The sequence below is a fragment of the Spiribacter halobius genome, assembly GCF_020883455.1.
Lineage (GTDB): Bacteria > Pseudomonadota > Gammaproteobacteria > Nitrococcales > Nitrococcaceae > Sediminicurvatus > Sediminicurvatus halobius.
Genome location: NZ_CP086615.1, coordinates 1,130,713 through 1,585,415 on the forward strand (window position 1 = coordinate 1,130,713; position 454,703 = coordinate 1,585,415).

Below are 454,703 nucleotides of genomic sequence, written 5' to 3' on the forward strand. Positions count from 1 at the left end.
TTGTTCCCATCCCGCTGTCCCGTCTAGCCAAGCGTGACGTCCCGCTCCACGCGACCGGCGCGGGGGGATTCGACGCGGATGGTGAGCGGGCCGGTGCCCTCGACGACCCAGCTGATCTCCTGCTCGTGGCGGTTGCCCGGGCTGAAGGGCTGGAACAGGCTGCTGGTGGGGGCGAAGCGTCCACGGCCCCAGCCCGGCAGGTGGGGCAGGCGCCGGGTGGTCTCGCCCGGGGGCACGGCGCCGGCGGACTCGCCGCTCAGGCTCGCCTCAGGCGGGTGATTCCAGCGCAGCCGGCGGGCCGAGGGCAGGCCGGCGGTGGAGAGATAGCCCTCGTTGCGCAGCATCACCGTCACGCGGCTCACCCCCTGCCCGAGGGGCGTCACCACCGGCTCGTCCAGGACCAGCCGGGGCGCCAGGGCGGCGATTCTCACCCAGAGGCCGGCCACGGCATCGCATAGCGTCGGCAGGCGCTCGTAGGGCGGGTTGCTCACGCCCACCCGCGGATCCCAGCCGCCCACCTCCACGGCGCCAAGCTGCGGGTGGCGCGCCGGGCGCCAGGGCTGCAGGATGCGGCGGCGGTTGTGGCGGCGGTCCCAGCGTCCCAGCGCCTCGATGTCGGCGGTCTCCAGATGGGTGTAGTGGTCGACGAACGGCCGCCGGCGCTCGATGCCGAGCTGACGGAACAGATCCCAGAGCTCGCAGACCACTGCCAGGCAGCCGCGCTGATGGTAGGCGTAGTCGGTCAGATCGCCGCAGAGCGGCTTGCCCGGCTCGTAGGTGAACTCCTCGTGGCCGCTCACGGTGGGGTAGCCGGTGAGCTGCTCGGCCCATTGCTCGAGCTGGCGGTAGACGGCGAGGTCGCCGCGGTCCATCGCCGTGTCCGGCTGATCCCCGGGCGGGCGGATGAACACGCCGCCGAAGGTGTGCAGGTTGAGCCAGGCAAAGATCTCCGGGTGTTCCTCGGCAAAGGCCGCCACGGCGCGGGATTCCGGCTCGCTCAGCGGATACGGGCCCGCGCCGCTCTGCCGCTCCTCGGGGGCCCACTGCCAGGGGAAGTTGCGGTTGAGATCGGGGTGGTTGTCGCCGAGAAAGTCCGGGGCGGGCAGGGTGTGGCCGTCGAAGGGCTCGATCACGCCCTCGGGGTAGAGTCGGTAGAAGGGCCCCGCGTCGTCCACCTCGCGCAGGCGCATGAGCCCCGGCACCGCACTCGACTCCACGTAGTCCCCTGCCGGATCCTCGATGCGCATGGACAGCGCCATACCGTCACCGTCGATGTCGCGCGCGAGCCAGCGCGGGCGGCTGGCGTGACGGCGATGATCCCGCGGGACGGAGCGCACGTAGCGCCCGGTCTGCAGGACGGTCTCGGCGCCGTCCGGCGAGAGCCGGGGCAGGATGTGGAAGGTCACTCCCCGCGCGGCCTCGATTACCGGCGCCGGCAGGTCCGGCAGGCCGGCGCCGCCCGTGTGCAGGGCGATGGCGGCCTCGGCGACGGTGAGCGCCACGCTGGAGCCGGAGACCTCACCCGCATGCATGTTGCCGTCCACCCACACCGCCGGCCGCGGCGTCCCGTCCGCCGGGCCGACGGTAAGCAGCCACAGGGGCCGGCCCTCGGGGCTCTCGCCGAGGCTCTGCAGGCCGACGTGCTCCGGGTGGGCCTCGGCCCAGCGGCGGAGTTGCCGGGTGAGGGTGTCGAAGTCGAGGTAGTCGTGACGGAACGGACGCTGGCGGCGTCGGCTCATTCGTGTCTCCCTTCGGCAAGCTCGGTGAGCACCCGGATCTCCGAGTGCAGCGTGCGGTGCACCGGGCAGCGATCGGCGATCTGCAGCAACCGCTCGCGCTGCGGGGCGGTGAGCTCGCCCCGCAGCTCGATCTGGCGCGTAATGCGGTCCACCTGCCCCTCGCGGGTCTCGCAGTCCTCGCAGTCGCGGGCGTGAATGCGGTCATGGGCAAGGCGCACGGTCACATGCTCCAGTGGTAGCTGCTTGTGGCGGGCGTACATGCGCAGGGTCATGGCGGTGCAGGTCCCTAGCGCAGCCAGCAGCAGATCGTAGGGCCCGGGGCCGGAGCCGAGACCCCCGACCTGGCGGGGCTCGTCGGCGATCAGGCTGTGACCGGCGGCGAGCACGCGCTGCTGGAAGTCGCCTTCCCCGGTCTCGCTGACCACGACTTCACCTTCCTCCCCGGCGGTGTCCTCGGCCGCCTCCGGCTCCGGCAGGTAGCGGGCCGCCCAGGCGGCGATCACGCCGGCGGCGTAGTCCGCGTCCGCGCTGCGGGTGAGCAGATGGTCGGCATCGTCCAGGGAGACATAGCTCTTCGGGTGCTTCGCCGCCTCGAAGATACGTCGGGCATGGTCCACCCCGACGATCCGGTCGGTGGGGGCATGCAGAACCAGCAGCGGGCGGCGCAAGTCCGCTATAAGCGCCTCCAGGCGCTGGTCGCGGAAATCCTCCAGGAAGCGGCGCTGCACCCGGAACGGGCGCCCGCCCAGATTGACCGTCGCCTCGCCCTCCGCCTCGATGGTCTCGATGGCCTCGCCCAGGTGGCGCAGGGTGTGCTCGGTCTCCGCCGGTGCGCCGATGGTGGCGACGGCGCGGCATTCCGGCACGTCGCCAGCGGCAGCGAGCACCGCCGCGCCGCCCAGGCTGTGGCCCACCATGATCGCGGGTGCGGCGTGCTCTGCGCGCAGCCAGTCAGCGGCGGCGATCAGGTCCTCGACATTGGCGCTGAAGCCACTGTTGCCGAACTCGCCCTCGCTGCCGCCGAGCCCGGTGAAGTCGAAGCGCAGGGTTGCGATGCCCCGCGCCGCCAGTGCCCGGGCGATGTGGCTCGCGCCCTTGCTGTCTTTCCCGCAGGTGAAGCAGTGGGCGAACAGGGCAAAGGCGCGGGCGGGACCCGCCGGGCGGTCAAGCCGGGCGGCCAGTCGCTGGCCGTCGCGGCCGGGGAAGTCGATGCGCTCGCTGCTCATGCCGTGGTTCTCCGTGGCGGGCCGGAACCGCGACGATACCGCGCCGCGCAAAGCGCCGGCCATCCGCATTAGCCCCGACCGTCCCGGCGGGAAGGGTTCGCGCTTCCCGCCTCCTGCCCACCATCTCCACGCCCTCGCCTCGCGAATCGGTGACAAATGCGGGCTGGTAGACTCCCCATCCCCACCACGGAGGGCGTCCATGGCCAGCACCCACGCTCCAGCACCGACCGCCGAGCATGTACGCAGCGCCCACCGCGTGACGCTGCTGGGTGCGCTGGTGAACCTGGTGCTCAGCCTGGTGAAGATCGGCGCGGGGCTGCTTGCCCAGTCCCAGGCGCTGGTGGCCGACGGCCTGCACTCGCTCTCGGACCTGCTCTCCGATGTCGTGGTGCTGCTGGCCACCCGCTACGGCCGCCAGGCGCCCGACGCCTCGCACCCTTACGGGCATGAGCGCATCGAGACCTTCGGCACGTTGCTGGTGGCGGGGCTGCTGGTGCTGGTGGCGGGCGCCATCGCCTGGGAGGCCATCGGCCGGCTGCAGGTCACCGGGCCGCCGGTGCTGCTCGCCCTGGCACTGCCGGTGGCAGTGGTATCCGTCCTCGCCAAGGAGGCGCTCTACCAGTACACGCAGCGTGCTGCGCAGCGCCTCCGCTCCGACCTGCTGGTGGCCAACGCGTGGCACCACCGCAGTGACGCCATCTCCTCGGTCATCGTCCTCGCCGGCCTGGGCGGCGTGGGGCTCGGCCTGCCCTGGCTGGACGCCGTAGCGGCGCTGCTGCTCGGCGGAATGATCGCGCTCATGGCGCTGCGGCTCGGTGCCCGGGCCGTGGCGGAGCTCGTGGACACCGCGCCACCAGAGGTCGAGCGCGAGGCGATGCGCGGCGCCGCCGAGCAGGTGCCGGAGGTGCGCGGCGTGCATGACCTGCGGGCCCGGCAGATGGCGGGGCGGCGGCTGGTGGATCTGCATGTGGAGGTGGCGCCGGAGATCAGCGTTTCCGAGGGGCATCGCATCGGCCATGAGGTTTCGCGGCGTCTTCGGCGCGGCTTCGGTCCAGTGGACGAGGTCACCTTCCATATCGACCCGGTTGCGGACCGTACCGGCCGCCGCCGCGCTCGGGGCCCGCAGCCGCCCCTGCGCGATGCCCTGTTCGCCGAGCTGTTCCCGGACGGGCTGCCGCAGGACGTGCGCTGCCTGCTGCACTACCTGGATGACCGGGTGAGCGTGGACCTGCTCCTGCCCCCCGGCACGCCGCCCCCCCTGGTCACCGCCCGCCGCCCGGAATGGCTCGAGGAGATCCGTGTCTGGCAGCGCGCGGAGCGCTGAGCAGCGCTAGCCCTTTTGCCGCCCGTTGCTGGGTAAGCACAGGCGCATGCCTGTGCCGGGTGCACCCATTGCGGGGTCTCCAATCCTTGCGAGCTTCACGCGCCGGGGCAGGGCAGAGGAGGCGGCAGCGCCTCCCGGGACACGCCGTGAACCCATCCCTGGGGGCTCGGATGCGGCATCCATGCCGCATACGGTCCCGGGAGGCACTGCCGCCTCCTCTGCCTTCCGGCCGCCTTGGCTCATCGATGCGCGCGACAAGCCCGGGCGGCTGACGGGCCGGGTGTGGTGTCTTCTTCCGGAACCGTATGCGACAGGGATGTCGCATTCGAGCCCCCAGGGACGGGTTCACGGCGTGTTCCGGAAGAAGACACCATACCCGGCCCTGCCTCGGCGGCCCGAGCAGCTTGGCGTCTCCCGGCTCTAAACCTGGCGGCCGGGGTGTCAATACCGCATGATTTTGCATGCCCTGCAGCTTGTTGGAGGAGGTGGCCGATGAAACCCGTGTGCATCGTGAACGGCGTAGGGCCAGGCAACGGCGCCGCCTTCGCCCGGCGCTTCGCCACGGAAGGCTATGCCGTCGCGCTGGTGGCCCGGAGCCGCGAGTTCTCCGAGGGGCTGGCCGCCGAACTGGGGGCTGACGCCCGGGCCTACACCTGCGATCTTGCCGATCCCGAGGCCGTCGCCGGCACCTGCGCCCGCATCGCGGATGAGCTGGGTACACCGACAGTGCTGTTGCACAACGCCGGCGGCGGGATCTGGGGGGATTTCCAGGAGATCGATCTGGAGGGCTTCGAGCAGTCCTGGCGGGTCAACGCCCTCGGCCTGCTCGCCGCGGCGCGGGCGGTGGCGCCGGGGATGCGCGCCGCCGGCGGCGGCAGCATCGTTGTCACCGGGGCCACCGCTTCCCGTCGCGGCGGCGCGAAGACTGCCGCCTTCGCCAGCGCCAAGGCAGCCCAGCGCAGCCTGGCGGAATCCCTGGCAAAGCGCCTGTGGCCCGATGGCATCCACGTCTCGCTGATCATCGTGGACGGCGTGGTGGACCTGCCCCGGACCCGCGAGCGGATGCCCGACAAGCCGGACGAATTCTTCCTCAATCCCGACGACATCGCGGCCACCGCCTGGTGGCTGACCCGGCAGCCCCGCTCGGCCTGGTCCTTCGAGGTGGAGGCGCGCCCCTTCGGCGAGCGCTGGTAGCCACGGAGCTGCGGCGGTGCGAACGATGTACACCCGTCGCAGGCATATGCGCCTGCCGAAGTCGCACCGCCACACCTGTTAAGCTAGGGGTGGAGCGAACAGTGAGGGCTGGCGCGTGTCGTGCCCGGCGCAGTAGTGACCACCCGCGCCCGGACGCAGACTGAACCCTGAATGGCTGCGGCAGTCCCCAATGCATACCCATGAATGTGGTCGGGAGGGCCCGATATGACTGCGACCAACACCGATTTTCATGCCCCCGCCGGCATGCCGGCGGAACACGGCGGGCACGCGGGTGCCGGCTCCAAGCGAGCGGGCAAGCTCAGCAACGAGGAACTGCAGGCGCTCAAGGAGCGTTACGTGGCGGCGGGCGCCGCCAGCCCGAACGACCAGTTCGCCGACCACGCCTTCAACGCGGAGGTGTGGGACGCCAACGGCAAACGCATGATCGATTTTGCGGGTGGTATCGGTGTGCTGAATCTCGGGCACCGGCATCCGAAGGTCGTGGAAGCGGTCAAGGCGCAGATGGACCGGCTGATGCACACCTGTCAGACGGTGATGCCCTACGAGGGCTACGTGAAGCTGGCGGAAAAGCTCAGCGGCGTCGTGCCGGTGCGCGGCCATGCCAAGGTGATGCTGGCGAACTCGGGCGCCGAGGCGCTGGAGAACGCCATGAAGATCGCCCGCGCCGCCACCGGCAAGACCAACGTCATCTGCTTCGACGGTGGCTATCACGGGCGTACGTTCTACACCATGGCCATGAACGGCAAGGCCGCGCCCTACCAGACCGACTTCGGACCCATGCCGGGCACCGTCTACCGCGCGCCCTATCCGGTGCCCTATCACGGGGTGTCGGAGGACGAGGCGCTGCGTGGTCTGCACATGACCATGAAGGCCGACTCCCCGGCGCGTAACACGGCGGCGATCGTCATCGAGCCGGTTCTCGGCGAGGGGGGCTTTTACGCGGCGCCGGCGAGCTTCCTGAAAGAGATCCGCCGGATCTGCGACGAGAACGACATCCTCATGGTGGCTGACGAGGTGCAGAGCGGCTTTGGCCGAACCGGCCGGATGTTCGCCATCGAGCACAGTGGCGTCGAGCCGGACATGATGACCATGGCCAAGAGCATGGCCGACGGCATGCCCATCTCCGCGGTGGTCGGCACCGACCGCGTCATGGACGCCTCGGGGCCGAACTCCCTGGGTGGCACCTACGCCGGCAGCCCGAGTGCCTGCGCCGCGGCGCTGGCCGTGTTCGACGTGTTCGAGGAAGAGGACATCCTCGGCAAGAGCCAGCGTCTGGGCGAGAAGCTCCACGAGCGCTTCAGCCAGTGGCAGGCGCGCTTCGCGCACGTAGACAACGCCCGTAACCTTGGTCCCATGGCCGCCTTCGAGCTGGTGGAGAGCAAGGACAGCCACACGCCGCGGCCGGACCTTGCCGCCGCGGTCACCAAAAAGGCCAAGGAGAACGGTCTGATCCTGCTCAGCTGCGGCATGTACGGCAACAGCCTGCGCTTCCTGATGCCGGTGACCATCGAGGACGAGGTCCTGGAAGAGGGCCTGTCCATCCTCGAAAAGAGCCTGGAGGAGGTGGGAGCCTAGGAGGCTGCGCCGGTCAAACGCCGCGTATCTCTCCGCCGGGGGGATAAAACACAACGACACAACGGGCACCACGTAACACAACGTAAGAGAAGAGAATTTCTGTCCGTTGTGATTCGTTGTGCCCGTTGTGTCGTTGTGTTTAAGACGGCCGTGGAATCAGTAATTTGAGGCCTCAGCGGGGGCTCCCCCGCCTCAGGCCAGGTCCGGCTGGCCGTAGTCGGTGCTGAAGCCGCCTTCCTCGTCGGGTTCGGCCGGCTGGCAGTAGGGGGCCATGGCCTCCAGCATGCGGTGCCGCCAGCGCTGGAGGGGCTCGATCTGGTTGAAGGTGTTGAGGTGGAAGTTGACCAGGCGCACGGTCGGGTCCTCGAACAGCGGCGCCAGCCGCCAGACCAGATCGTCCGGCGTGTACTCCCCGCCCAGCAGGTGCCCGAACAGCCCGTTGCTGCGCCGGAGCACCTTCGCCGAATTGCCGATGCCGATGCGCATCGCCAGCCCCAGCAGCCTGCGCGGCTCCATGACCCCCGGCAGGCCCACGTGCACGGGTAGCCCGGGGCCGCGCCCGGCCATGTCCCGCAGCCACTCGATGATCTGGTCCGGGTCGAAGCAGATCTGGGTGACCAGGTAGCTGGCGAAGGCCGCCTTGGCCTGCATGGCCTGCTCCAGGGTCGCGGCGTCGATCAGCGCATGCCCCTCCGGATAGGCCGGGATGCCCACCCGGGCCGGCCGTGGCTCCAGCTCTGCCATGGCCTGGAGCAGCTCGTGCCCCCCGGCGAACTCGCCCACCGGGCGCGGCGCATCGCCGCCGATCACGAACACCTCGTCCATCCCGGCCGCCTGCAGGCGCTCCAGGATGGCCTGCAGGTGATGGCGGTCCTGCACCAGACGGGCGGCGAGATGGGGCACCACCAGGTGGCCCATGCCCGCCAGCAGCTCCGCGCTCTCCAGCGTCCGCTCGATGCCGTGCTTCGGCGAGCAGGTCACCGTGATGGCCGAGCCGCGGGGCAGCAGCCCCGCCTGCTCGAGCATCCCGCGGATGGGAATGAGCTCCCAGCGGGGCGCGGCGAGCGCCGCATACCCCGCGTCCAGACTCTGCGTCATGGGAGCGACTGCGCTCATCGGTGCCTCCCTGCCTCAGCCCTTGGGGATGTCCTTGGAGGGGTCCATGAAGGGCTTTGGCACCACCACGGCGTGCTGGCGACCGGACTGGGTGTCGATCAGCAGCTCGGTGCCGAGCTCGGTGTAGTCGATCGGCACCATGGCGTAGCCGATGTTCTTGTCCAGTCGCGGCGAGCGGCAGGCGGAAGTGACCTGGCCGATGCGCTCCTCGCGGGTGCTGTGCACCGGGAAGACGTCAATCATGGAGCCGTCGGTGAAGCAGCCGACACTCGGGCCGTCGATCTCCACGCCCACCAGCTTGCGCTTCGGCCCCTCCGCCTTGACCTTCTCCAGCGCGGCGCGGCCGATGAAGTCCTCGCTGTGGCGCAGGTCGACCATCCAGTCGTAGCCCATGCCCACCTCGAAGGGGTTGGTGTCGTACCAGATGTCGCAGCCGAAGGCGAGAATGGCCCCTTCGATGCGGCGCATGTGGCAGGGTCCGATCACCTGCATGCCCTGCGGCCGGCCGGCCTCGAACACCCGGTTCCAAACGTGCTCGGCGTTGACCGTGGCGTCGCGGACGTAAATCTCGTAGCCGATCTCGCCGGTGTAGCCGGTGCGCGAGATGACCACCGGGATACCGTCGAGGGTGGTCTCCATCAGGTGGTAGTAGGGGATCTGCAGGACCTCCTCGCCGAAGAGGTCGATCATCACCGGCTTCGCCTTCGGCCCCTGCACCTGCACCGGGGCGACGTCCACTTCCTGAATGGTGACGTCCATGCCGCTGTTGAGCGCAATGCCCTTGCACCAGAGCAGCACGTCGCTGTCGGCGAGGGAGAGCCAGAAGCAGTCCTCACGCAGGCGCAGCAGCACCGGGTCGTTGATGATGCCGCCGTCCTCGGCGGTCACGAACACGTACTTGCACTGCCCGACCTTGCACTTGTTCATGTTGCGCGGCACGAGCTGCTGGGTGAACGCGAGCGCGTCCGGTCCGCTGATCTCGATCTGGCGCTCCACGCCCACGTCCCAGAGGGTGACGCCCTGCACCAGGGCCCAGTACTCGTCCACCGGATCGGTGTACACACGGGGATGGTAGTGATGGTTGTACACGCTGTACTTGCGCACCCCGTGGCGGCGTGAGCAGTAGAAGAAGGGCGACTTGCGGATCCGCGGGTAGAGCAGGATCTCCGGCGCCTCATGGGTGTGCTGCAAGCTCTCGATGACCTGGGACATGGGCTTTCCCCTCCACGACGACTTGGCTACCAACCGCCCGCCCGGTGGCGGCGCGATGGCCAGACACTAGACCGGCCGCGGCACCGCCAGCCCCCCTGCAACGACAGTCACTTGCGCCTGCGCGCCAGCGCCCGCGCGCGTGTCGCTGTGGCCAAAGTCGCGGTCGCGAGGGAGCCAGTTGTGGGGGCGGGCTGCTCTACCGTTGGGTTCAACAGCAGACCGCGGCCCGCGGGGAGGAAGCCGGAATGGAGAGCGCCCAGCTGCACCGCGACGCCGTCGTCATCGATGGCCTGATCATCGCCCGCTTCGGCCGCGAGGTGTTCGAGGACATGCGTCGCGGCGGCCTCACCGCGGCCAACTGCACCTGCAGTGTCTGGGAGGGCATTCACGGCACACTGGAAAACCTGGCGTGGTGGGAGCAGGCCTTCCGCGAGCACGCGGACCTCATCCGCCCGGTGCACGGCACCGCGGACGTCCGTGCAGCGAAGGAGGAGGGCCGGACGGGCATCATCCTCGGTTGGCAGAACAGCTCCGGCATCGAGGACCGGCTCGACTTCCTGCCCCTGTTCCAGCGGCTCGGCGTGCGGGTGATCCAGATCACCTACAACACCCAGAACTACGCCGGCAGCGGCTGCTACGAGTCATCCGACTCCGGGCTTTCCGACTTCGGCCACGACCTGGTGGCGGAGATGAACCGCCTCGGCATCCTCTGCGACCTCTCCCACGTTGGCCCGCGGACCAGCCGCGACGTCATCGAGGCGTCACGGGCGCCGGTGGCCTACACCCACTGCCTGCCGGCGGGGCTCAAGGCCCATCCGCGCAACAAGTCCGACGAGGAGCTGCGCTTCATCGCCGACCGCGGCGGCTTTGTCGGCGTCACCATGTTCCCGCCCTTTCTCGCCAAGGGCTCCAACGCCGTAGTGGACGACTACGTCGAGGCCATCGAGTACGTCATGAACCATGCCGGCACCGCCCAGGTGGGCATCGGCACGGACTTCACCCAGGGGCACGACGAGGCCTTCTTCCACTGGATCACCCACGACAAGGGCATCGGCCGCAAGCTCACGGAGTTCGGCGAGATCGTGAATCCCGAGGGCATGCGACGCATCGGCGATTTTCCGAATCTCACCGAGGCCATGCTGCGGCGCGGCTGGCCCGAGGAGCGGGTGCGCGGCGTGCTGGGCGAGAACTGGCTGCGCTTCCTCGGGGAGGTGTGGCAGGCATGAGCGCGCCGGAGATCCCCATCGAGGTGGACGAGGCCACCGGGGCCTGGCTCTCCAACGGCCTGCCCATGATCCTGCTGCCGCGCCATTTCATCGTGAACATCTGGCGCGAGCTCGCCGGCGGGCCGGGGGAGGAATCCCTGCGCGAGGCCGGTCGCCGCTCTGCCGCGGAGTGGTGCCGCAAGGAGGCGGAGCGCACCGGCGAGGACGGACCGACCGTGGTGCGTGCCTACTTCGCGAGCCTTTCCCGGCGCGGCTGGGGCCGCTTCGAGGTGCAGGCCCTGGATGGCCGTCACGGCGTCGCCCGGGTGCACGTCCACCATTCCGCCTTCGTCGCTGACGGCCGGGCCACGGCGCCGGCCTGCGGCTTCTTCGTCTCCTGGCTGGAGGGCGCCATGGCCTGGCTGGCGAGCGCCGGGGGGCATGGTTGGCTGCCGGAGGCCGTGGAGCGGCACTGCGCCGCGGCCGGCGGCGGATTCTGCGAGCTCGAGGCCCGACCGAGAGGGTAACTGCCATGGCCCAGTACGAGCATCTCCTGAGCCCGTTCCGCCTCAAGGGCCTGACCCTGCGCAACCGTGCCGTGAGCACCGCGCACTCCGAGGTCTATGCCGAGGACGGCGTGCCCGGTGAGCGCTTCATCCGCTACCACGCCGAGAAGGCCCGGGGCGGGCTTGCGCTCACCATCATCGGCGGCTCCTCCTCGGTGGCCCGCACCAGCCCCACCACGTGGTGGAGCTCGCTGGATGTCGCCTCGGACCGCATCATCGAGCCGCTGGGCGAGCTCGCCGACGCCGTGCACGGCCACGGCGGCGCGGTCATGATCCAGCTCACCCACATGGGCCGGCGTAGCCGCTGGGACGGCCAGAACTGGCCGCATCTCTACTCGGCGAGCGGGGTGCGCGAGCCGCTGCACCGCTCCGCCTGCAAGACCATGGAGGTGGAGGAGATCCGCCAGGTGGTGCGCGAGTATGCCGCCGCGGCGGCTCGGGTGAAGGCGGCGGGCCTGGACGGCATCGAGATCTCCGCAGCCCACCAGCACCTCATCGACCAGTTCTGGTCGCCGCGCACCAACCAGCGCACCGACGCCTACGGCGGCAGCCCGGAGAACCGGCTGCGCTTCGGCATGGAGGTGCTGGAGGCGGTGCGTGGCGCGGTAGGGGAGGACTTCATCGTCGGCCTGCGCCTCTGCGGCGACGAGTTCCATCCCGACGGTCTCGACCAGGAGGCGCTCATCGACATCGCCCGCCGCCACGCCGACAGCGGGCTGATCGACTTTCTCAGCGTGATCGGCTCGGGCGCGGACACCCACGGCACCATCGTCAACTGCATCCCCAACATGAGCTATCCGCCGGCGCCGTTCCTCTACCTCGCCTCGGCGATCCGCTCCGAGGTGGATGTGCCGGTGATGCACGCCCAGAACATCAAGGACCCGATGTCAGCCGAACGGGCCCTGGCCGAGGGGCATGTGGACCTGGTGGGCATGACCCGCGCCCACATCGCCGACCCGCACTTCATCAACAAGCTGCGGGAAGGCGAGGAAGACCGCATCAAGCAGTGCGTCGGCGCCAACTACTGCATAGACCGCCAGTATTCCGGGCTCGACGTGCTCTGCGTGCAGAACGCCGCCACCTCCCGCGAGGCCACCATGCCGCACATCATCGTCCGCGGCGAGCGCGAGCGCCGCGTGGTGGTGGCAGGGGGCGGCCCGGCAGGGCTCGAGGCCGCACGGGTCGCCGCCGAGCGCGGTCACCGGGTGACGCTCTTCGAGCGCGAGGAGGACGTCGGCGGCCAGGTGGAGATCGGCGCCAAGGGCCCGGTGCGCGATCAGCTCGGCGGCATCATCCGCTGGTACCGCCTGGAGCTCGCCCGGCTGGGCGTGGACCTGCGGCTCGGCCGGGAAGCGGATGCCGGCACGGTGCTCGGCGAGGATCCGGAGGTGGTCATCATCGCCACCGGCGGGCGCCCGGACACCGGCCATCATCCCGGCTGGCGTGCCGCCGAGGGGCTCACCGTCTCCACCCACGACATCCTCACCGGTCGCGTCGCCGCCGGCGAGCGGGTGCTGGTGTTCGATGCCATCGGCGACTACCCCGGGGTGACCTGCGCCGACTTCCTCGCCGAGCGCGGCAGCCTGGTGGAGCTCGCCACTCCGGACATGGCCATCGGTGAGGATCTGGGCGGCACCACGCGCCCGGTCTATCACCGCCGCCTGCTGGAGCGGGACGTGGTGTTCACCCCCAATGTCTTCCTCAACGAGGTCTATGCCGAGGGCGACTCGCGCATCGCCGTGCTCGCCAACGAGTACACGGGCGCCGAGGAGGAGCGGGAGGTGGACCAGATCGTGGTGGAGCACGGCGTGAAGCCCGACGAGGCACTCTACTACGCGCTCAAGGACGGCAGCCGCAATGCCGGCCAGGTGGACATGGACGCCCTCTTCGACGCACGGCCGCAGCCGGATTTCGCCGCCGACGGCACGGGCTATCTGCTCTATCGGCTGGGCGACTGCGTCTCGCCGCGCAACATCCACGGCGCCATCTACGACGCCCTGCGCCTCGTCAAGGACCTGTGAGCGGCGGGATGAACGCCTGGCTGGGTCTGCTGCCGCTGCTGCTCGGTCTGGGCGCCCTTGCGTGGCGGCTGCGCGGCCGCCTCGCCCGCTGGCGCGCCGGACGCCCGGCGGCGGCGAACCTGCTGCGCGGGCTGCTGCAGGTGCCGCGGCGGTATCTGGTGGACGTCCACCACGCGGTAAGCCGAAATGCCTACCGGGCCCGGCACCGGACGGAGTCCGGCGGCTACACCGCCGTGCTCCACGTCTGTGCCGCGGGCGGGGTGGTGGCGAGCGCCGTGCTGGCGCTGCTGCTGCACCCCCTGGGCGGCCCCCCGTGGCTTGCCGGGCTGGCGGTGGCGGCCGGGCTGCTCGCCGCCAGTGGTGCCGCCCTCGATGCGGGCCGGCGCTGGCGCCGGGGACGCTCGCCGCGCCTCTCCGATGACCGCTTCGATCAGCTGCCGCTGGCCCTCGGCGCCTTCGGTCTCGGCCATGCCGGGCTCGCGCTGCCCGCCGTCGGCCTCGCAGCGGGGCCGGTGCTGGTGGCCGCCGCCTTCGCCCTCGCCGCGGCGGGCAGCGTTCTGCTCATCGGCGGCATGGCCGAAGGGCCGATGCGTCATGCCCTGGCGGGCGTGCTCTATCTCGCCGCCCACCCGCGCCCGCAGCGCTTCGGTGGCGGCCGCGACACGGCCGCCGAGCCACTGCACCTGGAGGGCGAGACGCTGGGGGCCGACCGCGCGCAGGACTTCCCCTGGAACCGCCTGCTCGGCTTCGACGCCTGCGTGGAGTGCGGCCGCTGCGAGGTGGTCTGCCCGGCCTTCGAGGCGGGGCTGCCGCTCAATCCGAAAAAGCTCATACAGGATCTTGCCCGCGCCGGCACCGCCGCCGGCGATGCCGGCTACACCGGCCGCGGCCACCCCGACCGGCCGCCCGCCGGCAGCCACGAGCGGCTCGTCGGCGTGGACGGGATGATCGACCCGGACACCCTCTGGGCCTGCACCACCTGCCGGGCCTGCGTGGATGAGTGCCCGATGATGATCGAGCACGTCGACGCGGTGCTCGACCTGCGCCGCTTCCAGACCCTGGAGGCCGGGGCCGAGCCGCAGGCGGCGTCGAACCTGCTGGATCAGCTCCGCGCCACCGACACCATCGGCGGCCACGACCCGGCGCGGCGGCTGGACTGGGCGGTGGACCTCGCCCTCCCGCGGCTGCCGGAGCGGGGCGAGACGGATATCCTGCTCTGGCTCGGCGAGTCCGCCTACGAGCTGCGCAACCAGCGCACCCTGCGCGCTCTGGTGCGTCTGCTGCGCGCGGCCGGCGTGGATTTCGCCGTGCTCGGCGAGGCCGAGCTCGACTGCGGTGACATCGCCCGGCGTCTCGGCGACGAGGCCACCTTCCAGGACCTCGCCCGGCGCAACATCGCCACGCTCTCGCAGCACCGCTTCCGCACCATCGTTACCGCCGACCCCCATGCCCTGCACACCCTCGGCAGCGAGTATCCGGCCTTCGGCGGTCACTATGACGTCCAGCATCACACGACCTTCCTCGCGGGGCTGCTGGACGCGGGCCGCCTGCCGGTGCCCGCCGGCGGGTCGCGGCAGGCGGTCACCTACCACGACCCCTGCTACCTCGGCCGCTATCAGGGCGAGTTCGACGCCCCGCGTCGGCTGCTCGCGCATCTGGGCCTGGAGGTGACCGAGATGGCCAAGTCCCGCGAGCGCTCCAGCTGCTGCGGCTCCGGCGGCGGGCTGGCGGTGACCGATATCCCTGGACGCCGTCGCATTGCCGACGTGCGCATGGAGCACGCCCGGGAGACCACCGCCGACACCGTGGCGGTGGCCTGCCCCCATTGCGCGGTGATGCTGGAGGGCGTGGTGCAGCCGCGGCCGGGGGTTACCGACGTGGCCGAGCTGCTTGCCGAGGCCCTCGATCAGGCCGGGGAGCGGGCGGCATGAGCGCGCAGCCCCATGGCCGCCGGCGCCGCGACCCGCGGGCGGAGCGCGAGCAGCGCCGCCGTGGCGCGACCCGGGCGGCGGCGCAGGCCGCGGCCGAGCCGGCCCGGGGAGAGGCGTCGGCCGGAGCCCGGCGGCGGGTGGATCCGCGCGCCGAGCGCGGCGGCCGGCGGCGCCTCGAGGCGCGCGGTCGGGCCGACGCCCGCGGTGCCGCGGTGCCGGAGACCGGTCCGGGCGGACCGGTGGCTATCCGGGATCCCGCCTACTGGATCCTGGTGGTGCCGGACCAGATCGACGGCAGCCCGGACGCACGCGACCGGGAGCTGCTGGAGGCGGCCCGTCGGCTCGCCGACGCCGAGGGCGGCGCCGTGGCCGTGGTCGATCTTGGGCGAGGGGCCGGCTGGCCAGCCCTCGGCGCCGACCGGGTGGTGCGCCCCGAGCGCGCACCTCAGGACCCGCTGCCCCTGCTGGAGGCCCTCGCCGAGCAGCTCGCGCCGCGGCATGTGCTGTTCACCGAGCGGCCGGCCGCCGGTGCCGAGCTCGGGCGCCGCTACGCGGCGAGCCGGGGCGGGGCGTCGGCGCCTCATGTGCGGCGGCTCGACGACAGCTCGGTGACGGCAGCGGCGGGGCAGGGGCGCGAGGCCGTGCATTCGCCCATCCCGCCGGTGCTGCTGCTCGATGCAGGCACGGCGGAACCGCCTGCCGGCCGCCTGCATGAGGCCCGCGAGCTGCCGGCGCCGGAGGCCGGGGCGGCTGCGCCGGTGGTGGAGGATCTGGGCCCGGTGCCGGTGAACCCGGATGAGATCCCCCTCGCCGAGGCGGACTTCATCGTCAGCGCCGGCCGCGGGGTGCAGGACTTCGCTGCCTTCCAGCGGCTCGCCGAGCTGCTGGGGGCTGCCGCCGGCGCCTCGCGGCCGGTCTGCGACGCCGGCCTGATGCCCCGCGCCCGGCAGGTGGGGGCATCGGGCACGCTGGTCTCGGCGCGCTGCTACATCGCCCTGGGCATCTCCGGCGCGCCGCAGCATCTGCAGGGCATCGCCGACTGCGAGCACGTGGTGGCGGTCAACCTGGACCCGCACTCGGAGATCATGAAGCGGGCCGATCTCGCCGTGGTGGGGGATGTGGAGGCGATCATGGCGGCGCTGTTGCGGCGCCTGGAGGCGCCGACATGACCGCGCCGGTGATTGTGCTCCTCGCCGCCGGGCGCCATCCGGTGAGCGGGCGCCCGCGCCGCGCCCCCACCGATGCCCGCGCCCTGGAGCTGGCGCTGTCGCTGCCCGGCGCCCCGCCGGTGCTCGCCGTGCATGCGGGCGACCCGCTCGAGCCGGCGCTGCGCGAATACCTGGGCATGGGGCTCGTGGAGCTCACGGTCCTGGACTGCGACCCCGCGGGGGATTGCCTGCCGCCCCTGCAGGCCTGGCTGCGGGAGCAGGCGCCGGGCCTGGTGCTCACCGGCACTGCCAGCGAGCAGGGCCTCGCCAGTGGTGAGCTGCCCTACCGCCTCGCCGCGGGTCTGCAGGCCGCGGTAGTGGGCGGGGTGACCGGCCTGGAGCCCGACGGCGGGCGCTGGCGGATCACCCAGGCCCGCGCCGGCGGCCGGCGGCAGCGCCTGGCGGCGGCGGAGCCGCTGGTGGCCGCCGTGGATCCGGGTGCACCGGCGCCCCGCCCGGTGGCCTTTGCCCGGGCCCGGCGCGGGCGCATCGTTACCGAGGCACCGCCGGTGCCGGCGGCCGAGCCGCCCGCGGTGACCCTGCAGCCCGCCCGCCGGGGCGCTCGCCGCCAGCGGGTGCTGCGCGGGGTGAGCGCTGCCGAGCGGCTGCGGGCGATCAGCGGTGGTGGGGGCAGCGGCGGTCGCGTGGTGCAGGCTCGGGACCCGGACGCCGCCGCCGCGGAGATTCTCGATCAGCTGCAGCGCTGGGGCGTGGCCCTGCCGCAAAGGGGAGCCGAATAATGCAGCGCTATTCCCTGCCCAATCTCGCTCTTCACGCCCTGCGCGGCCATCGCGACTGGCAGCCCGCCTGGCGGGAGGCCGAGCCCCGGCGGCGCTATCGGGTACTGGTCATCGGTGGCGGGGGCCACGGCCTGGCCACCGCCTACTACCTGGCGAAGGAGCACGGCATTACCGATGTCGCCGTGCTGGAGAAGGGCTGGATTGGCGGTGGCAACACCGGACGCAACACCACCATCGTCCGTTCGAACTACCTCTGGGACGCCTCCGCCGCGCTCTACGAGAAGTCCCTGCAGCTCTGGGAGGGGCTGTCCCGGGATCTGAACTTCAATGTCATGTTCAGCCAGCGCGGGGTGCTCAACCTCGGCCACACCCTGCAGGACATGCGCGACATCCGCCGCCGGGTGAACGCCAACCGGCTGAACGGCATCGACGGCGAGGTGCTGGACACCGACGGCGTGAAACGCCTGGTGCCCTTCATCAACACCTCCCCGGAGAGCCGCTTTCCGGTGCTGGGCGCCTCCTGGCAGCCGCGAGCCGGGATCGCCCGCCATGATGCCGTGGCCTGGGGTTTCGCCCGGGCCGCGGATGCCCTCGGGGTCGACATCGTCGAGAACTGCGAGGTCACGGGCATCCGCCGGGAGAACGGTCGGGTCACGGGCGTCGAGACGAGCCGCGGGCCCATCGATGCCGACACGGTGGGCGTGGTGGTGGCCGGGCACGCCGGGGTGCTCGCGGAGATGGCCGGCTTCCGGCTGCCCATCGAGAGCCATCCCCTGCAGGCGCTGGTCTCGGAGCCGCTGAAGCCCATCCTGGATACGGTGGTCATGTCCAACGCGGTGCACGTCTACGTCAGCCAGTCGGACAAGGGCGAGCTCGTCATCGGCGCCGGCATCGACGGCTACAACGGCTACGGCCAGCGCGGCAGCTTCCAGACCCTGGAGCATTTCCTCTCGGCGCTGATCGAGCTCTACCCGATATTCAGCCGCCTGCGCCTGCTCCGGCACTGGGGCGGCATCGTCGACACCTGCCCGGACGCAAGCCCCATCCTGAGCAGCACGCCGGTGCGGGGGCTGTTCTTCAACGTCGGCTGGGGCACCGGCGGCTTCAAGGCCACGCCCGGATCCGGCTGGGTGTTCGCCCACACCCTGGCCCACGGCGAGCCCCATCCCATCAACGCACCGTTCTCCCTGGAGCGCTTCCATACCGGCGCCCTGGTGGATGAGCACGGCGCTGCCGCGGTGGCGCACTGAAATGGCGGTGATGGCGCGAATCCACCGTAGGTCGTGCACGGAAACGCCGTGTGCGACGTTCCGGCTGTGTTCCGCGACGCAGCCGGCGCATTGCGCTGGGCGAGCGGGCGGTACGTGGGCCGGTCTCCCGGGACACGCTGTGAATACATCCCTGTACGCTCCTAGGCGAGATCCCTCTCGCCTAGGGTCCCGGGAGACAGGCCCACGCACCGCCTCTCCCGGCCTTGTGCCCGCCGCCGCGTCGATATGCCCCGGCCCGAAACCTTCAGCCGGCTCCCGTAGGTCGTGCACGGCGCAGCCGTGTGCGGCGTCCCCTGACTTTTCGAGTCTCGGGTTGGACGTTTCAGGCTGGCACCCCTGTCCGCGGCGGTGGTGCCAAGGCCCCGCGTACCGCCCGACTGCGAGCCGTGATGCCGTTGTGAAGTCGCGGGTTTATTGGGCCTTGCGGGGCCGGCGGCGTCGTACACGGCTGCGGTGTGCACGACCTGCGCAGGATTCGGTGCGGGACCCGGATCTGAGCCGGGGATTCGCCTGCCGGCGTGTCGGCGAGCGCGGTGCGCTTGCCGACCTACGGCACCCCTACGGGCGGTGCGGCAGGGAATGCCCACCCGAAACCTTACACCTTGAACCCGAAACTCGGACGTTCGGGAATGTCGCACACGGCTGCGCCGTGCACGACCTACGGGAATCGACCCATCCGAGGAGGCACTGCCGATGCTGCTGATCGAATGCCCCTGGTGCGGGCCGCGGGACGAGAGCGAGTTCAGCTATGGCGGCGAGGCGCATATCGCGCGGCCTGTCGAGCCGGATGCGCTCTCCGACGAGCAGTGGGCGGAGTATCTGTTCGCGCGGAAGAATCCCAAGGGCTGGCACCGGGAACAGTGGCTGCACGCCCACGGCTGCCGGCGCTGGTTCAATGTCGAGCGCCACACCGTCAGCTACGAGATCCGCCGGGTGTACCGCATGGGTCAGATTCCGGCGACGACGGAGGAGGGCGCATGACCGCGAGGCTGCCCCAGGGCGGGCGTATCGACCGCGAGCGGCCGCTCGCGTTCATGTTCAACGGTGAGCGCTATCAGGGCTATGCCGGGGACACGCTTGCCTCGGCGCTGCTCGCCAACGACGTGCACCTGGTTTCCCGCAGCATCAAGCTGCATCGCCCGCGGGGCATCGTCGGCCGGGGGCCGGAGGAGCCGAACGCCCTGCTGCAGGTGGGCCGCGGTGCCGCTGCGCTACCCAACACGCGCGCCACCCAGCTGCCGCTGCGTGACGGCCTCGAGGCGCGCTCGGTCAACGGCCGCCCGAGCGTGAACACCGACGCCATGGCCGTGTTCGACCTCGCCGGCAAGCTGATGCCGGCAGGCTTCTACTACAAGACCTTCATGGCCCCGAGGGGCTGGTGGGAGCGCTACGAGCGCGTGATCCGGCCCGCCGCCGGCACCGGCATGGTACCGGACAGCCCCGACCCGGACCGCTACGAGAAGGTCGAGACCCACTGCGACGTGCTCGTGGCGGGCGCCGGTGCGGCGGGGCTCGCCGCCGCGCTCGCGGCCGCCCGCGCGGGGGCCCGTGTGATCATCGCCGACGAGCAGGCCGAGGCGGGGGGCGGCCTGCTGGCGAGCCGCGCGCGCATCGACGGTCAGAGCGCGGCGGACTGGGCCGGGGCGATGCGCGGCGCGCTGGAGCAGCTGCCCGAGGTGCGGGTGCTGCCCGCCACCACGGTGTTCGGCCACTACGATCACCGCTTCATCGGCCTGGTGGAGCGGGTGCAGGAGCAGCGCCCGGAGGCTCCGGTGCGGGAGCGCTTCTGGCGGGTGCGCACCCGCGAGCTGGTGATCGCCGCCGGGGCCATTGAGCGACCCATTGCCTTCCCCGACAACGACCGCCCCGGGATCATGACCGCCTCGGCGGTGCGGGAGTATCTGGAGCGCTATGCCGTGCGCTGTGGGCGCCGCGCGGTGGTGTTCACCAATAACGACTCCGCCTACGCCACCGCCCACGCGCTGCTGGCCGCGGACGCAGCGGTGACCGTGGTGGACGCGCGCCGCACGCCCGGCGCGGCGGCAGAGCAGGCAGAGGCGGCCGGCGCCCGGGTCCTGCCCGGGAGCGTGATCAGCGCCACCGCCGGCAGGCGGCGGGTGCGGCGGGTCTCGGTGCGCGCTGCCGAAGGCGGCACGCAGGACATCGACTGCGATCTCGTCGCCGTCTCCGGCGGCTGGAATCCGTCGGTGCACCTGCACTCCCACGCCCGGGGCGAGCTCCGCTGGGTGCCCGGGCTGGCGAGCTTCGTGCCCGCGGAGGACCTGCCCCACAGCCGTGCCGTCGGCGCCTGCCGAGGCACCTTCGACCTCGCCGCCGCCATCGCCGAGGGCTTCGCCGCCGGTGCCGAGGCGGCGCGGGCCGCAGGGCGGGGTGACGGCGACGCGCCCGCCGCGCCCACGGTCACCGACGCCGAGCCCGGGCCCGAGGGCCTGGAGGTGCTCTGGCGCGTGCCGGGCAAGGGCCCGGCCTTCGTCGATCTGCAGAACGACGTCAAGGCCAGCGACCTCGAGCTCGCCCTGCGCGAGGGCTACCGCTCGATAGAGCACGTGAAGCGCTACAGCGTGCTCGGTTTCGGGACCGATCAGGGCAAGCTCGGGAATCTGGTGGGCATGGGCATCGTCGCCGAGGCCCTGGGCAAGGCGCCGGAGGCCGTCGGGACCACCACCTACCGCCCGGCCTGGACGCCGGTGACCTTCGGCGCCCTGGTGGGGCCGGAAACCGGCGAGCTGTTCCAGCCCATCCGGCGCACGCCCATGCACGAATGGCACGAGGCCGAGGGCGCCGTATTCGAGGACGTCGGCCAGTGGAAGCGCGCCCGCTACTACCCCCGCGAGGGCGAGGACATGGACGCGGCCGTCGCCCGGGAGTGCCTCGCGACCCACCAGGGGGTCGGCGTGCTCGACTACTCGACCCTCGGCAAGATCGACATCCAGGGTCCGGACGCGGTGACCCTGCTCGAGCGCGTCTACACCAACAACTGGCGGAAGCTCGCCGTGGGCCGCTGCCGCTATGGCCTCATGCTCGACGAGAACGGGATGGTGCTGGACGACGGTGTCACCGCCCGGCTTGGCGAGCAGCACTACCTGATGTACACCAGCACCGGCGGCGCCGCCCGGGTGCTGGCCTGGCTGGAGCGCTGGCTGCAGACCGAATGGCCGGAGCTGGAGGTCTATCTCACCTCTGTCACCGACGCCTGGGCCACCGTGTCCCTGGCCGGGCCGCACAGCCGGGACCTGCTGTGGGACCTCGGCACGGACATTCCCCTGGAGGCGGAAGCGTTCCCCTTCATGTCCGTGCGCACGGGCAGCGTGGCCGGCATGCCGGCGCGGGTGCAGCGGGTGAGCTTCAGCGGCGAGCTGACCTTCGAGGTCAGCGTGCCGGCGAACTTCGGACTGGATCTGTGGACCCGGGTGATGGAGGCGGGCGAGCGCTACGGCGCCACGCCCTACGGCACCGAGACCATGCACGTGCTGCGGGCCGAGAAGGGCTTCATCATCGTCGGCCAGGACACGGACGGCTCGATCAGCCCCATCGACCTCGGCATGGACGGGCTGGTGAGCCGGAAGAAGGACTGCCTCGGCAAGCGATCACTGCAGCGTCCCGAGCTGCAGCGGGCGGACCGCCCGCAGTGGGTGGGGCTCACGCCGGAGGACCCCGAACGGGTGATCCCCGAGGGCGCCCAGCTGGTGGCGGACCCGGACGCGACGCCGCCGGTGCCCATGCACGGCTGGGTTACCTCCAGCTACTATGCCGCCCGCATCGGGCGCAGCATCGCGCTCGGCTTCGTCAACGGCGGCCGCGAGCGCTACGGCGAGCGGCTCTTCGCCTGGGACCTGGACGCCGGCGTGATCCCGCTGACGGTTACCCGGCCCCTGTTCTTCGATGCGGAAGGGGAGCGCCAGAATGTCTGAGACGCCCACTCGACACGGGGCCCTTGACGGGCTGCCGGCCCTGCAGCATCCCGGAGTGACGGTGGCGCCGGTGCTACCCGGTGGCGTGCTCAACCTCCGCGGCCGCATCGGTGAGGCCGGCTTTCGCGACGGCGTGGCGGAGGCCCTCGGTGCCGCGCCTCCCGCAGCCCCCAATACCGTCGCCCGGGGCCGGGGCGTAACACTGCTCTGGCTCGGCCCGGACGAGTGGCTGGCGGTGGCCGACCCCGAGCTGACGCCCTCGGTGGAGGAACTGATGGCCCGGCTGCAGGGCATGCACGCCGCGGTCACCGACCTCGGCGATGGCCAGACCTGGATCGAGCTCGCAGGCCACCAGGCCCGCGATCTCCTCGCTCGCGGCTGCCCGCTGGACCTCCACCCGCAGTCGTTCCCCGCCGGGCGCTGCGCCCAGACCCGCCTGGCCCAGGCCAGCGTGCTCCTCTACGCCCTCGACTCCGGGCGCCTGTGGCTGCAGGTCCGCCGCAGCATGGCCCGTTACCTCTGGAGCTGGCTTGCCGCGAGCCTCGACCGCCTCGAGGTGGTCGAGGCAGACGCCGAACCCGCCGCCGCGCTCCAGGCCCGCTCCGCGCCGTAGGTCGGCAAGCGCGCAAGCGCTCGCCGACACGCCGGCAGGCGAATTCCGGAGCGCGCTCTGCGCGGCGTGTCGGCGAGCGCTTGCGCGCTTGCCGACCTACGGCCGTACGCGACCTACAATGGTGCTCACCCGTCAGCACACCGGAGTTTGCCATGACCATGATCGACAGCTTTGCCAGCCTGATTCGGGCGGCTCGGGAGCAGCGGGAGCCGCAGCGGCTACTGTTCGTCTTCGCCCGCCCGGTGTTGCCGGATGATCACGATGCGGCGCAGGCCGAGCGTTTCCGGGCGGGGCAGGGCGGCGCGCTGCAGCCGCTGATGTGCGTGGACCGCGAGCCCGAAGAGCTGTCCAGCCTGGAGGCGCTGGCCGCCGAGGCACCGGATCCGGACCAGGACTGGCAGGTGGTGCTGGTGGCGGCCATCTCCGGGCAGAACGGCCGCGCACCGAGCGACGATGACGCCACTCACGGACTCAACACGATGATCAAGACCATCCATGCCGGGGGCGATCTCTCCGGGTTCGTGGCCTTCGACCGCAAGGGCCAGCCACTGCGCTTCGAGTGAGCCCACGCGCGGGGGTCAGGGCAGATGGAAGGCCATGGCCAGCGGCAGCGGAATCTGCAGGTCGCGCTCCAGCGGCACCTCGCGGAAGCCCAGGCGCTGATAGAGCCGTTGGGCGGCAACCAGTAGACGGCTGGTCTCGAGCCGCACGCAGCGTGCGCCGCGAGCACCGGCGAGGGCGAGGCCGCGACGGACCAGGCGCTCACCAATGCCCTGGCCGGTGCAGTCAGCGCGCACGAACAGCCGTTTCAGCTCCCAGACCCCGTCACCGCGGGGGCGAAGCGCGCAGCAGCCCGCGGGCTCACCGCCCGCGGTCGCCAGCAGCAGGATGCCATCGCCGGAGTCGCCGGCACGCAGCGCGCTACGTTCCCCGGCGAGGCCGTCGAAGGCGATATCGATGCCGAGGGTCTGTTCGTAGTCTTCCAGCAGGTCGGCGACGGCGGCGAGTTGCGTCGGTGTCGCCGCCTCGGCCAGCCGGAGTGTCGGCTGCCGTCCACGCAGCTCGGTGGCGGCCCGGGCAATCGGCGCGTCGGATGGTGTTCCGGCGGTTTGCATAACCTGTCTGCTCCTCTGGGTGCGGGCCGGTGGTGGCCCGGGGAGCAGGCAAATTAGGCGCGGATGGTCGTCCGGATAAGCCTCATTGCGGCCGCGAACCGGTGTTTCGTGCCAGGCGCCGCGCTGTCGGCAGGATCAGCCGTCGCCGGCCTCGGTCTTGGCCTCGCCGTTGGTGGTGAAGCGGGCCTCGATGACGGCGTCCAGCTTGTGCCGCAGATGGCCCCGCAGCAGTTCGGCGAGGCGCTCGCCGTCCCGGGCTACAAGTGCGTCCAGGATGCGCTCGTGCTCCGCCACGGCGCCGGCCCAGCGCTGGCCGCTGAGATTGGCGACGTAGCGGGCGCGCTGCAGGCGCCCGGCGAGTCCTTCGTGCACCCGCTGCAGCGTCGCGTTGCGGGCAGCCGCGATAATCGCCTGGTGGATGCGCTGGTTGCAGCGGAAGTACTCGGGCAGATTGCCGCGCTCGTAGTGGGCGCGCATCTCGTAGTGCAGGGCGCGGACGTCGGCGAGCTCGGCCTCGGAGATGCGCTGGCAGGCGAGCTCGCCCGCCAGGGCCTCCAGGCTCGCCATGACCTCGAAGACCTCCTCGATGTCCTGCCGATCCAGTCGGGCGACGTGGGCGCCGCGATTGGGCGAGAGCTCCACCAGGCCTTCCGCCGCCAGCGCCTTCAGGGCTTCCCGTAGCGGCGTGCGGGAGACGCCGAACTGCTCGCAGAGCTCCCGCTCGGGGATGCGCTCGCCGGGCGCCAGGGCGCCCGAGGAGATCTTCTCGCGGATGCGGTCAGCGCAGGCCGCGTGCAGGGACGGCTTGACGATCCTCATCGGGGCTCCCGGCTCAGCCATGGGTGGTCTCCGGCGCCAGCGCGGCGGCGAGCGCCGAGGCGACGTGCATGGCGTCGCCACGGCCGGCGCCGTCGGCCATCTGGTGGCGGCAGCTGGTGCCGTCCGCCACGATCCAGGTATCGGCCTCGGCCTCGCGCACGGCGGGCAGGACGTCCAGCTCGCCGATGGCGAGGGAGGTCTCGTGATGCTCCGCCTGGTAGCCGAAGGCGCCCGCCATGCCGCAGCAGGTGCCCGGAATGGTCTCCACCCTGAGCTCGGGGATCAAGCCGAGCACCCGCTCGATGGGACGCACCGCGTCGAAGGCCTTCTGATGGCAGTGGCCGTGGAGCAGGGCGCGCCGCCCCGGCTGCGGCGCCAGCGGCAGCTCGAGGCGACCGGCATCGAGCTCGGACGCCAGGAACTCCTCCAGCAGGTAGGCGTGACTGGCGAGGGCATCACTGTCCTCCCCCGGCAGCAGGGAGCGGAATTCGTCGCGCAGGGTGAGCAGGCAGGAGGGCTCAAGGCCGACCACGGGGGTGCCGGCCCGAACGTGGGGCAGCAGGGCCTCGATGGTGCGCCGGGCCTCGGCGCGGGCGGCGTCGGTATCTCCCACCGAGAGGTAGGTGCGCCCGCAGCAGAGCGGTCGCCCGCCACCGCTCGGCGCGGCGATGACCTCGTAGCCGCCGGCGGCGAGCACCTGCACCGCGTCCCGCAGATGCCGCGGCTCGAACCAGCGGTTGAAGGTGTCCGCGAACAGCACCACGCGGCCGCGGCTGCCCTCGGCGAGGGTGCCTTCGTCGCGGAAGGGCCGGGCCGCCCACCGGGGCAGCGGCCGCGCAGCGGCGAAGCCGATCAGGCGCTCGGACAGGGCGGCCAGGCCCGGGATTCGGTCCCGGGCGTTGGCGAGCCACCGCAGGCGCGAGGCCCAGGGGGCATAGCGCGGCATGTGGGCGATCAGCCGGTCGCGCAGGCTGCGGCCGTGGCGGGCGTGGTAGTGATGGAGGAACTCCACCTTCATCTTGGCCATGTCCACGCCCGTCGGACACTCCCGCCGGCAGCCCTTGCAGCTCACGCACTTCGCCAGCGTCTGGTACATGTCGTCACTGGTGAGCGCGTCCTCGCCGAGCTGCCCGGAGAGGGCCAGACGCAGGCTGTTGGCGCGGCCGCGGGTGAGGTCCTGCTCGTTGCGGGTGGCCCGGTAGGAGGGGCACATCACCGCGGCGTCGAACTTGCGGCAGTGGCCGTTGTTGTTGCACATCTCCACGGCCGCCGCGAAGCCGCCCTGGGCGGTCCAGTCCAGGGCCGTGCGCAGGGGGATCGTACGGTAGCCGGGCTTGTAGCGCATGAGGGTGCGGTCGTCCATGCGCGGCGGGTCGACGATGCGCCCGGGGTTCATCAGCCCGGCAGGATCGAACAGGCGCTTGACCTCGCCGAAGGCGGCGACGAGGCGGTCGCCGAACATGTCGCGATGGAACTCCGAGCGCACGATGCCATCGCCGTGCTCGCCGGAGTGGGAGCCCTTGTACTCCCGCACCATGGCGAAGGCTTCCTCGGCGATGGCGCGCATCTTCCGCGCCCCCGCATCCTCCTTGAGGTTGATGATGGGGCGCACGTGCAGGCAGCCCTCGGAGGCGTGGGCGTACCAGGTCCCCTCCGTGCCGTGCTTGTGGAACACGGCGGTGAGGCGCTCGGTGTAGTCCGGCAGGTGCTCCAGGGGTACCGCACAGTCCTCGATGAAAGAGACCGGCTTCCCGTCCCCCTTCATGGACATCATGATATTGAGCCCGGCCTTGCGCACGCCCCAGACGGCGCCCTGCTCGGCGGGCTCGATCACCTTCACCACGCTGTCCGGATGGCCAAGGTCGGCCATCAGCTCGGCGAGGCGGTCGAGATGGGCGATCTCGGTGTCGCGGTCGTCGCCGGAGAACTCGACGAACAGCGCCGCCGCGGGGCGCCCCTTGATGTAGCGCTCCATCACCGGGCGGAAGATGTCGATCTCCAGCCCTAGCTCGATGAGGGTATTGTCCACCAGCTCCACCGCGGCGGGAGAGAGCTCCTCGACGATGGGCTTGGCCGCCTCCATGGCGGAGCGGAACGTGGGGAAGTGGCAGATGCCGAGGGTCTTGTGGGCCGGCAGCCGCGACAGGTCGATCTCGATGCGCTGGAAGAAGGCGAGCGTTCCCTCGGATCCCACCAGCAGCTTGGCGAGGTTGCCGCCCTCGGGGGCGAGCCGATCCAGGTTGTAGCCGCCCACCCGCCGCCGCAGGTCCGGGAAGCGCGCGGCGAGCTCGTCGCGCTCCCGGCCGTACAGGGCATGCAGCGCCCGCACCAGCTCGCGATAGCGGGCGGACCCCTCGGGGATGCTGTCAGGCGGCGGCAACGCACCGAAGTGCAGCGCCTCGCCGTCGGGCAGCACGGCATCGATGGCGCGGGTGTTGTGCACCATGTTGCCGTAGCGCAGGCTCCGGGTGCCGCAGCTGTTGTTGCCGGCCATCCCGCCGAGGGTCGCCTGGGCCGAGGTGGAGACATCCACCGGATACCAGAGGCCATGTCGCTTCAGGGACTTGTTCAGCTCGTCCAGCACCACGCCGGGCTGGACCACGGCGACCTGACGCTCCGGGTCCACGGACAGCGCACGGTTCATGTACTTGCTGCAGTCGAGGACCAGCGCCTCGTTGACGGTCTGCCCGCACTGCGAGGTCCCGCCGCCCCGCGGCAGCACCGGCACCCCGGTCTCACGGGCGATCGCGATGGCGCTGGCGACGTCCTGCTCGTCCCGGGGCACGACGACGCCAATGGGCTCGATCTGATAGACGGAGGCGTCGGTGGAATACCGCCCCCGGGAGAAGGCGTCGAAGAGTACCTCGCCGCGCAGCTCCCGGCGCAGCCGTGTGGCCAGGGCACTGTCCCCCGGCCTTGCCGTGCCGCCGCCGGAGCGGGCCGTTTCTGCCGGCTGCGCAACCATGACGCACCTCTATCCTCGACATGAAATTGCATTATGTCCGCAAATTCCGGCCCCGGCCACCCGGGTCGGATGACCGGGGTCGGGCCGAGTGATGCTCATGAGTTTCCGGGAAATCAAACGGCTCGCGGCTGGCGGCCAGGGGACTTGAGAATCGGGTGCGCTCCGGCTGCATTTTGCATGCAATAGGTCCGGGTGTTGTCGCGGGGGTCGCGCTGAAGTGCAGGGATTCCGCGGCGCCGGGGTTCCCGCACGGGGCACAGCACTTTCGCTGGTCCCGGCTTCGCGGAAAAAGGATCTACTTCCGAGGAAGCGGCAGCGTCTCCAGCCGATACTCGCCATCGGTCACGCGCAGCAGACTGCCCTGCTCGAACCAGTCGCCGAGGACGATGCGGGTGACGGGGGTGCCGTCCACCTCGGACTCGTGCACTGCCGGGCGATGGGTATGGCCGTGGATCAGGCGGCGGACGCCAAACTCGCGGAAGCGCTCGGCCACCGCCCCCGGGTTCACGTCCATGATCGCATCCGCCGTGGCCTGACCATGCTGCGAGCTCTGCGCCCGCGCCTGCCTGGCCTGGGCCAGGCGCTCGCTCACCGACAGGGCGAGAAAGCGCGACTGCCATGCCGGGTCGCGGACTATGGCGCGGAAGCGCTGGTATTCGCCATCGTCTGTGCACAGGGCGTCGCCGTGCTCGATGAGCACCGGCTCGTCGTCGATGCGGATCAGGCTGGGTTCCGGCAGCAACGTGCCGCCCGTGGCCGCCTCGAACCCCTCGCCCAGAAGGAAATCCCGATTGCCGTGCATGAGCCACAGCGAGACGCCACTGTCCGTAAGCCGCCGGAGGGCGGCGAGCACGGGGTGCTCGGGGGGCACGGCGTCGTCGCCGATCCAGGCCTCGAACAGATCGCCCAGCAGATAAAGAGCCTGGGCGCGGGCAGCGTCGCTGGCGAGAAAGCGCAGGAAGGCCTCGGTGACGGCCGGGCGGTCCGGGTCGAGGTGCATGTCGGCGGCGAACAGCACCGGCGCGGCGTGGCTATCATGGCGGGCAATGGCTGCCCTTTCGGCAGGCATGATGCTCCTCCTGCGGCAGACCCGCTCGCAGGTTACCGCCGGCGTCGCATCGGGTGGAAGCCCGGCCCGCGCCCGCATGCGCGGATCGGTGAGAAATGCCGGCTGGGGTAGTACCATTCGCCGACCATGACGCCGCCTGCCGTGAAAACCCGGTTTGCGCCGAGCCCGACGGGCCTGCTGCATCTCGGCAACCTGCGCACCGCGCTGTTCAACGTCCTGCTGGCGCGTGCCGCGGGCGGGCGTTTCTGCCTGCGCATCGAGGACAGCGATGCCGCGCGCAGCGAGACCCGGTATCTGGACGCGCTGCTGGAGGACCTGCGCTGGCTCGGACTGGACTGGGATGAGGGGCCCGGAGACGGTCAGCCGGAGTCGGCGTGGCGGCAGGCCGAGCGCGGTGGGGTGTACGCGCCGCTGTTCGAGCGCCTGGAGGAGGCCGGCGCCGCCTATCCCTGCTTCTGCAGCGCCGAGGCGCTCGCCGAAGCGCGGGCGCGGCAGCGGGCGGCCGGGCAGCCGCCACGTTACCCGGGCACCTGTGCCGCCATCCCGCGGGCCGAGGCCCGCCGGCGGCTCGCCGCCGGCGAGGCGGCCACGCTGCGCTTCCGGGTGCCCGCTGCCCGGCGCATCACCTTCGACGACGGCGTGCGCGGCCCCCAGGCGTTCGCAAGCGCTGATCTCGGCGACTTCGTGATTCGCCGGACCGACGGCACGGCGGCGTTCCTGTTTGGCAATGCCGTGGACGACGCCCTTGGCGGTATTACTCACGTCCTGCGCGGCGAGGACCATCTCGCCAATACCCCGCGTCAGCTTCTGCTGCTCCAGGCACTCGGATTCGCTGCGCCGGTCTATGCCCATCTGCCGATGATCGTCGGCGACGACGGGGCGCCGCTGTCCAAGCGCCATGGCGCGGGGGCGGTGGCGGAACTGCGCGCGGCAGGCTACCGCCCGGAGGCACTGCTCAACTATCTGGCCCGGCTCGGCTATCAGCCGGCGTCGGACGAGCTGCTGGACCTGGACGGCCTTGCCCGCGGGTTCCGCCTCGCCGCGCTGGGGCGCGCTCCTGCGCGCTTCGACGGCGCCCAGCTCGATCACTGGCAGGAGCGCGCGATGGCCGTGCTGCCGGTGGCGGCGCTGACGGCGTGGCTGCCGGCGGACCTCGTGCCGTCCGAGGCCCGGGAGGCCCTGGTGGCAACCGTGCGCCCGAACCTGCGCTTTCCACAGGAGCTGGCGGACTGGGCGCGCAGGCTCTACGATCCGGCGCCGCTGACGCTGGCGGCCGACGCCGCGGCGACGCTGGTCGCGGCGGGGCCGGGTTTCTTCGATGCCGTGTCGGAGGTTATCGCGGCCAGTCCCGGTGCCGGCTGGGACAGCCTGCGCCGGGCCCTCGCGGAGGCCACCGGCTGCCGCGGCCGGGCGCTGTTCCTGCCGCTGCGCCTGGCGCTCACCGGCGTGCCCCACGGGCCGGGCCTGGGCGAGCTGCTCGACCTCATGCCCGACGACATCCGCCGCGCCCGTCTGGAGCGGGCGCGTGAACTCGCTGCCAACGGGACGAGCCTCGATGCTTCGGATCCACAACAGCCTCACTGACCGCAAGGAGCCGTTCCGGCCCATCGATCCGCCGCGGGTGCGCCTCTACGTCTGCGGGATGACGGTCTACGACTACTGCCACCTGGGCCATGCCCGCGCCATGGTGGTGTTCGACACGGTGGTGCGTTATCTGCGGCACAGCGGCTATGCCGTGGAGTACGTGCGCAACATCACGGACGTCGACGACAAGATCATCCGCCGGGCCGCCGAGCTGGGCGAGCCGATGGAGGCCGTGACCGCCCGCTTCACCGAGGCCATGCACGAGGACGCCGACGCCCTCGGCTGCCTCCGGCCGGACGCGGAGCCCCGGGCCACAGCGCACATGGACGAGATCGTCGCCATGATCGAGCGTCTCATCGAGCGCGGTTACGCCTATCCCGCCAACGGCGATGTCTATTATGCCGTGAGCCGGTTTCCGGACTACGGCCGGCTCTCCGGCGAGCGCCTGGAGGACCTGCGGGCCGGTGCCCGCATCGAGCCGGGCGAGCACAAGCGAGACCCGGCGGACTTCGTGCTCTGGAAGGCCGCCCGCGAGGGCGAGCCCAGCTGGCCCTCACCCTGGGGCGCCGGGCGGCCGGGCTGGCACATCGAGTGCTCGGCCATGTCCACCGCCTGCCTCGGCGAGCACTTCGATATCCACGGCGGCGGGCTGGACCTGAAATTCCCGCATCACGAGAACGAGATCGCCCAGTCCGAGGCCGCCACCGGGCACCCTTTCGTCAATTACTGGATGCACAACGGCCATGTGCGCATCGACGACGAGAAGATGTCGAAATCCCTCGGCAACTTCTTCACCGTCCGCGACATCCTGGCCGTGCATGCGCCGGAGGTGGTGCGCTACTTCCTGTTGTCGAGCCACTACCGCGGCCCGCTGAACTACACCCCGGATGCCCTGGACAACGCCCGCGGCGGGCTGGAGCGGCTCTACCTCGCCCTGCGCGGGCTGCCGGCGGCTGCGGCCGCGGGCGGCGAGACCTTCGCCGAGCGCTTCGCAGAGGCCATGGACGACGACTTCAACACGCCGCTGGCCCTGTCGGTCCTGTTCGAGCTCGCGCGCGAGGTGAACCGCCTGCGCGAGGGGCAGGATCCGGCGGCCCCCGGGCTGGGGGCGCGGCTACGGGCGCTGGCCGGCGTGCTGGGTCTGCTGCAGGATGATCCGGAGGCGTTCCTCAAGGGCACGCCCCGCAGCGGCCCGGACGAGGCCGAGATCGAGGCGCTCATCGCCGAGCGCAGCGAGGCCCGCCGCCAGCGCGACTTCGCCCGCGCCGACCGCATCCGCGACCAGCTGGCCGAGCAGGGCGTCATCCTCGAAGACAAGCCCGAAGGCACCATCTGGCGCCGCGGGTAACGGCCATCGTTCTTCGCCTTCTTCGCCGGATTCAGGTCGCGTTTTCAACACAACGACACAACGGGCACAACGATTCACAACGTAAGAGATTCCTGGGAAGAGGAATTCCCCGGAATTCCGATTCTCCTCGTTGTGCTCCGTTGTGTCGTTGTGTTGAGTCCCCCGCGCCATTGGCGATGGACGCGCGACAATCCGCGTATCAGTCGACGGCAGGGCGGCGGCCGCGGCGTTGGACGCGTTGCTGGACGCGGGCGACCTTGACGCGGTTGCCCTCGGTCTGGACCACGGTCACCGGGTGGTCGTCGATGAGCAGGCTGGTGCCGGGCTCGGGGATGGTTTCCAGCTGCTCCAGAATCAGCCCGTTGAGCGTCTTCGGGCCGTCCGTGGGCACGCTCCAGCGCAGCACGCGGTTGAGCTCGCGGACGCTGGCACTGCCGTCCACCAGGAAGCTGCCGTCCTCCTGAGGGTGGATGTCCTGCACCGCCTCCGCCGGGTCGGTGGTGAACTCGCCGACGATCTCCTCGAGGATGTCCTCCAGGGTCACCAGCCCCATGATGTCCCCGTACTCGTCCACCACCAGGCCGATGCGGCGGCGCCGGGCCTGGAAGTTCAGCATCTGCACGTGCAGCGGCGTGCCTTCGGGCACGAAGTAGGGCTCCCGCAGGTGCTGCTGCAGCTCCTCGGGGGTGAACCGGCCGGAGAGCATGCTGGTGAGCACCCGGCGGACATGCAGCACGCCCTCGATGCTGTCGATGGCGCCGCGGTAGACGGGCAGGCGGGTGTACTGGGTCTCCGTGATCTGGCGGCAGATGTCGTCCCAGTCGCTGTCCAGGTCGATGCCCACGATCTCGTTGCGCGGCACCATGATGTCCTCGACCGTGGCCTGGTCCAGGTCGAGGATGCTCAGCAGCATCTTCTGATGCCGGCGCGGGATCATAGCCCCGGCCTCGTTCACGACGGTGCGCAGCTCCTCGCGGCTGAGCGCCGAGCCGCCGCCCTCGGCAGGGTCCACGCCGAGCAGGCGCAGCAGCGCGTTGGCGGCAAAGTTGGTCAGCCAAACCAGCGGATAGAGCAACCGCAGCAGCGGCCCGAGCGCCAGCGAGGCCGGAAACGCCACCCGCTCCGGCTGCAGGGCGGCCAGCGTCTTCGGGGCCACCTCGGCGAAGATCAGGATCACCAGCGTGAGCAGCCCGGTGGCGGCGGCGATGGCCCCCTCGCCGCCGAGGCGCAGGGCGATCAGCGTCGCCACCGACGATGCCGCGATGTTCACGAAGTTGTTGCCGAGCAGGATGATGCCGATCAGCCGGTCGGGGCGCTCCAGTAGCGCCTCTGCCCGGCGCGCGCCACGATGGCCGGCGCGGGAGAGATGCCGCAGCCGGTAGCGGTTGAGCGTCATCAGCGCCGTCTCGGAGCTCGAGAAGCAGGCCGAGAGCACGATCAGGGTGGCGAGCAGCCCGAACAGCAGGGACAGTGGTACTTCACTCACGGCGTCTGGGGGCTCAGCGGGCGAGGATGAGCTCGAGGACGAGCTTGCTGCCGAAGTAGGCGAGGGCCAGCGTCACGAACCCGCCCAGGGTCCAGCGGATGGCGGTCTGCCCGCGCCACCCGGCGCTCCAGCGCCCGACCAGCAGCACCCCGAAGATGATCCAGGCGAGCACGGAGAGGCTGGTCTTGTGCACCAGGCTCTGGGCGAAGAGATCCTCGACGAACATCCAGCCGCTGGCCAGGGCCAGCGAGAGCAGCAGGAATCCGGTGCCGACCAGCTGGAACAGGAGCGATTCCATGCTCTGCAGCGCCGGCAGCATGCGGATGAAGCCCCCGGGCTGCCGGGTGCGCAGCTGGCGCTCCTGAACGGCGAGCAGCATCGCCTGCGCCGTGGCGAGGCCGAGCACGCTGTAGGCCGCCACCGACAGCAGTACGTGCACGTCCAGCGCGGCGCCAATGGGAACCCGGGTGGCCCCGGTGACGCCGAACAGCGAGGCCAGCAGCGCCACGAAGGCCGCCAGGGGAAACACGAGCAGGCCAAGACTGACCAGCGGTCGGCGCAGCGTGCCGAGCAGCAGCATCAGCACCATGATCCAGCCGATCAGGGAGGCGGCGTTGAAGAACGCCAGGTTGAGACCGTCCACCGTCCAGGTCTCACGCCAGACGAGGAAGCCGTGGACCAGCATGCCCCCCCACCCGGCGGCCAGGGCGAGCCGCTCGCTATCGTTGGGGTCTGCCCGGCGGGTCAGACGGGCCACGACGGCCGCGGCGGCGCCGAGGTAGAGGGCGATGGCGATGAGCGTCAGCAGTGTGTGGACCATGCGAAGGGGTGCGCCACGGCAGGGCAACGGCCGCGATCATCGCATACATGCCGGGGGTGTACGAGCCCCGGAGGGCGGCCCGCGGGCATGGTCGGGAGGGCTTCGGCGTCCGTATACTGCCGGGGTTATGCCACGCCGACCGCGGAGCGGCCATGTTCAGCAGTCTCAGTGATCGCCTGGAAGCCATCGGCAAGCGCCTGCGCGGCCAGGGCCGCCTGACCGAGGACAACGTCCGCGACACCCTGCGCGAGGTGCGTATGGCGCTGCTCGAGGCGGATGTCGCCCTGCCTGTGGTGAAGGACTTCATCGCCGACGTCCGCGAGCGCGCCCTCGGCACCGAGGTGATGAAGAGCCTGAGCCCGGGCCAGGCCTTCGTGAAGATCGTGCGCGACGAGCTCGTGCGCGTGATGGGCGAGAAGAACGATGCCCTCGATCTCAGCACCCGGCCGCCGGCGGTGGTGATGGTCGCGGGGCTGCAGGGCTCCGGCAAGACCACCAGCATCGCCAAGCTCGGACGCTGGCTGCGCGAGCGCGAAAAGAAGAAGGTGCTGACGGTCTCCCTGGACGTCTACCGCCCCGCCGCCATCGATCAGCTCGAGCGCCTGGCCGGTGAGGTGGGCGTGGACTTCCAGCCCACGGCGGCGGACGCCGATCCGGTGACGGCGGCAAGGGCGGCGCTGGAGCGGGCCCGCACCGGATACTACGACGTCCTGCTGGTGGACACTGCCGGGCGCCTGCACGTCGACGAGGACATGATGGGCGAGGCCCGTCGCATCCACGAGGCGGTCTCGCCGGTGGAGACGCTGTTCGTGGTGGACAGCATGACCGGTCAGGACGCCGTCAACACCGCCCGCGCCTTCGACGAGGCACTGCCGCTTACCGGGCTCATCCTCACCAAGACCGACGGCGATGCCCGCGGCGGCGCCGCGCTGTCCATCCGCCACGTCACCGGCAAGCCGATCAAGTTCCTCGGCGTGGGCGAGAAGACTGACGCGCTGGAGCCGTTCCATCCGGACCGGGTCGCCTCGCGGATCCTCGGCATGGGCGACGTGCTGAGCCTGGTGGAGGAGGTCGAGCGCAGCGTCGATCAGGGCCAGGCCGAGCGCATGGCCGCCAAGCTCAAGAAGGGCAAGGGATTCGATCTGGAGGATCTGCGCGAGCAGATGGCTCAGGTGACGAAGATGGGCGGCTTCGGCGGGCTGATGGACAAGCTCCCGGGCATGGGCAAGATGACCGAGCAGATGAAGGGGCAGATGGACGACCGCCAGGTGCGCCGTCAGATCGCCATCATCGACTCCATGACCCCGGCCGAGCGCCGCCGCCCGGAGATCATCAACGGCTCGCGCAAGCGCCGGATCGCCACCGGCTCCGGCCTGCAGGTGCAGGACGTCAACCGGCTGCTGAAACAGCACAAGCAGATGCAGAAGATGATGAAGCAGCTGAAAAAGGGCGGGATGAAAAAGATGATGCGCCAGCTCGGCGGCGGGGGCGGCATGCCCCCCGGCGGCATGCCCCCGGGAGGCGGCCTGCCGCCGGGGCTCGGGCGCTAGCCCGCCGCGCTGCGGTGGCACAGAGGCCGCCTAGCCCGCAGCCGTGAATCGGTGAGATATGCGGGCTAGGCTTCACTTCGCGCTCTATTCGCGTACAATTGGCGGCTTTATCAAGGCTGGCCTCCCGCTAGGCGAAGCAGATTCCAAGGGGTTGAACGCACGCAATGGTTACGATTCGTCTCGCCCGCACGGGTGCCAAGAAGCGGCCCTTTTACCATCTCGTGGTTACGGACAGCCGGAATGCGCGGGACGGGCGCTTCATCGAGCGGCTCGGCTTCTATAATCCGGTGGCCGCCGGCCAGGAAGTGCCGATGCGCATCGACCTGGAGCGCGTGGACCACTGGCTCGGCCACGGCGCGCAGGCCTCGGAGAGCGCGAGCCGGCTGATCAGCAAGGCGCGCAAGGGCGCCGCCGCGGAGGCGGAGAGCGCCTGAGCCCGGTCCGCACCGCTGACCCCGGCGGCCGCAGCCGCGAATCGGTGAGCTATCCGGGCTAAAGCCATGGTGGACGTGCAGGCCGACGACGAGCGCATCGTTCTCGGTGAGATCGTGGGCGTCCACGGGGTCGGTGGCCGGGTCAAGGTCCACTCGTGGACGCGGCCGCCAGAGAATCTGTTCGACTACCGGGACTGGGAGCTGCAGCTGGCGGGCACGGTCACACCGGTGCGTCTGGTGGAGGGCCGCCGGCAGGGGCGGCATCTCCTGGCCCGCATCGAGGGGCTGAGCGATCGCGATGCCGCCCTGGCCTGGCGCGGTGCGCGGATTGCCGTCCCCAGCTCGGCGCTGCCGCCTGCCGGCGCCGGCGAATACTACTGGGCCGAGCTGGAGGGCCTGGAGGTGGTGACCCGCGAGGGTCAGGTACTCGGGCAGGTGGACCACCTGCTCGAGACCGGAGCCAACGACGTCCTCGTGGTGCGGGGTGAGCGCGAGCGGCTGGTTCCCTACGTGCCCGGCACCTACGTGCTGGAGGTGGATCTCGCGGCGGCACGCATCACCGTCGACTGGGATCCGGAGTTCTAGGCGGTTTGCGTTTCGACGTCGTAACCGTTTTCCCGGAGCTGGTCCGGGCGCTGACCGACTACGGCGTGCTCGGGCGGGCGGCAGAGGCCGGCCTGCTGGAGCTGGTGACCTGGAACCCGCGGGACTATGCCCGCGACCGGCACCGCACGGTGGACGACCGCCCCTACGGCGGCGGCCCGGGCATGGTCATGAAGGTGGAGCCGCTGCGCAGCACGCTGCAGGCAGCGCGCGCCGCGGGTGCCCCGGCCTCGGTGGTGTACATGAGTCCGCAGGGCCCGCCGCTGGACCAGGCGCGGGTGACCGAGCTGGCAAGCCGGGAGCGGGTGATCCTGCTCTGCGGGCGCTACGAGGGCATCGACGAGCGGCTGCTGGCGCTGGAAGTGGACGAGGAGCTGTCCATCGGCGACTACGTCGTCAGCGGCGGCGAGCTGCCGGCCATGGTCGTGATCGACGCCGTGGCCCGCTGCCTGCCGGGCGTGCTCGGCCACGAGGACTCGGCGGCCCAGGACTCGTTTCGGGCGGGGCTGCTGGACTGCCCGCACTACACGCGCCCGGAGCGTGTGGCGGGGCTCGAGGTGCCGCCGGTGCTGCTGAGCGGGGATCATCAGGCGGTGGCGCGCTGGCGCTACCGCGAGGCGCTGGGGCGGACCTGGCGCCGGCGCCCTGACCTGCTGGCGGGGCGCGTGCTGGACGCCGAGGCGCAGGCACTGCTGCGCGAGTATCGCGAGGCCCACGGCGACGACGAGCCGGGGCCCGAAGAGTGAAGGCAAACGCGGGCCCACACTGCTCCGGCGGACGGGCCCGCAGAACACGACCAGGGGATCGAAGGCCATGAGCAACATCATCGAGGAGCTCGAGCGCGAGCAGGTGGAGCAGTCGGGGCGCAGCCTCGCCGACATCCATCCCGGCGACACCGTGCTCGTCAACGTCTGGGTCAAGGAGGGCAACCGCGAGCGCACCCAGCCCTTCGAGGGCGTGGTCATCGCCAAGCGCAACCGCGGCGTGAACTCGTCCTTCACGGTGCGCAAGGTCTCCCACGGCGAGGGCGTGGAGCGGGTGTTTCAGCTGCACAGCCCGCTGATCGAGAGCATCCAGGTCAAGCGTCGGGGTGACGTGCGCCGCGCCAAGCTCTATTTCCTGCGGGAGCGTCAGGGCAAGGCCGCGCGCATCAAGGAGAAGGTGCGGACCAAGGCGAGCAAGGCCGCCAGCAAGGCGAGCTGATCGCGCTCGGCGGCACGCCGACGGAAAACCCGCCTTAGTGCGGGTTTTCCGCGTCCTTCATGCCCATGAGGTAGAGCACGCCGTCCAGGCCGATGGTGGAGATGGCCTGACGCGCGCTCTTCTGGACCAGCGGCTTGGCATGGAAGGCGATGCCGAGTCCGGCGACCCGCAGCATGGGCAGGTCGTTGGCGCCATCGCCGACGGCGATGACCTGGGCGAGCTCGATCCCCTCCTCGGCCGCGATCTCGCGCAGCAGCGCCGCCTTGCGCTCGCCATCCACGATCTCGCCGAGCACCCGCCCCGTGAGCCGGCCGTCGACGATCTCCAGGCGGTTGGCGTGGACGTAGTCGAGCCGGAGCCGGCGCTGCAGCCGTCGGCCGAAGTAGTCGAACCCCCCCGAGATCACCGCAGTCCGGTAGCCCAGGGTGCGCAGCGTCTTCAGCAGCCGCTCGGCGCCCTCGGTCAGGGTCAGGCGCTCGGCGACGCGCTCGAGCACCGACTCCTCCAGCCCCTCCAGCAGCGCCACGCGCTGGCGCAGGCTCTCGCTGAAGTCGATCTCGCCCCGCATCGCCGCCGCGGTGACCCGGCTCACCGCCTCGCCGGCGCCGGCCTCCCAGGCCAGCTCGTCGATCACCTCCTCGCGGATCAGCGTGGAATCCATGTCGAAGACCACGAGCCGGCGGTTGCGGCGGTAGAAGTTGTCCTCCTGAAAGGAGATGTCCACGTCCATCTCCTCGGAGATGGAGAGGAACTCCGCCTTCATGGCATCCGCGTCGGCGGGCTCGCCGCGCAGGGTGAGCTCCAGGCAGGCACGGCTGCCCCGGTCGTCGTCGTGGAGGGCGCTGCGGCCGGACAGGCGCACGATGTCCTCGATGTTGAGCCCGTGCGCCGTGACTACGCCGGCGATGCGGGCGATCTGCAAGGCGGTGACCCGGCGGCCGAGCAGGGTGAGCACATAGCGCTGCCGCGGCTCGCCCACTACCCAGCGCTCGTATTCCTCCCCGCTTACCGGGGTGAAGCGCACCCGCAGATCCAGCTTGTGGGCCTCGAACAGCAGATCCTTGAGCACCGGGGCTGACCGGGCCGCGTCGGGGAGCTTGATCAGGATGCCCAGGGCCAGGGTGTCCTGGATCATGGCCTGGCCGATGTCAAGCACGCGGACGTCGTAGCCGGCGAGGATGCCCATGAGCGAGGCGGTGATGCCCGGCCGGTCGGTCCCGGAGAAATTGACGAGGACGATTTCGCTCTCGGCGTGCTCGCTCATGACAGAACCGTGTTGCGGAAAGGCCCGCCATTGTAGGGCATTCGATCGCGCCCGGCAGGAGCACTGCCAGTGTCCGGTGTTACGGGTTGCTGCGGCCTCCGGGGCGCCTTGCGCTGGCGCCGCTGCGGGCCTCAGAGCGAGAAGGAACTTGCGAAACGGGACACTGGTGCAGCCGCGCCGGCGCGGGGGCTACCATGGCGGAAACGTTCCTGCGACGGGAGGTCTGGTGCAGGCACTGTCTCCAGCGCTGGCTGCGCAGATCGCCGAGGCCCGGCGCGTGACTGCCCTGACCGGAGCGGGCATGTCCGCGGAGAGCGGGGTGCCCACCTTCCGCGATGCGCAGACCGGCCTCTGGGCCCGCTATGACCCGGCTGAGCTGGCGACGCCCGAGGCCTTCGAGCGGGATCCGTCCCGGGTCTGGCAGTGGTACGCCTGGCGCCGCGAGCTGGTGACGCGCGCCGAGCCCAATGCCGGACACCGGGCCCTGGCGCGGTGGGCCCGCCACGCGCGCGTGACCGTGGTCACCCAGAACGTGGATGGCCTGCACCAGCAGGCCGGATCGCCGGAAGTGCTGGAGCTGCACGGCAACCTCCGGCGGTCGATCTGTAGCGCCGGTTGCGGCGAGCAGCCGGTGGGGGAGGGCGAGCCCCCGCCGTGCCCGCGCTGCGGGGCGCCGCTGCGCCCGGATGTGGTCTGGTTCGGCGAGATGCTGCCGGAGGCAGCGCTGAACGGCGCGCTGGCGGCCGTGGAGGCGGCCGATATCGTGCTGAGCATCGGCACGGCGAATCAGGTGCAGCCGGCCGCCTCGCTGCCGCACCTGGCGCGGCGGAACGGCTGCCTGGTGGTGGAGGTCAACCCGGAGGAGACACCGCTCACCCCGGAGGCAGACTGGAGCCTGCGGGGTACCGCCGCCGGTCTGCTGCCGCTGCTGCTGGAAGCCGCTACTGAACAAAGGGTGCAACGTGATGAGTGATGCCAGCCGACATGACGACGCCTACTGGCGTGAGCACCTGACCCCGGAACAGTACCGGGTGACGCGCCAGAAGGGCACCGAGCCGCCATTCACGGGGCGGTTCAACGCCTTCAAGGAGGACGGCGTGTTCAAGTGCGTCTGCTGTGGCGGGACGCTGTTCGACTCCGGCCAGAAGTACGACTCCGGCAGTGGCTGGCCGAGCTTCTGGGCGCCGGCCGACGACGCGGCCGTCGCCACCGAGACCGATACCAGCTTCGGCATGCGCCGCACGGAGGTGTTGTGCCGGGATTGCGGCGCGCACCTCGGGCATGTGTTCGAGGATGGCCCGGAGCCGACGGGGCTGCGCTACTGCATCAACTCCGTCGCCCTCACCTTCGAGGCCCGTAGAGGTGGTTAGCCGCCCGGGCAAGCGCTGCCAGCTGGTGGGACCGGCGGCGCTTGTCGGCGCCAGCGACACCCCGGTATGCTTAATGGTCCACTCCACAACTCTCTGATTTCGGGGCACCATGACTCAGGAAGCCGTCCTCGCTACCGCCACCCCTCCCACGGAGACCCGGACCCGGCACCCGCTGGCCGGGGAGCGCATGAGCGGGGCGGAGATGGTAATTCAGGTGCTGGCGGACGAGGGCGTGGACACCGTCTTCGGCTACAGCGGCGGCGCCATCCTGCCGACGTACGACGCCATCTTTCGCTACAACGAAAAGCACCGCAGCGCCGAGGGCGAGGATCCGATGCGCCTGGTGGTGCCCGCGAACGAGCAGGGTGCCGGCTTCATGGCGGCCGGCTACGCCCGCAGCACCGGCAAGGTGGGGGTTTTCCTGGTCACCTCCGGGCCCGGGGCGACCAACACCGTCACGCCCATCCGCGACTGCATGGCCGACTCCGTCCCCGTGGTGCTGATCACCGGCCAGGTCGCGCGTGGCGCGATGGGCACGGACGCCTTCCAGGAGGCGCCCATCGTCAACATCATGGGCAACTGCGCCAAGCACGTTTTCCTGGTGACCCGCGCCGAGCAGCTCGAGGACACCCTGCGCACCGCCTTCGAGGTGGCCCGCTCCGGGCGCCCCGGTCCGGTGGTGGTGGACCTGCCGAAGGACGTGCAGAACTGGGTGGGCGAGTACAAGGGCAGCGGCCTGCTCGGGATCCGCGGCTATCGCCAGCGCATGGAGTCGCTGCGCCAGGCCAAGCTCTCCGAGCGCAAGTGCCGCCAGTTCTTCGAGCTGCTGGAGCACTCCAGCCGGCCGCTGCTCTATGTCGGCGGCGGCGTGGTCAGCGGTGATGCGGCGGACGCCCTTACCGAGTTCGCCAGGACCTTCAACATCCCCGTGGTGACCACGGTGATGGGTCTCGGCGCCATCGACAGCAAGGATGACCTCTGCCTGCACATGCTGGGCATGCACGGGACGGCCTACGCCAACTACGCGGTGGAGGACTGCGACTTCATCATCGCCGTCGGGGCGCGGTTCGATGACCGCGTCGCCGCCAAGGCCGAGCTTTTCGCCCCGCTGGCCGAGCACGTCGCCCACATCGACATCGACGCCGCCGAGATCGGCAAGGTGAAGCTGGTGGACTGGGCGCATGTGGGCGAGGCGCGCCGCTCGCTGCGCCAGCTGACCGAATACGGCCGCAACAGTGGCTTCCGCCGCGACTTCGGGCCCTGGCTGGAGCACGTGCGTGCCCTGCGTGAGCGCCATCCGATGAATTTCGAGCGCAACAGCCCGCTGATCCAGCCCCAGGAGGTGATGGAGCGGCTGAACGCGCTCACCGGCGGCGAGGCCATCGTGAGCACGGGCGTCGGCCAGCACCAGATGTGGGCGGCGCAGTACCTCGATTTCCGCCGCTCCCGTCTGTGGCTCACCTCGGGCTCGATGGGCACCATGGGCTTCGGCCTGCCGGCGGCCATCGGGGCGCAGTTCGCCAACCCCGATGCACTGGTGATCGACGTCGACGGCGACGGCAGCATCCGCATGAATCTCGGCGAGATGGAGACCGTGACCACCTACGATCTGCCGGTGAAGGTGCTGCTGCTCAACAACAACGGCGACGGCATGGTCCGTCAGTGGCAGCGGCTCTACTTCGGGGACCGCTTCTCCGGCAGTGACAAGTCCTTGCATCGCAAGGACTTCATCAAGGCGGCGGAATCCGATGGCTTCGGCTTCGCCCGGCGCGTGGCCGACAAGGGTGAGCTGCCGGAGGCGCTGGAGGCCTTCATCCGCTTCCCGGGCCCGGCGTTCCTCGAGGTGATGGTGGATCCGGATGCCGGCGTCTATCCGATGGTGGGCCCCGGCATGGGCTACAAGCAGATGGTCACCGGAGAGCACATCCCCGGCCGCGAGCTCCCCGAGGCCGGCTCCGGCAAGGTCGACCCGTCCGAGGCGTTCTGACCTTCCTGGGCAGTGGGTGCTATCCGTTTTTGAACACAACGACACAACGGCCACAACGAATCACAACGGAAGAAATATCTGGTTGAGCAGGAAGAGAAGTTCCTGCGTTGTGCCCCGTTGTGCTCGTGGTGTCGTTGTGTTTAATCCCGGCGGCCGTGCTCGGTAGGCGCTTCCTCCCCGCTTAGTGACTCCATCGAGGCGTAGAGGCGCTGCTTGAGCTCCTCGATCTCGCGGTCCTTCATGGCGAGGGCCTGCTCGAGCTCGTCGGGGTCCGGGCGGGGTCCGGCGGGGCGCTCTTCGGCGTCAGCGGGCGCGCCGTCGCCGTCGCGGGCCTCGCAAAGCTGCTGGTAGAGGTAGTTGTTCTCGTCCTCCAGCACCTGCAGGCAGGTGCTGAGCTCGCGGCCGCGGCGCTCGATGCTCTCGATCTCCGCGCGCAGGGCCTCCGGATCGTTCCCGTCTCCGGCGGCGAGGCGTTCGCGTAGCGCCTCCAGGGCCTCGCTCTGGCCGTCGGCGAGGCTGCGGGCGTCGGTGCGGGTGGCCGCGCCTTCCTCCGGGGTCCCGTCATCGGCCGGCTCGAGATCCTCGGTGGCGGTCTCGAGGCGGGCCAGCAGCTGGTCGAGCTGCTCTGCCCAGGCCGTCTCCTGGCCGCGGAAGGTCTCGGCGATGCGCTGCCGCTCCTCCGCCGCCAGTTCCGGGTCCACCAGCCGGGTGAAGATCCGCTGCAGGCGCTCGTAGCCCACCTTCAGCTCGCGCAGGCCATCGCGGATCTCCAGCAGCTCGCCGACGCGCTTCGCCTCCCGCTGCAGCAACCGGCGCAGCCGCGCGCTCTCGTCGTCGCTCTCGGCGTACAGGGCCGCGAAGTGGTTCTGCCTGGCCTTGCTGTCGTCCAGGTCGAGTGCCTTGAGCTCGCCCTGCAGCACGCGCTGGCGCCGCTGCAGCGCACCGTTTTCGTCGGCCGTGCCTTCGCCGAGGGCATCGATCTCGGCCTCGAAGTGGCCGCGCAGGTCACCGGCGCCGTCGTTGGCGGCGCTGCGCCGCCGACGCAGCCGCCAGCCGAGCACGCCCGCAACGATGCTGACGATCAGCAGCGCCTCCAGCAGCAGTGCGATGGCGATGACGGCCCCCTGGCTCATGCCCGGGATATCGGCCTGCGACGCAGGCCCTTGAACCCGCCCGCCCGGCGGCGCGGCTTGAATTCCACCCTGGCCGGCCGCATACCGCGGTCGTCACCCGCAGAACACGAACGACCGTATCGCCATGACCGAGACGCAGAGCGAAGAGACCCGGGAATTCCAGGCCGAGGTCCGGCAGCTGCTGGACCTGATGATCCACTCCCTCTACAGCAGTCGCGAGATCTTCCTGCGCGAGCTCATCTCCAATGCCGCCGATGCGGCCGACCGGCTGCGCTTCGAAGCGCTGCAGGATCCGGCGCTCAACGAGGATGACCCGGAGCCCGCGGTGTGGCTGCGGGTGGATCGGGACGCCCGCACGCTCACGGTGAGCGACAACGGCATCGGCATGAGTCGCGACGACGTCCTGGAGAATCTCGGCACCATCGCCCGCTCCGGCACCCGCCGCTTCCTGGATTCCCTCACCGGAGACCAGCGCCAGGACGCCCAGCTTATCGGTCAGTTCGGTGTCGGCTTCTACTCGGCGTTCATCGTCGCTGACCGTGTCGAGGTGCACACGCGGCGGGCCGGCACGCCGGCGGAGGCGGGCGTGCGCTGGGTCTCCGACGGCAGGGGCGAGTTCACCGTCAGCGATGAGCCGCGCCAGCGCCGGGGCACCGACGTGGTGCTGCACCTCGCCGAAGGCCAGGACGAATTCCTCGACCCCGAGCGGCTGCGCGCCATCGTCCGCCGCTACTCGGATCACATCGCCGTGCCCATCCGCATGGCGGGCGGCGACGACGGCGAGGCGGAGACGATCAACCGTGCCTCGGCGCTCTGGATGCGCCCGAAGAGCGAGATCTCCGAGGAGGAATACCAGGCCTTCTACCAGCAGCTCACCCACGATCCCGAGCCGCCGCTGACCTGGCTGCACAACAAGGTGGAGGGCAATCAGGCCTATACCTCGCTGCTGTACATCCCGGCGCGGCGCCCGTTTGATCTGTTCGACCCGGAGCCGCACCACGGTCTGCGCCTTTACGTGCGCCGGGTGTTCATCATGGAGGACCGCGAGGGGCGGCTGATGCCGCGCTACCTGCGCTTCGTGCGCGGCGTGGTGGACTCCGACGACCTGCCGCTCAACGTCTCCCGGGAGCTGCTGCAGCACAACAAGCTCATCGACCGTATCCGCGCCGCCTCGGTGAAGCGCGTGCTGGATGCGCTGGAGCGTCTCGCCAAGGACGAGCCCGAGCGCTATGCCCGCTTCTGGGAGGCCTTCGGCAGCGTGCTGAAGGAGGGTCCGGTGGAGGATGCGGGCAACCGTGAGCGCGTCGCCGGGCTGCTGCGCTTTCACTCCACCCATGGCGGCGATGGTCCGGAGGTCTCGCTGGCGGACTATGTCGCCCGCATGAAAGCCGGCCAGAAGGCGATCTACTACCTCACTGCCGAGAGCCTCACGGCCGCCCGCAACAGCCCGCATCTGGAGGTGTTCCGCAAGCACGGGGTCGAGGTGCTGCTGCTCGCGGAGCCGGTCGACGAGTGGCTGGTCACGCACCTCGCCGAATTCCAGGGCACCCCGCTGCGCTCCGTGGCCAAGGGCGAGCTGGAGCTGGACGCCCTCGGCGAGGCGGACGAATCCAGGCCGGAGCCGGCGGCGAGTGACGAGGCGGTGGAGGGGCTCCTCGGGCGGCTGCGCGAGGCCCTGTCCGAGCGGGTGTCCGACGTGCGGGTGAGCCGGCGGCTCACCGACTCGCCGGCCTGTATCGTGGTCGGCGAGTACGAGTTCGGCATGAACATGCAGCGCATGCTGCGCGCGGCGGGCCATGAGCTGCCGCAGAGCCGCCCGGCCCTGGAGATCAACCCGGGCCACCCGCTGATCCGTCGCCTGTCGCAGGGCGACGACGGCGGCCGCTTCGACGACTGGGCGAGCCTGCTCTACGAGCAGTCGGTGCTGATGGACGGCGGCCGGCTGGAGGATCCGGCCGGGTTCGTGCGCCGCATGAATACGCTGCTGAGCGGCGGGGACGCCCAGACCGCCGACAGCGCTTGAACGTCACCAGTGTGCAGGCTATAAAGGCCGCCATTCGCACCGGGCCTGCCGCGGGCCCGGTGGCACCTCGTGGCAAGCCCGCCGCGCCGCGGCCGGCTCGGGAACCCTGATGGCCTCGCAACTGGACGCCGCGCAACCCGCCTTCGAGCTGAAGGGTCGCATGGCCACCCTCACCGTGCTGCGGGTGCTCACCCGCGATCCGGAGTCCCTGCTCGCGCAACTGGACGAACGCCTCGCCGGTGCCCCCGGATTCTTCGCCGGCATGCCGCTGGTGCTGGAGCCGGCCGGCGAGGGGGAGTCGATCGCCGGCGAGGGTCTGCGCCGCGTGGTGGAGGGGCTGCGGGAGCGCGGGCTGGTGCCGGTGGCGAGCGTCGGACTGGAAGCGAGCGAGGCGGCAGCCGTTGGCCTCGGTACGCTGCGCAATCTCGAGGCGGGCCGCCGCCCGGCGACGTCCGAGCCCTCGACTGAACCCCCGGCGGACGCCGCCGCTGAGCCCGAGGTGGCTGCGGAGGCCGCCGCCGGGCCGGCGACGGCCGCCGGTGCGGCGCGGATCGTCACCCAGCCGGTGCGCTCGGGGCAGCAGATCTACGCCCGCGGCGGCGATCTGGTGGTCCTGGCCTCGGTGAGCCCCGGTGCAGAGGTGCTGGCGGACGGGCACGTGCACATCTATGGCGCCCTGCGCGGGCGGGCTCTGGCCGGTGTGCAGGGCGACGCCCGGGCGCGCATATTCTGCCAGACGCTGGAGGCCGAGCTCGTCGCCATCGCCGGGCATTACCAGCTGAGCGAGCAGTTCGAGGAAGATCTGCGCGGGCGCGCGGTGGGCATCCGCCTGGATGCCGATGCGCTTCGCGTCGAGGCGCTGTAGCCGCGCGCTGCCCCGCGCGGGAGACAGAACATTTGGGGGCGGCGCCGCGGGGCGCCGGAGAACCGCATTCCGGAGGTGCAAGCAGTGGCGAAAATCGTCGTCGTGACATCCGGCAAGGGTGGGGTCGGCAAGACCACCACCAGCGCCGCGCTGGGAGCAGGTCTCGCAAAGGCGGGGCATCGCACGGTGGTGGTCGACTTCGATGTCGGCCTGCGCAACCTGGATCTGATCATGGGTTGCGAGCGCCGCGTGGTGTACGACTTCGTCAACGTCATCAACGGCGAGGCGAACCTGAACCAGGCCGTGATCCGCGACAAGCGGGTGGAAGGGCTGGCGATCCTGCCTGCCTCCCAGACCCGGGACAAGGACGCGCTTACCCTGGAGGGCGTGCAGAGCGTGCTCGAATCGCTCGCCGAGGACTATGACTACGTCGTCTGCGACTCGCCCGCCGGCATCGAGCGCGGCGCGCACCTCGCCATGTACTTTGCCGACGAGGCCCTGGTAGTGACCAACCCGGAGGTCTCCTCGGTGCGCGACTCCGACCGGGTGCTCGGCCTGCTGGCGAGCAAGACCCGGCGCGCCGAGCAGGGGCTCGATCCGGTGCGCGAGCATCTGCTCATTACCCGTTACGCGCCCTCGCGTGTCGGCAAGGGCGAGATGCTGAGCGTCGAGGACATCCGCGAGATCCTTGCCATCGACCTGCTCGGGGTGATCCCGGAGTCGACGGCGGTGCTCAACGCCTCCAACGCCGGCGTGCCGGTGGTGCTGGAGGACAAGACCGACGCCGGGCAGGCCTATGCCGATGCGGTGGCGCGGTTCCTCGGCGAGACCCGGGAGCATCGCTTCCTTACCGAGAAGAAGGGCTTCCTCGGCCGGCTGTTCGGGAGCTAGCGCCCATGAGCTTTCTCAGCTACTTCCGCTCGCAGAAGAAGCGCTCCGCCGCGGTCGCGAAGGAGCGGCTGCAGATCATCGTCGCCAGGGAGCGCAGCTATCGCGGTGGTCCGGACTACCTGCCGCGACTGCAGGAGGAGCTGCTGCAGGTGATCCGGCGCTACATCGCGGTGGACGACGACGCCGTGCGCATGCAGATCGACCGTGAGGGCGATTGCGAGGTGCTCGAGCTCAACGTCACCCTGCCGGAGGGCGCCGAGCAGAGCCGGGCCGGGGCGGACTCCTAGCCCGCCGGATCCGCGCCCGCAACCGTGGACCGGTGAGATATCCGGGCTGGTCCCGAGTGCGTGAGCCGGGCGCGTTAGCGGCTGCTCTGGGCGGTCACGTCCACGCGCAGGCGCAGGGTCTGTCCCGGCTGCAGATAGCCGCCGGTGCCAAGACCGTTCCACTGCCTCAGCTGGCTGACCGTGACGTTGAAGCGCTGGGCGATGGCGTAGAGCGAATCGCCCTTGCGCACGGTGTAGCGCACTGACTGCAACCGCGCCTCCGGCGCCGCACGGGCGGTGCGCACGGGCTGGGCATCCTCGGTCCAGATGGCGAGTTGCTGGCCGACGCGGAGGGTGTCGCCCGGCGCCATGTTGTTCCAGCCGGCGAGCTCGCGCACACCGACGCCGTGACGGCGGGCGATGCTCCAGAAGCTGTCCCCGGAGCGCACCACGTAGGACTGCCGCTCGCGCCCGGCACGCTGGCGATCCTGCTGAGCGCGCAGGCGCTGGCCGGCGCTGAGTGCGTACTCGCCGCTCGGGCGGCTCGCCACCGGCACCAGCAGGTGGCTGCCGGCACGGATCAGCGAGCCGTTGAGGTCGTTGGCCTCGCGCAGGGCGTCCACGGTGACGTGATAGCGCCGGGCAATGGCGATGAGGCTCTCACCGGGCTGCACCCGATGCCGCTCCCAGCGCAGCCACGACTCCGGCGGCCGCTCCGCCACTGCCGTGCGAAAGGCCTCCGCCAGCTCGAGTGGCAGCACCAGACGGTGCGGACCCTCCGGCGCCGTCGCCCAGCGGTTGTAACCCGGGTTGAGCTGGTAGAGCTGCTCTACCGTGATGCCGGCGAGCTCGGCGGCGAGCGCGAGGTCGATCTGGTGGTCGAGCTCAACGGTGGCGATCTGCGGCTCGTTGGGAATTTCCGGGATGCTGAGGCCGTGGACCTCGGGGGCCTGCACCAGGTCCCGCAGGGCGAGCAGCCGCGGCACGTAGTGCCGCGTCTCCCGCGGCAGGTCAAGGGACCAGAAGTCGCCCGGTCGCCCGGCGGCGCGATTACGCTCGATCGCCCGCATGACCCGGCCCTCACCGGCGTTGTACGCCGCCACGGCCAGCAGCCAGTCGCCGTCGAACAGCTCCGAGAGGCGTTCCAGGTAGTCCAGGGCGGCGTCCGTGGCTGCGAGTACGTCACGGCGGCCGTCGTACCACCAGTTCTGGGTCAGCCCGTAGTGCCGCCCGGTGGCCGGGACGAACTGCCAGATCCCGGCGGCGCGCCCGTGCGAGTAGGCAAAGGGCCGGAAGGCGCTCTCGACCACGGGCAGCAGCGCGAGCTCGGTGGGCAGGTCGCGCGCCTCGATCTGCTCGACGATATGGAAGAGGTAGGGCCTGGCGCGCTCCGCCACGCGGGCCATGTAGTCCGGCCGGGCGGCGAAGTAGCTGAGCTGCTGGCGGACCTTTGGGTCGTCCGCCTCGGGCAGCCGGAAGCCCTCGCGGATGCGCTGCCAGAGGTCGTCAGGGCGCGCCGGAGGGAGTGGGTCGGGCAGTGACGCGGGAGTCTCGAAGCTTACCAGGGCATCGGGCACCAGCGCCGCTGGCAGCTCTGGCGTGGCACCACGCTCGCTGGCGGCCGGGTGCCTCGGACCCGCCGTCTCGTCGGCCGTGTCGAGAATGGCGCAGCCGCCAGCGAGCAGCGCCAGCGCGATGGGAAGGCTCTGCAGAATCTTCTGCACGCCGGGTTCTCCTTGTTATCGGCCCCGGTGACGGGGCGCAGCGACTCCCGGCCGGCCCACCGGGCCGGTACGATCCGAGCCTCATTCCGGTGCGGCGCGCCCCCCGCTATCAGAAGCGATCCTTCCAGGCGCGAATCGCGGCGAATACCTCTTCTGCGGAGGCTAGCCTGCGCCCGGTGTGGGCTTCCGCGCTCTCGATCACGCTTTGCCGGTCCCAGCGCAGGAACGGGTTGGTGGCGAACTCCTCGCCCAGGCGCGAGGGCAGTGTGATGCCGCCGCGACCGCGCTGCTCGCGAACCCGCTCGAGGCGCTCGGCCAGTGCCTGGTTGTCGGGCTCCACCGCCCGCGCGAACTCGAGATTGGCCAGCGTGTACTCATGGCCGCAGTAGAGGCGCGTGTCCTCCGGCAGCTCCCGCAGCGCGGCCAGTGATGCCAGCATCTGTGCGGGCGTGCCTTCGAACAGCCGTCCGCAGCCGCCGGCGAAGAGACTGTCACCGGAGAACAGGACGCCATCGCCGAGAAAGGCGATATGGCCGGCGGTGTGGCCGGGGACGGCCAGCACCTCGAGCTCGGTGGTCAGCCCGGGGGCGGCGAAGCGCTCGCCGGCCTGCAGACCGCGGGTACGCGCCGGAATGGTTTCGTCCGCGGGTCCGAGCACCGGCACATCGCCGCCCGCAAGCTCGGCGACACCGCCGACGTGATCGGGGTGATGATGCGTGATCAGGATGCCGGTGAGGGTGGCGCCCATGGCCTCCAGGGCGCGGCGCACCGGGGCCGCCTCACCCGGATCGACGACGACGGCGCTGGTGCCCTCGCTTTCGCGGAGCAGCCAGGCGTAGTTGTCCCTGAGCAGCGGTATGGGAGTGATTTCCAGCATGCTCGCATGCTAACCGCTCGCCGTAGGCGGCTCAATCGGACGGCTGACGCGGCCCTTCGGGTCGGGGTACTCTGTCCGGTGTTTGTCAGGGCACCGGCAGGGCCCCACAGAGGATCGATACGCACCACCATGAAGCCGCTGCACGCCTGGTTCCGGACTCCCCTTGGCGAGGACCTCGCGCGCACGGAGTGCCGCATGCTCTCGCGGCGGCTGGCGGCGCTGCGTGCACGCCGCATCCTGCAGATCGGCGCCTACGGCACCGGCGAGTCGCCGGCGGTGTTCGGCGAGGCCCGCCAGTGGCTGCTGGACGATTGGCCCGGCGGCCCGGTGGATGTGGCCGGAGAACCGGAGCAGCTGCCCCTCCTCTCGGAGAGCGTGGACGTGGTGGTGGTCGTCCACCAGCTCGAGTTCAGTCGCTGGCCGCATCAGATCCTGCGCGAGGCGGTGCGGGTGCTCGCGCCCGAAGGGCATCTGCTGGTGGTGAGCTTCAACCCGTTCAGCCTCTGGGGGCTCCGCCGCCTGCTCTACGGTCGCTATGGGCGGCCGCCGTGGACCGGGCGCTTCCTGCCGCCGCCGCGCGTCGCGGACTGGATGATGCTGCTTGGCCTGACCGTGGAGCGCCACGAAGGGCTCGTGCTGCGGCCGCCGCTGAATCATCGCTGGCTGCTCCGCCAGGGCGGCGGCCACCGGCGCCGCGACGCCCGGCTGGGCCCCTGGCTGCGCTGGGTCGGCGGGGTGAATCTCGCCCTGGGGCAGAAGCGGGTGGCGGCGGTGCGGCCGCCGCCGATGGTGGCGAAGCCGCGACTGGAGGTGATCCCCGGCGGCCTTGCCCAGACGCGAGTGGCGCACGATGCCCGCCGGGTGCGGCATGACCCGCGTTGAGATCTTCACCGACGGCGCCTGCCGCGGCAATCCCGGGCCGGGTGGCTGGGGTGCGCTGCTGCGCGCCGGCGACAACGAGCGCGAGCTGCACGGCGGCGAGGCGCAGACCACGAACAATCGCATGGAGCTGATGGCCGCGATCTGCGCCCTGGAGAGCCTGAAGCGGCCCTGCCGGGTGGACCTCACCACCGACTCCCAGTACCTGCGCAAGGGGATCACCGAGTGGATGCCCGCCTGGAAACGCCGCGGCTGGCGTACCGCCGACCGCAAGCCGGTGAAGAACCGCGACCTCTGGGAGCGCCTGGACGAGCTGGTCAACCGCCACCAGGTGGCCTGGCACTGGGTCCGCGGTCACACCGGCCACGCGGAGAACGAGCGCGTGGACGCGCTGGCGAACCGGGGGATAGACGAGGTCATCCGGACGGGGTCCGGATGACAGTTCAAAGTTCCCAGTTCAAGGTTCAAAGGCTGACGCCGTGCCGTAAAGGGGTCGCTCGCCCAGCTTTGAACCTTGAACTTTGAACTTGAAACTGGCCGGAGGCCTCGCATGCGACAGATCGTCCTGGACACCGAAACCACCGGTCTCGAGCCCGCCGACGGGCATCGGGTGATCGAGCTCGGGTGCTTCGAGCTGAGTCATCGGCGGCCCACGGGGCGGACGTTCCACGAGTACCTCAATCCGGAGCGGCCCGTGGATGCCGAGGCGGTGGAGGTGCATGGCCTCGACGACGCCTTCCTCGCCGACAAGCCGCGCTTCGCCGAGGTGGCCCAGGCGTTCTTCGAGTTCATTGCCGGGGCCGAGCTGATCATCCATAACGCGCCGTTCGACGTCGGCTTCCTCAATCACGAGCTCTCGCTGCTGGGCGAGGCCTGGGGCCGGATCGAGGACCACTGCGGGGTGACGGACACGCTCGCCCTCGCCCGGGAGATGCACCCGGGGCAGCGCAACAGCCTGGACGCGCTCTGCAGGCGCTACGGTGTCGACAACGGCGGCCGAACCCTGCACGGCGCGCTGCTGGACGCGGAGATCCTCGCCGAGGTCTACCTGGCGATGACCGGCGGCCAGGCCGCGCTCTTCCTCGGTGACGAGGCCGGAGCGGGCGAGGGCCCTGCACGGCGTGGCATCCGCCGGCTCGCAGCGGAGCGGCCACGCTTGCGGGTGGTCCAGCCCGATGCCGAGGCACAGGCGCGCCATGCGGCCTGGCTGGAGCGCCTCGACGAGGCCGCGGGCGGGCGCTGCGTGTGGCGCGCCCTCGAGGCGGAGGGCGAGTGATGGCGAACGCCCTCCTGCGCGGGCCGGTCAAGGCGATCACCTTCGATCTCGACTTTACCCTTTGGGATCTCACCGGCGTGCTCCACCACGCGGAGGCCGTGAGCCAGCAGCTGCTGGAACGGCGCTATCCGGACGTCGCGGAGCGTTACGACGCCGAGGGTCTGCGCCGGCTGCGGGATAGCATCGCCGAGCAGCGGCCGGACCTGCGCCACGATGTGACGGCCCTGCGCCGGGAGGCGCTGCGGCAGGCGGGCGCCGAGGCGGGCTACCGGGGCGAGGGGCTGGCGCGGCTGGTGGACGAGGCCTTCGAGACCTTTCTCGACGCCCGCCACGACGTCGCCTTCTACGATGACGCCTTGCCCGTGCTGGAGGCGCTGCACGGGCGGGTACGCCTCGGCGCGATCACCAATGGCAATGCCGAGGTGCAGCGGCTCGGAGTCGGACGGTTCTTCGACTTCGCCCTCTCCGCCGTCGAGATCGGGGCCGCCAAGCCGGCACGGCTGGTGTTCGAGGCCGCCGCCCATCGCGCCGGCGCGGCGCCGGGCGAGATCGTGCACGTCGGCGACGATGTCCACAGTGACGTCACCGGCGCCGCCGCCTACGGCATGCAGGCGGTGTGGCTGAATCGCGCCGCCGAGCCCTGGCCGAAGGAAGCGCCCGCGGTCCCGCACGTCGAGCTGCCGGATCTGTGGCGGCTGCTGGAGCGGGTTGAGGACTGTCTTGAGTGAGTGGCAAGTGGCAAGTAGCAAGCTGGAAGTGACGAGTGACGAGGTGGGTGTTGCCGGCAGGTGATATCGGACCTGCGTTTGTTTCGCTCTCGCTTGCAACTTGTTACTTGCAACTTGCTACTCAATGACTGGCCATTCGGCGCTCGGCGGAACCGACCGCCATCGGCCGCCAGTTGGCTCGTCCCGCGAGCCGCTCAACGAATCCATGGAGTTCCCGCCCATGCCCCAGTTCGGCCTGATCGTCATCGGTGACGAGCTGCTCTCCGGCAAGCGCCGGGACAAACACTTTCCGCATCTGGTGGCGCTGCTGGCCGAGCGGGGGCTGGAGCTGCACTGGGTACGCTTCATCAGTGACGATGCCGGGCTGATCACACGCACCCTGAGCGAGACCTTCGCCAGTGGCGACGTCGTGTTCAGCTGCGGCGGCATCGGAGCCACACCGGACGACCGTACCCGTCAGTGCGCGGCTGAGGCCCTGGGCGTGCCGCTGGCCATTCACCCCGAGGGGCAGCGGGAGCTGGAGGCTCGCTTCGGGCGGCCGGTGGAGCCGGCGCGGCGGCTACGGCTGGTGGAATTTCCCGAGGGGGCGGAGCTGGTGCCGAACCCCGTGAACCGGGTGCCGGGCTTCGCCATCCGGGAGCATTATTTTCTGCCCGGGTTCCCGAACATGGCCTGGCCGATGATGGCCTGGGTGCTGGACACCCATTATCGTGACATCCAGGCGCCGGGCAGCCAGCTCGAGCAGGTGATCGCGGTGGACGGGGCAAGGGAGAGCGACGTCATTCCACTCATGGAGCGCTTCGTGGCGGCCCACCCGGAGCTGAGGCTGTCATGTCTGCCCAACACGCTGGAGTCCGGATTCCGGCTGGAGCTCGGGCTGCGCGGGGCGCCCGAGGCCGTGCGCAGCGGCATGGACGAGCTGCGCCGGGAGGTGGAAGCGCTGGGCTTCCCGTGGCGGGACGTGGATCTGCGGAGCACGCCGGATTAGGCGCTGGGGAGGGACGGGGCGCAATGCGCCCCGTCCCAGGGTCGGCCTTACTCCCGCGGGATGTTTTCGGCCTCGATGATGCGGACGGTTTCGATGCCGCCATCGGTGAACTGCCACACCGACATCGGCGTGATCACGTCCCCGTTCTCGTCGAAGTCCACCGGCCCGGCGGCGCCGCTGTAGTCGACGTCCTCGCCGTTCATGATGGCCTCGATGCCGGCCCGCAGGCTGTCCATGTCCGAGGCCAGGATCTGCTGCCCCGGCGGGTTGGAGACCTCACGCAGGCGATCCCGCAGGACCGTGCCGGTGATCTCCTCGGCATCGTGGCCGTCGGCGATGGCCTTCACCACGGCGAGGCTGATGGCCATGGCCGCGTCGTAGGCCGAATCCGTGAACGGCGGGATATTCTCCCGGCCGGTGGCCTCCCGATAGGCCGCCGCGAAGGAGCTGTAGCCCGCGCTGTCCGGATTCGCCGCTGGCGCCGTGCCGTAGAAGCCCTCCAGGTAGTCCGCGCCCATCGACTCGATCACCTGCTGGGAACGATTGCCGTCCACGAACTGGATGGTGTCGATGTCGAAGATGTCGCGGGCCTCGCGCAGGAAGGTCGCGGTATGCGCCGGGTAGCTCGAGGCGAACAGCATGTCCGGGTCATCGCCCAGTGCCTCGTCCAGCTGCGAGGTGTAGGTGGGCTGGGTTTCCTCCGGATGCGGCACCTCGCCATGGATCGTTCCGCCCCGGCGTTCGAAGGCCGCGGCGAAGGCGTTGGAGAGGCCCTGACCGTAGGGGTTGTTGACGTAGATGGTCGCGGCCGAGTCGACGCTGTAGTCCTCGAAGATCTCGCCCCGGGCGAGCTGTGCGGCCACCACGCCCTGCAGCAGGTCGGAGGCGGTGGTGCGGAACAGCATGTCCGCCTCCTGATCCTCCGGGAGTGCCGAGAGCAGGGGGGAGGTGGCGCCGTTGGCGACCTGCAGCACCTCGGAGGGGATGGTCACCGAGGTGGCCACCGCCACGGCGACGCCACTGGACCAGCCACCGACGATGGCGGGTACGCCGTCCGCCTCCACCAGCTTGCGCGCGGCCTCGACGCCGGGGTTGGGCAGGGTGTTGGTGTCCTCGGCGATCAGCTCGGAGATCACCGGGCCGCCCATGACCTCCGAAGTCGCGGCGTTCACCTGGTCCACCGCGAGCTGGGCGGCGTCCTCGTAGTATTCGCCGAACTCGGCGCCGGAGCCGCTGAACGGGGCGATCTGCCCGAGCGGTACCGAGGGCGGCGTCTGTGCCTGGGCCGTGGCGGCCACCAGCCCGCCTGCGGCGAGGGTGCCGAGGGCCACGGGTAGCAGCGCGGCCGTGCCTAGACGATGCCTGACGTCTGTCATGAGCCAGTCTCCTTGTTGGTTCGCTTGGCTGCGAAGGTGTCCGCCCCGCCGGCTGGCGGGACGCGGGTCACACCTGCGGTAGAGTCTAGCCGCCCTGCAGCACTCTACAACGCCCCCAGGAGTCTGCGCCGTGGAACATCTCCCGGCTGCGGCGCCCCACTGCGGGCGCTTTGACCGCTCGCGCTCGGTACATAGTCACCGCTATGCGCCTCGCACGAGCGGCCAAATCGCCTCGCACGCTCGGAAGATTTCCACGGCGCAGACTCCTGGCCGGCGGACTCGACAGTTACCGGGTGCGTTGCTAGCTTACTCGGCTGTTGCGTCGTCCCCGTGGCGGCGGCTTCCCGAGGGCACGTGAGGGGGTCATGGCGGTAACAGGCGACCAGCCAGACGGTATGGCATTGCTCGACGTCACCGGACTGGCGAAGAACTTCGGCGGTCTGCGCGCCCTCGACGGCGCTGACCTGCAGGTGCGAGCGGGCACGATCACCGGGCTCATCGGCCCGAACGGGGCGGGCAAGACGACCCTGTTCAACGTGATCACCGGCTACATCCCGGCGGACGCCGGACGGGTGATCTTCGACGGCCACGACATCACCAATCTGCTGCCCCACCGCATTTTCCGCTACGGCCTCTGCCGCACCTTCCAGATCCCTCGCGAGCACCAGAGCCTCTCGGTTCTGGAGAACCTCATGCTCGTGCCGGCGGGGCAGGTGGGTGAGGGCCTGTTCGGCTCCCTGTTCCGGGGCCGGGCGGTGCGCCATCAGGAGGCGCGGCTGCGCGACCACGCCCGCCAGGTGCTGGAGTTCGTGGAGCTGGCGCATGTCGAGCAGGAGTACGCCCGCAACCTCTCGGGCGGCCAGAAGAAGCTGCTCGAGCTCGCCCGCACCCTCATGACCAACCCCAAGCTGGTGCTCCTCGACGAGCCCGGCGCGGGCGTGAATCCCACGCTGATGCAGCGGCTGTCCGCCAACATCCGTCAGCTCAACGAGGAGCGCGGCATCACCTTTCTCGTCATCGAGCACGACATGGACATGATCATGACGCTGTGCAACCCGGTGGTGGTCATGAGCGAGGGCCGCCGCCTGATGGAAGGGCCGCCGGCGGAGGTCCAGCGCGACCCGCGCGTCCTCGAGGCCTATCTGGGGGGGCAGTATGCCGCTGCTGAAGGTTGAGGGCGTCACCGCCGGCTACGGCGACACGGAGATCCTGAAGGACGTCCACCTGCACATCGAGGAGGGCGAGGTCGTCTCCATCATCGGCCCCAACGGCGCCGGCAAGTCGACGGTGATGAAGACCATCTTCGGCCTGCTGCGTCCACGCGAGGGCAGCATCCGCTTCCGCGAGACCGATCTGGCGGGCCGCTCCCCTTACCACATCGTCCGCCAGGGGCTGTGCTACGTGCCCCAGGTGGCCAACGTCTTCACCACCCTGACGGTGGAAGAGAACCTCGAGATGGGGGGCTACCTGCTGCCCGAGTCCGCCCTGCCGGAGCGCAAGGAGCGGATCTACAGCTTCTTCCCGAAGCTGCGGGAGCGCCGCCGCCAGCGCGCGGGGCTCATGTCCGGCGGCGAGCGGCAGATGGTGGCCATCGGGAGCGCCCTTATGCTGGACCCGGAGCTGCTGATGCTCGACGAACCCTCGGCCGGGCTCTCGCCGAAGCTGGTGGATGAGATTTTCGAGAACATTCAGCGCATTAACCAGGCCGGGCTCGCCATCCTCATGGTCGAGCAGAACGCGAAGAAATCACTGGAGATGGCGCACCGGGGCTATGTCCTCGCCGGCGGCCAGAACCGGGTGGATGGCACCGGTGCGGAGCTGCTGGCGGATCCGGAAGTGGCTCGGCTGTACCTGGGAGGTGGCGGATGAGCGTGGTGGGTCAGGCAGCCTCGCGGCAGCAGCGCACGGGCGAGTGGCTGCGCGCCCGGATGCAGACCCGGGGCTTTCTCTGGAGCGTGCTCGGCGTGCTTCTGCTAGGGGTGCTGGTGCTCGCCGCATTCCAGGGCGTGAGCGCTCAGCGGCTGATCTCGCTGACCGCCTGGGGACTGATGCTCGGCGGCATCATCGGGCTCGGCAGCATCGGCCTGACGCTGGTCTACGGCGTGGTCAAGTTTCCGAACTTCTCCCATGGCGCGCTGGTGACCCTCGGCGCCTACCTGACCCTGGCGGTCATGGCGGTGCTGCCGCAGGGGCCGCGGCTGTTGCCGTTCTCGTTCGGCTGGGAGCTGATCGCAGGCCTGCTGATCGCCATGCCGGTGGTCGGGCTGGTGTCCGTGGCGGTGGATAAGGTCGTCTACCGGCGTCTGCGCACCCAGGGGGCCCATCTGGTGCTGTTCGCGATGGCCTCCCTCGCCATGGAGTTCTTCCTGCGCAGCTGGATCTACCTGATCTGGGGCTCGGACTTCCACTTCTACTACAGTGGCCGTGACAATCCGGCGCTGGACCTCATCCTCGGCATCCGCGTGCGTGCGGATCAGCTATTCATTGTCGCGCTTGCCATCGTCCTGGTGGCCGCGGTCTATCTGCTGCTGGAGCGCACCAAGATCGGCAAGGCCATGCGGGCGACGGCGGACAATCCCGAGCTCGCCCAGGTGCGCGGCATCAATACCGAGCGCGTCATCGCCTGGACCTGGATGGTGGGCGGTGCGCTCGCCGCCGCCGGCGGCGTGATGTACGGCCTCTCCTCCCAGCTGCGCCCGGAGATGGGCTTCTGGCTGCTGCTGCCGATGTTCGCGGCGGTGATCATGGGCGGCATCGGCAACCCCTGGGGGGCGCTCGCCGCGGCCATGATCATCGGCATCGTGCACCAGGTATCCGGTGCCTTCATCAATCCCACCTACGGTCCGGGAGTGGCCTTCATCCTGATGGTCATCACCCTGCTGATCCGGCCGCAGGGCCTGTTCGGGAAAGGCGGAGGCTGACATGTCCGAGAACCTGATCAAGGGCCTGCTGCTGATCGTGCCGCTGGTGCTGCTGCTCGGCCTCGTGCTGCCGCGGCGGCCCTGGCGGGTACCGGTGGCGGTGGTCGGCGGTGCGCTGGTGGCGCTGACCCTGCCCTGGGTGGCGCCGGCGGGTCCGCTCTCCTACAGCGTCTCGTTCGCGGTGATGGGCAGTCTCTACGCGCTGCTCAGCCTCGGCCTGAACACGCAGTGGGGTTATACCGGGCATCTCAATTTCGGTATTGCGGCGTTCTTTGCCATCGGCGCCTTCACCAGCGCACTGGTGACCATGGAGGCGCCCACCGGGCTCGCCGCGCAGTACACGCAGATGGCCTTCGGCCTCAATCAGCCGTTCCTGGTGGGCGTTGTCGCCGCGGCGGTGGCCTCTGCCATCCTCGCCCTGATCGTTGCCGTGCCGGTGCTGCGCCTGCGCATGGACTTCCTCGCCATCGCCACCATCGGCATCGCCGAGGTGGTGCGGCTGATCTTCCAGAACGAGCGCTGGCTCGCCAACGGCCCGCAGCCGCTGCGCGGCATTCCGCGCCCGGGCTACTGCCTGTTCCAGTCCGAGGGCTGCGAGGGGGCGCCCGCCTGGCTCAATGCCCTGTTCGAGCCGCTCGGCACGCGGGACTACTCGCTGCTGTACCTGCTGATTACGGTGGTGATCCTGGCCGTGCTGTACGTGTTCATCGAACGGGCCTGCCGCTCGCCGTGGGGCCGCGTTCTGCGTGCCGTGCGCGATGAGGAGGCCTCGGCGGCGATGAACGGCAAGAACGTCACCTACATGCGCATCCAGTCCTTCGTGGTAGGCGCGGTCATCATGGGGGTGGCCGGTGCGCTGTACGCCCACCACATGGCCACCATCGATTACAGCCACTTCCATGCCCTGTTCGCGACCTTCCTGGTGTGGGTGATGCTCATGCTCGGCGGCAGCGGCAACAATCGCGGCGCGATCATCGGCGGCTTCATCGTCTGGGGCGTCTGGAGCGGCACGGCGTTCCTGGCGGGCGCCATGGAGCCGGCGCTCGCGCTGATCTCCGAGGACCTGCCCGGGCGGGCGCCGTACATTCGCTGGATGCTGGTGGCGCTGATGCTGGCGGTGATCGTGCTCTACCGCCCGCAGGGCCTGTTCCGCGAGGAGAAGCGCGTCTCGCGCTATCTGGCGGATTGATCGCCGGCCACGGCGCCGATGGCGCCAGGGCCGCATGCCGACAACAACACCGAAGGAGGAGGGGAGACATGGGTTTCCGCAGCCTTGCCGTGGCCGCCACCGCGGCCGTAATGCTGCTCGCGGCACCGTTCGCGGGCGCCCAGCTGAAGGACGAGTACACCGTCTCCACCGTGCTGCCGACGCCCTTCCCCTGGGGCGAGGCCGCCGAGCGCTGGGCCGAGCTGGTGGCCGAGCGCAGCGATGGGCGCATCAATCTCAAGATCTATCCCAACGCCGAGCTGGTGGCGGGCAACCAGACGCGGGAATTCCCGGCGCTGCGCAGTGGCGTCATCGACTTCGCCATCGGCTCGACCATCAACTGGTCGCCCCAGGTGCCGGAGCTCAACCTCTTCTCGCTGCCCTTCCTGATGCCGGACTACGCGGCCATCGATGCCCTCACCCAGGGCGAGGCCGGTGAGCGTATCTTCGAGGCGGTGCGCGGCAAGGGCGTGGTGCCGCTGGCCTGGGGCGAGAACGGCTTCCGGGAGCTCTCCAACTCCTCCCACGTGATCCGCACGCCTGCGGACCTCGAGGGGCTGAAGATCCGCGTCGTGGGCTCGCCGCTGTTCGAGGACACCTTCACCGCACTCGGTGCCAATCCCACCCAGATGAGCTGGGCGGATGCCAAGCCAGCGCTCTCCACCGGGGCGGTGGACGGCCAGGAGAATCCGCTCTCGGTGTTCCAGATCGCCAATATCCACGAGGTGGGCCAGAAGTACCTCACCCGCTGGCACTACATGGCGGACCCGCTGATCTTCGCCGCCAACCGCAACATCTGGCAGAGCTTCAGCGAGGCCGATCGGGAGCTCATCCGGCAGGCGGCCATCGACGCCGGCGAATGGGAGATCGAGCGGTCCCGGGCGCAGGTGCCTGAGCGCCTGGAGGCGATTCGCGAGCAGGGTGTGACCATCACCGAGCTGTCCGACGAGGAGCTGGCCGCCTTCCGCGAGGCCACTGCCGAGGTCTACGAGGAATGGACACCGCGCATCGGCGAGGCGCTGGTGGAGCTCGCCCGCGAGGCGATCGCCGAGCGCGCGACGGAGTGATCGGGGCGGGCCCGGCAGTGGGTGCCGGGCCCGCGCCTGCAACGCTGCCAGAGAGGACATGAGCGAACCCGCCGATTCCCAGCCGGATGCACGGCCGCGGGTGCCGCTGGTCATCGAGGAGACCCTGGCCGCGGCGGCCATGGCGGTCATCTGCGTGATCAGCCTGGCCAACGTGATCGTGCGTTATCTCACCGACGCGTCGTTCGCGTTCACCGAGGAGATCTCGGTGTTCATGCTCGTGTTCCTCGCCTTCTTCGGCTCCGCCGTCGCCTTCGCCCGTGACGAGCAGATCCGTATACGCTTCTTCGCCGAGCGCCTGGCCCGGCCCTGGCGCTGGGCGGCCACCGTGATCACCCTCGCTGCCAACCTCGTGGTGTTCGCGCTGGTGATCTGGTACGGGGCGCAGTTCACCTACGAGGAGTGGCTGTTCGAGGCCACGACCCCGGGGCTCGGGGTACCGGCCTGGCTCTACTCCATGTGGCTGCCGGTGGCGGCGGCGGTGATCATCGCCCGCATCCTCGGGCGGTTCCGGCGCCAGCTGCGCGCGCGAATGCCGGACTGATGGCGCCGGAGCTGCTGATCTTCCTCGTCCTCGGGGCGGCCATCGTCATCGGCACCCCCATCGCCACGGCGCTCGGCATCGCCGGCGTGGTGGGCATCGTCGCCGGGCTCTCGCCAGCGATGCTCGGCACCATGGGCATGAACACCTACAACGCCATCGCCAAGTATCCGCTGGTTGCCATCCCGCTGTTCATCCTCACCGGCATCATCTTCGAGCGCTCCGGCGTGGCCGGGGCGCTGGTGCGGTTCGCGCGGGCGCTGGTGGGGGCGCGCCGGGGCGGGCTCGCCACCGTGGCGGTGATCGTCTGCCTCATCATGGGCGGGATGTCGGGCTCCGGGCCGGCGGACGCCGCCGCCGTCGCCACGGTGATGATCCCGAGCATGCTCCGCGCGGGCTATCCGAAGCCGTTCTCGGCGGCGGTGATCGCGGCCTCGGCCTCCACTGCCATCCTTATTCCGCCCTCGGTGGCGCTCATCATCTACTCGGTGCTGGTCCCCCAGGTGGATATCCGGGCGCTGTTCGCCGCGGGGCTCTTCCCGGGGCTGCTGGCCGGGGCGGCGGTGATGGTGCCGGCGATCTGGCTGAGCCGCCGGCACGGCTTCGAGGGCGAGGACTCCGAGCCGCGGCCGCCCCTGCGCGAGAGCTTCATCGGCGCGCTGCCGGCGCTGTTCGCCCCCGTGCTGATCCTCGGCGGGCTGCGCAGCGGGCTGTTCACCCCCACGGAGGCGGCGGTGGTGGCAGTGGGCTACGGCCTGTTCATCGGCCTGGTGGTGTACCGCAATCTCGCCCTCGCAACGGTCTACCGGGCGCTGGTGGATGCGGCCACCATGTCGGGGGTGATACTGCTCATCATCTCCATGGCAGGCATCTTCGCCTGGGCGGGGAGCACCCTCGGTGCATTCGAGCAGGCGGCGGGCTGGGTGCTGTCGCTGTCCGACAGCCCGGCGGTGATCCTCGCCCTGGTGCTGGTCTTCCTGCTGCTGGTGGGCATGGTGCTGGACGGGGTGTCGATCTACATCATCCTGATTCCGCTGCTGATGCCCATCGTGCAGAGCTTCCAGTGGAATCCGGTCTGGTTCGGCATCGTGATGGCGATGACCATCGCCATCGGCCAGTTCACGCCGCCGGTGGCGGTGAACCTGCTGGTCACCTCCCGCGTCGCCGGCATCCGCATCGAGTCGACCCTGGGCTGGGCCATGTGGATGGTGCTGGCGATGCTGGTGGCGATGACGCTGATCGTGCTCTTCCCGGCTATCTCGCTGTGGCTGCCGGAGGTGCTGGGGTACCGGGTCTAGTGTCCCGTTTCGCAAGTTCCTTCTCGCTCTGAGGCCCGCAGCGGCGCCGGGAAGAATCAGCTTGGAGGGCCAAGGACAGTGGGGCACCATGGCCGCATGCATGTCTTCCCCGTCCGTGTCACCGCCATCCTGGCCGTCGTCCTCGTCATGGTGCTGGCGCCCCTGCTCGGGGTGGTGCTGAGCGGTGGTGACCCCGGGCTCTATCTGCGGTTTCCGCCGCGGCCGCTGGAGGCGGCCGAGGGGAGCTTCGTGCCGCTCGCCTTCGCAGCGTATGCGCTGGCGCTGCTGCTCATCGTCGGGCCCTTCGTGCGCCGCGTGTGGCGGAGTTCGGCGCCAGCGCCCCTGGCGAAACGGACCTTTCCCATCTGGGGCTGGGCGGGAGTGACGCTGCTGGTGATCTCCTGGGCGGTTGCCTGGTGGCCGGACCCGGCCTGGGAGGGGATCCGGCGGCAGAGCTTCACGCCGCTGTGGGTGGGCTACATCGTCGCCGTCAATGCGCTCACGCACGCCCGCGGCGGACGGGCGCTGCTGGTGGCCGAGCCGGGGCGGTTCCTCGCGCTGTTCCCGGCGAGCGCGCTGTTCTGGTATCTCTTCGAGTATCTCAACCAGTTCACCGGCAACTGGATCTACGGCGGGGTGGGCGAGACCGCGGCGGATCCGGTGACCTGGTTCCTGCGCTCGGCGCTGCCGTTCAGCACCGTGCTGCCCGCCGTGATCGGGACGCGTGACCTGCTCGCCACCTGGCCGCGGCTGTGCGCGGGTCTGGACAACTTCTGGCGGCCGCCGGTGCCCCCGCGGCGTGCGGGTGCCCTGGGCGCGCTGGCTGCCGCCGCCCTGGGGCTTGTAGCGGTGGCGGTGTGGCCGCGGGGGCTGTACTCGATGCTGTGGCTCGCCCCGCCGGTGCTGATCGTTGCGCTGCAGGCGCTTGCGGGCGAGCGGCATATCGCGACACCGCTCGTGGGCGGGGACTGGCGCGGCCTCTGGCTGGCGGTACTCGCGGCGCTGCTGTGCGGGTTCCTCTGGGAGCTGTGGAATGTCTTCAGCCTGGCGCGGTGGACCTATCACATTCCCTTCGTGGAGGGGTTTCACGTCTTCGAGATGCCGCTGCTGGGCTATGCCGGCTATCTGCCCTTCGGGCTGACCTGCATCGCCGCCGCGCAGCTGCTCACGGGCCTCGATCCACGCCCACGCTGCGCGAATCGGTGAGATATGCGGGCTAGTTCGCTCCCGCGCGAGAAACGCCTGCGCCTCGCTCGGCTACCGTGGGTGCCATCCGCCGCGCCGATAAGGCGTGGCGAAGCTCGTCGATAATCAGCTCTCGCATGGTCGCCTCGGGCGATGCCGTTCATCGCCGCCGTTCGTCACCCGGCCTGCCTCGGTCCACAAGCCGTAGCCGCGAATGGCTGAGATAGCCGGGCCAGAGATGATATGCTCCAATAGAGCACATGGTAGGGACCGCTACCGTCTTCCTTTCGTCCCAACCGGGAGATCGCTGACGTGCCGAGCGCAAGGTCCAATGCGGGCGGCCTCTGGCTGCTTGCCGCCCTCATCGTCGCCGCCTTCGTGGTGCCCTACACGGTGCTGCGTGGCATGCCCGTGTGGCACGGGGCCTTTCTGTTCTGGAGCCTGTTCGGCTTGGCCGCGATCGCGGTCATTCTGGGCATCCTTGCGAGGTGGCGGCCGTGACGGCGGCGGTGTCCTGGGCGCTTGCCGTCTATGCGCTGCTTGGGGCGCTGGTGGCCTGGGGGGCGCGGCGCGGGCTCGGTGCCGGCATCGAGGAGTACTACCTGGCGGGCCGCCGCGCCGGCGGTGTGCTCTCGGCGCTGAGCTACGGGGCGACCACCTACAGCGCCTTCATGATGGTGGGCCTGGCGGGGCTCACCTACGCGGGCGGCGTCGGCGCCCTCGGTTTCGAGCTCATCTACCTCTCCGGCTTGGGGCTGGTGGTCATTTTCGGGCCGCGTTTCTGGGTCGTCGGCCAGCGCTTCGGCTTCGTCACGCCGGCGGAGATGCTCGGCTATCGCTATGGCAGCGGGCTATTGGCGGCGCTGGTGGCGATCGCCGCCTGCATCTTCCTGATCCCGTACAGCGCCGTGCAGCTCATGGGGATCGGCTATCTGCTCTCCGGCATCAGCGACGGCGCCATCGGCTTCACGCCCGGGGTGCTGGTCGGTGCAGCGCTCGCGCTGGTCTGGACGCTGGCGGCGGGGCTGCGCTCGGTGCTCTGGACCGACGCGCTGCAAGTGGTGCTGATGCTCGTGACGAGCCTGCTGGCGGTGGGCTTCGTGATCGCCGCCCTCGGGGGGCCGGGCGAGTTCTTGGCCCGGACCGAGGCCGAGTACGGAGACTGGCTGGCCGTGCCCGGCCCCGGGCTGTTCGATGTCGTGACCTTTCTCGGGCTGACGGTGCCCTGGTTCTTTTTCTCGCTAAGCAACCCGCAGGTGAGTCAGCGCCTGTTCACCACGGAGTCCCTCGGCGCCCTGCGCACCATGATCGCGGGCTTCCTGGTGCTCGGGTTCGTCTACACGCTGGTGTCCGTGCTCTGGGGCTTCTCGGCGCTGCATCTGCTGCCCGACCTGGAGCAGGCCGACCTGGCGACGCCCCGGCTGCTCGCCACGGGGGCGATCCCGGACGCGGTGGCAGTGGTGCTGGTGGTGGGCATCGTGGCTGCTGCGGTATCGACGGTGGATTCGATTCTGCTGGCGCTGGCGGCGCTGGTGACACGCGATGTCTACCGCCCGCTGGCGCCAGAGGGCGGCCGCCAGATGCTCGCGGGGCAGATCGTCGTGCTGGTGGTCACCGCCGTCGCCGTGCTGTTCGCACGTCTGCAGCTGGATCTGATCACGATCCTGTCGGTGGCCTCCTCGGCCGGGCTGCTGGTGACCGTGCCGGCCATCGTCGGCGCCTTCTTCTGGCGCCGGGGGACGGCGGCCGGCGCGATCGCCAGCATCGCCGTGGCCGGCGTCATCGTCACTGCGCTGCAGCTCACCGGAATGCGGCCGCTGGGGATACCGGCCTCCCTCTGGGGTGGCGCGCTGGCCGTGGCCATTTTTGTGGGCGTGAGCCTGGTTACCGAGCCGCCGCGGGAGCGGGCTGCGCGTTTCCTCGAGCCGATCCGCGAGGCGCTGCCGCGGCACAATATCTGGTGACTCCGAACGACTGCTGCCGAGAGAGGGCTTACTCCGCAAGCCCTGCCAGCAGGTCATCGCGCAGGGTGTCGGACAGCGGATCGTCCGGATGCAGCCAGATGCCGTAGTACGCCTCCGCGAAGTCGGCGCCCTCGACGGTGCCGACGGGCTCGCCGTTGAAGCTGAGGGTGGTGCCCTCGCCGGGGACGTAGTCCATGCGGTAGCGGTCTCCGTCCTCCACCGCCTGGAACCAGCCCTGAAAACGGCGCAGACGCTCCTCGATCGCCATCATGCCGTCGCTGCCGATCTGCCGCTCGAGGACCGTATTGGCGGCGCGGATAATGTCCTCGGGCGAGATCTCGTAGAAGTACTCGATCTCCAGGCGGCGCGGGGTGTCGGCGGCCAGCACCTCGTCCGGCGGCGTGCCCTCGGGCACGTACAGGGCGGCAGCGTAGACGGTGAAGACGATGCGGTACTTGGCGACGCCGGTGCCGGCCAGGGTAAGGGTGCGGTCGGCAAGCTCGGCGGTCTCCTCGAAGCGGGCGCCACTCTGTTCCACCACGCCGAGGGCGGGTGCGGCGGCGAAGCCGAGGCCTAGCGCGCATATCGCACCGATTCGCGAGGCGAGGGCGCGGAGATGGCGGGCAGGACAAGGCGCGCGAGAGTCCGGGCGCGCAGGCGTACTCGACAGTACGTCGAGCACCCGGGCCGAGCGCAACGCCGGCCCGCCCGCCAGCTCTGCGGCCGCAGCCGTGAATCGGTGCGATATGCGCGCTAGCAGGACAGTGCGGATCATGCGTCGCCTCCGGCGTCGGCCTTGCGGAAGAAGATCGTCACCTCGCCGACCTTGAATCCGAACTTGGTGACCTCGGCGGTGTTGATCAGCGTGCGCTCGTCGGTGAGGTACATCCAGTCGTTGAAGTGCAGGTTCCAGGTGCGCTCGCCGGTGTCGAGGGCGAGGGTGTACTGCCAGTTCAGCGCATTGCCGTAGCGCCGGCCCTCGGCGACGCCGACGACGTCGTCGGCGCGGCCCTCGTAGGTGTGCTCGTCGATGCGGCGGATGCGCCAGACCCGGCGATCGGTCTCGCCGTCGGCGTACCGGAAGCGTTCATCGAGGATGATCTGGTCGCCCTCGACGCGGCCGTCGATGTCCACGGTGAAGCGTCGGCGGACTTCGCCGCTACGGGACTGGAACATGCCCCAGGCGCGGACCTCGCCGTCGAAATACTCCTCCAGCCGGAATTCCGGGCTCTCGCCGGCGTAGTCCTCCGGTGCGACGCCGGCGCAGCCGGCGAGCAGCAGGACGGGCAGAAGCAGGGCACTCAAAAGGGGACGGCTTCGCATGGACGACTCCCGATGGCTGGGCGACTGGGACCTGACAGGACTTCCGAAATCATCAGTAGTAGGCGCACGCGAGGGGTGCCAAGTTCCGTGCAGCCTGCGACGATAGCCCGGGCCGTGGCCGCTGGTATCGGAGGAGTGATGAGCGCCGATGGGGAAATCGTCGAGCTGGCCCGCAGCGCGCCGGTGGTGGTGTTCCACTCGCCGGTGACGGACCTCGCGGGCCTGGATCAGCGTCTGGATCAGGCCGGCCTGCGCTGGCGCGCAGTGGAGCTCGGCATGGGCGACTCGGACAACCGCGCCCGCTTCCAGGCACTGAAGGCCCTCACCGGCAGCGGCACGCTGCCGCAGGTGTTCATGGACGGTCGCTACGTTGGCGGGCTGCGCGAGGCCATGGCGCGGCTGGATGCCGGTACGCCGCGCCGCGGTGCCCCGGCCGCTGCCGCATGGATGGGCTATCTCGGGCTGCTGCCGTTTGCCGCCGGCGCCCTCGGCGTCTGGTTCGGGCCGGCCTGGGTGGCGGGCTGGCTGGCGGCCTATGGCGCGGTCATCCTGTCTTTCGTCGGAGCGGTGCACTGGGGCCTGGCGGTGGCCGATGCCCGGCCTGCCCCGGAGACCTTCTACGCCTCGGTGGTGCCGGCGCTGGTGGGCTGGGCGGCGCTGCTGGTGCCCGTGATCGTGGCCCTGCCGGTGCTGGCGGCGGCATTCGTGCTCTGGCGCTACTGGGAGTACCAGCACGCGCGCACCACCCTGCCACGCTGGTTCCGGCGCCTGCGCACCGCGCTTACGGTGGGCGCGGCCGCCAGCCTGGCGATCGCCTGGCCCGCGCTGCTGCCGCTCTCCGGCGGCTAGGAGTCTGCGCCGTAGAACGTCTCCCGGCTGCGGCGGCCCCACCGCGGCCGCATTGACCGCTCGCGCTCGTTACATAGCGACCACTATGCGCCTCGCACGAGCGGCCCAATCGCCTCGCAGTGGGACCGCCTCGCTCGGAAGATTTCTACGGCACAGACTCCTAGAGGTACGGAGTGAACAGCCAGCACACGGCGTCGCGGATGCGCGGCAGCAGCGGTCGGTTGTCCAGCTCCTCCAGGGTCACGGGGGCGGCGCCCTGGCGGGCGTGTTCGATGTGGCTGGCGACGCTGGCGCCGAACGTCGTGTCGTAGATTTCCACCACGGCCTCGAAGTTGAGGCGCAGGCTGCGCGGATCGAGATTGGCGGAGCCCACCTGGGCATAGTGGCGATCCACCACGAACAGCTTGCTGTGGTCGAAGGGCCCCGGCTGGTAGTAGACCCGGACACCCCACTTCACGAGCTCCCAGAGCATGTTGCGTGTTGCCCAGTGCATGAACGGCAGGTTGTTGCGCGCCGGCAGTAGCACGTCGACGGTGACCCCCCGCACCGCGGCGGCCTGCAGGGCGGAGATCAGCTCCCGCGGAGGCAGGAAGTAGGGCGTCATGATGGCGACCTGCTCCCGCGCCGCGGCTACTGCGCCGACGAGCACCATCGTCAGGCGGTGCAGATCCTCGTTGGGGCCGTCGACGATGACCCGGCACAGGGCATCCCCATCGGCCGGCGGCTCCACGGCATTCGGAGCATCCCGCGCGCCGCTCGCGAATTCCCAGTCATCCAGGAACACGGTCTCGAGCTGACTGGTGATGGGGCCGTCGATCCGGAAGTGGACGTCGCGGATGCCTGGGGTGCCGTCGGGGCGCTCGCGCAGATGGCGGTCGCCGATGTTCATGCCGCCGGTGAAGGCAACGCCCCCGTCCACGAGCAGAAGCTTGCGGTGGTTGCGCAGATTGATGAGCAGGCTTGGTGGCAGCAGGCGTGGCGGCAGGAAGCGCGCCACATGAATGCCGCTGCGCCGGAGCCGATGGCGAATGCGCGGCCACGAGTACCATTCCCCGGCACCGTCCAGCAGCACCCGCACGTCAACGCCCCGCTGGTGCGCCCGGGCAAGGGCGTCGGCAAAGCGCTCGCCACTGGTGTTGCTCTCGAAGATGTAGGTGGACAGGTAAACGCGCTCGTTCGCGGCGTCGATGGCTGCGAGCATCCGAGGATAGGCGCTATCGCCCCCGGGCAGTGCCTCGACGGTGTTGCCTGCTGTGAGCGGCAGCCCGGTCACCGCGGCCGATATGCGGGCCTGCTGGCGGAATGCCGTCGGGATCTCCACGGGTGGATGCGCGGGCGAGCCGTCGTCGCTGCTGCCGAGGCCGCCGACCAGCTTGCGGGCACGGGTACGAATGCGGTTGACGCCGAGGAAGAAATACAGGATCGGCCCAAGCACGGGGAAGAGCAGACATACCGCGATCCACGCGAACGCCGCAGGGGGCTCGCGCTTCTCGAGCAGGGCGTGGAGGGCGGTGCCGGTGGAGAGCAGAAACACCCCGACCAGCCCCAGCCACTGCAGGGTTGCCATGGGCTCTCCCGGCATTGCCTCGGTGGCGGCGCCGCCAAGGGTACACTTCCAGCCGGCATGCGCCATGGTCGGCGCTCACCGGTCATAGGCGATGTACCTCCGCCCGGCGCCCGGGGCTTCCGCTGCGGGTCGGGCGCCCGCTACTATCGGCGGGTGGGGTTGGTCTGCCGGGTTGAGGGGGCGAGATGCTTAACACAGGGCGCTGGCTACTGGCTGCCGCGTTGATGGCGATGGCCGGACTGGCCGTGGCGGGCGGCGAGCGGCTGCCGCGGCCGGAGCCGCTGGAGCCCGCGGTGGGCTTCTGGAAGCGGATCTACACCGAGGTGCCGGACGACCGGGGCCTTATTCACGATGCCGAGGTCCTCTCGCGGGTATTCGGCGAGGTTGCCGTTGCGCCACCCGGCGAGTGGGTGGAGCGACGAGCCCGGGTGCGCGCGGCGCTTGATCGCTACCGTGCCGCCCTGGAGGCCCTTGCCGCGGAGGGCGAGGGGACGGCGAATCCGCTGGCCCGGCGGCTGGCGGGGGCATTTGCGCCGGATACGCCGGCCGAGGAAATCCTCGCCGCCGCGGAGCGCCTGCGTTTTCAGGGCGGGCTCGCGGATCGCTTCCGGGAGGGCATCGTGCGCTCCGGGCGCTGGCGCGACTACATCCGCGCGCAGCTGGCCGCGCGCGGGGTTCCCCCCGAGCTCGTGGCCCTGCCGCATGTGGAATCCTCCTTCAACCCGGTTGCGGCCTCGCATGCCGGGGCATCCGGGCTATGGCAGTTCACCCGCGGCACCGGGCTGCATTACCTGCGCATCGATACCGCCGCGGACGAGCGCCTGGACCCCTGGCGGAGCACGGAGGCCGCCGCCGCTCTGCTCGCCGACAACTACGCCGAGCTCGGCCACTGGCCGCTCGCGATCACCGCCTACAACCACGGCGTCAACGGCATGCGGCGGGCAGTGGAGCGCACCGGGAGCACCGATCTCGGCCGCATCGTCCACGAATACGAGGGGCCGCGATTCGGTTTCGCCTCGCGCAACTTTTACGCGGCGCTGCTGGCTGCCGCGGACGTCGATGCCGAGCCGGAGCGCTACTTCGGGCCGGTGACGCGCGAGCCCGCGCTCGAGCATCCCGAGGTGACGCTCCGCCACTACCTGCCGGCCAGTACCCTCGCGCGGCATCTGGATGTACCGCTCGGGGATCTGCAGCGTCTCAACCCCGCCTTGCGGGCGACCGTCTGGGAAGGGAGCAAGTTCGTGCCGGCAGGCTACCGGCTGCGCCTGCCCGCCGGTGCCGGTGAGGCGCTGGTACAGGCGATCCAGGGCATCCCTGCGGTGGAACGCTACGCCGTCCAGCGGCCCGACCGCGAGCACCGTATCGCAAGCGGTGAGACGCTGTCCGGCATCGCTGCCCGCTACGGCGTCAGCACCCGCGAGCTCGCGGCTGCCAACGGTCTCGGCAACGGCCATCTGATCCGCGCCGGACAGCGCCTGCGTCTGCCCGGCGCCGGTCCCGAGCCCACGCCCATCGGCGGGCGCGTCTATCGGGTCCAGCGCGGGGACACGCTTGCCGGTATCGCCCGGCGGCACGGCATGGACGGTGCAGAAGTGGCGAGGATCAACGGTCTCGGCAACCCGGATCTCATCCGTGTCGGGCAGACCCTGCTGCTCAGTCAGCCGCACGAGGTCGCCGCCGCGGACGCCCTCCCTGGCGAGGGGTGAGGATGGCGCGCGCCGGGCTTGATCCCGGCGCGCGCACCGCAGATAGTACGGGGTAGGCCTTACGGCGCTCGGGGCAGGCGCTGACTGACTGCCAGGACGCCGCCAGGCCGACTGAAAGCCGAGCCAGGGAGACCCCGGAGCCGACATGATCGAGGCCATCAAGCGCTTCTACGAGCAACGCATCAGCCCCGCGCAGACGCCCGCCGAAGATACCCTCCAGCATCGTCTCCAGCTCGCTACGGCGGCGCTGCTCATCGAGATGGCGCAGGAGGACAATCAGCGCCACAGCATGGAGTTTCAGGCCATCCATGACGGCATCATGGAGGTCTTCGATCTTTCCCCGGAAGAGACCGCCGAGGTCATCGAGCTGGCCGACCGCGAGGCCCACGAGGCGACGGATCACTTCGAGTTCACCCGCATGATCAACGAGCAGTTCGACTACGAGCAGAAGTGCCGCGTGGTGGAGCTGCTCTGGCGCGTATGCCTGGCGGACGCGGAGATGGACCGCTACGAGGAGCAGCTGGTCCGCAAGATCGCGGAGCTGCTGCACGTGGAGCACAAGGACTTCATCTCCGCCAAGCTCAAGGTCCAGCGTGCGTACAGCACCAGCGGCCACCTGAGCGACTACGACGACTACGAGTAATGGCCGTCTTCCGGGCGCGGCAGGTGGCGCGGATCCGCGATGCCGTCGCTGCTGGCCGTGAGGCAGTGCGGCGCTCCGGCGAATTCGATCCGCTGCTGTTCGCGCGTGCCTTCGTTGCAGCCGGCGGCCCCCAGGTCCCCGACGGGCCGCCGGAAGCGGGCGAGGCCCTGGGCGAGCGGCTGTTGCGTGCGCTCGCCGCGGGCGAGCGGCACGCGACCGACGACCCCGACCTCGAGCGCGAGCTGCAGCGCGTGTACACCGAGGTGCGCTGGGCCGAAGCCCAGGGCGACGACCAGATTGTCGGTTTCCTGCTCCGCCTGCCATCGGGCGCCGAGGACAGCCCGACCGCGGAGGCACTCGCGCACCAGAGCCAGGGGCTCGGCCCCGGCGTCTTCCGCAAGGGCGATATCGTCGTGCTGCAACCGGAGTGCGATGGCGCGCGCTTCGTACCGGTGTCCGCGCACGAGGTCGAGTGCTGAGCCCTCCCGCCGCCTTCCCCAACCGCCTCCCGCAGCGCGTGCGAGTGCCGCGAAGCCGGCGGACTGATATGCTTTCGCCCTGAATGCCCGTCTGGCCGGCCAGGGTTAAGCGCTCTCGCAATCGTGGGCCGGGAGGCATGCCCGCCGAGCGCCGGCAGGGGCGATGAGGGGAGAGCGCCAGTATGGAAGGGCAAGGCCGCATGCGCATGGAAACCGAGGACGAACGCCTGGAGCTGTTCCGCAGACGGGCCGTCCAGCATGACGGCAAGCGCCCCCTGTACCGTGTCGTCGAGGACCACATCCGCGACCTCATCAACAGCGGCGAGCTCATCCCCGGCGACCTGATCCCTTCCGAGCCGCAGCTGGCCCGCACCCTTGGCGTCAGCCAGGGGACGGTGAAGAAGGCCATCGACAATCTGGTCTGGGAGGGGCTTCTCTACCGGCACCAGGGCAAGGGCACCTACATCTCCAAGGTGGATTTCGGCAAGAGTCTGTTCCGCTTCTTCACCTACGGAGACGCCCGCGGCCGCGCCGTACGCATCCACAAGGAGACCACGGCGCGTCGCCGTTGCGCCGGCCCGGCGAATGTCACCCGACGTCTGCAGGTACCGGACGGCACCGAGCTCATCTACATAGAGCGGCTCGGGCTCATCGGCGATGCGCCGATCCTGGTGGAGTACTCATGGTGGCCCGCCGAGCTGGTGCCGGGGCTGGAGGACGAGGCCCTGCACATCCCCGACTACCTCTACGCGCTGGTGCTGGACCAGTTCGGCGTCCCCGTGCTGCGGGCCGAAGAGACGTTGACCGCGGACGCTGCCGACGCCCACACGGCCCGGGCACTGAATATTCCCGAGAAGACCCCCGTCGTGGTGCTCAAGCGCACCACCTTCACCCGCGGCGACCGCATCGTCGAGGTGCGCACCACCAAGGGCCGCGCGGACCGCTTCAGCTACAAGACAGAGATCCGCTGAGCCCGCACCACCAGCCCCCTCTTGGCACCCGTGGCGCGGCGGTGTCTTTCGCCGGTTAACCCGAAGCCGGCCCGCATATCTCACGGATCCACGCCCTCGCTGCGCGAATCGGTGAGATGTGCGGGCCAGTGTCCCCGATGCCGGCCGTCGCCGGTCACTCACTCTGCCCGCAGATCTTGACACGCCGGTGCCGTCGACTAGCTTAAAAGCAGTCAACTACATGATGTAGGTGATCTGCGGGTTTGACCATCTGACTGATCGATCGCGCGGGAGAATCAGGCTTACATCTATAACCGGTAGCTAACCGGAAGACCAGAAGAACGCGCCTCGCCCAGAGCAGGGAGGGTCACGGTGTCGGCGTTCTGCGGGGATAACCGCGCAGGGCGCGAGCAGCTGGGGCGCTGCGGAGGAAAGGCTGACTCGGTCCTGGCGGGGCCATTGGGTGCCCCGCGAATCCCCGCCGAAAGGCGGCTATGTGCGAAAGCGAGGAGCAGAAAGTGATGCTTGAGCAACACGTTGATCGTCAGCGGGCCCGGTGGGGGGTCGCGACCGCATTGTCGGCGGCCCTGTTCGTTTCCCTGCCCATGGGAGCAGCGGCGCAGGAAACCCACACCATGCGGATCCAGTCCGCGGTGGCGTCGGGCGCCATGTCCTACGAAATGCTGGAGCGCTTCGCCGAGCGGCTGCATGCCATGTCCGGCGGGCAGCTAGAGGTTGAGCTCTACAGCGCCGGTGCCATCGTGCCGTCGCCACGCATCCTAGACGCAGTCGACAACGGCACCCTCGAAGCCGGCTTCGCCTGGCCGCAGTACTGGGCGGGCAAGCACCCGGCAGCCTCTCTGTTCAGCAACACGCCGGTCTGGGCCATGTCCGGCATGGATTCGCTCACCCATCTTTCCTGGATGTACGAGGGTGGCGGACTGGAGATGTATCAGGAGCTGCTGTCAGAGGAGATCGGCGTCGACGTCGTGCCAATCTTCGTCACGCCTTCCGGCTGGCAGCCGCTTGGCTGGTTCAACACGCCGGTAGAGAGCTGGGAGCAGTTCAAGGAGCTGAGCTATCGCTCGCCGCCGGGGCTGGCCGGCGAGATCTACGAGGAGGCCGGCGCCAACGTGACCTTCCTGACCGGCGAGGAAATCGTGCCCGCCGCCGAGCGGGGAGTCATCGACGGTGCTGAATGGCTGAATCCCCTCGAGGATATGTCCTTCGGGCTACAGGACGCCTTTGATCGGTACTACCTCACGACGGTGCACCAGTTCATGGACATCGGTGAGATCGTGATCAATGGCGACTTCTGGCGTGGGCTGTCCCCGCAGCTGCAGGCAATGGTGCGTACCGCCGCTATGGCCACCATTGTGGAGACCTATAACAACGACATTCTGCGCAATGCGCAGGCCCTCAACACCCTGCGCGACGAGCATGGGATCACCATTGAGCCGACACCGCAGAGCGTCCACAACGCCCTGATGGAGGCGGCCGGTCGCGTGCTAGAGCGCCGCAGCGAGGAGAACGAGTTCTTCCGCGAGGTGGTGGAGTCGCAGTCGGAGTTCGCCCGTACCACGCAGCCCTGGTGGGGTGAGGTGCTGCGCATGTACGACGGACTCTCCGAGAACGCGGTGATCAAGTAACCATCCGCCCGCCGCCTGCCCGGCCTCGCTCTCGGGGCCGGGCAGGCGGCGCCGGTTCTGGCCCCATGGCGCGTCCTCGATCCTCGAGGGCAGTCCCGTGACGGATCTCACCGCATGGCGGGTCCGCCGGAGCGATCCGGTGCGCGGCCTGGCGGTGGGCAGTTGTCCCGGCAGCTAGGTGAGTCGCGCACGATGAATGATCACGCAACGGCATCCACACCATTGGGCAGGCGGGGAGGCGGGCCACTGCTGGCCATCATTCGACGCATCGACCGATTCGCGGAAATCTCGGGCTGGGTGGTGTCCTGGCTGGTAGTGCCGCTGATCGCGATCATGGTGATCGAGGTGATTTCCCGGTATGCGCTGCGTTTTCCCACCCCCTGGACCTATGATCTCACCTACATGCTCACCGGCACGCTGTTCATGCTGGGGGCAGCCTACACACTGCGCCGCGATGGCCACATACGCACCGATTTTCTCTACAAGAGCTTCCCGGTGCGCTGGCAGGGCCTGATCGATTCCATTGCCTATCTGTTCTTTTTCTTCCCCGGGATCGGGATCTTCATGTGGTTTGGCTGGGAGACATTCTTCGACGCCCTGCGAATGGGTGAGCGCTCCATCAGCCCCTGGAATCCGCCCCTGTATCCGTACCGGGCGGTGATCCCGCTGGCAGGCCTGTTCCTGCTTATTCAGGGGGTTTCCGAAGTGCTGAAGAGCCTGCACGCACTCTTTACGGGGAGATGGCCATGAGCCCGGAGATACTGGGGCTGTTGCTGCTCGGCGCCCTTTTCGTGATGATTCTGGTCGGGTTTCCGATCGCCTTCACGCTGATTTTCGTGGCCCTGGTCACCGGCTATATCGGTATCGGGTTCAACGCCTTCAACCTGATGATGGTTCAGGTAGAGCGCACCATGGAGATGACACTGCTGGCCGCCGTGCCGCTGTTCGTCTTCATGGGGCTGGTGCTCGAGCGTGCCGGGCTCATGCAGCGGCTGTTCCTGGCGTTTCAGATGCTCTTCGCGCCGGTGCGAGGCTCGCTGTACATGGCGGTGATGGGGACAGCGACGCTGTTCTCGATGGCTACCGGCATCGTCGGCGCCTCGGTCACGGTGATCGGCCTGATGGCCGGCAAAACCATGCAGAGAAGCGGGTACGACGTGCGCATGTCCGCCGGCGCCATTACCGCCGGCGGCACCCTCGGCATCCTCATCCCGCCAAGCATCATGCTGATCGTGATGGGGCCGATCCTCGAGGTCTCCATCCTGGCGTTGTTCGCAGCGGCCGTGGTGCCAGGGCTGATGCTCGCCGCCATCTTTCTCGCCTACTGCATGATCCGCTCCCATTTCCAGCCGTCGCTGGGCCCGGCGCTTCCGCCGGAGGACCGCGCGCCGTCCGCCGGCTACATCGTCAAGGAGCTGCTGCTGGGCGTGGTGCCCCTCGCGGTGATCATCGCGGCCGTGCTGGGGAGCATTCTGTCCGGTATTGCAACGCCGACCGAGGCGGCCGGCATGGGTGCGTTTGCCTCGCTGTGCCTGGCTGCGGCCTATCGTCGGCTGAATTGGGAGAAGTTCCGGGAGACGCTTCTCGGAACCCTGCAGACCTCGAGCATGGTGCTCCTGCTGATCGCCGCGGCGAATTTCTTCGGCGCCGTGTTCTCCATCCTGGGGACGCCACGAATGGTGACCGAGTGGCTGATCGGCCTGGGACTGCCGCTGTTCGTGCTCCTGCTGCTGCTCCTGCTGCTGGTGTTCCTGATGGGGTGGGCGCTGGACTGGGCGCCGATCGTGTTGATCTTTCTGCCGGTGATCATGCCGGTGATGTCGGAGCTCGATGTCAACATGGTGTGGTTCGGCGCGCTGGTGGCAGTCTGCCTGCAGACGGCCTGGCTGACGCCGCCGGTGGCCCTGGCCGCCTATTTCCTCAAGGGAGTGATGCCGGACTGGGAGCTGAAGGACATCTATCTCGGGATGCTGCAGTTCATGGGGCTGCAGCTCATTGGCCTGCTGCTGGTGCTGACCTTTCCCGAGATCGCGCTCTGGCTGCCCGGCGTCCTGCTGGGCCGCTAGCCCGCATTTCGCACCGATTCACGGCTGCGGACGCGGATCTGGGGGGGCAGTCCGGCGTTGCGCTGCTTGACTGTACTCGCGGTACTGCGCTGCGCGGCGCGCCTTGTCTGCACGCGCGCTGTGCGGCCAGAGGCCCGCGGGAAGGGTTCCGCGCTGCCCATCTCCTGCCCGCCCCTCGGGGGCGGGCAGGGGCGCTGTGGCAGGCAGGTCACTCGTCGCGGACCCGCAGCAGCAGTTTCCCGGTGGTTTTCCCCGCTTCCAGGTAGCGGTGCGCCTCAGCCGCCTCGGCCAGGGGAAACTCACGGTCGATCCGCAGCGTGAGCTCACCGGCCGCCAGCCAGGCGAAGAGGTCGTCGGCGCGGCCCTGGATCTCCTCCCGGCTTGCCATGTAATGCGCCATGTGCGGGCGGGTGAACCAGATCGACCCCGCCTCGGCGAGCTCCAGCGGATTCACCGACTCCACCGCGCCCGAGGCCGCGCCGAAGACCACCAGCGCACCCCGCCGGCGCAGGCACTGCAGGTCGCCCTCGTAGGTCGCCTGGCCGACACCGTCGTAGATGACGTCCACCCCTTCGCCGCCGGTGGCCTCCCGCACGGCCTCGGCGAAGTCCGTCTCGCGGTAGAGGATGGCGCGCTCGGCACCAAGCGCCTCGGCCATGGCCGCCTTCTCACGGGTGCCCACGGTCGTCAGCACGCGGGCGCCGCGCCGGCGTGCGATCTGGATCAGCAGGCGGCCGACGCCGCCGGCGCCGGCGTGGACCAGGGCGACATGGCCCTGGCGCAGTGGGAACAGGGAGCTTGCCAGGTAGTGCGCGGTACCGCCCTGCAGCATGAGGGTGGTGGCGCTCGCCCAGTCGACGCCCTCGGGGATGCGCACCAGCTGCCAGGCCGGCACCACCGCGAGCTCGGCGTAGCCGCCTGGCGCGAGGCACCAGGCGACGCGGTCGCCAGGGGCGAGGCCGGTGACCCCCTCGCCGACGGCGTCCACCGTGCCGGCGCCCTCGCGGCCGAGCACGAACGGCGGCTGGCTGCCGTAGGTGCGCGACTTCCGGTAGCTGCCCATGCGGTTGTAGACGTCGATGAAGTTCACGCCGGCACGGACAACCCGGACGCGGACCTCCCCCGGGCCCGGCTCGGGATCGGGCACCTCGGTGTGACTGAGGACCTCCGGCCCTCCGAAATCGGTGGCAACGACTGCTTTCATGGCGCTTTCCTCTCGCTTGATCAGACGGGTGACAGTCGGGCCTCGCACCAGCGCGCGTGCCGCAGCAAGGCGTCGTCGTCGTAGCGGCGGGCGACCAGCTGGACGCCCAGCGGCAGGTCGCGCTCGCCGGTCCCGGCGGGCAGATTCACTGCCGGCAGCTCGAGGGCGTGCCAGAGGGCGTTGTAGGTGGGGCTGCCGGTGTCTTGCAGGCCCTCGGGCGCCTCGCCGGGGGCGCTCGGCGCGAGCACTATATCCACACCCTCGAGCAGGCCGCCGATCTCGCGGCGGGCGGCCTCGAGGGTGGCGAGACTGCGCAGGTGGTCCGCCTGCGCGATGCCCGCGCCCTCGTCGAGAAGCTCGCGCATGGTGCGGGAGATGGCACGCTCCCCCGCGACACGCTCGGCTAGCAGGGCGTCGGCGGCCTCGTAGCGCACCGCCTGCCAGAGCGCGGGCACGATCTCCGCGAAGCCGGCGGGGAGCGTGAGCTCGGTGACTGCGGCGCCGGCATCCGCCAGACGGGCCGCAGCGGACTCTAGACACTCTCGGCCGCGCGGGCTCACCTCGTCCCAGTATGGCGTCCGGCAGAGCGCGATCCGTGGTGGGGCACCGGCGCCTTCGGCCGGCCCGCAGCGGCCCCCGGTGAGTGCGGCGCGGAATGCCTGCAGATCCTCTACCGAGCGGGCCATCAGGCCGAGCGTGTCGAAGGACTCGGCGAAGTGCTTAACGCCGACAAAGCTCAGCAGGCCGAAGGTCGGCTTGTAGGCCCGCACGCCACAGTAGGCGGCCGGCCGGATGACCGAGCCAAGGGTCTGGCTGCCTATGGCGAGCGGCACCATGCCGTCGGCCACGGCCGCCGCGGAGCCGCTGGAGGATCCCCCCGGGCTGTGACGGCGGTCGTGCGGGTTCGCCGTGCGCCCCGCGTAGCGGCCGGCGAACTCGGTGGTCACGGTCTTGCCGAGCACCACGGCCCCGGCCGCCCGGGCGCGGGCGACACAGGCGGCATCGGTGACCGGCTGGCGCCCGCGGTACAGAGGCGAGCCGCAGGCGGTGGGCAGGTCAGCGGTGTCGATGATGTCCTTGAAGGCCACCGGAATGCCGTGCAGAGGGCCCCGCGGCGCCTCGCGGTCACGCTCCCGGGCCTGGCGCAGGGCGTGCTCGGGGTCGAGGCAGGCCCAGGCGGCGACGTCCGGCTCGCGTGCCTCGATCCGCTCGAGGCAGGCCTCGACCAGTGCCTCGGATGTCAGCTCGCCGCGTGCAATTCGCGCCGCGGCCATCGTCGCCGTGAGGCGGTTGTGAGTGTTCATGCGGAGTGTCCCCCTTGGTGGTGGCCCGCGACCGGTGCCCTCCTGGGCGACACCGGCAGTTGACGAGCTCATATATGTAACCTATATGAGATATCGACCCAATGGGCTGGCCGGCACGACGTCCGCTCAAGTCAGCCCCCGGCGCAGCATGTTGAGTCCAATCAGGAGGAGGAAGATCAGCACCACCCGGCGCAGGGTCGCCTGGGAGGCGAGCCGGGTCAGCCACGCCCCGCAGGCCATGCCGGCGGCGAGCGGCGGTATGCAGGCCAGCGACAGGCCGGCAAGAGGCCAGGTGAGGATGCCCACGGCCACGTAGCTCGCCACCAGGAGGAGGCTCGCGTAGCTGTAGATCGCACCGATGGTGGCGACGAAGACCTCGTGGCGCAGGTGCAGGGCGAAGAGGTACATGACCACCGGCGGGCCGAAGGCGGTGGACAGCCCCCCCATCACCCCGGCCACGAAGCCCGCGAGGGCGCCCACCGGACCCCGGTACCGCGGGGGTACCCTGAGGGCCGGCATTAAGGTGCTGGTGACCACGAACCCGAGCACGATCAGGCCCAGGGCGAGGAAGAAGAACCGCTCGTCGAGCCGCACAATGGCCGTGGCGCCCAGGGCGCAGCCGAGCGTCATCGTGACCAGCAGGCCGCGCAGCCGGGGCCGGCCGGCGCGCGCCGCGCCGCCCTGCCAGGCCTGCCAGCCGTTGCTGAAGACGATGGGGAAGGTGAGCAGCGCGAGCGCGGTGCGCACGTCGATCACGACGGCGAGCAGTGGCAGGCTGACCAGTGGCACGCCGAAGCCGATCCCGCCCTTGGCGACGCCGCCGAGGAAGAAGGCGGCGGCGATGGCTGCAGCGGTGATTACGACATCCATGCACGCGTCCGCTCCGCCGCCCGCCGGCCGCGGAGGGGCGCGACCGGGAGGAGAGATCCATGCGCATCGAGCAGGTGACCGTGCGCCATGTGGCGCTGCCGCTCAGCCAGCCCTACCGCCTCGCCATCGGCGTGGTGGAGCGTTTCGATACCCTGCTGGTGGAGATGCGCGACGATACCGGCAGGGTGGGCTATGGCGAGGCCACCGTGCTGCCCGGTTACACCGAGGAGACATTGGCGGGTGCCTGGCAGCGCATAACCGACGGGGCGGAGCGCCTGGTGGGGCTCGGGGCGGAGCCTGCACGGGCCATGCTCGCTCCGCTGCGCCGCACGGCGCCGTTCTCGGCCACCGCCCTCGCCACCGCCGTGGAGATGCTCGCCGGTCATCCGGCACTGGATGCCGCCGCCGGCGGGCGCATGCCGCTGCTGGCCCTGCTCCACGCGGACGCCGGCGAGGCGTTGGCCGCCGAGGTGGAGGGGCATCTTGCCGAGGGCTACGACACCCTCAAGGTCAAGGTGGGCTTCGACGTCGGCACCGATCTGGCCCGGGTGGCGCGGATCCGTGCCGCGGTGGCGGGGCGGGCGCGCCTGCGACTGGATGCGAACCAGGGCTACGACCGCGAGCAGGCCTGCCGCTTCGTCGGCGAGCTCGATCCGGACGGTATCGAGCTCGTGGAGCAGACCTGCGCGGCGGGGGACTGGGAGGCGGCGGTGGCCGTGGCGCGGGTGGCTCCGGTACCGCTCATGCTGGACGAGTCCATCTACGGCCACGCCGATATCGAGCGCGCCGCCGAGCTCGGCTGCGCGGGGCTGATCAAGTTCAAGCTGATGAAGGCGGGCGGCCTCGACGCCCTGGAGGGGGCGCTGCAGCGCATCCGTGAGCTCGGCATGACGCCGGTGCTCGGCAATGGCGTGGCCGGCGAGATCGGCTGCTGGCTGGAGGCCTGTGTCGGCGTGCGCTGGATCGACAACGCCGGGGAGATGAACGGCTTTCTCAAGCCCCGCTTCTCCCTGCTGCGGGAGCCGCTCCAGGTCGAGGGCGGCGCCCTGCGCCTGCCCGCCGGCCCGCCGGTGCCGGACCCCGACGCCCTCGCGGCAGCGACGGTGGCGAGCCACACCGTCTGAGCCGGGGCCGACGGCCGGCGGCGCCCGTCCTTTTCCCCACTCCCTGGGCGCGCAGGGCAGCCGTAGCCGGCGCGCGCAGGCCGGCGCGCAGGGGAACACTAGGCTGACCGCGCGTCGGGCAGCAGCCGCCGGAGCTCCTCGGAGATCTCGTAGACGCTCGCGATGGCGAGCTCGGGGCTGTCGAAATCGACACCCTCGTGGGCGGCCCGGTCGCGCAGGCGCTCCGCGTGGTACTCGCGCACCTCGGCCGGAAAGGGCATGTCGCCCGGGTCCAGGATGCGCAGATAGCCCGCATCGTCCCGGGCGGGGAGCAGGCGGCCTCGGACATGGCGGTTGGGCGACCAGGGGATGTCCAGCACCCCGGCCTCGAAGGCACGCACCGTGCCGCGGGCGACGTCGCCGTCCCCGAGCTCCAGCACCCGGTCGATGATCGGCCGCACCTCGGCATGGATCTGCGCCTTCTCCCGCTCGTACTCCGGCAGCCCGTCGAGGCGCAGCGAGCGGGCGAGGTAGATCGCCATGCGCGTCATCCGCAGGCCCTCCGCATTCGCCTCCGCGGTCGGGATGCCGTAGGCCTCGTGCACCGACTTGGTGGTCACCGAGGCGGCCCCGCCGAGGGCCGCCAGCGCCCCGCCCCAGCTCACCAGCGCCGCCGACTGGGCGTCGTCGTAGGGCCAGGCGCCCATCCAGTGCAGCGAAGTCACCGGGGTGAAGACATCCGTGTAGCCGAGCCGCCCCAGGTACTCCTGCACCAGCTCCCGGCAGGCGGCGATGGCCGCGGCGTCCTGCACCACGTGCAGGCACTGCCCGAGCTCGAGGCCGTAGTTGCGCACCCCCTGGGCGGCGGCGAGCAGCGCGTCGAGGACGCAGGTCATGATGGCGATGCAGGGCGGGATGTTGGTGCCGGTGAGAAACCCCGGCTGACGCCGATGCAGCTCGACGCCGTGCTCCTGGTACAGCGCCGCGAGCCGGTCCAGGTACTGATAGTTGCGGATGCCGTCCTCGATGGAGAGCTCCTTGATGTAGGAGACGGTGTAGGCGATGCCGGAGCCCAGGTAGCCGCTGAAGCCGCCGGCGAAGCCGATCTCGCCGGTGAGCTTCGGCATCGAGGTGCCGGTGAGCAGGATGGTGGGCTTCTCCACCTCGGCGACCAGCTCCCGGGCTGCGGCCACGCCATAGTTGACGATGGGGAAGCCGTTCAGCATCGAGCGCCCCTGGCGCTCGGATTCGGCGACCCCGGCCTCGGCCTCCGCGAAGCGCTCGTTGCGCGTGTAGCTGTCGGTGGTGAGCGGCACGATATCCGCCATGCCGTCGCGGTCCAGGGTGCGCATCAGCGCCTTCTGCCCCTCGAGGGTGCCGACGCCGCCACGCGGCTGGGTGAGGCAGCGCCCCTCGGCCACCGCCCGGCGCATCACCGGGGCGAGTCGCTTGTGCTCGGGCAGCGCCTGGTGGAAGGCCACCGCCTCCGCGAGGTCGACCGCCGCTCCGGTGGGCCAGCGCGCGAGATTGTCCCGGCGCATGGCGGCGAAGGCGTCATCGGGGATGCGCTCCTGGGTGAGCGCGGTATCGGATCGGGTCATGGCGGCTCTCCTCCGGCCAGGGGCTCGAGGCTGGCGAGCGCGAGGTCGTAGGCCGTCTCCGGGGCGACGCTCGCCAGCAGCCCGCAGGCGTAAAGCAGGTACTCGCGGTCGAGCAGGAAGCGCGGCGCCCGGGGGCGCAGCGAGGTGGGATCGTGCGGGTCGGCGGCGGTGGCCGCCAGGATGCTCCCGGCATCGCGCGCATGGGCGAGGGCGCCGCCGGTGCCGATGACGGTGCTGACGCCGCTGAGGTTCTTGCCGTGCTGGACCGTGGCCGCCCCCGCGGCGGTGTAGACGGTCTCCAGGGTGCCGGCGTGGCGTGCCACGGCGCGGCCCACCGCCAGGCGGGCGAGGGCGGCATCCACCGCGTGCTCCGCGTCGGTCTGCGGCAGCCGCTCCACCGCCCCCGCGAAGCCCGCGCAGATGGCCTCGGCGGTGTCCTCGGGCACGCCCGCCTCCCGGGCAATGGCGGCGATGCCCACCGTCTCCACGAGGGTCGCGGCGTTGTGGCGCATGCCGAGGTCGCCCTCCACCGTGCGCTTGACCCGCGGCTCCGGGAGCCCCCGGGGGATCACCCCCTCCGCCGGCAGCCCGGCGCAGACCGAGTGCACATCGGTGGTGGCGCCTCCCGGGTCCACCACCAGCACGTCGCCGAGACCCGGGCGGTCGGTGCCGGCACCGTCGGCGAGCAGCCGTGCCGCCTCGAGCACCGCCGCGGGCGTGGGCATGAGCACGGCGTCGAGGCGCTCGCGGGCACGCTCGATGCCCTTCGCCTCGACGATGCGATCGATGAACACCTGCCGGATGGCGGCGCGGGCGGGCTCGATGTTGAGCTCGTTGTGCCGCGGCATGACGTTCTCGGCCGTCCGCACCTCCAGCGCGCCGAGCCGCTCCCGGGCCTCGTCCGCCGCGCTGCGGTTGCCGGCGAGCACCACGGGGCAGCGCAGTCCGGCGCTGCCCAGGGCGGCGGCATTGTGCAGGATGACCTCGCGGTTGCCGCCGTCGGTGCCCCCGGCGAGCAGCACCACGTCGGGCTGCCAGTCGGTGATGGTGGCGATGTCGGCGCGCGTGAGGTGATGGGTGAAGGTGCCGATGACCCGGGCGCCGGCACCGAGGGCGGCACGGCGGGCGGCCTCGGCGGTGAGGTCGCGCACGAGGCCGATGGTGACCATGCGCAGCCCCCCGGCGGCACTGCTGCTGGCGAGCCGGTGGCGGAATGCGGGAAGCGCGCCGAGCCGCGCCTCGAGGGCGTTCAGGGCCTGCTGCAGGCCCTCGGTGATGTCCGTGGCGATGGTGGATGGGCCCTGCGCGCTGCCGGCGAGCCGCCGCGCCTCGAGGTCCACGGCACGCAGCTTGGTGTAGGTGCTGCCGAAGTCGATCAGCAGGGCGTGCCCGGCCTGCATCGCTCAGTCCCCGCGGCCGCCGGCGCCGCGTCGCGCGAAATCCGCCTCGAGGGCGGCCACCACGTCCTCCGGCCGCGTGCCCGGCGGGAAGGCGCGGTCGAAGCCCATGTCGAGGAAGCGCTGCTCCACCGATTCCCAGGACTGCTTGCCCACCACCAGATTGCCGCCGATGTAGAGCAGGATGTCGCCGATGCCGGCCTCCACGCAGAGGTCGCGGAAGCCGCGGCAGTCGAGCTCGCCCTGACCGTAGAGCGAGGAGACGAGGATGGCGTCCGCGGCGGTCTCGATGGCGGCGTCGACAAACTCCTCCGCCGGAGTCAGCGCGCCGAGCGCCACGATCTGATAGCCGGCCTTTTCCAGGCCGATGTTCAGGATGCGGTTGCCGACGATGTGGGTGTCCGAGCCGATGACGCCGGTCACCAGGGTCTGCCCGCCCATATGGTCCCTCCTCCCCGGAATGAAGATCGGCGGCTGTCCCTGATCGATCCGACCTTGCGTATACACATGTATATGATATACGTGACAGAGACGCAAATGATCGATATACGGAATTTACGATCTTTCCGCACTACGCTGACAGGAGGCCCGAGCGCCCCCCGGCGGACTGCGGATGCGTCTCCGCTGCCGCCGGCAGCCCACTCCAGGGACGGCACGAAAATACGATACACGACTGATTCACAAGCAGTCCTGGAGGAGAGCAACATGTCGCGCGCAATGCGATTCACCGGTTTCGTGGCAGGGGCGGCGATCGCCCTGTGTCCCCTCGCCAGCGGCGCCCAGGAGGCGCCCGAGCCCCCGGAGGGCTTTCCCGAGCGGCCGCTGGAGATCCTCGTCCCCTACGGCACCGGCGGTGGCTCGGACCAGCTGAGCCGGGCCATGGCGAATGCCATCGAGGAAGTGTCGGGTACCTCGGTACAGGTGACCAACGCCCCCGGTGGCGGTGGCCTGGCGGCCATTCCCGACTTCATGGCGGCCCCGAAGGATGGCTACACGATGCTCGAGAGCATCGACGCCGTGGCCACCAACTACGTCTCCGGGCGCATGGAGCAGCATCCCACCGAGGACATCGAGCCGCTCGCCATCGCGCAGATCACCTTCAACCAGCTCTACATCCGGCCCGATGAGGACCGATTCACCAACTTCGAGGAATTCGTTGAGTACGCCCAGGAGAACCCGGGTGTGCTGACGGTGGCCAATGTCGGCAACCAGGGCTCGATGGAGCGGATCAACATGCATCTGCTCGAGCAGGATCTGGACTTCGAGACCAAGCAGATCGCATTCGATGAGCCGAGCGAGCGCTATGCCTCGGTCATCGGCGGGCACATCGACGTGCTCTTCGAGCAGCCGGGCGATGTGCGGCAGTTCCTCGAGGCCGGTCAGCTCAAGCCCATCGTGACCTTCTTCGAGTCGCGGCCGGATGCCTTCTCGGAGGTGCCGACGCATCGCCAGGTGGGTGGCGACTTCACCGCGCTCAACCGCTTCCGCGGCTTCTGGACCCATCCGGACGTGCCCGAGGAGCGCAAGCGCTATCTCGAGGCGCTGATCGGCGCCGCCTGGGAGACGGATTCCTTCCAGGAGTTCAACCGCACCAAGTACATGCACCTGGTGAACAGCTACCGCGATACCGAGGGGGCCACCGAGCTCATCAACAACGCCATCGAGACGTACACCAACGTGTACGAGCAGATCGGCATCGAGACGCGGGGCGACTGAGTCCGCCGCAGCCGGCCGGGGGCTTCGGCCCCCGGCCCGTCTCCCGGTACCCCGGCCACTAGAGTGAGTCGCTATGAGCTCGTCCATCCGGGTGAGGCTGGAGCTGATCGTCTGGCTGCTGATCGCCGGCGTCTTCTACGGCCTGACCTTCCGCTTCTCGGATACCACCGGCGTCACCTTCGAGTGGGGACCCGCCGCCTGGCCCCGCGCCGCGCTGATCATCATGGCCGTGGTGGCGGTGGCCAACTACCTCACCCACCGGCCGGTGGGCGCGGCGGCGTCCGAGCGCCAGGGCGGTGCCCGCTCCGGGCAGGAGATCGTCAATCTGATCGGGTTGTTCGCGATCCCCCTGGTCTATATCTGGCTGCTGCCGCGCATCGGCTTCTACATCGCGACCCTGATCTTCCTGCCGGTGTACATGCGCTATCTCGGCGAGCGGCGCTGGAAGCTCATCGCCGGCGTCACGCTGCTGCTGTTCGCCCTCGTGAACCTGGTGTTCACGCACATCTTCTATGCAGGGCTGCCCACGGGTAACTGGCCGGGCTTCTACGAGGCCTCGAGCTGGTTCGTCACCCTGATCCGCTGACCGAGAGGAGCGCACTGGCGATGGAGAACTTTCTGGGTGGCAGCGCGGCGCTGTTTTCGGACCCCGTGGCGCTCACCATATTCTTCGGCGGCCTGCTCGGCGGGCTGCTGTTCGGTGCGATCCCGGGCATCAACATGCTCACCCTGGGGGCGGTGATCCTGCCGTTCACGGTAAGCATGGATCCCACCAACGCGATCATGCTCTATTCGGTGATCTACACCTCCGGCGTGTTCGGCGGGGCGATCACCGCCATCCTGTTCAATATCCCGGGGTCGCCGGAGAACGCACCGACGGCCCTGGACGGCTACCCCATGACCCAGCAGGGCCTCGCGGCGAAGGCGATCGGGGCTGCCGTGCTCTGTTCCTCGGCCGGGGGTCTGTGCTCGGTGCTGCTGATGATGGCCGCGACGCCGGCAATCGCCGGCTGGGCGATCTCGGCATTCGGCCCGCCCGAGATCTTTGGCCTGGTGTGCCTCGGACTGGCGATGTCCGCCTCGGTGGGGGCCAGGGATCTCTGGCACGGCCTGCTCTCGGTGACGCTTGGCATGCTCATCGCCTCCATCGGCACGGATCCGGCCGACGGCGTGCCGCGCTTCGCGTTCGGCTTCCAGTTCCTGCTCGCGGGGATCAGCTTCATCCCGCTCGTGCTTGGGCTGTTCGCCGTCTCGGAGATCTTCAACCAGGCCGAGGAGCGCATCAATCTGGGCGGCGAGCGCCCGAAGGTGAGCATGGAGCTGCCGAGCCTGCTCGAGTTCTGGCGCATGAAGGTCACCGTGATCCGCTCGGTGATCATCGGCTTCTTCGCCGGCATCCTTCCGGGCATCGGTGCCGTGCTGGCGGCGTTCCTCAGCTACAACGAGGCGGTGCGCTGGGGCGGCAAGAACAGCCGCTTCGGCAAGGGGGAGCTCAAGGGCGTGGTGGCGTCGGAGACCGCGAACAACGCCGCCACCGGCGCGGCCATGATTCCGCTGCTCGCCCTCGGCCTGCCCGGCGGTGCACTGACAGCCATGATGCTGGCGGTCTTCCAGCTCCACGGCATGGAGCCGGGGCCCCTGGTGTTCATCACCTCGAGCGACCTGGTGTGGACCGTGTTCGCGGCGATGTTCTTCGCCAACCTGCTGATCCTGGCGCTGGGCTATTTCCAGACCAAGGTGGTGGTGCACGTGCTGCGGATCCCGTTTCCGCTGCTGGGGCCAGGGATACTACTGGTGGCCACGGTGGGTGCCTACGCCCTGCGCCACCTCTCGCTGGACGTCTGGGTGATGTTCATCGCGGGTGCAGCCGGCTTCCTGCTGCGCCGCTCGGGCTACTCCGTGGCCGGCGTCATCCTCGGGGTGATTCTCGGCGGCATCGGTGAGTCGAGCTTCACCAAGTCCATGCAGATGCTCGACTACAACCCGCTGCTGCTGTTCACGCGGCCGATCACGGCCCTGCTGGTGGGCGTCGCGCTGCTGACCATCGGCCTGCGGCTCGTGGAGGCGGTGCGCTCCTCGCGCCGGCATCGGGTCGCCCTCGCCAACGGCTCCCAGAGCGACTGACGCACCGGGAGTCACGACCCTCACGCACTGATGGAGGTGCCAAAGTGAACTTCGAGGAACACACGGGCAAGGCGGTCCTGCGCGCCGCCGGCGTCGCCACGCCGGAAGGCCGGCTCTGCGACACGCCGGCCACGGCGCGCTCGGCGGCCGAGGCCTTCGGCACCTGCGCGGTCAAGGCGCAGGTGGCCACCGGCAAGCGCGGCAAGGCGGGGGGCATCCGCATCGCCCGCAGCCCCGAGGAGGCGGAGCAGGCCGCGGCGGACATCCTCGGCATGGAGATCGGCGGCTACACGGTGCACCGGGTGCTGGTGGAGCAGGGCGTCGACATCCGCCAGGAGCTCTATGCGGCGGTGCTCAACGACCCCGCCACCAAGGGCCCGCTGGTGCTGGTCTCCGCCGAGGGCGGCATGGAGATCGAGGAGCTCGCGGCAGAGAAGCCGGAGAGCCTGATCCGCGTGCCGGTGGACATCCGTCACGGGGTGAGCCGCACGGCGCTCGAGCAGGCCCTGGCGGGGACCTTCACTGGCGACCAGCTGCCCGCGCTGCTGGATACCCTGGAGCGGCTGTATGCCGCCTACGCGGGGAGCGACGCCGACCTGCTGGAGATCAACCCGCTGGTGGTCACCGGCGAGGGCGGCATGCTGGCGCTCGACTGCAAGCTCTCCATCGACGACGGTGCCGTGCCGCGACAGCCGGACCTGGCCGCCGAGGCGCCCGAGGTGCCGATGACAGAGCTCGAGCGCCGGGCGCGGGAGCTGTCGCTGCCCTACATCCAGCTCGACGGCTCGGTGGGGATTCTCGCCAACGGCGCCGGGCTGACCATGACCACCATGGACGTCGTGAGCCACTACGGCGGCGCGCCGGCGAACTTCCTCGAGATCGGCGGCGAGGCCTACACCAAGGGCCGGGATGCGCTGCGGCTGGTGCTCGACAACCCCAATGTGCGCAGCCTCGTGATCAACTTCTGCGGAGCCTTCGCCCGCACCGACGTGATGACCGAGGGCGTGCTCGCGGCCTGGGACGAGGTCCGGCCGCAGGTGCCGGTGCACTTCTGCATCAACGGCACCGGCGAGGACGAGGCGCTCGCCATGGTCCGGGACAAGCTCGGGGTAACGCCCACCCAGGTGATGGACGAGGCCGTGCAGGCGGCCGTGGAGGCGGCACGATGATCGTAGGCGGTAACGAGACGGTGCTCGTGCAGGGCATCACCGGCAAGCAGGGGACGTTCTGGGCCGAGCGCATGCGCGATTACGGCACGCGCATCGTCGGCGGGGTGAATCCGAAGAAGGCGGGTAGCGAGCACATCGGCCTGCCGGTCTGGGGCTCGGCAAAGGAGGCCGCTGCGAGCCAGCCCATCGACGTGAGCGTGCTCTTCATCCCGCCGATGGCGGTCAAGGCTGCAGTGCTGGATGCCGTCGAGGCCGGCGTGGGCACCGTGGTGGTGCTCACCGAGCACATCCCCTCCCACGACGTGATGCACTTCCTCGCCGCCGCGCGGGAGGCAGGCACCTGCGTGATCGGGCCCAACACCGCCGGCCTGGTGACGCCGGGGCAGAGCTTCGTCGGGTTCATGCCCGCGTTCAACGAGCGCATCTTCCGGCCGGGCCGGGTGGGCGTTATCTCGCGTTCCGGCAGCCTCGGTACGCTGATTGCCCTGAACCTGGTGCAGGGCGGCCACGGCATCTCCGCGTTCATCGGCATCGGCGGAGACCCGATCCTCGGTACCACCACCCGCGATGCCCTCGTGCGGCTGGACCAGGATCCGAACACCGATGCCGTGGTGATCGTCGGCGAGATCGGCGGTGCCATGGAGGAGGAGGCCGCGGATTACGCGCACGGCATGAGCAAGCCGATGGCCGCGTTCATCGCCGGGGCGGCCTCGCCACCGGGCAAGAAGATGGGTCATGCCGGCGCCATCGTCATGGGTGACAAGGGGACCTACGGGGCCAAGCGTGAGGCGCTGGAGGCTGCCGGGGTGCGTGTCGTGCCCTCGCCCTCGATGATCGCTGACGCCCTCGGCGAGGCGATGGGCGCGGTGTGACGAACCAGGCCGGCAGCGCCAGTTGGCGTTGTCGGGCAAGACATGTAAATGACATATTGGACTTAGCCGTGTGAGCGCACGGCCGAATGAGCAGCAGGTGATGCGATGAGTGACAAGGCAGCAACCCGTGACGGTGATGACGCCGACGCCGTGGTGGCGGAGCAGGTCGCCCGGGCGCGGCGGGCGCAGGCGGTCTACGAGGAGTACGATCAGGCCGCCGTCGATGAGGTCGTGACCGCCGTCGGCTGGGCGGTGGTGGAGCCGGAGCGCAACCGGGAGCTCTCCGAGCTCGCGGTCGCGACGACGGGCATCGGCGATATCGAGGACAAGGTCACCAAGAACCGGCGCAAGACCATGGGCCTGCTGCGGGATCTGCAGGGGGCGCGCACGGTGGGCGTGGTGGCCGAGTATCCCGAGCTCGGTCTGGTGGAGATCGCCCGTCCCGTGGGAGTGGTCGGCGCGGTTACGCCGTCGACCAACCCGGTGGCAACGCCTACCAACAAGGCGATCAACGCGCTCAAGGGCCGCAATGCGGTGATCATCGCGCCGTCGCCCAAGGGCCAGGCCGCCTGTGAGCGGCTGCTGCACTACATCCACACCGAGCTGGATCGTGTCGGTGCCCCGCGGGACCTCGTGCAGCAGCTGGCCGCGCCGGTGAGCAAGGCGCGTACCCAGGCGCTCATGAAGCAGGTGGATCTGCTGGTGGTGACCGGCTCACAGAACAACGTGCGCTCGGCCTACTCCAGCGGCACGCCGGCGATTGGTGTCGGTGCCGGCAATGTGCCGGTGATCATCGACGAGACGGCGGATCTCGACGATGCCGCCGCCAAGATCACCGCCTCCAAGACCTTCGACCACGCCACGAGCTGCTCCTCGGAGAACAGCGCGGTCATACTCGACGCCGTCTACGACGGTGCGATCGCCGCCCTAGAGCGCGCCGGCGGCGTCATGCTCGACGAGGGCGGCAAGCGTAGACTCCAGGAAGCGCTCTGGGTCGATGGCAAGCTCAATCGCGACGCCATCGCTCAGTCCGCGGTTACGATTGCAAAGCTCGCCGGCCTGGACGATATCGCGGCCCAGGCGCCCAGGTTCCTCATGGTGGAGGAGAGCGGCGTGGGCGGGGAGTACCCCTTTTCCGGGGAGAAGCTTTCGCCCGTGCTCGCCGTCTACCGGGCGCGGGATTTCGATGCGGCCTTCGAGCAGACCCGCGCGATCCTCGAACACCAGGGCAAGGGGCACTCCGTCGGCATCCACACGGCGAACGACGACCACGTCCTGCGGCTCGGGCTAGAGATGCCGGTGTGCCGGGTCATCGTCAATCAGGCCCACGCCTTCGGCAACGGCGGCAACTTCGACAACGGGCTGCCGTTCTCGCTGTCCATGGGCTGCGGCACCTGGGGCCAGAACAGCATCTCGGAGAACCTCAACTACCGCCACTACCTGAACACGACCCGGATCGCGCGCACCATCCCGCCCCGGGAGCCAAGCATGGACGACCTCTTCGGCGACTACCGCTCGCGCTACGGGCTATAGCGCCGCTTCGTCGTCGATTCGGCGCTCGGTTTTCAACACAACGACTCGACGGACACATCGGGAGGGAAGACAAACCGCAAAGGCGCAAAGGACGCGAAGAGCGGCGCGAAGTCATTAGGTTTTTTGCGCTTCGCGAACTTTGCGCCTTTGCGGTTGCTCTTCGATCTTCGTTCTGGACGTCGTGTCGTTGTGTTCAGTGTCCCGCCGCCGACCGCAGCACGGCCCGGGTCAATCCTGGCTCAGGGTGAGGGCGATGCGGGCGGTGGCGGCGATTTCGGCGGGGGCGGCGCCGCGGGAGAGGTCGACGATGGGGCGCGCGAAGCCCTGAAGGATCGGGCCGATGGCGGTAGCCCCCGCCAGGTGCTGCACCAGCTTGTAGGCGATGTTGCCGGCGTTGAGGTCGGGGAACACGAGGACGTTGGCATTGCCCGCGACGCCGCTCTGGTGCCGCTGCTTGCGGGCGGCGATGGTCCCGACCAGGGCGGCGTCCGCCTGCAGCTCGCCATCCACGGCAAGGTCCGGCGCGCGCTCGCGGATACGGGCACAGGCCTCGCGGATCGAGGTCAACGCCGGGTCCGGCGCGCTGCCATGGGTGGAAAAGGCGAGCAGGGCGACCCGGGGCGGCTCCTGCAGCAGCCGGTGGGCATTGCGGGCGGTGGCGAGCGCAATGCTGGCGAGCGCCTCGGCGTCCGGATGGGGATTGACTGCGCAGTCGGCGAACAGCAGGGGCGCGACGGCCTGCCCACGGAAGCCCGGCACCAGCATCAGGAAGCAGCTCGAGGGCATGCTCACCCCCGGCGCGAGCCCGACCGTTAGCTGCCCGGCCTCGATCACCCGCCGGGTGGGGGCAGTGACGCCGGCCGCCAGTGCGTCCGCCTCGCCGGCCTGCAGCATCATGGCCGCCAGGTACAGCGGCCGGCGCAGCAGGCGCCGCGCCATGCCCGGCGTCGCCCGGGGCCGGCTGGCGCAGTAGGCGAGGGCGTAGCGCTCGATGCGCGCGGGCTCCTGCGGGTCGAGGGTCTCGATGCCGTCGAGGGAAAGCCCCTGGGTGGCGGCGGCCTGCTGCAGCGCCTCCGCCGCGCCAAGGACCACCGGCTGTGCCCGGCCCTCGTCCGCCAGCAGGCGTGCGGCCTCGAGGACGCGCGGGTCTTCGCCCTCGGGCAGCACGACCCGGCCGGCCGGGCAGGGGAGCCCTGCCAGATAGTCCGCTGCCGCATCGCGCGCCGCCTGCATGGGTGCCTCTCCGCGCCGTCCCCGCGACAGGGTAGCGCGGCAGGCGGCCTGGTGGAGAGCCCCGCGCCTGCCTGCTCCGCGCCCGGGGCTACGCGGCGGCCGTCTGCCCGGTCTGGTTCTGCCGGGCGTCCTCGCGAATCATGTCCGCCGCCTTCTCGCCGATCATGATGGCTGCGGCATTGGTGTTGCCCGAGACCAGCCGCGGCATGATCGAGCAGTCCGCCACGCGCAGCCCGGTGATGCCATGGACGCGCAGTCGGGCATCCACCACCGCCTCGCGGTCGCTGCCCATGCGGCAGGTGCCCACCGGATGGAAGATCGTGGTGGCGTCGCGGCGGACGAAATCGAGCAGCGCGGCCTCGTCGTCGTCGCGGACCTCGGGGCCGGGCGAATACTCGCCGGCGACATAGGGCTGCATCGCGGGCGCGGCCACCAGCCGCCGGGAGAGCCTGACGCCGTCCACGGCCACGCGGCGGTCCTCCTCGGTGGCGAGGTAGTTGGGCTGGATGCTCGGGTGCTCGGCGGGATCTGTCGAGCGCAGATGAACCGTGCCGGTGCTGGTCGGGCGCAGCTGGCAGGTGGACAGGGTGAAGCCGGGGAACTCGTGCACCGCCGAGCCGGGCGTGTCGGAGCTCAGCGTGCCGAAGTGGAACTGGATATCCGGCCGCTCCACATCCGGGCGGCTGCGGGCGAAGCCCCCGGCCTGATTGATGCCGACCGCCAGGGGGCCGCGGCGGCGCAGCACGTAGCGCAGACCGATGCGCATCTTCCGCGGGAGGCTCTTCAGGTCGTCGTTGGTGGTGATGGGGCGCGTGCAGCGCAGGATCACCCGGGCCTGCAGATGGTCCTGCAGATTGCGGCCGACCCCGGGCAGCGCCTGGTTCACGCGGATGCCGTGCTCGCCAAGCAGCCCCGGATCGCCGATGCCTGAGAGCTCTAGGATCTGCGGCGTGTTGATGGCCCCGGCGGCAAGCACGACCTCCCCCCGGGCGCGTGCCTCGACGCTGCGGCCGTCCTGGCGGTAGCGCACGCCCACGGCGCGTCCGTCCTCCAGCAGCACCCGCTCGCAGAGCGCGCCGGTTTCCACCTGGACGTTGGAGCGTTTCATCGCCGGGCGCAGGAACGCCACCGCCGCGCTGCAACGGCGGCCGTTGCGGATCGTGAGCTGGAAGTAGCCCACCCCTTCCTGGTCCGCGCCGTTGAAGTCGTCGTTGCGCGGGATGCCGATTTCCTGACCGGCGGCGATGAAGGCCTCGCACAGCTCGTTGCGCTCGGGCACATCCGAGACGGCGAGCCCGCCCTCGCTGCCGTGATAGGCGTCCGCGCCCCGCTGCTGGCGCTCCGAGCGGCGGAAGTAGGGCAGCACGTCCTGCCAGGACCAGCCGGGGTTGCCGAGCCGCGCCCAGTCGTCGAAATCCTCATGCTGCCCGCGGATGTAGATCAGGCCGTTGATGGAGCTGGAGCCGCCGAGCACCTTGCCCCGCGGCCAGTACATCGAGCGGTCGGCGATGCCGGGATCGGGGTCGGTCCAGTAACCCCAGTTTACCCCCTTGTGGAACATGGTCTTGCCATAGCCGATGGGGATGTGGATCCAGGGGTAACGGTCCCGCGGTCCTGCTTCCAGCACCAGCACGCGGTAGCGGCCGTCGGCGCTCAGCCGGTCGGCCAGCACGCAGCCGGCGGATCCGGCGCCGACGATGATGTAATCGAACTCGCGCTCGCTCATGGCTCTCTCCTCCGCCCCGCCAGTGCCTGGTGCGCCACGGTGGCGGCTCGTCGTGTCGTCGTTGTTGTCCCTTGCATATCGTATGATAGCTTCCATAATGAAACGTACAGTATCAATATAAGAAAAATTTGCGAATTGCTGCCGCCGGCGCACCGAGAACGCCGCCGCAGCCACTGGGAGGAGGAGCAGGCCATGCGTTGCACCCGACGGGTGGCGCGTACCGCAGCACCGGTACGCGCGGCGATCAGCCGACTGGCCGCGGGCCGGGAGGCGTCATGGTGATGACCGAGGTCTGGGAACGGCGCCTGCGCACCGCGACCGCCTGGCTTGATCTGCCCGGGCGCTGGGTCGGCAAGGCTGCAGCCTGGCTCATCGTTCCGCTGATCGGGGCGCTGGTCTACGAGGTGGTCGCCCGGTACGGGTTCAACAACCCGACCATGTGGGCCTACGACATCACCTACATGCTCTACGGCGCGATGTTCATGCTCGGCGCCGCCTACACGCTGGGCCGAGATGCCCACGTGCGCGCCGACTTCCTGTTCAACGTCCTCTCGCCGCGGACCCAGGGTCTGATCGATGGCGCCTTCACGGTGCTGCTGTTCTTCCCGGCGATGCTGTTCTTCACCATCGCCACCTACGACTACGCCGCGACCTCGTGGATGCGCGGCGAGCGCATCGTCACCAGCCCCATGATGCCGATCATCTACCCTCTGAAGACGGTGATGCCGGTCACCGGCGTGCTGCTCATGATCCAGGGCGTCTCGGAGCTGCTCAAGAACATCTATGCGGTGCTGACCAATCGCCGGTTCCGGGAGGCCTCCTGATGACTGAACCCGTTCTCGGCCTGGTATCCCTGGCGGTGCTGTTCATCGGCATCCTCACCGGCTACCCGATGGCGTTCACCTTCATCTTCATCGCGCTGGTGTTTGGCTTCGTCGGCATGGGCGAGGTGGTGTTCAAGCTGATGCAGGCGCAGTTCTTCGCCCTCATGCGCAACACCACGCTGGCCGCAGTGCCGCTGTTTCTGTTCATGGGCTTCGTGCTCGAGCAGTCGGGGCTGATGGACCGGGTCTTCCGGGCGCTGCGACTGCTGCTTGGCGGCCTGCGCGGCTCGCTTTATCTGGTGGTGCTGCTGGTGGCGACGGTGTTCGCCGCAGCCACCGGCATTGTCGGCGCCTCGGTGACGGTGCTTGGCGTGATGGCCGCCCCCATCATGCAGTCCAGCGGCTACAGCGACCGCCTTTCCGCGGGCGCCATCGGCGCCGGTGGCACGCTCGGGATCCTCATTCCGCCAAGCATCATGCTGATCGTGATGGGGCCGGTGGTGGGCGTGCCGGTCACCGACCTGTTCACCGCCGCCATTATCCCGGGCCTTCTGCTGGCAGCGATCTACATCGTCTACACGCTGGTGCGCAGCTATATCAATCCGGAGCTGGGGCCGCCGGTGCTGTCCGCCGAGCTTGCGGAGACGAGCCTTGCCGACAAGCTCAAGGAGCTGCTGCTGGGCGTGCTGCCGGTCACGGTGGTCATCGCCTGCACCCTCGGCGTGATCATCGCCGGTATCGCCACGCCGACGGACGCCGCCGGCACGGGCGCCCTGGCGGCCTTCGTGCTCGCGCTGCTCTATCGGCGCATGACCTGGGCCAAGGTCAAGCGGTGCGTGTTCAACACGCTCGAGACCACGGCCATGATCATGTTCCTGCTGGGCTCGGCGAACTTCTTCGGCGCCGTGTTCTCGCGCCTCGGCTCGGCCGATCTGCTCACCGAGTGGCTGCTCGGCCTGAACTTCGCGCCGACGCTGATGCTGCTGATCATGCTCGGCATCGTCTTCGTGCTCGGCTCGCCCCTGGAGTGGATCCCGATCGTGCTGGTGATCGTGCCGATCTTCCTGCCGACGGTGGCCGAGCTCGGGTTCGACCCGCTCTGGTTCACCATCCTGGTGGCCGTGACCCTGCAGACCTCCTGGCTGACGCCGCCGATGGCACTGTCCGCCTACTTCCTGAAAGGCGTGGTCCCGAGCTGGCGAATGGGTGACATCTATCTCGGCATGACGCAGTTCGTGGCGCTGCAGCTCTTCGTGGTGCTGCTGCTGGTCATGTTCCCGGAAATCATCCTCTGGCTGCCCTCGGTGCTCGACTGAGCGCCCTGGGTCCGGAGCTTCAAGGGCGATAGGGAGGACAGCAGAATCCGGCGTATTTCGAGGTGTTTCCGAACTAGCAGTCTACCGAGTGACTGGAGGAGAGAATCATGAGAAGGCAATTGCATCGCCTGGCCGTCTCCGGCCTGGCCGCCGCCGTGCTGGGGCTGGTCAGTGCCGGCAGCGTGCAGGCACAGGAAGAGACCTATGAGTTCAGCATCCAGACCGCGGTGCCGAACTCCAGCATCTATTTCGGCCTCGTGCAGGATTTCGCCGACCGCCTGGAGCGTATGTCCGGCGGGCGTCTGCAGGCTCGGGTGCTGCCCGACGGCGCCGAGGTGCAGGCGTTCGAGATCCTAGACGCCGTCAGCGACGGCATCGTGGAGGCCGGCTTCGCCTGGCCGCATTACTGGTCCGGTCAGCATTCGTCCTACGTCCTGTTCTCCAACGTGCCGGCGAGCACGGGCATGGATCAGGACACACTCATGTCCTGGTACTACGAGGGCGAGGGCCATGAGCTCTACACGGAGCTCACCGAGGAGATCATGGGGTACAACACCGTGCCCTTCCTGGTGCAGCCCATGGGCCCGGACCCGCTCGGCTGGTTCTCGCAGCCGTTCGAGAGCATGGAGCAGTTCCGGCAGCTGAAGTACCGGGCGCCGCCGGGGATCGCCGGGCGCACCTATAACGAGATGGGCGTGCCGGCGGTGGCCATGCCGGGCGGCGAGATCGTGCCCTCCGCCGAGCGCGGCACCATCGACGCGGCCGAGTGGATCGGCCCGGCGGACGACCGTGCCCTGGGGCTGAGCAACATCTGGGACTACTACTATCTCCAGGGTCTGCACCAGCAGACGGACGTCGGCGAGATCCAGTTCAACAAGGACTTCTGGGAGAGCCTCCCCGACGACCTGCAGGCCATCGTCGAGACCGCAGTGCTTGCCTCCACGGCGAAGACGCAGAACGTCAATCTGCGGGAGAACTCGATTGCGGTTCAGCAGTACCAGGAGGAGGGCATCGAGGTCCGCGATACGCCACAGGAGTACTACCGCGCATTCATCGAGGCGCAGAACACCATCATCCAGGACTACCTGGAGGCAGACGAGTTCTTCGCCCGCGTGTACCAGTCCCAGGCGGACTTCGCGGAGATGGTGTACCCCTACCACTCGCGCAACATGACGCTGTGGAACAACCTCATCCAGGAGGCAGCGGAAGCCCGCGGCGAGTAAACGGGTCGCTGTGAACGACCCCCGTAGCCACGGAGGCGGGCCGGTTGGCGGCCCGCCTCCGTGCTTTTTGATGCGACAATGCCGGCGCCGCGTGCCGCGGAGTGCGCTCCGGTGACGTGGGGTCACGCGCCAAGGCTTGGAAACGGAAACTCCATGGGCCGCACGAGACAGACGGGCTCCACCGGGGAGCGCCTGCTGAAGCTGATGCATACGGTGACGGAGGCGGGCCGCCCGCTGTCCCTCCCTGAGATCACCGAGGCCGTCGGGCTGCCCAAGCCCACGGTGCACCGCCTGGTGTCGCTGCTCGAGGACAGCGGCCATCTCATCAAGGAAGCGGACGCGCGGCGCTACGCGCCCGGTCCCGCCCTGCACCGGATGGCGCTCGCCGTGCTGCAGAGCCAGCCACGCAGGGCCGCGCGCCATGCCGTCCTGCGCCGACTCGCCGAGAAGGTGGGCGAGGCCTGCAATATCGTGCTGCTCGACGGTGACCAGCTCACCTATATCGATCGCGTGGATACCCAGTGGCCGCTGCGGATTCGGCTCGAGGTGGGTTCCCATGTCCCGGTGCACTGCACGGCCACCGGCAAGCTGCTGCTCGCACTGCAGCCAAAGCGTGTCCGGGACCGGCTTATCCGCAGCGCTCCACTGGCGTCGATGACGCCGCACACCTTGACGGACCCCGAGCGCCTGCAATCGGTCCTGCGCCAGATTCGGCGTGCCCGGGTAGGGACGGATGATCAGGAATTCCTGCCGGAGATGGTGGCCATCGCCGTTCCGGTGACGCCGCCGGCGGGGCCGCCGGTGGTTGCCGTATCCATACACGCCCCCGTCTTCAGGCGAAGTCTGGCGGCGCTGCGCGGCTTCCTGCCGGATCTGCGTGCCGCGGCGCGGGAGCTGGAGGACGTCCTCTATGAAGGCACCGACGCCGGTGCCCTTGCCTGACGGCGGGTGAAGCTGTCGTGCCGCATGTCGGATTCTCAATTTACGAGATGAATTATCTCATTATTGATGTATACTTTCGGAAAGTGAGCATTCACTTGTAGGCAAGAGTCGTGTCAACCGCGCGATGTCCGCGAGGACCGAGCGCCGGGTATCTGGCCGGGCCGGGCGCCGGACTACGCAAAGCAAGAGGGGAGAAGCAATGACCCGCATGACCTCAAGCGAGGCCTTCGTTGAAACGATGGTGGCCCACGGCGTCCGCGATGTCTTCGGCATCGTCGGCTCCGCCTTCATGGACGCGCTCGATATCTTCGAGCCGGCCGGAATCCGCTTCATTCCCACCGTGCACGAGCAGGGTGCGGCCCACATGGCCGACGGCTACTCTCGCGTGAGCGGCCGCCACGGCGTGTGCATCGGCCAGAACGGCCCCGGCGTGACCAACTTCGTCACCGGCATCGCGGCGGCCTACTGGGCCCATTCCCCGGTGGTGGCGATCACCCCGGAGACCGGCTCCAACTCCATCGGCCTGGGTGGCTTCCAGGAGACCGAGCAGCTGCCGATCTTCTCCAAGATCACCAAGTACCAGGGCCACGTGGTGCGCCCCGACCGCATGGCGGAGTTCACCGGGCGCTGCTTCAACCGCGCGATCAACGAGCGCGGCCCGACGCAGCTCAACATCCCGCGTGACTACTTCTACGGCGATGCGGACTACGACATCCCGGGGCCGAAGGTCATCGAGCGTGGACCCGGTGGCGAGAAGAGCCTGGCCGAGGCGGCGGAGCTGCTCTCCCGTGCCGAATTCCCGGTGATCATCTCCGGTGGCGGCGTGATCATGGCCGGCGGCGTGGATGCCGCGGTGAAGCTCGCCGAGCGCATCGGCGCTCCGGTGGTGAACTCCTACCTGCACAACGACTCCTTCCCGGCTTCGCATGAGCTCTGGGCCGGGCCCCTTGGCTATCAGGGCTCCAAGGCCGGCATGAAGCTGCTCAGCCAGGCGGATGTCGTGCTGGCTCTGGGCACCCGCCTTGGTCCATTCGGCACGCTGCCGCAGCACGGCATCGACTACTGGCCGAAGCAGGCGAAGCTCATCCAGGTGGACGCCGACGAGCGCATGCTCGGGCTGGTGAAGCCGAGCGACGTCGACATCTTCGGCGACGCCCGCGCCGCTGCCGAGGCCCTGCTGCGCCATCTCGAGGGCCGCGAGCTCGCTGCCGACCGCAACCGCGATCAGCGCGCCGAGACCATTCGCCGGGAGAAGGAGGCCTGGGAGGCGGAGCTGAACGAGTGGACCCACGAGCGGGACGAGTGGAGCGTGAAGATCGCCCAGGAGGAGGGCGGCGGCATGCATCCCCGCGAGGCCCTGCGGGCGCTGGAGAAGGCCATGCCGAAGGACGCCATGGTCTCCACCGACATCGGCAACATCTGCTCGGTGGCCAACTCCTACCTGCGCTTCGAGCGGCCCAACAGTTTCCTCGCCGCCATGAGCTTCGGCAACTGCGGCTACGCCCTGCCCACCGTCATGGGCGCCAAGGTGGCCGAGCCCGACCGCCCGGCCGTGGCCTACGTCGGTGACGGTGCCTGGGGGCTGAGCATGATGGAGACGCTCACCTGCGTGCGCGAGGGCATCGCGGTGACGCCGGTGGTCTTCAACAACCGCCAGTGGGGCGCGGAGAAGAAGAACCAGGTGGACTTCTACGGCACCCGGTTCGTTGGCTCCAACATCGAGCACACCGACTGGACCGCGATCGCCAAGGCCATGGGCGCCGACGCGGTGCGCGTGGACAAGCCCGAGGAGCTGGGCGAGGCCTTCGAGAAGGCCTGCGACGCTCAGAAGCAGGGCAAGACCACGGTGGTGGAGGTCATGGTGACCCGCGAGCTGGGTGACCCCTTCCGCCGCGACGCCCTGAAGAAGCCGACGCGGTTCCTGGACAAGTACAAGCCGTACACGGCGTAACGCGAAGCGCCGCTTAGAGAAGCGATTTCAGCCGTGCCTACCCCGGCCGGGCGGTTCGCCGCCTTGCCGGGGTTTTTTTGCTTGTCGCCGCGTCATGGGGTGTGGGAGAAGGGATTACCGCCAAGGCGCAAAGGGCGCAAAGGGGAATTCGCGGTAGCAAAGGTAGGTCGGCAAGCGCGCAGCGCTCGCCGACAGCCGTGCGCAGCGCGACCTCTGGGTGCGATGGGGAATTCGCGCGCCGGTGTGTCGGTTAGCGCCGGAGGGCGCTAACCGACCTACGTCCGGACGCCCGGAGCGGCAACCATTGCAACAATCGGCATCGCGCGGGAAGCATCGTAGGTCGTGCACGGCGTAGCCGTGTGCGACGTCGACCTCCGGAGCGCCCGCCTCCGCGAGCCCGCACTAGGCGCAGGCCGCGGTGCGGGGCAGAGCGGCGTACCTCCCGCCGGGACACGCGGTGAATACGTCCGTGTACGCTCCACTGCGGCATCCCTGCCGCAGAGGGTCCCGGCGGGAGGCACACCACTCTGCCCCCTCGGGCCCGGGTAGCGATTCCGCGATGGGGCGCTGCGCGGGAGACGTCGCACACGGCTAAGCCGTGCACGACCTACCCCGGAATACCCGGATCCCCCTTCGCGCCACCTTTGCGCCCTTGCGGTGAATTCCCGCGCGGCGCCGGTGACAGCCTCAAAGCATCTCGTCGCGGAGGTAGTACCAGTGGTAGAGCAGGCGCTGGCCGAGGCGTCGGAATGGGGCCAGCGGATGGCCGGGCAGGGGGTTGTCGAAGATCGGCAGGTCGCGCTTCTGCGGCCTGCCGGCGATGCGCTCGGCCATGCGGCGGCCAGCCTGGCAGGAGTACATCACGCCGTTGCCGCCGTAGCCGAGGGCGTAGAACACCGGCAGTGACGAGTCCGGCTGGCAGACGCGGGGCATCATGTCGTGGCTGACGTCCACCCAGCCCCACCAGGAGTAGTCCACCTCGATTCCGGCGATCGGCGGGAACTTGCGGGCGATGGCGTCGGTGAGCAGCTTCTCGTGTTTCGGGTTCGGCGCCTCCGCGCCGGTGACCGCGCTGCGGCTGCCGATCTGCACGCGGTCGTCGGGGAGCTTGCGGTAGTAGAAGCGCAGCGTCCGGGTGTCCGTGATCACCTCGTTGGTGACGAAGTTGCACGCGGCCTTCTCGTCCGCAGTCAGCGGCCGGGTCACCAGAGAGTTGGAGAGCACGGGGAAGGTCCGGTTGCGCAGCGTCGGGTGCAGGCCCGGCATGGTATAGCCGCCGGTGGCGATGCCGACGGCCCGGGCGCGCACGGTGCCGCCGGGGGTGCGCAGATGCTGGGCGCCGTCGCGGGTCTCCCAGCCGAGCACCGGGCTCGCCGGGTGAACCTTCACGCCGAGCTGGCGCGCGTAGGCGAGGTAACCATAGGCGAGCTTGAGCGGGTGCACGCCGATGCCGTCCGGCTCGTGCAGCGCGCCCACCGCCTCGGCCTCCTCCACGTAATGCCGGTGCAGGCCCTGGCGGTCCAGCAGCTCGGTCTCGTAGCCGAACTGCTCGGCGAGCACCCGCGCCTCGGCCTCGAGCTTGCGCATGGCCTTGTCGCGGTGGGCGATGTAGAGATGGCCGCCGGGCTGCGGCTCGCAGTCGACGGGCAGCTCGCCGAGCAGGGCCTCGAACGTGCCAAAGCCCTCGCGGATCTCCTCGTGCAGTCGGCGCGCGGTGTCCAGCCCCCAGCGCCGGATCCACTGCGAGCGGCTGAGGCGGCCCGAGGCATTCTGCGCCTGGCCGCCGTTGCGGCTGCTGCAGCCCCAGGCGACACGGTTGGCCTCAAGTACCGTGGCGCGGATGCCGTGCTCGCGGGCGAGGAAGATCGCAGTGCAGAGGCCCGTGTAGCCGGAACCGACGATGACCACGTCCGCGTCCGTGTCCGCGCGGATGGGGCCGTCGTCATCCGGGGGCGTGCCGGCGGTGGCGGCCCAGTAGGTCGGCGCGTAGTCCTGACCGGTGCCGGGCTGCGGGGTGACCAGCGGGTCATGGGTGGGGTCGTAGGCCGCCGGACGCTCGTTGGGGTGCGTCGGGGGCGTTGGACGGCTGGCGGCATGGCCCATGGCGCGTCTCCTCAGGCGGTCCGCAGTGGCCGCATCGGGTGGGCGGGATCCGTGTCGGTGCCGGCCGCGGCCTACGGGGCGACAGGCGCCAGCGGCGGGCGGTCCTTGCGGAACGCCTTCTTCTCGCAGATCAGCCCGTCGCGGAAGCGGAACAGATCGCAGCCCTCGGCCTCGATCCGGTAACCGTCCGGTCGCGTTGCGACGAAGGTCCACTCGGAGACGCCGCGCTCGCCGGCGGCGAAATGCCGGGTGTCCCGCCACTGGACGTCGGGCAGGCCCTCCCAGACCTTGGCGAAGGCGGCGCGCACGGCCTCGCGGCCTGCGATACGCTGGCCATGGGCCTCGGGACCCGCCGCGGTCTCGAACACGCAGTCCTCGGTCATGTGCGCGACCACCGCGTCGGCGTCGTGGCGGTTGAAGGCGTCGAAAACCGCCTGCAGCACCTCGGTGCGTGCCTGCTCATCGCTCATCGGGATTCTCCTCCATTGGCTTCGACTGCGCGCCCCGGGGCGGCGATTCGCTTACGGTAGGGGGCCACGCGCAGGCGAAGCTAGAGCCAGTGTCCCGGCGCGGCTTGGACCAGCGCGACCCCCTGCCTCGGAAACGCCTAGCCCGCATATCTCACCGATTCACGGCTGCGGGCGCGGATCTGGCGGGCAGTCCTGCGTTGCGCTCGGCCCGGGTGCTCGACGTACTGTCGAGTACGCCTGCGCGCCCGGACTCTCCCGCGCCTTGTCCTGCCCGCCATCTCCACGCCCTCGCCTCGCGAATCGGTGAGATATGCGGGCTAGTAGCCGCCGAGCTGCTCGGCGATGAGTCCGGCGAGCCGGCGGATGCCGGGTTCGATCCGCTCCACCGGGATGGACGAGAAGCCGAGGCGGAAGCAGTGCTGGGGTGGGCGCTCGGAGAGGAAGTTGACGTCGCCCGGCTCGAAGAAGATGCCGGCCTCCGCTGCCCGCGCCGCCAGTCGCCGGGCATCCAGCGCGGACGGCCCGCGGATCCAGTAGGAGGTGCCGCCGAAGGTCGGCATGCGGAAGGTGTCCGGAAGGTGCTCGTTGAGGGCCTCGCCCATGGCCTGCCAGCGCTCCCGATAGACGTTGCCGAGGCGCTGGGTGAGGGCGTCGTGGTGGCCCAGGGCCAGGAATTGCGCGGCAGCGTGCTGATTGTTCGTGGGCGGGTGGCGCAGCATCAGCCGGCGCAGGGCGCGGGCCTCGCGGATCAGATCCGGCGGGCCGACGAGGTAGCCGATGCGCAGGCCCGGGTCCAGCGTCTTCGAGAGGCTGCCGACGTAGAGCACGCGCCCCTGACGGTCGTAGCTCTTGAGGGCGGGCGTGGGGCTGCCGAGGAAGTTGATCTCGCTCTCGTAGTCGTCCTCGATGATCACGAAGCCGGCCTGGGCGGCACGCTCCAGCAGCGCCTTGCGGCGCCCGGCGGGCAGCGTGACCGTGGTCGGCGACTGGTGGCTGGGGGTGACGAAGACATAGTCGCAGGCGTCCAGGTGCTCGCCGATCACCAGGCCCTGCTCGTCCAGGGGCAGCGGCACCACGGCGTCGGACATCATCTGCAGGATGTTGCGGGCGTCCGGGTAGCCGGGGTCCTCGATGCCCACGCGGGTGTGCCGGGACACCAGCAGGCCCGCCAGCAGATAGAGCGCGTTCTGCGTGCCCAGGGTGACCAGGATCTCCTCCGGGGCGGCCCAGACGCCGCGCTTCGGCAGCACGCGGGTGCGGATCTGCTCCACCAGCAGCGGGTCGTCGGCGTCCAGCCGGTCGCGCACCAGGTCGCGCACGCCCTGCACGCTCAGCGCCTGGCGGTAGCACTCCCGCCAGTCGTTCAGCGGGAACATCGCCGGGTCCATCTGGCCGTAGATGAACGGGTACTCGTAGCGCTCCCAGTCGATGGGCTTGACGATGTTGCGCTGGGCCGACGGGCGGGCCATCAGCCGTGCGTCCCAGCGCACGCAGCCCTCCACGGCGGCCGCGGCGGCGTCCGGCTCGCCGGGGGCGAGATTGCGCCGGTGCATCTCCGGGTTGACGTAGAAGCCGCTGCGCTCACGGGCGAGCAGATAGCCCTCGTCCACCAGATGCTGGTAGGCGAGCATGACGGTGTTGCGGGCGACGCCGAGCTGGCGCGCCAGCTCGCGGCTGGAGGGCAGGGGCACGTCCACCGGGATGTGCCCGTCAAGGATTGCACCCACGAGCGTCTCGCGGATCTGCTGCTGCAGGCTGATCCCGCACTGGGTATCCAGCTCGAACAGGCGCGACCACATCGCGCCGTCCGAACGCGTCGGCATTGGCATGGGAACCCTCTCACCGGGCGGCGACGGCCCGGACCCCGGTTGCCGAATCCAGGGATAACGCGGCGGCCGTGCGCACGCAAGCCTCGCGGAGGCGCCGGCCAGGCGCCGTCCAACGGCTCAATCCATCAGATTCGGCAGCCACAGCGCGATCTCCGGGAAGATGAAGACCAGCGAGAGCCCTAGCAGCTGCAGCGCGACGAACGGCCAGATGGAGCCGTAGACGTCCCCCATGGTGACGTCCCTGGGCAGGATGCTCTTGATCCAGAAGAGGACAAAGCCGAAGGGCGGCGTGAGGTAAGCCACCTGGATGTTGACGATGAACAGCACGCCGAACCAGATACGATCCACGCCGAGCGCATCGACGATGGGCATGAAGATGGGCGTGCACAGCATGATGATCGCCCAGTCGTCCATGACCATGCCGAGTACCAGGATGACCAGCATCATCATCAGCAGCACGCCCGTGGTGCCGCCGGGCATGGCGAGCACGAGCTCCGTGATCAGCCGCTGGCTGCCGAGGGTGTTGAAGACGTTGAGAAAGGCGTTGGCGCCAATCAGGATCCACAGCCCCATGCCGGCAAGCTTGACGGTGGTCACCAGGGAATCCTTCAGCACCGCCCACGTGAGCCGGCCGTAGGCGAGGTTGATCAGGAAGGCCCCGGTGGCGCCGAAGGCCGCTGCCTCGGCGGGCGTGGCGATACCGCCCCAGATGACCCCGAGCACGATGGTGATCAGCACCACGAAGGGCCAGATCCGCCAGACCGAGCCGATCTTCTCGCGCCGGCTGAACTTCATGTCCGGCGGCAGCGGCGGGCCGATGTGGGGCTGGAAGTAGCAGCGCACCGTGATATAGAGCGCGTAGAAGAACGCCAGCATCAGCCCCGGTACGACCCCTGCCAGGAACAGGTCGCCGATGGAGGCATTGGCGAGCAGGCCGTAGAAGATGAACGGGACGCTCGGCGGGATCAGGGCGCCGAGGGCACCGCCCGCCGCGATCGAGCCGATGGCGATGCTGCGGTCATAGTTGTAGCGCATCATCGAGGGGTAGGCGATCTGCCCCATGGTGATGGTGGCCGGCGGGGTAATGCCGGTCACCGCCGCGAAGATCGTGCACACCCCGACGGTGCCCGCGGCGAGCCCTCCCGCGATGTGGCCGATGAGCTTGTAGACGGCGTCATAGGCGGCGTCCGCGATCCCGGAGTAGCGGATCAGATTCCCCATGAACAGGAACAGGGGGATGGTGACCAGGATGGAGTTCCAGGGCGTTGAGTAGAAGGCGCTCGGCACCACCATCAGCGAGCGCGGGGAGAAGATGGCGGCGAACAGCACGGCCGTCCCGCCCAGCCCGAAGGCCACTGGCAGGCCCAGGAACAGCGAGACGAAGAGACAGCCGAAGAAAAGCAGCGTGATCAGTTCTACGCTCATGTGCTTACCCGTGCCGGAAAACCGCCCGGGCTTCGATCAGGCCTGTGCCTGCCTCGCCCGGTGGGTGGCGTCCCGCCGTAGCGACGGGGCGCCGCGAATGTGGTCGACATGAGAATGCCCGCCCGGGCGCTGCCCCGGGCGGGCATCCTCAGTCGTGGCTGCCTGGCCTCCTGCCGGGCAGGGTTTCAGTCGACCTTGCCCTTGTCCTCGAGGAAGCGCTGGTAGATCGCCACACCTTCCGCGGCGAGCTCCGACTGTTCCGCGATCTGGGGCCAGACCTCGTTGATGGCGATCTCACGCATGCGCTCGACCTCCTCCGGGGGCAGCTCCACGACCTGGCCGCCCGCGTCGCGCACGGCCTGGAGCGCGGCCTCCACGCCATCGGCGTGCATCCGGCTGGTCTCGAAGTAGGTCTCCTCGAAGATGCCCATGATCTGGTCCCGCTGCCACTGGGTCAGCGCGTTCCAGGAGTCCAGGTTGATGTAGGTGGACTGATGCTGGGCGGGATTCCAGCCAGGCATGATCGCGTAGTCGATCACCTCGTGGAACGACATGTCATCGATGCCGCCGGTATCCCAGTAGGTGCCGTCCACGGTACCGAGACGGATGGCGGTGTAGATGTCGCCCGGGCCCATGGACACCGGGGAGCCGCCGATCGCCTCGTGGAACATGGCCTGCGGGCCGCCGGCGCGCATCTTCCGGCCCTCGAAGTCATCCAGGGTTTTCACCTCGAAGGTGGTGAACATGGCGTTCGGGCCCTGGTTGGTCCAGCCGGCGAACTGCAGGCCGATCTCGTTGGCCGCCTTCTGGACCACATGGCCGGCGCCGTAGTCCTCGCCCCACATGACCTCCCAGGCCTCCTCGGGGCTCTCGGCACCCATGGGCAGGCCGAAGGCCAGCATGCCCTCGGGCATGTCGCCGCCGTAGACCGTCGCCCAGCAGGCGGTGCCGTCGGTGACGCCGGCGACGGCCGCACCGAAGGCTTCACCGGAGCTGGTGATGGCGCCGGCGGGTTCCACCGTGATCTGGACGGTGCCCTCGGTGGCCTCTTCAACGGCCCTGGCCCAGGGAATGATGCCGCTGGCCCAGCCGGCGTCGCCGGAGTCGAAGCACGGCTGGATCACCCATTCGGTGGTCTCGTCCGGTGGGCCGTCCTGCGCCGATGCGATGGAGGCGCTGAGGCCGAGGGCGGTTACGCCGAGTAGTGCGACACCGGTACTTGTTGCGAGCTTGCGCATGGTTCCACTCCTGCTCCGTCGATGGGACGCGTCGAAACGCGAGGTTGTTGCCGGTCGCACCGGCTATCGTTATGCCCGTTGTGGGTCGTCCTCGTCGGTCACCCGACCGGCGATGACGCCGATATCCACGATCAGCTGCTTGAGCACCACGAGCAGTACCACCACCCCGGTGATCGGGATGAAGATCTTGATCGGATAGATCGGGATCGGAATCGCGGTCGGCGTGTGCTGATCGAGCATCACCGACAGCATGGCCGCGTCCCAGCCCTTCCAGATCAGCGCCCAGAGAAAGAGGAACGTGAATACCGAGGTGATCAGGTCGCAGATGGCGCGCCCGCGCCGGGAGAGGGCCGCATAGAACACGTCCAGCCGTACGAAGCTGTCCTGCTTCAGGGCATAGATGCCGCCGACGCAGGCGAGCAGGACCATGGCGGCCTGGATGGTGGTGCTGATCCAGAGGGAGGCGCTGTTGAGGACATAGCGGAGGAAGACGTCGGTCACGCCGAGGATCATGCAGTAGAGGATCAGCACCCAGCCGATCACACCCATGATCTCGGCCAGGGCATCGATCCCCCTTCCGAGCTGCCTCCAGACCTTCATCAAGGAGGGTCCTCCGTCGGCTGTCTGTCGTTATTGCCGGCTCCGGGTATCGGTCCCGGTTCCTCGTGCCGCGTCGGGCGCGGCCTCTCCTGCCTCTGCCTATCGACGCTAAGCACCCCTGTCCGCGCTATATAGACCCAGATGCGGCCGGAATATAGAGCCAGCCCGGAGGCGGTCCGTGTCAACAGTGAGGTGGGTGCGGGAGGTTGGGGGAGCTGGCAGCACACGCCGCGGGCTGGACATGCGCAGTGGCGCCCTGGCCCGCGGCGCCACCAACCCGCGGCCGCAGCCGTGAATCGGTGAGATAGGCGGGCTAGCCCGCGGCGATGGGCAGCGGCGTTTCGGCGCCGTCTGTGCGCGGGGGCTCGCGACGCATCGGGCCCGCGGCGACGGGTTCGGCGGCGCAGGCCGTGCGAAAGTGTACCTGCGGCGAGGGCCGCGCCACGCGCTGGTGCTCAAGCGTCCGCAATTCAGCGCGCAGACGTGCGATCCTCTCCTCGAGTGCCCGTTCGGTCCCGGCGGATGGCATCTGCATGGTCGGACCCTTCCTCAGCCTGACGGGGCCGCACGGATTGCGCAGGCCCTGTTTGGAAGACTGTACGCATGCGCGCGCGTGAGGGAAGGAATGGTTGGCGCTACATTCATTCCAGCCGGTTATAGCGGCGCCGGTTCCGGGGTGCCCGGGTAAAGCCCGCTGGGATTTCAGGTCATTTATATGAGATGTTAGACAGTAGAATCGAACAGCCATCAGACAGCCGGGTCGGTCATGAGAACCGGTTAGTTTGCTATATTGTGAGACGTAAAGTTTCACTATAAGTGAATACGCCGCCAGGGCCGCGGCCGAAGGCATGCGCGAGGAGGTAAGGTGGAGCGAAAGGTGAGCATGGATTCGGCCTCCGAGGAAGGCACCGGCGGGACCCGCGGGCGCTCCAGCATCTCCGCGCCGGAGATCGCGGCCGCGCTGCCCCGCTTCGAGGATCATGCGCGGCAGGAGCGCAAGTTCACGACCTGCTACATGTGCGCCTGCCGCTGCGGCATCGAGGTCACGCTGGAGAACGGTCAGCCGCGGTACATCCGGGGCAACCCCAACCACCCGATCAACCGCGGCGTGCTCTGTGCCAAGGGCAACGCCGGGATCATGAAGCAGCTCTCCCCGGCGAAGCTGCGCAACCCGCTGATGCGCAAGCCCGGCAGCGAGCGCGGCAGCGGTGAGTTCGTGGAGGTCTCCTGGGAGGAGGCGCTGGATACGCTCACCGAGCGCCTGCGCGAGATCCGCGCCACCGATCCCAACCGGCTGGCCTACTTCACCGGTCGTGACCAGATGCAGGCGCTGACCGGGCTCTGGGCGCAGCAGTTCGGCACGCTGAACTGGGCCGCCCACGGCGGCTTCTGCTCGGTGAACATGGCCGCCGCCGGCCTCTACACCATCGGGCAGTCGTTCTGGGAGTTCGCCGACCCGGACTGGGACCGCACCCGCTATTTCCTGCTCTGGGGGGTGGCCGAGGATCACGCCTCCAACCCGATCAAGCTGGGCATTGAGAAGCTCAAGCGTCGCGGCGCCAAGTTCGTCGCCATCAACCCGGTGCGGACCGGCTACCAGGCGGTAGCGGACGAATGGGTGCCGATCCGCCCCGGTACCGACGCCATGCTGGCGCTTGCCATGTGCCACGTGCTGCTGGCCCGGGACCTGGTGGACTGGGAGTTCGTCGGCCGCTACACCAACGCCCCTTACCTGGTGATTCAGAATCCCGGACAGTCCGACGATGGCCTCATCGCCCGCGATGGCGATGGCAACCCGCTGGCGTGGGATCCGGAGCAGGGCGGGCCCGTGAACGGCGCCGAGGCGGGTGCGACCCGGGCGCTCTTCGGCGAGTACACCCTGCCGGACGGCCGTCGCACCAAGACGGCGATGACGCTGATCGCCGAGCGCTATCTGGATGAGCGCTACAGCCCCGAGCAGGCCGCCGAGGTCTGCGGCGTGCCGGCGGAGACCATCGAGCGCCTGGCCCTGGAGATGGGCCATGTGGCCTTCAACGAGACCGTGGAGATCCCCTGCGCCTGGACGGACTGGGCGGGCCGCGAGCATGACAGCTTCGTCGGCCGGCCGGTGTCCATGCACGCCATGCGCGGCATCTCCGCGCACTCCAACGGCTTCCAGAGCTGCCGGGCGATCCATCTGCTGCAGGTGCTGCTGGGGACCATCGACGTCCCGGGCGGCCATCGCGCCAAGCCGCCGTTCCCGCGGCCCACGCCGCCCGCGATCAAGCCGGCGAAGGAGACCGCACCCAACACGCCGCTCGCCGGTCCGCCGCTCGGCTTTCCAACCGCGCCGGAGGACCTGGTGGTGGATGCCGAGGGCCGGCCGCTGCGAATCGACAAGGCCTACTCATGGGAGGCCCCGCTCGCCAACCACGGCCTGATGCACATGGTCATCAACAATGCCGTCAACGGCGACCCGTACCCCATCGACACGCTCATCCTGTTCATGGCCAACATGGCCTGGAACTCGAGCATGAACGCGGGCAGCACCCGTGCGCTGCTGCAGGCGAAGGACGAGAACGGCGACTACAAGCTGCCGTTCCTGGTGGTGGTGGATGCCTTCCACTCGGAGACGGTGAATTTCGCCGACCTGGTGCTGCCGGACACCACCTACCTCGAGCGCTACGACTGCATCTCGCTGCTGGATCGCCCGATCTCCGAGCCGGACGGGCCCTGTGACGCGATCCGGGCACCGGTGATCGAGCCCGACCGCAACGTTCGGCCCTGGCAGGAGGTGATGGTGGAGCTCGCCGGCCGGCTGGGATTCCCGGCCTTCGTCGACGACGCCGGAGCGCCCAAGTACGACGGCTACAAGGACTTCATCGCCCGCTGGGAGAAGGCGCCCGGAGTGGGTTTCCTCGCCGGCTGGCGCGGCCGGGACGGCGACACCCATCTGCGCGGCGAGCCCAACCCGGACCAGTGGGAGCGCTACGTCGAGAACGAGGGCTTCTTCCAGTACCACCTGCCCGAGCACATGCGCTTCTACCGCTTCGCCAACCGGGACTATCTGGAGTGGGCGCGGGACGTGGGCTTCAATCCGAGTGCGGAGCCCATCGTCATGGAGCTCTACTCCGAGCCGCTGCAACGCTTCCGGCTGGCGGGGCAGGGCCTCTACGACGGCCCGCGCCCGAGTGACCCGGCGGACCGCGAGCGCCTGGTGCGCTACTTCGACCCGCTCCCCGGGCACTACCAGCCGCTGGAGCAGGCCCAGGTGGACGACGACAGCTTCCCGCTGCACGCCGTCACCCAGCGGCCCATGCACATGTACCACTCCTGGGACTCCCAGAACGCCTGGCTGCGCCAGATCACCGCCCAGAACTTCCTCTTCATGAACCGCCAGCGGGCGGTGCAGATGGGCATCGGCGACGGCGACTGGGTCTGGGTGGCCTCCCGCAACGGCCGCGTGCGCGCCCAGGTCCAGCTCATGGAGGGCTGTCAGGCGGACACGGTCTGGACCTGGAACGCCATCGGCAAGCAGGCGGGCAACTGGGGCCTGTCTCCGGACGCCCCGGAGGCGCGCCGGGGCTTTCTGCTCAACCATCTGATCTCCGAGCTGCTCCCGGAGCGCGAGCAGGCGCCGCGGCACAGCAACTCCGACCCGATTACCGGCCAGGCCGCCTGGTACGACCTGCGGGTGCGGGTCACCCCGGCGGGGCCGGAGGAGGAGGACACCTGGCCGCAGTTCGAGACCGCGCCGCCACTGCCCGGGCAGCCGCCGGCGCCGGAGCAGCTGCGCTATCACACCCACGAGCCGGTGCGCATCCATCGCACCCTCCGCGACATCCTGATGAGGAAGTAGCATGCGACTGGGCCTGGTCATCGACATGGACACCTGTGTGGGCTGTCACGCCTGCGCGGTGGCCTGCAAGCAGTGGAACAGCTCCGGAACCCTGGGGCCGCTGACCGATTACATGCCCTACGGCGAGGACCCAGCGGGTGTGGCCTTCAACCGCATCCGCAGTTACGAGGTGGGCGACTACCCCCACAACAAGACCGTCAACTTCCCGATGTCGTGCATGCACTGCGACACCGCGGAGTGCGTGACGGTCTGCCCGACGGGCGCCTCCTACAAGCGCGAGGAGGACGGCATCGTCCTGGTGGATCAGGACAAGTGCATGGGCTGCAACCTCTGCGCCTGGGCCTGCCCCTACGGCGCCCGGGAGCTGGACGAGGACTCCGGCACCATGAAGAAGTGCACCCTCTGCGTGGACCGCATCTACGACGAGGAGCTGCCGCCGGAGGAGCGCCAGCCCGCCTGCGTGCTCACCTGTCCGACCCATGCCCGGTTCTTCGGCGACTTCGACGACTCGGACTCCAAGGTCAGCCGTCTCGTGCGCGAGCGAGGCGGCCAGCAGTCCCTGCCGGAGCTCGGCTACAACCCGGTCAATCACTACCTGCCGCCGCGCAACAAGGCCCGGGCCGAGCAGGCCGAGGCGCCGGCCATGAGCCTGCAGGAACGGCTCAGGCAGTGGGTGGACAAGGCCGTCACCCGCTGACCGACGAAACCCCGTCGGCCGCGCCCTCGGGCTGCGGCCGACGCGCACTCCGGAGGAGCGAATGCATCCCGCGTTATCGGTGATTTTTTTCACGGTGGTGTCCGGCGCCGGCTTCGGGCTGGTCATGCTCGCCGCCCTCGCTGCCCTGATGCCCGCGCTGCTGCCGGTCAGCGAAGCGGAGCGGCTGGTGGCAGGCGTTCTCGGCACGGCGCTCGCGACCGCCGGGCTCATGGCCTCGACCCTCCATCTGGCGAATCCGAAGAACGCCTGGCGCGCGTTTTTCCGCTTCCGGACCTCCTGGCTGTCCCGGGAGGCCGTGTTCTCGGTGCTGTTCTACCCCTTTGCCGTGCTCTGGCTCGGTGGCGTGTGGTGGCTCGGCGGCCCGACCGCGCTCACCACGGCGGCGGCGCTGGCGGCCCTGGTGCTCGCCATCGCCACGGTCTTCGCCACCGGCATGATCTACGCCTCGCTGCGGGCGATCCCGAACTGGCACAGCCCCCTGGTGCCCATGAACTACCTGCTGCTCTCGCTGGCCTCCGGCGCGCTGCTCATGCTCGCGGTGCAGACGGTGATGCGCGGCGGTGCGGTCGGGCAGACGCTGGTGACGCTGACGCTGGCGCTGATTGCGGCGGCAGCGCTGGGCAAGGCGGTCTACTTCTACTGGATCGGCGCGCCGGCGGGCTCCTCGATCAACACCGCCACGGGCATGACCCGCGGCCAGGTGCGCCTGCTCCACACCGGGCAGAGCAGCGAGCAGACCTTCCTGGACAAGGAGTTCCGCTTCCAGGTGGCGGCGCGGCGCCTGCGCTGGCTGCGGCTCGCGGTTGCCGCCCTCGGCTTCGTGCTGCCCCTGGTGCTGGTGGCGAGCCTGCTGGGCGGCGGTAGCGGCTGGCTGGTGCTGCTGGCGGTGCCGGTCGCCCTGGCGGGGCTCGCCATCGAGCGCTGGCTGTTCTTCGCCGAGGCGCGGCACGTGGTGAACCTCTTCTACGGCGCGCAACGGGTGTGAGCGTGGCGCGGGCGACACGGCACGGGAGAGGGGGGCGATGAGCGCCGTGCAGCCGACCCCTGCCGAGCGGCTGCTGCCGTTCCTGCGCTGGCTGCCCATGGTGGGCCCGCGCACCCTGCGCGCCGACCTCATCGCCGGGGCCACGGGGGCGATCATCGTCCTGCCCCAGGGCGTGGCCTACGCCCTGATCGCCGGCCTGCCGCCGGAATACGGCCTGTATACGGCCATCGTCACGCCCATCGTGGCCGGGCTGTTCGGCTCGTCGTTGCATCTGGTCTCCGGGCCGACGGCGGCCATCTCCATCGTCGTCTTCAGCGTCGTCAGCGGGGTGGTGTCGCCGGAGAGCCCGCAGTTCATCCCCTACGTGCTCACCGTCACCTTCCTGGCGGGGCTGATCCAGTTCGCCCTCGGCGTCACCCGCATGGGGACGCTGGTCAACTTCATCTCCCACACCGTGGTGGTCGGGTTCACCACCGGCGCGGCGATCCTCATCGGCACCAGCCAGCTGCGGCATTTCACCGGCATCGAGGCGCCCACCGGTGAGTCGTTCCTGCACACCTGGCAGGCGCTGCTCGCCGGGTTGGGCGGCGCCAACGGCTACTCCATCGCCATCGGCACGGTGACGCTGCTGACCGCGCTGGGCCTGCGCGCCTGGAAGCCGCGCTGGCCCGGCATGCTCATCGCCATGGTGGTGGGCAGCCTCGCCTGCCTGGCCATCGGCGGCGGCGAGCGCGGAGTGCCGCTGGTGGGGGCGATGGCCGGCGGCCTGCCCGCGCCCAGCGTTCCGGAGCTCTCGCCGGATGTGGTCCGCGAGCTCGCCCCCGGGGCCCTCGCGGTGGCGATCATCGCGCTCATCGAGGCGGTGTCCATCGCCCGCGCCGTCGCCATCCGCTCGCACCAGCAGATCGACGGCAACCAGGAGTTCATCGGCCAGGGGCTGTCGAACATGGTCGGTAGCTTCTTCTCCTGCTACGCCGGCTCGGGCTCGTTCACGCGTACCGGCGCCAATTACGACGCCGGCGCGCAGACGCCGCTGGCGGCGGTGTTCGCCGCTATCATGCTGGCGCTGGTGCTGCTGCTTGCGCCGGGCGTCACCGCCTACCTGCCGCTGCCGGCGATGGCCGGCATCGTGCTGCTGATCGCCTGGAACCTCATCGACTTCCACCACATTCGCAAGATCATGCGGGCGAGCCGCCGGGAGACGGTGGTGCTCGCGGTGACCTTCGCGGCCACGCTGCTGCTGGAGCTCGAGTTCGCCATCTACGTGGGCGTGCTGCTGTCGCTGGTGCTCTATCTGCAGCGCACGGCCAAGCCGCGGCTGGTCGATCTCGCGCCCATGGCCGATCGTGCCGAGCGCCCGCTGCGCAACGCCGCCAAGCGCGACCTGCCCGAGTGTCCGCAGCTGCGCATCCTGCGGATCGACGGCTCGCTGTTCTTCGGCGCGGTGGACCACGTGCAGACGGCACTGAAGAACGACCCCGAGGGCGAGCGACCGCATGTGCTCATCATCGGCAATGCCATCAACTTCATCGACGTGGCGGGTGCCGAGATGCTGGTGGAGGAGGCCGAGCGCCTGCGCCATGCCGGCGGCGGGCTCTATCTCTGCGGCGTGAAGTCCCCGGCGCTGGAAACCATGCGCCGCGGCGGCTACCTGGACGCCATTGGCGAGGAGAACCTGTTCACCACGCCCGAGGACGCCATTCACGCGATTTTCCAGCGACTCGACGGCGAGGTCTGCCGCACCTGCCAGCGGCGGATCTTCCTCGAGTGCGCCAACGCCCCCGGCCCCGAGCCGGCCCCGGGCGGTACACAACCATAGCGGGGGAGAGGGACATGAAGATCTTCGAGCGACTGGAGGAGCGGGCGCGCGCCCGGCCCATGCGCATCGTCCTCTCCGAGGGCGAGGATGAGCGGGTCCTGCGCGGGGCGCGCATGGCGGTGGATGCCGGCGTGGCCCGGGTGACGGTGCTCGGGGATGCCGACGCCATCGCGCAGACCGCCGAGGAGGCCGGCGTCGACCCGCGCGGTATCGAGATCATCGATCCGGTCCGCAGCGAGCGGCGCGAGCGCTACGCGAGCGCGCTGCAGGAGCTGCGCCGGCACAAGGGGGTGAGCCTCGAGCAGGCGCGGGAGGCGGCGGGCCAGCCGCTGTACTTCGCCCCGCTCATGGTGCGCCTCGGCGATGCGGACGGCTGCGTCGGCGGCGCGGTGCAGTCCACGGCCGACACGGTGCGGGCGGCGCTGCAGATCATCGGTACGGCGGAGGGCGTGAAGCTCGTGTCGAGCTTCTTCCTGATGATGTTCTGCGAGCCCTACCACGAGCGCAAGGGCGGACTGATCTTCGCCGACTGCGGCCTGGTGGTGGATCCGGACGCCACCGAGCTCGCCCACATCGCCACCGCCTCCGCCGAGAGCGCCCGGGCGCTGCTCGACGAGGAGCCGCGGGTGGCCATGCTCTCGTTCTCCACGCACCACAGCGCCGATCATCCCCTCGCGGACAAGGTGGCCCGGGCCGCGGAGCACGTGCGCGAGCTGAACCCGGCGCTCAAGGTGGACGGCGAGCTGCAGCTCGACGCCTGCCTGGTGCCGGAGGTGGCCGAGCGCAAGGCGCCCGGTTCGGTGGTGGCCGGCAATGCCAACGTGCTGGTCTTCCCGAACCTGGATGCCGGCAACATCGGCTACAAGCTCACGGAGCGCCTCGGCCATGCCAAGGCCATCGGTCCGGTGCTGCAGGGACTGCGGCAGCCGGCCAACGATCTCTCCCGCGGCTGCGCCGCCGAGGATGTCTACCGCATGATCGTGGTGACGGTTATCCAGGCCCAGGCACAGGTCCAGGCCCAGGCCCGGCAGGCCTGATGCGAACGCGAGCCGGCGTCGCTGGTACCAGCGGCGCCGGCGCGCTGGTCCTGTGACGGCGGGCCGCATACGCGGTATCCCTGATTGACGAGTCGGCAGTGCCGACACACGGGAGGAGGGGATGCCGCAGCGTGAGGCCGGGGAGGTCGCTGCCGTGGGGGATCGGCAGGCGACGGCCACGGCAGAGTCGACACCGCGCCGGGACCTGTCGCCACGGGCGTTGCGCGTCCTGGGGGCGGGGCTCGGCGGGGGCATCGTCCTCGCGTTGTTGTCCGTCCTGGCCAGTGACGGGGCCGCGCCGGGCACGCCGCTTCGCCAGTCGCTGGCCATTGCCGGCAGCCTGCTGCTGCTGGTGCCGCTCGCGTTCTCGCTCGGCAAGCGCTCCGGGCGCTCGCGGCGCACCCCGGCCTGGTTCTCCGCCCATGTGCTGGCGAGCGCTCTGGGGGCCGTGCTCGTCACCGCCCATGCCGCCGCCGGCGACCTGCTCTCGCCGCCGGGCCTGGTCTGGCTCGCGCTGATGGGGCTGCTTGCCCAGGGGCTCGCCGCGCGGCTGCTGCTGTCGCGGCCGCTCTCGACCCTCTTCTCCTCCCGCCTCGGCAGCTTCCGCGAGGCCGAACCGGATCTTCGCGAGCGGCTGCGCGTGGTGATCCGGCGCAAGCAGACGCTGCTCGCAGCGCTGGACCCCGCCGCGGACGAGGCCCTGTTCTCGCCGAATCTCCGCCATGCCCTGCGCCATCCGTGGCTGACCTGGCGCTACGCCCGCCTCGCGGCCACGGAGGCGCGTCTGGTGGGCCGGGGTGAGGCCGGGCTGGTGCTCGCTTACTGGCGGCGCACGCACATAGCGCTGGCGCTGCTGTTCCTGCTCGGGCTGATCGGGCACGTGGTGCTCGTGCTGTTCTTCGCCGGTTACGTGGCCGGGGACGGCCCGGTGGACTGGTGGCACGTCGCCGCGTGGGGAGGGTGAGCGCATGCCGCGCCTGAACCTGATGATCGACCTGGAGCGCTGCATCGGCTGCAAGAGCTGCGAGGCGGCCTGCAAGCAGGTCAACGGCCTCGGGCCGCACGAGTACCGCACCCGCGTGCAATGGCTCGGCGACCCGGACGTGCCGGACCTCGACTTCCTGACTGTCACCTGCCAGCAGTGCGAGCGCCCGGCCTGCCTGCGGGCCTGCCCGGTCTCGCCGAAGGCGCTGGAGAAGGACCCGGACACAGGCGTCGTCAGCGTGGACGAGTCCCGCTGCACCGGCTGCGGCGAATGCGTCGCCGCCTGCCCCTATGGCGCCATGGGCTACGACCCGGTGGAACACCATGCGGTGAAGTGCGATCTCTGCGCGCCGCGGCGGGCCGAGGGCGGCGGGCCGGCCTGCGTCAGCGTCTGCCCCACCGAGGCGCTCAGCTTCGGGCGCCACGACGACCTGCTCGCCCGCGCCCGGGACGCCGGCCGCCACGTGCGCGACCACGACCACTTCCTGCAGGGGCCGGGGACGATCATCCTCGATCGCATGGGGCGCCCGGAGCATGGCCGGGACACCCTGGCCGGGCGCGTGGTGCCGAAGGCCCAGGACGACCCCGGCCGCCGCGGGGTGCTGGACGGTGCGGCCGTGGCGACGCCCTACCGCGTGCCCGCCGCGGAGCGCCGGGCGGATCGGATCGAGCGCGGCGGCTGCAACATCTGCTTCAACGGCTGCCCGGTGAAGTATCACCTGCGGGGCGACGAGGTCATCGGCATCCTCGGCAACGACGACGATCCGATCTTCGCCGGCCGGGTCTGCCCGAAGTCCCAGATGTCGCTGCAGATGTATGCGGGCAACCAGCGCCTGACCCGGCCGCTGAAGCGGGTGGGTGCCCGGGGCGAGGGCCGCTTCGAGCCCGTGAGCTGGGAGCACGCGCTGGACGACATCGCCGCGCGGCTGCGCGGCGTCCGCGAGCGCCATGGCCCGGAGGCGCTGGCCATCTTCCTCGGCACGCGCACCGGCGTCCTTACGATCATGGGCTATGCGCGGCTCTTCCAGCAGCTCTGGGGCACGCCGAACATGCTCACCACGCAGATCCTCTGCGACGAGGGCAAGGTGCAGGCGCTGGAGCGGGTCCAGGGCTCGACCAACCTCGCCAACATCTACACGCGCGAGGACATCGGCAGCGCCGATCTGCACGTGTACATCGGCGACAACCAGGCGGAGACGCGGCCGGTCAATTTCGGCCTGGTCAACGGCTGGCGGCTCGAGCGCGGCGCCCGCATGGTGGTGGTGGACCCGCGGCTCACCGCCACCGCCAGCAAGGCGGACCGCTGGCTCGCCATCCGCCCCGGAACCGACATGGCGCTGGGGCTCGCCCTCATCGGGCATCTGTTCACGAGCGGCCTGCATGACCAGGCCTTCTGCCGCGACTGGGTCCTCGGCTGGGAGCACTGGCGGGACTTCATCGCCGCCGAGGGCTACACCCCGGAGTGGGCGGCGCCGATCACCGGCCTGGCAGCGGCGGATATCCGCTGGCTCGCCGAAACCATTGCCGCGGCGGACGGCTGCATGCTCTACCTCAGCCGGGGCGTCAATCAGCACGCCAACTCGACCCAGTGCAACCGGGTGTTCATGTTCCTCGCCGCGATCACCGGCAACTGGGGCCGCCCCGGCGGCGGCTTTTCCAACGTCGCCTCGGAGCCGGACTGGGGCCCGCTGCCGGTACCGGAGACGCGGCGCAAGGTGCCGGAGCGGGGACCGGTGGGTCCGAGCGTCACCGACTGGGCGAACGCGGCGCTGCAGGCGGAGCCTTATCCGCTGCGGGCGCTCATCACCGGCAACAATCCCGTGGGCCAGTGGCCGGACAGCGAACGCACGCAGCAGGCCCTCGCGGCCATGGACCTGGTGGTGCACATCGAGCTCTTCCGCAACGCCACCTCCGAGTGGGCGGACTACGTGCTGCCGGCGGCGAGCGGCATCGAGAAGGGCGGCGTCAGCCGGCTCGCCGAAGACCGGCGCATCGTCTGGAACGACCGCATGATCCCGCCGCCGGGCGAGGCGCGCTCCGATCACTGGATCTGGGTCGAGCTCGGCCGGCGGCTTGGCTTCGGTGACGTGCTCGAGGAGCGCTACAAGGACCCTGCGGTGTTCTGGGACGAGGTCTTCCGCCAGGCGACGCCGGACCTGCGCGGGGTCACCGTCGAGCGGCTGCGTGAGCAGCCGGGCCGCTGGCTGCGCACGCCGCTGCGGGAGGAGGGTGCACCGGAGGCGGGCACGCTCTACCTGGAAGGCACGGCCTTCCCGGGGGATCCCGAGGGCCGGCGTTTTCCCACCCCGAGCGGCCGCCTCGAGTTCTGGAGCGAAGCCCAGGAACAGGCCTTCGCGGCACGCGGGCTATCGGCGCTGCCGTTCTTCTACGGTGACGCCGAGCAGGGCAGCCCGATGCCCTGGTTCGCCGCAGAGGGCGCCGGTGGGGTCGGCGGCCTGCGGCGGAGTGCGCGCCATCCGGGTGCCGCCGACGCCGCTGCAGGTTTCGACACCGAGCTCGTGACCGGCCGCCCCCCCGCGCCGCAGTTCCACTCCTGGACCCACTACTTCTGGCAGGCCCAGGAGATGTGGCCCGATCTCTACTGCCAGCTGCATCCGGACAAGGCGAGCGCCATCGGCGTTGGCGACGGCGACCGGGTCCGGCTCGAGACGCCCGATGGCGGCAGCCTCGAGGCCCGCGCCTGGGTGACGCGGGGTATCCGCCCGGAGAGCGTGTTCGTGCCCATCGGCTGGGGGGAAGGCCAGCCCTGGCACCCCTGGGGATCGGTGAACCGCCTGACCCGCGGACATGGCGACCCGTTCTCCGGCCAGCCCAACCTCAAGCTGCACCGCTGCCGGGTGCGGCGGGCGTAGGCGGCGCGGCTCAGAACAGCAGCAGCACCAACGACAGTCCGATCAGCGCCAGCAGGGCGACGCGGCGGAATCGTGCCTCGTCGATGCGATGGAAGATGAGCGAGCCGATGCCCACGCCGACGAGGAAGAAGGGCGCCAGGGTGAGCGCCAGCATTCCCATGGATAGCGAGAATACCCCGGTGTACGCAAGATAGCCGAGGGTGACCGACGAGATGAAAATGATGAACAGCGTCAGGTGGGCGCGGGTGGTGACCACCGGGTCCGGCCCCGAGAGCAGGTAGAGGATGACCGGTGGGCCGCCGACACTGGTCGCACCGGTGAGCACGCCACTCACGGCGCCGACGGCGAGCCCGGCGAGCGCGTGTGGGCGGCCGTGGTAGCGGAAACCCTGGAGCATGAGCAGGGAGAACCCGAGCACCATGGCCGCGATCAGCTTGCGGGTGAGATCGGGGTCCAGGCTTGCCAGCGCGGTGGCGCCCAGCGGTACCGTGGCAGCGGCGGCGACCAGGATGGGGGCGAGTCGGCGCGGCCGGGCGAAGCGCAGGGCCGCCGGCAGCATGCTGGCGGCGGCGACACTCTCCAGCAGCAGGCTCGTGACCACCGCCTGCGCCGGCGTCACGATCAGCGACAGCGGCGCAGTGAGCACGATGGCGCCGCCGAAACCGGTCACCCCTCGGGTGAGGCCGGCCAGCAGGGCCAGCGCCCCGGCGAGCGCGAAGATCATCGGGCTCACCGTTTACTCACCGGCATGCAGCGCCCATGCACGGCGGCAGGCGCGGGTCTGACCGGCGGTACGGGCGAGTGTTCGGCAGGGCATCCCGGCTATTCGTGATCGTTATTCGAGACGATTACTATACCATTTCGAGAATAGGCGGTCGGCTATCAGCGGTGGTCGTGGCCAGGGTCGTCGAAGGTGATCGCCAGGCGTTCAGCCGCCTCCCGCAGCGCAGCAACGTGGGGGCGCGCCTCCTCCACCGTCAGCCGCGCCTCCGGCGCGGAAATCGCCACGCCGGCGACGACACGCCCACTCGGTCCGCGCACGGGCACCGCCAGGCACACCACGCCGGACATGAACTCGCAGTTGTCGAAGGAGACGCCGTCGGCGCGGATGCGCTCGAGGTCGGCCTCAAGATCCTCGCGTCGGGTGCGGGTATTCTCCGTGTAGCGGGTGAGCGGCAGGGTAGTGAGATACTTGTCCCGCTGGCGCTCGGACATGAAGCTCAGGAACATCTTGCCGAGCGCCGTGCAGTGGATGGGCACGCGGCTGCCGACGTCGAAGCGCAGGCCCAGTGGCCACTTGGTCTCGACACGGTCGACGTAGACCACCTGCCCCGAGGCCATGACCCCCAGATTCGCTGTTTCCCCGGTCTGCTCCGCCAGCGCATGGAGGATATTGTGCCGCGGCCCGCGTTGGGCGGCGGAGGCCAGCACGTCCAGCGCCAGGGCCACGAGCCGGTCGCCCTCGACCAGCCGGCTGCTGCCGGGCTCGCGCTTCAGGTAGCCGAGCTCGCGCAGGCTGTTGACGACGCGGTGGGCCGTGGGCTTGGCGAGCCCCAGCAGCGCGGCCAGCTCTGCGGTGGTGGAGGGGATCGGCTGGCGGACGGTGGCCTCGATGATGTCCAGCGCCTTGGTCAGCGAGCCGGAGCGCTCGCCGTTGGCTTCCGCTGCCTGGATCTTTGGGCTGCGCATGCTGCGACCTCGTAACGGGCACCTGCGCCGGGTGCCGGAGCGTGACGGATTCCGTATGCCGCGAGTGTAACGCACGCGTCACGGCCATGGCCGTTAAAACATTCAGCGCTGAATTTATCGATTTTTATTCCTTCTGTGCATGTTCCCGGGCGCGGTAGCGTGACTGACCACGGATCCCAGGCGGCATAAGGGAGCAGGCCATGACGGTGATTTCCTGGCAGACAGGGCTGTCCGGCGAGGTGCTGGCCCGGGCGAACGCGCGACTAGAGGCGAGGTCGGCGGAGGAGCGGGTGGCCTGGGCGCTGGAGCGCTTCGGTGACCGCATCGTGCTGGCGTCGAGCTTCGGCATCCAGGCGGCACTGATGCTGCACCTGGTCAGCCGGCAGCGGCCGGACATCCCCGTGGTGCTGGTGGACACGGGCTATCTGTTCGCCGAGACGTACCGCTTCGCCGACGCGCTGACCGAGCGGCTCGGCCTCAATCTACAGGTCTACCGCCCCGCGCTCAGCGCCGCCTGGCAGGAGGCTCGCGATGGCCGGCTCTGGGAACGGGGCCTCGAGGGCATCGAGCGCTACAACCGGCTGCGCAAGGTCGAGCCGATGCAGCGGGCGCTGCGGGAGCTGCGGGCGCAGGCTTGGTTCAGCGGCCTGCGGCGCGCACAGTCCGCCACCCGCGAGCGCCTCGGCGTGCTTGCCGAGCAGGGCGGGCGGATCAAGGTGCATCCCGTGGTCGACTGGAGCGACCGCGACGTCCACCGCTACCTGCAGGCCCACGATCTGCCTTACCACCCGCTGCGGGAGCAGGGCTACGTCTCGGTGGGCGACTGGCACACCACCCGCCGGCTGGCCGACGGCATGCGCCCGGAGGATACGCGGTTCTTCGGCCTCAAGCGGGAGTGCGGTCTGCACGAGGCGGGCTGAGGTTGGCGCTCTCTGGTGACGGGTGACGGGTCACGCGTCACCCGTCACCCGTTGCGTATCCCGCGTATACTCGCGCCCCGATGGCAACGGGCCCGCTGCCGGGCCCTGGGCGATGGGGGATTCGATGAAGGACCTGGGGCTTTTCCTGCTCGGTGTCTGGCTCGTCCTGCAGGGGCTGCAGGAGCTGCTGGACCTGCACTTCCGCTACGACGATCTCGCCCTCGGCGTGCTCGGCATTGCCGCCGGGGCGCTCATCATCATCCGGCGCTAGGCGCTCACGGCCTGAGCACGACCTTGGGCGCTGCCAGCCGGCCCGCGTCCAGATCGGCGAAGGCGCCGTCACCGTCCGCCAGCGGGCGCTGCTCGATCCAGTCCAGCGGCCCGAGGGCGCCGGCATGCAGGGCATGCAGGGCAGCGCGCAGGTCGGTGGGCGTATACGTGTAGCAGCCGACGAAGGTGATCTCGGAGAGGGTGAGCTTGCGCGCGTCCATTGCCGAGCTGGCCTCGCCGAGCCCGATATGCACGATGACCCCGCCCGGGCGGACCGCGGCGATTGCCGCGTCGCGGGTCGCGGCATGGCCGACGGCATCCACCACGAGGTGGAAGCGGTCCTCGCCGGGCGGCCCGGCGCTCACCGGGTCGTGTACGGCAAAGCCCAGGCGCTCCATGGCCGCGGCCCGCAGCGGGTTGGTCTCTGCCACCGTCACATCGCCAGCCCCGAGCCAGCGCAGCACCAGCGCGCTCAGCGCGCCGATGGCGCCGCCGCCGATCACCAGGTTGCGGCCCTCGGCGAAGGGGCGGAAGGCGCAGCGCTGGCCGAGGTGGATGCCGTGCAGCGCGGTGGCCGTGGGCTCGGTGAGTGCCGCCGCGTTCAGGTCCATGCCCTCCGGAACGGGAATGAGATTGCGTTCCGGCAGGGTGACGTACTCGGCGAACGCCCCCGGGCGGGCCATGCCGATGAGCTGGCGCTGACGGCAGAGATTCGAGCGCCCGTCCGTGCAGTCCTCGCAGAGGCCGCAGGTGACCAGCGGATTGAGCACTACCCGCTGGCCCCGGTGCGAGCCGTCCACCACCTCGCCGGCCGCCTCGTGGCCGAGCACCAGAGGCGGGCGCCGGCGCGGGTCGGCGCCATGATAGCCATGCATGTCCGAGCCGCAGATGGCGGCGGCGTGCACCCGGATCAGGGCCTCGCCCGGGGCGGGCTCGGGCACCGGCTCGTCGCGCAGCTCGAGCCGGTAGGGTTCGGTGTAGACCAGCGCCTTCATGGTTGCCTTCTCCTCAGCAGGACGAGAACCCGCCGTCGACGAACAGGGTCTGCCCGGTGATGTAGTCCGAGGCCGGGCTCGCCAGGAACCGGGTGACTCCGGCCAGATCCTCCAGCCGGCCGTTGCGCCTTGCCGGCGTATGCGCGGCGAGCGCCGCCGCCCGCTGCTCGTCCTCGAACACCGGCGCGGTGAGCTCGGTGGGGAAGAACCCGGGGGCGATGGCGTTGCAGCCGATGCCGTGCCGGGACCAGGCCTCGGCCATCGCGCGGGTCATCTGCATCACGCCGCCCTTGGCGGTGCCGTAGGGCAGGCTGTCCGGGAAGGCACGGACCGACTGCAGCGAGGCGAGGTTGATGATCCGCCCCCAGCCGGCGGCCTGCATCGCCGGGACCAGCGCCCGGGCGAGGAAGAATGGTGCGGTCAGGTGCAGATCGAGGGTGAGCCGCCAGTCGGCGAGGGTCACCTCGTCCACCGGCTGGCGCAGGTTCACGCCCGCCGCGTTGACGAGGATGGCCGGTGCGCCGAAGGCTTGCGCCGCCGCGGCGGCCACAGCGTCGAGGCCTTCGGCGTCCGCCAGGTCCGCCGCAAGGGTGGCTGCCGCACCGGTTTTCGCGGCGTTGATCCGCTGGGCGGTAGCGCGGAGCTGGTCTTCCCGGCGGGCGACCAGCACCACGCTCGCGCCCGCCGCGGCCAGCGCCTCGGCCATGGTGCGGCCGATGCCGGAGCTCGCCCCGGTCACCACCGCGACCCGTCCTTCGAGCTCGCCCGCCGCGGTCATGCCGAGGCCTCCGTCTCCAGCGGCTCGTCCGGGAAGTAGCGGCGCAGGCGGGCATCACCGGTGCGGGCGTGGGCCTCCATGCCCTCGCCCCGGGACAGGCGGGCGGCGACCCGGGCGACGTCCCGGGTCCCCTCCCGGCTCTGGCGCTGGTAGCTCACGACCTTGAGGAATTTGAGCGCGCTCAGGCCGCCCGTGTAGCGGGCAGCGCCGCGGGTGGGCAGGATGTGGTTGGTGCCCGAGCACTTGTCGCCGAAGGCGACCGTGGTCTCCTCGCCGAGGAACAGCGAGCCGTAGTTGCGCAGTCGCTGCAGCCACCAGTCCTGATCCGCGGCATGCACCTCGAGGTGCTCCGGGGCATAGCGGTCGCTGACCGCTACCGCTTCCTCGCGGTCCCGGCAGAGCACGACCTCGCCGTAGTCGCGCCAGGAGGCCTCGGCGGCGTCGCGCTGCAGCTCGGGCAGATCGGCGATGAGGCCGGGCATGTGCTCCAGCACCTTCCGCCCCAGCGCCTCGTCGGTGGTGATCAGCCAGGCCGGAGAGTCCAGGCCGTGCTCGCACTGGCCGACCAGGTCGATCGCGACCAGCTCCGGGTCGGCGGTGTCGTCGGCGATGATGGCGATCTCCGTGGGCCCGGCGAAGAGGTCGATGCCTACCTCGCCGAACAGCAGCCGCTTGGCCTCGGCGACGAAGCGGTTGCCGGGGCCGACGAGGATGTCCGCCGGGGCGCCGGTGAACAGGCCATCCGCCATGGCGGCGACGCCCTGGACGCCGCCGAGGGCGAGGATGCGATCGGCGCCGGCGCGATCCATGGTGTACAGGATGGCGGGGTGGATGCCGTCCGCCCCCTTGGGCGGCGAGCAGGCGATGACGTTCTCCACGCCGGCGACGCGCGCGGTACCCACGCTCATGATGGCCGAGGCGATATGCGCGTAGCGCCCGCCCGGCACATAGCAGCCGGCTGTGGTCATGGGAATGATGCGCTGGCCGGCGAACAGCCCCGGGCTCAGCTCGGTCTCGAATTCCTGCAGGGAGTCGCGCTGCCGGCGGGCGAAGTCGGTGACCCGCTTGAGCGCGAACTCGATGTCGTCTTTCAGCGTCTCCGGGAGGCGGGCGGCGGCGCGGGTGATGGTCTCCCGGTCCACCACGGGCTCGCCCTCGAAGCCGTCGAGCTCCCGGGCGTAGGCGCGTGCGGCGGCCTCGCCCTCGCTGCGGATGCGCTGCAGCATTTCGCTGACGCGTTCGCTCACCTGCGGCGCCTCGTAGGCGGCGGTGCGGGATGCCTGCTTGATGTACTCAGCCATGACCGATTTCCTCTGTAAGCGTTTACATCGTCAGTTGCGGAGCCTGGTGTCGGTGCCGGGCGCCGGCTAGGACACGGACCACATGGAGAGCGCCGGCACGAAGGCCAGCAGAATGACTACCGCCAGCATCACGAGGACGAAGGGCACGGCGCGGGCGGCGATGCGGAAAATGGACTCGCCCGATATGCCGGCGAGCACGAACAGATTGAGTCCCAGGGGCGGGGTGATGAAGCCGACCCCCAGGGCCGTGATCATCACCACCGCGAAGTGGATCTCGTGCATGCCGATGGACTCGGCCAGGGGCAGCAGCAGCGGCGAGAGGATGACGATGTTGGGGGTCGCCTCCATCACGCAGCCGGCGGCGACGAGGATGCCGATGATGAGCAGCGCCACCAGATACGGGTTCTCGGTGGTCTCGACGACGGCGGAGACGAAGTACTCGGGAATATCCAGGCTGCTGAGCGTCTGTGCGAGCGGCAGCGACAGGGCGATGATGGGGACGATCACGCCGTTGATGCGGGCCGAGCTCTCCAGCGTCTTCGGCACGTCGGCGAGGCTGAGCGTGCCCTGCATGAAGCCCACCGAGGCGGTGGTCATGACCGCGACGGCCGCCGCCTCCGTGGGCGTGAAGATGCCGCTGTAGATGCCGCCGAGGATCACCACCGGCACCATCAGGGCATAGCGCGCGGCCCACACGGTGCGCAGCCAGTGGCCGAGCGCGAAGCGCTTGTCCGCGCGCTCGTAGCCGTGAATGCGGTTGAGCACGGCGTTGGTGATCATGATGGAGATCAGGATCAGCACGCCGGGCACCAGGGCGGCGAGGAACAGGGTAGAGACCGAGATCCCCAGCACAAGCCCGATGATGATGTAGGCGATGGACGGCGGGATCAGGATGCCGGTGCAGGCACCCGCGGCCACCAGCGCCGCAGCGGCCGGGCGCGGGTAGCCCACCTCCACCAGGCGATGCACCGTCATGCGGCCGACGGCGGCGGCACCGGCAGCGTCCGAGCCGGAGACGCAGGCGAAGAAGCCGCAGCCGAGGACGGTCGCCGTGCCCATGCCGGTGCGGATCGGGCCGACGGTGGCCTCTGCAAGATCGAGCAGCCGGTCGGAGAGGCCCGTGCGCACCAGCAGATCCCCGGTGAGCACGAACATCGGGATGGCGAGCAGCGCGAACGCACTGATGCCGTCGAACAGCGCCTCGCCGAAGAGCGACAGCGGCAGGCCGTCGCCGAAGTAGAGCATGCCGACGGTGCCGAGGCCGATGCTCACCCAGATCGGCACCCCCAGCACGAGTAGGCCCACGAGTGCGGCGAGGGGCAGGTAGAAGGCCCAGCCGAGGCCAAGGCCCACCGATACGCTGTTGGCGACGTCCATCGCGCGCTTCCCCCGTTACTTGACCATCTGCCCGGACTGCTGCACCGGCCGGCCGGCGCGGAAGTCGCGCCAGTCCTGCACCAGCGCCTGCAGCACGCGGAAAATCATGAGGCTGAACCCGAGCGGAACAGCGGCGAGAAACCAGGCCTCGCTCACGCGCAGGCCGGCGGTGACCGAGCCGTAGCGCAGGGACGTCTCCAGCGGGCCCCAGGAGTAGATCAGGGCGATCACCGCGAGCAGCAGCGTCATGACGTCGCCGAAGACGTAGAGCGCCCGCTGCAGCCCGGCCGGCGCCATCTGCAGCAGGATGTCGATGCGCAGGTGCGCGCGCTCCTTCACCGCGGCGGCGGCGCCGATCCATGCCAGATAGATGAAGGCGAACCGCGCCGCCTCCTCGCCCCAGACGGACGAGTAGCTGAGCAGGAAGCGGCGCAGCACCTCCGAGGTCACCGTCAGCACGATGAACAGGTAGAAGACCAGTAGCAGATAGCGCTCGGCGTTGCGGTCGATCAGGCGCAGCAGCTTGATCATGTCACGCTCCGGTAAAGCGCGATCCGGGCGCAGGGCGCCCGGATCGCGGTGCCCTTAAACCAGGTCGTCGACGTAGTAGTTGCTGTCGCGCTGAGCGGCCTCGCGCAGGCGCTCGAAGGTCTCCAGCGAGCCCGCCAGGTCCTCCTTGAGGTCGTCCCAGGCGCTGAGCTGGTGACCGCAGGTCTCCCGCCACTGGGCTAGCTCGTCCTCGCTCGGCTCGTAGAACTGCACCCCGGCATCGCGCAGCTGTGCCATCGCGTACGCGCGGGCTGCGGGCACCTTGGCGAGGTTCTGGCGGAAGGTCACCTCGCTGGCCTCGTCGATGCCCGCCTGGACCGCGTCCGGCAGGCCGCGGTACCAGTCCAGGCTGCAGGAGTAGACCTGGGAGTCCGGGATGGCGTTGATGAAGGTCACCCAGGAGAGGACGTCGCGGAAGCCGAAGACGTTGAGCGCCTCAACCGAAGGGTCGAGGGCGTCGGCCACGCCCTGCTTGATGGCGGAGGTAGTCTCGCCCCAGTTGATGGGCGTCGGGTTGGCGCCGGCGAGGCGGTAGAGCCGCTGCATGATCTGGGAGGAGGGCACCCGGAACTTCATGCCGCGCAGGTCCGCGGGCACGCGCACGGGCTCTTCGTAGCCGGTGCGCAGCGCGATGACCCGCGGGTCGATGCACACATACCAGAGCGCCTTGAAGCCCCGCTGCTCGATGCGGGGGTTGACCTCGTTCGCCCAGGGCTCGGAAGTCACCAGATTGGCGAACTCCTGGTTGCGGCCGCACCAGTAGGGGACGTTGATCAGGTCCACCACCGGCGCATAGGGCGAGAAGTTGGAGATCGAGTGCTGGGCGGCCTGGATGGTGCCGTTCTGCACCTTCTTCACCAGGTCCGGCCCGGCGCCGAGGGCCCCGGCAGGGGAGAGGGAGACGTAGACCCGACCGTTGGTGAAGTTCTGGACGTTCTCCTTGAACGCCTGCTGCATGATGGGATAGGAGCGCGAGGCGCCGAGCCGGTAGGCCGTGGCCACGTTCATCGTGTGCTCGGCCTGCGCCTCGCGTTCCTGCTCCTCCTGGGCGTTCTGGGCGACTGCCGCGTCGGAGAACAGCACGCCACCGGCGCTGGCCACCACGGCGGTGGTGAAGCCATAGCGCCCGGCGACTTCGAAGAAACGACGGCGCTCGGCCGAATGCGGCGGGTTCAGAAGATCCCGGATCATCTCTCTCCTCCTGCCCTCTGCGGGGGCTCTGTGGGCTTAGCTTGTCGTGTTCTCTGCGTTCTGCGCGCGCGCCTTCTCCCGGCACAGGGCGGCGGTGATGGCCAGCACGGAGATGGCGCCGACGAGCAGGAACTCCTGGACCGAGGTGAATTCGATCGGTGGACGCCAGCCGTAGCGGAAGCCGAAGCTCGCCATCACCACGACTGCTGCGTAGACCGCCAGGACGAGACCCGCGACCACCGCCAGCCAGAAGCCGGCCCGTGCCCAGTGCTCGCCGTTGCCGGCTGTAGCTGTATCCATCGGCGCACCTCATGAAAGCGCTTACATAAAAAGTAGAAGCTGCGCACGTCGTTGTCAAATGACTATAGTTGAAATGACGCAAAGCAAGGCGGAGCGGGCAGGTGAGCCAGTCGATGATAGGAGCGAAGGGTGAGTAGCGCTTACAGGAAACGTGCGACTCAGCGGGGTGAGGGGGCAGGGCGCTCCGTGCTGCTCGCCGACGTGGCCCGCCATGCCGGCGTCTCCACCGCCTCCGTCTCGCGGGTGCTGAATGCTCCGGAACGCGTCAGCGATGACGTGCGCCGGCGCGTGGAGCGGGCCGTGGCCGAGCTCGGCTACATTCCCTCCGGCGCGGCCCGGGCGCTTGCGAGCCGCGAGACCCGTGCCATGGGGGCGCTGGTCCCGACCCTGAACAACGCCATTTTCGCCAGTGGCATCAACAGCCTGCAGCGCCGGCTCGGGCAGCTCGGCTACGCGCTGCTGGTGGCCTCCTGCGAGTACGATCTCGATGAGGAGCTGCAGCAGGCGCGGACGCTGCTTGCCCATGGCGTCGAGGGCCTCATGGTGGTCGGGAGCGCCCATGCCCCCGAGCTTGACCGGCTGGTCGGGCAGCGGGGTGTGCCGCTGGTGCGCTGCTGGACCTATGACCCGGACGATGAGGTGGCCTGCATCGGCTTCGACAACCGCGCGGCCGCCCGGGGTGTGGCGGAATACCTGCTCGACCTCGGCCACCGCCGGATCGGGATGATCGCCGGCATCCGCCGCGGCAACGATCGCGCCCAGGCGCGCGTGGACGGCGTACGGCAGGCCCTCGCGGCGCGGGGGCTCGAGCTGCCGGCCAAGCGGCTCGTGGAGAGCCGCTACGACGTCGCCGAGGGGCGGCAGGCGCTGCGATACCTGATGGCCGCGCCGGAGCGGCCGACGGCGGTGATCTGCGGCAACGACGTGCTCGCCCAGGGGGCGCTGTTCGAGTGCCAGGCTGAAGGGCTCGCCGTACCGGGGTCGCTCTCCATCACCGGTTTCGACGACCTCAAGATCTCCGCCCAGCTGGTGCCGCCGCTCACCACGGTACGCGTCCCCTCCGCCGAGATGGGCGAGCGCGCGGCGGACTATCTCGTCGAGAGCCGCCGCGGCGCGCCCCTCGTGAACCACGTCGAGGTGGAGACCAGCCTCGTGGTACGCGGCACCACTGCGCCGCCACCCGCCTGAGCGCCGCCTCTCGCCGGCAGCTCCCAGCGAGCGCACCAGCCGAAAAAAAAGAAGGCCGGATGGGGGATCCGGCCTAATCGTCGCTTTGGTCGCGACGCCTCGTCGTTGCTGAGGGTGGGGTAGAGGGATGCTCTCTCGACGAAGTCGGTTGTTGCCTGAACGTCAATGAAGGATCGCGTCTGACCGTGCGGCTGTCAAGGTTTTGTAGGAGTTTTGGCGTCGGCTGTACACCCTGCGGCGAGGCCTGCGGCGGTGGTTGACTTGCCCTTCTCTTGGGGTAGGCTAGGCGAAATACCACAACATATGGTGTCCACAGTGGAAAACCGTGTTGAGATGTTGTGGATAACAGCGATAACTGACTGATGCTCGCGGCATCCGCCGGATCGTGAACAAGGAGATGGAGATGACCACCGCTGCGAAGATTCGCGCCGTACCCAGGACCGTTACCGAGATCCCGATCCAGCCGGCCTCCCAGGACATCTGGGACAAGAAGTATCGGCTGAAGACCAAGGATGGCCGCGTGATCGACGAGACGGTCGACCACACCTATCAGCGGGTGGCGCGCGCGCTGGCGGAGGTCGAGGCGGAGCCGAAGCGCGAGTACTGGTACGAGCAGTTCCTCTGGGCGCTGCGCCGCGGGGCCATCCCTGCCGGCCGCATCACCTCGAATGCCGGCGCCTGGGAGCACAAGCCGGCGACGTCCACCATCAACTGCACCGTCTCCGCCACCATCGGCGACTCCATGGACGACATCCTCGGCAAGGTCCACGAGGCGGGGCTGACGCTGAAGGCCGGCTGCGGCATCGGCTACGAGTTCTCCACGCTGCGGCCGAAGGGCGCCTACGTCTCCGGCGCCGGGGCCTACACCTCCGGTCCGCTGTCGTTCATGGATATCTACGACAAGATGTGCTTCACCGTGTCCTCCGCCGGTGGTCGCCGGGGCGCGCAGATGGCCACCTTCGACGTCGGCCACCCGGACGTGCTCGACTTCATCCGCGCCAAGCGCGAGGACGGGCGGCTGCGCCAGTTCAACCTCTCGCTGCTCATCACCGACGGCTTCATGCAGGCCGTGGAGAACGGCGAGGACTGGCCTCTCGCCTTCCCGATCAAGCCCGAGGAGGCCGAAACCGAGGGCGTCGACGTCAACGACCCCGAGCAGGTGATCTGGCGCGAGTGGCCGAACCGCCACGGCGGCTACCTCACCCGTGAGGACGGCCTCGTCGCCTGCCGGATCTACAAGCGCATCAAGGCCCAGCGCATCTGGGACCTGATCATGACCTCCACCTACGACTATGCCGAGCCCGGGTTCATCCTCATCGACCGCGTCAACGAGATGAACAACAACTGGTTCTGCGAGGAGATCCGGGCGACCAACCCCTGTGGCGAACAGCCGCTTCCGCCCTACGGCGCCTGCCTGCTCGGCTCGGTGAACCTCACCAAGTTCGTGCGCGAACCGTTCACCGAGCGCGCCCACTTCGACTGGGACGAGTACCGCAAGGTGGTCGCGATCTTCACCCGCATGCTCGACAACGTGGTGGAGATCAACGGCCTGCCGCTGCCGCAGCAGCGCAACGAGATCGAGCGCAAGCGCCGCCACGGCATGGGCTTCCTCGGCCTCGGCTCCACCGTGACCATGCTGTGCATGCGCTACGGCGAGCCCGAATCCCTCGCCTTCACCGAGCAGGTGTCGAAGGAGATGGCGCTGGAGGGATGGCGCGAGGCCCTGCGGCTTGCCGAGGAGAAGGGCCCGGCGCCGATCATGGACGAGGACTTCACCGTCACCGAGCACACGCTGTCCTGGCGCCCGGAGATGCGCGCCGACGGCTACAAGCCGGGCGACACGGTGAAGGGCCGGGTGCTCTGGGCGAAGTACAGCCGCTACATGCAGCGCGTCGCGGAGGCGGAGCCGGAGCTGGTGAAGGCGCTCGCCGAGCGCGGCGGGCGCTTCACCCACCACACCTCCATCGCGCCCACGGGCACCATCAGCCTGTCGCTCGCGAACAACGCCTCCAACGGCATCGAGCCGAGCTTCGCGCATCACTACTTCCGCAACGTGATCCGCGAGGGCAGGAAGTCCAAGGAGAAGGTGGACGTGTTCAGCTTCGAGCTGCTCGCCTACCGCACCCTGGTGGACGAGAACGCCCTGCCCAGCATGGAGGCGGAAACCCGCAACCTGCCGGAGTACTTCATCGCCGCGGACGACGTCACGCCGAAGCAGCACGTGGACATCCAGGCCGCGGCCCAGAAGTGGGTGGACTCGAGCATCTCGAAGACGGCCAACGTCCCCACGGACTACGCCTACGAGGACTTCAAGGACATCTACCGCTACGCCTACCAGCAGGGGCTGAAGGGCTGCACCACCTTCCGCTTCAACCCCGAGGCGTTCCAGGGCGTGCTGGTGAAGGAGTCCGACCTCGAGAACACCACCTACCGGTTCAAGCTCGAGGACGGCCGCACCATCGAGGTGAAGGGCGGCGACGAGGTCGAGTACGACGGCGAGATCCACACCGCCGCCAACCTCTACGACGCCCTCAAGGAAGGCTACTACGGCAAGTTCTGACGGGCCGGCGCCGCTTCCTGCCACCGTCAGGAGCGGCACCCCCGCCGCGAACCGGAGCCTGACAGACGATCACCGCGCTGCGCCCCGCAGTGGGACGCAAAGAAGGACGAGGACACACACCATGGCCGTCAAGATCGACAGCAAAATCATTGACTACGAAGTGGCCAGGGCCAATGCTGAGGATGACAAGGCTGCTGCCAGCGCCGGCCCGGACATTGAGCACATGCACGAGGAGTTCCAGCGCCCGGAACGCCTGGAGGGGCAGACCTACAAGATCAAGACCCCGCTCTCCGAGCACGCCCTCTACGTCACCATCAACGACGTGATCCTCAACGAGGGCACCGAGCACGAGCTGCGCCGCCCCTTCGAGGTGTTCATCAACTCGAAGAACATGGACCACTTCCAGTGGATCGTGGCGCTCACCCGCATCATCTCCGCCGTCTTCCGCAAGGGCGGTGACTGCACCTTCCTGGTGGAGGAGCTGCGCAGCGTCTTCGACCCCCGCGGCGGCTACTTCAAGAAGGGCGGCAAGTTCATGCCCTCGCTGGTGGCCGAGATCGGCGACGTCATCGAGCAGCACCTGAAGTCCATCGGCATGATGGAGCCGGAGGGTCTCGACGACCACCAGCGCCGCTTCATCGAGCAGAAGCGCGCCGAGGCCGAGGCCCGCTCCCCGCAGAAGCCCGTCGAGCCCGACTGCGACGACAGCACCGACCAGTACCCCCCGGGGGCCGAGCTCTGCGCCAAGTGCCACACCAAGGCCATGGTGGTGATGGACGGGTGCCTGACGTGCCTCAATTGCGGGGAGTCGAAGTGCGGGTGAGCTAGGTATGCACCCGGCGATCGAAGTTGTTCACGTACCGAGAAGGCGCAATTTGAACCCCATAAGTTGCACTGCAATGATTCTTATGGGGTTTTTGGCCTCTGAGTTTTGGGCGGCCCTGGCGCAACGACCGCCGGTACTACCCGGAGGCCTGGCAGGGGCCCACCTGGCCGACCACAGTGGACTTCTTAGCGCGACGGGACGCGCTCGCGGTGCCAGTCCGACTGCCCTGCATCGCCTGTGCAAGCCCCGGTCGCCATTCGTCCTTGGCAGGCGGGCTTTTTCGCTCGCCTTGTTAGCCCAAAGTCCTGCAGGCCGGCGCCGTCGCCTCCAACCAGGGGTGTCCAAGAAACCGAGAGCGGTTCAGTAGCCAACAGCGAGTTTTCAATGCGTGGACGGGAGTCGTGTACGTCAATGGCCGTGCTCTCTTCCCGAAGGCAATTCAAATATGGAGAACGGGTTCCCTTCCATCGTATTACACCCGGCCAGCAGCATAGTCAGGACCGGCATCAGAAACCACTTGCGACTATTCATGTTGCGCTCCTGAAATCCGGGGACAGGGAATTCTACCGACCTCAAATTTAGTAGTGTGAGCTCGCGTTTACGCACTTAAATCAGCCAACGCGTTGTCCGGCCGAAGTCGATAATCCGTTGGGCACTGCACTGGGGAAGTCCAAGGCGACGAGTCGGTCGGTAGGCAGAGGAGTGGCTGAGAGCATAACGCAAGGCGTGTGCGGGTACGGGAAACGACTACTGTCGGACCAGAGGCCATTCGTTCTGCCTATACTCGTGGTGGCCGGATGCCGGTTAGGGAGGTCGACGCCATGGTCGCGCCCGCTGTCCGGCGACTGCTCTGGGTCGCCTGCTGTCTTTTGCTTCCCGTCCAGCACGCCATCGCGGACACGCTCAGCGCTTCCTGGGCCGGAGGCGAGCGGGGCGTGAGCGCACGCTTCGACGGCTTCTGGTCCGCGCAGCGCAACGCGCTGCGCCTGGACCGGGGCTGGCTCTACGCACGCAACGATGCCGATTGGCTTTACCTGTTCGTCGACCTCACGGCGGACACCGGGCCGGACCGTGGCTCCGGCCGGGACTACCTGTCGCTGGTTTTCGACGTCGACGGCAACGGCCGGATCACCCAGGACCGCGACATCGCCTACGGCATGTACCGCGACAGCATTCGTCTGGGGTTGCAGCGTTTTCACGGACCCGGACGGTTCACGGGTCTGCAGCCGACACGCGCCAAGCTGGCGGCGGGCTTCGGCCCGAGCGCGGCCAGCCAACGGCCTCATCGAGTCTGGGAGCTCGCGATCCCGCTCGCCGAGATCGGCGCGAAGGCGGGCGGCGGCGTGCGGCTCGGCCTCCGGCTCCACTCGGCCGATCCACAGTTCACCGAGGAGCGCCCGCCCGGCCTGCACAGCGATTTCGCGAATCTGCTCCGAATCCAGCTCGCCGGGCCGCCGATGATCATGAGCGTGATTACCGCGCGGCCGGATCTCGCCATGCCCCAGTCCCAGCGGCCGAGGATCGGCGCCATCGTGGGGCGTGTGGATTCTTCGGTTCTGCGGCGACTGCAGCCACGGGTGGTGCTCGTGCCGGGCGACGCTGGCCCGAGCCCGGACTGTCCGCTGCCGGAGGGCGAGCCGGTGGACCGCCGGATCGCCGAGGGCGGCTTCGTGGAGCTTGTCTACGCCAACAGGTCGAGCAAGCGGCGCGGGCAGGGCGGCTGGACCGTGTACTGCCCGGACGGCAGTGAGGCCCCGATCCGGGCCCTGTTCAGCACCCAGATCCCGCCCACGCTGCCGCCCACCCTGCCGGACGGTGCCACGGCGGAGTGGCTCGACTACCACGGTAACCGCCTGCTCGGCATCATCACCGGTCTGGTCGGCGACCCGGACATGGTGCAACGCTATCTCGACAGCGAGGGTGAGGACTGGAGCATCTACCGGCGTATCCAGGGGCGCGGCGACACCATCAACTACCTGGTGGCGGAATGATGGTGCGGTTGCTGTTCGTCTCGCTGCTGCTGGCGAGCGTCGCGACCGCGGTCACCGCCGAGGAGCCGGCCCGATCCGATGCCGACGAGGTGCGCGAGCGGTTCGAGGCGCTGATCGCGGCGCGCGAGGCCGAACAGTCGTCGGGCGGTACGGGCAACATGCCGCCGCTCGGGAGCCCGCTGCTCTCGGGCGACATGGAGTTCTCGGCGGAGAACGAGGCACTGCAGCAGGAGGCGATCGGCGCCTACTTGCGGCATGTGATGACGAGCAACGAGCACCAGCTGCGGGTCTTCCGCTGGCAGCTCCTGTCGTCGAAGATAATCTTCGGGGTTGTGGTGCTCCTGGTCGGCTCCGGGATCTACTTCGCGGCCGTGCAGTTTCACCATGGGCTGCGCGAGGGCGGGGGTGAAGCGGGCAGCACAGAGTTCGAGGCCTCAGCGACGGGTGTCCGCGTCAGCTCACCGGTCCTCGGCGTCATCATCCTCACCATCTCGCTGGCGTTCTTCTACCTCTACCTCGTGCACGTCTACCCGATCGAGTTCGTCGGGACATAGACGGGTGGAACGCTGGGCTGGGCGCCTGACTTCAGGCCAGCGCCGCACGGGTTGGACACACCAGCGCGCATTTGATGATCTTGGTGGGGAGCTTGTGTGTGGAGGCATGTCAGCGACGGTACCGTGTGATGGAAACCAGCGAAGTCGCGGCCAACGATGCGCACAAGAACCTCTGTGCGGGAGACTTCCAGACCCGGCGGCGGCGCAGCCTCCGGTGCCGGCTCGGGCGACGGATGCAGGGAGTCCGCATCCTCCAGCGCGAGGATCCCAAGCGGCCGCCCGATAACCTCCTCGGCCTGACGTAAAGCAAAGCTGACCACCGTGACATCGCGAGACGACTGGCTTCGTGCCCATCTGCCGGATCGGGGTGCCGTCGCCTTTGCGACACGCAGTCTCATCGCCATGGCGCTCGCGATGGCGGTGGCGAAGATGATGGGGTCGCGTCTTGACATATGACATCAGCGCGAATGTGGAGGCGGAGGCCGAGTGAGTGCAGACGGTTCGGTCGACTCGATGACGTTCTGGCCGCTTTTGGCCGGGCGGCGTCGCCCGGGTGGTGCAGCCGGAGGGGAGATCCTACAGGTTAGGGGGAGAGGCGGGAGATGGCGAGTTTGGGGCCGTCTGTGGGCGCGCCCTCGCGCTCTTGGGCTGGCTGCGTCGGACGCCGGCATGGGTGGCTTCTCGGAGGCGCTCTGTGGTCGAGCGCACTGGAGCACTGGCTACCGCGGTCGCTCGCCCCGGCGCGGAACCGGGCGCGACTGCGGGGCTACACTGAGCGGCGGTGGAGTGCGTTCCCGCGCCGGGGCGGGAGGGAGTCAGGATGCAGCCGAGAATCAGCATGATTACCCTCGGCGTCAGGGACCTGGAAGCATCGGTCCGGTTCTACGAGCACGGGCTTGGGCTGCCGAGGATGGATTCACCGCCGGAAGTGGCCTTCTTCACGCTGAACGGCAGCTGGCTGGCGCTCTACGGCCGCGAGGCGCTGGCGGAGGATGCGGGGATCGCGCCGGACGGCAGCGGCTTTGCCGGCATTGCAATCGCTCACAACGTGAAGCCCGAGGCGGCGGTGGACGAGGTCATGGAGCAGGCCGCCGCGGCCGGCGCCAAGCTCGTGAGGGCGCCCCGAAAGGTCTTCTGGGGCGGCTACTCTGGCTACTTCGCTGATCCCGACGGCTACCTTTGGGAGGTCGCCCACAATCCCCTGTTCTGGATCGGGCCCAAGGACGAAGATGCGTGACGAGCAGGGACTCCGGGCTGGTCAGCGTCACTGGTCGATCTCCGGGGGAGCACCGTCATTGGAGCCGCAGTAATGGGGGCAGGGCAGCCGATGGTCATTGTCACCGGCGGAAGCCGGGGAATCGGTGCGGCTACCGCGCGCCTGGCGGCGCGGCGCGGTTATGCGGTCTGCATCAACTATTACCGCAATCGCGAGGCGGCCGAGGGCGTGGTCGACGAGATCACGGCCAACGGCGGGCAGGCGCGGGCGTTCGCGGCGGATGTGGCCTCCGAGGCCGATGTGCAGGCTTTGTTCGAGCAGGCGGAAGAGGCGCTCGGGCCGGTGGCCGCCCTGGTCAACAATGCCGGCGTGCTCGAGCAGCAGTGCCGCGTGGAGGACATCGATGCCGCGCGGTTGACCAGGATACTCGCGACCAACGTGACCGGCGCGTTCCTCTGCTGCCGGGAAGCGGTGCGGCGCATGTCGACGAGGCACGGCGGTCAGGGGGGTGCCATCGTGAACGTCTCCTCGGCGGCCTCGCGTCTGGGGGCGGCCGGAGAGTACGTCGACTACGCGGCATCCAAAGGGGCAATGGACACCTTGACCATCGGCCTGTCCCGTGAGGTTGCAGGCGAGGGGATCCGGGTTAACGCCGTGCGTCCGGCATTCATATACACCGACATGCACGCCGACGGCGGAGAGCCGCGCAGGGTCGATCGCCTGAAGGCATCTTTGCCCATGCAGCGCGGTGGGCAGCCGGAAGAGGTCGCCAACGCCATCCTTTGGCTGCTGTCAGATGAAGCCTCCTACGCAACCGGGAGTTTCATCGAGTTGGCGGGTGGCAGGTAGCGACCCAGAGCTGACAGTCGCGCAGATGCTGTATTGTCGGAACCAACATTGGACGACCGTCTCTGTCTTAAGCGTGACCAACTTGTGGCCTAGTACACCGATGGTGACGTCGAGAAAGCCGCGTTAGGCTGTCAATACATACCCGAAATCCACGGGGCGGCGAACCAGACGGCCAGAACTAGAGCGCAGTAAGGCCACCGGATATTAGGTTAGTTTGGATATTGCACACCAATGGGTAAGGACATCTCCGGGCCACAGAGAAAACTGCTCAAGAAATTCAATGGAGAGGTGCGGCGCGCGCGACACTTGGAAGATCTGATAATCCGTAGAGGTTACTACACAGACGGAGGCCGGTCTGGGCCGTTCCGCAGACTCCGAGTGACGGAGCAGCGAGACATTGCGGAGTACATAGCGTTCGAAGCAGCAACTGGATTTGAGCACTTCTCGCGCGAGGTTTTCATTTTGGCCGCCCGTAAACAGTACGGGGTACAACCTTCGCGGGCTGAATACATAATGGGGACAGTCGACCGGGGCCTCAGCGGCGTTACTGGCTGGGGGGCTCCAGCACAGGTTAAGAAGCGGGCGAACGCACTGTTTGGCCGTAAGCATTTCATGGCGAAGCTCGAAAGGGAGCTTCCAACCGGCTGCTATGAGGTGCTGATCCATGCGCACAAGATTCGAAACCGTATCGCGCACCAGGCAGGTCGTCAGTCACCCAATATGGAGAATACATACAGTTTCGCGGGGGTTCCGCGGGGGACTCGGAGTGGGCTCAGTATGGGTAGGCTCCTGCTTGACTATCAGGCGCCAGCTCCTGTGAGTCGGCAATTACTGAGGGCGATACTTTGTTCTTATCGAGCATTTAGCGCACTGGTGGCGCGACGACTTTGAGCTAACCAATCACCAAAACGCATGCCCCAAAGCAGCGCCGCTTAGTGCAGACGTTATGTTTGAGTCGGCTAGTAGATGATTTACTTCTCAGCAAAAAGCGATCTTGCCTTCCTTCAAGGCTTCAAATCAGACGCTGAGACCTTTCTGCGTGCTGAGGGCGGGGAAATCCGAGCAACAGACGTAAACCGAATCAATGAAGAGTTCGTCCAACATCAACAGCGCCGCCAGAGACTGGCAAGGGGTACGCCCCGCGCGAAGCGGATCGCTAGATCATTGGGGGCACCGGTAGATCTTGTCTCCTACCCCGCGCCAGCCGTTGGTGGCCCGATCGTCCGTGTCAATACAATTGACGCAATATTGGTCAATGATGGTCATGAACGGATACCAAACAAAAGAATACTGGACGCACTGGAGCAAGCCTTAGGAGAGTGTCAAGAGCAAGTTCGGAAGGAGTTTCTGCAATTAGTCAATCCTCTTTATTGGTTTTCGCGAGTTATACGGCTTATATTGAGGCTGCCGTTTCTTGCCTTGGAAACCGCTGGATTCCGGCCTGAGACATTCGAGAAGAGTCTTGCAGGAAAATTTGTTCGCCTAATCGAAATTTTGACAATGACGGCGGGCTTACTCTATCTAGGATTCACCAGAGTCGAACTAAAGGAACTCGTTAGCCGTTGGCTTCAATGACATAGAACAAGGTCGTCGATCCGGGGCAGCCAACCCGCTGGTGCCCTTGGGGCGCAGCTCATGGGTCATGGCTTACGTTAGGTTGCTTGCCTCTAGCCGCAGAGAGGGGCGACTTGGCTCTTGATTACTGTGCCGCACTGGGCGAATCTGCGGCATAGTGCATAACACTTACAACGAACGCGTGCGGAAACGCTAATTAAAAAAATAAGCAGTTGCATGAGTGGCGACTATCAGTGGCCATCGTACTATCCATCTGCCTGCCCACCCGGCAGTGCGGAACCAACGGACTGCGATGTGTAGCGGCTGGTGAGCGAAGACGGTCCAACAAATGCGGACTTCGTGTGCCACAAGCTCCTCTACCCAAATAAGGAGTGGGGCGGTAAGGAATGCCAAGCCTGTGGACTCTCCGTGCATACTACTGAAGATGGCGGGGAACGCCTTAGGCGCCGCATCCCAGCACTTCGCAAGAAACATACTACGGTCGCTCGCTTAAGCCCTCGGCATGGACTATTGCAGCACACCCCGAGTCGGATGGACGGAGCACACCATACGTGGTTGCTTCCTCTGTCGCTGCGGGAACCCTCCACGCTTTTCACTCCTCTAGCCCATCAGGCGGCGACGTCAGGAATATCACGCCGCACACGGCTCTGTTAGGGAGTATTGAAGTAGACAAGCTCTTCGAGCGCGATGATGGGGTCGCGTCTTGACATATGACATCAGACCGAATGTGGAGGCGGAGGCCGAGTGAGTGCAGACGGTTCGGTCGACTCGATCACGTTCTGGCCGCCTTTGGCCGAACACAGTCTTGTATTCGCGTGGCGAGAATAAGGTTGGTTGCAGTCAACACGGTATTTCAGTTGATGCCGGTTGGCTCGTTTATACACTCAGGGTGCGTCAGACGCCAAGGCGCGAGGGATGCGAGCGTCTGTCGTGGGCGTTTACGGGAGGGCGTTTCGGCCTATGCACGTGCAATGGACGGCTTGCGGACCGAACTGCTTCCAGGCAGGGAACCGGAGGGCGGGCACGCGCCGTAATTGACGTTGATTGACGGTGGTCACGTCGATGCTTGGGTGATTTGCGGGTTTCTAGGAGCGCCAGAAGGCGGGAGTCAGGAGCACGACGAGAGTGAAGACCTCCAGTCGGCCGAGCAACATACCTGCGATGCCAAGCCACTTGGCTGCGTCGGGCACGGTCGCGAACGTTGTCGCCACCTCGCCCAGCCCCGGGCCGAGCAGGTTTATGGTGGCAATGACGGCCCCGAAGGCGCTCACGAAGTCGAGTCCGACCGCCATCATGAGTCCCGTCAGCACGAGAGAGGCGAGGACGTAAAGCGAGTAGAAACCCCACACGGATTCCATCACGGCGTCGTCCACCGGGCGATTGCCAACCTTGACCGAGCGGGTCGAGCGGGGGTGTATCAGTAGGAAGGTCTCGCGCTGTCCTTGCTTGAATAGAAGCATGATGCGGAAGACCTTCATGCCACCTGAGGTGGAGCCGGCGCAGCCGCCAATGTAGGAGATGACGGCGATCAGCAGCGGTATGTAAAGCGGCCAGGACGGAAAGTTCGCCGTGCCGTAGCCGGTGGTGGTAATGACCGAGATCACCGTGAAGGTCGCATCACGCAGTGCGTCTACGGGATCCAGGTAGGTACCGGTGACCACCAGCGTCGCCGCGATGAGCAGGGAAAAGGCCGCCACCAGGATCAGGAAGACGCGCACCTCCGGATTACGCCAGTACGCGAGCGGGCTGCGTCCACGCCAGGCGACGAAGTGCACGGCAAAGTTGATGCCGCCGAGCAGCATGAAGACGTTGGCGACCAGCTCCACCGGTACGCTGTCGAAGTGCCCGATGCTGGCGTCATGCGTGGAGTACCCGCCGGTGGCGACGGTAGTAAACGCATGGGCGATGGCATCGAAAGCCGTCATGCCCGCGAACCAGTACGCCACGGCACACAGCCCAGTCAGCGACACGTAGATTAGCCACAACATGCGCGCCGTCTGCATGATGCGCGGCGCGAGCTTCTCCTCCTTCATCGGGCCAGGCATTTCGGCGCGGTAGAGCTGCATGCCGCCAACGCCGAGCATCGGAATGATCGCGACGGCGAGTACCACAACCCCCATGCCACCGAGCCACTGCAGCTGCTGGCGGTGATAGAGCAGGGACGGCGGTAGATCGTCGATGCCGGTGAGTACCGTGGCGCCGGTCGTGGTGAACCCCGAGACGGACTCGAACACAGCGTCCGTAAAATCCAGATGCGGTCCGAGCATGAATGGCAGCCCACCGAAGACCCCAAGCACGAACCAGAACAGGGCGACGATGAGGAAGCCGTCGCGGGTGCGCAGATCCGACGACAGGCGCCGCGTGGGCAACCAGAGCGCGAGACCCGCGAACAGCGTGACTGCCAGGGTGACAAGGTGGATTGCTGTCTGGCCGTCGCCGCTGAGGAGCGAGACGAGTAGCGGCGGCAGGCTGGAGAGGCTGAACAGCGTCACCAGCCGCCCCACGATTCCCGCAATCGTCCCCCACTGCATCGGTTGGCACCCGCCATCTGAGGGCCCGCGGTACGGGCCCGTGCTGCACTGCGGCGCAGCGTATCGCCGGCGGGCGTAAAATCTCCGTAAAGATTGCGGCGGCGCGGTCGGGCCCGCGCTAGCCTGTGCGCGGCGACTGGAGGTCGATACGCAGATGGCGGCTCCCAGCCACGAAGTCGGGCATGACCACAGGCGCCATGCGCTGCCTCGTCCCGGCGCGGGTGCCGGGATGGGCTATCGCTATGGCCTGGCGCTCGCCACGGTGCTGCTGTGCGTGCTGCTCGGGGCTCTGCTCGAGGCGGCGCTGCCGCTCCATCCCGCGAATCTCTCGCTGGTGTTCCTCACGGGCGTGCTCATCGTTGCCGCGCGTACGGGGCTTGCCCCGGCACTGCTGACGGCGGTGCTTTGCTTTCTCGCCTACAACTTCTTCTTCACCGAGCCGCGGGCCACGTTCAAGATCTATCACGCTGATGACGTGGTCATGGTGTTCCTTTTTCTGCTGGTGGCCCTGATTGGCGGGGATCTGGCCCACCGGCTGCGTATCCAGATGCTGGCGTTGCAGGCGGGCAGCGCGCGCAGCGCGGCTTTGCTGTCGCTCAGCCAGCGGCTTGCCGAGGCTCCGCATGAACAGGCGGTATGCGAGGTCGCCGCCGAGGAGATGGCGGGCCTGGCTGGCGCCTCGGCGGTGGTCTTCACCGGGGATGCGCGAGAAGAGCTGCACCTGGTAGCGTTCGCCCCGGAAGACCGATATCCCCCGGAGGTGCTTCGTGAAGCTGCGTATGCGGCAGCGCGCACAGGAGCACCGCAGGCCGTGCCGACGCAGCATGGAAGTGAGGCGGGCTGGCGTGTGATCCCGCTCGCCGTCGACGGCTTGGTGCATGGCGTGCTGGCGATCGAGTCTACCGAGGCGCCGGAGGGGTACGAGGAGAGCGGGCGGATACTGGTAGAAGCGGCCGCCAACCAAGTCGCTTCGACCCTCGCGCGTGCCCGACTTGCCGCCGGGCTCGAAGCGGCGCGGGTGGCCGAAGGGGCGGAGCGCCTGCGGGCTTCACTCCTGGCATCGGTCTCCCACGACCTGCGCACGCCGCTTGCGTCCATCATCGGCTCGGCCAGCACGCTGCGGGAACTCGCGCCACGCCTGTCGGACGAGCATCGCCAGGAGCTGCTCGACGCGGTTCTAGGGGAGAGCCGGCGTCTGGACCGTTACATCGGCAACCTTCTCGAGATGACCCGCCTAGGCGATGGCGCCATGCGCCTGGAGCGGGACTGGAGCACGGTTGAGGACCTGGTCGGTGCGGCGCTGCGCCGCACTCGTGACGTGCTCGGAGAGACTCCGGTGCGCCGCCGCATGCCGAAGGACCTTCCGCTGCTTTATGTCCACCCGGCGCTGATCGAACAGGCGCTGGTCAACGTAATCGAGAACGCAGCACGCTTCTCGCCGTGTGACGGGGTGATTGAGGTGAGCGCAAGGCGTATCGATGACCGCGTGCGGATCGAGATCACGGACGAAGGACCCGGTATCCCGTTGGATCTGCGCGAGAGGGTTTTCGAGCGATTCTTCTCTAGCGGTGGAGATGCCGGCCACCAGGGAACGGGGCTCGGTCTCGCCATTGCGCGGGGGATGGTGCTAGCGCATGGCGGGGGTATCGAGATGCGTGATGGACCTGATGGGCGTGGAACCACAGCGGTTATCGAGCTGCCGGTGCCCAAGCATTCCGGGCATCCGCCCGTGGAGATGGATTCGTGAGCGGGGCGGGCTCGGCCGCGGCACCTCGGATACTGGTCATCGACGACGAGATCCAGATCCGTCGATTCCTGCGCATCAGCCTGGCCAGCGAGGGCTATGAGGTGCTGGAAGCATCCAGTGGTGAGCGTGGGATCGAGCTTGCCGCTACCGGCCTGCCGGCGCTCGTGATCCTCGATCTCGGTTTGCCCGGGCAGGACGGCCAGGAGGTTCTTAGCGCGATCCGGCGGGAGGCGGCTACGCCGGTACTGGTGCTGTCAGTGCGCGGCGGCGAGCGGGACAAGGTTCGGGCGCTCGATGCCGGCGCCAATGACTACGTCACCAAGCCGTTTGGTCTGGAGGAATTCCTTGCACGGGTGCGCAATCTCTTGCGCGTCCCGCAATGGCAGATTCCAGGCGATGGCGTCTACGACGATGGTCAGTTGCGGATCGACCTGCAGCGGCGGCGCGTCACTGCTCAGGGGGTGTCGGCGCGGCTGACGGCAAAGGAATACGAGGTGCTTCGACGCTTGATGGCGCAACCGGATCAGGTCGTGACCCAGGGGCATCTGCTGCGAGAGATCTGGGGGCCGACCCACGGCCGGGATACCCACTATCTGCGGATCATCGTGGGACGACTGCGCCAGAAGCTCGGTGATGATCCGACCGAGCCACGCTATATCCACACCGAACCGGGGGTCGGCTATCGGCTTGCCTTCTCTCTCCAGGGAATTTCCGTTCCGACGGCGACTCTGACGTCCGATCACGGGGGTACCACATCGAAGGAATAGGCACCTCGAAATCCGGCGAGCCGACAGTAACGGGACACCACCTGCACCATACAGCGACCAAAGGGAGTGGCTGCGCCATTGACGCCCACTTCCTGGATTGATCGAGAGGCCAGCGTTAGGCCGAGCAGTTGCGTGGAGTCCGATTGTGCATTCGAGCAGTGGACCTCACGCCGACCGACCGGTGCTGGCCGACGAACAGAACCGACCCGGAACATGCCGGTCGGGGCGCACAACGAGCTTACCAAGTCTCCATATGCCGGGCTGATCGCCGTCATCGACTACAAGCCGGCCAAAGACACGCGCCGAAGCCAACCGGCGACGGATACGAGGTAGCAGGTCTCGTGGCTCTCGAGAGTTTGGCCTGGTGGACTAGGGGACCGGCTCTGATCGCTGCGTCGACTCGGCACCGCCGTCCACCTGGCACTCAGGGAAGCCGGGGACACTGATGGGAGCTACCCGCCGCCGCAACGGGTGGCCGTCAGGCTCCTCTAACGGCGTTTCTATGCCGCACATTTCCTGTGACGGCTCGAGAGCATGTCCCAGATGGATACGCCGAATACCGCGGCGAGCCCTGCATAGAAGAACAGCTCGCTCATGGTGATTGCACCGATGAGGATCAGCACAGGCCCGACGAGGCCAAGCGCCGAGCGGTGCCACTGCCGGTGTCTGAAGTACCCGAGAACATTGATCACCACCAGAAGCACCGCGATCGCCGGAATGACGACGCTCACCAGGGCGCCCTCGAGCGGCCTGAGGAAGCCCAGGCCAACAGCGGCCCCAAATCCCGCCAGCGCCGGGAAACACACCGAACAACCCGCGCCGGCAAGCAACGTCGCCCCGAAACCGAACTTGTCACCCAGGCGTGTTGCAGCATCCAGTATGTTGTTTAACATGGTAATTTACTCCGATCGTCACCGATAAGCTCAGCCCGCACAGCAAGACAACCTGGCGACGTCCCTCGAGAAAGTCTGGGCGCAGAGCTTGATGCCTTCGGCCATCGTCAGGTAGGGGAACAGCTCGTTGGCGAGGCTCTCGACGGTCATGCGGTTGCGGATGGCTAGTGCCGCGGTCTGGACGATCTCGCCGCCGTTGTGGGCCACGACCTGGGCACCGACAAGCCGACCGGTACCGGCCTCCGCGACCAGCTTGATGAACCCTCGGGTATCGAAGTTGGCCAGGGCGCGAGGGACGTGCACCAGGTCGATCCGGCGGGCATCGGCCTTGATGCCATGATCCTCCGCCTCGCGTTCCGTCAGCCCGACGGTCGCCACCTGAGGGTCGGTGAACACCACTGCGGGCACCACCGAGAGGTCCAGCTCCGCATCCCCGCCGGCCATGTTGATGGCGGCCCGTGTGCCGGCGGCCGCGGCCACGTAGACCAGCTGCGGCATCGTTGTGCAGTCGCCCACGGCGAAGATGCCCGGGGTGGAGGTGCACAGGTGGCTGTCCACCACAATGGCGCCGCTGTCATGGGTCTGCACGCCGGCCGCCTCCAGGTGCAGCGTCTGCGTGTTCGGTTGCCGACCAGTGGCCACCAGCAGCCGCTCGGCCGTTAGGGTGTCGCCGCCGAGGGCAAGCCGAAAGCGCACGCCGTCGTGGTCGACCCGCTGCGGGGTGGTGTGCGTGAGCACGCGAATCCCCTCATCCTCCAGCGCCGCCTGCAGCACGGCGCCCACCTCCGGATCATCCCGGCTGAGCAGCTTGCGGCGGGCCAGGATCGTGACCTCGCTGCCCAGCCGCCGGTAGGCCTGGGCGATTTCCAGGGCCACGAACGAGCCGCCGATCACCAGCAAGTGCTCCGGGAGTTCATCGGTGAACAGCGCCTCGGTGGACGTCCAGTAGGGCGTCTCGCCGAGCCCGTAGAGCGGGGGAACGGCCGGAAAAGCCCCCGTGGCAATGAGGATGCGGTCCGGTTGCAGGCGCTTCACCGCGCCCGAGGGCTCCTCCACGGCCAGCGTGCGTGCATCCTCGAACCGCGCGCGCCCGGCGAGAAACTCGATGGCCGGTTCATCAGCCAGGATCCCTTCGTACTTGGACGCGCGCAGTTCTTCGACGCGGCTGCGGAGCTGTGCCAGCAGTGCGCTACGGTCTATCGGGCCGGCATCGCGGGGAATGCCGCCGAAGGGATGATGAGACCGTCGATGGTGCAGCTCCGCGGCCCGCAAAGTGATCTTGGAGGGGACGCAGCCGACGTTCACGCAGGTGCCGCCGATGGTGCCCTCCTCGATCATGGTCACCCGGGCGCCTTCCTCGGCGGCGCGGATGGCGCCGGCGAACGCGCCGCCTCCGCTGCCGATGATCGCGACATGGGCCGGTGCGGAGGGAGTTCCCGGGGCTGGCGTTGCCCCGGTGTCGTTGAGACGCGTCGCGTCATATCCGTCGGCACTCACGCCCTCGACCCACTGCTCGCGAGAGATCGCACTTCGTGCCTTAACGGTTGTTCGCCTCCGCATACGTCGCCTCTCCCGGTTCGTTGACGATCTTGAGGGGACGGTAGACCCTGTAGCTGCTACAGGGTCAATGCGGGAACTCCCTATGGAACGACGAATAGGGCAGTTGGCGAGGGAGACCGGCTGCCAGGTCGAAACCATTCGCTACTACGAACGCATCGGCGTCCTGCCGCCGGCGGCGCGGGCGTCGAACAACTACCGTGTCTATGACGACAGCCACTGCCGTCGCCTGCTGTTCATCCGGCGGATGCGAGACCTCGGGTTCTCGCTCGAGGAAGTTCGTGCCTTGCTGAGAATGATCGACGGCGGCAACTACACCTGCGCCGAGGTGCAGGCGCTCGGCCAGCAGCACCTGAATGCAGTGCGCGACAAGATCGCTGATCTGCGCCTCGTGGAGGACGCGCTGGCGGACCTGCTCGGTCGATGCACCGGGGCCGAAACGCCGGATTGCTCGATGCTGGAGGCGCTTTTCGTGACCTGCGAAGCAACAGCAAGCAACGGTGGCTCTGCCGAGCCATCGATGCCACGAGCCGGTGGTTGACGGTTATACGGGCGTAGTGTCGGCGGGCGGAGGGGCACGCTGAACAGTAGCGCTTCCGGCGCTACCTGATTACGGTCCGATCTGGCGTTTTACGAGCCAGACCACCAGGGGCGGCAGAACCACCCATTGCAGTACCGGCGAAAGTCCCGTGCCAATCACGGGAATGACCGGCATATTGGATGCATAGGTCCACCTCTCGGCCACCACTGTCGCGTGCCATTCGAAGGCAACGGTTGTCAGAACGCCGACCAGGACGAACACGGCGACATGGGCGAAGCGAGGTCGGAGGATCCAGCCGCGGGTTTTCCACACGAGCGCGACGATCCAGAAACCAGCCAGGGCAATCAGTGCATCCCCGCCAGCGGCCCGCGTGCAGAACACGATCGCATCCCAGTGATTCGCGGTGGGCATGTCCCGGAAGAATGGGACTTGCAGAAACTCCCACGGATAGTTGAGCAGAAAGGCAAAGAGGGCAACGTTCAGCTCGGGGACCTCGAGAAGGCCCCGGCCCTGGTCGGTGGCGTTTCGCCTGTGCCTGGCCGACAACGTCTTCACCTCGCCTGCGATTGCGCTGGGGCCGCGTCCTCTCGGGTCGCTCGCAGGAAGACGAACTCCGAGAGCAGAATCGTCGCCATGACTGCCAACGCCACGAGCAGGACGAATGGATCGGTAGTGGCCTTCACCCAGACGAATCCTCCCAGCACGGCCAGGTCCAGGGCGATAGCGGTGACCACGATCCCCGGTTTCGCGCCGACGGCGTCTCGCAAGTGGCGCAACACGCCCCAGTGGATCGCGACGTCCATGATCAGATAGAAGATGATCCCCAGGGCCGCGATGCGGGTGAGATCGAAGAACGCGGTCAGGAACAGGCCCAGAACCACGGTATAAACAAGCGTATGCCGCTGGATCGTCCCGGGCATGTGGAAGTGGCGGTGTGGCACCAGCTTCATCTGGGTGAGCATCGCGAGCATGCGGGAGACTGCGAAGATGCTCGCGATGATGCCGCCTGCGGTGGCCAGAATAGCCAGGATCACCGTGAACCACACCGCGTACTCTCCAAGCGCCGGACGGGCCGCGGCCGCCAATGAATAGTTCCGCGTTGCGATGATCTCTTCGAGGGTCAGATTGCTCGCAACGGCGAAGCCGACCAGTGCGTAGATGACCACGCACAGCGCGATGGAGATGGTGATGGCGCGACCGACGTTGCGGTGGGGATCCTTGAGCTCCGCGCCACTGTTGGTGATGGTGGTGAAGCCCTTGAAGGCGAGAATCCCCAGTGCCGTGGCGCCGAGGAAACCGGCAACCGAGCCCTCGCCATCGGCTGGCGTGAAGTCCACCTCCACCGTCTCGGCCACCAGCACACCGACGACGCCGAACACCACGATGCCGCCGATCTTGATGACGCCCAGAACCGAGGCGACGCCCTCGATCAGGCGGTTGGCCGATAGATTGACGAGGAAAGCCGTGAGCAGCAGCCCCACGCCGAGGGCGGAGACGAGCCAGCTCGCGTCATCGACATCGAATAGCTGGAGCGTGTAGGAGCCAAACGTCCGCGCCAGAAAGCTCTGGGCGATGACCATGGAGAAGTACATCAACAGGGCGTGGAACGCCGTCGGCAGGGTACGGCCGTAGGCCTTTTCCAGGTACATCGCGATGCCGCCCGCCGATGGATACGAGGCCGACATCCGGACATAGGAGTAGGCGCTGAAAGCGACGATCAGCGCTGCGGAGAGAAAGGCCAGCGGAAACCAGGTGCCCGTCATCTGCGCCATCTGCCCGGTCAGCGCGAAGATGCCGGCGCCGATCATCACACCGGTCCCCAGGGCCACTGCGCCGGCCAGGGAGAGGCTGTTGGCCCGATATTTCGGAGATCGGTCCTCGATTGACTCCATGCCGGAACCTCTGTCTGCGTTCGGGGCGGTCGCAGCCGGGAGACGTTCTATGGCGCAGACTCCCAGGTGATCCAGGCTGCGCGCGACTCGCTTGATGGTGCCCGATTTCGTCCATCGGGCCGCCCGCGGTCACGCGCGGAAGCCGGTATCGGGCTCGGCAGTAACTTCAGTACCGGTCGTATACGTCCGGGGCGTCGGTGTTGGCGCCCAGACGATAGATGGTGAATGGTTCCTGCTTCTCGCCGCCCATGCCCGGTGAGCCTGCCGGCATCCCGGGCAGGGAGATGCCGCGGATCATCGGGCGCTCGTTGACCAGACTCTCGATCACGGACGCGGGCACATGTCCGATCACGGTGTACGGGCCGACCCTGGTGAGATGGCAGCTCGCCAAGGCGCGCTCGACGCGGGCTTCCCGGAAGATGCGGTCCATGCTGTCGTGATCGATCGTCTCCACGTCGAAGCCGCTGGCTTGCAGATGCTCCGCATACGCATCGCAGCAGCTACAGGTGGGGGTCTTATGCACGGTAGCCGCGACCGCTAGTGCGGCTCCGGGGAGCAGCAGTGCCGTGACCACGGCGAGTCGTCCAAGGTGGCGAATCATTCGTTGAGCCTCTTGATAGGTCGGGTTAACGCGCCAGGTCCTCTCGGCGTTGCTGATACTCATCGCGGTCGATCTCGCCCTTCGCATAGCGCTCATCCAGGATCTCCCGCGCACTGCGGCCGCGCTCACGGTCGCGCGCGGGCGGAAGCGCGCTGCTGCCGCCCAGCCCGCGCGCCAGCAAGGCGATGAGTCCGATCACCGCGCCGAGGACGAGCGCCATCACCAGTCCGCCGAGGAGCATGTGTCCCCAGCCGAAATGCGAGTCCCACATGCCGTGCATCCCGTCGTAGCGTTGTGCTGCCGCTGGCAGCGCAGCAAGCAGCCCGGCCGGGAGCAGGGGTGCGGCGTGGCGCCGCTTCATCATCGTCTGCCTCCCCGTCGGTCGGTGGGCTGAGCGCGGTCGCACGCCGCGCTCAGTCGACTGTCACACGCGAAGGGGTTACCGGCTCTGCGAGCCATGTTGCCCCTGCTGCTGACCCATTGGGCTGCCATTGCCCGGCATGTTCTGGCTCCCGGGCATACCCCGGCCTCCCTGCCGATACTCGTGCATGCGCTGGCGCTGCTCTTCGGTGAGCATGTCCTGAATGGCGTTCCGCATGCGGACCCGCTCGGCCATCATCTCGCCGCGAATATCCGCCATGCGCCCGTGCAGTTCCCGGACGGCCTCGGGGTCGGGTCGCTGCTCGGCCATGAGGGCGTGCATTTCATCGCGCAGGTCCAGCATGTCGGCCATGCGGGTGAGCTGTTCCCGGCGGAATTCACTGCGGCGCTCGCGCATCCGTTCCTGCTGCTCGTCCTCGAGCTCGAGGCCGGACATCATGCCCGCGCCGGGACCCGATAGGCCCATGCCCATGCCGGGCATGCCCATACCGCCTCCCTGCATCATGCCCATGCCATGCTCGTGCATGTCCGGCATGCCGTAGTAGCCGCCCATCATTGGGCCATAGCCGCCATGCATCATTGCGCCCACCATGGGGCAGTTCTCCATCATGCCCTGGCTCTGGGCGCCCCCGGGCATGCCGCCACCCATCATGCCGTGGGCGCTGGCGGTCCCCACGGCACCCGCTGAGAGGAGCAGGGAGAGGCCGAGCGCTGCCTTGTACGTGCGATTGGCTATCATCGTGATATCTCCTCAGTCGCGCGCTCCGGTCGGGTCAGAAGATCAGGCGGACAGGAGCGTGAGCACCTTTGATGCTAGTGGATGAATCCTCCGACGCCCTGACCGGGATCAACCCGGCGGCCCTGCGGGCGTGCCGCCGAGCGGCTAGCCATTGATGAGGATCTCCCCGCGCATGCCGGCCTTGTAGTGGCCAGGCACGTTGCAGGCGAACTCGAGCTCATCGGCCTCCGCGAACTGCCAGACCAGCTCTTTCGTCTGCCCCGGCTCGAGCATTACGGCGTTGCGGTCGTCATGGCCGTGCGTGCCGCCCTCGGCCATCATCTGGCGCATTTTCTTCCGATGGGCGCGCTTGAGCAGCGCCGAGTTGCCGATGACCGACAGCGAGCTCGCTGTCATGGCGATGACGCCGATCATGGGATGCAGTAAGCCGATGGCCGCAATGGAGATGGCGGCGACGTTGTAGCCCCATGCCCAGAAGAGATTCTGGACAATCTTGCGGAAGGTCAGCCGCGAGAGATTGACCGCCTCCACCACCTTCGTGAGCTCGCCGCGGACCAGGGTCACGTCGGCGGCCTCGATAGCGACGTCGGCCCCGGCCCCGATGGCGATGCCCACGTTTGCCTGCTTCAGCACCTTGGTTCGCAGCACGGGCATGGGGTCAAGTCTTGACATGAGAGCCCTCTCGAATGCGGTGAGCTAAAGGCTTGAGTCAAGAAGAGAAGATGATGGGGTCGCGTCTTGACATATGACATCAGCGCGAATGTGGAGGCGGAGGCCGAGCGAGTTCAGACGGTTCGGTCGACTCGATCACGTTGTGGCCGCTATTGGCCGGGCGGCGTCGCCCGGGTGGTGCAGCCGGAGGGGAGATCCTACAGGTTAGGGGGAGAGGCGGGAGATGGCGAGTTTGGGGCCGTCTGTGGGCGCGCCCTCGCGCTCTTGGGCTGGCTGGGTCGGACGCCGGCATGGGTGGCTTCTCGGAGGCGCTCTGTGGTCGAGCGCACTGGAGCACTGGCTACCGCGGTCGCTCGCCCCGGCGCGGAACCGGGCGCGCCCGCGGGGGCTACACTGAGCGGCGGTGGAGTGCGTTCCCGCGCCGGGGGGGGAGGGAGTCAGGATGCAGCCGAGAATCAGCATGATTACCCTCGGCGTCAGGGACCTGGAAGCATCGGTCCGGTTCTACGAGCACGGGCTTGGGCTGCCGAGGATGGACTCACCGCCGGAAGTGGCCTTCTTCACGCTGAACGGCAGCTGGCTGGCGCTCTACGGCCGCGAGGCGCTGGCGGAGGATGCGGGGATCGCGCCGGAGGGCAGCGGCTTTGCCGGCATTGCAATCGCTCACAACGTGAAGTCCGAGGCGGCGGTGGACGAGGTCATAGAGCAGGCCGCCGCGGCCGGCGCCAGGCTCGTGAGGGCGCCCCGAAAGGTCTTCTGGGGCGGCTACTCTGGCTACTTCGCCGATCCCGACGGCTACCTTTGGGAGGTCGCCCACAATCCCCTGTTCTGGATCGGGCCCAAGGACGAAGATGCGTGACGAGCAGGGACTCCGGCCCGGTCGCCGTCACTGGTCGATCTCCGGGGGAGCACCGTCATTGGAGCCGCAGTAATGGGGGCAGGGCAGCCGATGGTCATTGTCACCGGCGGAAGCCGGGGAATCGGTGCGGCTACCGCGCGCCTGGCGGCGCGGCGCGGTTATGCGGTCTGCATCAACTATCACCGCAATCGCGAGGCGGCCGAGGGAGTGGTCGACGAGATCACGGCCAACGGCGGGCAGGCGCGGGCGTTCGCGGCGGATGTGGCCTCCGAGGCCGATGTGCAGGCTCTGTTCGAGCAGGCGGAAGAGGCGCTCGGGCCGGTTGCCGCCCTGGTCAACAATGCCGGCGTGCTCGAGCAGCAGTGCCGCGTGGAGAACATCGATGCCGCGCGGCTGACCAGGATACTCGCGACCAACGTGACCGGCGCGTTCCTCTGCTGCCGGGAAGCGGTGCGGCGCATGTCGACGAGGCACGGCGGTCAGGGGGGTGCCATCGTGAACGTCTCCTCGGCGGCCTCGCGTCTGGGGGCGGCCGGAGAGTACGTCGACTACGCGGCATCCAAAGGGGCAATGGACACCTTGACCATCGGCCTGTCCCGTGAGGTTGCAGGCGAGGGGATCCGGGTCAACGCCGTGCGTCCGGCATTCATATACACCGACATGCACGCCGACGGCGGAGAGCCGGGCAGGGTCGATCGCCTGAAGGCATCTTTGCCCATGCAGCGCGGTGGGCAGCCGGAAGAGGTCGCCAGCGCCATCGTTTGGCTGCTGTCAGACGAAGCTTCCTACGCAACCGGGAGTTTCATCGAGTTGGCGGGTGGCAGGTAGCGACCCGAAGCTGCCACTCGACAATGCCAGGAGACGTGGGGTGACCGGTGGGCACTGGACGGCTACGGGATCTATAAACCGGGACTAAATGGCCAGCATGAATTCAGGGAAGCATAGAGTGTCTACGCCAAGCAGGACATGCCAGACCAACACAATGCGCGTGGATCCGGGCGGCGCGTCTACCGTGTTATGTATCGGGAACGCTTACTCGGTATCCGTGTCGGCAACCTAATTCGGCGTTAAAGGCGAAAAGCGGGCAAATGGAGCCAATCTTCTATCAAGAGATGAGGTCTGGTGAGGAGGCTGCCGTTTGTGACTTGGTGGCGCATGTGTTCAATGAATTGGTGGCGCCAGACTTCGAGCAAGAAGGGGTAGAGGAGTTCTTCCGTTTTGCGAACCCAACCGCACTGGCGGAGCGTATGCGTTCTGGTGGATTTGTGTTGGTCGCTAGGCAGTCGGGAAGCCTGGTGGGTGCTCTTGAGTTCGCGATGCCAGACCGTATCGCAATGTTATTCGTGATGCAGCGAAGGCGAGGCATTGCTAAGGAGTTGGTAGCTCGTGCTATCGAGAAAGCCAGATCTGAAAGTCCGACTTTATTGAAGGTTTCCGTTCATTCATCACCTTACGCCGAAGAATCATATCAAAGGATGGGATTTCGGCAAATCAGTAATGAAACGAGTGAGCACGGAATCCGATATATACCAATGGAATTGCCGTTGGAGAGAAGAAACGCCTAGCAATCGCACGCACGCGGACGGCAAAGCCCGGCTCTCCCCGTTCCTCGTCGCTCCGCTTTTTGCTGCCGGTGGTGCGAAGCGTTATGCCAGATGAGGGAGGGGGAAGTTTCCCCTTTGCACGGTGGACCGAGCGGGGACCCTTATTGAAGGGCATGTGTGCTCCTTGGTGAAGCACGCTGACGTGAATCCGCATGTCCTTGCAGCACACGTCGATGAGTTGTTTCCCGAAGGGGTTTCTGCACACGGGGAAAGATACTTTCTACGAAACGAAGCGCAAGCGCTTATCGTTAGCCCGATGCTTGAGCTTCTTTTCGAGCAGGTGCATAGGGCGGCATACGCCGAGCGCGCGTCCCGGCTGCAAAGCATGTTCGCAGTAGAAACGCTTGCCGAAGCCCGTCGGTTCCAGGCCCAGTACGGTGGTGCCGCAATTTACAAGGTGAGTGCCGAGATGGCCTTTCGTGGTGATCGAACCTCTTACACGCAGGCAACTCGATTCTGGTAACTTCGTGGTTTACGCACCGATACTGGAAGGGCGAGGCCGGACCGGAAGGCCCATTCTGGGAGTGGCTCTTGAAGTGCCCGGTCCAGGTGGGTGAGCGAGTGGTATGACAAGTCCATCGAGCGGGCGGTCGAACAGCTAACGCTATTCGCCCGCCGCTCATGTCCAGCGTTATGCGGTTACCCAACGAATGCGGCGCGTCATGGGTATCGGGTGCTGCAATTAAGGATGGGAACTGAGCGGTGACCGCCCGCTTTTGGCCGAAACCGTGTACTGGTCTGTTCAAGGAAAGGAGGCCGCCGGCCGTCGGGGCAGACCGTCGGTGGACGCGAGGTCTCAAACGCGTGGGCAGGGGGATGGTTACTCGATCCCTGGGGGGCGGGCACCAGAATCGGTCAGGAGAGCGTGAAGGTGGTCGGGCCGAGGGGAAACGCCACGCTCTTCCGGTTGTCAGCGAGTGTTGTCAGGAATCAATGCCTTGCAGCAACGCTGCGGGGAGAACATGTGCTGACGGATGTGGGAGAGGGTTGGAGTTCTGGAGGGTAGACGGCGTCTGGATCATGGCTGGCGGAGCAGAAGGAGAGCCGGATCGAGGAAGGGCACCTGATGCCCGATCATTTGCACATGATGATCTCGAGCCCGCCGAAGTATGTGGTCTAGCAGGTGATCCGCGAGTACATTCGGCACCAAGAGGCGGTTGATCGCAGGATCGATCAGCTGAACCTGGTATAGGGCTGCCCCGTTCAGGGGGCGCAAGGGGGCGCGCAGCGCGCCCGTTACGTCGCTTTGAGCGGCTCACAATTCTCCGGATGCCCCGGCTTCGCCGGGGGAGCCGTCACTCGCTATGGCGGCTAATGACCTTGAGCCTCGAACTGCTCGATCGCTTCGACGACGTGGGTGGCGTACATGAGTGCGGGGCCGCCACCCATCAAGACGGCAACGCCGAGGGCTTCATGGATTTCTTCAGATGTCGCACCGGCCTGAAGTGCATCATGCGTATGAAAGCAGATGCAGCCGTCGCAGCGGGAGGCGACCGCGACCGACAGTGCAATCAGTTCCTTGACCTTGCTTGAAAGCGCACCGTCCTCATGGCCTGCCTTGTGAAGCGCCATGAAGGCTTGCATTGTGTTGGATTGGCTCTCGCCGTATTTACTCATGTACTCGTTGATGTGTGCGAGCTGCTCCGGGAAAGACATCGCGTTCGGGTTTGGTGCTGCCATGATCCGCTCCGCATGCTGGGTCTTCGAAGAGGTTAAATTTCGTTAAGGGTAGCTCCGGCGTGGTGCTGACCTCTTGGTATTCGTCAGCGTTCTTGACGTGAGCATCTGACCTGCCCATCCGACATATGCGCTATGCACTTTGGCCGGGACCGAACTGCGGGTTGCCTCCGTGAGTTAAACTGAACTGGCCGTTTACGTTCAGGCCGCCTGCCGCAGGTTCTCCTCCACCCACCGGATCAGCCTCCCCAGGTCCATGATGCCCGACTGCCGCGCCAATTCGCGGCCGCTATGGAACAGTGCCAGGGTGGGGATGCTGCGTATGTGATGCTCAGCGGCCGCCTGCGGCGCCTGTTCGGTATTCAGTTTGATCAATCGCACATTGGGTTCGAGCCGTTCCGCTGCCTGCTCGAACACGGGTGCGAAGACCTTGCACGGCGCACACCAGGGGGCCCAGAAATCCACCAATACGGGGATGTCGTTGCGGTTGAGATGGCGGGCGAAAGCCTCCGCATCCGCAGCGGCCGGCTGGCCGACAAACAGGCTCTCATGGCAGCGCCCGCAGCGCGGACGGTCAGTCATGCGCTCGTGCAGGAGGCGATTTATGCTGGCGCAATGGGGGCAGACCACGTGGAGGACTCGGCTCATGGCTGCGGTTCCTGTGAGTCACTGACCCTGCTAACTCTGCCAGAAGTGGCTTGTCGCCAATTGACCCCGATCACGTCCGAACAGTGTCGTGATGCCTGAGCCCTCCCCGACCGTCTCAACTACTCCGGGTTCGGTTTGGCGCCGAGCAGGGCAGAGAGGTCCATGCCCAGTCCCTTCAAACGCTTGCGCTGCTCCTGTAACAAGATGCGATCCCGCTCGTCACCCGGGTGGGCCACGCCCGCCGAATACGCCCGGCGATTGCCGCTTTCAGCGTGCCCGGGAGGTGTGGAAGAGGCCGGATCATCCAGCTGAGGGAGATCCAAACAGGGGAAGTGTCTCAGAGTCCAACAACCTTGATTTCCAGCAACACGAGACGCGTCGATCTCTACAAAGATAGAGACGACAGATCAGCCGGGCAGGCAATCCATGGAGTTCAAAGATTATTACAAGGTCCTGGGCGTCTCCCGGGACGCGTCCCAGGATGAGATCAAACGCGCCTATCGCAAGCTGGCCCGCAAGTATCACCCGGATGTGAGTGAAGAAGCCGACGCCGAGCAGCGCTTCAAGGAAGTCGGCGAGGCCTACGAAGTTCTGAAGGATCCAGAGAAGCGCAAGGCCTACGATCAGCTGGGTAGCGGCTATCGAGAAGGGCAGGACTTCCGCCCGCCGCCCGGCTGGGAGCAGGATTTCGACTTCAGTGGTGGCGGTTTTACCGACGCTGAGGGCTTCAGCGATTTCTTCGAGTCGATCTTCGGCCGCGGCGTGGGCCGCGCTGGCGGCGGGTTCCGGCGCAGCGACGTGCACATGAAGGGCGAGGATCAGGTCGCGCGCATCCAGATCAGCCTGGAGGACGCCTTCCACGGCGCCACGAGGGGCATCACCCTGCCCCGGCACGAAGTGGACGCGCAGGGTCGTGTGATAACACGGCATAAGACGCTAAACGTGCATATCCCCAAGGGGATCACAGAGGGGCGATGGATCCGCCTCGCCGGGCAGGGCGGCCCGGGGATGGGCGGCGCACCGGCCGGGGATCTCTACCTGGAGGTCACGTTCCGGCCGCACCCGACCTTCCACGCGGAGGGCAGAGACATATTCGTGACGCTACCCATCACCCCCTGGGAGGCGGCGTTGGGCGCGAAGGTCAAGGTGCCGACTCTGAGCGGGCCCGTGGATCTGCAGATCCCCGCCGGCTCGGATTCGGGGCGTAAGCTGCGCCTGAAAGAACGCGGCTTGCCCGGCGATCCGCGGGGCGATCAGTACGTGGAGCTGCGCGTGGTCGTGCCGAAGCCGGAGAATGATCGCCAGAAGGAACTCTATCGGGAGTTGGCGGAGCAGACCTCAACGAACCCGCGCAAGGCAATGGGGTTTTGATATGGGCAAGGAAATTACGGCCGTACATGGCACGGTGCTCGACGAAAGCATCAGGCTGAGCCTGGGCGAGCTCTGCCGCAGCTGTGCCGTCAGCGCGGAGTTCATCATCGAAATGGTGGAAGAGGGCGTGGTCGAGCCCAGTGGCGAGCGACCGGAACAGTGGCGTTTTTCCGGTAACTCGGTCCGGCGCGTGCAGCGGGCGGTGCGCCTGAGCCGTGACTTGCGCGTGAACCTTCCCGGCGTGGCGCTGGCACTGGACTTGATGGACGAGTTGGAGAAACTGCGCCGGCAACAGCGCCGGTATTCGCGATTCGCGGAAAAGGAGTGAGGCGAAATGGATAACCTCAGCGGGTGGCATAAAGGCCTCTCCCGCGCTTGGGATCAGTTAACCGAGGGTTGGCAGGAATTGCGCGAGCGCGCCAGTCATGCGCTTACCCGGTTCTATCCCAGGCGTACGGGTAACGAGGTGGAAACGGTTTCCGACCAGTTGACCCATTATGGCCCCGGTTGGGGCATGTTGGCCGCGGAGGTCAATGATGACGGCAGCACCATCGAAGTACGTCTGGAAGTCCCGGGCATGGAGCCCGACGGTTTTGATCTGCATGTGAACGACGATCTGCTGATCATCCGCGGCGAGAAACATGCCGAGCGCGAGGGTGAGCAGGGACGCTTCTACCTCATGGAGCGGGCCTATGGTCGTTTCGAACGGGTCGTCCCGCTGCCGGCGGCCGTCGATGACTCCAGGGCCAAGGCGACATACCGCCGGGGGGTGCTCACGGTCAGACTGCCCAAGGTTTCCGGAAGCGTGGCCCGGCGGATCGAGGTGAACCGGGGATGAGAATTTGCGCGTAGGTACGAGGGAACCATTCGGCGTGTCTTTCCCTGCCTGATCGAATCGCCTCAGCGGACGCTGAGGACGTAGGGACGGGGCCATCGGAACAGCGCAGGAAAGCGATATGTGGCCTCGGATGCGCGCACTATCGCGCTTGCGCTCCGATGGAGTGCCGGGTTAGCGCTTGGATGAGGGATCAGTCCTCCCCGCCTAGCGCCCAGGCCGCGGGGGACTCGCACAGCGGGAGGTCCAGCGGCGGACGGCTGGCCTCGAGCTGTTTGCGCGCCGCCTGGAGGGCACCGCGCACGCCTTCCTCCACCACCGGGTGGTAGAAGGGCATTTGCAATACCTCGTCCACGGTGAGCCGCTGCTGCACCACCCAGGCCAGCAGGTGGGCGATGTGCTCGCCGTCGGGAATGGCCATCTCCGCGCCGAGCAGCCGGCCATCCTCGCGGGCGGCGTAGACGCGCAGCTGCCCGGTGTTGCGTCCGGCCATCAAGGCCCGCGCCTGGCGGGAGAAGTCCGCGTCGCCGGCCACGAAGGCACCCTCCGGCAGCTGGGCATGGCCGAGGCCGACCCGCGCCGCGTTGGGCTCGCTGAAGACGATGGCCAGCGGCGCCCGGCGGCCGATGCACTCGGCGTTCGGGTGGAGGGCGTGGTAGGCGGCGATGCGTCCCTCGTCCGCGCCCTCGTGCATAAGCGGCTGGGCGGCGTTGACGTCCCCGGCGATGTAGACGGGCAGATCCCCGAGGCGCAGCGTCCGGGGGTCGAAGTCGGGGATCCCGCGCTCGTTGGTGGCCACGCCCAGCGCTTCCAGGCCCAGGCCCTCCAGGTTGGGCCGCCGGCCGAGGGAGGCGAGCACCCAGTCCACCTCCCGGCTCTCGCCGCCGGCATGCACCTGCACGGCTTTACCGCCGGCATCCGCCAGCTCCACGTTCGCTCCGGTGCGGATCTCCATGGACTGGGAGAGGGCGGCGAGCATGGCCTCGTTCACTGCGGGGTCGGAGAGGCCCGCGACGAATGGTGCCCGGGTGTAGCCGTGAACCTCCAGGCCCAGCTGCCCGAGGGCCTGGCCAAGCTCCGCGCCGATGGCGCCGAGGCCCACCACCGCCACCCGCGGGCCGAGCGTGCGCTGCTCGAAGAACTCATCGGTGGTGACCACGCGATCCCCCAGGGCCTGCCACGGTTCCGGCACCACGGGGCGGCTACCGGTGGCGATGATCACGGCCCCGGCTTCGACGCGGTTCTCGCCCACCTCCAGGGTATGGGCGTCCAGGAACCGGGGCCGGCCGCGGAGGCTGCGCTCCCCGAGGGACTTGGCAAGCTGGATGGGCCCGGCGATGAACCGGTCGCGGAGTGCGCGGACCCTTTCCATCACTGTGGGAATGTCCACGGACAGGGCCTCCGTGCCCCGAATCCCCGCCTCTGCCAGGAACCGCCGGCTCGCATAGCCGTGGGCGGCGGCGAGCAGCGCCTTGGAGGGCATGCAGCCGACGCGGGCACAGGTGGTCCCATAGGGGCCGTAATTGATCAGCACCACGTCGTCGGTGTGACGCTGCGCCTCCTTTAGCGCGGTGAGGCCAGCGGTACCGGCCCCGATGATGGCGAGCCTTGCTTTGTGCTTCATGGTTTCCCGATTCCTGCGTGTCCTGGAGGTGCGATCGTCTCGAATTCTGCTGCCCCTTGCGGGTGGGCTCGGCTATTTGCCAGCGCACGGAACCCGCGGGCGCTCCCGCGGTGGGGTTATTACGGCGCCGACTGCTCGTCATGTAAGTTCCCGCCGACATCGTCCAGGAATGCGTGGAACGCCGGCAGCACGAACACCACCAATACCGTGCTGGTGAGCAGGCCGAAGAGCACGCACACCACTGGGATTTTGATCCCGTCCGTCTGGGTTGTGGTCTCGAGCAGGATTGGCAACAGTCCGGAGATGGTGGTTGACGGGGAGATAAGGATCGCGGCAGGCGCTCGCGGCTGGCCCAGCCGGCGGCTGCGGCCGCACAGGTGCACCCTTGCCATCATAGTTGGATCGGCTACCACGGCGGTGAGCCGGTGGGGCCGGTCGGCCCCAGGGGCCTCGAATGCAGCGGCTCCAGCGCGAGCCCCCAGACGCGCCACCACCCGGTCATACTTGGCCACCAAGTGCTGTTCATCTTCGACCCCAACCACGACGTTGGCCGCCTCTCGCCACCACCGCCGTGGTTCCGTAGCTGGCCGGCCGCAGCAGTCTCTGTCTGCTGCGCCACCGGGCGAGGTGGGCACGGCGGGAGTCCGCTGAAGCATAGTCATGGATTCGACTGGCGTTGGGAGCGCGTCGGGGTGGCGCGCCGCCCGGCGGGGGCGAGGAGCATCTGGCCGATCAGCAGCGGCACCAGGCTGACCGCAAGCAGCAGGCCCCATCCGGCCAGGGGGAGCCTCTCGGTCTCGAGCACCGCCGAGAGTCCGGGGACATAGAGCGCGGCCGCGAGGAGCGCGGCACAGAGCGCAATGGCAGCCCAGATCCAGGGGTTGCCGAGCACCTCGTTGTGCAGCAGCCGCGAGCCCCGCTCGCGCAGATTGAACACGAACCAGAGCTTGGTGAAGCCGAGGGTCAGGAACGAGACCGTGACCGCGCCGGTTTCGCTGAGGCCGAGATACGCCAGCGCCACGAACAGCGCGCCGAGGATGCAGGCGGCGATCAGCAGGCTCCAGGCCGTGATTGCCAGCCAGTGCCGGCGCGTAAGCACCGGCTCCTCGGGGTCCCGGGGCGGCTGGTCCATGATGCTGGCCGGTCCGCGGCCGACGCCCAGCGCCAGGGCCGGGAAGACGTCGGTCAGCACGTTCAGGTAGAGGATCTGCAGCGGGCGCAGGGGCAGGGGCGCGCCCAGCACCGTTGCCAGGGCAACGCTCACGACCTCGGCGAAGTTCGTGCAGAGCATGAACATCACCGCCTTGCGGATGTTGCCAAAGATGACCCGGCCCTGCTCCACGGCGGCCACGATGCTCGGGAAGCGGTCGTCCTGAAGGATGATGTCCGCCACCTGCTGCGCAGCGTCGGTGCCGCGCCGGCCCATGGCCACTCCAATGTCGGCCTTCTTCAGCGCCGGTGCGTCGTTGACGCCGTCGCCGGTCATGGCGACGACCTCGCCGCGGTGCTGGAAGATCTCCACCAGGCGCAGCTTCTGCTCCGGCGTCACCCGCGCGAACACCTGCGTGCGCGTCACCTGCTCCTGCTCCGCCTCGGACATCTCCTCGAGGGGGCGCAGGTCGCTGCCGTGCATGACCTGGAGCTCGGCGTCCTCCGCGATCCCCACCTGCCCGGCGATGGCACGGGCAGTGGCGGGCTGGTCACCGGTCACCATGACCACCCGCAGCCCCGCGCGGCGGCAGGCGGCGATGGAGGCTCGGACCTCCTGGCGCGGCGGGTCCAGGAGGCCCACCAGCCCCACCAGCCGCAGTCCCGTGAAAGCCGGGGCGTCCGCATCGTCAACGGTCTTGTCGGCCATCATCAGCAGGCGCAGGCCACCGCGGGCGAGAGCGTCGATGCGCGCGTGCCAGGCCTCGCGCCCGGCATCGTCCAGCGGGACCTCCCCGCTGTCCGTGGCGACGCGGTCGCAGGCATCGAGCACGGCGGCGGGCGCGCCCTTGACCGCAACCTCCACCTGTCCCTCGCCCTGGTGGTAGGTCGCCATCATCATGACGTCCGGATCGAAGGCGATCTCGCGCAGCTCGGTGTGCTCGGCGAGCACCTCCGGCCGGCGCAGACCCATGCCGGTGCCGGCCTCCAGCAGGGCCAGCTCGGTCGGGTCGCCGCGCGGCTTGCCGTCGTCACTGTCCTCGGCGAGTGCGGCGTTGCTGCAGAGCGTGCCGATCTCCACGAGGCGTCGGGCGAGCGGGTCCGCTGCGGCAATCCCCTCCGGCGCCTCCGGCGTGGGCTCGTCTGCCTCGGATGTGCCGGCTTCCGCGCCGGCGACGCAGTGATCGCCGCTGGCAGTGACCAGCCGCCGCAGCGTCATCCGGTTTTCCGTCAGAGTGCCGGTCTTGTCGGTGAAGATGACCTGCGTCGCGCCGAGGGTCTCCACCGCGGACAGCCGGTTGACCAGTGCCTGGTGGCCCGCCATCAGCCACATGCCGCGGGCCAGGGCCAGCGTCGAGACGATGGGCAGACCCTCCGGGATGGCCGCGACGCCGAGGGCGATGGCGGTCTCGATCATGAGCACCGGATCGCGGCCGGCGGCGAGACCGCTGCCGCCGACGACCGCCGCCACGCCGATGACGATCCAGGCCAGACGCTGACCCAGCCGGTTGAGGCGCTGCTCGAGTGGCGTTGCCTGCTGCGTGGCCTGCTCCGCGAGCTCGGCGATGCGGCCGAGCTCGGTGCCCATGCCGGTGGCGACCGCGATGCCGGTGCCGGCGCCCTGGGTCACGGTGGTGCCCTTGTAGAGCATGCCGTGGCGCTCGGCGAGCGGGGTGTCCCGCGCGACCGCTCCGGTCTGCTTGTCCACGGGCACGGACTCGCCGGTCAGTGACGCCTCGTTCGCCTGCAGGCCCTCCACGTCGATAAGTCGCAGATCGGCCGGGACCAGATCGCCCTCGGTCAGCAGGATCACGTCGCCGGGCACGAGGGCCTCCACGGAGACATCCCTCTCACGTCCGTCGCGGCGCACCCGGGTCCGGCGCCGCCGCAGGCGCTGCAGCGCTTCCATGGAGCGCACGGCCCGCCATTCCGAGATGAAGCCGATGGCGGTGTTGACCAAGACCACGGCGAAGACGGCGATACCCTCGGCCAAGTGCCCCAGCGTCAGGGCGAGCGCGCCGGCGGCGAAGAGCACGAGGATGACGACGCTCTCGAACTGGCGGAGCAGGATGCGCAGCGGCGAGCGCCGGTTGATCTGGCGTAGGCGGTTGTGGCCGTAGGCGGTCCGACGGCGCCGTACCTCCGCCTCGCCGAGGCCCTCATCCGGAACCACCGAAAGCCGCTGGCAGAGGTCGTCCGGGGACAAGGCCCACCACTGCCGGTCGGCGCCATTGGCGGCCTTGGTGGTGTCTGGAGCGTTCTGCGGCGTACCGGTGGATGGCTGCACGCACTGCCTCCCTGGTTCGGTTCTGGCGTTTCGGGGCCGGCAGGCGACGGGGCCGCTACTGCGCCCCGGGCCGGGCGTTCCCGAGCGCGACAAGCCGGGCGTGGACGCTGTCAACGATCTTCCCCGGGTCGTCGCCATACTCGTCCGCGTCGATGGGTTCCCCAATCCGGACGCATGCGCGCGCGGGTCGCGGAAGCAGCCGGCCCGGTGGCAGCGCTTCCCGCGTGCCTCCGATCCATACCGGTATGACCGGGACCGGCTGGACCCGCAGCAGTACACCGATGCCTGGTCGCAGCGGCTGCAACGCGCCGTCCGGTGAGCGCTGACCCTCCGGGAACCACACCAGGCTGCTGCCGCGCCGCAGGCAGGCCACGGCCAGGGCCAGGCTGCTGCGCGGCGCAGCGCCGGGATCGATCGGCAACACGCCGGCCTGGCGGCTGAACCAGCGGCGCAACCGGCTGGAGAAGAGCACCCCGGTCCACGCCGCCCAGCGGAGCGAGGCCGGCGAGTGACCCCGCAGGGCCTCAAGCAGCACCAGCGGGTCGAGGGCGCTCAGATGTCGCGGCGCAATGAGATAGGGGCCCCCGGGGGGCAGGCTGCCGCGTACCTCGATGCGCAGAAACGACCGCAGGCCGAGGCGGACAAATCCCGCGACCAGTGGCGCCAGCGCGCGGCGCAGGGCGCCCGGTTCCGCCAGCAGCGCCGTCTCCTCAGGGCGGAGGACGCGCTCCGGGTCGGCGATCTCCTCCACCAGAGGCCGGCCGCTGCCGGCCGTGCCGGTGGCGCCGGCCGCCTCCCCGAGCAGATCGCGCACGGTTTCGACGCGGGCGATGGCGGCGTTGTCCAGGTCGATGCCGGCCCGGTCGGAGAGGGCCAGGGTGAGATCGACCCAGCTGAGGGAGTCGAGCCCCAGATCCTGGGCAAGCCGGGTGTCCGGGGTGAGGTGATGCTCCGGGAAGCGCTCGCAGAGATAGCGCCAGGTCTGCGCCGCCGCGGGATCCGAGAGCAGCTGACGGTCCTCCGGCGCCATCCGCTCCGGCGCCAGCGGCCCGGCGTCGGGGGCCGCCGCCCGATCGGCGTCCCCGAGACGCTGGAACAGCTCGCGGAGCTTGTGGCGGCGCAGCTTGCCGAGCCGGGTGCGGGGCAGGGGATCCGGCGTCACGCGCAGCAGCCCCGGACGGTGGTGGCTTGGCAGGTCGGCGAGTGTCCGGCTCAGGGCCGCGCTGATCCGCCCCCGCAGCTCGGCCGCCGACAGTCCGCGCACGACGCCCGGCTCCGGCACCACCACTGCTGCGAGCCGACCCTGGTCGGCGATCACCCCTGCCTCGCGGACCTCGGCGGCGGCAGCGATGGCCTTCTCGACCCGCTCGGGATCGACGTTCTCACCCCCGGCGAGCACGATCATCGCGGACCGGCGGCCGGCCAAGTGCAGATAGCCGTCGGCGTCCAGCCAGCCGCGGTCCCCGGTCCGGAACCAGCCCTCGGGGGTAAACGCCGCGGCGGTCTTCTCCGGGAGATTCCAGTAGCCGGCGAAGACGTTGGGGCCGCGCGCCAGCACCTCGCCGGAGCCGTCTTCGGCGCGCGGCTCACCGATGGTGAGCTCGACGCCGGGAAGCGGCATGCCCGCACACTCCAGGCGCAGCCGGTCGGGCGGGTTGTAGGTGAGGATCGGCGAGGTCTCGGTGAGCCCGTAGCCGGTCGCCACCTCCCAGCCCAGGCCCTGCAGCCGCCGGCCCAGCCCGGGGTCAAGGGCCGCACCGCCGACCACCACCAGGCGGAGGCTGGGTGCGAGGCGGCGGTGCAACCCGGCAAACAGCCGTCGGCCTGCCGGCAGGCCGATTCGGCGGGTGAGCTGCGAGACCTGCAGCAGCCCGTGGAAGAGGCCGGCGGCCATGCGGCCGCGCGCCGTCACCCGGGCCTCGAGCCCGCTCCACAGCGCCTCGGCGAGGCGCGGGACGCCCAGCATCACCGTCGGCCGCCCGATCTGCAGGGCGCGCAGAATCTGCGGGCCCACGAGGGAAAAGGGCACGATGATCGGGGCGCCCAGGGTGAGCGACGTCAGGATACCGAGGGTGAACGGGTAGACGTGATGGAACGGCAGCGGCACGAGCACGCGGTCCCGGGCATCTGCGAGGCCCTGCGCGCAGAGGGCCTCGACGTTGCTGGCCAGGTTGGCGTGGGTCAGGGGTACGCCCTTGGGCGGGCCGGTGGTGCCGGAGGTGTAGAAGATCGCCGCCGGCGTGTCGGGTGCCGTGGCGGGTATGGCCGGTTGCTTACCGAACAGTGCCAGCCAGCTGTCGGCTGCAGCGTCGTCGCCATCCAGGTGGTAGACGGAGGCATTGCTGCCATCCGCCGGCAGGCGGGCGCGCAGCCCGGTCGTGGTGAGGACGATATGCGGGGCGCAGTCCGCGAGCACGTGGACCAGATCCTCCCGGGGCATCTGGGTATCCAGGGGAACCAGCACGCCGCCGGCGGAGATCACGCCAAGGGCCGCCACGATCCAATGGGTGTCGTTCGGCGCGAGCAGGACGACGCGCCCGCCGCGATGCTGGCCGCTGGCCTGCAGGCCAGCGGCCAGCCGCCCGATCGAGTCGGTGAGGCTCGCGCGGGTCGTCGTGGCGGCGGCATCGCGTTGCAGCTCAATGACGGCGGAGTGATCGCCCGCGATGCGCTGGGCCTGTAGCAGCTCCGGCACCGTCGCGGCGCCCGACGCCGCGCCATCCCGGGGCGCGCCCGTGGCGCTGGCCTTGTAAGCGCCGGTTGTCACCGGGTTCGCCTGCCCGCAGGGGCGCGCACTTCGGTGGGATCGTGCTCCATCGTCATGATGCGTGCAGTCTCTCAGTCATGAGCCGGGAGGCGGTTGATGGCCGTCAACCAGGACGGCCCCGCGATCCGCGAGACTCGATCTCAGTGGGGGTCAGCAGGATCGCTGGACACGCTGAGATATTCGCTTTGCTGGTACTTGGATGCGGCGGCCTTGGAGTAATGCCGCCATCCGCGGTGCAGTCAGAGCCTAACCGGCGCAGCAGAGCTTCTCGGATCTGGAGTATGCCGCCAGGCGCAATGTGACCCGTCGCGACCGAGGCGACCACGCCCTTGGCGGCGCTGGTCCCGGCGCTCGAGGGCTACTCCCCGAAAGACGGCGGGCGGGGTCGGCCTCCGATCGGTCTGGAGCGGATGCTGCGCATGTACATCGCCCAGCAGTGCTTCGGTCTCGCGCACGAGCGCACCGAGGATGCGATCTACACAGGTGTGGCCGTCGGTGCTCGTGTCACGTCTGCCGTACTCCGCCCCACCTTGCACTGCCCGTGCTGGGGGCGCCGGTCGAGCTTCACGGCGATCAGACTCGCTGGTGATCTCCCCGGGCGAGGGCAGTCCTGCATTGCATACATAGCTGCCCGTTGACTTCGGTCAGACGCACTCTGAACGCACGATGTTAAGAATACTGCTCGATGCCGTGTTCATCGCCAGGCCCTGCTGACGCAGCGCTATTCGGAGGCTTAGATGCAACAATCAAGCGAGGCGAGGCAAAGCCGCGCGTTCGGGACCACACAGCCTGAGGTGGCTTCCGCATCGGAATATGGAACGCGTCCGCAGGCACCGTCACCTCGGGCGCCCGCAATGGCAGCACGGGTGCATGCCCGTCGCCGACCGGCCGGAGGCTGTGAGGCGGATGCGCTCCAGGATCTGTTCACCCTGATAAATCGCACTTCCCATGCCACGCTCGGGCGATTCACCGGAGGTGTTTCCCCGGTTTCGATCGTGCAGGCTTATGCGGATTGGGCCTCGCACCTCGGAATCTCTCCCGGCAAACAGGCCTTGCTGGCCACGAAACTGGGAGAGCAGGCACGACGACTCTGGACCTACGCCCCGAGGGCAACCGGTGGCGGGGAATGCGAGCGGTGCATCGAGCCACTCCCCAATGATCACCGCTTCGATGATGAGCAGTGGCAGCGGTGGCCTTACAACCTCATCCACCAGTCGTTCCTGCTCGGTCAGCAGTGGTGGCATAACGCGACGGTGGGCGTGGACGGGGTGTCTCCCCACCATGAGGATGTTGTCAATTTCGTTACCCGGCAGCTGCTCGATGTCTGTGCGCCCAGCAACTCCCCGCTGACGAACCCAAAAGTAGCCGAGCAGACGTTCAGGACCGGCGGGGCAAACTTCATCGATGGTGGCCTCAATTTTCTCGAAGATCTGCGCCGCGGCGCCCTGGGCGAGCCGCCGGCCGGGGCCGAGCATTTCCGGCCCGGCGAGCATGTCGCCTTAACGCCCGGCAAGGTTATTCACCGTAATCGACTTATCGAGGTTATCCAGTACAGCCCCGCCACGGACGAGGTCCAGGCGGAGCCGGTGCTCGTCATCCCGGCATGGATCATGAAGTACTACATTCTGGACCTCTCACCGGAGAACTCCCTGGTTCGATGGCTGGTTGAGCAAGGGCACACCGTATTCATGCTCTCCTGGAAAAACCCTGGCTCCGAGGACCGGGACCTGGGAATGGAGGACTACCGCCAACTCGGCGTCATGGAGGCGCTGGACGCGGTGAACGCAGTACTGCCGGAAAGGAAAGTGCATGCCGTTGGCTACTGCCTGGGTGGCACGCTGCTGTCCATAGCGGCGGCGGCCATGGCGCGGGCGAATGACCATCGGCTGGCAACCCTGACGCTTTTTGCCTCGGAAACGGACTTCGAGGAGCCCGGGGAACTGGAGCTCTTCATCGACGACAGCCAGGTGAGCTTCCTGGAAGATCTCATGTGGCAGCAGGGCTATCTGGACAAGTGGCAGATGCGGGGCGCGTTCGTGTTCCTGCGCTCCAATGATCTGATCTGGTCTGTATCGGTGAAGTCCTACCTGATGGGCGAGAAGCTGCCGATGATGGATCTGATGGCCTGGAGCACGGATGCCACCCGTTTGCCTTATCGGATGCATTCGGAATATCTGCGCTACCTCTACCTGGACAACGCCCTGGCAGAAGGGCAGTACTACGTCGGTGAGCATCCCGTGCTGCTGAGCGATATCAGTACCCCCATGTTCGTGGTAGGCACACGTACCGACCATATCGCCCCATGGCGCTCTGTCTACAAGATCCACCTCCTTGCCGGCGGTGATGTCACGTTCCTGCTCACGAGCGGGGGACACAACGCCGGGGTCATCAGTGAGCCGGGTCACCGGGGCCGTGTCTACCAGGTCGCCGATAAGCCTGCCGGCGCACCTTACGTGGACGCGCAGAACTGGTATGACGAGGTGCCGGAGCGCGAAGGATCCTGGTGGCCGGAGTGGCAGGCGTGGCTCGTCGAGCATTCCAGTGGCGCGAGCGGGCCTCCCGGCATGGGCGCGCCTGATGCGGGCTACACGCCCTTGGAGGACGCCCCCGGAAACTACGTGCTCCAATCATGACGGCGACCTAGACGCGGCACTCCCCATTACAGGGCGTTGTGGCCCGGAGTAACGCCGATCGTGACCCACACTTGTGCTCTGGTCGGTGCCATTGCGTGCGATCGCCGGCGGCAGCAGGTTCACCGTCGGGCCGGCCGAGCATGGAAATGGCTAACAGCCCTTGGGGAAGCAGTTGAGCGAACGCGACACGCGTAATGCAGCGGCCGACGGGCGGGGAGGTGGTACCAGGCCAACGGCGGACGAGGGCAGTAGTACTCCCGAGGCAGAGCGGGGGGCTACGAGAGCGTGGCATGCTCTGGACGTCGACGAGGTTCTGAATGGATTGGCCAGCGCGCATGAAGGGCTAAGCGCTGCGGAAGCCGAGCGACGTCTGGAGCGATACGGGCACAACAAGCTGCCGCGCAAGCAGCAGGCGTCGTGGTGGCAACGCCTGCTAGATCAGTTCAACAACATCCTGATTATCATCCTGCTGATTGCTGGCGCCATCAGCGTTGCTCTTGGCGCCTTCGTTGATGCGGGCGCCATCTTCGGCGTGGTGCTGATCAACGCCGCCATCGGCTATCTCCAAGAGGGGCGAGCCGAGAAGGCGCTCCAGAGCATCAGGGGCATGCTCTCGCCGCGAGCCACTGTACGTCGCCAAGGCCAGCGTCGCGGCATCCCTGCGGCGGAGGTGGTGCCAGGGGATATCGTGATCGTGGAAAGCGGGGATCGCGTGCCCGCGGACCTACGGCTGGTGGCCCTGTCTTCGCTGCGGACCCAGGAAGCGGCGCTGAGCGGCGAGTCGACGCCAGTCGACAAGTCAACGGCGCCCGTGATGGCAGATACGGATCTGGCTGAGCGACACTGCATGGCCTATGCCGGCACTCTCGTCGCGCAGGGCCGAGGCGAAGGGGTGGTCGTCGCCACGGGCGCCGCCACTGAGATCGGGCACATCTCCCGGATGATCGGGGAGGTGGAACAGGTCCAGACCCCCCTGCTGCGTCAGCTGGATCGTTTCGGCAAGCGCCTGGCGGTCATCATCCTGATGCTCGCGGCGGCCATGGCTGCGTTTGGTGTCTTTGTTCATGGCCAGAACTGGGAGCAGATGTTCTTCGCCGCGGTCGGTCTCGCGGTCGCGGCGATTCCACAGGGGCTGCCGGCCGTCATCAGCGTCACGCTCGCACTCGGCGTGCAGGCGATGGCCAGGCGCAACGCCATTATCCGGCGGCTGCCGGCTGTCGAGACGCTGGGCTGCATCTCGGCCATCTTCACCGACAAGACCGGCACGCTCACCCGGAACGAGATGACTGTGACCGCGATCGTCCTGGCGAACCGGTCGATCGAGGTCAGGGGCGTTGGCTACGCGCCGGAGGGTTCGTTCCGCGCCGGGGATGATGCGCTCGATGAGCCCGCCAGTGAGCCTGTGTTGCGCCGATGCCTTGAAGCCGGCGTGCTCTGCAATGAAGCGACAGTTTCAATGGACGGGCAGGAGAGCTGGCGCGTGCACGGGGACCCCACGGAAGGGGCATTGATTGTGGTAGCGGCGAAGGCCGGCCTCGACGCGGAGGCGGTCAGGCGAAGACACCGGCGACTGGATGTCATGCCCTTCGAATCCGAGCGCAAGTATATGGTCACCCTCGATCGAATGGATGATGGCAGCCTCATGGTTCATGCCAAGGGCGCGCCGGATGTGTTGCTCGAGATGTGCGACCGCGTCCGGGCTGAGGATGGTTATGACGAGCTCAATCGCGAGGACTGGCATGAGCGCATCGATAAGCTCTCCTCGGCTGGCCTGCGGGTGCTTGCGCTCGCGGAGAAGCCCGGCAAGGAGGGAGTAGCTCTGGGTGCTCCGGAGCAGACGGGTGGCTTTGCGTTGCTGGGGATTATGGGGCTGATTGATCCGCCTCGGGAGGATGCTGCGCGAGCCGTGGAGAGCTGCCGCAAGGCGGGTATTCGAACCAAGATGGTGACGGGGGATCACGCTCGCACAGCGAGCGCTATTGCCGAGACTCTTGGCCTGACGCAGGGGCGGCAGGTCGTCACCGGCAAGGAGCTCGAGGGAATGGAGGACGCCGAGCTACGGCAGCGCGTACAGGAGGTGGACGTGTTCGCCCGGGCGTCGCCGGAACATAAGCTGCGCCTGGTTATGTCGGTCCAGGCTGGTGGCATGGTGTGCGCAATGACCGGTGACGGCGTGAACGATGCGCCGGCGTTACGGCGCGCGGACGTCGGGGTCGCCATGGGGATCAACGGCACCGAGGCCTCGAAGGAGGCCGCGGAAATGGTATTGGCCGATGACAACTTCGCTACCATCGTCAGTGCGGTCGAGGAAGGGCGCAAGGTCTATGACAACATCAAGAAGACCGTTGCCTTTCTCCTGCCGACCAACGGCGGCGAGAGCCTTGCGATCCTCGTCGCTGTGCTAAGCGGTGCCACGCTGCCAATCACGCCGCTGCAGATCCTGTGGGTGAACATGGTGACCGCGGTAACCCTGGGCCTTGCGCTGGCCTTTGAGCCGGGAGAGGCTGACGTGATGCGGCGACCGCCGCGGGACCCCGATGCGCCGATTCTCGACCTGTTCCTGATCTGGCGGGTATTGTTCGTATCCGCGCTCCTCGTGGTTTCAGTCTACGGGGTGTTCCTATGGGCGCTCGCCTCCGGGACTGATATCTCCGCGGCACGCTCTGCGGCGGTGAATACGCTGGTGGTCGGCGAGATCGTGTATCTGCTTAGCATTCGCCGCCTGACTGGCCGCTCGCTGTCATTTGACGGGCTCTTCGGCAGCCGGCCCGCGCTCATCGCGATCGCGCTCGTAGTTCTCGTGCAAATGGCGTGGACTTACATACCGTCCTTACAGCTGCTATTCGGCAGTGCGTTCCTGACTGCGAATGACTGGATAATAATTGGTGTGATCGGGCTGGCGATCTTCCTGGCACTCGAGGTAGAGAAGAGCCTTTGGCGGTATTTCAGCCGGGCGATTTAGTTGGCCGCCCACACGTTTGCTCCAGCCCGTCGAAGACGCGACAAGGCCAAAGCCATGCCAGCATCCGCTTTCCGCTACGGCGGATAATGGCTAGGGGGCGGTTCGAGGGAGCGTTCCCCTAGGTCGCTGCCTCGGTATGGCCATGGCGCGCCTGCTCCTGGTAAATGGCAAGCGTGTGCTCCGCGAGCATGCGTTCCTCATCCGTGGGTATTACCCACCCGCGCACGGCGCTGTCCGGAGTTGTAATCGCAGCATCATTGCGCTCATTAGCCCTTGGCTCCAGGCGCAGGCCGAGCCAGGTTAGGCCCTCGGCGATACGCCTGCGAATCTCCGGTGCATGCTCACCGACGCCGGCGGTGAATATCAGCGCGTCGAGCCCGCCGAGCGCGGCGGTCAGCGAGCCGATTTCTCGCACTGCCCGGTAGACGAACAGATCAATGGCCTCGCGCGCTGCCGGGCTATCGCTGTTCAGCAGCTCACGCATATTGTCGCTGACCCCGGAGACCCCATAGATGCCGCTTTGGTGGTTGAGAAGGTCCTCTACCTCTTCGACCGAAAAGCCGAGGCTGCCTATAAGGTGGAGCACGATACCGGGATCCAGGGCGCCGCTGCGCCGACCCATGGGAAGGCCATCCAGAGTGGTAAAGCCCATCGTTGTCGCCACGCTGCGCCCCGCCTGCAACGCGCAAAGGCTCGCGCCATGACCAAGGTGCGCGACAATGGTGCGCCCACGGGCGGCGGCCGCGTCGTAACCGGGAAGGACGCGCGCGATGTATTCGTAGGAAAGCCCGTGGAATCCATAGCGGATTATTCCCTCGTCCCGATACCGCCGCGGGAGCGCATACCACTGGGCAACGGGGGGCTGGGTGCGGTGAAAGGCGGTATCGAAGCAGGCTACCTGCAGGAGCTCCGGTCGGGACGCGTAGAGGCGCTTTGCCGGCATGAGATTGTGAGGCTGGTGTTTTGGGGCCAGGGGCTCGAGCGCGGCCAGGCGTGCGAGGACCTCGGCATCGATAGCCACGGGGCCACTAAAATGCATCCCCCCGTGAACGACACGATGTCCGACGGCCGAAATGCCGCCGAAATCGGCGGCGTACTCCGCTAGCCAATCGAGCAAACGCTCGAGGATTGTCTCGGGGTCAATCTCATGCGCGCCGAATTGCGGGCCCGCCAGGCGTGCGCCGTCGCCGTTTACCGCAAGGCATGATGGCGCGTCAGGGAGACCGGTAACGTCGACCTCGAGCAAACGCATGAGGTCTTCGCCGTCGCCTCCTTGTGAGAAGACCGCGCATTTGATGCTGGAGGAGCCTGCGTTGAGAGCGAGGATAGTCCTCGCCCCGATGTTGGTACTCATGCCTTCATTGCGCCTTGCGCTCGCCTCGGAATCAGGGTGCTCCGCGCATCCGCCGGGCACGCAATCAGCCGTCATGATCTTCAATCCTCGACATGGCACAAGCCGCACTCGGCGGGCACGTGCAAAGATGCGGCCTTGCTGTGGTCAGGCCTTCTTTCCAATGAGGCGGTTCACGGGAAACCTGGCGGATTCCATTCCTCCATCATCTTGAGGCGTGCAGCCTCGAGGCGCTCGGACATCAGAGACGAGAACCGCTTGAGCACGCGGTACCCGAAATCGGGGTCCCGCTCGCACTCTATCCCGGCGGCGGGACCATACCTACAGGGTAAGTCCATTCTCCGCCGGGCGTTGTTGCGCAAGATCAAGGTCTCTCACGGACTGCGAGCTCGGTCGGATCGACGCGGGGCTGGCCATCCTCACTGTTCCTTGGCGAGTGCGGCGTCGCTGCAGAGCATGCCGATCTTTACGAGGCGGCGCGCGAGCGCGTCCGCTGCGGCGATCCGGTCGGGCGCCTCCGGCGCGGGTTCGCCGGTCCTGGATGCTTGTTCTTCCCTGCCAGCCAGTCAGTGATTGCCGCCCGCGGTGACCAGCCGCTGCAGCATCCTCCGGTTCTCCATCAGGGTGCCAGTCTTTTGCGTGAAGATGACTTGAGCGGCTTCGAGCGTTTCCATGGCGAAGAGCATCAGGATCATGCCCCCTGAGCACCGACGCTCTGAGGGATGACGCCGATCAACTCTGCCTGGCACCGAATACGTAAACTCGTATCGACTTCGTACAAACGCGGTGCGCTGCCGCCTGCCGTGGGTCCTCGGACTGCACTAGCTGCGTTACGGGAGTGCACAGGCCCCACCTCAACGTGAGGAAGCCGCCATGGCATGGAACGTATTCGTCCTCGGCTTCGATGAACTTGGCGAGAGATTGCTCCCGGCGTTGCAGCACGCCGAGGAATACGCGTTCCACCCGTTGTTGCCGCTTGAGGAAGCCGTTCACGCCGAGCAGTACGATGTTGACAAGCTGCTCGATGACGCTGTCGCCGAGCTCGAGGTCTTCCCGGCGCGGGTTGATGCCGTCGTTGGTTACTGGGACTTCCCGACCAGCGCGCTGATGCCGTTGATCCGGCAGCGCTTCGGGCTACGCGGGCCAAGCTTGGAGGCGGTGCTGAAATGCGAGCACAAGTACTGGAGTCGGCTCGAGCAGGCGCGTTCGGTGTCGGGCTGTGTCCCGCCCTTCCAGGTCCTCGACCCTTTCGGCGACGATCCAGTCAGCCAGGTTCAGCTCGGGTACCCCTTCTGGATCAAACCGGTAAAGGGGCATTCGTCACAGCTCGGTTTTCGTGTAGATGATCCCGAGACGCTGACTGCCGTCTTGCCCAGAATCCGTGAGGGCATAGGACGTCTGGCTGAGCCCTTCACGCAGATCGCGAGTCTCGCCCGTTTGCCCGAAGAAATACGATTGGTGACCGGCCACCACTGTATTCTTGAGGGGCTGATCTCCGCCGGGCGGCAGTGCACGCTGGAAGGCTACGTGCTTCGCGGGGAGGTACACGTCTACGGTGTCATTGACACCGTGCGTGACCAACGGCACCGCTCGGTGCTCTCACGTTACGTCTATCCCTCGTCCCTGCCGGATGCCGTCCAGCACAGGATGATCTCTTGCGCACGGCGCTTTATCGAGCACATCGGCTATGACGACGCCCCGTTCAATATCGAGTTTTACTATGACGGTCGCAGCGACCGGATCTGGCTGCTTGAGGTGAATGCGCGCCTGTCCCGCTCGCACAGCGCGATCTTTCTACTGGTGGATGGAGCACCACACCTTCAGGTGATGGTCGATGTGGCGCTCGGTCTAAAACCGCGCATGCCGCATCGGCGTGGGCGCTATGCGGTGGCAGCAAAGCACATGATGCGGGTTTTTGCGGACGGCATCGTGCGGAGCGTGCCGTCGCCGGAGGACATCGCGCGTGTGGAACGCCGATTCCCGGGCACCGTGGTGGAGATCAACGTTCGCCCCGGCATGCAGCTATCCGAGTTGCTGCATCAGGACGAATACTCCTATGAGCTTGGCGTCGTGTTCACCGGTGCCGGGGACGAGGCACAGCTGGGCGAACGGCTGCGGATCTGCGAGTCGCTGCTGCCGTTCGAAATCGATCCGGTCGGGCAGCGCGCCAGCGCTTGAGTCACTGACCGGCTTCCTGGGCTCGCCACCAAGGTGTGCGTCTTCCAATGCTGCAACCGCTTCGGCAGCAGCGCGGACCTGCTAAAGCCCGACTTGATGCGTCAAGCGGCGTGGTCATGGGGCGTCAGGCGGCCATCGAATGCTGATCTCGTCGGGACAGAACCCACATTTGACAGCGTGGGCATGCGCCTTAACCGGGTTTGGGAAGCGTAGTGCTGCACCATCCTCGTGGACGAGCAGCCGCCTCCCCGGCCCCGGCTTCCGGCTGCGGGTCGGACTGGTCCAGGCCCATAGCACGTAGTCGCCGGAGCCGTCCCAGGCCGGCTCAATCTGGCATCCGCGGAAGCCGGGATTGTGCGTCAGCGCCGCTACCTCACAACTGTGCAGAGACTCAGACGCGGCGGTGCGGGATCGTAACTGGTTGGTCAAGACCATGATCAGCTCCTCCTGCTAGCGGCGGGTGCAGCGGGGACGACATACCAAGCGCTCTGGAAAACTGCCCGCTGCGGTGTTTATCGCTTTGCCGTTACGCTGCCTGCGTTTGTCACGTTACGCACTGATCATCGTCAATTATCATACAGTCGTAATGTGGTATTCATTCACAGCGTGTTGTTTTTCGTCGCGCTATGTGCACGAGTGCTTCCTTGTGTTCGCCGCATGCGGGAGACCATAATCTCTGGCTATTGATATCGGTTAAACCAGGATTTGGTCAGCTGACAGACGAACTTTGCGCAGCAAACTCATGAAAGAACTTTGATTGTGTGTCGGAAGAAGTTTGAAATGGGGGTTGCGGGGTGGCAGCGCCATATTAGGTGGCTTTTTAGCGGATTGTGCTTCTCAGAGTAAACGGCTAAGCCGTTCTCATACGGGGTCCGCGCAAGGGGGAAAAGTGAACGGGAACGCAGATAAAGTGGGGGCTTCTACGAACGCTAATATCAGGTATGGCCCAAAAACGGCGCCTCTCGGCAATGATCTTGCTTTGCTTTACCCTCCACCCGCGCTCGATGACGACAGCCTGCTCAAGCTGAACAGTTTGGTGCGGCCGGTGCATTGCCTCCCGCGCCGCAGGGCCATTCTCTATCGCGCGGGTACACCCTGTCAGGCGATCTACGCCGTCAACTCCGGTGCCATGAAGAGCTACCGGATTACGGCGGCCGGGGAGCAGCAGGTCGCAGCTTTCCATCTGCCTGGAGAGTTTCTGGGACTTTCTGGCCTCGCGCGCGGGTACCACCCATTCAGCGCAGAGGCGTTGCAGCTGACAAGCATTTGTGTTCTGCCCTTCGAACGACTCTCGGAGCTTGCGCATGAGGTTCCGGCGCTTCAGCGTCAGCTGCTGCGCCTCCTGAGCAGTACAATCGCTCGTGAGGAGAGATTGTGGGAGGCCATGACCGGGCATTCAGCAGATCGACGTCTGGCTTTCATGCTGATCGATCTTCGGAGGCGACTCCCGTCGCGGCGAACTGCTCCCGACGAGTTGCGGTTGCCGATGTCGCGAGCTGAACTGGGCAGTTGCGCAGGGTTGGCAGCGGAGACGACGAGCCGGGTTCTGCGCCGTTTCGAACGTAGTGGCTGGATTTCGAGTAGCGGGCGCACGATCGTACTCCGTCGCCCCGAGGCGCTACGTCGCCTGGTGGGAGGGGAGGCGCGGGAAGCGGCAGCGCGATCTTCAGCAGCTCCCGATGGAGCCCGCCAGCAAAGATAGCGGGCCCTACCGGAAAAAGGGGCCGGCGCCTGTCCTGAGAGCGGACCATTGATGTCTGCGGCTTGTCCGCTAACTCGCGGCGACGCCGGCCGGGTTAACGCTGGGCGTTGCCACTCAGCGTGCGGCTGGTGCTGACGTGTTCTGTTGACCTTGTCGACCACTCGCCGGTGACGTCTGCGCGCTGAGATCTCCCTGTGCGGGCCCGTTGTGCATCGTTTTGTCAATGGATGGCGGGAGCGCGAAGGTGCTGAGTACCTGAAGGCTGCGGGATAGGCTGCTTCCGAGGCTCTCGGCCTGATCGAACCAAGCCTCCCAGAGTCGGGCCCTCAGGTCGATACCGCTACGGGCCATCGAACCGGTGAGTTCCGTTAGTCCGTTTAGGGGAAGCGTGCATCCTGAGTCCGACTCAATCGTATCGATCGCTTCCCGTTCCAGCTCAAGGGTCTTCCTGACGGCTTCGCGGGCGTTCTGCAGCTCTTTACGATAGGTGTCGTCCAAATGCGACGGATCCTTCCCCAGCTCTTCCAGCGCATGAATAGAAGCGTTCAGGAATTCCTCGTTCACGGTGAACCACCGTTGGAAAATTTCGGCGGCGTTGCCGTAATTCGATTGTGTCATTGTGGGGCTCCCTTTGCTGTCTTGTGGCTATTTCCGCAGCGTGTACGCGCTCGGGTGTGTTTGCTAGCTAGAGTTCCGGGTGCCACTAGATTCGGAGTCTCTCCGAATATTGCGGTAAACTGTTTCTCAAAAGTCTCAGGCACGTCCTGATCAGGGTATCGCGGCGCAACCAGTCGCTCATGGCCTGATCGCCTTTGGTTCGAGATGATTTCGACTCCTCAACATTCGGTTCTGATCCTGTCACCAACGCATATTAAACGACCTCATATCGCGACTCGGTTGACGAATATCAACGCTCCGGTGAAAGAGGGATAAGTCCGATGGACGGCACCGATCCCATGTGCGGATGAGATCTCGCCGTGGGGCCTTCTTGCTGATGCGGTCGCCCGCGCCAGGCTGACTGCCTGTCGTTGGGCGTCACTGATAACCGACTGAGCTCGAGCTCCAGCGAGGTTCCTAGACGGCCGTGGCATCGGCCGTCCCGGAGCAGCGCTAAGACCAACCGGCCGGAACTCAAGCGCCCGGTGGTGCGGAGTGGCCGCGGTGCCGGAGCCGCACAAGGTTGCTGACCAGGTGTCGGGACGCTTCTGTCGAGGTCAGGGGGCGCGCGCGTCCTCTTGACCGGAGAGGCCCACTACGACGACGGCTGTATAGACGGACGGAACGGCGGTTGTCGCCCGTCCCCACGATGGTGTGTCCACCACCTCAAGAGCCTAGCCTGAATGGACCGTGAGCACGGTGCAGTTCGCCAGATGCGACACCTTGTGTGAAACGCTCCCCATCATCAGCCCCTTCCAGTCGCTCATGCCGCGGCTGCCCATGACGACGGCGTCGACACCGAGGCGGTCAGCCTCCGCGAGTATGGCCTTCGCCGGCTGGCCCGTACGAACGACGATCTCGGCGACGTCCTCGGGTAGCCCGGCGCGATCGCGTTCGCCACACAGTAGCTCCCGGGCGACATTCTCATAATCCTCAGGCCGCATGTGCATCGGCGAGGCACCGGTGGCCCGCCCGATGACGTCATCTGCGGGCGGCGGCTCCGCGACATTGAGGAGATGAATCTTTCCCGTCGCCGGGTCGATAAGCCGCTGCGCGATCAGCAACGCCTTGCGTGCGTGTTCCGAGCCGTCAACCGGCACCAGTATCGATCGAAACATGGCGCAATCCCCCTGCCGTGGATGCCATATGGGTGAACGTTCGAGAGATCAAAGACGTTAGATAACTATGGCACTGCCTCGGGGGAGGCGGGCTGCCCCAGATCAAGGCAGGTGTTCTTCGCGCTGATCGAGCGTGACCGCCGGATGCCAGGAGCGGTGCGATATCTGGCGGTTCGTCAATGGGAGGAAAGTTCATGGGCGGGCGCTGCTGCGACAACGTCTTGGTCACGTGAGGTGCGGGCCGAGCCTGCGAGTCCCGTCAAGACGGAGAGTCTGCCGACGCCTTGCGTGAAGCCAGTTTTTGACAATTGACCACCGTCATCACCTTAGCGACGCAGGTCCCATTGATACCGATCAATCCCAAGCGGCCAGCAGGCTCGTAACCTCTACTCAAGCGTCGGCTCCTCGGATGGCTCGGCACCTTGGCGGCTGACGCTCATCTGGCATTTGTCTTGGAGGATAGGAAATGGCTGAAAAATCGAAAACGCCAGCCCGTGATACGACTTCGGATGAGTCCAAGTCCGCGGTGGCGGCCCCCCGGGCGTTGAGCCCATTCGAAGAGATGGAACGGCTGTTCGGGAGCTTTATGGAGGGCGGTTGGATGGATCCATTACGCCGGGAGCGAGCCCTCTCCGAGCGTCTCGGCTTGTCGGGGGTTAGGCCGCCAAGGGTGGATGTGGTCGATGGCGACGAGGAGATCCGCGTTCGCGCCGAGATCCCCGGTGTGCAGGCGAAGGATCTTGATGTTTCCGTCACGGAGGGTGCTGTAACCATCAAGGGAGAGACTGCTACCGAGAGCGAGGATACTGAGGGCGACTACTATCGCCAGGAGATCAGTCGTGGCGCGTTTGCACGCACGGTGCCATTGCCGGCCGCAGTGAATGCCGATAAGGCTAAGGCGAGTTTCAAAGACGGAATCCTGGAGCTCAAGCTGCCTAAAGTGAACGCCTCGCGTCGCCGCCGGATCAAGATTGATTAGGCGTCGAGTGTCGAAGTAGGGCGGTCTCCAGTGCACAGTCCGTGGCTAACTAGCGGACTGTGTACTTTCGTTTTTCATCGATTCTACAATGAGAAGCGGTGCGAGCTTCGTAGACTGTATTATGAGGCTTTCGTCACCCGCTGCCCCTCGTCGATGCGTCAAGCGAAGTGTGGCTCTATTTCAGCATTCCGGAAACGGGGTTAGCCGAATACAGACTGGTAAGTAATGCATTGCCCTACGCGCTGGCAGCAGTACGGGAGGGCTCGACTGTTGGCCCCAACACCGGAGGGCGGTAGAGGTAATCCCGGGTGAGGGGCATGGCCGTCTGCTCGTGGGCGAGTTGGAGCTGGAAGACCACCAGGCCGCGCCAGTGGAAGGCCGCCTCGCTCACCGCGAGGTAGAACTCCCACATGCGGCAAAAACGCTCGCCCTTCTCCTCGGCCACGGCACCACGCACCCGCTGGAAGCGGCGGAACCACTCCGCCAGGGTGTAGGCGTAGTGCAGGCGCAGCACCTCTACATCCGCGCTGGCGAGGCGCTGGCGCTCCACCGCCGCCATCACCTCGGACATCGCCGGAATGTAGCCGCCGGGGAAGATGTAGCGCCGGATCCAGGGGTTGGTCACGCCCGGCGGCGTCACCCGGCCAATGGTGTGAATGAGGGCGACGCCGTCCGGAGCGAGATGCTCATGCACCGAGCGGAAGTAGGTGTCGTAGTAGCGCGTGCCGACGTGCTCAAACATGCCGACGCTGACGATGCGGTCGAAGGTTTCCGGCACGTCGCGGTAGTCCTCCAGGCGGATCTCCACCTGACCCTCCAGGCCGCGCTCGCGCACCCGCTGGCGGGCGACGCGGGCCTGCTCGCCGGAGAGGGTGAGGCCGACGACCTGGGCCCCGGCCTGCTCGGCGAGCTCGATGGCAAGCCCGCCCCAGCCGCAGCCGATGTCGAGCACGCGCTGGCCGGGCCGCAGGCAGAGCTTGCGCCGGATATGGGCGCGCTTGGCCGCCTGCGCCTGCTCCAGGGTGAGCTCGCGGCGCGGCCAGTAGGCGCAGGAGTACTGAAGGTCACTGTCGAGGAAGCGGCGGAACAGGGTCTCGTCGAGATCGTAGTGATGGGCGACGTTGCGCCGGCTTGCCGCGCGCCGGTTCCACTGCTGCAGTGGGCGCAGCAGCGGGGTGAGCCAGCGGCCGAAGCGGTTGCGGCGGTGGTTGCGCGGCCCGGCGAAGTTGCGCAGCAGCACCTCCAGCAGCGCACGCAGGTCGGGCGTGCTCCAGCCACCCTCCATGTAGGTCTGGCCGAGCATGAACTCGGGATCGCTGACCACCCGGGGCACGGCCTTCGGGTCAGCCACCTCCAGGACCGCCTCGGGACTGCCCGACCCGAAGCGGCGGGTGACGCCGTCCGGATAAATTAGGCGCAGGGAACCTTCGCGTACGTCTTCATTCAGGATGCGCTGGAGCATGTTGCCTCCGCCGGCCCGCGTACGTCGCGAGCGATAGTTGCAGTGGGCTCGCATCCTTACGCGGTGTCGCCCCCATCACTGTTTGAGCATGACGGGGTGCAACAAAGAACGCGTTGACCAGAATCAAGTGGGCTCCAGGTTTTGTGACACAACTTATCTATTGCTCGAGCGTTTGCTGAATGGAGTAATCGCGTCGTGTCGATGGCCGGTTTGGGACCGTTCAGCGCTGCAAACCAAATTATTAACCCGCTGCGCAAAATATGACAGCTGGCGTAATGCCGTCTCCGAATAACTCGTTTCATGAATGATTCGTTGTCAACCGATATTGAGTAGAAATCCAGGAAAATACCCATGCCGGGCCGCACATGAGAGTGATCGGATTATCTTGGTATTTCGCATGACTTATGGGCGCTTCCGCAGAGGTCACCAGAGAGCACTTGCTTTGGGAATTCCACGCCTGCTGAGCGAAACCGCTCACGGGTTCGTGGTTGGCGTTTCTCCCTCTAGTCGCCGACAGATACTGAGGCTGGGCAAGCACCAGCGTTGATTCACGCTGGAACCCGGAATCCATGCTCTGGGGCTCCCCGCCGAAGACTTGGCGGGGCGGCTGCGCGCGCCCTGGCTCGACGAGATCGCCGAGACCCAACGCATCTCCCCACGGGACGTGGAGATCCTGGTGCGCGCGCCGCCCGAGGGATGCGATGGCCTGGACGATCTTTTTCCTCGGACCATCACGCTACCCGATAGAGAACGGGTACCGTTGGGCGAGGTGGCGCGACCGAGCGAGCAGCGGGAGTGTGCGCGGATCAGCCCGCATCGACGGCCGCCGCACGGTCACTGTGGAGGCCAAGGTCGACGCTAACCAGAGCAGCTGGCCAGAACATCGTCAATGACATTCGCGAGTGCTGGTTAGAGGCGTTTTGCGACCGGCATCCGGGCATGGAGGTGGCGTTAAAAGGACAGGTGGCGCGCTCGGCGGGAACCGGCGGGTATCGCTCGGGGACTGCTTATCCGCTTTGGTGGGGATCTTCATGATCCTCTCATGTCAATTCCGATGCTACCTGGAGCCGGTAATTGTGATGGTCTCCATGCCCCTGGCATTCATGGGTGCGGTATGGGGTCGCATCCTCACCGGCTGCTACCTGTCAACGCCGTCGCTGATCGCTGCCGCCGCCCTCGCGGGCATCGTGACGAATGACGCCATCCTGCTTGTACAATTCGTCAAGATCCACTGGCGGCTTGGCTTGGGTGCCACTCAAGCGGCCATCCAGGCTAGACGCGACCGCCTGCGCGCAATTTTTATCTTTTCGTCACCCACCATCGCCGGAGTGCTACCGATCCTGCTGGAGACCAGCAGATAGGCGGACGCGATCCAACCCCTGGCAGTGTCCGTGATCTTTGGCCTGCTCACCAGCACGGTACTGGTGGTGTTCGTGCTGCCGGCATTGCACGTGCTCTTGGTTGATCCTGGCGGAACCGGACAGAGCGAACAGTGATAACGACACCGGGGTCGTCCGCACTGATCGTCGAGCAGGCCAATTCACAGTACTGATCTCGGAGACAAAGGCCTACGCGTTCTGAGTCGTCGTTAGGTTGTTATCGAGAACATTTTTCACTCGACGATACAGCCGCTCCGGCGCATCTTGCGATGAACATTGCCGGATCTTCGCGCGAAGACGTTTCTCGAAAGCCAATCGACGATAGCAACTCGGGCACGTTTTCACATGGCGGCCGATCTCAACGCACGCTGCCTCGTCCAACTCTCCATCGAGATAGGCAAAGAGCCCTTTGACCACCTGCTCGCAGATCCGACGTCGCTCGTGCATTGCGATTATCCGTTCAGCAATGATTGTTGTCCGCGATCGGTGACACAATCAGCTTCTTGGACCCTTGTAACAGCTGGCTTGGTTGGTGATCGATCCGTGGAACCCGCAGAGCACGCCGTGCCCGGAATCCGGGGCCATATCTACTCGACCGGGAGTCCCGCCGCTTTCCATTCGGGATAACCTTCTTCAAGGCGCCGCACGCGATAACCTCTGCGCCTGAGCACCTGGATGGCTGCATGGGAGAGAACACAATAGGGGCCCCGGCAGTACGCAACGATCTCCTGATCCTTCGGCAGGTGATCCAGCATCTGCTCAAGCCTGTCGATCGGAATGTTGATCGCGCTCGGCAGGTGTCCCGCCTGGTACTCCTGCTCCGGTCGCACATCCAGCACGGTAACCTCGCCGCGCTCGAGTGCCGCCCAAAGGCCTTGCCGGGACATAGGCCGAAGGGCGCCATCGGCGTTGTCGTCCGAGAAGAGCCTTCCAACAAGTCGTTCCATCTCGGCGAGGTTGGTCTTGGCGATATCGCGCATGAGCGATATGAGCGTAACGACGCGCGTGTCCGTGAGCCGATACATAACCTGCCGCCCCTCACGACGCGCGGTAACCAGGCCAGCCCGGCGCAGGTGCTGCAGATGCTGGGATGCATTGGCGACGGACAGGCCAGTGGTCTCGGCCAGCACCTCCACCGGCGCCTCCGCCTGCGCGAGACGCTCCAGCAACTCCAGCCGGTTACCGTTGCCGAGAGCACGACCGACCTGCGAGAGCACGTCGAAGAGCTGCTGCCGGTAGCCGGACTGGTCCACCCCTTCAGCCGCGGCCGTATTCGCTTGACGCTCACTTGACATCGAGTGGTCCTAGATTAAATATTCAAGTGCTCAATTGAATATACTAACTGGGGATGCGATGTCCAGCCTGATAATCATCAACGACCCTCCTTACGGAACCGAGAGGCTCTATAACGGGCTGCGCCTGGCGCATGCGCTGATCAAGCGTGGCGAGGATGTGACGGTCTTCCTGATGGGCGACGCGGTTGTAGGGGCTAAGCAAGGGCAGAAGACACCAGAGGGCTTCTACAACGCCGAACGCATGGTGCACCGCGTGACTGCCAAAGGGCGGGTACTCCTGTGTGGCACCTGCATGGACGCCCGCGGCATGACTGACAAGGAAACCGTCAAGGGCGCCGAGCGAAGCACCATGGACGCGCTGGCTGAAGCCACCGTGCAAGCGGACCAGGTGCTCGTGTTCTAGGCCGGGAATGAAAGCGCACGACACCGTCTCAGGCCAAAGGCAGGGGGCAAGTAAGTGACCGCGACGCGCCTCGAGAAGATCAACGTGGGCATCCTGGTGACGGCCCAGACGCTTTTCATGATCGCTTCCATCACGGTTATGACGCTGAGCGGGGTCGTCGGCCAGCAGCTGACTCCGAACCCGGCACTCGCCACGTTGCCGATCGCCATGATGATGATTGGCACCGTGGCCTCCACCCTGCCCGCCTCGCTATACATGAAGCGCGTCGGGCGGCGGGCGGGCTTCATTACGGGCGTTAGCCTCGGCGGTGTGGCCGGCGGTCTGGTGAGCTTTCTGGCCATTGTCCTGGAGGCTTTCTGGCTGTTCTGTGCCGGCAACCTTCTGCTTGGGCTCTACCAGGGCTTTGCCATGTACTACCGCTTTGCCGCAGCGGATGTCTCCAGCCCATCCTTTCGCAGCCGCGCCATCTCTTACGTCATGGCGGGGGGCGTCGTGGCGGCCTTTCTGGGCCCATGGAACGCGAGCGTGGCCGCGGACTGGATCGTGGCGGTACCGTCAGGTGGCCCATACCTCGTCATCGCCCTGCTGGCGACCGTGGCCATCGGGCTGCTGGCGTTTCTCAGAGTGCCCGGGAGCGGTGAACCGCGGCCCGGCGACCTCCAGCGTCCGATGCCCCGGATTGCAGCGCAACCGGCTTTCCTTGTGGCCGTTCGCGCCGGCGCCGTCGGCTATGCGGTAATGATCCTAGTCATGACCGCAACGCCTCTGGCAATGCGGGCGCAAGGGTTCGGTATGTCGCACGTTGCGACCATCATGCAGTGGCACGTTCTCGGGATGTTCGCGCCTTCCTTCGTCACCGGCAGCCTAATCGCGCGCATCGGCGTTACGCACGTGCTCCTGGCCGGGACGGGCCTGCTGGCCGGATCGGTCTGAGCCGCCAACCTTGGGGTGACTATGGCGCACTTCTGGGTGGCGCTCGTCCTGCTCGGCATCGGCTGGAACTTCCTGTTCGTTGGCGGCAGCGCGCTTCTCGCAAGCCTTCACACGGAGGCGGAGCGTGGCAAGGTGCAGGTCGTGAACGATCTCATCATCTTCTCACTGGTCGCGCTGGGATCGCTGATGTCCGGGGGGCTTTTACACACTTCCGGGGACGCTACCTGACTCCGGTTCGCAGCAGTAGTGTGCCGGCATGTGTCGCCGGCCACGGGCGCGCGCCGGTGAGCAGCTATCCTTGCTGCAGCGGTCGTGCATCGGCAGAACCACGACCGTCAGCGATTGCGGCTGGCGAGGTAGCCCGGCATGTGCGATTCCTCCTCCAGGGTGCAGCATGCGGGTGCAGACAATCCCGCGGTGGTGCTCGAGCAGACCGACTGGCAACGCCTCGTCGCCGCACACGCGGAGCTGCTGCGGGGGCTCGCCGAGCGCACTGAGCGGGGCGATCAGTTCACGCTGCCGGACCCGGCCAGCGTCGCCGGCGCCTACGCCAGCGTCGGCTGGCAGGCGCTGCTGCAGCCGCAGCGGCTGGTGGCGGCGCAGATGCGGCTGCTGGCCGATAGCGCAAGCCTGTGGCAGTACATGTACGCCCGTCTGCTCGGCGTCGAGGCCCGCCCCCCGGCGCTGCCGGAGGCGAAGGACCGCCGCTTCCAGGCCGAGCCCTGGAGCGGGAATCCGTACTTCGATGCCCTTCGCCAGGGCTATCTGCTGCTCGCCGAGGAGCTGCTGGCGGCGACGCGCGATGTCACCGCGGGGCTCCCCGAGCACGAGCGCCAACAGGCGCGGTTCTACACCCGGCAGCTGATCGAGGCCCTCGCGCCGAGCAACCATCCGGCGGGGAACCCCCAGGTGCTCCAGGAGGCGCTGCGCACCGGCGGGCAGAGTCTGCTGCGCGGCGCCGCGAACCTCCTCGAGGATGTCGCCCGCGGCAACGGCCAGCCGCGGATCCGCCAGGCCGAGCGCAGCGCTTTCGAGCTCGGCCGCGACATTGCGGCGACCCCCGGCCAGGTGATCTATCAGAACGCCCTCTTCCAGCTCATCCAGTACACCCCCACCACCGACGAGGTGGCGCGGCGGCCGCTGCTCATCGTCCCGCCCTGGATCAACAAGTACTACGTGTCAAGGGTCATCCAAATTCCTGATTAGCAATGAGCCTCAGCCCGTATGATTCGCATTGGCTGCGGTGCGCAGCTGGCGGCGGCGACGAGCAGCCGCGCCGGCAGGGCGGCGAGGTCGAAGCGGCGGTTGAAGCGATAGGCGAACGCCGCGAGATAGCGCGCGGCGTACTTGCGAAAGCCGAGGGCATGGTGACAGCCAGAGAGGCTCGTTTTGAGGTTGCCGAGCACGGTGTTGATCCAGCGGAACTCGGGCAGTTCGCTCGGCTTGCGCGCGGCTACCACCGTCGGGCGATGCGTGCAGCCGGCGGCGGTGACGCCGCGAAAGCACGCCAGGCCGTCCGAGGAGACCGTGCTGCCGGGCACCACGCTCGCCTCGGCCCAGCGCCGCACCGCCTCGGTGGTGAACGTCGCCACGGGGGTGAGGCGGGTACGCAGGGGGTGGCCTTCGTCGCTGAGCGAGACGGCCGCGAGGAAGGCGACCTTGTTCTCCGAGCCCCGGCCGGACTTGCCGCCGCATCGTTCGCCGCCGAGGTAGGCGTCGTCGAGCTGGACGTGGCCGGCGAGGCGGTAGCGCTGCTCACGCTCAGCCATGGCGGCCATGAGCTTGTGGTGCATCAGCCAGGCGCTGGGGTAGCTCACCCCGAGCTGGCGCGCGAGGGCGAGCGCCGAGAGCCCCGTCTTCGCCTGGCTGAGGAGGTAGATGGCGAGGAACCACACGGTCAGCGGGAGCTTGGTGCCCTGCATCACGGTGCCTGCGATCAGTGAGGTCTGATGGCGGCAGCCGCGGCACTGGAACAGCGTATGGGTGCGCCCCTGCACGCGGCTGTACGCCGCCCCGTGACAGCGCGGGCAGCGGAAGCCCTCCGGCCAGCGTGCCTGCTCGAGGGCCGCCGCGCACTGCCACTCCTGCCCGTAGAGCCGGAGGAACTTGGGCATCGAGAGGCCGGGCTGAAACTGGATGCGGTTCATGGGCATGGGGCGATCCTCGAGCATGAATACTGAACGTATGATCAGTATATGCGGCACCTCCGAATCGCACCAGCAGACTCTAGCTGACGATCGTTGCTAATCAGGTCCAAATTTCCCCAGTTGTGGTCACTGAAAATTCCCCACCTGCTGGGTTTCGGCGGCCGGCTCCTCGGTGCGGACGAGCCCGGCCTTGAGCTTGTCCTTGAGCCGGTAGGAGTTGCCCCGGATGTTGATGGTCACTGCGTGGTGGAGCACGCGGTCGAGGATCGCGGTGGCGATGACCCGATCACCGAAGACCTCGCCCCAGGCGCCGAAGCTCTGATTGGAGGTGAGGATCATCGGGCCCTTCTCGTAGCGCCGGGAGATGAGCTGGAAGAACAGGTTCGCCCCCTGGCGGTCGATGGGCAGGTAGCCGATCTCGTCGATGATCAGGAGCCGCGGCACGGTGTAGGTCTTGAGCTTCTCGTCGAGCTTGCCCTCATGCAGCGCCTTGGTCAGGGTGGCGATCATGGCCGCGGCGGTGGTGAACAGCACCCGGTAGCCGTGAGCGATCGCCTCCAGCCCCAGGGCCACGGCGAGGTGGGTTTTGCCCACCCCGGGCGGGCCGAGGATGATGACGTTCTCGCCGTGCTCGATGAAGTGGCAGGCCGCCAGGCTCGTGAGCTGTTTCCGGTCGAGCGAGGGCTGGTAGGCGAACTCGAACGCGGCGAGCCCCTTCACGAACGGGAAGCGCGCGAGGTTGGTGCGCATGGTGACGTTCTTGGCGGTCTTGGCCGCGACCTCCTCGCCGAGAATCTGATCGAGGAAGTCGGCGTAGCTGAGCTCCCTGGTCGCTGCCTCCTGCAGCAGGGCCTCCAGGCGTTCCTGGCTTTTGAACAGCCGCAGCCGATGCAGGTGCTCGCCGAGGCGCTCGAGCTGTGCGGGGTTCATGCGTGGTTCTCCAGGCCGCCAGCGGCGGCCAGGTGATCGTAGACGGCCAGATCCCGAATCTCGACCTCCAGGCCCAAGTCGGCGCGCTGTGTCGCCGCGGCCGGCGTACTCAGTGTGCGCCGCGGGTTGCGGGCGATCGCCCCGGGGCCGTGGGCCGGGTCGATGTGCATGGCGTGGGTGCCCTCCAGGGCAGCGTGGGCTGCCACGGGCTCGCCGCGGTGGTAGAAGACCAACTGCGCCCCTTGTCGCTCGACCTCGACGCGCTGGCCGATCAGGCGGAACGGCACCGAGTAGCGGTTGGTCTGGTAGCTGACCAGGTAGTCGTCTGCGACCACCCGAGTGGCGCGCATGCCGAGCCAGAAGCTCGGCTGGCCCGCCGTGGGGATCAGCGCCGGCGCTTCGCGCTGGAAGCGCACGGCGGGTTGTTCATGGGTGGTGCCGTGGAGGCGCTGATCGGCGATCTCGGCGGCCCACTGCTGGAGCTGTTCGTTGAGATCCAGCTCGTCGACGAACGTCCTGCCGGGGAGGAAGTTGCGCTTGAGGTACTTCACGCCGCTCTCGACCTTGCCCTTGGTCTGCGCCCGGTAGGCACGGCATAGCCGTGGCTCGAAGCCCCAGTAGTCGGCGAAGCTCTTGAACGTCGCGTTCCAGCGCACCCGCCCGTCGCCACCGGGATGGCAGACGGTGCGGGGCCGATCATAGAGATGCTCCCGGGTGTGGCCGCCGAAGTAGGCGAACGCCTGCTCGTGGGCATCGAGGAACTGGCGCAGCGCCTCCCGCGGATAGGCAAGATGGAACGCCCGGCGGGAGAAGCCGAGGGTCATCACAAAGAAGTGCTGCACCGTGACACCGCGGCGGAAAGGCACTCGCGACTCGCCCCAGTCGATCTGACTCTGCCCGCCCGGCGGCGTCTCAAAGCGCAGCAAAGCGCGCTGGGCCTGCTCACGCACGGCCCGCAGCGGCTTCACGAACCGCTTGACCGTCTCGTAGCTGCCCCGGTAGCCGCGGCTTGCCTGCAGCTCCTGGAAGAGGATCCGCGCCGAGTAGTCCACGGCCGGGGCGCGCTCACACAGATACGCTTCGTGCTCGCGCAGCAGTGTCGCGGTGGATCGTTCTCGCTGGTAGCGGCGGTAGGACGGATCCCGAAGGCAGCGCCGGATGGTCTTGCGATCCAACCCGAAGCGCCGGGCCAGCTCCGAGATCGACACCGGCTCTCGGGCCGCCGTGCAGCGAATCTCATCGAAAAGCTCCTGGCGCACCATGGCTGACTCCGCAGGTGAGTGACCTGCCTGCATCGTGCGCCCGGGAACTTGCTTCGCCATCGTCATGGCTCTCCCTCCTCAGTGCGGAGGGTGGGGAAAATTCAATGACCGTACCTGGGGATTTTTGAATGACCGATGACAACTACGTCCTCGACCTCGTCCCCAAGCGCTCGTTCGTGCGTTGGGCCGTGGCGCAGGGCCAGACGGTGTTCGTCATCTCCTGGGTGAACCCGGACGAGCGCTATGCCGACGTGGGCTTCGAGGACTACCTAACTGATGGCGTGGTCGCGGCCATGGACGCGGTCGGCGAGGCCACCGGCGAGCGCGAGATGAACGCCATGGGCTACTGTATCGGCGGCACCCTGCTGGCCTGCACCCTCGCCTGGCTCGCCGCGCGCGGGGACGACCGCATCGCGAGCGCCACCTTCCTCACCTCGCTCATGGAGTTCAGCGACGTCGGCGAGCTCTCGGTGTTCATCGACGAGCCGCAGATCCGCGCCATGGAACGCCACATGGCGGCCCTCGGCTACTTCGAGGGCACCCATCTCGCCACCGCTTTCAACCTGCTACAGGCCCGCGAGCTCATTTGGGGTGCGAGCGTGCACAGCTACCTGCTGGGCCGCGAGCCGCCCGCCTTCGACCTCCTCTACTGGAACTCGGACTCCACCCGCATGCCGGCGCGAATGCACAGCTTTTACCTGCGCAACATGTACCTGGAGAACCGCCTGCGCGAGCCCGGCGCCATTACCCTCGCCGGCGTCCCCATCGACCTCGGCCGGGTGCGTCTGCCGGCGTTCGTGCTCGCGACCGAGCGCGACCATATCGCCCCCTGGCGCTCCTGCTACCGCAGCGCGAAGCTCCTCGGTGGCCGCCGCGTGCGCTTCGTGCTGGGCGAGTCCGGCCATATCGCCGGCGCCATGAATCCGGCCGGGAGCGGCAAGTACGGGTACCGGACCAGCCGGCGCCTCCCGGCCCGCCCCGATGAATTCCTCGCCGCCGCCGAACACCACCCGGGCTCCTGGTGGCCGGAGTGGCGCGCCTGGCTGGAGCGCTTCAGCGGGGGCTCGGTACCCGCGCGCGCCCCCGGCGACGGCGGACTCGCCCCCATCGAGCCGGCGCCTGGGTGCTATGTGCGGGTGCAGGCGCACGAGCCGGCACCGGTCGCGGGCGCTCCGGGGTCACCTGCACGGCGCCCCGGCGCAGTTACTGTGCGGGGCTCCGGATCAAACTGAGCGCACCTAACTGCCGATCAGTCGTCATTTCGGGGGCAGGTCACTCGGCGGTGGAATCGATCAACGGCGCCACCGCCACAATCGCCGCCGACTGCGAGCATTCGTGCTCGCGCCGATGCTCGGCCACCAGAGGAACCGCCCGCGCTCGGGCCTCCGGGGAAAATCGGTTCACTGTACTCTTGACCCGATCATCTCAACCTATCGGGTCACCGGAAATCGCGGGGCGGTTCAGGGGCTCGACATCGGGAGCGCGGGCGATGCTTGTCTCAAACGCGGGGCTCGGCGGCGTAATAGGCACAGGGCGACGGGTATTTCGTCTGATCAGCTTATGCGTCACGTCGGGTGTGTGACTCATTACGCAATGATGGAAGTGACGACACCTGACCGTTACGTTGTACGTGCCTCGAATCGCTCAAGAGCGCCCGGAGACAGTCGATACATCGGTCGAGGCAAGGACCTTTGTGCGGATGATTCGAAAGGTCCTTGCGGGAGTGATATATACCGGGCCCAAGCCCTGCCTGGTGATCAGTGGCGTATGTCTGCCCGTGGGCAGTCCACGTCTTACGTGACACCTTTGGGAGGGCGCGACTCATGCGAGTCAATGAGCCGGTTACGCAGAATAATGTCCCCGTGCAAAGCGGGGCTAATATCCTTTCCACCACCGATCGAAAGGGTCGGATTACCCACGTCAACGAAGAGTTCGTCGAAATCAGCGGCTACAGTCGCGAGGAGCTGATCGGCCAGCCTCATAATCTGCTGCGTCATCCTGATATGCCGCGGCTGGCATTCGAGGACTTCTGGCGCACGCTCGAGGCGGGGCGCTCATGGATGGGCCTGATCAAAAATCGCTGCAAGAATGGCGATCACTACTGGGTCAAGGCTTTCGCGACACCGATTCGGGATGCCAATGGTGAGGTGACTGAATATCAGTCAGTTCGCACGGCAGTTGCGGACACCTACGCCCTGAAGCGGGCCGAGCAGATCTACGGCCATGCACGTGCGAATGAGCCCGACAAGGGCAAGCTGAGCGAGGCGTACCGCCGTCCGTGGCGCCCGAGTCTTGTGGCGTACCTCGTGGGAGCCCAGGCGGTTCCTTTGATTGCGCTCTTGGTCATGGCCTTGATGGGCGCAATGCCTCCCGTTGCTGGGGCGACTTTGGCTGGCCTAATCGCCGTACCAATAGCAGTCGCTATATGGTGCTCGAAGCCCTACTCCGCGCTGGTAAAGGAGGCGAGCGCCATCGTTGACGATCCGCTCGCTGAGGCCGTGTTCGTTGGTCGCCACGATGGGTCGGCTCGAATACGGCTCGCCATGATGAAAGTGAGAACGGAACTGGATGCGGTTACCAAGCGGCTATCCGACACGTCACTGGCAATCGGCATCGCCGCGGGCGATGCCGAAGACAATACACGCCAAGCTGCATCCGCCATGGCGAAGCAGAGCGCAGAAGTCGAGGGCGTGGCCAGCGCTAGTGAGGAGATGTCCCAAACCCTTCAGGAGATCTCCCGAAATACCACAGAAACGGCAGATACAGCGGGCGAGGCGACGAAGCAGGGTCAGGAAGCAAGGCAGCGTATGGAGACAACACGCGAGGCCATGAACCGCTTGGAGGGGCAAATACATCGCTCGACTGAACTCGTCAACACGTTAGCCGCGTCCGGACAAGAGATCGAGAAAGTCCTTACGGTTATTAATGGCATCGCAGAGCAAACAAATCTTCTGGCGCTCAACGCATCAATTGAAGCGGCGCGGGCTGGAACAGCAGGACGGGGATTCTCCGTTGTCGCCGAAGAGGTCCGAGTGCTCGCCGCGCGGACACAGGAGTCTACCGATGAGATTCGAAGGATAGTCGCGACGGTCCAGGACAGTGCAGAACATGCGACCGAAGCGATGGCAGAGAGCCATCGGGAGGCGGAGAGCACTAGGGCACTCATGGTGAACACGGAGGACCAACTTCAGGAGCTAGTGGCGGCCGCGGAGGCGATCTCGTCACTCACCACGCAGATCGCGAGCGCCGTCGAGGAGCAGACTACCGTCGGTGCCCAGATGTCCCAGAATATAAGCGAAATCAGCGAGCTAGCCAAGGCTGCCACGGGCGGTGCAGACGCTTGCGTTAACCGGATCGGCTCGGTCGTCGAAGAGGTTGGTCGGATGCGCGGACTGATTCAACAGTTCCAGCAATAAAAGACGAAAAATACTTGTTTTAACCGAGTGCCGAATGCGCTTGGATAATGGGCTGATGACAATGAGGCGCGCTTGAGCGACAGACTGGCTTCTGCTGCTAACGCGCCTATTAGTATTGGTTTGCAACTGCGACCCACTTGCGTATTCGGTCGATGAGGCGGGCAGTTCATGGCGTCGCAACGGGACAGCGTTGGCGCATCGCAGCAAAAGGAGACCATTCCGGCGGATGAGTTTGCCGGCATTGGTGAGGTGGCCTGCAAGCAGGTAATGCTTGAAGCGAGCGATGCGATGGTGTTAGCAACCTCGGAGGGAATCATAGTTGGCGCAAACCTTAGCGCCGCAAGCATGCTTGGCCGTAGCCAGGATGAGCTGACAGGAATGCATGTCGTTCAGCTCCATCCGGAGGAAGAGCGCAAGCGCGTGCTCAGCGTGTTTGAAGAACTACGTACGGTCGGTCACAGCCTCGTAGAGCACAGGGTCCTACGCGCTGATGGCTCGTTGGTTCATGCGGAGGTCTCCGGAACCCGAATTCGCGACCAGGGTACCGGAGAAATTTTCATGCTTGGTGTCTTCAGGGATATCGAAAAGCGGCGCGAAGATGAGAGTCGCCAACGCGCCGCCGTCGTGCGGGAGGTTCACCACCGCATCAAGAACCACCTCCAAGGACTTAGCGGTCTGCTCGCGAGACATGCGAGCAGGGAGCCTGCGCTCCAGCCCGCATTACGCGATGTTCAGGGTCAGATTCACTCCATCTCACTGATCCATGGGTTGCAGAGTCGACGCGGAAGTGAACAGATCTGGCTCTGCGATATGGTCCGCGGCGTTTGCCAATCAATCGAGGAGGTCTGGGGATTAATACAGCACATCACAGTGACGGTGAACACCACATCACCGGTGTACATCTCAACCGACGAATGCGTTCCAGTGGCCTTGATCGTGAATGAGCTGGTCGGGAATGCCGTCAAACACGGAGGGGGAGGTTGGTATAGCGTGAATGTGGAAGCCTGCGTAGAGGGGTCACCGGAGAAGGCCAGAGTAACCGTGCGCAATCGCGGCCGGCTCTCTGAGGCATTCGAGATCAGTCGTGGGCGAGACCTTTCTTCCGGGCTCGGTCTGGTTGGTGCGCTCATGCCTCGTGAGGGCGCGAAACTCGACATTCGTATGATAGACGGAAGCGACGAGGTCGTGTCCGTGCTGGACCTGACGCCTCCCGTTCTCGCGAAGCCGTTCGAACACGAGATCTGAAGGGAGGAGAGTTGCCGCGATGGAAATGGAAGGGACGAACATACTGATCGTGGACGACGATCGCCTGATTACCCTGACCCTTGTGCAGGGCCTGCGGGAGCTCGGTTACAACGCCTATGGCGCCCAGTCAGCTGGCGAGGCACGCCAGTTGATCGCTGAGCACCAAGTCGAGCTCGTCGTGGTGGATTCCAAAATGCCGGGTGAGTCAGGATCTATTTTTGCGCGCTGGCTTCGCCAGGAAACTGAGATCCCGTTTCTCTTTCTGTCCGCATATAGCGATAGGCAGACAGTGGAAGCTGCGGTTGACGCCGGCGCATTAGCATACGTCGTGAAGCCGGTACAGGTGAGCCAGCTGGTCCCTATGCTGGAAGCGGTAAGGGAACGCGCCCAAGAGATTGCGGAGTTACGTGCCAAAGAGCACAAACTGCAGAGGGCTATTGCTAGCAATCGGCAGATTAGTGTCGCAGTAGGGCTGATCATGGCGCGACATGGCCTACTCAAGGGAGAAGCCTTTGAGAAACTCAGAGAAAAGGCGCGTGCAAGACGCCGTAAAGTAGAGGATTTCGCCGCCGAACTCGTGGAGGCCGAGGAGTTGTTGTCAACCGCGGTGCGGTAGCAAATTCTCGCTAATAACTCAGAATCCACAACAGAGCCGGCCAATACCCCGCCACATTACTTGCGCTTCGCCCGTGCCCCGCGAAGCCTGATCAGTAGAAGCACAGTTGGTCGTTGCGTCGCGCATCGAGCGTTGATGCGTACGGCGGCCAATCGAGTTCGGACGGACTATGGCGTTCGAACTTGTTTGATTCGCGCTGTCATATACAGGGGCAAACAGATGGGTGACATTGAACACATGCCGAGCGAGGAGAAGGTACGCGTTCTTGCGAGCGCGCTGGAACAGATTGCGGATGCCGTTATCATTACGGACCGGCAGGGCGTGATCGGCTACGTGAATGAGAGTTTCGAGTCATTGACCGGCTACTCCAGAAAAGAGGTCATCGGAAAAAAGCCCAACATGCTGAAATCCGGTCGGCACGGGACGGAATTCTATAAGGAGCTGTGGGGTAATGTTCACGCCGGGAAGCCATTTCGTGCCGTTTTCGTTAATCGTAAAAAGGACGGAAAACTATATTACGAGTCGAAAACAATTACTCCGGTAAAGTCGCGGGGCCATGAAGTTACTCATATAGTGGCCACCGGCCGGGACATTACCGAGCGAGTGCAGATGGAACGCCGGTTACGAAAGCAGGCGTACACTGACAGTCTCACCGGGCTTGGTAACCGAAGCAGCTTCTGGGAGGCGGTACAGAGGGTTCTTGACTGTCCGCGCACGAGCAACGCGGCGGCGGTGCTGTATGTGGATCTTGATGGTTTCAAGGCGGTCAACGACACCTTCGGGCACGCGTGGGGGGACAAGCTACTAATTGCGGTGGGCGAAAGGTTGGCCAGCCTAGTAAGGCGACACGATGTGGTAGCGCGCCTAGGCGGCGATGAGTTCGCGATTTTGGCGATGGGCTCGGATGCTGGCGATTACGTGGAAGGGCTGGCGGAAAGACTTCTGGAGGCACTCGAAGCGCCTTTTGATGTGGCGGGGGTGGATACGTATCTCTCGGCAAGTGTCGGTGTGGCTGTCATTCCGGAGGGGGTGCTTGAGCCGGAGAGCGTCGTCCGCCGCGCCGATATCGCCATGTACCGGGCGAAACGTAGCAAGGCGACCTACTGCGTATACGAGGAAGGTATGCAGAGAGCGGTGGCGGATGCGTTCAATCTGAAGAACGATATCCGGCATGCACTTGATGAACAGCAGCTCTATCTGGTTTATCAGCCGCAGGTCGCGGCCACCACCGGCGAGATTCGGGGCGTTGAAGCCTTATTGCGGTGGGAACATCCCAAAATTGGGGATATTCCGCCAAGCAAGTTTATTCCGGTGCTAGAGGAGCTGGGTCTTATTCACAAGGTAGGGAGGTGGGTGCTGAAGGAAGCCGCGGCGCAATTGAGGGCCTGGCAGGATGAGGGGATTGATGTGCCGCGCGTTGCGGTCAACGTCAGCCCGGTCCAGCTTGAACGAGCAGCCTTCACAGAGGAGTTGTTGGAGACGCTTGCTGGCGCGGATGTAGCCCCGTCGTCAGTTGAGATTGAGTTGGTCGAAACAACGTTGCTTGCGGACATTGATGCGATGGGCGATCGACTCTTTGAGATTTCTGAACGGGGCGTATCGATCGCGCTAGACGATTTTGGTACGGGCTTCTCGGCGCTGAACCACTTACATCGGTTTCCCGTAAATGTAGTGAAGATAGATCGGACCTTCGTGGCCGGTCTTGGCTCTGCTAGGGAAGACGCGCGTATTATTGAGGCGATAGTGAGAGTGGCCGGGGACCTCGGTGTGGAGACGATTGGTGAGGGGGTGGAGACACAGCTACAGTTGGACCGACTTGTGGAGCTTGGGTGTAAATATATTCATGGTTACTTGGTGGCGTATCCGGCGAAGGCGGAGGGAATCGCAGGCCAGATTGGGGACGATCGTGGAGTGTGGAAAACTGTGCTTGAGTCTGAGGGTAGGGGGGTGATGCAATTAAGGGTGGGAACTGAGCGGTGACCGCCCGCTCCTGGCCGGAAAGAGTCTTCAACGATGCGGGGTGCGTCCGGTGAGCGCTACCTGGTTTGCGTCGCTGATTCCGAAGCGCTCTCTGTACGCCTGGGGCACGGCGCCCGTCCGGCGCTTGAACACGCGGCGGAAGTGGGTCACGTCCTCATAGCCCACAGCGTTCGCGATCTCCTGGATGGATTGCAGGTCGTTCTCCAGCAGGTGGCGGGACGCGTTAATGCGTAGTTGGTGGAGGTAATTGAGGGGTGACTCGCCGGTAACTGCCTTGAAGCGCCGGGCGAAATTGCTCGGGCTCATGCCGGCGCGCCGCGCCAGGTCGTTTACGCGCACGGGCTCGGCGAAATGCCGGAACAGCCATTCCTGCACCCGGTAGATCCGTTGGTCGCTATGGGCGGCCTCGGGCGGTTCCATGTCATAGCCCATCTGCCAGTAGCGCGGTGTCTGCAGGAGCAGTGCTTTCGCGGTTTCCACCGCAACGCGGTGTCCGCAGTGTTTCTCCACCAGGTAGAGGCTGAGGTCGACGCCGGCATACACGCCGCCGCTGCAGAGCAGGTTCCCCGATTCGGTGATGATGCGCTCGGGTTGCCACCGCACCTGTGGATAGCGCCTGCGGCAGGCGTCGGCAACACCCCAGTGTGTTGTCGCGGGGCGTCCATCGAGCAGGCCGGCCTCGGCTACCAGTGCGGCGCCCGCGCAGACCCCCGCCACGGTGGCGCCGCGGTCGTGCCAGTTGCGAAGCCATGGATAGAGGGCGGCGTGGGCTGGGCAGTCCGCTTCCAGGTCGACGCCTACCGCGGACACGATGACGATATCGGCGTGGTCGATGTCCCCGATGCTGCAATCCGGCGCCAGCCCGACGCCGGCCGCGGTGCGCACCGTGCGCCCGTCCTGGGAGGCGGTGCGCACGCGGTAGCGTGGCTGCGTCCGTCTGCCGCGCATTCGGTTCCAGAGGACGCCGGCCGTGCCGAACACCTCCAGCGGTGCGATGGCTGTCGTGGGCATGCCGTTGTCCACGAGCACTACGGTGACGTCGAGCATGTCGGGGATCTCCGGTTCGCCCTCGCTGCGGCGCGCGCGGGAGCCGGCATGACTATGCCTCCGCGCCTAGGCCCGAGCCGCCCATTTCCTCGGGCACATCCTTCAGCTTGGCCACGCCGTCGTGGACGCGCAACACCGCCTCCGCGTAGTTGACGTGCACCTGGGGTTCGAAGGGCAGGTCGGGAAGAAGGGCGGCATAGACGTCGACGAGGCCCATGGACGGATGGACGGTGAACAGGTGCCCGCCGCAGCGTCGGCACCACTTGCGCTGGCTGGCAGGCGTCTTCTCGTAGGTTGCTATGTTCCCGGCGCCGCCGGTGATTTTCAGCGCCTCCGGTGGCCAGAGTGTGAAGGCGTTGACCGGGCCCGCGGACCAGTGCCGACATGAGTGGCAATGGCAATAGCCCATCGCGGCGGGCTCGCCGTTCACGGCGAACTGCACCGCGCCACAAAAACAGCTTCCGGTGTAGGCTTGCTCTTTGATCATGGGACGTCCCCCCGCGTTGCGCGATTGCGTTGCCCGGCGTCCGGACCGCGGACGCAGGAGGCATTCTGGTTGCCGGGGGCGTGCTGGCCCAGTGTCAGAATCCGCATATCGCCGGGTCGATTCTGCTTCGGTACGGCCTTTCGCGGACCGCCCGCGTAGTGCTGGGGGACGGAGTTCGTGACAAGGGCGGGCGACCGGCGCGCCGACCGGCGATAGCGCTTCTTTGCGGGGAGTAGCCGCATCGAAGGACGCGGCTGGGTCCTGCGACAGGAAACGGCGAAAGCCGGCTTCGCGGTCGAGCAGTGGCTGGAAGCGGAGGCCGTGCGCCTCTGGTCGGACAGCGACGACCAAGTCTAGAGAATGCGTACGAGAAGAAATCGACCTAATTAGTGCACGTAGAGCACCCCAAAACCCACTTCTGCTTCGTAATCGCTGCGCACAATTGGGCTATCCCTGACATCGCTACTGTAGTGCTCGTATAGCGCCTCGCCAAAAACCTGCCATTTCTCGGTGACAAAATAACGGAAGGTATAGTTTATCCCGATAGAGCGAAAGCCACCGTCGAGATCGGTTTCATCCAGCCCAGAATTAGCTGCCTGTTCTGAGTCTATACCAAAGTCCCTATTAGCATAATCGCTATCGTGGAAAACCAAAACAAGACTCAGGTCTGACCCCGTACCATCTGTTTGATCACCGAAACGACGCCCAGCCCCGAAAATAACAAGATTCCCGTCCTCGCTAGTAATAAGTCGCCCGTCTAGCCAATAACGCCAGTCCGAATCAAAAAAAAGTCAGGAATTGGAACGCGAGCAGTTTAATAGGCACTGATCACTGTGAGTCCGATCTGGGTCGGGAGGCGCTGTTTTCAATCAGAATCTGAGTGCTTGAGCTGTATCGTCGCCTTCGGCGCCCTGTTGATGCTCCCGTACATGCGCGACTCCGGTGGCGTCGCCGGATTCAGCGGAATTGCGCTGCTGGCGGTCCTCTCGTTCGCACGTCCGGCACCGTACCGTCCGAGCCTGCGGCGGCTGGTGGACGGGATGATTGAAGGCGTCATGGCTGCCGCGAAGCTCGCACTCATCCTCGCGGCAATCGGCATCATCGTCCAAATGCTGACGACCACCGGCCTGGGCGTGACGTTGGGGCGGTTCATGATCGAGGTCTCCCGGGAGAGCCTTGCGGTCGGGCTAGTGTCTGAAGGCACTGGTGGTGTTCGTGCTGACGCTGTCGGCCAGCTTCATGATGGCCTGTTCATTGTACGGCGTACTGCGCGGGCGGCTCGGTTGGGCCGAGCGCCTGATCCTGCTGCTCGGGCCGGCAACCTTCCTTGCCTATCTGTTCATGGGCTCGGCCTGGCTCGGGATCGTTGCCCCTGCGCTGCTTGCGGTCGTCTACGCTTACCGGCGTCAGGTCGGGACGCCGATTGCGGCGAATGCCTAGTTTCGGCATGGCGTGCGCAGGCATGCGCGAGTGCGGCTGTCAGCCGCGGCAAGACTCAGGGCGGGCGCAACCCGTGCGGTCGCCTGCCGCCAGTTTCGGGGACCACCGAGGTCTCGTGTGCTGTGAGGTCACCGGGAGAGGAATTCATGAACCCTAGACTCAAGTTCGGCGTCCGGCTCAACATCCAAGGCGAAATGGGTTCGTCATCTTCGGGATTCGACTTCACTCTCGAGATGGCGCGCGCGGCAGAAGACCTCGGCTTCGACTCGGTGTGGATGCCCGATCACCTCGAGAACGCGCATCTTGATCGCTCCCGCCCTATCCTCGAGCACTGGACCACACTCACGGCCGTCGGCGCCCTCACGGAGCGGGTGCGCCTGGGTGGCCATACCTACAATGACAATCTGCGCCATCCCGGCGTGACCGCGAAGATGGCCGCGACGGTCGACCAGATCACCCAGGGTCGGCTCATCCTGGCGCCGGGATCGGGCTGGTTCGGCGACGAGTGCCATGCCTACGGGATCGAGTGGTTCGAGCCCGATCGTCGCAAGGCGCGGTTGCGCGAGTCCATCCAGGTCCTGCAGTCGTTGTTCACCGACGAGCGCACCACCTTCGATGGCGAGTTCTTCCGTCTGCAGGACGCCTACTGCAACCCCAAGCCGGTGCAGCAGCCCTATCCACCGTTCTGGATCGCCGGCGAGGCCCCGCTGACCCAGGAAATGGTCGCGGAGCTGGGGGACGCCTGGTTCATGTACAGCCGCCGACCGGAGCAGGTGGCGCGCATGGTGCCGCCCATGCTGGAGCGCCGGCGTGACCGCCCCCTCGGCGTAACCCTGTCGACTGTCTATCTGAGTGGAGACAGCGACGCTGAGGCGCAACGCTGGGCGGAGATGTATGCCGAGGAGCGCAAGCATCGCTTCACCGTGCCGCCCACGGTGGACGACGTTTTGGCCTCCAACCTGCTCGGCAGCCCGGAGCGCATACACGAGCGGATCGCGGAGTGGGCCGAGGCGGGTGTCGACTACCTCGTCATCCAGCCCATGCCGCCCATGGACGGCTTGCGCGCATTCGGCGAGAAGATCCTGCCTGCCTACCTGTAGCGGCGGGTTCCCGTCCGCGGCCTGGCGCCGAGCTTCTGAGAGAACCGGGCCGCGACTATCAGGAATCTCCGGCTTCTCCTGCCGGAGTGCTGAGCGTAGTGGGGGACGTCCAGTACCTCTTCCGACTTCCGCGCACTACGCCTCGCGGCTCACCTTGGAGTTTACGAGATCACGCGTGAGGCATTACCACGGCTCGTATCGAGCATGGCCGCCGGCCTGGCCGAAACTCACGGCCGCCTTGCCTTCACCGGTCGATTCTTTAGCTTCTGACATGCCATGCACCTTCCTACGTTCGCCGGCTAATGGCTGAGTTGCGCGGCGTTCGTGCTTTCACGTGCACGGGGGGCTAGTCCTGATCCCGCTTGTCAGACGCGATGCGCCATCGATACGTCGTTGAGCGCCGTTGCGCCGGTACCCACGCGCCGTCGGGTCAGACCCTGACTCCGAAACAAAGGAAGGCCCCGCGCGGGGGCCAAAAGCAGGAGGAGAGGTCGATGCCGTTGGCATCACCGGATTCTATGCAATCCGTGTGCCATTCGCTCACGTGGATGGCAGCCGGTGGGGCCGAGGGGCGGTGCCAGCGATTGCGCCGGCATGGGCCGGGGACGCTCCAGGGGCAGTCGCAGCACAGCGTAATCGGCCGCCATGCGCTCGGTCGCGCGAGTTGCAAGCCCTTGCTCCAGATCGGCCAGCACGGCGGGCGGCTGGCGCTCCGCCGGGATGACAAAGAGTCCCAGCCGGAGCAGCCGCTCTCCGAGTCGCGGCTGGCTGGTCAACACCACGAGGGGGGCCGCGAGCACCAGCCCGACGAGTACCGGCGTCAGTGCCCAGAAGAAACGGGTTGCGAGCGCCAGGGTGAAACCACCCCAAAACACGCCAGCGGCAGTGGCGAGGACAGTGTGGCGTAGCGCCTCGCTCCAGGGGACGGTGCGTCCGCAGCGGTTCTGAGGGTTCCAGGAGACACGGCGGCCGCATAGCACGCACGCCACGAACCAGGCGTGGAACGTCATCATCACCGGTGCAAGCACCACCGAGAACACCAGCTCCAGCACGGCGCCGGCGAGGAGCGGCGGCGCGCCGCCGAATGCCAGCCGACTGGCGCGTCGCCCGAGCGTCAGCGCCACCCCCAGCACCTTCGGCAGCACGAGCATGGCCACCACAATCCCCAGCAGCCACAGAATCTCGTCACCGCGAGTGACTGGCCAGCGCGGGAAGAGCTGGTAGCCGTCGACGAAGTAGTGCTCCGTGCGCAAGGCGCGCTGCAGGGCGTCCGCGGTGCTCGTCAGCAGCAGGGCAAGCCACAGGAAGGAGCAGCCATAGGCGAGGGCACCCATAAGGAAATACAGCCGATTTAGCGTGTGCAGACCGTAGGCGGCGAGCAGTCGCAGGTGTTGCAGATTGCCCTCGGCCCAGCGACGGTCGCGCTTGGCGTGGTCCAGCACGTTGCCCGGCAGCTCCTCGTAGCTGCCGCCGATCTCCGGCAGCAGGTAGACGTACCAGCCCCCGCGGCGCATGAGTGCCGCTTCGACGAAGTCGTGACTCAGGATCTCGCCCCCGAGGGGCGGGCGGCCGGAGAGCACGGGCAGGCCACAGTGGTCCATGAATGGTCGGGTGCGCAGGATTGCGTTGTGGCCCCAGTAGTTGGCGGTGTCTGTCTGCCAGAAGCTCATCCCGGTGGCGAGCATGGGTGCGTAAAGGGCCGCGGCGAACTGCTGCATACGCGCGAACGGCGTTCGCTGGCCCACCGGCTGGGGCACCGTCTGTAGGATCCCGGCGGTCGGATTCACCTGCATGGTGCGCACAAGCGTGGTGAGCGTACGGCCGCTCATGAGGCTGTCGGCATCGAGCACCACGAGATATTCATAGCGCTCGCCCCAGCGTCGGCAGAACTCCGCGATGTTGCCGGCCTTGCGTCCCTCGTTGCGCGTTCGGCGGCGGTAGTACTGTCCACTGCAACCCTGCAGGCGCCGGCAGAGCGCCGCCCATGCCTGCGCCTCCTCGGTGGCGATGGCCTCGTCGGTGCTGTCGCTGAGCAGGTAGAAGTCGAAGGCGCTGCCCTCGCCGGTGCGCTGCAGATCGCGGTAGACGGCCTCGAATCCTGCGATCACGCGGGTGACGTCCTCATTGTGGACCGGCATCACGATCGCGGTGCGCGTAGTGATTGGCAGATCGGCCGGCGCTCGGGCGGGAGCCGGTCGCAGCGATAGCGGGTCCCGCCCGAGGGCAAGCAGGGCCGCCCCGGTGGCTGCCGTGCAGAACGCAACGGCGATCCAGCCCGAGGTCACCGTGAACAAGGCGAGGATGACCCCCTCCAGTGGCGAGAGGCCGTTCGCTGCCAGGACGCCGAACATCAGGGCGACGAGATAGGCCGTGAGCCCGAGACAGGCGCTGAAGAACGCGAGTCTGCGCAGGCGCGGCAACGGCACCTCGAGACCCGTATGGATGGGCCACAAGGGATCGGCGAGAGAGTGGTTCGTGTGCATGCTGCTCTCCCGTCACCAGAAACCGGAACTCCCGCGGAGCACGCTTCCGTCCGGGGTCTCGTGGTTTCTGCCACCGCCGGCGCGGCGTCATCGGCGGTTGTGGAGAAGGCTTGGAGTGGCCGAGGTCGGCCTTCACTGCCCATTGCTTTGCAAGAGTCGTTCCCGGCGGCATCCGGCGGCGGTATGGAGGCGTCTTGGACGGGGCCGTGCGCATGCGGCGAACGCGCGTCGCCGAGCTGGGCTGATCGTGGCTGCGTGCTCGTTGCCGGCCGCAGCCCGGCTTGGCGGGACGGGGCGCCGTCTGGTCCTGTCGGAACGGGGCGCCGGCCAAGCCGCCGACGTCTCCGCCTTCCGCCACCGCCCGGTTGGCGACCAGCAGCGTCCCCACGCTAACGGATCTGTCGTGTGTCGGCGACGGAGGGGGCGCGCCCGGCGCTGCTGCGTCCCCGGCTTTCCGGGTTCCCTGCAACCGCGCTCGTGGCCGATCGGGCGTCGGCGACTCGCGACACTGTGACAGATGGCAAGGGCGGGCCTAGAGTACGGCAGCTTCGCTCGCAGGCAGGACGGTAATCCGTTTCATGGCAACCAGTGCGTGGTTTCTCCTTGTCGGCGGTCTGCTCCTTGCCATGGGCCTGACCTCGGATTTCCTGAAGCGGTTGCCCGTGACCAACGCCATGGTCTACCTCGCCGCAGGGGTGGTCATCGGACCGATGGCGCTGAACCTGTTCCATTTCAATCCTCTCGAGCAATCCGCGCTGCTCGAACGGATCACGGAGATGGTGGTCCTGCTGTCGCTGTTCACGGCGGGCATGAAGATGCCCGTTCCCGTGGACATGAAACGCTGGCGGTTCTCGATCTTGCTTGCGGTGCTGGGGCTCGCCATCACCGTCATCCTGGTTGCGGGCTTCGGCTACTATGCGCTGGGCCTGCCCGTCGGGGCCGCGCTTCTTCTCGGTGGATTGCTGGCGCCGACGGACCCGGTGCTGGCCACCGATGTCCAGGTCCGCCATCCCGGTGACCGAGACCGCCTACGCTTCGGCCTCACCTGCGAGGCCGGCATCAATGACGGCACCGCGTATCCGGTGGTCATGCTCAGCCTGGGGCTACTGGGGCTCCACGAGCTCGGCGGCGGCTTCCACTGGCTGGGTGTGGACCTGCTATGGGCAACGGTCGGAGGTGTGGCTATCGGCGTCGTCGCCGGAACCCTGGTGGGCTGGGGTGTCTGGGCGCTGCGCCGGAGAAACCCCGAAATCCGTCTCATGGGCGACTTCGTGGGGCTCGGCCTGATCGGGTTCGTCTACGGGGTCAGCCTGCTGGTGGATGCAGGCGGCTTTCTTGCGGTGTTCGCGGCCGCCATCGCCCTGCGCCAGACCGAGCGGCGGCTGCTCGGCCGGGTATCGGAGCGCTTCCGGCTGACGGATGGATCCCTGCAGTTCAAGGAGCAGCTGGAGCGGCTGTCCGTGGTGGTCTTGATCCTGATCATCGGCGGCACGCTGTTCCTGAACTCCTGGAGCTGGCGGGCCGTGGGCCTGGCCGCGTTCCTGTTCCTGGTGGCGCGCCCGGCAGGGGTGATCATCAGCGCCCTGGGTACCCGCACGCCGGCGCGGCATCGCCGGATGGCGGCGTGGTTCGGCGTGCGTGGCATCGGCTCTCTGTACTACCTGATGTTCGCCATCCAGTCGGGCCTTCCCGAAGACCTCGCCCTGGAACTCATCCACCTCACCTTGGTGGTGGTGACCCTGTCCATCGTCGTACACGGCGTCAGCGTGCGGCCTGCATTGCTGCACTATGCCGGGCGTGCCGATGCCGTCAGGCCGCCGAAACAACGGGCAGCGGCATCCCCGGCGCAACCCCCGGAGTGAGCCCGCCGGCACTGCACTGCCGGTCATGGAATGACGTGTCAGCTGACCGGTCTACCCGGGATTCCGGCGCAACGAGCTTTCACCGCACTGCATGCCGGCCCGAGCAGGCCTGGCGCGGCGTATACGCGGTGGATTCGCAGCTCGTTTCCCGGTTCCCCGCCGCGGGCACGCCAGTGTGCTCACCTTATGGGATACGCTTTGACAGTGAGCGCACCTACTTGGGGGCTGCTTGCCTCAGCTTCAGGGGCTCGCAGTCTGTAAGGCACCGTTTTTCACACTGCCCGCGTCGCGGCTTCCCGTCCCTGATCACGAATACTCGGTAACGAAAACGGCGAGGGAGCTCAGGCCATATGAACCCGATGGCCTACGCCGGCAACAAGGCGGAGGAGGCAGCGCACAACACCCGAGTACTGGCAATGTGCCACGGGGGGCGACGTGAACGGTTGAAGGCTGCCCCGGCCGCCGGCCGGGAGAGCGAGGGCGCCATGGAACCCGCACGGAGGCGGCGGTCGCCGGTATCACCCCAGCGGGCTTCGCACACCGGCGAAACCCGCCGCGAACACTAGAAGGATCAAAAGGTCGCTGCTCCAGCCCGGAGCCGACGAACCGCAATATCGTACGCGCAGGTTCATGCAGTGTGGGTGCGCGCAAGCCAATCCCTGTCATGAGTTTCAGTGATGAACGACGAATGCGAGATTCTACGGATTCACCGCGAGTGGATTGGGCTTGAAGAATCCGGAAAAGAGGAAGGGATCCTGAAGTTTTGTAGCAGGGACGTGGTTTGGCTTGTGCCCGGTCTGGGGGAAGTACAAGGCATTGAAGCGGTTCGGTCCTACCTCATTGCTCAGCCTGAGACAGTCATCGTCTCTATTGATACATTCAATGTCGCGGTCGAGGTGTCGAATGAGCTTGCGGTCAAGAGGGCCAGGTTTTGTACTACCTTCATGGATGGTGCTACAGAAGCGAAGGTCAGGGGCACGCACATTTGGACGCTCCGCAAAGACAGGCAGGAGGGTCAGTGGCAGGTGACCAGCGTCGCGTGGGTGATCGATGCGGAGACCTCATAGCCAGGCCAGTCACCGCGACGCCTGCTACATTGCGGCTTCGCCTCCATTCCTTGGCCGCGCATGCTGGCAGCGTTATGTGTCATTAGTAGCGCGCCATGGAGGTTCGTAGATGTCCCCGAAGTTCGAGCCCGGAAAAAATATCGCGATGAAGGTGCCCGTGCACGAGTATGAGAAGACTGTTGCATTTTATCGTGACGTTCTCGGACTGAAGACAATTCAAGATGATACGCCGAGCAGTACCGAGTCTGCGAAATTCGAGTTTGGCGGAAAGGTGCTTTGGATCGATAAGGTCTCTTCATTGAGCCAGGCGGAGATCTGGTTAGAATTGGTAACCGATCGTGGTGACGATGCCGCCCGACACCTGGAAGATAATGGGTGTATCCGTCGTGACGAAATCGAGGCGCTGCCACACGGCTTCAGGGGGTTCTGGGTCTCCAGTCCGTCAAACATCATCCATCTGGTGACTGAAAACGATGGCACATAGCCAGTCACTCGAGTTGGCTCTGGCCCTGGGCGGGCCTCCGCCGGACGGGGTTTTCGCTCCGATCCAGGCCCGCCGCTCAGCTTTGCGTTAGCCATTCGATGAGAGGGCCTTCTCGATGATTCTCAAGTCTTGACATGACAACCGCCTCCCAAAGCGGTCAGGTCAGGACGTGACCCAAGGAGAAGCCACTGATCTGGACTTGTAACGTTAAATTTGCGCCATGACTGAATCCTATCAGGTGCGCCGCGCCGCGACGGCGGATGCTGCAGAGATCGCCCGGCTATCTGTAGAACTCGGGTATGCGGCGTCGACCGGGGAAATTGCGGCTCGGCTGGTTGCTCTGTTGCCTGAACGACGGCAGTACGTTGCTGTGGCTGCTGGGCATGATGCTCTGCTCGGATGGGTCGCGGCGGAACGTCGACTGCTGTTGGAGTCGGGAGAGACGGTTGAGATCGTGGGCCTGGTTGTCTGCAGCTCCACCCGCCGATCGGGCGTTGGCAGAGCCCTGGTGGCCAGCGCCGAGCACTGGGCGTCGAGCCAGGGCATTGGTACGGTCACCGTTCGCTCCAATGCTGCGCGCGGCGAGTCCCATGCATTCTACGAGAGCATTGGCTACGCTCGGCAGAAAACCCAGCATGTATACGTAAAATCAGTGCGCGCCTGAGTTTGTTTTTCGGGCGGCGCGAGGGAGTTCGAAAGGTGCTTGAAGTGCCCTTTGAGGGTGGGTGTCAGTGCGGGGCGGTTCGATATGGCTGTGGTGCGCAACCGTTCGTCTCGTACACGTGCCACTGCCTGGCCTGTCAAAAGCTTACCGGGAGCGCATTTGCAACCTGTATTCAGGTTCCGGAGGAATCGCTCTCGATCGTGAAAGGCGCGCCTTCTTCTCGAGCAAGACCTGCCAACAGCGGGAACCGGCTAACCACCTCATTCTGTGCGGACTGTGGCTCAGCCCTCTACTCGGAAAATAGTGCCCGTCCACGGCTTCGTACGATATACGCAGGTACCCTCGATTGTGCGGCGGACGTCGAAGTGAACGCACACATTTGGACGAAGCGTCGTCTGCCTTGGGTCGTCCTGCCGAAAGGGCATCGTGTGTTTTCCGAGGCGGGCGATTGGCGGGAGGACTATGCTGCTGATCCGTCCCGCTTGGAGCGATAGCGGCCAGCCCAACCCTCTTTGCGCTCAGGCCCAACGACAGTGCGCCGGCGGGCTGCCCTCAAAGGGCCGCCGCCGAAAGCGGCGGCGGCCCGGCGCGCGCGGCGCTTACTTGACGATTGGCTCGGATACTCTATTCGCCCGCTTGCGGGGCCTGGTAAGCATCTTGGCAAGCGCCTTGTCGGCCTCGGCCTTGGCGAGCCGCCGCTCGAGCTCCTCCAGCCTCCGACCCTGCTCTGCGAGGAGGTCGCGCAGCCCGGCGCAGCAAGCTTCGTCGCGCCGCGGGATGGCGGTTGCCTTGACCGAGCCGAAAATCTCCCAGTCGCCCTCGTTGCGCCAGCGTCGAGCGAAGGGGATCGGCGCGCCCCCCATGGACTCAAGCTGTCCGTGGGAGAAGCGGAACACCGCGCTTCCGATCTGATCGTCCATGTTGCCGAAGGCCCCAATCCAGTCGAGCACGCTCACCCCGTCGGCGATTGCATCCTTGACTGCGCCGCCGATCGCGTCCGAGAGCGCCGCCACGTCCGCCTCGGTCGGCTCCTGCTTTGAGATTCCGAGCGTGCCAAGCAGGGAAGCGAGCCGGTCGCGCACGTTGCGGTCAAGTGCCTCGTGGCCGCGCTGGATGGCCGAGGCCGGCGTGCCGTCCTCCTCCATAAGCACCGCAATCACGCCCATCATGCCGCCGACCTCGCGCAGCGCGCCAAACTGCGTTGTCAGCGGGATTGGCTTCAGGACCGTGCGCCATTCCCCGATGATCGCGGGAATCGCCACTGTGTCGCCTGCATCCACGCTCGAGGTCCCGAGATTGCCATGGTTGCCGGGTGTGCCGATTACCGTTGGCGGTCCCTGAAGGAAGGGCGGTGCGGGGCCGTCGGTGTTGACGACGAGAGTCTCGCCGTCCGCCTTGAAGAAAACCGTCCAGAGATAGGGCTCGGCATTGCCGGGACCGTCGCCTTCGTCGTAGCACCGAATTCGTTCCAGCTTAAGCTCCACATTCAGGTCGAGCATTGTAATTACTCCGTCGGTCGCCGACAGTGCGGCAAGTTTATCTGCACTCTCGATCGTGGACTCTTCAGGATCGAAAATTCGGCACGCCATTGCCCTGAGGCCGACGGCTCGACGGCACTGCGTTATTTTTTGAGCATCCAAGGAAAGCGGCGAAATGTCCAACGAAAGGCGACGTGCGGTTTGCTTCGCGTTCCAGTTGCGGGGGAGTGGCTCAGCCGGTCCGGAAAAAGCACGGACCTCTGCGCCGTCAGCCGCGGAGGTTCCGCATTTTGGGCCGGTTGCCCGGGCCACTGCACGGGGTTCACGCGGCCTCAGCGCAGGTTAAAAAAGACAGGATGAACAGCACGAACATCACGACACCGACCGGGCAGCCGGTGGACTTCCTCAGTTGGAATGGACGCTCGGGCGCTATGCTCCCTGCGCGGGCGGGGCTTGACCCAAGCATCTTCCGGCTCGCGCGTCACCTCGGTAAGGAGCACCAGCATGGATCGCGTTGGCGGTGATGGCGGTCGCGTCCCGGCGCCGGGCCACGTCCCAGGCGCTGGCGCTCCAGGAGCAGCCGCCTCCTTGGAGCATGCCCCCGATGCCGTACTCGTCACGTGCATGCCGCGGAAACTGGCGTGTGGAGCGCATCGTGACGGGTGGGGTGGTGCGCAGCCATCCGGACCCGGCGCACCCAAGTTCATCAGGCTACCCGCGGATTCGGGTGGTATAGCAGCGGTCGGGGCTTAGGAAATCAGCGAGTTGCACGGGACTGTCCGCGGGGGCCGTGTTGTGCCAACTTTGGGTTTGCCGGGTCTAGCCAAGAGCGCTCATTGCAAGGCGAATGTCGCCGTTGTAGCGTTGCGCCATGTTTATCCGCTCCTCGCGCTCCCAAGGCCGCACCTACCTGCGACTGGTCGAGGGCTATCGCGACGCCCAGGGCCGGACACGGCATCGCCAGATCGCCCAGCTCGGACGGGCCGATCAGCTCACCGAGGACAAGGTCCAGAGCATCATCCGCGGGCTCAAGCGCCACACCGGCCTGCCGCTGGTCGACAGCGAGAGCGCGGAGTTCGAGCCGAGCCGCTCGTTGGGCGGCGCGTGGCTGCTCACCGAGATCTGGCGCGCGCTCGGTCTCGACGAGGGGCTCGTACGGGCGCTGCGCTCCTCCTACCGCCAGTTCGACCTCGAGGCGGTCATCCGCGCGATGGTGTTCAACCGGCTGCTGGATCCGCAGAGCAAGCTCGGGGTGCTGCGCTGGCTCGAGCGCGTGCATCTGCCCGGCGTCGATCAACGCCGTATCGACCACAATCAGCTGCTGCGCGCCATGGATGCGCTGATCGAGCACCGTGAGGCGGTCGAGGCGGTGGTCGCCGAGCAGATCCGCCCGCTGCTCGATCAGGACCTCACCGTGACCTTCTACGATGTGACCACGGTGCGCATCCACGGCGAGCACCGCCTCGAGGCCGATCTGCGCCAGCCCGGGATGAGCAAGGACACCGGCGGCATCGCGCGGCAGTTCGCGCTCGGGGTGGTGCAGACCGCCGAGGGGCTGCCCATCGCCCATGAGGTGTTCGAGGGCAACGTGGCCGAGAGCAGGACGCTCGCACCGATGATCACCCGGCTGCTGGAGCGCTTCCGCCTGCAGCGCGTGGTGGTGGTCGCCGACCGCGGGCTGCTGAGCCTCGACAACGTCGACACCCTGGAGGCGCTCGGCCGCGAACAGGGCCTGGCCGTGGACTACATCCTCGCGGTGCCCGGGCGGCGCTACGGCGAGTTCACCGAGCTGATGGCGCGCCTGCACCCCGAGCTCGCCCGCGAGGCTGAGGCCGAGGCCGGCGGCGGGGAGGCCGTCACCGAGACCACCTGGGCGGGGCGGCGGCTGGTGGTGGCGCACAATCCTGAGCGCGCCGCCGAGCAGAGCGCCCACCGGCGCCGGCGCATCGAGCGTGTTGATGAGCTTGGCCAGCGCCTCGCCCGGCGCCTGGACAACCAAGACGCCGGCAAGCCCGGGCGTGGGCGGCGCTCCTCGGATCGTAGCGCCTACCAGCGCTTCCACAAGGCGGTCGTCGAGCAGCGCCTCTCCGGGATCATCAAAGCGGACCTCACCGCCCCGGCGTTCCACTACGAGATCGACGAAGAGGCCTGGGCGGCGGCTGAGCGCCTCGATGGCAAGCTCCTGCTGGTCACCAGCCTCGAGGACCGCGAGGCCGGCGAGATCGTCGAGCGCTACCGCAGCCTCGCCGACATCGAGCGCGGCTTCCGGGCGCTGAAAGGCACCCTCGACATCGCGCCGGTGCATCACCGCCTGCCCGAGCGCATCCGCGCTCATGCGCTGATCTGCTTCCTGGCGCTGGTGGTCTACCGCGTGCTGCGCATGCGGCTGCGGGCCAATCCCCCGGCAGACGTACACAGCGTCGAGAGGCTGCTGGAGAGACTGGAGACGGTGCAGCTGCACCATCTCACCCTGGATGGCGAGTCGATCCAGGGGATCTCCATGGATGCCGCCCAGCGTGATCTGTTCAAGAGCCTGGAGGTGACGCCGCCGCGCCGCGATATCGCCGTGTAGTTGTGCCAACTCGAAACTCCAGGCCCCTGGCATCAACTACTTATGGCCGCGGCTGATGAACTTGGGGGCGCATTACTGGATCGAGGACGAGGACCTGAACCGGGTGGAGATCCGGCCAGGCGAGCGCATCGCGCCGTATGTGGGCGATCGCGTGCGGGTGACGGGGCGCTTCAGCTACGCACCGGATGCCGGTCGCGTGATCGAGGCCGATGCTGTCGCCGTGGAAGAATCCCGAGAGCAATAGGAATACGCCGCCCGTGCGAGATCGGGGATCCATGAGCACGAACACCATTCGGCAGAATCAGCGCATGACCCGCTTCGATGGCCACGATGAGGTATGGCTGTTCGGCTACGGGTCGCTTATCTACAAGGTGGATTTCCCCTACATTGCCGCCGTGCCGGCGAGCATCACCGGCTGGGTGCGGCGATTCTGGCAGGGCTCCCACGATCACCGGGGCACGCCCCGGGCGCCGGGCCGAGTCGCCACTCTGGTCCCTCAGCCGGGCGCGGTCTGCCAGGGTATGGCCTACCGCGTGACACCGGCGGTGTTCGGACGCCTCGACTATCGCGAGAAGAACGGCTATCTGCGGTTTGCCACCGAGCTCACCCTGGCCGACGGTCGTGCTGCCGAGGGTCTGGTGTATATCGCCACCGCGGACAACGAAGCGTTTGCCGGCGAGGCACCGCTTCCGGATATCGCCCGCCAGATTGCCGAAGCCGCCGGCCCCAGCGGTTCCAATCGTGAGTATCTCCTGCGACTCGCCCAGGCCCTGCGCAATCTGGGTGCGGACGACCCCCACGTCTTCGAGCTCGAGCGTCTGGTGAAGGGAGTCCGCCCGCCATCTCCACGCCCGCAGCCGTGAATCGCTGAGATATGCGGGCTAGTCCCGCCAGACGGCCGTGATCAGGTAGTCCGCCTCGCCCTGCGGGGTCCGGACCGTGAACGCCTCGTTGACCGATTTGCCGAGGGCCGCCCGGGCGAAGGGCGAGTCCACGCTGATCCAGCCGGCGGCCGGGTCGATCTCGTCGGCGCCGACGATGCGATAGCGCGCGAGGTCCCCCGCATCGTCCTCGACCTCCAGCCAGACGCCGAAGAATACGCGCTTGGCGTCGGCCGGGCGCTCTCGGACCACCGTAAGGGCATCCAGGCGTTTGCTGAGGTAGCGGATGCGGCTGTCGATCTCGCGCAGCTGCTTCTTGCCGTAGATGTACTCCGCGTTCTCCGAGCGATCGCCCATCGCCGCGGCCTCCGCCACGGCCTGCGTCACCTGCGGCCGGCGCACCCGCCACAGCCAGTCCAGCTCGCGGTTGAGGCGATCCCAGCCCTCGGGGGTGATGTAGGGCGATGACTTCGGTCTGGGCGGTCGATAGCGGCCCATGCTCTCCCCGTTACATGATTGCGAGCAGCGCCCGGCTGGTCATGGTGGCCGCTCCGCGCGCGTTCGCCAAGATGCCGGACGCCGAGGCGGGCTAGCAGCCCTTGGCCATGGAGGCTTCCGAAGTTGCGGGCGGCATGGCCGATGGGGAAAACTGGGATGAGGCTGTGGCCGACGCTCATGCGTCCCGCGCCGGACGGCCTGGCGTTGGATCGTTTGCATGGACATCGATAAGTACAGAGTAGGGCTGGCCGAGCGGAAGCATATCCGTGTGCTCCCCGACATAGAGCGTGCCGCTGCCGCGCGGTTTCCCGATGAGGTGCTGACACCCGAGATCCGCACGAGCACGGTGCCTGTCGAGCAGCTTGAAGCGGCTCATGCCGAGGGGCGGCTTTGGACGGCGGTGACCGCAACGGGAGAGCCGGTCGGTTTTGCAATCGCTATGCGTGAAGCCGATACCGCGTTTCTGCAGGAGATCGATGTTCATCCGGCCCATCAGAAACGAGGGCTGGGTCGGCAACTCATTGCGCATGTCATCGATTGGGCTCATGCGCAGCAACTCGCCTGGCTGACCCTCACGACATTCGAGTACGTGCCCTGGAATGCACCCTTCTATTCGCGGCTTGGTTTCCGCAAGCTCACAGAGTGCGAACTGAGTCGTGAGCTGCGAGAGCGTCTCGAGGAGGAGCGGGAACGAGGGCTCCGCCAACGTGTCGCCATGCGGCTTGAAATTGGCCTCGAGCCACCGGGCGATGCCACGCATGCGACTTGCTCGCGCGCACGCGCCTCATAACAGGCAGTCGAGTCTGAGGTGCGCAACCAGCACGGCGAACTCTGCGTGACCGGCAGGCTTGTTACCTGCACGGCGCCGGTCGGCCCGGTGTAGCCATGTCGGCGGCGCTACGGGCGGCCGACGCGACGATGGACCAGGCCGGGGACCCGCCGGGCTGCTGGACGGGCCTGGCAGTGCTGGCCACGGCCTTGCTCTTCGGCATGACGACCTGGTTCTCGGCCACGGCGGTGGTCCCGCAGCTCGAGGCGGTCTGGGCGATAACCCCTGCGCAGGCCGCTTGGCTGACCATCGCCGTGCAGCTTGGCTTCGTTGCCGGCGCCCTCGGATCGGCGATCCTGAACGTCGCCGATCGGGTCCCGCCTCGGCGGCTCATGCTCTACGGGGCGACCGGGGCTGCGGCCACCAACGCCTTGCTGTTGGTTGCCCAGGACGTCAGCGTAGCCATTGCCCTGCGCGGGCTGACCGGCATGTTCCTGGCCGCGGTCTATCCGCCGGCGATGAAGGCCATGTCCACCTGGTTCCGGGTCAGACGAGGCACCGCGCTCGGCGTCATGGTGGGAGCGCTGACCCTGGGGTCGGCCACCCCGCACCTGGTGAACGGCCTCGGTGGGCTGCAATGGCAGCTCGTGATAGTGGTCACGAGCCTGGTCACGCTCGCCGGTGGCCTGCTGGCGGAGTTCGCGGGCAGAGACGGCCCGTTCCCGTTCCCCAGGGGCCGTTTCGACCCCCGAATGGCCTGGCGGGTGTTCAGTGATCGCGGCGTGCGCCTGGCTTCACTGGGCTACTTTGGGCACATGTGGGAGCTCTACGCCATGTGGGCGTGGTTCTCGGTTTTCCTGGGGGACACGCTGAGCCTGCAGGGAATCAGCGCGGCAGGGCGCTGGGCGGCCATCGGCACCTTCGCCGTGATCGGTATCGGCGCCGTGGGCTGCTGGCTGGGCGGCGTGCTTGGCGACAGGCTCGGCCGGGCCAGGGCCACCATTCTCGCAATGGGCATCTCCGGGACCTGCGCAGTGAGCATCGGGTTCCTCCAGACCGCACCGATCCCGGTAGTCGTGGCCGTCGGCCTGGTCTGGGGGTTCTGGGTGGTCGCTGACTCGGCCCAGTTCTCCACGGCGGTCACCGAGCTCGGCCGGCAGGACTACGTGGGCACGGCGCTCACCCTGCAGCTGGCCATTGGCTTCATCCTCACCATCCCGACCATCTGGATCATACCGCTGATCGCGGAATCCACAGGCTGGCGCTTTGCGTTCGCGGTCCTCGCCCTGGGTCCGCTGGCAGGCATCATTTCCATGCGCCAGCTCAGGTGCCGGCACGCGGGTTGACGGACGCCCGCCGGACGGTGAGCGCTACATCATTCGAGGCAAGCGGGACGCCGCCCGTCAGCGCGGGCGGCGCAGCATGGGCACGATCGGCGGGCAGTCCGCCACCTCTATGCAGCCCATGGGCTTGAAGCCGAGCCGTTCATAGAGGCGCCGGCTGCGCGCGGAGGTCGCCTCGAGATACGCCGGCACGCCCGCGGCATCGCAGACGGCGAGCACCGGCCGCATCAGGGCGGCGCCGTGACCGCAGCCCTGCGATGTCGGCTCGACGCCGATCATCGGCAGGTACCAGTGCGGCTCGTGGGGATGCCACCGCGCCATCTCGTCGAACAGGGCGAAGACGGCGGGCTGCTGGCCCTCGTCCACCGCGTCCTGGACCAGCGCGACCAGCGCAGTCTCGTCCGGCTCGTCACCGGGTCGCAGCCAGAGCGCCGCGCCGGCAGGGCTGCACAGGGCCGTGCCCTGTGCCAGCGCCTGGCCGCCCAGCGCGCGGGCGAAGGCCGGAAAGTGCCGTAGATACTGCGCCGGTTCGGGCAGCATCCACCGGCAGGGCGGATCGGCCGCGAAGGCCAGCGCCAGCGTTGCGAGCACATGCTCCGCCCGGTCGTCCCGGGCCGGCGCGACCTCCGGGGTCGCGCCGGTAGCTACGGGCATCGTGACCGTACTCATGTCACACCTCCTTCACGCCGCTGCCTTGCAGCTGGCGCAGATTCTCTCCATGTGCCGGTGATCGGTGCCGCAGCAGCCGCCGAGCACGTTGATCTGCGGGAAGCGCCGCAGGAGCTCGCGGTAGTCGGCGCCGAGCTCCTCCGGGTCGCCGGCATCGAGCTCGTCGGCGTTGTCGAGCTCGGCGTGGCTCTTCCGCGAGGCGTTGCAGCGCAGGCCGCGCAGCCGCTGCACCCAGGGCTCGTCGCCGAGCACGCCGGCGAAATGGCTGGGATGCGCGCAGTTGATCATGTAGTAGGCCGGGCCCCGCCCCGTGGCCGCATCGACCGCCGCCACCGCGTCGGCGAGCGTGTCGCCGGTGGGCAGGCGGCCGTCGGTCTCCACCGTGAAGGAGATGACCACCGGCATTCCCTCGGCCTGCGCGGCACGGGTAATGCCCACTGCCTCGGGAACGTTGGTGGTGGTGATCGCGGTGATCATGTCCGCACCGGCCTCGGCGAAGATGCGGGCCTGGAAGGCGTGGTAGTCCTGGGCCTGGTCCGCGGTCATCACCCGGCCGGGATCGTAGCCGTCGCCCCGCGGGCCGATGCAGCCCGAAATCACGCAGGGTGTGCGGGGTGTCTCGAGCTCGGTTCGCAGGTCGAACAGCATGCTGATCGCCTTGCGGTTGAGCGCGGCCAGCGAGTCGCGGTCGTAGCCGAGGGCTGCGCCCCAGTCGAGGCTCGCCCGCCAGGTCGCGCTCTCGAAGATGAAGCCCGTCCCGGCCTCGCGGGCGATGCGCGCGTGGCGGCGGAAATACCGCTTGAGCACCTCGGTGCCCGCATCGTCGCGCAGCAGGTGGAAGGCCGCGAAATGCGGCAGCGCCTGGCCGTCCTGGTAGATGAGCGTGGTCTCGATGCCGGCATCCGTGAGAAACAGGCTGCCATCGAGCTGTGGCAGGTGGTGTCGGTAGCGTGTCATGGGATCCTCCGTCGTTGCGGGTGAAACGGGGGAGAACCGCGGGCCGCGTACTATGCTTTGCCTGGGGTTCTCCTCTGCCTTCACCCGTTAAGGCGTGAGGAGGGCCCTCACGACGTGAGGCGGCCGGTCCTTCCATGGAAGCCAGTCAGTCGCGCAGCGCACCGGTCATCGCGGTGCTGCCTTTCGCCGCCGGCGAGGAGGACGCGCGGCTGGCCCGTGCCCTTGCCGAGGTGCTTACCGGCGAGCTGGCCCGCTTCGGCGGGCTGGAGGTGATCGCGCCGGCCTCGGCCGCGGCGGTTGCAGAGCTGCCCGAGGCCGAGGCGGCGGCGCGGCTGGACGCCGACTATCTGCTGCGTGGGCGGCTTGTGGGCGGTGCGCGTCCGGAGCTCGCCGTGACTCTCGCCGCGCGGGACGCGCGCATGGTCTGGCACGAGGCGATCGCCATGCCCGATGAGGCGCCGGCGGACGCCCTCGCCGAGCTCGCCGCCCGCGTGGCGGCCACCTTCTCGGCCCAGCTGTCGGGTGACGCCGCCCGCCGGGCACGCCGGCGAGGGCCCGGGACCCGCGCGGATTTCGAGCGCGTCGCCCATGCCCTGTCGCTGCTCAAGACCGGCACCCGTGAGGCCGACGAGGCGGCCCGAGCGATCTTCGGGGAGATCCTTGCCCGCGACCCGCAGAATCCCGCCGCCCTCGGCGGCATGGCGCTGTCGTGGTTCAACGAGTGGAGCTGCGATTTCTGGTCCGACTTCGAGGAGATCGGACGGCGCGCCTATGACTACGCCCACCGCGCCCTCGCCATCGACGACCGCGATCCCTGGCTGCACCTGATCGTCGGCCGCATACTGATCTACCGCCGCGAGTTCGAGCGTGGCGCGTTCTACATCGACCGCGCGCTGGCCCTGTGCCCCAGCGATGCCGAGCTCCTGATCCAGATCGTCCCGCCGCTGGTCTACCTCGGCCGGGCGGAGGAGGCAGCCCGGCTGACCGGGAAGGCGATGCGGCTCAATCCGTACCACCCGAACTACTACTTTGCCTATGCCGCCTTTCCGCCCTTCGTGATGCGGGATTTCGCCGGCGCCGTCGCGCTGGCCGAACGGGCGACCGACGTGATGATCATCGACATTCCGGCGTTCTCGGCGGTGGCCTGCCGGCACCTCGGCCAGGTCGAGAAGGCGCAGGGCTACCTGCGACTCTTCGAGTCCGAGTTCCGGCGGAAGATCACCCCTGGCCGCGAACCGGAACCCGGCGAGCCGCTCGACTGGCTGCTCGCCTACAACCCCTTCCGGCGTGAAGAGGATGCCGCTCTGGTCCGCGAGGGGTTCGCGCTGCTGGGTGTTCCCAGCGAGCCGATGAGGCCCAAGACCGCCACGGAGACCGGACGGATGACGCGCATGCCCGAGGGTGACTGGGAAATTACGTTCGCGGAGCGCACCGTCCGGCTACCGAACCTGAAGGGGCTGCATGACCTCTCCCGGCTGCTGTCCCGGCCGGGGGACGAGTTCTACTGCCTCGACCTGACCGGGCGCGGCGACGCCAGTCCCGGCGAGTCCGTGCTCGACGCGCGCGGCCGTGAGGCCATCAAGCTCCGGGTCCGGGAGCTTCAGGAGGAGCTGGCCGAGGCCGAGGACATGAACGATATCGGTCGCGCAGAGCAGCTGCGCGACGAGATGGACCGGCTGATCGAGTCGCTCTCGAACGCGCTCGGCCTCGGTGGGCGGGACCGCCGGCTGGGCGATCTCGCGGAACGGGCGCGCTCGGCGGTGACCTGGCGCATCCGCCACGCCATCCGCAGGATCGAGAAGGCCCATCCGACCCTCGGCCGCCACCTGTCGAACTCGGTCCGGACCGGTCTCTTCAGCTGCTACCGGCCGGAACGCAGGGTCACGTGGCGCATAGCCGATGGCCGTTCCGCCGCTGCCGGGGGCTGAAGCGGCGAGAGAGCGCCGGCGTGCTCAGTCAGCCCGCCGGGCAACTGTCGGAATGGAGCGCGCCGCCGCCCCTGGGCATTTCACCGAGCGGGCGGGCAGCGCGCCAGCACCCGGTGTCAGCCGATTTCACGCACGACGTGCACCGAGCACGGGGCGTGGCGCACGACATCGGCGGCGGTGGATCCGATCAGGAAGTCGCCGAACCCCGGCCGGTGCGACGCGATCACGATAAGATCCGCGTCGTTCTCCTTCGCCGCCGCGATAATCTCGCGGGCCGGTTTGCCGGTCCGCACGCTCACGTCGGTCCGGAAGCCGGTCTCGCCGGCGATGGTTTCAAGCCGGTCCCGCACTTCCTTCTCCTGGTGCGCGAGGACCCCGGAAGGGATCTGCGACGCCACGTAACCCGGCATGTCCTCGACCACGCTGACCAGGACGATCCGGGCGTTCTCGCTGGCGAGCGTGCGCGCTGCCGAGAGCATGGGCTGAATTCGCTCACTGTGGGTGAGCTCGATGGGAACAATGATGGTGTTGTACATGATGGTCCGTCCCGTGTTGTCGGATGATTCTGCGTGGGTGCCCGGCGCCCGGTAGGCCGACGGTGGCTCGCCTCAGGGGGTGATTGCCACCTTGAGTACGCCGTCCCGCTGGTGGCCGAAGAGATCGTAGGCTTCGGCGATCTCGTCCAGCCGGAAGCGATGGGTGACAAGCGCGGTGAGGTCGACGCGGCCGGCCGCAACCACCGCCATCAGTCGCCGCATCCGCTCCTTGCCCCCGGGGCAGAGGGTCGTCACGATCGTGTGATCCCCCAGCCCCGCGGCGATGGCATCCAGCGGCATGGAGAGCTTGCCGGAGTAAACGCCCAGGCTGGACAGTGTCCCGCCCGGCTTGAGCACGCGCAGGCAGGCTTCGAAGGTCTCCTGCAGCCCGAGCGCCTCGACGGCGACATCCACGCCGCGCTGCTCCGTCAGCTGCATGATGGCCTCGACGGGATCCCGCTCGCGGAAGTTGATGGTGACATCCGCGCCGAGCTTCTTCGCCGTCTCCAGGCGCTCCGGAACCCCATCGACGACGATGATCCGTGTCGCCCCCATCAGCTTCGCGCCGGCGGTGGCGCACAGGCCAATCGGCCCCTGGGCGAACACGGCGACGGTGTCGCCGATGCGGATATGCCCGCTCTCGGCGCCACCGAAGCCGGTACTCATGATGTCCGGGCACATCAGGACCTGCTCGTCGTGCAGCTTGTCGGGCACCGGCGTGAGGTTGGCCTGGGCGTGAGGGATGCGAACGTACTCGGCCTGGCAGCCGTCGATGGTGTTGCCGAGCTGCCAGCCGCCCATCGCCTTGCCCCCGCACTGGCTGGAGATGCCCTCCTGGCAGGCATTGCACTGGCCGCAGGGGGTGATGGCCCCGGCGATCACGCGCTGCCCGACCTCGTAGCCGGTCACCGCCTGACCCAGCTTCTCGATGACGCCCACCGGCTCGTGACCCACGATCCGGCCTGGCTCCACCGGGTACTCGCCCTTGAGGATGTGGATGTCGGTCCCGCAGATCGTGGTGGTCGTCACCCGCAGGAGCGCATCGGTGGGGCCGATCTCGGGGATCGGGCGCGTCTGGATCTCGATGTGTCCCGGCTCGACGAACACCGCGGCCTTCATGCTGCCCATGGCTGCCTCCTCAGCTGATCAATGATCCTGACCATGCGGGACCTCCCGCAGAGCCCGGCTATGCCGGCTCCAGGGCCAGTGCGATGGCCTGTCCGACGCCCATGCACGGGTGCAGGGTTGCGGGCGAGTGGCCCCCATTGAACACCCGAGCGCGCGGTGGGGAGTTGACGCTCGGCAAGGACAGCGCGGTTATCCATGAGCGGGTGCCTCGTTTCCCCGGTTTCGCCCGGCGGTCAGTGCGTTCCGGAACTGGCTTGCCGCGGAGGCTGGCGTAGGGCTGCCGTCGTGACGATCCCCTTGACCGTCCGCGGACGGAGACTTAGGTTGACTGTACAATACCCACCCCGGGAGGGGTGGGAAAGGCGCTCAAGGGAGACGATGCAATGGCCGGACGGCACGATGGAAAGCACGCCCACCATGGCTCCGCAGCCACGGCGGCTGCGTCGAACCGAGGGGGGCACGAGCCGCGCGAGCGCCGGCAGCCGGGCGTGAAGGGGCGCTATACCTGCCCGATGCATCCGGAGGTTGTCTCGGACAGTCCCGGGGAGTGCCCGAAGTGCGGCATGGCCCTGGAGCCAGTCACGCCCGAGGCGCCGGCCAGCACCAGGACCGAGTGGACCTGCCCCATGCACCCGGAGATCGTGCGCGATGAGCCGGGCGAGTGCCCCATCTGCGGCATGGCGCTGGAGCCCCGTCAGGTCACCGCGGAAGAGGCGGGGAACCCGGAGCTCGAGGACATGACGCGGCGCTTCCGGGTCGGCGTCGCGCTCACGATCCCCGTGGTCATCCTCGCGATGGGTGGCATGGTTCCCGGCGTATCCATGGATGCGCTGGTACCCCACGGGATCCGGGTGTGGCTCGAGCTGGCGCTGGCGACCCCGGTCGTGCTCTGGAGTGGCTGGCCGTTTCTGGTTCGTGGCTGGCGTTCGGTAGCCACGTGGAATCTCAACATGTTCACCCTGATCGGCCTCGGCGTCGGTGTGGCGTACGCCTACAGCGTGGTCGCGACGCTGCTGCCGGGTATCTTCCCGCCGTCCTTCCGTCACGAGGGTGGCACCGTTGCGGTTTACTTCGAGGCCGCTGCCGTGATCGTGACCCTTGTGCTTCTCGGGCAGGTAATGGAACTGCGGGCGCGCAGCTCCACCAATGCGGCGATCAGGGCGCTGCTCGGGCTCGCGCCGAAGACCGCACGCCGGCTCAACGCCGACGGCAGCGAGGAGGACGTCCCGCTCGAGCAGGTGCAGATCGGGGATCGGCTGCGCATCCGCCCGGGGGAGAAGGTGCCGGTGGACGGCGTCGTCGTCGAGGGCAACTCGTCGGTGGACGAGTCGATGATCACCGGTGAGCCCATCCCCGTGGAGAAGGGCGAAGGCGATGGCGTCATCGGGGCGACGGTCAACGGCACCGGCTCACTGGTGATCGAGGCGCAGCGCGTAGGCAGCGACACGCTGCTCTCGCAGATCGTCCAGATGGTGGCCGAGGCGAGCCGCAGCCGCGCCCCGATCCAGAACCTGGTGGACGTGGTCGCTGCCTGGTTCGTGCCCACGGTGGTGGTGGTCGCCGTGATCACCTTCATCGCTTGGGGCATCTGGGGGCCTGAGCCCGCCATGGCCTATGCCCTGATCAACGCCGTTGCGGTGCTGATCATTGCCTGCCCGTGTGCGCTCGGGCTTGCCACGCCCATGTCGATCATGGTGGCGAGCGGCAAGGGCGCGTCGGCAGGCGTTCTGTTCAGGAATGCCGAGGCCATCCAGACCCTGCGGCAGGTCAACACGCTGATCGTGGACAAGACCGGCACGCTTACCGAGGGCCGGCCCCGCCTGCAGGCCGTGGCGGCAGCGGAGGGCTTCGGCGAGGAACAGGTCCTGCGGCTCGCCGCCACCCTGGAGCGGGGCAGCGAGCACCCGCTGGCGGCAGCCATCGTGCAGGGCGCCGAGGAGCGCGGCGTGCGGCCCGATCGCTATACCGACTTCGAATCCGTCACCGGCAAGGGCGTGCAGGGGCGTGTGGGCGAACACGACGTGGCGCTCGGCAACCAGGCCCTCATGGAGGCCCTGGGGGTGGCATCGGAGGCGCTGGCCGGCCAGGCGGAGACCATGCGCGCGGAAGGCCAGACGGTGATGTTCGTGGCCGTGGACGGCCGCCCGGCCGGTCTGGTGGCGGTGGCTGATCCGGTCAAGGAGACGACGCCGGAGGCGATCGAGGCCCTGCACAACGAGGGTATCCGTATCGTCATGCTCACCGGCGACAGCGAGACCACCGCCCGGGCGGTGGCCAGGCGCCTCGGCATCGACGAGGTGATTGCCGGCGTGTTGCCGGAGCAGAAGGCGGACAAGGTCAGGGCGCTGCAGGCCGAGGGCCGCTTCGTCGCCATGGCGGGGGATGGCATCAACGACGCCCCGGCGCTGGCGCAGGCCCAGGTGGGCATCGCCATGGGCACCGGCACGGACGTGGCCATGGAGAGCGCCGGAGTGACCCTGGTCAAGGGCGATCTGATGGGCATTGTGCGGGCCCGCAGGCTCAGCCGCGCCACCATGCGCAACATCAAGCAGAACCTGTTCTTCGCATTCCTCTACAACAGCCTCGGCGTACCCGTGGCCGCCGGCGTGCTGTATCCGTTCTTCGGCATCCTGCTTTCGCCGATGATCGCGGCGGCGGCGATGTCGTTCAGCTCCGTCTCCGTCGTGGGCAACGCGCTGCGGCTCCGCAGTCGGGAGATCTGACGCAGGCCGCGGCCGCGCCGGACGGTGACGCCCGGGCGGGGGCCGTACTGTCGCCTGATGACCCGGGCCCCGGCGCGGCAATGCGGCTAAGCTGGCGAGCGTGATAGCGCATAGTCATTCGATCCGTGCCCATTTGCCGGACCGGGGCGCCGTTGCCTTCGCCGCGCGCAGTCTCATCGCCATGGGTCTCGCGATGGCGGTGGCGACCCTGTTCGAGCTGGAGCGCCCCTACTGGGCCCTGATTTCCGCGGTGTTCCTGCAGGTGCGCCCGGAGACGGGGCTGGTCATCGAAAAGGGCATCTTCCAGATACTCGGCACGCTGACCGGTGGTGCTGTCGGCGTGGGGATCCTGTTGGTGCTCATGCCCTACCCGGTACTGGCGGTCGTGGCGCTGGCGGTGTGGGTCGGTGCCAACGCCGTGGCCTCGGCGCTGCTGCGCCGTCTGAACGTGGTTTACGGCTTCGCCATTGCGGGCGTGACGGCCGTGCTGGTGGTCGCGCTGACCATGCTCGATCCCGCGGCGGCGGCGGGCGGCTCGCTGTTCCGGATCGCCGAGGCACGGGTCAGCGAGATCATCGTGGGTGCGGTGTGCGCGACGTTTGCTTCGAGCGTGCTGTGGCCGGTACGGGTCAAGCAGGCACTGATGCGCCTGGCGCGGAACGGCATCAACGAGCTGTTCGACTACCTGGATCTGGAGCTCACGGCCGAGAGCTCCGGCAACCAGCGCCATCGCAGCGCCGACGCCGTGCTGCAGACCATCGTCGCGCTGAGCGATGACGCCAGTGCGGCGCTGTTCGAAGGGCCGGACGGTCCGGGCCGCGCGCGGGCGGTGAGTCGCCTCTGCCAGAAGGCCCTGGCGCTGATGGCCACGGTCCAGGTGTTCGGGCGTTTCCGGCGACGCCATCCGGAGCTCATCGGCGCCGAGCTGGACGCCGCACTCGACCGGCTGCGGCAGGCCATTCAGCAGATGCGGGCCACCCGTTCCGAGGCGCGGGCGCGGCGGATCGCGCAGGCGCTCCGGCGCGAGCTGCAGGAGAAACCGGCCGAGACGGAGCGCACGACGCCGGTGGAGCGCATGCTCTTCCGCCTGATGCGCACGCTGGTCGGGGATCTCATCATCGTGCTCCGGGCCAACCACGCCATCGAGACCAGCGATCGCGCGCTGCTGAAGGCACCGGCCCTGGTCCCCTATCGCGATCCGCTGATCGGCGCGGTGACCGGGGCGCGCACGACCTTCCTGTTTCTGATCGGAGCCGGGGCGTGGCTCGTGACCGGCTCCCCGGCCGCGGTGGTGCTGATGATCCTGCCGGTGATCTTCTCGATCATGTTCGCCCGCCTGCCGTCGCCGCCCGCGGCGATGCGGCGCCTGCTCGTCGGCGCGCTGATCGCCGTACCGGCGGCCTGGGCGGTCGCGCCGTGGCTGATCGCGCAGACCCCCCAGGGGCTGGCACCGGCGGTGGCGATCTTTGCGCTGCCGCTGTTCTTCGCCCTGCTCGCCATCCCGGATCCGGACACCCGCCACTACGGCATCGGCTTCGCCATCCCGTACATCCTGCTCATCCGGCCGGGGGGCGAGATGGCATTCGACGCCCGGGAGTTCGCCGGCCTGTCTCTCGCGATCCTCATAGCGATCGCGCTCGTCTATCTCGTGTTCCGCCTGATCAACGAGCCGGGGGCGCGCATCATGCGCCGCCGGCTGGTGGCGAGCACGACGCGTGACCTCCAGCGCCTTGGGGATCCCCATCGGACCGGGGGCGAGGAGTGGTTCGACGCACGCATGGCGGAGCGCCTGATGCGGCTGTCGGCCTATGATCGGGCGCTCCCCGAGCGCGAGCGGCACCTCACCGACCTCGGCCTGACCGGCCTCAACCTGGGCCATAGCTCCCTGCGCCTGCAGCGCCAGCTCGCGGCCGACGACACCCCCGAAGTGCGCGAGATGGCGCGCAAGTGGCAGCGCTCGCTGGCCCATGCCTACCGCCGTGCCAGCCGCGGCCGCCAGACCCGTGCCTTTCGGGAGCGCAGCGCGCGCCTGCTGGCGGCGCTGGAGGGTTCCGGGCGCATCGACAGCGATGGCCGTGCGCTGATCCAAGGCAGCCTCGAGCGCCTGGCACTGACTCTCGAGCGACTGGCCGCCACGGTGCCGCCGGCTGCGTCGCCCGGGGCGGTCAGTGTCATCGACAGAGCCCGGTCCTGATCCCCGGACACCAGGTGCCCGGGATGTCGTGACAGGACCTCTCCCGAGTGCCCCCGTCGGCGGCAGTCGGGGCAGCGGACGGGGATGGGGGGCCCATGCCTGGCGCCCGGTGCTGGCCATCCTGCGGACCCTGACGCCGGTCAAGAGCCCTTCAGGTGCCGCTGCTAGAGTCTGGTGACGACGACAGCCACCGGAGTGCGCCCTGTGAGTGAGCCGGCCAGTGACGGGGATTCCCGCGCGCGGGTGTTCCGGGCCCGGGAGCTCACCAAGGTCTACCGCATGGGTGAGGTTTCGGTGCACGCGCTGCGGGGCGTTGACCTGGACCTCTACGCAGGCGAGCTCATGGTTCTGCTCGGGGCTTCCGGCAGCGGCAAGTCGACGCTGCTGAACATCCTCGGCGGGCTGGATCTGCCCACAAGCGGCGCGGTCGAGTACCGCGGCTGGGACCTCACCGGGGCGAGCGAGGCTGAGCTTACCGAGTACCGCCGCTATCACGTCGGCTTCGTCTTCCAGTTCTACAACCTCATTCCGAGCCTCACGGCGCTGGAGAACGTCGCGATCGTCACCGAGATCGCCCGCGATCCGATGCGCCCGGAGGAGGCGCTCGCCCTGGTGGGGCTTGGAGGGCGGGGCAATCACTTTCCGGCCCAGCTCTCCGGCGGCGAGCAGCAGCGGGTGGCCATTGCCCGGGCCATCGCCAAGAATCCGGCCGTGCTGCTCTGCGACGAGCCCACCGGGGCCCTCGACTCGAAGACGGGCGTGCTGGTGCTGGAGGCCCTGGAGCGGGTCAACCGGGAGCTCGGCACCACGACGGCACTCATCACCCACAACGCCGTCGTGGCCGGGATGGCCGCGCGCGTCGTGCAGATGAGCGATGGCGAGGTGACCGAGGTGCGCCGCAACGCCCGCGTGCGCGCCCCGGCGGAGCTGTCCTGGTGAGCCTCTCGGCCCTGCACCGCAAGCTCTTGCGGGATCTCTGGCGCATGCGTGGCCAGGCCATTGCCGTGGCGCTGGTGGTTGCCGCCGGCGTGGCGACGCTCGTGATGCTCTCGGCCACGGTCGGCATGCTGGGCCAGAGCCGGGACGCCTTTTTCGCCGAGCAGCGGCTGGCGGACGTCTTCGTGGAGCTGGAGCGCGCGCCGCGCTCGGTGCTAGCGCGTCTGGCGGAGATTTCCGGCGTCGAGCGTGTAGAGGGCCGCATACGGGCGGTGGCGAAGCTGGAGATCGAGGGGTTCCGGGAGCCCGTATCCGCCGAGGTGCTTTCCCTGCCGGCGGACGGCACCGGGCGGCTGAACCGGCTGCGCGTGATGTCGGGCCGCGCGCCCGGTTCGGAACGCTCGGACGAGGCCATCGTCAGCGTGCCGTTCGCCCGGGCTCACGGCTTCCGGCCCGGCGCGCACCTCGGCATGATCCTGAATGGCCGCCGTCAGCGGCTCACCATCACCGGGCTCGGTGTGGCACCGGAGTACGTGATCCAGGTGAGCCCCGGAAGCCTGGTGCCGGACCCAAGGCGCCATGGGGTGCTGTGGATGCCTGAGCGTGCGCTTGCGGACGCTTATGACATGAACGGCGCCTTCAACAGCGCTGCACTGGCGCTGGGCCATGACGCGCCGGTCCCGCGGGTCATCGCGGCCGTGGACCGCGTCCTCCGTCCTTACGGGGGTGGCGGTGCGTATCCGCGCACCGAGCAGCTTTCCTATCAGGCCGTCACCGACGAGATCCGGGCGCTGCGGGTCGTGGGCGGCGTGTTCATGGTGGTGTTCCTGAGCGTGACGGCGTTCCTGCTCAATGTGGTCATCAGCCGTGTCGTCCACGGGCAGCGCGAGCAGATCGCGCTGCTCAAGGCCTTCGGATACTCCAATCTGGCCGTGGGGCTGCACTATGGCGAGCTGATCGCCGGTGTGGTGCTGGTCGGTGCCCTGATCGGGGCTCCGCCCGGCTGGTGGCTGACCGGCCAGCTTGCCGGCCTCTACGCGCGCTTCTACCACTTCCCCGAGCTGCTCGGCGGCATGCCGCTGGCGGAGACGCTCGCCGCCACCGGCTTGATGCTGGCTGCCGGACTGCTCGGTGCGCTGCGTGCGATCCGTGCTGCAGTGCGGCTGCCGCCGGCCGAGGCCATGCGACCGGAGGCGCCACGCCTCTACCGTCGCTCGCTGGTCGAGCGGCTTGGCCTGCAGCGCTGGATGGGTCAGCCCACGCGCATGGTGGCCCGACACATCGAGCGCGCGCCGCTGCGCTCGGGCGTTACGCTGCTTGGCGTGGCGCTGGCCACCGGGACCATGCTGCTCACCAGCTTCATGGGCGACTCCTTCTTCCACGTCGTGCAGGAGCGCTTCGAGCGGGCCCAGCACCAGGATCTCAGCGTATCGCTCATCGACGAGCGGGGTCGGAGTGTCCTCCATGCCCTCGCGGCCACACCGGGCGTGCTCTACGCGGAGGGCATCCGGCAGGTCCCGGTGCGGCTGCTGGGGCCCGGCGGCAGCGAGCGCACGGTCATCCAGGCGCGCGATCCGGACGCCCGGTTGAGCCGCCTCATCGACCGGGACGGCCGGGAGGTCCCGTTGCCTCCGCGCGGCATTGTCCTCACCGACTTCCTGGCGACGCGTCTCGGCGTCAGCGTCGGTGATCGCGTGGCGCTGGAGCCGCTCCAGCGGGCCCTGCCCGTGCGCACCGTGCCGGTGGTGGCGACGGTGGGCGAGTACCTCGGCATGAGCGGCTACATGAGTCTGGAAGCGATCAACCGCCTCCTCGGGGACGGTCCGGTGGTGACCGGGGCCGTGCTTCGCATCGACCGCAGCCTGGCGGATGACGTGCTGGCGGCCCTCAGGGACTCGCCGGTAGTCACCGGGGTCGGCGACCGGCTGCTCGAGATCGAGAACTTCTACAGTGAACGCGCTGCCACGCTCCTGTTCACCACCTTCATTACCGGTCTGCTGGCCGGCGCGATCGCCCTGGGCGTGGTGTACAACAGCGCCACCATCACGCTCATGGAACGGGGCCGCGAGCTCGCCAGCCTGCGGGTGCTTGGCTTCACCCGTCACGAGGTCGCCTACATCCTGCTCGGCGAGCTCGCGGTGCTGGTGCTGCTCGCGATACCCGTCGGGATGCTGGTGGGGTTCGGTCTCTGCCATGTGTTGGCGGCGGCGATGTGGGATCAGAACTACCGGCTTCCTGTGGTGGTGCTGGCGGACACGTACACACTGGCGGCAGCCGTGATTCTCGGGACGGCCGTGGTCTCGGGCCTGCTGGTCCGGCGCCGCCTGGGGCGGCTGGACCTGATCGCCGTGCTCAAGACGAGGGAATAGAACGAGGGGGATAGCGGATGCGTTTCCAGGGAATCCGTCTCGGGCGCTCGCTGATCGGGCCGCTGTTGCTCGCGGTCACCGTCGTGGCGGCGCTGGTCTATGGCTTCTGGCCGCGGCCGGTGCCCGTGGAGCTCGCGGCGGCGGTGCGGGGACCGTTCACCCTCACCGTCACCGAAGAGGGCCGCACTCAGGTGCGGGATCGCTACGTCGTCTCGGCGCCGGTGGCGGGCTTTGCGCGACGCATTGCGTGGGAAGTCGGTGACGCGGTGACGCAGGGCGAAGTGCTGGCGGGCCTCGACCCATTGCCCTCCCAGGTGCTGGACCCGCGCTCCCAGGCCCGCGCCGAGGCACAGGTGGCGGCGGCACAGGCCACCCTGGGCGCTGCCCGGCAGCGGGAGAGCGCGGCGCAGGCGGACGCCCAGCTCGCGCGGCGGGCCCTCGAGCGGGCGCGTGCGCTGGTCGAGGCCGGGGACATCGCCCGGGAGCGGCTGGACCAGGCGGAAGCGGCCTGGCAGCGCGCCGAGGCCGATCTGCGTTCCGCCCGTCTGGGCGTCGAGGTGGCCCGCTTCGAGCTGGAGGCGGCACGCACGGCGCTTCGCTACACCGCTGCTCGCCCCGAGGCCGATCCGGAGCCGCTGATTCAGCTGGAGGCACCGGTGAGTGGCCGCGTGCTGCGCGTGCACCACCGCAGCGAGGGTGTGGTGAGCGCGGGCGAGGCGCTCATCGAGGTGGGCGATCCACGCGCGCTCGAGGTGGCAGTGGATGTCCTCTCCTCCGACGCCGTGCGGATCGAGCCCGGTACCCGCGTGACGCTGGACCGCTGGGGCGGTGATGAAGCGCTCGACGGCGTGGTCCGGCATGTGGAGCCGAGCGCGTTCACCAAGGTATCCGCACTCGGGGTTGAGGAGCAGCGGGTCAAGGTGATCGTGGACATCCTCTCGCCGCCGGCGCTCTGGCGTAACCTCGCCGACGGCTACCGCGTGGAGGTGACCTTCGAGGTCTTGCGGGCAGACGACGTGCTGCAGGTGCCCGACGCCAGCCTCGTGCGCACCGGTGATCGGTGGGCGGTCTACCGCGTCGCCGACGGAGTGGCCACGCTGCAGCCGGTTGAGGTGGGTCAGCGTGACGGCGTGCACGCCCGGATCCTCAAGGGGCTGGCCGCGGGGGATCAGGTGGTCGCCTATCCGGACGGGCAGGTCGAGGACGGGGTGCGCGTCGTGGCGCGGGCGTCCCACCAGCCCGCAGCCGTGAGTCGCTGAGCAACACGGGTCGGAGTCAGGCGCCGGTCCGGCGCAATCCGCTCAGGATTCCGACGCCGCCCCGAGCCCGTCCCGGGCGTCGCCGCGCCACATCCGGCTCAGGGGCAGGGCCAGCACCGCTGCACCCACCGCCCCCACGCAGGTCCAGCCGACGATCCAGCCGATTGCGAAATGGCTCGCGCCAGCTACCATCATGCCCACGCCGAGACCGGTCATGCCGCCCGCGAACCAGGCGAGGGCGCTGGCCGGTATCCACCAGAGCGCACCGGTCATCCCACGGGGCAGGCCAAGCCACTGCAGCAACCCTACCAGCAGGCCCACGACGGCCCAGGTGGGATGGCCCAAGGGCTGCAGGAACACGAAAGTCGCCCACCCCAGACAGCTTGCCAGCGCAAACCACGGGCCGACGTCGAAGCGGCGCGAGAGAAAGTACCACTGGACTATGCCGAGCGTTGCCCCCAGGACCGACCAGTTGGCGACGCCGCCGAGGATGAGCCCCATGGCCCCACTGATGATCCCGCTCAGCCCGCCGGCCAACGCCAGCGCCCCGATCCAGGCGAGCCAGGGGAAGCCTTTACCTGCAGTCGTCGCCGGTCCGGTGCTGCGGGGGTCGGCCCCTGATGCCGGGAGCAGGCGTTTCAGCAGCCACGGCACCAGGAATGAGATTGCCGCGGCCAGTACCGTCTTCACCAGCCATTCCATTGCGATACCCTCCTTGCGCCCCCGGGGAACTGTGCCCCTACGCGTTCCCTTCAGGGCGGATGCAGGCCGCCGCCGGCTAGTGCAGTCTCCGGTCCCGCGCTCGGCTTCGATGACAGGGGGCCGGGAAGGCCCGGGCGTGGCGGGCCGACTGCAACCTCTATGAATACACGGGGCGCGCGCACCGCCATTGACTCCGGTCAAAGAAACGGTGCGGCCGGTTGATCGCCGTCAATCGGGCCATGTCTGGCATGCTGTACGTTGACCGGCATTCCCGCCATTCCGGTGGGCCATCGGCGGAGGTCTCGACCGTGAACGGTACGACCTGGGTGGCGGTGGCCGCCTCGGAGGCGTCTTGCCGTTGCTCTCGACGAGCTTGCGCGGCTCGTTGACGAGCTCGTGGTTCATCGCCACGACGTGAGTGCAAAAGAGGCTTGCCGATCACTGCTGCCGCGGACGTCGCGGGGCTGGAGCTGGCATCATCGCGCCAGGCAGGTGATACCGCAGGCAACCTCCATGGCCGCCCTCAAGACCCGACGTGACCTCCCGCAGAAGATCCTGACCCGGGAGACCGTCTGGATCCCCATGCGTGACGGCTGCCGACTGGCGGCGAAGCTCTGGCGACCCCGGAACGCCCACCAGTCACCGGTCCCCGCCATCCTGGAGTACATCCCCTACCGCCGCCGGGACCTCCGGCGCCAGCGCGACCAGGCCAACCACGGTTACTTCGCGGCCCACGGGTATGCCTGCCTGAGCGTCGACATGCGCGGCAGCGGCGACTCCGAAGGCGTGCTCGAGGACGAATACCTGTTGCAGGAGCAGGAGGACGGGGAGGACATCCTGGACTGGCTGGAAGTCCAGCCCTGGTGCACCGGCAAGGTGGGGATGATCGGCATCTCCTGGGGCGGCTTCAATGCCCTGCAGATCGCCGCCCGCCGGCCTCGTCAGCTCAAGGCCGTGGTTGCCGTGGCCGCCACGGACGACCGCTACAACGACGACGTGCACTACATGGGCGGCTGCCTGCTCAACGACAACCTCTCCTGGGCTGCGGTTATGTTCTCCCTGAACGCCCTGCCGCCGGATCCCAAGGTCGTGGGCCAGCGATGGCGCAGGATGTGGCACGAGCGCCTGGACGGCAGTGGCCTGTGGCTGAGGCAATGGATGGCGCACCCGGTACGGGATGAATACTGGCGCCATGCCTCGGTCTGCGAGGACTATGCCGCCATCGAGGCGCCGGTATTGATCGTCAGTGGCTGGGCCGACGGATACACCAATCCGGTCTTCCGGCTGCTGGAGCATCTCAAGAGCCCCGTTCGGGGCCTTGTGGGACCGTGGAGCCACGTCTATCCCCACCTCGGCCGCTCCGGCGCCAGCATCGGCTTTCTGCAGGAATGCCTTCGCTGGTGGGACCAGTGGCTCAAGGGCGAGGAGACCGGCGTTATGGAAGACCCGGCCCTGCGGATCTGGATGCAGACGGCCAGCCCACCGCGGGCAAGCAGCCGGACCGAGCGCCCGGGATACTGGCGCACCGAGCCCGCCTGGCCTTCCCCGAACGTCGCCGCTCAGGACTGGCGCCCGGCACCCGGCAAGGCCCTGCTGCCGCCGGGTGCGGAAGCTCCGGCGGCGGCCCGGCCGCTGACCGTCCAGTCCCCACTTCGCGTGGGGCTTTTTGCTGGCAAGTGGTGCTCCTATGGCGCCGCCCCGGATCATCCCTATGACCAGCGCGACGAGGACGGCGGGTCGCTGGTCTTCGATTCCGAGCCCCTGGAATCGGCTTTGGAGATTCTGGGCGCTCCGTCAGTGGAGCTGACGCTGGCTTCGGACCGGCCCGTGGCTATGGTGGCGCTGCGTCTGTCCGACATCGCCCCGGACGACAAGGCGACGCGCGTCAGCTACGGGCTGCTCAACCTCTGCCAGCGCTCCAGCCAGGCCGAACCGGACCCGCTGGAGGCCGGCAGGCGCTATCAGGTGCGCGTGCCGCTCAAGGTGTGTGCCCACGCCTTCCAGCCCGGCAACCGCATCCGTCTCTCCGTCTCCACCTCCTACTGGCCGCTGGCTTGGACGCCGCCGGAACCCGTGCGCCTTACCGTGTGGCCCGCCGACAGCCGCCTGCGGCTACCCGTGCGCAGCTCCCGCGGCGAGGAGGCCGAGGGCATTCGGGCCTTCGCCGGGCCCGAGAGCGCCCGCGCCCCGGCGCGCGAGGTCGTTGAGCCGGAGCACCACAACTGGTGGATCCACCACGATCTGGCCGGCGAGGAATCCACCCTGGAAGTCATCGCTGACGAGGGCACCTACCGGATTCCCCGCATCGATCTGACCGTCACCCAGCGTGCCACCGAGCGATACCGCTCCCGCGGCGACGACTTCACCTCGCCGAGCGGCGAGGTGTGCACCACCAGAAAGCTGCGCCGCGGTGACTGGCAGATCACCGTGGAGACCCGGACGCTGCTCACCTGCGATACCGAGAATTTCTACATCAATGCCAGCCTGGACGCTTGGGAGGGCAAGAGCCGCGTGTTCAGCCGCATCTTCAACGAGACCATCCCGCGGCGTCTGCGGTAGGGCCTCGCCGCCGGTCGCGGCCCGCGCCCGGCCTCGATCCGCGCTGGCGGCTTCCCCACGACAGGTCCATGACTCGGTGCCTACTGACTCTTGGCGGCAGTCCGGGTCGCCTGCCTGGTACCTTCCTCCGCAGCCGTGGATGCCTTCCCGGCGCTGTCCTGCGTGAGCTTCTGAGCGTTCTGGGCAAAGGTCTGGTTCAAGGCCGCGACCTTTTCGACGTCGCCCTTGATGCGCTCGCTCAACACCCTGGCCACTTTCTGCTGATTTTCGACATAGGACTGGAGGTCTGCGGGGTTTGCTACCTCCAGTGCCGCACGGGCCTGCTGCAGACCGGCTTCGGTATAGGCCCTGGCGGCCTCGAGTTGCAGGCTGGCGAGCTGCTCGACGTGGTCCAGCACCAGGCTGGCGTAGGTCCGTGCCGGGCCGGCAACGGTGTCTTCGATCTGGCGGTTCATCTGGTCAACGGTATCGTTGGTCATCACGGCTTCTCCTCGGTTTGAAGGCAGTGCCCCGAGCATTCCTGCGTTTGGAGCGCAGGTCGCGCTGGGCGGCACCAGAATCCCAGCGTGGGGGCTTGGCGACCGCCTTGTCGGTGCGGTGGCGCACCTGGCTGGACTCCGCAGTCTGCCGTGACCGCGCCGGCGTCCGACCTCGGGCGGGGCATGGCTGCAAGCGCGGGCATCGCCTCATCCGGTCGCGTTCGCACGCGCACAGACAGCGGGACACCGTCAAGGGCAGCATCAAGGCTGATCGGTTCCGGGGGTGAGGTGCGATGCGACGCACGGCCACGCGTAGAGGCAAGAAGGCAAGGCTTAACCGTTACTTCTGCTTCTCTCGGTGGCGAGCGCCTCGGGACGATGCCTTTGGAGGCAATGGCCGCCGTGGCCCAGGATTTGAGGAACGAGGACGACTCGATGAGCAACGTAGATGCGATCCGGGAAAGCATTGTGAGCACGATAACGAGGACCGCGCGGTTCCGGCGGGAAATGGCGGCTGCCCCGGCCAACCGGCAGGACGTATATATCTCTGCTGCGGCAGCAGCGTTGCTCGAGGCACTGGCCGACCACGTGCGCCGTTCCCCCGAGAACAGCGAGATCTCCTCTGCCCTTGCCGGACTGGAATCGGCAGACGGCGACCGCTGTCGTCAGGCCCTCAAGCAGGCCAGCGACTACGTGAACAGGGTCGGCTTCACGGAACTGGTGGATGCGCCGGGGGCCTGCAGGGGGCTGGCGAGAACGATCCGAAGGAACCCGGGCGCCGCTGAACACGCGGAGCGAAACTGAGACACGGACCCGATGGCCTTGCTTGCCACCGGGTCCCAGCCGCCAGCGGGCGTGGGTGCTCAGAGCGGTAGCCGCGTTGAGGGATCGGCGAAGAGCTTCGGCGGCATGTGCGGCAGCGAACGGACCTCGATGCTCTGCCTGCGGTTCCATCGCAGGAGGTCCGCCGTCGCGAGGGTAAGCCATGGGAGTTCGGTCTATAGCGCTGTGCGCAATGTTGGTGTTTGCGAGTCTGCCCACTGCCGTTTTTGCCCAGTCGTCGTGCCGTGCAATTCACGTGGCGGTTCTGGATATCAGAAACAGTAGTGGAACTGTCGCCTGCGCGCTCTTCGACTCGCCAGAGGGTTTCCCTACGGAATTCCTGCGCTCCGCGACGAAAGTCATGATAATGAAGATTCGCGACACGCAGGCGCGTTGCGACTTTATGGGCATTCCGCCGGGAACGTACGCGTTGGCTGTCATTCATGACGAGAACATGGACGGCAAGCTTGGCACCAACTGGCTGGGGGTGCCCCGGGAAGGTTATGGTTTCTCGAACGACGCAACCGCCTTTATGAGCGCACCTTCCTTTGATGCCGCCGGCTTTTCGTACGATGGGCGAAGCCTGGATCTGAGAATCAGCCTGAATTACTGAGCGGACTCTGCAGGAATAACAGGGAGTTGATCGACGCTTCCTTAATGGATTCGGTGAAAGCCACGGGGTGCTATCGGAGTTCCCCGCCACTGAGTAAACCAGTTGGGGCAGTGCGTGCGCCGGCGAACAGACTTGGGTGTGCCGACTGCGGTTTCATCCGCGCAGGTGCCACGTCTTGGATGCACGCCATGAAAGCGCTTCGCCGTCGACAGCCAACATCGAAGTCCTCCGACCGCGGCGACGCGAGCGGCCCTGGCGCCCCGGAATCGAGCAACACCATCGCCGGCGAGGAAGGCCAGACCCTGATCCGAAACCTTCACCTCGGACCCACAGCGGCCGTCGCCATCGTGCGTCTGGCCGACTGGCGTCTTTCCGCCATCTCCCGTGGCCTGGAGATGGCACTGGGCTACCTGCCCGGGGAGCTCGATGACGCCTGTCTGCGGGACGTGCTGGCGGACGCGGACGACTCGGCCCGGGTTGCCGAGTCGGTGGCAGGCGAGGAGCGGCCCGGGAACATGGCGGTATCTCTGCTCAACGCCGACGGGGAGCGCGCCCCGGCCATGGCCTGGGTGCTGCGTCTCGAGGCGGGTGACGCAGCCAATCTGCTCATGGTCTTCACGCCCTTGCCCAAGGGGGAGGGCACGGGTGCCGTGTCGGGAGAGGATCCGGTGACCGGCCTCGGCGCGCGCCGGTACTTCTCCAGGCGCCTCGCGGCAGCGCTGCGCACTGCAGACGCCCGGCAGGAGCTTGTCGGTTGCCTGATCGTGCAGCTTGACAACATCGGGACCGCTTATAGCGAAGATGGCGAATCCGTCGGCGAAGAGGCCATTGCCGTGATCGCGCGACGTCTACAGCACGGAGTGCGCAGCTATGACAGCGTGGCCCGCCTGGGGTCGGATCGCCTGGGGGTCGTGCTGGAGCGCCTGGAGTTGCCTGTCCACGCGTTGCGAGCTGCGCAGCACGTTAATCACGCGCTGGCCGAGGCGATCGCTTTCCCCGGTGCGTCCGTGCGACCGCGTGTGGTGATAGGCGTGGCCGTGTACCCGAGCGACGCGGATAGCGTCGGCCGGGTATTTCGGCGGGCCAGCGTCGCGATGCACACGGCGCGCAACCGTGACTCGGGCAACGTGGTCTGCGCGGTGACGCCCGCGTAGCCCAAGTTTTACATCAGACCAGGAGAACTGAATCATGAGGAAGAATCTGCTCAGGGCATCGATAGCGTTCTTGATGCTGCTCATCGTGGCGATCCAGGGCTGCAACACCATGGAAGGCATGGGTAAGGACATCGAGAGTACAGGCCAGGCGATCGAGGAGGAGGCTAGCGATTAACGACTGCTCGCAGGCTTCCCCGACCTCCGCCCGGGCTGATCGATTGCGGGCCGCTGTCGTGAGCGTGATCGCGAAGACGGCTCGGCAAACCCCGGACGTAGCCAACCGGGCCGGGGGAAGTGCCAGGCTTGCCGCCTGAAGCTCGCATATGCCTGCATCCGGCGGATTCCGGGACAAACCTCTAGACTGCCGGGACGGGGGCGCGGGCGGCAGGCAGCCTGCGCGCGGACAGGGCGAGCCGGCGGCGATCCGGCAGTGGAGGCGCGGGCCTATGAATCTCGAGAAGGTCATCTTCGGATTCTTCATCCTGCTGGCGCTGACACTCAACTTCGGATTCTTCCTCGGGGAGTTCGATAACCCCGATCATCACAACGTCTATGAGCTCTTTGCGGCGCTGCTGGTCAGCCTGATCGCCACCGTGCTCAAGTTCGGCGAGCGCACGCAGATCGGTGCTGTCCTGCTCGCGTCGAGCCTGGTGGCGGACCTGCAGCTGATCGCCGCGGCCGTGCTCTGGGGCGCGGCCATGTCCCTCTCCGAGGTGGGCATGACCTCGGCGGTCATGGCCAGCATCGTGTCCCTGTCCGGCGGGGCACTGCTGGCCAACCTGGCCTCGGTGACCATACTCATCGTAGAGACCGTCGGCATGCACCGCTGAGGGGGCGCCCCGGGCCATGGAACAACTGCTGCATTTGCGCCGGCACAGCGTTGTTCCCATGGTGCTGCGGCGCATGCGGGCGCCGCTCATCACGCTGATCGTCAGCTATTCGGTCTCGGTGCTCGGCCTGGTGCTCATTCCCGGCGCCAGCGCGGACGGCACGCCGTACCGGATGGACTTTCTGAATGCGTTCTATGTGGTGAGCTACACGGCCACCACCATCGGATTCGGCGAGATCCCCCATGCCTACTCCGGCGTCCAGCGCCTGTGGATGACGCTGAGCCTGTACCTCGTGGTGATTGCCTGGTTCTACGCCATCGGCACGATCGTCGGGCTGGTCCGGGACCCGGCCTTCCAGCAGGCGGTGACCTGGAACCGCTTCCGCCACCAGGTGCAGGGCCTTGCGGAACCGTTCCATCTGGTCTGTGGCTACGGCGATACCGGCGCCCAGCTCGTCCAGGAGATCACCGATGGCGACGGGCGTGCCGTGGTGCTGGAGCGGGTGGAGGGGCACACCTACGAGCTCGGGATCGAGGATCTGCGCTCCTACGTGCCGCGCTTCAGCGGCGACGACAGCAATGTGGACAACCTCCTGGCCGCCGGCATCACCCAGGCGCACTGCCGCTCGGTGCTGGCGGTCACCGATGACGATCATGCCAACCTGCAGATCGCCATTACGGCGAAGCTGCTCAACCCGTCGCTGCCGGTAATCGCGCGCTCGGGGAACGACGAGACCCACGCCAACATGGCCTCCTTCGGAACGGATTACATCGTGAGCGCGTTCGACACGTTCGCCGGAGGCTTCGCCATGGCGATCGAGTCACCGCGCCTGCACCGTGTCTACGAGTGGATGAGTCCGCGACCGGAAATCCCGCTGACAAGCGAGCGCCTGCCGCCGCCGGGGCGCTGGATCGTGTGTGCACCCGGACGTCTCGGCAAGCGGCTGTGCCAGCGGCTGGCACCGACGGACACCGAGGTGGTGCTGGTGTCCGCGGAGAAGCCGGCATGGATGGCCGCCGACCAGCCGCATGTGCCGGGCAAGGGAACGGAGGCGGAGACCCTGAAGCAGGCGGGTATCGAGGGGCAGGATACGGTCGGGGTGATCGCCGGCACCGACGACGACGCCGACAATCTCTCCATCGTAATGACGGCGCGGGAACTGCGTCCCGAGCTGTTCATCACGGCCCGCCTGAATGCCCGCGCCAACCGCCGCGTGTTCGAGGCCGCAGAGCTCGACATGATCATGGAGCCGAGTGGGATCATCGCCCTGCGCATCATGCGGGTGCTCAGTACGCCACGCCTCCCCCAGTTCCTGCGGCGCCTGCGCGATTACGACGACGCCCGCATCGGTGAGCTGCTGGAGCACTGGCAGCAGCTCATGGGCACCGAAACGCCGCGCATCCGCGCGTTCACCGTGGGGCCGCAGGAGATGCCGGCGGTGGCCGACGCACTGCCGCGCCGGCCGGTTACCCTGGAGGCCCTGCTGCGGGATCCCCGGCAGCGGGACGAGACGCTGCCGGCCGAGGTGCTGATGCTGGAGCGCGACGGCGAGCTCACGCTCCTGCCCGAGCCCGGCGTCCGACTGGAGATCGGGGATACCGTGCTGATCTGCGCCCGCGCGGATGCCCTTGGCCCGCTGTCGTGGACAGTCAATAACCTCGATGTCTTCCGCTACGTGATGACCGGCGAGCAACGCCCGGACGGCTGGCTCTGGCGCCGGCTCGCCGAGCGGCGCGTGCCGGAACACCGGCGTGCGTAGCCATTGCGCCGTCGACTGGCATCTCCCGCAGGCACGGCGCTCGGTCGGTGTTTCATCGCGGCCGCTGCGAGCGTGCAGCAGCAGCCGCGGGGCACGGTGGCGTCGGATTCCGCCACCGTGGAGGGGTCCGGAAGCGTAAAGGTATCCCCTCGTGCGGTGCGCTCAAGGAGACCCGCCCGCAGATTCGGCTATGCCTGCGCGAGCGGCTGCCAGTGCTTAGGCTCGGGTGCCGCTGGCGGCGTCGGAGAATCCCCGGGAGTCCCGTGCGTCGGCCAGGTGCCCCTGCGACGGCGGTTCACGCGAATCCCGGCGGATTCCATTCCTCCATCATCTTGAGGCGTGCGGCCTCGAGTCGTTCGGACATCAGCGAGGAGAAGCGCTTGAGCACCCGGTACCCGAACACGGGGTCGCGCTCGCACTCCTCCCGCACTGCCTCCCCGTCGAACTCGATCAGCGCCGTCTCACCCTCGGCACGGGCCTGGAAGCTCCAGCGATAGGGCGGGATCAGCCAGGACCAGCCGAGCACATCACCCGGTCCAAGCCTCTGGACCTCGAGCGAGGGGCCGGAGATGGCCGGGACCTCGATGACGATGGCGCCCTCGCAGAGCAGGAAGAAGCTGCCGGCGCGGTCGCCATGTTCGAAGACAATGCCGTTCGCCGGCACAGTCCGCCAGGTGGCGCGGCTGGCGAGGCGCGGCAGATCCTCCGGCTCCAGCCCGGCAAAGAAGGGATTGCTCCTGAGGCGCGATTCGATGGCATCGTCCGTCATGGCCTGTCTCCCGTGGCTGAGGTCATCTCCGCACGCTACGCCCTTTCTCCGCGCGCTGCCGGTGCGGTTGGTGACCTCGGAAGACGCCGACATCACCGACAGCACCACCGTCCGGCGACCCTGCGATGACGTCGCCCTATTTTACCCGCCGCCGACGCTCGACGACGACAGCCTGCATGGGGCTGTACCCAGGCTCTCGGCCTGATCCAACCAGCGCTGAAACAGCTGGGCGGGCTCGCCCTGAGTCTGTTGCGCCATTGTGAGAGATCCTATTTACGGTTGCAGGGATGTTCACTGGATGGGGTGGTGCGCGGCGCTTTTCGATCCGCCTGATTTCCGGGCGCCGGTCGATTAGGAGATTCGCCGAAGATTGCGGCGAACTGCTTCTCGAAATCTTTGGGTACGCCGCGATCCGGAAATCGTGGCGCAGCCGTTCTTTCAGGGTGTGACTGGCGGCGATTGGACATGGTCGGTAACCCTCTCGGCATCCGGCATTAAAAGTCGCACAGCCCACGTGTAACAGGGCCGCATGACGATTCGGTTGACGAACGTCAAAGCCGCCGACGGGATTCGATCAGGGCGACGGGCGGCAGTGCGCCATCCGCGAAGGAGGCGACGCGATCCCTCGTCCTCCGGCGGGGCGTGACGAGAGGCGAGGGGAGCGCCTACTCTGGAAGGGAGCCGGCAGAGGTGGTAGATCATGGCCTACCGGTATGCGCTTCCCCAGCGGCTGCTGCACTGGACGGTGGCAGGGCTGGCGCTGATCTCGCTGACCACCGGGCTGCTGCTCGGCTGGCTCGGTTTCGAGGGGGCGCGTGACGCGCTCGGCCTGGCGGCCACCAACACCCTGTATACCGCTCACAAGAGCGTCGGTGTGCTGATTCTGCTGGCCATGCTCCTGCGCGTGCTGGCGCGGTTGGGCTATGGCAAGCCGGCCTACCAGCACCCGCTTGATCCGGCCAGGCGCGTTGCGAGCAGCGCCGTGCATGGCCTGCTCTACCTGCTGCTGATCGTGCAGCCGGTGCTTGGCTGGCTGGCCACGGCGGCCGGGGACTTCCCGGTGGATTTCTTCGGGCTGAGGCTGCCGGGCCTGATCGGCGTCGACAAGGCGCTCTCGGAGACGCTGTACGGCTGGCACGGGCTTGTCGCCTGGACGATCCTCGGCCTGGTGATCTTGCACGTTGCCGCCGCACTGCATCACTGGCGCGTGCTGCAGGACGGGGTGATGCAGCGCATGTCCCTGCGCTGATCGGCCGGTCACCCCGCCGACCGGCGCCTCTGGGGGTGCCTCGCCGAGGACAAAAAAAGCCTCCGACCCGTTCGGGGCGGAGGCTGGGGTAGCAGTAACCGCCGCGGGCGGTGGTTACTTGGCCTGGGCGGCCTTGGCCGTCTCGGCCTGGGCGGTCTTCGCGGCCTCGGAGGCGCTCTTGACGTTGCTCTCGACGAGCTTGCGCGCCTCGTTGACGAACTCCTGGTTCATCGCGACCACGTTCTCGGCGTCGCCCTTGACGCGCTCGCCAAGATCCCGGGCCACCTTCTGCTGGCCCTCGGCATAGGCCTGGAGGTCCTTCTGGTCCTTGATCTCCAGCGCGGAGCGCAGCTGCCCGAGGCCGACCTCGGTGTAGGCACGCGTCGCCTCGATCTGGGCGTTGACCAGCTTCTCGGTATAGTCCGCCGCCAGCTTGGCATAGGCGCGGGCGGGACCGACGAAGAGCTTCTCGGCCTGCTCGGTGTAGTTGTTGAAGGTCTCGTTACTCATATCCGTTTCTCCTGGTTCGGTTGCGGATGGGCTTGCTGATGTTGTTGCAGTGCAATATAGCAGGGTGAATGCTGCATTGCAACAGGCCCGAACCGAACAGTCGCTCACCGGCCGGCGAGGAGCTGACCGGCGTCCGGCGCTACCGGCTCCAGATCCAGCGCCCTCAGCATGCGCCAGGTCGTGCAGACCGCGGCCGACACCACGGGCAGACCGAGCTTCGCCTCCACGGCCGGGATGGCCGCAAGGGAGGGCATCTGCACGCAGGCCGACAGCACCACCGCGTCGGCGCCACGGACGTCGAGGTCATCAACGATGTCGACCAGCGCCATGGGGTCCCGGTGGCCCACCGCGATGTTGTCCGGGATCTCCAGGGAGATGCTGTCCAGTACCTGGATGTCCTCGGCCTCGATGTAGTCGACCACCATCTCCGTGAGCGGCCGCATGTAGGGCGTGACCACCGAGACCCGGCGTGCGCCGAGGGCCTGGATGCCCTCGACGAGCGCGCCGGCGCTGCTCACGACCGGTGTGGCGTGACCGTTGTCGGCACTTGCCCGGTGCAGGCGCTGCTCGGACTCACGGTGATAGCCACGGCCCCGGCTCATGATCGCCACCAGGCAGGCGTAGCCCATGACGTCCACGTGCGCGTCGGAGAGCTCGAGGGCGCAGCGGTCGGACTCGTCGTCCATGCGCGCGAGCTCCTCGCGGGTGACCTGCTTCATGCGCATGCGGCTCGAGTGAAAGGTAAAGCGCTCGGGCGCAACGGCCTCCCGGGCGCGGAGCATGGCCGGGATCTCCGTCTCCATGGTGGTGTTCGAGCTCGGGACGATCTGCCCGATGCGGTACGGCTTCTGGCTCATGACAGGCTCCTGGCTGGATGGCCTCGGCGGAGGGTGCCCCGCAGTATCGCAGCTCAGCCGCGCCCCGGTGCCGGCTCCGCCAGCAGCGAGTCGAAATCCAGCGCGGCGTTGTACATGGCGAGGTTACCCGCAGCGTCCACCGGCCATTCCTCCGGCAGGCGGTCGCGGTAGAGCTCCACGCCGTTACCGTCCGGATCTCTCAGGTAGAGCGCCTCGCTCACGCCATGGTCCGCCGCCCCGTCGAGCTCGATGCCGGCGGCGATGAGGCGGCGCAGCGCATCCGCGAGTGCCGGACGGTCCGGATAGCGCAGGGCGACGTGAAACAGGCCGGTGGTACCCGGCGCCGGCGGCGGCCCACCGCGGCTCTGCCAGGTGTTCAGCCCGATGTGATGGTGGTAGGCGCCGGCCGCGAGGAAAGCGGCGCTGTCGCCCCAGCGCTGCCGGACCTGGAAGCCCAGCACGCCCTGATAGAAACCGATGGCACGCTCCAGATCGGCGACCTTCAGGTGCACGTGGCCCACATCCGCCCGCGCATCGACGGGGGCGGCCAGGTCCACCGGCTGGCCGCGGACAGTGGTCGATTTCGGGGAAGGCGGCTGGTTCATGGAGAGTGATCCCGTGTTGTGCGGAAGCGGAAATCGATCCCTGCGTTAGCATGCGATTGCTCCGCGGCCTTGCGAAGACTCCCGAGCCGAAACGCTGGGTTACCGAAACGGTAACGGTCTGCGCGAGGCGAGCGCCAAGCACGAATGTGCACCGGCAGACGGCAGTCTAGACTTGGCGGTTATGGGCAGCGCAGCAGCAGACATCCCCCACGTGGTCGTGGTCGGCGGCGGGGCCGGCGGGCTCGAGCTGGCGAGCCGCCTCGGCCGCCGGGCCGGGCGCCGTGAGCGGATCCGGGTGACGCTGGTGGATGCGAGCCTCACCCACCTCTGGAAGCCGCTCCTGCACGAGGTCGCGGCGGGGACGCTGGACAGCGGCGCAGATGCCCTGGACTACCTCGCCCAGGCGCGCCAGCACGGCTTCACCTACCAGCTCGGACGCATGGTCGGCCTCGATCGCGGCCGGCGCCGTGTCCGCCTCGCCGCGATCACCGACGAGGCGGGCCGGGCGCTCGTGCCGGCACGGGAGCTCGACTACGACTGGCTCGTGCTGGCCGTCGGCAGCGTGAGCAACGACTTCGGCACTCCGGGCGTGGCCGAGCACTGCGTGTTCCTGGATGACGCCGCGGCCGCCGAGCGCTTTCAGCAGATGCTCATGCGCGCGCTGCTCGGGGCGCAGCTGCAGGAAACACCGCTCGCCCCGGAGCAGCTGTCCGTCGCCATCGTCGGTGGCGGGGCGACGGGCGTGGAGCTGGCGGCCGAGCTGCGCAGCGCCGCGCGCAAGGCAGCCGGCTATGGGCTCGATCGCATCGATCCCGAGCGCGACCTCACCCTCACGGTCATCGAGGCGGCGGAGCGCATCCTGCCGGCCCTCTCGCCGGGGCTCTCGGCGAAGACCCACGCCCGCCTCGAGGAGCTCGGCGTGCGCGTGCTCACCGGACGCCCGGTTACCGAGGTGACCGACCGTGGCATGCATGTCGAGGGCGGAGAGTTCGTCCCCGCGGAGCTGCGAGTGTGGTCCGCGGGCATTCGCGCACCCGCCTGGCTGCAGGAGCTGGAGGGCCTTGCCACGACGCGCAGCGGGCAGCTGGTGGTGGACGAATGCCTGCGCACGGCGGACCCCCGGGTTTTTGCCCTCGGCGACTGCGCCGCCCAGACACCGCCGGGGGCGGATCGCCCGCTGCCGCCGCGGGCGCAGACGGCGAGCCAGCAGGCGGAGTATCTCGCGCGCCACCTCCCGGCCCTGATCGCCGGGCGAACGCCGCCGCCCTTCGTCTACCGGGACTACGGCTCGCTCATTTCCCTCACCGAACGGCACGCCGTGGGCCGGCTGATGGGCAGCGTGTTCGGCAACTGGATGATCGAGGGGCTGCTCGCGCGGGCCGCCTACGCCTCGCTCTACCGCAAGCACCTGGCGGTGGTGCACGGCCTGCCGCGCATGCTGCTGATCAGCACGCTACAGTGGCTCGCGCGGCGCACCCGCCCGCGCCTCAAGCTGCATTGAATCGTCAAAGGGGGCATCAGCCGACCAGGCCGTTGACCAGAGCGGTCAGCCCCGCGGCAGTGCACAGAATCAGCAGGCCGGGCCGGAACCAGGCGGGGTTGATCAGCGGCAGCACCACCCGCGCCAGCAGAAACCCGAGGAAGGTGGGGAACAGCATGAGCGTGGAGACGCCGGCATGCGCCAGCGTGAAGCGACCCACGGCGATTAGCGCGACCAGCGAGCCGACGGTGCCGATCACCATGTAAGCGGCCAGGTTGGCCCGCACCGAGCGCCCTTCCGCGCTCTGGTAGAGCAGCGCCATGGGTGGGCCACCGACGGAGGTGGTGGTGGCCATGAAGGCCGACAGCACGCCGGCGCCAAAGAGCCGCGGCCGCGTGCGCCGGATGCGCGGCTGCCGCGCACTCAGCACCACGGCGAAGAGCACGCTCAGACCGAGCAGGACGGAGAGCAGTCGGGTGGAAGCGAAGGCGAGGAAACCCAGCCCCGCAAGCGTCCCCGGTATGCGGCCGATGATGGCCCAGGTGAGCTCGCCGAGGGCCAGTCCGGCGATGTCCCGCCAGACCGTGAGCGAGGCGAGGGGGAGGGCGACGAAGAGGATCAGCCCCGGGATCAGCGCCGGCTCGATCATGACGATGAAGGGGGCGGCGATGATCCCGAGCCCAAAGCCGATCGCGCCCTGGATCAGCGCCCCCAGGAAGATCACCAGGGCCATGATCAGCGTCTCCAGCAGCGGGATTTCCAAGGCCGTGTCCCCTTTGGCTGCATTCTGGAATCTCGGCGCGGGCATCGCGCACGGCAATCCCGGCCATGGCTCCCCGGCTTCGGGAGGCTTCCCGGCGCCCATGTTGTCCGAAGCCTGCCGACAGGGCGGTTCGCTGGGTAGCACCAGTGCGGCGGAATCGCTGATCCGTCACGGTACCCGGTTGCCGGGTGGCGCGTCAGGCGGCCTGACGTCAGCCCCGGGCGTGATGAGTTTTCAGGCGGCCCCGCAGGGCGGCTGGCAGGGGCCGCAGGGGGCGTCAGTGGACGCCAGGCACCTCTGCGAGCCGGCGGATGCCTTCGTCGATGTCCTCGGCGCTGATGGATGAGTAGCCCATCCGCAGATAATTCCGTGGTGCGCGATCGTCGCTGAAAAAGACATGCCCCGGCTCGACAAGCACGCCCTGCTGTCTCGCCGCCGCGGCCACCTCATCTCCGTGCATGTTCGCGGGTCCCTGCACCCAGAGTGCGGAGCCACCCTCACGCTGCCTGAAACGCCAGGCGGGCAGATGACGGCGGATCGCCGCCTCCAGTGCCTGTGAGCGCTCCCGGTAGATGCCGTTGAGATAATTCACGTAGGCCTCGTGATAGCCATTGCGGATGAACTGCGCGGCAGTGAACTCGTTGTTGTTGGCTGGATGGCGCAGGCAGAGCCGGCGCACCTTGCGCAGCTCCCGGATCAGCGCCGCGGGGCCTGCGACGTACCCGAGGCGCATGCCGTGGGCGAGGGTCTTCGAGAGGCTGCCGATGTACACCACGTTGTGGGTCTGGTCGAGACTCTTGAGGGCGGGTGTGGGGTGACTTGCGAAATTCAGCTCGCTCTCATGGTCGTCCTCGATGATGACCACGCCGTGGGCATTGGCGAGCTCGATTAGCCGCTCCCGCCGATCGATGGGCAGGGTGACGCCGGTCGGACACTGGTGGCTTGGCGTGACGAACAGATAATCACATTCCCTGATGGCCTCGCCCACGACGATGCCGTGATCGTCCATGGGGATCGGCCGCACGGAGCCGCCGTGCATCTCAAAGATGTTGCGCGCGTCCGGATATCCCGGATCCTCCACGCCGACGACCCTGCCGTCTTCCACCAGCAGCATGGCCAGCAGGAACAGCGCGTTCTGGGCGCCGGCAGTGACCAGTATCTCGTCTGTTCCCACCCACACGCCGCGGGCCGGGAGAAGCTGCGTCTGCAGCTGTCGGATCAGCGAGGGCTCGTCGCGATCGATAAGGTCCGGTGCCCAGGCCTTGATGCCGGCCAGAGACAGCGAGGCGCGAACGCAGTCGCGCCATTCGTGGCGGGGAAAGAGCCTGGCGTCGAACTGGCCGTAGAGGAACGGATAGCGATAGTCCTGCCAGTCCGGTGGCTTGGCGATGTTGCGCTGGCCGGAGAGATCCATCCGGAAGCGTTGTTCCCAGAACGCGTCCTGGGACGGGGTACCCTCCTTGGGCACGGCGCCGCCATCCGCGAAGTGCCGTTGCACGCGCGGATGCACGTAGTAGCCGCTCCGCTCCCGCGACTCCACGTAGCCGAGATCCATCAGCCGCCGCAGCGCGGCGGTGACGGTGCTCCGGGCCACACCCAGCCGCCGCGCGAGGGTGCGCCCGGAGGGCAGGGCGTCGCCGGGCGCGAGGAACCTTTCCACCACTGCCTGCACGAGCAGGTTCTGGACCCTGGCGCGGGGGCTGCCGGCATCGGCGTCCAGGGTCTCGTAGAGCCGGTACCACATCGCGCTCGCAGCGCGTGCCTTGCGTCCCATCCCGTCTCCTCGTGCCATCCGCGCCCGGCGGCCGGCTCACCGAGTGATCGGGCGCGTCGGGACGATATCGCTGTGCCTACACGCGCCCCTTCCAGGGCACGAGTCTGCGCTCGATGCTGCGCATCACAAGGTCGAACGCGTAGGCGATGCATCCGATCACGATGATGCCGAGTATGACGATGGACGTGCGCAGGAACTCGGCGGCCGTCAGCACCATGAAGCCGAGCCCGGAGCGGGCCGCCACCATCTCCGCGGCCACGAGCACGGTCCAGCCGAAGCCGATGCTGATGCGCATGCCGGTGAGGATCTCCGGCAGCGCGGACTTGAACACCACATGGCGCAGCACCTGCCAGCGACTCGCCCCGAAGCTGTAGGCGACGTGGATCTGTTCGATGGAGGACGAGCGCACCCCGGCCCTCGCGGCGAGCGCCAGCGGCGCGAAGATGCCGAGGAAGATCAGGAGCACCTTGCTGGTCTCGCCGATCCCGAACCAGACGATCATCAGCGGCAGGTAGGCGAGGGGCGGTACCGGGCGGTAGAACTCGATCGGCGGGTCAAGAATGCCCCGGACCAGCCGGTTCACACCCATGCCGATGCCAAGCGGAATCGCGGTGACGCAGGCAAGCGCAAACGCGCCGAATACCCGCCTCAGGCTCTCCAGCGTGTGCCCGAACAGGGTCGAGCCCTGATAGCCCTCGGTACTGATGGACACCGCCTGCGCAATCACGGCCTCCGGGGAGGGCAGAAACAACGGTCGGATCAGCCCGGCGTTGGTGACGATCCACCAGAGCGCGAGGATGATCAGCGCACTCCAGACGCTCACGGCACGGCTCTCGCCGGCACCGAGCTCGCCGTATACGGCCGGCCCGCCATTCCTGCGGGTGCCGTTGCCTGCCAGGCCCGTCATGCGCCTGATCGTGTCGGATACGGCAGGTTTCATCCGGCGTCCCCCTGGATTCTCCGCATGATGTCCTCGCGCATGTCGATGAACTCCCGCGACGCCTTGATCTCTCGGGAGTTGCCGGTCTTCAGGTACTGCTTGGAGAACTCCGTCTCGTAGACATGGGTGATCCGCCCCGGCCGCGGCGACATCAGGATGATTCGGGTGGCAAGGAACAGCGCCTCCTCGACGCTGTGGGTGATGAAGAAGGCCATCTTCCCGCTCTCCGACCAGGCCTTGAGCAGGATCTCCTGCACCCGCTCGCGGGTGAGGGCGTCCAGTGCGGCCAGCGGCTCGTCCATAAGCAGCACCTCGGGATCGGCGGCGAGCGCCCGGGCGACGCCGACGCGCTGCTGCATGCCGCCGGAGAGCTCGTAGATGGCCTTGGACTCGAAGCCCTCGAGCCCCAGCGCCGAGATGAAATGGCGCGCCGTCGCATAGCGCTTGGCCTTCGGAACGCCCTGGAGCATGAGCCCGAAGGCGACGTTGTCGAGCACGTTCAGCCACGGCAGCAGGGCGTGCTTCTGGAATACCACCGCCCGGTCGGCGCCGGGGCCGGTGATTTCGCGGTCACCGAAGGAGATGCGTCCCTGGGTTGGCTGCAGAAACCCCGCGAGTAGGTTGAGCAGGGTGGTCTTGCCGCAGCCGGACGCGCCCAGTGCGACCACGAACTCACCTTCCGAGATCGAGAGGTCGGCGTTGTCCAGGGCGTGTACTTCTCCGCTTTCGGAGGGGAACACCACCGAGACCTGTTCTGCGCGTAGTGCCGTCACGTTGCATCCTCCAGGCCCCCGACCTCCGGGATCGGAGGTCCGATACCGCAGGTCAGGGGCGGGCCAGGGCCTACTGGTCGTTGACGAGTGACTCGACCCAGCTGGCGTCGACGTAGCGGGAGTAGTCGTCCGCGACGCTGTCGATCTCGCCCTGGGCCTCGAGGAACTCCGCCGTGGCGCGCAGACCCTCGGCCACGCCGCCGCCGAGCCAGAGCGGGGAAGCCTGGCGCTCGAGCGAGGGGAACTCGATGCCGTTCAGTACCGGCGGGACATCCTCGGCGTCGGCACCGGTGTTCTGCGCGATCAGCTGAACCTCGGCGGAGTCGGCAGTCCACGCGGCACGGTTGTCGGTATAGCGCGCCGCGTAGTCCGCCACAACGCTGATGAAGTCGCGCATGAACTCGGGGTTCGCCTCGGCGAATTCGGGGTCCACCACGAACGCATCAAACGTCGGTTTGCCCCAGTTGGCGAGCTGACCCGAGGAGATCAGCAGGCGGCCACTGTCGAGCAGCTCGGATAGCACCGGATTCCAGACGAAGGCCCCATCGATGTCGCCCCGCTCCCAGGCGGCTGCGATCTGGTTGGGGCTCATGTTGATGATGTCCACCTCGGCGCGCGGGATGTTGAACTGCTCCAGCGCCACCAGCAGGTGGAAATGCGTGGTGGAGGCATAGGGCGCCGCAATGGTCTTCCCGCGGAGATCCTGGGGCGCCACGATCCCGGAGTCCTCGTGCACCACCATCGCCTCGGCGGTGTCGAAGACCTTGTCCAGGTAGACGATCCGCAGGTCGACGTTGGCGCCGATCGCGGCGGCGGTCGGGCTCGACCCCAGCGCGGTAAGCTGGACGTCGCCCGAGGCCAGCGCCGAGATGACGCTGGATCCGGAGTCGAACTGGCGCCAGTCGATATCCCAGCCCGTTGCCTCGGCGAACGCGCCGTCCTCGACGGCTGCCTTCCACGGTGTGGGCACGCCGAAATGGCCCACCGTAACGCTGTTCTGCGCGATGGCCGCGCCGGTGGTGGAGACGAGCAGTACGAGGGTGGTCAGCGCGAGCAGCGCCATTCTGAGCTTGCGTGTAGCCATTGTGTCGGCCTCCTGGGTCGTTGTTGGACTATTCAGGCCGGGTGGCCTGCAGGGAGTCGTCGATGATCTCGCCAATAAGCGCGCAATCCTCCTCGGTGAATGTCAGGGGGAGGCGGATGTCGCAGAGTCGGGACAGCACGTTCTGCGTCTTTGGAAGCGCCCGCTCCACGCTCAGGTACCGCCAGTGGCGGAAATTGGATGTGTAGCCACGTGCGCTCGGGTTGCCGAACCAGGCAACGGGTACGCCGCGGTCGGCACAGCGCGAGATGAAATCCGGGAACTGCTCCAGTGCGAGGCCCTCCGCCCAGAACTGCAACGAGCTGCCGACATATTCCGCGGCGGCGTGGCGCTGTGGCAGCGTGATGCCGTCCGCCTGCGCAAGGCGCCCCTCGAGCCTGCGGTAGAGCGCGTTCCAGTGCTCGCGGCGGGCCTCGAGCTCGCTCAGCTGTGGGCGCAGCAACGCCGCGCGCAGGCGGTCCATGCGGCCGCTGTAGTTCGGGATCTCGCCGCTCAGCTCGCCGACCCGCGCGCGCGGCGGAGCGGCGAGGTGGCTGTCATAGAACATGTACGAGCCGGTGTAGAGAACCGCCCGGGCGGCGAGCTCGGCATCGTCGGTGACCAGCAGGCCGCCCTCACCCGAGTTGATGTGCTTGTTCGACTGGGTGCTGAAGCAGGCGGCGGTACCGTGGGCGCCGCTAGGGCGGTTGCGCCAGTACGCACCCATGGTGTGGGCGCAGTCCTCGATCAGTGTGATCCCGAGCTCTGCGCAGAGCGCGGCGACGGCGTCCATGTCGGCGATATGGCCGCGCATGTGGGTGAGCACCAGGAAGCGCGCGTCATGGGTCTCGGCCGCCAGGCGCAGATCGTCACAGTCGATGGTCAGGGACTCGTCCGTCTCCACGGGCACAGTGACGCCGCCGGCGTTGTGGATCGCCCCGGGCACGGGCGAGAGCGTGAAGGCATTGCAAAGCACAGGCGTGCCCCGCTCCGGGAGCAGTGCGCGCAGGGCAATGTGCAGCGCGAACCCGCCTGAGTTGCAGGCCACGCAGTAGCGCCGCCCCACGTACCCGGCGAACTCCTGTTCGAGCAGCGCCGCGTCGTCGGTTTCACCGGGTCCGAGGTTGTAGCGATGCAGCTTCCCGCTCGCCATGACCTCGGTGGCGCGCTCGATCCCTGCCGCGGGGATCGGCTGCTGTTCGGTAAAGGATCTCGGGAACTCGCGCATCGTCTCGCCCGGTACCTCTGGTCGTTGATTGCCACCGCCACAAAGCGCCGTGCCGCGGATGCCTTCAATGCGAAACGGCATGGCGCGAATCGGAATGGCCGCCCAGGACGGCCCCGGTTGTCGTGAGGCTAGAAGACGGTTGGGGCTAAAGCGCAGTCCAGATTTCGCCTTTCTGGCAGTCCAGAAAAGCGTCTGAACGGTGGGCAGGAGCGGGCAATGCCCGCTGCCGGTGCCGATATCCCTGGCGTTGCACGACGGTCCCGGGCGGCGCCCGCCGACCCGGCCCGAGCTACCGCATCTCCCGCATCAACGCCCGGCGTGCACGGGCGAGCGCATCGGTGGGGGTGCCGGTGGCGGGTACGTCCGGCCAGCGCATGGCGCCGGTATCCAGGGACAGCTGCCGCTCCAGCACCGCGAGGTCGGCGTCCGAGGCGTCTGCGGCACGGGCCGCGACACGCTGGCGCAGCACGTCGGCCGGGGCGGTCAGCCACAGCCCCGTGAACGGAACGCGCAGGGAGTGACCGATGGCCTCGGCCCGCTGACGACTCTCCGGGCGGGTGAAGGTGGCGTCGAGGATGGCGGGCCAGCCGGCGAGGGCGGCCCGGCGGGCGTGGCGCTCGAGGCGCCGGTAGGTGCGGCGGGTGTGCTCGGGGCGGTAGGCCTGCTGTGGCAGCCGTGCCTCCGGGGCGACGCCGGCGAGGCGCTTGCGGATGCCGTCGCTGCGCAGCTGCACGGCACCGGGGCCGGGTGCGAGGTCCGATCTCAGGCCGCGGGCGACGGTGGACTTCCCCGTCCCGGACAGGCCGCCGATGGCGACGACCCGTGGTTCCGGCGCCCAGTCCAGCGCGCTGCGGGCGAGGTGGAAGTAGTCCCGCGCGCGGGACTGCCGCTCGGGGTCGTCGGTGAGGCCGTTGGCCATGGCGCGGACCAGGGCGCGCACCGAGACGAATAAGGGCAGGCAGGCGAGGCCGCTGTAGTCGCCGGTGGCTTCCAGATAGCGGTTGAGGAAATCGCCGGCGAGCGCGCGCTCCCCGTGCGCCAGCAGGTCCATGACGGTGAAGGCGGCATCGTAGAGGGTATCCGTGCAGGCGAGTGCCTCGGAGAACTCGATGGCATCGAAGGGCGTCGCCCGGCCCTCGAACAGGCAGGCGTTGGCCAGGTGCAGGTCACCATGGCCGTGGCGCACACGGCCGTGGCGTCGCCGCGCCTCGAGCCGCGGGCCGAGCCGCCGCCAGCTGGCGTCAAGGGCAGCACCGAGCGCATCCAGCGCGGTACCTGCGAAGGGGCTCGTCTCGGCCTCGGCGAGCGTGTCCAGGGGGACCCGGTAGTGATGGCGCATGCCTTCGGCGCCGCCGTGGTCCCGGCGGATCCCGGCCTGCGCATGGAGGTCGGCGACGGCGTCGGCGAGATCAACCACGTGCTCCGTGCTCAGGCGGCCTTCCCGCGCCATGACATGGAACAGGTCCGCCTGCTCGAAGCGGCGCATCACCACCAGCCAGTCCACTGGCTCGCCGTTGCCCTCGCCGAGGGTGAAGCCGCCGTCGTAACGCCGCACCGGGATCACGGCCTCGTAAAGGTGCGGCGCGGTGCGCCGGTTGACCGCGAGCTCGGTCTCGGCGGCGTGACGTCGCCGCTCGGGTGTGCCGTAGTCGAGGAATGCCGGGGCATCCGCCTTCTTCAGCTTGTAGACATGATCGCCCGCGAGGAAGACATGGCTGATCTGGGTCTCGACATGCTCCACCGCGGCGCCGCCGTGGGCGTCCGGGCGCTGGAGCCAGTCGACCAGGGCGCGCTGCATGCAGGGATTCTCGGGCATGGCTGGTACCGCCACGGCGTCTCCGTCGATCCCATCCTGAAGTGGGTATGGCTTCGGTGTACAGGGTCGATTGTGCAGCGCAATGCCGCGCTGTGTCAGGCCTTCTCCGTCGGTGTTGCCGGCTGCAGCGCGCTGCAGAGGTGCTCGCCCAGGCCGAAGCCCGCCTCGGTCATGGTGAGGTAGGTGTCATCGGCGCCCTGGGCGGTGACGCGGTCGGCCTCCTCCTGGTGCATGGCATGGCCCACGATGAGCCCGTGGTAGCCGCTCTGGCGCAGCTGGCGGACGGCGGTCTCCTTGGACTCCTGTCCGGCCAGGGCGAGGACCACCGCGCGGACATCGCTCAGGTCCAGGTTATGCCAGAAGAACGGGTCGTCGGCGTCGGCATAGGCCACCTTGCGGCCCTGCCCGGTGTGATGGCTGATGCGGCTCGGATCGGAATCGATACCGATGGGCCGCAGCCCGCGGTCCCGGATATAGTCATAGGTGGCCGTGCCGACACGTCCCATGCCGAGGATCAGCACGTCGGCATTGTCCAGCGCGATCGGTTGCTCGTCGGGGTGCTCCCAGGAGCGCTCGAACCGCTTGAGGCGGTGCTCCAGGCGCTCCACGATAAGGTTGCTGTTGCGGTTGAGCGGCGCCGAGACGATGAACGACAGCGCCACCGCCACGGCCAGCGGTACGACCCACTCCTCGAGCAGCACCGCCGCGACGATCAGGCCGAACTCGCTGTAGCAGGTGAGGGACAGGCTGCAGACCAGGGCGTTGCGCACCCGCAGGTGGAAGGCAATCAGCAGCGCGAAGAACAGCAGCGCCTTCAGCGGCAGGACAAGCGCCAGCGCCCCCGCGAACAGGAGCTCGCTGCTGCTCGGCAGCCCGGCGAGGCCGATCTGCAGAAAGAACCCGACCAGGAACACCTCCTTGAGGCTCCATAGCGCGTCGGCGAGTGCCTTGCTGCGGCCATGCTCGCCCAGCAGCACGCCCATGAGCAGCGCACCCAGCTCGCCGCTGAGGCCCACGGTCTCGAAGCCGAGGCCGCCGATCACCACGGCCATCAGCATGCCCACCAGAACCAGCAGCTCCTCCCGCCCCGCGGTCTCCAGAAGCCAGTAGAGCAACGGCCGCAGCAGAGGCAGGGCGAGCAGCAGCAGTGCCCAGGGCGAGGGCTTGTGTTCGCTGAACAGCGCCAGCGTGGCAATGGCGATGAGGTCCTGGATGATCAGGATGCCGATGGCCGAGCGGCCATGAAACGCGCGCAGCTCGCGCTTGGCGTCGAGCATCTTCGCGGCGAGCACGGTGCTGGAAAACGACAGCGCGATGGCCAGCAGCACCGCCTCGCGCCCGGCGAGGCCCGCGAGCAGGACGAGGGCGCCGGTGAACACGGCCGTCGTCACGGTGAAGTGGATGAGCGAGGTGCCCACCACATGGCGCTGGATGAGCTGGCGGAGCTTGAGCTTCAGGCCGACGGTGAACAGCAGCAGCAGGATGCCGACGTGGGCGATGTGATCGAGTACCGGGCCCGTGAACTCGGGCATCCCCAGGTCGGGTCCCCAGGCGCTCAGCGCAAAGCCGGCCAGCAGGAAGCCCACCAGCGGCGGGATGCGGATCTGCTGCATCAACAGGCCGAAGACCAGCGCGAAGCTGATCGTCAGAAGCTCGAGCATCATGGCTTCTGGCTCCCGTGCTGCCGGTAGGGGGCGTCAGCGAGGCCCCGGGTAAGCTGCATCGCCCGACGATGCCGGACCGCGGCGCGATGGCCCTGCGGGCCGGCCCGCCTGGTCCAGTGGTTCGGGGCTGACGGCGGATTGTACCGGCGCCGAGCCCCCAGCCGTGAATCGGCCGGGGCCGTCGCGACTGCCGCGACCGCGGCGGCTCAGGCCGTGCCCGGGGCGGCCTGCTGCGGCCGGTAACCGCCATCGAGCCAGCGCACGACCTCCCGCGCCGCCGGATGATCGAAGGCGGCGTACCGGGCGCGCAGGCCGGTTGCCTGTGCGCCGAGGCGCTGCCGGCCGGCATCCTCCAGCAGGGTCAGATCCTCGGCCAGGGCTGCCGCCAGCGAATCTCCGAGGACGGCGCGGGCGGCGTCCCGGAATGCCCGACCGTAGGCGAAAGCCTCGCCCGCACGATAGCGCCAGGGCAGGGTCAGCGCGGGCAGCGCCGAGAGCGTCGGTTGCAGCGCCGGATTGATCGCGTGGGCGCTCAGTTGCGGCGCGAGGGTGGCCGGACGACCGGTAAACGGCCGCAGATGCAGGTGCTCGCAGGCGATCGTGCCGTCGTTGACCGGGTAGTTGTCCCACAGCCAGGGCCGCCGTCGCAGGCGCTCCGCAACGGCCTCGAGATGGCCGGGGGAGATCTCACGCGGACAGATCTCCTCGCCGGCCCAGTACACCCCGATGCCCGGGTCCAGGGCGCGGCCCAGCGCTGCCAGGTAATCGGGCGGCCGCGCCCCGAACAGCCGATCCAGCAGCGGATCGTCGCTGTAGTACGTCGGGCAGACGAGCACCTGGCGGGCCCGGGTGCGCGCGGCGATCCACTCGGTGACGGCGGCCTGCCGGTGGGCCGGATCCGGCGTCGCGTCGGCGACGTCGTCGAAGCTGACCACCAGCTCGTCGATGCCGACGGCGTCCAGCTCGCCCAGGCGCTCGGCGAGCCGGGCATGTCCCGTGCCCGCCTCCGCGGGGTCGAAGCCGATGGGGGCGAGGCCGACGCCGAAGGCAAGCCCGAGTCTGCGGCAGCGCCCGGCGAAGGCTGCCATGGCCTCGGCCTGACCGGCGGGCCATGGCTCGCGCCAGCCCTCCCGCAGGCTGGCATCCAGCTTCGGCGCGTAGTGCCAGAAGCGGTAGCCGTGGTCCGCCAGAGTTGCGGCGAGCGCTTCCCGCTCTTCCCAGCGCCAGGCGGGGCCGTAGAAGCCCTCGATCACGCCGAGCCGGGGCAGCGTGGAGTCGGTCTCTGTCACCGGTGCCCCATCGGCCCGGGGTCAGAAATCGAACAGCTCGCCGAGCAGGCTCTTGCGCTTCTGGGGCTTGTGGTAACCGCCTCGCTCGGGCTGGTTCGGCGCCCTCGCGTCCCGCGGGGGGCCGGCCTCGGCGGCGGAGCGCTCGATGATCTTGTCGAGCTCGCCGCGGTCCAGCCAGACGCCCCGGCACTGCGGGCAGTAGTCGATCTCGACGCCCCGCCGGTCGGTCATCTCAAGGCGCTGGTCGCGGCAGACCGGGCACTGCATGGTTCACCTCCACGGGCTTGCGGGTATTCCGGGGCGCGTTGGCTGCGACGTCGGGGCGACGTCCGCTTCGGCTGAATCGTGCGGGCGTCCTGCGGCGGAATCAATAACCGCTGCATCGCTAGCCCGCATGTCTCACCGATTCGCGGCTGCGGGCAAGCGAAAAAACGCCCGGGCGTCCGCGAGGGAGGCCCGGGCGCCTGGGGACGCTCGCCGGTTCAGGCGAGGTCGAAGCGGTCGGCGTTCATCACCTTGTTCCAGGCAGCGATGAAGTCGTGCACGAACTTCTCCTGCCCGTCGTCCTGGGCATAGATCTCCGAGATGGCCCGGAGCTGGGAGTTCGCGCCGAACACCAGGTCGACCCGGGTGGCGGTCCACTTGATGGCGCCGGACTTGCGGTCGCGGCCCTCGAACTCCTCGCCCTCCTCGTCGGTGCGATGCCACTCGGTATCGTTGTCGAGGAGGTTGACGAAGAAGTCATTGCTGAGGGTGCCCGGGCGCTCCGTGAACACGCCGTGCTTCGCCTCGCCGACGTTGGTGTCCAGCGCCCGCATGCCGCCGAGCAGCACGGTCATCTCGGGGGCGGTCAGCTTCAGCAGCTGGGCGCGGTCCAGCAGCATCTCCTCGGCCGGAACGGTGTAGCGCTTCTTCATGTAGTTGCGGAAGCCGTCCGCCACCGGCTCCAGGACCTCGAAGGACTCGGCGTCGGTCTGCTCCTCGGTGGCGTCGGTGCGACCGGGATGGAACGGCACCTCGACGTTGAAGCCCGCCTGCTTCGCTGCCTGCTCGATGGCGGCGTTGCCGCCGAGGACAATCAGGTCGGCCAGTGAGACCCGCTTGCCGCCCGACTGGGCGCGGTTGAAGTCCTGCTGGATGCCCTCTAGCTTGCCCAGCACCATCTGCAGGCGCGCCGGCTCGTTGACTTCCCAGTCCTTCTGCGGGGCGAGGCGGATGCGCGCGCCATTGGCGCCACCGCGCATGTCCGAGCCGCGGAAGGTGGAGGCCGAGCCCCAGGCGGTGGCAACCAGCTCGGCGGTGCCGAGGCCGGAGTCCAGGATCTTCTTCTTGAGCGCCTTCACGTCCTGCGCATTGACCAGCTCGTGGTCCACCGGCGGGACCGGATCCTGCCAGATCAGATCCTCACTGGGGACCTCGGGGCCGAGGTAACGGGACTTCGGGCCGAGATCCCGGTGGGTGAGCTTGAACCAGGCGCGCGCGAAGGCGTCCGCGAACTCCTCCGGATTCTCGTGGAAGTGCTTTGAGATCTCGCGATAGCTCGGATCCACCTTCATTGAGATGTCGGTGGTGAGCATCATCGGCTTGATCTTCGTGGCGCTGTCGTGGGCGCGGGTGACCATGTCCTTGTCGGCAATGTCCTTGGGCGTCCACTGGTAGCAGCCGCCGGGGCCCTTCTCCAGCTCCCACTCGTAGCCGAAGAGCATGTCGAAGTAGCCCATGTCCCAGCGCGTGGGGTTCGGCGTCCAGGGGCCCTCGAGGCCACTGGTGATGGTGTCGTCGCCCTTGCCGGTGCCGTAGCTGTTCTTCCAGCCGAGGCCCATCTGTTCCAGCGGCGCCGCCTCCGGCTCCGGGCCGAGATGCGAATCCGGCGCGGCACCGTGCACCTTGCCGAAGGTGTGGCCGCCGGCCGTGAGCGCGACGGTCTCGTAGTCGTTCATGGCCATGCGGCCAAAGGTCTCGCGGATATCGTGCGCGGCCTTGTACGGGTCCGGCTCGCCGTCCGGGCCCTCGGGGTTGACGTAGATCAGACCCATCTGCACCGCCGCCAGCGGGGTCTCCAGCTCACGGTTGCCGGTGTAGCGCTTGTTGCCGAGCCACTCGTCCTCGGCACCCCAGTAGATGTCCTCCTCGGGGGCGAAGATGTCCGCGCGGCCGCCGGCATAGCCGAAGGTCTTGAACCCCATGGACTCCATGGCGCAGTTGCCGGCCAGGATCATCAGGTCGGCCCAGGAGATCCGGTTGCCGTACTTCTGCTTGATCGGCCAGAGGAGGCGGCGCGCCTTGTCCAGGTTGCCGTTGTCCGGCCAGCTGTCCACCGGTGCGAAGCGCTGGTTGCCGGTGGAGGAGCCGCCACGGCCATCGCCGGTGCGATAGGTGCCGGCGCTGTGCCATGCCATCCGGATGAACAGGCCGCCGTAGTGACCGTAGTCGGCCGGCCACCACTCCTGGGATTCGGTCATCAGCGCGTAGAGGTCGCGCTTCACCGCCGCCAGGTCCAGCGACTTGAACGCCTCGGCGTAGTTGAAATCGCGACCCAGCGGGCTGGACTCGGGGGTGTGCTGGTGGAGGATCTTCAGATTCAGCTGGTTCGGCCACCAGAATTCGTTGGTGGCGCCGCGGCCGCCGACACGGGTGTGTGAGCCGTGCATTACCGGGCAGCGGCCTGCAGCCTCGAGTGCGTTCGTGCTCATGGTCGTCCTCGACGTTGCCTGCAGAGGGGTAAGCGCCGCGGGCCATGCGCGGCATGAGCGGGACCATACAGCAAGGACCGTCGATTGGTTGAGATGGTTTTTTCTACCGAATCGATAGGTGCAGGCTATGGTTCCCGTGTCTGGCCGGGCATGGGTCCACGGCCATCGGTCGGGGTCACAGCGGCGGTGGGCACGGGCCGCCCCAGATGCCGCGTTCGGCGGCTCTGGCCTCGCGCTCGAGGGCGAGATAGTCGGCCTTGCGGTCGGCGGGGTAGGGCCGGGGCACCCAGCCCCAGCCCTGCTCGATGTAGAGCTCGTTGAGCTCGGCGTCGCGGTCGTCCGGATGATAGACGTAGACCAGCAGGCGGCCGTCCCCCGTTCGCTTGTCGTGGCTGTCCCACTCTATCCAGACCCGCCGACCTGCCAGCAGGCGCTGGGTGATGGCGGCGACGTGCTCCGCCTCGCATTCGCTCTCGCCGCGGCCGGGGGCGTCGACGCCCATGAGGTTGGCGCGGTACTCGATCTGCCGGCCCTCGTCGGCTTCCGGGAAGCGCAGCACGAAGGTGTCCCCGTCAACGATGCCGGTGACTTCCGCCCACTGGGGGTGATACTCGAGCGCCCCCGCGGTGTCGGCGGCGAGGCCGCCGGTGAGGGCTAGCAGACAGAGAAAGGCGGCGTTTCGGTGTCGCGGCACGGTCGGCACTCCCCGTGTTCTGACTTCCCGAGTGTACTGAATCCCTTCGATGGGATGGGTGGCTCCCCGCCGTCTCGCGTTCAGCATTCGTCATCCGCGGGGTGATCATCGGCAGCCCCTTGCCGTCGGTGGCGTGCCGGGCGCGTCGATCAGCCGGTGGATGGGCAGCAGGCAGAGCCCGACCAGCGCCCCGGCGGCGAAGAAGGCGGCACCGAAGCCCGCTGTGCCGGCGATGACGCCCACCAGCAGGGGCGCCAGGAACTGCATGGCCCGGTTGGCCGTCAGCCGCATGCCGAGGGCTCCGGCGCGCTGCGCGCTGGGTGCGTGCTCCGCCAGCACCACCATCGACAGCGGCTGCGAGAGCCCGCTGCCGATCCCGAGCAGGATCGCCAGCAGTCCGAGCAGCCAGACGTTCCCGGTGGTGCCGGTCAGCATAAGGCCTACCGCCACGGCCAGCACCGAGAGGGGGATGGCCCGGCGGCGCCCGCCGGCGAGATCGATCAGGGTCGCCATGATGGGGCGCACGAGCATGGCGCACAGGGCCCGCAGGCTCAGCAGGGCGCCGATGGCGGTCGCCGAGAGCGCCAGCGTCTCCAGGTACACGGGCAGGAAGCTCGCCAGGGCTGCGAGGGCGAAGATCACCGCCACGGAAATCGCCAGCGAGAGCTGGACGCCGCGATTGTCCCCGAGCAGCCGCAGCTGCGCGATATAGCCGGTTTCCGCTGCGCTGGCCGGCGCCGCACGCTGGGCACTGCCCACCAGAAAGCCGCCGCTCGCCAGGCTCAAGAGGGAGAGTACGACCATGGCCTGAAAGGCACGCTCGAGCCCGTCGAGATCGATCAGCCAGCCCGCCAGGAGCGGGCCGACCAGCTGGCCCACGGAGACGAACATCGAGTACCAGCCGAAGGCGCGCTCCAGCGCCCGGCCCCGGCCGAGGCCGGATACTATGGCCTGCGCCGAGAGCACCATCAGCGTGTGCCCCAGGCCGAGCAGAAGCTGTGCCGCGACCAGGCCGCCGTAGCCCGGTGCCAGCAGCACGGCCGCCGGGCTGGCAGCCAGGGCCAGGCCGCCGAGCATCAGCACGCGCCTGGCCCCGAAGCGCGTCACCGCGCTGCCCATGGGGATCGCCAGCACCAGGGGCAGCACATAGGGCATCGCCAGGATGGCGCCGGTGAGCGTCGGCCCGGCACCGAGGCGCACCGCGTACAGGGGGGTGGCCACCAGCATCATCGTCTGCACGACGAAGGTCGCGCACAGCCCGAGGGAGACCCACAGCAGATTGCGCACGCGTTCGGCGCGGGGGTCGGGTGGCGGTTGCTCGGGCGGCTCGGAAGCGGGCATGGCGTCGTGGCTGGTGGCGAGAGGGCGGGTGATTGTGGCGGTCCCGGTTGGGCGGGCGCTCCGGCGTGCAGGCTACCGCGCCCGTTCGCAGGCGTCGCGCTGACGCGCGGTGCGGGACCCCGTGGCGCTCCCCGGCGGCGGCTGGCGGCGGGCGAGCAGGTGCCGCAGCGCGACCAGGACGCCCAGTGCCAGCACGATCGCCGCGAGCGCGCCGAGGGCGACGTCCAGATTGTCCGCGAGCAGCAGCTGCGGCAGGCGGGCGCCGATCACGGTCATGGCGAAGAGCCCGGGCGTGAGGCCGATGAGCGATCCCGCGAGGTAGTCCCGCAGGCGGATGTGAAAGGCGCCGGCGGCCATGTTGGTGAGGGTGAACGGCGCGATGGGCACCACCGAGACGAACACCATGGTGCGGATGCCGCGTTCGGCGAGCAGCCGCGCCAGCCGGTTCAGGCGCTCGCCGCCGTGGTGCTGCAGGGTCTCGCGCCCGAGGCCCCAGCCAATGAGGTAGGTCACCAGGGCGGCCACGAGGGTCCCGAGCATGGCGTAGACGAAGCCCCACAGCTCGCCGTAGATAAGGCCGGTGGCGGCCACCAGCAGGCTCAGAGGAAACACCAGCAGCGAGGCCGCCACGTAGATGACCACCAGCGCGACCGGCAGCCATGACCGGTCGCCCAGCGCGGCGATCCGCTCCAGCCCGGCGCGCACCGCCTCCGCATTGATCAGGTCCTGGTACGCGAGCCACTGCCAGCCGCCGGCGAGCAGCGCCAGTACCGCCAGGGTGAGCAGGACGAGCCACAGCCGGCGCGGCATGGGCTACGCCCAGCGGCCGGTGAAATCCTCCGGCACCAGCAGGATGTCGCGGTCCACCTGGTTGATGTCGCGATGGCCGCAGAGCGCCATGGTCGTATCCAGCTCCTTGTGCAGGATGTCCAGGGATTTGGTCACCCCGGCCTCCCCCATGGCCCCGAGGCCGTAGACCCACGAGCGACCGATCATCACGCCCTTCGCGCCGAGGGCCAGGGCCTTGAGAATGTCCTGCCCGGAGCGGATGCCGCTGTCGAACAGGACCTCCACCCGGTCGCCCACGGCCTCGATGATGCCGGGCAGCGCGCGGATGGAGCTGAGCGCTCCGTCCAGCTGCCGGCCGCCGTGGTTGGAGACGACGATGGCATCCGCGCCGAGGTCGGCGGCGCGCTTCGCGTCCTCCGGGTCCATGATCCCCTTCAGGATGACCTTGCCGCCCCACATCTCCATGAGCTCCTTGACCCGAGCCCAGTCCAGGGCATGGTCGAAGGCCTCCGCGGTCCAGGAGGAGAGCGAGGCCGGGTCGGTGACGCCCTTGGCGTGGCCGACCACGTTGCCGAAGGTGCGGCGCTTCGTGCCGAGCATGCCGAGGCCCCAGGAGACCTTCGTGGCCATGTTGGCGATGGAGCTCGGTGTCAGCTTGGGCGGGGCGCTCAGGCCGTTCTTCAGGTCCTTGTGGCGCTGGCCCTGCACCTGCAGGTCCAGGGTGATGACGATGGCCGAGCAGCCCGCCTTGCGGGCGCGGTCCATCAGCCGCTCCATGAAGTCGTCGTCCTTCAGCGTATAGACCTGGAACCAGAACGGCTTGCTGGTGTACTCGGCGACGTCCTCGATGGAGCAGATGGACAGCGTCGAAAGCGTGAACGGCACGCCGAAGCGCTCGGCGGCCCGCGCCGCGCGGATCTCGCCGTCGGCGTGCTGCATGCCCGTAAGGCCCACCGGCGCCAGCGCCACCGGCATGGCGACGTCCTGCCCGATCATCCGGCTCGCCGTGGTGCGGTTGGTCATGTCCACGGCCACGCGCTGGCGGAAATGGAGGTCATCGAAGTCCGAGGTGTTCTCGCGGAAGGTCTGCTCCGACCAGCTCCCGGTCTCGCAGTAGTCGTAGAACATCCGCGGCACCCGCCGGCGGTAGAGGGTCTTGAGGTCGTCGATGCAGGTGATCACGGGCACGTCTTCAGCTCCTTGCTGCGCGCCGCTGGGGCACGGGCAAACTTGGCGCGGGGCCGGCGGCGGCCCGCCGGCCCCGCGGGCCGCGCCCACGATGCCACAAATCCGGGGTCGGGTTGACCACGGCCGGCGCTTCAGGCGGAGGCGGTGGCCAGTACGACACGGAAGACGATGAACTCCGCCGGGCGCAGCGGGGCGACGCCGACCTCGCAGATCGCCCGGCCTGCGGCGATGTCGGCCGGGGTCATGGTGCTGCGGTCGCAGCGCACGAAGTAGGCTTCCTGCGGGGTGGCGGCGCGCAGGCGGCCGCGCTGCCATTCCTGGTAGAGGAAGGCGTCCACGGTGCTCCGAAGCCGCGTCCAGAGCGCTTCGCCGTTGGCCTCGTGGGCGACCCATTCCGCGGTGGTCTCGATGGACTGCTCGAGGTAGCTCAAGTACCGCCGGATGTTGACGTAGCGCCACTCCGGGCTGCTTGAGAGGGTGCGTGCGCCCCAGACGAGATGCCCGCGACTGGGAAAGCTGCGCAGGCAGTTGACGCCGGCGGGGTTCAGGAGTGCCTGGTCGTGACCGTCGATCTGGCGGGTGAAGCCGAGCGCGCCAATGACCGCCAGGCCCGCCGGCGGCTTGTGGACACCCCGGTGGTGGTCGTTGCGGGCATACACCCCGGCGATGAAGCCCGACGGCGGCAACGGCAGCGTACGCCGCTGGCCCGTGGGGTCGGCCGCGACCACCCAGGGGAAATAGAGCGCGAGACGCGAGTCGTCGAGTCGGCGGGCGAGGCCCGGCAGGGTGCTGATCGAGTCGTCCTGGTGCGGGTCCACCAGGCCAATTCGATGGCGCATCCGCTGGCAGTGCTGTCGCACGGCCTCGATGACCCGCCGATGCTCGGCGGCGTCCGCCGCGGCGGCGGCGGGTGTCAGCACCACGGAGACCTCCGGCACCGCCTCCAGCGCTGCCAGCCCGGTGCTGCCCGAGCGTGGGTCGAGTCTCCCGGCGTAGTCGCTCGCCGTCGGCGTCCCCAGCGGCGCGTCGGCGGCGCTGGCCGGGTCATTGACGCCGGCCACGGTGCGCACCACGAACAGACGCTTGCCGCCGTTGCGGAAGAACGCCTGCGTGGCGAGGGCGGTGTGATTCACCGTCGGCCTGCCATCGAGGACGAGGTCGCCGGCGTCGCCGAAGTGCTGCTCGAATTCCACGAAGCTGCTCAGCCCGAGCGGAGTCCCCCGCAGAGGCCCCTGGCGGGTCGGGCCCACCAGTCCGGCCACGGCGGTGGCCGCGCCGCGGATGGACGGTGGCAGCGATCCCGTCTCGCCCGCGAAAACGCCCGGCATGCGGTACTCCGGCATGGCTCGCCCTCCCTCAGTGGCCCAACCGGCTCACCGGGCACGCACCGGGCCGGCCGGCAGCTGGCGGGGCAAGCGCCCATACGGATTGTCGTATAGCACCGGATTGCGGGGGCGTCCCGCGTCTGCCGACGGGAGCGCTGCCCCGGGCCAGCCGTCGCGCCATGCCTGCGGCCGTGGACCGCCGCCGGACGCGGACTACGCTCTTGGGAGCGGCGTCGCGGTGGCCGCGACGCGATTCGGGAAGGGGTATGCAGCGATGAATCGGACGAACCTGCGCGTGCTGCAGCGCGTACTGGCCCAAGAGGCGGGTTACGCGGACAGCATCGACGGCATCCATGGGCCGCGTACCACGGCCGCGGTGGAGCGCATGCTTGCGGCCAGGGCGGCGTCGCTGCCCGACGGTGCGGACCGCTGGTCGGCCCGTCGCCGGGCCGTCGCCTGCCTGCAGCTGGCCTGCCACGAGCACGAAATCGACGCCGGCGCCATCGACGGCCTCTGGGGCCCGCAGACGGACTTCGCCGCGGATGCCCTGGCCGAGCGCCTGCGCACCGGCGAGGCGCCCGTGCCCTGGCGGGAGGAGACGCCCGCGGACCACAACCCCAACGGCTGGCCCGCGGAGGAAGGGGTGCAGGCCGCCTTCGGGGCGCCCTGTGAGGTGTCGCGGGTTACGGTCCCCTGTCCGTGGCGCCTGCAGCTGGCCTGGGATATGCGGCAGTCGGTGAGCGGCATCAGCTGCCACGAGCGCGTGGTGGAGAGCCTCGCGCGGGTGCTGCAGCGGGTGCACGGGCTTTACGGCGAGGCGCGTCTGCGGGAGCTCGGCCTGCACCGCTACGGCGGCTGCTACAACTGCCGGCGCAAGCGCCGAGGCACCACCTGGTCCACCCACGCCTGGGCGGTGGCCATCGATTGGGATCCCGCCCACAACCGCCTGGCCTGGGGGCGGGATCGTGCCCGGCTGGCACGACCCGAGTACGAGGACTGGTGGCGCTGCTGGGAAGCGGAGGGCTGGGTCAGCCTCGGCCGCCATCGCAACTTCGACTGGATGCACGTGCAGGCGGTACGGATCTGATGCTCTTTCTGATCACGAACGTTGCTCAGCCCTATCTCCCTCGCACGCATCTGCGGTGCCGGCCGCTCCCGCCCCAAGCCACCCTGCCGGCGCCTGTGCCGCCTCCGGCGGGTGGTGTTGCCGTAATGCTGGCTGGGGCACGTACGTAATCAGGATGTGTTATTGCCGCGCCGGCTCGGTGCGGCACTGCGTGCGCGGGAACAGGGGCAGGCAGGCCGCGGTGCCCACTGCGATGGCCGCGAATGCCAGGAAGGCCGTGGCGTGCCCGAAGCGGCTGATCAGCATGCCGGCGAGCGGCGAGCCGACGGCCTGGCCCACCGCCACGGCGAGGAAGGGCACCACCGGCCCGAGGGCCGCCCGGGTCGGCACCAGCCGGATGCCGGCGATCACGTAGATGGCCGTGAGCGACATGTAGGCGACGCCGAACAGCGCCGCCGAGGACAACGCCACGGCGAGCCTGCCCGGGAAGAGCGTCACGATGACCAGCGCCGCGGCCAGGACCAGCAGGGCCAGGCTCTGGGCCGGGCCCGCCCCGTAGCGGTCCGCGGCATCACCGGCCATGGCGCCGATCAGCCCGGCAAGCCCCAGGGTGAGCCAAAGCCAGCCCGACACGCCGCCGCCCATGCCGCCCTGAGCGACCACCATGTCCGGTGCGAAGACCCAGTACACGGCGCTCGCCACGCCCATGCCGAAGGCGACCGTCGCGAGCCTTGCCAGCGCCACGAACTGGTCCCGCGCCAGCGGCACCTCCCGGCCCCCGTCGCTGCCTACCGGCGAGGCATGCCGCGGCAGGTAGCGCCAGGCGGCCACCAGGCAGGCCGCGGCCACGGCTGCGAAGGCCACGTAGGTGGAGCGCCAGGCGTTGGCGAGCGCGAAGGCCGTTGGCACCGAGACGGCGACGCCGAAGCTCGTGCCGGCGTTCATGACCGCGGTGACCCGCCCCTGCAGGGGCAGTGCCACGCTGGTGCCGAGCCCTGCCGAGAGCGCCGGCATCATCAGCCCGGTGCAGACGCCACAGGCAAAGACCCCAATGGCGAGGGGCAGGGCGCCGGCGGACTGGCTGATGGTGGTCAGCCCGGCGATGCCGAGACCGCTGGCGAGCATGGCGGTGCCGCGCGGACCGAGCCAGTCGGCGAGGTGGGCGGCGACCAGGCTCGTCAGCGCGAAGCTCACAAATGCCATCGCGCCCACGGTGCCCATGACGTCGGCCGTGAGCCCGAGCTCGGCGCGGATGGGTGGCACGAACAGCCCGAAGGCGAAGCGCGCGACGCCGTAGCTCATGGCGATCAGGCCGGCGCCGAGGGCGGCATAGGCGGTGGCGGAGGGTGCCTTCATGCCGGGCTTCCGTGCGTCGGGCCCGCGGCTGCGAGCATTTCCCACAGCCGCTGCATGACCCGCTCCGGCCCGAGCACCGGCACCAGCGCATTGGCGCCCTCGAGGAGCATGAGAATGCGCTCGGCCTCGGCTTCGCCGGCCGGGGCGCCGTCCCGCTCAAGCGCTGCCTGGATGACGCCGGTCAGCTCCTGCTTCAATGCCCGGCCCACGGTGGCGATGCCGCTGGCGTGGCGCTCGAACTCGGCGATGGCCTTGATCACCATGCAGCCGGCGCGGGCTTCGGTTCGCAGCCACCGGCCATGGCACTCGATCACTCCGGTGACTGCGGCCCCCGGTTGGGCGCCGTTGACGGCCTGGATGAGATCGTCGCGGTAGCGACCCTGCCGGCGTATCAGGGTGGCCTCGATCAGCGCTTCCTTGGACGGGAAATGCTTGTACAGCGTCATCCGGGCGACACCGGCCTCCGCGATGACCCGGTCCACGCCGGTGGCGTGAAAGCCTTCCTCGTAAAACAGCCGCTCGGCGGTGGCGAGCAGCTGTTCGCGCTTCGTGGGTCGCATACCGGCTCCAAATCTGGATAGAACGGTCAGTCTACTTCATCGATTGGGCAGTGGCTAGACTGTCTATCTCGCCGATCCGCGCCCGGAGCCGCGAAACGGGACACTAGGTGCAGCGGGTGGCGGTGCACCGGCACAATCGGGGACCGGTAGGCCAGGCACGGCACCTGCCGGGGCATGGCGGGACGAGAGTGACCGAGGTCGCACGCGGGGGGACCAGGATGGGCGGAAAGGGGCGGTCACCGCGCGACCGGCGCGCGGGCGGCGGGCGCGCGTGATGCGAACGCTCCTGTGGCTGGGGCTGCTGGCCGGCTTCGCCCTTGCGGCCGCCGCCTTCTGGCGCACCGACCTGGCCGAGGCGGCGGTGCACCGCTGGCTTGCCAGCGCGGGATTCCCCGAGGCGGCCGTCAGCGTCGCCGAGCTCGGCTGGACGCGCACGGCGCTGGACGGGGTGGACCTCGGGCCGGGGGCACCCGAGGCCGGGCGCGTGGTCATCACCTACCGGCCCGCCGGCCTCATCGCCGGGCAGCTGGTCGCCGTGGAGGTCCATGGGCTGCGCGTGCCGGTGCAACCGGGCGCGCGGCGGCCACTGCCCTGGCTGCCCTCGCGAACACGGGCGGCCGCCACGTCCCCCGGCACCGCCGCGGCGAGGCTGCCGCCGCTGCCCGTCGACCGCGTCCGGATCGTTCAGGGCAGGCTCGATGTCACGGCCTACGGTGAGTCGATTCGGGTCGGGTTCGACGCCGACCTGGACGCCACGGACGGCTCGCCGCGCCTGAGCGCGGAGGGGGTGGCGAGGGCGGCGGGGGTGCGCCTGCGGTTCCAAGCGAACACCAACGGCCTCACGCGCGGTTCGACCCTGGCCATGACCATCGACGGCGAGGTGAGCGCGACGGAACTGGCCTGGCCCGCGGAGCTGCCCGGCCGGCCGGATGCCGGTCGCGTTCGGCTCCGCGGCGAGTACCGGGGGCGTGTGCCCGAGGCGCTGTCGTCCCCAGTGGGGCTCGAGGCGCTGACGCAGGCCGAGCTGGATCTCGAGCTGGCCGTGGCTTCCTGGCGGGTGCGCGGTCTCGATGCGTCGGCAAGCGGTCGCTTGGCGCTGCGCTCCGCCGCGGCCACCCCGGGGCTGGACGCTCACGTGCTGGAGCCCCTGGTGCTCACCGGGTCCCCGTCGGCGGATGTTCGGGCTTTTCTGCCCCTCCCGGACGGGCTGGCGAGCGCTCTGGCGGGCATGGAGCGGCTGGTGCTGCAGGAGCCGGCAGGCGCCGACGGCCCCCTGCTTGCCCTGCGTCCCTCCGCCGACGGGTGGCGCAGCGACTGGCGGGCACGGCTACGGGCGGAGCAGGGCGAGGGCCGGGTGTGGCTGTCCGGCCAGGGGGGCCTCGACCACGGCCGTGACGCATGGCTCGAGTCCGCCACCGCGGAGCGGCTGGAGATCGAGGCGCAGGGGCTGCGGCTCGGCGCAGCCCGCCTGGAGCGACTGCAGTTTGCGGGCAGCGGGGCCTGGAGCAGGGCGGACTTCCATGCCGACGCCGAGGTTCAGGGGCGGCTTTCACGGTCGGCGGAGGCGGGCGCCGGCATCGGTGGTGACTTCCAGCTCGCGCTCCGTGCCGAGCCCGGCGATGGCCCCGATACGGCTCGCGTGTTCATGCGGGAATCGGGACGCCTGAGGCTGACCTCGCTGCCGCCGATGGCCGGGCTGCGCCTGTCCACGCCCATCACGGTGGAGCTGCTCTCGGGCGAAGGGACTCTGCGGGAGGGCGTCTGGACCGGTCGCCTGCGCGTCGCGCCCGGCGCGGTGAGCGGGCTTGTCACCGCCGGCGAGGGGGACGGCCAGGCGTTCCGGTCGTCGCCGGGGGTGATCGAGCTGGTGGCGCATCATGCCGGCACCACGGCCCTGCGGCTGATCGCTGGGGAAGCCGCCGTGCAGCTGTCGGGGCCGGGAATCGAGCTGGGGGAGGTGGCCGTGGACGTTGCCCACGCCCCGCCGCGGGGGCTTTCCGGGAGCATCGAGCTCGGGCGCATCAGCCATCAGGTTTCGCCCCCGGCCTTTGCGCCGCTGCGGGTGGCGGCCCGACTCTCCGGAGACCTCGACCGCTTGCGCCTGGAGGGCGAGGCCGGCGCCCTGGGCCACGACGACGTCCGGGTACCGCTGCAGCTGCGCCACGACGCAGGGACAGGCGAGGGTGAGCTGGTGCTCGGCCCGGGCAGCCTCGTCTTCCGGCCCCGGGCACTCACGCCGGCCGATCTGGTGCCGCGGCTCGGGGTGATCGAGGAGGCAACCGGCGAGCTGCGCCTGGAGGGCCGCCTGGCCTGGGGCGCGGGCCCGCCGGAGAGCCGCCTGACGCTCGAGCTCAGCATGGCGGAGCTGCAGGCGGCCGGCGTCGGCGTGCAGGGTCTGGAGACCGCCCTCGAGCTGACCGGCCTGCCGCCGGTGCGCTCGGCGCCGGACCAGCGCCTGAGTATCCGCGAGCTGCGCGCGGGCGTGCCGGTTACGGACATCCGGGGCCGGTTCCGCCTGCTTGACGCGGGCACCGCCGACGGCGCGCCGGCGCTGGATGTCGCCGAGCTGGAGGCGGACTTCGCCGGGGGCAGCCTGCGTCTCGCCGATGCCCGGTTCCGGCTCGGGCAGCCGGCGCAGCGGGCGACCATCGAGGTGCGTGAGGTTGCGCTGGAGCGGCTGCTCCCGGCCCTCGGCCTGGGCGAGGATGTGCGCGGAGAGGGGCGGCTGTCCGGCCGCATCCCGGTGCGCCTCGACGCGGAGGGCGTGGCCATAGCCGAGGGCGAGCTGCAGGCCCGCGAACCCGGGCGGCTGCAGGTGCGGCTGCGGGAGACCGGCCAGGCCCTGGCGCGCCAGGCGCAGGAGATGGAGCTCATGATCCGGGCGCTGGAGGACTTCCGCTACGAGGTGCTCGCCGCGGATCTCGAGCGGGACCCCGACGGCGAGCTGCGCCTGGGGCTGCAGCTCGAGGGCAGCAACCCGGACGTGCTCGAGGGGCATCCGTTTCGCTTCAATATCACCCTGAGCGGCAATCTGGACCCGGTGTTCCGGGCCTTGCGCCTCGGCGGCGATATCGGGGCGGGCTTCCTGCAGGAACACCTGCGCCTGCGATAGCGGGCGTGGACCGGGGGCAGCGCTTGCCCTTGGCCTCGCCGCCTCGCACACTGCGGACAGCCTGCGTTGGGCGCCGAGCCATACCCGCCCCGCGGATCGTTGTGACACGCGGACCCAGCCGGAGGTCGTACACCATGCGTTTTCCCCTGACCCTGGCCATGCTGCTGCTGGCGGTGGGGTGCACGCCGACGGTGCGCATGGAGGCGCCGCGGGAGCCGATCACCATCAACCTCAATGTCCAGCTCGATGCCGACGTCCGTGTGCGCCTGGAAGAGCAGGCTCAGGAAGACGTGGCGAGCAATCCGGACATCTTCTAGCGCGGAGGCGCCGATGAACGCGAACGTCCTGCTGCGTCGACTTCTGTTCGCGCTGCTGCTTGCCCTCCCGCTGGCCGCCGCGGCCCAGTCCCTGGACGAGTTCCGGGCCGAGGGGATCATTGCCGAGCGCTTCGACGGGTATGTGGAGGTGCGCACCGACGACGCCCCCGCGGCGGCGCGGCGGCTGGTGGAGGAGGTCAACGCGCAGCGCCGAGAGCTCTACCGGCAGCGCGCCGAGAGCCAGGGCGTGCCCGCGGACGAGGTCGGCAAGGTCTACGCCGAGACCATCATGGAGCGCGCCCCGGCGGGTACCTACTTCCGCATGCCTGGCGGGCACTACGTCCGTCGCTGAGACGTGACAGTATTTCCCAAACGACGAGTAAGCCTGCAGGAGCGGCGCCCTCGCCGCGAATCTGGCCCGCGAGAGAAGATTCGCGGCGAGGGCGCCGCTCCTACAGTGCTTGATCGGGCGTTCGGCGGCTGATCACCGGCGTTGTTCAGCGCTTACCTAGCGCCCCACGCCGGCCCGGCCTCTCCGGCCTTGCCCCGATATCCTCCTGCAGGTGCTCGCCGAGGCGCTCCAGCTCGCGGCGGGCGCGTCGCTGGCGCCAGGCCCGGAACCAGCGGCCCACGGCCTGCCCGAGCTCCAGCGGCGGCATCGCCGGCATGTAGAAATAGTCCACGGGTGGCAGCGCGGGCTCGCGGTGGCGGGGCGTGCGCTGGCTGCACTGGCGGTTCTGCTCGGCCATGGCGACATCCTCCTTCGTCCGTAGTGGGCGCGGCGGGCGTGTGGTGCGCTTCGCCGACGCCAACAGAATGTGGTCGACGGGTAGTTGAATCAAACGAAAAGAATTAAATTGCGGGTTCAGCGAGATTGAACACGGAGGCGCCATGAGTGTCCGCGCCGAGGCCGCCGTCGGCGGCAGCCTGCCGCTCCTCGAGCACGACGTGCTGCGCAGCTTCGTCGCCATCGCCGAGACCGGGAGCTTCACCCGGGCGGCGGAGCGGGTGTTCCGCTCGCCCTCGGCGGTGAGCATGCAGATCAAGCGCCTCGAGGAGACCCTGGGCCGACCGGTGTTCGTGCGCGAGCCGCGCCAGGTCCGGCTTACCGCCGAGGGTGAGGCCCTGCTCGGCTATGCGCGGCGCCTGCTGGACCTGAACGAGGAGGCGGTGGCGCAGTTCCTGTCGCCGCCGGTGGGCGGCACGGTGCGGCTGGGCACCCCGGACGACGTCGGCACCCGCATCCTGCCAGGGGTGCTGGCCCGCTTTGCGCGGACCCATCCGGCAGTGCAGGTGAACGTGGGCGTGAGCCGCAGCCTCGAGCTGCGGGCCCGGCTCGAGGCCGGCGAGCTGGACCTGGCGCTGATCACCGCCGGCAACGAGGGGCAGGACGACAGCCAGGGCGAGCTGGTCTACAGCGAGCGCCTGGTCTGGGCGGGGCGGGAAGGCGGCGTCGCGGTCCAGCGCTCGCCGCTGCCGCTGGCACTGGCGGAGCGGGGCTGCGCCTGGCGCGGCATGGCGCTGGCGGCGCTGGATCACCACGACCGCCCCTATCGCATCGCCTACACCAGCGAGCACTGCGCCGGCCAGGAGGCGGCCATGCTGGCGGACATCGCCATCGCGCCGTTTCCGCGCAGCCTGGTGCGCGCGCCGTTGCAGGTGCTTGGCGAGGAGGCGGAGCTGCCGCCGCTTGGCGCCTACCAGATCCTGCTGCTGCGTTCGCCGCGTCGAAGCGAGGCGGCGGACGTTCTGGCCGATCACGTCGTGGAGCGGTTCCAGGCCTTCTCGACTTAGTGCGGGCGGGCCCGCACCCCGTCCGGGGGAGGGGGAGCCTGCGCAGGCCTCCGCTCATCGGCATGGCTTGCTGCTATGTCTGACATGAACTATAAAAAAGCAGACATGAGGAGGAGGGAGCACGACGGATGAGCGAGAGCGCCCGTCGTCGAAACGGTCTCGATCGTGGCGAGCAGGTGGCGGAGAGTCTCGCCGCCCAGCTGTTCGGCGGTGACTATCCGCCCGGCAGCTATCTCCCCCGCGAGACCGACCTCTGCACCCGCTTCGGCCTGAGCCGCGCGTCCGTGCGCACCGGCCTCCAGCAGCTCACCGCCCTCGGCATCATCACCCGCATCGCCGGCAGCGGCACGTTGGTCAACGAGTATCGGGACTGGGACGTGCTGGACCCGGTGGTGACCCGCTGGATGGCGGATTACGCCATGCCCAACCCGGAGTTCGTGCGCGAGATCTTCGAGTTCCGCCTGGCGGTGGAGCCGTTCATCGCCAGCGTCGCCGCGAGCCGCGCGACGGCGCACGATCTGGTGGGCATGGAGGAGGCGTTCCAGGGCATGGAGCGCAGCCTTGCCGGCGGCGATCTCAGCGCCGGCACCGAGCCCTTCAGCGAGTACGACGTCGCCTTTCACGAGGCCATCTACCGCGCCACGCACAACGTCGTCTGGACGCAGCTCGCGCACATGCTGCGCCCCTCCATCAAGCTGGTGATCAGCCAGAGCAACGACACCGCCGACGAGCTGCAGGACAGCCTCGCGCGGCACCGGCACCTGATGGACTGCATCCGCCTGCGCCGCCCGCAGGCGGCCTATGACGCCGCGCTCAGCGTCATGAGCCGCACCGCCTACGATCTCAATCTGGATGCTTCGGGCAACACCATGCCCGCGGCGGTGCCGGCGCGAGTGCCGGCGCGCTGATTTCCCGAGCCCGGCCCGCCACCGTACGGTGGGCCATCTTTGACTGGACTGAGGAGGAGAGACCCATGTCCGATCACAAGCCCCTGAAACCCCTGGCCCTTGGCATCGCCGCGGCCCTGGCCTTCGGCACCGCCGGCAGTGCCCTGGCCCAGACCTACGAGTGGACCTTCCAGACCTCGGAGACCAGCGGCGAGCCGCAGTTCGAGATCAAGAACGAGTGGGCCGAGAACATCGAGCGCATGAGCGACGGCCGCATCTCCATCGAGATCCTGTCGGTGGGGGCGGTGGTGCCCTTCGATCAGACCCTGGATGCGGTATCCAGCGGCATCCTGCAGGGCCATCTGACCGACCCGAGCTACTTTTCCGGCACCAATCCCGCCTTCGGCATGCTCGGCAACCTGGTAGGCGCCTGGGGCGACCCGCTGGAGTTCCTCGAGTACATGCAGTACGGCGGCGGCGAGGAGATCTATAACAAGCTGGTGAACCCCTACGGCGTGCACCTCATCGGCGCTGCGGCCACCGGCCTCGAGGCCCTGCCGTCCAGCCGGCCGATCCGCAGCATCGACGACCTCGAAGGCCTGAAGATCCGCGCCCCCCAGGGCATGGTCTACAACATCTTCGAGAAGGCCGGTGCGGCACCGGTGAACCTGCCCGGCTCCGAGGTCTACTCGGCGCTGGAGAAGGGCGTCATCGACGCCACCGACTATACGGTGTTCGCCACCAACCACGACCAGGGCCTGCACGAGTTCGCGCCGTACCCGAACTACCCGGGCTTCCATTCCCTGCCCATGGTCTCGGTCTCCATCAACAAGGAGATCTGGGACGGGCTGCCGGACGACCTCAAGGCCATCGTCGAGACCGCCACCGACGCCCTGGCCTATGACCTGGTCTTCCGCCTCAAGGAGCGTGACCTCGAGGCCGTGGCCGAGGCGCGGCAGGATCCGGACATCGAGATCATCGACCTGCCCGCCGAGGAGCGTGCCGAGTTCCGCCGCATCGCCCAGGAGGAGTGGGCCGAGTGGGCCGAGCGCAACGATCTCACCCGTGAGATCTACGACTCGGTGACGGCCTTCCTGGAGTCCCGCAACCTGATGTAGGCCGCCCTGCGGCATCCGGCAAGGCGGGCCGCCAGGTGTGGCCCGCGAGCCCGGAAAGCTCACCGATTCGTGCCCGCAGCCGCGAATCGGTGAGCTATCCGGGCTAGCCCGTGAGGGAGGCGCACTATGGCCAACGAATCCGAGACCGAAGCAGGCCCCCAGGCCACCCACCTGGAGTCGGCCCTGGAGGGCACCCGGACAGCGCTGGACCGCGCGGTCTGCCGGGCGGGCCGCGGCATCGCGTGGCTGATCTTCATCGCCATGGCGATCAGTGTCGCGGAGGTGCTTGCCCGCTATGGCTTCAACAACCCCACCTCCTGGGTGCACGAGTCGGTGGTGTTCCTGGTGGCGGTGATTTTCGCCTTCGGCGGCCCGGCGGCGCTGGCCAAGAACCGCCACATCCGCGTACGCGTCATCTACGACTATGTCTCGCCGGCGCGGCGCCGCTGGATGGACGTGCTCAACGACGGCGTCACGCTGCTGTTCTGCGTGGCGATGAGCTACGCCGCCTACGTCATGTTCTGGCGCTCCACCCACGACCCCATGGGCAACTGGACCCTGGAGCGCTCCGGTACCAGCTGGAATCCGCCCATCCCCTCGCTGATCAAGGGGGCGATCCTGGTGGCGCTGGCGGTGATGACCGTCCAGGCCCTGCTGCACTTCATCCAGTCCCTGCGCGGGAACGGACCCGGCCAGCGCGAGCCCACCGCGCCGGCGCGGGATACGGCGATCTGACATGGATATCCAGACGGCAACGATTCTGCTGGTGGGGCTGATCTTCCTCGCCCTGCCCACGGGGCTGCCACTGGCCTTCATCACCGGTCTCGTGGCGCTCGGGTTCACCTTCGGCTGGTTCGGCACCAACGCCCTGCCGCTGGTCACGGCCCGGGTCTACGGCTTCATCACCGAGTACTCGCTGGTGGCGGTGCCCATGTTCGTTTTCATGGCGGCGCTGCTGGACCGCTCGGGCATCGCCAAGGACCTGTTTAACGCCATGCGGGTGTTCGCCGGGCGTCTGCCCGGCGGGGTGGCGGTGCAGACGCTGGTGGTGGCGTTCTTCCTCGCCGCCATGTCCGGGATCATCGGCGGCGAGATCGTCCTGCTCGGCATCCTGGCGTTGCCGCAGATGCTGCGCCTCGGCTACTCGCGGCAGATCGCCATCGGCGTGACCTGCGCCGGGGGCGCGCTGGGGACGATGATGCCGCCCTCCATCGTGCTCATCATCTACGGCCTGCTGGCGAGCGAGTCCATCGCCCAGCTGTTCACGGCGGCGATCACGCCGGCCGTGATCCTGATGCTCTCCTACATGACCTATGTGCTGGTGCGCTGCTACCTGAACCCGGCCATGGGGCCGCCGATGAGCGCCGAGGAGCAGGCTCGCGGGGCGATGAGCCGGCTGCAGGCGCTGAAGTCCATCGTGCTCCCGGCCGGTGTCGCCTTCATGGTGCTCGGCACCATCTATGGCGGCATCGCATCGGTCACCGAGGCGGCGGCCATGGGCGTGTTCGGCGTGCTGGTGGTGGTGCTGATCCGCCGTGAGTTCTCCATCCGGCTGGTGCACGAGAGCGTGTTCCAGACCCTCACCACCTGCGGCATGATCGTGTGGATCGGTATCGGCGCGGCGACGCTGGTCGGCGTCTACAACCTCATGGGCGGCAACCGGTTCGTCTCGTCGGCCATCCTCGGCATCGACGCGGCGCCGGTCGTGATCATCCTGGTGATGATGGCGATCCTGCTGGTGCTCGGGCTGTTCATGGACTGGATTGGCATCGCCATGCTGACGTTGCCGATCTTCGTGCCCATCGTCGAGCAGCTCGGCTACGACCCGGTCTGGTTCGGCATCCTCTTTGCCGTGAACATGCAGGTGTCCTTTCTGAGCCCACCGTTCGGGCCGGCGGCGTTCTACCTGAAGGGCGTGGCGCCACCGGAGATCGAGCTGCAGGACATCTTCGTCTCGCTGCTGCCGTTCATCGCGATCCAGATCGTGGTGCTGGCGGCGCTGCTGTTCTTCCCCCAGCTGGCCATGTGGCCCCTGACCTGAGGCGGAGACCATGCGCATCACCCGGCTGCAAACCTGGCAGATCCCGCCGCGCTGGCTGTTCCTCAAGATCGAGACCGACGAGGGCGTTGCCGGCTGGGGCGAGCCGGTGCTGGAGGGCCGCGCCGCCACGGTGGAGGCCGCCGTGCACGAGCTCGCGGACTATCTGGTGGGGCAGGACCCGCGGCGCATCGAGCACCTCTGGCAGACGCTCTACCGGGGCGGCTTCTACCGTGGTGGCCCCGTGCTTATGAGTGCCATCGCCGGCATCGACCAGGCGCTCTGGGACCTGAAGGGCCGTGCGCTCGGCGTGCCGGTGCACGAGCTGCTGGGCGGCGCCTGCCGCGAGCGCATGCGCATGTACGCCTGGACCGGCGGCGACCGGCCGGGCGAGGTGGCCGCCGGGGCGAAGGCGCTGGTGGCGGAGGGCTTCACTGCCTTCAAGATGAACGGCACCGCCGAGCTCGCCATCGTCGACAGCCACGCCCGCATCGACGAGGCCGTGGCCCGCGTGGCCGAGGCGCGGGCGGCGGTGGGGCCGGAGGTCGGCATCGGCATCGACTTCCACGGCCGCGTGCACCGGCCGATGGCGAAGGCCCTGCTGCGGGAGCTCGAGCCCTTCCACCCGATGTTCGTGGAGGAGCCGGTGCTGCCGGAGCACCTGCACTGTCTGCCGCAGATCACGGCGGGGCTCGGCTACCCCATCGCCACCGGCGAGCGCCTGCACAGCCGCTACGACTTCCGCCCGGTGCTGGAGGCCGGATGCGTGGACATCGTCCAGCCCGACCTCAGCCACTGCGGCGGCATCACCGAGGGGCGCAAGATCGCCGTGCTGGCCGAGACCTGGGACGTGGCACTGGCGCCGCACTGCCCCCTTGGGCCGTTGACGCTGGCGGCCTCCCTGCAGGTGGACGCCGTAAGCCACAACGCCTTCATCCAGGAGCAGAGCATGGGCATCCACTACAACGTCGGCAACGACGTGCTGGACTATCTGCTCGACCCCGCACCGCTGCGCATCGAGGGCGGCTACTGCGCCATCCCGCAGGGGCCCGGCCTCGGCGTGGAGATCAACGAGGCCTACGTGGCCGAGCGCGCGCGGGTGGGTCATCGCTGGCGCAACCCGGTCTGGCAGCACGCCGACGGCAGCGTGGCGGAGTGGTGACGGCTATGCACGCAGCGCTCGACAATGCCCTCGCCGAGCTGCCGCTGGTGGCCATCCTGCGCGGGGTAACGCCGCAGGCGGTGCTGCCGGTGGCCGACGCCCTGCTGGCCGAGGGCTTCCGGCTGATCGAGGTGCCGCTGAACTCGCCTGATCCCTGGGCCAGCCTGGAGCGCCTGGCCGCACACTGCCCCGAGGGCGTGCTCGCCGGCGCCGGTACCGTGCTCACCGCCGATGATGCCCGCCGGCTGGCGGTCACCGGCTGCCGGCTGCTGGTGACGCCGAACACCGATGCCGAGGTCATCGCCGCTGCGCGGGCGGAGGGGCTCGCCACCCTGATCGGCTGCATGACGCCCACCGAGGCCCTGGCCGCGACGACGTCGGGCGCCGATGCCCTCAAGCTCTTCCCCGCGGCGAGCCTCGGCCCGGGCTACCTGCGGGATCTTCGCGCCGTGCTGCCGCCGGCGCTGCCGGTGCTCGCGGTCGGTGGCATCGATGCCGGCAATCTGGGGGACTTCCACGCTGCCGGGGCCCGCGGCTTCGGCCTCGGGTCCAATCTCTACAAGCCGGGCCGCCCGCCGGAGGAGGTGCGCGCGCGGGCGCGCGACCTGGTCGCCGCCTGGCGCGCGCTGCCTCCCGGTTGAGCGCCGAGCGAGACTCTGACGGAGACCGATCATGACCGACGCCTCTGACCGCCCCCGCCTGCGCAGCCAGGCCTGGTTCGACAACCCCGATGAGCCGGGGATGACGGCGCTCTACCTCGAGCGCTATCTGAACTACGGGCTCACCGAATCGGAGCTGCGGTCGGGGCGGCCGATCATCGGCATCGCCCAGACCGGCAGCGAGCTCGCCCCCTGCAACCGTCATCACGTGGAGCTCGCCCAGCGGGTGAAGGACGGCATCCGCGATGCCGGCGGCGTGCCCATGGAGTTCCCGATCCACCCCATTCAGGAGACCGGCAAGCGGCCCACCGCGGCGCTTGACCGCAACCTCGCCTATCTGAGCCTGGTGGAGGTGCTGCACGGCTACCCCATGGACGGCGTCGTGCTCACCACCGGCTGTGACAAGACCACGCCGGCCTGCCTGATGGGGGCGGCCACGGTGGATCTGCCTGCCATCGTGCTCTCCGGCGGCCCGATGCTGGACGGCCAGTTCGCCGGCCGGCGGGTCGGCTCCGGTAGCGTGATCTGGGAGGCGCGCCGGCTCTACGCCGCCGGGGAGATCGACTACGAGCGCTTCATGCAGATGGCCGCCGCCTCGGCGCCGAGCGCCGGGCACTGCAACACCATGGGCACCGCGCTCTCCATGAACTCGGTGGCGGAGGGGCTCGGCATGTCGCTGCCGGGCTGCGCGAGCATCCCTGCGCCCTACCGCGAGCGGGGGCAGATGGCCTACCGCACCGGCCGCCGGGCGGTGGAGCTGGTGCTGGAGGATATCCGCCCCTCTGCGATCCTCACCCGCGAGGCCTTCGAGAACGCGATCCGCCTGTGCTCGGCCATCGGCGGCTCCACCAACGTGCCGGTGCACCTGATCGCCATCGCCCGCCACATGGGCGTGCCCCTGGACATCGAGGACTGGCAGACCCTGGGTTACGAAATTCCGCTGCTGGTGAACTGCCAGCCTGCCGGCGAGCATCTGGGCGAAGGCTTTCACCGCGCCGGCGGCGTGCCCGCGGTGCTGCACGAGCTGCTGGGGCAGGGGCTGCTGCATGGCGAGGCGCTGACCGTGAACGGCCGTACCCTTGCCGACAACTGCCGCCAAGCCGGGTCCGGTGACCGCGACGTGATCCGACCGTTCGACGAGCCGCTCATCCACAACGCGGGCTTCCTGGTGATGTCCGGGAATCTGTTCGACTCGGCGCTGATGAAGACCTCGGCCATCAGCCGCCACTTCCGCGACGCCTACCTGTCACGGCCGGGCGCCGAGGGCATCTTCGAGGGCCGTGCCATCGTCTTCGAGGGGCCGGAGGACTACCACGCCCGCATCAACGATCCGGCGCTTGGCATCGACGAGGACTGCGTGCTGTTCATCCGCAACTGCGGCCCGGTCGGGTACCCGGGCTCGGCCGAGGTGGTGAACATGCAGCCGCCGGACGCCCTCATCCGCAAGGGCGTGAAGGAGCTGCCCTGTATCGGTGACGGCCGCCAGAGCGGGACCTCCGGCAGCCCGTCGATCCTCAACGCCTCGCCGGAGGCGGTGCGCGGCAGCGGGCTTGCGGTGCTGCGCACCGGTGACCCGGTGCGCATCGACCTCAACACCCGGCGGGTCGAGGTGTGCCTGGATGCCGACGAATACCAGCAGCGTCTCGCGGCCTGGGAGCCGCCGGCGCTCACCGACCAGACGCCCTGGCAGCAGCTCTACCGCGCCAACGTCGGGCAGCTCGCCCAGGGTGCCTGCCTGGAGCCGGCGGTCGCCTTCGTGCGCATCGACCAGACCCGCGGCCTGCCGCGCCACTCGCACTGAAGGAGTTGGCCATGAACCCCGTGGTGGTGACCGCCGGCGAGTCCATGATCCGGCTGATGGGGGCGGAGGCCACACGCCTGCGCCATGCCGACAGCCTCACCGTCGGCATCGCCGGCGCCGAGAGCAACCTCGCCATCGGCCTCAGCCGGCTCGGGCACGCCGTCGCGCTGATCACCCGCCTAGGCGACGACGAGCTCGGCGAGCTGGTGCTCCGCCGCATCGCCGCCGAGCGCGTCGACCTGCGCGGCGTGCGACGCGTCCACGGTGCGAGCACCGGGCTGCTGCTTCGGGAGCAGGCACCCGAGGGCCAGCGCGTCTACTACTACCGGCACGGCTCGGCCGCGTCCGGGCTGTCCCCGGATGACGTCGATCCCACCCTGCTGGCCGGGGCGCGGGTGCTGCATCTCACCGGCATTACGCCCTCGCTCTCCGCGAGTGCCCGGGCGTTCTGTGATGCCCTCATGGTCGAGGCGCGCGGTCAGGGGCTGATGGTGAGCCTGGACGTCAACTTCCGCTCGCGGCTGTGGCCGGCCGAGGCCTGTCGCGGCTGGATCGAGGCGGCGCTGCCGGCGGCGGACCTGCTGTTCATCTCGCGGGAGGAGGGCGAGGCACTCTGGGGGGCGGTGGACCAGGCCCTGCTGGAGCGGCTGGCCGCCGCGGGGCCGCGCGGCGTCATCCTCAAGGGCGATGGCGCCGACAGCCTGGCATGGGTCGAGGGCCAGCTGCATCGGGCGCCGCTGCATGCCGTCAGCGCCGTGGACCCGGTGGGCGCGGGGGATGCCTTCGCGGCGGGCTATCTCGATGGCTGGCTGGCGGGCCGGCCCCCGGAAGCCTGCCTGCGCCAGGCCAACGCCATGGGCGCGATCTGTGTCACCGGGCGGGGGGACTACGAGGGGCTGCCGGAGCGCGCGAGCCTGGAGCGGTTCATGGCCGGGAGCCACGAGTTGGGGCGCTGACGCGCATCGGTGAGCCGGCGGGAGGCCACGGGATCAACGCTGCACCGCAGGGCGGCGTTACGCTGATGCCTGGTCGCCGGCGGGTGCCGGCGGCGGCTGCGCCGGTATCGCCGCCACCACCCGGTTGCGTCCGCCGCGCTTTGCTTCGTAGAGGGCCCGGTCGGCGCGCCGGTAGAGCGCGTCGAACCGTGTTTCCGTGCCCGGCGTGCTGGTGGCGACGCCGATGCTGACCGTGACCCGCGGGAAGTGCGGCGCCCAGGGCTGCGCCTCGCCCTCGATCCGGGCGCGGATGCGCTCGCAAAGGGCCAGTGCCTCGGCCTCGCCGGTATCCGGCATCAGCAGACCGAACTCTTCGCCGCCGAGGCGCGCGACCATGTCCGCCGCCCGCACCGATGCCGTCAGACGCTCGGCGAGCTGGCGCAGGGCGCGGTCACCGGCCGGGTGGCCATCACGGTCGTTGATCGACTTGAAATGGTCGACGTCAATCAGCGCGACGCTTACCGGCCGGCCGTTGCGGCGATGCTGGGCCAGCACCCAGTCCGCCCGCTGGAGCAGCGCGCGGCGGTTGGGCAGCCCGGTGAGGGCATCGGTGATCGTTAGCCGCTCCAGGGCATCGCGCTGGCGGAGCATGCCGCTGACCGCCGCCACCAGCGCCCCGATGATGAGCAGCAGCAGGAAGCCGAGCCCGGTGACTACGGTGGCGAGGAGGGCGGCGAGCCGCTGCTGCGCGGCCGAGGCCTCGTGGTTCGCTGCGTGCAGGGTGCTGTAGGCATAGGCAAGCTGCGACTCCACCCGGCCCGCCACCTGAATGAAGTCGCTCAGCCGCTCCGGGGCCTCCAGCACGCGATAGGTCAGCAGCCGCAGCTCGGGCAGCTGTGCCAGCGCCTGGTCGAGCGCTTCCCGGGCCTCGGTGGTGTCGCCGGGGCGGAGGCCGAGCCGCTGCAGCCCGGCGCGCAGGGCCGTGGCCTGATTGTGTACGTTGTTCAGCGCCGCCGTCATCTCCCGCTGATGGAAGCGGCTCGGCGCTTCGCGCATGGCCTCCGCCGCGCGACGCAGCGCGGCCACCTGCTGCTGCCCGCGCACGATGTCGCTGGCCGCCGCCGTGTGGTCGGCGCCGAGCCGCTGGTCCACTTCGGTGGCGAAGACCCAGAGCGCCAGCCCCGTGCCCAATGCGATCAGCAGATAGGTCCCGACAAGCGCAGTGCGCAGGCGCCAGCGCGCCATCAGAGCGCCTGCAGCTCCACGATCCCCCAGATCCACTGGGTCATGCTGGGGTGCCCGTCCATTACCGCCTCGGCGTCTTCCGGGACCACCAGCATGAGCGGCCCGAAGGCATCCCGCGGGATGGGCTCGCCGTCCAGCCGCGTCACCAGCAGATAGGCCTTCTGCCGCAGCTCGTCGGGGTTCAGGAACACCGTGTAGCCGTCCTCGGCCACGAGGCGGACGCGCTGGAATCCGCTGATGTCGTGCTCATCCAGCAGCGACGTCAGCCGGACTCCCAGGAAACGACCCTCCGGCCCCTCGAAGTGCCGGAACCGCGATTCGTACAGACCCGCCGCCTCGATGTCGGCGAGCGACAGGCGCTGGCGCTCGCCGTGATCCCTGATCGTGAGCACGGGGGTGGTATCGCTGGACGGGCTGGCGTCGCTCGGGCGCAACTCCGCCGCCTGGGCGCCGAAGAACAGGCTGAGCATGAGCAGGCCTGACGCCAGGCCAGGGATGTAGGCACTCCGCACGGGCCGCGGGCCTCCTGAAGTCGCCGTGGAGAGCGCGGATTGTGGCATAGGGCACGCTTTGCGGGCAGTGCGCTCCGGACGGACGCGACGCTTCGGCGATGACCGGCAGGTCAGGGTGGCGATACGGAACCGGTGTAGACCGGCTCGCAGTCGTCCGGGGTCAGTGCCTCGACGCCGCGTTCCACCAGGCTGGTCAGCGGGCCGAGCAGCGAAGCCACCATGCTGGTCTCGGCGATACCCGGGTCGGCAAAGGTGCCGGTGATGGCCTGCTCCATCACCGCGCAGCCTCGCTCGTCCACCAGCAGTACACGGAAGTCCTGAAACCGCTGCTCGGGGATGTCCAGTGCGCCCAGCGCCGCCAGGCGGTTGCTCCCGGTGGCCAGGGCCACATCTTCCACCGCCGCGATGCCGTCGGTGATCCGCCAGACCGAAGCCAGCTGCCGGATCTGCGTGCTGCCGTCGCCGCCTCGTAGCAGTCGCGTGTAGTCGTAGCCCTTGGTGACGGCGAGACCGGCGGGCCCGGCGAAGAGGAAGGCACCGACGTCCACCAGATTGAAGCGCTGGGTGGAACGGTATTCGGCGAGCCGCTGGTCAAGGTCCACCCCTTCCACGCGAAGCGACTCTCCACCCAGCCGGATTCGCCCGTTCAGGCTGCGGGTGAGCCCCGCCCGGTCGTGTCCCCGAGCCTCCAGGGTCACCTCCAGGTCCATGCGGCCGCTGGCCTCCGCCTCGCTGGCGAGGTTGTTGAGGAAGGCCTCCAGCGCAAAGCCGCGCAGGCGGTACGCGAGCTCGAAGGCGGGTGTGCCGCCGGTGACGTCCGCCCGGAGCTCACCGTCCAGCTCGCCGTCGAAGATCGCAGCGCGCAGCGGGGTGGCGGCGAGCTGACCACCGTCGGCTTGCAGGTTGGCGTGGAGCCCGGAGATGACGAGCGCTCCGCGCTGCACCCGAGCGCACTCGAGCGCGCCGTCAAGCCACAGGCGCTGCAGTGTTGCCCTGTCCGGCGCCGCGGCGAGACGGATCTGCGGCAGCGTCAGCTGACAGCCGTCGGCCTGAATCTCCGGACCCGTTGCCTCATCCCGATAGCGAAAGGAGGTGTCCTTCAGGCTGATTGCAGGGAGTGAGGGTGTCTCGCCCGCGGCATCGCCACCGCCTGCGGCGGGCCAGCTGCCCTCTTCGCCGCGGACCAGGTGGATCGCGGCACCACTCGCGTGCACGGCAGCGAGGCTCACCGTGCCCTGCAGCAGCTCCACGACCGATGGCCGCAGCCGCAGGCGCTCGGCGCGGAATAGCGGGGTTTCACCGTCGCCGACGCGGACTGCGTCGAGCGTCAGCGCAGGCCCGGCTAGCAGGTCCAGCCCGACAGCGCCTTCGATACGGACGTTCTGGCCGAGCGCCTCCGATGCGGTACGCTCGAGCCGCGGTCGCAGGAAACCCAGGTCCATTGCGGTCGCGGCGATCAGGGCGACTGCAACCAGCGCCAGGAGAGCCACCGTTGCGAGGAGGGCGCGCCGGGAGCGCAGTGGGCCCGCGTGGCGGGTCGCCGATTCGGCCGGGCTGTGGGGCATGGGGGAATCCTTTGCGAGCTCTGACGGCCAGTATAGGGAAGCGCTGCGGCGGTACTCCGAAGCAGGGCAGGCAGGCTCCGAAGCAGTGAACAGGAGGCCATCAGGGCAATGAAGGAAGCGCGACTGTCGCGGCTGCGCATGGGCGGTGCGGTTAGCAAGGCCGACTACCGGCGGCTGCTCAAGGCCTGGCAGCTGGATCTGCTCACCCTGCAACAGGGCTTCCTGCGTGATGGCGGGCGGGCGATCGTCAATATCGAGGGTATGGATGCTGCGGGCAAGGGCGGTGCCGTGCGCCGGCTGGTGGAGCGGCTGGATCCGCGCGGCTACAAGGTCTACCGGATCGGTCCACCGGATCCGCGCGATCAAGCCAAGCACTACCTTTACCGCTTCTGGCAGCGTCTGCCGGCACCTGGCGAGCTGGTGATCTTCGACCGCTCATGGTACGGGCGGGTGCTGGTCGAGCGTGTCGAGGGGCTCGCCCGGCCGGCCGAGTGGCGGCGCGCCTACCGTGAAATCAACGATCTCGAGCGGACCCTGGTGGACGACGGCGTGGTGCTGTGCAAGCTCTGGTTTCACATTGACCCTGACGAGCAGCTGCGCCGGTTCGAGGAGCGCCTGGAGGACCCGTTCAAGCGCTGGAAGATGTCTGAGGACGACTGGCGCAACCGGGCACGCTGGGACGACTACATCGCCGCGGCCGAAGAGATGTTTCGCGAAACCGACACCACGCCGGCGCCCTGGAGCGTGATCGGCGCCAACCATAAGCGTTATGCGCGACTCGCCGCCCTACGCGTCGTGGTGGAGGCCCTGGCGTCCGCCGCAGGTCGCCAGGGCACGGAACCGGCGCTGTCCCGCCGGCGCCTGCCGTGATCCACGCAGGCTGCGGCCGGGCGGGTATGCTGCGCCCATGGATGCCGTCACACGAGGCCATGCTTCGCAGTCCCCACCGCGGGTCGAGGTGGTGATCGAGATTCCGCGCGGGAGCTTCCTCAAGCGCGGATCCACGGGTCACGTCGACTTCGTCTCGCCGCTGCCGTGTCCGTTCAACTACGGCTCGGTGCCGGCCTGGCTGGGTGGGGAGGGGGATCTGCTGGATGCGGTGGTTCTGGGGCCTCGCCTTGCCATCGGCACGCGTCTGACGGTGCCGGTCCGGGGGGCGGTGGGGCTCGCCGAGCGGCGGCTCTACGACGACAAGCTGATCTGCAGCGAGCAGCCGCTCGGGTGGCGGACACGTGCCGCCGTCGTCGGGTTCTTCCGCGTCTACATCTGCGCCAAGCGCGGGCTCAATCTCCTGCGCGGACTCCCCACGGACGGCCGCTGTACGGGATGGGGCGCGGCGCAGGCGGCGCTGCAGCGCGCGTCACCCCGCCCGAGCGACTGGCGCGGACCACCCGTACCGTTCTAAGGTCGTCGTCGCGATCCCATTGCGGGCCCGGTGCGTCGCGGCCCGGCAGAGCACAAGGAACCCTTCCATGAACCAGTCCGACCCCCAGGCAGGCGTGCCGCTGACCCGCCTCGGCCGCAGCGGTCTCCACGTATCCCGCATCGCCCTCGGCACCATGATGTTCGGTGACCGCACGGATCGCGAGGAGGCCGCCCGCATCGTCGACGACGCCCGCGAGCGTGGCGTCAACATGATCGACACTGCCAACGCCTACTCCCACGGCCGTTCGGAGACCATCACCGGCGAGCTGATCGCCGCCGACCGCGATCGCTGGATCCTGTCCACCAAGGCCGGCATGGCCATGGGCGAGGGGCCGAACGAGCGCGGCGTCTCCCGGCGGCACCTGGAGCGCGCCACGGCGGCGTCGCTGGGCCGTCTCGGGACCGACGTCATCGACGTGCTCTATCTGCACAAGGAGGATCATGGCACGCCGCTGGAGGAGACCGTGCGCGCGGTGGCCGACCTCATCCGTTCGGGCCGCATCCGCTACTTCGGCGTCTCCAACTACCGCGCCTGGCGCGTCGCCCGGATCTGCGACCTCTGCGACCAGGAAGGCATCGATCGCCCGGTGGTGGCGCAGGTCTACTACCACGCCCTCTACCGCGCTGCCGAGCTCGAGCTGCTGCCGGCCTGTGCTGCCCTGGGTGTCGGCGTGATGGGCTACAGCCCGCTGGCCCGTGGCGTGCTCACGGGCAAGTACGTGCCCGGCGCCGAGCCGCCGGCGGACAGCCGCGCCGCCGCCGGCAACCGCCGCATGCTCGCCACCGAGTACCATCCGGAAAACATCGCGGCCGCGGCCCGTCTGCGGGAGCACGTGGAGGGCCGTGGCGGCGCGCTGGCGCCCTTCGCCGTGGCCTGGGCACTGGCCAACCCGCTGGTGCATGGCATCGTGGCCGGTCCGCGCACGCTGGCCCAGTGGCAGGGCTATTTCGCCGGCCTCGATCACGCGCCGGACGCCGACGACGAGTCCGCCGTAGACGCACTGGTCCCCCCCGGTACCAGTGCCATCGCCCAGTACGTGGACCCTTCCTACCCGCCTGAGGGCCGCCCCCGGGCGCCTTGAATCAGCTACGCTGAGGGCAGTAGTGGGGGGCCGGTTTCGTCGGCCCCTGCAGCGGGCCGGGCAGGGGAAGCCGACAGCCAATGACGGGATCCGACGACGAGCGGTGCCAGCGCCGGGTGCGGACTCAACCCGGCCTGGTGCTGCCGCTTAGGGTTCAGATCACCACCGCCTTCCTGATCCTGTTCGGCGTGATCGCCCTCGCCGCTGGCACGATGGCTGGTCGCAGCACCCAGGCACTGGTGGACGAGAGCGTGCGGGCCTCGTTCAGCGGCAGCGCCGAGCTGGCCCTGCAGGAGTTGCGCCGACTCGAGAACACGGCCCGGGGCGCGGCGGCGGCACTCGCCGCCACGCCACTGGCCGCCGCCACGGACAATCGTGCCCGGCGGGAGCACCTGTACGTGCTGGCCACGGTGCTGAGCGCGGTCCCCGGGGTCTCGGCGGCCTATGTCGGCTGGCCGGACGGCGACTTCCTGCTGCTGCGCCCAATGGGTCCCCATGCGGCGCGCCTCGCAGCGCCCGAGGGCGCCCGCTGGCTCGCCCAGTGGGTATTCGATAGCGGGCCGCGCTTCGACTTCCTCGACGCCCGGCTGAATACCCTGGAGGCGCGCGAAGGCGTCACCTACGCGCTGGACCCGAGGACGCGTCCCTGGTTCCGACAGGCCGCAGCGACGTCACGGACCATCGTGACGGCGCCCTATATCTTCTACACCACTCGCGAACCGGGCATTACGGCTGCTCGCCGCGGAGCGTCCGGGGCGATCGCGGGGATCGACGTGTCGCTGCGGGACATTTCGGCGCGCCTGCCCTCGCAGCAGCCGGCGAGCGGGACCGAGGCCGCGGTGCTGGGGCCCGACGATGCGGTGATCGCCTATTCCGAGCCGGAGCGCATCCTGCGGCTGCTGGGCGAGACGCGCCTCGCCGACCCGGCACGGGACGACGCGCGCCTGCCGGAGGTCGCCGCGCTGGGCGTGCCCGTGCTCACGGCGCTGGCGGCTTCCGAAGTCGGCGCGACGGCGGCGCCGCGGCGGCTGGCGGTCGGAGGCGCGGACTGGCTCGGCGTGGTCAGCCCGCTGGACGACCAGGGCATGCGGCTGGCCATGGCGGTGCCGGTCGCGGGCCTGGCCGCGGTACCGCAGGCCATGCGCACGCGTCTGCTGCAGCTGTTCGGCATCGTCGCCATGATAGCGGCGCCGCTGGTCTGGTGGGCGGGCCGGCTGCTGGCGCGGCCGGTGGAGCGTTTCACCGCCGAAGTCGAGCGGGTCGCCGCGCTGGAATTCAGCGAATCGCCAGCCGTGCGCACCCGGGTCAGCGAAATGGCCGACCTCGGCCGGGCGCTAGATACTGCCCGCATTGCCCTCGGGCGCTTTTCCGCCATCTGCCAGGCGGTATTCGCGGAAGATCATGACCAGCGGCTGCTGGCCGGCGTGGTCGATGCGCTGGTGGATCATGGCGGCGCGCGGCGGTGCGCCGCGTGGCTGCGTGACGGCGAATCCGGTTTCCGGCTGATTGCCGCCCGGCCCCCGGCCGACGAGGGCCCAATCGGCGAAGGGCTGGCCCGGCGGCTGGCCGGCAGCGATGACCTCACCGTGGTCACGCTGTCCGGCGATGCCGCGGAGGGCGGTCCGCTGGCCCCGGGCGGCGAAGCCGTCACCGTGCTTGGGGTGGTCCTGCGCGACGGCGCTGGCGAGGCCATGGGGGTGATTGCACTGGTGCCCGGCGACGATGGGGCCTCCGCAGCGCTCCGGTCCCTGGCCCGGTTCATCGCCCGCCACGTGTCGATGGTTCTCGAGCGCCAGCGTCTGGTATCGGAGCGCGCGGCTGCGCGGGAGGAGACCGAGATCGTCCTCGGTGCCATGGCAGAGGGCCTCTACGTGCTGGACGCCGAGGGCCGCATCCAGCGCCAGAACGCCGCAGCCCGGGCCCTTGCCGGCGCGGATGCGGCCACCGTGGCGGGCGAGCCCTTCACGGCCTGGATCCGGCCCTGCGAAGGAGAGGCGGACGCTGCCCTGCACACGCTCGCCGACGGCCGGCGGCGCAGCGTTCGCCACGCCTGGCTGCGGCGCGTGGCGGAGGCAGACCCATTGCCGGTGGCCTACGAATGCGCCGCCTTGGAGGCCGGGGATGGCACGATCCGCGGAGCGGTGGTCAGCTTCCGGGACGTGGGCGAGCAGCTGCGCGCCGAGTACGCGCTGCGCGAGCGGGTCAAGGAGCTCAACTGCCTTTACCGCGTGCTGGAGGCGACGGTGGAGCCAGACCGCGCGCTGGCGGAGGTCTGCGCCAGCGTGGTGGAGACCCTGCCGGCAGCGATGCTGCATGACGCGGTGGCGGTGGCATGTGTCCGCGTCGGCCGTGAACGCTTTACCAGCCCGGGCTGGGACGACGCGGAGGAGACCTGCAGCGCGACGATCTGGGGCGATGATGGGCCCATCGGGGAAGTGGCCGTCGGCTACCGGGAGCGGCGCCCGAGCCTGCTGGCGCGCGAGGCGACGTTCCTGCCCGAGGAGCGGGCGATGGTCGAGGCGGTGGCGGCCCACCTCGGGCGCTTCGTCAACGTCCAGCGCACCGCCGCACAGCTGCGCCAGTCCGAGCGCCTGAGCGCGGTGGGTGAGCTCACCGGGGGCGTGGCGCACGACTTCAACAACCTGCTGACGGTGATTCTCGGGGCGGCCGAGAACCTGGGCGCCTCGCTGCCCGAGGACGATTCCGGCCGCGCCCAGGCCATCATGATTCGCACGGCCGCCGAGCGGGGCGCGGATCTCACGCGCCATCTCATCGCCTTCGCGCGCCGCCAGTCGCTGGCGCCCCGGCCGACTCGTGTGGAGGAGGTGCTGGCGGGCATGTGCCCACTGCTCGAGCGCACGCTGGGTGACGACATCGGCGTCGAGCTGGTGGTCTGTGCGGCGCCGCGACCGGCGCTGGTGGACCCTGCCCAGCTGGAGAACGCGCTGCTGAACCTGTGTCTCAACGCCCGCGACGCCATGCCCGACGGGGGTGGCCTGCAGATCGAGCTGCGCGGCGTCGCGATGGACTCGGCGCATGCGGACTGGGGCGAGGACGCCTTGCCCGGCCACTACGTCTGCCTCTCGGTCACCGACACCGGTGCCGGCATGGACGAGGAAACGACGGCGCATGCCTTCGAGCCCTTCTTCACCACCAAGGAGGCCGGTGCCGGCAGTGGCCTCGGGCTCAGCATGGTGTACGGCTTCATGCGCCAGTCCGGCGGCTTCGCCCGCCTCGACTCCGCGCCCGGCGCCGGTACCACCGTGCGCCTGTATCTGCCCGAGGCCGCCGACGAGGCCGGCGACGGTGGCGCCGCGGCAAGCGCTGCCGGGGAAGGAGGCGGTGGCGAGCACATTCTGCTGGTGGAGGACGATGCCCTGGTTCGGGAGCACACGGCCGACGTCCTGCAGGGGCTGGGCTATCGGGTGACGAGCGCCCGCGACGGCCGGGAGGCGCTGGGCATGCTGCGCGGGGCGTCCGACTTCGATCTGCTGTTCAGTGACGTGGTCATGCCCGGCGGGCTGGACGGCTATGCGCTGGCGGAGGCGGTGGGCCGCGTCCGGCCCGGGCTGCCCGTTCTGCTCACCTCCGGCTACCCGGACCGGGTGCAGGCCCATGACGATGCCGGGACCAGCGCGCATTTCCTGCGCAAGCCCTACCGCCGAGCCGAGCTGGCCGCCAAGCTGCGCGAGGTGTTGGTCAACGCCTGACCCGGAGTCTCATCGATTGGCGGCCGCGGATCCAACAGCCGGTCCTGCGCCGCGCTTGGGCCCGCGGCGGTGTCATCGGGGCCGTGGCAGGCGCACTGCGCACAGGCTTGCGATGGCGCCGCCGATCCCCAGCACGACGAAGCTGCTGCCCCAGGCGAGCGCTGGCGCCGCGTGCACGCTGCGCACCATGTCCAGCACCGCGCCGAAGGCCACCGGCGCGGCGGCGCCGGCACCGAAGCCGGCGAGGCTTCGCCAGGCGAGCGTGGCGCCGAGATAGCCGGGGCGCACCTGCTCCGCCAGGGCGGTCGTGAGCACCGGGGAGTCCCCCAGGCAGACGAAGGCGTAGGCCAGCGCCAGGGGGATGAGCACCGCCGCCGGCGCCTGCACGAGCCAGCCAATCGCGCAGGAGAGCACCGTGCCCGCCAGCGCCAGGGTGACCAGCACCGGGCGCCGGCCGGTCCGGTCCGACAGGTGTCCCATGGAGAAGGCCGCTGTGGCGCCGAACAGATGCAGCCCGCCGCCGAGCCAGGCGCCGGCCACCGTGGCGCCGGTGAGGGCGCCGCCGGAGAGCGCGAACCCGGTGGCGAGAAAGGCCGGCAGCCAGGCCCACATGCCCAGCAGTTCCCAGTTGTGGGCGACGTAGCCGCCGATCAGCAGCCGCGCGCCGCGGTTGCCGACGACCTCCTCGGCCAGCCGCGCCCGCGGCGGGCGTTCGTGTATGCGGTTGGGCAACCCGCGCAGTGCGGCGAGGAGCACGGCGGCGCCGAGCGCGGGCAGCAGGCCGCTCACGATGAAGGCCACCTGCCAGCCGCCAAGGGCGATGCCGATGGCGGCCACACCGAGCGAGGTGGCATAGCCCACCGAGGTCGAGGCGATGAGCCAGCCCATGGCGTTGCCCCGGCGCTCCGGCGGCGCGTCGTCGGAGAACACCATGATCAGTGGCGTGTAGACCCCGCCCTGGGCGAGGCCCACGAGTCCGTACAGCAGCATTGCCGACCACCAGCCGTCGGCCAGGAGGCCGAACAGCGCACTGGTGACGGCAGCGGCCACGGCCGAGAGCTCGGTCATCCGGCGGGCGCCGAGATGGTCGGCAGCCCAGCCGAAGCCGAACAGCGACAGGGCGTAACCCACCGTGAAGCTGGACACGATGGCCCCGGCCGCCGCCGCGCTCAGGCGCCAGGCATCCACCAGCACCGGTATGCACGCGGCCACGGTCATGAACGTGGCGAACAGCAGGATCCGGGCGGCGCAGATTACCCGGATGCGTGCGGGGGTGAGCTGCGCTTCGGCAGCGGTACGTGAAGACATTGGCGGTTTTTCTGATGGTTGCCGGAGGCGTCGCCGGCGGTCAGCGCCGCCGGCGCTCGGCTACCGATCGCACCTTGTCATCCAGTGTCTGCTCGCGGTCGATGCGGGTGCCGGCCTTGATGCTCGTGAACAGGCGCGGCACGCCGTCGGCGTGCAGGCGCTCATGGCACTCGCGGATTGCGGCAAACACGGTGTCCCAGTCGCCCTCTACATTGGTGCCGTAGGCGTGGGGCCGGGTCTCGAGCCCGGCTGCCTCGAGAATGTCCTGGCATGTCGCGATCTGTTGCCCCAGCGAGGTGCCTACTCCGATCGGCACCACGCACAGCTCCACCTGAACCCGCATGGCATTCCTCCGCCTGTGCTGGATCGCATCGGCATGTCCTGCGGACCTGCCACGCCGCCCATCCTAGCCGAGCGCCGAGGTGTTACCCGACGGCTCGTAGCTTCGCCGGAATATCGGGCAGCACCTCCCCCGGGAGAATAGCCGGACCGAAATGCGCCGTCAGGAGGCGCGCCGGGCGGTCCATCAGTCGCTGACGCTGGATACGCCGGGGGAGCAGTCGTGCGGCGAGGTAATGATGCGCCAGCAGGGCGCCTCGTGCCCGCGGCGCGTCCAGACGGGCCAGCACAAGCTCCAACTCTGCCGAGCAGTCGATGCTGTCATCGGCGGCGTACAACAGGGGGAGCAGTGCGCGTGCCTGAGCATCGCAGCCGTATAGGAGCCCGGCGACGGTCCGGGCCTGCGCCTCCTCGCCGGCCGCCACCAGGGCTCGGCATTTCAGCATCAGAAGCACACTGCGATACCGGCTTCGGGGGCGCGCCATCTCCAAGGCGCGATCGAACAGGGCGACGGCTTCTGCAACTTGCCCCTCGGCGAGGCGTAGCTGACCCAAAGTGCCATAGGCCGCCCCCAGGGCGGTCCCGTTCTCGAATACTTCCTCTGCGAGGCGCACCGCGCGGTCTCGGGCCTCCGGGCATGCGAAGTGGAGTATGCGGGCACCGGCCAGCACGAACAGGTCGCTGCCCTGCACATGGGGCAGGGCCGCCTCCGTGAGCGCCTGCATCTCGGCCTCGTCCGCCGGGCGCGGATCGCCAGCGGCAAGCAGCTCCGGCCCCTGCAGCACGTACTTCGTGTGCAGCGTGGTGGCCAGCATGAGTGCCGCTTCGGGGTCCTCCGGCGAGGCCGCGAGCCATGTCCGCAGCCGGCGCTCCGCCTCCCGCCAGGAAGTCGCCCAATCCGCTGCCAGCTCTCGCGCCGTGCCATGCAGGCGCAGTGCCAAGGGCTCGTCGTCGGCCGCTGGAGGGTAGCGGCGCGTGTAGTTCATGCTGAACCAGAGGCCGTCCAGCAGGGAGCGGGCGAGCTCCGCGCAGGGCGCTTCCGGCGCCGCATGCGCGTCTGCCGCCACGGTCAGCCTGCGATTGGCGAGCAGGCGTCGGCGAGGGAAGTCGCGGAGCATTGCGGTGCAGTCGAGCCGCCCGTCGTGACCGATCACGAAATGCAGCCCGACGGTGTAGTGAGGCGGTGTTCCGGGGAAAGCGTCCGCTTCAGGGCAGTCGGGATCAATCGCCACCGCTTTGCCGCGGACGGTGGCCTGGTCAAAGGCGCGGGCAAGGCCGTCGACGAAGTAACGCGCCGCCTCTGCCTCCCAGCCCGAAGAGCCGAACCCCGCGCGCACCGGGCCGATGGCGAGGAACGCGCCGCTGGCAGGCGAGGCGTCGACGGCGGCCGGGGCGATCCATGCGTAGCCCTCGCCGTACCGGGTCTCGATGTAGCGCGGTGCGCGCGCGCTGTCATCCAGCTTGCGTCGCAGTCGATTAATCAGGAAGTCGACGCTGCGGTCCGTGGCCTCGCTGCCGATCCCGGCCATGGCGTCGAGGAGCCGCTGCCGGTTCAGCACGCTGCCGGGGTGGTCCAGGAGCGCCCGCAGCAGGCGGCGCTCGGCCCGCGTGAAGCGAACCGAACGTCCGCTGCCGAGGTGCGTGGCACCCCCCAGATCGCTGCTCAGCTGCCAGTCGAGATAGCGCATCCTCCCTGCTCGAGCCCCAGTGCCCACCCCCCTAACGGCTTGCCGGACCCCTGTTCGACGGCAGCCCTGCTCGGTACTCGCGGCTCTCAGCGCCGTCCCGCCTGCAGTGTAGAGAGTGCAGGGCGCGATGCCACCCGACGCTGACCCGGCCACGGCCGCTGGTTCAGGATCGCCTGAGGCCTGCCAGAAGGGCACGGACTCCAAAGCGCGGAGGGGAAGGCGGCAGGCGCCGCGCAGCGATGCGCTGACAATCGGGACAGGTGGCCTCCGCGGCCCTGAACGCTGCGAGGGGGGCTTGGCGGAGGTGCTCGTAGAAATCGATGACGACGGGCCGCTGACAGGTGGAGCAGAGCGGATCTTTGAGCATGGGACGGGTCTCCTGCATGGAGGTGCGGGATTGACCCTAGCGCCGGATTGTTTGCGAATTATTGTGGCGCGCCGCGGTGATCATGGGAACCGCGAGTCCATGGATCAGCGCCACCACCGCAGGGGTTGTGCCCTTTCGCAGATCGAAGCCGCTGGACTGCGGCGGCGATTACCGTTGACTATGCGCTCTGGCGTCAGTCACGAAGCGCGGCTTGGCGACCAGATTCCTGCCACTGGTCGCATTACTCTGCACCTGCCATGACCCGACACCACGATAGCCGCCACGCCGTCTCCAACCAGGCTGTTGCCGCTGACTGTGCGCGGCTCGCGGACCTGCTGGAGATCGCCGGGGAAAACCCGTTCCGGGTGCGTGCCTGGCGGAATGCCGCGGAAACCATCGAGGGCCTGGGAGAGCGGCTCGCCGACGCGGTTGCCGAGGGCGCCGATCTCACCGCGTACCCCCACATCGGCAAGGACATCGCGGCCGCGCTGGAGAGCCGCGTGCGCGATGGTGTGCTCCCGCCGCTGGAGGAGATCGCCGTGCGGGTGCCGCCGGAGCTGGCAGACCTGATGGCCGTGAAGGGGCTCGGGCCGAAGGGGATCAAGGCCCTGTACGACGCCTTCCGCATTCGCGGCCTGGATGACCTTGCCGCGGCCGCCGAGGCGGGACGCGTGCGCGAGCTGCCCGGGTTCGGGCCGAAGAAGGAGCAGGCGCTGCTCGCCGGCATCCGCCAGCTGCGTGCCCGGGGCGAGCGGCGCACGCGGCTCGATGCCGCTGAGCGCCTGGCGGAGCCGCTGCGCGAGTGGCTGGCCGGGGGTAGCGGCGTCGGCGACGTGGTGATTGCCGGCAGCTATCGCCGGCGCAAGGAGACCGTGGGCGACCTGGATATCGTCGCGGTGAGCAGCGACGGTGACAGCGTGATGGCGCGACTGTTCGCCTACGACGCCATCGAGCGCACCGTCTCCCACGGCACCACCCGTTCCACCGTGGTGCTCGAGGGCGGTCTGCAGGTGGACCTGCGGGCGGTGCCGGCAGAGAGTCTGGGCGCTGCGCTGGTCTACTTCACCGGCTCGAAGGCGCACAACGTGGTGCTGCGCCAGCGCGCCATCGACCGCGGCTGGAAGCTCAACGAGTACGGCCTGTTCGAGGGTGGCCGGACCCTCGCCGGCGCGGACGAGGCCGGCGTCTACCGCGCCCTCGGGCTGGCGTGGATCCCGCCGGAGCTGCGCGAGGACCAGGGCGAGGTGGCCGCGGCCGAGACCGATGCGCTGCCGGCCCTGATCGAGCCCGGGGACCTGCGCGGCGACCTCCACGCGCACACCGACTGGAGCGACGGCAAGGCGGGCCTGGAGGCAATGGCGCGGGCCGCCGCCGAGCGGGGCCTGGAGTACCTCGCCATTACCGACCACGGCCCCCGGGTACGGGTGGCCAACGGCCTCGACGCGGAGCGCCTGCGCCGCCAGGGCGAGGCGATCGACGCGCTGCAGCCCGAGCTATCGGACATCACCCTGCTCAAGGGCTGCGAGGTGGACATCCTCGAGGACGGGCGGCTGGATCTTCCGGACGAGGTCCTGGCGGCGCTGGATATCGTCGTCTGCTCGATCCACTTCCACCTGGATCTGCCCCGGGACCGGCAGACCGAGCGCGTCCTGCGCGCCCTGGACAACCCGCACTGCATGATCTGGGGCCACCCCACGGCGCGGGAGATCGGCCGCCGGGAGCCCATCGACATCGATCTGGAACGCTGCCTCGCCGCGGCCGCGGAGAAGGGGGTGGCGGTAGAGATCAACGCCCAGCCCAAACGTCTGGACCTGTGTGATCGTCACGTCCGGCTGGCGCTCCAGAAAGGCTGCCGGCTGGTCATCAATACCGATGCCCACAGCGTGGCCAACCTCGATCTTGCGCGCTTCGGCGTCGATCAGGCCCGGCGGGCGTGGGTGACTTCGGAGCAGGTCGTCAACACGCTGCCGCTTGCGGCGTTGCGACGGGTCCTGCGGCCAAGGCCGTGACCCGCCGCCCGCCGGCTCACGCCTTCAGCCGGTAGCCGGTGCGGAAGATCCACCACACCAGTGTCACGCACACCGCCAGAAAGGCCAGGATCATCAGCACGCTGGCGCCGACGCTGACATCGCCGAGGCCGTAGAAGCTCCAGCGAAACCCGCTCACGAGATACAGCACCGGGTTCAGCAGCGAGACGCCCTGCCAGAAGGGGGGCAGCATGTCCACGGAGTAGAACGTGCCGCCGAGGAAGGTCAGCGGCGTGATCACCAGCAGCGGCACCAGCTGCAGCTTCTCGAAGCCGTCCGCCCAGATGCCGATAATGAAGCCGAGCAGGCTGAAGGTGATCGCGGTGAGCACCAGGAAGGCCAGCATCCAGAACGGGTGGGCGATCTGCAGGTCCACGAACAGCGTTGCCGTGCCCAGGATCAGCAGCCCCAGGAGCAGCGACTTGGTCGCTGCGGCGCCGACGAAGCCGAGGATGATCTCCAGAAACGACACCGGCGCCGAGAGCACCTCGTAGATCGTGCCCGAGAAGCGCGGGAAGTAGATCCCGAACGAGGCGTTGGACACGCTCTGGGTGAGCAGCATCAGCATGATCAGCCCCGGCACGATGAACGCGCCGTAGCTGACGCCGTCGATCTCGTTGATGCGCGAGCCGATGGCCGCGCCGAAGACGACGAAGTACAGCGAGGTGGAGAGCACCGGCGAGATGATGCTCTGCAGCAGCGTACGCCGCGTCCGGTCCAGCTCCGCGCCGTAGATGGCGCGCACCGCATGCAGGTTCATCGGTCCTCCCGCACCAGGCTCACGAAGATCTCCTCCAGCGAGCTCTGCTCGGTATGCAGATCGTGGAAGCGCAGGCCCGCCTGGCGCAGTTCCTCCAGCAGGTCGGCGATCGCGGGATGGTCGTGGGTCTCGTAGGTGTAGACGAGCTCATGCCCATCCCGGGCCAGCTCGAGGCCCCGGGAGGTCAGTGCCGGCGGCAGCGTGGCACAGGGCGTCTCGAGCTGGATCACCAGGCGCTTGCGGCCGAGCTTGCGCATCAGCTCGCGGGTCTCGTCCACCAGGATGATCTCGCCGCGGTTGATTACCCCCACCCGGTCGGCCATCTCCTCGGCCTCCTCGATGTAGTGCGTGGTGAGGATGATGGTCACGCCGCTGTTGCGCAGCCCGCGCACCAGCTCCCACATCTCCTGACGCAGCTCCACGTCGACGCCGGCGGTGGGCTCGTCGAGGAACAGGATGCGCGGCTCGTGGGAGAGCGCCTTGGCGATCATCACCCGGCGCTTCATGCCGCCAGAGAGGGTGATGAGGCGGCTGTCGCGCTTCTCCCACAGAGAGAGGTCGCGCAGCACGCGCTCGATGTGCTCGGGATCCGGCGGTTTGCCGAACAGGCCCCGGCTGAAGCTCACCGTGTTCCAGACCGTGGCGAAGGCCTCGGTGGCGAGCTCCTGGGGCACCAGCCCGATCAGCGAGCGGGCGGCGCGGAAATCGCGCACGATGTCGTGGCCGTCGGCGCGCACCTCGCCCCCGCTCGGGTTGACCAGGCCGCAGACAACGCTGATGAGCGTCGTCTTGCCGGCCCCGTTGGGGCCGAGCAGGGCGAAGATCTCGCCCCGGCGGATCTCGAGATTAACGCCCTTGAGCGCCTGGAATCCGGAGTCGTAGGTCTTGTCGAGGTGGCGGATACTGATGACGCCTGCCCCGGCGACCGGCGGGGCATCCGCCCGAGGCGAGACAGCGGGGGCGTCGACGGCACGACGTTCGGCGGAAGTGGGCACGATTCTGCAGGCTCCTGCCAGCGCGGATGGCTCATCAATCAGGGTACACCCGCCGGAGCGGCGGTTCGCGGGTGGACAGCAGCGGTCGCGGATCGTTCGCGACGCGACGACCGCCGGCAGCTACGCTGTGAGCGTACCTCGGTCCCGGAGCAGTCCACCGCCATGCACATCACTTTCCTTGGCGCCACCCGCGAGGTCACTGGCTCGTGCCACCTGCTCGAGGTGGGCGGCCGGCGCGTGCTCGTCGACTGCGGGCTGATCCAGGGCAGCCCGCATCATGAGCGCCACAACCACGACCCGTTTACCTTCGATCCGGCGGGGCTCGATGCGGTACTGCTGACCCATGCCCACCTGGACCACTCGGGTCGCCTGCCGCTGCTGCTGCGTCAGGGATTCCAGGGCCGCATTATCACCCACCCGGCCACGGTGGATCTCTGCCGGATCATGCTGGAGGACGCCGGCTACCTGAACGAGAAGGAGGCCGAGTGGCAGAATCGCAAGCGCCGGCGCAAGGGCCTGGAGCTTGTGAAGCCGCTTTACACGCGGGCCGAGGCCCGGGCCACGGCGGCGCGCTTCGACCCGCTGGAGTACGGCGAGCCCTGTGCGGTGGCGCCGGGCATCACCGCGACCTTCCACGACGCCGGCCATATCCTCGGCTCGGCGGTGATCGCGCTGGACCTCGAGGAAGCCGGCCGGCGGCGCCGCGTGGTGATGAGTGGCGACCTCGGCCACCGCGGCACCCCGGTGCTGCGTGACCCCGAACCGCTGACCGAGGCCGATCTGGTGGTCATGGAGAGCACCTACGGCGACCGCGACCACCGTCCCTGGGACGCCACCTGGGAGGAGATGGGCCGGATCCTCAGCGACGCCCGCGAGGCCGGCGGCAATCTGCTGGTGCCGGCGTTCGCGGTGGACCGCACCCAGATGCTGCTGTACGCCTTTCGCAGTCACTTCGCCGAGTGGGGGCTGGGCGACTGGGAGATCTTCCTCGACAGCCCGATGGCCATTGCCGCGACCCGCGTCTATGCCCGCCACACCGCCCTCTACGATTCGCGGGCCAGCGCCTTCGAGCGCCGTCACGGAGGATTGTTCGAGCTGCCGAACCTTCACCTCAGCGAGCGCACCGAGGACTCCATGGCCATCAACCGCATCCGCTCGGGGGCGGTGGTCATCGCCGGCAGCGGCATGTGCGACGGCGGCCGCATCCGCCATCATCTCAAGCACAACGTCTGGCGGCGCGACGCCCATGTGCTGATCAGCGGCTTCCAGGCCGCCGGCACCACCGGACGGGCGCTGGTGGATGGCGCGCGCCATATCCGGCTCTGGGGCGAGACCATTCGCGTCCAGGCTCAGGTGCACACGGTCAATGGGCTCTCGGCCCACGCCGATCAGGCGGGTCTGCTCGAGTGGTACGCCAACTTCCGGGACGCCCCGCCGGTGGCTGTGGTACACGGCGAGCCGCGGGCCCAGGACGCCTTCGTCGCCCGGCTGCGGGCGGACTTCGGCACCCGCGCCCAGGCCATGCGCTACGGCGAGACCGTCGACCTGGAGCGGCCGCGGCTGGAACGCCCGGAATCCTGACGGGGTACCGGCTTCCGCCATGCCCCGGCGACTCCGCAGGCGCGGAATCGGCCGTGCCCGGGCGCTCCCGCCCGGCATCGCAATGCCCGTGCCGATGCCAGCTTCCCCGCGACCGAGGCTGACCCGGGCGGCGCGTCGAGCCCCTCGCTAATGTTTAGCCCACGGCCAGGGCGAAGGCCGCTACCGCCGCCAGCACCAGCGCGAGGACCACCGCCTGCAGGCGCAGGTTGCGCCGGGCGCTGGGGCTCGCGAGGCCGTAGCGGTAGCGGAAGCGCTCGGCATGCACGCGCGAGGCGGGCAGGCCCAGCGCCTCCAGCATGCCCTCGACAGCGTCGATCATCCCGGGCGGCGCGCAGACGAAGGCCTGCCAGCGCGCGCGCTCGGCGCCCGTGAGGCACTCGGCGAGCAGGGCGGTGTCGACGGGCCCCGGCAGGGCGCCGTCGGGCCGATCCGGGTCGTCCACCACGCGTGTGACCCGCAGATCGAGCCGCTCGGCCAGGCCCTGCAGCTCCTTGTCGAGGACGATCTCCCGGGCATCGGCGTTGGCCACTACCAGCCGCACCGGGCGGGTCTCGCCGGCCGCGGCGAGGGTGTGCAGCAGGCCGAGCATCGGGGCGAGGCCGACGCCGCCGGCGATCAGCAGGAAGCCGCTCGCCTCGGAATCCTCGAGGGCGGCGCCGAAGCGGCCGTACGGGCCGTCGACGAGGGCGCGGCGGCCCTCGGGAAGGTCGCCTATGCCCCCGGTGAAGTCGCCGTTCGCCTTGATGAGAAAGCGTAGCTCGGGCCCCTCCGCCGGGCTGCTGGCCAGAGAGAACGGGTGCTCCGTGAGGCCCGGCAGCCGGTCCTGAAAGCGCAGCCAGACGAACTGACCGGCCTGGTAGGGGAGGCCGGCATGGCCGTCGGGTGTGAGGCGCAGCTCGTGGATCCCGGGGGCGAGGGCGCGCACGTCCCTGATTCGCCAGGGACGTCGCCGGAGGAGCAGGGGCTTGAGGACGTACGCGCGCAGCAGCGTGAGCGCGGCGAGCGCCGTGGCCACGATCCAGAAGCCGGCGAGCGCCGGTGCGGCCGCATGGTGTCCGCTCAGGATCGTGTGCGCGGCAGCGAGCACGGCCACCAGCAGTGCGCCGAATCCGTGGCTCAGCCTCCAGGTCTCATAGCGCACGGGCAGATCGTCGCGCACTGCCGACAGGGTTATGAGCGCGGCAAGCAGGATCCAGGCCACCATGCCGCTGGCGCCGCCCACGGCGCTGTCGGCCGGCGGGGCGGCCGGCAGGCCATCCACGAGCCCGGTGGGGCGGGGGAAGAGGGCGTAGAGGTAGGGGTGAATCAGCAGCAGCACCAGGAGCACCCAGGCCATGGCCTGGTGAAAGCGCATGACGGCGTCCATGCCGACGTCCGCGCTGATCCGTTGGTAGCGGCCCGAGAGCACGAACTCCAGCAGCAGCAGGGAGAATCCCGCCATACCAACCGCGGCCGACAGCTCTACCGCAAAGGGCCGTCCCGGGCGGCCGGCGAGCAGCGCCAGCGCAAGCGGCAGCAGGATGGCGGCGAGATAGGCCAGCGGCCAGAGCGCGGCGCGGCTAGCGGACATGGTGTCGCCTCGTGCGGCAGGAGATCCGGGAAAGGATAGCCGAGGCGCCGGCGGCCGGCGGCTCGACCCGGCCACGCGAAGCTGCAAGGATTGCGGCTTCCGCGGCCACGCCCTCCGCCCAGGGATCCCCATGAGAGACGATGTCCACTTCTACGAGCCCGCCCGCGGTCATGGCCTTGCCCACGACCCGTTCAACGCCATCATCGCGCCGCGCCCCATCGGCTGGATCTCCTCGCGCGGCCCCGATGGGGCCCTGAACCTGGCGCCGTACAGCTTCTTCAATGCATTCAACTACCGTCCCCCCATCGTCGGCTTCGCCAGCGTCGGCGACAAGGACACGGTGCGGAACCTGCGCGAGGCGGGGGAATTCGGCTGGAACCTGGCGACCCGGGCGCTCGCCGAGGCGATGAACATGACCTCCGCGGCGGTCGCTGCGGACGTGGATGAGTTCGCGCTCGCCGGACTCACGCCGGCGCCGTCGCGGGTGATCTCGGTGCCGCGGGTGACGGAGACGCCGGTCTCCTTCGAGTGCCGCGTCAGCCAGATCGTGCAGTTGCAGACCGCCGGCGGAGCGCGCGTGGAGACGTGGATGGTGTTCGGCGAGGTCGTGGGCGTGCACATCGACCAGCGGCTGCTGCGGGACGGCATCTACGACACCGCCGCTGGCGACCCCATCCTGCGCGGCGGGGGGCCGGCGGACTACTTCACCATCGACGCCGCGCATCGCTTCCGGATGCATCGACCGCAATGAGCCCAGCGAACGCGCCCCTTGCCGGCTACCGCATCCTCGACCTCACTGCCGTGGTCTCGGGGCCGCTGGCGAGCATGGTGCTGGCGGATCAGGGCGCGGAGGTGATCAAGATCGAGCCGCCGGCGGGGGACTACACCCGCGCCGCGGCCAACCGCCGTGGCGGCGAGTCGGCCAACTTCCTGAACAACAACCGCGGCAAGCGCTCCGTGGTGCTGGATCTGAAGCGCCCGGAAGGCCGCGAGGTCGCGCTGCGACTCGCCGGGCGCGCCGACGTGCTGATGCAGAACTTCCGCCCCGGGGTCATCGAGCGCATGGGCCTCGACGAGGCGGCGGTGCGGGCGGCGGCGCCGAATATCGTCTACTGCTCCATCAGCGGCTTCGGCGAACACGGGCCCTATGCCGCGCGCCCGGTGTACGACCCGCTGGTGCAGGCGCTCTCCGGCCTCGCCACCGTCCAGGGTGGCAGCGACGAGGCCCGGCCGCGGCTGGTGCGCACCATCCTGCCGGACAAGCTCACCGGCTACCTCGCCGCCCAGGCCATCACCGCCGCGCTGCTCGCCCGGGAGCGTGGCGGGGGTGGCACCCACGTGCGCGTGTCGATGCTCGCCGCGGTGGTGGACTTCCTCTGGCACTCGGACATGGGCAGCCAGACCTTCGTCGGCGACGAGCTGCCCCAGGCCCAGGCGGCGAGCTTCATCGACCTCATCTACGAGACCGCCGACCGCCACATCAGCGTGGCGGTGCAGACCGATGCCCAGTGGCGGGCCCTGTGCGAGGTCCTGGAGCGCCCGCAGTGGCTCGAAGATCCGCGCTTCGCCACGCCGGCGCTGCGCCAGGAGCATGTGGACGAGCGCCTCGTCCTCACCCAGGAGGTGCTGCGCGAGCGCAGTGCCGGCGAGTGGCTGGAGCGCCTGCAGGCGGCGGGGGTGCCCTGTGCCCCGGTGCTCACCCGCAGCGAGATGATCGCCCACCCCCAGGTGCAGGCCAACGCCCTGGTCCTGGAGCAGGATCACCCCAGCGCCGGGCGCCTGCGCCAGGCGCGGCCGGCCGCTACCTTCGATGACGCCGCTGCGGTGGGGGCGCCGGCGCCAAGGCTCGGCGAGCACGGCCGGGCGGTGCTGGCGGAAGCGGGCTACGGCGAGGCGGAGATCGAGCGCCTGGTGGCCAAGGGGGTGCTCGGGGAGGGGCCGCGATGATCGACTTCCACTACTGGCCCACGCCCAACGGCTGGAAGGTGGCGATCCTGCTGGAGGAGTGCGGCACGCCCTACCGCATGATCCCGGTGAATATCCGCCGCGGTGACCAGTTCCGGCCGGAGTTCCTGGCCATCAGCCCGAACAACCGCATGCCCGCCATCGTCGACCACGCGCCGCCGGCGGACTACGGCCCGGAGCCCGTGCCGGTGTTCGAGTCCGGGGCGATCCTGCTCTACCTCGCCCGCCGCGAGGGGCGCTTCCTGCCGGAGGGTGCCCTGGCGCGCAAGGAATGCGAGGAGTGGCTGTTCTGGCAGGTGGGGAACCTCGGCCCCATGGCGGGGCAGCTCAGTCATTTCGTCAACTACGCCGAGGGCGAGCACCCCTACGCCCACCGCCGCTACGCCGACGAGTACCACCGCTGCCTCTCGGTGCTGGAGCGCCGCCTGCGCGGGCGCCGCTACCTGCTGGGGGAGGACTACACCATCGCCGACATGGCCGCCTGGCCGTGGGTACTGATCGCGAAGCCGCTCGGCCAGCCCCTCGACGGATTCCCGGAGGTCAGCCGCTGGCGTGCGGATATCAAGGCGCGGCCGGCGGTGCAGCGGGCCGTGGACCTCGGCAGGGCGTACCGCCGGCAGGGCCCGCCGGACGAGACCGAGCGGCGCATCCTCTTCGGGCAACGGGAGTAGTCAGCCCGCGGCCGGGTCCGGCGCAATGCTCCATCCCGGTGGGTGGTCAGGCGGCGTCCAGCCGGCAACCGGCACCAGGCGCCCGGTGGTGCTCCGCCGCAGATGCTCCACCAGGTGTGCGGTGAGCTCGCGGGCGTCGTCCTCGGCGCCGTGGATGAAGCTCGACTTGCGCCGGCGCAGGAAGGGCAGGCCGAGGGCGTAGAGGCCGGGGGCCACCACGCCGCCGTCGTGGCGCAGGCGGCCCTTGCGGTCGAGCACCGGCAGGTGCAGCCAGCGGTAGTCCGGCCGGAAGCCGGTGGCCCAGACGATGCTGCGGATGGCGCCCCGGCGAAGGTCGAGCTCGAGCACGGGGCGCTCCGGCAGCCGCGTCGGCGGCAGTCGCTCCGGCGGGTGGGCGGCCTCGTCGAGGCCGTTGGCCGAGGCCCAGGCGTCGAGGGTGTCCAGCAGGCGGCCGAGCTTGAGGTCGGCAAGGGCGCAGACGTTGCGCAGGGACCCCGAGAACTGCAGCCGACCGTCGCGCAGGCCGGCTAGCCGCCCCACCAGATGCACGCCGCGCGCGCCGAGCGCGTTGAGGTCCAGGGTCGCATGCTCGGGGCTGCCGACGAGCTGGGGCGAGGGCAGGTGGCGCACCCGCACGGGGTCGTCCACCTCGTCGTAGCGCTGGTCAAGGATGCCTGCAGCATCGAGCCACCACTGGATGTCACGGCCGCGGTAGCGTCTCGGCACGCGCACGTGCTCGCCGACGGCGAGGGTCACCGGCCGCCCCGAGCGCTGCAGCTCGTCGGCGAGCTGCACGCCGGTAGCGGAGGCGCCCACCACCAGCACGCCGCCGGGCGGCAGCTGCTCCGGCTGGCGGTAGGCGAGGGGGTGGATGGTGAAGATCTCCGGCGGCACGGCGGCGGTGAGCGCCGGTACCGCCGGCAGGTTGCGGGCGCCGGTGGCGATGACCAGCGCCCGGCAGCGCCATTCGCCGCGGTCGGTGCGCACCCGGTAGCCGCCCTCCATGGCGGTAACCGAGGTCACCGTGGTGCCGGTGTGCACCGGGGCGGCCAGCTGTCGGGCGTAGCCGGCGATAAAGTCCACCACCTCCGGCATCGTCATGAAGCCGTCCGGGTCGGCACCGTGGTAGCGGTAGCCGGGCAGGCGGCTCTGCCAGTTCGGCGTGAGCAGCCTGAGGGACGCCCAGCGCTCGTGACGCCAGGCGTTGCCCACCTCGCCGCGCTCGAGGACGACGTGTTCGATCCCTCGCTCCGCGAGGCAGTGGCTCATGGCGAGGCCGGAATGCCCGGCACCGAGGACGACGACGTCCACGGTGCCGGGCCGGCCGCGACCGGTTTGGTGGTGCGCCGCGCTCATCGAACGCTGACACTCACCGGTGTCGGGTTGGTGAGGATGTCGTAGACCGCGGAGCGCTTCTGGGACTGCGCCACCAGGGCCTCGATCTCCTCCCGGGAGGCGTCGGCGTCGATCTCGAAGCGCACCTGCACGTCGTCGAAGCCGTTGCGCACCTCCGGGTCCATGCCGAGGATGCCCTGGATGTCCATGCTGCCCTCGACCACGGCCCGGACCGAGCGCAGCTGGATGCCGCGGTTCTGGGCCACGGCCGCGACGCCGGCGGTGAGGCAGCCGGCAAGGCCCACCAGCACCGTCTCCACTGGGGTCGCGCCGTGGTCTTCGGCGGCGAAGACCTCCGGGTGATCCATCTCGAAGTGGAAGCGGCTGCGATGCTGCTGGGGCTCGCCCAGGCCGTGGAAGCCCTCGACCTCGGCGGTGCTGTGGGTGCCGCGCAGCCACTCGCAGGTGGCGCGCCACTGGAAGCGGGCGGCTTCCGGCGCCTCGGCCAGCGCCTGGCGGGCGCCCAGCAGGGCCTCGACGTTGACGCCGTTGTCCACGGCGGCGGGGTAGGGGGTCTGTACGCTCATGCTCGTCTCTCCGTTGGCTGGTGGGCCGGCCGCGCATCGGCCGGACGCGCACAGGCTCGCGGAGCAACGTGGAAACGAGCGTGGTAGGGCTCGTGGAATCGGTGGGATATGCGGGCTAGGCGCCGTCCGCGAGGTCCGTGGGCCGCAGCCAGCGGCAGGCCCAGACCCGTTCCAGGGGCAGGCCGGCCTGCCCCTGGGCGAGGCGCACGGACTCCGCGTCGGGGGCGTGGTAGAGGCAGAACATCTGCCGCCGGTGGGGCGCGAAGTAGGTGCGCACGAAGCGCACCCGGTGGGTCTCCAGGCACCACGCCCCGGCGTCCTCGACGGCCTGCACCTCCGCGTAGCTCACCGGCGCCGGGAATCTGCGCTCCACCACCACGTTGGCCGGCTCCCGCGGCGGGTCGGGCGCGTCGTGCACGCTGGCGGGCCAGAGGGCCAGGATCTCCCCCGGTATCCCGCGCAGGGCGAGCCGGAGCGATTCGGTGTCCGGCGCCTGCAGATGGCAGAGCATGCGGCGCCCGTCGCGGGCGAGCCAGCTCTCCCGCCAGCGGATCCGGTGGGCCTTGAAGCAGGGCATGGCGGACCGGGCGAGGGCGCCGAGCCGGCCGGGGGCGAGCGGCGGGTCGAAGTGCCGGGCCAGGGTGAGCTCGCGCATGCCGCTCAGGCCTCCGCGGCGCGCCGGGCGGCGGCTCGGGCCCGCGCCCAGGCCGCCGCCGGGGCGTCGGCGAGGCGCTCGATGGCGGCCTGTTGCCGCGCGTAGCCTGCCGCATCGCCCAGTGCCTCGCAGGCCCCGGCCAGCGCCAGGCGCGCGAGCAGCGTCTCGGTGGCGCGCTCCAGGGCCTCGGCGTGCTCGAGGGCCTCGTGCGCCCGTTCCCGGGCGCGCTCCGGGCGTCCGCGCTCCAAGTCCAGCAACGCCGCCCGGGACAGGGCGCAGGCCAGCCGGTGGCGGGCATCCGCCTCGCGCAGCGCGGGCAGGGCGCGGTCCAGCTCGCCGGGGTCGTCCTCCCGGGCGTAGCGGCAGAGGCCCTGGAGCACCCGGGCGTATGGGGCCTCGCTGCCCTCGCGCAGGCGCTCGCCGATGGCCACCAGCTCGGTACAGCGTCGGCACGCGTCTTCCAGGCGGCCGCGCTCGAAGTCGATCATCACCAGGTACTCGTTGGCCTGGAACTCGCTCATCCGGTCTCCGGCGGCCTTGGACAGGGCCCGAGCCTCCTGCAGGCGCTCCTCGGCCTCGTCCAGGCGATTCTCGTGAAAACGCAGCATGCCGAGCGCCGCCGGGATGGCGTGATGGGGGATCCCGCGGCGGCTCGCCAGTGCCTGCGCCTCCAGCGCCAGGGCCTCGGCGCGGCCGAGGTCGCGCTCGAGCATGGCGAGGCAGCGCGCCGCCTCCGCCATGCCCGCGATCTGTTCGGCCTCGCCCGCACCGCGGGTGACCCGCTCGGCCTGCAGGGATTCCTCCCGGGCGCCGCTCCACTGACCGTGAGCCCAGCGCAGGTAACTCGCCATGTGGTAGCCGAGCCGGGCGTGGGCGGCGGCGCCGTGATCCAGCGCCCGCTCGGCGAGGGCCACGCACTCGGCGGCGGCGCGCTCCCAGTCCGTGATCGGAACGGCGCTGTAGAGGATGTCCCGCAGCTCCAGCTCCAGCCCCACGCGTTCTGCCTCCGGCAGCGCCGTCACCCACTGCAGGCCGCTGCGGGCGAGGCTTGCGGCGTCCTCGTTGGCGAAGAAGCGCAGACAGAGGCGGCCGGCCGCCACCATGCCGCGGGCGGCGAGCGCCGGGTCACCACCCAGCGCGGCGTGGTGGGCGAGGTCCGCGGCCAGCTCGCGGTCCGGCGCCTCGCCTGCGGCAAGCCGCTCGGCCACCCGGCGGTGCATGACCCGCCGCCGCGCCGGGGGGATGCGCTGGTAGACGGCGCGGGCGATCAGCTCGTGGGGGAAGTGCGGGCCGTGTTCGGTGGTTTCCAGCAGGGCCTGGGCCTCCGCCGCCTCCAGGGCGACGCCGACGCGGTCACCGTCCATCCTGGTCAGGTCCGCGAGCGCTCCGAGGCTGATGCGGGGTGCGAGCACCGCCGCCCACTGCAGCACCTCGCCCGCCTCCACGTCGAGCCGGGCGGCGCGCTCGGCGACGAGCTCCTCCAGGGATTCGGCGACCCGCCCGCCGGCGGCCTCGGCACGGGCGAGCTCGATGGCGAGCAGCGGATTGCCCCGGCACTGGTGCCCCAGGCGCCCGCTGTCCGCCGTCGGCGCGTGGGCGTGGATCAGCGCCTGCAGCGCCGGCTTCGGCAGCGGACCCAGACGCAGCTCGGTGAGCAGCCCTTCCCGGCGCAGGCCGCGCAGGGCGCGCTGCACGGCGGCGTTGTCCCGCAGCTCGTCGGCCCGCCCGGCGAGCACCGCGAGCAGCGAACACCCGCGGCTCATGCGCGCCACGTAGTGCAGGGCCGCGGCGCTGGATTCGTCGCACCACTGCAGGTCGTCGAAGAGCAGGGCGAGCGGGCGGGCGGCGGTTTCCCGGGCCACCAGGTCGGCGAGGCCCGCAAACAGACGCTGGCGCTCGCGCGCCGCCTCCTCGCCGAACACGGCTTCGGCGAGGGCGCAGTCCTCCGCCCGCAGGGCATCCAGCCAGAGTGCATAGGGGCGCAGCGCCTCGGCCTCGAACGCGGCGGCGGACAGCACCCGGGCCCCCGCCTCCCGGGCCAGCGCGCCGCCCTCCGCGAGCAGGCGGCTCTTGCCGATGCCGGGCTCGCCGCAGAGCAGCACCACCTGGGCGCGCCCTCCCGCCGCGGCCGTCGCCGCCTGCCGCAGCGTCGCAAGCTCCGCCTCGCGCCCCACCAGCGCGCCCGCCACCCGGGGCGGGGCGGGCGGTGCCGGCGCCCGTGGCACCGGCCGTGCCGCCGCCCCGGGGGGACCCCGCCAGGCGTGGTAGAGCCGCTCCGAGGGCGGAGCGCCGATCTCGGCCAGCAGGCGGCGCCCGAGCCGGTACTGCTGCTCCGCCTCTTCGGCGTGGCCGGCGGCCACCAGCAGACGGATCAGCGCCGCCCGCAGGTTCTCGTCGTAGGGCAGCAGCCCCGTGAGCGCCTGGGCGTAGGGCAGTGCCCGCGCCGGCTCGCCCTCGAGACGCTGCACCAGCGCCTGCAGGAGCGTCGCCTGGGCGAGGGTGGTGCGCTCGCGCTCCGCCACGCACCAGGCGTGGAAGGCATGCAGCTCGGTGAGCTCCAGACCCTCCAGGAAGTGCCCGCCGAGGCGGGTGGCGGCGGATTCGAGGGTCTCCACCGAGGCGGTATCGGGGCCGGCGGCGATCAGCTCATGCAGCTCGGTGACGTCGATCCGGACACCGGCCGGGTCGAAGCGCACGCCAAGCCGGTCCGCCTGGATCCGCGGCCGGCCGGGCTCGTCCACCAGCCGGCGCAGCTTGGAGAGGCTCCAGCGCAGCGCCCCGCGGGGGTCGTCAGGCACCTCCCAGAGCAGCTCGCAGAGGTGCTCGCGCCGGAAGCGCCGTGGCTGCAGGGCGAGATAGGCAAGCAGTGCCCGGGTCTTGCGCGAGGGGGGCAGGGCCAGCGGTGTGCCGTCGTGCAGGACCGCCACATCGCCTAGGAACCTGAGCTCTAACGTCGCCATGGGGACCGCCGCGGGCCGTAGCTGGCCATCCCCCTGATTATAGTCCGGTTCGCTGGCCGGTGGCTCCGTCGGCGATGGGGTCGGTAAACCACGCCCAATACCACGCCCACTACCTCGCTGCCGTCGCAGGCTGACTCCCGTAACACGACAACGGCCCACGGGAGGCAGCGACATGGCCCGCTACGACGACATCCTCGCCACCATTGGCGACACGCCCCTGGTGCGACTCGACCGTCTGGCGCCGTCCGGCGTGCACCTGTACGCCAAGGTGGAGGCATTCAATCCCATGGGTTCGGTAAAGGACCGCATGGCCCTCGCCGTGATCGAGGCCGCCGAGCGCAGCGGCGCGCTGCGGCCGGGGCAGACCGTGGTGGAGGCCACCAGTGGCAATACCGGCATCGGGCTCGCCATGGTCTGCGCGCGCAAGGGCTATCCCCTGGTGGTGGTGATGGCGGAGAACTTCAGCGTCGAACGCCGCCGACTGTTGCGCTTCCTCGGGGCGCGGGTGGTGCTCACCCCGGCTTCGGAGAAGGGTACTGGAATGCTTGCCAAGGCCATCGAGCTCGCCGAAACCCATGGCTGGTTCCTCTGCCGGCAGTTCGAGAACGCGGCAAACGCCGAGGTCCATGAGCAGACAACGGCCCGGGAGATCCTGCGCGACCTGGCGGGGGAGCCCCTGCAGGCCTGGGTGACGGGCTTCGGTACCGGCGGCACGCTGAAGGGGGTGGCCACGGCGCTGCGTCGGGAGAGCCCGGGTACCCGGGTGGTGGTCGCCGAGCCGGACAACGCGCCGTTGCTCGGTAGCGGTATCCCCCAGCCGGCGACAAGCGCTGCCGGCGTCTACAGCAGTCACCCCAGCTTCCGGCCGCATCTCATGCAGGGCTGGAGCCCGGACTTCGTCTCGCCGCTGGTCCAGGCGGCGGTGGCCGAAGGGCTCGTGGACGAGGTGGTACCGGTCTCCGGTGCCGAGGCGATGCGCCTGACCCGGCAGCTGGCCTGCCGGGAGGGCATTCTGGCTGGAACCTCCGGCGGCGCCACTCTGGCTGCGGCGCTGGCGGTGGCCAGGCGTGCGCCGGCGGGCAGTCACATCGTCTGCATGCTGCCGGACACCGGCGAGCGGTATCTCTCGACGCCGCTGTTCGCGGACATCCCCGAGACCATGACCGAAGAAGAGCTGGCGCTCTCCCGCTCTACCCCCGGTTTCCGGTTCGATGCGCCGGCAGACGTCCCGGCGCCGGCCCCTGCACCCGCGGCGGCGGCCACCGACGTCGAGGCGGAGCGGTTCGTCGCCGAGACGGTGGCGCGCGAGCCGGTGGTGATGTTCGCGCTCGAGTGGTGCGAGTTCTGCTGGTCGGTACGGCGGCTGCTTGCCGCCCTCGGCATCCCCTATCACAGCGTCGATCTCGATTCCGTGCCCTTCCAGGAGAACGATCTCGGCAGCCGCATCCGTCCGGTGCTGGCGGCGCGGTGCGGCGCCCGCACGATCCCGCAGGTGTTCGTCGGCGGTGAGCTCGTCGGGGGCTGTACCGAGGTCTTCGATGCCTACCGCGACGGCTCGCTGCAGACCCGGCTCGCCGCCGCGGGCGTGCCGTTCGAGGCCGGCGTCGCGCTGGATCCGCAGAGTCTGCTGCCCGGCTGGCTGCAGCCGCGTATGCGTGCCTGACCCACCCATCAAGCAAGGAGACCGCCATGTGCTACATCGCCACGACCACGCCGGCCGACGCCCGCGATGACGTCCGTCGGATGTATCTTCGCCAGCAGGCGCGATTCGGCTACGTGCCGAATTACGCGAAACCCTTCTGCCATCGGCCCGGGGTGATGGATCTCTGGCGAGCGCTGCTCGCCGGCATCCGGCAACCGATGGATCCCTATCGCTTCGAGCTCGCCACCTTCGCGGCCGCTCAGGCCCTTGGCAGCTCCTATTGCAGCCTGGCGCACGGTTGCGCCCTGCTGCGATGGCTGCCGGCGGACGTCCTGCAGGCCCTTGCGGCGGGCGATACAACCGGGCTGTCGCCAGTGGACGCCGCGGTGTTCCGCTTCGCCTGGAAGGTGGCGTCAGACGCGCCCAGGGTGACGGAGGATGACATCGAGGCGTTGCGTGCGCAGGGGCTTACGGACGCGGAGATCTTTGACGTGGCGGCTACCGCGGCTGCCCGTTGCTTCTTCGCGAATCTGGTGGAAGGCCTCGGCGCCCGCGCCGACGCCGATTTCCGCTCGCTGGACCCGGCGCTGCGGGAGCGGCTGACGTTGGGCCGGCCGCTGGACGAGGCACCCGCGCGCCGCGTCCCGGCGCGGCCGTCGGAGATGATCCCGTCTACCGCCTGAGGTCGCGCCGTCCCGGGCACCGAGCCAGCTCATTGAGCTGGCTCCCAAAGAAGAGGACCCTGTCGGGACACGCGGCCGCCGCAGCCGTACCTCACCGCTGGAGTCCCCACCGTATGCGCGTTTTCGCCAACCCCGTCGGACCCGGATCGCTCTGGTTCGACAACCTCGCCACCGCCGATGGCACGCCCGTGGCCTATGATCCGCAGGCGCGGGAATTCCTGCCCATGCCGCCGTTCTGCGCCAATCGGGAGGTGATCGGCTGCAACTGGATCGCCCCGGAGCACGGGGCGTTCTGCCGCTCCTGCGCCATGACCGCGCTGGCGCCCGATCCCTCGGTCCCGAACGCCATGCCCAACTGGGCGCAGACTGAGGCGGCCAAGCGCTGGACCCTGGACAACCTGGGGCGCTGGCACTGGTTCCGCCCGGAGGATCCGGGCACGCGGCCGGTATTCCACATGCTCGCCGAAGGCCCGACGCCGGTGCTCATGGGCCATGTCGGGGGGGTGGTCACGATCAGCGTGGCGGAGGCCGATCCGGTGCTGCGCGCCACCCGCCGCCAGGCCCTGGACGAGCCCTATCGCACGATGGTGGGCCACATGCGCCACGAGATCTCGCACATGCTCTGGTGGCGGTTGAGCCTGCGCGAGGATTTTCTCGATGCGTTCCGTGCCGTGTTCGGGGACGAGCGCGCCGACTACCAGGCGGCGTTGCAGCAACACTACTACAACGGTCCACCGCCGGACTGGCCCCAGCGCTTCCTGACCACCTACGCCTCGGCGCATCCACACGAGGACTGGGCCGAGACCGCCGCGCACCTGCTGCACCTCACCGATATTGCGGACAGCTTCGTGGCTACGGGGATGTCCTCTCCGCAGCTACCTGGTCCGGGGTGGGACCCCTATGCGGAGCCGGATGCCGAGCGTCTGATCCACGCCGCGGCCTCAATCGCGGTGGGCGTGAATAACGTCAACCGCGCCATGGGCCTCTCGGACCTGTACCCGTTTGTGCTTTCCGACGCGGCGAGGCGCAAGCTCGCCTTTGTCCACGACTGGCTGCGCCGGGGCGCCCAGGGGCGCTGAGGCCGGAGCGGGGGTCGGCTCAGTCCGCCGGCTCGTGCTCGCGGTAGGCGCGCAGGCCGCCGGCGATGTTGACCACGTTGCGGTAGCCGAGCCGCTGCAGGGCGTCGGCGGCCAGCGCACCGCGATGGCCCCCGGCGCAGTGACAGACGATAGGCTGATCCGGGTCGGGCGCGACTTCGCCGATGCGCATCTCCAGCGTGCCCCGGCTGATGTTGACGGCACCCTCGATGGCGCCCTGGGCGTGTTCCTCGCGGTCGCGGACGTCCAGCAGCAGTGCGCCCTGCTGCAGCAGCTCGCGCGCGGTGGCCGGGTCGACCTCACGGATGTTCGGGCGTACCTCGTCGGCCAGGTCCTTGATGGTTCGGGTCATGTCTGTGTCCTCGGGTAGGTGGGGTATGGGCTAGCTTGTCTCGTGATACTCCACAGCTAGCGCAACTGACTGTCCTTGCTGCCCCGGCGGTTGTAGCCCGGCGCCGGGGTCGTGTTGCGGTCGGCGACTTCCTGGCAGGCGACACAGAGGCGTACGCCAGGCACGGCGCGCCGCCGGGCCTCGGGGATGCGGGCCTCACAGTCCTCGCAGTGGGTCAGGCTTACCCCGCGGGGCAGGGCGCTACGTGCGCGCGCCACCGCGTCCTGTACCGTGCTGTCGATCTGATCCTGGACGGCGTCCTCGTCAGCCCAGCCCTTGGCCATGGCCACCTCCCGGGGACAGCGGGGCGCTCCACCCCGCCGTCGGCCTGATTACTGCGTGTCCTTAAGCGTAGCCATGTCGATGACGAAGCGGTACTTCACCTCGCCGCGCTTCACCCGCTCGTAGGCCTCGTTGATGTTGCGGATGTCGAGCATCTCGATGTCACAGGCGATGTCGTGCGTGGCGCAGAAGTCGAGCACCTCCTGGGTCTCCGGCATGCCGCCGATGAGCGAGCCGGCGAGCACACGGCGGCCGAACAGCAGATTGCCGGCATGCACTGGCGGCTCCACCGGCTCCACCAGGCCCACCAGGATATGGGTGCCGTCGTAGCGCAGCAGCTCCAGGTAGGGGTTGAGATCGTGCTGCACCGGCACCGTGTCGAGCATGTAGTCGAAGCTGCCGGCGGCCGCCCGCATCTGCGCCGCGTCGGTGGACACGATCACGTGATGGGCGCCCTGGCGCTGGGCTTCGCCGACCTTGCTCTCGGAGCGGGTGAACACCGTCACCTCGGCGCCCAGCGCGCGGGCGAACTTGATCCCCATGTGGCCGAGGCCGCCCATGCCGATCACGCCCACCTTGTGGCCCGGCTTGACCCCGTAGTGGCGCAGTGGCGAGTAGGTGGTGATGCCGGCGCAGAGCAGCGGCGCCGCGGCGGCCGGATCCAGCGTCTCCGGCACGCGCACGACGAAGTGCTCGTTGACCATGATGCTGTCCGAGTAGCCCCCGTAGGTGATGCCGCCGTCCCGCCGGTCCTGGCCGTTGTAGGTGAGCACCGGGCCCTCCAGGCAGTACTGCTCGAGGCCGCGGCTGCAGGGCTCGCACTCCCGGCAGGAATCCACCATGCAGCCCACTCCCACGGTGTCGCCGGGGCGGAAGCCGGTGACCTCGCTGCCCACGGCCGTGACGCGGCCGATGATCTCGTGTCCCGGCACCACCGGGTACTGGGTCATGCCCCAGTCGTCCTGCACGAAGTGGATGTCCGTGTGGCAGACGCCGCAGTAGTCGATGGCGATGGCGACATCGTCCGGGCGCAGCTCCCGGCGCTCGAAGCGGAACGGCGCCAGGCCGGACTGCGGGGAATGCGCGGCGTAGCCGTTGGCTTGCGGCATATCGGGAATCTCCTGATGGTGAATGAGGATGGGCGGAGCGCTTGGCCCCGCCAGCACCCGACCGGCAGGGCCCCGGTCAGGTTCCGCGGCCGCTGGACGCGGGCGTGCCCTGCAGCCGTGAGTGCAGATCGAGGGCGTTGGTCAGGCCGGCGTCCGTGGCGGTGTTGTTGAACACGCACCAGGTCTCGATCTCGCCGGACTGCGCCTGAAGCCGTGCTGCGAGGCGGGCCAGATCCGCCTCGCCGTAGGCCGAGTAAAAGCGTCGGGGCCGGCCGTGCAGGCGGAAATACACCAGGCCCGGCCAGCCGCCGGGCTCGTCGGCGCCTTCGGTTACCGGCGGGTCGGCGGCTACCCGGGCGACCCGATGTTGCGCCAGGAGCTGGTCGGCGGCGCCATCGAACCAGCTGGCGTGGCGCGGCTCGCAGGCCACGGGCCCGGCGTGCCGCTCACGAAGCGCAGCCAGAAACCCGTCCACCGCTGCCGCCTCGAAGCGCAACGAAGGCGGCAGCTGCAGCAGCAACGGGCCGAGCCGCTTGCCGAGGCCGGCGATCGCGGCGAGGAACTCGTCCAGGCCGTCGATACCCCGCAGGCGCTGGTGGTGGGTCAATGCCCGCGGCATCTTCACCGCGAAGCGGAAGCCGGGGCCGGTCTCGCCCGCCCACTTGGCGTACAGCGCGCGGCGCTGCGGGCGATAGAAGCTGGCGTTGATCTCCGTGCCCGGCAGGTGCCGGGCATAGCGCGCCAGGTGCGTCCCTGGCCCCGGCAGCTGCGGCTGCAATGCCGGGGGCAGGCGCCAGCCGGCCGTGGCCACGCGGACGCCTACGGCACCGTTACGTTCTTCAGCGGCCATACCGTGTCAGTCTGGGCCAGGGGTGGGCCCTCTGGCCAATGGTGCTGCCTACGGCGTGCGCGTGGCGGCCTCCAGTGCCCGCAGCCGGCGGACGGCGTCGCGGCGGCTGTCGCCGCACATCCCGGGCTCCGGCCTCAGCGCGTCACACACGGCCGGTCTTCGCGGATCGCCGAACAGGGCGCAGAGGCCGTCCGCGGTCAGCTGGACGCAGGGAACGCCCGCGGGTTTGCCACCGGGCATGCCCGGGATCGGTGAGCTGATCGAGGGCACGACGCAACAGGCGCCGCACCCCGCGCGGCAGCTCATGCCTGCCGGCGTCATGACCGTGCCTCCCGGAGGGCCCCCGCAGGTGCTGCCTCGCGCTCCCGCGCGAGACGCAGCATGGTGACCAGGTTGGTGGCGAGCACCAGCAACTCCGCCAGCGTTCCGCCGATGGAGCCGATCAGGATATTGTTCAGCGTCCAGGCGAGCGCCGCGGCGGCCAGCAGCAGCCGCATGGGGATGCCGCGCAGCAGGAACATGCCGATGGTGCCCAGCACGGCCGCGGTCAGGGGCAGCAGATCCAGCGGGCTCTGCCAGGTGAGGGCAGCCGCAGCGGCGCTTGCCATGAGCAGGGCGGCCATCACGGCCACGCTCCCCTTGTATCGTCGTGCCAGGCAGATGCGCAGCACGATAAGGGCTGTCAGCGCCGCCGCCGTTGTGCTGCCGAAGCACAGGAAGTGCAGCGCGAAGGCGACGTTGGCGGAGATCAGCAGCACCATCAGGCGGTCGTCGCGGCGGCTCGCGAACGCCGCGACGCAGAGCGTCAGGGCCGTGAGGCCGAGCAGCTGCCCGGCGAGCCAGCTGAGCGTCATGGACTCCATTCAGGTCCCGCAGAAGGTCACGTTGACGGCTTCGCCCGGAGCGGGTGGCTCCGCCCAGCGCGGGGTGTCCGGGGTGTCCTCGAAGGGGTGCGTGACCGCCGCCAGCAGACTGTCCAGTGGCGCGAGGTCGCGCTCTTCCTGGGCCGCCCGTATCACCTGCTCAACGTGATGGTTACGCGGGACGACGGCGGGGTTGCTGGCCCGCATGGCCCGTCGGCGTTCCTGTTCGGGGCGATATTCGACCGCCAGGCGCTCGCGGTAGCGCTCGAGCCACGCGTCCAGCCCGGAGGGATCCTCGAACGGCGCCCGCAGGGCGGCATCGCCGTCGCCAGGGCGGGCACCGAGGGCCGAGAGTCGCCGGAACGTGAGGGTGAAGTCGGCGCCGGCGCGGGCCATCTCCCCGAGCAGGGCGTGGGCGAGATCGACATCGCCGTCCCGCTCGGTCTCCAGCCCCAGTTTGGCCCGCAGCATCCGGTGATAGGCCTGCTCGAAGGCCGCGGGATAGCGATCCAGCGCGGCGTTCGCGCGCTCCACGGCTGCCTCTTCGTCACCGGCCAGCAGTGGCAGCAGGCACTCGGCGAACTGCGCGAGATTCCAGTGCCCGATGCGTGGCTGCTGGTTGTAGGCGTAGCGGCCGCCGATGTCCACGGAGCTGAACACGCGATCCGGGTGGAAGTCATCCATGAAGGCGCAGGGGCCGTAGTCCAGGGTCTCGCCGGAGAGGGTGGTGTTGTCGGTGTTCATGACGCCGTGGATGAAGCCCACCCCCATCCAGGCCGCAATCAGCGCGGCCGTGCGCTCGACGACCCGCTCCAGCAGGGCCGCGTAGGGGGCCGGTGCCTCGGTCAGATCCGGATAGTGGCGCCGAATGGCGTAGTCGGCGAGGGCCTGCAGGGCGTCGCCGTCGCCGCGGCGGTAGAAGTACTCGAAGGTGCCGACGCGCAGGTGGCTCGCCGCCACGCGGGTGAGCACCGCCCCCGGCTCGGGCCCCCACTGGCGCAGCACCGTCTCGCCGGTGGTCACCACGGCGAGGGCCCGGGTGGTGGGGATGCCGAGGGCGTGCGTGGCCTCGCTCACGACATACTCCCGGATCACCGGACCCAGCGCCGCGCGGCCGTCGCCCATGCGGGAGAAGGGCGTCGGCCCGGAGCCCTTGAGCTGAATATCCCGCGAGCGGCCGTCGAGACCGCGCAGCTCGCCGAGGAGGATGGCGCGCCCGTCGCCCAGGCTCGGCACCCAGTTGCCGAACTGATGGCCCGCGTAGGCCAGGGCGATGGGCTGGGACCGCGGCGGCAGCGCGTTGCCGGCGAGCAGCGCGACGCCCTCCGGTGCCGAGAGCGCCTCGGCGTCGAGCCCGAGCCCGGCCGCCAGGGGCTGGTTGAGGCGCAGCAGTGACGGCGCCGCGACCGGTGTCGGCGCGAGCCTCGCATAGCACTGTTCCGGCAGTGCGAGGTAGCTGCTCGGCTCGAGCGGGAGCGCGGGCTGTGCGGCGGTCGCGGTGGCCATACCCATCGGATCCTGAAATCGGTCGGAATGTGTGGACAGGCGCCGGCGCAACGAGTTCGGGGCCCGGCGGATGCCGGCGCTTCTGACCGCGTTTGTGGCTCGGGCCGTCTGCAGGCGGTGCCACCGCCGGTGACGGGTGGAGCGAGCACTCCAGCCAACCGGGAACCAACGGATGTGAACTGTGTCACACCAGAGGGTCGCATCGGTCGCGGCCTGGCGCGTGCAGTCAAGTGACCGTCGGGCCGACCGATAGGGATGTCAACGTACGTTTTTCACCTGCAGGCAGACAGGGCCCGCCGAGGTAGCGCATGGCCGTTGAATCCGGTTCCCTCCCGCCGCAGCCGGACCCGCGGGAGCTCATTGCCGAGGCCGTTGAAGCGTCCTATAACGCGGTGGTCATCACCACCGCGGAGCTCACCGCGCCTGGCCCGCGCATCGTCTATGTTAACGCGGCGTTCCAGCGCATGTCCGGCTACGCCCCCGAGGAAGTCATCGGGCGCAGCCCGCGGCTGCTGCAGGGCCCGGCGTCGGACACCGCCGAGCTTATGCGCCTGCGCGCCTGCCTGGAGGCGGGCCATCGCTTCGAGGGCCGGATCGTCAACTACCGGCGCGATGGCAGGCCCTACCACGTCGAGTGGTCGGTGGCGCCGATCCGCGATGCGGCTGGGCGCACCACCCATTTCATCTCGCTGCAGCGCGATGTCACCCGGCGGGTGGCGGCCGAGACCGAACGCGGGCTGCTGCTGGCGGCGCTGGACGAGATCCCCGACGAGGTCCTGATTACCGACGTCGAAGGCGTCGTGATCTACGCCAACCGCAGCTACCGTGGGCGCACCGGGCTGGCGCCGGATGCGGTACGCGGCAGTCTGGCGACGCCGCTGGACCCGAACCGCCACGACGGCGTCGAGGCGCTATGGCGTCGCCTGCAGGCCGGGGAGGGCGTGGCGCACATCTTCACCGAGCTGGATGCCCAGGGGCGGCCCCGCCATATCGAGCAGTCCATGGCCCCGGTCCGCGACGAGGCCGGGTGCATCCGGCAGTACGTGCTAACCGGGCGAGACATCACCGACCGCGTCGAGGCGGAGCGCGAGCTGAAGCGCCTCGCCACCACCGACGCCCTTACCGGCCTCAACAACCGGCTGCGTTTCGAGGCCCTGGTGGAGCGTGAGCTCAACCGCATGACGCGCCACGGCGGGCGGTTCTGCCTGGTGCTGTTCGACCTGGACGGTTTCAAGTCGGTCAACGATCGCCACGGCCACGAGGCGGGAGATGCGGTGCTGGTGGAGCTGACGCGCCTCGTGGCCGGGCACGTCCGCGCCGAGGACACCCTTGGCCGCTGGGGCGGCGAGGAATTTACGCTGTTGCTGCCGGCGCTGGGCCTTGAGCAGGCCCGGCAGGCGGCCGATAAGCTACGAGGGCTGGTGGCGGCGCACGCGTTTCCGGGCGTTGATCGGATTACGGCCAGCTTCGGCGTAACCGAGGCGGCGCCGGGGGACACGGTGCGCAGCCTGCTGCGGCGCGCCGATGCCGCGCTCTATCGTGCCAAGGACGCGCACAAGAATCGGGTCGAGGTCGTCGCCGCGGGATCGGAGGCGACACTCAGCAACACGGCGGAGTAGCCGATGGCATGTGAGGGTTGCGAGGTGATACCGCGGCTGGGTGAGACCGCCGCGCGACTCTATCTGGCGCCGAAGCTGGCGCACACGCGTGGCCGCGCCCTGCGGCAGCTGCGGGATGCCGGCTGGGAGGTGACTCGGCTCGAAGGCGGGGTGCTCTACGTCGATGTCCCGGAGGGCGGCATACCGGGGTTGCTGGAGAGCCTCGCCGGCATGCTGACCCGTCCCGAGCTCGGCAACTGCCCGGCCGTGGTGCTGACGGCCGGCGCGCAGTTCGAGGTGCGCCACCTGGGCGGCATGGTCCCGCTGAGCGTGCTGGTGGCGCGGCAGGAGGACGGCTGGCTGGGCGAGCTCCTGGCCGAGGAGCGCCTGGAGATGCACTTCCAGCCGATCCTGCATGCGGATGACGGCGAACGCGTGTTCGCCTACGAGGCCCTCGCCCGGGGCATTGGTGCCGATGGCAGCCTGATCCGCCCGGACCGGCTGTTCGGGGCCGCGCGGGCCACCGAGCTGATGTTTCATCTGGATCGCGCGGCGCGGGTGGCCGCAATCCGCCAGGCGGCCGCCCACGGCATCACCGAGAATGTCTTCATCAACTTCAACCCGACCTCGGTGTACGACCCGGTCTTCTGCCTGAAGACGACCTTCGACGAGGTCAATCGGCTGAACACGGATCCCGGTCGCTACGTGTTCGAGGTGGTGGAGACCGATGAGGTGGAGGATGCCGGCCACCTGGAGGCCATTCTCCGCGAGTACCGGCGGCAGGGTTTTCGCGTCGCGCTGGATGACCTGGGTGCGGGTTACGGCTCTCTCGACCTGCTGCAGAACATCCGGCCGGACTTCGTCAAGCTGGATCGTGCCATGGTCGATGGGGTGGCCGCCGACGGCTACCGCGCCTCCATCACCGGTCGCCTGATCCAGATGGCGAAGGATCTGGAGGTGACGGTGATCGCGGAAGGGGTCGAGCGCGTCGAGGACTGGATCTGGCTGCGGGAGCGCGAGGTGGACCTGGTCCAGGGCTTCCATTTCGCGCGGCCGGCGCGCACGCCCCCACGCCCGGGCGCGGCCGGCTTCGGCGAAAGCCTGGGCGCGCAATCGTCGCGTCGCGGCTGAGCGCCCATGCCCGGCGGCCGACGTCCTCAGCCGCGTTCCGCGGCGGCGCTGCTCCGTCCCGCCTTCGGCTCCAGCAATGCCTTCACATCGTCTGCGTCCAGGGTCTCGCGCTCGAGCACGGCCTCGGCGAGCCCGTCCAGGGCGGCGCGGTGGGTGCGCAGGAGCTCCTCGGTCTCCTGCTCCAGCTCCCGCAGCAGGCTGCGCACCTCGTCGTCGATGAGCTCGGCGAGGCGCTCGCTGTGGTCGCGGGGCTGGGCCATCTCCCGGCCGAGGAAGACGTGCTCGTCACCGATGTTGAGCCCGAGCGGGCCGAGCCGCTCGCTCATGCCCCATTTGGCCACCATGTTGCGGACCAGGCGCGTGGCCTGGCGCAGGTCGTTCTCCGCCCCCGAGCTCACCTCGTCGAAGACCACGCGCTCGGCGGCACGGCCGCCGAGCATGACCTTGATGCGGTCGCGCAGATAGCTCTCGCGGAAGTTGTAGCGCTCCTCGTCGGGGAGCTGCTCGGTGACGCCGAGGGCCTGGCCGTGGGGGATCACGGTCACCTTCTCCAGCGGATCCGTGTGCGGCAGCAGCCAGGCGGCGAGGGCGTGGCCACACTCGTGATAGGCGACGACGCGGCGCTCCTCCTCGTCCAGGCTCACCTCGCGGCGCTCGCCGAGCACAATCCGGTCGCGCGCGGCCTCGAAGCAGTCCGCGTCCACCTTCTCCAGGCCCCGCCGGGCGGCGAGCAGGGCAGCCTCGTTGACCAGGTTGGCGAGGTCCGCGCCGGCGAAGCCTATGGTGCGGGCCGCTATGCGGTCCAGGTCGACGTCGTCGGCCAGGGGAACCTGGCGCGTGTGCACCGCGAGTATCTGCCGGCGCGCGTCGCGGTGCGGGCGATCCAGCACCACCTTGCGATCGAAGCGGCCGGGGCGCAGCAGCGCCGGATCGAGGACGTCCGGGCGGTTGGTGGCGGCAAGGACGATGACGTCCTCATGGCCCTCGAAGCCGTCCATCTCGGTGAGGATCTGGTTGAGCGTCTGCTCGCGCTCGTCGTGCCCACCGCCGAGACCCGTGCCACGGGAGCGGCCGATGGCGTCCAGCTCGTCGATGAAGATCAGTGCCGGCGCCTCCTTGCGGGCATTCTGGAACAGGTCGCGCACACGGGAGGCGCCGACGCCGACAAACATCTCGATGAACTCCGAGCCGCTGATGCTGAAGAACGTGACACCCGCCTCGCCGGCGACGGCGCGGGCGATCAGTGTCTTGCCGGTGCCGGGTGGCCCGACCATGAGCACGCCGCGGGGGATCTTGGCGCCGAGGGCGCGGAAGCGACCCGGGTCGCGCAGGAACTCGACGATCTCCATGAGATCGCGCTTGGCGTTCTCCACGCCGGCGACCTGATCCATGGTCACGGAGGGCGTCTTCTCGCGAAAGCGTCTTGCCCGTGAGCGGCCGAAGCCGAACAGCCCCCCGGGCCCCCCCTGGGCCATCATCCGTCGCTGGGCGTAGAACCAGAGCCAGAAGAACACGGCCAGCAGCAGGATCCAGGGCACGACGCCGAGCAGTAGCTGCTGCCACCAGGGTCCCTCGGTGGGTTCGGCGCGCACCGTCACCTGATGCGCCTCGAGCAGCCGGAGCAGGGTGCGGTCCTCCTGCGCGGGCACGATGGTGTAGAAGCGGGGCGTGGCCTCGGCTCCGCCGCGGCGCTCCGCCGCGGCGTCGGTGAACTCCCCGCGCAGCCGGTTGCCGCGCAGCGTGACCTCCCGCACCTCGCCGTCGACCACGGCGGCGCGGAACTCGGAGTAGGGGATCTCCCGCACGCCCGGTGCCTGCTCCCCCTGCGTCCAGGTGGACAGCACCAGGATCAGGACGCTGAGCCAGATGAAGGTGTACCAGGGCGAGATCTGCGGTGGCTGCGGAGCGCCACTGCTACCGTTACCCTCCGGGCGCCTGCGTTCCGGCTGTTGCTCGCTCACCTGCCCTACCTGCCCGCCCGCCGGGGAGTCTTGTGACCGTCCGTGACCAGTATCGGGGCGCCTGCCGCGGGTTCAAGTCACCACCGGGGCGGATCGCGCCGGCAGCGCAACCGGGCCGCGGCCGGAGCCCGCCCGCAATCGCCTCGCGTGGGGATGGTGGGCTACCCTGCGCGCCATGGATCGCAACACCCTCGACGAGGCGCTCGCCCGCGGCAAGGCCGAGCGCCGCCGCTTCGAGTCTCTGGAGTACGTGCGCTTCAGCGACGGCTTCGCCGGTATCGCCAGGGGCACGGTACAGCTGCCGGATGGCCGGCTGCTGCCGGGCTATCCGTCCATCGGCCGCATCCAGTCCCTGGCCCGCGGCCTGCGTCGCCAGTATGCCGGGCCGTTCTGGGCCGAAGAGAAGATCGACGGCTTCAACGTCCGCCTTGTCCAGCATGACGGCGCGCTCTACGCCTTCAGCCGTGGCGGCTTCGTCTGCCCGTTCAGCACCGACCGGCTGCCGGACCTGCTTGACCCCACGGTGTTCGAGAGCGAGCCGGCGCTGATCCTCTGCGCCGAGATCGCCGGCCCGGAAAACCCCTATCTGGAAGGGTCGCCACCCCAGGTGCGGGAGGACGTGGCGCTGTTCGTCTTCGACATCATCCGGGGTGCCGACGGTGCTTTCCTGGAGCCACCCGCGAAGTCGGCACTGGCGGCGCGGTACGGGCTGCCCATGGCGCGCAGCTTCGGGCGCTTTACCGCCGACGATCAGCAGGCCCTCGGCAGCATCCTAAGGCAGCTGGATGCCGAGGGCAGCGAGGGCCTGGTGTTCAAGGGCGAAGGCGGCGGGGGGCGTACCAAGTACGTCACCGGGCGCTCCAACATTGCGGATATCTCGCTCTGCAGCGAGCAGCTTCTGGATCTGCCGCCGGAGTACTTCACCAACCGCCTGCTGCGGCTCGCGCTGTTCACGGACGAGCTTGGGAGCGCGGACGCGCCGGCGCTGGAGCGGGAGCTCGGGCGGGCTTTCCTGCAGGGGCTGGAGCGCGCGGTCGCCCGCAGTCGGGAAGTGGGCCGGGTGGGCCATCGCTTCCGCTGCCGGTTCCGCCAGCGACGCAACGCCGAGCATTTCATCGCCCATCTCGAGGCCACGGCGGGGCGTCGGGTGCACATCGCCGAGGGCTCGCCGCACCGCGAGGGCGACTACTGGATTCTGGAGTTCGAGCGCATCCTGCAGCGCATGACCGGGACGCTCGCCAACGTGCTGGCGGGTCAGGCGCAGTTCGACTGAGGAGGGGGGAGCATGAATCTGGCAACGCTGCTGCAGGCACGGGCGGCCGAAGGGCGGCCGGTACGCGTCGGGCTGATCGGTGCCGGCAAGTTCGGCGCGATGTTCCTGGCCCAGGCGGGGCGCACGGCGGGGCTGCATGTCGCCGGCATCGCCGATCTGGATCTCGCCCGCGTGCGGGACACCCTTGGCCGCATCGGCTGGCCGCCGGAGCGCAGCGAGCCGGCGTCCCTGGAACAGGCGATCGCCGGCGGTGGCACCTGGCTCACGGAGGACGCCTCCGCCCTCACCGACGACCAGCGGCTTGACGTGCTGGTGGAGGCTACCGGCCATCCTGCGGCGGGGATCCGGCACGCCCGCGCCGCCTTCGCGGCGGGGACGCACGTGGTGATGGTGAACGTGGAGGCGGACGCCCTCGCCGGGCCGGCGCTGGCGCAGGAGGCGGCAGGCGCCGGTGTCGTGTATTCCCTCGCCTATGGCGATCAGCCCGCGCTCATCTGCGAGCTGGTGGACTGGGCGCGGAGCATCGGCTTCGAGCCGGTGGCCGCCGGCAAGGGCACCAAGTACCTGCCGGCCTTCCATGCCTCTACCCCCGACACAGTCTGGGAGCACTACGGCCTGACACCCGAGGAGGCGCGCGCCGGCGGCATGAACGCGCAGATGTTCAACTCCTTCCTGGACGGGACCAAGTCCGGCATCGAGATGGCGGCGGTGGCCAACGCCACGGGGCTGCTGCCACCGACTCAGGGCCTGGCGTTCCCGCCCTGCGGCGTCGACGACCTGCCGCACGTCCTGCGCCCGCGCTCGGCGGGCGGCCAGCTGGAGGCCGAGGGGCAGGTGGAGGTGGTTTCAAGCCTCGAGCGCGACGGGCGAACGGTCTTCCGCGATCTGCGCTGGGGCGTTTACGTGGTCTTCGCGGCGCCGGACGACTACGTCCGCCGCTGCTTTCGCGAATACGGCCTGCATACCGATGCCAGTGGCCGCTATGCCGCCATGTACAAGCCCTATCATCTGATCGGCCTCGAGCTCGGCGTCTCCGTGGCAAGCGCCGCCCTGCGCGGCGAGCCCACCGGCTGCAGCCGCCGGTGGCGGGCCGACGTGGTCGCCACCGCGAAACGCAACCTCGCCGCCGGCGAGACGCTGGACGGCGAGGGCGGCTATACGGTCTGGGGCCGGCTGCTGCCGGCGAGCGCCTCCCGGCAGTCCGGTGGCCTGCCCATCGGGCTCGCCCATGGGCTGCGTCTGTGCCGCCCGGTGCCGGCTGGCCGGAGCCTCGTCTGGGACGATGTCGAGGACACCGGCGACGACGACGCCCGTCGCTACCGGCGGGAGATGGAGGCAGCGTTCTCTTAGGAGTCTGCGCCGTCCGCGGGGCGTTACTCCCTGGCGAGGTTCTCCATCACCCGGCGCAGGTAGTCGGCGGTGAGCAGCTTGATGCCCATGCGGTTGCCGAGCTTGCGCATGCCCTCGTCGGCGCTCACCAGCTCGGCGTCCAGCTCCAGGGCGAGCAGCACGGCGTCCACGTCCTCGCGGGAATCCACCAGCCCCTTGCGCATGGCCTCGCGGAAGCGCTCCCGCAGCTGGGTGATCAGCGCCGGCGGCATGCCGCTCGCGGCGCCCGCGCGCTTGGTGTGCTCCTCGGCGATGCGCAGGCCACGGTCGATCCGCCCGCGGACCTCGTCGATGAACTCGTAGAGGACGTCGCTCGGGATGGTGAGCGAGAACCGCCGGGGCGAGCGGATCCAGACCACCGTCTCGAAATCCGCCGCCAGCTCCGCGAGGTCCCGCATGCCACGAAACTCCTCGTACACCGAGAGCGGCATGTAGAACTCCGCGGGGCAGCGGCGGGCAAGCTCCAGGAAGGTGGTGAGCCCCTGCGCCGAGTCCTCGCCGAACTGGGCGGCCACGTGCGGGTTGGTGAAAACGCTGGTATCGAGGACGAAGCGGCGCATGGGCTCTCCCGGTTGCCCCTGGCGGGCGGGCTTCGCCCGTTGGCTGGCTCCGATGCTCGGCCGCGGCGGCGTGCGGCGTCAACCGCAACGCCGCGGTGCACCATGGAGCATGGTCCTCATGGTGCCACGGCATGCGCTACAGTAGGACCAGTGGCGGTTGCGCCGGCGGCGCGGCAGCATGCCTGAGCCGGGCCCCGGCCCTGGCCGTCACCGGGGCGGGTGCGAGGTCCGCCCCCCATAAGGACACGCCAATTCGAACGAGGAGAAGGACCGTGAGACTGACTCCCATTATGACCTGCGCAGCAGCGGCCGGCCTTGCACTCGGCTCCGCCACGGCGTTCGCCCAGCAGGAGGACTGGCCGGACAGCTTCACCGTGGGGACCGCGAGCCAGGGCGGCACCTACTTCACCTACGGGTCGGGCTGGGCCAATCTGGTGGCCAACGAGCTCGGCATCTCGGGCGGCGGCGAGGTCACCGGCGGCCCGAACCAGAATCTGGCGCTGGTGCACAACGGCGACCTGGCCTTCGGCATGACCACCATGGGCCCTGCCGCCGAGGCGCTCGCCGGCGACAGCCCGATCGCCCCCGGCGTGCCGCTGGACAACGCCTGCGCCATGTTCCCGATGTATCAGACGCCGTTCTCCATCACCGTGCTCGAGGGCTCGGGTATCGAGAGCATCTCCGACATTCCCGAGGGTGCAGCCATCGGCTTCGGCCCCTCCGGTTCCACCTCTGACACCTACTTCCCGCGCATGCTGGAGACCCTCGGCGTGGAGTTCGATCGGCGTACCGGCAGCTGGAGCGACCTTGCCGGGCAGCTCCAGGACGGGCTGATTGACGTCATTGCCTTTGCGGCCGGTATTCCGGTGCCGGCGGTGAGCCAGCTCGAGGTGCAGACGGATATCCGCATCATCGAGTTCACCGAGGAGGAGCAGGCGCAGGTCATGGAGGAGTTCCCGGTGGCGGCCTTCGAGATCCCGGCCGACACCTACCAGAGCCTGGATGGGCCGGCCCGGGCGGTGTCCATGTGGAACTTCGCCATCGCCCGCTGCGATCTGCCGGAGAGCTTCGTCTACGCGGCGACCAAGGCGGTGATGGAGAACCATGACCGGATGATGGAGATCCATCGTGCGTCCCGTAGCACCGTGCCCGAGAACTACGACAAGAACACCGTGATGCCCTGGCATCCCGGCGCGGCCCGCTGGTTCATCGAGAACGGCTACGAGATCCCCGAGGACCTGATCAAGTAGCAGGCGGCGCCGTTCGCGGTGCAGAATGCGCCGCCGCGCCGTCGAGCGCGGCGGCGTTCCTGGCTCCGGGGAGCGGTCGCGGACCGGAACCGGATTCCGTGCTGGACGGGGTAGCGAGGCCATGACCGACAAGACGCGCGACGACGACAGCAGCAACAACGACGAACCACCGGAGAGCGGCCTGGTCCACGGCGTCGACGAAGAGGTCATCGAGGGCAACCGGCGGCTGTTCCACGGCTGGATGTGGCTGCTGATGGCGCTGCTGGCCGGCGGCTACTCCGCCTTTCACCTGTTCTCGCTCAACGTCTATCCGCTGGAGACCTGGAGCTTCCGGATCATCCATATCGCCGGCGCGCTGACGCTCGGTTTCGTCATGTACTCGGCGACCAGCTTCAGCGAGGACGGCCCGGTGGAGCGGCGCTGGCTCAACTACCTGGGCGGCGTGCTGCTGCTGCCGGCGGCCTATGCGCTGGTGCAGACGGGGTTCATGTGGCAGGCCTTCGCCGAGGGGGCGCGGCGCATCGAGCCGGCGGTGGAGACCTGGCACTACGGCGTGCCGCTGATGGTCGCCACCGGCGGCGCCATCGTCCTCTCCTGGCTGGCGCGGGAGCGCCGCGGGCGGGTCACCCTGCCGGACATCACCCTGATCGTCTGCGCCATCGCCGTGGCCACCTATCTGCTGATCGTGCTCAACACCCAGCTGCGCATGAGCACGGGGACGTCGTTCGCGCCCGTTGGCCTGTCCTGGGCCGCCATCGCCGGCTCCGCACTGATCCTCGAGCTCACCCGCCGGGTGACGGGGATGGCGCTGGTGACCATCGCGCTGATCTTCTTCGCCTACGTATTCGTCGGCCCGTATCTGCCCGGGTTCCTGGGCTATCCGGGGCTGGGGCTGGTGCGCTTCTTCAGCCAGGTCTACACCGACGCCGGCATCCTCGGGCCGACCACGGCGGTCTCCTCCACCTACATCATCCTGTTCATCATCTTCGCGGCCTTTCTGCAGGCCTCGCGGGTGGGGGAGTACTTCGTCAACTTCGCCTTCGCCACCGCCGGACGCGCCCGCGGCGGGCCGGCCAAGGTCGCCATCTTCGCCTCGGGCCTGATGGGCATGATCAACGGGACCAGCGCCGGCAACGTGGTCTCCACCGGCTCGCTGACCATCCCGCTGATGAAGAAGGTGGGCTACTCGAAGCAGTCCTCCGGGGCGATCGAGGCGGCGGCCTCCACCGGCGGCCAGATCATGCCGCCGATCATGGGTGCCGGCGCCTTCATCATGGCCGAGATCACCGGCATCCCGTACACGGATATCGCCGTGGCGGCGATCATCCCGGCAATACTGTACTTCGCCGCGGTCTACTTCATGGTGGACTTCGAGGCCGGGCAGCTCGGCATGCGCGGCATGCGCGAGGACGAGCTGCCCTCGCTCGTGCGCATGGTGCGCCAGGTCTACCTGTTCATCCCGATCATCATCCTGATCGCGGCTCTGTTCATGGGCTACTCGGTGATCCGCGCCGGGACGCTGGCCATCGCCGCCTCGGTGGTGGTCAGCTGGCTGTCGGCGCACCGTATGGGCCCGCTCGCCATCGGGCGGGCGTTGCGGCTCGGCGGCGAGATGTCCATCCAGATCATCGCCGTCTGCGCGGCTGCGGGCATCATCGTGGGCGTCATCTCGCTCACCGGCGTCGGCGCCCGGTTCTCTTCGCTGCTGCTGGAGCTCGCAGGCGTCAGCCAGCTGCTCGCGCTGATCTTTGCCATGGCCATCTCCATCATGCTCGGCATGGGCATGCCCACGACGGCCGCCTATGCCGTCGCGGCGTCGGTGGTGGCCCCAGGCCTGGTCAGGCTCGGCATCGACCCGCTCACGGCGCACTTCTTCGTCTTCTACTTTGCGGTGGTCTCGGCCATCACCCCGCCGGTGGCGCTGGCCTCGTATGCGGCGGCCGGCATCTCCGGGGCCAACGCCATGGAGACGTCGGTGGCCTCGTTCCGAATTGGCATCGCGGCCTTCGTGGTCCCGTTCATGTTCTTCTACTCGAGCGCGCTGCTGATGGATGCACCCTGGCTGCGGGTGGCCCAGGCGGGGGTGACCGCCGTCGTCGGCGTGTACCTCCTTGCCGCCGCCGTGCAGGGCTGGTTCTGGGGGCGCAACGCGCGGTGGTTCACGCGACTGGTCCTGCTTGCCGCCGCGCTCGCGATGATCAAGGGTGGGCTGGCCACGGACGCCCTGGGCGTGCTGCTGATTGCCGCCGCCTTCGTGCTGCAGCGGATGCTGCCCGGCGCGCCGCGGCCGGCTCCGGCGCCTTGAGCCGATGGACTTGGCCGGCGCCTCGATCCGCGGTGCTGCAGGCGGATCTGCGGCGGTGCCGGGTGCGCGTTGTGGCGGGAGCGCCCGGGACACGCCGTAGATACGTCCCTGTAGGCCCATAGGCGAGATCCCTCTCGCCTACGGGCCCCGGCGCTCCCGCCACAACGCGCACTTCCAGCCTGGGTGCCAGCTGCCGCGATCGACGGGGCTGCCCCGGAACGAGCAGGGCACGGCCGGGATTCGCTGATCACGCCGCGGTGCGTGGCCTCTTATTCGGCATTACAGCCGATAGATCACCCGCACTGCACCCCAGTGCCGGCCATTGACGGTGATCGGAGCCGAGGCGTCGCGGAACAGCTGGAAGTTGCCGCCGCCCATGTCGCGACGGTAGACCTGCAGCAGAAAGGGTCGGCGATTGCTCGCCGCGGCCTTGCCCACCCGGTCGTCGAAGATGCGGCGGTTGCGGCAGTTGGCGGCGTTCCACACCGGATCGTCCGGGCGCTGCGGCTGGGAGACGGGCAGGGCATGGGTGGCGATATAGCCGCGGTCGTCGGTGGTGCAGCAGGCGCTGATCCGGCTGTCGCTCTCCCGCACCGGCTCCTGCAGGGCCGGCAGAACCTCGTCCGTGAAGCGGGTGTAGCGGCTGAGATACTGCTGCGGGTCCGTCCCCCGAATCGGCTGGTAATCGCGGTCGAACAGATCCTCGACGCTGATACGACCGCCGGCGACCGCCTTCTCGAACGTGCGCGAGACCGCCGCGGCGGTCTCCTGCGCCTTGCGCACGAAGGGCGAATCCTCGGTGTCACTGTCGCTTTCGAGGGTGATGTTCACCAGCTCCTCGGTAAAGCCGAGCAGCCGGTTGATGCGCTCGCCGGCGGCGTCGAGGTTGCCGGAGGAGCGTTCCACGTCCTCCGTGAGCCCCGCCAGACCGCTGGCGGTCTCGCCGCAGTAGCGGTCGATGTCCCGCACGGCACCGGCGATGCGCCCCGTCTCACGGTCGACGTCGGCGATGGCGGCCGCCACCGAGGTCATTACGTCCTGAATGGCATGGGTGCCCTCCTGCACGCGATGCGCCTGGGCGGAGCTCTCCTCGCCACGCTGCACCAGCTCACGCACCTGGCTCGCCAGCTCCGCCAGGGTCTCGTCGATCTGGGCCGTGGCCTCACCGGTCTGGCGGGCCAGCTCCTTGACCTCCTCGGCGACCACGGCGAAGCCACGCCCCGCCTCGCCGGCACGGCTCGCCTCGATGGTGGCGTTCAGCGCGAGCAGGTTGGTCTGTTTGGCGATGCCGGAGATCCCCCGGGCCACTCCGGAGACGCGCCCCAGCGCCTCGTCCAGGTAGGCCAGCCGGCCGCCGCTGTCGGTGACGGCGTCGGCTAGCCGCCGGATGTCGTCGATGGACTCGCGGATCCGCGCCTGCGAACGGTCGACCTCGCCGGCGGCGTCGTTGGCGACCTGCTGCGCAGCGGAGGCCGCCTGATCCACGGTCTTGTTGACCTCTGCCATCTGCGCGGCCATGCCGCTCAGATGGGCGAACTGCTCCGCCTCCCGGCTAACGTGGGCACTGACGTCGTCCACGTGCCCGGCGACGTCCACCAGCTCCAGACCAAGCTGCCCGGTGCGCTCGGCGATCCGCTCGATCACGCGGGCATCGCCCGGCGCCCGGAACTCCCGGTCGGGTTGGGTGCCGCTTGTCTCCTCGCGATGCCAGCGCAGCCAACGCACGTCTCGACTCCCTCCGCGCAGGCCGGTCTCGTGACCGGGACACCCGTTGTCCTCCCAGGGGATAACGGCGCTGTCGCCACGTCCTTGAGCGCTCCGGACGGACGGGGATCGCGCCCGGCGCGGCATCTATGAAACACTGTGATGAAAATCACAGAAGCGGCTGACGGCCCGCAGGGTGACGGACGAAGAAGGCCCATGACATCGGCGGATGGCGGCGAGGACATCAGACGCGACCTGGCGGCCCTGGTTACGGCCTGGGAGGCGATGCGGGACGGCGCCGATGCGGCGCACTTCGAGGCAATGCGTCGCCACTGCGCCGGCGTGGCTGCCGCCGCCGAAGCGAGCGGGCACCGGCGGCTGGCGGAGCTGGCGGGGGTGGCGGAGATCATGCTGACGCCGCTGGCCCGGGCGGAGGAGCCCGCGGATCCGCTGCTGCTGCGAACCCTGGACGACTATGTCGAGGCACTGCGCCGGCTCGATCCGGGAGCGCCCCCCGAAAGCCCGGCCATGCCCTGCCGGCGGGCGCGCCTGATCACCGGGGACGACACCGCCGTCGCACGGCTGCGGCCGTTGCTGCGGGATCTCGCCTGGGGGCTGGAGGTCCTGCCGGACGCCACCGGCGCCGCGGATCCCGGACCGGCGGAGCTGATCGTGCTCGATCTGGACGGGAGCGCCGAGCCGGACAGGTTGCTATCCGGGCTAACGACGGCGCTGGGGCCCGCTTCAGCGGGGCCCCAGCCGCCAGTGGTGGCACTGGCCGCCCGCGGCTCGGCGGCGTTGCGCCTCACTGCCGCCCGCGCCGGAGCGGCCGGCTTCTGGCTCAAGGGCATGAGCCGGGATCTGCTCGCTGCCGAGCTGGACCGTCTGGCGCTTGCGGCAGCGGAGTCGGCACGGCCGTTGCGCGTGCTGCTACGGGACGACAGCCGCACCCAGACGGCCTATTACCGCAACGTTCTGCAGCGCGCCGGCCTGACCGTGGAGGCCGCGGACAGTGCCGACGCCGTCTTCGAGGCGCTGCTGCAGCGGCCGCCGGATCTGCTCCTGCTGGACCTGCACATGCCGGACTGTGACGGCGCCGAGCTCACACGGGCCGTGCGCCAGCTGCCCGGGCTGGGCCATCTGCCGGTGGTGTTCCTGTCCATGGAGACCGATGTCCGCAGGCAGCTGGACGCCCTGGCGGCGGGCGGCGACGACTTCCTGGTCAAGCCGGTGTCCGGCGGCCAGCTGTTGCGTACGGTCACCCTCCGCGCCACCCGGGGGCGGACGCTGCGGCAGCAGTCGGGGCGTGACGGTGCCACGGGGGCTCTGGTGGGGGAGGCGCTGCGGGCGCGGATTCGACATGAGCAATGGCGGGCGGAGCGCGATCGGCGACCGCTGCAGCTCGCCCTGCTGCGCCGCTGCGAGGCCGCTGCGGGTCCGGCCGGCACCGAGCTCACCGCGCTGGCCCTGCGCCTGAACGAACGGCTGCGCCGGACCGACGTGCTCGGCCGGCACAGTTCGGATGCCCTCGTGGTGCTGCTGCCCGGGGCCGGCGAGCAGGAGGCGCGGGCACTGCTGTCCCCCCTGCTGCAGGCGGAGGCCGACCACGCCGGCTGGCGCCTCGGGCTCGCCGGGCAGACCCCGGCGCTGGACGCGGAGGGGCTGCTGCTCGCCGCCGAGGCGGCGCTGGCCTAGCCAGCGCTGCGGGCCAGTTCCTGCGGGTCGAAGTCGTCGACGCTGATGACCCGCAGGCGGGCCGCTTCCGCCTCCCGCAGCCGCTCGGCCTCGTCGGCGCCGAGCACGCCGGCGCGCTCGCCCGCGCCGATGGCGTCCTCGTCCCAGGCCACCCGCAACTCGCCGCTGCGCACCGCCTTGCGCAGGCGACGCTCCAGCGGCGCGACCTCGTGGGCCAGGGCATAGGCACGCTCCACGGCGCCGATGGCATCGCCGGCGTCCGTGGGCCGGTAGACGCCGTCGATGAGCCGCTCGCGGGGCTCCCCCGGCTCCATCATGAGGCGGGCGACGCGGGCGGCGAGGCGGTCATCCGGGCCACGGCGCCGCCGGCCGAGGGGCAGCACCAGCCCGCGCAGCAGCCAGGCCAGCGGGCGCACGGGGAAGTTGGCGATGACCTCGTCCAGGCGTTGCTCGATGAGCGCGAGGGACTGCTCGATCCCGTAGCTTACGAAGGCCAGATCCTCCCGTGGCCGGCCGTCGTCCTCGTAGCGCTTGAGCGTGGCCGAGGCCAGGTAGAGGTGGCTCAGCATGTCGCCGAGGCGGGCCGAGATCCGCTCGCGGCGCTTCAGGCCGCCGCCGAGCACGAGCATGCTGGCATCGGCCAGCAGGGCGAAGGCCGCGGCGTAGCGCTCCAGCTGGCGGAAGTAGGGGCGCGTGTCGGCGCTGCCGGCGCCGCGTGCGAGGCGCGCGCCGCTGAGGCCGAGGAGCAGCGCGCGCAGAGCGCAGCCGAGGCTGTGGCCGACGTGGCCGACCAGCAGGCGGTCGAAGCTCGCACGGCCGCGCTCCGGGTCGGGGTCGCCGGTGGCCTCGATCTCCTTCAGCACGAAGGGATGGCAGCGGATGGCCCCCTGGCCGAAGATCATCATGTTGCGGGTAAGGATGTTCGAGCCTTCCACCGTAATGCTGATCGGCGTGGTCTGGTAGCTGCGGCCGAGATAATTGGAGGGACCGAGGCAGATGCCCTTGCCGCCGTGCACGTCCATGGCATCGTTGATGCATTCGCGCTGGCGCTCGGTGAGGTGATACTTGACCACCGCCGAGAGCACGGCGGGTTCCTCCCCCGCATCCAGGGCGGCCGCGGTGACGCGACGCGCGGCCTCGCATACGTAGGCATTGCCGGCGATCCGCGCGAGCGCCTCCTGCACGCCCTCGAACTCGCCAATGGGCACCCGGAACTGCTCCCGGATGCGGGCATAGGCGCCGGTGGTGAGCGCGCACATCTTGGCCGTGGCGACGCTGCCGGCGGGCAGCGAGATGCTGCGGCCGACGGCAAGGCAGTTCATGAGCATGCGCCAGCCCTGGCCGATACGCTCCGCGCCGCCGATGATCTGGGTGAGGGGGATGAACACGTCCCGCCCGCGGTTCGGTCCGTTCATGAAGGCGGCGTTGAGGGGCAGGTGCCGGCGGCCGATCTCCACGCCGGGGAGGTCGGTGGGGATCAGCGCCAGGGTGATGCCGAGGTCGGTGCTCTCGCCCAGCAGATGGTCAGGGTCGTAGGCGCGGAAGGCGAGTCCGAGCAGGGTGGCCACCGGGCCCAGGGTGATGTAGCGCTTCTCCCAGTTCAGGCGCAGCCCCAGCACCTCTTCGCCCTGCCACTCGCCGCGGCAGACCACGCCGGTATCCGGCAGCGAGCCGGCATCCGAGCCGGCCCAGGGGCCGGTGAGCGCGAAGCAGGGGATCTCCTCGCCCCGTGCCAGGCGGGGCAGGTAATAGCGCTGCTGGGCATCGGTGCCGTAGCGCATGAGCAGCTCGGCAGGGCCGAGGGAGTTCGGCACCATCACCGTGGAGCCGAGATCCGCGCTGCGGCTCGCCAGCCTCATGACGACGGCCGAGTGGGCGCTCGCCGAGAAGCCCTTGCCGCCGTGCGCGGCCGGGATGATGAGGCCGAAGAAGCCTTCGCCGCGGATGGTCTCCCAGGCGGCGGGGGGCAGATCCAGACGCTGGTGGCTGACCTCCCACTCATCCACCTGGCCGCACAGGGTCTCGGTGGGGCCGTCCAGGAACGCCTGCTCGGCCTCCGTGAGGCGCGCCGGCGGCTGGCGCAGCAGTCGCCGCCAGTCGGGGTGGCCGCTGAAGAGCTCGCCATCCCACCAGACGGTGCCGGCATCCAGGGCGGCGCGCTCCGTCTCGGAGATCTCCGGCAGCACGCTGCGGAACCAGTCGAACAGACGATCGGTGAGCAGGCGCCGCCGCAGACTCGGCGTGTTGAGCGGCACCGCCACGGTGAGGAACACCGCCCAGAACGCCACGCCCCAGGCCCAGTGCTGGCCGCCGAGCAGCGTGAGCGCCAGCAGGTAGCCGGCGATGGCCAGCGTATTCAGGCTGAGCCGGGTGCGGGCGAAGGCGAGTGCCCCGAGCAGGGCCAGGAACAGGAGCAGCCAGATCAGGGCGAGCATGAGGCACTCCGTGTCGGGGGAGCGGAACGGCGCGGCGTCACCATTACCACGCCCACGCCCAGGGGTCCATACTCCGGCGTATGTTGCTGATGTGAGACAGCTCGCGTGCGGGTAGGGCCGCTCTGCTAGCATAGCGGCTCCGCCGTTCCGCCCACGCCGAGGACTCAATGCTACTGTCCATCGCGCCCCACCGGCGTGCCCTGAACCTTGCCGGATTCGGGATCTGTGCCGCCCTGCTGGCAGGTGCCTACTATCTCGAGTGGGTGCAGGGCATGGAGCCCTGTCCGCTCTGCATCTTCCAGCGCCTGGTGTTCGCCGCGCTGGCCGTGGTGTTCCTGCTTGGCGCCTGCTTCGGCGGTGGCCGTATCGTGGCCGGCCTGCTGGCGGTGACGGCGTCCGGCGGCGTGGCGCTCGCCCTGCGGCATCTCTGGTTACAGTCCCTGCCGCCGGACCAGGTGCCGGCCTGCGGCCCGGGTCTGGACTACATGCTGGGCGCCTTCCCGTTCTGGGAGACGGTCTCCATGGTGCTCTCCGGCTCCGGGGAGTGCGCCGAGGTGGACCGTGTGCTCGGCCTGAGCATTCCCTGGTGGACGCTGGCGGCCTTCGTCGTCCTGGGTGTCGTCGGGACCCTGTTGAACCTGGCCCGCCGGCGGGGGGCCTGACTCCGGCATGGCCCGACGGCGCGCCGCCAACGGCAAGCGCAAGCCCCGCCGTCGGCAGGGTCGCTGGCATCTGCGCCGCTGGTTGCTCGGCGTGGTGGTCCTCGGCGTCCTGGTATCGGCCGCGCACGTGGCATGGCTGGATCATCGCGTCAGCACGGAGTTCGAGGGCAAGCGCTGGGCGGTACCGGCGCGAGTGTACGCACGGCCGCTGGAGCTGCACGTCGGCCGGCCGCTGGATGCGCAGACCCTGCTCGCCGAGCTGCGCGCCGCCGGCTACCGGCCGGTGGAGCGCCTGCAGGGGCCCGGGCAGTACACCCGCAGCGGCCAGCGCTTCGGCATCCACACCCGGGCCTTCCGCTTCTGGGACGGGCGCGAGCCGGCGCAGCGTCTGGAGCTGCAGCTGGCCGATGGCCACGTCGCAACGCTGCATGACCCCCGCAGCGGCGCCGGCGTGGACCTGGCGCGGCTCGACCCGGCGCCCATCGGCGGGCTCTATCCCGCCCATCGGGAAGACCGCATTCTGGTGCAGCTGGAGGAGGTGCCGCGGCCGCTGGTGGAAGCCCTGCTGGCGGTGGAGGACCGGGGCTTCCCCGACCACTTCGGCATCTCGCCCACCGGCATTGCCCGGGCGCTGGTGGCCAACCTGCAGGCCGGTCGGATCGTCCAGGGCGGCAGCACGCTCACCCAGCAGCTGGTCAAGAACTTCTTCCTGAACGCCGACCGCACCCTCTGGCGCAAGGCCAACGAGGCGGTCATGGCCGTGCTGCTGGAGCTGCGCTACAGCAAGGCGGAGATCCTCGAGGCGTACCTCAACGAGGTCTACCTCGGGCAGGCGCCGAGCCGCGCGATCCATGGCTTCGGCCTCGCCAGCCGGTTCTACTTCGGCGAGCCGCTGGAGCGCCTCGACGTTGCCGAGCAGGCGCTGCTGGTCGGCATGGTCAAGGGCCCGAGCCATTACAACCCGCGGCGGCATCCCGAACGGGCCCGTGCGCGCCGTGACCTCGTGCTGGACCGAATGGTGGCGGTGGGATATCTCAGCCCGGCCGAGGCGCGCGCCGCCCGCGCCGCCCCGCTCGGGGTGATCGAGGAGGGCGGCGGCGCCGGGCGGGACTATCCCGCTTTCCTGGACCTGGTGCGGCGCCACCTGCAGCGGGACTATCGGGCCGAGGATCTGACCTCCGAGGGCCTGCGCATCTTCACCACGCTGGCGCCGGCGACCCAGGAGCAGGCGGAGGCAGCGATTATCCGGCGCACCGCGGAGCTGGGATCCGACGTGCAGGCGGCGGCGGTGGTGGTGGACACCGACGACGGCGAAGTGCGGGCGCTGGTGGGTGGGCGCGAGCCGCGTTTCGAGGGCTTCAACCGCGCGCTGGATGCCAGCCGACCCGTTGGCTCGCTGATCAAGCCCGCGGTCTATCTGGCGGCGCTGGAGCGCAGCGACGCCTATGGCCTCGGCACCCGGCTGGAGGACCGGCCGGTGACCCTGCAGAACGAGAGCGGCCAGGAGTGGCGGCCGCAGAATTACGACGGCGAGTTCCGCGGCGACGTGGCCCTGTGGGAGGCGCTGGCCCACTCCTACAACGTCCCCACCGTGCGGCTGGGGCTGGACGTCGGCCTGCGGGCCACGGTGGACGTCATGCGTCGCCTCGGGCTGCGCGTTCCCGACACCGTCTACCCCTCGCTGCTCCTGGGCGCGGTGGAGCAGACGCCCATCGACATCGCCCGCGCGTACACGACCCTCGCCAGCGGCGGCTATCGCATGCCCCTGCGGTCGGTGCGCGCGGTGACCACCGCCGAGGGCGAGGCGCTGAACCGCTATCCCCTGTCGGTGGAGCGTGCCTTTGCCCCGGAGCCGGTGTTCCTGGTCAACCACGCCCTGCGTCGGGCGGTGACAGAGGGCACGGCGCGGGGCCTCGGCCGTTGGCTGCCGGCGGATGGCAGCATCGCAGGCAAGACCGGCACCACGGACGACAACCGCGACAGCTGGTTCGCCGGCTATCGCGGCGATACCCTCGCGGTGGTCTGGGCCGGGCGCGATGACGGCGGCGACACCGGCCTCACCGGCAGCAGCGGTGCCATGACCGTCTGGGGTGAGATGATGGCGGGCGTTCCGGTGCGGCGCAGCCCGCCGCGGCCGCCCGAGGGCATCGAGGTGGTGTGGATAGACCCGGCCAGCGGCCGGCGGGCAGCGGCCTACTGCGAGGGGGCGGTGCAGCTACCCTACGTCGAGGGCGCGGCGCCCGGGGCCGCGGCCCCCTGCGTCGAGGAGAGCAACGTGGTCGACCGGGCCGCGGGGTGGTTCAGGAGATGGCTCGATTGATGATGCGATACCGGATGCTGCTCGCCGCCCTCCTGCTGGTGCTGCTGGCCGGCTGTGCGCCGCTAGAGCGTATGCCCGACGAGGCACCGGCGGAGCGGCCGACGCCACCGTCGGCGGAGGAGCCGGTGCCGGATGCCGTTGCGGGGCTGCTGTCCGAGGCGGAGGCGGCGAGCGCCGCCGGCGATCAGGAGCGCGCGGCGGCACTGCTGGAGCGCGCCATCGGCATCGCGCCGGACGAGGCGGTGCTCTGGCACAACCTCGCCATTGTGCGCTATCGCCAGGGCGCCTACGGGCAGGCGGAGCAGATGGCGCTGCGCGCGGACGGTCTGGCAGGCGACGACCGCCGCCTGCGCGCCACGAACTGGCGCCTGATCGCCGCCGCGCGCGAGCGCCAGGGTGATGACGCCGGCGCCGGCGAGGCCGAGGCCCGCGCCGCCGGTCTGCAGTCCGGCGAATGACGCTGTCCGCCCGCGTCGCCGCGGCCCTCGCCGAGGATGGCGAGCTTGCCCGCGCCATCCCCGACTACGAGCCGCGGGCGGAGCAGCAGGCGATGGCCGAGGCCGTGGCGGGGGCCATCGAGGCCGGGGAGACGCTGGTGGCCGAGGCCGGAACCGGCACCGGCAAGACCTTCGCCTATCTGGTGCCGGCGCTGCTCGCCGGACGGCGTGTGGTCATCTCCACTGGCACCCGGACCCTGCAGGATCAGCTCTATCACCGGGATCTGCCGCTGGTCACGAATGCCCTCGAGCGGCCGGTCCGGCGCGCTCTGCTCAAGGGCCGCACGAACTATCTCTGCCCCTATCGGACCCAGGTCACCGCGGAGGCGGGGCGGCTCGAATCCCGTGCCCTGGCCGACCGCTTCCAGCGCCTGCGGGAATGGGCGGGGCGCACCCGCAGCGGCGATCTCGCCGAGGCGCCGGACGGCACCCTGGATCCGATGCTTCTGCCCCGGGTGACCTCCACCGCGGACAACTGCCTCGGCCAGGAATGCCCGCTCTACAGCGACTGCTTCCTGATGGAGGCCCGGCGCCGCGCCCAGGAGGCGGATGTGGTGGTGGTCAACCATCACCTGCTGATGGCCGACTGGGCGGTGCGCGAAGGGGGCTATGGCGAGGTGCTGCCGGGGGCGGACGTCTACATCCTGGACGAGGCTCACCAGCTTCCGGAGACCGCGGCGCAGTTCTTCGGGCTGACGATATCCAGCCGGCAGCTTCAGGACCTGGCCCGGGATACGCGGGCGGAACAGCTGCGCGAGGCCGGCGATTCACCGGCCCTCGGCGAGCGCGCCGGCGCCCTGGAGCGGGCTGCTGCGGAGCTGCGCCTGGCGCTCGGGCCGGAGCGCCGGGAGGCCTGGTCCCTGGCGGCGACGGCGGCGGTGATCGGCGCGGCCGAGTCCCTGCTCGGCGCACTGGACGCGCTGGTGGCGGCGCTCGAGCCCCAGGCGCCGCGGGGCAAGGGGCTGGAGGCCTGCCACCGGCGCAGCGGCGAGCTGGCCGCGGGGCTGCGCCGGTTCCTTGGCGAGGCGGAGGAGGGCGAAACCGTGCGCTGGCTGGAGACCCGGGGCCAGGGGTTCAGCCTGCGGCTGACGCCGCTGTCGGTGGCGGGCACGTTCCACGCCCACATGCAGCGCCACCCCGCGGCCTGGGTGTTCACCTCGGCGACACTGTCGGTGGGCGGGCGCTTCGAGCACTTCACCCGCCGCCTCGGCCTGGAGTCCCCGCGCACCCTGCGAGTGGACAGTCCCTTCGACTATCGGCGGAACGCCCTGCTGTACGTCCCGGCCGGCCTGCCTGAGCCCTCGTCCCCGGGCTACCTGCCGCAGTACCTGGAGCAGGTGGCTGCGGTGCTGCGGGCGAGCCGCGGCCGGGCGTTTCTCCTGTTTACGAGCCATCGGGCCCTCGCCATCGCCGCCGACACCCTCGCGGGGCGGGTGGACCATCCCCTGCTGGTGCAGGGCGAGGCCGGCCAGCAGCGGCTGCTGGAGCGCTTTCGCGCGGCCGGGGACGCCGTGCTGCTGGGGACGCAGTCCTTCTGGGAGGGGGTGGACGTGCGCGGCGAGGCGCTGTCCTGCGTGATGATCGACCGCCTGCCCTTCGGCTCTCCGGGAGATCCCGTGACCCGCGCCCGCATCGAGGCGCTGCGGGCGGACCACGGCAACCCGTTCGCCCAGTACCAGCTGCCGGAGGCGGTGATCACCCTGCGCCAGGGGGTTGGCCGGCTGATCCGCGACGCCAGCGACCGCGGCGTGCTGGTCATCGGCGACGGCCGCCTCGTCCAGCGCAGCTACGGCCGCGTCTTCCGCGAAAGCCTCCCGCCCATGCCCCTCACCCGCCGCCTGGAGGACGTGGAGGCCTTCTTCGCCGCGTAACCTCGCCGGGCTGGGGGCAGGGCGCTTCGAGACAACCGCCAAGACGCAAAGAGCGCGAAGGTGATTACATGAATGCCTCGATATAAGCGGCCGAGCTCCGCCTCGCTGCCGCGCGCATTACCCTCAAGCATTTCTTCCTTCGCGTACTTCGCGGCTTTGCGGTTGTTCCCAAAGCAAAAGGCGGCCCGCAGGCCGCCTGCGGAGTGGATGATTTACGGCCGCGTCAGTCCGCGGGCTCCAGCGCGGTGAAGTCGCTGCGCTCGGCCAGGAAGTCCGGGCGCTCCTTGGGGGCGCTGAAGGGGCCCGACGGCCTGTTGCGCACGCTGTTGTAGACGAAGAACACGTTGCTGCGCGGGTCCGGCGACAGGTTCGCGTTGGACGCGTGTAGCGTGTTGCACTCGAACATCAGCAGTGAGCCGGCGGGCCCCTTGGCGGCCTCGATGCCGCCTTCGCGGATCAGGGCCGCGAGACTGTCGCCGTCCGGCACCCCCACCTGCTGGTCCTTCAGCGAGCTGCGATAGTTGTCCTCCGGCGTCTCGCCGACGGTGGGCACGAACCACCGATGCGAGCCCGGCACCAGCATCAGCGGGCCGTTGAACTCGTGATTGTCCGTGAGCACGATCGAGCAGCTGATGGCCCGCATGAAGGGCATGCCATCCTCGGCGTGCCAGGTCTCGAAGTCCGAGTGCCAGTTGAAGCCCTTGCCCTTGAAGCCGGGCTTGTAGTTGATCCGCGACTGGTGGATGTAGGTCGGGCTCGCCAGCAGCTGCTGCACGCGGTCCAGCAGCCGGCGGTCCCGCGCGAGCCTCGCGAGGCGCTCCGAGATGGACGGGCGGTGAATGGCGAACACCGAGCGCACCTCCTCGGAGCCTGGTTCGCGGACCATGCCGTCCCAGTCGCGAAGCGACGGCTCCTGCTCCAGGCGTCGAAGCTCCTCGCGGAATTCGGCCACTTCATCGGCGCCGAAGAATCCGGGAAAGAACAGGAAGCCGTCGCGCTCGAATGCCTCCACTTCGGCTTCGCCGAGCGGGCCATCCCAGCGCCGGTCCTCGTCGGTATGCACCACCGGATCGAGGCGCGGGAACATGCGCAGGGCTTCTTGGGTGCGAGTGGGATAGCGATCGCGAGTGTTCTCCATAGGACAACCTCCTCGCCGATTCCCCGGGATTGGATTGCGGGTGCGGGCAATACCGCCCTGAGCGGTGCCCAATGGGGGCTGCCGCGGCGCCGGCCGGATCGATTACCTGATGAGCTTGAAGGCTACCCTTTCGCGAGCGGGCGTTGCGCCACGCGGGTATCCTGCTGGTCGGGCGCCACGGCGTTGCCCGCGGCTTCCTTGCTTACGATCTATACGAGGCTGAGCCGCCGGCTGTCAAGCCAGCGGCCCGGGTCGGGGCAGGTCAGTCCTCGACGACGAGGTTGTACGCGCCATCGGCGTCGTGGGTCTCACGCCCGGTGACGGGGGGGTTGAAGGCGCAGATCAGGCGCATGTCCTCGGTGCCACCGCGCAGGATGTGACGGTCATGGTTGTCCAGCGCGTACAGCACACCGTCGTGGATCTCGTGCACCTCGCCGGTGGCAAGATCCTCGATGGTGCCGTTGCCGGCCACGCAGTACACCGCTTCCAGGTGGTTCTTGTACCAGAGGCGTAGCTCCGCACCCGCGGGGATGATGGTCTCGTGAAACGAGAAGCCCATGCCGTCCTTCTTCAGCAGCAGGCGGCGGCTGGTCCAGCCCGGGCCCTCGACCTCGCGCTCGGTGCCAATGATGTCCTGAACTCTGACGATCTTCATGTGTGCGCTTTCCTGTGGCTGATGGATCAGTCCGCCCCGTCAGCCTACCCCGGAGCGCGTAGCCCCGGGGTGGCCGTCGCGGCGGGCGACACGGTGGCAAGGATAGGCCCGGAGCGGCTCTGCGTCACGCCGGGCTGGCTACTGCCCGGCTGCTTCAGCGGTGCTCAGGCCAAACTCACCCATGGCCTCGATCAGGGCCTGCTCGATAATCTCAAGGCCCCGCTCGAGGTCCTTTTCCTCGGTGGTCAGCGGTGGCAGGAGCTTGAGCGTCTCGTCGTCGGGGCCGGCCGTCTCGATCACCAGATTGTGGGCGAAGGCGCGCTTGGAGATGGCACCGGCCAGCTCCTTGTGGGCGAATTCCACGGCCTGCATCATCCCGCGACCGCGCACACAGCCCCGGGCCTGTGGATACCGCTCCGTCAGGCCCTCCAGGAAGCGGCGCATGCGCTCGCCCTTCGCCTCGACCTCGCGACTGAAGCGCTGGTCGCTCCAGAACAGCTCCAGTGCCCGCTTCGCGGTGATCATGGCGGGATTGAAGCCGCGGAAGGTGCCGTTGTGCTCGCCCGGCTCCCAGATGTCGAACTCCGGCTTGACCAGCACCAGGGCAAGCGGCAGCCCGTAGCCGGAGATGGACTTGGAGACCGTCACCACGTCGGGATCGAGGTCGTACTCTTCGAAGGAGAAGAACCGGCCGGTGCGGCCGTTGCCGGTCTGGATGTCGTCGATCATGAACAGCATGTCGTGGCGACGGCAGACGTCCTGCAGGCGCTGCAGCCACTCGCCGCTCGCCACGTTGACGCCGCCCTCGGCCTGGATGGTCTCGACGATCACTGCGGCCGGGTGGCCGACGCCGCTGCCCCCGTCGGTCAGCAGCTTGTCGAGATAGTCGATGGTGTCTACGTCGCCACCGAAGTAGCTGTCGTAGGGCATGGAGTCGGTGTGGCTGAGCGGCACGCCGGCGCCGTCACGCTTGAACTGATTGCCGGTGACCGACAGCGCGCCGAGCGTCATGCCGTGGAAGGCGTTGGTGAACGCGATCACCCCGGGGCGGCCCTTCGCCTTGCGGGCGATCTTGAGCGCGCTTTCCACGGCGTTGGTCCCCGTGGGTCCGGGGAACTGGATGCGGTGGTTCATCCCCCGCGGCTCGAGGATGATGTCATTGAACGCCTTCAGGAATTCTGCTCGGGCGACGCTCGCCATGTCGAGGCTGTGGGTGATGTTGTCCGCCTCGAGGTAGTCGATCAGGGCGCGCTTGAGCTCCGGATGGTTGTGGCCATAGTTGAGCACGCTGGCACCGGCGAAGAAGTCGAGGTAGGCGTTGCCGTCGATGTCGTACATCCACGAGCCGCGCGCCTTCTCGAACACGGTCGGAAAGCTGCGCACGTAGCTGCGCACCTCGGACTCGTAGCGGTCGATGGTATTGAGGAAGTCCATGGTCGGTACCTCTGTCAGTTCGCGAGTCGGTTCAGGGCGGACGGCCGGTAGGGGCCGATGACGAAGAGCTCCTCGTCCTCGTGGCCGCTGTCGGGGAAGTCGTCCGACCGGAAACAGGGTTCCACCCGGCACTCGGTATCGAGCTCGCGGGCGATGGCCCGGAACAGTGCCCGAGAGGCTTCATTGGAGGGTGTGACGGTGGTCTCCAGGATGCTCGCGCGGTCTGCCCCGGGCTGGCGCAGGAAAGCCGTCACCAACCGCTTGCCGAGCCCGTGGCCCTGCATCTCCGGGCGGATGCCCACCTGCCAGAGAAAGACCACCTCGGGGCGCTGGGGAGGCCGATAGCCGGTGACGAAGCCCACCACCCGGCCCTCGTGCTCCGCCACCACGCAGGTGTCGGCGAAATCCCGGGCCAGCAGCAGGTAAAGATAGCTGGAGTTCAGATCCAGCGTTCCGGCGGCCTTGACTACCTCCCACATGCCTGCGCCATCGGCGAGGGCGGGGGTGCGGATCTGAATACCGTCATCATGGTGGGGGCGGGACACGGTCACCTCCTGGCAGGGGGGCCGAGCCGGCAGCCGGCCTTTCCGGGAATTTTAGGAGTCTGCGCCGTAGAAATCTTCCGAGCGAGGCGGTCCCACTGCGAGGCGATTTGGCCGCTCGTGCGAGGCGCATAGTGGTGACTATGTAACGAGCGCGAGCGGTCAAAGCGGCCGCAGTGGGGCCGCCGCAGCCGGGAGACGTTCTACGGCGCAGACTCCTGACTGAGCACCTGACGCCCGAGCCGAGCGGCGCGCGAGCCGGGCGGGGTGAGCGTTCAGCGAGGGGAACAGAAAGCGGGGCGTCGGGGGTGCTGATGGCAAGTCGCGTGCCGCGGCGCTGGCCGGGGACGGCTCCCATTAAAATGTCCGGTTATGAGAACATGTCTGCTTAGACTTGGTCAAGCTAACGACGGTCTTCGACGCCGCCGGCATTCGTCAGCCGCCCGGGCGTCGGCTATGCTCGGCGCCGTCCGCGACCACCCGCACTGCCGGCCGGAGCATGCGCCACACGCTATCCCCCTTTTTCGCGCTGTTCGCCTCCTTCGGCCTGCTGCTCACCGGCGGCGGGCTGCTGAGCACCCTTGTCGGCGTGCGCATGTCCCACGAGTGGTTCCCCACCGAGGTCATCGGCCTCGTGACCGCCTGCTATTCCGTCGGCTTCGTGCTGGCCACCCGGGTCTGCGGGCGGATCATCGCGCGCGTCGGCCATATCCGCAGCTTCGCCGCATTCGCGGCCCTGGCGGCGATCAGTACGCTGGCCTATCCGGTGGTGATCGAGCCCTGGGTGTGGGCGGGAATGCGCCTGGCCTATGGCTTCAGCCTCGCCGGCCTGTACATGGTGACCGAGAGCTGGCTCAACGATCGCACGCCCCGCGAGCGGCGCGGGACCGTGCTCGGGGTGTACAGCATCGTCACTTACATCGGGCTCGGCGGCGGCCAGTTTCTGCTGTTCACCGGCAGCCCCGCGGGCTTCGAGCTGTTCAGCCTCTCGGCGATGCTGATCGCGGCCGCCGTGGTGCCGGTGACCATCACCCGCATCGCCTCCCCGGAGCTCGTGGAGATCATTCCGGTGCGGCTGCGGGATCTCTACGCCGCCTCGCCGCTGGGGCTGGTGGGCTCGGCCATGGCAGGTGTCGTCAACGGCGGCTTCCTCGGCATGGCGCCGATCTACGCCCGCGGTGTCGGCTTCAGCAACAACGGCGTAGCGACGCTGATGGGGCTGACCATCCTCGGCGGTTTCCTGCTGCAGTGGCCCATCGGGCGCCTTTCCGACCGCTTCAACCGGCGCTACGTGATCGCCGCGGTGTCGCTGGCAGTGGCGGCCTGCAGCGCCGGCATCATTGCCGCCTCCGGCATGAGTGACCGTATCGTCATCGCCCTGGCGGTGCTCTGGGGCGGCCTTGCCTTCACCATCTACCCCATTGCGGTCTCGCTCACCAACGACTTCGTCCGGCCCTCGGAGCTGCTCGGGGCGAGCGCGGGGCTGCTGCTGGTGCATGGCGTGGGCATGATTCTCGGCCCGGTAATCGCCTCCCAGCTCATGGCCGCGATCGGGCCGACGGGGCTCTTTTGGACCATCGGCAGCGCCGGCGTGCTGCTCGGGGCCTACGCACTGCTACGCGAGCGGACCGGCCCGCCGATCCCCGTGAGCGAGGCCTCGAACTACCGCGTGCTGCCGCGGGAAAGCGTCTACAGCGGGCAGTTTGACCCGCGCCACGAGGAGCAGCAGCTGGAATTCGACTTTGGCGAGAACGAGGACGTCGACGCCGCGGCGCAGGAGGCGGAGCCGTGACCGGGGGCGCCGTGCTGCTGGCGCTGGACGCCACCACCGAGGCCTGCTCGGTGGCGCTGCGCGTGGTCGGCCGGGATCACGGCCACTGGCGGCACCTGCCGCGCGGCCACTCCGCCGCCCTGCTGCCCATGCTGGAGGCGCTGCTGGCGGAGGCCGGCGTCACCCGCAGCGCCATCGATGCCATTGCGTTCTGCGCCGGGCCGGGGGCGTTCACCGGCGTGCGTATCGCCACCGGCGTGGCCCAGGGGCTTGGCTTTGCCCTCGGGCGACCGGTCATTCCGCTGTCGACGCTGCAGGTGATCGCTGCCGGCGCGCTGCGGGGTGGCGCCGGGGCCCCGGGGGTGCTGGTGGCGGCGGATGCGCGCATGGGCGAGGTTTACACGGCGGTTTACCGGGCGACGCCGGAGGGACCCGAGGCGGTGGTTGCGGACAGCCTCGCCGCGCCGGAGGCGGTAGCGCCACCGCCCGGGCGCTGGCTCGGAGCGGGCACGGGCTTCGCGGCCCACCCCGAGGCCCTGGCCGAGCGCCTGCGCCCGGGGCTGCTCGCCATCGAACCTCAGCGCCTGCCGGACGCCCGCGATGCGCTCGGGCTGGCCGAAGTGCGTCTCGCCGCCGGCGAGGCGGTGCCGGCGGAGCGCGCCGCGCCGATCTATTTGCGCAACCGGGTAGCCACGCCTCGCCCCTGAGCGGGTCCTTGAAAACGCCGCCGCCGACCACATCTCTGCCAATGAAAGGTCACGAAGATCAGTGGCTTGAAAGAAATTGTCGGAGGTGATGCTTATGGACCTGACGCGTTATACGCCGAGCCGGTCGCTGCGGGACCTGAGCGGGGAGCTGAACCGCCTGCTGGACGCGCCGTGGTTCGACCGCAACCTGGACTTCTCCACGGTGGAGACCAGCCAGTGGGTACCGGCGGTGGACATCCGTGAGGAGCCGGAGCGGTTCCTGGTCGAGGCCGATGTGCCCGGCGTGAAGCCGGAGGACATCGAGGTGACCATGGAGAACGGGGTGCTCAGCATCCGCGGCGAGCGTCACTACGAGAAGGACACGGGCGGCAACGGCGCCCGGCGCGTGGAGCGGGCCCACGGTGTGTTCTACCGGCGCTTCGCGCTGCCGGATACGGCGGACCCGGAGAACGTGAAGGCCCGCGGGGAGAACGGAGTGCTGGTGATCGAGATCGGCAAGCGCGAGGGTGCGCGCTCCCGCCGCATCCCCGTGGAGCAGTGATTCCCCCTGAGCCGATGGCCCGCCAACGCGGGCCCCGGGCGGAGGCAATCCCTCCGCCCTTTTTTGCGGCCTGTTCAGTGATGGCCAGCCCTGGGAGTCAGGGAAGCCCCGCGGCGCCACGGGCAGCTTCGCGGCCGTGCCCGGGCCGGGATGGGGTGGCGGCGAACGGGACACGCTGTGAATACGTCCCTGTAAGCTCGTAGGCGAGGTCCCTCTCGCCTACGGTCCCGTTCGCCGCCACCCCATCCCGGCCTGACCGCCTCACTGGCTTCCGCCGCGGAGTTCGGGGCGAACGGTGTCGTGGCATCAGCATCGATGGCACGGGTACGCTGTTGCGGTGATCGTGCCGGAATCAGCCACAAGCGGGAGCATGCGATGGGGAACATCTTCGAGAAGATCGTCAACGGCGAGATGCCGGCGGACATCGTCCACCAGGACGATCGCGTGACCGCGTTCCGTGATATTCAGCCAAAGGCGCCAACGCATATCCTGATCGTTCCGAACAAGGTGATCCCGACGGTGGACGACATCGACGAGGCGGACGAGTCGCTGATCGGGCACATGTTCATCGTCGCCCGGGACCTGGCGCGTCGGGAGGGCATCGCCGAGGACGGCTATCGGCTGGTGGTCAACTGCCGCGAGCACGGAGGGCAGGAGGTGTATCACCTGCACGTCCATCTCCTGGGCGGCCGGCCGCTCGGCGCCATGCTGCCGGCTTGAGGGCGTCATCGTGACGGAGCCGGATTCGCAGCCGGTTGCGGCAGCAGGCGATGAGACGCTGGTCAGCCCGTTCCCCGGACGTGGCCACGACCACGCCCATTGTGTCGCCGATGCGCTGGCCGTGGCCGATCGCCTGTGTGCCGAGCGCGGCGTGCGGCTGACGCCGCTGCGCCGGCGGGTGCTGGAGATGGTGTGGCAGAGCCACCGCCCGGTGAAGGCCTATGACCTCCTCGACCAGCTCCGCGAGCGCCGGCAGCGCGCGGCGCCCCCCACTGTCTACCGGGCACTGGAGTTCCTCCGCCACGAGGGCCTTGTCCACCGCCTGGAGTCGCTGAACGCCTTTGTCGGCTGTGGCGATCCGCGCCATGCGCATGCCGGCCAGTTCCTCATCTGCCGCCGCTGCGAGGCCGTCGCCGAGCTGAGCGACCCGGAGATTACACGGCTGATCGCCGAGCGCGCACAGGCGCTGGGATTCCACCTGGGCAGCCAGACCATAGAGCTCGATGGCCTGTGCCCCGGCTGCCAGGCGGAGGTCTGCGACCGGCCGGAATGACCCGGCCCACACCGGCATACCCCCGATCGATGCGGGTCGCTGAGGATTCCCGACATGCACACCGAATCGCTCCAGCCCTGGCGCAAGGACCACACCTTCGGCCTGGATCGCATGCGCGGCGGCGAGCGGCGCACCTGGCTCGTGGTGGCGATCACGCTGCTCACGATGGTGGTGGAGATCGCCGCCGGCCTCGCCTTCGGCTCCATGGCACTGCTTGCCGACGGACTGCACATGGGCTCGCACGCCGTCGCCCTCGGCATCGCCGGCTTGGCCTATCTGTTCATGCGCCGTCGCGCCGGCGATGCGCGGTTCAGCTTCGGCACCGGGAAGATGAATGCCCTCGGCGGGTTCACCGGAGCGGTGCTGCTGGCCGGTTTCGCCGCGGTGATGGCCTGGGAGAGCGTGAGCCGGCTGCTGGCGCCGGTGCCCATCCGCTTCGAGCCCGCCATCGCAGTGGCCGTGGTGGGGCTGATGGTGAACGCCCTGTGCTTCGTGGTCCTCGGCGGGCACAGCCATGCCCACGGCCACGAGCACCGGCACGACCACAACCTGCGCTCGGCCACGCTGCACGTGCTCGCCGATGCGCTGGCCTCACTGCTGGCGATCCTTGCGCTGCTCGCCGGGCGCTATCTCGGCGCCGCCTGGCTCGACCCGGTGATGGGCATCGTCGGCTCGCTGCTGGTGGCACGCTGGTCGGTGGGCCTGCTGCGCCAGAGCGGGGCCGTGCTGCTTGACTGCGAGGGGCCGGCGGAGCTGCGCCAGGATGTGCGAACCAGCATCGAGTCGATTGCCGACAGCCGCATAAGCGACCTGCATGTCTGGAGCATCGGCCCCGAGCTGTATGCCGCCGAGATCTCGGTGGTCACCCATCATCCGCACAGCGCCGAGGTCTACCGGCGGCGCCTGGCGCATCGCCCGGAGCTGGTGCACGTGACCGTCGAGGTTCAGCATTGCCCGGGCTGACGCGAGGCTCCCCACCTGCACCGGTGGCCGCTGCCGCGCGTGCGTGCCGCTGTACCCGATGGCGGAATGTTATGTAATACTGTTACATTCCAGTCCGTGTCCTCTGGGGAGATGCCCTATGCTTAGCAAAGCCATCCTGCGCGCCGTGGCGTGCCTGCCGCTGCTGGCGCTCCTGCTGCCGGTTGCCGCCACCGCGCAGCCGCTGGAGGTTGCGGTGAGCGTGCTGCCGCAGAAGCATTTCGTCGAGCGCATCGGCGGCGAGCGCGTCCGGGTCACCGCCATGGTGCAGCCGGGCCAGAGCCCGCACACCTATGAACCGTCGCCGCGGCAGGTGGCCACCATCGCCGATGCCGACGTGTACTTCAGCATGGGGGTCGGCTTCGAGACCGCCTGGCTGCCTCGATTGCGGGAGACGAGCCCGGAGATGCGCATCGTCGATCTGCGCAAGGGCATTGCCATGCGCGCCATCGAGGGGCATGGCCATGGCGGTGAGGAGGAGCACGACCACGCGTCCGGCGGGGCGCATGGGCACCGTGGGGAGGCCGACCACACCCAGGAGCCGCACGAGGAGACCGGCCACGGGCATGAGCATGCCGGCGAGCACGGGGATGCGCACGCCCCCGAGGAACCCGACCCCCACGTCTGGACGGATCCGCGCAACGTGATCACGATGGCGGCCACCATCCGGGATACCCTGAGCGAGCTCGACCCGGACGGCGCCGGGGTCTACAGGCAGCGCTTCGAGGCCTATCGCGACCGTCTGCGGGAGCTCGATGCGGAGCTCGAGTCCATGCTTGCCGACATCCGCCAGCGCCGGTTCATGGTCTACCACCCGTCCTGGGGCTACTTCGCTGATCGCTACGGCCTCGAGCAGCTGCCCATCGAGCTGGAGGGCAAGGAGCCGGGGCCGGCGAGCCTCGCCCGCGTGGTGAACCAGGCACGCGAGGCCGGCGTGCGGGTGATCTTCGTCCAGCCCCAGTTCAGCGAGCGCAGCGCGCGCCGCGTGGCAGAGGCCATCGACGGCGAGGTGGTCGCCGTGGATCCGCTGGCGGAGGACTACGCCGCGAATCTGCGCCGGGTGGCACGCGCCTTTCGCGCGGCCATGCAATGACCGCTGAGGCCGTCATCGACGTCCAGGGTGCCACCGCCGGGTTCGGTGGCCCGCCGGTCATCGAGGACGTGGACTTCCGCGTCGAGGCCGGCGAGTTCGTGGGAATCGTGGGGCCGAACGGCGGCGGCAAGACCACGCTGCTGCGCGTCATCCTTGGGCTGATGCCGCTGCGCGCCGGGCGGGTGCGGCTGTTCGGCGAGCCGCCGGGACGGGGCCGGCGCCGGGTGGGCTACGTCCCGCAGTATCCGCGCTTCAGTCGGGACTTCCCGGTCTCCGTGCGCCAGCTGGTGCTTACCGGGCGCCTCGGCGCTACGCGTGGATTGCTGCGCTACACCGGCGAGGACCACGCCATCGCCGACCAGGCGCTGCGGGAGGTCGAGATCGCCGGGCTCGCCGGACGCCCCATCGCGGCGCTCTCCGGCGGCGAGCTGCAGCGGGCGCTGATCGCCCGGGCGCTGGCGACGGATCCAGGCGTCCTGCTGCTCGACGAACCCACCGCCAACATCGATCCCCGGGTCGAGCACGATTTCTTCGAGCTGCTGCGGGCGCTCAACCGGCGCATCACCATCATCGTGGTGACCCACGATATCGGCTTCGTCTCGCAGTATGTGGGCCGCGTTGCCTGCCTCAATCGCACCCTCGTCCATCATGGCACCGAGGCGCTGACGCCGGCGGTGGTGGAGCAGCTCTACGGCCACCCGGTACGGTTGATCGACCACCAGCACGGACACGGCTGAGCGCCATGGACTTTCTCGACGCGCTGGTCAGCCAGGGGTTTCTGCGCAACGCGCTGCTCGCCGGGGTGCTCGCCAGCATCGGCTGCGGACTGATGGGCCCCTACGTGGTGGTGCGCCGCCTCGGCTATCTCGCCGGCGGCATCGCCCACGCGGTGCTCGGCGCCGTGGGCCTCGCCTACTTCTCCGGCTGGCCGCCGCTGCTCGGGGCCGCGGTGGGCGCGGTCCTCGCCGCGCTGCTGCTGGGCACGGTGAGCCTCCGCTGGCGGGCACAGGCGGATACCCTGATCAGCGCGCTCTGGGCCTGCGGCATGGCTGCCGGCGTGCTGCTCATCGCGCGCACGCCGGGCTACAACGTGGACCTGATGAGCTTTCTGTTCGGCAACATCCTGCTGGTCTCGCGCACGGACCTCTGGCTGATGGCCGGCCTCGATGTGCTCCTGCTCGCGGCGGTGGCGCTCTGGTACCGCCAGTTCCTCGCCGTCTGCCTGGACGAGGAGTTCGCCGCTCTGCGCGGGATTCGCGTGACCGTGTTCTATCTGCTCCTGCTCTGCCTCGTGGCGCTCACGGCCGTGCTGCTGATCCAGGTGGTGGGGCTCGTGCTGGTGATCGCGCTGCTGAGCCTGCCCGCAGCGGTGGCGAGCCACTGGACGCGCTCGCTGGCGGGCATGATGGCGCTGGCCACCGCCGTGGCCCTGGTGCTCAATACCGGTGGGCTGGCGCTGTCCTATCGCACGGATCTGCCGTCCGGAGCGGTGATCGTGCTGCTGACCGGGGCCGCCTTCCTGGCCTCTACGGCGATCAGCGCCCTGCGCCGCGGGCAGTGAACGCCCGCGCGGCGGCGCGGTCCGTGCAGGGGCGGGGCACGCCCGCCGCTCGCCGTTCGCCGGTCCGCAATGCCTGCCTGGCCCCGACCGGGAGCGCGGCGCAGCGTCCTGCGGGCCATCGACGCACAAGGGGGCAACATGGCTGAATGGCTCACCTGGTTCGCGCTCTCGCTCTGGCTGGGGGCGATGGGATTCTTCTCCTTCGTGGTGGCGCCCACCGTCTTCCAGGCGCTGGACGGGGAGTCGGCGGGCCGCTTCCTGCGCACCGTCTTCCCGCGTTATTACCTCTTCGGGGCCGGCTGCTCCCTGGTGCTGGTCCTGGCCGCCCTCATCGCCCCGACCGCAGGCGGCTGGGTGCTGGCCGGCGGCGTCGCTCTGGCGGCACTGGCCCTTGGCTCCCTTGCACTGGTGCCGGCCATCAACCGCGCCCGGGACGCGGGCGGCGCGGGGGCGCAGCGCTTCCGCCGCCTGCACGGTGCCTCGGTGGCGCTCAATATCGTGGCGTTGCTGGTGGCGGTCGGCGTCTCCATCGCCCTGGTGCGGGCATGACCGTCAGCCTGGACCCGCAGGAGGCGGCCTACTACGAGCGCCTCGCCGGGCTGTGGTGGGATGCGGAAGGCCCGTTCTGGCCTCTGCACGGCCTCAATCGGTTCCGCGTCGGCTATATCCGGGATCGGCTCGTGGAGCACTTCGAGCGGGAGCAGGGCGAGCGGCCGCTGGCGGGATTGCGGGCGGTGGATATTGGCTGTGGCGGCGGCATTCTGAGCGAATCCCTGGCCGCCCTCGGCGCCGAGGTCCTCGGCATCGATCCCGTGGCCAGGAACATCGCCGTCGCCGAGCGCCACGCCGAGGGCTCGGGGCTGCCGGTGCGCTATGCGGCGACCGGTGCCGAGGCGCTGGCGGCGTCCGGCGAGCGCTTCGACGTGGTGCTGAACATGGAGGTGGTGGAGCACGTGGCGGGGCTCGAGGGCTTCATGGCGGCCTGCTGCGCCCTGGTCCGGCCGGGCGGGGCGATGTTCGTCGCCACCATCAACCGCACGCCGCTGGCCGGCATCACGGCGATCTTCGGCGCCGAGTACATCCTGCGGTGGCTGCCGAAGGGCACCCACCAGTACCGCAAGCTACGCCGTCCGGCGGAGGTCGAGGCCTGCCTGCGGGACGGCGGCCTGCACGTGGCGCACCGCACCGGCGTGGCGGTCAGCCCCCTGACCCGGCGCTTCCGCTACACTCGCAGCCTTGCGGTGAACTACATGATGATGGCCGTGCGCGATGGGGCGCCGGCGGGAGGCTGAGGTGTTGCGAAGGGTACTGCTGACGCTTTCGTTGCTGGTGGCGCCGGCGCTGGCGGCGGCACTGGAGATCTCGGGCGAGCCGTTGCAGGGCGCGCTGCTCGAGGGTCGCACCGCGCCCGGAAGCGAGGTGGCGGTGGCCGGCCGGGAGGTGCCGGTGGGGCCCGACGGGCGCTTCCTGATCGGGCTCGACCGCGATGCACCGGAGCGAGTGGAGGTGCGGGTGACCCGACCGGACGGCAGCCGCGCGCGCGAGGTGATCGCGGTGCGCCAGCGCGACTACGACGTCCAGCGCATCGACGGGCTGCCGGGCAATCAGGTGAGCCCGGACGCCGAAACCCTGCAGCGCATCCGCAAGGACCAGGCAAGGGTGCGTGCGGCCCGGGCCACCCGGCGCCCGGCGATGGACTTCGACAGCGGCTGGCAGTGGCCCGTGACCGGGCCGATCTCCGGTGTCTACGGCAGCCAGCGCATCCTCAACGGGCAGCCTCGGCAGCCCCATTACGGCATCGACATCGCCGTGCCCACCGGCACGCCGGTGGAGGCGCCGGCGGATGGGGTCGTGACGCTGGTGGCGCCGGATCTGTTCTTCTCCGGGGGCACGCTCATCGTCGACCATGGCCACGGGCTGTCCTCGGCGTTTCTGCACCTCTCGCGGATCCTGGTGGAGGAGGGCGATGCGGTGCGCCGGGGCGAGGTGATCGCCGAGGTGGGGGCCACCGGACGTGTCACCGGTGCCCACCTGGACTGGCGCATGAACTGGCTCGACGCCCGCATCGATCCCTCGCTGCTGGTGCCGCCCATGGATCAGGCGGCGGAGTAGCGCGCATGCGGCACCTGGTGCTGGTGCTCGGCGATCAGCTCGACCCCGGATCCGCCGCCCTGGACGACTTCGATCCGGAACAGGACGCCGTGTGGATGGGCGAGGTGGCCGAGGAGGCCACCCATGTGCCGGCCCATCAGCAGCGCCTGGTGCTGTTTTTCAGTGCCATGCGTCATTTTCGTGACCGACTGCGTGAGCGGGGCATCAAGGTGCACTACCACGCCCTCGGCCCCGATCCTGCGGCGGACCGCGGCGCGGATTTCGTGACCCTGCTGCAGGCGGACGTGCCGGCACTGGCGCCGCAGCGGCTGGTGGTGGTCGAGCCGGGGGACTGGCGGGTGCAGCGGCGCCTGGAGACGGCCGCCGCCGCCCTCGGCCTGCCGCTGGAGCAGCGCGCCGACCGCCACTTCTACTGCAGCCGCGAGGGCTTCCGCGACTGGGCGCGCGGTCGCAAGGGGCTGGTGCTGGAGTACTTCTACCGCCATCTGCGCCGGCATTACGGCGTGCTCATGGACGGCGACCAGCCGGCGGGGGGTGCCTGGAATTTCGACCGCGACAACCGCGAGACCTTCGGCCGCGAGGGGCCGGGCGAGCTGCCGCCGGCGCCATCCTTCGAGCCCGACGCGACCACCCGCGAGGTGATCGCGCTGGTGCAGGCGCGCTTCCCCGGGCATCCGGGTGACGCCGCGGCGTTCGACCAGCCGGTGACCCCGGAGCAGGCGGAGGCGGCGCTGGACAGCTTCATCCGCCACCGGCTGCCAGCCTTTGGTACCTGGCAGGATGCCATCTGGACCGGAGAGCCGTTCCTCTATCACGCCCGCCTGTCCGCGGCGCTCAATCTGCATCTGCTGGACCCGCGGCGCTGCGTCGAGGCGGCCGTCGCGGCCTGGGAGGCCGGCCGGGCGCCGCTCAACGCGGTGGAAGGGTTCGTGCGCCAGATTCTCGGCTGGCGCGAGTTCGTGCGCGGCGTCTACTGGCTGCACATGCCGGAGTACGCCGGCCACAACGCCCTCGGCCACGAGGGGGCGCTGCCCGCCTGCTACTGGGACGGCGACACGGACATGGCCTGTATCGCCGACGCCATGCGCTCGGTGCTCGCCCACGGCTATGCCCATCACATCCAGCGGCTGATGGTGCTCGGGCTGTTCGCGCAGCTCTATGGCGTGCACCCGTATCGATTCCACGAGTGGCACATGGCCATGTATCTGGATGCGGTGGACTGGGTGAGCCTGCCCAACACCCTGGGCATGAGTCAGTACGGTGATGGCGGCATCGTCGGCAGCAAGCCGTACTGCGCGAGCGGCGCCTATATCAGCCGCATGAGCAACGCCTGTCGCCAGTGCCGTTACGACCCCAGGCAGGCCACCGGCGAGGGAGCCTGTCCCTTCACCACCCTGTACTGGGATTTCCTCGACCGCCACGCCGGGCGCCTGCGCGGTAACCGCCGGCTGCAGTTCCAGCTGCGCAATCTGCAGCGCAAGCCGGAGGAGGAGCGGGCGGCGATCCGCCGCGCGGCGGCGGCCCTGCGGGAGCGCCTCGGAGCGGGCGCCTGACCTCGTCCGGAAGGGGCCTGCCCTGCGGGTGATGGAAGCGTCGTGCGCGGCAAGCCGCGTGCGACGTCCCCGGGGCCGGCCGCAGCGGGAAAATCCGCGACCCCGGGGCATGTCGGCGCGTGGTGCCCCGGTCCGGAGCCGTGTACCTCCCGCCGGGACACGCCGTGTCCCGCCGCCCCGGACACGATGGCGGCCCTGGCACCGCGGCTACCGACGCTGACGCCGCCGCGGGCATGACCCGCTGCCCCGCCGCATTCTGGCCGCAGTAGGAGAATCCGCGAGCCCGCGTGCGACCTCCCCTGAATCCGCATGCCCTCGCGGACCGCCCTTGGCACCACGACCTGCCCGCGCTGTCAGTCTTGCCAGGGTTGCCGGCTCCGCGCACCATCAGCGCGGTTCATCTTCATAGGGTCGACCTCACATGGCCTCACTGGCGGCAGCGCGCGAACGCGCTGGCATCTGGATCGAGTCCCCCGGTCCCCACGGCTTCATTATCGGGCTGATCGTGCTCAACGCCATCACCCTGGGCCTGGAGACCTCGGCCACGGTGACGCGCCTGGCCGGTGTCTGGCTGGATGCCATCGAGGCGGCCGTGCTCGCGGTGTTCGTGGTGGAGATCCTGATCAAGCTCTTCGCCTGGGGGCCGCGTTTCTTCCGCAACGGCTGGAACGTCTTCGACCTCGCCATCGTGGGCGTGGCGCTGGCGCCGGCCAGCGGGCCGCTGAGCATCCTGCGCTCGCTGCGTATCCTGCGCGTGCTGCGCCTGCTGTCCACCGTGCGCCGGCTGCGCCAGCTGGTGGAGGCGCTGATCACGGCCATCCCGAGCATCGGCTGGATCGCGTTCCTGCTGGGGCTGGTGTTCTACATCTTCGGCGTCATGGGCACCGAGCTGTTCGGCCCGACCTTTCCGGAGTGGTTCGGCACCCTCGGGGCATCGATGTATACCCTGTTCCAGGTGATGACCCTGGAAAGCTGGTCCATGGGCATCGCGCGCCCGGTGATGGAGACCCACCCGTTCGCCTGGCTGTACTTCGTGAGCTTCATCCTGGTGACGGCGTTCACGATCCTGAATCTTTTCATCGGCATCATCGTCAACACGATGCAATCGGCCCACTGGGAGGAGCAGGATGAGCGCCGTGCCGAAACCGAGGCGCGGGCGCACCGGGAGCGCGAGGAGATCCTCAGCCTCGTGCGCAGGATCAGCGCCCGGCTGGACCGGCTGGAGGCGGAGAGCACCGGGGCGGATGGCGCCACCCGCTGACGCCTGCTTCTGGTGTAGCCTGCGGCAACGGAGCACGGTGCGTGGGGACCGGGTCGAAGGCGAGCGCAGTGAGGCAGCCAATGGACGCGCGAGACGCTGACACGCCGCAGGCCGCCGGCCTGCTCGAGGAGATGGGCTTCCTCGTCGGGGAGGTGCTGACCGAGGCGGGCGAGGCCCCGCCGGATCTGGGCGCCCTGTTGGACGCCGGTGACGAGTTCGCCCGCCGCCGGCTGGTGCCGCTGGGGCGTGAGCTCGAGGGCCGGGAGCCGCGGCTCGAGGCCGGGCGGGTGCTGCTGCCGGAAGGCGTGGCGGCCGCCTGGAGTGACTTCGCCGCCGAGGGTTGGGCCGGGCTCGCTGCGCCGGGTGCCCATGGCGGCGGGCAGCCGGAGCGGCTCGCCATGCCGCTGCGCGAGCTCTGGCACGGTGCGGCCCCGGCCTTCGCCATGCTGCCCATGCTCAATGCCGCGGCCATGGAGGTGCTGGCCACCGAGGGCAGTGCCGAGCAGCAGGCACGCTGGCTGCCTGCCCTGGCCCAGGGGCGCTGCACCGCGGTGCTGGCCCTGGAGGACGTGCCCGGCGCGCCGCCGGTGACCGCCGAGCAGGCGGATGGCGGCCTGCGCCTCAGCGGGCACAAGGGGGATGTGGCCTATCCGGCGCACGACCTCGGCACGGAGTTGCTCTACCTGGTGCGCGCCGCTGGCCCGGCGGGGGACGCCGTCTATCTCGTCGCCGACGGCGACGGCAGTGCCGTTCACTGTACGGAGCTCGCTCCCACGCTCGGGCTGCGCGGTGCGCCGCGGGGCGAGATCGCCCTCGGCGGCGACGCCGGCGTGCCGGCGGAGGCCGTGGGCGAGGGTGACGGCACCGCCGCGGTGTCAGTGCTCCAGGGCGCGCTCGCCTACCATGCGGGGGTTCAGGCCGTCGGCCTGAGTCAGCGCGCCTACCGGCGGGCACGCCGGGAGTTTCTGCCCGCGCTGGCGGAGACCGATCCCGCCGCCCCGGAGCGCCGGCGGGCGCTGGCGCACCTGCGCGTGGGGGTGGATGCGATGCGCGCGCTCTGCGCCCTGCTCGCCAGCGAACGGGACCGTGCCGGGGCGAGCCACCACGCCCGGCGTGCGGCGCTGCTCGCCCCCGTGGTCAAGGCCTGGTGCACGGCGCAGGCCCGTGAGCTCGCTGCTCAGGGGCTGGACCTGCGGGGCTGGCCGGGGCTGGCGCTGCAGAGCGGTCCGGCCCGGGCCTTCCGCGATGCCGCCGGCGGACCCGTGCGGGATGTCTCCAACGCACGCCAGGCCCGGCATCTGGTGGAGGACTGCCTGCTCGGCGACCGCGGCGAGACCATGACCGAGCTGCTGGCGGACCTCAGCGAGACCGTCAAGGCCGTGGAGGCCGGGCCGGTGGGTGCGTTGGCGCGGCCCCTGGACGAGGCGGTGAGCGCGCTGCGCACGGCGACCGGGGCGCTGCTCGAGCGCCACCCGCGCTATCCGCTGGCGATCGCCGCCGGGGCCTCGCCCTACCTCGATCTGGTGGGACGCACGCTGGCGGGCTGGCTGTTCACCCGTGGTGCCGTGCTCGCCGCACAGCGTCTGGGGGAGGCGGACGAGGTGGAGCGCGACCGCCAGCGCGCCCGGCTCGCCCGCGCCCGCTTCTACGCCGAGCACTGGCTGCCCCGGGCCACGGCCCTCGCGGCCGCGGTGGGCGATGGCGTGGGCAGCGTCCTCGGCATGCGCGACGAGTGGCTCTAGCTAGCCCGCATATCTCGCCGATTCACGGCTGCGCGCGCTTTGCAGCCCCGCAGGGCGCTTCAGAGCGGCGCCCTGGAGTGCGTTGGCGTTCTTGCAAAGGGCTACGGCCATTCGCTGCGAACGCCGCCTTGCCAGGCCGTCGCTCTGAAGCGCAGAGGCCCGCGGGAAGGGCTCCGCGCTGCCCATCTCCTGCCCGCCATCTCCACGCCCTCGCTTCGCGAATCGGCGAGATATGCGGGCTAGCGTCCCGGGGTTGAATTGGCGAGGCCCGGCCGCATTTCCCCGGCACCACCCCGGAACACCGCAACCCCAGACGAGGTATCACCATGGCGACGCCGAAAGGCCGCATTCTGTTTGTGCTCACCAGCCATGACCGGCTCGGCGACACCGGCAAGTCCACCGGCGCCTTCCTCTCGGAGGTGGCACATCCCTACGACGTTCTCACCCGGGCCGGCTACGCCGTGGACTTCGTCAGCCCGCGTGGCGGCGAGGTGCCGTTCGATCCGGGCAGCCTGCAGGAGCCGGACGAGGTCTCCCGGGCCTTCTGGGAGGACGAGGCCATCCGTGCCCGGCTGCGTGCGACCACCACCCCGGACGTCCTGGATGCCGGGGACTACGACGGCGTGTTCTACGCCGGCGGTCACGGCACGATGTGGGACTTCCCCGACAGCGAGGCGCTGCAGCGGGTCACTGCCGCCGTGTACGAGGCGGGCGGGGTGATCGGCGCCGTCTGCCACGGCCCGGCCGGCCTGCTGAACGTGACTCTCTCCGACGGCAGCGCCCTGGTGGCGGGCCGGGAGGTGAGTGCCTTCACCACCGAGGAGGAGAAGGCGGTGGAGCTGGACCGGGTTGTGCCCTTTCTGCTGGACCAGGCCCTGCAGGAGCGCGGCGCGCGCCACACCAAGGCCTCCCCGTTCCAGCCGCATATCGTGCGGGACGGCCGCCTGGTGACCGGGCAGAACCCGCCTTCGGCCACGGGCGTCGGTGAGGCGATGGTGGCCGCGCTGGAGGAAGCGGGGCGTTAGCATCCGCGCCCGTAGCCGGGAGACGTTCTACGCCGAGGCGCTGCCGGCGAGCAGGGTCACCTGCTCGTCCGCCCACTCGCAGGCCTCGATATGGGCGCGGGTATGGGCGGCGACGTCCAGCTCCCGTGCCTCCAGCGCTGCCCACGCCCCGCGCTCGTAGCACAGGGTCCGTGCCAGCAGCTCGCCCAGCGGGCCGGCCTGGTCGGTGAGGGCGAGCTTGACCTCGGCACTGAGCGGGGTGCTGTCCAGCAGATCCTCCAGCGGCTGGTCCAGCAGCGCGTCCAGCGTCGAGAACAGGCCGACCGTGAACGCCCGCCCCGGCTCGGCGTCCTCCCGGTCCCGGGCCAGCAGCTCCGCCATGCGAGCGCGCACGAGGGCCGTGCGCATGAGGGTGCGCCGAGGGCGCTCCTCTTCCATGCGCGCGTAGAGGATCAGCGTCGCCCAGCTGCGGATGGCGCGCAGGCCGAGCATGACGATGGCTTCGCGGATCGAGCTGATCTCGCGCCGCAGGGCGAACGTGGCACAGTTGATGTAGCGCAGCAGCCGGTAGGCGAGGGCGGCGTCGCGCTCGATCAGCTGCTCCAGGCGCTGGGTCGTGATCTCCGGGTCGTCCAGCTCGCCCACCAGGGCCAGCGCGCTCCTGCGCATGCCGGGCAGGGCGCGCCCGCGCACGATCTGCGGGCGGCAGAAGAAGAAGCCCTGAAAGCCGGTGCAGCCGAGCTCCCGGCAGTGCTCGAACATGTCGGGTGTCTCCACGCGCTCGGCGATCACCCGCAGCCCCCGTCCGCGCAGCGCGTTGACCAGCCCGGGCAGTTCCGCCGGCGGCACTGCCAGCACGTCCAGCTTGACCTCGTCCGCGTACGGCAGCAGCCGCTCGCTGCCGGACCCGGGGGCGTAATCATCCAGGGCTATGCGGTAGCCCCGGCGACGGAGCGCCTCGATGCCGGCCAGCACTTCAGGGTCGGCGGCGACGTCCTCCAGCACCTCGAGGGTGACCTGCTCCGGCGCCATTGGCAGCGGCACCGCACCGGTGAGAAAGGCGCGGGTCATGTTCAGGTAGGCCCGGGCGCTGCCGACGATGCGCTCCAGCCCCACCTCCAGGAAGGTGTTGACCAGCACCTGGGAGCTGGCCAGGTCGCCGTCCTCGAAGCGGGCCTCGGCCTCGTCGCCGGCCCGGTAGAGGAGCTCGTAACCGAGCACGGTCAGATCCGCGGCGACAATGGGCTGGCGGGCGAGATAGAGATCCGTGGACAAGCGCGATTCTCCTGCCGGCGAGAGGGTTCCATGGCGGCCGGCGCGGGGCGACGTCCGCCCACCGGTCGCCACGCGAAGCCTAGCCCGAATATCTCACCGATTCACGGCTGCGGTCGCGGATCTGGCGGGCAGGCCGGCGTTGCGCTCGGTCCGGGTGCTCGACGTACTTTCGAGTACGCCTGCGCGCCCGGACTCTCCCGCGCCTTGTCCTGCCCGCCATCTCCACGCCCTCGCTTCGCGAACCGGTGAGATATCCGGGCTAGCAGGGGCAGACTGCAACGTCCCCGCAATGACGTGGGCCTAGCCTGCCATCCCGACTACCTGTGGCCAGTGCGTCGAGGCCGCCCATGCGCATCGTCATCCGGGGGGATCAGATCCTGGTCGACCGCCGTCTGTATCGGCTGGTGCGTCGCCGGGTAAAGGCGCTGCTGCGCGGCCGCGGCGGCGATACCCGCGTGGAGGTCAGCCTGCGCGCCGCGTCCGACGCCGTTTGCTGCGGCCTCGAGCTGCATCTGGCGGGGCAGGCGGCGTTGCGTACCCGTGCCTCGGCGCCGGATGCCGCCGCGGCCCTGGCAGCGGCGCTGCGCAATCTCGCGGACTGGTTCGGACCGACGGTCCCGCGCGCGGCCGGTGAGGATGGCTTTCCCGGCGGGCCGCCGGCTTGCCAGACTGGGCCCGGAGAGGCAGATCCGCGGAGGGACGGGACCATGGCGGAGATGGATGAAGGTGCGACAGCGCCGGAGCTGGTTGTCGGAGATATCACCGGTCAGGGCGATCTGGATGCCGTGGTCAACGCCGCCAATGCGGCGCTGATGCCGGGCGGCGGCGTGGCCGGGGCCATCCACCGGGCGGCCGGACCGGAGCTTGCCGAGGCGTGCCGGCCGCTCGCCCCGATCCGCCCCGGTGAGGCGGTGATCACCCCGGCGTTCGGGCTGCCCAACCAATGGGTGATCCACTGCCTGGGGCCAGTGTACGGGGTGGACGAGCCGGCTGCAGAGCTGCTCGCGCGTTGCTACCGCGAGGCGCTGCGCCTCGCCGCGGAGCAGGGCGCTCGCGGGGTCGGGCTGCCGGCACTGTCCACGGGGGCTTTCGGCTATCCCATGGACGAGGCGGCCGCGGTAGCGGTGCGCACCGTGCTCGCGGCGCTGGCGGACTATCCCGACGTGGCGCCCGTGCGCTTCGTGCTCTTCAGCGAGACCGCCCGGCAGGTTCACGAGCAGGCACTCACCGCCGCCCGCGGAGAGGCTTGAAACTTTCCGCGCCTGGCGCCATCTGAAAGGTAGATGCGGTGCAGCATCTGTGTCGCCGAAGCACAGCAGATAGGCTTCGCCGGCACTAGTGACAGGAAGCGCAGCCCTGCTATACTGCATCGCAACACAGGGTTTTCTCTCTCTCCTCCTCTTGGCCGACCGCCTGGTCGGCTTTTTTTTTTGCCCGCGAGCCTCAGACCTGCACCCAGTCGGCCAGCCGGTGGGCGGCGGTCACCATCGTGGGGCAGTAGCGCTGCAGAAACGCCGCGTCCGGCTCGACGTCCGCGGCGGCAAGGGCGGCGGCGCCGTCGAAGTCCACGTAGGCGAGCCGCAGCGACAGGTCCTCTTGTGGGCGGCCAAACACGCTCCCGGGCAGCGTGGCGACGCCGGTGTCTTCCAGCAGGCGCTCGCAGAGCGCCGGCCCGGTATCGATGCCGCGGCGGGCCAGCCGCTCACGGTGTGCCTCGAAGCGCGGGAACAGATAGAAGCCGCCCTGGGCCGGAGCGCAGGTGGCGCCGGCGTCCGTGAGCACGCCCTGAAAGTGCGCGGCCAGCGCACGCAATACCCGGCGGCTGCGAACCAGGTAGTCGTCGAGCCAGTCGCCGCCACGGAACGCCGTGACCGCCGCGTGCTGGATGGGGGCGCTGGTGGAGGTGAAGGTTTCGCTCGCCACCGCGGCCATGCCGTCCCGCAGCCAGCCGAGCTGGGAGGGAAAGGCCACGGCGCCGAGGCGCCAGCCGCCGGCGCCGCACCACTTCGACAGACCGTTGCTGATGATCGTGCCCTCCGGATAGTAACGGGCGATGGAGACATGCTCCCCGTGGAAGCGCGTACCGCTGTAGATCTCGTCCGCGAGTACGAGGACGCGATAGCGGCGGGCGACGGCCGCGATCGCCTCGAGCTGCGGCGGGTCATAGGCCACGCCGGTCGGGTTGCCCGGGTAGTTCAGGATCAGCAGGCGGGGGCGCTCCGGGTCCTCGCGGCAGAGGCCCTCGAGTGCCTCGGGCGTTACCCCCAGGGCATCCTCGGGCCGCGTGGGCAGCCAGCGAATGTGGCGGCCGATGATGTGTGCCTGGGGCGCGTAGGACACCCAGCTCGGCGTCGGGATCACGAGATCGCCGTAGTAGACCAGCTGCAGCAGGAACATCAGCTCCTTGGTGCCGGGTCCGACCAGCACGTGGTCGGCGCGATAGTGCAGGCCCTCGGTGCGCTCGAGATAGCCGCTGATTGCCTCGCGCAGCGCCGGCAGCCCCTTCACCGGCAGGTAGTCCTTCTCGGCTGCGTGCTGGCGCAGGGCCTCGACCACCGGTGCCGGAACGGGAAACGGCGACTGGCCTAGCCCGAGCCGGAACACCTCGCGGCCGGCGGCGCTCAGCTCGGCCGAGCGCTCGTTGATGGCCAGCGTCGCCGAGGGGCCGAGCCCGCGGACGTTGAGGTTGAGATGGACATGGGGGGCGCTGGCGGGCGCATCCTGCTGCATGGTGGCCTCCGAGGCTGGGCGGAGAACCCTCCGCCTATGCATTAAATAGTTGCGCGATTATAGCCATACGCAATTGGAGGATGCATGAGCCTGCGATTGACGGCGCGCCAGCGGATCGTCGCCCTCACCGGGGCGCTGCTGGCCGGCTCCGGTGTCGTGTTCGGCGCGTTCGGCGCACACGCGCTCCGGGCCCGACTGGACGCCGAAGGACTGGGCGCGTGGGAGACGGCCGTGCTGTATCAGCTGGTGCATGGGCTCGCGCTGCTGGCGATGGCCGCGCTTGCGCCGGCTGCCCCGCGCGGGCACTGGCTGGATCGGGCGGCCCTGGCCCTGGCGCTGGGCACGCTGCTGTTCAGCGGCAGCATCTATGCGCTCAGTCTGGGCGCACCGGGCTGGCTCGGGCCGGTAACGCCCATCGGCGGGGTATTGCTCATCCTGGGCTGGCTGGGCGCGGTGTTGGCGCTCATCGGCGGCCACGCGCCGCGGCGCGTGTGAGCATAACGTTATAAAACTAGAGCCGATCAGTCTTTCTGGTTTGGGCGCTTTGGCCCTATCCTTTCAGCATCCCTTGCTGTCGAGATTGAACCGCCATGTCCAACTGCTGCAATGATCTCGGCCCGCTCGGGCGGGGCGAGGTGGAGGTGCTCCACGTCAGCCGCGGCGTCAGCCGCCGCTCCCTGCTCAAGGGCATGGCCGGCGTCGCGGGCCTCGCTGCCCTGGGCGGCGTTCGCCCGGCCTTCGGCCAGCAGGAGCGGGTGCGGCTCGCCTTCTGCAGCCAGCTGCTCTGCGTCGTGCCCTACGAGGCGACCCGCGCCGCCGGCTTCTTCGCCGAGGAAGGCCTGGACGTCGAGCTGGTCTACACCCGGGGAGGCAGCGCGGCGCTGCAGGCCCTGAACGGGGGCGCCGTGGACTATGCCGCGACCTCGTTCGACGCGGCCCTGAACGCGTTCGCGAGCGGTGCGGATATCGTCCGCGTCGCGACCACCGGGCGGCTGCCGCTGTTCGCGCTTGCCACCAGCGTGGAGCAGGCCGACAGCATCACCTCGGTGGCCGACCTGGAAGGCCGCACCGTCGGTGTTTCCGCCCTCGGCAATGCGGACCATGCGTTCCTGCGGTATCTGCTGGGGCGCGCCGGCGTCGATGTGGACAGCGTCTCCTTCGCCACCGTGGGCACCAATCTCTACGACGCCCTGCGCCTCGGCCAGCTCGATGCCGGCATGGTCCAGGAGCCGGCGCTCTCGCTGCTGCAGGAGCGCGGCGCCCGCGTGCTGGTCAACGGCATGGACATCGAAGACGTGCGCGAGTACCTGGGCGGCGCCTACGAGTTCATGGGCGTCGCCGTGCGCCGCGAGGAGCTGGAGGCGAAGCGCGACCAGATCCGGCGCCTCGCCCGGGCGCTGGAGAAGGGACTGGGCTTCGTCCAGGAGGCGGAGCCGGAGGCGCTGGTGGACGCGCTGCCGCGGGAGATCATCACCGGCGGCGACCGCGAGCTCGTCGCCCGCAGCCTGGAGCGCTACCGGGCCTCACTGTATCCGCGGGAGGTGACCCTGGACCTCGACGCCATGCGCCGCGTCATCGAGGTGCAGAAGGCGGCGGGCGGCCGCGGCGGCAGCGTCGATCTGGAGGCCATCGCCAGGCCGGACGTGGTGGCGTCCTGATGCTCCGCATTCGCGACCTGGAGATGAGCTATGGCGCCGAGCCGGTGCTTCAGAACGTCGACCTCGACGTCGCCGCCGGCGAATTCGTGAGCCTGATCGGCCCCTCCGGCTGCGGCAAGAGTACGCTGCTGCGCGCGGTCATGGGGCTGCAGGCGCCGAGCCACGGCAGCGTGGACCTCGCGGTCGACCGCAACCACGTCGGCTTCCTGTTCCAGGACGACGCCCTGCTGCCCTGGCGTTCGGCCCGGGACAATGTCGCCCTGGGTTTGCGCATTCGCGGCCGGCGCAAGGCCGAGGCGCGGGACGAGGCCATGCGCTGGCTCGAGTCCGTGGGCCTCGGCAGTTTCGGCGACCGCTACCCCCGGGAGCTCTCCGGCGGCCAGCGCAAGCGCGTGGCGATCGCCCAGGTCCTGGCGCTGCGACCGAAGCTGCTGCTGATGGACGAGCCCTTCGCCTCGCTCGATGCCATTGTCCGTCACTACCTCACCGAGGATCTTCTCAGCTGGGTGGAGGGCGAGAACCTCACCGTGCTCATGGTTACCCACGACCTGGAGGAGGCCGTGGCGGTTTCGGACCGGGTGGTGCTGCTCGGCAATGGGCCGCGGGCGCAGGTCAAGGGCCGCTGGGAGATCGACCTGCCGCGCCCGCGGGATCTGCTGCAGGTCAAGGAGCAGCCCCGCTTCGCGGCCATTGCCCGTGAGCTGTGGAGCTCGCTCTCGGAAGAGGTGCGCACGCCGACGGTTCGCCGTCGGCCCGACCTGAAGGTGGTGAACCAGTGAATCGCGGGCAACTCGGTCTCGCGCTCCGGCGCGCCGCCTCGCTGACGCTGGTGCTCCTGCTCTGGGAGGGCGTCAGCCGCATGGGCTGGGTGGATCCCTTCTACGCGCCGCCGCCCTCGGCCATCGCCGGCTCCATCGGCGCGCTGTTCGTGGACGGGGACATCTACCAGCATCTGGAGGCGACCTTCGGCGCCGCCCTGCTCGGTCTGGGACTCGGCCTCGCCGGCGGTGCGCTGCTCGGCTTCATTGCCGCGCTGGCGCGCCCGGTGGCGGAGCTGCTGGAGCCGGTGATGGCCATGCTGAACGCCATTCCGCGGGTGATCCTGGCGCCGCTGTTCATCATCTGGCTCGGGATCGGCCTGGCCTCGAAGGTGGCGCTGTCGTTCATCCTCGTGGTGGTGCTGACCTTCTTCGCCGTCTACAACGGTATTCGCGACGTCGACAGCCGGCTGGTGGAGCGGGTCCGTACCCTGGGCGGCGGGCCGCTGGTGCTGCTGCGCGAGGTGTATATCCCCTCGGTGGTGGCCTGGGTCATGGGCAGCCTCAAGGTGGCCGTGGGCTTTGCCTTCACCGGGGCCGTGGTGGGCGAGTTCGTGGCCTCCAGCCGTGGGCTCGGATACCTTCTCGCCTTCGCCCAGAGCACCTACAACGCTGAGCTGACCTTCGCCCTGATCTTCCTCGTGCTCACCTTCGTCATGCTGCTGTTCGGGGCCGCCGGGGCCCTGGAGCGGCACCTGCTGCGCTGGAAATACCGGTGAGCTGCTGCGGTGGGGACGAGCGGTCGTCGTTTCAGGCCCAGGCCTGCGTTGAACGGGGCCTGCGCACCCGCCGCGAGCTGCCCCTGCCGATGGCGGGGGCCTGGCTGACCAATGCCGAGGGGCTGCGGGCGCGTTTCAGCCTTGGCCTCGATGAACAGGGGCGGATCGCGGCGGTCCGCTTCCAGTGCAGCCCCTGTGTCACGCTGATCGCCTACTGCCAGGCCCTCGCCGAGCTCGAGGCCGGCCATCCGCTCTCCGTGAGCCCCACCTGCGATACCGAGGATCTCGTTGCCCGGGTGGCCGGGGTGCCGCCGTTCCGCCAGGACCGCGCCGCGCTGGCGACCGCCGCGTGGCGCGCCGCCCTTCTGCAAGCCAGTACGGAGTCCGCCTGATGAAGGTCGCCTACATCTTCGCCACGCAACGCCATAACGTCTCGTACGTGCTCGCCAGGATGATCCTGCCGCAGCTGGAGGAGGACCGGCACGGCGTCGAGGTGGTGGGCATGTTCTTCTTCGAGGACAACAACTACGTGCTCGTCGACGGCAACCCCATCGGCGAGCGCCTGCGCGCGGTGGCGGAGCGCAGCGGCATGCTGCTCATGGGCTGCGACCAGTGCTGCTACGAGCGCGAGATCGCCGACCGGCTCATGCCCGGCGTGCCCATCGGCTGCTTTCCCGACCTCTACGGCGCGCTCTCCGGCAACATGCCGGATCAGGTGATTACCCTGTAACCCCCTGGCTGTGCCCGGTGTCCTTGACCGCCGTGGCCCCGCATCTGCGCCTCCTGCGTGTCGAGTCAGCCGGCCCCGGGCAACCTGTTGGGCCTCCAGGGCCGGAGCGCAGCGCGTGCGCGCGCCCGGCGCTCCCTCCGGATCCGGGGAATTTCAGGAATCCAATGGCACCACCCGGTCCGGGATGGCGGCGTAGCGCCGGCGGCCCCGGCCGGGGCCGACCAGACGGCCGCCGGTGAGCTCGCCGAAGGCGGGGAGGGTCAGTCCCCCCCCTTCCAGCACGAAGGCGGGGAGGCGGAGCGTGTCCCGGGCCGGGCCTTGCAGGCGCACCGCCGGGTGCAGGTGGCCGGCGAGCACCGGACCCTCGGGGTCGGGGCAGGGGTGATGGCGCAGTACGAACGGCGCCACTGGCAGCCGCTCGGCGTGCCATTCCAGCAGCCCCGCGAGGGGCTCCGGGGTACGGTCATGGTTGCCGCGCACCGCCCGCAGGGCCGGGCCCGGATAGCGCTCGCGCCAGCGGGCGATGATTCCGGGCAGCGGGTCCTCCGGCGGCAGCGCGGCGTGGAGGACGTCCCCGAGGATCACGATCTGCCGTGGGGCGAGTTGCTCGACGAGACCGCCAAGGCGTGCCAGCGTCTGCGCGGAGCTGCCCCTGGGCACGGCCATGCCGGCGCGGCGGAAGCTCGCCCCCTTGCCGAGGTGGGTGTCCGCGATCAGCAGCGTGCCGCCGCCCGGCCACCAGACGGCGCGCTCCGGCAGCAGCCAGAGCGGCTCGCCCGCGAGCTCCAGGGTCAAGGCGCCGGTCGGCGGGTCGACGCCGCTCATGCCGGCCCCGCCGCTTTCTCGAGCCGCGCCACCATGCGCGCCACCCGGTCCTCCCAGCGCTCGGTGCTGAGACGGTTGCGCAGCCGGTCGGCCCAGAGCGGGAAGGCGAGCGGTGTGAGCCGCTCGGGCTCGTGGTAGCGCACCCGCCAGTCGCTGATGTCGCCAAGCACCCGGCGCAGCCGCTGCAGCTCCAGCTGGCGCTCCAGTACCTCGTCCCGGGCCTGGCCGAGCAGCCGGTTGTCCGGGTCGTAGCGGGCGAGGGTGTCGTAGATGAGGCCGCTGGAGGCCTGCAGCTGACGCGCCGACTTGCCGCGGCCGGGATAGCCCTGGAACACCAGCCCGGCGATGCGGGCGATGTCCCGGAACTGGCGGCGGGCGAGCTCGCTCGCGTTGACGCAGGCGAGCAGGTCCTCCACCAGCGCCTCCGGGTGGAACAGGCTGCGCACTGTCTCGGCGTCCAGCGCCGGGAGCTCGTCCGCCAGCAGCTCGAAGCCGTAGTCGTTCACCGTGATGCTGAAGGTGGCGGGCTGACGCCGGCCGAGTCGCCAGGCGATCAGCGCCGCCAGGCCCTCGTGCACCAGCCGCCCGGCAAAGGGATACAGGAACAGGTGCGCCCCCTCGCGGCTGTCCACCCGTTCGGCGAGCAGCTCGCCGGGACCCGGCAGTGCGGACCAGCGCTGCTGGATGGCGAGGACGTCCGCCACCGCACGGGTCTCCGGGTCCCGCAGATGGCCGGCACGCACCTCGGCAAGGATCTCGCGCACGCCGTCGGCGAGCTCCGTGGACAGCGGCAGTCGTCCGCCCTGCCAGCGGGGCACCGCGCGGCGGCTGCCCCGGGCGCGGCGGACGTAGGCGGTGAGATCGCGCACCCGCACCAGCTCCAGGGCGCGTCCGGCGAACAGGAAGGTATCGCCGGGCCGCAGCCGGGAGATGAAGCTCTCCTCGATGGTGCCGAGATGGCCGCCGCCCTGGAAGCGCACGGCGATGGCCGCGTCGCTGGTGATGGTGCCGATGCTCATGCGGTGCCGGGCCGCGTGGGCGCGGCCGGCGATCCGGTAGCGGCCGTCGTCGCCGCGCAGCACGCGCCGGAAATCGGGGTAGGCCGCCAGCACCGGGCCTCCGCCGGTGACGAAGTCCAGCACCCATTGCCAGGCCTCGTCGCCGAGGTCGCGGTAGGCGTGGGTGGTGCGGACCTCGGCCAGCAGCGCCTCCGGCTGGAAGCCGTCCCCGGCCGCCAGCGTGACCAGATGCTGGGCGAGGACGTCCAGGCAGCCGCGCAGCGGCGTCCGACCCTCGATGCGCCCGGCGTCCCAGGCACGGCGGGCGGCGGCGATCTCCACCAGCTCCAGGGCATGGCTCGGCACGCACAGCACCTCGCTCTCCGCGCCCGGCTGGTGGCCGCAGCGCCCGGCACGCTGTGCGAGCCGGGCCACGCCCTTGGGGCTGCCTACCTGGACCACCCGGTCCACCGGGCTGAAGTCCACGCCGAGGTCGAGGCTCGAGGTGGCCACCACGCAGCGGAAGCGCCCCTCGCGCAGGCCCGCCTCGATGCGGTCGCGCAGCGCCCGGTCGATGGAGCCATGGTGCAGGCCGAGGCCCTCGAGCCAGTCGCTGCGGGCGCGCAGGATCGCCTCGAACCACAGCTCCGCCTGGGAGCGGGTGTTGGTGAAGAGCAGACAGGAGCGCGCGCTCCCCAGGTGCTCGAGCACTTGCGGCAGCAGGCTGACGCCGAGATGTCCCGCCCAGGGGAAACGCTCGTGGCGCCCGGGCAGCAGCCCGCGGATGCGGATGCGCTTGGCCTCGCTGCCGCGGATGAGCTCACCACGGGGATCGCCGGCCAGCAACACGTCCTGCGCTTCCGCGGTGTTGCCGAGGGTCGCGGACAGCCCCCAGACGCGCAGCCCCGGTGCCAGCGCCCGCAGGCGCGCGAGGCAGAGCTCGAGCTGAACGCCGCGCTTGCTGCCGAGGAGCTCGTGCCATTCGTCCACCACCACCGCTCTCAGCCCGCGAAAGGCCTCGCCACCGCGCCGGTAGGAGAGCAGCAGCGACAGGCTCTCCGGGGTGGTGACCAGCGCCGCCGGGGGCCGCCGGCGCTGGCGGGCGCGGGCGCTGGCGCCGGTATCCCCGGTGCGCTTCTCCACCCGCCAGCGCAGGCCGACGCCGTCCGTCGCCGCCTGCAGGTTGGTCACCGTGTCGCTGGCGAGTGCCCGCAGCGGCGTCACCCAGAGCACCCGCAGGGGCGGGTCATGGTCGGCGCGGGCCAGACCCTCCAGCAGCGGGCCGCCCCAGGCGGCCAGCGACTTGCCGGAGCCGGTGGCCGAGTGCACCAGGCCGCTGCGCCCGGCGAGGTAGGCGGCCCAGGTGGCCCGCTGGAAGTCTGCCGGCGTCCAGCCCTGGCCGGCGAACCAGTCGCCCAGCGCGGTCCCGGCCTCAGGCTTCATCCAGCAGGGCCCGTACCTGGTTCAGGGAGTCGGCGTCGGCCGGGCCGAGATCCTCCCGCCAGCGGGCGATGCGCGGGAAGCGCAGGGCAACGCCGGACTTGTGCCGGCGCGAGGGGGCGATGCCCTCGAAGGCCAGCTCGAACACCTGCACCGGCTCCACCGAGCGCACCGGACCGAAGCGCTCCACCGTGTGCCGGCGGATCCAGCGGTCCAGACGCCGGATCTCGGCGTCGTCCAGACCGGAGTAGGCCTTGGCTACAGGCACCAGGCCCTCGCCGTCGGGGACGGCGAAGGTGTAGTCGGTATAGAGGTTGGCGCGCCGGCCGTGGCCTGGCTGGGCGTAGATCAGGATGGCGTCGAGGGTGAGCGGGGCGACCTTCCACTTCCACCACGGCCCCTTGGGCCGGCCGATGCCGTAGGGGCTGTCCCGGCGCTTGAGCATCACGCCCTCGACGCGCCGCGCCCGCGCCTCCGTGCGCAGGCGGTGCAGTCTGTCCCAGTCGCCGGCCTCGATCAGCGGCGAGAGTCGCAGCGGCGGCTCGACCCCGGCGAGCAGCCGCTCCAGCCGCTGCCGCCGCGCAGCGAGCGGTTCATGGCGGACGTCCTCGCCGCGGTCCTCGAGCACGTCATAGGCCAGCAGGTGCACCGGCACCTCCCGCCGCAGCTGCCGGCCCACGCGCTTGCGGCCCAGGCGGCGCTGGAGCTGGGAGAAGGGCAGCACCTCGCCGTCCCAGGCCAGCAGCTCGCCGTCGAGCACGGTATCCTCCGGCAGCTGCCAGGCCGCCTCGGCGACCTCGGGGAAGGTGTCCGTGATCATCTCCTCGCCCCGCGACCAGAGGAACACCGCATCCTCCCGGCGCACCAGCTGCCCGCGGATGCCGTCCCACTTCCACTCGCACTGCCAGTCCGCGAGGGGCCCGAGCTGCGGTGCCGGGTCGGCATCCAGCGGATGGGCGAGGAAGAACGGGTAGGGGCGGGAGGCGTCCTCGCGCCCGGAGCGCTCGTCGAACAGGCTGGCGAAGAACCCGGCATCCGGCCGCCAGTCGCCCATGAGCCGGTGGGCGATCACCGGCCGCGGCAGGCCGCTCGCCCGTGCCAGCGCACGCTCCACCAGGGTCTGCGAGACGCCTACCCGCAGCGCGCCGGTCAGGAGCTTGTTGTAGAGGAAGCAGGCCGGCCGCGGCAGGCCGCGCCAGGCGCTGCGCACGCGCCGGGCCTGCTCGTCTTCGGGCAGCTCCCGCAGGCTCAGCAGCTCCTCCTCCACCCAGGCCGCAAGGCCGCGCACATCGGCATCGGCGTCGCGGCGCTCGGGGTCCTCCAGCATCAGCGCGATGGTCTCGGCCAGGTCGCCGACGTGCTGGTGGGTCTCCTCCACCAGCCACTCCGGCAGGCCGCTCTCCGCCACCAGCCAGGCCCGCAGGCGGGCAGCACCGATGAGACGCTTGAGCCGCCGTCCGGAGAGGAAGTACACGGCCCAGGCGCCGTCCGCCGGCGGCACGCTGGCGAAGTAGTCCGCCAGCGCTGCCACCTTCTCGTTGGTGGCGTTGGTCTGGTCCAGGCGCTCGAAGAGCTCGCCGAAGCGCCTCACGCCGCCGCCTCGTCGTCCTCGCCCTCGCCCTCGCCGTAGAGGGTGGCGAGGGGGCGCGCCGCGAGCCCGTGCTCGCGCAGGTAGCGCACCAGCTCGTCGGCGCGGCCGTGGGTGGTGAGCACCTCCCGCGCCCCGGTATCGCGGATGGTGGCGAGCAGGTCCGGCCAGTCGACGTGGTCCGAGAGCACGAAGCCCCGGTCATGGCCGCGCCGCCGGCGGTTGCCGCGGATGCGCATCCAGCCGGAGGCGAAGCCCGTCAGTGGCCGGCGAAAGCGTCGCATCCAGGTGGAGCCGCCGGCGCTGGGCGGCGCCAGCACCAGCGCCCGGGAAAAATCCTCGTCCCTGGGTGCGGCGGAGACGGCGCGGGTCTCCAGTAGCCGTACCCCGGCCTCACGGTAGGCCTCGGTCAGAGGCACCATGGCACCGTGCAGATAGGCGGGCTCATCGGTAAGCGCCGCAAGCTCCGCCAGCACCCGTTGTGCCTTGCCGAGGGCGTAGCAGAACAGGACGCTGGTGCGCCCTGCGGCGGCGTTCTCCTGCCACCAGGCGTGGATGCGGGCCACTTCCGAGGCCACCGGCGGCCAGCGGTAGACCGGGAGCGCGAAAGTGGCCTCGGTGATGAAGGTGTCGCAGGGCACCACCTCGAAAGGCTCGCAGGTCGGGTCCGCGCCGCGCTTGTAGTCGCCGGAGGCGACCCAGACCCGGTCGCCGTGAGCGACCCGTATCTGGGCCGATCCGAGGATGTGCCCGGCGGGATGGAAGCTGACCCGCACCGGTCCGAAGTCGAGGGGTTCGCCCCAGCCGACCCCGCGGATGTCGGCATCCGCCCCCAGGCGACGCTGCAGCAGGGGCACCGCCGGCGCCGCGGCCCAGTACACGCGGCTGCCCGGCCGGGCGTGATCGGCATGGGCATGGGTGATGACGGCCTGGTCAACCGGGCGCCACGGGTCAATGTGAAATCCGCCGGGCGGGCACAGCAGGCCCCGCTCGGCGGGCTGGATCAGAGGTTCCGTCATGACCCTAGTGTACAAATCACGTCGAGGTCTTGTCCCGGGTATGTACGGAGACGCTGCCCGCCTCGCGCGGCGGTTCCCCGAAGCTCACCTGCTCCGGCGCCACCGAGCCGCCGGAGATCACGAAGCTCATCGCCTCCTCGAAGGTCCAGTCCGTGGGCACGAGGTCGTCAACGGGCACGATCTCCAGATAGCCCGAGGTGGGGTTGGGAGTAGTGGGCACGTAGACCGCGGCGAGCTGCTGGCCGTTGCTGGCGTCGGTCAGTGTGCGCATGACGAAGCCGACCGTCCTCATTCCGGGATGCGGAAAGGCGATCAGCACCACCTGCTGGGCGCCCTCGGGCTGCTGCTGCAGCGCCCCCAGCAGGGCCTTGCTCGCGCCGTAGATCTTCTCCACCAGCGGAATGCGCGCCAGCATTCGCTCGGCCAGCGCGATCAGGCGCCGTCCGACCACGAGCGTCGCCAGCCAGCCGAGCAGAATGAGCGAGCCGAGGGTGACGAACACCGCCAGCAGGTTCTGGAACCAGGGCAGCCCCAGGGCCTCCGAGACGCCCGGCGCGTAGCGGCGGAGACCCTCCGAAAGGGCGGCCGCGCCGGGGCGGCCGAGGTCCGAGAGCTGGGTCACGACGAACTCGAAGATCACCCAGGTGATCCACACCGGAATGGCAGTGAACACGCCGGCCAGCAGGTAGTTGCGCAGTCGGCTTGGCTTCGGCGCCGCGCTCATCGTCTTTCCTCCGGTTCAGGCGACGGGGGTGGCCGGGAGATCGTCAGGCTGCACGACCCGGCCACTGTCGAAGCTCAGCACCTCGGCATCGGCGAGGCTGCGCTCGATCAGGCCGGCGTAGTCCGGCAGCAGCCTGGCCTCGATCGCGCTGAGCTGCTCATCGCGCGAGCGCGTGCGCGGGTGCCGGGCGATCAGGGCGCAGCAGTCCTTGTAGGGCTCCGCGGAGAGCTCGAAGGTGCCGATGCGGCGGGCCCGGTCCACGATTTCCTGCTTGTCCAGCCCGATCAGCGGCCGGAGTACGGGCATCTCCGTGGCCTGGCCGGTGGTCAGCAGGTTGTCCAGGGTCTGCGAGGCCACCTGGCCCAGGCTGTCGCCGGCCACCAGGGCCCGCGCACCGGTTTCTGCGGCGATGCGCGCACCCAGCCGCGCCATGAAGCGGCGCAGCAGGATCAGGCCGTAGCCGCCCTCGGCGCCGCCGGCGAGGGCCAGGTCGAAGTGCGTGTAGGGCACCAGCCACAGCCGCGACTGCAGCGTGCTGGTGCTGAGGCGTCGGGCGATCCGGGCCACCAGGTTTTCCGCCCCGCCGCTCGCTGCCGGATGGCCGGCGGTGAGATGCAGAAAATCCACGCAGCAGCCGCGCCGCGCCAGCATCCAGGCGGCCACCGGGGAGTCGATTCCGGCGGAGAGCAGGGCGAGCACGCGACCGCCCGAGCCCACCGGCAGGCCACCCGGCCCTGGCTCGCGGCCCGCGTAGAGGAAGGCGCCGTCGGGGTAGAGGTCGACATGGAAGGTCTCGTCCGGGCGCTCCAGATCCACCTCGGACCAGTCGGTCTGGTCGATGATGTGGCGGCCCAGGCGGCGGGCGAGCGCCTCGGAGCCGAGCGGGAAGCCCTTGTCGCCCCGGTTGACGCGCACGGCGAAGCGGGCACGGGGCCGCCACCGCTCCGCGGCGAAGCCCGCCAGCAGCGCACAGAGCGTGGCCACCGCCGGGGCACCGTCGGCGGCGCGCAGCTCGCGCTGGGGCAGGTGCAGGGCATCCGCCACCGAGGAGACGCCCGGGGTCTGCGCCGCCGCGGTCACGGCCTGGCGGCGGCGCGCCGGGTCAGCCGCCTCCGGCACCTCGACCGTCAGGCGATCGTGGCCGCGGTGCACGGGCCAGTCCAGGCCTTCCGCCAGCAGCCGATGCCGCAGGTTGCCCTGGAGCACGGTCTCGAACTCGAGGCGGTTATGCCCCTTCAGCGCCAGCTCGGCATAGTGGATCAGCAGTCGCGGTCTCGGCATTGCTCCTCGGCGGCAGATTCACGGGCTGGCAGCAGGCGTGACACCCCAGTCTAACCCCTGCCGGACGGAGGCGCGGCGGTCGCGGAACCGTTACGGCTGCAAGGCAGTCCGCTGGAGGCAGGGCGGGCGTCCGTCCACGTGGTAAACGATGAGTGAGGGAGCCTCTGCATGAACCACCTTCCCGACGCCGCCGAGGTCCTGGTGATGGGCGCGAGTGGCGGCATTGGCCTGGAGTTCTGTCGCCAGCTGCTGGCGCAGCCGCAGGTGAGCCGTGTCTGGGCCGGCGCGCGCCGGCCGGATGCCGAGGGGCTCGCAGCCCTGGCCGAGGCCCATCCGGACCGCCTGCAGACGCTCGCCGTGGACGTCACCAGCGAGGCGGATATCGCCGCTGCCGCGGAGCGCATCGGCGCCGGGACGCCGCGCCTGCATCTGGTGGTCAACGCCTTCGGACTCCTGCATGACGAGGACCGCGGGATCTGGCCGGAAAAGCGGCTCGAGGACGTGCGCCTGGAGAGCCTCGAGGCCAGCTTCCGGGTCAACGCCTTTGCGCCCATCCTGATTGCACGGCATCTGCTGCCCTTGCTGACGCACCGGGAGCGCGCGGTGTACGCGAGCCTCTCGGCGCGGGTGGGCAGTATCGGCGACAATCGCCTGGGCGGCTGGTACGCCTACCGTGCGGCCAAGGCGGCGCAGAACATGTTTACCCGGGGCCTGGCGGTGGAGCTGGGGCGCCGCGCCCGGCAGGTGATCTGCCTCGCGCTGCACCCCGGCACTACGGACACCCCCCTGTCGCAGCCCTTCCAGGCCCGGGTCCCCGAGGGCAAGCTGTTCTCCACGGAGTACGCCGTGGGCTGCCTGCTGGCGGTTATCGACGGCGCCGGCCGCGAGGACAGCGGCCGCTTTTTCGGCTGGGACGGGGAAGAGGTCCCCTGGTGAGAGCGCCTGCTGTCGCAGGCGAGTTCCAAGTTCGACGTTCAAGGTTCAGAGTGGCGGTCCTGCGGCAGCCGTCACGAGGTCACCAATGATTCGAGTCGTCGCCCTTGCGCTGATGCTTGCCCTGCTGGCCGGCTGCGCGGCGCTGCAGCGGGATGTCGAGCCGCCGAGCGTGCGGCTGGTGGGCGTCGAGCTGCTGCAGCTCGGGCTCATGGAGCAGCGTTTCGAGCTGGCGCTGCGGGTGGCCAACCCGAACGACTTCCGCGTGCCGATCAAGGCCCTTGAGTATGCGGTCTTCGTCAACGAGCAGGAGTTCGCCAGCGGGCTCAGCAGCGAGTCCTTCGAGCTGCCGGCCCTGGGCGAGGAGGTGATCCGCGTCCAGGTGGGCACGCAGCTGCTGGACAACCTCCAGCAGCTCGCCCGCTGGCAGCGCGACCCGCCGCAGGCACTGGACTACCGCCTCGAGGGCCGCGCGCGGCTGTCCAGCCTGCCGGTCTGGCTGCCGTTTGAGCAGGCCGGGCGGGTAGCCTTGCGGTAGCCCCGCTGCGGGGGCCAGTTTCGCGTTTCGGGTCTAAGGAAGGTTGCGCCTCCGGTGACCTGCCTCTGCCACCCGTCCTCGCGAGGCACGCGCCGTACCGTTACGAGGGCATCGAGTACTCGTAATATCAATCGGTTGTGCGCAACTTTGAACTTTGAACATTAAACCTTGAACTTCAGCGCTGGACCCTCAGCCGCGAGCCTGACCTCCGTGCGCCGCCAGGGCCTCCGCGACCACGCCGGTCAGTCGCTTGGCCGTCGGCACGTGCAGGAACTCGTTCGGGCCATGGGCGTTCGAGCCCGGGCCGAGGACGCCGGTGATCAGAAAGCGGGCGTCCGGGAAGCGGTCGCTGAGCAGGTTCATCAGCGGGATGGTGCCGCCTTCGCCCATGAACACCGCCGGCTTGCCGAACCAGTGCCGCGAGGCCCGCTCCAGGCTGTCCCCCAGCCAGCCCTCGAAGCTCGGCGCGTTCCAGCCGTTGGAGGCCTGGGCCGGGTGGAACCGGACCCGTGCCCGGTGCGGCGGGCTGTCGGTGAGCGTATCGCCCAGGGCGCGGGTGGCGGCCTCGGCGTCCACCGTGGGCGGCAGCCGCAGCGAGAGCCGCAGGCGGGTTTTCGGGCGCAGGACGTTGCCGGCCTCGGCGAGGGGCGGCAGGCCGTCGGCGCCGGTGATCTCCAGCGCCGGCCGCCAGGTGCGGTTGAGCACGAGCTCGGTGGTGTCGCTGCTGAGCGGCTGGGTCTCGCCGGCGAAGGGGAACTTGCCCGCCAGCGCGTCGCCGATGACCTCCGCGGCCAGGCGCGCCTGGTCCTGACGTTCCGCCGGTATGTCGGCCTGCAGCGCCGGTAGCAGGATGTGGCCGGTGGTGGCCTCCTCGACCCGCTCCAGCAGGCTGCGGGCGATGCGGAAGCCCGAGGGCACCACACCGCTCGCGTCCCCCGAGTGGACCCCCTGCTCGAGGACGTCGATCTCCAGGTCGCCCGCGGCGATGCCGCGCAGCGACGTGGTGACCCAGAGCTGTTCATAGTTGGCGCAGCCGGAGTCCAGGCAGACCACGAGCTCGGGCCGACCCAGACGTTCGCCGAGATGGTCCAGGTAGTGGGGCAGGTCGTGACTGCCGCTCTCCTCGCAGCACTCGATCAGCAGCACGCAGCGGGCGTGGGGCACGCCCTGGGTCTCCAGGGTGGTGATCGCCTGCAGCGAGGCGAACACGGCGTAGCCGTCGTCTGCGCTGCCGCGGCCGTAGAGACGGCCGTCGGTAAGTACCGGATGCCACGGGCCCTTGTCCGCGTCCCAGCCGCTGGCCTCGGGCTGCTTGTCCAGGTGGCCGTAGAGCAGGACCTCGCCGGGGGCCGAGCCCGGGATCTCCACCAGCAGGAGCGGCGTGCGGCCGTGCAGGCGGATCACCTCGACCGTGCTGCCCCTGGGTGCGTGCTGACGGCACCAGTCCTCGGCGAGGTCCACCGCCTCGTCGATGTAGCCGTGGCTGGCCCAGTCCGGGTCGAAGTGGGGTGATTTGGCGGGGATGCGGATGAACTCGCAGAGGGTGGGGAGGATGTCGTCCTCCCAGGCGGCCTCCACCTGTTCGCGGGCGGTCGCGGGGTCCAGCTCGCGGGTCATCTCTGTCCTCCGGATTGTTCGGCGCAGTCGATGCAGAGGGTGGCGGCCGGGTCGGCCTGGAGTCTGCCGGGGGCGATGGGCTCTGCGCAGCGCAGGCAGTCTCCGAAGTCGCCGGCATCGAGCCGCCGCAGGGCGCTGTCGATGCGCAGCAGCTCTCGCTCGGCGCGCTGTCGCGTCGCCTGTGCCATGGCCTGGGACTGCAGCGCATCCATCCGGGTAAGGCGCCCGGTGCGCTGCTGGTCGAGCTCGACCGTGGCGGCAGCCTCAGCGCGGCCGTCGCTGCCGGCGGCGAGGGTCTCGCGGCGCCTAAGCAACGCGGCACGCAGTGCCTCGGGGTCGATGTCCTCTCGCATCCGTGGATGGTAGCGCCCGGGGCAGGGATGCGGCCAGTCGCGGCTAGGAGTCTGCGCCGTAGAAATCTTCCGAGCGAGATGGTCCCACGGCGAGGCGATTTGCCCGCTCGTGCGAGGCGCATAGTGGTGACTATGCAACGAGCGCGAGCGGTCAAAGCGGCCGCAGTGGGGCCGCCGCAGCCGGGAGACGTTCTACGGCGCAGACGCCTAACGCGCATCGGTGAGAAGTGCGGGCTGGGATCAGGCGGTGAGATCGGCAGCGGCCGGGGTTGCCGGGATCCAGGGCGTATCCAGCACGTAGCGCTCCTGCTCCCGGTTCTGGATGGCCCCGGGTCGGGCGCTGCGCACCAGGGCGACGGCGTCCTCCGGCGTGCTGCCGAGCTCCACCAGCAGCCGTGCCGCCACAGTACCGCTGCGCCCGAGCCCTGCAAGGCAGTGCAGCACCACGTCCTCGCCGGCATCCAGATGGGCATGGATGGTCTGGCCGGTCTGCTGCCAGGCCCTCTCGAAGGCCGCACCCGGCGCCCGGAAATCGGCGATCGGGCAGTGGAACCAGGCCAGGCCCGCAGCCTGGCTCTGGGCCGCCAGGTCATGCACCCCCATCAGGTCGAGCTCGTCCGCCTCCACCAGGGTGATCAGGGCCCGCGCGCCCCAGCGGCGAATGGCCTCGAGGTCCCGGCGGATGCCATCCGGCTCCACGCCCACCGAGCCGAACAGCCTCCAGCGGCCGGGGCAGGCGGTCATGCCGAGACGGGCCCCGGTGCGGAGGTGAAGGGCATCGATACAGATGGGCTGTGGCAAGTGTCGGCCCCGTCGCGGTTTGCGATGCTGCGTTGCCACAAGGGTAGGACACGCAGGCGGTTTCGGCTACAGCGGCGGGCGGTCCGGGATCCCGGGCAGCTCGACGGTGAGGCGGGCACCGCCGAGCGCGCCCTCGGCGATGTGCAGCCGCCCGCCCCGGTCGCGAACCAGCTCGGCCACCAGGGCGAGGCCGATGCCCTGGCCGGGCACCTGCTGGTCCAGGCGCACGCCGCGCTCCAGGACACGCTCGCGGACCCCGTCCGGAATACCGGGGCCGTCGTCCTCCACCACCACGGTCAGCGTACCGTCGTGCTCCTGCCAGCCGGTGACGCGCACCCGGCTGCGGGCCCATTTGAAGGCATTGTCCAGCAGGTTGCCGAGCAGCTCCATCAGCTCGTCCTCGCTGCCGGCGAAACGCAGCTCCGGCCGGCAGTCCAGCTCGAGCTGGACGGGGGCGCCGCGGTGGCCGTAGGCGCGGGCCAGCGTCCGGCCGAGCCGCTCGGCCACGGCGCGCACCGCGGTCCCCTCACCGGTCACGGCGGCACCGAGGCTGCCCCGACGCACGTGGTAGTCGATGCTGCGGTCGATGCGCCCGATCTGCTCGCGGGCCTCCGCGAGCCCGCTCGGGTCGGGGTCGTCGAGCACGCCGCCGACCACGGCCAGGGGCGTCTTCAGGCTATGGGCGAGATTGTCCAGGTTCTCGCGATGACGGGTGGCGCGCCGTCGCTCCGAGGCCACCAGGGTGTTGATGCGCCGGGTGAGCTCGGCGATCTCCAGAGGGTAGTCCTCCGCCAGCCGCTCCCGCCGGCCCTGCTCGAGGGCGGCAAGGTCCCGCCGCACCCGCCGCAGTGGCGCCAGCGACCAGCGCAGCAGCCCCGCCTGGAACCCCAGCAGCAGCAGGCCGCCGGCACCGAGCCAGCCCCAGAGGCGGCGCCGGAAACCGCCCATCTGCGCGGCAAAGGCGCGGTCGTTCTCTGCCACCACCACGGTGAAGCGCTCGAGCTCGCCGTCGGCGGTCTCCCAGTCGAGTCCGTAGCGCAGGCGGAAGCCGCGGCCGGTCTCCGCCGGCAGCTCGAAGCGGCTCTCGCCGGCCGCCGCAGCCGGCGGCGCCCGGGTGTCGTGGCCCATGGTGGAAGTGGAGCGCCAGAGGATGCCGCCGTCCGGGGCCACCAGCCAGGCGTACAGGCCCGAGCGCGGCTGCCCGAGCCGGGGCTCCGGCAGGGGACCTTCCAGCGCCGGGCCCTGCGGCCCGATCTCGATGGCGGCCAGCAGCGTGTAGACCTGCCCGAGCAGGCGTTCGCGCTGGGCGTCCAGCGCGCTGGCCCGGAACGCCGCCTCCAGGGCGAGACCGATGGTGACCAGCGCGAGCAGGGTGACCGCGATGGCCGCCACCAGCAGGCGCCGGCGCAGCGAGCCGCCGGCCGACGACGTCACGTCCGCTCCAGCGCCAGCCGGTAGCCGCGCCCGCGCAGCGTCTCGATGGGCCGCAACGTGCCGTCCGGGTCGAGCTTGCGGCGCAGGCGGGCGATGATCACCTCCATGACGTTGCTGTCACGCTGGTCATCGTCCTCGTAGAGGTGTTCCACCAGCTCGGTCTTCGAGACCACCTCCCCGGCGTGATGCATCAGGTAGGCGAGCACCCGGTATTCGAACGCGGTGAGCTCCAGCGGGGCACCGTGCAGGCGTACGCTCTGGTCGCGTGTGTCCAGTGCCAGCGGGCCGCAGGCAAGCACCGGATCGGCCCAGCCGCCGGCGCGGCGGAGCAGCGCCTGCAGACGGGCGCGCAGCTCCTCGCGCTGGAAGGGCTTCACGACGTAGTCATCGGCGCCGGCCTCGAGGCCGGCCACCTTGTCCTGCCAGCGCCCGCGGGCGGTGAGGATGAGAATCGGGTAGCGATGCCCCTCCGCGCGCAGGCTGCGGATCAGCGCAAGACCCTCGGTGCCGGGCAGGCCGAGGTCGACGACGGCGAGATCCAGCGGATGATGGCGCCCCATGGCGAGGCCGGCATCACCGTCGCCGGCCTCGTCCACGACGAAGCCCTCCTCGCGGAGCCAGGCCGCGAGCCGCTGTCGCAGCCCGGTCTCGTCCTCCACGATCAGCAGCCGCATCAGCGGATCTCGCCGGAGCGGGCGTCGACGTCGAACACCCGCACCCGACCCTGGGCGACGAGGACGCGGACCTGATGGATCTCCCGCCCGCCGCGGCGGATGGTGCGGGCGCTCAGCACGCGGCCGTCGGTGCGCTCGGCGACCCGACGGACCGCCTGGTCCAGGCTGATACCGCCGCTGCGGCTCGGCGCATACTCCTGGCGCAGCCCGCCATCGGGCTGGCCGAGGCCCTGGGCGACGACACCGCCCGGCAGCAGAAAGGCGATCAGCAGTACCAGGGCGAGGCCCCGCCAGCCCCTCATGGCGCCCCCTAAAGCTCCGGCGTCACACCCACGCGCAGCCGCACGCGGTCACCGGGGCGGCGATCGGTGCGGACGACGTACTCTTCGCCATCATAGCGGTAGTGGACGTCGTAGCCGATGGTCCGGCTCTCCCAGTGGACCTCCTCGACCACCTCGCAGCGGGTCTCCCAGCGATCGTGCACCCGGGCATGGCGGTCGCGGTTGGCGAGCTCGTCGCCGATGCCGGCGCCGAGGATGGTGCCGGCGACCGTGGCCACGCGCCGGCCGTCCCCGCCGCCGATCTGGTTGCCCGCAATGCCGCCGATGATGCCGCCGACCACCAGCCCCGCGCGGTTGCGCTCCGGCTCCTCGACGTAGGTGACGCGCTCATCCCAGCATTCCTCCCGCGGCGTTGTGACCCGCACGTCCCGTGTCACCGGCTCGACGTGGGTCACCGGCGCCCAGGTGTAGTGCACATGCCGATCCCCCCCGGCCAGCGCCGCCCCCGGCAACACCAGCGCCGCCGCGAGTCCGAGTACCGTAATGGGCCTGATCATGACAGCCTCCTGTTCTGGTTGCCGATCCGTGGCGTGAGTATCCGTTGCGGGGCCTGAACCGGGGCTGAACGCGGCGCGTTGCGGCTAGTTGCAAGTTGCAAGTTGCAAGTTGCAAGTTGCAAGCGGGAACGGGAGCGCGCGGTAGCCTTTTTGCTTGCCACTTGCCACTTGCCACTTGCCACTTGCCACTCAGAACTCCCAGACCCAGGGCACCATCCCCAGGGTCACCCCCATTACCAGGGCGTTCAGCGGCAGGCCGAAGCGGAGGTAGTCGGCGAAGCGGTAGCCGCCGGGGCCGTAGACCATGAGGTTGGTCTGGTAGCCGATGGGTGTGGCGAAGGCGGCGGAGGCGGCCATCATCACGACGACGACGAACGGGGTGAGGCCGGCGCCCAGCGTCTCCGCGGCCGAGACCGCGATGGGGAACACCAGCACCGCGGCCGCGTTGTTGGTGATGAGCTCCGTGCACAGGAGCGTGACCAGGTAGATCGCGGCGAGCACGAGCAGCGGCTCGCCACCGGCCAGGTCGACCAGCTCGCCGGCCGCCACCGCTGCGGCGCCGCTCTGGGCTATGGCCTCGCCGAGGCCGAGGGCGGCGCCGATCACCAGCAGCACGTTCCAGTCGACATGCCGGCGCGCCTCGGGGCCGGTGACACAGCCGGTGAGCACGAGCGTCCCGGCGGCGAGCAGCGCGGCGTTGAGCAGCGTCAGCACGCCGCTCGCCGCGAGGGTGACCATGCCGGCGAGCGTGGCAAGCGCGATCCAGGCGCGGTCGTGGCGCCGCGGCGTGGAGTCCTCGACGCCGCTCACGAGGAAGAAATCGCGGGCGTTGCGCTGGCGCTGGAGAAAGCTCGGATGGGTCTCCAGCAGCAGGGTGTCACCCGCCTGCAGGACGATGTCGCCGATCTTGCCCGGCAGCCGGCGGCCGCCGCGGGCCACCGCGATCACCGCCGCCTGGTACTCGGCGCGGAAGCGTCCATCACGGATGCTGTGACCCACCAGCGGGCAGGCGTCGGAGACCACGGCCTCCACCAGGCAGCGCTGCTCCCGGGGGGCTGTCAGCCGGTCCACCCGGTCGGCCGCCGGCTCGATGCCGCGCATGCGGTGCAGATCCACCACGGATTCCAGCACCCCCACGAAGACCAGCCGGTCACCGCCGTGCAGGCGCTCGCTCGGGGCCACCGCCGGCAGCAGCTCGCCCTCGCGCTCGATCTCGGCGAGAAAAAGCCCGGGCAGGTGCCGCAGACCGGCGGCCTCGATGCTGCGGCCCACCAGGGGGCCGTCCCGCGCCACGCTCACCTCCACCGTGTAGCGGCGCGGATCCGGGGTCTCGCCGAGGGCGCTGCCGCCGGCGGGCAGCAGGCGCGGGCTGGCGAGCAGGATGTAGCCGATCCCCACCACCGTGGCGGGCACGCCGACCCAGGCGATGTCGAACAGGCCGAGGCCATCGAAGCCGGGCTGGGCCCGGGCCAAGCCGTCGACGATGAGGTTGGTGCTGGTGCCGATGAGCGTGCAGGTGCCGCCGAGGATGGCGGCATAGCTGAGCGGCAGATAGAGCCGTGAGGCGGGCAGCCGGCAGCGGCGGGCGAGGTCGTTCACCACCGGCAGGAAGACGGCGACGATGGGCGTGTTGTTGAGGAAGGCGCTGAGCCCGGCGACCGGCCCGAGCAGCCGCAGCTGGGCGGTGAAGAGCCGCCGTGGGCGCCCGAGCAGCGGGTCGGTGACCAGACCCACGGCGCCGGTATGCACAAGCCCGGCTGCGACGACGAACAGCAGGCCCACGGTGATGAGTCCGCTGTTGCCGAACCCGGCCACCGCCTCTGCCGGGGCCACGAGGTGCTCGGAGCCGGTCAGGGCACCCACGGTGATGATGACGGTCAGGCCGCCGAACAGGCCGCTGACGGGCCGCGCGCGGCCGCTGGCCAGAGCGAGGAACACAGCCACGACCACGGCGACGGTGAGCCAGGCCTCCCAGCGCATCGGTGCTCTCCCTGGTGCCGGGTCTCAGCCGCGACGCCCGCCGAGCTCGTGGGGGGTGGCGCGGCGTGCCAGCGAAGGCGGCGGCGGGCTTCCCGCGAGCAGCGCCGAGAGCACCTCCACACCGGTCACGAGCCCGGGTCCGGGCCGGCTGAAGTGGCGATTGCCATCCACGGCATGGACCGCGCCCGTGCGGACCGCCGGCAGGGTGTCCCAGCTGGGTCGGGCGGTGAGGGCCGGCAGCGTCCGCGCCGCTGCCTCGAGCCCGAGGCCGCAGGGCATCAGAATGATGACCTCCGGGGCGAAGTCCCGAACCTCGTCCCAGGACACCGTCCGCGAGTGTGCGCCGGGCACCCCAAGCGGCTGACCCCCAGCCAGCCGCACCATCTCCGGTACCCAGTGCCCGCCGATGAACAGCGGCTCCGGCCATTCCACCGTCAGCACCCGGGGGCGCCGGGTCGGCAGCCGGCGCGCCGCGGCCAGTCTGGCTCGCAGCTGCGCCAGCAGCCTGGGCCCGACGGACCCGGCACCGGCCGCCTCGGCAATGTGCGCGATCTCCGCGAACACGCCCTGCAGGTCGCGGGCGTCCAGGGAGAGAACGCTGGCGCCGGCCACGGCCTCGGCGGTGAGCCCGCCCGGTGTCGGCGCGCAGACATCGCAGAGCGACTGGGCGAGCACCAGGTCCGGTCGCAGCGCCGCCAGGGCGGCGGCATCGACCTGGTAGAGCGGCGCGCCGCGCGCGCTGCGCTCGCGAACCTCGCGGTCGATGGCGGCAGGGGTCTGGGCGGGGTCGATCAGGGCCTGGCTGACGCGGGGCCGGTCCAGCACCGACGCCGGCGCGTCGCAGTCGGCGGAAATGCCCACGAGGGCGTCTTCCAGTCCCAGCGCGGCCACCGTCTCGGTGGCGCCGGGGAGCAGGGAGACGATACGCTCTGCCCTCGTCACGGCCGGGCCCGCCCGCGCCTGCAAGAGCTTTTCCCAGGATGGCGCGAGGCCATGATCCCGCTCCGCGACGACAATCCGACCCGACGTACGCCGGTGCTCACGCCGGCGCTGCTCGGCGCCTGCGTGCTGGTCTTCCTCTGGCAGGTGAGTCTGCCGCCGGAAGCGGCCCGGCAGGCGGTATACGCCTTCGGCGTGACGCCGGCGGTACTCACCGGCGCCGCCCGGCTGCCGGCGGAGGTGGCGGCGGTTCCGGCCTGGCTGACGGTGTTCACGTCCATGTTCCTCCACGGGGGCTGGCTGCACCTGATCGGCAACATGCTCTATCTGTGGATCTTCGGCGACAACGTCGAGGATGACCTCGGCCACGGCCGGTTCCTGCTCTTCTACCTGCTCTGCGGCGCGGCGGCGGTGGCGGCCCAGGCCGTGCCCGCCCCGGAGTCCACCGTGCCCATGATCGGGGCGAGCGGCGCCATCTCGGGGATTCTCGGCGCCTATCTGGTGCTGCACCCGCGGGCGAGGGTGCTGGTGTTGATTCCGCTCGGGCTGTTCAGTCAGCTGTTGCGGCTCCCGGCGATGCTGGTGCTTGGCCTCTGGTTCGGGCTGCAGCTGCTGTCGTCCCTGGGCCAGGGAGATGGCGGCGGCGTCGCCTTCCGCGCCCATGTCGGCGGATTCGTGGCCGGGCTGGTGCTGGCACCGCTGATGCGCCGTCGCGCCGTCCGGCGCGGGCGATAGGAATCAGTCCTCATCGTCTCGCCGGGGTTCCGAGGCCTGGCAACGCGCCCGAAGCGATCAGTAACGCCGGCCGCGGCGGCGCTGAGTCGTATGGTGGCTCTCGATCCAGGCCTGCTTCTGCAGGTGCGACTGCACCTCGCGCTTGAGGTGGTCCTCGAAGGCGCGCGCCTCCAGCTCCAGCTCCACGCTCTGCAGTAGGGACTCCAGCTCCTCGCGGCTCATCTCGGAGAGATTGACTGACGATTCCACGGGTATGGCTCTGCGTCCTTGGTGGATGAATGATCGCCCACTGCCCGTCTCCGGCACCGTTCGGGGCGGGCCGGCCGGGGGCGTGGACGGTTTCGGTGCGCAGACCCGGGGTGCGGGTCAGCGGCTGTTGAACTTCTCGGCCAGCTTCTCCAGCCGGGCCTGCTTGCGCTCGACCTGGCGCGACTGCTCACGGCTGCGGCGGCGCTCGGCGGCGCGGGCCTTCTGGGCCTCGCGCTGGGTGCCGGCGTGCTGGCGTGCCTCCTCGGTGACCTCGCCGGCCGGGCGCCCGTGGAGGTCGATCCGTGGCATGCCCGCCATGATCGCCTCAAGGTACGACGGCGAGCGGGTGTAGCGGGCGAGGGCCTGCTTCATCAGCCAGTTGGGCGTCTCCGCGAACTCGGGGTCCGCGTCCAGGGCGGCGCGCAGCTCCTTCTGGATGCCGATGGCGAGCGGCTTGACCTGCCGGCGGTCGGTAGTGAAGCACTCCGGGAACCGACGGGTCAGCTCGGTGACGAAATCCCGCGCACGCTCCGCACGACGCTGCTTCTGGCTCGGCGTGTTGGACATCGGGGCCATTCCTGTCGCGGGCATGCGGTGCGGCGCGCGGCTTGCCGGTGGAGCATACCCCAAGCAGCGGTTCGGGGACAGCCCGTCGGCGCGGTTGTACGGCACGGCCGTCGAACGCATATGATGGGGTAACCAGCCCGTCGGCAGGAACGAGGTGAAGTCGATGAACGCCGATCACCCGATCCGCAAGCAGCAGCTGCTGGAGATCCTCGAGGAGAGCCCCTTCGAGCATCTCACCAGCAGTGTCCACGTCATGGACCAGGATCACGGCGGACGCCACGAACTGGCCGGCGTGTCCATTTACTCCAACGCCCGCGGCTGGATGGCACAGGTCAACTGGCGTGCCGTGGTGGATACCGACGAGATCACCCTGCGCGTGGGCGACGGTGACAGCGGCGAGCGCGCCTACGAGCTCCGGGACGAGCGGCGCATGCGCCTCAGCGTGGAGGACGAGGGCGGCCTCCCGGTGAGCGAGGACGAGGTCTCGGCCCTGGTCGCCCAGTCGCCGCTCGCCAAGAGCTGGGAAGAGGACGTGGTCGGCGTGCTCAAGGAGACGCGGGAGCGTCAGGCCACGGTGCACTGACCCCGAGGCCTTCACGACCGATCACCGCGGGCCCGCCATCGGCGGGCCCTTTTGCGTGCGAGGCCCGGGCTCCCGTCGCGCCTGATGGCGAGGCATCCTGTGTGTGGTGCCGGTCACAGAACGCGCAGCCGGCCCTCAGGACCATGGAGTCTGCCAGGGAAAACGGCTGCCAGGAGGCCTGCCATGAGCAACACCCTCGTCGATTACAGCCTCACGCTCGTCCTGCTGTCCTACATCGTCTCCGTCGTCGGCGCCGGCTCGGCGCTTTTCGTCGCTCGCCACATCCGGGGCGGTGACGGCGGCCAGCGGCCGCTGTGGCTCGCGCTGTCCGCGCTGCTCCTCGGCGGCTGTGCCATTTGGGCGATGCACTTCGTCGGCATGCTGGCGTATGACCCGGGGATCCCGGTCGCCTATGACGGGCCGCTGACCGCCGTCTCCTTTCTCGTGCCGGTGCTCTTCACCGGCGGCGCGCTCTACACCGTCCACCGCTGGGAGCATTCCCGCGGCGTCTGGCTCGCGGCGGGGACGGTCATGGGGCTCGGCGTGGCCGCAATGCATTACTCCGGCATGGCAGCCATGCGCATGGCTGCCACCATGAGCTACAACCCGATCCTGGTTGCGGTCTCCATCCTCATCGCCATCATCGCGTCCATGGTGGCCCTGTACATCCTTCTGCAGTGGCGGGGCATGGCCCGCTACCTCAGCGCGGCCGTCATGGGCGTGGCGGTCTGCGGGATGCACTACACCGGGATGGCGGCGATGAATCTGGTGCCCTCGCAGGGCCCGGTGGACTACTTTAGCGGGGCCCTGTCGCCGCAGCTGATGCTGCTGCTGGTGACGCTCACCGCCTTTGCGGCCTGCGTGATCAGCGTGTTCCTGGCGCTCAACGACGATGGCGACATCGTGGCCGGCTGAGGGCGGGAGCCCCGCTCCGGGGCTCCGAGACCGGACAATATTTCCGCAACGATCATTAAACGTGCGAGCATCGTAGACCCCGCGACAGGCGCCCCGCCCGGGCGCCGCGCGCCGGATCAGGGGTAAAACGATGACCAAGCATGTGTTCGTGATCGGGCTCGACGAGTTCAATCTGCGCGAGCTGCAGACCGTCCACAACGCCTCCGAGTACGAATTCCACGGCCTCGTCGACTACGACGTCATGGTGAACCCGCCGTCCTATCCGATGGCGGAGATCATGGCGGACGCCCGCAAGACGCTGGCCGAGGCGCCGTCCGTCGACGCCATCATCGGCCACTGGGACTTCCCGACCACCTCGATGCTGCCGATCCTGCGCCGGGAGTACGGCCTGCCGACGCCGTCGCTGGAGAGCGTGCTCTACTGCGAGAGCAAGTACTGGTGCCGCATCGCCAACGAGGAGGCGGTGCCGGAGTGCACGCCGCCGTTCCAGGGGCTCGATCCCTACAGCGACGATCCCGTCGCCGACCTGCAGATGGAGTACCCGTTCTGGCTCAAGCCGACCACGGCGTTCTCGTCCTATCTCGGCTTCCGCATCGAGGGCGAACCGCAGTTCCGCGAGGCCATGGACACGATCCGCGAGCACATACACGTGTTCGCCGAGCCCTTCGACTACATCCTGCAGTCCTGCGAGAACCGTGAGCGGCTGCCCGCCAAGGGCAGCGGGGCGACGGTCCTCGCCGAGGGGCTGATCGGCGGCAACCTGTGCACCCTCGAGGGCTATATCCAGAACGGTGAAGTGGTCACCTACGCCGTGATCGACTCGCTGCGCGGCTCCAACAACGTCAGCTTCCTGAGCTATCAGTACCCCTCGCAGCTGCCCGAGGGCATCCAGAACCGGATGAAGGCCCACGCCGAGAAAATCCTCACGCACATCGGCCTGGACCACACGCCGTTCAACATGGAGTTCTTCTGGGATCCGCTCACGGACCGGATCTGGCTGCTGGAGATCAATCCGCGGATCTCGAAGTCCCACTGCCCGATCTTCCAGATGGCGACTGGTGCCTCGCACCACGAGGTGGCGATCGATATTGCACTGGGCCGACGGCCGGACTTCCCGCGCCCCGAGGGCCGCTTCCCCATGGCGGGCAAGTTCATGCCACGGGTGTACGGCGACGCCCAGGTCACGCGCGTGCCCTCGCCGGCGGAGATCGAGGCGATCCACCGGCACTACCCGGAGCTCATCGTCCACGTCTACGTGGAGGAGGGTATGTGGCTCTCGGAGCTGCGCGGGCAGGACAGCTACAGCTTCGAGATCGCCGATCTGTTCATCGGCGGTGCCAACGAGGAGGAGCTGCACGCCAAGTTCCGCGAGACGATGCAGCTGCTGGACTTCCAGTTCTCGGCGGTGCTGCCCACCAACTACGGTTGAGGCCGGTGGGAGGGGGTGGGAGGGTAGACGGGGTCAAGTCTTGACATGACAGTTGCGGCTGCAGCCGCAACTGTCATGTCAAGACTTGACCCCGTGTCCCGGGCCTTATCCACGCCCTTTCCTGGCGTTCCGGTACTCCTGCTCCAGCAGCGAGAGGACCCGCATGGAGGCGAAGCCCTCGCCCTTGCGGACGCTCTCCCGGGCGATGCCCTCCTCGACGAAGCCGAGCCGGCGGTAGAGGCCCTCGGCACGGCGGTTGTCCAGGGCGACGTTGAGCCAGACCCGGTGGCAGCGGGCGACCTCGAAGCAGTAGCGCAGCACCAGCCGCACGCCGGTGCGCCCGTCACCGCGGCCCTTGCCGGCGATGACGATCCGCCGCAGCAGGATGCTGCCGTTGGGGTCGTCCACATCCTCGAGCAGGGCATAGCCCACCGGTCCGTCCGGGCGCTCGAGGATCCAGTGGGCCGTGCCGGGTCGCTGCAGGCTTGCGCGGTGCTCTGCCTCGCTCCACTGCTCCACGTGCCGGGCATTGTCCGGCTGGCGCTCGAGGCCGACCACGAAGGCACAGTCGTCGGGACGGGTAGGGCGCAGGGTGAGGCCCCCGATGGTCAGGGGCAGTTGATCGCGTTCGAGTCCAGGCATGATGCGAGGATATCCGGGTTGGTAGTGATCGGGTTTGACCAGCGGCCTCGCTCGGACAACTATGCAAACAGGCTCGCAAGGAGAAACCGGCATGGTCAGACGTACCGCCTTCGTGGACCCGGATCACGTTCGGGAGCGTCTCGTCTCACTGATTCGCATTCCCTCGGTCACCGGCCAGGAGGATGCCGCCGTTGGCCAGGTCGCCAACTGGCTGCAGCAGCTCGACGTCGAGGTCGACTACTGGAACGATGGCATCGCCTCGCTGCAGAAGGATCCGCGCTACCCCGGGCACGAGGTGGAGCGGGCCTGGGCGCCGGTGGCCGTCGGCGTGCTGCGCGGGGAGCAGCCGGGGCCGAGCGTGCTGCTGACCGGTCATATTGACGTCGTCCCGCCCGGTGACTACAGCCGCTGGCGCGACGAACCCTTTTCCGGGGTGGCCCGCGGCGATCGCATCTTCGGCTGCGGGGCCGGCGACATGAAGGCCGGCCTGGTGGCGGCCATGGTCGCCTTCGAGGCCTTCGCCGAGAGCGGTCGCAACTTCCCCGGGCGGGTGATCTTCGCGGCCGTGCCGGCGGAGGAGGACAGTGGCCTCGGCACTCTGGCCGCCATCCGCGGCGGCTGGGAGGCGGATGTCTGCATTGTACCCGAGCCGACGGTGCAGAACGGCTACCCGGAGCTCGTCATCGCCCACGCCGGGGCGATGTCGCTCAAGGTGGAGGTGCCGGGCAAGTCGGCCCACGCCAGCAAGCGTCTGCAGGGGGAGAGCGCCCTGGATCACTTTCTCACCGTCTACAAGGCCATGCGCGAGGACGAGCGGCGCGTCAACGAGGGCGAGACCCATCCGCTGATGAAGGTCCACCCGCTGCCGTACGCGACCAACGTCGGCACCATCCGGGGCGGACTCTGGTCCTCCAGCGTCATGGATTCACTCGAGGCCCAGGTGCGCGTCGGCGTCGCCCTGAACGAGACCATTGAGCAGGCCGAGCAGCGCTTCCGCAGCGTGATCGACGAGTTCATTCGCGAGGACCCGTGGCTCAGCGATCACCCGCCGAAGATCAGCCGCCTGGCGTCGGGCTTCGGCTCCGCGCGTACGGCGGAGGATCACCCGCTGGTGCACGCGCTGGGGGAGTCGGCGGAGGAAGAGTTCCGCCGCGCGCCCACCGTGGCCGCCGCCCCCTACGGCTGCGACATGTCCGGCTGGGTGCGGCACGCCAACACGCCCACCGTGGTCTACGGCCCGGGGGAGATCGATCTCGCCCATGCGCCGAATGAGTCGGTGTCACTGGAGACCACCTACAAGGTCGCGCGTACCCTGGTAAAGACCACCGAGCGGCTGCTGGAGATGGATGCCGACGACCTGCGCCTGCGGCGGCAGCCGGCATGAACGAGCGGGTGGCGCGATGAAGGTAGTGCGCTCCTTCCCCGAGGGCGTGGACGTCATCGAGAACGTCTGGATCCCCATGCGCGACGGCGTGCGCCTCGCGGCGCGCCTGTGGCTGCCCGCCGGTGCCGAGAACGCGCCGGTGCCGGCGGTGCTCGAGTACATGCCCTACCGCAAGCGCGACTTCACCCGCCTGCGGGACGAGCCCCTGCACCATTACTTTGCCGGCCACGGTTACGCCGGCATCCGGCTCGACGTGCGCGGCACCGGGGACTCCGAGGGCATCCTGCGCGACGAATACCTCGCCCAGGAGCAGGATGATGCCGTCGATGCCATCGACTGGATCACCCGCCAGCCCTGGTGCGACGGCAGCGTCGGCATGATCGGGCTGTCCTGGAGCGGGTTCAACTCGCTGCAGGTGGCCGCGCGCCGGCCCCCGGCGCTGAAGGCGATCATCACCATGTGCTCCACGGATGACCGCTACGCCGACGACGCCCACTACAAGGGCGGCTGCCTGCTGAACGAGAACCTCGCCTGGGGCTCGGCCTTCTTCTCGCTCAACGCCTGCCCGCCGGACCCGGAGGTGATGGGCAAGGGCTGGCGCGAGCTCTGGCAGCAGCGCCTGGAGCACAACCGGCTGTTCCCGGCACTGTGGATGCGCCATCCCCACCGGGATGAATACTGGCAGCACGGCTCCGTCTGCGAGGACTACGACGCCATCGAGTGCGCCGTCTACGCCGTGGGCGGCTGGGCGGACGGCTACGTCAACGCCATCCCGCGGCTGATGGAGGGGCTGTCCTGTCCGCGCAAGGCGCTAATCGGCCCCTGGCCCCACGCCTTTCCCCATGCCGCCGTGCCGGGGCCGCGCATCGGCTTCTTCCAGGAGGCGGTGCGCTGGTGGGACTACTGGCTCAAGGGCGAGGACAACGGGATCATGGACGAGCCGCCGTTCCGCGCCTGGCTGGAGGAGTGGATCGCGCCGGCGCCGGTGCACGACGAGCGCCCCGGGCGCTGGGTGGCGGAGGAGGCATGGCCGTCGCCACGGATACGCCCGCGGCAGTGGTATCTGAACGTCCTGTCGCTCGGCGAGCGGCCGGATGCGCAGGACGCCGTGCGGGTCCGCTCGCCCCAGACCTGCGGCCTGCGCGGCGGGGACTTCTACGGCTTCGGCGCCGAGGGCGACGCGCCGCTGGATCAGCGGGCCGACGACGGCAAGTCGCTGGTGTTCGATTCCGACCCGCTGACCGAGACGCTGGAGATCCTCGGCGCGCCGGTGGTGCACCTGGAGCTGAGCGCCGACCGGCCGGTGGCCCATATTGTGGTACGGCTGAACGACGTCGCCCCGGCCGGGGCCTCCGGCCGGGTCAGCTACGGCGTGCTCAACCTCACCCATCGCAACAGCCACGAGCACCCCGAGCCGTTGCAGCCCGGTGAGCGCTACCGGGTGCCCGTGCAGCTTAACGACATCGCCTACTCCTTCGCCTGCGGGCACACGCTGCGCGTCGCCATCTCCACCACCTACTGGCCGATGATCTGGCCGGCGCCGGAGCCGGTGGAGATCACCATCCACACCGGCGCCAGCCGGCTCGAGCTGCCGGTGCGCCCGCCACGGCCCGAAGACGCCCAGCTGCGCGCCTTCGAGCCGCCGGAGCGGGGCCCGGAGCCCGAGCACACCCCGCTCGAGATAGTCGGCTACCAGCGCATGGTGGAGCTCGACCTCACCACCGACGAGACCGTCTACACCACCTTCGGCGACGGCGGCGACTTCGGCGGCGCCGCGCTTGCCCGCATCGAGGACATCGACCTCACCCTGGGCTACACCGCCCGCAAGACCTTCCGCATCAACGAGCACGACCCGCTCACCGCCCGGGCCGAGATCGAGCAGAAAACCATCTTCCGCCGCGGCGACTGGAACGTCCGCCTCGAGGCCCGCACCGCCGTCACCAGCGACGCGGACAACTTCCGCGTCACCGCCATCCTCGAGGCCTGGGAAGCCGGCGAGCGCGTCTTCCAGCGCGAATGGGACGAACAGGTCCCCCGCCGGCTGCTATGACGCCGTAGCGCGTTTCTGCGCGGGGTTTCAACACAACGACACCACGACACAACGGATCACCACGTTCATGACGCCTTCGTGGTGACCCGTTGTGTCCGTTGTGTCGTTGTGTTGCAAGTCGGCGCCGGAGCTTGCCGCGGCCGCGACACGGTGAGCTATCCGGGCTACACCTCTTCGCCGCGTTCCGATGCAAGACGACGGTAGAGGCGGAGGAGGGCGATGATTTCGGGGGTGTCGCCGGCGGCGCGGCGGGCTCGGACCAGGAAGCGGCGGGCGCGGTTGGCGTAGCCCTCGTCCCAGCCCATCTCCTCCACCACCGCCAGGGCCGCCTGGGCCGCGGCGCGGTTGGCAAGGCCGGACTCCGGCAGGCGCTCCGCCACCCACTGCAGCTGCTTCAGTGCGTCCTGCCGGCGCCCGGCGGCGAGGGCGAGGCAGCCGGTCTGGTAGGCGTCGGCGGTGCGGGCATCGGCACGCAGGGCGGCCAGATCCGCGCGCCAGGGTGAGGCGGAGCGGCCGCTGCGCAGCCGGCCGAGCAGGCCGCGGAGCCCGCGCCGGCGCTCCAGCAGCGGCGGCGCCGGCAGCTCGGCCATGGGGTCCTCCGCCCGTGGCGCCACGGGGCGATAGAGCAGCGGCGTCACGAACAGCGTGAGCGGCGTGCTGACCGCCAGGCCGAAGACGATGGAGGCGGCCACCGGCCCCCAGATCAGGGACTCGCCGGCGAGCCCCGTGGCCAGCGCGAACAGCCCGGCGATGGTGGTCAGGGAGGTGATCAGCACCGGCACCACCCGCCGGCGGGCCGCCAGCACGATGGCCTGGCTCGGCGTCGCCCCGGCCCGGGCACGGGTGTTGGCCGTGCTCACCAGCACGATGCCGGCGTTGACGGCGATGCCGGCCAGCGCGATGACGCCGTAGAGGGTGTACAGGCTCAGCACGCTGCCGCTCGCCAGCAGCCCGAACACCACGCCGGTAAAGGCCATGGGGACGGCGGCGAGGATGATCAGCGGCTGCAGGTAGCTGCGGAACTGGGTGGCGAGAATCAGGTAGACCAGCCCGGTACCCGCCAGGAACAGCAGGGCGAGGCTCGACAGGCTCTCCTGGATGTCATCCAGCTCGCCGGTGAAGTCCAGCTGCACGTCCGGGAAGCGCTCCGCCGGCCCCGCGGCCCAGCGCTCGGCGATGGCGCGGTTGACGGAGACGGTGTCGGTCACCGCCTCGTCCAGCTCCGCCTGCACCGAGATGGCGCGGCGGAAGTTGTAATGGCGGATCACCGCCCGGCCGCGACCGGTATCGCTGTGCACCAGCTCGCTCAGGGCCACCGGCCGCCCGTCCGGGAGGCTCAGGGTGCTGCGGCCCAGATCCCGGATGCCGCCGGCGAGCTGGTCGCGATCGGCGCGTACGCGGACGTCCAGCGTGTCGCCCTGATCCTGCATGCTGGCGACGATCTCGCCGTCCACCAGCAGCCGGATGTCGCGGATCACCCGGGCCGGGTCCAGCCCGGTGCGCACCATGGCGTCGGCGTCCAGCCGCAGGCGGTATTCGAGGCGCCCCGGGGCATCGTCATCGCGGATCTCACGCACGCCGGGGATTTCCGCCAGCAGGCTCTGCATGGCGTCGGCGGCGGCGGCCAGGCGCTCCAGGTCATCGCCCCGAAGCTTGACGTTCACCGGCGGCTCGGTGGGCGGCCCGGTGGTGACCTGCTGGAAGGAGAGGCTGGTGGGGCCGGGGATCTCCGCCAGCTGCGGCCGCAGATCGTCGACGATGGCCTCGACGCTGCGCCCGCCCCGTGTGCGCGGGTGCAGGCTCAGGGTCACCTGGCCGTACTCGTCGCCCACCAGCGGCTCGGCATCGGTGAACTGCACGCCGGCGACGCTCGCCGAGCGGCGCAGCTCGCCATCGCCGAGGCGACCCAGCGCAGCGGCCTCCAGCGCCCGGGTCACCTCCAGGGTCTTCTCCAGCCGGGTGCCGGCGGGCAGCTCGGCATCCACGTACACCAGCCGCGCCGAGTCGGTGGCGAAGAAGTCCACCCGCAACAGCCCCGCCTGCAGCACACCGATGGCGGCCACGAACAATGCCAGCACGGTGATGGCGGTGAGACGCGGCCGGCGCAGCGCCGCGACCAGCGCGCGCCCGTAGCGCAGGCGCAGCTGCCGGGTCCAGCGCTCGCGCAGGGCCTGGATGCGGCCGCCCGCCGCGGGATTGGGCCGCAGCGCCAGCAGGTGGCTCGGCAGCATCCAGAACGCCTCCAGCAGGCTCAGGGCCAGGGCGCAGACGACGACGATAGGCGCGAGGCGCATGAAGTCCCCGAGCACTCCGGGGACCAGGGTCAGCGGCAGGAACGCCGCGCTGGTGGTGAGCACGGCGGCCAGCACCGGCGCTCCCACCTCCCGCAGGCCGCCGAGCACCGCCTCCAGAATGCTCTCGGCCCCGTGCACCAGCCGGTGGTAGACGGCCTCCACCACCACCACCGCGTCGTCCACCAGCATGCCCAAGCTGATGACGATGCCGAGCAGCACCACCACGTTGAGGCTGTAGCCCAGCACCAGCAGCAGCAGGAACACCCCGGCGAGCACGAACGGAATGCCGAGGGCGGCCAGCAGCGCGATGCGCCCGCCCAGGAACAGCCAGGTGGTGACCAGCACCAGTCCCAGGCCCACGAGGGCGTTGCCCTCCATGACCGCCAGCGCGTTGCGGGTCACCCCCGTGCGGTCGTCGAGCAGAACCATGCGAACGCCGGTCCGCGCCGCTTCCGCGTTGACGCCCTCCTGGTAGGCGGAGATCTCGTCCACCAGGCGCAGGACGTTGCCGTCCGCGCCCCGGTAGACCGCGAGCATCACTGCCGGATCGCCCTGGTGGCGGATTCGCGCCTCCGCCTCGGCGAAGCCCTGGCGCACGGTGGCGACGCTGCGCAGCGGCACCTCGCCGGCGGCGGCGACGATGGGCAGGTCGCCGAGGTAGGCGGGATCGTTGGCGGTGCCGGTAAAGCGCACCAGCCAGCTCTGCTCGCCGATGCCCACGGTGCCGGCGGCCACGTCGCGGAAATAGGCGCTGACGGTATCGGCCAGGGCCGAGGGCTGCAGGCCCAGGCCCTGCATGCGTTCCGGGTCGAAGCGCACCTGCAGCTCGCGGTCGCGCAGGCCGAAGCTGTCCACCCGCTCGACCTGGGAAAAGCGCTCCAGCTCATCGGCAATGCGGCGGGCGCGGGCCCGCAGGTTGCCGTCGTAGGCCTCGCCCACCACCAGCACCATCGCCGCGGGCTTGAAGTTGTCGCTGGTGGCCTCGATGAACACCGGCTGCTCGGCGGCGTCCGGCAGCTCCGAGCGTTCCGCCTGCACCTCGCGGCGCAGGTCGGTCAGGCGCTCGTCGAACTCGTCCTCGTCGAGGTCGCGGAAGCGCACCACGATGCGCGAGAACCCGGCACGGCTGTCGCTCGCCGAGAAGCGGATGTCCGGAATGCGGGCCACGGCGTCCTCCAGCACCTCCGTGACGCGTCGCTCCACGTCCCGGGCCGAGGCCCCAGGGTAGGTGGTCTGCACCTCCACCCAGTTGAAGTTGACCGAGGGATCCTGCTGGCGGGGCAGCAGCAGATAGGCGGCGCTGCCGGCCGCGAGCACCAGCACCATGGCCAGCGTGGCCAGGATGTGGTTGTCGATCAGGCGGCGGTACATCAGCGCCCGGTCACTTCCACGGCCATGCCGTCGCGCAGGGCGTAGCGGCCGTCACGGACGATGTCCGCCGACCCCTGCAGCCCGGGCACGGCCGCGGGCAGTCCGGCGACGGCCTCGTCCAGGGCGTGGTGGCGGGCGCGCCCGTCCTCGACCACGAACACGCCGAGGGTGCCGTCGCGCTCCACCAGCAGGTCGCTGGGTACGTGGGGCAGGGCGGCGGCCCAGTCGATGCGCCCGCTCTCACCCGGCAGCGGCGCCCTGCCGGTGGGCTCAAGCCGCACCTCGTAGCTGCGCAGCCGGCTCTCCAGCACCGGGATGACCCGGCGCAGGCGCAGTGGATAGCGCTCGCCGCGGCTGACGAAGTCCACGCTGGCCGCCCCCTCGAGGGCGTCCAGGTCCTGCTCCTGTACCCGGGCGCTGATCTCCAGCAGGCTGACGTCCACCAGCCGCACCAGGGGCGTGCCCGGCTCCGCCAGCTCGCCGACGCTCGCCAGCCGCTCGACCACCACGGCGTCGAACGGCGCCCGCACCTCGCAGCGCTCGATGTCACGCTCGCCCCGACGCACCTCCGCGCCCCGCCGCCGGACCTCGGCCGCGGTGCGCAGTGCCTCGGCCTCGCGCTCGCGATAGGCCTCCAGCGGCATCGCGCCCCGGTCCCGCAGCTGAGCGCCGCGTTCGCGGCGGAACTCGGCCAGGTCGCGCTGCGCCTGGGCAGCGGCGAGGGCGGCGCGGCTCGCCTCGAGGGCGATCTCGATATCCCGGCAGTCGAGCCGGGCGAGGACCTCGTCGGCGTCGATCCGGTCCCCGGGGCGCACCGGCAGCGCCTGCACCTCGGCCCCCACCTGCGCGGCGACACGAGTGTCGTTGAGGCTGACGGCAGTGGCCGGGGCGCTGCGCACGGGGTAGAGCGCGATCGCGTCCAGACGCTCGACGGTAACGGGCAGCGCCTCCTGGGCGAGCGCCGCCGTCGCCCAGCTGGCCAGCAGCAGTAGCGGGAGTGCCTTGATCATGCCGGCCTCCATAGCCGTGGACAGGCTGTGGCCCGGCTCAGCCGCGGCCGCCGAGGGATTCCAGGCGCCGGCCATGCCATGGCGAGTGGTAGCGGATGTCCCCGGGCGCATGGCTGATCACGCCGGACAGGAGTACCACGGCGATCAGCATGGCCGGCCCGCTCTGCGGCCAGCGCAGCGCCGCGACGAGCAGCAGCAGCTTCACGCCGATGGCAAGGCCGCGCAGCTGCAGCAGCCAGACGCCGTTGCTCCAGAGCTGCAGCGCCACCATGAGCACCCCGGTGATCACCGTCAGCCAGAGGTAGGCCTGCCACTGCGCGGGCGACACGCCGAACAGCATGCCCGCCCCGGCGCCGGCCGTGCCCACCAGGTGCAGGCTGCGCAGGGCGATGTTCACCCAGCGCTTGCCCGCAAAGCTGCGGCTCTCGGGCGGAAAGAGGGTACGCAACAGGCTCTCGGCCATGGCATCGGCTCGGCGCAGCGAAGGACGGCGGGAAACGGTAGCATGTCCGCATGACCGCGAAGACTAGGACATTGCCGGGCCTGCTGCTGCGACCCAGTCGGCGCCTGGGGCGCGGGGTTGCGCCATGAGCGGGCCGTTGCCGGCGGATCTGCTGGCTGCGTTCCGGCGCTGCGCCGCCGGGCTCACGGGTCTGGACGAGGCCGCCTATGCCGCGGCCGGGCGCGACCCGCAGGAGCCGGTGATCGGTCTCGGCCCGCCGACGGCCCCGGTGGCCTTTTTCGGGCGCGACCCGGGGCGCGAGGAGCTCGTCCACGGTGTGCCCTTCATCGGCGCCGGCGGACGTCAGGTGCGCGGCGTGCTGCACCGCCGGCGCCACGGCACCGCGCTGGCAGGCACGGAACAGGCCATTGCCGCGGGCGCGGACTACTTCTGGGCCAACACCGTTCCCTACAAGCCGTTCGGCAACAAGGCCTGGTCCATGGCCGTGAAGCGGCGCTTCCAGCCGCTGGTGGCGCGGCTGCTGCTGGCCGCTTGGCAGGGCAGGCATGTCATCACGCTCGGCCGCGAGGCGTTCCTTTGGTTCGGGCTGGGGCAGCCGCCGGCGACCCGGCAGCGGCTCGCGGCGCACTGGGCGGATCCGGAGCGGTTCGGGACCTCGGTGAGCCTGGACTATGGGCTCGAGGGCGTGGGCAGCCGGCGCCTGTGCCTGCATCCGCTGCCGCATCCCTCGCCGCTCAACGCCACCTGGTATCGGCGCTTCCCCGGGCTGCTGGAGGCGCGGCTGGATGCGCTGGAGGCGGCGCCGACGCGGGCCGCCGGAGGCGGGCTGTCGTGACCGTGCAGCGCTGGGGGGAGCTGACCAGTGCCGAGCTCGGCGCCGCCGCGGCCCGTGACCCGGTGGCCGTGCTGCCCCTGGCAGCCGTCGAGCAGCACGGCCCGCATCTGCCGCTGGAGACCGACTGCATCATCGGCGAGGGCCTGCTGTCCGCGGCGGCGTGGCGCCTGCCCCCGGACTGCCCGGTGCTGCGCCTGCCCGTGCTGAGCGTCGGCGACAGCCTCGAGCACACGCGCTTCCCCGGCACCCTCAGCCTGGATCCCGAGACCTTCCAGCGCGTGGTGGTGGAGTGGGGCGCCGGGGTGGCGCGCGCCGGCGTCCGCCGGCTGCTGCTGTTCAGCAGCCACGGTGGCAATCTCGCCGGCGCCGACGTGGCTGCGCTGCGCCTGCGCCATGACCACGGCCTGCTGGTGGTGCGGGGCAGCTATTTCCGCTTTCCGCCGCCGGCGGATGCACTGCCGGCCGAGGAGCTGCGCGTGGGCCTGCATGGCGGGGCGCTGGAGACGGCGCTGATGCTGCACCTGGCGCCGACGCAGGTGCGCCGCCGCGCCATTGCGCCGGCCGGTTCGCTGGACGAGACCCTGATCGGGACGAACCGCTGGCTGAGCGCCGAAGGGCCGGCCGGATTCGCGTGGATGGCCGGCGACCTTGCCCCAGGCGGGGTGACCGGCAACGCCGCCCTGGCCACGCCGGCCCTTGGCGAGCGGTTGGTGGCGCATTTTGCCGAGGCGCTGGCCGGGCTCATTGCGGAGACGCGCGCGTTCCCGCTCCAGGCGCTGCAGGGCTAGCTAGTGTCTGGCCCGCGTATCTCACCGATTCACGGCTGCGGGCCGGTCAGCCGTGCATGGCCTCAGTGCGCAGCACCTCCGCCAGCCAGTGCCCCGAGCGTTCCGCCTTGGCGGTCAGATAGCGCCGGTTGTGGACCGTGAGCTGACCGTGCAGGGCGTCGCGCCCAACCACCTCGATCCCGCCCTGCTGCAGGGCGCTGATCTTCTCAGGGTTGTTGGTGAGCAGACGGATACGGCGCACGCCCAGGTCCTCGAGCATGGCCACGGCCGCGTCGTAGCGGCGCTCGTCCTCCCCGAAGCCGAGCATGCGATCGGCGTCGACGGTATCGAGGCCATCGTCCTGCAGGCCGTAGGCGCGAAGCTTGTTGGCGAGCCCGATGCCGCGCCCCTCCTGCGCCAGATACAGCAGGATGCCACCGCCAGCGCGGGAGATGGCGGCGACGCCGCTGCGCAGCTGCTCACCGCAGTCGCAGCGCAGGCTGCCGAAGAGGTCGCCGGTAAGGCAGGCGGAGTGCAGGCGCACCGGCAGCGGATCGGGCCATTCTTCCGGCTCCCCGATCACCACCGCCACATGCTCCAGCAGCCCGTCGGTCTCGCGGTAGAGCACGAAGCGGCTTGCCTCCGCGCCCTCCAGCGGTACCCGGGCGTCACTGACGCGCACCGGGCGAACGCCCCGGTCGCTGGCGGCCTCCAGCGCACTGTGCGCCGGCACGCTCAGCATCGTGCTCTGCTCGATGAGGCGGCCGAGCGTGCCTTGCGGGCGGGCCGCTACACTCACTGTCGCGACGGCGGGGAGCAGCCGCCCGGCGCGGGCCAGGGCGAGGGCCGCCCGCTGGGCGGTGTTCGCGGGCCGGCACGGCCCGGGGACGTCCTCCGGCGGGTTGCCGGCGGCCGCGGCGAGGGCCAGCAGACGCCGGCAGTCGGCAGCCGGGCCGGGATCGACGGCCACACAGTCGGCGGAGCCGGCGTCAACCCCGAGTACGGAGGCACGGTGCGCGGTCAGGGTCAGTTGCAGATGCTCGTCGCTGAGGCGGCGCAGGCCCGCCAGGGCCGGATCGTCCAGGGCCTCAACCGGCAGCGCGATGACCGCACTGCGGCCATTGCGGATATGAACCGGCTGTCCGCGACGAAGATCGAACAGGGCGCGATCTGTACCGTGCATGGCACCTCCCGTGTGTCGGCGTCCTGCAATGGACCACGGCAGGTTGAAACAATTCCGCCATCTACACGTGGCTGCCCCGACGGGCGGTGAACGATGCGCACTGACGACGACACGGCCTGGCGGCTGCTGCTCGCCCTCGCGGAAACCCCGGCCGCCGGCGATGGCATGCGCGAGGCCCGCCACGGCGAGGCCCTGCTCGCCGTGACGGGCGACGGCAGCTGGCGCTGCGAGCCGGATCCGGACGCGGCGGCTGCGACGCTGCTGGATCTTTACCTGCCGGTCTGCGCACCCCCGGGGCAGCGGTTCGCCCTCGCCCAGCTCGGGCAGAGCCTGGACGGCCGCATCGCCACGCCCAGCGGGCACTCGCACTACGTCACCGGGGAGGCCGACCGCCGCCATCTGCACCGGCTGCGGGCGCTGGTGGATGCCGTGGTGGTTGGACCCGGCACCGTGGCCGCGGACGATCCCCGGCTCACGGTACGCAGCGTCCCAGGGCCGAACCCGGTGCGGGTGGTGCTGGATCCGCGGGGCGCGCTGCCGGAGTCCAGCAGCGTCTACCGCGACCGGGCGGCGGCCACTCTGCGCATCGCGCCGCCGGGCGTTGCGGCGCTGCCTGGGGTCGAGCAGCTTGCGCTGGACTCACCCGGGCCGGCCGAGATTCTCGCCGCCCTGGCCGGGCGGGGGCTGCACCGGGTGCTGGTGGAGGGTGGCGGACGCACGGTCTCCGCCTTCCTTGCCGCCGGCGTGCTGGACCGACTGCACGTCACCGTGGCGCCGGTGCTCATTGGCTCCGGCCGCCCTGCGTTATCCCTACCGGAGATCGCCACCATGCAGGAGGCCCTGCGGCCGCCGACGCGGCGGTTCCCGCTGGGGGAGGACCTGCTGTTCGACCTTGCTCTGGCTAACGGCGCATCAGGAACAGGGCACCCGGCAGGCTCGCGATCAGTACCACCGCGCCGTAGGTGACCGACGCCGCCACCCCGTCGGCGGCGGGCAGGCCGGCCAGTGGCCAGAGCAGCGCGGCGACGCCCTCGCGCAGCCCCCAGCCGGCGAAGCCGACGGGGATGAGCATGGCGAGCAGCACCAGCGGGATGAGCGGCAGCCAGTCCGCAGGCGCCCCCTCGATGCCGAGCGCCAGCGCGGCCAGCGCGAACACCCCGACGTAGCTCAGCGCCACCGCGAGCGAGGCCAGCAGCTGCACCGGCAGCACGGCGGGGCGCAGCAGCGCACGCCGGGCGTCGGCAAGCCAGGGCCGCAGCCAGGGCCGCCGGCGCAGACCGAAGGCGAGCCCTCCGAGCAGCAGCGCCGCGGCGGCGGCGCCGCCGCCGGCCCGGGCGAAGCCGGGCGGCAGCGCGGCCGCCTGCGGGCCCAGGCCGGACAGCAGCGCGGCCAGCACCAGAACGGCCATGGCGAGCTGGCCCGAGGCGCGTTCCAGGACCACGGCCCGCACCGCCGGCCCGGGCTGCGCCGCATCCCGGGCGTGGCGCCAGGCGCGGCGGGCGTCGCCCAGCACACCGCCCGGCAGCGTCTGGTTCAGCAGGGTCGCCACGTAGTACTCGCGCACCGCCGTGGCAAGGCCGAGCGGCAGGCCGAGACAGCGCGCCGTGTAGCGCCAGCGCCAGGCGGATAGCAGCACCTGGCCCACGGTCACGGCGAACGCGGCAGCCACCCAGGCGGGGGACAGCGCCGCCAGGCGGTCGGCGAGGGCCGTTGCGTCCAGCTGGGCGACGACGATGGCCAGCAGCGCGAGGCTGCTGCCGACCCGGACCCACGGCAGGCCGGTCATGGCACCGCGCCCGCCGGCAACGCCAGCACGTCCCGATGGCCCACGGTGACGCTACCCGCCGCCTTCCGGCGCCCGGCCCAGGCGCGAAACCGGTCCGCCGCCGCCGGCGCCTGCTCGCAGGCGGCGGCCACCCAGCCGTCGATCAGGGCATGGATGAGCGGGGCGTCCGCGGGGCCGAGCTGCCAGGGGCTGTCGGCCACGACCACCTCGCAACCGCTGGCGCGGAAGGCCGCGGCAGCGGTTTCCCACGCGGCCGGGCCCAGGGCCGGACCAAAGCCCTTGTCGCCCTGCTGATGTGCATTCAAGGCCGTGCGCAGACGCTCGTCGTCGGGGTCGGTGTCCGGCCACTGGATGCATCCGTCGTAGCTGAGGGCGAGCAGTGCCGGTACGCCGCGGGCGGCGCAGCCGTCGGCGAGGCGCTGCAGCCACTCCGCCGAGACGAGGTCCAGCAGCGCCGCTGCGGTCACCAGCTGCGCCTCGTCCAGCGCCCCCGGCAGGGCGCGGTCCAGGTCCGCGATCTCCCCGGCGAAAGTCACGGCGGTACCGTCGGCGGCCTGGGACGGAGCCGCGACGCCGGCGAGCAGCCGGTGGTCGTGATCCAGCAGCCGCCAGTGTTGCGGCCCGCGCAGGCGGGAGGCCAGATAGCGCAGGTTGCTGCCGCGGCCGGCGCCGAGGTCGAGAATGGTCAGCGGCCCGGTGGCGGGAAGATGCGCCCGCAGCCGGGGCAGGAGCCCGGCCGCGCGGGCGCGGTGGTCCGCCCCCTCGCGCAGGGCAAGCCAGTCCGCGGCGAAGGCCTCAGCCATCACCGGCCACCCCGCGCACCACCTCGGCAAAGCGCCGTGCGGCCTCGGGCCAGTCCGGCAGTGTCCGGCGCGCGCTGGCCGCGCCATCGGCCAGCTGCCGTCGCCGCGCCGGGTCGCGGATCAGCTCGGCGAGGGCCGCGGCCAGGGCGTCGGCGGCGCCCGCCGGCACGCTGACGCCGGCGCCCTCGGGCAGGGCCTCGGCCAGGGCGCCGCCGTCGGTGGTCACCACCGGCAGGGCGTGGGCAATGGCCTCGGCCACGGCCATGCCGTAGCCCTCGTAGCGGGAAGGGAGCACGAACAGATCCGCCTCGTGATAGTGCCCGGCGAGGGCCTCCGGGGGTACTGGCCCGCACAGGCACAGGCGCCCGCCGAGCCCGGCGCCGTCGATGGCAGCGGCCACCTCGGCGGCGAAGCCCGGCGCCTGGTCCAGCCGGCCGATGCAGTCGCAGCGCCAGGGCAGTTCCCGCAGCTGCGCCAGCGCCGCGACCAGCACGTCCTGGCCCTTGCGCGGGATCACGGCGCCGACGCAGAGCAGCCTCGGCGTGCCCCCGTCGCCGCCGGCGGCGACGGGGGCCGGATCGGTGCCCGGTGGCGCCACCCCCGCCGGACGCGGGTACAGATCCAGGGCCTGCAGCCGGCGTGCGGTGAAGGGGCTGGTCACCACCACCCCGCGCACGGCAGCCAGGGACCGGCGCTCGGCGTCGAGCAGCGCGGCGTGCGCCGCCGCGTCCAGCCCCGACTCGTCCGCCAGCGGATGGTGTACCAGCGCGACCAGGCGCAGCCGCTTGGCGTGGCGTTCGGTGATGGCCGCGGCGTCCCCCAGGGCGAGGCCGTCGATCAGCGTCACGCGTCCGGCGGGGATGGCGGCGAGGGCGGCCTCCAGTCCGCTGCGGGCGGCGGCATCGGTGCGCGGAAACCGTCCGGGAAGCCCGTGCACGGTCACGGGCTGGCCCTGGGCGCGTAGCCCCTCGACCATGCGGCGGTCGTAGCGCGTGCCGCCGGTGACCACCTCGAGACCGCCAGGGACCAGCAGATGCCAGGGGGTGGGGGTCACAGCGGCCGTTCGTAGGCGGCCCAGGCGACGTGGGACTCGTGCAGCGTGACCCGGATGCGCTCGAGGCCCTGGGCGCCGTCACCGAGCTGGCCCGCCCTGACGGCGTCGGCGAGGCGGTCGGCGACGTGCCGGGCGAGAAACTCGGTGGTGGTGTTGTGCCCGGCGAAGGCGGGCTCGTCATCCAGGTTGCGCAGGTTCAGGGCGCCCAGCGTCCCGCGCAGGAGGTCGGTCGCCCGGGCGATGTCCACGACCATGCCGTTGGCGTCCAGCTCGGCGCGCTGGAAGGTGGCGTCCACCACATACGTGGCCCCGTGCAGCTGCTGGGCCGGGCCGAAGGCCTCGCCGCGGAAGCTGTGGGCGATCATGAAATGGTCACGGACGTTGACGCTGAACATGGTGCTCCTCGGCGGTCAGTCAGTTTCGGCGGCGGGGTAGCGCACGCGATGGCAGAGGCCGGCCCCGGCGAGTACCCGGGGCAGCGTCTGCGGCAGATCGGCGAAGTCGCTCTCACCGTCGATCAGCGCTTCCCACTCCGGGTGGCAGGCGAGCAGGGCGAGGGCGAGGTCGAGGCGACGGGCGTGATCCCAGCGCGGGCGCTCGGCGGCTGCGATCTGGCCCACCTGGCTGGCGCGCAGGGTGAGCCGGCGGGCGTGAAAACCCTCGCCGAGCGGCAGGCTTATCTCGCGGTCGCCGAACCAGCTGAGCTCCACCACCTCGCCCTCGTTGCCGGCGAGCGCCAGGGCCTGGCGCAGCCCGGCCTCGCTGCCGCTGGCATGCAGGACGCGATCGGCGGGGCCGCGCACGGCGTCCGGACTGCTGAACGGTACCCCGAGGCGGCCGGCCAGGGCCGCGCGCGCCGGGTTGACGTCCACCAGCTGCACGTCGCTGCCGGGCAGTGACGCGCACAGGGCCGCGACCAGGCAGCCCACCACGCCGGCGCCGATGATGACGATGCGCTCGCCGACCCGCGGGGCGGCGTCCCACAGGCCGTTTACAGCGGTCTCGACGTTGGCGGCAAGCACGGCGCGCCCGGGCGGCAGGTCCGGCGGCAGCGGCCGCGCCGCGCCGACGGGGACGACGTAACGATCCTGATGCGGATGCAGGCAGAACACCGTGCGCCCGCGCAGGGCCTCCGGGCCGGCCTCCACGATGCCGACGCTGGCATAGCCGTACTTGACCGGCGCCGGGAAATCCCCCTCCTGGAACGGTGCCCGCATGGCGGCATGCTGGCTCTCCGGCACGCCGCCGCGGTACACCAGCGCCTCCGTCCCCCGGCTCACCCCGGTATAGAGCGTGCGCACGAGCACCTCGTCCGTCCCGGGATCGGCGAGGGCCTGACGCCGCAGGGCCACCTCACCGGGCGCGGTGATCCAGAGGGCGTAGGCGGTCTCGGCCATGAAGACTCCTCGCACAGGGCGGATGGAACCCGCATCCGCGGGCCGCGGTCGACTCCGACAGTGAACGACTGCAGGTTGACCTGTCGATGGCCGCAAGCGCCGCAAGTTCCAGCCTGGCACGCGTACTCGCAGACCTCGCCGTCGCCGGTGCCGGCGTGGTGGCGCTCGCCTGGGCGGTGGCGGTGCTGGCGGCCCTGCCCGGGGTCAGCGTGCTGGCGGCCCTGGCGGCCTATGGTCTGGTGGCGCTGCCGCTGGGGCACTGGCATCGCGGATGGCCGCTGACGCCGGCGGACCGCATCACCCTGGCGCGGGCGGTGCCGGTGGCGCTGCTCGCCGGCCTGCTGCCCTGGAACGATGTCCTCGCCCCCACGGCCTGGTTCCTCGTAGCAGTGGCGGCGCTGGCGCTGGCCGCGGACGGCCTGGATGGCGCCGTCGCGCGGCGTACCGGTACCGCCACGGCGGCGGGGGCGCGCTTCGACATGGAGCTTGACGCCGCCTTCCTGCTGGTGCTCTGCGCCTGGCTGGTGGCGCTGGACAGGACCGACGCCTGGGTGCTCGGGATCGGTCTGCTGCGCTATCTGTTCCTGGCTGCCGGCGTCGTCTGGCCGCGTCTGCAGGCGCCACTGCCGCCGTCGTTCCGGCGGCGGCTGGTCTGTGCCCTGCAGGGTGTGGTGCTGGTGGCGTGTCTGGCGCCGCCGATGGCCGGCCTCGCCGTGCCGCTCGCGGCTCTGGCGCTCGTTCTGCTGATCTATTCTTTCGGGGCCGATGTGCTCTGGCTCAGTCGCCGGCCGGCCCCCACGGAGAGGGAGGCGCATCATGCCTAGAGCGTGCCTGATGGCGGCCGCACTGGTGCCGGCTGTGGTGGCCGGTACGGCGGCGGCCGAACCGCAACGTTTCGTTATCGACGAGTCCCACGTATCGGTGGGCTTTCTCGCCGGGCATGCGCGTTTCGCCGACGTGCTCGGGCAGTTCACGGAGGTCGAGGGTGAATTCGTCTACGACGAGGCAGACCGCTCACTGGAGTCCGGCCGCGTCGTGGTCGCGGCGGACAGCGTCTATACCGCGCACGAGGACCGCGACGGCCACCTGCGCGACGGTGACTTCCTGGCCGTGGACGAACACCCCGAGATTGTCTTCACCGCCACCGGTTACGAGCCGGACGGTGACGATGGCGGGACGCTGCGCGGGGAGCTGACCCTGCTCGGCACCACGCGCCCGCTGACCCTCGACCTGACCATCAACCGCATCGGCGAGCATCCCATCGGCGGCGCCTACACCCTGGGTGCCTCGGCACGGGGCAGCCTGCAGCGCAGCGAGTTCGGCATGGACTATGCGCTGGAGGACGATCTGGTCAGCGACCGCATCGATCTCATCATCGAATTCGAGGCCATTCGCGAGGACTGAATCCCCGCAAGCCCGGCAGCTGAATAACAACCTTCAAGGAGTCCCCATGGCCGACTACATCCTCTACGGAACTCCGCTCAGCACCTACGTGCGTACCGTGCGCATGGCCTTCACCGAGAAGGGCGTGGACTACCAGCTGGCCGACGTGAACATCTTCCGCGGCGAGCATCAGTCTGAGGCCTATCTGGCCCGCCACCCCTTCGGCAAGGTGCCTGCGCTGGAGGCTGGCGACCTGTCGCTGTTCGAGACGGCGGCGATCCTGGAGCTCATCGAGGGCCGCCATCCGAAGCCCCCGCTCCAGCCCGCGCAGGCCGAGCCACGGGCGCTGATGCGCCAGTGGCAGAACGTGGTGGACCACTACGTCTACCCGACACTGATCGGGCAGGTGGTCTGGCAGCGGGTGGTGCGGCCGAACCTGCTCAACGAGGGGACCGACGAAGTGGTCGTCGAGCGGGCCATGCCCGCCGCCCGTCGGCAGATGCACCTGCTGGAACGCCATCTTGGAGGCGCGCGCTGGCTCTCCGGCGACACCATCGGCATCGCCGATCTCTACCTTGCGCCGATCATGGCGTATTTCTCCCAGACCCCCGAGGGGCGTGGCGTTCTGTCGGAAGCGCCAGCGCTGGGCCGATGGTGGGAGCACATCTCCGACCGGGAGAGCTTCACTGCTACCCAGCCGGGCTGAGATGGCCGCGGACCGGCGCTCCGGGGGCTAGCGGCGTCCTGTCAGGTCTCAGCGGGCCGATCCAGAGCCCCGAGGGCTGGCGATACGCTCGATGGGAGTCGCGTGGCAGGCGGGTAATTGGCGGTGATTTTTCCTGTCCCAACGAAAACGCCCGGCGCGAGGCCGGGCGTTCGGTGGGGTCAACCCGACCCGCCGCTTACCAGCGGCGGCCCTGACCCTGGCGGGGACCGGAGCCGCCGGCCCGCTCCTGCGCCTCGTTGATCCGCAGCGAGCGACCGCCGAGATCGGTGCCGTTGAGCCCCTCGATCGCCTTCTCGGCGTCGCTGGAACCCATGGTCACGAAACCGAAACCGCGCGGGCGGCCGGTGTCGCGATCGGAGATCAGTCGCACGGACTCGACGTCGCCATAGGCGGCGAAGAGGTCGCGGACCTCGTCCTCGGAGGCGGTGAAGGGCAGGTTACCCACGTAAATCGAAGTCATAGGATCGTTCACACTCAGACATCTGTGTCGTAGACCGGCCGCCATAGGGCGGTCCGGCGCGCATCCGGGGCGACCACACGGCCCACCCGGCAGGGTCGTTGACCTGTCGCCACTGGAAACCCTGAGACGCTGTGGGGCGGATGCCCCGGAGTCGGCGGGAAGCAGAAGGCAAGCGGTGCCTGACCTGCCGTGGACAATATCCCAGCCGCCTTCCCACCGCAAGCGTTTTTTTTACCGCCACCGGCGGTGGCCGGACGGTGCCTCGTCACGCTGGCGGTGGGCCCGCCGCCGGTGCCAGAATCCTGCCATGGCTAAGCCCTCGTCACGCAGGCTGCGCGTGGGCCTCGCCCTCGGCGGCGGGGCCGCCCGCGGCTGGGCGCACGTCGGCGTCATCCGCGGCCTCGAGGAGGCCGGTATCGTGCCGGACGTGGTAGCCGGGACCTCGGTGGGCGCCATCGTCGGGGCCATGTACTGCAGCGGGCACCTCGACGGCTTCGAGCACTGGGTGCGCCGGCTCGGGCGGCGGGAGATGCTGAGCTATCTCGACCTCGCCATGGCGAGCGGGGGCTTCTTCGAGGGCCGGCGGCTGGCGGATCGCTTTCGCAACGCCCTCGGCGATCTGGACTTCGAGGCCCTGCGCATCCCCCTCGGCATCGTCGCCACCGACCTATACAGTGGCCATGAGCGGTGGCTGCGCAGCGGCGATGTCTGCTCGGCGATCCGCGCCTCCATCTCCCTGCCGGGGCTGTTCACACCGGTGCGCCACGATGGCGAGTGGCTGGTGGACGGCGGGCTGGTGAACCCGGTGCCGGTCTCGCTGTGCCATGCCATGGGCGCGGACATCGTCATCGCCGTGAACCTGAACGGCGGGCTCGTCGGCCGTCATCTGCGACGGGAGGAGCCGGCGGAACCGGAACGACCGGATGCGACCTCCGGCGAGGGGCCGGCGACCTCCATCGAAGGCTGGTTCGAGCGGCTCTCCAGCGGCCTGCGGGATCGTGCCGGGCTGCTGCCGGCCCAGTTCCGGCGGGGGTCCGCCGAGTCGGCGCCGGGGCTGTTCGACGTCATCGCCACGGCGGTCAACGTCATGCAGGATCGGATCACGCGCAGCCGCATGGCGGGGGATCCGCCGGAGCTGCTGATCAGCCCGCGCCTCGCGCACATCGCGCTGCTCGAGTTCTACCGCGCCGCGGAGGCGATCGAGGAAGGCCATCAGGCGGTACGGCGGCTGCAGCCGGCGGTAAACGAGCTGGCCGATCAGCTGGGTGTGGCACCGCGACAGAGCGAGCAAACAGGAGAGGCGCCATGAGCCTGAGCGAATCCAGCATGCTGGCCCTCGGCACCGAGGCCCCGGATTTTGCCCTGCCGGACACCGAGGGCAACATCGTGCGCCGGGACGACTTCCGCGGCGCGCCGGGGCTCGCCGTGGCCTTCATCTGCAATCACTGCCCGTTCGTGCAGCACATCGCCGATGGGCTTGCCGCGTTCGGGCGCGAGTACGGCGAGCGCGGCCTTGGCATCGTGGCCATCAACGCCAACGACCCCGGCAGCCATCCGGCGGACTCGCCGGAGAAGATGCGCGAGGAAAAGACGCGGCGGGGCTATCCGTTTCCGTATCTGTTCGACGAGAGCCAGGCCGTGGCCAAAGCCTACGGTGCCGTCTGCACCCCGGATTTCTTTCTCTTCGATGGCGACTTCCGCCTCGTCTACCGTGGGCGTTTCGACGGCAGCACGCCGGGGCGGGAGGTACCGGTCACCGGTGCCGACCTGCGCGCCGCCGCGGACGCGCTGCTGGAGGGGCGCCCGGTGCCGGAAGAGCAGCTCCCGAGCATGGGCTGCAACATCAAGTGGCGCGCCGGCAACGCCCCTCCCTACGCCCGCTGAGCGCGCACCAGCCGCATGGGCCGGCGCGGCCACCGGCCAGCCGCTGGCAGGTGCCATAACGAGGAACTGCCGTGACCGACGTCGAAACGCTCCGCCGGATTCTCAAGGAGAACCACACCGTGGCCGTGGTGGGGCTCTCCGCCAAGTGGTATCGCCCGAGCTACTTCGCCGCCAAGTATCTGCTCGATCACGGCTACCGCGTGATCCCGGTGAACCCGGGGGAGGAGGAGATCCTCGGCCAGCGCTGCTACCCGAGCCTGGAGGCCGTCCCCGAGCGGGTGGACGTGGTGGACATCTTCCGTCGCCCGGCGGACGTGCCGCCCATCGTGGAGTCCGCCATAGCCATCGAGGCGCGGGTGGTCTGGATGCAGATCGGCGTCATCCACGAGGCCGCCGCCGCCCGCGCCCGCGAGGCCGGCCTCCAGGTGGTGATGGACCGCTGCATGAAGATCGAGTACGCGCGCCTCTTCGGCGGCCTCGGCTTCGTCGGCGTCAACACCGGCATCATCAGCGCCCGGCGTTCGCAGTACCTGCCCTACTGAGCCGCGTGGCGGCTCAGTAGGGAAGGTAGTTTTCAGTCGGCAGTTCAAAGTTCAAAGACCCACTCAGCACGCGAGGGCTGCACCTCACAACGCTGCGGCCTCTGAACTTTGAACTTTGAACTTTGAACTCGGAGCGAAGCTCATGGACCACGAGTACGGCTTCGAAACCCTCTGCCTCCACGCCGGCCAGCAGCCGGACCCGGCCACCGGGGCGCGGGCGGTGCCGTTGCACCAGACCACGTCGTATGTCTTCGACAGCACCGATCACGCGGCGTCGCTGTTCAACCTGCAGACCTTCGGCAACATCTACGGGCGCATGACGAACCCGACCACCGCCGTGTTCGAGGAGCGCATGGCGGCGCTGGAGGGCGGGCGCGCGGCGGTGGCGGCGGCCTCGGGGATGGGGGCGCAGACCGCCGCGCTGCTGACCCTGGTCGAGGCGGGGGACGAGATCGTCGCCGGGCGCACGCTCTACGGGGGCACATTCAGCCAGCTGGACGTCACCTTCCGGCGCCTCGGCATCACCACGCACTTCGTGGATGCCGACGACCCGCAGGCCTTCCGCGCCGCCATCACGCCGCGCACCAAACTGCTCTACGGCGAGACCCTGGGCAACCCCGTCGGCAATGTCCTGGACATCGAGGCGGTGGCTGCGGTGGCCCATGATCACGGCCTGCCGCTGGTGGTGGACAGCACCATGGCGACGCCCTATCTGTGCCGGCCCATCGAGTACGGCGCGGATATCGTCGTCCACTCGGCGACCAAGTTCATTGGTGGCCATGGCACCGCGCTCGGTGGCGTCATCGTCGAGTCCGGGCGCTTCCCCTGGGACAACGGCAACTTCCCGGGCATGACCGAGCCCTCCGACGGCTACCACGGCGTGCGCTTCTACGAGACCTTCGGCGACTTCGGCTACACCATGAAGGTGCGCTGCGAGACGCTGCGCACCCTCGGCCCCACGCTTGCGCCGATGCACGCATGGCTCTTTCTGCAGGGCCTGGAGACGCTGCCTCTGCGCATGGAGCGCCACTGCGAGAACGCTCTGGCGGTGGCCGAGTTCCTGCGCGGGCACCCGCAGGTTTCCTGGGTGAAGTACGCCGGCCTCGAGGACAGCCCCTACGCCGAGCTATGCCGCAAGTATCTGCCGAAGGGGGCCGGCGGCATCGTCAGCTTCGGCATCCGCGGTGGCCACGAGGCGGGCGTGCGCTTCATCGAGTCGGTGCAGTTCCTCTCCCACCTCGCCAATATCGGGGACGCGAAGACGCTGGTGATCCACCCGGCTTCCACGACCCACCGCCAGCTCAGCGAGGCGCAGCAGGTGGCCGCCGGCGTGCCGCCGGACATGATCCGCCTCTCGGTGGGACTGGAGACCCTGGACGATATCCTCTGGGACATCGACCAGGCCCTCGCCCGGGCCGACGGCTGACCGCCGCTCAGAAGGCTGACTGCAGGCCGTCGTCGAACAGCAGCCGATCCAGGGGCAGGGGTGCCTCGACGCCGGGGCCCTCGGTGATGCGCGGCTCGGTGATCCGGCGCAGCAGCTCGTAGTAGCGGCGGATGCGCGCGACGTAGGCCACCGGCTCCGCGCCGCGGGCATAGCCGTAACGCAGCGTCGAGTAGTAGCGCTCCTGGGCCAGTAGCGGCAGGCGTTCGCGGACGTCGAACCAGGAGTCGGGGTCACCACCCTGGCGCTCGGTCAGCACGCGGGCGTCCTCCAGGTGCCCCAGGCCGACGTTATAGGCGGCGAGCGCGAACCAGGTGCGATGCGGCTCGGCGATGGACTCCGGCAGGCGCTCGAGCAGGCTCGAGAGGTAGCGCGCGCCACCGATGATGCTCTGCGCCGGTTCCAGACGATCCTCGATCCCGACCTGGGCCGCGGTGCTCAGGGTCAGCATCATCACGCCCCGGACCCCGGTAGGGGAGACGGCTTCCGGATCCCAGTGGGACTCCTGATACCCGATGGCCGCAAGCAGGCGCCAGTCCAGGTCGTGTTCCGCGGCGGCCTCCTGGAACGCGGAACGGTAGCGCGGGAGCACCCGGGTGACATCGCGGATGAAACGCCGCGTGCCGACGTAGTCGAAGCGCCGCAGATGCCCGTGGTAGCGCTCGAACAGGCTTGCCAGCTTGCCGCTCGCCTCGAACCGGTCCAGGAAGGCGTCGGCGCGTGCGCGCAGGCTGTCCTGCCCCGGGCGGAAGGCCCAGCGCAGGCCGTAGGGCTCCCCCAGCGTGAACGCGCTGCGGACCTCGGGGTAGAAGTGCTGGTTGACGGTGAGCTCGTTGGAGTCGGTGACGACGGCATCGGCCTGGCCACTCGTCAGGCGATAGAGGAGGTCGTCGCTGCTGGCGCGGGGCAGGCTCTCCCAACGGACCCCGGGATAGGGCTCGGCGGCCGCGCGCAGGCGGGCCTCATGCAGTGAGTCGGACACCACCAGCAGCCGCCTGCCTGCGAGCTCACCGATGCCCGTCGGCCGGTCGCCGCCATTGGCATAGACCACCCGGGGCTCGACGGTCATGTACGGGCGCGAGTAGGCAAAGCGCTCCGCGTCCCCCGGGCGCTTGCCGAGGCCGCCCGCGGCCATGTCGATCTCGCCGCGCTCCAGCATGGCGAGGAGCGTGGCGATCTCCGCCACCGGCCGGAATTCCACCGCCAAGCCCAGCGCTTCGGCGAACCGGCGCACCAGCGCCTGCTCGAGGCCGTGGGCACCCTGCCGGGTCTCGTAATAGGTGGTGGGCCCATAGCGCGTGCCCACCACCAGCGTCCCCCGCGCGGTGAGCTCGTCGAAGGGTTCCCGTTCGGGCTGGGCCTGCAGCCAGGCGACGGCGAGCAGGGCGGCCAGCAGCAGCGCGATGACGGCGTGGGCCTGGAGTCGGCGCATGGAAGGTGGTGCGCCCCCTTCGACCAGCGGGACGAGTATTGTAGACTACGCCTCACTCGCACAGGGCCCGCCCCTGTCCGAGCGCCGGAGAGGTGGCTGAGTGGTCGAAAGCGCCGCACTCGAAATGCGGAGTCCCTTAACGGGGACCGGGGGTTCGAATCCCTCCCTCTCCGCCATACCCACGAACAAGGGGGCCTCGCGCCCCCTTTTTCGTGGATACCGGCAAAGCCGGGATTCGAACCCCCGGTCCGGCCATGCGCGGTTCGGCGGCGCGGCTGGGCGTCAGTGTCTGGCGCGAAGGCTGAGGTAACGGCGCAGCTGCTCGAAGAGAGCCTCCTGCTCCGCGTCAAAGCGGACTCCACCCTCCCAGCGGCTGGCCTCGACGCCGATGCGGCAGAGCTCACCGGTCAGGCTCACGGGGGGCTGCGTGCCCGGCAGGGGCAGCTGCACGGTGATCGGGCTGCCCGCGGCCGGCGCCTCGTCCTTGCTCGCCACCTGCCCCGCGAGCCCGCAGCCGGCGGCGCTGATGTCCAGCATCAGCGCCTGCTGGGCGGCGCCGGCGAGGTCGATGTCGCAGGGGAGGGCACACGGCAGCCGCGGGTACTGGCGCACGCTCACCTGCTCCACGGTGTGGGGATAGAGCACGAACAGCAGGTAGTCCGGCTCCGTGAGCAGGCGCGTAATGGTGGTACGAAAGCCGTAGATGATGCCGTCATACAGGCAGCGCACCAGCAGTGTGTCGTCGGCGCGGAGATCGAGTGCGGTCAGCGCGCTGTCGTCCTCGCCGTGGCCGCTGCGGAGAATGATGTAGGCATGGACGCCGCGGCCACCGTAGCCGACGACCTCGGCGGTGGCTTTTTTCGTGCTGCCTGCACGCTGCAGCCGAAGGCGCGAGCCGGCCGCGAGCAGAAAGCCGGTGGGTGTATCGCCTTCGGTGCCCTGCGATGGCTGCTGGTTCGTGCTCATGGGTCTCCCGTGGTGGTCTGTCGTGATCAGCCCGCGGGGCTGCCGCCCGCGAACCGTGCCGGTGGCGTGGCCGCTGCGAGGAGCTCCTCGAACGGGCAGGGGTGGTGGACGCCGTAGCCCTGGGCGGAGTCGACGCCGATGCGGCGCAGGATTGCGAGCACGGCGTCATCCTCGACGAACTCGGCGATGGTGCGCTTGCCGAGCGCCCGGCCGATCTGATTGATGGACTCGACGATGGCGCGGTCAAGCTCGTCCTCGGCGATGTCGCGCACGAACAGCCCGTCGATCTTGATGAGATCCACCGGAAGGTTCTTGAGATAGCCGAAGGAGGAGAGTCCGCTGCCGAAATCGTCCAGGGCGATGCGGCAGCCCCGCGCCTGCATGCGGGCGATGAATTCCCGCGCGTCCTGGAGGCTGCGCACGGCCGCCGTCTCGGTGATCTCGAGGCAGATCTTGTGGCCCGGGATGCCGTACTCGTCCAGCAGGCCCTCCAGCAGCGTGAGGTAGCGCGGGTTGCCGAGGGACTGGGCGGAGACGTTCAGATGGCAGAGATTGAGCGCCGCCAGGTGCTCGGGGTGCTCTGCGAGCCGGCGGAAGGCATGGCGGGCGACCCAGGTATCGATTTCCGTGGCCAGGTCGAACCGCTCCGCCGCCGGCATGAAGGCGCCCGGGGGGTGCTGCGTGCCGTCCGACCCGATCAGGCGCACCAGCAGCTCGTAGTCCAGGGGCGCCGGGCCCGGCATGACCGGCCGTATGCGCTGGCCATGCAGCACCAGCCGGTCCTCCGCGAGGGCGCTGCGGATGCTCTGCACCCACTGGATCTGGCCGTGATGCTCTACGACCGAGTGATCCTCCGGGGTGTAGGCCTGGAGGCGATCGCGGCCGCGGTCCTTCGCCATGTAGCAGGCGACGTCGGCGGCGCGCAGCACCCAGGGCACATCGCGCACGCCGGCGTCCAGCGTCACCACGCCGATGCTGGCGGTGAGCCGGAAGCGCTGGCCCTCCCAGCGGAACTCTTCGCTGCGCAGCCGCTGCAGCAGCTTGGCCGCGGTGCGCTCGCCGTCTGCCGGGCCGACGTCGTGCAGGATGGCGGCGAACTCGTCGCCGCCGAGGCGGCCGATGAGGTCGGAGTCGCGGACCGCGCGTCGCAGCGTGTCGGCGACGTGGGCCAGCAGCTGGTCGCCGGCGAAGTGGCCGCAGCTGTCGTTCACCACCTTGAACTGGTCCAGGTCGATGAAGCAGAACAGGTGCCGCCGCGCGGTGCCGTGGGTCTGAGCGAGCAGCGCCTCCAGGTGATCCTCCACGGCGTGCCGGTTGGCGAGCCCGGTGAGACGGTCGTGGGTGGCCTGGTGGCTCAGCGCGTTCGCCAGCTCCCGGGCCTCGGTGACGTCCTCCACCATGGCGAACAGCCGCTCCGCTTCGCGCCCCCTGCCCCGCACCATGGACAGGGTCACCCGTCCCCAGCCGGCGCGGCCGTCGCTGCGCTGGTAACGGCGCTCCGTCGCCACCGGCCGATGCGGGCCGGCTCCCGGGCCCGGCAGCAGGGTCTCGTCCTCGGCCGCCCGGGTCGGAAAGTAGTTCTGCAGGCGCTCGCCGATCAGGCGCTCGGGGCGTAGCCCCAGCAGCCGGCAGAGGGCGGCGTTGACGTTGCTGAAGCGGCCCTGGCGGTCGAGCTCGGCGAGGCCGATGGCGGCCTGCTCGAAGAGTGCGCGGAATTTTCGCTCGGAGCTCTGCACATGGCGGTGCACGGCGATGAACAGGAACACGCAGAGCGTGGCCATGAACAGAAACGCCATGGCGGCCCCCGCCACCAGCACCCGCTGCAGCCACTCGGCGCCGGCGGTGAGCGTCTCCGCAAAGGCCTGCTCGATTTCCCGGTGCTGGGCCCCGATCTGGGCAAGGGAGGCCTGCAGCAGCTCGCGCAGGTTAGGATCGAAGCTGCGGGCATGCGCCGTTTCCAGGCGGTCGGCGACGCTCTCCAGAGCGAGCAGGTGGTCGTCGCCGGCGCGCCACAGCTCGATCGCCTCGCGGAAGTAGGGGGCATCCGCGAAGTAGCGGTGCATCCAGACCATGCGGCGGACGTTGTCCGGGGCATTGGTGCCCTGCAGGAACTCGGCCCGTGCCCGCTCGATGTCCGGTGGCTCCGCCTCCAGGGCCATGCGTGCGCGCCGGTCGCTCAGCGGGTGGACCAGGGCCTCCCGCGCCCGTGCGAGGTACTGCGGGTCGCCGTGCTCGGCGAACAGGTACAGAAAGAGCACCGCGTCCTTGCGGGCGCGGGACCACTCGCTCTCGGCGAGGATGTAGGCGCGCGCACCCGCCTGAATCTCCAGCACCACCGCCGTCAGCAGCGCCGAGAGACCCGCCATGACAATGAGCGCACCGCAGCTCAGGGCAAGCAAGCGGTTCGAGCGCCGACGGCGCTGAAGGGGGACTGCGGTCAAGAGCGCGCTCCGGATGGCCCTCTGATGCCGTGTGGCGGCACCTGTTATGTTCTCTGCGTCGGTTAACGGCCGACGCAGAGAATGCTGAAGGGCCGCCGGGCCGCGGCGAAGGCGCCGCGTGCCCGCTCAGGGCAGGTTCAGGCAGCTCGCGTAGTAGCTCACCGTCGCCGGCCAGTCCGAAAAGACCCCGCGCACCCCGACATCATGCGCCAGCACATCGAGGACGAGGAAGCGGTCGCCGTCCCGGTCCACCACGCCATCCACGGTCTGGTGGTACCAGGCGCCGTCCTCCGTCAGCGGCGGCGAGCGCTCCAGGGTCCAGGTGATCAGATCGAGCCCGGCGGCCCGGGCACGCTCGGCATACACCGAGGGCACCACCGGGCTGGCCGGATTGTCCGGGTCGGCGGTCAGCAGCATCCACAGCGGCGGCGCGAGGATGTTCACACCGGCCTCGGCCAGCGCCTCCATCCCGGGATCCCAGCTCGCGGGATCGGTGACGTCGAAGCCTTCGTCGCCATAGCGGCCGTCGAGGAACACCGCCTGTTCGCCGAAGTCCGGATGTTCCTCGATCCAGTAGCGCACGTCGGCGAGCGAGAACGACTGCGGGAAGACCTGCTCGGGCGGCACGCCGGCGGCCTCGTACTCGGCGATGAGCTTGCTGGCGTAGTCCTCCTGGGAGAAGCCGTTGAACGGCATGTCCACGGATGGGGCCTTGAGCTCCGGGGTCATCTTCACGCCGAGCGCCTGGAACAGCGCAATGCTCTCGGCGTGGGTCATGAGCGTGCCGCGGCTCGCATAGAGGTCCGTGCGCCAGTCCGGCGTCGCATCCAGATAGGCCTCGATGCTGCGTGCCTCGGGGTTGTAGCCCTCCATGCGCCCCTCCAGCCGACGGAACTCGGCGAGGGTGATGTCGCTGGTGCAGCAGCGAATCTCGTCGCCGTTGACGAGCTCACCGGTGTCCTCGTCGAAGGCGGGCGGCACGCTGCACTGGCGGGCGAGGTCGGTCTCGAGGATGTTGGTGGTGTAGTGCAGATCGCACTGTGAGTGACGGCAGACCAGTGCCTCGTCCTCGGTAAAGGTGACGTCGCACTCGAGGATCCCGGCACCCATGCGCGCGGCGGCGAGGTAGGACTCGCGGGTGTGCTCCGGGAACTGAAGCGCCGCGCCGCGATGACCGATGGAAAAGTCGCTCGCCCGGAATGGCCCGTCGGCGCACTGCTGCAGACGTGCCTTGAGGTTGCGCTCGCGCAGCGAGTCGGTATCCATGTCGTCCACCAGGAAATGCGGGCGTGGACCGACCTCGATCCGCTCCGGCGGCATGACCTCCGCGACGTCCTGCGCGAGTACAGCAAACGGGACCGCGGCGATGAGGATGGCCAGGATGATTGGGATCGTTCTTGCCGACATGGCGTTGGTCTCCAGAGATGGGCCTGCACCGTTGCAGTCTGGCCCAGATCGATGACGGCGCCATGACCGCAGATGCCGCGAGGCGTTGGCTACGCTGCCCTCAAGGGCATTGCCATCGCCGCCGATAACGTCGACGGAGCAGACCTCGGCGGCCGGATCCGGTGGGTTGGCGCGTAAAAACGTGATTTCCGTCACACTGCGACGGACGAAGAGTCGCGGGCCTCTCGCCGCCGATCCGCGAAGCGACGTATGGTCTTGCAGAGATCCATGGCCACGGAGCGGTTTGGGCCTGACGGTATGAAGGACTCCCAGCAAGGCTTGAAGCCCACGGCGGCCCCCCGGCGGCTGTCCTTCGAGGCGTTGCCGGTGCCGGCGCTGCATCTGGACCGCTACGGCGGCATTACCGGGGCGAACGCGTCGGCGTGCGAGGTGCTTGGGGAGGCCGCCGCGGGCAGGCCGCTGCTCGACTACCTCCGCCCCCGGCAGACCGAGGGCCGCCCCGCCACGATGGTGCTGGAAATGCTGCTGGCCGAGGCCAGTGCGGCGGGGCGCGCCCACCAGCAGTGTCTGCTCCAGCCGGCCGGCGCCACCCCCCGGTCCGCCCTGCTGCGCATCAGCCCCGATGGCGACGGGGGCTATGTGGCGGTTCTCGACCCCTCTCCGGGCGAGGGCCTGGACACCGCCGAGCGCATGACCCTCGAGGCCATGGCGGCCGGACGGCCCATGGGGGATGTCATCAGCGGGGTGATCCAGCGCCTGGAGATGCTGATGCCCGGCTGCGCCTGCTCGGTGCTTTCCCTCGAGGACGACAGCCAGACGGTGCGCCACGTCGCCGGAGACAGTCTGCCGGCAGACTACCGCGAGGCCTTTAACGGCATGCGTATCGGCCCGCGCGTCGGCTCCTGCGGCACAGCGATGTGGCACCAGGAGATGGTGATCACCGAGGACATCGAGAACGATGCGCGCTGGGCGCCCTTCCGGCCGCTGACGCGGTCGGCGGGACTCAGATCCTGCTGGTCGATGCCGATCCTGGCCTCATCGGGCCAGGTGCTGGGCAGCCTCGCGGTCTACTGGCCCATGCCCGCTGTGCCGGATGAGCCGGCGGAGTGCCGCCTGCGGCGTTTCGCGCGCCTGCTCGGGTTTGCCATGGAGCGCGACCGCGACGCCCATCGCCTGCGCCAGAGCGAGGCGGTGTTCCGCAGCGCCTTCGAGCGGGCGGCCATCGGCATGGCCCATCTGGCGCGGGACGGGCGGATACTCAAGGTCAATGGCCCGTTGTGCGAGCTGCTCGGTTATGGCGAGGGCGAGCTGCGGCGTCACCGCGTCCCCGAGCTCGTGCACCCTGACGAGCGTGCCCGGGTCGCCGAGGCGGGGCAGCGTATCGCCAGCGGCGAGCACGAGACGCTGCAGACCGAGCTGAGACTGCTCCGCGCCGACGGCGAGACGGTCTGGGCGAGCGTCGCTGCCGCGCCGGTCTACTCGGGGAAGGATGAGGTGGAGCGGCTCGTGGCCGTGGTCTCCGACATCAGCCGCTCCCGCGAGCTTGCCGATGAGCTCGCCTACCGCGCCACGCACGACTGGCTCACCGGGCTCTACAACCGCTTCGAGCTGGAGCGCCAGCTCGCCCAGTGGCTGGGGCGGCGGCCGGAGGCGCGCAGCAGCGCGGCCTTCATGCAGATCGATCTGGACCAGTTCCGGCTGGTCAACGACAGTGCCGGCCGGGCGGCCGGTGACGCCCTCCTGCGCCGGGCGGCGGAGCTGATTCGGGAGACCGTCGGCGAGCGTGCGGTGCTGGCACGGCTGGCCGGCGACGAGTACGCGATGCTGCTGCCGGATACCTCGCCGGAGGAGGCCGTCGCCGCGGCTGAAGGATTGCGGCAGGCCATCGAGGCGGCAGGCTTCGAGTGGGAGGGGCGGCATTTCCGGATCAGTGCCAGTATCGGCTTCGTGCGTCTGCCGGAGCGTTCCCTGCGCAGTGTGGACGGCGTGCTGCAGGCGGGGGATACCGCCTGCGCCACCGCCAAGGAGGCCGGCCGCAACCGCGTGGCCGTCTGGGATCGCAAGGACGTCCGTATCGACCGCCGCCACGGGGATGCCCGCTGGGTGCCGCTGCTGATCGAGGCGCTCGAGAACGGCAGCTTCCGCCTGGAGGCCCAGCCTATCGTCCCGGTGGATACCTCGTCGCCGGAGCCGGCGCGCTACGAGCTGCTGGTGCGCATGGAGCAGGAAGGCGAGTGGGTGCCGCCCGGGCGCTTTCTGCCGGCGGCCGAGCGTTATGGCATCGCCCCTCAGATCGATCGCTGGGTGGTGGAGCAGGCGATCGCCTGGCTCGAGGCGCGGCCGTCGGCGCCGGTGCGGCTTGCCGTCAACCTCTCGGGGCTGTCCGTGACCCACCGCGAATTCCACCGGTTCGTGATGGCGGCGCTGGCGGACCATCCGCAGGCGGCGGCGAGGCTCTGCTTCGAGATTACCGAGACCGCGGCCATCGCCGACATCGACGAGGCGCGGGCGCTGATTGCGGAGCTGCGTCGCCTCGGCTGTGAGCTGGCCCTGGACGACTTCGGCTCGGGCCTGTCGAGCTTCGGCTACCTGCAGCATCTGCCCGTGGATCTGCTGAAGATCGACGGCAGCTTCGTCCGGGACATCGGCAGCGACCCCGTGAGCCGCGCCTTCGTGAAGGCCATCGCGGACATCGCGCGGGTCATGAACAAGCGCACGATCGCCGAATTCGTCGAGGACGGCGATGTCGTCGCGGTGCTCCGCGAGCTCGGCGTCGACTTCGCCCAGGGCTACTGGATCGGCAAACCTGCGCCCCTCGCCACGCTCTGTCCGCCCGCCGTCCGCGGTCGCGCCGCGAGCTCCTGACCCGCCCCGTTGCCGACTGCCGCCGCCCGTTCCGGCCCCGCGTTGCGGCTGGCGAGGGGCGGCATTGCCTGTCATTCTTGCGTAACAACAACGCGACGAGGAGAGAGGCATGCCGGCGTTTACTCGGCGGAGAGCATGCGGGCTGCTCGCGGGGCTGCTGGCGCTCGGGGGCGCGAGTGCACAGGATGAGACGGCCGAGGATGAGCCCGTGGTGGTGGATCCGATCACGGTGAGCGCGCCCCGTGTCGAGCGCGCCCTCCAGGAGACCCCGGCAGCGGTCACCGTGGTGGACGGCGAGACCTTCCGCGAGGGGCGGCAGCGCCTGGCGCTGGACGAGGCCCTGAACCGCGTCCCCGGCCTCTACTTCCAGAACCGCTACAACTTTGCCCAGAACCTGCGGCTCTCCACCCGGGGCTTCGGCGCCCGGGCGCCGTTCGGCATCCGGGGTATCCGCATCCGCGTGGACGGTTTCCCCGAGACGCTGCCGGACGGCCAGTCCCAGATCGACGCCGTCGACCTCGACTCCATCACCCGCGCGGAGGTGGTGCGCGGGCCCTCGTCGGTCCTCTACGGCAACGCCACCGGTGGTGTCATCGATCTCTCCACGGCCACCGGCCGCGAGGACCCCGGTACGAGTGTCACCGCCGAGGCGGGCAGCTACGATTTCTACAAGCTGGCGGCACGCCAGGGCGGCGTCAGCGGTCCCTGGGCCTACCATGTCAGCGCCTCGGCACTGGACTACGAGGGCTACCGCGAGCAGAGCGAGACCAGGAAGCGCCTCGGCAACTTCAGCGTCAGCCGGGAGCTCGGCGGCGACCGCCGCCTGCGCGCCGTGCTGACGGTGCTGGACAACCCGGAGTCGGAGGATCCCTCGGCGCTGACGCTGGAGGAGGTACGTGAGGACCGCCGGCAGGCGCGGGACATTGCCGTCACCCTGGATTCGGGTCAGGAGGTGGAGCAGCAGCGCCTCGGCCTGATCTACGAGGACGCTGACGCCGCCGGCGGGCAGCTCACCCTGCGCGGCTTCTACACACGCCGGGACTTCGAGCAGCAGTTGCCGTTTCCGGGTAACAGCCTGCTTGGCTTTGACCGCGACTTCTTTGGCGTCGGTGCGGAGTATGCCCGGAGTGCGAGCCTGTTCGGTCAGCCGTTCCGATATGTCACCGGTGTCGAGGTGGATCGGCAGATCGATGATCGTGACCGCTTCAGCGTGGACGGCACGGGCACGCAGACCGGCCGGACACAGGAGGAAGAGCAGCAGGCAACGGCGTCGGGCGCTTTCCTGCAGGGTGATCTGGATGTGACCGATCGCCTCACGGCCTCGCTCGGTGCGCGCGTCGACCGGGTTCGTTTCGAGGTCGATGACCGTTTCCTCGGTGATGGAAGAGACGATACGGGCAGCCGCACGTTCGAGGAGGTCAGCGGGAGCGCCGGGCTTCTGTACCGGCTGACCCCGGATCACAGCCTTTATGCGACGGTCTCTACAGCCTTCGAGACCCCCACGTTCACCGAATTCGCGAAGCGTGACGGTACTGGCGGGCTGAGCGAGGAGATCGATCCCCAGGAGGCCTTCAATCGCGAGATCGGCGCCCGCGGGTTCCTCGCGGATAGCGTCCGCTACGAGGTCGCGGTGTTCTCAGTCGCCGTCGATGACGAGCTGATCGTCGACGGCGATGTGGATGGCCGTGATTTTTATGAGAATGCCGGGGCTACCAGCCGGGACGGACTGGAAATCGGGCTTGAGTGGTTCGCGACCGATGCCTTCACGGTGAACGCGGCGTATACCTATGGCCGCTACCGGTTCGATCGCTTCGTGGATGTGGACGGCAATGATTTCGCCGGCAACCGCATCCCGGGGCTGCCCAGGCATCAGCTCTACCTCGAGGGCCTGTGGGAAGGGTCGAATGGCTGGTACGCCGCGCTTGATGGCCAGATCGTCGGCCCGGTGTTCGCGGACAATGCCAATGATGTCGAGGTGTCCGGTTACGGCGTCTGGAATCTGCGTGGCGGTCGTGAATGGGGGCTGTCGGGCGGTCGCCGGGTCGAGGTCTTTGGTGGCGTCAACAATCTGTTTGATAAGGAATACTTTGCGAACATCCGCGCCAACGCGTTCGGCGGGCGGTATTACGAGCCTGCGCCGGAGGCCAACGCCTATGTGGGTGCTACGTTGACGTTTTAGCCCGCAGCCGTGAATCGGTGAGATATGCGGGCTAGGCACCGCCACCCTTGGCCAGCAGGGATCGCCAGCTGGCCAGCCGTTCCGGATGGATCTCGCCGCGGGCGAGGGCGGCGCGCACGGCGCAGCCCGGCTCGCGGTCATGGCGGCAGTCGCGGAACCGGCACTGCCCGGCGCGTTCGGTGATCTCCGGGAATCCACGCGTGATCGCTTCGGGCGGGAAGTGCTCGAGGCGCAGCGTGCGTACACCGGGGGAATCGATCAGGCAGCCACCGCCGGGCAGCGGATGCAGCGTCGTGGTGCTGGTGGTGTGCCGGCCCTGGCCGCTGGTTTCGGACAGGGTCCCGGTACGCACGTCGAGGTCTGGCACCAGGGCGCGGGCGAGCGATGATTTGCCCACCCCGGACTGCCCGACCAGGATCACCGTCTCCTCGGCGAGCGCCTGTCGCAGCTCCGCCAGCCCGGCGCCGGTGGCCGCGCTGCCGGTGAGGATGCGTTCTCCGAGAGCCTCGTAGGGCGCCAGGGCCGCCGTCACTCTCGCCCGCCCGGCCGTGTCCAGCTGGTCGGCCTTGTTGAGGAAGATCAGCGCCGCCAGGGAGAGCGAGTGCGTCAGGACCAGGTAGCGGTCCAGCAGACGCGTATCGAGGCCCGGCGGGTCGGCGAGCACGACCACGAGCCGGGTGACGTTGGCCGCCAGTGGGCGCGGCCGCCCGCGGAAATCGCCGCGCTCGATGACGCTCACCCGCGGCTCGATGCGCTCGACCACGCCCTCGCCACCGCTCTCCCGCCACACCACGCGATCGCCGCACACCGGCCGCGCCGAGCGGCCGCCGCGGCGGCGCAGATGGCAGCGCAGCAGACGGCCGTCGGCCGCCTCGACGATGCAGTCGCTGCCAAAGCTTGCCACGACCAGCCCGGCCTGTTCCCCGTTCATTCCGCCATCGTCGCTTTCCGCGTCAGGCCGCCCCCGAGCGGGCGGCGGCGAGCATAGCCTCTGATAGACTGCGGGCTCAATCGGCCGGCCACGAGGGCAGCATGCCTCACTCCCCGGAGAACCTGATCTGGATCGATCTGGAGATGACGGGCCTCGACACGGACCGGGATCAGGTCATCGAGATCGCGACCATCGTCACCGATCGCGATCTGGCCGTGCTTGCCGAAGGGCCCGTGCTTGCGATTCGGCAGCCGGAGTCGGTCCTCGCCGGTATGGACGAGTGGAACCGCACCCAGCATGGCAACTCCGGGCTGATTGAGCGAGTACAGCGCAGCGACGTGGACGAGGCCGAGGCGGAGCGCCGCACCCTTGCCTTCCTTCGCCAGTGGGTGCCGCCAGGCGTCTCGCCCATGTGCGGCAACAGCATCTGTCAGGACCGGCGTTTTCTGCACCGCTGCATGCCGGAGCTCGAGCGCTATTTCCACTATCGCAACCTGGACGTCAGCACCTTGAAGGAGCTCGCGCGCCGCTGGGCGCCGGACCTACTCCAGGGCTTCAGCAAGAAAAGCTCCCACCTGGCCCTCGACGACATCCGCGACTCCATCGCCGAGCTGCGCCACTACCGCGAGCACTTCCTCCGGGTGAACCGCGCCGACGATTGATGGGGGTTAACGGGGACTGACCGCAAAGGCGCAAAGGGCGCCAAGGCAGGGAGTTACTCTGCCTTGCAAGACCTCGATGGGGCCGGTGCTCGCTAGTGACCGCGGGGCAGACTCCCGAATTTTTCAGTCCCCGTCCCCTGGCGTCCGTCTTTGCGTCCTTTGCGCCTTCGCGGTTTTCTAGACATTCCCATGCACGCCGTCCCCCGTCTCCACCGGCAGGTTCGGGTCGTTGCCCCATTCGGACCAGGAGCCGGGGTAGCCGCGGACGCGGGGGTAGCCGAGGTAGCGCAGGACGAAGTAGGTGAGCGCCGAGCGGTGGTGGGTCTGGCAGTGGGCGATCACCTCCTTGTCCGGCGTCACCCCCGCGGCACGGAACAGCTCGCGCAGGGATTCCGGGGGCAGCAGGCGGAAGTCACCCTCGCGATCGAACTGCCGTGTCCACTCCACATTCACGGCACCGGGGATGTGCCCGCCGCGTGCCGCGCGGACGTCCTCGCCGCGGAACTCCGCCGCGGAGCGGGCATCGAGGATCACCGTGTTGGCATCGCCCAGATGGGCCTGCACGTACTCCCGGTCCGCCAGCGCCTCCGGATTCGCGAGATCGGCAGGGTAGTCGGCGGGCACGGGCGGATTGCTGCCGGTCTCCAGCGGTTGGTCGGCCGCGCGCCAGGCAGCGAGCCCCCCGTCCAGCAGCGAGTACTCGAAGTGGCCGAGGGCGTCCAGCGTCCAGAGCAGTCGGGCGGCCCGTCCGTTGCCCTCGTCGTCATAGGCGACCACATGGGTCTGCGGCGTGATGCCGACCCCGCCAAGCACCTTGGCGAGGGTCTCCGCGTCGGGCAGCAGGCCGCCCACGGGCGGCTCCTGGCGCAGCAGGGCCCGGTATTCCAGCTGCACCGCCCCGGGCACGTGCGCGGAGGCGAAGCGCTCGGCCGGTCCGACGTAGACCACCAGGATTCCGGGCTCGCGCAGGTGCTCGGCCAGGGCCTCGGGCGCGACCAGAAGGGGCAGTCGGCGTTCCGGCATGGATGCTCTCTCCGTTTGGCGCGGCGGCCGTCAGGGGACGCCGCAGTCAGGGTTCTACGCCGCCTCCGCCTTCACCTTCACGAGCTCGAGCCAGTGCCGCACGGGCACCGTGGAGGCCTCGTTAAGATGGGTAAGGCAGCCGATATTGGCGGTGGCGATGATCTCGGGGCCGCCGGCATTCAGATTCTCGAGCTTCTGGGCACGCAGCCGCTCGGCAAGCGCCGGCTGCAGCACCGAGTAGGTGCCCGCCGAGCCGCAGCAGATGTGCGGATCGGCCACCGGGGTGAGCTCGAAGCCGATGCGCGCGAGCAGGGCATCCACCCGGCCGTTGAGGCCGAGGGCGTGCTGCAGGGTGCAGGGTGTCTGGAAGGCCACCCGGCGCGGCGCGTCGTCGGCCGGGGCGAGTCGGTCGGCATGCCGCTCCAGCAGCTCGATGGGGTCGACGGTCAGCTCGCTCACCTTCGCCGCCTTGTGGGCATAGTCAGGGTCGTCCGCGAGCAGGTGCCCGTAGTCCTTGACCTGGGCGCCGCAGCCGCTGGCATTGACCACGATGGCCTCGGCCCCGGCCTCGATATGCGGCCACCAGGCATCGATGTTGCGCCGCAGGTGCTCGCGCGCGGCATCCGGGGCGCCCAGGTGCTGGTCGATGGCGCCGCAGCAGGCCACCTCCTGGGTCCGCACCACGCCGAGCCCGAGGCCGTCCAGCACCCGCGCGGTCTGCGGGTTGATGGGCGGTTCCAGAGCCGGCTGCACGCACCCTTCCAGCATGAGCACGAAGCGCTCGTGCCGCGCGCTGTCCGGCCAGGTCGGAGCGGCGCGCCGCGGATGGATCTTCTTGCGCAGCCGACCCGGGACCAGCGGGCGCACCGTGCGGCCGAGGCCGAGCAGGGTTCCGAACAGCCGCCGCCGTGGCAGTACCCGCCGCAGGGCGATGCGCAGCCAGCGCTCGCTCGCCTTGCGCGGCACATGCCGCTCCACGATCTCCCGGCCGAGGTCCGCCAGGCGGCCGTACTCGACCCCGGAGGGGCACGTGGTCTCACAGGCGCGGCAGGTGAGGCAGCGGTCAAGGTGGAGCTGGATGCTCTCGCTGGGCTCGGCGCCCTCGAGCAGCTGCTTCACCTGATAGATGCGGCCCCGGGGGCTGTCCAGTTCGTCGCCGAGCAGGCGGTAGGTGGGGCAGTTGGCGAGACAGAAACCGCAGTGCGTGCACTTGCGCAGGATGGCGTCCGCCTCGCGGCCCTCGGGGGTGTCACGGATGAAGTCGGCGAGATTCGTCTGCATGGATCGCCGCTCCTCAGAGGTTCGGGTAAAGCCGGCCGGGGTTGAGCACACCGGCGGGGTCGAAGGCGCGCTTCAGCTCCCGATGCAGGCGCAGGGTTACGGCCTCCAGCGGATGGAAGACCTCACCACTGCGGTCGCCGCCGCGGAAGAGCGTGGCGTGGCCGCCAAGGCGCGCCGTCTCCCGGCGGATGCTCTCCGCATCGGCGGCGCTGCGGAGCCAGAGCTGCTTGCCGGCCCATTCGGAGAACAGGGCCCCGTCCAGCGCTGGCAGCGGTGCCCCGGGGGGCAGGGCGAGGCGCCAGAGGGGTGGCCCTTCGCTGGTGAAGAAGTCATGCGTGTGGTCGCGCACCGAGCGCCAGAAGCCGGGGGCATCGTCGATACGCTCGCCACCCAGGGCGCGGGTGGCGTCCTCCACCGCGGAGCGGGCGCCGGAGAGGCGCACGTACAGCCGCTCGCCATCGTGGGCGGTGGCGCTGAGGGGCATGCCGCGGCGCAGCCAGTCCTCGCTGTGGCGGAAGACATCGCCCATGGGTGTTTCCAGAACGACCGTGTGGGCGGCGACAGGGCGCGGCAGCACCTTCAGCGATATCTCCAGGATCACGCCGAGGGTTCCGAGGGAGCCGGCCATCAGCCGGGAGACGTCATAGCCGGCGACGTTCTTCATCACTTCGCCGCCGAAGCGCATGATCTCGCCGCGGCCGTTGGCGACGCGGGTGCCGAGCATCATGTCCCGAACCGCCCCGGTGAACGGCCGCCGTGGGCCGGAGAGGCCGGCGGCCACGGCGCCGCCCAGGGTGCCACCGCCACCGTAACGCGGCGGCTCGAAGGCGAGCATCTGCCCCTCGGCGTCCAGCGCCGTCTCGATCTCGGCGAGGGGCGTACCGCCGCGTGCGGTCAGGACCAGCTCGGTGGGATCGTAGTTGACGATGCCCCGATGGCCGGTGACGTCCAGCGCTTCGCCCTGCGGGGCACGGCCGTAGAAGGCCTTGGAGCCGCTGCCGGTGATGGCGAGCGGCGTGCCCGCCTCGCTGGCCGCAGCGATGCGCTCGGCGATCGACTGGCTGCGGTCGCTGACCCGGGCCATCACAGGCGCTCCAGCTCCGGATGCGGCAGCTCGCCCTTGTGCACATGGAGCTTGCCGAACTCGGCGCAGCGGTTGAGCGTGGGGATCGCCTTGCCCGGGTTGAGCAGGCCCTGCGGGTCGAAGGCCCGCTTCACGGCGTGGAACTGCTCGATCTCGGCGCTGGCGAACTGCACGCACATCTCGTTGATCTTCTCCATGCCGACGCCGTGCTCGCCGGTCACGGTGCCACCGACCTCGACGCAGAGCTGGAGGATGGCGCTGCCCACCGCCTCCGCCGCCTCGAGCTGGCCGGGCTGGTTGGCGTCGAAGAGGATCAGCGGGTGCAGGTTGCCGTCGCCGGCGTGGAAAACGTTGATGGTCTGCAGCCCGTGGGCCTCGGAGATCTCGGAGATGCGCTGCAGCACGGTGGCGAGATGCTTGCGCGGGATGGTCCCGTCCATGCAGTAGTAGTCCGGCGCAAGCCGTCCGGCCGCGGGGAAGGCGGCCTTGCGCCCGGCCCAGAAACGCGCCTTCTCGGCATCGTCGGCCGCCACCTGGATGGCGGTAGCACCGTGCTCGCGCATCACCGCCTCCACCGCCTCCCGCTGGTCCGCCACTTCCGCGGCGCTGCCGTCCAGCTCGCAGATGAGGATGGCGCCGGCCTCGATGTCATAGCCCGCGTGCACGAAGTCCTCGGCGGCCCGGGTGGCGGGCCCGTCCATCATCTCCAGGCCGCCCGGAATGATGCCCGCGGCGATGATCGCCGCCACGGCGCGGCCGCCGTCCTCGACGCGGTCGAAGGAGGCCATGAGCACGTCCTTGGTGAGCGGGTTGGGCAGCAGCTGCACGGTGATGTCGACGATGACGCCGAGCATCCCCTCGGAGCCGTGGAACAGCGCCAGCAGGTCGTAGCCGGGGCTGTCCGGGGCCTCCGAGCCGATGGTGACGAGATCGCCGTCCACGGTCACCACGGTGAGCTCGACGACATTGTGCACGGTGAGCCCGTACTTCAGGCAGTGCACGCCCCCCGCGTTCTCGCCGACATTGCCGCCGATGGAGCAGGCGATCTGCGAGGAGGGATCGGGGGCGTAGTAGAGGCCATGGGGTGCTGCCGCCTCGGTGATCGCGAGATTCCGCACGCCGGGCTCCACCCGCGCGAGCCGGCGCTCGGCGTCGATGTGCTTGACCCGGTTGAAGCGGGCCAGCGACAGCAGCACGCCCTGCGGGTGCGGCAGCGAGCCACCGGACAGGCTGGTGCCGGAGCCGCGCGCCACCACGGGCACGTTCAGCTCCGAGCAGATGGCCATGACCTCCTGCACCTGGGCGATGGTGTCCGGAATGGCGACCAGCAATGGCAGCTGCTTGTAGGCCGCCAGCCCGTCGCATTCGTAGGGCCGGCGCGCATCCTCGTCGACCACCAGCCCCTCCGCGGGCAGTACCCGGGCGAGGCGCTCGATCAGCCGGTCGGCATCGACCTGAAAGCGGGTGTCCTCAGGGCGGAACAGGGCATGCGCGCTCATCACGGACCCTCCGTGAAATTGGTCTGACCACGCAGGGTAGCAAAAATGGAAGGGGGGCGGGGAAGGGAGAAGCCATTCCCAAAGTCACGCGTTATCCCGGGGGCCCGGTTCTTGCCGCGGACGCCCGGAGGCCGGTAGGAGCGCCGCCCCCGCCGCGAATCCGGCAGGCGGGGGAGATCAGGCGCAAGGGGGTGCCTACCACGGGGTTTGTCGGGACTAACCCTCGGCCTCCTCGCCGGCGAGGAAAAGCCATGTCTCCACCACGCTGTCGGGGTTGAGGGAGACGCTGTCGATGCCTTCCTCCATCAGCCAGCGGGCGAGGTCGGGGTGGTCCGACGGGCCCTGGCCGCAGATGCCGACGTACTTGCCGGCGCGCCGGGCGGCCTGGATGGCCATGTGCAGCAGGGCCTTCACCGCCGGGTCGCGCTCCTCGAAGAGATGCGCCACCAGCCCTGAATCGCGGTCGAGGCCGAGGGTGAGCTGGGTGAGGTCGTTGGAGCCGATGGAGTAGCCGTCGAAGATCTCCAGGAACTGCTCGGCGAGCACCGCGTTGGAGGGCAGCTCGCACATCATGATGACCTTCAGCCCGTTCTCGCCCTTGCGCAGTCCATTGGCGGCGAGCTGCTCCACCACCTGGCGGCCCTCGTCCACGGTACGCACGAACGGGATCATCACCCAGACGTTGGTGAAGCCCATCTCCTCGCGCACCTTGCGCAGCGCCCGGCACTCCAGCTCGAAGCAGGCGCGGAACTCGTCGGAGAGATAGCGCGAGGCGCCGCGGAAGCCGAGCATCGGGTTCTCCTCGTCCGGCTCGAACGGGGTGCCGCCGATGAGGTTTGCGTACTCGTTGGACTTGAAGTCGGACATGCGCACGATCACGGGCTTGTCCGCGAAGGCCGCGGCGAGGGTGGAGATGCCCTCGGCGAGCTTGTCCACGTAGAAGCTCACCGGGTCGTCATAGCCGGCGATCTGGCTGCGGATCACCGCCTGGGTGTTCGCCGGCTGCCGGTCGAACTCGAGCAGCGCCCGCGGGTGGATGCCGATCATCCGGTTGATGATGAACTCGAGCCGCGCGAGCCCAACGCCGGCGTTGGGCAGATGGGCGAAGTCGAAGGCGCGGTCCGGGTTGCCCACGTTCATCATGATCTTGAACGGCAGCTCGGGCATGTCGCCGAGGCTGATCTCGCGGACCTCGAAGTCCTGCATGCCGTCGTAGATGTAGCCGGTGTCGCCCTCGGCGCAGGAGACCGTGACCTTGCGCCCGTCGGCGATGCGCTGGGTGCCGTCGCCGGTGCCGACCACCGCCGGAATGCCCAGCTCGCGGGCGATGATCGCTGCGTGGCAGGTGCGCCCGCCCCGGTTGGTGACGATGGCGGCGGCCCGCTTCATGATCGGCTCCCAGTCGGGGTCGGTCATGTCGGTGACCAGCACGTCGCCGGCCTGGACCTGGTGCATGTCGCCGATGTCGGCCACCACGCGGGCGCGGCCCGCGCCGATGCGCTGGCCGATGGCGCGGCCCTCGGCGAGCACCGCGCCGCGGTCCTTCAGGTGGTAGCGCTGCAGGGTCTGGCTGCCGTCCTGGCTCTTCACCGTCTCCGGGCGGGCCTGCAGGATGTAGAGCCGCCCGCTCTCGCCGTCCTTGCCCCACTCGATGTCCATGGGACGGCCGTAGTGGCGCTCGATGATCAGCGCCTGGCGGGCGAGGCTCTCCACCTCGGCATCGGTGAGCGAGAAGCGCTGGCGCTCCGCCTCGCTGGTCTCCACTACGTCCACCGTGCGCCCGGGAGCCGGGTCGCTGGCGTAGATCATCTTGATCGCCTTCTCACCCAGGGTCCGGCGCAGCACCGCGGGCCGCCCCGCCTCCAGGGTCGGCTTGTGGACGTAGAACTCGTCGGGGTTCACCGAGCCCTGCACCACGGTCTCGCCGAGGCCGTAGGAGGCGGTGAGGAACACCACGTCCCGGAAGCCGGACTCGGTGTCCATGGTGAACATCACCCCCGAGGCGCCGGTGTCCGAGCGCACCATCTCCTGGATCCCGGCGGAGAGCGCCACCTGCTCGTGGGCGAAACCGCGGTGCACGCGGTAGGAGATGGCCCGGTCGTTGAACAGCGATGCGAAGACATCGCGGATCGAGTGCAGGACGTTGTCCAGGCCGCAGACGTTGAGGAAGGTCTCCTGCTGGCCGGCGAAGGAGGCGTCCGGCAGGTCCTCGGCGGTGGCCGAGGAGCGCACGGCCACGGCGAGATCCTGCTTGCCGGCGCGCTGCTCGAGCTGGCGCCAGGCCTCGACGATGGCCTTCTCCAGCGGCGCGGGGAAGGGGGTGTCGATGATCATGCGGCGGATGCGCGCGCCGGTCTCGGCGAGCTTCTCGACGTCGTCGACGTCCAGGCCCTCGAGCTCGGCGTTGATGCGCTCACGCAGGCCGCTGCCCTCGAGGAACTCCCAGTAGGCTGCCGCCGTGGTGGCGAAGCCGCCGGGTACCTGAACGCCGGCACTGGCAAGATGGCTGATCATCTCGCCGAGGGAGGCATTCTTGCCGCCGACCTGCTCCACGTCGCCCATGCCGAGCGACTCGAACCACACCACGTAATCGGTCAATTTCCTGTCTCCCGTTTCACCAGACCGTCGCGCCGGTACACTGCTCCGAGTGCCGACGTACTCATCGAGGATCGGTCAGCCCGGTCCCGATCCCTGCAGCGGGTGAGCGATGCCAGCCAGACGCACCGTGTTCTTCATCTCCGACCGCACCGGCATCACCGCCGAAACCCTGGGCCACAGCCTGCTGACCCAGTTCAGTATCGAGTTCGACCAGGTGACGCTGCCGTTCACCGACAGCATCGAGCGGGTCGACGCCGCCATGCGGCGCATCGAGGCCGCCGGCGAGGCCACCGGGTTCCGGCCGGTGGTGTTCAGCACCATCATCGATGCCGAGATCCGCAACCGGCTGCGCCGGGTCAACGCCGTGGTGTTTGACTTCTTCGACACCTTCATCGCCCCGCTGGAGGAGGAGCTGGGCCTGCGCTCGAGCCACACCATCGGCCGCAGCCACGGCATGACCGATGCCCGGGCCTACAACGTGCGCATCGACGCCATGAACTACGCCCTCTCCCACGACGACGGCGCCGTGACCCGGCAGTACGATGAGGCGGATGTCCTGCTGGTGGGGGTCTCCCGCTGCGGCAAGACACCGACCTGCATCTATCTTGCCCTGCAGTACGGCATCTATGCCGGCAACTACCCGCTCGCCGAGGAGGATCTGATGAGCGGGCGCCTGCCTGCGGTGCTGCGCCCCCATCGCCGGCATCTCTACGCCCTCACCATCCGGCCCGAGCGGCTGTCGCAGATCCGTGCCGAGCGGCGCCCGAACAGCCGCTACGCCTCGCTGCGGCAGTGTCAGTACGAAGTCGCCCGCGCCGAGGGGCTGTTCGCTCAGGAAAAGCTCCCGGTCTCGGACACCACCACCATGTCCATCGAGGAGATCGCGACGACGATCATCCACACCTGTCAACTGCCGCGGCGACTTTATTAGAAAGGGCCTCCGTTTTCCACAAGCGGGATGCGGTTCCCGGAGCCGGCAAAACCCTGTGCTATGCTCGGGCGCATGATGCTCGCGACCCCCCACAATCCGCTCGAGAGCCAGGCCGGGCGCAGCTTTGCGGCGCTGATGGAGCTCTACGAGAACAACTACATCTTCCTGCGCCGGCTGATCCCGGATGTGGATCGCAACGCGGACCGGGTGGTATCGAGCATCGACGGCTCGCCGGACCTCCACCTGGAGGTGACCGAGCGCTGCGCCTACACCACCAACGTGATTCTCACGCACCGCTTCGACCGCGCGCAGATGCCGGAGGTGCTGCCGGACCTGCGGGTGCGCATCTATCACGATGCCCGGGTGGCGGAAGTGCTCCCGGAGTCGAGCCCCCAGGGCTTTGGCGGCTCGCGCCCCCACGCGCTGCCCGAGCGGGGCACGCTGGCCTGGCGCTGGGAGGTGAACCGCTTCCTCAACCGCTGGCTGCGCTACTGCCTCGGTGAGGGCCACGCCTTCCCGCCGGAGGTCGACGGTACCCCCGCGCCGAGGCCAGAGGCCCGTCGCTGGGCGGTGTGAGCCGTGCCGGCTTTCGGTGCTTTTGGCGTGTTTGGGGCGCTGGAGCCGGTTGCAAGAGGCCCGGCCGTCTTTAAGAAGGCCTCCGCACGGTGCGCGGGCGCGGCCCTGTGCGGCGTTCCCTCACGGGACACGCCGTGAATACTTCCCTGTAGGCTCGAAGGCGGCATCCCTGCCGCCTACGGTCCCGTGAGGGAACCCCGCACAGGGCCGTTCAGGCCTCGGAGCTGAATTTCGGTCTTCTGAAGAGCGGGCTGAGCTGACCGCCCCTGGCCATGCCTGAGGCACCCCGAGCCCCGATCTGGTGGGGTGGCCGCTGCCTGAGCGGTGCGGAGGGCCGACCGTCGCGCCCGGCTCATTGCGACCCGTTTCGGATCGGAACGGAAACGCCAGAGAATTTGTGACGTCAAATGGGGCGGACGCCAAGCGAGGTCAGAACCGGGATGAAGCTCTCCACAAAAGGCCGCTACGCCGTCACCGCGATGATGGACCTGGCCCTGCATGAGGGGCGGGGGCCGGTGACGCTGGCGGAGATCTCCCAGGGGCAGGGGATTTCGCTGTCCTATCTGGAGCAGCTGTTCGCCCAGCTCCGGCGGCAGCGGCTGGTGCGGGGGGTGCGCGGCCCCGGAGGCGGGTACCGGCTGGCACGGCCCGCCGGGGATATCACCGTGGCCGACATCATTCTGGCGGTGGATGAATCCGTGGATGCCGGTCTCTGCGGTGCGCGGGACGATGGCCGCGACGCCGAGCGCTGCCTCACCCACGATCTCTGGAGCGAGCTCTCCGGCCAGATCCAGGAATTCCTCGACGGCATCACCCTGGAGACACTGGCGCAGCGCCCCGAGATCGGCGGGCTCGCGCGGTCGCCGGCCCGGTCTTAGCCCGACGCCGCGGCCGGAAGCGGCGCACCGCCGCGGCGAGGGCGTTGACCCGGTCACCCGCCTGCCCCGGCCCGTAGCGTAGCGCCAGGTACTGTGCCCCGATCCGGCGGACCTGGTCGGCGAGGTCCGGGCGGGCCGCGGCCACGCGCTCGACGTAGTCCTGGGGCCCCTCGCTCGGCACCCGCGGCAGCCCGATCCGGGCGAGCCGGCGCTGGAACCGCCACCATGCCCGTGCCACCGGCTCCCCGGGGGCGCGCCGGGTACCCAGGAGCGTCAGCGCCGCCGCAGTGGCCATGAGGGTCACCAGGGCCAGCGCAAGGACGAGGGCCATGCGGGTGGGGGCGCCGAGGCCGAAGCGTGACATCAGATCCTGCTGCAGATTCGCGTTGTAGCCGAGCACCCACTGATCCCAGCGCGCGTCGAGCCGGTCCAGCCACAGGCCCAGCCGGCGCTGCCAGCCGAACCCCTGCCGCGCCATGGCCGGGACGTCCTCCTCGCCGGCGAGGGCCGCGCCGAGCCCGGATTCCACCCGGGTCGGCGCCACCGCGCCCGTGGGGTCGACGCGGGTCCAGCCGGCGCCGTCGAGCCAGACCTCGGTCCATGCATGGGCGTCGGACTGGCGCACCACCATGTATTCCCCGTCCACCATTTCGCCGCCGAGGTAGCCCGCCACCACCCGGGTCGGGATGCCGGCCGCCCGCATGAGGACGGTGAAGGCGCCCGCATAGTGCTCGCAGAACCCGCGCCGGCTCTCGAACAGGAACTCGTCCACGGTATCGCCGGTAAGGAGCGGGGGCTGCAGGGTGTAGTGGAAGGGCTGCTCGCGGAAGTGCGCCAGCGCCCGCTGCACCACGGCGCGGTCGTCGTCGCCGGCGGCGGCGCGCCATTCCCGCGCCAGCGCACGGGCCTGCGGATGGACGTCCACCGGCAGCGCGGTGTAGCCGCGACGGTCACCGGCGGAGAGGCGCTCGCCAAGTTGGTGGCGGGTATGGGACCGCAGCCGGTAGCGCTGCAGCTCGCGGACCGGCTCGTCGGCAAGGAGCTCCAGCGCGGGGGTGACGCTGCCGCGCGCCGGCACCCGGGTGGGCGCGTCCAGGGCGAACAGCCAGCGGCGGTTGTGCGGCTCCAGGGTGATCTCGTAGCTGACGGGCTCCCCGGCCACCGACAGCGCCGGCGTGCCGCCCGGGAGGTTGAGCCGCTGCCAGCTGCGGCCGTCATAGCCCGCCAGCACCAGCCCCCGCCAGTAGCGCTCGCGGTGAACGGGGGGCTCGCCGTCGAAGCGCACGCGAAAGGCCACCTCGTCCGAGCGGCTCAGCTGGCTCACGGCGCCGGGGGTCATGGTGTCGTCGAGGCCCGTGCGGGCGGCGTAGGCGTCGTCCGGCATCTGCCAGAGCGGGCCCGGCAGCCGCGGAAACAGCACGAACAGGACCAGCATGATGGGCAGCGCCTGGGCCAGCAGGCTCGCCGCAGTGCGCAGGTGCCGGCGCTCCAGCGGGCTGCCGGTGGCGCGGTTGATGCCGATGAGCACCGTGGTCGCCACCAGCACCACCGCCAGCATGTAGGCGGCCATGGCAGCGGACTGGCTGTAAAGGAACTGCGTGACCACCAGGAAGTACGCCAGGTAGAGCGCGATCACGAGATCGCGCCGCCGCGCGGTCTCGAGCAGCTTCAGGCCGGCCATCAGGGCGAGCAGGGCGACGCCGGCATCGAGGCCGATGAGGGTGCCGTAGTGCGCATAAACACCGAGTGCCCCCGCCACCGTGGCGGCGATGCGGAGCAGGCGCGGGGGCAGGGCGCCGCGGCGCTGCGCGAGATGCAGGCGCCAGGCCCCGGCGAGGACGATGGCCGCGGTCAGCCAGAGCGGCAGGCGTGTCACATGGGGCAGCAGGACCAGGGCGAGCACCGCGAGCACGGCGCCCACCGTGGCCGCGCCGGGCAGGGCCTCCGGTCCGCGCCATGCCGGGAGGCGGCGGTCCGTGCGGCGCCGGGCGGGACGACGGAGCTTAGGCATGACCCGGGAACTCCGCCAGCGCCGCCAGGCAGCGGGCCCGATGGGCCGCGCCCGAGCTCGGCCCGAGCCGCAGACCCGGCAGCTCGAGCTCGTAGACCCGGCCCTCGGCATCGGCGTCCAGGACCCAGCGGCAGAGCCGCGAGAGCCTGGCCTCGGTGTCGCTGAGCTCGGTGTCCGCCCAGCGCAGCAGCAGGCGCGCGGGAGCCTCGCCCTGGAAGACCTTCACCGGCAGCTCCTGGCTGCGGGCCGCCGCCTTCCAGGCGACGCGCCGCAGCGGGTCTCCGGGGCGGTAGCGGCGCAGCCCGGCGAAGTCGTCATCGCCACTGCCGCCGGCGCGCCCGCGGCTGGCGCCGGCGCGCCCCGGTGGTGGCGGGACCTCGCCGGCTTCCGGGCGCGGATAGACCAGGCAGCTCACCGCCGGGCGCAGCCAGGTCCAGACCCGGAAAAGCCCCGTCGGATAGCGGCTCGCCAGGGCCAGCCGCCCGGGGCTGAGGCGGCCCCGACGGCGGGCCGGGCAGCGAAGCTCCAGCGCTGCCTCGCCTCGGGTGGCAACGTCCACCGGGCTGGCCTCGACGGATTCGCCCTCGGCCTCGACGGCCAGGCGCGTGCGCCGGGCGGGGTTGTCGAGATGCACCGGGAATACCGCCATCTCGCCCGCGAACACCGGCGCACCCGGGGAAAAGGCGACCTCGAGCCCGAGCAGGTTGGCAAAGGCATGGTGCATGGCCGCGACGAACAGGCCGGCCATGAGAAAGGCGAGCAGGAAGGCGAGGCTGTTGCTGTAGTTGACCGCGCCGAGCCACATCACCACTACCATCGCGGCGAACAGCAGCCCGTGGCGCGTGGGCAGGATGTACAGCCGCCGGTAGCGCAGCCGCAGGCGTGTGCCGCGCTGTTCGAAGCGCTCGGCGAACCAGGCCGGCCAGCGCATCAGGGCACCGCCACCTCGTCCAGCAGCGCGGCGGCATGGCCGTGTTCGACGCCCGCATGCTCGCCCGCGGTGCCCAGCCGGTGGCCCGCCACCGCCGGGAAGACCGTCTGCACGTCCTCCGGCAACACCCCGCGGTGCCCCTCGAGGAGTGCCCAGGCCTGGGCGGCGCGGAGCAGGGCGAGGCCGGCCCGTGGCGACAGGCCGTGGCCGCTGCCGGCGCTCCGCCGGCTCTGGGCGAGCAGCGCCTGCACGTAGTCGATCAGCGCCGGCGCGGCATGCACCTCGGGCACCTGGCGCTGCAGGGCGCGCAGCTCGTCGGGGGTGATCACCGGGTCGAGGCCGGCGATCAGGCTGCGACGGTCGCGCCCGAGCAGCAGGGCGCGCTCGGCGCTGGCATCCGGATAGCCCAGTGAGAGCCGCATGAGAAAGCGGTCCAGCTGCGACTCCGGCAGCGGGAAGGTGCCTACCTGCGTGCCGGGATTCTGGGTGGCGATGACGAAGAACGGATCGGGGAGGGCGCGGGTATGGCCGTCCACGGTGACCTGGCGCTCCTCCATGGCCTCGAGCAGTGCGCTCTGGGTCTTGGGCGTGGCACGGTTGACCTCGTCGGCGAGGACCACCTGGGCGAAGACCGGGCCGGCATGGAAGCTGAAGCCGCCGCTGTCGCGGTCGTAGATGGTGGCGCCGAGGATGTCCGCCGGCAGCAGGTCGCTGGTGAACTGCACACGCTGGAAGTCGAGCCCGAGGAGGCGGGCGAGCAGATGCGCCAGGGTCGTCTTGCCCACGCCCGGTACGTCCTCGATGAGCAGATGGCCACCGGCGAGCAGGCAGGTCAGGGCGAGCCGCAACTGCCGCCGCTTGCCGAGGATGACGTTCTCGGCCGCCTCGAGCACGCGTTCCGTGGTGGTGGTCATGCCCCGTCCCCCTGTCAGTGGCCGGGGCAGTCTAGCGCGGCGGCACGGTGCGCCGCGTGGAACGGCGCACGAAAATGCGGACCAGCGGGGGCAGGTCGTCGACGACTTGTTAGGCCACCGCGCGCCGGGGGCTGAGGGCGTCCGGTTCCCCGAGGAAGTGCCGGACATGGCGCCGGGAGAGGGTGGCCGTGGCCAGCACCACCAGCACGTCGGCGACGTTGAAGTCCGGATCGAAGCAGGGCTCGCCGCCGATGCGGGCGCCGAGGGCCAGGTAGCCGCGCAGCAGCGGGGGCAGGCGTGGCGCGGCGACGGCGCTCGGGGCGGGCGGCGCCGGCAGGGCCAGGCGTGGCACGGCACGCTCGTCGGGGCCGGTCATATGCCGCTCGCGCAGGCGCTGCATGATCAGGTGCGCATCGTGTCCGCCGTCGCTCATGTCCACGCTCGCGCAGCCGATAAGGTAATCGTAGCGATGGGCCATGATGTGGTGGCCAAGGCCGCTCCACAGGGCCGCCAGGCCCGAGCCATTGCGGTAGGCGGGGTGCACGCAGGTGCGCCCGAGCTCCAGGGTGCGGCCTGGCAGGCGGGCCAGGGGGCCAAGCTCGAACTCGGAGGCTGAGTAGAAGCCGGCGCTGGCCCGGGCGATATCCCCGTCCAGCAGGCGGGCGCAGGCGGCGGCCTCCCCGGTGTCACGGTCCCAGACCAGCAGGTGGTCGCAGAGCTCGTCGAAGCGGTCGCCCTCGCGCTGGGGCGCCGGGCCATGGACCCGCGCGCCCAGCTCGCCGGCAAACACCCGGTAGCGCAGGCGCTGGGCAACGTCGCGGGCCGCAAGATCGCGGCCGATGGTGACCGCAAGGCGCGAGTGCTGACGCGGAGTGCAGGTGGCGGGCATCGTAGCCTCCCGGGCAATGGATCGACGGACGGTTGCAGCGTAGTGCGACGGCATGTCGGGCCTGTGGCAGTGCCATGACGGGCTTCTGACAGCCGCCTGCGTGGCTGCCACTGCCGGTGGCAAATGGAGTAGGCTCCGCAGCGGCGGAAGACCACTTAACGGGGCACGGCTTTCGATGGACGCCAAACTGGAAGAGCGACTGAAGTTCGCCACCCAGCTACCGACGCTCTCGGGGATCGCCCTGCAGATCATCGACCTCGCGCGGGATCCGGATCTGGACATGGGACGCCTGGCAAGCGTGCTCTCCCGCGATCCGGCGCTCACCGCGAAGGTCCTTCGGGTCGCCAATTCCCCCCTCTACGGCCAGCGCCGGCGCACCAGCAACCTGCGCCAGGCGCTGATGGTGCTGGGCTTGAACGCGACGGTTACCCTGGCGCTGAGCTTCTCCCTCTCCGCCTGCCTGCAGGAAAAGGGCAGCAAGCGGCTGGACCTGGACGCCATCTGGCGGCGGGCGCTGCTGAGCGCGCTGGCGGCGCGGCTCCTTGGCGAGCACAAGGGCCTGCATTCCAGCGAGGAGCTGTTTCTGGCCGGGCTGCTCCAGGACGTGGGGATCTTCGCCCTCGAGGCCGCGGATCCCGACCGCTACCCGGCCGCCGTCAGCGGCCAGGCCAGCCACGAAATCCTGGTGCAGGCCGAGCGGGATGCCTTCGGCACCGATCACAGCGAGGCGGGCGCCTGGCTCATGCGGCACTGGGGGCTGCCCGAGTACCTGCCGCTTGCCACCATGGAGAGTCACGAGCTGCGCACGGCCAGCGTGCCGCAGGATCTGGTCCCGTTCATGGCCTGCGTGGCGGTATCCGGCCCGGTGGCGGACGTCTACCTCGCCGAGGACACGAAGACCGCCACCGCCTGCGCGGCGGGGGCCGCCGAGGCGTGGCTGGACCTGGATCAGGAGGCGCTCGGCGACGTGCTCGACCGGCTGCGGGAGTCCCTGCCGGAGATCGAGTCCCTGTTCGAGACCCAGATCGTCTCCTCCCGGGATGCGGCGGCGATGACCGATCAGGCCCGGGAGCTGCTGGCGGCCCGCAACCTGCAGCTGCTGCAGAGGGTGAGCGAGGAGCGCCAGCAGACCCAGGAGCTCCGGCGCCTCAGCCAGCGCCTCCAGGAGACCGCCCGCCGCGATGCGCTGACCGGCCTCTACAACCGCGGCCATTTCGACCAGTGTCTGGAGCAGGACTACCAGGAGGCGACCGAGCAGGGCTGGCCGCTGACCCTGGCCTTCCTCGACTTCGACGATTTCAAGGCGGTCAACGACCGCTACGGCCACCAGGGCGGGGATACGATCCTGCGCAACGTGACCGCCGAGATGGTGCGCCAGCTGCGGGCCGACGATCTGCTGGCACGCTATGGCGGCGAGGAATTCACGCTGCTGCTCAGGGGCACCGGGCACCAGGAGGCCTGGGCGGTGGTGGAGCGGCTGCGATCGGCGGTGGAGGGGATGACCCACGAGCTCGACGACGGGCAGCAGGCGCAGGTGACCATCTCCGCTGGCATCGCCTCACACATGGATGCCGGGCACTATGTCGAGAGCGCGGAGACGCTGGTGCGCCAGGCGGACCGGGCCCTCTACCTGGCCAAGCGCCTCGGCCGCAACCGCATCGAAGCGGCCGAGTAGAGAGGGACGGGCGCGCCATTGTAGCGGCTCGGGAGCAGCCCGGGCCGCCGCGACGCGGCGACCCGGGCGGGCGGGTGGTGGGGTCAGGCTGATTCAGCCCTCGCCGCCCTCGCCGCCTTCGCCGCCTTCGCCGCCTTCGCCACCTTCGCCACCTTCGCCACCTTCGCCACCTTCGCCACCTTCACCACCTTCGGCGGCGGCCATACCGCCCATGGAGAGGGTGGCCAGCTCGATCCGGCTGGCAGCGCCGTAGAGGGCCGAGGGAGCGGTGTCGAGCCGCTGCGGGGGCACCAGCGATGGCCAGGCGGGCCGGATGGCCTCCAGCTGGGCGGCGATCTCCGCGGCCACCTCCGGATCGCCCCCGCTCTCCCGGAAGGCCTCGAGGCGGTCCTCGGCGACCTGCACGAAGCCGAGCGCATCCTGGTACTCGTGGGCGTTCTCCAGCGAGCCGCCGTCGCCCACGGCGATGTCGTACTCTTCCGCGGCGGTGTTGACGAGGCCAAGGATGATCTCGGCGTGCTCCCGGGGGCTGGAGGTGCCGGCGGCAGCCTCGGCTTCGCCAATGGCCGTCAGCAGGCGTTCGTAGGCCGCCTCCACCTCCGCAACCGGCGCCCGCTCGGTGACCCGGTCGGCAAGGGTGGAGAGCTCATCGGCGAAGCCCTCGCTGCCGCGCGCCTCGAAGGCGCTCATCAGCCCGCTGTAGAGCTCGTCGCCGGGGTGCTTCATGTGCGTCTCGGCGGCCGCATGCTCGCCTTCGCGGTAGAGCTCGACACCCACTTGCAGATGCCCGCGGACCAGGCCGAGCTGGGTGAGGTAGGCGGCGTCGCTGGTCAGCGCTGCGGCAGCGCCGGCGGCCTCGCCACCTTCGCCACCTTCGCCGCCTTCACCACCTTCACCGCCTTCGCCACCTTCACCGCCTTCGCCACCTTCACCGGCCTCGCCGCCTTCACCGGCCTCGCCGCCTTCACCGGCTTCACCCGCCTCACCGGCTTCCCCGGCCTGAGCGATCCAGGCCTGCGGGTCCTCCGGGACGACCGGCTGCTTACCGCTCTCGGCGACGGCGGCGCCGTGCAGCGCGGTACCGCCGGCGAGCACGGCCCCCAGGCTGAGCCAGAGCTTGGTACGGTTCTCCATCGGTAACCTCCTGCTTGCGGTTCGGCATTGTTCGAGTCGCTCCCGAAAGCTAGCATCAACGCAAATCATTCACAATCATGGAGCCATGTCATGCTGCTGCAGATTCCGGGTGTGATCCCGCCGGATACCGTCCAGGCGTTCCGTGAGCTGGCTGACCGCGATGATCTCTTCGTCGACGGCCGCAAGACCGCCGGCTGGCGCGCCAAGGGACTGAAAAAGAACCTCCAGGGGGGTGACAGCCAGCTGGTCAAGGGGGTACTGCGCAAGGCCGAGCAGGCGGTGCTGGGGCATTCGGTGGTGCAGGCTGCGGCGCGGCCGCGCAGCGTGGTGCGCATGCTGTTCAGCCGATACGACGGCGGCATGACCTACGGCAATCACGTGGATGACGCCCTCATGGGCGGCCAGCGTACGGACGTGTCCTTCACGCTTTTCGTGAGCGCGCCGGAGAGCTATGAGGGCGGCGAGCTGGTGATCGACGATACCGCCGGCGAGCGCGCCATCAAGCTCGACGCCGGTGGTCTCGTGATCTACCCCTCCACCTCCCTGCACCGGGTGGAGCCGGTCACGGCCGGCCGGCGCGTGGTGGTGGTGGGCTGGCTGCGCAGCTACATCCGCGACCCCGGGCAGCGCGAGCTGCTATTCGACCTGGATCGCGCCGCCCACGCCCTGCGCCCGGACGGCGAGGGGGGCGTGGACGCCGACACGGCGCTCGACATGGTGCTCAAGGCGCGCAGCAACCTCCTGCGCCGCTGGGCGGAGGACTGACGGCTCGGCAGCACCACCCGCTATCCTTGAGGCGGGCTGCCGGGTGAGCGGGAATGTGCGGACGCTTCGATCTCTCCCGCAGCGCCGAGGAGGTGCTGCAGACCTTTCGCGCCCTGGGCGAGGTGCCCTGGGGCGAGCGCTACAACATCGCGCCCGGTCAGGACATCGCCTGCGTGATCGTCGACGTGGGCGGCGAGCGCCGGCTGGTAGCGGCGCACTGGGGCTTCCGGCCGCGCTTCGCCGCGGGACGTGAGGGCGCGCCGGCGCCGATCAATGCCCGCGCGGAAAAGGTCGCGGAGTCGGGCTACTTCCGCGACGCCTTCGCCCGCCGCCGCGCCCTGGTGCCGGCGGACGGCTGGTACGAATGGCGGCCGGAGGCCGGGGGCAAGCGTCCCTACCGGTTCCGGCACCGGGCCGGATCGGTGCTCGGGCTGGCGGCCATCTGGACGCCGGCGGACGACGTCGCCAGCGGGCGCCGGCTCGCCATCATCACCGAGCCGGCCCGCGGTGTGGCCAGGGAGGTCCATCCGCGCATGCCGGTGGTGCTCGACCCCGCGTGCTGGGCGGCATGGCTCGATCCCGCGCGCCAGGACCGGGAAGCCATCCGCTCCGCCGTGCAGGCGCTGCCGGCGGCGGCGCTGGAGGCCTATCCCGTCAGTCGCCGCGTCGGCAACCCGCGCAATGACGATCCCGGGCTCGTCGCGGCCGAGGGCGAGGCGCTTGCACCGGGCGACGACGCCTGAGACCTCACTCGTGGGGAATCGGCTCGTCGGTGAGGATGTGCCGCAGGCCCGCGCACTCCACCAGCGGATCCTCGCAGTTGACGACGATCTGCGAGCGGGCCAGCACGTAGGCGCGCCCGGTGATGTTGTTCTCCACCACGGTGTGCCGGCCTTCCTGGCGAATGCCGGTGAGCGTGCCGGTGAAGGCGGTCTCCCGTAGCGAGACGGTCTCCAGGCGGTCCCCCGGCTGGATGGTGCCCTCATGGTGCATCAGCGCGAGCCGGGCCGAGGTGCCCGTGCCCGTGGTGCTGCGGCAGATCACCCCGGGATGGACGTAGGTGGCCGAGCGCGAGCGGTAGAAATGCTCGGCCACGTGCTCCACCGGGCCCATGAAGTGGAGGAAGGGTAGCGGGCCGACGTCGCCCAGTGTGTAGTGGGAGAAGCCGCCCTCGGCGCGGATGGCCTCGACGATGGCGTGGGCGCAGGCGGCAAGCCGCGACTCCTCCTCGCGGCTCAGCACGAAGCCGAACTGCGCCGACTCCACCAGCGCGTAGAAGCCCCCGCTGTAGGCGACGCTGTAGGTCACCTCGCCGAGACTCGGCACGTGGATGGTGGTGCGGTAGGTGTCGATGTAGCTCGGCAGCCCCTCGCAGGTAACCGCCTCCACCACGCCGTTGCGCACCCGCGCCGTGACCTGCACCCGGCCGGCGGGCGCCTCCAGGGTGAACGACTGGTCGCCCTCGCGCTTCGGCACCAGGCCGCTCTCGAGCAGGGCCGTGGCGGTGCACAGCGTGTTGGACCCGGAATAGATCGGGTAGCCCATCACCTCCATGATGATGTAGCCGTGGTCCGCTGCCGGGTCGGTGGCCGGGACGATCAGGTCCACCGACATCTCCGGGATGCCGTAGGGCTCGAACAGCAGCAGCTTGCGCAGGCCGTCGGCGTCGTCGCGCAGGTATTCCATCTGCTGGCGGACGCTCTCTCCGGGCAGGGCGCGGATGCCGCCGGTGACGATCCGGCTGACGTCGCCGCCGGCGTGGGTATCCATCACCTGCAGGGTAAGGGGGTGGCTCACGACTGGCCCTCCAGTGCGAACCGGGCGCCGTGGGCGTCCCACTCCGAGTCCGGCACGATGACGATCTTGCCGAGATAGTCGCTGCCGCGATGGACGAAGTAGTCCTCGGCCTCGCGCAGGTGGGAGAGCCGGAAGGCGGCGTGCAGCACGGGCCTGAGCTGCCCGCCACGGATCCACGCCACCAGCTGCTCGGCCTCCTCGCGGGTGCCATGGGAGACGCCGAAGATCCGCACCTGGTAGAGATAGATCCGCGTCCACATGATCTCGCTGACATTGCCCGCGCTGGCGCCGGCGATGCTGAGGCGCGGGTAGGTCCGGCGCGCGCGCATGTCGAAGATCATCGTGTCGATGAAATGGTCGGTGAGCTCGCCGCCGGCGAGATCCATGACCGCGTCGATGGGCCGGTCGCCGGTGGCCGCGCGCACGCGCTCGACGAAGGTACTCATGTCGGAGCGGTCCAGTACGGCCTCGGCGCCGAGCTCGAGCAGCGCCTGGGCCTTGCCGGGCTGGCTCACGGCATAGGGAATCGCCCCGATGGCACGGCAGAGCTGGATCAGTGCGGTGCCGACGCCGCCGCTGGCGCCGGTCACCAGCACCCGCTCGCCAGCCTGGACGCCGGCGGCGGTCAGCATGTGGTAGCCGGTCTGGTAGGAGCACATGCCGAGGGAGGCGAGCTCCGCATCGGCGAGCTCCGGGTTGTCCACGCGATGGAACTGATCCGAGGGTACCGCGATGTACTCGGCAAAGCCGCCGTCGGCGCCGTGCCCGTAGTAGTCCGGGGTCAGGTTGATGTCCCGCCGGGCGTCCGCGTAGAGATTGAAATCGAGCAGCCCGCGCTCGCCGATTCGCCCGCTATCGACGCCTTCGCCCGCGGCCACCACCCGACCGACCACGTCCGCGCCCTGGATGCGCGGGAAGGTCAGCGTCGGCGCGCCGCCCATGGCGAAGGACGTCACTTCGCCGCGCTCCCGGGTGGGGTAGAGCCCCTCGCGGGCCTTGCGGTCGGTGTTGTTCTTGGCCGTGGCCGTCACCTTGACCAGGACCTGGCCCGGGCCGGGGTGCGGCACGGGGACGTCCTCGCGATAGACCAGGCTGTCGGTGCCGCCATGGCCGGTCAGCAGCATGGCCGCCATGGTGGTGGGAATGTTGTCGGCGCTCACGGCGCAGTCTCCTTCGGATCGGTGGACAAACCCCCGAATATGGGCCCTCGGCGAGGGTCGGGGAAAGGGGTGGGGCGATGGGCGGGGCGGGTCACCATGGCGCCGTTCCGGCGTCTCCGCCCGGCGGCCGGTACACCCGGTAGCCGCCCCGGCCCGTGTGCTTGGCCTGATACATCGCCTGATCGGCCTGGTGGATCAGCGTTTCACCATCCACCGGCTCCGGCTGTGGGTAGAAGCTCACGCCAGCGCTGGCGGTAACGCGCAGGGAGAGCCCATCCACGGCCAGCGGCTCGGCCAGCGCCGCCAGCAGGCGCTCCAGGGATTCCAGCGCGGCCGCCTGGTCGGCCAGGTTGCCCAGGAGCACCACGAACTCGTCCCCGCCGACGCGGGCGGCGGTGTCGGTTTCCCGCAGGTTGCGCCGCATGACGTCCGCGAGCTCCCGCAGCAGGGCATCGCCGGTGGCATGGCCGTAGGTGTCATTCACCGGCTTGAAGCCGTTCAGGTCGAGGTACACCACCGCCACCAGACTGCCCTGGCGCCGCGCCAGGGCGCGCTCCCGCTCCAGCCGATCCGCGAGCAGGGCCCGGTTCGGGAGCCCCGTGAGGCTGTCGTAGTGGGCGATGTGGTGCAGATGCCGCTCGGTCTCCTTGAACGCGGTCACGTCGCGGATGTAGCCGTGCCAGAGCACGCTGCCGTCGGCCATGCGCTCGGGGTCGGCATGGCCCTCGAGCCAGAGCGTTCGCCCATCGGGCAGCAACGCGCGGTACTGCTCGTTCCAGGGCATGACCTGCTCGAACGAGGCCTGAATGCCGGCGGCCACGCGCTCGCGATCCTCGGGGTGGATCAGCTCGAAGGCGCGGGACGGCTCCTCGATAATGTCCCGGGGCGTGAGGCCGTAGAGCTCCCGCACGCCCTCGCTGACGTAGGGAAACGCGAAGCGCCCGTCGGGCCACTGCCGATACTGGTAGACCACGCCTGGCACCTTGGCCACCATCTGCTGCAGCCGCGCCAGCAGCTCGTCCACCTGCAGCTGGGCCTCCTTGCGGGCGGTGATCTCCAGATGCGTGCCGAAGATCCACTGCGGGCGGCCGTCGTCGGTGCGGCTGATCAGCCGGCCGCGATCCAGGATCCACACCCAGTGGCCATCGCGGTGGCGCATGCGGACCTCGCTCTCGTAGGCATCGGTCTCGCCGGCGAAGTGGCGCTGCAGCGCGTCCTCGCTGCGAGCAAGGTCCTCCGGGTGCGTATGGCGGATCCAGGTGTCGATGCTGATCGGGGCGAGCTCTTCCAGGGTGTAGCCGATGATGGAGGCCCAGCGCTCGTTCAGGCGCACCTCGCCGGTCTGCACGTTCCACTCCCAGGTGCCCGCGCCGGTGCCCCAGATGATGTTGGCGAAGCGCTCGCGCTCCTGCCTCAGCTCATCCTCGAAGGCCTTGCGCTGGGTAACGTCCGTCTCGATGGCGATGAACCCCTCAAGGGCGCCGCGCTCGTTGTGCAGTGGGCTGCAGTTGATGTGTACCCAGTAGCTGGCGCCGTCGCGACGATAGTTGACCAGCTCGGCCTCGAAGCCTCGCCCCTCTGCCACGGCCGCGGCCATGCGGGCGCCGGTGTTCCGATCGGAGTCGGAGCCGCACAGCACCTCGCCCGGCTTGCGGCCAAGCATCGCCTCGAGCGGATAGCCGGTAAGCCGCGTGAAGCCGTCGTTCACCCACTCGGTGCGCCCCAGCGGATCGGTGATGATCACGCCATTGGTACTGTTGCTGGCCACCCGGGACAGGCGGGCGATGGGCTGCGTGAGCAGCCGGCTGAGGGGGCGGGCCAGCAGCGTGGCGAGGGCGAATACACCGGCAAGCATGCCGAACAGGCGGATGCCCTCGCGTTGCACCCGTTGCACGACTGCGGCCGCGGCCTGCTCGGACACCACGCTGTTCGCCGGTCCGTTGCCCCGAACCGGAACGGTCGCGCGGTAGCGTCCCGCTTTCCAGCGTTGCATGGGGTTGGTCACGCCCACGGGGGCCCAGTGGAGAAGCCCGGGTACCGTCCCCCGCGCCGCAACCGGCATTCGTGCGAGCTCCATCACCGGACCGTCAGCAGCGAGCACGCGCCCCTCGCCGTCGAGCACGGCGAGGCCGATGTCCGGCCGCAGTCGTGCCTCGGCAAGCAGGCGTAGCCACTCTTTCTCTCCGGCGACCTCCCGGGTGGCCACGTGTGCTGCCACCTCCTGTGCCCGGTCCCGGAGGCGTGCCGCGAGGGCCGTCTCTTCCTGGGAGCGGATGCGGGAACCCTGGTAGAGGGTGGGCAGCGAGGCCGCGGCGAGCGTCAGCAGCACGAGCACGTGGAACAGTACGGCCTGCAGCTGCGTCGGCCCCATGAACCGTCGGACGTGCGGACGCCGCCAGAGCTCCACGGCCAGCAGCGACAGACCCGCCAGCAGGGCGTTGAAGAGCCCGTTCAGGGGCTGCTTCAGCGCCAGCAGCGTGGTGGCATCCCATGGCATGCCAAGCAGACCGCGATAGCAGACCAGGACCAGCGGCACGCCCACCGCAATCCAGAAGACCAGATCCGACATCAGCACGCTGTGCCAGCCGCGGCGGTAGAGCAGTGTCACCACGCCCGCCTCGGCGAGTAGCGAGAGGAGAGCATAGGGATGTCCCCAGAGGGGCAGGGTGGCAAGCCCGCCGGCCAGGGCCACCACGAGCGCGCCGGCGCCGACCACGGGCACTGCCAGCATGACGGCAACGGACCCGAACAGGAACTCCACCCCGAAGAAAACCGGGATGCGGATGGCCATGCCCGCGGCCGAGAGCAGGCAAAGGCCGAGTGTGATCAATACCCGGCTGCCCCACCCGGCCGGCAGCAGGCGACTTGCGCCAACCGTCACGTCTTGACCGTTCTGCTTATCCGCCCTGCCCCTGACCACAAGCTTACGCCGTGAGCCGCGCATCGCCAGCCCGACGCAACAGCAGCAGCGCGCTCAGTAAAAGAAGACCCGGCGCGAGGCCGGGCCCGGGTAGAGGGTGGAGGCGGCGGCAAGCACATAAATTTTTGAATCAAAAGGTTCTGGTGCTAAACGCTAGAAATGCCCCGTCAACCGACCCCCCCCGCATCCCGAATCACTGACTGGCCGTCGAACCATCATGCGTGAGCAGATCGACGACCTGCTGGTCCGTGAGCTGGGAGAAATCGCGGTAGAAAGAACCGATTGCGTGGAAGGGATATGGCGTATGAAGGCAGACGATTTCATCGACCTCATGCGCGAGCGACTGCAACGTGTCCTCCGGGGCCACGGGCACCGCAAGAACGAGCCGCGCCGGCCTGCTTCGGCGCAGCGCGCGCACGGCCGCGCGGACCGTCGCCCCGGTGGCGATGCCGTCATCGACGAGGATGGCGGTAGTGCCGGTGGTCGCGACGCGGTCACGGCCCTGCAGGTACCGGTCGCGGCGGCGCTCGATCTCGGCCAGTTCGCGCTCCTGGAGGCGGCTGAACGCCTCTTCGCTGACGCCGGCCATGCGCCAGACATCCGTGTTGACGATCACCTCCGGGTGCTCGCCATCGACCACGGCCGCCAGCGCCAGTTCGGGCTGGTACGGGACACCGATCTTGCGGACCAGCACGAGATCCAGCGGGGCGGCGAGGGCGCGCGCGATCTCGGCGGCGACCGGTACGCCACCGCGCGGCAACGCGAGGACGACCGGATCGACGTAGTCACGCGTGGCCAGTTCACGGGCCAGTTGGCGGCCCGCCTCGACGCGGTCGGTGAAGATCCATCCTCTGTCCATGGAAACACCCTTTTCAGTCCGGCAACGGCCGGCGACAGCAAACGCCTGCTGATGCGGGCCCCGGCAGACGCATGAATACTTTTCACGGCCTCCCGCGCCATGCCCTTAGCATAGGCGTCATCCGAACCAGGCGACCCCGAGTCCCGAATCCTGATGAGCACGGACGAGCGCAAACCTTCGAGTACGATTCCGACCGCGGAGCGGGTGGCTTTTCTGCGCGATCCGAATTCGTATCCAGGCGACGTGCGCCACGTGGAGACGCGCGAAACGCGGATGTCCTGGGTGTTTCTGACCAGGGAGCGCGTCTACAAGCTGAAAAAACCCATCCGTGATCGCTGGCTCGACCTCACCACCCCCGAGGCCCGCGAGCGCAACGCCCGCGAGGAGGTGCGGCTCAATCGCCGGCTCGCGCCGGACGTCTATATCGGAACGGCGCGACTGACCGTCGGGGCCGGCGGCGAGCTGGCCATCGACGGCGCCGGCGAGTCGATCGACTGGCTGGTGGTCATGCGGCGCCTGCCCGACGAACGGATGCTCGACCGGCTCATCATCGAGAACCGGGTCCATCCCGAAGAAATCGAAACCCTGGCGAGCCGCCTGATGGCCTTTTATCGCGATTGCGCGCCCGCAGCACTCACGGTGGATGAGCACCTCGCGCTGTTCCGGGAGCAGCAGCGACTCAACCGCGACGTCCTGGCGCACCCCCGCGTCGCACCCGAGCTCGACCGGGCGGCCGCAGCCCTCGACACGATGGACCGGTTTCTCACCGATGAGACGGATCTGCTCGCGACGAGAGTGCATGGCGGACATATCGTCGAAGGGCACGGCGACCTGCGCGCGGAACACGTCTGCCTTGAGCCGACGCCGGTGGTCATCGACTGCCTGGAGTTCAACCGTGCGCTGCGGCTGGTCGATCCCTTCGATGAAATCACCGACCTCGCGCTGGAGTGCCGACGCCTCGGTGCGCACTGGATCGGTACCCTGTTGCTGGATCGCTGTGTGGCCGCGCTCGGCGAGCGGCCACCCGGGCGGCTGCTGGACTTCTACACCGTCATGCGCGCCTGCCTGCGGGCACGCCTGGCCATCCGCCATCTGCTCGAGCCCGATCCGCGGACGCCCGAACGGTGGCTGCCGCTCGCCCGCGAATATCTCGCGGTCGCCGATACCGCGTGTCTCAGGCTGCGGGCCCCTCGAGCAGATCGACCAGCGACCCGTTGACGTGGCAACGGCGGATCGCCTCCGCGAACAAGGGGGCACTGCTGACGATCTCGACACGGCGGGAGACCGGTCCATCGGGCAGGCGAAACGGCGGCACCGTATCCGTCACCATGAGTCCGTCGATGCGGCGATCGGCGACGACGGACGCGGCGTCACCCGTGAACAGCCCGTGCGCCGCCAGCCCCCGCACGCTCACGGCACCCTGGTCGCGACAAGCCACGGCGGCGCGCAGCATCGTGTGTCCGGTGCTGATCAGGTCATCCACGATCAGTACATGCGCCCCGCTGACATCGCCGATCAGCAGGTCGCCGGTGACCCGGCCGGCGCTGCGTCGCTTGTCCATGAAAGCGAACCCGCACGCCCGCCCGCAGATGGCCTCCAGCATCTCCAGAAAGAGCCGGGCACGCTTGACACCGCCGGGATCCGGCGAGACCACGACGACCGGTTCATCGCCGAGTCGCTCGGCCAGCTGGCGCGCGAACAGCCGGCGCGTATCAAGCGCATGGGCGCGACAGCGGAATGCGTTCTGGAATGCCGCCAGGTTGTGCACGTCCAGCGCCATTACCGCGTCGACGCCCATGGCCTCGATGAGCTGGGCCATGTAACGGGTGGTCACCGGATCGCGGGGTTTGGTCTGGCGATCCTTGCGGGCATAGG

Annotated in this window: 397 protein-coding genes, 1 tRNA gene and 4 pseudogenes (1 of these 402 running past the window's edge); 223 read left to right on the forward strand and 179 right to left on the reverse strand. The window is 69.4% G+C overall.

The genetic code is table 11. The features are described 5' to 3' along the window. Positions 1–23: 23 nt before the first annotated feature. Both LMH63_RS05200 and LMH63_RS05205 read right to left on the reverse strand, forming a co-directional pair. A complete protein-coding gene (locus LMH63_RS05200; protein ID WP_109676779.1) occupies positions 24–1,739 on the reverse strand; it encodes a M14 family metallopeptidase in 1,716 nt (571 codons plus the stop codon). Beyond that, positions 1,736–2,965 carry a bifunctional alpha/beta hydrolase/OsmC family protein gene (locus LMH63_RS05205; protein WP_109676777.1) on the reverse strand — a complete coding sequence of 410 codons (1,230 nt, stop codon included), beginning with the start codon at positions 2,963–2,965 and terminating at the stop codon, positions 1,736–1,738. The genes LMH63_RS05200 and LMH63_RS05205 overlap by 4 nt, the downstream gene beginning before the upstream one ends. 199 nt (positions 2,966–3,164) lie before the next feature. Here LMH63_RS05205 and LMH63_RS05210 point away from each other — a divergent pair, with 199 nt between their 5' ends. The 3 genes from LMH63_RS05210 (at position 3,165) to gabT (ending at position 7,079) form a co-directional block, all read left to right on the forward strand. Beyond that, positions 3,165–4,289, forward strand: coding sequence for a cation diffusion facilitator family transporter (locus LMH63_RS05210; protein WP_109676775.1), 1,125 nt, complete (start codon positions 3,165–3,167; stop codon positions 4,287–4,289). Positions 4,290–4,781: 492 nt separating this feature from the next. Beyond that, positions 4,782–5,483, forward strand: a complete 702-nt coding sequence (locus tag LMH63_RS05215; RefSeq protein ID WP_109676773.1) for an SDR family NAD(P)-dependent oxidoreductase — start codon at positions 4,782–4,784, stop codon at positions 5,481–5,483. A 225-nt stretch (positions 5,484–5,708) separates the two neighbouring features. After that, positions 5,709–7,079: a 4-aminobutyrate--2-oxoglutarate transaminase gene (gabT, locus tag LMH63_RS05220; protein ID WP_199225599.1), complete on the forward strand. Its 1,371-nt coding sequence runs from the start codon at positions 5,709–5,711 to the stop codon at positions 7,077–7,079. Between the two features lie 192 nt (positions 7,080–7,271). Here gabT and LMH63_RS05225 read toward each other — a convergent pair whose 3' ends face one another. Together LMH63_RS05225 and LMH63_RS05230 are read right to left on the reverse strand one after the other, a co-directional pair. Then, entirely contained in the window at positions 7,272–8,195 is a 924-nt protein-coding gene (locus LMH63_RS05225) for a methylenetetrahydrofolate reductase (RefSeq protein WP_109676771.1), read from the reverse strand. Between the two features lie 15 nt (positions 8,196–8,210). Beyond that, a complete protein-coding gene (locus LMH63_RS05230; protein WP_109676769.1) occupies positions 8,211–9,407 on the reverse strand; it encodes a glycine cleavage T C-terminal barrel domain-containing protein in 1,197 nt (398 codons plus the stop codon). 245 nt (positions 9,408–9,652) lie between these two features. Here LMH63_RS05230 and LMH63_RS05235 point away from each other — a divergent pair, with 245 nt between their 5' ends. The 11 genes from LMH63_RS05235 to LMH63_RS05285 all read left to right on the forward strand — a co-directional run bounded on the left by LMH63_RS05235 (position 9,653) and on the right by LMH63_RS05285 (position 23,457). Further along, positions 9,653–10,633 (forward strand): dipeptidase, encoded by a 981-nt coding sequence (locus tag LMH63_RS05235; protein ID WP_109676768.1) that lies wholly within the window; start codon positions 9,653–9,655, stop codon positions 10,631–10,633. Continuing rightward, on the forward strand, positions 10,630–11,139 hold the full coding sequence (locus tag LMH63_RS05240) for a DUF5943 domain-containing protein (RefSeq protein WP_109676766.1): 510 nt from the start codon (positions 10,630–10,632) through the stop codon (positions 11,137–11,139). Before LMH63_RS05235 ends, LMH63_RS05240 begins: the two co-directional genes overlap by 4 nt. A gap of 5 nt (positions 11,140–11,144) precedes the next feature. Then, on the forward strand, positions 11,145–13,199 hold the full coding sequence (locus LMH63_RS05245; protein ID WP_109676764.1) for an oxidoreductase: 2,055 nt from the start codon (positions 11,145–11,147) through the stop codon (positions 13,197–13,199). 8 nt (positions 13,200–13,207) lie between these two features. Further along, positions 13,208–15,130, forward strand: coding sequence for a DUF3483 domain-containing protein (locus tag LMH63_RS05250; protein WP_109676762.1), 1,923 nt, complete (start codon positions 13,208–13,210; stop codon positions 15,128–15,130). Then, a complete protein-coding gene (locus LMH63_RS05255; RefSeq protein ID WP_109676760.1) occupies positions 15,127–16,299 on the forward strand; it encodes an electron transfer flavoprotein subunit alpha/FixB family protein in 1,173 nt (390 codons plus the stop codon). The genes LMH63_RS05250 and LMH63_RS05255 overlap by 4 nt, the downstream gene beginning before the upstream one ends. Next, on the forward strand, positions 16,296–17,078 hold the full coding sequence (locus tag LMH63_RS05260; RefSeq protein WP_109676758.1) for an adenine nucleotide alpha hydrolase family protein: 783 nt from the start codon (positions 16,296–16,298) through the stop codon (positions 17,076–17,078). The genes LMH63_RS05255 and LMH63_RS05260 overlap by 4 nt, the downstream gene beginning before the upstream one ends. Further along, the gene (locus tag LMH63_RS05265) at positions 17,078–18,328 is read left to right on the forward strand and encodes a sarcosine oxidase subunit beta family protein (protein ID WP_109676756.1); all 1,251 of its coding nucleotides are present in this window, start codon (positions 17,078–17,080) and stop codon (positions 18,326–18,328) included. The genes LMH63_RS05260 and LMH63_RS05265 overlap by 1 nt, the downstream gene beginning before the upstream one ends. A 714-nt stretch (positions 18,329–19,042) precedes the next feature. After that, positions 19,043–19,330: a sarcosine oxidase subunit delta gene (locus LMH63_RS05270; protein ID WP_109676754.1), complete on the forward strand. Its 288-nt coding sequence runs from the start codon at positions 19,043–19,045 to the stop codon at positions 19,328–19,330. Continuing rightward, positions 19,327–22,281 carry a sarcosine oxidase subunit alpha family protein gene (locus tag LMH63_RS05275; RefSeq protein WP_109676752.1) on the forward strand — a complete coding sequence of 985 codons (2,955 nt, stop codon included), beginning with the start codon at positions 19,327–19,329 and terminating at the stop codon, positions 22,279–22,281. The genes LMH63_RS05270 and LMH63_RS05275 overlap by 4 nt, the downstream gene beginning before the upstream one ends. Next, on the forward strand, positions 22,274–22,894 hold the full coding sequence (locus LMH63_RS05280; protein ID WP_158280304.1) for a sarcosine oxidase subunit gamma: 621 nt from the start codon (positions 22,274–22,276) through the stop codon (positions 22,892–22,894). Before LMH63_RS05275 ends, LMH63_RS05280 begins: the two co-directional genes overlap by 8 nt. Positions 22,895–23,046: 152 nt before the next feature. Beyond that, on the forward strand, positions 23,047–23,457 hold the full coding sequence (locus tag LMH63_RS05285) for a ribonucleotide reductase subunit alpha (RefSeq protein ID WP_109676748.1): 411 nt from the start codon (positions 23,047–23,049) through the stop codon (positions 23,455–23,457). A 15-nt stretch (positions 23,458–23,472) separates the two neighbouring features. Here LMH63_RS05285 and LMH63_RS05290 read toward each other — a convergent pair whose 3' ends face one another. The 4 genes from LMH63_RS05290 to LMH63_RS05305 form a co-directional block, all read right to left on the reverse strand. Further along, positions 23,473–24,009, reverse strand: a complete 537-nt coding sequence (locus LMH63_RS05290; RefSeq protein WP_109676746.1) for a GNAT family N-acetyltransferase — start codon at positions 24,007–24,009, stop codon at positions 23,473–23,475. Positions 24,010–24,144: 135 nt separating this feature from the next. Then, on the reverse strand, positions 24,145–24,849 hold the full coding sequence (locus LMH63_RS05295; RefSeq protein ID WP_109676745.1) for a GntR family transcriptional regulator: 705 nt from the start codon (positions 24,847–24,849) through the stop codon (positions 24,145–24,147). Next, a complete protein-coding gene (locus LMH63_RS05300; protein ID WP_109676743.1) occupies positions 24,842–27,793 on the reverse strand; it encodes an FAD-binding and (Fe-S)-binding domain-containing protein in 2,952 nt (983 codons plus the stop codon). The genes LMH63_RS05295 and LMH63_RS05300 overlap by 8 nt, the downstream gene beginning before the upstream one ends. A gap of 295 nt (positions 27,794–28,088) precedes the next feature. After that, a complete protein-coding gene (locus LMH63_RS05305; RefSeq protein ID WP_109676742.1) occupies positions 28,089–28,862 on the reverse strand; it encodes a UDP-2,3-diacylglucosamine diphosphatase in 774 nt (257 codons plus the stop codon). 126 nt (positions 28,863–28,988) lie between these two features. On the opposite strand from LMH63_RS05305, the gene gltX reads away from it, so the two are divergent. Next, a complete protein-coding gene (gltX, locus tag LMH63_RS05310) occupies positions 28,989–30,446 on the forward strand; it encodes a glutamate--tRNA ligase (protein ID WP_109676741.1) in 1,458 nt (485 codons plus the stop codon). Continuing rightward, complete coding sequence (gene cysS / locus LMH63_RS05315; protein ID WP_109676740.1) at positions 30,418–31,794, forward strand: cysteine--tRNA ligase; 1,377 nt, start codon at positions 30,418–30,420, stop codon at positions 31,792–31,794. Before gltX ends, cysS begins: the two co-directional genes overlap by 29 nt. A gap of 199 nt (positions 31,795–31,993) precedes the next feature. Here cysS and LMH63_RS05320 read toward each other — a convergent pair whose 3' ends face one another. Together LMH63_RS05320 and LMH63_RS05325 are read right to left on the reverse strand one after the other, a co-directional pair. Further along, positions 31,994–33,280 (reverse strand): HlyC/CorC family transporter, encoded by a 1,287-nt coding sequence (locus LMH63_RS05320; RefSeq protein ID WP_109676739.1) that lies wholly within the window; start codon positions 33,278–33,280, stop codon positions 31,994–31,996. Positions 33,281–33,293: 13 nt separating this feature from the next. Then, positions 33,294–34,100 (reverse strand): cytochrome C assembly family protein, encoded by an 807-nt coding sequence (locus LMH63_RS05325; RefSeq protein ID WP_109676738.1) that lies wholly within the window; start codon positions 34,098–34,100, stop codon positions 33,294–33,296. A 152-nt stretch (positions 34,101–34,252) separates the two neighbouring features. Between LMH63_RS05325 and ffh the strand changes: the two genes are divergently transcribed. From ffh to rplS, 5 genes are all read left to right on the forward strand, one after another. Next, a complete protein-coding gene (gene ffh / locus LMH63_RS05330; RefSeq protein ID WP_109676736.1) occupies positions 34,253–35,650 on the forward strand; it encodes a signal recognition particle protein in 1,398 nt (465 codons plus the stop codon). Positions 35,651–35,814: 164 nt separating this feature from the next. Beyond that, entirely contained in the window at positions 35,815–36,084 is a 270-nt protein-coding gene (gene rpsP / locus LMH63_RS05335; RefSeq protein ID WP_109676734.1) for a 30S ribosomal protein S16, read from the forward strand. 66 nt (positions 36,085–36,150) lie between these two features. Beyond that, complete coding sequence (gene rimM / locus LMH63_RS05340) at positions 36,151–36,669, forward strand: ribosome maturation factor RimM (RefSeq protein WP_109676731.1); 519 nt, start codon at positions 36,151–36,153, stop codon at positions 36,667–36,669. A 5-nt stretch (positions 36,670–36,674) separates the two neighbouring features. After that, the gene (trmD, locus tag LMH63_RS05345) at positions 36,675–37,433 is read left to right on the forward strand and encodes a tRNA (guanosine(37)-N1)-methyltransferase TrmD (protein ID WP_109676729.1); all 759 of its coding nucleotides are present in this window, start codon (positions 36,675–36,677) and stop codon (positions 37,431–37,433) included. 67 nt (positions 37,434–37,500) lie between these two features. Next, positions 37,501–37,890: a 50S ribosomal protein L19 gene (gene rplS / locus LMH63_RS05350; protein ID WP_109676727.1), complete on the forward strand. Its 390-nt coding sequence runs from the start codon at positions 37,501–37,503 to the stop codon at positions 37,888–37,890. A 34-nt stretch (positions 37,891–37,924) separates the two neighbouring features. Here the strand turns inward: rplS and serB are convergent, their stop codons facing one another. Further along, a complete protein-coding gene (serB, locus tag LMH63_RS05355) occupies positions 37,925–39,154 on the reverse strand; it encodes a phosphoserine phosphatase SerB (RefSeq protein WP_109676725.1) in 1,230 nt (409 codons plus the stop codon). A gap of 226 nt (positions 39,155–39,380) precedes the next feature. On the opposite strand from serB, the gene LMH63_RS05360 reads away from it, so the two are divergent. The 3 genes from LMH63_RS05360 (at position 39,381) to ilvB (ending at position 42,511) form a co-directional block, all read left to right on the forward strand. Continuing rightward, a complete protein-coding gene (locus LMH63_RS05360) occupies positions 39,381–40,127 on the forward strand; it encodes an SIR2 family NAD-dependent protein deacylase (RefSeq protein ID WP_304571749.1) in 747 nt (248 codons plus the stop codon). Next, positions 40,120–40,524 carry a peptide-methionine (R)-S-oxide reductase MsrB gene (msrB, locus tag LMH63_RS05365; RefSeq protein WP_109676721.1) on the forward strand — a complete coding sequence of 135 codons (405 nt, stop codon included), beginning with the start codon at positions 40,120–40,122 and terminating at the stop codon, positions 40,522–40,524. Before LMH63_RS05360 ends, msrB begins: the two co-directional genes overlap by 8 nt. Positions 40,525–40,633: 109 nt before the next feature. After that, positions 40,634–42,511: a biosynthetic-type acetolactate synthase large subunit gene (gene ilvB / locus LMH63_RS05370; protein ID WP_109676719.1), complete on the forward strand. Its 1,878-nt coding sequence runs from the start codon at positions 40,634–40,636 to the stop codon at positions 42,509–42,511. A gap of 140 nt (positions 42,512–42,651) precedes the next feature. Here the strand turns inward: ilvB and LMH63_RS05375 are convergent, their stop codons facing one another. Further along, complete coding sequence (locus LMH63_RS05375) at positions 42,652–43,644, reverse strand: hypothetical protein (RefSeq protein ID WP_109676717.1); 993 nt, start codon at positions 43,642–43,644, stop codon at positions 42,652–42,654. A 124-nt stretch (positions 43,645–43,768) separates the two neighbouring features. Here LMH63_RS05375 and htpG point away from each other — a divergent pair, with 124 nt between their 5' ends. The 4 genes from htpG (at position 43,769) to minE (ending at position 47,710) form a co-directional block, all read left to right on the forward strand. Beyond that, positions 43,769–45,667, forward strand: a complete 1,899-nt coding sequence (gene htpG, locus LMH63_RS05380) for a molecular chaperone HtpG (RefSeq protein ID WP_109676715.1) — start codon at positions 43,769–43,771, stop codon at positions 45,665–45,667. Between the two features lie 109 nt (positions 45,668–45,776). Beyond that, positions 45,777–46,532: a septum site-determining protein MinC gene (minC, locus tag LMH63_RS05385; RefSeq protein ID WP_109676713.1), complete on the forward strand. Its 756-nt coding sequence runs from the start codon at positions 45,777–45,779 to the stop codon at positions 46,530–46,532. A gap of 84 nt (positions 46,533–46,616) precedes the next feature. After that, entirely contained in the window at positions 46,617–47,423 is an 807-nt protein-coding gene (gene minD / locus LMH63_RS05390; RefSeq protein WP_109676711.1) for a septum site-determining protein MinD, read from the forward strand. A gap of 5 nt (positions 47,424–47,428) precedes the next feature. After that, a complete protein-coding gene (gene minE / locus LMH63_RS05395) occupies positions 47,429–47,710 on the forward strand; it encodes a cell division topological specificity factor MinE (RefSeq protein ID WP_109676709.1) in 282 nt (93 codons plus the stop codon). A 74-nt stretch (positions 47,711–47,784) separates the two neighbouring features. Here the strand turns inward: minE and LMH63_RS05400 are convergent, their stop codons facing one another. Continuing rightward, complete coding sequence (locus LMH63_RS05400) at positions 47,785–49,413, reverse strand: LysM peptidoglycan-binding domain-containing protein (protein WP_109676707.1); 1,629 nt, start codon at positions 49,411–49,413, stop codon at positions 47,785–47,787. Positions 49,414–49,522: 109 nt separating this feature from the next. Beyond that, entirely contained in the window at positions 49,523–50,290 is a 768-nt protein-coding gene (gene gloB / locus LMH63_RS05405; protein ID WP_109676706.1) for a hydroxyacylglutathione hydrolase, read from the reverse strand. A 129-nt stretch (positions 50,291–50,419) separates the two neighbouring features. Here gloB and LMH63_RS05410 point away from each other — a divergent pair, with 129 nt between their 5' ends. From LMH63_RS05410 to LMH63_RS05430, 5 genes are all read left to right on the forward strand, one after another. Further along, positions 50,420–51,172: a methyltransferase domain-containing protein gene (locus LMH63_RS05410; RefSeq protein ID WP_109676704.1), complete on the forward strand. Its 753-nt coding sequence runs from the start codon at positions 50,420–50,422 to the stop codon at positions 51,170–51,172. Next, entirely contained in the window at positions 51,159–51,608 is a 450-nt protein-coding gene (gene rnhA / locus LMH63_RS05415; protein ID WP_109676876.1) for a ribonuclease HI, read from the forward strand. The genes LMH63_RS05410 and rnhA overlap by 14 nt, the downstream gene beginning before the upstream one ends. Before the next feature lie 111 nt (positions 51,609–51,719). Next, positions 51,720–52,445, forward strand: a complete 726-nt coding sequence (gene dnaQ / locus LMH63_RS05420; protein ID WP_109676702.1) for a DNA polymerase III subunit epsilon — start codon at positions 51,720–51,722, stop codon at positions 52,443–52,445. Then, positions 52,445–53,173 carry an HAD family hydrolase gene (locus tag LMH63_RS05425; protein WP_109676700.1) on the forward strand — a complete coding sequence of 243 codons (729 nt, stop codon included), beginning with the start codon at positions 52,445–52,447 and terminating at the stop codon, positions 53,171–53,173. The genes dnaQ and LMH63_RS05425 overlap by 1 nt, the downstream gene beginning before the upstream one ends. Positions 53,174–53,393: 220 nt before the next feature. Beyond that, on the forward strand, positions 53,394–54,161 hold the full coding sequence (locus LMH63_RS05430; RefSeq protein ID WP_109676698.1) for a competence/damage-inducible protein A: 768 nt from the start codon (positions 53,394–53,396) through the stop codon (positions 54,159–54,161). A gap of 47 nt (positions 54,162–54,208) precedes the next feature. Here the strand turns inward: LMH63_RS05430 and LMH63_RS05435 are convergent, their stop codons facing one another. Further along, complete coding sequence (locus tag LMH63_RS05435) at positions 54,209–55,537, reverse strand: ABC transporter substrate-binding protein (protein ID WP_109676696.1); 1,329 nt, start codon at positions 55,535–55,537, stop codon at positions 54,209–54,211. Between the two features lie 365 nt (positions 55,538–55,902). Here LMH63_RS05435 and LMH63_RS05440 point away from each other — a divergent pair, with 365 nt between their 5' ends. The 10 genes from LMH63_RS05440 to LMH63_RS05485 all read left to right on the forward strand — a co-directional run bounded on the left by LMH63_RS05440 (position 55,903) and on the right by LMH63_RS05485 (position 65,738). Then, on the forward strand, positions 55,903–56,712 hold the full coding sequence (locus LMH63_RS05440) for an ABC transporter ATP-binding protein (RefSeq protein ID WP_109676694.1): 810 nt from the start codon (positions 55,903–55,905) through the stop codon (positions 56,710–56,712). Beyond that, positions 56,693–57,406, forward strand: coding sequence for an ABC transporter ATP-binding protein (locus LMH63_RS05445; protein WP_109676693.1), 714 nt, complete (start codon positions 56,693–56,695; stop codon positions 57,404–57,406). Before LMH63_RS05440 ends, LMH63_RS05445 begins: the two co-directional genes overlap by 20 nt. Further along, a complete protein-coding gene (locus LMH63_RS05450) occupies positions 57,403–58,458 on the forward strand; it encodes a branched-chain amino acid ABC transporter permease (protein WP_109676691.1) in 1,056 nt (351 codons plus the stop codon). The genes LMH63_RS05445 and LMH63_RS05450 overlap by 4 nt, the downstream gene beginning before the upstream one ends. A gap of 1 nt (position 58,459) precedes the next feature. Continuing rightward, positions 58,460–59,647 (forward strand): branched-chain amino acid ABC transporter permease, encoded by a 1,188-nt coding sequence (locus tag LMH63_RS05455; protein WP_199225598.1) that lies wholly within the window; start codon positions 58,460–58,462, stop codon positions 59,645–59,647. Positions 59,648–59,715: 68 nt separating this feature from the next. Further along, positions 59,716–60,732, forward strand: a complete 1,017-nt coding sequence (locus LMH63_RS05460; protein WP_109676689.1) for a DctP family TRAP transporter solute-binding subunit — start codon at positions 59,716–59,718, stop codon at positions 60,730–60,732. 58 nt (positions 60,733–60,790) lie between these two features. Then, positions 60,791–61,294 carry a TRAP transporter small permease gene (locus LMH63_RS05465; protein WP_109676687.1) on the forward strand — a complete coding sequence of 168 codons (504 nt, stop codon included), beginning with the start codon at positions 60,791–60,793 and terminating at the stop codon, positions 61,292–61,294. Further along, the gene (locus tag LMH63_RS05470; RefSeq protein WP_109676685.1) at positions 61,294–62,589 is read left to right on the forward strand and encodes a TRAP transporter large permease; all 1,296 of its coding nucleotides are present in this window, start codon (positions 61,294–61,296) and stop codon (positions 62,587–62,589) included. The genes LMH63_RS05465 and LMH63_RS05470 overlap by 1 nt, the downstream gene beginning before the upstream one ends. 96 nt (positions 62,590–62,685) lie before the next feature. Further along, positions 62,686–63,795 carry a hypothetical protein gene (locus LMH63_RS05475; protein WP_109676683.1) on the forward strand — a complete coding sequence of 370 codons (1,110 nt, stop codon included), beginning with the start codon at positions 62,686–62,688 and terminating at the stop codon, positions 63,793–63,795. 291 nt (positions 63,796–64,086) lie between these two features. Then, the gene (locus LMH63_RS05480; RefSeq protein ID WP_109676681.1) at positions 64,087–64,275 is read left to right on the forward strand and encodes a hypothetical protein; all 189 of its coding nucleotides are present in this window, start codon (positions 64,087–64,089) and stop codon (positions 64,273–64,275) included. Beyond that, positions 64,272–65,738, forward strand: coding sequence for a sodium:solute symporter family protein (locus LMH63_RS05485; protein WP_109676872.1), 1,467 nt, complete (start codon positions 64,272–64,274; stop codon positions 65,736–65,738). The genes LMH63_RS05480 and LMH63_RS05485 overlap by 4 nt, the downstream gene beginning before the upstream one ends. A 28-nt stretch (positions 65,739–65,766) precedes the next feature. Here LMH63_RS05485 and LMH63_RS05490 read toward each other — a convergent pair whose 3' ends face one another. Next, positions 65,767–66,513 carry a chalcone isomerase family protein gene (locus LMH63_RS05490; RefSeq protein ID WP_109676679.1) on the reverse strand — a complete coding sequence of 249 codons (747 nt, stop codon included), beginning with the start codon at positions 66,511–66,513 and terminating at the stop codon, positions 65,767–65,769. After that, complete coding sequence (locus LMH63_RS05495) at positions 66,510–67,061, reverse strand: DUF3833 domain-containing protein (RefSeq protein ID WP_109676677.1); 552 nt, start codon at positions 67,059–67,061, stop codon at positions 66,510–66,512. Before LMH63_RS05495 ends, LMH63_RS05490 begins: the two co-directional genes overlap by 4 nt. 138 nt (positions 67,062–67,199) lie before the next feature. On the opposite strand from LMH63_RS05495, the gene LMH63_RS05500 reads away from it, so the two are divergent. Further along, on the forward strand, positions 67,200–67,910 hold the full coding sequence (locus LMH63_RS05500) for a DUF3429 family protein (protein WP_158280303.1): 711 nt from the start codon (positions 67,200–67,202) through the stop codon (positions 67,908–67,910). Between the two features lie 160 nt (positions 67,911–68,070). Here the strand turns inward: LMH63_RS05500 and LMH63_RS05505 are convergent, their stop codons facing one another. Beyond that, a complete protein-coding gene (locus LMH63_RS05505) occupies positions 68,071–69,477 on the reverse strand; it encodes a phospholipase D-like domain-containing protein (RefSeq protein ID WP_109676673.1) in 1,407 nt (468 codons plus the stop codon). A gap of 185 nt (positions 69,478–69,662) precedes the next feature. On the opposite strand from LMH63_RS05505, the gene LMH63_RS05510 reads away from it, so the two are divergent. From LMH63_RS05510 to LMH63_RS05540, 7 genes are all read left to right on the forward strand, one after another. Further along, positions 69,663–71,183: a lytic transglycosylase domain-containing protein gene (locus tag LMH63_RS05510; RefSeq protein ID WP_109676671.1), complete on the forward strand. Its 1,521-nt coding sequence runs from the start codon at positions 69,663–69,665 to the stop codon at positions 71,181–71,183. Positions 71,184–71,328: 145 nt separating this feature from the next. Further along, a complete protein-coding gene (locus LMH63_RS05515) occupies positions 71,329–71,826 on the forward strand; it encodes a tellurite resistance TerB family protein (protein WP_109676670.1) in 498 nt (165 codons plus the stop codon). Further along, positions 71,826–72,305, forward strand: a complete 480-nt coding sequence (locus LMH63_RS05520; RefSeq protein ID WP_109676668.1) for a hypothetical protein — start codon at positions 71,826–71,828, stop codon at positions 72,303–72,305. Before LMH63_RS05515 ends, LMH63_RS05520 begins: the two co-directional genes overlap by 1 nt. A 182-nt stretch (positions 72,306–72,487) precedes the next feature. After that, on the forward strand, positions 72,488–73,276 hold the full coding sequence (locus LMH63_RS05525) for a GntR family transcriptional regulator (protein WP_109676666.1): 789 nt from the start codon (positions 72,488–72,490) through the stop codon (positions 73,274–73,276). 614 nt (positions 73,277–73,890) lie between these two features. Next, entirely contained in the window at positions 73,891–74,904 is a 1,014-nt protein-coding gene (locus LMH63_RS05530; RefSeq protein ID WP_158280302.1) for a TRAP transporter substrate-binding protein, read from the forward strand. Between the two features lie 192 nt (positions 74,905–75,096). Continuing rightward, positions 75,097–75,654 (forward strand): TRAP transporter small permease subunit, encoded by a 558-nt coding sequence (locus LMH63_RS05535; RefSeq protein WP_158280301.1) that lies wholly within the window; start codon positions 75,097–75,099, stop codon positions 75,652–75,654. Continuing rightward, positions 75,651–76,970: a TRAP transporter large permease gene (locus tag LMH63_RS05540; RefSeq protein WP_109676660.1), complete on the forward strand. Its 1,320-nt coding sequence runs from the start codon at positions 75,651–75,653 to the stop codon at positions 76,968–76,970. The genes LMH63_RS05535 and LMH63_RS05540 overlap by 4 nt, the downstream gene beginning before the upstream one ends. A 208-nt stretch (positions 76,971–77,178) precedes the next feature. On the opposite strand, the gene LMH63_RS05545 is transcribed toward LMH63_RS05540, so the two are convergent. From LMH63_RS05545 to LMH63_RS05555, 3 genes are all read right to left on the reverse strand, one after another. Further along, positions 77,179–78,174, reverse strand: a complete 996-nt coding sequence (locus LMH63_RS05545; RefSeq protein WP_109676658.1) for a quinone oxidoreductase family protein — start codon at positions 78,172–78,174, stop codon at positions 77,179–77,181. A gap of 20 nt (positions 78,175–78,194) precedes the next feature. Continuing rightward, on the reverse strand, positions 78,195–79,478 hold the full coding sequence (locus LMH63_RS05550; protein WP_109676656.1) for an amidase: 1,284 nt from the start codon (positions 79,476–79,478) through the stop codon (positions 78,195–78,197). Positions 79,479–79,604: 126 nt separating this feature from the next. Then, positions 79,605–80,348 (reverse strand): sulfite exporter TauE/SafE family protein, encoded by a 744-nt coding sequence (locus tag LMH63_RS05555; protein WP_109676654.1) that lies wholly within the window; start codon positions 80,346–80,348, stop codon positions 79,605–79,607. A 59-nt stretch (positions 80,349–80,407) separates the two neighbouring features. On the opposite strand from LMH63_RS05555, the gene LMH63_RS05560 reads away from it, so the two are divergent. Next, a complete protein-coding gene (locus tag LMH63_RS05560; protein ID WP_109676652.1) occupies positions 80,408–81,472 on the forward strand; it encodes a mandelate racemase/muconate lactonizing enzyme family protein in 1,065 nt (354 codons plus the stop codon). A 98-nt stretch (positions 81,473–81,570) separates the two neighbouring features. Here LMH63_RS05560 and LMH63_RS05565 read toward each other — a convergent pair whose 3' ends face one another. Genes LMH63_RS05565 through glmS form a run of 3 tightly spaced genes read right to left on the reverse strand, consistent with a single transcriptional unit; the run spans position 81,571 to position 84,890 of the window. Then, complete coding sequence (locus tag LMH63_RS05565; RefSeq protein ID WP_109676650.1) at positions 81,571–83,052, reverse strand: methylaspartate mutase subunit E; 1,482 nt, start codon at positions 83,050–83,052, stop codon at positions 81,571–81,573. Continuing rightward, complete coding sequence (glmL, locus tag LMH63_RS05570) at positions 83,049–84,452, reverse strand: methylaspartate mutase accessory protein GlmL (RefSeq protein ID WP_109676648.1); 1,404 nt, start codon at positions 84,450–84,452, stop codon at positions 83,049–83,051. Before glmL ends, LMH63_RS05565 begins: the two co-directional genes overlap by 4 nt. A gap of 3 nt (positions 84,453–84,455) precedes the next feature. Continuing rightward, the gene (gene glmS / locus LMH63_RS05575) at positions 84,456–84,890 is read right to left on the reverse strand and encodes a methylaspartate mutase subunit S (RefSeq protein ID WP_109676646.1); all 435 of its coding nucleotides are present in this window, start codon (positions 84,888–84,890) and stop codon (positions 84,456–84,458) included. A 264-nt stretch (positions 84,891–85,154) separates the two neighbouring features. Here glmS and LMH63_RS05580 point away from each other — a divergent pair, with 264 nt between their 5' ends. The 6 genes from LMH63_RS05580 (at position 85,155) to sauS (ending at position 91,863) form a co-directional block, all read left to right on the forward strand. Next, entirely contained in the window at positions 85,155–86,165 is a 1,011-nt protein-coding gene (locus LMH63_RS05580; RefSeq protein ID WP_158280300.1) for a Bug family tripartite tricarboxylate transporter substrate binding protein, read from the forward strand. Positions 86,166–86,238: 73 nt separating this feature from the next. Then, positions 86,239–86,751, forward strand: a complete 513-nt coding sequence (locus LMH63_RS05585; RefSeq protein ID WP_109676642.1) for a tripartite tricarboxylate transporter TctB family protein — start codon at positions 86,239–86,241, stop codon at positions 86,749–86,751. A 20-nt stretch (positions 86,752–86,771) separates the two neighbouring features. Next, on the forward strand, positions 86,772–88,289 hold the full coding sequence (locus LMH63_RS05590) for a tripartite tricarboxylate transporter permease (protein WP_109676640.1): 1,518 nt from the start codon (positions 86,772–86,774) through the stop codon (positions 88,287–88,289). Positions 88,290–88,333: 44 nt separating this feature from the next. After that, on the forward strand, positions 88,334–89,458 hold the full coding sequence (locus tag LMH63_RS05595) for a succinate--CoA ligase subunit beta (RefSeq protein ID WP_109676638.1): 1,125 nt from the start codon (positions 88,334–88,336) through the stop codon (positions 89,456–89,458). After that, complete coding sequence (locus LMH63_RS05600; protein ID WP_109676636.1) at positions 89,455–90,330, forward strand: succinate--CoA ligase subunit alpha; 876 nt, start codon at positions 89,455–89,457, stop codon at positions 90,328–90,330. The genes LMH63_RS05595 and LMH63_RS05600 overlap by 4 nt, the downstream gene beginning before the upstream one ends. 105 nt (positions 90,331–90,435) lie before the next feature. Continuing rightward, positions 90,436–91,863, forward strand: a complete 1,428-nt coding sequence (gene sauS, locus LMH63_RS05605) for an acylating sulfoacetaldehyde dehydrogenase (protein WP_109676634.1) — start codon at positions 90,436–90,438, stop codon at positions 91,861–91,863. A 228-nt stretch (positions 91,864–92,091) separates the two neighbouring features. Here the strand turns inward: sauS and LMH63_RS05610 are convergent, their stop codons facing one another. Continuing rightward, a complete protein-coding gene (locus tag LMH63_RS05610) occupies positions 92,092–93,096 on the reverse strand; it encodes a phosphate acyltransferase (RefSeq protein WP_109676632.1) in 1,005 nt (334 codons plus the stop codon). A gap of 88 nt (positions 93,097–93,184) precedes the next feature. Beyond that, positions 93,185–94,822 (reverse strand): GMC family oxidoreductase, encoded by a 1,638-nt coding sequence (locus LMH63_RS05615; protein WP_109676630.1) that lies wholly within the window; start codon positions 94,820–94,822, stop codon positions 93,185–93,187. A gap of 275 nt (positions 94,823–95,097) precedes the next feature. On the opposite strand from LMH63_RS05615, the gene LMH63_RS05620 reads away from it, so the two are divergent. The 5 genes from LMH63_RS05620 (at position 95,098) to xsc (ending at position 101,078) form a co-directional block, all read left to right on the forward strand. Further along, entirely contained in the window at positions 95,098–95,646 is a 549-nt protein-coding gene (locus LMH63_RS05620; protein WP_109676628.1) for a TRAP transporter small permease subunit, read from the forward strand. After that, positions 95,646–96,962, forward strand: coding sequence for a TRAP transporter large permease (locus LMH63_RS05625; RefSeq protein WP_109676626.1), 1,317 nt, complete (start codon positions 95,646–95,648; stop codon positions 96,960–96,962). Before LMH63_RS05620 ends, LMH63_RS05625 begins: the two co-directional genes overlap by 1 nt. 107 nt (positions 96,963–97,069) lie before the next feature. Continuing rightward, entirely contained in the window at positions 97,070–98,185 is a 1,116-nt protein-coding gene (locus LMH63_RS05630) for a TRAP transporter substrate-binding protein (RefSeq protein ID WP_109676623.1), read from the forward strand. Between the two features lie 153 nt (positions 98,186–98,338). Continuing rightward, entirely contained in the window at positions 98,339–99,127 is a 789-nt protein-coding gene (locus tag LMH63_RS05635) for an IclR family transcriptional regulator (protein WP_158280299.1), read from the forward strand. A gap of 199 nt (positions 99,128–99,326) precedes the next feature. Further along, positions 99,327–101,078: a sulfoacetaldehyde acetyltransferase gene (gene xsc / locus LMH63_RS05640; RefSeq protein ID WP_109676620.1), complete on the forward strand. Its 1,752-nt coding sequence runs from the start codon at positions 99,327–99,329 to the stop codon at positions 101,076–101,078. Between the two features lie 687 nt (positions 101,079–101,765). Here the strand turns inward: xsc and LMH63_RS05645 are convergent. From LMH63_RS05645 to LMH63_RS05670, 6 genes are all read right to left on the reverse strand, one after another. Further along, positions 101,766–103,181, reverse strand: a complete 1,416-nt coding sequence (locus LMH63_RS05645; protein ID WP_109676618.1) for an NAD(P)/FAD-dependent oxidoreductase — start codon at positions 103,179–103,181, stop codon at positions 101,766–101,768. 71 nt (positions 103,182–103,252) lie between these two features. Continuing rightward, positions 103,253–103,651, reverse strand: a complete 399-nt coding sequence (locus LMH63_RS05650; protein WP_109676616.1) for a nuclear transport factor 2 family protein — start codon at positions 103,649–103,651, stop codon at positions 103,253–103,255. Between the two features lie 317 nt (positions 103,652–103,968). Beyond that, entirely contained in the window at positions 103,969–105,480 is a 1,512-nt protein-coding gene (gene pdxR / locus LMH63_RS05655; protein WP_199225597.1) for a MocR-like pyridoxine biosynthesis transcription factor PdxR, read from the reverse strand. A 117-nt stretch (positions 105,481–105,597) separates the two neighbouring features. Continuing rightward, on the reverse strand, positions 105,598–106,905 hold the full coding sequence (locus tag LMH63_RS05660) for a TRAP transporter large permease (protein ID WP_109676612.1): 1,308 nt from the start codon (positions 106,903–106,905) through the stop codon (positions 105,598–105,600). Positions 106,906–107,090: 185 nt separating this feature from the next. Beyond that, positions 107,091–108,143, reverse strand: a complete 1,053-nt coding sequence (locus LMH63_RS05665; protein ID WP_109676610.1) for a TRAP transporter substrate-binding protein — start codon at positions 108,141–108,143, stop codon at positions 107,091–107,093. A 69-nt stretch (positions 108,144–108,212) separates the two neighbouring features. Further along, positions 108,213–108,743, reverse strand: a complete 531-nt coding sequence (locus LMH63_RS05670) for a TRAP transporter small permease subunit (RefSeq protein WP_109676608.1) — start codon at positions 108,741–108,743, stop codon at positions 108,213–108,215. A gap of 1,015 nt (positions 108,744–109,758) precedes the next feature. On the opposite strand from LMH63_RS05670, the gene LMH63_RS05675 reads away from it, so the two are divergent. The 7 genes from LMH63_RS05675 to LMH63_RS05705 all read left to right on the forward strand — a co-directional run bounded on the left by LMH63_RS05675 (position 109,759) and on the right by LMH63_RS05705 (position 120,997). Then, entirely contained in the window at positions 109,759–112,581 is a 2,823-nt protein-coding gene (locus tag LMH63_RS05675; RefSeq protein ID WP_229332780.1) for a molybdopterin oxidoreductase family protein, read from the forward strand. Between the two features lies 1 nt (position 112,582). Beyond that, positions 112,583–113,278, forward strand: coding sequence for a 4Fe-4S dicluster domain-containing protein (locus tag LMH63_RS05680; protein ID WP_109676604.1), 696 nt, complete (start codon positions 112,583–112,585; stop codon positions 113,276–113,278). A gap of 61 nt (positions 113,279–113,339) precedes the next feature. Continuing rightward, positions 113,340–114,284 carry a dimethyl sulfoxide reductase anchor subunit family protein gene (locus LMH63_RS05685; protein WP_109676602.1) on the forward strand — a complete coding sequence of 315 codons (945 nt, stop codon included), beginning with the start codon at positions 113,340–113,342 and terminating at the stop codon, positions 114,282–114,284. 37 nt (positions 114,285–114,321) lie between these two features. Continuing rightward, positions 114,322–116,103: a SulP family inorganic anion transporter gene (locus tag LMH63_RS05690; RefSeq protein ID WP_109676600.1), complete on the forward strand. Its 1,782-nt coding sequence runs from the start codon at positions 114,322–114,324 to the stop codon at positions 116,101–116,103. A 14-nt stretch (positions 116,104–116,117) separates the two neighbouring features. Then, entirely contained in the window at positions 116,118–117,140 is a 1,023-nt protein-coding gene (pta, locus tag LMH63_RS05695; protein WP_109676598.1) for a phosphate acetyltransferase, read from the forward strand. A 121-nt stretch (positions 117,141–117,261) separates the two neighbouring features. Further along, positions 117,262–118,104 carry a hypothetical protein gene (locus LMH63_RS05700; RefSeq protein ID WP_109676596.1) on the forward strand — a complete coding sequence of 281 codons (843 nt, stop codon included), beginning with the start codon at positions 117,262–117,264 and terminating at the stop codon, positions 118,102–118,104. 4 nt (positions 118,105–118,108) lie between these two features. Next, the gene (locus tag LMH63_RS05705; protein ID WP_109676594.1) at positions 118,109–120,997 is read left to right on the forward strand and encodes a molybdopterin-dependent oxidoreductase; all 2,889 of its coding nucleotides are present in this window, start codon (positions 118,109–118,111) and stop codon (positions 120,995–120,997) included. A 10-nt stretch (positions 120,998–121,007) separates the two neighbouring features. On the opposite strand, the gene LMH63_RS05710 is transcribed toward LMH63_RS05705, so the two are convergent. Next, the gene (locus LMH63_RS05710) at positions 121,008–121,721 is read right to left on the reverse strand and encodes a sulfite exporter TauE/SafE family protein (protein ID WP_109676592.1); all 714 of its coding nucleotides are present in this window, start codon (positions 121,719–121,721) and stop codon (positions 121,008–121,010) included. Between the two features lie 158 nt (positions 121,722–121,879). Further along, on the reverse strand, positions 121,880–122,686 hold the full coding sequence (locus tag LMH63_RS05715; protein WP_109676590.1) for an IclR family transcriptional regulator: 807 nt from the start codon (positions 122,684–122,686) through the stop codon (positions 121,880–121,882). 200 nt (positions 122,687–122,886) lie between these two features. Between LMH63_RS05715 and LMH63_RS05720 the strand changes: the two genes are divergently transcribed. Together LMH63_RS05720 and LMH63_RS05725 are read left to right on the forward strand one after the other, a co-directional pair. Beyond that, positions 122,887–123,606, forward strand: a complete 720-nt coding sequence (locus tag LMH63_RS05720; protein WP_109676588.1) for a phosphoadenylyl-sulfate reductase — start codon at positions 122,887–122,889, stop codon at positions 123,604–123,606. A gap of 124 nt (positions 123,607–123,730) precedes the next feature. Next, on the forward strand, positions 123,731–123,877 hold the full coding sequence (locus LMH63_RS05725) for a hypothetical protein (RefSeq protein ID WP_199225596.1): 147 nt from the start codon (positions 123,731–123,733) through the stop codon (positions 123,875–123,877). Between the two features lie 4 nt (positions 123,878–123,881). Here the strand turns inward: LMH63_RS05725 and LMH63_RS05730 are convergent, their stop codons facing one another. The 7 genes from LMH63_RS05730 to LMH63_RS05760 form a co-directional block, all read right to left on the reverse strand. Beyond that, a complete protein-coding gene (locus LMH63_RS05730; protein WP_109676586.1) occupies positions 123,882–124,871 on the reverse strand; it encodes a zinc-dependent alcohol dehydrogenase in 990 nt (329 codons plus the stop codon). Between the two features lie 13 nt (positions 124,872–124,884). Further along, positions 124,885–125,649, reverse strand: a complete 765-nt coding sequence (locus LMH63_RS05735; RefSeq protein WP_109676584.1) for an SDR family NAD(P)-dependent oxidoreductase — start codon at positions 125,647–125,649, stop codon at positions 124,885–124,887. Beyond that, a complete protein-coding gene (gene hisD / locus LMH63_RS05740; RefSeq protein WP_109676582.1) occupies positions 125,646–126,950 on the reverse strand; it encodes a histidinol dehydrogenase in 1,305 nt (434 codons plus the stop codon). Before hisD ends, LMH63_RS05735 begins: the two co-directional genes overlap by 4 nt. A 66-nt stretch (positions 126,951–127,016) precedes the next feature. Further along, complete coding sequence (locus LMH63_RS05745; protein ID WP_109676580.1) at positions 127,017–128,327, reverse strand: TRAP transporter large permease; 1,311 nt, start codon at positions 128,325–128,327, stop codon at positions 127,017–127,019. A gap of 15 nt (positions 128,328–128,342) precedes the next feature. Then, positions 128,343–128,858, reverse strand: coding sequence for a TRAP transporter small permease (locus LMH63_RS05750; RefSeq protein WP_109676578.1), 516 nt, complete (start codon positions 128,856–128,858; stop codon positions 128,343–128,345). Between the two features lie 54 nt (positions 128,859–128,912). After that, a complete protein-coding gene (locus LMH63_RS05755) occupies positions 128,913–130,067 on the reverse strand; it encodes a TRAP transporter substrate-binding protein (RefSeq protein ID WP_109676576.1) in 1,155 nt (384 codons plus the stop codon). Positions 130,068–130,103: 36 nt separating this feature from the next. Continuing rightward, positions 130,104–130,367 carry a hypothetical protein gene (locus LMH63_RS05760; protein WP_109676574.1) on the reverse strand — a complete coding sequence of 88 codons (264 nt, stop codon included), beginning with the start codon at positions 130,365–130,367 and terminating at the stop codon, positions 130,104–130,106. Between the two features lie 186 nt (positions 130,368–130,553). Here LMH63_RS05760 and LMH63_RS05765 point away from each other — a divergent pair, with 186 nt between their 5' ends. From LMH63_RS05765 to LMH63_RS05800, 8 genes are all read left to right on the forward strand, one after another. Then, positions 130,554–131,555: a LacI family DNA-binding transcriptional regulator gene (locus tag LMH63_RS05765; protein WP_109676572.1), complete on the forward strand. Its 1,002-nt coding sequence runs from the start codon at positions 130,554–130,556 to the stop codon at positions 131,553–131,555. A gap of 403 nt (positions 131,556–131,958) precedes the next feature. After that, the gene (locus LMH63_RS05770; RefSeq protein ID WP_109676570.1) at positions 131,959–134,115 is read left to right on the forward strand and encodes an adenosylcobalamin-dependent ribonucleoside-diphosphate reductase; all 2,157 of its coding nucleotides are present in this window, start codon (positions 131,959–131,961) and stop codon (positions 134,113–134,115) included. A gap of 121 nt (positions 134,116–134,236) precedes the next feature. After that, entirely contained in the window at positions 134,237–134,938 is a 702-nt protein-coding gene (locus LMH63_RS05775; RefSeq protein WP_109676568.1) for a TSCPD domain-containing protein, read from the forward strand. An 824-nt stretch (positions 134,939–135,762) separates the two neighbouring features. Then, the gene (locus LMH63_RS05780) at positions 135,763–136,932 is read left to right on the forward strand and encodes a hypothetical protein (protein WP_109676566.1); all 1,170 of its coding nucleotides are present in this window, start codon (positions 135,763–135,765) and stop codon (positions 136,930–136,932) included. Then, entirely contained in the window at positions 136,932–137,486 is a 555-nt protein-coding gene (locus tag LMH63_RS05785; protein ID WP_109676564.1) for a hypothetical protein, read from the forward strand. Before LMH63_RS05780 ends, LMH63_RS05785 begins: the two co-directional genes overlap by 1 nt. A gap of 820 nt (positions 137,487–138,306) precedes the next feature. Further along, positions 138,307–138,723, forward strand: a complete 417-nt coding sequence (locus LMH63_RS05790; RefSeq protein WP_109676563.1) for a VOC family protein — start codon at positions 138,307–138,309, stop codon at positions 138,721–138,723. Positions 138,724–138,813: 90 nt separating this feature from the next. Then, positions 138,814–139,551: an SDR family oxidoreductase gene (locus tag LMH63_RS05795; protein WP_229332734.1), complete on the forward strand. Its 738-nt coding sequence runs from the start codon at positions 138,814–138,816 to the stop codon at positions 139,549–139,551. Positions 139,552–140,517: 966 nt separating this feature from the next. Next, the gene (locus tag LMH63_RS05800; protein ID WP_146205171.1) at positions 140,518–141,126 is read left to right on the forward strand and encodes a hypothetical protein; all 609 of its coding nucleotides are present in this window, start codon (positions 140,518–140,520) and stop codon (positions 141,124–141,126) included. Positions 141,127–142,211: 1,085 nt separating this feature from the next. Here LMH63_RS05800 and LMH63_RS05805 read toward each other — a convergent pair. Continuing rightward, on the reverse strand, positions 142,212–143,657 hold the full coding sequence (locus LMH63_RS05805; protein WP_109676559.1) for a TrkH family potassium uptake protein: 1,446 nt from the start codon (positions 143,655–143,657) through the stop codon (positions 142,212–142,214). Between the two features lie 229 nt (positions 143,658–143,886). Here LMH63_RS05805 and LMH63_RS05810 point away from each other — a divergent pair, with 229 nt between their 5' ends. Both LMH63_RS05810 and LMH63_RS05815 read left to right on the forward strand, forming a co-directional pair. Further along, positions 143,887–145,404, forward strand: a complete 1,518-nt coding sequence (locus LMH63_RS05810) for a sensor histidine kinase (protein WP_158280297.1) — start codon at positions 143,887–143,889, stop codon at positions 145,402–145,404. Continuing rightward, positions 145,401–146,171: a response regulator transcription factor gene (locus LMH63_RS05815; protein WP_199225594.1), complete on the forward strand. Its 771-nt coding sequence runs from the start codon at positions 145,401–145,403 to the stop codon at positions 146,169–146,171. The genes LMH63_RS05810 and LMH63_RS05815 overlap by 4 nt, the downstream gene beginning before the upstream one ends. Before the next feature lie 500 nt (positions 146,172–146,671). On the opposite strand, the gene LMH63_RS05820 is transcribed toward LMH63_RS05815, so the two are convergent. Continuing rightward, positions 146,672–147,064, reverse strand: coding sequence for a MerC family mercury resistance protein (locus LMH63_RS05820; protein ID WP_109676555.1), 393 nt, complete (start codon positions 147,062–147,064; stop codon positions 146,672–146,674). Between the two features lie 30 nt (positions 147,065–147,094). Further along, positions 147,095–148,561, reverse strand: a complete 1,467-nt coding sequence (merA, locus tag LMH63_RS05825) for a mercury(II) reductase (RefSeq protein WP_439654542.1) — start codon at positions 148,559–148,561, stop codon at positions 147,095–147,097. 145 nt (positions 148,562–148,706) lie between these two features. On the opposite strand from merA, the gene LMH63_RS05830 reads away from it, so the two are divergent. Next, on the forward strand, positions 148,707–149,162 hold the full coding sequence (locus LMH63_RS05830; protein WP_109676551.1) for a MerR family transcriptional regulator: 456 nt from the start codon (positions 148,707–148,709) through the stop codon (positions 149,160–149,162). Positions 149,163–149,231: 69 nt separating this feature from the next. Here LMH63_RS05830 and LMH63_RS05835 read toward each other — a convergent pair whose 3' ends face one another. The 6 genes and pseudogenes from LMH63_RS05835 to LMH63_RS05860 all read right to left on the reverse strand — a co-directional run. Then, entirely contained in the window at positions 149,232–149,717 is a 486-nt protein-coding gene (locus LMH63_RS05835; RefSeq protein WP_373317911.1) for a hypothetical protein, read from the reverse strand. Next, a complete protein-coding gene (locus LMH63_RS05840; RefSeq protein WP_229332735.1) occupies positions 149,714–150,970 on the reverse strand; it encodes an APC family permease in 1,257 nt (418 codons plus the stop codon). Before LMH63_RS05840 ends, LMH63_RS05835 begins: the two co-directional genes overlap by 4 nt. A gap of 250 nt (positions 150,971–151,220) precedes the next feature. Next, on the reverse strand, positions 151,221–151,655 hold the full coding sequence (locus tag LMH63_RS05845; RefSeq protein WP_158280296.1) for a DUF411 domain-containing protein: 435 nt from the start codon (positions 151,653–151,655) through the stop codon (positions 151,221–151,223). 25 nt (positions 151,656–151,680) lie between these two features. Continuing rightward, positions 151,681–152,019 carry an SHOCT domain-containing protein gene (locus tag LMH63_RS05850; RefSeq protein ID WP_229332736.1) on the reverse strand — a complete coding sequence of 113 codons (339 nt, stop codon included), beginning with the start codon at positions 152,017–152,019 and terminating at the stop codon, positions 151,681–151,683. Positions 152,020–152,094: 75 nt separating this feature from the next. Next, positions 152,095–152,775, reverse strand: a complete 681-nt coding sequence (locus LMH63_RS05855) for a Spy/CpxP family protein refolding chaperone (protein WP_109676545.1) — start codon at positions 152,773–152,775, stop codon at positions 152,095–152,097. 342 nt (positions 152,776–153,117) lie between these two features. Continuing rightward, positions 153,118–153,405: pseudogene (locus LMH63_RS05860) on the reverse strand (heavy metal translocating P-type ATPase); the annotation flags it as partial. A gap of 484 nt (positions 153,406–153,889) precedes the next feature. Between LMH63_RS05860 and LMH63_RS05865 the strand changes: the two are divergent. The 5 genes and pseudogenes from LMH63_RS05865 to LMH63_RS19480 all read left to right on the forward strand — a co-directional run. Beyond that, complete coding sequence (locus tag LMH63_RS05865; protein WP_109676543.1) at positions 153,890–154,306, forward strand: VOC family protein; 417 nt, start codon at positions 153,890–153,892, stop codon at positions 154,304–154,306. Positions 154,307–154,396: 90 nt separating this feature from the next. After that, on the forward strand, positions 154,397–155,134 hold the full coding sequence (locus tag LMH63_RS05870; protein ID WP_229332737.1) for an SDR family oxidoreductase: 738 nt from the start codon (positions 154,397–154,399) through the stop codon (positions 155,132–155,134). 260 nt (positions 155,135–155,394) lie between these two features. After that, positions 155,395–155,871, forward strand: a complete 477-nt coding sequence (locus LMH63_RS05875) for a GNAT family N-acetyltransferase (protein WP_109678240.1) — start codon at positions 155,395–155,397, stop codon at positions 155,869–155,871. A gap of 166 nt (positions 155,872–156,037) precedes the next feature. Further along, a complete protein-coding gene (locus tag LMH63_RS05880) occupies positions 156,038–156,373 on the forward strand; it encodes a hypothetical protein (RefSeq protein ID WP_158280351.1) in 336 nt (111 codons plus the stop codon). 561 nt (positions 156,374–156,934) lie between these two features. After that, a pseudogene (locus LMH63_RS19480) lies at positions 156,935–157,027 on the forward strand (transposase); the annotation flags it as partial. Positions 157,028–157,221: 194 nt separating this feature from the next. Here the strand turns inward: LMH63_RS19480 and LMH63_RS05890 are convergent. Beyond that, positions 157,222–157,590 (reverse strand): carboxymuconolactone decarboxylase family protein, encoded by a 369-nt coding sequence (locus LMH63_RS05890; RefSeq protein ID WP_199225644.1) that lies wholly within the window; start codon positions 157,588–157,590, stop codon positions 157,222–157,224. A gap of 198 nt (positions 157,591–157,788) precedes the next feature. Beyond that, a complete protein-coding gene (trxC, locus tag LMH63_RS05895) occupies positions 157,789–158,235 on the reverse strand; it encodes a thioredoxin TrxC (protein ID WP_109678238.1) in 447 nt (148 codons plus the stop codon). Between the two features lie 426 nt (positions 158,236–158,661). Between trxC and LMH63_RS05900 the strand changes: the two genes are divergently transcribed. The 3 genes from LMH63_RS05900 to LMH63_RS05910 are packed head-to-tail and all read left to right on the forward strand — an operon-like array spanning position 158,662 to position 160,444. Beyond that, positions 158,662–159,606 carry a DnaJ C-terminal domain-containing protein gene (locus LMH63_RS05900; RefSeq protein ID WP_109678236.1) on the forward strand — a complete coding sequence of 315 codons (945 nt, stop codon included), beginning with the start codon at positions 158,662–158,664 and terminating at the stop codon, positions 159,604–159,606. 1 nt (position 159,607) lies between these two features. Further along, entirely contained in the window at positions 159,608–159,934 is a 327-nt protein-coding gene (locus LMH63_RS05905) for a chaperone modulator CbpM (RefSeq protein WP_109678234.1), read from the forward strand. A 6-nt stretch (positions 159,935–159,940) separates the two neighbouring features. After that, a complete protein-coding gene (locus LMH63_RS05910) occupies positions 159,941–160,444 on the forward strand; it encodes an Hsp20/alpha crystallin family protein (protein WP_109678232.1) in 504 nt (167 codons plus the stop codon). A 190-nt stretch (positions 160,445–160,634) separates the two neighbouring features. On the opposite strand, the gene LMH63_RS05915 is transcribed toward LMH63_RS05910, so the two are convergent. From LMH63_RS05915 to LMH63_RS05930, 4 genes are all read right to left on the reverse strand, one after another. Beyond that, a complete protein-coding gene (locus LMH63_RS05915) occupies positions 160,635–162,065 on the reverse strand; it encodes a dihydrolipoyl dehydrogenase (RefSeq protein ID WP_109678230.1) in 1,431 nt (476 codons plus the stop codon). 119 nt (positions 162,066–162,184) lie between these two features. After that, positions 162,185–162,607 (reverse strand): hypothetical protein, encoded by a 423-nt coding sequence (locus tag LMH63_RS05920; RefSeq protein ID WP_109678228.1) that lies wholly within the window; start codon positions 162,605–162,607, stop codon positions 162,185–162,187. A gap of 116 nt (positions 162,608–162,723) precedes the next feature. Next, complete coding sequence (locus LMH63_RS05925) at positions 162,724–165,501, reverse strand: cation-translocating P-type ATPase (RefSeq protein WP_199225643.1); 2,778 nt, start codon at positions 165,499–165,501, stop codon at positions 162,724–162,726. A 55-nt stretch (positions 165,502–165,556) separates the two neighbouring features. Beyond that, a complete protein-coding gene (locus tag LMH63_RS05930) occupies positions 165,557–168,196 on the reverse strand; it encodes an AMP-binding protein (protein WP_229332781.1) in 2,640 nt (879 codons plus the stop codon). A 346-nt stretch (positions 168,197–168,542) separates the two neighbouring features. Here LMH63_RS05930 and LMH63_RS05935 point away from each other — a divergent pair. The 3 genes and pseudogenes from LMH63_RS05935 to LMH63_RS05945 form a co-directional block, all read left to right on the forward strand. Continuing rightward, positions 168,543–168,762 (forward strand): annotated as a pseudogene (locus LMH63_RS05935) (transposase); the annotation flags it as partial. A gap of 360 nt (positions 168,763–169,122) precedes the next feature. After that, positions 169,123–170,901, forward strand: coding sequence for a PHA/PHB synthase family protein (locus tag LMH63_RS05940; RefSeq protein WP_109678224.1), 1,779 nt, complete (start codon positions 169,123–169,125; stop codon positions 170,899–170,901). A gap of 313 nt (positions 170,902–171,214) precedes the next feature. Further along, complete coding sequence (locus LMH63_RS05945; protein ID WP_373317932.1) at positions 171,215–173,863, forward strand: cation-translocating P-type ATPase; 2,649 nt, start codon at positions 171,215–171,217, stop codon at positions 173,861–173,863. A gap of 118 nt (positions 173,864–173,981) precedes the next feature. Here LMH63_RS05945 and LMH63_RS05950 read toward each other — a convergent pair whose 3' ends face one another. Further along, positions 173,982–175,292: an acetate/propionate family kinase gene (locus LMH63_RS05950; RefSeq protein WP_229332739.1), complete on the reverse strand. Its 1,311-nt coding sequence runs from the start codon at positions 175,290–175,292 to the stop codon at positions 173,982–173,984. Between the two features lie 488 nt (positions 175,293–175,780). Further along, positions 175,781–175,909, reverse strand: a complete 129-nt coding sequence (locus LMH63_RS19375; protein WP_255414627.1) for a hypothetical protein — start codon at positions 175,907–175,909, stop codon at positions 175,781–175,783. A gap of 178 nt (positions 175,910–176,087) precedes the next feature. On the opposite strand from LMH63_RS19375, the gene LMH63_RS05955 reads away from it, so the two are divergent. Beyond that, a complete protein-coding gene (locus LMH63_RS05955) occupies positions 176,088–177,392 on the forward strand; it encodes an ATP-grasp domain-containing protein (protein WP_109678220.1) in 1,305 nt (434 codons plus the stop codon). Positions 177,393–178,437: 1,045 nt separating this feature from the next. Beyond that, complete coding sequence (locus LMH63_RS19485) at positions 178,438–179,094, forward strand: helix-turn-helix domain-containing protein (RefSeq protein ID WP_373317933.1); 657 nt, start codon at positions 178,438–178,440, stop codon at positions 179,092–179,094. A 114-nt stretch (positions 179,095–179,208) separates the two neighbouring features. Here the strand turns inward: LMH63_RS19485 and LMH63_RS05960 are convergent, their stop codons facing one another. Beyond that, a complete protein-coding gene (locus LMH63_RS05960) occupies positions 179,209–179,712 on the reverse strand; it encodes a hypothetical protein (RefSeq protein ID WP_146205197.1) in 504 nt (167 codons plus the stop codon). A 713-nt stretch (positions 179,713–180,425) separates the two neighbouring features. After that, entirely contained in the window at positions 180,426–180,869 is a 444-nt protein-coding gene (locus tag LMH63_RS05965; protein WP_109678215.1) for a universal stress protein, read from the reverse strand. Positions 180,870–181,335: 466 nt separating this feature from the next. Here LMH63_RS05965 and LMH63_RS05970 point away from each other — a divergent pair, with 466 nt between their 5' ends. Then, a complete protein-coding gene (locus LMH63_RS05970; RefSeq protein WP_109678213.1) occupies positions 181,336–181,848 on the forward strand; it encodes an Hsp20/alpha crystallin family protein in 513 nt (170 codons plus the stop codon). Positions 181,849–182,083: 235 nt separating this feature from the next. Here LMH63_RS05970 and LMH63_RS05975 read toward each other — a convergent pair whose 3' ends face one another. Further along, positions 182,084–183,310, reverse strand: coding sequence for an SAM-dependent methyltransferase (locus tag LMH63_RS05975; protein ID WP_109678211.1), 1,227 nt, complete (start codon positions 183,308–183,310; stop codon positions 182,084–182,086). Positions 183,311–184,341: 1,031 nt separating this feature from the next. On the opposite strand from LMH63_RS05975, the gene LMH63_RS05980 reads away from it, so the two are divergent. Further along, positions 184,342–184,671: an efflux RND transporter permease subunit gene (locus tag LMH63_RS05980; RefSeq protein ID WP_146205196.1), complete on the forward strand. Its 330-nt coding sequence runs from the start codon at positions 184,342–184,344 to the stop codon at positions 184,669–184,671. 207 nt (positions 184,672–184,878) lie between these two features. Here the strand turns inward: LMH63_RS05980 and LMH63_RS19490 are convergent, their stop codons facing one another. Beyond that, on the reverse strand, positions 184,879–185,136 hold the full coding sequence (locus tag LMH63_RS19490; RefSeq protein ID WP_109678207.1) for an anti-sigma factor family protein: 258 nt from the start codon (positions 185,134–185,136) through the stop codon (positions 184,879–184,881). A gap of 140 nt (positions 185,137–185,276) precedes the next feature. Further along, positions 185,277–185,984, reverse strand: coding sequence for an ArsR/SmtB family transcription factor (locus tag LMH63_RS05985; RefSeq protein WP_199225642.1), 708 nt, complete (start codon positions 185,982–185,984; stop codon positions 185,277–185,279). Between the two features lie 58 nt (positions 185,985–186,042). Between LMH63_RS05985 and LMH63_RS05990 the strand changes: the two genes are divergently transcribed. The 3 genes and pseudogenes from LMH63_RS05990 to LMH63_RS06000 all read left to right on the forward strand — a co-directional run bounded on the left by LMH63_RS05990 (position 186,043) and on the right by LMH63_RS06000 (position 188,526). After that, positions 186,043–186,387, forward strand: coding sequence for a DsrE/DsrF/TusD sulfur relay family protein (locus LMH63_RS05990; RefSeq protein WP_109678203.1), 345 nt, complete (start codon positions 186,043–186,045; stop codon positions 186,385–186,387). A 54-nt stretch (positions 186,388–186,441) separates the two neighbouring features. Beyond that, positions 186,442–187,536 (forward strand): annotated as a pseudogene (locus LMH63_RS05995) (MFS transporter); the annotation flags it as partial. 150 nt (positions 187,537–187,686) lie between these two features. After that, positions 187,687–188,526, forward strand: coding sequence for a hypothetical protein (locus tag LMH63_RS06000; RefSeq protein WP_109678201.1), 840 nt, complete (start codon positions 187,687–187,689; stop codon positions 188,524–188,526). Here LMH63_RS06000 and LMH63_RS06005 read toward each other — a convergent pair. The 3 genes from LMH63_RS06005 to istA form a co-directional block, all read right to left on the reverse strand. Beyond that, positions 188,523–189,473, reverse strand: a complete 951-nt coding sequence (locus tag LMH63_RS06005; RefSeq protein WP_109680431.1) for an IS1595 family transposase — start codon at positions 189,471–189,473, stop codon at positions 188,523–188,525. The two genes, LMH63_RS06000 and LMH63_RS06005, sit on opposite strands and share 4 nt — an antisense overlap. A gap of 120 nt (positions 189,474–189,593) precedes the next feature. After that, on the reverse strand, positions 189,594–190,397 hold the full coding sequence (gene istB / locus LMH63_RS06010; RefSeq protein WP_109680119.1) for an IS21-like element helper ATPase IstB: 804 nt from the start codon (positions 190,395–190,397) through the stop codon (positions 189,594–189,596). After that, on the reverse strand, positions 190,394–191,719 hold the full coding sequence (gene istA / locus LMH63_RS06015) for an IS21 family transposase (RefSeq protein WP_199225754.1): 1,326 nt from the start codon (positions 191,717–191,719) through the stop codon (positions 190,394–190,396). The genes istB and istA overlap by 4 nt, the downstream gene beginning before the upstream one ends. A gap of 68 nt (positions 191,720–191,787) precedes the next feature. Here istA and LMH63_RS06020 point away from each other — a divergent pair, with 68 nt between their 5' ends. From LMH63_RS06020 to LMH63_RS06040, 5 genes are all read left to right on the forward strand, one after another. Beyond that, entirely contained in the window at positions 191,788–192,891 is a 1,104-nt protein-coding gene (locus LMH63_RS06020) for a PHA/PHB synthase family protein (protein ID WP_109680120.1), read from the forward strand. A gap of 591 nt (positions 192,892–193,482) precedes the next feature. Further along, positions 193,483–195,075 carry a methyl-accepting chemotaxis protein gene (locus LMH63_RS06025; RefSeq protein WP_109680121.1) on the forward strand — a complete coding sequence of 531 codons (1,593 nt, stop codon included), beginning with the start codon at positions 193,483–193,485 and terminating at the stop codon, positions 195,073–195,075. 168 nt (positions 195,076–195,243) lie between these two features. After that, entirely contained in the window at positions 195,244–196,320 is a 1,077-nt protein-coding gene (locus LMH63_RS06030; RefSeq protein ID WP_109680122.1) for a sensor histidine kinase, read from the forward strand. Positions 196,321–196,339: 19 nt separating this feature from the next. Further along, positions 196,340–196,936 (forward strand): ANTAR domain-containing response regulator, encoded by a 597-nt coding sequence (locus tag LMH63_RS06035; protein ID WP_109680123.1) that lies wholly within the window; start codon positions 196,340–196,342, stop codon positions 196,934–196,936. A gap of 219 nt (positions 196,937–197,155) precedes the next feature. After that, positions 197,156–198,916 carry a putative bifunctional diguanylate cyclase/phosphodiesterase gene (locus tag LMH63_RS06040; protein ID WP_158280475.1) on the forward strand — a complete coding sequence of 587 codons (1,761 nt, stop codon included), beginning with the start codon at positions 197,156–197,158 and terminating at the stop codon, positions 198,914–198,916. A gap of 27 nt (positions 198,917–198,943) precedes the next feature. Here the strand turns inward: LMH63_RS06040 and LMH63_RS06045 are convergent, their stop codons facing one another. The 4 genes from LMH63_RS06045 to LMH63_RS06060 all read right to left on the reverse strand — a co-directional run bounded on the left by LMH63_RS06045 (position 198,944) and on the right by LMH63_RS06060 (position 201,603). Continuing rightward, the gene (locus LMH63_RS06045; protein WP_109680125.1) at positions 198,944–199,963 is read right to left on the reverse strand and encodes a GlxA family transcriptional regulator; all 1,020 of its coding nucleotides are present in this window, start codon (positions 199,961–199,963) and stop codon (positions 198,944–198,946) included. A 52-nt stretch (positions 199,964–200,015) separates the two neighbouring features. Next, positions 200,016–200,450: a GFA family protein gene (locus LMH63_RS06050; RefSeq protein WP_109680126.1), complete on the reverse strand. Its 435-nt coding sequence runs from the start codon at positions 200,448–200,450 to the stop codon at positions 200,016–200,018. Between the two features lie 386 nt (positions 200,451–200,836). Continuing rightward, positions 200,837–201,103: a MipA/OmpV family protein gene (locus tag LMH63_RS06055; protein WP_229332740.1), complete on the reverse strand. Its 267-nt coding sequence runs from the start codon at positions 201,101–201,103 to the stop codon at positions 200,837–200,839. 212 nt (positions 201,104–201,315) lie between these two features. Next, entirely contained in the window at positions 201,316–201,603 is a 288-nt protein-coding gene (locus LMH63_RS06060; RefSeq protein WP_158280476.1) for a hypothetical protein, read from the reverse strand. A gap of 53 nt (positions 201,604–201,656) precedes the next feature. Between LMH63_RS06060 and LMH63_RS06065 the strand changes: the two genes are divergently transcribed. Next, entirely contained in the window at positions 201,657–201,890 is a 234-nt protein-coding gene (locus LMH63_RS06065; protein WP_158280477.1) for a hypothetical protein, read from the forward strand. 146 nt (positions 201,891–202,036) lie between these two features. Beyond that, positions 202,037–202,990, forward strand: a complete 954-nt coding sequence (locus tag LMH63_RS06070) for an LLM class flavin-dependent oxidoreductase (RefSeq protein ID WP_158280478.1) — start codon at positions 202,037–202,039, stop codon at positions 202,988–202,990. Between the two features lie 506 nt (positions 202,991–203,496). Here LMH63_RS06070 and mdoH read toward each other — a convergent pair. Next, positions 203,497–205,473, reverse strand: a complete 1,977-nt coding sequence (gene mdoH, locus LMH63_RS06075) for a glucans biosynthesis glucosyltransferase MdoH (RefSeq protein ID WP_109680129.1) — start codon at positions 205,471–205,473, stop codon at positions 203,497–203,499. A 578-nt stretch (positions 205,474–206,051) separates the two neighbouring features. Between mdoH and LMH63_RS06080 the strand changes: the two genes are divergently transcribed. The 5 genes from LMH63_RS06080 (at position 206,052) to LMH63_RS19495 (ending at position 210,044) form a co-directional block, all read left to right on the forward strand. Continuing rightward, entirely contained in the window at positions 206,052–207,335 is a 1,284-nt protein-coding gene (locus LMH63_RS06080; RefSeq protein ID WP_109680130.1) for a cation:proton antiporter, read from the forward strand. Positions 207,336–208,012: 677 nt separating this feature from the next. Next, positions 208,013–208,402: a nuclear transport factor 2 family protein gene (locus LMH63_RS06085; RefSeq protein ID WP_109680131.1), complete on the forward strand. Its 390-nt coding sequence runs from the start codon at positions 208,013–208,015 to the stop codon at positions 208,400–208,402. 109 nt (positions 208,403–208,511) lie between these two features. Then, a complete protein-coding gene (locus tag LMH63_RS06090) occupies positions 208,512–208,886 on the forward strand; it encodes a VOC family protein (protein WP_109680132.1) in 375 nt (124 codons plus the stop codon). A gap of 220 nt (positions 208,887–209,106) precedes the next feature. Next, positions 209,107–209,550, forward strand: coding sequence for a GNAT family N-acetyltransferase (locus LMH63_RS06095; RefSeq protein WP_109680133.1), 444 nt, complete (start codon positions 209,107–209,109; stop codon positions 209,548–209,550). A gap of 44 nt (positions 209,551–209,594) precedes the next feature. Next, a complete protein-coding gene (locus tag LMH63_RS19495) occupies positions 209,595–210,044 on the forward strand; it encodes a GFA family protein (RefSeq protein WP_369406046.1) in 450 nt (149 codons plus the stop codon). Positions 210,045–210,149: 105 nt separating this feature from the next. Here the strand turns inward: LMH63_RS19495 and LMH63_RS06100 are convergent, their stop codons facing one another. Then, a complete protein-coding gene (locus LMH63_RS06100; RefSeq protein WP_109680135.1) occupies positions 210,150–211,049 on the reverse strand; it encodes a hypothetical protein in 900 nt (299 codons plus the stop codon). An 850-nt stretch (positions 211,050–211,899) separates the two neighbouring features. On the opposite strand from LMH63_RS06100, the gene LMH63_RS06105 reads away from it, so the two are divergent. The 3 genes from LMH63_RS06105 to LMH63_RS06115 are packed head-to-tail and all read left to right on the forward strand — an operon-like array spanning position 211,900 to position 214,463. Further along, positions 211,900–213,600, forward strand: a complete 1,701-nt coding sequence (locus LMH63_RS06105) for an IS1634 family transposase (protein WP_109680424.1) — start codon at positions 211,900–211,902, stop codon at positions 213,598–213,600. 55 nt (positions 213,601–213,655) lie between these two features. Further along, on the forward strand, positions 213,656–213,844 hold the full coding sequence (locus tag LMH63_RS06110) for a hypothetical protein (protein ID WP_109679523.1): 189 nt from the start codon (positions 213,656–213,658) through the stop codon (positions 213,842–213,844). Positions 213,845–213,875: 31 nt separating this feature from the next. After that, entirely contained in the window at positions 213,876–214,463 is a 588-nt protein-coding gene (locus LMH63_RS06115) for a gamma-glutamylcyclotransferase (protein WP_109679522.1), read from the forward strand. 18 nt (positions 214,464–214,481) lie between these two features. Here LMH63_RS06115 and greB read toward each other — a convergent pair whose 3' ends face one another. After that, a complete protein-coding gene (gene greB, locus LMH63_RS06120) occupies positions 214,482–214,979 on the reverse strand; it encodes a transcription elongation factor GreB (RefSeq protein WP_109679521.1) in 498 nt (165 codons plus the stop codon). A gap of 217 nt (positions 214,980–215,196) precedes the next feature. Here greB and LMH63_RS06125 point away from each other — a divergent pair, with 217 nt between their 5' ends. Together LMH63_RS06125 and LMH63_RS06130 are read left to right on the forward strand one after the other, a co-directional pair. Continuing rightward, a complete protein-coding gene (locus LMH63_RS06125) occupies positions 215,197–215,769 on the forward strand; it encodes a GNAT family N-acetyltransferase (protein ID WP_109679520.1) in 573 nt (190 codons plus the stop codon). A 95-nt stretch (positions 215,770–215,864) separates the two neighbouring features. Next, on the forward strand, positions 215,865–217,094 hold the full coding sequence (locus LMH63_RS06130) for an MFS transporter (protein WP_199225713.1): 1,230 nt from the start codon (positions 215,865–215,867) through the stop codon (positions 217,092–217,094). 57 nt (positions 217,095–217,151) lie between these two features. On the opposite strand, the gene LMH63_RS06135 is transcribed toward LMH63_RS06130, so the two are convergent. Both LMH63_RS06135 and LMH63_RS06140 read right to left on the reverse strand, forming a co-directional pair. Beyond that, a complete protein-coding gene (locus tag LMH63_RS06135) occupies positions 217,152–217,760 on the reverse strand; it encodes a GNAT family N-acetyltransferase (protein ID WP_199225712.1) in 609 nt (202 codons plus the stop codon). A gap of 12 nt (positions 217,761–217,772) precedes the next feature. Beyond that, positions 217,773–218,717 (reverse strand): homocysteine S-methyltransferase family protein, encoded by a 945-nt coding sequence (locus LMH63_RS06140; protein ID WP_109679519.1) that lies wholly within the window; start codon positions 218,715–218,717, stop codon positions 217,773–217,775. A gap of 134 nt (positions 218,718–218,851) precedes the next feature. Here LMH63_RS06140 and LMH63_RS06145 point away from each other — a divergent pair, with 134 nt between their 5' ends. Beyond that, entirely contained in the window at positions 218,852–220,645 is a 1,794-nt protein-coding gene (locus LMH63_RS06145; RefSeq protein ID WP_109679518.1) for a hypothetical protein, read from the forward strand. 116 nt (positions 220,646–220,761) lie between these two features. Here LMH63_RS06145 and LMH63_RS06150 read toward each other — a convergent pair whose 3' ends face one another. Together LMH63_RS06150 and LMH63_RS06155 are read right to left on the reverse strand one after the other, a co-directional pair. Then, a complete protein-coding gene (locus LMH63_RS06150) occupies positions 220,762–221,181 on the reverse strand; it encodes a universal stress protein (RefSeq protein WP_109679517.1) in 420 nt (139 codons plus the stop codon). 72 nt (positions 221,182–221,253) lie between these two features. Beyond that, positions 221,254–222,309 carry an NAD(P)-dependent alcohol dehydrogenase gene (locus tag LMH63_RS06155; protein ID WP_109679516.1) on the reverse strand — a complete coding sequence of 352 codons (1,056 nt, stop codon included), beginning with the start codon at positions 222,307–222,309 and terminating at the stop codon, positions 221,254–221,256. A 563-nt stretch (positions 222,310–222,872) separates the two neighbouring features. Between LMH63_RS06155 and LMH63_RS06160 the strand changes: the two genes are divergently transcribed. The 5 genes from LMH63_RS06160 (at position 222,873) to LMH63_RS06180 (ending at position 231,790) form a co-directional block, all read left to right on the forward strand. After that, complete coding sequence (locus LMH63_RS06160) at positions 222,873–225,032, forward strand: copper-transporting P-type ATPase (RefSeq protein WP_442777723.1); 2,160 nt, start codon at positions 222,873–222,875, stop codon at positions 225,030–225,032. 181 nt (positions 225,033–225,213) lie between these two features. Further along, positions 225,214–227,226 carry an FUSC family protein gene (locus LMH63_RS06165; RefSeq protein WP_109679529.1) on the forward strand — a complete coding sequence of 671 codons (2,013 nt, stop codon included), beginning with the start codon at positions 225,214–225,216 and terminating at the stop codon, positions 227,224–227,226. A 279-nt stretch (positions 227,227–227,505) separates the two neighbouring features. Further along, complete coding sequence (locus tag LMH63_RS06170; protein ID WP_109679528.1) at positions 227,506–228,165, forward strand: ABC transporter ATP-binding protein; 660 nt, start codon at positions 227,506–227,508, stop codon at positions 228,163–228,165. Then, entirely contained in the window at positions 228,162–230,531 is a 2,370-nt protein-coding gene (locus tag LMH63_RS06175) for an ABC transporter permease (RefSeq protein WP_109679515.1), read from the forward strand. The genes LMH63_RS06170 and LMH63_RS06175 overlap by 4 nt, the downstream gene beginning before the upstream one ends. A 17-nt stretch (positions 230,532–230,548) precedes the next feature. Then, positions 230,549–231,790 (forward strand): efflux RND transporter periplasmic adaptor subunit, encoded by a 1,242-nt coding sequence (locus LMH63_RS06180; protein WP_109679514.1) that lies wholly within the window; start codon positions 230,549–230,551, stop codon positions 231,788–231,790. Positions 231,791–231,832: 42 nt separating this feature from the next. Here LMH63_RS06180 and LMH63_RS06185 read toward each other — a convergent pair whose 3' ends face one another. Then, a complete protein-coding gene (locus LMH63_RS06185) occupies positions 231,833–232,492 on the reverse strand; it encodes a hypothetical protein (protein ID WP_109679513.1) in 660 nt (219 codons plus the stop codon). Positions 232,493–233,005: 513 nt separating this feature from the next. Between LMH63_RS06185 and LMH63_RS06190 the strand changes: the two genes are divergently transcribed. Next, positions 233,006–235,051 (forward strand): CocE/NonD family hydrolase, encoded by a 2,046-nt coding sequence (locus LMH63_RS06190; protein WP_109679512.1) that lies wholly within the window; start codon positions 233,006–233,008, stop codon positions 235,049–235,051. A gap of 80 nt (positions 235,052–235,131) precedes the next feature. Here LMH63_RS06190 and LMH63_RS06195 read toward each other — a convergent pair whose 3' ends face one another. Beyond that, positions 235,132–235,530 carry a phasin family protein gene (locus LMH63_RS06195; RefSeq protein WP_109679511.1) on the reverse strand — a complete coding sequence of 133 codons (399 nt, stop codon included), beginning with the start codon at positions 235,528–235,530 and terminating at the stop codon, positions 235,132–235,134. Between the two features lie 393 nt (positions 235,531–235,923). Between LMH63_RS06195 and LMH63_RS06200 the strand changes: the two genes are divergently transcribed. The 6 genes from LMH63_RS06200 (at position 235,924) to LMH63_RS06225 (ending at position 240,708) form a co-directional block, all read left to right on the forward strand. Beyond that, on the forward strand, positions 235,924–236,334 hold the full coding sequence (locus tag LMH63_RS06200) for a hypothetical protein (protein ID WP_109679510.1): 411 nt from the start codon (positions 235,924–235,926) through the stop codon (positions 236,332–236,334). Positions 236,335–236,545: 211 nt separating this feature from the next. Then, positions 236,546–236,965: a DUF2141 domain-containing protein gene (locus LMH63_RS06205; RefSeq protein WP_229332782.1), complete on the forward strand. Its 420-nt coding sequence runs from the start codon at positions 236,546–236,548 to the stop codon at positions 236,963–236,965. A 188-nt stretch (positions 236,966–237,153) separates the two neighbouring features. Further along, complete coding sequence (locus tag LMH63_RS06210) at positions 237,154–238,119, forward strand: GGDEF domain-containing protein (RefSeq protein ID WP_158280420.1); 966 nt, start codon at positions 237,154–237,156, stop codon at positions 238,117–238,119. A gap of 34 nt (positions 238,120–238,153) precedes the next feature. After that, on the forward strand, positions 238,154–238,294 hold the full coding sequence (locus tag LMH63_RS06215) for an entericidin A/B family lipoprotein (RefSeq protein WP_199225711.1): 141 nt from the start codon (positions 238,154–238,156) through the stop codon (positions 238,292–238,294). Positions 238,295–238,565: 271 nt separating this feature from the next. Beyond that, a complete protein-coding gene (locus LMH63_RS06220; RefSeq protein WP_109679507.1) occupies positions 238,566–238,949 on the forward strand; it encodes a DUF6394 family protein in 384 nt (127 codons plus the stop codon). Between the two features lie 16 nt (positions 238,950–238,965). After that, on the forward strand, positions 238,966–240,708 hold the full coding sequence (locus tag LMH63_RS06225; protein ID WP_109679506.1) for an NAD-binding protein: 1,743 nt from the start codon (positions 238,966–238,968) through the stop codon (positions 240,706–240,708). Between the two features lie 295 nt (positions 240,709–241,003). Here LMH63_RS06225 and LMH63_RS06230 read toward each other — a convergent pair whose 3' ends face one another. Then, entirely contained in the window at positions 241,004–241,477 is a 474-nt protein-coding gene (locus LMH63_RS06230) for a Crp/Fnr family transcriptional regulator (protein ID WP_109679505.1), read from the reverse strand. 70 nt (positions 241,478–241,547) lie between these two features. On the opposite strand from LMH63_RS06230, the gene LMH63_RS19380 reads away from it, so the two are divergent. Both LMH63_RS19380 and LMH63_RS06235 read left to right on the forward strand, forming a co-directional pair. Then, complete coding sequence (locus LMH63_RS19380) at positions 241,548–241,682, forward strand: hypothetical protein (RefSeq protein ID WP_255414636.1); 135 nt, start codon at positions 241,548–241,550, stop codon at positions 241,680–241,682. 495 nt (positions 241,683–242,177) lie between these two features. Beyond that, positions 242,178–242,726: a cytochrome b gene (locus LMH63_RS06235; protein ID WP_109679503.1), complete on the forward strand. Its 549-nt coding sequence runs from the start codon at positions 242,178–242,180 to the stop codon at positions 242,724–242,726. Between the two features lie 114 nt (positions 242,727–242,840). Here LMH63_RS06235 and LMH63_RS06240 read toward each other — a convergent pair whose 3' ends face one another. The 3 genes from LMH63_RS06240 to LMH63_RS06250 all read right to left on the reverse strand — a co-directional run bounded on the left by LMH63_RS06240 (position 242,841) and on the right by LMH63_RS06250 (position 244,698). Further along, positions 242,841–243,236 carry a phasin family protein gene (locus LMH63_RS06240; RefSeq protein WP_109679502.1) on the reverse strand — a complete coding sequence of 132 codons (396 nt, stop codon included), beginning with the start codon at positions 243,234–243,236 and terminating at the stop codon, positions 242,841–242,843. Between the two features lie 104 nt (positions 243,237–243,340). Continuing rightward, positions 243,341–244,093, reverse strand: coding sequence for a maleate cis-trans isomerase family protein (locus LMH63_RS06245; protein WP_109679501.1), 753 nt, complete (start codon positions 244,091–244,093; stop codon positions 243,341–243,343). Between the two features lie 53 nt (positions 244,094–244,146). Then, the gene (locus tag LMH63_RS06250) at positions 244,147–244,698 is read right to left on the reverse strand and encodes a VOC family protein (RefSeq protein WP_109679500.1); all 552 of its coding nucleotides are present in this window, start codon (positions 244,696–244,698) and stop codon (positions 244,147–244,149) included. Positions 244,699–244,879: 181 nt separating this feature from the next. Here LMH63_RS06250 and LMH63_RS06255 point away from each other — a divergent pair, with 181 nt between their 5' ends. After that, on the forward strand, positions 244,880–246,199 hold the full coding sequence (locus LMH63_RS06255; RefSeq protein WP_229332741.1) for an NAD(P)/FAD-dependent oxidoreductase: 1,320 nt from the start codon (positions 244,880–244,882) through the stop codon (positions 246,197–246,199). Between the two features lie 16 nt (positions 246,200–246,215). On the opposite strand, the gene LMH63_RS06260 is transcribed toward LMH63_RS06255, so the two are convergent. From LMH63_RS06260 to LMH63_RS06335, 16 genes are all read right to left on the reverse strand, one after another. Next, a complete protein-coding gene (locus LMH63_RS06260; protein WP_158280419.1) occupies positions 246,216–246,941 on the reverse strand; it encodes a sulfite exporter TauE/SafE family protein in 726 nt (241 codons plus the stop codon). A gap of 277 nt (positions 246,942–247,218) precedes the next feature. Further along, complete coding sequence (pdxR, locus tag LMH63_RS06265) at positions 247,219–248,715, reverse strand: MocR-like pyridoxine biosynthesis transcription factor PdxR (protein ID WP_158280418.1); 1,497 nt, start codon at positions 248,713–248,715, stop codon at positions 247,219–247,221. A gap of 76 nt (positions 248,716–248,791) precedes the next feature. Next, a complete protein-coding gene (locus tag LMH63_RS06270) occupies positions 248,792–249,622 on the reverse strand; it encodes an ABC transporter permease subunit (RefSeq protein ID WP_199225710.1) in 831 nt (276 codons plus the stop codon). A gap of 29 nt (positions 249,623–249,651) precedes the next feature. After that, positions 249,652–250,428: a taurine ABC transporter ATP-binding protein gene (locus LMH63_RS06275; RefSeq protein ID WP_109679496.1), complete on the reverse strand. Its 777-nt coding sequence runs from the start codon at positions 250,426–250,428 to the stop codon at positions 249,652–249,654. 70 nt (positions 250,429–250,498) lie between these two features. Further along, complete coding sequence (gene tauA, locus LMH63_RS06280; protein ID WP_109679495.1) at positions 250,499–251,512, reverse strand: taurine ABC transporter substrate-binding protein; 1,014 nt, start codon at positions 251,510–251,512, stop codon at positions 250,499–250,501. A gap of 28 nt (positions 251,513–251,540) precedes the next feature. Then, positions 251,541–252,818 (reverse strand): DegT/DnrJ/EryC1/StrS family aminotransferase, encoded by a 1,278-nt coding sequence (locus LMH63_RS06285; protein WP_199225709.1) that lies wholly within the window; start codon positions 252,816–252,818, stop codon positions 251,541–251,543. Positions 252,819–253,026: 208 nt separating this feature from the next. Further along, positions 253,027–254,568 carry a bifunctional aminoglycoside phosphotransferase/ATP-binding protein gene (locus LMH63_RS06290; protein ID WP_146205237.1) on the reverse strand — a complete coding sequence of 514 codons (1,542 nt, stop codon included), beginning with the start codon at positions 254,566–254,568 and terminating at the stop codon, positions 253,027–253,029. Between the two features lie 80 nt (positions 254,569–254,648). Then, positions 254,649–256,217: a cation:proton antiporter domain-containing protein gene (locus LMH63_RS06295; RefSeq protein WP_229332742.1), complete on the reverse strand. Its 1,569-nt coding sequence runs from the start codon at positions 256,215–256,217 to the stop codon at positions 254,649–254,651. A gap of 206 nt (positions 256,218–256,423) precedes the next feature. Next, positions 256,424–257,506, reverse strand: coding sequence for a beta-N-acetylglucosaminidase domain-containing protein (locus tag LMH63_RS06300; protein ID WP_229332743.1), 1,083 nt, complete (start codon positions 257,504–257,506; stop codon positions 256,424–256,426). Between the two features lie 21 nt (positions 257,507–257,527). Further along, the gene (locus LMH63_RS06305) at positions 257,528–257,773 is read right to left on the reverse strand and encodes a TFIIB-type zinc ribbon-containing protein (protein ID WP_109679492.1); all 246 of its coding nucleotides are present in this window, start codon (positions 257,771–257,773) and stop codon (positions 257,528–257,530) included. 215 nt (positions 257,774–257,988) lie between these two features. Next, the gene (katG, locus tag LMH63_RS06310) at positions 257,989–260,157 is read right to left on the reverse strand and encodes a catalase/peroxidase HPI (protein ID WP_109679491.1); all 2,169 of its coding nucleotides are present in this window, start codon (positions 260,155–260,157) and stop codon (positions 257,989–257,991) included. A 217-nt stretch (positions 260,158–260,374) separates the two neighbouring features. Further along, on the reverse strand, positions 260,375–260,893 hold the full coding sequence (locus LMH63_RS06315; protein ID WP_158280417.1) for a thermonuclease family protein: 519 nt from the start codon (positions 260,891–260,893) through the stop codon (positions 260,375–260,377). Positions 260,894–260,998: 105 nt separating this feature from the next. Further along, positions 260,999–262,234 (reverse strand): MFS transporter, encoded by a 1,236-nt coding sequence (locus tag LMH63_RS06320; protein WP_109679489.1) that lies wholly within the window; start codon positions 262,232–262,234, stop codon positions 260,999–261,001. Positions 262,235–262,306: 72 nt separating this feature from the next. Next, positions 262,307–263,044, reverse strand: a complete 738-nt coding sequence (locus tag LMH63_RS06325) for a TVP38/TMEM64 family protein (RefSeq protein ID WP_109679488.1) — start codon at positions 263,042–263,044, stop codon at positions 262,307–262,309. A gap of 3 nt (positions 263,045–263,047) precedes the next feature. Then, positions 263,048–264,211 (reverse strand): alpha-hydroxy acid oxidase, encoded by a 1,164-nt coding sequence (locus LMH63_RS06330; protein ID WP_109679487.1) that lies wholly within the window; start codon positions 264,209–264,211, stop codon positions 263,048–263,050. A gap of 131 nt (positions 264,212–264,342) precedes the next feature. Continuing rightward, on the reverse strand, positions 264,343–265,554 hold the full coding sequence (locus LMH63_RS06335; RefSeq protein ID WP_109679486.1) for a phage tail sheath family protein: 1,212 nt from the start codon (positions 265,552–265,554) through the stop codon (positions 264,343–264,345). Between the two features lie 256 nt (positions 265,555–265,810). Between LMH63_RS06335 and LMH63_RS06340 the strand changes: the two genes are divergently transcribed. Further along, positions 265,811–266,623 carry a peptidoglycan-binding domain-containing protein gene (locus tag LMH63_RS06340; RefSeq protein ID WP_109679485.1) on the forward strand — a complete coding sequence of 271 codons (813 nt, stop codon included), beginning with the start codon at positions 265,811–265,813 and terminating at the stop codon, positions 266,621–266,623. Positions 266,624–266,782: 159 nt separating this feature from the next. On the opposite strand, the gene LMH63_RS06345 is transcribed toward LMH63_RS06340, so the two are convergent. Together LMH63_RS06345 and LMH63_RS06350 are read right to left on the reverse strand one after the other, a co-directional pair. Then, positions 266,783–267,958: an MFS transporter gene (locus LMH63_RS06345; RefSeq protein WP_109679484.1), complete on the reverse strand. Its 1,176-nt coding sequence runs from the start codon at positions 267,956–267,958 to the stop codon at positions 266,783–266,785. Continuing rightward, a complete protein-coding gene (locus LMH63_RS06350) occupies positions 267,955–268,518 on the reverse strand; it encodes a TetR/AcrR family transcriptional regulator (protein WP_109679483.1) in 564 nt (187 codons plus the stop codon). The genes LMH63_RS06345 and LMH63_RS06350 overlap by 4 nt, the downstream gene beginning before the upstream one ends. A gap of 274 nt (positions 268,519–268,792) precedes the next feature. Between LMH63_RS06350 and LMH63_RS06355 the strand changes: the two genes are divergently transcribed. The 3 genes from LMH63_RS06355 (at position 268,793) to LMH63_RS06365 (ending at position 272,299) form a co-directional block, all read left to right on the forward strand. Continuing rightward, positions 268,793–271,630 (forward strand): intermembrane phospholipid transport YdbH family protein, encoded by a 2,838-nt coding sequence (locus LMH63_RS06355; protein WP_109679482.1) that lies wholly within the window; start codon positions 268,793–268,795, stop codon positions 271,628–271,630. A 134-nt stretch (positions 271,631–271,764) separates the two neighbouring features. Next, entirely contained in the window at positions 271,765–271,947 is a 183-nt protein-coding gene (locus LMH63_RS06360; RefSeq protein ID WP_109679481.1) for a YnbE family lipoprotein, read from the forward strand. A 13-nt stretch (positions 271,948–271,960) separates the two neighbouring features. Next, on the forward strand, positions 271,961–272,299 hold the full coding sequence (locus LMH63_RS06365; protein WP_158280416.1) for a YdbL family probable chaperone protein: 339 nt from the start codon (positions 271,961–271,963) through the stop codon (positions 272,297–272,299). 145 nt (positions 272,300–272,444) lie between these two features. On the opposite strand, the gene LMH63_RS06370 is transcribed toward LMH63_RS06365, so the two are convergent. Beyond that, positions 272,445–272,696 (reverse strand): hypothetical protein, encoded by a 252-nt coding sequence (locus tag LMH63_RS06370; protein ID WP_109677185.1) that lies wholly within the window; start codon positions 272,694–272,696, stop codon positions 272,445–272,447. A gap of 142 nt (positions 272,697–272,838) precedes the next feature. Between LMH63_RS06370 and LMH63_RS06375 the strand changes: the two genes are divergently transcribed. The 9 genes from LMH63_RS06375 to LMH63_RS06415 all read left to right on the forward strand — a co-directional run bounded on the left by LMH63_RS06375 (position 272,839) and on the right by LMH63_RS06415 (position 282,362). Then, positions 272,839–273,741: a LysR family transcriptional regulator gene (locus tag LMH63_RS06375; RefSeq protein ID WP_109677183.1), complete on the forward strand. Its 903-nt coding sequence runs from the start codon at positions 272,839–272,841 to the stop codon at positions 273,739–273,741. A 128-nt stretch (positions 273,742–273,869) separates the two neighbouring features. Then, a complete protein-coding gene (locus tag LMH63_RS06380; RefSeq protein WP_109677181.1) occupies positions 273,870–274,649 on the forward strand; it encodes a FadR/GntR family transcriptional regulator in 780 nt (259 codons plus the stop codon). Between the two features lie 65 nt (positions 274,650–274,714). Further along, positions 274,715–275,746 carry a TRAP transporter substrate-binding protein gene (locus tag LMH63_RS06385; RefSeq protein WP_109677179.1) on the forward strand — a complete coding sequence of 344 codons (1,032 nt, stop codon included), beginning with the start codon at positions 274,715–274,717 and terminating at the stop codon, positions 275,744–275,746. Positions 275,747–275,872: 126 nt separating this feature from the next. Further along, positions 275,873–276,481 (forward strand): TRAP transporter small permease subunit, encoded by a 609-nt coding sequence (locus LMH63_RS06390; protein ID WP_109677177.1) that lies wholly within the window; start codon positions 275,873–275,875, stop codon positions 276,479–276,481. A gap of 1 nt (position 276,482) precedes the next feature. Next, the gene (locus LMH63_RS06395) at positions 276,483–277,787 is read left to right on the forward strand and encodes a TRAP transporter large permease (protein ID WP_109677175.1); all 1,305 of its coding nucleotides are present in this window, start codon (positions 276,483–276,485) and stop codon (positions 277,785–277,787) included. 10 nt (positions 277,788–277,797) lie between these two features. Then, on the forward strand, positions 277,798–278,946 hold the full coding sequence (gene dgoD / locus LMH63_RS06400; RefSeq protein ID WP_109677173.1) for a galactonate dehydratase: 1,149 nt from the start codon (positions 277,798–277,800) through the stop codon (positions 278,944–278,946). A gap of 5 nt (positions 278,947–278,951) precedes the next feature. Next, positions 278,952–279,587, forward strand: a complete 636-nt coding sequence (locus tag LMH63_RS06405; RefSeq protein ID WP_109677171.1) for a 2-dehydro-3-deoxy-6-phosphogalactonate aldolase — start codon at positions 278,952–278,954, stop codon at positions 279,585–279,587. A gap of 31 nt (positions 279,588–279,618) precedes the next feature. After that, on the forward strand, positions 279,619–281,406 hold the full coding sequence (locus LMH63_RS06410) for an IlvD/Edd family dehydratase (protein ID WP_109677170.1): 1,788 nt from the start codon (positions 279,619–279,621) through the stop codon (positions 281,404–281,406). A gap of 11 nt (positions 281,407–281,417) precedes the next feature. Next, a complete protein-coding gene (locus LMH63_RS06415) occupies positions 281,418–282,362 on the forward strand; it encodes a sugar kinase (RefSeq protein WP_109677168.1) in 945 nt (314 codons plus the stop codon). 57 nt (positions 282,363–282,419) lie between these two features. Here the strand turns inward: LMH63_RS06415 and LMH63_RS06420 are convergent, their stop codons facing one another. From LMH63_RS06420 to LMH63_RS06430, 3 genes are all read right to left on the reverse strand, one after another. Then, the gene (locus LMH63_RS06420) at positions 282,420–283,586 is read right to left on the reverse strand and encodes a GGDEF domain-containing protein (RefSeq protein ID WP_109677166.1); all 1,167 of its coding nucleotides are present in this window, start codon (positions 283,584–283,586) and stop codon (positions 282,420–282,422) included. After that, the gene (locus tag LMH63_RS06425) at positions 283,586–284,098 is read right to left on the reverse strand and encodes a molybdopterin-dependent oxidoreductase (protein WP_109677164.1); all 513 of its coding nucleotides are present in this window, start codon (positions 284,096–284,098) and stop codon (positions 283,586–283,588) included. The genes LMH63_RS06420 and LMH63_RS06425 overlap by 1 nt, the downstream gene beginning before the upstream one ends. 110 nt (positions 284,099–284,208) lie before the next feature. Then, positions 284,209–285,663 (reverse strand): AsmA family protein, encoded by a 1,455-nt coding sequence (locus LMH63_RS06430; RefSeq protein WP_109677162.1) that lies wholly within the window; start codon positions 285,661–285,663, stop codon positions 284,209–284,211. Between the two features lie 108 nt (positions 285,664–285,771). Between LMH63_RS06430 and LMH63_RS06435 the strand changes: the two genes are divergently transcribed. The 4 genes from LMH63_RS06435 to LMH63_RS06450 all read left to right on the forward strand — a co-directional run bounded on the left by LMH63_RS06435 (position 285,772) and on the right by LMH63_RS06450 (position 291,880). Beyond that, positions 285,772–286,533 (forward strand): polyphosphate kinase 2 family protein, encoded by a 762-nt coding sequence (locus tag LMH63_RS06435; protein WP_109677160.1) that lies wholly within the window; start codon positions 285,772–285,774, stop codon positions 286,531–286,533. A gap of 37 nt (positions 286,534–286,570) precedes the next feature. After that, complete coding sequence (locus LMH63_RS06440) at positions 286,571–287,068, forward strand: inorganic diphosphatase (protein WP_109677158.1); 498 nt, start codon at positions 286,571–286,573, stop codon at positions 287,066–287,068. A gap of 67 nt (positions 287,069–287,135) precedes the next feature. Beyond that, positions 287,136–288,170, forward strand: coding sequence for an aldo/keto reductase (locus LMH63_RS06445; RefSeq protein ID WP_109677156.1), 1,035 nt, complete (start codon positions 287,136–287,138; stop codon positions 288,168–288,170). A gap of 80 nt (positions 288,171–288,250) precedes the next feature. Beyond that, positions 288,251–291,880 (forward strand): ATP-binding protein, encoded by a 3,630-nt coding sequence (locus LMH63_RS06450; protein ID WP_109677154.1) that lies wholly within the window; start codon positions 288,251–288,253, stop codon positions 291,878–291,880. A 72-nt stretch (positions 291,881–291,952) separates the two neighbouring features. Here LMH63_RS06450 and LMH63_RS06455 read toward each other — a convergent pair whose 3' ends face one another. The 3 genes from LMH63_RS06455 to LMH63_RS06465 form a co-directional block, all read right to left on the reverse strand. Beyond that, positions 291,953–293,188, reverse strand: coding sequence for an MFS transporter (locus LMH63_RS06455; protein ID WP_109677153.1), 1,236 nt, complete (start codon positions 293,186–293,188; stop codon positions 291,953–291,955). 40 nt (positions 293,189–293,228) lie between these two features. Then, a complete protein-coding gene (locus LMH63_RS06460) occupies positions 293,229–293,531 on the reverse strand; it encodes an MTH1187 family thiamine-binding protein (protein ID WP_109677151.1) in 303 nt (100 codons plus the stop codon). Positions 293,532–293,613: 82 nt separating this feature from the next. Beyond that, on the reverse strand, positions 293,614–295,215 hold the full coding sequence (locus LMH63_RS06465; RefSeq protein WP_109677149.1) for a winged helix-turn-helix domain-containing protein: 1,602 nt from the start codon (positions 295,213–295,215) through the stop codon (positions 293,614–293,616). A gap of 624 nt (positions 295,216–295,839) precedes the next feature. On the opposite strand from LMH63_RS06465, the gene polX reads away from it, so the two are divergent. Continuing rightward, positions 295,840–297,591: a DNA polymerase/3'-5' exonuclease PolX gene (polX, locus tag LMH63_RS06470; protein ID WP_109677147.1), complete on the forward strand. Its 1,752-nt coding sequence runs from the start codon at positions 295,840–295,842 to the stop codon at positions 297,589–297,591. Positions 297,592–297,607: 16 nt separating this feature from the next. On the opposite strand, the gene LMH63_RS06475 is transcribed toward polX, so the two are convergent. Together LMH63_RS06475 and LMH63_RS06480 are read right to left on the reverse strand one after the other, a co-directional pair. Next, positions 297,608–298,369 carry an ABC transporter permease gene (locus LMH63_RS06475; protein WP_109677145.1) on the reverse strand — a complete coding sequence of 254 codons (762 nt, stop codon included), beginning with the start codon at positions 298,367–298,369 and terminating at the stop codon, positions 297,608–297,610. Further along, entirely contained in the window at positions 298,366–299,364 is a 999-nt protein-coding gene (locus LMH63_RS06480) for an ABC transporter ATP-binding protein (protein WP_109677143.1), read from the reverse strand. Before LMH63_RS06480 ends, LMH63_RS06475 begins: the two co-directional genes overlap by 4 nt. Before the next feature lie 162 nt (positions 299,365–299,526). Between LMH63_RS06480 and LMH63_RS06485 the strand changes: the two genes are divergently transcribed. Further along, positions 299,527–300,945: an MBL fold metallo-hydrolase RNA specificity domain-containing protein gene (locus tag LMH63_RS06485; RefSeq protein WP_109677142.1), complete on the forward strand. Its 1,419-nt coding sequence runs from the start codon at positions 299,527–299,529 to the stop codon at positions 300,943–300,945. Between the two features lie 154 nt (positions 300,946–301,099). Here the strand turns inward: LMH63_RS06485 and LMH63_RS06490 are convergent, their stop codons facing one another. Then, the gene (locus LMH63_RS06490) at positions 301,100–302,536 is read right to left on the reverse strand and encodes a ferredoxin reductase family protein (protein ID WP_158280322.1); all 1,437 of its coding nucleotides are present in this window, start codon (positions 302,534–302,536) and stop codon (positions 301,100–301,102) included. Between the two features lie 130 nt (positions 302,537–302,666). On the opposite strand from LMH63_RS06490, the gene LMH63_RS06495 reads away from it, so the two are divergent. From LMH63_RS06495 to LMH63_RS06505, 3 genes are read left to right on the forward strand one after another with little or no spacing between them, the layout of a single operon-like run. Beyond that, positions 302,667–303,287 carry a flavin reductase family protein gene (locus LMH63_RS06495; RefSeq protein ID WP_109677138.1) on the forward strand — a complete coding sequence of 207 codons (621 nt, stop codon included), beginning with the start codon at positions 302,667–302,669 and terminating at the stop codon, positions 303,285–303,287. Continuing rightward, positions 303,284–304,483, forward strand: coding sequence for a CaiB/BaiF CoA transferase family protein (locus LMH63_RS06500; protein ID WP_109677136.1), 1,200 nt, complete (start codon positions 303,284–303,286; stop codon positions 304,481–304,483). The genes LMH63_RS06495 and LMH63_RS06500 overlap by 4 nt, the downstream gene beginning before the upstream one ends. Continuing rightward, positions 304,480–305,172, forward strand: coding sequence for a glutathione S-transferase C-terminal domain-containing protein (locus tag LMH63_RS06505; RefSeq protein WP_109677133.1), 693 nt, complete (start codon positions 304,480–304,482; stop codon positions 305,170–305,172). Before LMH63_RS06500 ends, LMH63_RS06505 begins: the two co-directional genes overlap by 4 nt. Here the strand turns inward: LMH63_RS06505 and LMH63_RS06510 are convergent, their stop codons facing one another. The 4 genes from LMH63_RS06510 to LMH63_RS06525 all read right to left on the reverse strand — a co-directional run bounded on the left by LMH63_RS06510 (position 305,173) and on the right by LMH63_RS06525 (position 310,709). Further along, the gene (locus LMH63_RS06510; RefSeq protein ID WP_109677131.1) at positions 305,173–306,528 is read right to left on the reverse strand and encodes a flavin-containing monooxygenase; all 1,356 of its coding nucleotides are present in this window, start codon (positions 306,526–306,528) and stop codon (positions 305,173–305,175) included. Then, a complete protein-coding gene (locus LMH63_RS06515) occupies positions 306,525–307,094 on the reverse strand; it encodes an OsmC family protein (protein WP_109677129.1) in 570 nt (189 codons plus the stop codon). Before LMH63_RS06515 ends, LMH63_RS06510 begins: the two co-directional genes overlap by 4 nt. A 115-nt stretch (positions 307,095–307,209) precedes the next feature. Beyond that, positions 307,210–307,749, reverse strand: coding sequence for a DUF4242 domain-containing protein (locus tag LMH63_RS06520; RefSeq protein WP_109677127.1), 540 nt, complete (start codon positions 307,747–307,749; stop codon positions 307,210–307,212). A gap of 5 nt (positions 307,750–307,754) precedes the next feature. Next, complete coding sequence (locus LMH63_RS06525) at positions 307,755–310,709, reverse strand: ATP-binding protein (RefSeq protein ID WP_158280321.1); 2,955 nt, start codon at positions 310,707–310,709, stop codon at positions 307,755–307,757. 172 nt (positions 310,710–310,881) lie between these two features. On the opposite strand from LMH63_RS06525, the gene LMH63_RS06530 reads away from it, so the two are divergent. From LMH63_RS06530 to LMH63_RS06540, 3 genes are all read left to right on the forward strand, one after another. Further along, positions 310,882–312,372, forward strand: coding sequence for a pyridoxal-phosphate dependent enzyme (locus LMH63_RS06530; protein ID WP_109677123.1), 1,491 nt, complete (start codon positions 310,882–310,884; stop codon positions 312,370–312,372). A 26-nt stretch (positions 312,373–312,398) separates the two neighbouring features. Then, positions 312,399–313,034 carry a carboxymuconolactone decarboxylase family protein gene (locus LMH63_RS06535; protein ID WP_109677121.1) on the forward strand — a complete coding sequence of 212 codons (636 nt, stop codon included), beginning with the start codon at positions 312,399–312,401 and terminating at the stop codon, positions 313,032–313,034. 113 nt (positions 313,035–313,147) lie between these two features. Then, positions 313,148–314,113: a zinc-binding metallopeptidase family protein gene (locus LMH63_RS06540; protein WP_109677119.1), complete on the forward strand. Its 966-nt coding sequence runs from the start codon at positions 313,148–313,150 to the stop codon at positions 314,111–314,113. Positions 314,114–314,132: 19 nt separating this feature from the next. On the opposite strand, the gene LMH63_RS06545 is transcribed toward LMH63_RS06540, so the two are convergent. The 6 genes from LMH63_RS06545 to LMH63_RS06570 all read right to left on the reverse strand — a co-directional run bounded on the left by LMH63_RS06545 (position 314,133) and on the right by LMH63_RS06570 (position 319,132). After that, positions 314,133–314,483, reverse strand: a complete 351-nt coding sequence (locus LMH63_RS06545; RefSeq protein ID WP_109677117.1) for a rhodanese-like domain-containing protein — start codon at positions 314,481–314,483, stop codon at positions 314,133–314,135. A 56-nt stretch (positions 314,484–314,539) separates the two neighbouring features. Further along, positions 314,540–314,806 (reverse strand): DksA/TraR family C4-type zinc finger protein, encoded by a 267-nt coding sequence (locus tag LMH63_RS06550; RefSeq protein WP_109677115.1) that lies wholly within the window; start codon positions 314,804–314,806, stop codon positions 314,540–314,542. Between the two features lie 48 nt (positions 314,807–314,854). After that, positions 314,855–315,913: an NAD(P)-dependent alcohol dehydrogenase gene (locus LMH63_RS06555; protein ID WP_109677113.1), complete on the reverse strand. Its 1,059-nt coding sequence runs from the start codon at positions 315,911–315,913 to the stop codon at positions 314,855–314,857. A 76-nt stretch (positions 315,914–315,989) separates the two neighbouring features. Then, positions 315,990–316,763, reverse strand: coding sequence for a DUF72 domain-containing protein (locus LMH63_RS06560; protein WP_109677111.1), 774 nt, complete (start codon positions 316,761–316,763; stop codon positions 315,990–315,992). 317 nt (positions 316,764–317,080) lie between these two features. Next, positions 317,081–317,617 carry a YgjV family protein gene (locus tag LMH63_RS06565; protein WP_109677212.1) on the reverse strand — a complete coding sequence of 179 codons (537 nt, stop codon included), beginning with the start codon at positions 317,615–317,617 and terminating at the stop codon, positions 317,081–317,083. A 9-nt stretch (positions 317,618–317,626) separates the two neighbouring features. Beyond that, entirely contained in the window at positions 317,627–319,132 is a 1,506-nt protein-coding gene (locus LMH63_RS06570; protein WP_109677109.1) for a protein adenylyltransferase SelO, read from the reverse strand. A 308-nt stretch (positions 319,133–319,440) separates the two neighbouring features. Between LMH63_RS06570 and LMH63_RS06575 the strand changes: the two genes are divergently transcribed. After that, positions 319,441–320,751 carry a sensor domain-containing diguanylate cyclase gene (locus LMH63_RS06575; protein ID WP_109677107.1) on the forward strand — a complete coding sequence of 437 codons (1,311 nt, stop codon included), beginning with the start codon at positions 319,441–319,443 and terminating at the stop codon, positions 320,749–320,751. A gap of 3 nt (positions 320,752–320,754) precedes the next feature. Beyond that, the gene (locus LMH63_RS06580) at positions 320,755–321,861 is read left to right on the forward strand and encodes an EAL domain-containing protein (protein ID WP_109677105.1); all 1,107 of its coding nucleotides are present in this window, start codon (positions 320,755–320,757) and stop codon (positions 321,859–321,861) included. Between the two features lie 26 nt (positions 321,862–321,887). On the opposite strand, the gene ftsH is transcribed toward LMH63_RS06580, so the two are convergent. Then, complete coding sequence (gene ftsH, locus LMH63_RS06585) at positions 321,888–323,750, reverse strand: ATP-dependent zinc metalloprotease FtsH (protein ID WP_442777724.1); 1,863 nt, start codon at positions 323,748–323,750, stop codon at positions 321,888–321,890. A 247-nt stretch (positions 323,751–323,997) separates the two neighbouring features. On the opposite strand from ftsH, the gene LMH63_RS06590 reads away from it, so the two are divergent. Together LMH63_RS06590 and LMH63_RS06595 are read left to right on the forward strand one after the other, a co-directional pair. Then, positions 323,998–325,095: an RNA ligase gene (locus LMH63_RS06590; protein WP_109677101.1), complete on the forward strand. Its 1,098-nt coding sequence runs from the start codon at positions 323,998–324,000 to the stop codon at positions 325,093–325,095. A gap of 12 nt (positions 325,096–325,107) precedes the next feature. Beyond that, the gene (locus LMH63_RS06595; RefSeq protein WP_109677099.1) at positions 325,108–326,445 is read left to right on the forward strand and encodes an NAD(P)H-dependent oxidoreductase; all 1,338 of its coding nucleotides are present in this window, start codon (positions 325,108–325,110) and stop codon (positions 326,443–326,445) included. Between the two features lie 23 nt (positions 326,446–326,468). Here the strand turns inward: LMH63_RS06595 and LMH63_RS06600 are convergent, their stop codons facing one another. After that, complete coding sequence (locus LMH63_RS06600) at positions 326,469–327,044, reverse strand: RNA ligase partner protein (RefSeq protein ID WP_109677097.1); 576 nt, start codon at positions 327,042–327,044, stop codon at positions 326,469–326,471. A gap of 272 nt (positions 327,045–327,316) precedes the next feature. Here LMH63_RS06600 and LMH63_RS06605 point away from each other — a divergent pair, with 272 nt between their 5' ends. Next, positions 327,317–328,294: a TAXI family TRAP transporter solute-binding subunit gene (locus tag LMH63_RS06605; RefSeq protein ID WP_229332744.1), complete on the forward strand. Its 978-nt coding sequence runs from the start codon at positions 327,317–327,319 to the stop codon at positions 328,292–328,294. A gap of 121 nt (positions 328,295–328,415) precedes the next feature. Then, entirely contained in the window at positions 328,416–330,599 is a 2,184-nt protein-coding gene (locus LMH63_RS06610) for a TRAP transporter permease (RefSeq protein ID WP_109677093.1), read from the forward strand. Positions 330,600–330,878: 279 nt separating this feature from the next. Here LMH63_RS06610 and LMH63_RS06615 read toward each other — a convergent pair whose 3' ends face one another. Beyond that, positions 330,879–332,324, reverse strand: coding sequence for a methyl-accepting chemotaxis protein (locus LMH63_RS06615; RefSeq protein ID WP_229332745.1), 1,446 nt, complete (start codon positions 332,322–332,324; stop codon positions 330,879–330,881). Between the two features lie 195 nt (positions 332,325–332,519). On the opposite strand from LMH63_RS06615, the gene LMH63_RS06620 reads away from it, so the two are divergent. Continuing rightward, entirely contained in the window at positions 332,520–333,998 is a 1,479-nt protein-coding gene (locus tag LMH63_RS06620) for a response regulator (protein ID WP_158280320.1), read from the forward strand. Here the strand turns inward: LMH63_RS06620 and LMH63_RS06625 are convergent. Then, positions 333,995–336,433: an acyl-CoA dehydrogenase gene (locus tag LMH63_RS06625; RefSeq protein ID WP_109677089.1), complete on the reverse strand. Its 2,439-nt coding sequence runs from the start codon at positions 336,431–336,433 to the stop codon at positions 333,995–333,997. The genes LMH63_RS06620 and LMH63_RS06625 overlap by 4 nt on opposite strands. 167 nt (positions 336,434–336,600) lie before the next feature. On the opposite strand from LMH63_RS06625, the gene LMH63_RS06630 reads away from it, so the two are divergent. From LMH63_RS06630 to yoaA, 4 genes are read left to right on the forward strand one after another with little or no spacing between them, the layout of a single operon-like run. Continuing rightward, positions 336,601–337,095 carry a disulfide bond formation protein B gene (locus LMH63_RS06630; protein WP_109677087.1) on the forward strand — a complete coding sequence of 165 codons (495 nt, stop codon included), beginning with the start codon at positions 336,601–336,603 and terminating at the stop codon, positions 337,093–337,095. 7 nt (positions 337,096–337,102) lie between these two features. Beyond that, positions 337,103–339,415: a penicillin-binding protein 1B gene (mrcB, locus tag LMH63_RS06635; protein ID WP_109677085.1), complete on the forward strand. Its 2,313-nt coding sequence runs from the start codon at positions 337,103–337,105 to the stop codon at positions 339,413–339,415. Then, positions 339,415–339,873 carry a tetratricopeptide repeat protein gene (locus LMH63_RS06640; protein ID WP_109677083.1) on the forward strand — a complete coding sequence of 153 codons (459 nt, stop codon included), beginning with the start codon at positions 339,415–339,417 and terminating at the stop codon, positions 339,871–339,873. Before mrcB ends, LMH63_RS06640 begins: the two co-directional genes overlap by 1 nt. Continuing rightward, positions 339,870–341,783, forward strand: coding sequence for a DNA repair helicase YoaA (yoaA, locus tag LMH63_RS06645; protein ID WP_109677081.1), 1,914 nt, complete (start codon positions 339,870–339,872; stop codon positions 341,781–341,783). Before LMH63_RS06640 ends, yoaA begins: the two co-directional genes overlap by 4 nt. A 223-nt stretch (positions 341,784–342,006) precedes the next feature. On the opposite strand, the gene thpD is transcribed toward yoaA, so the two are convergent. The 4 genes from thpD to ectA all read right to left on the reverse strand — a co-directional run bounded on the left by thpD (position 342,007) and on the right by ectA (position 345,555). Further along, positions 342,007–342,921 carry an ectoine hydroxylase gene (gene thpD / locus LMH63_RS06650; RefSeq protein ID WP_109677079.1) on the reverse strand — a complete coding sequence of 305 codons (915 nt, stop codon included), beginning with the start codon at positions 342,919–342,921 and terminating at the stop codon, positions 342,007–342,009. Between the two features lie 262 nt (positions 342,922–343,183). Then, on the reverse strand, positions 343,184–343,576 hold the full coding sequence (locus tag LMH63_RS06655) for an ectoine synthase (RefSeq protein WP_109677077.1): 393 nt from the start codon (positions 343,574–343,576) through the stop codon (positions 343,184–343,186). Positions 343,577–343,714: 138 nt separating this feature from the next. Further along, positions 343,715–345,010 carry a diaminobutyrate--2-oxoglutarate transaminase gene (gene ectB / locus LMH63_RS06660; RefSeq protein WP_109677075.1) on the reverse strand — a complete coding sequence of 432 codons (1,296 nt, stop codon included), beginning with the start codon at positions 345,008–345,010 and terminating at the stop codon, positions 343,715–343,717. Positions 345,011–345,024: 14 nt separating this feature from the next. After that, positions 345,025–345,555, reverse strand: a complete 531-nt coding sequence (gene ectA, locus LMH63_RS06665) for a diaminobutyrate acetyltransferase (RefSeq protein ID WP_229332746.1) — start codon at positions 345,553–345,555, stop codon at positions 345,025–345,027. A 496-nt stretch (positions 345,556–346,051) separates the two neighbouring features. Here ectA and LMH63_RS06670 point away from each other — a divergent pair, with 496 nt between their 5' ends. From LMH63_RS06670 to LMH63_RS06745, 16 genes are all read left to right on the forward strand, one after another. Continuing rightward, positions 346,052–347,344, forward strand: coding sequence for an MFS transporter (locus LMH63_RS06670; protein ID WP_109677073.1), 1,293 nt, complete (start codon positions 346,052–346,054; stop codon positions 347,342–347,344). Continuing rightward, complete coding sequence (gene tsaB, locus LMH63_RS06675) at positions 347,341–348,030, forward strand: tRNA (adenosine(37)-N6)-threonylcarbamoyltransferase complex dimerization subunit type 1 TsaB (protein ID WP_109677072.1); 690 nt, start codon at positions 347,341–347,343, stop codon at positions 348,028–348,030. The genes LMH63_RS06670 and tsaB overlap by 4 nt, the downstream gene beginning before the upstream one ends. 94 nt (positions 348,031–348,124) lie before the next feature. Continuing rightward, complete coding sequence (locus tag LMH63_RS06680; protein WP_109677070.1) at positions 348,125–348,571, forward strand: Hsp20/alpha crystallin family protein; 447 nt, start codon at positions 348,125–348,127, stop codon at positions 348,569–348,571. 375 nt (positions 348,572–348,946) lie between these two features. After that, positions 348,947–349,291, forward strand: coding sequence for a histidine triad nucleotide-binding protein (locus tag LMH63_RS06685; protein WP_109677068.1), 345 nt, complete (start codon positions 348,947–348,949; stop codon positions 349,289–349,291). A 10-nt stretch (positions 349,292–349,301) separates the two neighbouring features. Then, on the forward strand, positions 349,302–349,844 hold the full coding sequence (locus LMH63_RS06690) for a Fur family transcriptional regulator (protein ID WP_373317913.1): 543 nt from the start codon (positions 349,302–349,304) through the stop codon (positions 349,842–349,844). Between the two features lie 54 nt (positions 349,845–349,898). After that, complete coding sequence (gene dmeF / locus LMH63_RS06695) at positions 349,899–350,807, forward strand: CDF family Co(II)/Ni(II) efflux transporter DmeF (RefSeq protein ID WP_109677066.1); 909 nt, start codon at positions 349,899–349,901, stop codon at positions 350,805–350,807. Positions 350,808–350,925: 118 nt separating this feature from the next. After that, positions 350,926–351,918 (forward strand): metal ABC transporter solute-binding protein, Zn/Mn family, encoded by a 993-nt coding sequence (locus LMH63_RS06700; RefSeq protein WP_109677064.1) that lies wholly within the window; start codon positions 350,926–350,928, stop codon positions 351,916–351,918. After that, on the forward strand, positions 351,915–352,655 hold the full coding sequence (locus LMH63_RS06705) for a metal ABC transporter ATP-binding protein (protein WP_109677062.1): 741 nt from the start codon (positions 351,915–351,917) through the stop codon (positions 352,653–352,655). Before LMH63_RS06700 ends, LMH63_RS06705 begins: the two co-directional genes overlap by 4 nt. A 5-nt stretch (positions 352,656–352,660) precedes the next feature. Then, a complete protein-coding gene (locus tag LMH63_RS06710; protein WP_109677060.1) occupies positions 352,661–353,479 on the forward strand; it encodes a metal ABC transporter permease in 819 nt (272 codons plus the stop codon). Positions 353,480–353,617: 138 nt separating this feature from the next. Then, complete coding sequence (locus tag LMH63_RS06715) at positions 353,618–354,028, forward strand: DUF4149 domain-containing protein (RefSeq protein ID WP_109677058.1); 411 nt, start codon at positions 353,618–353,620, stop codon at positions 354,026–354,028. Further along, on the forward strand, positions 354,025–354,771 hold the full coding sequence (gene ubiG / locus LMH63_RS06720) for a bifunctional 2-polyprenyl-6-hydroxyphenol methylase/3-demethylubiquinol 3-O-methyltransferase UbiG (protein WP_109677056.1): 747 nt from the start codon (positions 354,025–354,027) through the stop codon (positions 354,769–354,771). The genes LMH63_RS06715 and ubiG overlap by 4 nt, the downstream gene beginning before the upstream one ends. A gap of 4 nt (positions 354,772–354,775) precedes the next feature. Further along, a complete protein-coding gene (locus tag LMH63_RS06725) occupies positions 354,776–355,591 on the forward strand; it encodes a M23 family metallopeptidase (protein ID WP_229332747.1) in 816 nt (271 codons plus the stop codon). Positions 355,592–355,596: 5 nt separating this feature from the next. After that, positions 355,597–357,144: a cryptochrome/photolyase family protein gene (locus LMH63_RS06730; protein WP_109677053.1), complete on the forward strand. Its 1,548-nt coding sequence runs from the start codon at positions 355,597–355,599 to the stop codon at positions 357,142–357,144. Between the two features lie 421 nt (positions 357,145–357,565). Beyond that, positions 357,566–358,405 carry an ion transporter gene (locus tag LMH63_RS06735; RefSeq protein ID WP_109677051.1) on the forward strand — a complete coding sequence of 280 codons (840 nt, stop codon included), beginning with the start codon at positions 357,566–357,568 and terminating at the stop codon, positions 358,403–358,405. An 80-nt stretch (positions 358,406–358,485) separates the two neighbouring features. After that, positions 358,486–360,147 carry an acyl-CoA dehydrogenase family protein gene (locus LMH63_RS06740; protein ID WP_109677049.1) on the forward strand — a complete coding sequence of 554 codons (1,662 nt, stop codon included), beginning with the start codon at positions 358,486–358,488 and terminating at the stop codon, positions 360,145–360,147. A 326-nt stretch (positions 360,148–360,473) separates the two neighbouring features. After that, on the forward strand, positions 360,474–361,172 hold the full coding sequence (locus LMH63_RS06745) for a type 1 glutamine amidotransferase domain-containing protein (protein ID WP_109677047.1): 699 nt from the start codon (positions 360,474–360,476) through the stop codon (positions 361,170–361,172). 27 nt (positions 361,173–361,199) lie between these two features. On the opposite strand, the gene LMH63_RS06750 is transcribed toward LMH63_RS06745, so the two are convergent. Continuing rightward, positions 361,200–362,426 (reverse strand): EAL and HDOD domain-containing protein, encoded by a 1,227-nt coding sequence (locus LMH63_RS06750; protein WP_109677044.1) that lies wholly within the window; start codon positions 362,424–362,426, stop codon positions 361,200–361,202. 716 nt (positions 362,427–363,142) lie between these two features. On the opposite strand from LMH63_RS06750, the gene LMH63_RS06755 reads away from it, so the two are divergent. Continuing rightward, entirely contained in the window at positions 363,143–363,676 is a 534-nt protein-coding gene (locus LMH63_RS06755) for a macro domain-containing protein (protein ID WP_199225607.1), read from the forward strand. 193 nt (positions 363,677–363,869) lie between these two features. On the opposite strand, the gene LMH63_RS06760 is transcribed toward LMH63_RS06755, so the two are convergent. Beyond that, positions 363,870–365,156 (reverse strand): pyridoxal phosphate-dependent aminotransferase, encoded by a 1,287-nt coding sequence (locus LMH63_RS06760; RefSeq protein WP_109677042.1) that lies wholly within the window; start codon positions 365,154–365,156, stop codon positions 363,870–363,872. An 84-nt stretch (positions 365,157–365,240) separates the two neighbouring features. Here LMH63_RS06760 and LMH63_RS06765 point away from each other — a divergent pair, with 84 nt between their 5' ends. The 6 genes from LMH63_RS06765 (at position 365,241) to LMH63_RS06790 (ending at position 369,081) form a co-directional block, all read left to right on the forward strand. Continuing rightward, positions 365,241–365,651, forward strand: a complete 411-nt coding sequence (locus LMH63_RS06765; protein ID WP_109677040.1) for a DUF423 domain-containing protein — start codon at positions 365,241–365,243, stop codon at positions 365,649–365,651. A 95-nt stretch (positions 365,652–365,746) separates the two neighbouring features. Further along, positions 365,747–366,814, forward strand: coding sequence for an ABC transporter substrate-binding protein (locus LMH63_RS06770; RefSeq protein WP_109677038.1), 1,068 nt, complete (start codon positions 365,747–365,749; stop codon positions 366,812–366,814). After that, entirely contained in the window at positions 366,814–367,593 is a 780-nt protein-coding gene (locus tag LMH63_RS06775; RefSeq protein WP_109677036.1) for an ABC transporter ATP-binding protein, read from the forward strand. The genes LMH63_RS06770 and LMH63_RS06775 overlap by 1 nt, the downstream gene beginning before the upstream one ends. Then, positions 367,590–368,351: an ABC transporter permease gene (locus LMH63_RS06780; RefSeq protein ID WP_229332748.1), complete on the forward strand. Its 762-nt coding sequence runs from the start codon at positions 367,590–367,592 to the stop codon at positions 368,349–368,351. The genes LMH63_RS06775 and LMH63_RS06780 overlap by 4 nt, the downstream gene beginning before the upstream one ends. Further along, positions 368,348–368,743 carry an iron-sulfur cluster assembly scaffold protein gene (locus LMH63_RS06785; protein ID WP_109677034.1) on the forward strand — a complete coding sequence of 132 codons (396 nt, stop codon included), beginning with the start codon at positions 368,348–368,350 and terminating at the stop codon, positions 368,741–368,743. The genes LMH63_RS06780 and LMH63_RS06785 overlap by 4 nt, the downstream gene beginning before the upstream one ends. Continuing rightward, entirely contained in the window at positions 368,743–369,081 is a 339-nt protein-coding gene (locus LMH63_RS06790) for a SaoD/DsrE family protein (RefSeq protein ID WP_109677032.1), read from the forward strand. Before LMH63_RS06785 ends, LMH63_RS06790 begins: the two co-directional genes overlap by 1 nt. 153 nt (positions 369,082–369,234) lie before the next feature. Here the strand turns inward: LMH63_RS06790 and pdeM are convergent, their stop codons facing one another. From pdeM to thiI, 6 genes are read right to left on the reverse strand one after another with little or no spacing between them, the layout of a single operon-like run. Next, on the reverse strand, positions 369,235–369,906 hold the full coding sequence (pdeM, locus tag LMH63_RS06795) for a ligase-associated DNA damage response endonuclease PdeM (protein WP_109677030.1): 672 nt from the start codon (positions 369,904–369,906) through the stop codon (positions 369,235–369,237). Then, positions 369,903–372,347 (reverse strand): ligase-associated DNA damage response DEXH box helicase, encoded by a 2,445-nt coding sequence (locus LMH63_RS06800; protein WP_109677028.1) that lies wholly within the window; start codon positions 372,345–372,347, stop codon positions 369,903–369,905. Before LMH63_RS06800 ends, pdeM begins: the two co-directional genes overlap by 4 nt. Beyond that, on the reverse strand, positions 372,337–373,935 hold the full coding sequence (locus LMH63_RS06805; protein WP_109677026.1) for an ATP-dependent DNA ligase: 1,599 nt from the start codon (positions 373,933–373,935) through the stop codon (positions 372,337–372,339). The genes LMH63_RS06800 and LMH63_RS06805 overlap by 11 nt, the downstream gene beginning before the upstream one ends. After that, complete coding sequence (locus LMH63_RS06810; protein WP_109677024.1) at positions 373,932–374,951, reverse strand: ligase-associated DNA damage response exonuclease; 1,020 nt, start codon at positions 374,949–374,951, stop codon at positions 373,932–373,934. Before LMH63_RS06810 ends, LMH63_RS06805 begins: the two co-directional genes overlap by 4 nt. A 16-nt stretch (positions 374,952–374,967) precedes the next feature. Then, positions 374,968–375,675, reverse strand: coding sequence for a DUF502 domain-containing protein (locus LMH63_RS06815; protein WP_109677021.1), 708 nt, complete (start codon positions 375,673–375,675; stop codon positions 374,968–374,970). 15 nt (positions 375,676–375,690) lie between these two features. Beyond that, a complete protein-coding gene (gene thiI / locus LMH63_RS06820) occupies positions 375,691–376,956 on the reverse strand; it encodes a tRNA uracil 4-sulfurtransferase ThiI (protein WP_109677019.1) in 1,266 nt (421 codons plus the stop codon). Positions 376,957–377,124: 168 nt separating this feature from the next. Between thiI and LMH63_RS06825 the strand changes: the two genes are divergently transcribed. Both LMH63_RS06825 and LMH63_RS06830 read left to right on the forward strand, forming a co-directional pair. Continuing rightward, the gene (locus tag LMH63_RS06825) at positions 377,125–377,892 is read left to right on the forward strand and encodes an SDR family NAD(P)-dependent oxidoreductase (RefSeq protein WP_109677017.1); all 768 of its coding nucleotides are present in this window, start codon (positions 377,125–377,127) and stop codon (positions 377,890–377,892) included. Between the two features lie 85 nt (positions 377,893–377,977). Continuing rightward, positions 377,978–378,427, forward strand: coding sequence for an LEA/WHy family protein (locus LMH63_RS06830; RefSeq protein ID WP_109677016.1), 450 nt, complete (start codon positions 377,978–377,980; stop codon positions 378,425–378,427). A gap of 189 nt (positions 378,428–378,616) precedes the next feature. Here the strand turns inward: LMH63_RS06830 and LMH63_RS06835 are convergent, their stop codons facing one another. The 9 genes from LMH63_RS06835 to LMH63_RS06875 all read right to left on the reverse strand — a co-directional run bounded on the left by LMH63_RS06835 (position 378,617) and on the right by LMH63_RS06875 (position 387,066). Beyond that, the gene (locus tag LMH63_RS06835; protein ID WP_109677014.1) at positions 378,617–380,044 is read right to left on the reverse strand and encodes a M20/M25/M40 family metallo-hydrolase; all 1,428 of its coding nucleotides are present in this window, start codon (positions 380,042–380,044) and stop codon (positions 378,617–378,619) included. Further along, positions 380,041–380,397, reverse strand: a complete 357-nt coding sequence (locus LMH63_RS06840) for a TraR/DksA family transcriptional regulator (protein ID WP_109677012.1) — start codon at positions 380,395–380,397, stop codon at positions 380,041–380,043. Before LMH63_RS06840 ends, LMH63_RS06835 begins: the two co-directional genes overlap by 4 nt. Positions 380,398–380,637: 240 nt before the next feature. Then, positions 380,638–381,141 (reverse strand): cyclin-dependent kinase inhibitor 3 family protein, encoded by a 504-nt coding sequence (locus LMH63_RS06845; RefSeq protein WP_109677200.1) that lies wholly within the window; start codon positions 381,139–381,141, stop codon positions 380,638–380,640. 123 nt (positions 381,142–381,264) lie between these two features. Continuing rightward, positions 381,265–382,632 (reverse strand): ATP-binding protein, encoded by a 1,368-nt coding sequence (locus LMH63_RS06850; protein ID WP_109677010.1) that lies wholly within the window; start codon positions 382,630–382,632, stop codon positions 381,265–381,267. Beyond that, positions 382,629–383,306 carry a response regulator transcription factor gene (locus LMH63_RS06855; RefSeq protein ID WP_109677008.1) on the reverse strand — a complete coding sequence of 226 codons (678 nt, stop codon included), beginning with the start codon at positions 383,304–383,306 and terminating at the stop codon, positions 382,629–382,631. The genes LMH63_RS06850 and LMH63_RS06855 overlap by 4 nt, the downstream gene beginning before the upstream one ends. Next, positions 383,306–383,608 carry a PepSY domain-containing protein gene (locus LMH63_RS06860; RefSeq protein WP_109677006.1) on the reverse strand — a complete coding sequence of 101 codons (303 nt, stop codon included), beginning with the start codon at positions 383,606–383,608 and terminating at the stop codon, positions 383,306–383,308. Before LMH63_RS06860 ends, LMH63_RS06855 begins: the two co-directional genes overlap by 1 nt. A gap of 8 nt (positions 383,609–383,616) precedes the next feature. Further along, positions 383,617–384,144 carry a glycine zipper 2TM domain-containing protein gene (locus LMH63_RS06865; protein ID WP_109677004.1) on the reverse strand — a complete coding sequence of 176 codons (528 nt, stop codon included), beginning with the start codon at positions 384,142–384,144 and terminating at the stop codon, positions 383,617–383,619. Between the two features lie 189 nt (positions 384,145–384,333). After that, positions 384,334–386,124 (reverse strand): SLC13 family permease, encoded by a 1,791-nt coding sequence (locus tag LMH63_RS06870; RefSeq protein WP_109677002.1) that lies wholly within the window; start codon positions 386,122–386,124, stop codon positions 384,334–384,336. 24 nt (positions 386,125–386,148) lie between these two features. Continuing rightward, positions 386,149–387,066: an ABC transporter substrate-binding protein gene (locus LMH63_RS06875; RefSeq protein ID WP_158280319.1), complete on the reverse strand. Its 918-nt coding sequence runs from the start codon at positions 387,064–387,066 to the stop codon at positions 386,149–386,151. Positions 387,067–387,117: 51 nt separating this feature from the next. On the opposite strand from LMH63_RS06875, the gene LMH63_RS06880 reads away from it, so the two are divergent. Further along, positions 387,118–387,798 (forward strand): rhomboid family intramembrane serine protease, encoded by a 681-nt coding sequence (locus tag LMH63_RS06880; protein ID WP_109676998.1) that lies wholly within the window; start codon positions 387,118–387,120, stop codon positions 387,796–387,798. 57 nt (positions 387,799–387,855) lie between these two features. Here the strand turns inward: LMH63_RS06880 and LMH63_RS06885 are convergent, their stop codons facing one another. Both LMH63_RS06885 and LMH63_RS06890 read right to left on the reverse strand, forming a co-directional pair. Further along, on the reverse strand, positions 387,856–388,047 hold the full coding sequence (locus LMH63_RS06885; protein WP_146205175.1) for a hypothetical protein: 192 nt from the start codon (positions 388,045–388,047) through the stop codon (positions 387,856–387,858). A gap of 117 nt (positions 388,048–388,164) precedes the next feature. Next, positions 388,165–388,614, reverse strand: coding sequence for a ProQ/FINO family protein (locus tag LMH63_RS06890; RefSeq protein ID WP_109676996.1), 450 nt, complete (start codon positions 388,612–388,614; stop codon positions 388,165–388,167). A 163-nt stretch (positions 388,615–388,777) separates the two neighbouring features. On the opposite strand from LMH63_RS06890, the gene LMH63_RS06895 reads away from it, so the two are divergent. From LMH63_RS06895 to LMH63_RS06905, 3 genes are all read left to right on the forward strand, one after another. After that, positions 388,778–389,197: a hypothetical protein gene (locus LMH63_RS06895; RefSeq protein WP_109676994.1), complete on the forward strand. Its 420-nt coding sequence runs from the start codon at positions 388,778–388,780 to the stop codon at positions 389,195–389,197. A 183-nt stretch (positions 389,198–389,380) separates the two neighbouring features. Continuing rightward, the gene (locus LMH63_RS06900; protein WP_158280318.1) at positions 389,381–390,112 is read left to right on the forward strand and encodes an MHYT domain-containing protein; all 732 of its coding nucleotides are present in this window, start codon (positions 389,381–389,383) and stop codon (positions 390,110–390,112) included. Positions 390,113–390,242: 130 nt separating this feature from the next. Then, a complete protein-coding gene (locus LMH63_RS06905; protein ID WP_109676990.1) occupies positions 390,243–391,541 on the forward strand; it encodes an ATP-grasp domain-containing protein in 1,299 nt (432 codons plus the stop codon). A 105-nt stretch (positions 391,542–391,646) separates the two neighbouring features. Here the strand turns inward: LMH63_RS06905 and LMH63_RS06910 are convergent, their stop codons facing one another. Next, complete coding sequence (locus tag LMH63_RS06910; protein WP_158280317.1) at positions 391,647–392,183, reverse strand: GNAT family N-acetyltransferase; 537 nt, start codon at positions 392,181–392,183, stop codon at positions 391,647–391,649. Between the two features lie 91 nt (positions 392,184–392,274). Here LMH63_RS06910 and LMH63_RS06915 point away from each other — a divergent pair, with 91 nt between their 5' ends. Together LMH63_RS06915 and LMH63_RS06920 are read left to right on the forward strand one after the other, a co-directional pair. Next, entirely contained in the window at positions 392,275–393,567 is a 1,293-nt protein-coding gene (locus tag LMH63_RS06915; RefSeq protein WP_109676986.1) for an ArgE/DapE family deacylase, read from the forward strand. Positions 393,568–393,583: 16 nt separating this feature from the next. Further along, positions 393,584–395,617, forward strand: coding sequence for a CocE/NonD family hydrolase (locus LMH63_RS06920; RefSeq protein WP_109677197.1), 2,034 nt, complete (start codon positions 393,584–393,586; stop codon positions 395,615–395,617). 164 nt (positions 395,618–395,781) lie between these two features. Here LMH63_RS06920 and LMH63_RS06925 read toward each other — a convergent pair whose 3' ends face one another. From LMH63_RS06925 to LMH63_RS06935, 3 genes are read right to left on the reverse strand one after another with little or no spacing between them, the layout of a single operon-like run. Then, a complete protein-coding gene (locus tag LMH63_RS06925; protein ID WP_199225605.1) occupies positions 395,782–399,282 on the reverse strand; it encodes an efflux RND transporter permease subunit in 3,501 nt (1,166 codons plus the stop codon). Further along, positions 399,282–400,292, reverse strand: a complete 1,011-nt coding sequence (locus tag LMH63_RS06930) for an efflux RND transporter periplasmic adaptor subunit (protein ID WP_158280316.1) — start codon at positions 400,290–400,292, stop codon at positions 399,282–399,284. The genes LMH63_RS06925 and LMH63_RS06930 overlap by 1 nt, the downstream gene beginning before the upstream one ends. Positions 400,293–400,329: 37 nt before the next feature. After that, positions 400,330–400,755: a hypothetical protein gene (locus tag LMH63_RS06935; protein WP_109676982.1), complete on the reverse strand. Its 426-nt coding sequence runs from the start codon at positions 400,753–400,755 to the stop codon at positions 400,330–400,332. Positions 400,756–400,879: 124 nt separating this feature from the next. Between LMH63_RS06935 and LMH63_RS06940 the strand changes: the two genes are divergently transcribed. Continuing rightward, complete coding sequence (locus LMH63_RS06940) at positions 400,880–401,590, forward strand: uracil-DNA glycosylase family protein (protein ID WP_109676980.1); 711 nt, start codon at positions 400,880–400,882, stop codon at positions 401,588–401,590. Next, the gene (locus tag LMH63_RS06945; RefSeq protein WP_109676978.1) at positions 401,587–402,378 is read left to right on the forward strand and encodes a creatininase family protein; all 792 of its coding nucleotides are present in this window, start codon (positions 401,587–401,589) and stop codon (positions 402,376–402,378) included. The genes LMH63_RS06940 and LMH63_RS06945 overlap by 4 nt, the downstream gene beginning before the upstream one ends. Before the next feature lie 46 nt (positions 402,379–402,424). Here the strand turns inward: LMH63_RS06945 and LMH63_RS06950 are convergent, their stop codons facing one another. Beyond that, positions 402,425–403,540 carry a GTP cyclohydrolase II gene (locus LMH63_RS06950; protein ID WP_109676976.1) on the reverse strand — a complete coding sequence of 372 codons (1,116 nt, stop codon included), beginning with the start codon at positions 403,538–403,540 and terminating at the stop codon, positions 402,425–402,427. 165 nt (positions 403,541–403,705) lie between these two features. Here LMH63_RS06950 and LMH63_RS06955 point away from each other — a divergent pair, with 165 nt between their 5' ends. Beyond that, positions 403,706–404,506 carry a dihydrofolate reductase family protein gene (locus LMH63_RS06955; protein WP_109677195.1) on the forward strand — a complete coding sequence of 267 codons (801 nt, stop codon included), beginning with the start codon at positions 403,706–403,708 and terminating at the stop codon, positions 404,504–404,506. On the opposite strand, the gene LMH63_RS06960 is transcribed toward LMH63_RS06955, so the two are convergent. From LMH63_RS06960 to LMH63_RS06980, 5 genes are read right to left on the reverse strand one after another with little or no spacing between them, the layout of a single operon-like run. After that, positions 404,442–405,326, reverse strand: coding sequence for a lysylphosphatidylglycerol synthase transmembrane domain-containing protein (locus LMH63_RS06960; RefSeq protein ID WP_109676974.1), 885 nt, complete (start codon positions 405,324–405,326; stop codon positions 404,442–404,444). The genes LMH63_RS06955 and LMH63_RS06960 overlap by 65 nt on opposite strands. Next, positions 405,323–406,129: a small ribosomal subunit Rsm22 family protein gene (locus LMH63_RS06965; protein WP_109676972.1), complete on the reverse strand. Its 807-nt coding sequence runs from the start codon at positions 406,127–406,129 to the stop codon at positions 405,323–405,325. The genes LMH63_RS06960 and LMH63_RS06965 overlap by 4 nt, the downstream gene beginning before the upstream one ends. Then, a complete protein-coding gene (locus LMH63_RS06970) occupies positions 406,122–407,183 on the reverse strand; it encodes a glycosyltransferase family 4 protein (RefSeq protein WP_109676970.1) in 1,062 nt (353 codons plus the stop codon). The genes LMH63_RS06965 and LMH63_RS06970 overlap by 8 nt, the downstream gene beginning before the upstream one ends. Beyond that, the gene (locus LMH63_RS06975) at positions 407,180–407,578 is read right to left on the reverse strand and encodes a 6-pyruvoyl trahydropterin synthase family protein (protein ID WP_109676968.1); all 399 of its coding nucleotides are present in this window, start codon (positions 407,576–407,578) and stop codon (positions 407,180–407,182) included. Before LMH63_RS06975 ends, LMH63_RS06970 begins: the two co-directional genes overlap by 4 nt. Positions 407,579–407,593: 15 nt before the next feature. Continuing rightward, on the reverse strand, positions 407,594–408,580 hold the full coding sequence (locus tag LMH63_RS06980; RefSeq protein WP_109676966.1) for a zinc-dependent alcohol dehydrogenase: 987 nt from the start codon (positions 408,578–408,580) through the stop codon (positions 407,594–407,596). An 86-nt stretch (positions 408,581–408,666) separates the two neighbouring features. Between LMH63_RS06980 and LMH63_RS06985 the strand changes: the two genes are divergently transcribed. From LMH63_RS06985 to LMH63_RS06995, 3 genes are read left to right on the forward strand one after another with little or no spacing between them, the layout of a single operon-like run. Beyond that, positions 408,667–409,404 carry a CDP-alcohol phosphatidyltransferase family protein gene (locus tag LMH63_RS06985; protein WP_109676964.1) on the forward strand — a complete coding sequence of 246 codons (738 nt, stop codon included), beginning with the start codon at positions 408,667–408,669 and terminating at the stop codon, positions 409,402–409,404. Next, entirely contained in the window at positions 409,397–409,984 is a 588-nt protein-coding gene (locus tag LMH63_RS06990; protein WP_109676962.1) for a YceI family protein, read from the forward strand. Before LMH63_RS06985 ends, LMH63_RS06990 begins: the two co-directional genes overlap by 8 nt. Before the next feature lie 46 nt (positions 409,985–410,030). Then, on the forward strand, positions 410,031–410,669 hold the full coding sequence (locus LMH63_RS06995; protein WP_158280315.1) for a glutathione S-transferase family protein: 639 nt from the start codon (positions 410,031–410,033) through the stop codon (positions 410,667–410,669). Positions 410,670–410,865: 196 nt separating this feature from the next. On the opposite strand, the gene LMH63_RS07000 is transcribed toward LMH63_RS06995, so the two are convergent. After that, entirely contained in the window at positions 410,866–411,150 is a 285-nt protein-coding gene (locus LMH63_RS07000) for an RNA recognition motif domain-containing protein (RefSeq protein ID WP_109676959.1), read from the reverse strand. A 307-nt stretch (positions 411,151–411,457) separates the two neighbouring features. Here LMH63_RS07000 and LMH63_RS07005 point away from each other — a divergent pair, with 307 nt between their 5' ends. The 4 genes from LMH63_RS07005 to LMH63_RS07020 all read left to right on the forward strand — a co-directional run bounded on the left by LMH63_RS07005 (position 411,458) and on the right by LMH63_RS07020 (position 415,002). Continuing rightward, positions 411,458–412,459, forward strand: a complete 1,002-nt coding sequence (locus LMH63_RS07005) for a patatin-like phospholipase family protein (RefSeq protein ID WP_109676957.1) — start codon at positions 411,458–411,460, stop codon at positions 412,457–412,459. Continuing rightward, positions 412,456–413,034: a thioredoxin family protein gene (locus LMH63_RS07010; RefSeq protein WP_109676955.1), complete on the forward strand. Its 579-nt coding sequence runs from the start codon at positions 412,456–412,458 to the stop codon at positions 413,032–413,034. The genes LMH63_RS07005 and LMH63_RS07010 overlap by 4 nt, the downstream gene beginning before the upstream one ends. A gap of 71 nt (positions 413,035–413,105) precedes the next feature. Beyond that, a complete protein-coding gene (locus tag LMH63_RS07015) occupies positions 413,106–413,576 on the forward strand; it encodes a CoA-binding protein (RefSeq protein WP_109676953.1) in 471 nt (156 codons plus the stop codon). 142 nt (positions 413,577–413,718) lie between these two features. Beyond that, positions 413,719–415,002 (forward strand): O-acetylhomoserine aminocarboxypropyltransferase/cysteine synthase family protein, encoded by a 1,284-nt coding sequence (locus LMH63_RS07020; protein ID WP_109676952.1) that lies wholly within the window; start codon positions 413,719–413,721, stop codon positions 415,000–415,002. Positions 415,003–415,009: 7 nt separating this feature from the next. Here the strand turns inward: LMH63_RS07020 and mltF are convergent, their stop codons facing one another. Then, positions 415,010–416,452, reverse strand: coding sequence for a membrane-bound lytic murein transglycosylase MltF (gene mltF, locus LMH63_RS07025; RefSeq protein WP_109676951.1), 1,443 nt, complete (start codon positions 416,450–416,452; stop codon positions 415,010–415,012). An 86-nt stretch (positions 416,453–416,538) separates the two neighbouring features. Here mltF and LMH63_RS07030 point away from each other — a divergent pair. Next, positions 416,539–416,628, forward strand: a tRNA-Ser gene (locus tag LMH63_RS07030). Between the two features lie 106 nt (positions 416,629–416,734). Here the strand turns inward: LMH63_RS07030 and LMH63_RS07035 are convergent. The 3 genes from LMH63_RS07035 to LMH63_RS07045 form a co-directional block, all read right to left on the reverse strand. Then, complete coding sequence (locus LMH63_RS07035; protein ID WP_109676950.1) at positions 416,735–417,418, reverse strand: PilZ domain-containing protein; 684 nt, start codon at positions 417,416–417,418, stop codon at positions 416,735–416,737. Positions 417,419–417,444: 26 nt separating this feature from the next. Next, on the reverse strand, positions 417,445–419,859 hold the full coding sequence (locus LMH63_RS07040) for a putative bifunctional diguanylate cyclase/phosphodiesterase (protein ID WP_146205174.1): 2,415 nt from the start codon (positions 419,857–419,859) through the stop codon (positions 417,445–417,447). Between the two features lie 126 nt (positions 419,860–419,985). Further along, the gene (locus LMH63_RS07045; protein ID WP_109676948.1) at positions 419,986–421,266 is read right to left on the reverse strand and encodes a glycerophosphodiester phosphodiesterase family protein; all 1,281 of its coding nucleotides are present in this window, start codon (positions 421,264–421,266) and stop codon (positions 419,986–419,988) included. 318 nt (positions 421,267–421,584) lie between these two features. Here LMH63_RS07045 and LMH63_RS07050 point away from each other — a divergent pair, with 318 nt between their 5' ends. Together LMH63_RS07050 and LMH63_RS07055 are read left to right on the forward strand one after the other, a co-directional pair. Further along, a complete protein-coding gene (locus tag LMH63_RS07050) occupies positions 421,585–424,131 on the forward strand; it encodes a sensor domain-containing protein (protein ID WP_158280314.1) in 2,547 nt (848 codons plus the stop codon). 109 nt (positions 424,132–424,240) lie between these two features. Next, complete coding sequence (locus tag LMH63_RS07055; protein ID WP_109676946.1) at positions 424,241–426,310, forward strand: TonB-dependent receptor family protein; 2,070 nt, start codon at positions 424,241–424,243, stop codon at positions 426,308–426,310. A 31-nt stretch (positions 426,311–426,341) separates the two neighbouring features. Here LMH63_RS07055 and rsgA read toward each other — a convergent pair whose 3' ends face one another. After that, positions 426,342–427,241, reverse strand: coding sequence for a ribosome small subunit-dependent GTPase A (rsgA, locus tag LMH63_RS07060; protein ID WP_109676944.1), 900 nt, complete (start codon positions 427,239–427,241; stop codon positions 426,342–426,344). Positions 427,242–427,342: 101 nt separating this feature from the next. Between rsgA and orn the strand changes: the two genes are divergently transcribed. Continuing rightward, the gene (orn, locus tag LMH63_RS07065) at positions 427,343–427,903 is read left to right on the forward strand and encodes an oligoribonuclease (RefSeq protein ID WP_109676942.1); all 561 of its coding nucleotides are present in this window, start codon (positions 427,343–427,345) and stop codon (positions 427,901–427,903) included. Positions 427,904–428,080: 177 nt separating this feature from the next. Here orn and LMH63_RS07070 read toward each other — a convergent pair whose 3' ends face one another. The 5 genes from LMH63_RS07070 to ppsA all read right to left on the reverse strand — a co-directional run bounded on the left by LMH63_RS07070 (position 428,081) and on the right by ppsA (position 435,388). Next, positions 428,081–428,926, reverse strand: a complete 846-nt coding sequence (locus tag LMH63_RS07070; RefSeq protein WP_109676940.1) for a sulfurtransferase — start codon at positions 428,924–428,926, stop codon at positions 428,081–428,083. A gap of 54 nt (positions 428,927–428,980) precedes the next feature. Next, a complete protein-coding gene (gene glcF / locus LMH63_RS07075; protein WP_109676938.1) occupies positions 428,981–430,207 on the reverse strand; it encodes a glycolate oxidase subunit GlcF in 1,227 nt (408 codons plus the stop codon). A 13-nt stretch (positions 430,208–430,220) separates the two neighbouring features. Further along, positions 430,221–431,291 carry a glycolate oxidase subunit GlcE gene (gene glcE / locus LMH63_RS07080; protein ID WP_109676937.1) on the reverse strand — a complete coding sequence of 357 codons (1,071 nt, stop codon included), beginning with the start codon at positions 431,289–431,291 and terminating at the stop codon, positions 430,221–430,223. After that, entirely contained in the window at positions 431,291–432,790 is a 1,500-nt protein-coding gene (locus LMH63_RS07085; RefSeq protein ID WP_109676935.1) for an FAD-linked oxidase C-terminal domain-containing protein, read from the reverse strand. Before LMH63_RS07085 ends, glcE begins: the two co-directional genes overlap by 1 nt. Before the next feature lie 216 nt (positions 432,791–433,006). After that, the gene (gene ppsA / locus LMH63_RS07090; RefSeq protein ID WP_109676933.1) at positions 433,007–435,388 is read right to left on the reverse strand and encodes a phosphoenolpyruvate synthase; all 2,382 of its coding nucleotides are present in this window, start codon (positions 435,386–435,388) and stop codon (positions 433,007–433,009) included. A 109-nt stretch (positions 435,389–435,497) separates the two neighbouring features. Between ppsA and ppsR the strand changes: the two genes are divergently transcribed. The 3 genes from ppsR (at position 435,498) to LMH63_RS07105 (ending at position 437,773) form a co-directional block, all read left to right on the forward strand. After that, on the forward strand, positions 435,498–436,319 hold the full coding sequence (gene ppsR / locus LMH63_RS07095; protein WP_109676931.1) for a posphoenolpyruvate synthetase regulatory kinase/phosphorylase PpsR: 822 nt from the start codon (positions 435,498–435,500) through the stop codon (positions 436,317–436,319). Between the two features lie 72 nt (positions 436,320–436,391). Next, the gene (locus tag LMH63_RS07100) at positions 436,392–436,895 is read left to right on the forward strand and encodes a DUF1249 domain-containing protein (RefSeq protein WP_109677193.1); all 504 of its coding nucleotides are present in this window, start codon (positions 436,392–436,394) and stop codon (positions 436,893–436,895) included. Positions 436,896–437,335: 440 nt separating this feature from the next. After that, on the forward strand, positions 437,336–437,773 hold the full coding sequence (locus LMH63_RS07105) for an Rrf2 family transcriptional regulator (protein ID WP_109676929.1): 438 nt from the start codon (positions 437,336–437,338) through the stop codon (positions 437,771–437,773). On the opposite strand, the gene LMH63_RS07110 is transcribed toward LMH63_RS07105, so the two are convergent. The 4 genes from LMH63_RS07110 to LMH63_RS07125 form a co-directional block, all read right to left on the reverse strand. Then, positions 437,706–439,784 (reverse strand): transglutaminase TgpA family protein, encoded by a 2,079-nt coding sequence (locus LMH63_RS07110; protein ID WP_158280313.1) that lies wholly within the window; start codon positions 439,782–439,784, stop codon positions 437,706–437,708. The two genes, LMH63_RS07105 and LMH63_RS07110, sit on opposite strands and share 68 nt — an antisense overlap. Next, entirely contained in the window at positions 439,777–440,715 is a 939-nt protein-coding gene (locus tag LMH63_RS07115) for a DUF58 domain-containing protein (RefSeq protein ID WP_109676925.1), read from the reverse strand. Before LMH63_RS07115 ends, LMH63_RS07110 begins: the two co-directional genes overlap by 8 nt. Further along, positions 440,715–441,629, reverse strand: a complete 915-nt coding sequence (locus tag LMH63_RS07120) for an AAA family ATPase (RefSeq protein WP_109676923.1) — start codon at positions 441,627–441,629, stop codon at positions 440,715–440,717. Before LMH63_RS07120 ends, LMH63_RS07115 begins: the two co-directional genes overlap by 1 nt. A 109-nt stretch (positions 441,630–441,738) precedes the next feature. Beyond that, the gene (locus LMH63_RS07125; protein ID WP_158280312.1) at positions 441,739–442,518 is read right to left on the reverse strand and encodes a GNAT family N-acetyltransferase; all 780 of its coding nucleotides are present in this window, start codon (positions 442,516–442,518) and stop codon (positions 441,739–441,741) included. Positions 442,519–442,693: 175 nt separating this feature from the next. Between LMH63_RS07125 and LMH63_RS07130 the strand changes: the two genes are divergently transcribed. Next, entirely contained in the window at positions 442,694–444,193 is a 1,500-nt protein-coding gene (locus LMH63_RS07130; protein WP_158280311.1) for a sensor domain-containing diguanylate cyclase, read from the forward strand. 93 nt (positions 444,194–444,286) lie between these two features. On the opposite strand, the gene LMH63_RS07135 is transcribed toward LMH63_RS07130, so the two are convergent. Beyond that, positions 444,287–444,919 carry a 4-helix bundle domain-containing protein gene (locus tag LMH63_RS07135; RefSeq protein WP_158280310.1) on the reverse strand — a complete coding sequence of 211 codons (633 nt, stop codon included), beginning with the start codon at positions 444,917–444,919 and terminating at the stop codon, positions 444,287–444,289. On the opposite strand from LMH63_RS07135, the gene LMH63_RS07140 reads away from it, so the two are divergent. The 3 genes from LMH63_RS07140 (at position 444,911) to LMH63_RS07150 (ending at position 446,835) form a co-directional block, all read left to right on the forward strand. Continuing rightward, positions 444,911–445,333, forward strand: a complete 423-nt coding sequence (locus LMH63_RS07140; protein ID WP_158280309.1) for a hypothetical protein — start codon at positions 444,911–444,913, stop codon at positions 445,331–445,333. The genes LMH63_RS07135 and LMH63_RS07140 overlap by 9 nt on opposite strands. Positions 445,334–445,417: 84 nt before the next feature. Continuing rightward, complete coding sequence (locus LMH63_RS07145; RefSeq protein WP_109676914.1) at positions 445,418–446,092, forward strand: Fe2+-dependent dioxygenase; 675 nt, start codon at positions 445,418–445,420, stop codon at positions 446,090–446,092. Positions 446,093–446,145: 53 nt separating this feature from the next. Further along, on the forward strand, positions 446,146–446,835 hold the full coding sequence (locus LMH63_RS07150; protein ID WP_109676912.1) for an SOS response-associated peptidase: 690 nt from the start codon (positions 446,146–446,148) through the stop codon (positions 446,833–446,835). Between the two features lie 4 nt (positions 446,836–446,839). On the opposite strand, the gene LMH63_RS07155 is transcribed toward LMH63_RS07150, so the two are convergent. From LMH63_RS07155 to LMH63_RS07170, 4 genes are all read right to left on the reverse strand, one after another. Continuing rightward, a complete protein-coding gene (locus LMH63_RS07155; RefSeq protein WP_109676910.1) occupies positions 446,840–447,889 on the reverse strand; it encodes a proline racemase family protein in 1,050 nt (349 codons plus the stop codon). Beyond that, positions 447,886–449,049: a zinc-binding dehydrogenase gene (locus LMH63_RS07160; protein WP_229332749.1), complete on the reverse strand. Its 1,164-nt coding sequence runs from the start codon at positions 449,047–449,049 to the stop codon at positions 447,886–447,888. Before LMH63_RS07160 ends, LMH63_RS07155 begins: the two co-directional genes overlap by 4 nt. Before the next feature lie 91 nt (positions 449,050–449,140). Next, on the reverse strand, positions 449,141–451,879 hold the full coding sequence (locus LMH63_RS07165) for a diguanylate cyclase domain-containing protein (RefSeq protein ID WP_158280308.1): 2,739 nt from the start codon (positions 451,877–451,879) through the stop codon (positions 449,141–449,143). 283 nt (positions 451,880–452,162) lie between these two features. Beyond that, positions 452,163–452,828, reverse strand: a complete 666-nt coding sequence (locus LMH63_RS07170) for a phosphoribosyltransferase (RefSeq protein ID WP_109676906.1) — start codon at positions 452,826–452,828, stop codon at positions 452,163–452,165. Positions 452,829–452,981: 153 nt separating this feature from the next. Between LMH63_RS07170 and LMH63_RS07175 the strand changes: the two genes are divergently transcribed. Continuing rightward, on the forward strand, positions 452,982–454,046 hold the full coding sequence (locus LMH63_RS07175; protein ID WP_109676904.1) for a hypothetical protein: 1,065 nt from the start codon (positions 452,982–452,984) through the stop codon (positions 454,044–454,046). Here LMH63_RS07175 and LMH63_RS07180 read toward each other — a convergent pair. Beyond that, positions 454,003–454,703, reverse strand: the 3' portion of a protein-coding gene (locus tag LMH63_RS07180; protein WP_229332750.1) for a ribose-phosphate diphosphokinase. The gene runs 379 nt beyond the window's last position; only the last 701 of its 1,080 coding nucleotides appear in the window; its start codon lies off the right edge, out of view — the gene reads right to left on this strand; it ends in the stop codon at positions 454,003–454,005. The genes LMH63_RS07175 and LMH63_RS07180 overlap by 44 nt on opposite strands.

Bases quoted from the DNA above. Each gene is read 5' to 3' on its own strand.
- LMH63_RS05295 (WP_109676745.1), bottom strand. From the start codon at position 24,849: ATGGCTGAGCCGGGAGCCCCGATGAGGATCGTCAAGCCGTCCCTGCAC.
- LMH63_RS06095 (WP_109680133.1), top strand. From the start codon at position 209,107: ATGACTGAATCCTATCAGGTGCGCCGCGCCGCGACGGCGGATGCTGCA.
- LMH63_RS05460 (WP_109676689.1), top strand. From the start codon at position 59,716: ATGGGTTTCCGCAGCCTTGCCGTGGCCGCCACCGCGGCCGTAATGCTG.
- serB (WP_109676725.1), bottom strand. From the start codon at position 39,154: ATGAGCGAGCACGCCGAGAGCGAAATCGTCCTCGTCAATTTCTCCGGG.
- LMH63_RS06670 (WP_109677073.1), top strand. From the start codon at position 346,052: ATGCGCCACACGCTATCCCCCTTTTTCGCGCTGTTCGCCTCCTTCGGC.
- LMH63_RS06230 (WP_109679505.1), bottom strand. From the start codon at position 241,477: ATGACGGACGATGCCATCGAATCGCGCCTCAGGAGCAATCCCTTCTTT.
- LMH63_RS06140 (WP_109679519.1), bottom strand. From the start codon at position 218,717: ATGACACGCTACCGACACCACCTGCCACAGCTCGATGGCAGCCTGTTT.
- minC (WP_109676713.1), top strand. From the start codon at position 45,777: ATGGCCTCGCAACTGGACGCCGCGCAACCCGCCTTCGAGCTGAAGGGT.
- LMH63_RS06225 (WP_109679506.1), top strand. From the start codon at position 238,966: ATGGAACAACTGCTGCATTTGCGCCGGCACAGCGTTGTTCCCATGGTG.
- LMH63_RS05260 (WP_109676758.1), top strand. From the start codon at position 16,296: ATGACCGCGCCGGTGATTGTGCTCCTCGCCGCCGGGCGCCATCCGGTG.
- LMH63_RS06685 (WP_109677068.1), top strand. From the start codon at position 348,947: ATGGGGAACATCTTCGAGAAGATCGTCAACGGCGAGATGCCGGCGGAC.
- LMH63_RS06950 (WP_109676976.1), bottom strand. From the start codon at position 403,540: ATGCACGGTACAGATCGCGCCCTGTTCGATCTTCGTCGCGGACAGCCG.
- glcF (WP_109676938.1), bottom strand. From the start codon at position 430,207: ATGCAGACGAATCTCGCCGACTTCATCCGTGACACCCCCGAGGGCCGC.
- LMH63_RS05470 (WP_109676685.1), top strand. From the start codon at position 61,294: ATGGCGCCGGAGCTGCTGATCTTCCTCGTCCTCGGGGCGGCCATCGTC.
- LMH63_RS06940 (WP_109676980.1), top strand. From the start codon at position 400,880: ATGAGCGGGCCGTTGCCGGCGGATCTGCTGGCTGCGTTCCGGCGCTGC.
- LMH63_RS06240 (WP_109679502.1), bottom strand. From the start codon at position 243,236: ATGAGTAACGAGACCTTCAACAACTACACCGAGCAGGCCGAGAAGCTC.
- LMH63_RS05300 (WP_109676743.1), bottom strand. From the start codon at position 27,793: ATGGTTGCGCAGCCGGCAGAAACGGCCCGCTCCGGCGGCGGCACGGCA.
- LMH63_RS05290 (WP_109676746.1), bottom strand. From the start codon at position 24,009: ATGCAAACCGCCGGAACACCATCCGACGCGCCGATTGCCCGGGCCGCC.
- LMH63_RS05280 (WP_158280304.1), top strand. From the start codon at position 22,274: ATGTCTGAGACGCCCACTCGACACGGGGCCCTTGACGGGCTGCCGGCC.
- LMH63_RS05305 (WP_109676742.1), bottom strand. From the start codon at position 28,862: ATGCCTGCCGAAAGGGCAGCCATTGCCCGCCATGATAGCCACGCCGCG.
- LMH63_RS06700 (WP_109677064.1), top strand. From the start codon at position 350,926: ATGCTTAGCAAAGCCATCCTGCGCGCCGTGGCGTGCCTGCCGCTGCTG.
- LMH63_RS05255 (WP_109676760.1), top strand. From the start codon at position 15,127: ATGAGCGCGCAGCCCCATGGCCGCCGGCGCCGCGACCCGCGGGCGGAG.
- LMH63_RS05430 (WP_109676698.1), top strand. From the start codon at position 53,394: ATGCCCCAGTTCGGCCTGATCGTCATCGGTGACGAGCTGCTCTCCGGC.
- LMH63_RS05500 (WP_158280303.1), top strand. From the start codon at position 67,200: ATGAGCGCCGATGGGGAAATCGTCGAGCTGGCCCGCAGCGCGCCGGTG.
- LMH63_RS05820 (WP_109676555.1), bottom strand. From the start codon at position 147,064: ATGTTAAACAACATACTGGATGCTGCAACACGCCTGGGTGACAAGTTC.
- LMH63_RS06395 (WP_109677175.1), top strand. From the start codon at position 276,483: ATGGATATCCAGACGGCAACGATTCTGCTGGTGGGGCTGATCTTCCTC.
- LMH63_RS06180 (WP_109679514.1), top strand. From the start codon at position 230,549: ATGCGTTTCCAGGGAATCCGTCTCGGGCGCTCGCTGATCGGGCCGCTG.
- LMH63_RS06610 (WP_109677093.1), top strand. From the start codon at position 328,416: ATGACCGACAAGACGCGCGACGACGACAGCAGCAACAACGACGAACCA.
- LMH63_RS05805 (WP_109676559.1), bottom strand. From the start codon at position 143,657: ATGCAGTGGGGGACGATTGCGGGAATCGTGGGGCGGCTGGTGACGCTG.
- LMH63_RS05560 (WP_109676652.1), top strand. From the start codon at position 80,408: ATGCGCATCGAGCAGGTGACCGTGCGCCATGTGGCGCTGCCGCTCAGC.
- pdxR (WP_158280418.1), bottom strand. From the start codon at position 248,715: ATGGGACGCAAGGCACGCGCTGCGAGCGCGATGTGGTACCGGCTCTAC.
- LMH63_RS05645 (WP_109676618.1), bottom strand. From the start codon at position 103,181: ATGGGCCATGCCGCCAGCCGTCCAACGCCCCCGACGCACCCCAACGAG.
- LMH63_RS05245 (WP_109676764.1), top strand. From the start codon at position 11,145: ATGGCCCAGTACGAGCATCTCCTGAGCCCGTTCCGCCTCAAGGGCCTG.
- LMH63_RS06125 (WP_109679520.1), top strand. From the start codon at position 215,197: ATGGACATCGATAAGTACAGAGTAGGGCTGGCCGAGCGGAAGCATATC.
- LMH63_RS06530 (WP_109677123.1), top strand. From the start codon at position 310,882: ATGGCCCGCTACGACGACATCCTCGCCACCATTGGCGACACGCCCCTG.
- LMH63_RS05445 (WP_109676693.1), top strand. From the start codon at position 56,693: ATGCCGCTGCTGAAGGTTGAGGGCGTCACCGCCGGCTACGGCGACACG.
- LMH63_RS05440 (WP_109676694.1), top strand. From the start codon at position 55,903: ATGGCGGTAACAGGCGACCAGCCAGACGGTATGGCATTGCTCGACGTC.
- LMH63_RS06145 (WP_109679518.1), top strand. From the start codon at position 218,852: ATGGAAGCCAGTCAGTCGCGCAGCGCACCGGTCATCGCGGTGCTGCCT.
- LMH63_RS05630 (WP_109676623.1), top strand. From the start codon at position 97,070: ATGAGAAGGCAATTGCATCGCCTGGCCGTCTCCGGCCTGGCCGCCGCC.
- LMH63_RS05505 (WP_109676673.1), bottom strand. From the start codon at position 69,477: ATGGCAACCCTGCAGTGGCTGGGGCTGGTCGGGGTGTTTCTGCTCTCC.
- LMH63_RS06980 (WP_109676966.1), bottom strand. From the start codon at position 408,580: ATGGCCGAGACCGCCTACGCCCTCTGGATCACCGCGCCCGGTGAGGTG.
- LMH63_RS05850 (WP_229332736.1), bottom strand. From the start codon at position 152,019: ATGATGAAGCGGCGCCACGCCGCACCCCTGCTCCCGGCCGGGCTGCTT.
- LMH63_RS06375 (WP_109677183.1), top strand. From the start codon at position 272,839: ATGAGTGTCCGCGCCGAGGCCGCCGTCGGCGGCAGCCTGCCGCTCCTC.
- glmS (WP_109676646.1), bottom strand. From the start codon at position 84,890: ATGGGCGGGCAGACCCTGGTGACCGGCGTCATCGGCTCGGACACCCAC.
- mrcB (WP_109677085.1), top strand. From the start codon at position 337,103: ATGGCCCGACGGCGCGCCGCCAACGGCAAGCGCAAGCCCCGCCGTCGG.
- LMH63_RS06550 (WP_109677115.1), bottom strand. From the start codon at position 314,806: ATGGCCAAGGGCTGGGCTGACGAGGACGCCGTCCAGGATCAGATCGAC.
- gltX (WP_109676741.1), top strand. From the start codon at position 28,989: ATGACGCCGCCTGCCGTGAAAACCCGGTTTGCGCCGAGCCCGACGGGC.
- LMH63_RS06115 (WP_109679522.1), top strand. From the start codon at position 213,876: ATGAGCACGAACACCATTCGGCAGAATCAGCGCATGACCCGCTTCGAT.
- LMH63_RS06845 (WP_109677200.1), bottom strand. From the start codon at position 381,141: ATGACCGCCTGCCCCGGCCGCTGGAGGCTGTTCGGCTCGGTGGGCGTG.
- LMH63_RS06765 (WP_109677040.1), top strand. From the start codon at position 365,241: ATGAGCCTGCGATTGACGGCGCGCCAGCGGATCGTCGCCCTCACCGGG.
- LMH63_RS06920 (WP_109677197.1), top strand. From the start codon at position 393,584: ATGAAGGTAGTGCGCTCCTTCCCCGAGGGCGTGGACGTCATCGAGAAC.
- LMH63_RS06565 (WP_109677212.1), bottom strand. From the start codon at position 317,617: ATGACGCTCAGCTGGCTCGCCGGGCAGCTGCTCGGCCTCACGGCCCTG.
- LMH63_RS06195 (WP_109679511.1), bottom strand. From the start codon at position 235,530: ATGACCAACGATACCGTTGACCAGATGAACCGCCAGATCGAAGACACC.
- LMH63_RS06460 (WP_109677151.1), bottom strand. From the start codon at position 293,531: ATGCGGGTTCAGGTGGAGCTGTGCGTGGTGCCGATCGGAGTAGGCACC.
- LMH63_RS06830 (WP_109677016.1), top strand. From the start codon at position 377,978: ATGATTCGAGTCGTCGCCCTTGCGCTGATGCTTGCCCTGCTGGCCGGC.
- rplS (WP_109676727.1), top strand. From the start codon at position 37,501: ATGAGCAACATCATCGAGGAGCTCGAGCGCGAGCAGGTGGAGCAGTCG.
- LMH63_RS06185 (WP_109679513.1), bottom strand. From the start codon at position 232,492: ATGGAATGGCTGGTGAAGACGGTACTGGCCGCGGCAATCTCATTCCTG.
- LMH63_RS07120 (WP_109676923.1), bottom strand. From the start codon at position 441,629: ATGACCACCACCACGGAACGCGTGCTCGAGGCGGCCGAGAACGTCATC.
- ectB (WP_109677075.1), bottom strand. From the start codon at position 345,010: ATGGACTTCCTCAATACCATCGACCGCTACGAGTCCGAGGTGCGCAGC.
- LMH63_RS07175 (WP_109676904.1), top strand. From the start codon at position 452,982: ATGAGCACGGACGAGCGCAAACCTTCGAGTACGATTCCGACCGCGGAG.
- hisD (WP_109676582.1), bottom strand. From the start codon at position 126,950: ATGGCTGAGTACATCAAGCAGGCATCCCGCACCGCCGCCTACGAGGCG.
- LMH63_RS06630 (WP_109677087.1), top strand. From the start codon at position 336,601: ATGCTACTGTCCATCGCGCCCCACCGGCGTGCCCTGAACCTTGCCGGA.
- LMH63_RS06335 (WP_109679486.1), bottom strand. From the start codon at position 265,554: ATGCCGGAGTACCGCATGCCGGGCGTTTTCGCGGGCGAGACGGGATCG.
- LMH63_RS06045 (WP_109680125.1), bottom strand. From the start codon at position 199,963: ATGCTCGACGTCACCGTAGTGCTCGTGGACAACGGCATGCCCACGACA.
- LMH63_RS05990 (WP_109678203.1), top strand. From the start codon at position 186,043: ATGTCCAGCCTGATAATCATCAACGACCCTCCTTACGGAACCGAGAGG.
- LMH63_RS06535 (WP_109677121.1), top strand. From the start codon at position 312,399: ATGTGCTACATCGCCACGACCACGCCGGCCGACGCCCGCGATGACGTC.
- LMH63_RS06865 (WP_109677004.1), bottom strand. From the start codon at position 384,144: ATGATCAGGCCCATTACGGTACTCGGACTCGCGGCGGCGCTGGTGTTG.
- LMH63_RS06445 (WP_109677156.1), top strand. From the start codon at position 287,136: ATGAACCAGTCCGACCCCCAGGCAGGCGTGCCGCTGACCCGCCTCGGC.
- LMH63_RS05625 (WP_109676626.1), top strand. From the start codon at position 95,646: ATGACTGAACCCGTTCTCGGCCTGGTATCCCTGGCGGTGCTGTTCATC.
- LMH63_RS05580 (WP_158280300.1), top strand. From the start codon at position 85,155: ATGTCGCGCGCAATGCGATTCACCGGTTTCGTGGCAGGGGCGGCGATC.
- LMH63_RS05905 (WP_109678234.1), top strand. From the start codon at position 159,608: ATGGGCAAGGAAATTACGGCCGTACATGGCACGGTGCTCGACGAAAGC.
- LMH63_RS05965 (WP_109678215.1), bottom strand. From the start codon at position 180,869: ATGTTTCGATCGATACTGGTGCCGGTTGACGGCTCGGAACACGCACGC.
- LMH63_RS06440 (WP_109677158.1), top strand. From the start codon at position 286,571: ATGGATGCCGTCACACGAGGCCATGCTTCGCAGTCCCCACCGCGGGTC.
- thiI (WP_109677019.1), bottom strand. From the start codon at position 376,956: ATGCCGAGACCGCGACTGCTGATCCACTATGCCGAGCTGGCGCTGAAG.
- LMH63_RS05555 (WP_109676654.1), bottom strand. From the start codon at position 80,348: ATGGATGTCGTAATCACCGCTGCAGCCATCGCCGCCGCCTTCTTCCTC.
- LMH63_RS07055 (WP_109676946.1), top strand. From the start codon at position 424,241: ATGCCGGCGTTTACTCGGCGGAGAGCATGCGGGCTGCTCGCGGGGCTG.
- LMH63_RS06730 (WP_109677053.1), top strand. From the start codon at position 355,597: ATGCGGCACCTGGTGCTGGTGCTCGGCGATCAGCTCGACCCCGGATCC.
- rimM (WP_109676731.1), top strand. From the start codon at position 36,151: ATGGTGGACGTGCAGGCCGACGACGAGCGCATCGTTCTCGGTGAGATC.
- LMH63_RS05610 (WP_109676632.1), bottom strand. From the start codon at position 93,096: ATGCAGGCGGCGCGCGATGCGGCAGCGGACTATCTGGCAGGGCTCCCC.
- LMH63_RS05515 (WP_109676670.1), top strand. From the start codon at position 71,329: ATGATCGAGGCCATCAAGCGCTTCTACGAGCAACGCATCAGCCCCGCG.
- LMH63_RS06100 (WP_109680135.1), bottom strand. From the start codon at position 211,049: ATGCTCGACCTGAATGTGGAGCTTAAGCTGGAACGAATTCGGTGCTAC.
- LMH63_RS05970 (WP_109678213.1), top strand. From the start codon at position 181,336: ATGGCTGAAAAATCGAAAACGCCAGCCCGTGATACGACTTCGGATGAG.
- LMH63_RS07135 (WP_158280310.1), bottom strand. From the start codon at position 444,919: ATGAAGCACCCCGGCGACGAGCTCTACAGCGGGCTGATGAGCGCCTTC.
- LMH63_RS05495 (WP_109676677.1), bottom strand. From the start codon at position 67,061: ATGCGAAGCCGTCCCCTTTTGAGTGCCCTGCTTCTGCCCGTCCTGCTG.
- LMH63_RS05680 (WP_109676604.1), top strand. From the start codon at position 112,583: ATGCGACTGGGCCTGGTCATCGACATGGACACCTGTGTGGGCTGTCAC.
- LMH63_RS06910 (WP_158280317.1), bottom strand. From the start codon at position 392,183: ATGCCTGGACTCGAACGCGATCAACTGCCCCTGACCATCGGGGGCCTC.
- thpD (WP_109677079.1), bottom strand. From the start codon at position 342,921: ATGGAGAACACTCGCGATCGCTATCCCACTCGCACCCAAGAAGCCCTG.
- mdoH (WP_109680129.1), bottom strand. From the start codon at position 205,473: ATGCACACGAACCACTCTCTCGCCGATCCCTTGTGGCCCATCCATACG.
- LMH63_RS05540 (WP_109676660.1), top strand. From the start codon at position 75,651: ATGAGCCCGGAGATACTGGGGCTGTTGCTGCTCGGCGCCCTTTTCGTG.
- LMH63_RS05565 (WP_109676650.1), bottom strand. From the start codon at position 83,052: ATGACCCGATCCGATACCGCGCTCACCCAGGAGCGCATCCCCGATGAC.
- LMH63_RS05205 (WP_109676777.1), bottom strand. From the start codon at position 2,965: ATGAGCAGCGAGCGCATCGACTTCCCCGGCCGCGACGGCCAGCGACTG.
- LMH63_RS06555 (WP_109677113.1), bottom strand. From the start codon at position 315,913: ATGCCGCAAGCCAACGGCTACGCCGCGCATTCCCCGCAGTCCGGCCTG.
- LMH63_RS06200 (WP_109679510.1), top strand. From the start codon at position 235,924: ATGGCCGCCGTGGCCCAGGATTTGAGGAACGAGGACGACTCGATGAGC.
- katG (WP_109679491.1), bottom strand. From the start codon at position 260,157: ATGCACGGCTCACACACCCGTGTCGGCGGCCGCGGCGCCACCAACGAA.
- LMH63_RS07145 (WP_109676914.1), top strand. From the start codon at position 445,418: ATGCTGCTGCAGATTCCGGGTGTGATCCCGCCGGATACCGTCCAGGCG.
- glmL (WP_109676648.1), bottom strand. From the start codon at position 84,452: ATGCAGGCCGGGCACGCCCTGCTGATCGACTTCGGCAGCACCTACACC.
- LMH63_RS05800 (WP_146205171.1), top strand. From the start codon at position 140,518: ATGATTTACTTCTCAGCAAAAAGCGATCTTGCCTTCCTTCAAGGCTTC.
- LMH63_RS05830 (WP_109676551.1), top strand. From the start codon at position 148,707: ATGGAACGACGAATAGGGCAGTTGGCGAGGGAGACCGGCTGCCAGGTC.
- LMH63_RS06505 (WP_109677133.1), top strand. From the start codon at position 304,480: ATGATCGACTTCCACTACTGGCCCACGCCCAACGGCTGGAAGGTGGCG.
- LMH63_RS06600 (WP_109677097.1), bottom strand. From the start codon at position 327,044: ATGCGCCGCTTCGTCCTCGATACCAGCGTTTTCACCAACCCGCACGTG.
- LMH63_RS05455 (WP_199225598.1), top strand. From the start codon at position 58,460: ATGTCCGAGAACCTGATCAAGGGCCTGCTGCTGATCGTGCCGCTGGTG.
- pdeM (WP_109677030.1), bottom strand. From the start codon at position 369,906: ATGAGCGGCGTCGACCCGCCGACCGGCGCCTTGACCCTGGAGCTCGCG.
- orn (WP_109676942.1), top strand. From the start codon at position 427,343: ATGCCTCACTCCCCGGAGAACCTGATCTGGATCGATCTGGAGATGACG.
- LMH63_RS05975 (WP_109678211.1), bottom strand. From the start codon at position 183,310: ATGCTCCAGCGCATCCTGAATGAAGACGTACGCGAAGGTTCCCTGCGC.
- dgoD (WP_109677173.1), top strand. From the start codon at position 277,798: ATGCGCATCACCCGGCTGCAAACCTGGCAGATCCCGCCGCGCTGGCTG.
- LMH63_RS06285 (WP_199225709.1), bottom strand. From the start codon at position 252,818: ATGCCGTTTCGCATTGAAGGCATCCGCGGCACGGCGCTTTGTGGCGGT.
- LMH63_RS05985 (WP_199225642.1), bottom strand. From the start codon at position 185,984: ATGTCAAGTGAGCGTCAAGCGAATACGGCCGCGGCTGAAGGGGTGGAC.
- gloB (WP_109676706.1), bottom strand. From the start codon at position 50,290: ATGCTGGAAATCACTCCCATACCGCTGCTCAGGGACAACTACGCCTGG.
- LMH63_RS06485 (WP_109677142.1), top strand. From the start codon at position 299,527: ATGCACATCACTTTCCTTGGCGCCACCCGCGAGGTCACTGGCTCGTGC.
- LMH63_RS06465 (WP_109677149.1), bottom strand. From the start codon at position 295,215: ATGCGCTATCTCGACTGGCAGCTGAGCAGCGATCTGGGGGGTGCCACG.
- LMH63_RS05710 (WP_109676592.1), bottom strand. From the start codon at position 121,721: ATGATCTTCGCGCTCGCCGGGGCGCTGGCCCTGCTGGCCGGCCTCACC.
- LMH63_RS05780 (WP_109676566.1), top strand. From the start codon at position 135,763: ATGGTCGCGCCCGCTGTCCGGCGACTGCTCTGGGTCGCCTGCTGTCTT.
- LMH63_RS06030 (WP_109680122.1), top strand. From the start codon at position 195,244: ATGGCGTCGCAACGGGACAGCGTTGGCGCATCGCAGCAAAAGGAGACC.
- LMH63_RS06835 (WP_109677014.1), bottom strand. From the start codon at position 380,044: ATGACCCGCGAGCTGGACCCCGCGACCGCCCGCGAACAGGTGGAGGCC.
- LMH63_RS06880 (WP_109676998.1), top strand. From the start codon at position 387,118: ATGATCCCGCTCCGCGACGACAATCCGACCCGACGTACGCCGGTGCTC.
- polX (WP_109677147.1), top strand. From the start codon at position 295,840: ATGACCCGACACCACGATAGCCGCCACGCCGTCTCCAACCAGGCTGTT.
- LMH63_RS06035 (WP_109680123.1), top strand. From the start codon at position 196,340: ATGGAAATGGAAGGGACGAACATACTGATCGTGGACGACGATCGCCTG.
- LMH63_RS06190 (WP_109679512.1), top strand. From the start codon at position 233,006: ATGGCCGCCCTCAAGACCCGACGTGACCTCCCGCAGAAGATCCTGACC.
- LMH63_RS05465 (WP_109676687.1), top strand. From the start codon at position 60,791: ATGAGCGAACCCGCCGATTCCCAGCCGGATGCACGGCCGCGGGTGCCG.
- LMH63_RS06475 (WP_109677145.1), bottom strand. From the start codon at position 298,369: ATGAACCTGCATGCGGTGCGCGCCATCTACGGCGCGGAGCTGGACCGG.
- LMH63_RS06005 (WP_109680431.1), bottom strand. From the start codon at position 189,473: ATGCCCATGAACCGCATCCAGTTTCAGCCCGGCCTCTCGATGCCCAAG.
- LMH63_RS06990 (WP_109676962.1), top strand. From the start codon at position 409,397: ATGCCTAGAGCGTGCCTGATGGCGGCCGCACTGGTGCCGGCTGTGGTG.
- LMH63_RS06165 (WP_109679529.1), top strand. From the start codon at position 225,214: ATGGGTCTCGCGATGGCGGTGGCGACCCTGTTCGAGCTGGAGCGCCCC.
- LMH63_RS06020 (WP_109680120.1), top strand. From the start codon at position 191,788: ATGACCGATGACAACTACGTCCTCGACCTCGTCCCCAAGCGCTCGTTC.
- LMH63_RS06545 (WP_109677117.1), bottom strand. From the start codon at position 314,483: ATGACCCGAACCATCAAGGACCTGGCCGACGAGGTACGCCCGAACATC.
- trxC (WP_109678238.1), bottom strand. From the start codon at position 158,235: ATGAGCCGAGTCCTCCACGTGGTCTGCCCCCATTGCGCCAGCATAAAT.
- LMH63_RS05510 (WP_109676671.1), top strand. From the start codon at position 69,663: ATGCTTAACACAGGGCGCTGGCTACTGGCTGCCGCGTTGATGGCGATG.
- LMH63_RS07005 (WP_109676957.1), top strand. From the start codon at position 411,458: ATGGCTAAGCCCTCGTCACGCAGGCTGCGCGTGGGCCTCGCCCTCGGC.
- dmeF (WP_109677066.1), top strand. From the start codon at position 349,899: ATGCACACCGAATCGCTCCAGCCCTGGCGCAAGGACCACACCTTCGGC.
- LMH63_RS06370 (WP_109677185.1), bottom strand. From the start codon at position 272,696: ATGGCCGAGCAGAACCGCCAGTGCAGCCAGCGCACGCCCCGCCACCGC.
- LMH63_RS05775 (WP_109676568.1), top strand. From the start codon at position 134,237: ATGGCCGTCAAGATCGACAGCAAAATCATTGACTACGAAGTGGCCAGG.
- LMH63_RS06255 (WP_229332741.1), top strand. From the start codon at position 244,880: ATGGGCAGCGCAGCAGCAGACATCCCCCACGTGGTCGTGGTCGGCGGC.
- LMH63_RS05865 (WP_109676543.1), top strand. From the start codon at position 153,890: ATGCAGCCGAGAATCAGCATGATTACCCTCGGCGTCAGGGACCTGGAA.
- LMH63_RS05785 (WP_109676564.1), top strand. From the start codon at position 136,932: ATGGTGCGGTTGCTGTTCGTCTCGCTGCTGCTGGCGAGCGTCGCGACC.
- LMH63_RS06135 (WP_199225712.1), bottom strand. From the start codon at position 217,760: ATGAGTACGGTCACGATGCCCGTAGCTACCGGCGCGACCCCGGAGGTC.
- LMH63_RS05590 (WP_109676640.1), top strand. From the start codon at position 86,772: ATGGAGAACTTTCTGGGTGGCAGCGCGGCGCTGTTTTCGGACCCCGTG.
- LMH63_RS06930 (WP_158280316.1), bottom strand. From the start codon at position 400,292: ATGATCAAGGCACTCCCGCTACTGCTGCTGGCCAGCTGGGCGACGGCG.
- LMH63_RS06575 (WP_109677107.1), top strand. From the start codon at position 319,441: ATGGCCGTTGAATCCGGTTCCCTCCCGCCGCAGCCGGACCCGCGGGAG.
- LMH63_RS05705 (WP_109676594.1), top strand. From the start codon at position 118,109: ATGCCGCGCCTGAACCTGATGATCGACCTGGAGCGCTGCATCGGCTGC.
- LMH63_RS06320 (WP_109679489.1), bottom strand. From the start codon at position 262,234: ATGCCCGCTTCCGAGCCGCCCGAGCAACCGCCACCCGACCCCCGCGCC.
- LMH63_RS05980 (WP_146205196.1), top strand. From the start codon at position 184,342: ATGATCCTCTCATGTCAATTCCGATGCTACCTGGAGCCGGTAATTGTG.
- LMH63_RS06450 (WP_109677154.1), top strand. From the start codon at position 288,251: ATGACGGGATCCGACGACGAGCGGTGCCAGCGCCGGGTGCGGACTCAA.
- LMH63_RS05960 (WP_146205197.1), bottom strand. From the start codon at position 179,712: ATGACACAATCGAATTACGGCAACGCCGCCGAAATTTTCCAACGGTGG.
- LMH63_RS07085 (WP_109676935.1), bottom strand. From the start codon at position 432,790: ATGAGCGCGCATGCCCTGTTCCGCCCTGAGGACACCCGCTTTCAGGTC.
- LMH63_RS06815 (WP_109677021.1), bottom strand. From the start codon at position 375,675: ATGAGCGCGGCGCCGAAGCCAAGCCGACTGCGCAACTACCTGCTGGCC.
- cysS (WP_109676740.1), top strand. From the start codon at position 30,418: ATGCTTCGGATCCACAACAGCCTCACTGACCGCAAGGAGCCGTTCCGG.
- LMH63_RS06060 (WP_158280476.1), bottom strand. From the start codon at position 201,603: ATGAACCGCCCCAACGTCACGCCCAGGCCGGTGGTCGTCAGCATTTGG.
- LMH63_RS06025 (WP_109680121.1), top strand. From the start codon at position 193,483: ATGCGAGTCAATGAGCCGGTTACGCAGAATAATGTCCCCGTGCAAAGC.
- LMH63_RS05230 (WP_109676769.1), bottom strand. From the start codon at position 9,407: ATGTCCCAGGTCATCGAGAGCTTGCAGCACACCCATGAGGCGCCGGAG.
- LMH63_RS07115 (WP_109676925.1), bottom strand. From the start codon at position 440,715: ATGCGCTGGCCGGCCTGGTTCGCCGAGCGCTTCGAACAGCGCGGCACA.
- LMH63_RS06775 (WP_109677036.1), top strand. From the start codon at position 366,814: ATGCTCCGCATTCGCGACCTGGAGATGAGCTATGGCGCCGAGCCGGTG.
- LMH63_RS05660 (WP_109676612.1), bottom strand. From the start codon at position 106,905: ATGAGCGTAGAACTGATCACGCTGCTTTTCTTCGGCTGTCTCTTCGTC.
- LMH63_RS06155 (WP_109679516.1), bottom strand. From the start codon at position 222,309: ATGGGCAGCATGAAGGCCGCGGTGTTCGTCGAGCCGGGACACATCGAG.
- LMH63_RS05375 (WP_109676717.1), bottom strand. From the start codon at position 43,644: ATGAGCCAGGGGGCCGTCATCGCCATCGCACTGCTGCTGGAGGCGCTG.
- LMH63_RS06385 (WP_109677179.1), top strand. From the start codon at position 274,715: ATGTCCGATCACAAGCCCCTGAAACCCCTGGCCCTTGGCATCGCCGCG.
- LMH63_RS06590 (WP_109677101.1), top strand. From the start codon at position 323,998: ATGGATCGCAACACCCTCGACGAGGCGCTCGCCCGCGGCAAGGCCGAG.
- LMH63_RS06085 (WP_109680131.1), top strand. From the start codon at position 208,013: ATGAACGACGAATGCGAGATTCTACGGATTCACCGCGAGTGGATTGGG.
- pdxR (WP_199225597.1), bottom strand. From the start codon at position 105,480: ATGCCAATGCCGACGCGTTCGGACGGCGCGATGTGGTCGCGCCTGTTC.
- LMH63_RS06105 (WP_109680424.1), top strand. From the start codon at position 211,900: ATGTTTATCCGCTCCTCGCGCTCCCAAGGCCGCACCTACCTGCGACTG.
- LMH63_RS06150 (WP_109679517.1), bottom strand. From the start codon at position 221,181: ATGTACAACACCATCATTGTTCCCATCGAGCTCACCCACAGTGAGCGA.
- LMH63_RS07020 (WP_109676952.1), top strand. From the start codon at position 413,719: ATGGACCACGAGTACGGCTTCGAAACCCTCTGCCTCCACGCCGGCCAG.
- LMH63_RS06580 (WP_109677105.1), top strand. From the start codon at position 320,755: ATGGCATGTGAGGGTTGCGAGGTGATACCGCGGCTGGGTGAGACCGCC.
- LMH63_RS05940 (WP_109678224.1), top strand. From the start codon at position 169,123: ATGGCAGCACGGGTGCATGCCCGTCGCCGACCGGCCGGAGGCTGTGAG.
- LMH63_RS06000 (WP_109678201.1), top strand. From the start codon at position 187,687: ATGTGCGATTCCTCCTCCAGGGTGCAGCATGCGGGTGCAGACAATCCC.
- LMH63_RS06525 (WP_158280321.1), bottom strand. From the start codon at position 310,709: ATGGCGACGTTAGAGCTCAGGTTCCTAGGCGATGTGGCGGTCCTGCAC.
- LMH63_RS06430 (WP_109677162.1), bottom strand. From the start codon at position 285,663: ATGCCCCACAGCCCGGCCGAATCGGCGACCCGCCACGCGGGCCCACTG.
- LMH63_RS05270 (WP_109676754.1), top strand. From the start codon at position 19,043: ATGCTGCTGATCGAATGCCCCTGGTGCGGGCCGCGGGACGAGAGCGAG.
- LMH63_RS07130 (WP_158280311.1), top strand. From the start codon at position 442,694: ATGGACGCCAAACTGGAAGAGCGACTGAAGTTCGCCACCCAGCTACCG.
- LMH63_RS05285 (WP_109676748.1), top strand. From the start codon at position 23,047: ATGACCATGATCGACAGCTTTGCCAGCCTGATTCGGGCGGCTCGGGAG.
- LMH63_RS06210 (WP_158280420.1), top strand. From the start codon at position 237,154: ATGAAAGCGCTTCGCCGTCGACAGCCAACATCGAAGTCCTCCGACCGC.
- glcE (WP_109676937.1), bottom strand. From the start codon at position 431,291: ATGGCCCGGGTCAGCGACCGCAGCCAGTCGATCGCCGAGCGCATCGCT.
- LMH63_RS06840 (WP_109677012.1), bottom strand. From the start codon at position 380,397: ATGCGAGAGGACATCGACCCCGAGGCACTGCGTGCCGCGTTGCTTAGG.
- LMH63_RS06560 (WP_109677111.1), bottom strand. From the start codon at position 316,763: ATGGCCGCTGAAGAACGTAACGGTGCCGTAGGCGTCCGCGTGGCCACG.
- LMH63_RS05900 (WP_109678236.1), top strand. From the start codon at position 158,662: ATGGAGTTCAAAGATTATTACAAGGTCCTGGGCGTCTCCCGGGACGCG.
- gabT (WP_199225599.1), top strand. From the start codon at position 5,709: ATGACTGCGACCAACACCGATTTTCATGCCCCCGCCGGCATGCCGGCG.
- LMH63_RS06160 (WP_442777723.1), top strand. From the start codon at position 222,873: ATGGCCCTGGAGCCAGTCACGCCCGAGGCGCCGGCCAGCACCAGGACC.
- LMH63_RS05450 (WP_109676691.1), top strand. From the start codon at position 57,403: ATGAGCGTGGTGGGTCAGGCAGCCTCGCGGCAGCAGCGCACGGGCGAG.
- LMH63_RS06985 (WP_109676964.1), top strand. From the start codon at position 408,667: ATGGCCGCAAGCGCCGCAAGTTCCAGCCTGGCACGCGTACTCGCAGAC.
- LMH63_RS06955 (WP_109677195.1), top strand. From the start codon at position 403,706: ATGCGCGAGGCCCGCCACGGCGAGGCCCTGCTCGCCGTGACGGGCGAC.
- LMH63_RS05620 (WP_109676628.1), top strand. From the start codon at position 95,098: ATGGTGATGACCGAGGTCTGGGAACGGCGCCTGCGCACCGCGACCGCC.
- LMH63_RS05690 (WP_109676600.1), top strand. From the start codon at position 114,322: ATGAGCGCCGTGCAGCCGACCCCTGCCGAGCGGCTGCTGCCGTTCCTG.
- LMH63_RS05810 (WP_158280297.1), top strand. From the start codon at position 143,887: ATGGGCTATCGCTATGGCCTGGCGCTCGCCACGGTGCTGCTGTGCGTG.
- msrB (WP_109676721.1), top strand. From the start codon at position 40,120: ATGAGTGATGCCAGCCGACATGACGACGCCTACTGGCGTGAGCACCTG.
- ppsR (WP_109676931.1), top strand. From the start codon at position 435,498: ATGCCAGCCAGACGCACCGTGTTCTTCATCTCCGACCGCACCGGCATC.
- LMH63_RS05545 (WP_109676658.1), bottom strand. From the start codon at position 78,174: ATGAAAGCAGTCGTTGCCACCGATTTCGGAGGGCCGGAGGTCCTCAGT.
- sauS (WP_109676634.1), top strand. From the start codon at position 90,436: ATGAGTGACAAGGCAGCAACCCGTGACGGTGATGACGCCGACGCCGTG.
- LMH63_RS05275 (WP_109676752.1), top strand. From the start codon at position 19,327: ATGACCGCGAGGCTGCCCCAGGGCGGGCGTATCGACCGCGAGCGGCCG.
- LMH63_RS05210 (WP_109676775.1), top strand. From the start codon at position 3,165: ATGGCCAGCACCCACGCTCCAGCACCGACCGCCGAGCATGTACGCAGC.
- LMH63_RS07010 (WP_109676955.1), top strand. From the start codon at position 412,456: ATGAGCCTGAGCGAATCCAGCATGCTGGCCCTCGGCACCGAGGCCCCG.
- rsgA (WP_109676944.1), bottom strand. From the start codon at position 427,241: ATGAACGGGGAACAGGCCGGGCTGGTCGTGGCAAGCTTTGGCAGCGAC.
- LMH63_RS06420 (WP_109677166.1), bottom strand. From the start codon at position 283,586: ATGGCGCGCTGGCGCCTGCGCACTGCGCTTGTCGGGACCTATCTGCTG.
- LMH63_RS05700 (WP_109676596.1), top strand. From the start codon at position 117,262: ATGCCGCAGCGTGAGGCCGGGGAGGTCGCTGCCGTGGGGGATCGGCAG.
- LMH63_RS05635 (WP_158280299.1), top strand. From the start codon at position 98,339: ATGGGCCGCACGAGACAGACGGGCTCCACCGGGGAGCGCCTGCTGAAG.
- LMH63_RS05855 (WP_109676545.1), bottom strand. From the start codon at position 152,775: ATGATAGCCAATCGCACGTACAAGGCAGCGCTCGGCCTCTCCCTGCTC.
- LMH63_RS05725 (WP_199225596.1), top strand. From the start codon at position 123,731: ATGAAGGACCTGGGGCTTTTCCTGCTCGGTGTCTGGCTCGTCCTGCAG.
- LMH63_RS05525 (WP_109676666.1), top strand. From the start codon at position 72,488: ATGGAAGGGCAAGGCCGCATGCGCATGGAAACCGAGGACGAACGCCTG.
- LMH63_RS06895 (WP_109676994.1), top strand. From the start codon at position 388,778: ATGAACGCCGATCACCCGATCCGCAAGCAGCAGCTGCTGGAGATCCTC.
- ffh (WP_109676736.1), top strand. From the start codon at position 34,253: ATGTTCAGCAGTCTCAGTGATCGCCTGGAAGCCATCGGCAAGCGCCTG.
- LMH63_RS05770 (WP_109676570.1), top strand. From the start codon at position 131,959: ATGACCACCGCTGCGAAGATTCGCGCCGTACCCAGGACCGTTACCGAG.
- LMH63_RS05600 (WP_109676636.1), top strand. From the start codon at position 89,455: ATGATCGTAGGCGGTAACGAGACGGTGCTCGTGCAGGGCATCACCGGC.
- LMH63_RS06740 (WP_109677049.1), top strand. From the start codon at position 358,486: ATGGACGCGCGAGACGCTGACACGCCGCAGGCCGCCGGCCTGCTCGAG.
- istA (WP_199225754.1), bottom strand. From the start codon at position 191,719: ATGGCGAAGCAAGTTCCCGGGCGCACGATGCAGGCAGGTCACTCACCT.
- LMH63_RS06800 (WP_109677028.1), bottom strand. From the start codon at position 372,347: ATGAAGCCTGAGGCCGGGACCGCGCTGGGCGACTGGTTCGCCGGCCAG.
- dnaQ (WP_109676702.1), top strand. From the start codon at position 51,720: ATGCGACAGATCGTCCTGGACACCGAAACCACCGGTCTCGAGCCCGCC.
- LMH63_RS05795 (WP_229332734.1), top strand. From the start codon at position 138,814: ATGGTCATTGTCACCGGCGGAAGCCGGGGAATCGGTGCGGCTACCGCG.
- LMH63_RS07000 (WP_109676959.1), bottom strand. From the start codon at position 411,150: ATGACTTCGATTTACGTGGGTAACCTGCCCTTCACCGCCTCCGAGGAC.
- LMH63_RS06040 (WP_158280475.1), top strand. From the start codon at position 197,156: ATGGGTGACATTGAACACATGCCGAGCGAGGAGAAGGTACGCGTTCTT.
- LMH63_RS06080 (WP_109680130.1), top strand. From the start codon at position 206,052: ATGGCAACCAGTGCGTGGTTTCTCCTTGTCGGCGGTCTGCTCCTTGCC.
- LMH63_RS05755 (WP_109676576.1), bottom strand. From the start codon at position 130,067: ATGATCCGGGATCTTCTGAACCCGCCGCATTCGGCCGAGCGCCGTCGT.
- LMH63_RS07150 (WP_109676912.1), top strand. From the start codon at position 446,146: ATGTGCGGACGCTTCGATCTCTCCCGCAGCGCCGAGGAGGTGCTGCAG.
- LMH63_RS06520 (WP_109677127.1), bottom strand. From the start codon at position 307,749: ATGCGCGAGCTCACCCTGGCCCGGCACTTCGACCCGCCGCTCGCCCCC.
- LMH63_RS06500 (WP_109677136.1), top strand. From the start codon at position 303,284: ATGAGCCCAGCGAACGCGCCCCTTGCCGGCTACCGCATCCTCGACCTC.
- pta (WP_109676598.1), top strand. From the start codon at position 116,118: ATGAAGATCTTCGAGCGACTGGAGGAGCGGGCGCGCGCCCGGCCCATG.
- LMH63_RS05520 (WP_109676668.1), top strand. From the start codon at position 71,826: ATGGCCGTCTTCCGGGCGCGGCAGGTGGCGCGGATCCGCGATGCCGTC.
- LMH63_RS06390 (WP_109677177.1), top strand. From the start codon at position 275,873: ATGGCCAACGAATCCGAGACCGAAGCAGGCCCCCAGGCCACCCACCTG.
- rpsP (WP_109676734.1), top strand. From the start codon at position 35,815: ATGGTTACGATTCGTCTCGCCCGCACGGGTGCCAAGAAGCGGCCCTTT.
- LMH63_RS05200 (WP_109676779.1), bottom strand. From the start codon at position 1,739: ATGAGCCGACGCCGCCAGCGTCCGTTCCGTCACGACTACCTCGACTTC.
- LMH63_RS06365 (WP_158280416.1), top strand. From the start codon at position 271,961: ATGAACGCGAACGTCCTGCTGCGTCGACTTCTGTTCGCGCTGCTGCTT.
- LMH63_RS06455 (WP_109677153.1), bottom strand. From the start codon at position 293,188: ATGTCTTCACGTACCGCTGCCGAAGCGCAGCTCACCCCCGCACGCATC.
- LMH63_RS05550 (WP_109676656.1), bottom strand. From the start codon at position 79,478: ATGAACACTCACAACCGCCTCACGGCGACGATGGCCGCGGCGCGAATT.
- LMH63_RS06995 (WP_158280315.1), top strand. From the start codon at position 410,031: ATGGCCGACTACATCCTCTACGGAACTCCGCTCAGCACCTACGTGCGT.
- LMH63_RS06935 (WP_109676982.1), bottom strand. From the start codon at position 400,755: ATGGCCGAGAGCCTGTTGCGTACCCTCTTTCCGCCCGAGAGCCGCAGC.
- LMH63_RS06110 (WP_109679523.1), top strand. From the start codon at position 213,656: ATGAACTTGGGGGCGCATTACTGGATCGAGGACGAGGACCTGAACCGG.
- LMH63_RS06890 (WP_109676996.1), bottom strand. From the start codon at position 388,614: ATGTCCAACACGCCGAGCCAGAAGCAGCGTCGTGCGGAGCGTGCGCGG.
- LMH63_RS06735 (WP_109677051.1), top strand. From the start codon at position 357,566: ATGGCCTCACTGGCGGCAGCGCGCGAACGCGCTGGCATCTGGATCGAG.
- LMH63_RS07035 (WP_109676950.1), bottom strand. From the start codon at position 417,418: ATGAGCACGAACCAGCAGCCATCGCAGGGCACCGAAGGCGATACACCC.
- LMH63_RS06965 (WP_109676972.1), bottom strand. From the start codon at position 406,129: ATGGCTGAGGCCTTCGCCGCGGACTGGCTTGCCCTGCGCGAGGGGGCG.
- LMH63_RS06515 (WP_109677129.1), bottom strand. From the start codon at position 307,094: ATGAGCGTACAGACCCCCTACCCCGCCGCCGTGGACAACGGCGTCAAC.
- LMH63_RS05490 (WP_109676679.1), bottom strand. From the start codon at position 66,513: ATGATCCGCACTGTCCTGCTAGCGCGCATATCGCACCGATTCACGGCT.
- LMH63_RS06130 (WP_199225713.1), top strand. From the start codon at position 215,865: ATGTCGGCGGCGCTACGGGCGGCCGACGCGACGATGGACCAGGCCGGG.
- LMH63_RS06860 (WP_109677006.1), bottom strand. From the start codon at position 383,608: ATGAGGGGCTGGCGGGGCCTCGCCCTGGTACTGCTGATCGCCTTTCTG.
- LMH63_RS05615 (WP_109676630.1), bottom strand. From the start codon at position 94,822: ATGAGCGAGCGCGAGTTCGATTACATCATCGTCGGCGCCGGATCCGCC.
- istB (WP_109680119.1), bottom strand. From the start codon at position 190,397: ATGAACCCCGCACAGCTCGAGCGCCTCGGCGAGCACCTGCATCGGCTG.
- LMH63_RS06915 (WP_109676986.1), top strand. From the start codon at position 392,275: ATGGTCAGACGTACCGCCTTCGTGGACCCGGATCACGTTCGGGAGCGT.
- LMH63_RS05240 (WP_109676766.1), top strand. From the start codon at position 10,630: ATGAGCGCGCCGGAGATCCCCATCGAGGTGGACGAGGCCACCGGGGCC.
- ilvB (WP_109676719.1), top strand. From the start codon at position 40,634: ATGACTCAGGAAGCCGTCCTCGCTACCGCCACCCCTCCCACGGAGACC.
- LMH63_RS05665 (WP_109676610.1), bottom strand. From the start codon at position 108,143: ATGCGCAAGCTCGCAACAAGTACCGGTGTCGCACTACTCGGCGTAACC.
- LMH63_RS05735 (WP_109676584.1), bottom strand. From the start codon at position 125,649: ATGACCGCGGCGGGCGAGCTCGAAGGACGGGTCGCGGTGGTGACCGGG.
- LMH63_RS06245 (WP_109679501.1), bottom strand. From the start codon at position 244,093: ATGAGCCAGAAGCCGTACCGCATCGGGCAGATCGTCCCGAGCTCGAAC.
- LMH63_RS05750 (WP_109676578.1), bottom strand. From the start codon at position 128,858: ATGATCAAGCTGCTGCGCCTGATCGACCGCAACGCCGAGCGCTATCTG.
- mltF (WP_109676951.1), bottom strand. From the start codon at position 416,452: ATGCGCCGACTCCAGGCCCACGCCGTCATCGCGCTGCTGCTGGCCGCC.
- LMH63_RS06340 (WP_109679485.1), top strand. From the start codon at position 265,811: ATGAATCGGACGAACCTGCGCGTGCTGCAGCGCGTACTGGCCCAAGAG.
- LMH63_RS05425 (WP_109676700.1), top strand. From the start codon at position 52,445: ATGGCGAACGCCCTCCTGCGCGGGCCGGTCAAGGCGATCACCTTCGAT.
- LMH63_RS07045 (WP_109676948.1), bottom strand. From the start codon at position 421,266: ATGTCGGCAAGAACGATCCCAATCATCCTGGCCATCCTCATCGCCGCG.
- LMH63_RS05890 (WP_199225644.1), bottom strand. From the start codon at position 157,590: ATGGCAGCACCAAACCCGAACGCGATGTCTTTCCCGGAGCAGCTCGCA.
- LMH63_RS05535 (WP_158280301.1), top strand. From the start codon at position 75,097: ATGAATGATCACGCAACGGCATCCACACCATTGGGCAGGCGGGGAGGC.
- LMH63_RS05745 (WP_109676580.1), bottom strand. From the start codon at position 128,327: ATGGACGTCGCCAACAGCGTATCGGTGGGCCTTGGCCTCGGCTGGGCC.
- LMH63_RS06220 (WP_109679507.1), top strand. From the start codon at position 238,566: ATGAATCTCGAGAAGGTCATCTTCGGATTCTTCATCCTGCTGGCGCTG.
- LMH63_RS05720 (WP_109676588.1), top strand. From the start codon at position 122,887: ATGACGGTGATTTCCTGGCAGACAGGGCTGTCCGGCGAGGTGCTGGCC.
- LMH63_RS06975 (WP_109676968.1), bottom strand. From the start codon at position 407,578: ATGTTCAGCGTCAACGTCCGTGACCATTTCATGATCGCCCACAGCTTC.
- LMH63_RS06205 (WP_229332782.1), top strand. From the start codon at position 236,546: ATGTTGGTGTTTGCGAGTCTGCCCACTGCCGTTTTTGCCCAGTCGTCG.
- LMH63_RS06345 (WP_109679484.1), bottom strand. From the start codon at position 267,958: ATGAAGGCACCCTCCGCCACCGCCTATGCCGCCCTCGGCGCCGGCCTG.
- LMH63_RS06680 (WP_109677070.1), top strand. From the start codon at position 348,125: ATGGACCTGACGCGTTATACGCCGAGCCGGTCGCTGCGGGACCTGAGC.
- LMH63_RS06350 (WP_109679483.1), bottom strand. From the start codon at position 268,518: ATGCGACCCACGAAGCGCGAACAGCTGCTCGCCACCGCCGAGCGGCTG.
- LMH63_RS05675 (WP_229332780.1), top strand. From the start codon at position 109,759: ATGTGCGCCTGCCGCTGCGGCATCGAGGTCACGCTGGAGAACGGTCAG.
- LMH63_RS05840 (WP_229332735.1), bottom strand. From the start codon at position 150,970: ATGATCGGCGCCGGCATCTTCGCGCTGACCGGGCAGATGGCGCAGATG.
- LMH63_RS06715 (WP_109677058.1), top strand. From the start codon at position 353,618: ATGGCTGAATGGCTCACCTGGTTCGCGCTCTCGCTCTGGCTGGGGGCG.
- LMH63_RS06050 (WP_109680126.1), bottom strand. From the start codon at position 200,450: ATGATCAAAGAGCAAGCCTACACCGGAAGCTGTTTTTGTGGCGCGGTG.
- LMH63_RS06510 (WP_109677131.1), bottom strand. From the start codon at position 306,528: ATGAGCGCGGCGCACCACCAAACCGGTCGCGGCCGGCCCGGCACCGTG.
- rnhA (WP_109676876.1), top strand. From the start codon at position 51,159: ATGACCCGCGTTGAGATCTTCACCGACGGCGCCTGCCGCGGCAATCCC.
- LMH63_RS06640 (WP_109677083.1), top strand. From the start codon at position 339,415: ATGATGCGATACCGGATGCTGCTCGCCGCCCTCCTGCTGGTGCTGCTG.
- LMH63_RS06325 (WP_109679488.1), bottom strand. From the start codon at position 263,044: ATGCCGCGCCGGCTGTGGCTCGTCCTGCTCACCCTGGCGGTACTGGCG.
- LMH63_RS06355 (WP_109679482.1), top strand. From the start codon at position 268,793: ATGCGAACGCTCCTGTGGCTGGGGCTGCTGGCCGGCTTCGCCCTTGCG.
- LMH63_RS05915 (WP_109678230.1), bottom strand. From the start codon at position 162,065: ATGAAGCACAAAGCAAGGCTCGCCATCATCGGGGCCGGTACCGCTGGC.
- LMH63_RS05530 (WP_158280302.1), top strand. From the start codon at position 73,891: ATGCGGATCCAGTCCGCGGTGGCGTCGGGCGCCATGTCCTACGAAATG.
- LMH63_RS07100 (WP_109677193.1), top strand. From the start codon at position 436,392: ATGATGCTCGCGACCCCCCACAATCCGCTCGAGAGCCAGGCCGGGCGC.
- LMH63_RS06495 (WP_109677138.1), top strand. From the start codon at position 302,667: ATGAGAGACGATGTCCACTTCTACGAGCCCGCCCGCGGTCATGGCCTT.
- LMH63_RS06810 (WP_109677024.1), bottom strand. From the start codon at position 374,951: ATGACGGAACCTCTGATCCAGCCCGCCGAGCGGGGCCTGCTGTGCCCG.
- LMH63_RS06170 (WP_109679528.1), top strand. From the start codon at position 227,506: ATGGGTGAGGTTTCGGTGCACGCGCTGCGGGGCGTTGACCTGGACCTC.
- LMH63_RS05475 (WP_109676683.1), top strand. From the start codon at position 62,686: ATGCATGTCTTCCCCGTCCGTGTCACCGCCATCCTGGCCGTCGTCCTC.
- LMH63_RS06435 (WP_109677160.1), top strand. From the start codon at position 285,772: ATGAAGGAAGCGCGACTGTCGCGGCTGCGCATGGGCGGTGCGGTTAGC.
- LMH63_RS06655 (WP_109677077.1), bottom strand. From the start codon at position 343,576: ATGAAGATCGTCAGAGTTCAGGACATCATTGGCACCGAGCGCGAGGTC.
- yoaA (WP_109677081.1), top strand. From the start codon at position 339,870: ATGACGCTGTCCGCCCGCGTCGCCGCGGCCCTCGCCGAGGATGGCGAG.
- LMH63_RS06905 (WP_109676990.1), top strand. From the start codon at position 390,243: ATGACCAAGCATGTGTTCGTGATCGGGCTCGACGAGTTCAATCTGCGC.
- LMH63_RS06855 (WP_109677008.1), bottom strand. From the start codon at position 383,306: ATGCGGCTGCTGATCGTGGAGGACGAGACCGGGCTGCGACAGCGGCTC.
- LMH63_RS07105 (WP_109676929.1), top strand. From the start codon at position 437,336: ATGAAGCTCTCCACAAAAGGCCGCTACGCCGTCACCGCGATGATGGAC.
- LMH63_RS05670 (WP_109676608.1), bottom strand. From the start codon at position 108,743: ATGAAGGTCTGGAGGCAGCTCGGAAGGGGGATCGATGCCCTGGCCGAG.
- LMH63_RS06960 (WP_109676974.1), bottom strand. From the start codon at position 405,326: ATGACCGGCCTGCCGTGGGTCCGGGTCGGCAGCAGCCTCGCGCTGCTG.
- LMH63_RS06755 (WP_199225607.1), top strand. From the start codon at position 363,143: ATGGATGAAGGTGCGACAGCGCCGGAGCTGGTTGTCGGAGATATCACC.
- LMH63_RS05265 (WP_109676756.1), top strand. From the start codon at position 17,078: ATGCAGCGCTATTCCCTGCCCAATCTCGCTCTTCACGCCCTGCGCGGC.
- LMH63_RS06710 (WP_109677060.1), top strand. From the start codon at position 352,661: ATGGACTTTCTCGACGCGCTGGTCAGCCAGGGGTTTCTGCGCAACGCG.
- LMH63_RS06870 (WP_109677002.1), bottom strand. From the start codon at position 386,124: ATGCGCTGGGAGGCCTGGCTCACCGTCGCCGTGGTCGTGGCTGTGTTC.
- LMH63_RS19375 (WP_255414627.1), bottom strand. From the start codon at position 175,909: ATGATCCTGATGCTCTTCGCCATGGAAACGCTCGAAGCCGCTCAAGTC.
- LMH63_RS06490 (WP_158280322.1), bottom strand. From the start codon at position 302,536: ATGTCCGCTAGCCGCGCCGCGCTCTGGCCGCTGGCCTATCTCGCCGCC.
- LMH63_RS07125 (WP_158280312.1), bottom strand. From the start codon at position 442,518: ATGCCCGCCACCTGCACTCCGCGTCAGCACTCGCGCCTTGCGGTCACC.
- LMH63_RS05760 (WP_109676574.1), bottom strand. From the start codon at position 130,367: ATGGATACAGCTACAGCCGGCAACGGCGAGCACTGGGCACGGGCCGGC.
- LMH63_RS05650 (WP_109676616.1), bottom strand. From the start codon at position 103,651: ATGAGCGATGAGCAGGCACGCACCGAGGTGCTGCAGGCGGTTTTCGAC.
- LMH63_RS05730 (WP_109676586.1), bottom strand. From the start codon at position 124,871: ATGAAGGCGCTGGTCTACACCGAACCCTACCGGCTCGAGCTGCGCGAC.
- LMH63_RS06090 (WP_109680132.1), top strand. From the start codon at position 208,512: ATGTCCCCGAAGTTCGAGCCCGGAAAAAATATCGCGATGAAGGTGCCC.
- tauA (WP_109679495.1), bottom strand. From the start codon at position 251,512: ATGGCTACACGCAAGCTCAGAATGGCGCTGCTCGCGCTGACCACCCTC.
- LMH63_RS05225 (WP_109676771.1), bottom strand. From the start codon at position 8,195: ATGAGCGCAGTCGCTCCCATGACGCAGAGTCTGGACGCGGGGTATGCG.
- LMH63_RS05235 (WP_109676768.1), top strand. From the start codon at position 9,653: ATGGAGAGCGCCCAGCTGCACCGCGACGCCGTCGTCATCGATGGCCTG.
- LMH63_RS06760 (WP_109677042.1), bottom strand. From the start codon at position 365,156: ATGCAGCAGGATGCGCCCGCCAGCGCCCCCCATGTCCATCTCAACCTC.
- LMH63_RS19490 (WP_109678207.1), bottom strand. From the start codon at position 185,136: ATGCACGAGCGACGTCGGATCTGCGAGCAGGTGGTCAAAGGGCTCTTT.
- LMH63_RS06215 (WP_199225711.1), top strand. From the start codon at position 238,154: ATGAGGAAGAATCTGCTCAGGGCATCGATAGCGTTCTTGATGCTGCTC.
- LMH63_RS07170 (WP_109676906.1), bottom strand. From the start codon at position 452,828: ATGGACAGAGGATGGATCTTCACCGACCGCGTCGAGGCGGGCCGCCAA.
- LMH63_RS05955 (WP_109678220.1), top strand. From the start codon at position 176,088: ATGGCATGGAACGTATTCGTCCTCGGCTTCGATGAACTTGGCGAGAGA.
- LMH63_RS06770 (WP_109677038.1), top strand. From the start codon at position 365,747: ATGTCCAACTGCTGCAATGATCTCGGCCCGCTCGGGCGGGGCGAGGTG.
- LMH63_RS06705 (WP_109677062.1), top strand. From the start codon at position 351,915: ATGACCGCTGAGGCCGTCATCGACGTCCAGGGTGCCACCGCCGGGTTC.
- LMH63_RS05845 (WP_158280296.1), bottom strand. From the start codon at position 151,655: ATGATTCGCCACCTTGGACGACTCGCCGTGGTCACGGCACTGCTGCTC.
- LMH63_RS05870 (WP_229332737.1), top strand. From the start codon at position 154,397: ATGGTCATTGTCACCGGCGGAAGCCGGGGAATCGGTGCGGCTACCGCG.
- LMH63_RS05410 (WP_109676704.1), top strand. From the start codon at position 50,420: ATGAAGCCGCTGCACGCCTGGTTCCGGACTCCCCTTGGCGAGGACCTC.
- LMH63_RS06825 (WP_109677017.1), top strand. From the start codon at position 377,125: ATGAACCACCTTCCCGACGCCGCCGAGGTCCTGGTGATGGGCGCGAGT.
- LMH63_RS07070 (WP_109676940.1), bottom strand. From the start codon at position 428,926: ATGCCGGAACGCCGACTGCCCCTTCTGGTCGCGCCCGAGGCCCTGGCC.
- LMH63_RS06235 (WP_109679503.1), top strand. From the start codon at position 242,178: ATGGCCTACCGGTATGCGCTTCCCCAGCGGCTGCTGCACTGGACGGTG.
- LMH63_RS05585 (WP_109676642.1), top strand. From the start codon at position 86,239: ATGAGCTCGTCCATCCGGGTGAGGCTGGAGCTGATCGTCTGGCTGCTG.
- minE (WP_109676709.1), top strand. From the start codon at position 47,429: ATGAGCTTTCTCAGCTACTTCCGCTCGCAGAAGAAGCGCTCCGCCGCG.
- ubiG (WP_109677056.1), top strand. From the start codon at position 354,025: ATGACCGTCAGCCTGGACCCGCAGGAGGCGGCCTACTACGAGCGCCTC.
- LMH63_RS05715 (WP_109676590.1), bottom strand. From the start codon at position 122,686: ATGCGCAGCCCAAAGATCCAGGCAGCGGAAGCCAACGGCGAGCGCTCC.
- LMH63_RS06620 (WP_158280320.1), top strand. From the start codon at position 332,520: ATGACATCGGCGGATGGCGGCGAGGACATCAGACGCGACCTGGCGGCC.
- LMH63_RS06745 (WP_109677047.1), top strand. From the start codon at position 360,474: ATGGCGACGCCGAAAGGCCGCATTCTGTTTGTGCTCACCAGCCATGAC.
- LMH63_RS06295 (WP_229332742.1), bottom strand. From the start codon at position 256,217: ATGATGCTCGAGCTTCTGACGATCAGCTTCGCGCTGGTCTTCGGCCTG.
- LMH63_RS06250 (WP_109679500.1), bottom strand. From the start codon at position 244,698: ATGAACCAGCCGCCTTCCCCGAAATCGACCACTGTCCGCGGCCAGCCG.
- LMH63_RS06070 (WP_158280478.1), top strand. From the start codon at position 202,037: ATGAACCCTAGACTCAAGTTCGGCGTCCGGCTCAACATCCAAGGCGAA.
- LMH63_RS06595 (WP_109677099.1), top strand. From the start codon at position 325,108: ATGAATCTGGCAACGCTGCTGCAGGCACGGGCGGCCGAAGGGCGGCCG.
- LMH63_RS06900 (WP_158280318.1), top strand. From the start codon at position 389,381: ATGAGCAACACCCTCGTCGATTACAGCCTCACGCTCGTCCTGCTGTCC.
- LMH63_RS06270 (WP_199225710.1), bottom strand. From the start codon at position 249,622: ATGACGGGCCTGGCAGGCAACGGCACCCGCAGGAATGGCGGGCCGGCC.
- LMH63_RS06570 (WP_109677109.1), bottom strand. From the start codon at position 319,132: ATGGCCACCGCGACCGCCGCACAGCCCGCGCTCCCGCTCGAGCCGAGC.
- LMH63_RS06405 (WP_109677171.1), top strand. From the start codon at position 278,952: ATGCACGCAGCGCTCGACAATGCCCTCGCCGAGCTGCCGCTGGTGGCC.
- LMH63_RS05435 (WP_109676696.1), bottom strand. From the start codon at position 55,537: ATGACAGACGTCAGGCATCGTCTAGGCACGGCCGCGCTGCTACCCGTG.
- LMH63_RS07110 (WP_158280313.1), bottom strand. From the start codon at position 439,784: ATGCCTAAGCTCCGTCGTCCCGCCCGGCGCCGCACGGACCGCCGCCTC.
- xsc (WP_109676620.1), top strand. From the start codon at position 99,327: ATGACCCGCATGACCTCAAGCGAGGCCTTCGTTGAAACGATGGTGGCC.
- LMH63_RS06360 (WP_109679481.1), top strand. From the start codon at position 271,765: ATGCGTTTTCCCCTGACCCTGGCCATGCTGCTGCTGGCGGTGGGGTGC.
- LMH63_RS05910 (WP_109678232.1), top strand. From the start codon at position 159,941: ATGGATAACCTCAGCGGGTGGCATAAAGGCCTCTCCCGCGCTTGGGAT.
- LMH63_RS05250 (WP_109676762.1), top strand. From the start codon at position 13,208: ATGAACGCCTGGCTGGGTCTGCTGCCGCTGCTGCTCGGTCTGGGCGCC.
- LMH63_RS05875 (WP_109678240.1), top strand. From the start codon at position 155,395: ATGGAGCCAATCTTCTATCAAGAGATGAGGTCTGGTGAGGAGGCTGCC.
- LMH63_RS06410 (WP_109677170.1), top strand. From the start codon at position 279,619: ATGACCGACGCCTCTGACCGCCCCCGCCTGCGCAGCCAGGCCTGGTTC.
- greB (WP_109679521.1), bottom strand. From the start codon at position 214,979: ATGGGCCGCTATCGACCGCCCAGACCGAAGTCATCGCCCTACATCACC.
- LMH63_RS06790 (WP_109677032.1), top strand. From the start codon at position 368,743: ATGAAGGTCGCCTACATCTTCGCCACGCAACGCCATAACGTCTCGTAC.
- LMH63_RS06625 (WP_109677089.1), bottom strand. From the start codon at position 336,433: ATGCTCGCCCTGATCTGGCTGCTCCTGTTCCTGGCCCTGCTCGGGGCA.
- LMH63_RS05685 (WP_109676602.1), top strand. From the start codon at position 113,340: ATGCATCCCGCGTTATCGGTGATTTTTTTCACGGTGGTGTCCGGCGCC.
- htpG (WP_109676715.1), top strand. From the start codon at position 43,769: ATGACCGAGACGCAGAGCGAAGAGACCCGGGAATTCCAGGCCGAGGTC.
- LMH63_RS05790 (WP_109676563.1), top strand. From the start codon at position 138,307: ATGCAGCCGAGAATCAGCATGATTACCCTCGGCGTCAGGGACCTGGAA.
- LMH63_RS06415 (WP_109677168.1), top strand. From the start codon at position 281,418: ATGAACCCCGTGGTGGTGACCGCCGGCGAGTCCATGATCCGGCTGATG.
- LMH63_RS05950 (WP_229332739.1), bottom strand. From the start codon at position 175,292: ATGACGGCTGATTGCGTGCCCGGCGGATGCGCGGAGCACCCTGATTCC.
- LMH63_RS05215 (WP_109676773.1), top strand. From the start codon at position 4,782: ATGAAACCCGTGTGCATCGTGAACGGCGTAGGGCCAGGCAACGGCGCC.
- LMH63_RS06540 (WP_109677119.1), top strand. From the start codon at position 313,148: ATGCGCGTTTTCGCCAACCCCGTCGGACCCGGATCGCTCTGGTTCGAC.
- LMH63_RS05325 (WP_109676738.1), bottom strand. From the start codon at position 34,100: ATGGTCCACACACTGCTGACGCTCATCGCCATCGCCCTCTACCTCGGC.
- LMH63_RS06925 (WP_199225605.1), bottom strand. From the start codon at position 399,282: ATGTACCGCCGCCTGATCGACAACCACATCCTGGCCACGCTGGCCATG.
- LMH63_RS06305 (WP_109679492.1), bottom strand. From the start codon at position 257,773: ATGCAGTGCCCGGTCTGCCGCGACCAGCGCCTTGAGATGACCGACCGG.
- LMH63_RS06380 (WP_109677181.1), top strand. From the start codon at position 273,870: ATGAGCGAGAGCGCCCGTCGTCGAAACGGTCTCGATCGTGGCGAGCAG.